This window comes from Brucella pseudogrignonensis, assembly GCF_032190615.1.
GTDB classification, from domain to species: Bacteria; Pseudomonadota; Alphaproteobacteria; order Rhizobiales; family Rhizobiaceae; genus Brucella; species Brucella pseudogrignonensis_B.
This window is the reverse complement of record NZ_JAVLAT010000002.1, coordinates 1-377,500: the sequence shown is the minus strand read 5'-3', so window position 1 is coordinate 377,500 and position 377,500 is coordinate 1. Positions and strand designations below refer to the sequence as shown.

Sequence of the window (377,500 nt, the reverse complement as noted above, 5' to 3'; positions counted from 1 at the left end):
CAATCAGCTTGCGTAATTCCAACCAGCGATCACGACCAACACCTTTTGCGGGACCAATAGCAACCAGCATGTCTTCTGGAATAGCACGTGGAATTGTCAGCATTTTCGATAGAGTCTGATAATCGATAGAAAGCGCTGCTTGAATAGCTTCGCGGCTATAATGCAGCTCTTCGAGGCGCGCTGCAAATAAGACGCGTTCAATGAAGCTGAGATTTGCACGTGCTGAGTTTTCCTGACCCTGGCTCAGGATATGTTCCAGATCAGCCAGCGGTTTGATAACTGCTTTAACTTTGATACCAAGCTCATGCGCGACCTTGGCACGACGATGACCAAAGACGATCATATAGCGACCGTTGGTCTCTGGGTGAGGGCGCACGAGAATAGGACTATCCTGTCCCCGCTCACGAACGGCCTCTAAAAGCTCTTTATATTCGTGATCATCAGTTTCAGGAAGACGATCTGCAACGAAAGACACATCGAGAAGAGCAGGATCCAGATCGACAATTGCTTCACCATCAAGCTTATGGGATGCCTGTTTGGCGAGTTCATCGATCGATGCTGACAATGATTTTGCGGCACCAAAACGGCGCGTAACATTCTCGACCGGCGCAGCAGCGGCTCCATCTGCTTCTTCCGTCTTCATGACGCTCTGAAAAATGTTTTTCCGTGCCATTCTCTTATCCTTAAATCAGCGATAGCACTGATTTCATTTCATATTTCTCGTATTAGACTGCCGTCTAACGACCCCAGGCCTGATGAATAAGGCCGCGAATTTCAGTATTGACGCCTTCCAGGGCTTCCATGGCGCGATCATAGGTTCCACGGTTCATGGAAGAGCGCTCAACTTCATAGAGTGACTGCTTCGTCAGGCCAGCATCGGATATCGCCGTTGATTTTAGCATGTGATGCTTCAGCATGTGAGAGGCTAACATGCTCTGCATGAAGCCAACCATTTGTGCTTGCGGAACATCAGTCGGTTCATAGCGCGTGATGAGATAGCGGAACCAATCAAGTTGGACCGCACCACCTGCCTGACGCACAGTCTTGAGAATGTCGCCCAGCATCAACAGGAACTGTGACATCGACATAAGATCGAGCATCTGAGGGTGAACGGTGATGAGGACCGATGTGGCTGCCGAAAGGGCGGTCAAAGTCAGATAACCGAGTTGCGGTGGGCAATCGATAACCACAACGTCGTATTCTGCATCAACCTCTTCAAGAGCTAATGCAATACGGTTCCAGAAGGTTTTACCCTCTCCACCGTTTTGCATTGCTAGAGGTGTGTCATATTCATATTCCTGAAGCTCGAGCATAGCAGGGATAACATCAAGACCCGGAAAGTTGGTTTTACGAATAACTTCCCGGATTGATTTGCGCTGCTCGTCATAACGAACGGCTTCATAGAGCGAAGGAAACTCATCAAGCTCAGGCTGAATGCCATGTAGCGCTGAAAGCGAAGCTTGTGGATCGAGATCAATGGCGAGTACGCGATGGCCGGTAAGAGCCAGATGCTGAGCCAGATGCGCTGCTGTCGTTGTCTTGCCGGAGCCGCCCTTAAAGTTCACAACACCAATGACCTGCAATTTATCATTGCCACGACGGTGTGGAACATAACGCTTTACTTCGGCACGACCATTCTGATCGAGCCATTGACGCAGCTCTTGAAGTTGTTCGATCGTATAGGCGCGCCGCCCGCCAGAAAGAATGATCGGCTCGACACCCTTACCTTCCAGATGAAGCTTTTTGAGGTTGCTTGGAGATACACCTAGAAAATACGCAGCTTCAGCCATAGAAAACTGGCGCAAGTTTTTGCGCGCATCTGGCGGAAAGTTTTCATGGCGCAGCAAATTGAGCTTGCGCGAGATTTCGCGACCTTGCGTCAATATCATGTCGTCAAACGACATTTGCTCTGCCTGATTTGCGGTATTCATAGAATTAGCATCCCTAATGACGGCACTGGAACTAATGCCGTCTAAATACCGTCATTATGTCCGATTCTTATTTTGCTGCAAGAGGTCTAACTTAACAAATGGTTAGCGTATCTGCCTTAAGGGCTTTGTCTTGTTTTACAACGAATCGAAAAAAGCCTATCTAATTGAATTCAAAGAGAATTAATCATAATAGACGGCAGTCTACATCTTTAGAGACGAAAAATAGGAGATTCGGTTCGCTTTTCAAGCGCCGTTTCTGGGAGCGACAACATTAGTTGTGGGGGAATCGGGAGGGCTCATTCAGCTCCAAGTGGGTATCTATTCTTTATCAGCTGCGAAGCTGAATCTATTGTTCCGCGGGTATGGTGAGTTTCATCCTGAATGATAGATTTTTAATTCGCGGTGACGGATGGTTTCTGTTTATTGTATTCTTTTCAAGACTAGCGCATCATGCGATGCTTGGAGCGTATATTCGAAGTGAGCCTTCAAAAAGGTGCGGTGTGTATTGGGCGGGTTCATTGCGCATAGGAATTGTAAAATGCGATGTTCGTTTGAGTTTTTAACCGCCGCATTTTTGAGCTTTGCGAAACAAGATCAGCCTGAGATTGAATGGTAGTCGCTATTTCCAGGCTTTTCCGCGTGAATGTCGTCCTTATATGGTGTATGCATGGACATCTTTCGCTTAAACACCGTATACAAGTAGTGCAGAAGGCTTGATTAGTCACTCTTTGCGACTGCACGAAGAGGGCGTATCTCTTCGGTGCTTAAACCAAAGTTGCGGTTAAATAGATTAACTTTTGTTTTATTATATCTTTTCAATTGTTTGACTTTGGCCTGATTTCTTCAGTCTGTCGTAAGCGGGGGGCGGGTAAGCGGAGCGGATTTGGTGGCAGTGCCATCTTACTGGGCAATTGCACGGATTATCGCAGTCTATCATAATCCGTGCAATTGCATTTTGAGGAAGGCACGGATGACTGAGATCGACATTGATAGTCGGGATGAAGTCCCGACAAAAGCAGGGCAGGTGGTCCTATTCTCAAAGCCCTACCGCCGTAAGTAAGCAGGGTCAGGCTTCTGCAATGATGAAGCCTGCGAGTTCCTGGGTCACTGGTCGTTCAGCGGGCACGCCAAGCCGATCGCCGAGATAATGCCAGAAGGACAGGCCAAGCCTTTTGCAAGTCTTCATAAGGCCGAGCATTGTGTCGCGGGCGGCACGGCCGTCCCGACTCATAGTGCCACCGGAGATTTTGCGCTTTGTGACGCAACTGCGCAGATCAATCTCGGACGCATTGGTGTGCAACGGGATTTCCGGGCGTTCAAGAACTTTGAGCAATTCGTGCTTACGGCGCAGTAAATGCACCAGAAGCTTATCCAGATCTGCATAGCCCGTGCGGATGGAAAATATCCGATCGAACCTGACTTCAAGAGTCGGCGTCCAATTTAAAACTTGGACGCCGTAAATGGTAATGGCCTTTTTGAGCCCTTTTACACCATATCGATATCATTTGTTCTACAAAGTTAAGCCCGCAAAGCTTCTGCCGGGCTCATGCGAAGCGTCATTAACGCCGGAATCAGTGAAACCAGTGCTGCAACAGCAATAAAGCCAATAGCAAGCCAGACATCGCTCATCGCAAATTCCACCGGCATCCTAACTGCTGTTGTTGCGGTGAGCCATGATGTGATGGCCCGCGCTGCCGCATAGCCGATTGCCAGCCCAAGAAAGATTCCAAGCAGCAGCAGGAAAAATAACTCGCCCCAGACAATCGCCATGATGGAGCGAACCGGCGCACCAAGCGCCCGCAGCGCACCGATCTGACGTTTTCGCGCGCCGATATGCATGACCGCAACCAACAACAAGGCGAAAACCACAATCACCTGCGTACCGATGGCGATACCAAGCAGCAGGCTGCGGGCATCTCCCAATGTTGAATAGAGCCTTGTGAGAACCTCTGCCGGGAAGATCGCCAATGTGCGATCAGAACGATATTCCTGCCGCAACCGATAGGCATCCGCAATGGTCTTTGGTTTTACAAGAATAGCCGGAACACCGGGGCTATCGGCATCGAAAGTCTCGTCAAGCGGCGCATTGACGTCGATTTCGTGATCATGGTCATGTGGTTTTTCATTGATAAGCACACCAAATCCGTTACCCGGCTTTTCAGCATGGTCATCATGCTCGTGCTCTTCATGAGCTTCCATGCCATGCAGCTGCCAGACCGTGCGAATGGGAACCAGAATGGACCGATCCCATGCAGTGCCGGTCGGGGCCATTTTGCCAGCTACATGATAGCTGACCTCGGTATGGGCATGTCCGCCGGTTTCAACCGTACCATGCATTGGATTGACTTTAGCCCCGACTGCTAGATCGACTGCCGAACCAATAATTGCCTCACCCAGACGCGTGAACATCGTGCCTTCGGCGAGCTGTGGTGACAGGGCGGAAATAAGCCCGGTTGTCGTGCCGACAATGGGAAAGCCGATCGCGCTGTCGCCAAAGCCTATGGGTGCTGCGAAGGCCACGCGCTTGTCATTGGCAAGTTTGCCCAGCATCGCACCCGACATAAGTGGCAGAGGCGACTGCTGCAAAAACACCGAAGAAAGTGTGAGCTGCGTGTCACTTCCCGCCGCACCGATCACAAGGTCAAACTTGTCGGATGCCCGCGCCGTGCCAAGCCTCACTGCCCGTTCCTGCAAGGTTACGACCGAACTTAATGCAACCGACAAAGCCAGCAGAACGATGATGGCAACGGCACCACCCCAGAAGCGGCGCAGATCGGCAAGAATGAATGCGATCATGACAATTCCATCTCCGCGCTGTCGCTTGCAATCCTTCCGCCTTCAAGGCGAATGCGGCGCTGCAAATATTGCATCAGCTGCGGATCATGCGTGACAACAACCAGTGTTGCCTTTTCTTCGGTCGCAAGCCGCACCAGAAGCTCGGCAACATCGGCACCGGTTTTCTGATCAAGGCTTGCAGTCGGCTCATCGGCCACGATCACGCCGGGCTTAGAAAGAAGCGCCCGCGCGATAGCCACGCGTTGCATCTCGCCGCGCGACAGCGTTTCGATATGTTGATCGGGACGGGTTATTCCGACTGTTTGAAGCAATTGAAGCGCGCGTGCGCGATCATCAGCCTTCACCCCAAAACTCAATTTGAGCGGCAACAGCACATTGGACAGTGCGGAAAGACCCGGAAACAAGTGAAAATCCTGCATCACCAGACCAATGTTGCGCGCACGAAACGCATCGCGCCTGAAAGCAGACAGGCTGCTGATTGCCGTTTCGCCCCATACGACTTTGCCGGCTTTCACGGGTTCGAGACCCGTTATGGCGTTGACCAGCGTGCTTTTCCCCGAACCGGAGGCACCGGTAATTGCCAGATGACCACCAGCAGCCAGATTAAATTTTTCAATGGAAAGCACAGGGAGAGCCAGCCTCGGAAAGCGCACTTCCAGATCGGCAATATCGAGCGACAGGCCCGATGGCTTGGCAAGCATCATCATCAGACCGTTTTGAAAGAAGCATCACGCAGACGAAGCTGACTGACAAAGCCCGTTTCAGGGTCTGTCCATGAACCATATTCCAGCGTGCCGCGCGTCAGAATTGGCGCATTGAACTGCACGAATGTCTGTTTGGACGCCAGATAAACAACCATGATATTATCGGGCCAGTCGGAATCCGACGAGCAGAATGGGCAGATTGACATCGGAATTTCGGTCAAAACGAAGAAGTTGGCTTCAGCCTTGAGTGGCGGTGCCATGAACCCGCGGATCGCCACTTGCCGGCCGGAAGCATTTTTGACCTGATCGGAAAACTCCAGACCCAGCACGCCAAAACTTTTATACAGATTGTCAAAGCCAAGTTGCTCTGCGGCTTGTGCCCTGTTTGCAATGCACATCAAAGGCGCAGTTGCCAATGCACCAAGCATGAGTTGCCTGCGATTGAAATGCGGTCCTGTGCGCATCTTGCCCTCCTGAAGAGAAGTGGACAGGCGGAAAACCCGCCTGTCCTTGATCAAACGAAGATTACTCAGACTTGGCCTTGCCGAGCGCGAAGGTGTCAGCAAGCACACGGTAAACATCGCTCTGTTCCATATAGCCGCGCAGACCCTCGGAACCTGGACCCGTTGCCTGAAGAACAACGTCATCGACCGCGTGAACGCCGGTGTCATCTTCCTTAGGGATGTTGCCCTGAACGAAGACTGCGCCCGGAACATCCTTGTAAGCCTCATTGGCTACATATTCGCCCTTCTCGTTCTTAACGGCTGGCACGAAGGCGCCATCCATCTTTGGGCGGAAGGTTTCGTAATGATCCGGGCCGTTATTGGCGGCGAGGAACAGACGACGCGAAACATCGATGCGATCCGGATAACCGTCGCCATTGGTGTCTTCGTAATTCGGGAATCCGGCGGCATCGTAAGTGCCAACCTTTTCGCGCATTTCATCGCCCGGCTTTTCATCATCGACTGTACCAATGATGGCAACGCCATGGGTATGATCGCCGGTGACGATAATCATCGTGTCCGGGTTCTTTTCGGCAAATTCGCGGGCAACGCCAACAGCCTTGTCGAACTCGATGGTTTCGACCAGTGCGCGATCCCAATCAAGCGGATGGCTCATCTTATCAACCGATGCGCCTTCAACCATCAGGAAGAAGCCTTCCGGATTCTTGGACAGCCTTTCGAGAGCAGTCTTGGTCATTTCCACCAGACCCGGCTGGTTTGGGAACTTGTCAACCGTGCCTTTCTTGAGGAACTCACGATCAAGCGTCACGTCGAGGTTGCCGGTATGGAAAAGACCGAGCAGCTTGTCCTGATTGGACTCACCCGATGCTGCAAGCTCATCTTTGCTTGTGACCAGCGCATATCCGGCATCCTTGAACAACTGGATATAATCCTTGTCGTCCTTGCGCTTGGAACCCGGAACGTCCTTGGCGAGAAAGTAAGCAGAACCGCCGCCAAGAATAACGTCAGGCTTCACGTCATACATCATGCCGACAATATCAGCCTTGTCGGAACGCTTGCGCGTATGTGCGACCAGTGCTGCCGGTGTCGCATCCTGAAGTTCGGATGTCGAAACAATGCCGATGGACTTCTTGGTTTCACGACGCATTGCTTCTGCAATGGTTTCAACCTTCGGGTCGTCCTGGCTGTCAGGTGTACGGTCGGCATAAACGCCAAGTGCATTCACGCGTGACTTATGGCCCGTCATGTAAGCCGACATGGTGTTGGCACTGTCAGTCGCAATCGAATGGGTCGACGACGTGCCGATGAAAGCCACAGGTGGAATGTCATCCATGTTGAGACGGCCATTGGCCTTACCCTCGGTCATGCCCTTCGACATGATGCGCGCGCCGGTGCGGTGCGCGACCGAAAGACCGTCAGCGATCAGGAAGATGATGTTCTTGGCTTTGGCTTCATTGCCGGTCGCATAGACATCCCAATTGACAGACTTGGTTTCGTCGCCAGCTGAAACTTCAACCTTGTAATCGCCAGCCTTGCCGATTTTCAGTCCGCGCAGAATAAGAGCAGAGCCCAGAACCTTGTCTTCTGCGCCCTTTTCTTCAGCGGTAAACTCGGCTTTGCTGCCAAATACAGCTTCATAGTCCTGTCCATTGACGGTAACTTTCACGTCCTCTGGCTTAACGACCTTATCGAACTCAACCTTGAAATCGAATGGCGAATTGACAAGGATTGTCGCCCGGTCAATCGGATAGACGGTTGCAGCACCGGCCGCAGTTGTCAGCATTGTTGCTGAGGCGAGAGCTAGAAGCAGTTTGCGCATATCAGAAATCCCCACTGTGTAATGCGTGCGGAGGTCAGATAAGAAAGCTAGATGACACTGGTATAACAATTCGCCGATTAATTTGTAAAACTTGCTTTGCCGGCTATGTTGTTTGATCAGGCAGGTGACATATGATGCTGAAAGCACTGTTAATCGTCACATTGGATATACGCCCTCGGAACAACGCCATGCCCATCCTTGCACGAGAAAAAATTTTCGCTTTGGTCGGTGCGTTTTTTGTTTACCAATTTACCCAGTTCGTCGTGCTCAAGTTTCCTTAGCAGCTGTCATCAAACCTTAATCGTGATGATAATCACCCGTCACAGGGCCCCTTTAAGGACCATTGCGTTTGTTTTCGCAATTTAGGGGGTCCCTTATGCGCCTTGGTTATCTTCTCGCTTCTATTGCCACGATTGCTATGACGTCTTCCGCCATGGCTGACGAGACATTCACCGCTAAACTGGCAGGTCACGCCTATCTGCCAGCTCTGACGCTGATAACACCGCCTGCCGATGCACCCCGCGACGCCTGGGTTTCCGGCAAGTTTACCGGCAAGGCACGCAATGACAAACCAATGAGCGTCATGGGCGATGTCGGCAAGGCCTATGGCAGCCACACCACCGGCATCTCGCTTCCCTTCATCGGCCAACCGGTACAGGGCATGTCAGGTTTCGCGATGAACCGCTCAGCCGATGGCACCATTTTCACACTCACCGACAACGGTTTTGGCACCAAGGCCAACAGCCCGGATGCACTGCTGTTCTTCCACCGCATGAAGCCTGATTTTGAAACCGGCAAGGTTGAGCGCGTGGAATCGGTTTTTCTGCGCGACCCCGACAAGAAAGTGCCGTTCCGCATCGCTTATGAAGGCACCGATGGCCGTTACCTGACGGGTGCGGATTTTGACCCGGAAAGCATTCAGTATCTCAATGACGAGATCTGGATTGGTGATGAGTTTGGCCCTTACATCATTCGCGCTGGTCTCGATGGTCGCGTGAAAGCCGTCTATCCAACCACGCTCGATGGTAAGCAGCTGACAGGACCGGATACAGCGGGCATCGTCGTGCCAGCGGTTGCTGGCAAGGATTATCGCGTTCAGCGTTCGGGCGGTTACGAAGGCATGGCCTTGCAGCCAAAGACCAACCAGCTCTGGGCTATGCTTGAAAAGCCGCTTTTTGACGACAGTGGCAAGCCGGAAGGCGATTTCCTGCGCGTCATCACTTTCGACACCGGCAAGGGCGAATGGACAGGCAATAGCTACCGTTTCCGTCTGGCCGAAGGCGCAACTGCTATCGGTGATTTCAACTTTATTGACGACACCCGCGCGCTGGTCATCGAGCGTGACAATGGCGAAGGCGATCCAAGCCTTGAGTGCAAGACCGACGATCTTTCGGCCTGCTACCCGTTGCCAGCAAAGGTCAAGAACATCGTTCTCGTCGATACATCGAAGATCGACGCAGACGGCTACATCCATCGTATCGGTCATATCAATCTGATGGACATTCAGGACCCTGACAACAAGGCAATCCTGAAGACCGCAGCAGCCCGCGATCTCAAGGGCAAGTTTACCTTCCCGTTCTTCACCATTGAAGACGTGATGCGCGTTGACGATACGCATATCCTGGTCGCCAATGATAATAATCTGCCATTTTCGGGCGGTCGCCAGATTGGCGAAGCTGCGAATAACGAATTTATCCTGCTCGAAGTGGCAGATTTCCTAAACGCCAAGTAAGTCTCGTTCTGAACCACTGGCGGGCACTGCATATTGCCGTGCCCGCTTGCGCATTTTGCAAAATAAAGACATTGCTCAACGCAATAGTTGGCAGACAGCGAAGAGCAGAGAAGCAGAATGACCGTAAGAGAAATCGTCAAATTTCCGGATGCAGCTTTGCGTGCAGCAGCAGCACCTGTCACCGTCTTTGATAATCATCTTCGTGTTCTCGCACAGGACTTGCTCGACACGCTGCGCGCAGCACCCGGCATCGGCATCACAGCTCCGCATATCGGCGTTCTGACGCGTGTGGTGGTGCTTGAGCTTTCCGGCCCCGGCAGCGCCAAGACCTATATCAATCCCGAAATCACATGGGCTTCCGATGAGAAAATTCGTCATCAGGAAGGGAGCGTCTCCATGCCGGGTGTGGTGGACGATGTTGAAAGACATGCCCGCATTCATCTGCGTTATCAGGATATTGATGGCACGGAGCAGACTGAAGAATCTGATGGCTTGCTTGCAGTTTGCCATCAACATGAGATTGACCAGCTCGACGGTATTTTCTGGCTTCAACGCCTTTCAAAGCTCAAGCGCGACCGATTAATTAAGCGATATCACAAGTTACAAAAATAGCGAAAAATCATATGTTATGCTGGCCCCAACATGATGAAGGTTTCGCTTTTGCTGACGCCTTGAAGTGAACGGATGGTCGAGATTACTTCATTCAATTCCGAGATCGTTGAAACTTCGAGCTCTGCGATGACATCCCAAATCCCATTGGTGTTGCATAAGCTGGTTAAACCGGGAACGCGTTTAATTGCGGCGATGGTGGCTTTCAGAGATGCGCCTGACATTTCGATGAGCATAAAAGCGCGGATTTGGTCTTTTCCGATGTCATCCCGAACGCGCACCGTAAAGCCTTTGATGTCACCATTGGCAATCAAGCGGTCCAGGCGTTTTTGAGCCGTCGCGCGCGCAACGCCGAGTAACTCTGCGAGCTGCGGAACGGAGGCACGTCCGTTGATACGCAATTCTGTTATCAGTCTCTTATCCAGGTCGTCCATCGTTCCCACTGTCTTTTTCGTAATTATTTCTGACTAAATCGTCATTTTATTATAAAAATAATCACTTTCTATTCTTTTTTGTCAACGAAATTGTGACTAATGATTTCATCTAAGGGGAATGTAAAAGTGGCTCCTAAAATGCTGCAAGCAGGAGGAGTGCTACACAATTCCCCGTTCAGGCCGGCTACAAGGCTGTGAAAATTGCGTCAACAGCTTCGTTCGGAGCTTTCGTAGGGAACATCGATAATGAAAATGGTGAGACTTATTTCTACGGCGCTTATTGCGCTTGGTATTTCTTTGTCCGCGCATGTGGCTAAGGCCGATGATCTGGAGAAAATCCAGAAGAACGGCAAAATGACAATTGCGCTTTCGGGCGTGTTTCCACCTTTCAGCTTTGTCGATGAAAACAATCAGGTCGTTGGTTTTGACGTTGATATCGGCTCCGAAATTGCGCGCCGTCTGAAGGCGGAGCCTGAGATTGTGACGACTGCTTGGGATGGCATTATTGCCGGTCTCGTCACGGGTCGTTTTGATACGATCGTTGGATCGATGGGCATTACCGAAGAGCGCAAGAAGGCGATTGATTTCGTCGGTCCTTATTACCGTTCCGGTCTGGCGCTGTTTGTCCGCAAGGGTGACGCGGTTAAATCGCTTAATGAGCTTGACGGCAAGACCATCGGTGTGACGCTGGGCGAAACTTCTGAAAAGTGGGTTCGTGAGCAGGGCAAATATGAAGTCCGCACCTATAAGGGGTTGCCAGAAATGCTGCTTGACCTTGGTTCAGGCCGTATTGATGCGGTTGTCGCAGACGACGTTCCGGTTCTGGTTGCAATCAGGAAAAGCAATGCACCGATTGACCAGGTCAAGGATGATCAGCTGCCGCGCTATGACATTGGTATTGCCGTGCGTAAGAACAATCCAGAACTGCGCGATGCCATGCAGAAAGCTCTGGATGAGATGATGGCAGATGGCACATACACAACCATCTCTGAAAAGTGGATTGGTGCGGATATCCGCTAATGTCACGGTTGGTTGAGAGCGGCTGATAAGCCGCTCCACCTTCGATATATGCGACGATATTTTTTTGTTGTCGCTCTAGCTTCCCGAGTCTTTGGCTTCGACCAGTGATGTCAGGTAATTGTTCGGAGAATGCTTTCGTTCCTAAACTTTGTCATATGCACTTTCTGGCGCATTGCTGGCTGGCGCATTGCCGGATTGATCAGGTTTGGCAGATGCGTCCTGTGTTGGAGCAGAAAGGTTGAAGGATGGATATTGCACTCATAGAGCGGATTTTTCCCTTCATTGTCCAGGCAGGGTGGGTCACAATTGAGTTGACTGTTGTGTCATTGCTCATTGGCCTCTTTGTTGCCAGCTCGTTGGTGATTGCCAAATTTTCGCGTTATGCGCCGGTGCGTTGGATCGCAACCGCTTATATCAGCGTGATGCGCGGGACGCCGCTACTGGTACAGTTGTTTCTCGTTTTCTTCGGTGGGCCTCAATTCGGCTTCGAATTCTCGCCCTTTGTCGCTGGCGTGATTACCATGGGCTTCAACATCGGGGCCTATATGTCGGAAGGCATGCGCGGCGCTATTTTGGCCGTCGATAAGGGGCAGAATGAAGCGGCACGGTCACTTGGCTTTAGTCGCGTTGGAACGATGCGGCTTTTTATTCTGCCACAAGCTGCACCCTTGATGATCCGCTCGCTCGGCGTGAACACGGTGATTTTGACGAAAAGTACCGCGCTTGTGTCCACAATTGGCGTGGTTGAACTGACTTACACCGCACAGCGTTTTGTAACTTCGACCTATAAGCCCTTCGAGGTTTTTGCGGTCGCGGCGGCGGCATATATTGTGATTATCGCTGTCATTTCTCTGATCATTCGCGGCCTTGAAATCTACTTCAGTGCAGACAAGAGGGCAGGGGCATGAGTCTCGATTTTAGCGTTGTTCCGCCGTATGCCGAGCTTATGTTCATTGGGCTAACCTGGACTGTACTCATTACTGTACTGGCTGGCTTAATTAGCATTGTCTTGGGAATTGTTATTGCAATTGTCACGCTGCATGCGCCCAAATTGATCAGTTTGCCCATCCGCGGTATCGTGTTTCTGTTCATGGGAACGCCGCTGCTGTTACAGCTGTATCTGCTCTATTATGGTTTGTCGCAGATCGGCATTATGGTGCCAGCTTTCTGGACCGGCGTCTTTGGCCTTGGTATGCACTACGCGGCTTACAATGCCGATATTTTCCGTGCATCGCTTCAAGCCGTTGATAAAGGACAGATGGAGGCCGCACGTTCGCTCGGTTTTGGAAGCAGCGCATCGCTGCGCTATTTCATTATCCCACAGGCGATCCTGACTGCGCTGCCACAGGTTGGAAATAACAGCATTATCCTGCTCAAGGATACAGCCGTCCTGTCGGTTCTGGGCATCACAGAATTGGTGCTGAGTGCACAGCGTGGCATCAGCGAAACCTATCGTCCTTTTGAGTTCTACTTCGTTGCAGCCGTCCTCTATTACCTCATCAATCTTTTGATGGAGTGGGTTTTGAGCAAAGCGGCCAAGAAAGCGGAAGCTATCCGATGAACACACAGACCCCCATGATCGAACTGCGTCAGATCAGAAAGTCTTATGGCGATATTGAGGTGCTGAAAGGCATTGATCTGACTGTCGCCAAAGGAAAGATTGTTTCCATTATCGGCCCCAGCGGTTCAGGCAAAAGCACGCTTTTGCGTTCTATCAATATGCTGGAAGAAACCAACAGCGGCGAAATCTGGCTTGATGGCCATCAAGTTAATCGCCCGCTGAAGGGCCGTGCTTTTGAAAAGCACATCAACCATATCCGTCAGGAAATGGGGATGGTGTTCCAGCAGTTTAATTTGTTCCCACATCTGACTGTTCTCCAGAACATCATGGTTGGCCCGATGAAGCTGAAGGGTTTGTCCAAGGCAGATGCATTGGAACGTGCAAATAGCTTGCTTGCGAAGGTTGGTCTTATCGATAAAGGTCATGCCTATCCTGCACGGCTCTCGGGTGGTCAGAAGCAGCGTGTTGCGATTGCTCGCGCATTGGCTATGCAGCCCAAAGTGATGCTGTTTGATGAAGCGACTTCAGCACTTGATCCAGAATTGGTTGAAGAAGTGAATCAGGTGATGAAGCAGCTCGCAAGTGAACATATGACTATGTTGATCGTCACACACGAGATGCGTTTTGCAGCCGAAGTCTGTGACCACGTCATGTTCATGGATGGTGGTGTGGTGGTTGAACAGGGCTCGCCAGATCAGGTTCTGTCCAATCCCACGGAAGAGCGGACGCGGGCATTCCTGCGCAAGCATCTGTCTCATTAAATTTGAAATTAATGTCTTAGCGGTGTGTTGCGCAAGGCGAACACGCTTCGATCAAAGGAGATTTGATCTATGACTGCGAATATTGCAAACGGCGCGTCTAACGCCGTAACGATGGCGCACAACCATATTGATGCACAGCATGTTGAGAAACTGGCGCTGCGTCTGGTTGGCTGGAACAGCGAAACCGGAACGCCTGGCGAAGCGACATTCTCTGATCATCTGGTGGCTGTTTTGAAGGAAATTCCTTACTTTCAGCAGAACCCTGATAATATCCGCACAATTGCCAGTCATGGTGATCAGCTGACGCACAATGTCGTCGCACTGGTGCGTGGTAAGGGCAAACACACACTCGCTCTGGCAGGCCATTTCGATACGGTTGCAACGGATAATTATCACGAGTTGAAATCGCTTGCCTGCGAGAGTCTCAAGCTCAAAGATGCGTTGATTGCGGATCTATCCAAGCGTTCACGTTCTGCACAGGAAGATCGTGCATTGGAAGATTTGCTGAGTGGCGATTTTCTTCCGGGGCGCGGCATGCTTGATATGAAAAGCGGCCTTGCCGTTGGTATCGCTTGCGCTGAAAAATTTGCTGAAGATGAAGATCGCAACGGCAATCTCCTGCTTGTGTTCACACCGGATGAAGAACGCGAAAGCCGCGGTATGCGCTCAATGCGCAATGCGCTGCCCGCGATAGCCCGTGATTTCGACATTGAAATCGCAGCAGCTATCAATCTCGATGTGACGTCTGATCAAGGCGACGGTCAGGAGGGACGCGCGGTCTATGCCGGAACCATCGGTAAGTTGTTACCATTTGCGCTGGTCATCGGACTAAGCTCACATGCAAGCTATCCTTATGAAGGTGTCAGTGCACAGGCTATGGCTGCTGGTATTCTGGCTCGCTTTGAGGGCAATGCTGCTCTTGCTGATCGCGACGAGAATGATATTTCACCACCGCCAATCTGCCTTGAAGCAAAAGATTTGCGCGATGGATATGAAGTGACCACGCCTGAACGCTTCTGGATCGCACTGAACTGGCTTTATCATGCCATGACTGCAGAAGAGCTGTTTGAACGCTTCAAGAATGAAGTGCTGGCAGGCGCTACGCAAGCGGTTGAACGTTTTTCTGCGCAGTCTGAAGCCTTCGGTAAGCTGATTGGCAAACGTCCGGGCGCCATTCCGGCTGCACCGAAGCTCATTACATTTGAGCAATTACGGCTTATCGCTGCGGAAGTCGCAGGCGACAAGTTCGAGGCGCTTTACAGCGAGCAGGAAAAGCGCCTCTCCCACATAGACAATCCTTTATCTGTCAGCCGTCAGTTAACGGAATGGCTGGTGGGTGTGGCTCATCTGTCTGGTCCGGCAGTCGTGGTCGGCTTTGCTGGTCTTCATTATCCTGCAAGCCATTTGGATGAGAAGCAGGCGAATGATCGTGCATTCAAACAGGCGATTGACGCGACGATGCAGCAATTCGAAAATTTTGCGGATCAGGCATTGGTCTGGAAGCCTTATTTCCAGGGAATTTCAGATATGAGCTTCTTGGGGCAGGCGACGCTTGGTCAGGATCTCGTTTCACTCAATACGCCGGTTGCACGTTTGGTTGACCATCCGGCCAGCGATGCGTTGCGGTTCCCTGTGGTTAACATCGGTCCTTGGGGCCGCGAGTTTCACCAGAAGCTGGAGCGCGTACATGCGCCTTATGCATTTGAGATCTTGCCGCAGGTTGTATCGTTGATCGCGGAAGAATTTTTGTCGAAGCGTGCCTGAAGTTCAGCAACAAGCCATCCAATAGAGGATTGACAATATGACGATTGAAAAGCTGAACATTGTCCCGTTCGTCAGCGTTGATAATATGATGAAGCTGGTTTTGACCATTGGCGTGGTAACCTTGCCTATACAGGCCTTTCTATTTTGATATTTGGCACCTCTTAGGAAGCTGTTGAAGGCGCGGATATCATCACCACTGTGACGGCAGACAAACAATATGCGACGATTCTGAGTGACAACATGGTTGGACCGAATGTGCACATCAATGCTCTTGGTGGTGATTGCCCCGGTAAGACTGAGCTGAATAAGGATATCTTGATGTGCTCTGATATCTTTGTCGAATAACCGCCGCAGACCCGTATTGAAGGTGCAATTCAGCAGCTTGATGCCGATTATCCGGTTAAGGAATTGTGGGAAGTCATTACTGGTAGCATTCAAGGACACTCATCAGAACAGGCGATTACTTTGTTCGATAGCGTCGGTTTTGCGATCGAAGATTTTTCAGCACTTCGCTATGTCCGCAGCAAATTAAAGGAAATGGGCTTTCAAGAGAGCTTATTCATATTGGTTAAATGCCTGCACCGCGCAGAAGGTGAAGCGGAGACTTCCGCTTCTTTGGCTGGTTCGGCTCCTGAAAACGCAGCGAGCGTCCAAGCGCACTGAGCAGATCAGTCTGCGAGATGAGGCCCTGCACGATATCATCGTGATCGGTCACGATGATGGCATGTGCATGTCCGTCGGTCAGCTTTGGCACCAGTCCTACCACCGGATCGTCCGGTGAAGCCTTGATTGCCTCTATCATCAACGAGCCTGCATCGGTACCGATGTTCTGGAGCTCGCGCAATCCAATCGTTCCTTTGAGCTTGCCTGTCCCATCGACCACTGGCAATGCGCGTATGTTATGCGTGAGTAGCAGTTCTCGCGCCCGGTCTGGCGTGTCATCTTCAGTGACGCAAATCACGTCGCGCGACATGATATCTTTTGCTTGCGATGTGCCATGGGTGCGAAGAAGCGCTTCCAGCTCGACCTGCCTTAACAGTCGATCCAGATCGGAAGGATCAATATCAAATGTTTCATCAATGGCCTGCAACGCCTTGTTTACATCATCTGAATTGAAACCGACGCGCAAAGATGGAGGCAGATCGCTGGTCTTATGCGTATTGACGGGAGTTGCTACCGGCACATGCGGATATTTGCGCCGCATGAGCTTGTGAAAGGCAATGCCCAGCACAACCAGCGTGACCGAGTTCAATCCGACTGGGATAAAAGCAAACTGATATCCAATCCCCGTCACGGCAGGGCCACCGATTACAGCTGTCAAAGCGGCCGCGCCACCCGGCGGATGCAGGCAACGGGCAAAAGACATCGCGGCGATGGCCAGGCCGACACTCAGGCCGATGGCGAGCACCTGATGGTCGACAAATCTTGCAATTGTTATGCCAACCAGCGCTGAAATCACGTTGCCGCCGATGATTGACCATGGCTGTGCCAGGGGACTCGCTGGAACAGCGAAAATAAGCACCGCAGAAGCACCAATCGGAGCAACGATGATGGGCAGAGCCATCGACTGCCCCAGTATGAGTGCCGTGATAAAACCTGTGAGGCCGATACCCAGCAAAGCACCGAAACACGCGATCACGCGATCGCGCAAATTCGCGCCGGCCAATATAGGTATAAACAGACGAAACCGGCTGAACACCGTCAATTCCTTTTCATATTGAGTGAGCGTGGTACGATCACAACCTTCAGCACGAATGACCCAGGTCCATCACAGATGTCATGATCAGATATTTTGTCTCACTTAAATTGGAAAGAAATTATTTTTCGCACTGTTTAACGATCGAGCCTTTATGGATGCTGAGCCCCTGTGACAGTAAGATAGACCGCATAAAGCGATTTTGTTGCAGCAATGAAAAGCCGGTTGCGGCGCGGGCCGCCAAAAGTGATATTTGCGACGGTCTGCGGCGTCTTGATCTTACCAAGCAGTTCACCGTCGGGTGAGAAGCAATGCACGCCATCGCCAGCGCTGGTCCACAAATTGCCATCCGTGTCAAAACGAAAGCCATCTGGTAGGCCGTTATCAATCGTGCAGAAAATATTACCACCCGTGACGCGCTTGCCGTCATCAACGACATCGAAAACCCGGATATGACGCGGTGCTTTTTCGTCGTGACTATAGGCGCTGTCTGCAACGAAGAGTTTCGTTTCATCGGGCGAAAAGGCGAGGCCGTTGGGCTGCTGAAAGTCTGTTATGACGGCTGTAAGTTCGCCGCTCTTCGGATCAAGACGATACACATTGCGGGTTGGCTGTTCGGCGTCTGCTTTGTAGCCTTCATAATCCGCCATGATGCCGTAGGTCGGGTCGGTGAACCAAATGGTACCGTCTGAGCGGACGATAACATCATTTGGTGCGTTGAGCTTTTTTCCCTGATAGCTATCGGCAAGCACGGTGATGCTGCCGTCAAGTTCAGTGCGGGTGACACGACGCCCGCCATGCTCACAGGAGACCAGTCGTCCTTCACGGTCGCGCGTATTGCCATTGGCAAAATTTGAAGGCTGGCGGAACACAGAAACGCCGCCTTCCGGCACCCAGCGCAAAATACGCTGGTTGGGAATGTCGCTCCACAGCAGGCAATTCAGATCACCGAACCAGACCGGCCCTTCGGCCCAGCGACAATCACTATAGAGTTCATCAAGATCGGCGCTCGATATGATTAGATTTTGAAAGCGCTCGTCGTGAATTTCGTAAATCGAAGGATGCTGAGACAAAGATACTACTCCGGGAATGCTGTTTAACGCTCAGGTCTGCGGCGGCTCGCCAGGAAAATCACCGCAATGATGGTTAGTCCTGTCAGAACGAGACGAACACCGGCGCCGAAGCCGTAGGTGTTGAGCATGGAGACTATGAGGAACATGAAGAGAGCGGCTCCCCAGATGCCGGGGATATTGGAATCGCCACCGGCGACCGCTGTGCCTCCAATGATGACGACGGCAATCGACATCAGCAGATATTCAGCACCCATATTGAGTGCCGCGCCGCCTGAAAAACAGGCAAGCAGGAAGCCGCAGAGCGAAGCCAATACTGCGCAAAGCAGATAGGTGACGAAGCGTGTCCCATCAACCGGAACACCTGCCATACGTGCAGCAAAGGGATTTTGTCCGATGGCTGAAATCCAACGACCATAAATGCTTTTCTTGAGAAGCACCCAGCCCAACACCGAGAGGAGCAGCGCCACGATTGCAACATTGGGGATGCCAAAGACAGAAGAGGTGGTGAACTGTGCCAGAATTTCGGGCGGTTTTACGCGCAGACCGCGATTGCTCCAGATAGCGGTCGACTGGATCAGAAAGCTCATCGACAGAGTTGCAATGATAGGCGGAATGCGCAGCGCCTTGATCAGCGCATAATTGCAGATGCCAATGCCAAGGCCGATCAGAAGAGCAACGGCAAGCCCTGCCAGCAGCATGCTGTCTTGCGAGTCCATCAGCTTCAATGCCAATGTGGCGGCAAGGGTCATGGTGGCCGGAACCGAGAGGTCGATATTGCCGGGACCAAGCGTTATGACGAACATCTGCCCGAGGCCGACAATCACCGAGAACGATGCGAAGGTGAAGGCCGCGTGAGAAAGCCCTGCGGCACCCGCGCCACCCGTAAACAATATGGTGATGACCCAGACAGCAATGGTTGCGATGAAGGACCATATCCACGGACGGCTTGTGAGAACGGAGACAGCGTTCATTGCTTTTTCTCCCGGCGGTCGAGGCGATTGAGGAAGAGGCGAAGCGCCAGAACAATGATGAGGATTCCGCCCTGCGCACCAATCTGCCAGTCGGGCGAGATGCGCATAAAGGAAAGGAAGGAACCCGCAAGCGTGAGTGTTAGCGCCCCGATGACTGCGCCAATGGGAGAAATGCGACCGCCAACAAATTCACCACCACCAAGGATGACACCGGCAATGGAGAGCAGCGTATAGCGCAGCGCAATATTGGCATCTGCCGAGGTGGTCAGTCCCACAAGTGCGATGCCTGCAAGCACTGCAAAAAAGGCCGCAAGCGCATATGTTCCGGCGCGGATTGCTGTGATCGACCAGCCCGCGCGCTCGATGGAGCGGGCATTGCCGCCTGCACCACGCATCAGCACGCCGAATGTCGTGCGCATGACGATGAAATGCGTAACAATGGCAATCAGAATGCTTGCGACAATTGCCATCGGTATGAATGGCGGTTTAGTGGTCATGATCCAGCGTGCCCAGTCGGGCGCCTGACCGCCGGGTGAGGGCAGGAGCAAAACGGCAAGGCCACCCCACACGAACGACATTCCGAGTGTGACGACAATGGAGGGCAGATTGCGCAGATGGATGATGGCGCCGAGTGCCGCATAGGCTGCAATCGCCGCTGCAAGGATCAGAACACCGATGACGGGATTTGTGTTGAGATAGGTCGCAGCCACACAGACCACGAAGCTCACGAAGGTGCCCATCGACAGATCAAGATCATTGACTGCCATGATCAGCATCTGCGCGATTGTTGCGAGCGCAATCGGGACGGCGAGGTTGAACAGCAGGTTAAGGCCGGTATAGCTCATTGCGCGCGGCTGCATGTAGAAAACAGCAGCCAGCAGCAAAGCGAGCGAGAAGACCGGCGTCAGAAGGCGGAGAGATGAAGCGGAGAAACGCATTATTCGTGTCCTCCCTCAAAGGATGCAGCAAGCACGTTCTTTTCCGTGATTTCGTCGCCGATAAGTTCTGTCACGATTGCACCGTCGCGGAAGACATAGACGCGATCACACAATTCGATCTCGTCCATTTCGGTGGAATACCAGACAAAGGTACGGCCATTTTCAGCTTCCTGGCGAAGGATTTCATAGACTTCCTGCTTGGTGCCGACGTCCACACCGCGCATGGGGTCGTCCATCAGAATGGCATTGGCGCTGGTCGCAAGCGCACGCGCAAAAAGCACTTTCTGCTGATTGCCACCGGAAAGCGACAGAATGCGATTGCCCATATCGGGTGTACGGATATGGATCTTGTCTTTCCACTGTCCGCCAAGCTGATCTTCGCGTGACTGATCGACGAGCTTTAGCGATGAGAGACGATCAAGCGAACCAATGGTGAGATTGTGCAGGATGCTCCAGAGCGGAAACGTGCCGTTCAAGCTGCGATCACCCGCCACAAATGCGATCTCGCAATTGCGCGCAGGCAACCAGTTTGGCCGACGCGCATAATAAAGATCGAGCAGCATCTTGGTTTGACCATGACCGGCAAGTCCAGCGAGGCCGATAACTTCGCCCTTGAAAGCCTGAAACGGCTTGCTGTCATGGGCGCGCTTTTTTGCAGAGAGAACGGCAGTGCCTGTCGTGCTGGCTTGTGCCGTGCGGCGTGCCGCTTTTTCACGTTCGACACTGCCCATGGCTTCGACAAGGCTGCGATTGGTGAAATCGCTTGCTGCACGATTAGCGACGACTTTGCCGTCTTTCATCACGACGATGCGGTCGGATGTTGAAAGGATTTCACCAAGCATATGCGAAATGAGGATCACCGAACCACCTGTGCCGACAAAGCGACGAACATAGGTCATCAGCTGTGCAGCAATGCCCGCATCGAGCGATGAGGTTGGTTCATCGAGAATGACCAGCTTTGGTGGCGTGCCGGGGGCGGTGAAGTTAATGGCGATTTCAACCATCTGCCGTTCAGCAATGGACAACTCATCAACGGTTGCCGCGCAATCAATCTTGTGGCCGGGGAAAATCTCACTGAGCTTTTTTGCAATGAGGTCTACGGCCTTGCCGCGCCAGTTCGCGCCCGTAAGGTCGCGCTGCATGATGCGGACATTTTCGGCAATTGTCAGATTAGGGAAGAGCGACAGCTCCTGAAAGACGCAGCGGATGCCGTGCTTGCGGGCAGTCGCCACGCCATGGCCTGCCTCACCGTGATAGGAAAGGCTGCCCTCATGCGGGGTAAGGCCACCATTGATGACATTGACGATGGTGGATTTGCCCGCGCCATTATGGCCGACAAGTCCGACACATTCGCCTTCATGGATCACAAGTTCCGCGCCATCCAGTGCCTTCACCGCACCGAACTGCACGCGAATATTGCGTGCGGCGACGACTTCGCCTTTGTCGATTGAATTTGCCATGCACTCGAACTGGTTTGGAGATATAAGGGAGGGGCGGACACATGAAATGTCCACCCCCTGGGAGAAAAGGTTTACTTTGCGTCCGCAATAACCTTCTGCGCGTCTTCAAGCGAATACTCGACATTCGCAACGCCACCCTTCTGGGTGTTTGCCAGTTCTTTATCGAGCGTGTCCTGATTAACGCTTAGGAATGGAACGACGAGGTCCTTCTTGACGTCTTTGCCATCAAGAATCTGCTGTGCGACCCAGAAAGCGAGTGTTGAAACGCCCGGCGCAATAGAAACCGACATGGTTTCATAGCCGTTCGCATCTTTCTGCTGCTTCCACCACTGCAGTTCGTCTTCACGGTTGCCCATGATGATGATTGGTGTTTCGCGCTTTGCTGCGGCAAAAGCCTGTGCTGCGCCGTAACCGTCGCCGCCTTGTGTTACCACGGCGTCGATCTTCGGCAGGCTAGGCAGGACACCGGCCACAGCGCGCTGCGCAACATCTGCCGCCCAGTCACCATGCACAGAGCCGACGATTTTGAAATTCGGGTGTTTCTTCACGCCTTCCAGAATGCCAGCATGGATTTCATCATCGACAGAAACACCGGCAAGCCCGCGAATTTCAAGCAGGTTGCCACCTTCAGGAAGACGCTTGGCCAGATAATCGACTTGGCCTTCGCCTATTCCCTTGAAGTCAACCGCAATGCGCCATGCACAAGGCTCGGTGACGATACCGTCGAAGGAAACGACGGTGATGCCCGCATCGCAGGCTTCTTTGACGGCGCCATTCAATGCAGTTGGTGAAGCAGCATTGATGACAATTGCGTCATAGCCTTGCAAAATCATATTCTGGATTTGCGCTGCCTGTTCGGTGGCCTGGTTTTCAGCTGTGGTGAAAGCATCGGCTGCAGAAACTGTGCCTGCGCTAACGGCTTCCTTTGTAAGCTTGTCCCAGCTCTGTAGCATCGCCTGACGCCATGAGTTACCGGCGTAATTGTTGGAGAATGCGATCTTCTTTGATGATGTGTCAGCAAATGCACTACCGCTTGCCATCAATGTGGCGAGTGCTGCAGATGCCAAAAGAATTTTCCCAAGCTTCATTTCATTCCTCCCAGTTGCAAATATCCGCCCCGCAGCGCCTGTCAGCGCTTCGGATCGTTCGAATTTGAATGTGGCGCGAAACCTCCCGCACCGCCGCTCCTCAACAGCATCAGCTCGCCCATGACATTTCCTGTTGTCTTGCGGGCAATTTTCTGATGAAGCGAGGATGAAACAAATGCGTTGCACTGTGAAGGCTGATCAAAGCAACCATGCTGCGGGTTTGCGCAGCAAAATTGCGGGAAACCGCAAGACGCGCTGATAGAGAAGCGGCGTATTATAAGAGTAAAGCAACCTGTCTTTGGGAGGAGAGTCGCTTGCTGGAACTGGCCCCCTCACGCCTGCTTGACCGCTATCTGACTATTTCCAGATTGCTGGCAGGGCAGCTCGATTTTGATTCTATTATTCAGTCCGTCGCTGCAGAGATCAATCATATCCTGCCCTATGACCATCTCGATGTCTGCATCAAGATGGTGGATGGCAAGTTTCACATTGCTTATGAGAGCGGCATTGCCACTGCCTGGAGCCGCAATCCACCCGCACTTCTTTCGGGAAGTCCGATCCGCACGGTATTGTCGGGCGAAGTTGAATATTTGCTGACGGATGATGCCCGCACAGATCCGCGTTTTCATTTTGAAGGGGCGTTTTCGACACCGATCATTGAACATGATCTTAAAGCCCGATTGCATGTGCCACTCAAGGCACAGGGAGATATTATTGGCGCGCTCAGCTGCTCGAGCTTGCAAACGGGCAGTTATTCAACACGCGATGTAGAAAATGCGCAGTCGATTGCCGATCTTCTGGCACCTTATTTCTTCGCAATCCGTGCCGCTGAACAGGCGAAGCGCTCGGCGATTGTCGAGGCGGAAGCGCGGGCGCGTGAGGAGGGCTTGCGGTTTGGCGCACTCAAACTCACAGAGGCTCTGGAAACGGAACGCCATCGCATTGGCATGGATCTGCATGATCAGACACTCGCTGATCTCACCCGTCTTGCCCGTCACGTCGAGCGTTTGACACGCGCGCCCGACCTTTCGGGCGAACAGCTCGAACCCTTGTTTCGCGGCTTGCAGCATTGCATGCAGGATTTGCGGCAGATCATCGAAGAAGCAAAACCTTCCGTGCTTCAGCTCTTCGGTTTTGCGCAGGCAACGGAGAACCATCTCGACCGTTCGATCCGCGAAAGCGGCGCTGCAATTGAATGGATTCTGGAAGACCAGAGCGACGGCATGACCGACAGGCTCGAAGAGACGGTCGCGACTTCGCTTTTCCGCATTGTGCAGGAAGCAATCAACAATGCGATTCGTCATGCTCTCGCTGGAGAAATCCGCGTTCGTCTGCGCGATAAGGGTGGTCGGCTTCTCGTTGAAGTTATGGATGACGGCATTGGTATGGACCGTCAGGCTCCGCGTATCGGCCATGGTATCGATAATATGCGCACAAGAGCACGGCTCATTTCTGCAATCTTCGCCATCAGAAAAAATACGGACGGCAGCGGCACTTGCGTGACGATCCATCTGCCGCCGGAAATGAATGAACCAATTGGAGGGTAAGATGCAGGTTCTGATCGTAGAGGATGATCCATTGCATCGCACCTATCTCGGCGAGGCGATCCGCGCCGCTTTGCCTGAGTGCGTTGATGTGCTGGAAGCGGATAACGGCTCGGCCGGTGAAAAGCTGGCCCGTATCCATCGTGCAGCGCATATTGTCATGGACCTGCAGATGAGTGGACGCAATGGCATTGAAGCTGCGCGAACCATCTGGAAGGAAAACCCGGAAACGCGCATCCTGTTCTGGTCGAATTATGCCGATGAAGCCTATGTGCGTGGTGTTTCGCGCATCGTGCCGGAAGGCGCCGCTTATGGCTATGTGCTGAAATCGGCATCTGACGACAAATTGCGCTTGGCGCTCCGCAGCATTTTTGTTGAGGCGCAGTGCGTGATCGACCGTGAAGTCCGCGGTTTACAGCAGAAGAGCCTTGGTCATACCAGCGGGTTCAGCGAGAGCGAATATGAAATTCTGATCGATATAGCACTTGGTTTGACCGATCGCGTTATCGCACGCAGACGTAATCTGTCGCTCAGAAGCGTGCAGAACCGATTGCAGCAGCTTTACGAAAAACTGGGCGTGTACCAGGAGAAAGGTGAGCCAGAGGAGGGGCGTTTCAACCTTCGATCGCGTGCAGTCACAATCGCCTTGCTTCGAAAGCTCTTGAATTACAGTGCGTTGGAACGGGCAGAGGTTGAACTCAACGATTGGCTGAGTCGATAAATGGCATCTATTTTGTCTCTAAGTTTCATTCGCAATCACGCTATCTGGGTTCAGGATTTTTGATGGATCAAGCAAATGCCGAACTGAACGCATCAGTTCCATACGTACAGGGTCGGTGCGCAGGTTGAGTTCTGCGGTTAGCTTGCGGCCAATACCATGCTCAGCAGAAAACGTCCCATTGAGCTCATCAACAACGTTATGCACCCTTGTCATGATTTCCGAAGTCACGCGCTTCGGATTTTCAAAATTGGTCCACTGATCATGTTTGAAATGGGCAATGAAATGAACATTGCCATCGCCAATATGTGAGACAATATGAATACGCGCATCTGGGTGCAACTCGTGAACTGCGTCGGTTGCCCGCTCAATCAGCTCGGGAACCAGTGCTGGACGAACGGCGATATCGTGCGAAAGACTATGACCTTCGAGCTTATTTGCTTCAGAAACCGAATGCCGCAAATGCCAGATATCGGCGGCCTGAGCATCGCTTTGCGCGATGAATGCATCCTCGACAATGCCTTCCTCAAATAGCTCGCTAAGCCATTCTTCAAGGGCATTGTGCAGATCAGCTTTGGGATCCGTGCTTCCCAATTCTACCAGAAGTGACCATTCAGGGCGGCTTTCCAGTGGGTGGCGGGAGCGCGGTATATGCTGCAAAACGAGGTCAACCTGATTGCCGGACAAAAGCTCGACAGCTTGTACGGCACTGTCAAAGCGGTCTTGTATTCCGATTAGAATCTCGACGGCTGTTTCAAGACTGGGCAGTGCAATCCATGCATGGCCTGATGAGCGCAAAACAGGCTGCATACGCAAAGCGACAGCGGTGATGACGCCGAGCGTGCCTTCGGATCCGATGAATAAGTTTTTCAGATCGTAGCCCGTGTTGTTTTTGCGCAGCGCTTTTAAGTCGCTGAAAATACGACCATCTGGCAAAACAACCTCAATACCGCAAATCAACTCGCGGATTGGGCCATAGCGCAGAGCGCTTGTGCCACCAGCATTTGTAGCTGCGAGGCCACCGATTTGTGCGCTGCCCTCACTGCCAAGATGCAGCGGGATACGGCGGTCAACACGTGCAGCAGCATCGTGTCCGGCTGAAAGGGTAACACCAGCTTCCAGTACAACAATATTGGACGCTTTATCAATTTCGCGGATACGATCCAACCGGCGAAGGCCGATAACAATTGCACGGCTTTGCCCTACCGGGATTGCGCCTTGCACCAGGCCTGTATTCCCTCCCTGAGGAACCACGCAACATTTATAATCCGCTGCGATACGCAATAGTTGCGATACTTCTTCAGTCGTCGCAGGGAAAACAACAGCAAGTGCGTTGCCTGTTTCGTAACCCCGCCAATCGGTAAGATAGGGCTCAGTATCGTGCGCATCTGTCATCACATACTGATCGCCAATCACCTCGCGCAGGGTTGCGAGTAATTGATCATTATTATCGGACTTGAACTGCATGAAACTGGCCTGAAAAAGAGCTGTCTGGACAAAAGTTTGGATTGCTAACCAATCCACTCAGATTGTCGAAGATCTGGAATGGTGGGAGCACCTGCGAAAGCGAGAAATGATCGAAGCTCATCGCGGAGCTGGTCGACTATGCGAACAACGCCATCGCTCCCATCAGCAGCAAGTCCATAGAGTGGCGCGCGCCCTAAGAATACACCGTCAGCACCTGCTGCGAGTAACTTGGCTGCATCCGAACCACGTCTGACGCCGCTATCTGAAAAAAGCGTTTTATCAGGACCAACGGCATCGCGTATTCTTGGAAGAACTTCCAAAGGAAGCGCTGCGCTGTCCATATTGCGGCCACCATGCGCCGACACAACGACCCCATCGCAGCCTGCTTCAAACATAGCGACTGCATCGCTAACCGCCATGACACCTTTGATGACAAGCTTATGTGGCCATTGGCGACGAAGCTCTTTGAGAAATTCAAGGTCTAGAACCATATCCAATGCGAAGCGCGGATCGCGAATGGATTGCGTAACGGCTTTCGCGACTGCGCCGGGATAATGTGCGTAGGAAGGGAAGCCATTGCCGAGCGCATAGCGTCCCATAACGCCAAGTGTCCAGCGTGGATGAGCCATCAAGTCGAGCGCCAGAGTGGCGGAGGGTTGCAACGGAACACCAAAGCCATTGCGCCGGTTATGAATTTTCTTGGGTGATGCGGGTGTATCCACCGTTAGGACGAGTGTTTCGACGCCACATGATTTTACGCGTTCCAGCAGTTTCCATGTCTCGTTGCGATCATTCCACACATAGAGCTGAAACCAAAGTTCGCTCCCCGGTGCACCGTCCGAAATATGCTCAATGCTTGTTGATGATTGGGTAGCGACAACAAATGGCAGGCCCGCAGCTTTTGCTGCGCGCGCCATAACGACCTCGCCATTATATCGAACCATACCTGCCAGCGCGGTAGGAGCAATCACGAAGGGGCAACTATGATCGTGACCAAGATAGCTTGTTGATAGGGCCGGTGACGCGACGGGGCGCAGCACATGGGGGACGATGCGTTTTGCCTGGAAGCCACGATGAAGTGCTGCTATCGCGTCTTCCGCTTCCGTGCCCCGATCAATATAATCAAATAGAGCGCGGGGGAGAAAAGACCTCGCCTTTTCTCTCGCCTCTGCAAAATCCAGAAACTCCGCCCCGCCTGCCATGCTTACGCGATCCCTTGCGCTTTCAGACCTTCAATAGCCTTGGAAATAAGGCTGAGGGTTGTCTCATTCGGCGCTCTAAGCGGCAATGAAACCGGACCGACAGGCATGCCGAGATCAGCCATCATGGACTTGAGCGGACCAGGGTTCACTTCGTTGAAAAGTGCTGCAAAAGTCGGAAGTAGCTGACGATGCAGCGCAATACCCTCAGCATAGTTGCCGCTGATAAGCGTGTCGTGAATACGGGTCCAGAATGCTGGCAACATCGGCGCGCTGGCAAGTATTCCGCCCGTCGCGCCATACATGATATGCACGGCATACATCATGTCATCGCCGGAAAGCAGAGCAATCTTGTCGCCAATCGCTGCCGATAAGCGATTGAAGTAATAGGCATCGGTATTGCAGATTTTGGCGCCGATGATCGTTCCGTCTTCACCCAATGTTTTGAGTGTTTCAACAGCCGTCACAAAGCTCGTGCGAGAAGGGACATCGTAGTAAACAATAGGCAGATCGACTGTCTGACGATAGGCGTGGAAATAGTCAATGACGCCCTGTTGGCTTGGAATGACATAGAAAGGCGTTACCAGAAGAAGAGCGTCCGCACCCGCTTCCTTAAATGCCTTTCCATGTTCAACAGCTTCTGCCCAACCGGGGGACACAACGCCAGCAACAACCGGAACCCTACCATTGACGATACGAACAGTTTCGCGAACGACAGCAAGGCGTGTTTCTGACGACAAGGCCGTAAATTCGCCTGTACCGCCAATCGGTGCAAGTCCCTTTGCTCCGCCAGCCAGGTTGAATTCGATCAGGGTTTCCAGTTTCGCGACATCGAGTTTTCCATCATCAGTCAGCGGTGTCGGAATTGCAGGATACATACCCTGCAAGTCAGAATGTTTCATGATCAAATGTCCCATTTTTATTGGATGTAATTAATGTTCGACCTTGGACAGGAAGGACTTCAGCCGATCAGTTTGCGGGTTACGCAAGACGTCGTCTGGTGCGCCCGTCTCGACGACATGTCCGCCTTCCATGAAGATGACCTTTGATGCCACATTGCGCGCGAAGCTCATTTCGTGTGTCACCACGATCATGGTTGTTCCATCGGCTGCTAGTCCCTGCATCACATCGAGAACTTCCCCGACGAGTTCAGGATCAAGGGCGGATGTCGGCTCATCAAACAACATGACTTCCGGCTCCAATGCCAGTGCGCGTGCGATTGCAACACGTTGTGCTTGCCCGCCTGAAATTTGTTGAGGGTAGAGATCGATCTTATCGGCCAGTCCGACGCGCTTAAGCAGCGACATCGCCAGCTCTTTGGATTGCTGCTTGGTTTTGAGCTTGTTGAGCAGCGGCCCTGACATAACGTTCTGCAAGACCGTCATATGCGGGAACAGGTGAAAGCCCTGAAAGACCATGCCTGTTTTCGCGCGAAAATCAGCCTGTACCCGTTCGGAGAATTTACTCTTGGGTGTAAACTCGAGGCTCTTACCCGCGATTTCAATACGACCTTCAGTTGGCTGCTCAAGCAAATCAAGACAGCGGAGCAGGGTCGATTTTCCACAACCGGATGGGCCAATAAGAACGGCTACATCACCGCGATTTACCGCGAGATCAATTCCCTTGAGAACTTCATGCGTACCAAATGTTTTTCGCAGATTTTTTACATTAATCATGACGCACCCCTAGTGTTTGATTTCAAAGCGATTGGCGATCAAAGTTACGGGTGTCAGAATGACGAGATATAGCAGTGCTGCGAATGTGTAGACTTCCAGAGGCCTGTAGGTTTCCATCGTCAGGCTACCCGCCGCATACATAATGTCAGGCACGGCAACGACAGACAGAAGAGACGTGTTTTTAAGCTGCAGAATTGTCTGACTTACGATTGGAGGGATCATTCTGCGTGTTGCTTGGGGTAGAATGATGTGGCGCATCTTCGTGACGTAGGAGAAGCCAAGCACAGTTGATGCTTCCCATTGGCCACGGTCTATGGAGATAACGCCTGCGCGGAAAATTTCGGCTGCAAATGCGCCCATATAGAGTGTCAGACCCAGGCCAGCGGCAAACCAATCTGGCAAGGTATAGCCAGTCAACATTGGCAGGGCATAAAAGAACCAAACAATCTGAACCAGCAGAGGCGTACAGCGGAACAAGTGGATATAGGCATTTATAAGCCACTTGAGCACAGGTATCCGCGACACCAGAGCAAGCCCAAGAATGATGCCGATGAGAAGGCCTGCGAGCGACGTTACAACCGCATAAGCAATGGTTACACCGATTGCGTTAAGCCACAATTGCCCGTCAAGAATAACGGACCAGTCAAATTGGTACATTTGCATGCACTCCCATTTTGCGACCGTGTTCATTCCCGATCAGGCGGTCTTTTTCTTAAGCGCTAGCGCGATTCGGAATCACTGAAAAGCATTTTCAAGATAAAAATGCTGATTTAATCGTATAGCGATTACTTTAAATCATTATACGATATTTAATTAATAAATGACCGTCTAATTACGGTTTTATCAGGCTTAAAGTGCAAAAAACAAAGTTTTCGCTTGTTTTGTTCTGACAGAAAAATACATGCTGCTGTTGGTTAAATTAAAGCTCTCTATAGAAGAGCAAACGAAGGGAATATCGACATGATGAGGATGATCGCAGCTGCATTGTTGGCCTGTTCGGCAGCCGTTGCCAGTGTGCCAGCTATGGCTGAATCTGTATGGGACAAGATTGAACGCACCGGTGAAGTTGTTTGCGGCGGTGTCCGTAACTACCCACCAACGTCCTTTCATGTTGGTGGCGAGCTCGAATATGCTGGCTATGGCCCGCGCGTTTGTCGTCAGATGGCTGCTGATCTTGGCAAGGCTATGGGTAAAGACCTCAAGCTCAAATGGCGTGAAGTCACGTGGCAGAGCATCGTTCTCGACCTGCAATCTGGCCGTCTCGATATTTTCCCGGGAATGACTGCTACGGAAGAGCGCAAAAAGGCGCTGGCCATGGCTGGTCCTGTTTGGCAGATGTCTGATTGCGTGATTGGCTCAAAAGCGAAACAACCAATGGCCACTTGGGAAGAATATAACAACCCAGACGTCACTTTTGCTATGGTGACGGGTACAGCGCAGACCAACTTCATTAAAGAAAGCATGCCAAAAGCCAAGATTATGAGCTTGAAGGAAATGAGCGAAGCCATCATGGCCGTTCAGTCCGGTCGTGCAGATTACATGATCCAGGAGCTGCCGATTTGCGTCAAAACATTCTCGACCGCTCCAGCTGTGTTCTCCAGCTATACGGTTCCGACACCACCGCATGGCATTCCTGTTTCAGCGGCAACACGTATCGATGAAGATGGTCGCGTTCAGGCATTTCTTCAGAAGTGGGCAGAAGAAAACCGCGCAAGTCAGGCAATTGTTCCTTTGCTAATTGAAGGCTTCAAGGATGCGGGAATGGATACTTCCGTGATTTCTGAAGGTGTTCGTTTCTGATTTTTGATCTTTGTAAAGAAAGGTGCCGTTCTCGGCACCTTTTGCGATTTGGCAAGCATTTCGGCTCAGATATATTGCTTTGGGACAATGAAAAATTCTGTAACTAATTCCTATCAAGTGATTATTATTGCCTAGATGCATGATATCGGGGGTGCCTTAGTACAAGGCGGAGGGACGGCTTGAAATGGCGCATCACGACGAAGAACATGACGATCCAATGCTGGTTCGGGCCGTCGAAAAGGCGTTTCGCGTTCTCGAGACTTTTGATGCGGTTAATTCTCGTCAAACGTTGACTCAGCTTGCCCAGCGCGCGGGCATTGACCGCTCTGCTGCGCAGCGCTTTGCACATACTTTGCTATACCTTGGTTATCTTCAAAAAGTACCAAATTCGAAGACGTATGAGCTTTCAGCCAAGTCGCTGAATATGGGTTACCGCTATACGCGATCCAGCCAGTTGGTGCAGCGTGCGCATCCATATTTGATGCATCTTAATCGCAGTACGGGAGAGACAATCTCTCTGACGTTGCGCGATGACACCGATATTATTTATCTGGCCCGCTATCTGTCCGCGAATACACTCGACAACGATGTGATCGTTGGAAGCAAGCTTCCCGCTTATTGCTCTGCTGCGGGATTGGTTTTTCTCGCCGGATTACAGGATGAGCAAATTAACGATATCCTCGCGCGAAGTGACTTGCGCGCTTATACGCCTAAAACGATCTTCGAGCCCGAACAGATATGGCAGCGGGTTTATGAGACCCGTCAGCGCGGATTTGCGATTGCGGTAGAGCAGGTTTACGCCAATGATATCGCCTTGGCCGCACCAATCCATTTGCCTGATGGTCACACGACTGCTGCCGTGGTGCTCGCTGCGTCTAACCTGCGCTATGATGAAAATACCATCACCCGCCAGTTTGTACCCATGATGATTTCAGCTACACGATCGGTGACGCAAATTCTTACCTGATCGTGGGTATTAAAATGCTTGCGAGTTTGATCACGGTGATGTGGAAAATATCGCCTAATTCTGGTCGATAGTGATCACGCAAACCACACGATCTATTTCATACGCGGCTTTCGACCAATACTGATCAGCATCCATCGATGCCGCAACCGTTCTGCTTTATGGCGCATAATGGCAAATTGAACATCGACCGCAAGAATCGTTTGTTTTGAAGCAGCCATTGCGCTGGTCTGCGTCGTGAAGACCTATTTGGGCGACTTGAACTAGCTGTAACCTCCTATAGGTATTTGTGGGCAGTCGCTAAAAATATGCAAAATTAATATTTTACTCTAAACGTAAAGCATATCACACTAAAGTTTATTAACTGTTGAGTGTTGTGCGATTTTTCATTTCATCTAGTATAAGGTGTCTTTGTAATTTGCTGATTTTTGCAAGTAATTCCTTATCATGGCTGATTGCTACAATTCCCATTGATTTTTTTTCGACCAATGATGTGAGAACGTGCCAAATTTGTGCTTGTGCTATGGGATCAAGTGCAGATGTGATTTCATCTGCAATAATATAACGTGGCTTTGCACCAAGTGCTCTTAATATTGCGACGCGTTGTAATTGTCCCCCTGATAGCTCATGGGGGTAACGGTCTCCCCATTCTTCTTGCACACCAAGACGTTGTGCCAGCTCGGTATCAGTCGGTCCCGATTCATTAATAATATTCTTAATGCGCCAGCGAGAATTCATTGCTGCGAGCGGAGATTGATACAAATATTGGACATTCCAGCTTTTCTTAGGTGAAAAGCATTGGTTGTCCAGAAAGATGGCTCCCTGGTCGGGTTGGTGCAGGCCAGCGAGTATTCGGCCCAATGTCGTCTTTCCACATCCCGATTGCCCTGAAATGCAAAATATCTCACCTGTTTTTATCGTTATCGAAAGATTTGAAAAAACAGATCTCTGTTTAAAAGATGCGCTGATGTTTTTTGCTTCAAGCATATGCGTTGAAGCCGTTTTGGGGCAAAGCGCGCCACATGTTTTTTGCATAGTGAGACGTAATCTGGTCACCTGACCCTTGAAAGGCAGTGGCCGGTAAAAAGCAACATAGCTTTCCTTCATTAAGAATAGCTATTTTGTCGGCATAAGGCTGAATGGTCATAAGATCATGCGTTATTATAAGACAAGTGCCGCCATTATCCGCATGTCTGCGCAGTTTTTGCAGAATCATAGTGCAGTTTTCTGGATCGAGACCAGCAGTTGGTTCATCGGCAATTAACAGTTTGGCTTCTCCTGCTGTCGCTTGTGCCATCAGAACTCGGCGTGCCATGCCACCGGATAATTGGTGAGGATATAGTTTCGCGACATCTGTGTAGAGGCCAACCTCTGCAAGCCTCTCAGATATTTTTGTAGGTTTTCCAGCGCGCTTGGCAGCCCAGTTTATAAGATCCCCGACATTCGCCGTTGGATCGAGATAAGTTGTCTGTTGCGGCAGCAATGCGATTTCCCGTCCTCGCAGCTTTTGGCGCGCAGTTTCATCCAGCAATTTGCCGTCGAAGAAAATCTCTCCGCTTGTTATCGCATTGTTCGGTATTAGTCCCAGAATTGCATGCGCGAGCAGACTTTTCCCAGCTCCCGAGTGCCCAACCAGCGCAACGATTTCCCCTGCCGCGATGTTGAGTGACACATCGGACAATCGCGTCATTAAATTCTGACGGAACAGACCATTGTAGCGCTGGAATGAAACAGAAAGGCTATCAATTTCAAGCATCATATATGGGCCTCTTTTGGACTGATAAGACGACGCAATGCATTGGCGAGCAAATCGAAGCACAGCACCATGATCAACAGTGCAAGACCGGGGAAGACGGCGAGCCACCAGCGGCCCCCAGTGATGTGTTGCATGGCTTCCGACAGCATGATTCCGATTGCTGGGCGTGATGGTTCCAGGCCAAAGCCCAGGAATGTCAGGCCTGCTTCATGCAAGATGGCATGTGGAAACATCAGCAAAAATCCAACCAGCATCTGTGGCAACAGATGCGGCAGGATGTGGTTGAGCAATATGAAGCTGCGCGATTTACCAAAGCTACGCGATGCTTCAACAAAGGGTGCCACGCGCACCTGAATAAGTTCGGCGCGCAAGATACGCGCAAAACGCGGCCAGTGCGAAATCGCAACAGCGATGATCACCGCGCTCGTTCCGCCACCCAGCGCAAAGCTGATCAGGATAAGCAGAACCAGATGCGGCATGGCGAGCATGGCATCGGTAATGAAGCTACCAACCGCATCGGCTGTTCTGCCGAGGCCTGATAGCAGAACGATGATCAGTGCAATAATGACCGAAAAGCCTGCTGCCAGAATACCAACGCGCAGGCTCAAGGTTAGCCCATGCAGCGTTCGAGCCAGCATATCGCGCCCCATCTGATCAGTACCAAACCAATGCGCAAATGATGGCGGTAAATTGCGTATGGAAAAGTCAGAGCGAATACCGACATTGCCATAGGCCCATGCGCCAAATGTGATGGCGGCAATGATAGCCAGAGCGAAAATAGCGCTGATGAGCGCCCGAATGCGCCCGTTGAGAGGGAAAGCCTTCATGCTTGCCCCTTCAACCTTGGATCGACAACGCGATAAAGAATATCGGCAATCATATTGCCAGTCGAAACTACAACGGTGGTCAGCATGGCAACAGCCAGCAACAACGCTACGTCGCCACGAATACCCGCTTCCACGGCAGCTCGCCCCAATCCGGGCCAGGCGAAAACCTGCTCTGCAAGAATGGCTCCGCCGAATATTTCACCAATTGACGCAAACAACACGGTCAACGCTGGCAGAGCTGAGTTGCGAACGCCGTGGCGTAGGATGATGTCACTCTGACGCGCACCTTGTGCGCGCGCAAATGTAATGTAGTCTGATTGCAGAACCTCGATCAGCTTGGCGCGAGAATGCAAAGCGATCTGCGCGACACCAAATAGCGTCAATGCCGTCAGAGGAAGGATCAGATGCTGCAAGCGTTCTATGAAGGTGACGTCTTCCGAAGGAACGCCAATCGGACCAGCGCAACATATTGGTGTCCAGCCCAGTTTTACTGAGAACAGCGCCAACATCAGCATTGCCAGCCAGAAAGTCGGCGTTGCGGCCAAAATGTAGCAATAAAGCCGAATGATGCGGTCAGGCCAGCGTCCTTCATAAGCCGCTGAAAGCATTCCAAGAGAAAAGCCGAGAATCCCGGATAGCAACCATGCGAGACCCGTAAGCGTCAGCGATGTCCCGATACGCGTGCTCATCACCTCGGCCACGGAAGTATTGTAAGTGATGCTAAAACCGAGATCACCACTGAGGATATTTCCAGCCCATCGCAAAAACTGCTCATAGACGGGGCGGTCGAGGCCCCATATTGCAGCAATCTGCATTTTCTGCTCTGGCCCAACATAGGCCATCGCTGGACCGAGATACGCATCCACCGGATCAATGGGTGATGCCTTCATCAGCAGGAACACCGCGAAGGCAACGCAAATCACCAGCGCACAGAGACGCAAAATGCGTAAGGAAATCTGGGTGGCGAGGTTTGTCGTCACTCGCAAGTCCACCGCCAGTTGGCAATTGTTGCAGTAACCGGCCAGCCGTGACCATGTGGTTCGATCTGTGTCTTTCCGAGATCAAGGCACTTGTTGACGAAATAAACATGGTCGAAATTAACGAGCCAAGCCCATGAATTATCACCCTTCAACCCGTAATAGTCAGCGGCTTTAGACCAATAAGGCATTGACCCTTCTAGGCTGCCTGCGCCCTGCGCTTTCTCAAAAAGCTCCTCAACCTTCGGGTTGGCGTAATAACTCGGGTTCATATATTCCACGCCGCCGAGCTTTTGGGCAAACAGGCTATAGAGCTGATAAGGGGAGTGACTGCCAAAGCCGAAAACCACGGGTTCGGAATGCATCACACGCCCGATTGCATCCCAGCTTCCACCTTGGGGCGTTGCTTCAATACCAAGAGGGCGCAACAGTTCGGCTGCGGTCTCAGCCAATGCTTGTCGCGTTGCATCGCTCGCCGGATAGTTGATTGGAAAGGCGGCTCTCACACCATCTTTGGCGCGGATTCCATCCTCACCGGCCGTCCAACCAGCCTCATCAAGTATGGCTTTCGCACCATCAAGATTGAATTCAATTTGATCGGCTTTCCCTGCCCATGGCAATCCATCGGCGGGACCGAATGCAGGTGTACCATGACCATGCAGAGCTACATCAACGACCAGCTTCCGATCAATACCCATATTGATCGCTTTGCGAATAGCAGGGTCTGTCGTCACAGCATTTCCAACTTTGCGGCCATTGACGTCATGCGGCTTTGTAAAAGGAAGGCTCAAGCCACGATTGTCGACTGTTTGCACGGGAACTGCCTGAAAGCCGTTCGGAACTGCATCTGCGAGCTGAGCCGGAACTGCAACCATATCGACCGCTCCAGCATTTGCTGCTGCTAAACCCGGAGCTTCACCCGTGAACAGGAACGTGATTTTCTTAAATGGCCCCTTATCGCCATAATAAGCGTCGTTGCGCTCGACGATAAGCTGTTCGCCTTCATTCCAGGCTACAAACTTATACGGTCCGGAGCCTACTGGCTTACGCCCATAATCACGACCGTAAGAAGCTGCGGGCACAATACCGAGTGTGTAGAATGCTTCGACAAAAGTGATCCACGGCTTGCTAAGCGAAATCTGCACGGTGTCTTTATCGATAGCCTCGGCCTTTTCCATCACGCTTAAATCAATCGCGTTGGTGGATGCCTTGGCTGTATTGAATGTAAAAGCAACATCCTCGGCGGTAACTGGTGTGCCATCAGAAAACTTTACATCATCGCGCAATTTGATCGTCCAGACTTTTCGGTCATCAGACAGTGTCCAGCTGGTTGCCAGATCGGGCGCCGTTTCGAGGTTCACATCACGTCGCAGCAACGTTGATTGAAACAGTGGGTTCCCATAGCCGCCCCATCCTGCGAGGGGATCAAATCCATTATCCGGCTCACCACCAATCGCCAGAACGAGAGTATCTTTCGGCTGGGCATAGGCTGATGTTGCACATGTAAGTGCCACAATGGATGCAACCGAAATGGCTTTGAAATTCATCTCTATCCCCACAGTATGATCTTTTACCAAAAACATCTTACTGCGGTATTCTCGCGAGGCAATCAATATATTGATGAAATACGCATTTAATTTTGCTTAAGTGCATGAGAAATTGAAAGAAAAGCCCGCAGCTATCAGATGCGGGCTTTTATATAACGGGCTGGATGAATTACTTATCCATGTTCTTTTTCATGCCCCAGAGGCTGAATGCATTTTCTCCATAGAGATCTTCATCCAGACCTTCGAGCTGTACTTCTTCCGGCACGCGCAGATGACCGAAAGCATCGAGGATTTTGAGCAGGATCATCGTGATAATCCAGGCATAAGCCGCCACGATAGCCACAGCCATTGCCTGAATGCCAAGCTGATAAGCGCTTGCCGATACCGCATTGATGTTTGAGCTGGCTGTCACACCGATCAGGATTGCACCTGTCATGCCGCCAACACCATGCGCGCGCCAGACTTCCAGCGTGTCGTCGATCTTGAGCCACTTCTGAACATATTTGGCATTAAAGCACACGGATGCGCCGATTGCACCGATGAGCAGCGCCGTCATTGGTTCAACATAACCGGCAGCAGGCGTGATCGTTGCAAGACCCGTGACCGCCCCAACAAGTACACCAGAGAACGATGGACGTCCGGATTCTTTCCATTCCCAGAACATCCAGACGAGCATGGCGATGGAGCCTGCCAGCATAGTGTTGGTGAAGGCATAAGCCGCCAGTGCATCGGCTGCGTAAGCGCCGCCCGCATTGAAGCCAAACCAGCCAAACCATAGAAGACCTGCACCGATTGCAACCAGCGGCAAGCTTGCAGGCTGGGATTCCTTCTGGCCTTTTGCGAGTTTGCGCTTGCCGAGATATTTTGCTGCCGCCAATGCGGAGAAACCAGCGGAAGCGTGAATGACGATACCACCTGCGAAGTCGACAACACCGAGCTTTGCAAGGAAGCCGCCACCCCAGATCCAATGGGCTGCTGGCAGATAGACCAGAATAGTCCAGAAAGCGATGAAGAACAGATAAGCACCGAACTTGAAGCGCCCGACAAAAGCGCCCGTCATCAGCGCAGGTGTGATGATGGCGAACATCATCTGATATGCGAAAACCAGAATGAAAGGCACATTGGCCGCATAGGTGGCGTTCGGTTCAATACCTACATGATACATGCCGAAATAGGTGGTGATGTCGCCAATGACACCGCCGATGGACGGGCCGAATGCAAGGCTGAAACCACCAAAAACCCAGATGAGGCCGATCACACCCATGCAGACAAAGTTCTGTATCATGATCGACAGAACATCACGCTGACGGACAAGACCACCGTAGAACAGAGCCAAAGCTGGGGTCATCATACAGACCAGCGCCGTACAAATCAGAAGAAAGGCTGTATCGCCAGCACTTATAGATTGCATGTTCTTTTTCCTTCAGAACTGAAATTCAGAGCCATCGGTTCTTTATTTCAAAAATTACTTATCGCTTACGAGATGCTTGGCGACCGGCTTGTGCGGATGCGGTGCGAAGAGTTTCTTCGGTGCGATAAACAGATAAAGTGTGAGCACATAAGGCGCTGTGAAAGACGGCAGCCCCATAGGAGCCATGATCACATCATAGGCACCCTGAATGAAGACAGTGGTAATGGTTGCGAGCACCGCGTAAACGATGACTTTTCCATCGGTTTTCAGGAAAACTGTTCCAACCGCAATTGCTGTCAGTACGGGGCTAAAACCATAAAGCCCCTGAACAACCGTTGCTGGATCAGCGCGCATGCCGATGGCTATGATCATGGCGATGAGTGAGCCAAGCGCTGCTGCGATACCCGCTGGACGTGAGGCCACGAAAATACCAATCAGGATCAGTGCGCCGCTCACCTCATTGCCGAGCAAAAATACCTGCGCAATGTTGCGGAAGAAGATTTGCACGAGCTCAATATTCGCCGGAATGGTCGCTGTACCCGCAACATAGTCGGAGACGAGTTTTGGCGCGTCACCCGTAACATTCAATGCACCAAACGAGTAAGCGCCGGCAACCATAAGCCAGCCTGTCAGCACAAATGGGCCAGTTGAACCGGGAATGCCCCAGCTTTTCGTCAGCGTTGCACCAAATGTCGCTGTAATGACCGTGCTTAGTGCTGATCCAATGATAATGTAAAACCAGAGCTGTGGCGTTGCAGCGATGAAAGTTGGCAGAGCAACACCAACAAGAATGCCGTTGAAGCCGAAAAGGCCTGAATTGATGGAGGGCTTGTCGCAATCAAGCAGCTGAGCTGTCAGTGTGGCAACGATCAAGCCAATGACTGCGCCAATCGTGGTGGCCCAAATGCCCGTTGCGTAAGACGCATAGGCAATTGCTGCAAAAAACATGACACCGGTAAAGGCGTTTTCCATAAAGAAAACCTGCCCCGCCCCTCGAAGACAGGTGATTGGAAAACTAACGTTCTTCTCTGCCATCTCAGTATCCCCTCTCAATTAAATCGAAGCCGTATTTCGATTTTTAACGCCAGAGAAACTCTTCTGGCAGAGTACGTCCACGGGCCTCTTCACGAACAATTTTCCAGAAATTTCGCACCTCGGCGCGCACATCATAGCTTTCAATGCCAACAGCCCGCAGCATAAGCCCCGCATTGTTGGGCAGCATTGATACGCCAGAAATGGCACGTGGCGCATCAGTGCTGAAATTTACCTCGACACGCTCCTTGATACGTGCGGCAACATCAGGTGGTGTAACGCAAACAATATTTGCAAAAGCATCGAAACCGCGCATCACAGCCGCGAAATCTATCGTCGGATTGCCTTTTTCGATCAGCACCTTGTCCGTAAACAGGCGCTTACCATTTGGCCGCTTTACAGAGACAAGCATGGAGAGCAAATCGAAGCCGAAGCGCTCGTCTTCATGATGATGCTTGCGTCCCGTCATCATCATCTCGCCATAGATCAGCGTCGCACTCTCATCGATCACGATTTCCGTCTGATTGATGAAGCGCGAATTGCGATAAGGTATGGTGAAATCGGGCAAATATTCGAGATATGCGCCAGCTTCGAGCGTTACTGTCTGATATTGCGAGGCATAATTCGCATCCATCTGGTGAACACGGTTTGCGCCCTGTGATGTCACTTGAGCGCACGCATTTTCGCCAACATGAATATCAATCTTGTAGCGATCACCCTGCAAAATGCCGCCACCAATCGAAATGATGGAGCAAATCGGCAGTTCTGGCATCGCCTCATCCCAGTAAAGCGCCTGCTGAACCAGAAGCGGTGCCACACGGTAAAGATCATGCAACACCGAGCGACCATTGCGAATAGAAAAGCCGAGACGCAACTCACCGATTTTCCCCGGCCCGGCAGCACGCATCTGTGCTGGCTCGGTTTGATACGAGTTCAGCTCACGTGCTGCATCAAGTCGGCTTAGTCGCTCGTGTAGGCTCATGATTTTACCCAGCTGCTTCGGTGGCGAGAACTGGCTTAACGTCAAACAGCGCCATATCGAGAATGAGCTTCATCAGATCGTCAATGCCTTCACCCGTTTTGCAATTGGTGAAAACAAATGGCTTTTTTCCACGCATCAGCTTGGAATCGCGGTCCATCACTTCAAGGCTCGCGCCAACATAAGGTGCGAGATCCTTTTTGTTGATAACCAGAATATCGGACTGGCAAACACCAGCGCCGTTCTTGCGCGGAATCTTGTCGCCAGCAGCTACGTCGATCACGTAAATATAGAAATCAGCGAGAGCCGGGCTGAATGTGAGCGTGAGATTATCGCCGCCCGATTCAATCAGAATAACATCGCTGTCCGGGTATTTTTCTTCCAGCTCTTCAACCGCTGCGATGTTCATAGACGGATCTTCGCGAACGGCCGTATGCGGGCAAGCGCCGGTTTCAACCCCGACAATCTTTTCTTCAATCAGGATACCGTTAAGTGTGCGACGAACTTGCTTCGCATCTTCTGTCGTCACAACGTCGTTGGTAATGATGAGCGGCTTGATGCCCATTTCAATCAGCCGCGGCGTGATTGTTTCAATAACCGCCGTCTTGCCCGAACCAACAGGTCCACCGATACCAATACGTGTAATTTTCTTCATGGCTTATTCCTATTTCGAAACGTAATCAGTTCATAAATAGACGGACGTGCGTTTTTGTATGATGCGCAACGAGAATGTCGAAGACAGGCGCGAAACTGGACATTTCATCTAACCCCAATCTGTGCACATCCTCATAGTCTTGCTCAACCCGGGCTTGAGCGGCGAACAATATGCGCTGCGTATCCAGATGATCGATGCGCATAAGGCGCACTGCTGCACTCAGGATCATCGATGCAACACCATATTGGTGAACAACAAAAGCTTGCTGTTCATCGGCCCCCATATGTGCCAAAGCCAATGCCTGACCAATTGGGAAGCAGCCCGGCGTTGCGCCGGATTTGATGTCTTTCAACCAGCGCTCGAGCGGCGGGAAATCGCTGATCTTGAGAGACAATTCAGCGAATTTCTTGCCCATTCGGGCCAGCATAAGCTGTTGCTCTTCACCCACGCGACGGTCCCAGACTTCATGATCAGCGGCGAGCACAGCTTCATAGTCGCCCGCCAGAATGGCGCGATGGGCATGAAGAAACGCGATGCCGTCCATATGAGCGGCTTGGCGGACCACCAGATTGACAAACTGATGCAGGCTTTCCGGGTTTGTTACAACCTCGGTCTGCAGGGCGGATTCAAGCCCGTTTGAGAATGCAAACGCACCAACAGGCAGTGTTGAATCCGAGAATTGCAGCAATTTTGCCAGAAGAACCATATCCTGCATTGGACGCGGTTCTTCGTTCTTTATGCCTGACATGGATTACCTGTGATTGTGGCCGTGATGATGGTCATGCGAATGATCATGACTATGCTCATGGCTGTGGTCATGGGAATGCGAGTGGTCGCCATGATCATGATGGTGATCGTGGGAATGGCTATGGGAATGAGAATGTTTGTGCATGTCGTGATGATGATGCGGGGTCGCGTCGGCACCCGCAAAAAGCATCCGCACTTCCTTGGCGTCAAGTTTCGCTGCAACTTCTTCGCCCGGTGCGAAATGCATCTTTACGCGATCAAATGCGTGGGTGCGCATGACCGAAGCCATAACTTTCTGATCAACGGACAGTGGCACGTAAACGGTTGTGCCTTTGATTACTGCTGGCCAATGCTGATTGCCCAAACCATGGCCAAGCTCAAAGCAAATACGCAGGATTTCCTGCGGTGCAAGGTCTTCAAGCCCTTCAAGTTCAATGACCATCACTTCTTTGAGCGCGATGCGCGCGACAATGATGATTTTCGCGGCTTCATCGTAATGAAGAACATCACCATCATGCAGATGTTCGGAGCGCGGAAGTGAAATGGCGAGCTCTACGCCGCCCTCGCTTTCCTTGCGCAAACGACTTTTTGGCGCTTCCCATTGCTCAAGAGCAAGATAATCAACCTGCGCATGATGCGAACGATCATGCCACACGGAATCCTTGATGTTACCGAGTGTTTTCTCAACGAGAATCATAGTTCCTCCGGAAGCTTATCGCTTCGTATCGGTCACTGATAAGTGCCGCAAAAGCCTACACTTTCGGGCATTGCATTTTATGATTGAAAGCGGGAGGGATATGTTCCCTCCCGAAACTTCACATCAGCTAAAGAAATGAAGCTGTGTCAGAGGAACACTCGTCGCCGGCTCAACAGTGGCGTGCTTTCCATCCACCGTAACCGCAAAGGTTTCCGGGTTCACTTCAATGGTCGGCAACGCATTGTTACGCACCATTGAACCCTTGCTAATCGCGCGCGTGTTATAAACTGGTACAACCTGTGATTTCAGCTCATACTGATCCACAATGCCGTGCTCAAAGCCAGCAGCGGAAGTGAATGTCACGCGGGTCTTAGGCAAGGCCGAGCCATACATGCCGTACATCGGACGATAGATAACCGGCTGTGGCGTTGGCAATGATGCATTCGGATCACCCATCAGCGCCCATGAAATCATGCCACCCTTGATGACCATTTTCGGCTTGGCACCAAAGAATGCTGGCTCCCAGAGCACCAAATCGGCCATCTTGCCAATTTCAATCGAGCCAACCACATGGGACACACCCTGTGCAATTGCTGGATTGATGGTCACTTTGGAGACGAAACGCAGCACGCGCTGGTTGTCGTTGCCGGACTTGTCGCCGTCATAAGCGCCGAAGCGTGTCTTCATCAGATGTGCAGTCTGAATGGTACGCATCCAGTTTTCACCGACACGACCCATCGCCTGACTATCGCTCGACAGGATGGAAATCGCGCCAATGTCATGCAGCACGTTTTCAGCCGCAATGGTTTCCGGGCGCACGCGGCTTTCAGCAAAAGCAACGTCAGTTGGAATCTTCGGGCTGAGATTGTGACAGATCATCGTCATGTCAAACAATTCGGCCTGTGAATTGATGCCATAGGGCAGCGTTGGGTTGGTCGAGCTCGGGATAACGTTCGGCTGACCTGCAACGCGAATAATATCCGGCGCGTGACCTCCACCAGCACCTTCGGTATGATAGGTGTGGATGGTGCGACCTTCAAAAGCGGCGATTGTATTTTCAACAAAGCCAGCTTCGTTCAGTGTATCGGTGTGGATACAGACCTGCACGTCAAACGCATCGGCGACCTTCAGCGATGTACGAATTGCTTCCGGTGTGCTGCCCCAGTCTTCATGGATTTTAAGGCCCATGGCGCCAGCGCGGATCTGTTCTTCGATTGTCACAACCGACGAGGAGTTGCCCTTGCCCAGAACACCCGCATTGACAGGCCAGCTATCAAACGAGCGCAACATCATTTCGATGTTCCATGTGCCTGGCGTAATCGTCGTTCCGTTGGTGCCGTCTGTCGGGCCGATGCCGCCGCCAAAAAGCGTCGTCACACCATTGCTGAGTGCTGCTTCTGCCTGCTGTGGTGAAATGAAATGCACGTGAGCATCAATACCACCTGCTGTCAGGATCAAATGCTCACCGGAGATCGCATCCGTTCCCGGACCGAGCGGAAGTGTAACGCCGGACATGGTGGACGGGTTGCCCGCTTTACCAATGCCGTAAATCAGGCCGTTTTTAATACCGACATCTGCCTTGATAACGCCCTGAACAGCGTCAACAATGGTGACATTGGTGATAACGAGATCAGGCGCGCCAGCAGCGCTCGTCAACTCGTTGTCATAGCCCATGCCGTCACGCAGCGTCTTGCCGCCGCCGTAAACCGCTTCTTCGCCATAGATACGAAGGTCTTTTTCAATCTCGATGTAAAGATCAGTGTCACCCAGACGGATTTTATCGCCGGTGGTCGGGCCGTATAGATCCGAATATTGCTGCCTTGAGATTTTAGCCATTTCACTATCCTGTTCGCTGATGTTGGGGCGGGCAATTACGACTTGTTTTTAAAGCCGTAGCGCTCAACACGCTCCATTGCATCTGTCAGACGTGGGCGGGATTCGTTGTAGCTTTCTTCGCCAACCCAACCATTCACCAGACCGTTGAAGCCGATAACGCGCTGCTTGCCCTGATAAGGAACGAGAACGACTTGCTTTTCGTCGCCGGGCTCAAAACGCAAAGCGGTTGTGGCAGGAATATTCAGACGCTTGCCGAATGCCTGTTCGCGGTCAAATTCGAGATCCGAATTCACTTCAAAGAAATGATAATGGGAACCCACCTGAATAGGGCGGTCACCCGTGTTGCGAACCTTCAGTGTTGTGGTCGGATAACCGGCATTGATCTCAATATCACCTTTGCCGAGAACCAGTCCTCCAACAGGAGTCTTTGCCTTATCTGCAGCCATAACTAAGCCTCCCGTGGAAATTATTGAATTGGATCGTGAACAGTTACAAGCCGGCTACCATCTGTGAAAACAGCCTCAACCTGCACATAAGGAATCATTTCGACGACACCTTCCATCACATCATCCTTCGTGATGGTCTTACGGGCCAGTTCCATGACTTCTTCCAGCGTTTTTCCAGCGCGCGCGCCTTCAAGGGCTGCGGCAGCAATCAAAGATACGGTTTCAGGATGATTAAGCTTCAAACCCTGATCTTTACGACGCTGCGCGACAATCGCCAGCGTATGAATCATGAGCTTGTCAATCTCTCGCGGCGTGAAATGCATACGTAACCTCCGTACAAAGACGATGGGGAGACGCGGTGCAACAGCACGTGTAGATCGACCCCCCGATTAAACAACCACAATTAAGCTAGCAATCAGGCGGTGAAGGAGCAATACTTATTTTACAAATGAATAATTAAATCTGTGAGATGATGATTATTACATGGACAGAAATTCACAGTATTGATCCATCTATTAATCAAAATTAAAGTTTTATAGATTTTGAGATTAAATCATATCAACTAGAATTTGGTTAGAACAAAAATCCAGGCGGCGGCAACGACCATACATAAGAACATCACAACTGTTCCCGTTCTGGCAAACTCCATAAATGTTATTTTAATCCCACGCGCGCCAGCCTGTTCAACGACAATGATTCCGGCCAAGCTGCCAAAGACAATCATGTTGCTTGAAAAACCTGTCCCCAAAGCCAAGGCAGCGCCCAGCGCATCAGCATCTGGGCCCGAGTGAAGATAAGGCACTAGCAGCATGACGGCTGGATTATTTCCGACCAGATTGCTCAGGACACCACCAACGAAAAGCAAGGAAAGCGGATCATTCAAATCTAGGCCGGCTGCGCGTAAATGGTGGAGCAAGTCCTGTGGAATACCCGTACCAGCTATCGCTGCGTTCACAATGAAAAGTCCCATGATCAAAAGCAGCAAGTCGCCATCAACCTGCTTAAGCATGTCTTTTGATGAAATCTTGCGGCTGACAAGCAAGATCCCGGCACCCGCCATAGCAATTAGCTCGCGCGGCAAATCGCTGAAAACAAAGAATCCGATGACAACAATTGCTACGAGCCCGGTTTTTATTGTTTCAAGAACATCGATTTCACTCGCCTGCGAGACATCAACACCTTTGGCCGAAGGCTTCTTAAGCTCCCAACGACCCCGATAAGCAAAAACGATAACGCTCCAAACAATTGGCAGCGAAAGCAGAGCAGGAATAGCGGCAATTTTCAGGAACCCATTAAAGGATAGCCCCAATTGTTGAGCGGTGATCATATTCTGCGGGCTACCGATCAATGTGGCTGTTGAACCCGTATTAACGGCAAAGCAGAAAGCCAGAAGAAACGGTACAGGGTTAAGCCCGCGCGCCAGACTCACTGAAACAAGCAACGGCGTCATAGCCACGGCTACCACGTCTTTTGTCAAAAAAGCTGAGAACGAGGCGCCCATCACAATCATAACGCCGACCAATAATGGTGGCGACAACGGCAGTTCTGTTACGCGCTTTGCAACCCAGCCATAAAAACCCGAAACAGAGAAACCGGCTGATACGACCATCAGGCCAAACAGCATACCCAAGGTTTTGTAATCAATCGCGTTCCATGCAGCTTGAGCCGTGATACTGCCTGCTACGAGCATCGCGAGCGAACCAATGATGGCTGCGCCCGTCCGATCAACCTTGAAACCTGGTAAAGTACCGCAACCCATCGCAAGATATACAAGCAAGAATATGAGAACGGTCAGGTCCATAATTGTCCACTATTTCGAAATGAGGTATCAAATCACTTTAGGCATACGCTGATAAGCTATATTAAAGCAATGATTTCAATTTGATGTTTTGTGACATAAATCGAAATTATGCAGCTAAATCTATTTGTACTGCTTAATGGTCATGCGGCTCGTGCGGTTCATGTGGAATGATAGAGACATCCCCATAAACAACGGCGCGTTGTGAAATAATTGAATTTGCGAACTGCTTTACATCTTTGACCTCCCCGCGGAGGAGGCTGACTTCGAGGCAAAGCTCTTCGTTCATGTGAACGTGAAGTGACGCTACCGACATATGATGATGGTCATGATGCGAAGCCGTGAGCTTCTTAGCCAGATCACGTGCATCGTGCTGATAGACATAGCTCAATACGCCGACGCAATTTTTGGCTTCATCGGATGCAATTTCCGCTTCACCAATACTTGACCGGACAAGATCGCGGACCGCTTCTGAGCGGTTCGCATAGCCCTTGCGAGCAATCAACGCATCAAGGTCGTGCATCAGATCATCATCAACGGTTATCGTAATTCTTTGCATTTTTCGGTTCCCGCAGAAAATCATAAGATTCATCACTTAGCACGTGATTTCCAGTTAAACATACAAATGCTTTTAATTTCGATATATAAAAGCAATAAAAGTGAGAAACTTAAATAGTAAGATAATTCAGCCGATGATTTAACTTGGTGATTTTCTGGGGCCGGGAAAGAACGCATTTACCCTTTTTTGTAAGGATCGGAATTTCTCACCGCGAGATTTTAGCATGTGTTCTTCTAAGGGCGGAATTCCTGAGACATGAACCAGTAACCAATACATTTGGATAGGTGCGAGAAACGATAGCCAACTCCAAGGTGACGTTGTGATTGCCAGCATCGGCCAAGCACACCAAAATAACCATTCAAAGAAATAGTTTGGGTGCCGGGAATAGGCCCAAAGTCCAGTTTCGCAAATTTCAGTTTTGGCTTCTGGAGTTTTTCGGAACCTTGCGAGCTGCGCATCAGCCAGTGCTTCGCCAAGCAATGCTATCGATATTATTGCGATAGCGATGACATCCCAGAAATATGGAAAATCGGGACGGCTAGTGGCAGCGAGATAGACTGAGAGAACCAGAACGAAAGCTGCGAGTGCCTGTATCTGCAAAAACCAGAAGAGGCGTGAGGAAGCATTAGTTCCCCATTCTTTGATCAGCTTAGCATAGCGTGGGTCTTCACCATGGCTTAGGCTTCGTTGAACAATATGCCAACCAAGGCGTATCGACCATATTAGTATGATTATCAGGATCGCCCAACGCCGTTGCAATGTCGCGTTTGCAAGCACAACGGCTAAGAGTGAGCCGATGCCGACCGAAAAAGACCAGATCGCATCGATCCAACCACTTTTACCGGTCTTTCGTTCGATCACCCAGGCAAGTGTCATGATTGCAGACAGGCTGATAGCAACGAGTATAAGCAGACCAATTTGCATGGCTGACCTTTATTCGAAATGGCATTTACATCATGCAATACGTTCGGTCCTGCTATTTGGTTTCGTAAGCGGCGTAAAAAAATGAAAAAAGTTTGGTAGCCGATTGAACCAAATTCATTCTCAAAACGTAAGACGATAAAAATGCAGCACGGAGGCGGCCCGTTCATGTGGCCAAAGCCTGCGTTGAAGAGAGGGACTATGGATATCACGAACCATTCGGGCAGCTCTAAACGTCTCAGGATCGCGATTATCGGCAGTGGGATATCCGGATTATCCGCTGCATGGCTGCTTTCGCAACGGCATGATGTCACTTTGTTTGAATCGTCAGATCGTATCGGCGGCCATAGCAATACTGTCGAGTTTGAGAGCAGCCTCGGACCGGTAGCCGTCGATACCGGTTTCATCGTCTACAATGAAGTGACATATCCCAATTTAACCGCATTGTTTCGTACACTGGAAGTTCCAACCGCAGCGTCCAACATGTCGTTTGCCGTTTCAATCGGAAACGGAGCCTATGAATATTCAGGCGGTACGGGCTTCGGACTTTTTGCGCAGCGCTCTAACTTGGTCAGTCCGCGCTTCTGGTCGATGATCCGTGATCTGCTGCGCTTTTATCGCAACGCGCCAAAAGACCTCGCCGTCATGGGCGATATTTCGCTTGATGATTATCTTGCGCGCAATGCTTATGGTCGGGCTTTCCGTGAAGATCACCTGTACCCAATGGCGGCGGCGATCTGGTCTACCCCTGCCATGGAAGTGGGGCGCTATCCGGCGGCAAGCTTCGTTCGCTTTTGTTGTAACCACGGACTTCTGGCTCTTCGTGACAGGCCTATCTGGCGTACGGTATCCGGCGGCAGTCGGGAATATGTAAAGCGTATCACCAAACCCTATGCAGACCGGATCAGGCTTTCGACACCGATCCAATCTGTTCGACGCTCTGAAAACTTTGTCGAGTTGATTGACGGAAGCGGAGTTTCCCATGTCTTCGACGATGTCGTGATCGCCACTCATGCCAATCAGGCTTTGCGGATGCTGGCCGATCCGAGCGCGGATGAAAGCCGTATTCTTGGCGCATTTCAATATTCACGCAATGAAGCGGTGTTGCACAGCGACGTAACGCTGATGCCTAAACGTCGTGCAGCATGGTCGAGCTGGAATTATTTGACCAATGCAGCCACTGGTGCGGCACAGCCATCTATCACTTATTGGATGAACCGTTTGCAACCGCTCGGCCAAGCGCCTGAAACTTTTGTTACACTCAATCCGTGCCGCGCGCCGCGTGAGGAACTGGTGATCCGTCGCGAGATTTATGAGCATCCGATTTTCGACATGGCAACGGATCGTGCGCAGAAAGAAATCTGGTCATTGCAGGGACAGCGCCGGACATGGTTCTGTGGCGCGCATTTTGGCTCCGGTTTTCATGAGGACGGGCTTCAGGCAGGTCTGGCAGTGGCGGAAGATCTCGGTGGTCTGCGTCGTCCTTGGCTGGTTGAGCAGGAAAGCGCGCGCATTATTCGCCAGCCATTGCCAATCAGAGAGAGGGCGCAGGCATGACCGAAAATTTCCAGTCAGCGCTTTTCCCTGGCCATGTGACTCATACGCGTTTGCGGCCTAAGGGTCACAAGCTGGCTTATAAAATCTACTCACTCCTGCTCGATCTCGACGAGTTGGAAGCGCTTGATGGTAAGCTGAAGCTGTTCTCGCTCGACCGTTTCAACCTCTTTTCTTTCTATAGACAAGATAGAGGTGATGGATCGTCTGCTCCGTTGCGCGAGCAGGTCGAGCGTGCGATGGATGCAGCCGGAGTGATGCCAGATGGTGGAGCGGTCCGCTTGCTCACCATGCCGCGCATTTTGGGCTGGGCTTTCAATCCACTGAGTGTTTTCTTCTGCTATAATCAAGGTGGCGACCTCGTGGCTATCCTTTGGGAAGTTGATAACACCTTCCGCCAGCGCCACGGTTACTTGATCCCGGTCGAAAATGATTCAAACGGACGCATCGTACAAAGCTGCGATAAGGCATTTTATGTCTCGCCTTTCATGGATATGAAACTGCGGTACGAGTTTGAAGTTTCTCCGCCCAAAGATAAGCTATCCATCCGCATCAACAGTTTTGACGATGAAGGACTGGTTATGACTGCCCGTCATCTGGCGCGGCGGATTGAATTGACTGATGCTGCCTTGCTGCGCGCGTTCTTTTCAATTCCGTTTCTGACCCTGAAAGTGGTCGGCGGCATTCACTGGGAAGCGCTGAAGATCTGGTTGAAGGGTATCGGTCTGCGCAAACGTCCACAACCACCACACGAACCGATAACGCATATCCGCCAAGGGCAATCCGGGCAAAGGAGTGAGGCCGTATGAGCCATATTGATGAGATCTCGCCGCTGCCGACAGTGATTGCACGCGGATTTTCTGGATGGAGCCCCTCTGCGCGTCTTTTGCGTCGCTTGCTTAATCAAGTGCAGCATGGACGACTGACACTGGTTCTTCCATCTGGAAAAGTAATTTATGGCCAAGGCAGTTTAGCTGGGCCTGAAGCCCAAATAATAATTAAAAGTTGGCGTTGTTTGCGTCGGCTTCTGACGGGCGGCGATATCGGCTTCGCGCAAGCTTATATCGCAGGTGAATGGACATCGGCCGATCTAACCTCAGTTGTCCGCTTTGCAGTGCGCAATCGCGATACACTCTTATCCAGTTTGCGTGGTTCGGTCTGGATGCGGGCGCTGAACCGTATTGGCCATCTATTCAATGCGAATACGCGCCGGGGTAGCCGTCGCAACATTGAAGCACATTACGACCTCGGCAATGATTTTTATCGCCGCTGGCTTGATCCGTCGATGCTTTACTCGTCGGCGATATGGAATGAGACGACGCATAACCTTGAGAGTGCTCAGGAATATAAGTTGCAGTGCATAGCAGAAAAACTGGCGCTCGAGGGTGGCGAAAAAGTTCTTGAGATCGGTTGTGGCTGGGGTGCGTTAGCCCGCTTTCTGGCAAAGCATGACGGAACACATGTAACAGGCATCACTTTATCGCCGTCACAGTTGGCGTGGGCAAATCAATCAATAATCGAAGCAGGACAGGAAAAAGATATTGATCTTCGCCTGCAGGATTATCGTGACTTGGAAGGGCAGTTTGACCGGATTGTCTCTATAGAAATGTTTGAGGCAGTCGGTGAAGCTTATTGGCCTGAATATTTCGCGGCCATGAAACGCTGTTTGAAGCCAGACGGCCGGGCTGTTTTACAGATCATTTCAATTGAAGATTCGCGCTATGAGAATTATCGCCGCAAGGCTGATTTCATTCAAAAATTCATCTTTCCTGGTGGGTTTCTGCCTTCAGACAAGGTTCTTGAACGCGATTTGATGAAGGCTGGACTTGTTGTGAAGGAGGTCGAACATTTCGGTCGTTCTTATGCGCGGACCCTTGCCGAATGGCGTGAGCGTTTTGTCGCGAATTGGCCTGAAATCGAAAAGCTTGGTTTTGACGACAGGTTCAGAAGGCTTTGGGAGTATTATCTTTGTTATTGCGAAGGTGGCTTTGAAGAAGGCGCGATCAATGTCGGTCTTTACACCATCGAGCACGCTTAAAGTCTCGTTTGATAACTGAGGACGCACCGATGAAATGGTTACAAGTGATCAGCGTACTGACAGTAATATTCCCATTTGCGGCGCAGGCGGGTGAGATAAATGGCAACTGGGCGCGTGGGGATGGCAAAGCCAAGGTAAAAATTGCTGGATGCGGTCAAGACATATGCGCCACCAATACCTGGATCAAGCCCGGAACACCAAAAGAGAAAACTGGTGATGTGCTTGTCATGAGCATTAAGCAAAGTACAAGCGGGCAATATTCAGGAACTGCTTTCGATCCCCAACGCAAGCTCACCTACAAAATCAACGTGAAAGTTGACGGGGACACTATGACCTCCAACGGCTGTGTTTTGGCTGGCCTTCTTTGTCGGAGTGTAGGTTGGACACGTATTAATTAGGAAGGTTGGTTTGCAATGAAAGACTATCTTATAGCTTATGTTGCCACTGCGATTGCTTTTCTCGCAATCGATTCTGTCTGGTTGTCGAATATGGCGAATGTGATCTATCGACCTGTTATGGGGGATATGATGTTGTCGGGGTTCCGACTGGCTCCAGCAATCGTTTTCTATGTAATTTTTGTATTTGGTCTGGTTTTCTTTGCAGTGAAGCCGGGGCTCTTAGCGGGTAGTGGTACGTTGACACTTCTTAATGGTGCGCTTTTGGGATTTATTGCTTACGCTACCTATGATTTGACCAATCAGGCTACGTTAAAAAACTGGTCTTGGACGCTTACTATAGCGGACATGATCTGGGGTACTGTTCTCTCGGCCTCATCAGCCTATATTGGCTATTGGGTTACGTCTCGAATCAGTGGGTAGGCTGGAGCAAATATATGCAAAAATTGGGTCTTCTCGCGGTTTTTGTTTTTGTGATTATTGTCCTCGGAATGGCCATCGGTATCGGCTTTCCGCCGGGTGAATGGTATGCATCGCTTCAGAAACCTTGGTTTACTCCACCGAATGCTGCATTTGGCCCGATCTGGACGATACTCTACATCTTCATTGCTATCGTGGGCTGGCGCACCTGGATCAATGATAGCGGGTGGCGGCGGCGCGGGCCGTGGTTTGGGCAAATGGTCTTGAACTTCATCTGGACGCCTATTTTCTTTGGTCTTCATATGACAGTGCTCGGCCTCGCCGTCATCATCGGAGTGTGGCTCTGCGTATCTTTGTTTATTATTCGCGCATGGCAACCAGATCGCATCTCGGCGCTGCTCTTTGTCCCATATCTCGTATGGCTGTCTCTTGCGACAGCTTTGAACGCGGCAATTGTTGTACTGAATTAACTAAAAAAGGCGGCATAATTGCCGCCTTTCTCTTTAAATTCCAACCAATGGCTGAACTAGGCGCATGAGCCAGCCCTGGAATTTCAGCGGTGCGTCAGTGACAGCAAGGCAGATACAGTCACCATCAGGCGAAGCAATCGGCTGGTGCACGAGATCGGCATCTGCTTCTTCAATGTCGCCACGCGCAAAAAGTCCGGTTCCATCGTTAAAACTTCCACTAAGCACGAGTGTTAGTTCTCGACCACCATGACCATGTTCTGGTACGGGCTTGCCCGCTGGAATGCGCAACAATCGAACCTGTGTTTCGCTATCGCGTGTTTTGATAGGCACCTGATAGGCGCCTCGACCAAGCGATTTCCATTTCAGTTCGGCTAAGTCGCCGCCGACATAGGAGCGTAATGGCTCTGGTATGACCTTTGGTATGGAAGTTTGACTGAGCGATGATGAATGTCTATTCGATGTAGGGGTATTGGCCAGCTTGCTTTTGAAACCTTCCCATGAACTCGCTTCGAATTTCGCCGGTTGCACTGTTTCGAGGAGTTCTCCGCCGATCTGTTCAAACTGCTTGAGTCTTGAACGACAAGCGGGGCAAAGTGCAAGATGCGTTGCAACAGCAATGCTCCAGCCTTCTGCCAATGAACCAGTGGCATAGCTTGCAAGGAGTTCGTCACTGAGATGATGATTGATATTCATCAGTGCCCTCCTGAATTCTCGAGCGCTGCACGTAATTTGCTGAACGCCAATCGTAAGCGGGATTTAACTGTGCCGAGTGGCAGGTTCAGCTTTTTGGCGATAGCGCTATGCGAGCTTTCCTCAAAATAGGCGAGTTCAAGCAAGGCGCATTGTTCTGTCGGTAATGCTGCCATGGCCGCACGTAATTGGCTGGCAGATTGTTGCTTAGATAGTTTCATGTCGGCAGGTTGTTCCTCGTCGGGAACAAAAGCGGGGTCGGTTGGGTCGAATTCAGGGCGTCGTTCTCGCCGCACCGCATCTATGCGCTGGTTGCGTGCGATTGTGAAAATCCAGGTCGATAACGCGCCTTTGGCGAAATCAAACTGATCTGCTTTGTTCCAGACCGTAATCATAGTCTCTTGCATTAACTCTTCCGCTGTTTGCGTATCCGCAGACAGTTTAGCCATATAGGCTTTTATCCGAGGGGCAAAATGCTTGAAAATCACCTCGAATGCGTCCACGTCACGCCGCGAACTGACCGCCAGCATCAATTCCTCCAGTGAAGGCTGATTTTCAGAAGCAGTCCGTTCATTCATCTTAATTGAATCCCGTATGCTCAGATGTGGCGAAGACCGACGCTGCAAATCACGCCCAATCTTCTTTTGCCATGTCTTCAAGCCAAAGGAAACATTTGTATTCATAAAGCCTCTTACGAAGGCTTTATGAAATTGGATCACCGTGCATGGCGCTCATTGTATAAATTCGACGCATAGAAGGATTCAGAATGATTTCCTAGGACCTCTATCTTAAAGCTGCTTCGATGCTATCATTCAATAGATAATCGGCATTGGCTCGATTAAAGACCATAGAAGGACGCAATTTTAGAACATTGTCATTGGGTCCTTCAGTTCCCATCAAAATGCCGCGCTGCCGCGCCTCGTTATTGATCGAGCGTGCTAAATCTGTCGCTGGCGCTTTGGTTTTGCGATCCGTTACAAGTTCTAATCCAATGAATAAGCCTCTGCCGCGTATATCACCTGTGATATCAAAACGTTGTTGCATTGCGCGGAAACCAGCAAGCAGATAGTTGCCGACGTCCAAAGCATTGGCGCGTAAACCGTCACGCTCAATGACATTAAGTACAGCCAATCCGGCTGCACACGAGACAGGGTTTCCACCAAAGTATTGAAATACTCGATACCATTATCAAAGCTATCAGCGATCTCGCGGGTTGTCACAACAGCGGACATTGGATGACCATTCCCTATTCGTTTGCCCATGGTTACGATATCCGGAAGGACATCCTGCACTTCGAACGCCCATCAATGATCTGAGCAGGATTGCGACCGTTCTGCATAAAAGTTTCCGGAGGAATGCCGATGAGGCCCGCGGCATCTGGAAAGAGATCTGCCCACACATCCAGGTAGGCTGCCTCGCAAACCCCAAGTATTTCATTGGCAGTGAGGTCTATATGCCGTTTTGTTATTATCTTTGATGAATTGAAGGCGCGTTCGTGCGCGATCAGCATAGCGCAAATCCCAATCAAATTCCTAGCAACATTTCCTTTCAGGCACGGGACAGCGAGTTTTGGATTGACGTTGAGAAGGTGCTGTAGAAGGGCGACCTGAAACGCATTGACAATTGCCGGTGCACTGGCATTAACAATTTTGAGAATCCAACGCGCATCATTGTCTGCACCTTGATGGAAATTGCAGTCTCGCTCGCTATCAAGTTTAGAAGCGAAAGCTTCGATACCAAATAGCGCTGAGGCAAAATTTCAGCGTCGGTTGTGGTAAATTGCGGTGCAGGATGGCAGAGATTGGTGATAGCCGTTGCTTTTATATATGTGATTGAAAGCTGCAACTTGGCACATGACATGTTTTCAGGCATCAAGCATTCTGTCGGTGTCGCCGACGGTTTGTCGGAATGGACAAACACTTTTCTACTTTTGGAATGGATGGTTCAAAATGCGGGCGCTTGATGACAAAGACCGCGAAATACTGTCGATATTATCGACAGAGGCGCGCATCGCGATTAAAGTGCTTGCGGGGCGCATAGGATTGTCGCGAAGTGCCACCAGCGAGCGCATTACATGTCTTGAGAAGAGTGGTGTAATCAGGGGCTATCGTGCCGATATCGGCGAAATAAATGCGCATGTCATTTGTGCGACCTTGCTTGTAAGTTTAAAGCAGACACCTGCGCGTGAATTGTTGGATGTCCTTGCGGTTTATTCAGAAGTCCGCCGCGTATCATCTGTCAGTGGGCAACTTGATTTCATTGTGGAGTTAGAAGCAGGGTCAATTGATCGTATTAATCAGTTGCGTGACCTGATCGCGCAGCACGAGCTCGTCGAAGACCTGACAACAGCAATTGTGCTGCGCCGCGATATTGACCGGAGATGATAAAGGTTGGATAGAAGCGGCGACGATTTTACCGGTATGCAGCGGCTGCGAGACTTCCTGAACCAGCATATTGGGCCATTTCCTTTGGAGTTATCGAGTGAACAGCGTTGATGTGTTGATTTTGGGTGCAGGTGCTGCGGGGATGATGTGCGCTATTGAAGCCGCAAAGCGTTGTCGGTCGGTGCTCGTGCTCGATCATTCCAAAACGCCCGGCGATAAAATCAGAATATCGGGTGGCGGAAGATGTAACTTCACAAATATTCATACCAGTCCTAAAAATTTTATTTCTCAAAACCCCCATTTCTGTATTTCGGCTTTAAGTCGCTACAAACCAAGCGACTTCATTAACCTTTTGAAACGCTACGATATCTCATTCCATGAAAAGACACTTGGCCAACTTTTTTGCGACGGCTCGGCTGTCCAGATTATAAAGATGCTGCGCAATGAAATGGAGATATATGGTGCTCAGTTGCAGCTCCAAACCTCAATCGAAGATGTAACGAAAACTGAAGCCGGGTTTGTCGTTCGACATAGCCAAGGAACGACGATTTCAAAGTCTCTTGTTGTTGCGACAGGCGGTAAGTCGATCCCTAAAATGGGTGCGACAGGTTTGGGTTATGAAATTGCTGCGAAATTCGGATTAAACATCGTGGAGACACGTCCTGGCTTGGTGCCTCTGACGTTTGAGCCGCATCTTTTGGAGCGCTTAAAGCCATTGGCAGGTGTGGCGGTGGACGGGAAAGTGTATTGCGGCAAAACTCATTTTTCCGAAGCTGCGTTGTTCACACATCGTGGAATAAGCGGGCCAGCTATTTTACAGATATCGTCTTATTGGCGCGAAGGAAGCGAAATAACGATATCTATGGTCCCGCAAGTCGACATATTTGAAGAACTACGCTTATTGCGAAGTAAAAACGGCAAGCAAGCGCTGCAGACGGCACTGACTTCATTTCTTCCAAAAAAACTGGCACAAATTATAGCGATTGAAGCCGCTGCCCCTGATAAACTTGCGGATATATCAGATGCAATTCTGCGACGCGTTGATGCTTTGGTGAACAAATGGACTGTTAAGCCTGCAGGCTCAGAAGGATATCGCACGGCTGAGGTGACTATTGGTGGCGTAGATACGAAAGGGTTGAACTCTAAAACTATGGAGGCAAACAACGTAGCTGGCCTGTATTTTATCGGCGAAGTCGTCGACGTTACCGGCTGGCTGGGAGGATATAATTTTCAGTGGGCTTGGTCATCTGGCTGGAGTGCTGGCCAAGTCGCCTGATATTTCGCTATATGTATGAGGTTACTAAGAAAAAACCTTCGAACTATATAATAAAATTAAATTAAATGGACCCCTCCACTGTTGAAATGGAGGGGTAATTAAAATTCACTTTTCTATACTTAGAGTAAAAAATTGATAATTATCAAAATATCCATACTCGTACATACCAACTACGCCTTCGCCGTCGCCATCCCGATCATAAATTGTTAAAGCGGTCACATCAGCGACTGGATTGGTGGCTGTGGAGTCTGAGTGTAGTGTGAAGCAGACTTTTCCACCTTCCCAGATCGCATGAAGACTATATATCCAATGCGTATCTATTCCAAGATAGCCAGCCACTGATGGCATATACATATATCCATGCAATTTAGCATCATTATATTCGATGCCTAAATATAGCTTCTTATCGTTGTTCTCTATTTTTGTTCTAGGAAAATGCAGATATGCGTGAAGTGATTCAGGGTCAGTTGTTGAAAGGTAATCGCTTTCGTCTAGGCTAAGAAATTGTATTACACTGTTTCTATCCGGGCTGTAATAAACAATATCCGCAGTTGATCCTTTATGGAATGTGCCTATCTTTATGGTATGATCTCTTCCCGTCGTACTCAGATAGTAATTAGCGGTTACTTTATCATTGGTTTCTGTGTCTATATTACTAACATCTGTTGTTAAGAAGTCATGATAATTGGAACTGATGAGGGAAGAAACTTCGCTATTTGTATAAAACATACCAAGCGCGCTGAAATCCAAACTGAAGTCGTAGCGATTCCCATAGAGATCGACAAACTAGAAGTTCTGTGAAGGAAATGCTGACCAAAATACGCTTTCTCCTAAGAATGATCCAAAAATTTTGATCCATAAATAAGCGTTACTTTCATTATCTAGGCTTTGAGATGCGTAAGTGTATTGGCAATCATTTATTGGAGTATAGGTTGCAGCTGTGGTAGATCCGTCTGAGGGGAATTTTTTATTAACCTCCATGTCATTTGGATCATTATCCACAAACTGACCAAGATTGTGCAATACAAATTCATTATGGAAAATTCCATTACTAAGTCTTCCGACACACGTTCCGTATTTATTTTTCTCACTATATCTGTTATTTATTTCCTTCGAAGGAGTATGTGTCCAGCCAATTATTTTATTCCCACTGTTTGCTTCGGGTTTTATAGATATTTTTAGATCCCAATGTCTGTTGCAATTGGTTAAATCAGTGAGACCTGTATCCCCAATCGGTGAAGGTGAATTATCTCTATCCGTATTCCCTTTAAAGTCTCCTTCATATTTTAGTTTAATATCATATGCATTCGAACCAATTTTTATTGGATCAATTGTTCTGCAGGATGGAAATGTTTGTTGTTTACCATCTCCTAGCCATCTTGTAACTGTAATGGGGCATCCCCATTTTTCATCATATATTATAAATCTAACACCTAACGTTCTGTCTTTTGAAAGTGGATTTGAAGAGTTATTAGATATATATATATATACATTGAAGTTATATGGTTTGCCAGCATCTGGATTTAAATGACTAGTTATGATACCGAATTCACCTTGCCTAATAGCTGAAGTATACTATTTATAAGGGTTCACATCATTGGGGTCATTGGGATCCTGCACAAATACTTCATATCTCCAGCCCTCATTCAAACTTGTAATCGATTGGCCTGTTTCGTAATCAACAATATCTATACTATTTTGTACAAACTTAGGTTTTGGGGGCTGGTTGCAATTTCCTGTTATTGAGCCATCTTTAAGATTCTGAGCGTTAAAAGTTAACCAGATTTCACCTCGATGATGTCCGTTTCTGTATATTGATAATCCAGAATAATCCGTTTGGGTCCAGGTCATAATAACAGCGTTTACGCTGGCCCAGTCACCGCGTGCCGTGTTTGTTCCTGATGCTGCAAATGGGTCCTTAGGTCCGTTGCTGCCGGTATCAAACTTGCCATCCAAAAGTTCGTTTTTAACTACACCATCTTCAATTCGGTGCGCTGGTAATGCAGCAAATTCAGCGACTTCAAAGCCCATACTTGGGGCGCCGATATCGTAATAAGGGCTCGTGTCGCTAGTCATAAGGGTCGTACGTTGCCTATTAAAATCAGGCAGTTTGTTGCCCCACATGATGAAAGTGCCATTTTCCCAAACGGGACAGAATTGCCATTCTATAGTATATTGACTATCTATTTCATATATTGGGAGCGTTTGTAGAACATATGAGTGGTTTCCTTGAGTTATTCCAAGCGTTGCTGTTTGCGATAATCCATTATCGTAAAAAGCCAATTTGTATTGTGCGTTCTGTATTTCTGTCTTATCATTTAGTAGGCGATAAGTCTGGAACCCTGCTTGAAGGGTAGGTGTAAAAGTTATATTGTTATAATCACTTACAGGTATGAAATTCAGGCTGTCTATTTCATTAGAACCAGTCGTTTTATAGTTATAAGTTAATATAGAGTTGGAGTTTTGGCCGCCAGATACAAGCCAAAAGTAAAGATTTTTAGGGTCGCCAATATTATAGTATCTAATTTTGTCATCAGTTGGTACAGATAGCCATTGGGGCGGGTTTTCAATATCTGTAAATTTATGTAGGCCGTTTTGATCCGAATCCTCGTCGGGTGAAAATATTTGTGGACAAGCAGCTGGATCAGTTTCAACTTTTAGTATATTTCCATACTGATCAACTATATTTAACTTGTAATAAGTCCCCCTAGCATAATGTTGTGCCATATAACCAAATGTTAGATATACACTGATGTAGATAACGGTGTCAGTTGCAAATTTGAAGTTTTTATTATTTGTAAATAAAGTAGATAGGTTTACCGTATTTTTTTCAAAGCCATCTTTATATAAGTTGTATTCTTGCAATATCCCACGCTCAGGTATTAAGGTTTCTGGCTCTAGCTTTGTTGAATTTGCCATATCCATAAGACATGCAGGCCACAAGTAAGCCTTATAGGAATATAGTCCATCTCTCCTATCCAGAAAGCAGCACGGCTCCAATGCACTATTGGCAGCGCTGCCTCCAGTTGGATCATCTTCGTTCGTATCCAGTGAGCTTTGTTGAGTTGGTGTGTAAGGAGGATCTTTCAGACTGATTTCGGCACGGCAAATCTTATTATTATATTGGAAATCATCTTCGGCTTCACTTAAATCAAAATGGTAAGCAAAGTGTATTTCGCGATAATAATGATCCTGTGATAACTGGCTTGAATCGTCTTCTGGCGTGCCATTATTTTCACAATTAACAGTAACAATTTCTTGTGTCAGTATTTCTTTAGGAAGAGCATATTTTCTTATGGCATGAATTGTGCAAGACTCTAAAAAGTCCCCACCTATGCAACTCTTAAAAATACTGCCTCCGCCTGCAACTAACTTGCTGATGTCTATTTCGACGCCGATATCTACGTCTTTAACATTATTAATGCCGGAAAAGTCGGGTGCATCGGTTTTGACAAAAAATTTAAATGTATAGGCGTTTCCAACCAGTTGTGCCGTATTCCCAGTAAGTGTCTTACCGCCATCTGCGGCGCCAATCGGCGCTGTAAAGGCGTCAAGCTTTGTTACTACTGCCCAAGGTTCATTTACTTCGAGATTTAGTCCCGTATTATAATCTAATAGCTTGATTGAGCTTCTTAGCCGGTCTGCAGTTGGAAGGTCGCTACTATTTATATCATTATCATTAGCATCTATCGCTTTGAACGATATAACAATAATTGCTGTATGCTTATTATTTGCATAAATGAAAGTTTCATCTGCTAATGTTGTCTTACCATCGGTTCCATCATAAACTTGAATAGATAGATCTTTAATATTGGTCCAAGGATTGGTTCCAGGCATTTTAATATTCCCAACATATTAATTTTCTTGGTAATTAAGTTAATTGTTGCTTAACCATATTTGGGAGCAACAATTAACTTTAGCGGCTACTTAAATAGGTGCATTAGCGGCGAATTCCGAGTTTCAAAGCTTCGGGTGTTTGATTTAAAGTTGCGAGCCTGTCTAGTATTTGAGATGAAGTCGGACGTGATCCATCAGGGACCACTCCACCTTTAACGCTCGAACCTTGTGGTTTTGGCAGAGCTGGCGCTTCAGGAGCTTGTAAGGGGTTTTGAGTTTCTGCGGATGTCTTTTCGCCTTCGACAGGCGAGCTTATACTGGATTGTGAACCTGTTCTGATGAGAGGCCCAGCTGTTTCAGTCGCGGCCGTTGCTGCAGCCAATGGTCGTTCATTGCCAGTATAGCTATCGCGAAGATCCACCAAGTCATTATTCAAATCCGTTTGCAGACCGTGAGGGCGTGTGCTGGCGCGACTTATGCCGCTATGGCGTGATGAGTTATCCGTCTTTGTCGAGGGAGTTCTTAACTTTACCTCTTGTGGTGTTGTCTCCTCGAGTGGTTTTTGTTGCTTCGTTGTCCCCTCTGCAGCATCTCCCATGAAATCGGGTGATCTGGCCTGATTTTTCATGATGCTGTCGAACCTATCCATCATCCGATCAGCGCGCATATCAGCGGCTGATTCAATCGCGTCTCGTTCCGTCTTAGCTGTTAGCGCAGCCTGCCTGGCTTCCATTTCCCCTACGACAGATGAACCTACCGGTGAAAGAACCATAAAAGCTAAGTTTAAGTCCGTATTACGTGCTCTTGGGTTCGAACTCCAATTCTTGGAAGCTTGATAGCCTAAGTCAGCTCCAGCCATCAGAGGTAAAAGCTTCGTGGCAAGCTTGGTGACGCCTAATACAGAAGGGCCCTCAAAAATCATTGGAGTTATGGCTGCGGTAGCTAAAATCAGAACAATCGCGCCAACAACAATAACGCCTGTCCAATTAAACTTATGATTTTTGCCTTGAGGTAGGTGGCCACTTGCGTCGCTATAATTAATTGGATCGTTATGTGCATAGCCATATGGATTTATGCCAGCCGCAGTATGCGGTGCGAAATTATCTGCCTTGTTAAAGCGGCCTATACGCGGATTATAAAGACGATATCCGCGACCAAGATAGTATCCCCCCAAAGCTTCGTTATATACTTCACCACGGTAGGAAGGTGCTGTTACGCTAACCTTATCACTGTCACCAAACGGAGTTGTTCCTGAAGATAGTATGCGGTTTTTTGAAATTTGATATATCGGCGTATCCAATGAATCCACCGGCACAGAAAGGAATTGATTAGACTGGTCGCCCGTTTGACCGAGATAACCGTGGCTCGAGTATAGACGGCTTATCGCATTGGTTCGTTTACCCGACTGATCCGTAGTAAATTCCGCATCGATTGCATAACCATCATAAAAGAAATTTCGTGTATTATTATCCTGATCAATTTGCTTGCGTAAATTGTCGGTAGCGTCATAAACAAAATTTGTTGTTTTACCGTTCCTAGTACAAGTTGCGATGCGGTCAAAGGAATCATAGGTAAATTGACGCCCCTGATCATCGTTCAGAGCTCGGTCAAATTGTGTATCGTACTCTAATTTAACGTCTTTTTCACCGTCTTTTTGTATCAGATCAATAAGAAAAGGATTGTCTTGTCTGTAGTTAAAAGTGGTCGTAATAGATCGACTTTCACCTTTGTAATTAGTTATGATCGCTACGATATTATTTAGTACATCATATTTATATGCCTGATTTTGAATTTCTTTTCCCGTGCTATCAGTCACAAGTTGAGTTCCAGTACAGCTATAATTATACAGCCGCTTTCTACGGTCATATAAAAACTCTTCCTTGCGTATTATTGATGACCCATCAAAGGAATTACTATAGCGTCTTGTCGAGAGGAGACCGTCAGAACGATAAGTCATATCGATATAAGTCGCAGGTTGTGCGACCGACTTTTCCCAAATTCGGGTGAGTTCACCAGTGTTATCATCATAGTTGTAAACTGTTAGTGTTTGACTCCCGCTATCAACCGTACCCTGATTATTAGTCGAGTCCCAGGTACTCATTGCCCATATTTTTTTAGAAGAAAGGCGACTAAATTTATCGTATTCAAAATCAGCGCGCATAGTGGAATTCTCAGTTCGAACCAAACGCATCATGTCGTCATAATAATTAAATGTCACAATGTTGTTAGCATTCGTGTACTTAGTTACGCTAGATGTATTAGAAGAATAAGATACATCTATACTAGCATACGGTAGACCTTGTGTTGTGTAGCTCTCATGTGTGATTCTACCAATTGGATCGACAGTCCTACTTATAGATATCTGAGTTTTATCTTTATACTTCTCCTCCAAGGTTAATTCATTACCTAATGAATCGAACGTGAAATTCTTGATGCGTCCATCACTTGAGGTGATCGTTTTCAATTTTCCGCGCAAAGACGGTTCATAATCGTATGAAATCGTCGTCTTCCGATCCGGCAGAGTTTTTGACACTAACCGGGCAAAAACTTTATCATATTCATACGAATAAAAATGGGCATATTTCAGGTCGCGCCCATATAGGCTTCTTTTAGAAAGAAGGCTTCTATCATCGTATTCGCATTCTAATATAACATATTTTTTCTCAGTATTAACTCCAATGGTAATACTAGTTACTCTTGGTTGTATAAACCTTTTGTCATATTTCAATTCCATAAAAGTTTTATCGGCCATTATAATTTTTGTAGGTCGAGCGAGATAATCGTAATAAAAGTTCTCTTCGTATTGATTAATTTCACGAGCATTATTTCCCGTTATATTTTCAACTATCTTATCTAGTATTCCATACTCGTTAAATGTATAAGTATTACTGTGTCTAATATTATTTCCTGTCGAGTCAACCACAAACTCATTTACAAATTTATTGATCAAATCTACTGTTTTTTTCTTAGTATCCTTTATGGAGTTGTCTACTATAGTTGTTGTACTGGTTGAAGGGTCGAAACTCGAATTAATCTCTCGTTCTCCGTTGTTGGATGGATACAAGTAACCGGAAAGAGATTGGAATGTATTGTAAATATGTTTGCTCTCTGAGACAGCATTGACCATATCTGTCTTCCCCGGCAGTGAGTCCAGAGATTTAACGGAATCTATTTCTCCGAAATAATTATATATGAAATCCGATATTACTTCGTATTGTAGTTCAGAACTACTATTATTTTTAATAGCTTGATCTATTCGAACTGTTCTACCCGCTCCATCGAGAAAGTGTGTTTGTCCAATATAGAGTTGGTTAGTTTTTCCATTTCCAGGATTATCTAGTGTAATCTCTGATATTGCTTTATTATAAATGTTGTTATTTATTTCTACTTTATCATATGTGTGATTAGTTGTTGTTTTATAGTAATTATCTTTCGGAATGTATTTTTCTTTGGTAGCAATACCAGTGGTGCTATACTCGTATTGATAGCTATTGTTACTAGAGTCTGTTGCATCTAGCACGAGGCCCCTAAATCTACATCTCGTTAATTTCGAGGTTGTATTTTCAATGCCTGATTTCGTAATTGTTGTTGCAATTCTGTCAGGCATTTCTGATGCAGCAGAATCATAAAGGTATGTATAGGTCTCTACTAATGCCAACCCGACCTCTCCATTATCTAAATCGTCTTTATCACCTTGAATTATACTGTTAGTAGTTATCGATTTAATATTAGTGTAATCGAAACTAGATGTATCTGTACAGTATTTACTAATTTTTTGTATAGCGAGCTTACCAGATGATATTAATCGTGATTCACTTTGCATTAGAAACTGTTGAGTTGGAAAGTAATCATAAGAATTATCTTTCTTACTAATTGTAATATAGTCAAACTCAATTGACCCAACACTTATTTCTTTCCCGCTAATATCGAAAACTTCGATGGACTTGTTATATGTTGATGGCCATCCATTTTCATCATTTTTTATTACGTAGGGGTCAAGAGCGCAGCCAGTTTCCTGTCCATCTGCTTTATAGTATTTATGTTCTACCTTCTTTTTATCAGAATACGTCTCAGTTTTTATTAATCCATCCCAAACTGTTCTTGAGTCGTAATATTCTCGAGTTATTTTTTTTGTTCTTTCCTTCCATTCTTGCGAATGTTCGTCTAGAACAGCCGTAGTAACGGATATTTCCAATGGATTCTGAAACCAGCTAGGTAAATTATCGTGTGGTGTGCCATCGAAAAGAGATTTGTCGTAAGTATTTGTGGTTGTTCTTTTTGCATTTTTACTGGAATCCAAGTAATATTCTTCATTTAATAAATGATACTTATTGTATGTGTATTTCGTACTGAATGCTGTCATACCGTTATCATCTAGTACATCTTCTGTTACGGAATACGTGTAATCGTTATAGGGAGAGTTATAGAGCTCGTCGTCAGTCTGGCTTGTATAATTAACACCACTATTATACCCTAAATAATTGTTTTGACTGTATGTATAACTTTTTCTAACCGGCTTCTGTTCTGCTCCGTAGTCAGAAGTATAATAAGCGACAGATGGCATCTGGCCGGCACCAGGTATATTAAGGCCGTAAGGAAGAATATTATAGACTACCGATTCTCGTGTACCAGTGGGATATGTTACAGAAAGAAGTGCACTATTGTTTCCAAACATTACGTGAGAAGGGTTTTCTTTATTGGTTCCTGTTTCGAATATCCACTCTAATGATCCCCTTTCTACTGTATTGTAATTTATGGATTCTAGGTAACTATTTTCTAAGTTAAATTTATATACCTGTTTATAGTCTTTATCTGGATATACAGTTAAGGTGGTGGTAGATGTAGTGTAGGTGACCTCAACTAGTTTTGTTCCATCGCCATCAATGACGTCAGAAGTGGCTCGGTTTGTCTAAACAGTTTCGGGCGTTTTGTTAAGTGGATTTCCGCCTCGCTTATGCCGCCACCATCATTGGTGTCAGCGCGTTGAAGTAGACCTGATCCGGTGTCTGCCGGTCAAGCGATGAATGTGGGCGTCGGCTATTGTAGAAATTTAGATATCTGCCGATGGCATTGCGGGCCTCGGACACGGTCTTGTAGGCGTGAAGATAAACCTCTTCGTATTTGATTGACCGCCAGAGCCTTTCGACGAAGACATTGTCCCGCCATGCGCCCTTTCCATCCATTGAGATGGCAATCTCTGCCTTTTTCAGCACATTAGTGAAGTCGATGGACGTGAACTGTGATCCCTGGTCCGTATTGAAGATGTCAGGCTTTCCATAGCGGACCAGAGCTTCCTCAACCGCTTCGATGCAGAAGTCCGCCTCCATCGTGATCGACAGTCGCCACGACAGAACCTTGCGGCTGAACCAGTCGACGACGGCGCAGAGATAGACAAAGCCTCGCGCCATCGGAATATACGTCAGATCCATTGCCCACACCTGATTGGGTCTGGTGACCGCTAGCTTGCGCAGGAGATAGGGATAGATTTTATGCCCAGGCGTTGGCTTCGAGGTGTTTGGGCGACGGTAAATCGCCTCGATGCTCATCTTCTTCATCAGTGTTGAGACATGCAGCCGCCCAACCTCAAGCCCTTCTCCTTTCAAAAGCCCCTGCAACATCCGACTTCCCGCGAATGGATATTCCAAATGCAATTCATCGATCCGACGCATCAGTGCCAGATCGCCATCCGATACAGGGCGCGGTGAATAGTAGACACTGCTACGGCTGAACCCGAGGAGCTTTGCCTGTCGTGCGACCGAGAGCTTGTGAGCGCGGTCGATCATTTCTTTCCGCCCAGCAATCCCGCCTTGCCGAGCGCTCCTGCTAAAAAATCATTTTCTAGCGTAAGCTCCCCAATCTTGGCATGCAGCGTTTTAACGTCAACGGTTGGCTCTGCTGGTTCCGCCTTGGTCTCGTCGCCAAAAACACCTATAGCACCCTCAAGAAGCTGATCTTTCCATTGCTTTATCTGGTTCGCATGCACGTCAAACTGCTGGGATAATTCCACTAGCGTCTGCTCGCCTCTGATCGCAGCGAGCGCAACTTTTGCCTTGAAGGCTGGGCTATGGTTTCGGCGTGGTCGTCTCGTCATGCTATCTCCTGTTCCTGGCATCTAAGCCGAACTCAGGCAGAAATTCCACCTATCCTAGCTGTACAGATTTCCCGAGCCACTTCTGTCAGTGAGTTGACCGTCGCTCGTATAGGTGAATGACAGTTGATATCCTGCTGCATTAATTTGGTGAGTTGGAAGGTATATAGCATTATCTCCTGAGTAATACGGATTACTTCCAAGTATAATTGCATCTCCGTGTGCATTCCAAATGCAATAGCCGTCAGGATTCCTAATGAAGCGGAAGTCTTTTATCTTTTGATATTTTATTTTATAAAAATTCTGGTCGTCTGGTTCGCCATCTACGATCCAGTTACTACCATTAGGGTGCGTGAGAATGCCAGTTGTAGAGTTGTAATTGGCTATAGCAAAAGTCCATCCGATGCCAAACCCTTCATTTGCGCTGTTATTAGGAGCATAGCTGAGAGCGATTGGAAAATGCGGGCCAAGTCCTCTGTTCGCTGTTATCTGTTCAAAATTTATAGTTGGCTTGAACTGGCCCGTTCTCGGGTCGACGTTTTTAGCAACCGAGCTGGTGAAATTTTGGGCCATAGTGAATGATTGCGTCATTGTTCTCTCTTTCTATTGACTTTTAACAACTGTAGGTTGAAAATGTATTTGGACTTGGGTCGTTTATATTTTTTTAATCAATTTTAGGCGGATCTAATAATGTATAGGGCTTATAAAAGCAGTTTGAAATTTATCTGCATAGCTGGAAGTTTTGCGTGCTCAATGGCTGATGGCCATGCTGACGCTGTTCAGTGGCAAGGCACGTCGGGGGGGAATTGGAGTAACACAGCGAGCTGGAATGGTGGGGCTCTTCCCGGTATACATGATGATGTAGTGCTTTCAGGTAGCGGAGATGTTGAATTCGACCTTCCAACTGCTACCATAAATAGTCTCGCCATAATCGAGACTGCGTTCTCTGCATCGCTTAAGGTGAAGCCAGACACAAATTTTACAATTGTAGGCGACCTTCGTATTACGGGAGGGGAGACGTCTGGATTTTCCATTGAGGGGAAGGGGCGAAAGCAACTGTAAATGGAAATATATTCGTAGGATACCAATCAAATGACTCAGTAGGTGCTCCTATATTGCATGTTCGTAGCGGGGGCAGTTTAACTGCTGCACAAGGGACAACATCTGTTTTTGGATCAGCAAGTAATACGAGCGGGTATTTGGATATCTGGAATAAGAGCACAGCTATATTAGATAATGTAAACTTGGGTTTAGATAATGCGCAAGGCTTAATTCAAATCGAGTCTGATAGTTCGCTTGAAACTCGTATAACGCAAATGGGTATCGGTACTGGCACTGGAACCGTAAAGGTTCTCGAAAATTCAACATGGAAAGCGCATGCGGATGTTGTTGCAGGCGTCGATGGTGAGGGTGTAATCGTGGTCCAGAAGGGCGGCTCCTTGATATTCGACGATGGATTTTCTCTTACGCTTGCAAAAAACTCCGGTTCAAAGGGAAAGCTCTATATTGGTGATGATACTGGTTCAGAAAATGTAGGGGCAGGTAGTATCGTTGGCGGTGCCATAAAGATGGGCGCTGGCGATGCCGAGATTTTCTTCAGCCACAATAATTCAGATTATAGGTTTGATCAAGTTTTGTCGGGTAATGGCACAATCTCTAATAAGTCGGGTCATACGACACTCACTGCAGATAGTGCGGCGACAGCGAAGTTTGAGGTCAGCGGCGGGACCCTCATTTTGGCCGGCAATTACTCTGCAGATCAAGGTGCGATAATAACTGCCGGCACATTGCAAATTGGCAATGGAGCGGACAAGGGTAGCATTAGTGGTAATATTAGCGTTAGCGCAGGCGCAACAGTGCTTTTCGATCGAGCCGATACGGCGAATTATGGGGGGGCGATGAGCGGTGCCGGGTCCTTTCAGAAAGCAGGAGCCGGAAGTCTCAATTTGGTTGGTGACAGCGCCAGTTTCGTTGGAGCCTCTAATGTGAGCGAGGGCATACTGAATGTTAATGGTGTTCTTGGGGGCACTGTTCATGTCTCGTCGGGTGCGGCTTTAGGTGGATCCGGCAGAATTAAAGGTAATACCACAATTGCAGATGGCGCTACCCTATCTGGCACTGGCGGCCGTAAGCTGGATTTTGACGGCGATCTTTTACTCAATGCCAATAGTCAGATTAATGTAGCATTTGGTAGTGCACAGGGCGACGATCTTTTTGATGTAGGTGGCACTCTTGCGCTGGACGGAAAACTTAATGTTAGCAGCTTTGGAGATACCGGACCTGGCCTCTATCACGTTTTTCGGTACGGAAATTACTCTGGAAACAACATAGCTGTTGGAACTTTGCCGACAGGGCAGGATGTTTCACAAACACACGTCTATAATGATACTGTCAACCGTGAAGTCATTCTAGTTAATGCAAATGGCGCGATACTCAATTTCTGGGATGGACCTAATGGCACTGATAGTGATCAACTTGTTGGTGGTGATGGAATTTGGAATCTAACAAATAACAACTGGACCCAAGATAGGGCTTTCTTGATCCATGGTCACTGGGCTGAGGATGAATTTGCCATTTTCGGTGGTAATGCGGGTAAAGTTCAAGTCGATAATTCTTCTGGTCGGATTTATGCTAATGGAATGCAGTTTTTGGTTAGCGATTATGAGATAGCTTCACTTACAACTGATGATGTTTTGACGCTTACTGAAGATCCATCTCTTGGTACAAAGCCAATAATTCGTGTGGGGAGTGGCCACGACACCGATTCTTCCAGAATAGCAACCATATCTGCTATTATTGGCGGTACGGATGGAATGCAGAAGACCTTTTCTGGTACGCTGGTTTTGACAGGTGCGAATACTTACTCAGGAGATACTGATGTTAAGGGTGGTGTTCTGCAAGTTGGTGATGGTGGCACTAGTGGCAGCATTCTCGGTGCCGTGAATGTTGACGATAGCGCGATATTCGCTTTTAAGCGAAGTGATAATATAACTTTTGTAGGAATGATCGCTGGTGAGGGCAGTGTTGTCCAAAAGGGAAGCGGAAGTCTTACTCTAACTGGGGCAAATAGTTTTTCGGGTGGCCTTACGGTTGAAAGCGGCACGGTTGAGGCCGGTAATGAAGGAACGGTTCTCGGTACAGGGGTTGTGAACATAGGTTCCGGTGGTAGAGTTGATATTAAAGACCATTCTGTAAATATCAATGGATTGTCAGGAAGCGGAGTACTCGACTTAGGAAGCGGTGATTTAACTGTCGATGTTTCAAACGATGCCAGTTTCTCGGGCACAATAACTGGAAGTGGTAACTTCGCCAAGTCTGGGGCTGCGACAGTGATTTTATCAGGGGTAAGTGACTACAGTGGTACTACCTCTGTCAGTCAAGGTGCTTTGAGACAAGGTGCCTCGGGAGCGTTGAGTAACAATTCAGCTTATAATATAGCTGAAAATGGAACTCTTGCGATTGGCGGATTTGATACATCCATTTCAGCGTTGACAAATAACGGAGTGGTACAAATCAGCGATGAGGTTGCTGGCGCAACTTTAACCGTCAAAGGAAATTATGCGTCTGGGGGCGGGGTGTTGCAGTTCAATACCGTACTTGGAAGTGATGATTCAAAAACTGACCGCCTGATCGTCCAAGGTAACTCTTCTGGTACCACAAATGTTGTAGTTATCAACCGAGGCGGGCAGGGCGCTCAGACTGAAAATGGTATTAAAATTATTGAGGTTGACGGTGACTCGGGTGGAGTGTTCAAGCTTGTTAGTGACTATGTCACAAAAGGTGGGGAACATGCTATTGTAGCAGGAGCTTATGCATACACTTTGCAGCCGGGGGGAAGCAAGACTGGTGGAGAGGGTGATTGGTATTTGGTAAGCGGTTTGCTGAATCCTGATACACCTGGAGAAAAGCCTAATTACGGGGCAAACGTTCCTGTCTATCAGGGCTATAAGGATAATATGCGTAGTTTGATGCGCCTTCCAACTCTACAACAGCGTGTTGGAAGCCGTCTTGATCGATCAGAAAATGCTCAAGCGGAAAGTGACAAAAATGCGCCATCTCTTGACTATGTCTGGGCTAGAATTGATGGTAGTCATAGTCAGTTGAGAGCAAAGTCTGCTACTGGTATGAAACAAGATATCAACACGATAATATTTCAGTCAGGTATCGATGGGCTCTTCTATGACGGAGAAAATGGAAAAGTCTTCGCAGGAATTTTCGGTAGCTATGGTTCAGCAAAAGGGAGAGTCGGTTCTGGATTTGGTGATGGTGAAATTAATACCAATGGTTGGAGCTTGGGTGGTGCCGTGACTTGGTATGCAGCCAATGATTTCTATTTGGATGGCCAAGCGCAAATGACTTGGTTTAATAACGAGTTGTTTTCAGACACGGCTCATGTTTCATTGACCGATGATCAAGATCATCGTGGGTATGCGTTAAGTATTGAGGCTGGACGTAAAATATCCTTGGGTGGCAATTGGATTATCGTTCCACAGTCTCAGTTTTCTTGGTCTTCATTGGATTCGGGCGCATTTAAGGACGTTTGGGGGGCAATAGTCGATCTTGAACGCGATTCCAGTATCCTTGGCCGAGCCGGTCTAAGTATTGAATATAATAGTAAGTGGCAGACCACTGATGGTCGGAATGCTCATTCCACGGCTTATGTCATAACGAATTTCTATAAAGATTTTGAAGCGAGTAGAAACATTAGGGTCTCCGGAACCAAGTTTAAGAATGAAAACCAGTCTAACTGGATGGAGGTGGGGTCCGAATTGATGTCAGCTGGGCTGATGAAAAGTATGCAATTTATGGGCAAGGTTCTGTGAGTACTGCTCTTGAAGACGCATCTAGAAATTACATTTTAAAAGGCAATGCTGGATTTAAACTTCGCTGGTAGTAATATAATTGAGTATTTTAATACATAAACCGAATCTTTTAGTAAATTAATTGATGTGAATATATAATTTTTGATTGTCGGCATGCGAATGATATGCCGACAATTTATTTTATAAACAGGTATAAGGATTTTTATCCGAAAAATAGCTGTAAAAAACTACAGGACTTTGGTAAAAACGCATAATAAAAATCGTTCGCTATGAATTAGCCTTTGTGGACAAAAGTTGACTACAGGATGGGGTTTTGATGAAAGGCCCTATTTCGAGGCAGCCTTGGGTGAACGGATTGGTTTGACGAACGATGAATGAGCGGTGATCGGTTCTCTTCTTCCTGCTGAGCAAGGCCGCAGATGCTGCCCTGTCCAAGACAACTAGCTCTATTTCGAAGGCATGATGTGGATGGCGCACATCAGGAGCGCAATGGCGGCACCTGCCTGATGAATACGGTAAATGGAACAGCGTCTTCCGCCGATATCGGCGCAGGGTTGAGACCGGCGCGTTGCGATCGCTATAACAAAACCAAGCAATCCATGAATGCAGACAGAACCTAGTTCAACGGACGGCTAACCAGTAGGTTTACCAATAGGCTGCGGATAGTGTGTCGATGCTTTAAGTGGACTTTTTGCGCTGCAAAGCAGCAAGCACAGAGCGTTCGGACCGCAGGAGATAAGAATCGAGTTGCTGGGTTGCCGTCTTGATATCTCCCGCTTCAAGAGAAGCCAGAAGTTCGGCATTTTGTGCTATGTAAGCTTCGTGAAGGTGCGCTGTGTCTTCCAGTTGTACGAAAACAAGACGTAACTCAGCCAGCACCAGATCAAAGCAAGAGCTTAGCCTAGGACTATCGCAAAGCTCCACCATTGCACGGTGAAACTCCATATTGATCGTTCCCACCTGCCGCCAGTTACCCGCTTCCTGCGCCGATGACGTTTGTGCCAGCAGTGCCCGCATGCGCAACAATGCCGGATGGCCGGGGATGGCAACCTGAACAGCACCCTTCTGGATGACGCGTCGCACACGATAAATATCAACGACCGTGGCCTCATCGGGCGTGGCAACGAACACACCGCGATTGGGAATATAAGTCAGCAGGCTCTGACTGGTCAGCAAACGAAAAACTTCGCGAAGCGTGTTGCGCGATATGCCAAACTGCGCTGAAATCTGCTGCTCTGAAAGCTTGGTGCCGGGCGAGAGTTCACCCGTAATCAGCATCTCACGAATTTTGGCGGCAGTTTGGGTTGCCAATGTCTGGTTATCTGAAGGCGGCAAAATTTCGCGTATCATGAATATCCTTCAAACCCCCTGCCAATTGATGACAGCTTTTCGGGCTAAACTCTCAGAGCCATGCTAACCAAAACTCTTATCAGCTATTTCACATCATATTCATGCAAATATACGATTTCATATTGTTGAACAATCTATAATAGGTTATTCAACAATAACCCGTAATGCATTTATGTTCAACAGGGGCAAAACATGGCAGCTATCGATCTCAACAGTGATCTTGGTGAAGGCTTCGGCCCATGGCCTATGGGAGACGACACAGCGATGCTGGCGATCGTGACCAGCGCCAATATTGCTTGTGGCTTCCATGCGGGAGACCCAGCCGGAATTCTCACTGTGCTACGCGAAGCTGCCCGACGTGGCGTCTCCGTTGGTGCGCATATCGGTTATCGCGATCTCGTCGGCTTTGGCCGTCGGAACATGGACCCCTCAAGTGCTGAACTTGTGGCCGACACGATTTACCAGATCGGTGCATTGCAGGGACTGGCACAGGCTGCTGGAACAAAGGTGCGTTATGTGAAGCCGCATGGTGCGCTTTACAATACAATCGCCCATGATGCGCGTCAGGCAGCCGATGTCATTACAGGGATCAAGGCAGTCGATCCATCGCTCGTGCTGATGGCGCTGGCTGGTGCGCCAATCGTTGATCAGGCTCGTTCCGCTGGCCTAACGGTAGTGTGCGAAGCCTTTGCCGACCGCGCCTATAATGTTGATGGAAGTCTCGTTAATCGCCGCATTGAAGGTTCGGTCATACACGATCCAGAAGTCATTGCGGAACGGATGCTGCGCATGGTTAATGAGCGGCGTGTAACCGCCATTGATGGAACCGATATTGCGCTGGATGCGCAGTCGATCTGTGTGCATGGCGATAACCCGACCGCTGTTGCAATCGCCGCCGCATTGCGTGAGCGACTGGAAGCACGCGGCGTGGAACTCAAGCCTTTCGTTGACGTCACATCATGAGTGAACGCCTGCGCTTTCTGCCATCCGGCAGTGACAGTTTTCTGGTCGAGCTCGATGATTTGGCCATAACGCTCACACTACTCGACGCTTTGCATGCAGCAAAGCTTGAAGGCGTATGCGAAGTCATTCCCGGCGCGCGTACGATCATGGTGCGTTTCGACCGCTGGCTGACAGATCGTGCCAAACTTGCAAGCCAGATTGCAGCGCTTGATCTCTCAGCGCGTAGCTCCCGCAGCGGCGATTTGTTTGAAATACCCGTCACCTATGATGGTGAAGATCTCGGCGATGTAGCGGCCATGCTTGGCTGCACAATCAACGAGGTCATTGAGCGTCATACTGAGGCAACCTATACAGTCGCCTTTACAGGCTTTGCCCCCGGTTTTGCCTATATGACTTGTGACGATCCCGGTTTCGATGTGCCGCGCCGGAAAAGCCCGCGTGTGAAAATTCCGGCCGGATCGGTGGCACTGGCAGGTAAATTCGGCGGTATTTATCCGTCGGACAGCCCCGGCGGTTGGCAATTGCTCGGCACCACACCGCTTGCCATGTGGAACACGACACGGGAACGCGCAGCACTGCTTGCTCCGGGTGATCGCGTGCGGTTTCGTGATATGGCGAAGGGTGGACCAATCACAGTATCAAAACCAGCCGCAGCAGCAGCAAAAACACAGCCCGCCGATGGTCTGCTTGTAACACGCGCTGATCGTCCTGCATTGTATCAGGATATGGGACGTCCAGGCCTTGCCAGTCAGGGTGTGTCGGAATCCGGTGCGCTTGATCGCATCGCTATGCGTGAGGCCAATCGCTGTGTGGGCAATCCCGCGAATGCCGCGACTATCGAGATTTCCTTTGGTGGCTTTGCACTTAAGGCCGACCGTCCGGTGACGATTGCTGTGACCGGCGCGCCGTGCCCGCTAACCATTCGTACCCCGGAAGGGGCTATTATTACAGCAGGCTTCGCAAAGCCAGTAGCACTCAATGCAGGTGATGAATTGTCGCTTGGCATCCCGCCGGAAGGAATGCTGAGCTATCTCGCGCTGCGTGGTGGATTTGAGGTTGAGTCCGTTCTCGGATCAGTCTCACGTGACACACTCGCCAAAGTTGGACCTGCTCCAATTGCGGCTGGCGATATTCTTGTACCGGCCAACGGGACAGCATTGGCGGTTTCATCGGATATAAACCCGCAGCGGGTGCTGCCGCGCGCCGGAGACGTCGTCACACTCGATATAGTGCTGGGACCGCGTACCGACTGGTTCACGCAACAGGGCCTTGAAACACTCACATCGCAGGACTGGGATGTGACACCTCAATCAAGCCGCGTTGGAATGCGCCTCGAAGGCGCTACAGCCATCGAACGCGCCATCAATGATGAGTTACCATCTGAAGGTACAGCTCTGGGTGCCATTCAGGTGCCCGCGAATGGACAACCGGTTCTGTTTCTGGCCGACCACCCGCTGACCGGTGGTTATCCCGTCATTGGTGTCGTGGCAAACCATCATCTCGATCTTGCAGGCCAGATACCTATCGGCGCCCGCATCCGTTTTAACCCGATCTCCAATTTCGAACCGCAAGAAGTTATAGCCTGATGAAGAAGCTGCTTATTGCCAATCGCGGCGAAATCGCCATCCGCATCATCCGCGCAGCACGCGATTACGGTGTTGCCTCCGTGGCGATTTATTCTGATGCAGATGCAAATTCACTGCACGCCGAATTTGCAGACGAGGCCTATGGCCTCGGCGCTGGTCGCCCGGCGGATACCTATCTCAATATTGCAAAGATACTCGACATTGCGAAGCGCTCCGGTGCGGATGCCGTGCATCCCGGCTATGGATTTTTGTCGGAACGAGCTGAATTTGCCAAAGCCGTCATCGATGCCGGTCTGATATGGGTCGGCCCATCGCCGGAAGTCATCACGTCGCTGGGTGACAAGGTTGAAGCACGGCGAATTGCCGAAAAAGTCGGCGCACCGCTCGTCAAGGGTTCAGACGGCCCACTGGCATCGGCTGCGGAAGCTGTGGCCTTTGCGCGTGAAGCTGGCTTGCCGTTGGCGATCAAGGCCGCGTTTGGCGGTGGCGGTCGTGGTATGAAGGTGGCGCATCGTCTGGAAGAAGTCGGTGAATTGTTCGATTCCGCCGTTCGTGAGGCAGTAGAAGCCTTCGGACGTGGCGAATGCTACGCCGAGCAATTCCTTGAAAAGCCACGGCACATTGAGGCACAGGTTATTGCTGACACACACGGCAATACGGTTGTTCTTGGCACACGTGATTGCTCACTGCAACGTCGCAATCAGAAGCTAGTCGAAGAAGCGCCTGCGCCCTTTATCACGGAAGAGCAGCGCACCCGTATCCATGAATCGGCCCGCGCAATCTGCGCCGCAGCGGGCTATACGGGAGCAGGCACGGTCGAGTTTTTGTTGTCGCAGAATGGCACGATCTCGTTTCTCGAAGTCAACACGCGCCTTCAGGTCGAACATCCGATTACGGAGGAAACCACCGGCATCGATATTGTCATCGAGCAGCTTCGTATTGCGGATGGCAAGGCGCTGTCCTTGACCGAAACGCCTGCACCGCGCGGTCATGCCTTTGAATTCCGTATCAATGCCGAAGATCCGGGCCGTGGCTTTCTGCCTACACCAGGCCTGATTAAGCGTTTCCGCGCCCCTTCGGGTCCGGGTGTGCGTCTTGATACAGGTGTGGAAAGTGGATCGGAAATTCCCGGCCTCTACGACTCCTTGATGGCAAAACTCATTGTGACCGGCGCTACACGCGAGGAAGCGCTTATCCGTGCACGACGGGCACTGGCCGAGTTTAAAATCGAAGGTGTTGCCTCCGTGTTGCCATTCCATCGTGCGGTGGTCGAAGAAAGAGATTTTACCGGCGAAGACGGCTTTAACGTCTTTACCAACTGGATCGAAACCGAGTTTCGCGGTGTTGAGCCATCGGCAAGGATTGATCCGGTTGATACTGACGTCATCCGCAGCTTTATCGAGATCGATGGCAAACGCCATCAACTTGGCTTGCCCGCAGCCCTCTTCTCGGGTCTCAGCGCACCGCAGCAAGTAGGCGATGCCACTCAACAGGTTGCAGAAGGTGCAGTGACTGCGCCTATTCCCGGCACGTTTCAGCAGTGGCTGGTTGAAGATGGAGCCATGGTAACTGACGGCGAAGTGGTAGCGATCTTGGAAGCCATGAAGATGGAAACGCGCATAGCTGCTCCCAAGGCCGGCAAGATCAGTCTTCATGCTAAGCCGGGCCAGAGCGTTGGTCTTGGCGCGGAACTTGCGACCATCGAATAATGAAAGGGGTAGCAATGCCCCTCTATGCACTGAACCAGCTATTTGGATAGTAAAATCGAAAGATATAATGAAATACCTAAACAAGGGAAAAATCAGGCTGTAGATACGAGTATTACTAAAATTTGAGATATTGCAAGGGAGCCGGATCAAGGTCGCATTAGATCAAAATATGTTACAGTTTTTCCCACCAGTTCAATAAATTGTCCACGCTCCTAGTATCTCCATGAAAATAATCTATCAAGTGATCTCTGTTTTTATAAAGAAGTTCACTATGATCAATATTAAATTTCTTTCCATGAATCATAACCTTTGCACGTCTTTGCATAAGTGTATTTACATCTGATTTCCAACTTCTACTAAATAGAGAGAGTTCGGGTCTTTGAAATCCCGCCCCTACTCCACGGTTTTCTTCTATTGCTTTTTTAGCGCCATTGAAGGTTGTGGCATATACTGAAGGACCGCCGTGGCCGTCCCAATTCGAGGGCACCCACTTATGATGTACCAACTCTCGATATCGAGGGTCGGGCGTCGGTGGCCGCATCGATACCAAATCTGCTAGTCTTGGTATGGTGTCATCAGAGGCTATTCTATTGCCTAATAATTCATCAATTGAAAACCCATTGGTGGTCAGATTACGGTGTGTTGGCAACGAGGGACGGTCATAAGGCCCTACTATCGCTCTCTGATACGGGCGGCATGCACTCACGCGGGCTATTGATGTGCTAGGGCGATCAGCTGGCGATGTATAAGCATCAGTGTGTGAGTGAAATCTCTGAATATCGTTTGCTCTTTCAAGCTCCGTTCCTGCAAGGGCTCGATCAAACTCATGTCCCATTATATTGAATAGTTCTTCCATAGCATGACCTCATTCAAAGACCGGCAGCCAATTTTTTAGATTAAGTTGCATTGCTTTGGATGAAAACACAGCAATCATTCATTATAAACTGTAATAAATACCTTACGGAAAATTATTCAAAAACAGAAATGTCGAAATAAACACTGGTTCTGATATAAGTTCTCAAGTTAAATCACATGAGAAATTACCTTTACATAAAACAAAAGACCTGCGGATTACGAAACCCGCCGGTCTTTGTTTTGCAATGATATAGCCCGAAATGGGTAGCAGCTAGCTCTGCAGCATAAACTTCTGGATGCGGCTGTCAGCAGGGGCATCTTTCAGTTCCTCTGCCGTCATGTTGACCGCAACATGGCCATTTTCCATCATCACAACGCGGTCACTAACACGGCTGACAAAGCGCATTTCATGGGTCACGATAATCATCGTCATGCCATCGCGTGCGAGGCTTTCAATAACCTGCAACACTTCACCCACCAGCTCCGGATCGAGCGCCGAGGTCGGCTCATCGAATAGCATGATTTCAGGATCCATAGCCAGCGCACGCGCAATTGCCACGCGCTGTTTCTGTCCGCCCGAAAGCTGATGCGGATATTTGTTGGCATGGGCCGCCATACCGACGCGAGCCAGATGGTTCATGGCAGCAGCGCGCAGCGCTTCCTTGTTGCCATTGCCATGATAACGCGGACCAAATGTCACGTTCTGCAAAACAGTCATATGCGGGAACAGGTTGAACGACTGGAACACCATTCCAAGCCGCGTAACGCGATCATGGAAATCGGAAACAACGCGATAGCCCTTGTCATCGGCTGTAATCCACTCAGCCTCATCCAGTAGAATACGACCTTTATCGATATCCTGAAGCGCATTGATCGTGCGGATCAGGGTCGTCTTACCAGAGCCGGACGGTCCGATGATGCTGACCACTTCGCCCTTGTTGACCTTCAGTGAGACGTCTGCGAGTGCATGCTTATCACCGAAATTCTTAAAGACGTGCTCAAGAGCCACGACAACGTTTTTGCCGATACGGCGTTCATTGGTGGTCTGGGCTGGCGCTTGCGTTGTGGCAGGCACGGCAATTTCAGCCCCGGTCATACGCGTGATATCAAGACGACCTTCAAGCCGTGACAGGAAAAAGCTGAAAACAGAAACCACCAGCACATAGTAGAACGACACTGCAACCAGCGTTTCAATCACCATGAAATTGCGCGTGTAAAGCCGTTGGCCAACCAGCAATATCTCCGCAAGCGAAATCACCGATACAAGCGAAGTGAGCTTGACGATCGTGATGAATTCATTGCCGAGTGATGGCAGTGCAACGCGTACAGCTTGTGGCAGAATGATATGGCGATATTTGCCCACGGGGCGAACGCCTAGCGCGTGCGCTGCTTCGTGCTGGCCCTGATCAACAGAGATGAGACCCGCGCGATGAATTTCTGCAAGATAGGCAGTTTCCGAAATAACCAGCGCGATCAGACCCGCCCAGAAGGGCACCGACAGGACTGGACCGAGCGCCGGTATAAATTGCGGCATGTTATAAACGAAAATCAGCAATACCAGCAAAGGCAAGCTGCGGAACAACCAGATATAGGTCTTTGCAGACCAGCGCACGACGCGCAGGTTGGATTGTCTTGCAAGCGCAAGCAAAAAGCCAAGCACAGTACCGACAACCCAGGTCAGCACACCCAGCCATGCGACAAGTGCTGTGGCACGCCAGAAATCTGGATAGAGCACGAGGCTGAAGAGATAGTTCCAGTCGAAATTCATGGGCCGGGTTTCCCAAATGTAGTGCGCCCAGTTGGACGCATGGCGCTTCAAGCCATTGATTTAATCCGCATCCTTATTCAAAACCGTTTCACAGTTTTCGGGATGCGTTTTGAAGCGCCGCAAATTCCAGTCGTGATTGGTCTGGCAGGTGTGTGGTGACCACCTGCCAGACACGTTTATTCAGCAATAGCTGCCTTGAATTCGGCTTCCGTCGATTTCGCAACGCCATACTTGCTGAACAGAGCCTCGTAATCGGCATCGCCATCAAGCTTGGTCAGTGCATCGCGCAGGAACTTCGCCTGTTCTTCATTGCCCTTTTTGACACCGAAGCCGACGATCACTGGATAAAGCTGCTCAGTTGAACTCACCTTCATACGGCCACGGAGCTTTTCGGCTGCATCGGCTAGCACGGCAGAATTTTCAAGCTGCGCGTCAACGCCGCCGGAAAGGAGAGCCTGTGTCGCTTCCGGTGAAGTCGGAAACTCACGAGAGTCAATCGGATTTGCGGCGCAAACCGACTTGTTGAGCTTTTCAAGTTCAGGAATCCAGGCAGCCCCCTTAATCGAGCCAACGCGTTTGCCGCACAGCTCCTCCGGCTTGGTGAAGTTTTCACCGCTGCTCGTGGCAACTGCGATGGAAACACCGGTTTTCATGTAGGGGACGTAGTCGATTTGTTTGGCGCGCGCAGGCGTCACATAAAGCGTAGAGGCAATGACATTGAATTGATCACTGGAAACGCCGAGGATCAGGTTCTCAAAGCGGGTATCCTGAAAAGAAACTTCGCTGCCAGTCTTCTTGCCGATCAGTTTCACCAGTTCTACGTCAAAGCCTGCAGGCTGATTGGCTTCATCGAAATAGTTATAGGGCGGGTAGGTCAGATCAACACCAATCTTCAGGGTCTCGGCATTGGCTGCCGTCAGTGACGCCATCAGGATTAAAGTACTGGCCAGAAGTTTTTTCATGGGATGTTCCTCTCATTCGTTTTCTTATCTTTGTTGAACAATTATGAGAATGCAATCCCTCGTTCTGCACAAATTTTCATCTTAGGTGACTCAAAGTCGGTAAAGCATACTGGATTCACTACCCAAAATTCGCTGAAACTAACGTAACTTATTCATTTTTCGGGCATTTCTTTTTTTTTCAACATTAGAGGGAAAAAAATTTTAAATTTTGCTCAACCCTCGTAAATCCAGCCTTTGCGGCCAATCGGATATTCCGAGCCAATAAGTCACCCCTAGTATGGCGGATCCGAAATTCGCTTCACTGCAAAGAAACCAACTGAGCGAATTTCGGGTCCAAGGCCATGCCAGCAAATTATTGAATCTAGTGTGGTTTACGGATTTACAGTTCCTCGAAGTGAATGCAGCGCGAATGATACGAACTTTAAATCCATCACACTAGCGCCTGCTATGCCAAACAAACAAACCACAATAGGGAAAGAGAATCTGCTACAGATTTTTCTTGTGGGAGTGAGTGAGTGGTGCATTTTCCCTTGACATCGAAATATTGTTCAACAAATTATAATGACAAGGAGATTGCAGTGACCAATCAGGACCGCCCTTCAGATCGCCCTCTTGTACTGACGCAGACTGCGGCAGGCCTGTTGCGCGACAAAATTCTGCGTGGTGAGCTTGCGCCCGGAACACCGCTGCGCGAGGTGGTCTGGGCTGAAACGCTGAACGTGTCACGCAACACATTGCGCGAAGCATTGCGCGATCTTGTCGCCGAAGGGCTGATTGAGCATCGTGCACATCACGGCGCGACCGTTCGCGCGCTGAATGCGGCCGAAATCAGTGAAATCTATGCCATCCGCATGACGCTTGAACTTCGGGGTGTTACGTGCAGTGCCTATGCCTCGCAGGAAGCGATGTCAGAACTTGTTGAGCGCGTCGAAGCTGTGCAGCGTGCAGCGCTTAAAAGGGACTGGCAGCAATGCGGCACCGCTTCGCTCGAGTTTCATCAGCAGATCGTCGATTTCATCGGTAGTCCGCGCTTGAACGAGGTGTTTGCAACGGTCGCAGCACAGGCGCGTCTGGCCTTCTCCATGGCCCCTGACGCGCGCCGGTTTCAGGAGCCTTGGGTGGCGCGTGATGTCGAAATCTGCGGCCTGCTTTGTGATGGCGATCGCGCCGCCGCAAGTCGCGCTCTTGAACTCTATTTGCAGGAATCTGAACGCGTGGTTCTCGAAGCAGCCCGCGCACAAAACCTGCCTCGCCCCAGCAAAAAGATAGCTTCACACGCAGATTAGCGTGCTGTACCGATATTAAGGAGAAAACAGGGATGAAACCTGAGCCCATTACCCTTGCGCCGGAAGATGCATCTGCGCGCAAGGCGATCAAACCTGTAATCTGCTATCCGGTCGATACTTTGCCGCGCCCTGATCTTGCAGCCTATCGCGCGCTGCGCGATGAATTGGAATTTGTCGAACGCATTGTCGTTCCGGCACGTGATGCAGCGTGCTGGCAGGTACCGGCGGGACATTTCTGCCGTATTCTTTGCAGCGAAGGTTCGCAGGTCGGCGATCTCAACCTTTTTAATGCAAAAAACCTTAATGAGCGGCTTTATACCGGCAAGACGCGCGCGCTCAATGGAACGCATGTTGGCCTTGGTGATCAGCTGTTCTCAAACATGCCTTATCTGCGTCCGATCGCGACGATCACGCATGACACGCTCGACTGGTATGGCTTTGATGAATTCGGTGGCTCGGTACACGATGTTATCGGAACCCGCTGCGACCCATATACCCACAATCTTCTCAGCAATGGCGGCCAGTATCATCACTGTTGCCACTCCAATCTAACCCGCGCTTTTGCAAAACAGACGGGCAAATCTCTTGAAGATGCAGGCAATTTTGTTCATGACGTTCTCAATGTTTTCATGTGCACCGGCTTCACGCGCGATACCGGCCAGTATTTCATGAAGGCAAGCCCGGTTCGCCCCGGCGACTATCTTGAGTTCTTCGCCGAAATCGATCTGCTGGGCTGCATGTCGGCCTGTCCGGGCGGTGACTGCTCGTCGGAGCATTCCTCCGATACAGCCGCTTGCTATCCATTGGTCGTTGAAGTCTATAAGCCTGCTCGTAAGCCAGACGGTTGGGTCGCACCAAAAATCAACGGATATGACGGCACACATGGGCTTTGAGCCCATTCAATTTTTTGCTTTATGGCGTCACTGGACATGTGGCGCCCTTTATCTTGAACAATTATTCCACGGTTCTTGGCGTGCTTCTGGCCGCGATGGACTGGATTGCCAATCACGGCAAGACACTGAAAAAGTCCAAGGCGTCAAAAACCCCATCCTAATCATGCAGTGATTGCGTCGGCTTCGCGCAGGCGATAGCCGACGCCTGTTTCTGTCAGAATATAATGCGGTTGATCGGGAGACTTCTCGATTTTCTGGCGCAGCTGGCGGACATAGATGCGCAGATATTGCACATCGGCCGCCGGTCCCCACACATGGCTCAGAATAAATTGATGCGTCAGCACCTTGCCGGCGTGCTGAACAAGCAGACGCAGGATTTCATATTCCTTGGGCGAGAGCTTTATCTCCGCATCATCAAGCTTCACGATGCGCCTGACCAGATCGACCGATAAACCATCGCTCTGGAAAACCGGCTTCTCGCCCTGCTGGTGCAGTTTATGGCGCAGCGCCACCCGCGTTCTTGCCGCCAGTTCCTTCATGCCAAAAGGCTTGGCTACATAATCGTCCGCACCTGTTTCAAGTGCGCGCACAATGCCTGCCTCATCGGTACGGCTTGAAAGGATGAGGACTGGCAGCGTCAGTCCCCGTTCGCGCCACAGGCGCAGAAGTTCGTGGCCGTCCTTATCGGGCAAGCCAAGGTCAAGCAGAACGAGATCGGGCTTTTCGCTCTCAAGCAACAGGTCTGCTTCGCGCGCATTGGTCGCTTCAATGATCGTATAGCCTTCGGTCGTAAGCCCCACCCGCAGCAATTTGCGAATGGGTGGCTCGTCATCGACGATCAGAATTTTCGGCTTTGGATCGTTCATGCGTTCCTGTCTGTCTCTTGAACCGGCAGCGGTATGGTTATCGTAAAACGGGCGCCGGAACCCTCAGGCCGGTTTCCGGCCCGAATAGTTCCGCCCATTGCTTCTGTGAAGCCGCGGGCAATGGAAAGGCCCAAGCCCGTTCCTGCCTGTACGTGATCACCCTTGCGAACGCGATAGAATGTATCGAAAACCCGTTTAAGATCGATAGCGGGAATACCGGGACCATGATCGCTGATTTCAAGCACCACATGACCACGCTCGACATGCGCTTCAAGCGCAATTTCTGATCCCTGCGGCGCATATTTTGCGGCATTATCGAGAAGATTGAACAATACCTGCTCAAACAAGACCGCATCAAGCCGCAGCATGGGAAGATCGGCTGCGACCGCCACCTGAAGCTTGTGATGCGCGAGAATCTTGACCGTGCGATGCAGCGCTGCTCCCACAATATCGCCGAGATAGTGCAGCGACAGTTTGGGCTCCATGGCACCTGATTCAATGCGTGTCATATCAAGCAGATTGGCGATGAAGCGGTTCAGCCGTTCGGATTGCTCGACAATGGTCGATAGCAATTCGGTGCGGTCGCCTTCGGGCAGCGAAACGGAATAGTCGCGTAATGTGGTGGCGGCCCCCATAATGCCCGCAAGTGGTGTTTTAAGATCGTGCGATATGGAGGTGAGAAGCGCCGAGCGGAGCTTGTCTGCCTCTGCTGCAAGCTTGGCGCGTTCAACATCGCCCACAAGCTGCACACGCTCGATGGCAATGGCCGCCTGATCACTGAGCGCTTCAAAAAGTCTCTGCTGTTCGGGTGTCAGGATTGGCCCCTGCCGATCATTATCGAGCCCGATCACGCCAACGGACGTGCGCGCCGTCTTGAGCGGCAGATAAAGCCGCTTGGCGCCGGGCAGCGTATCCGCACCGCGACCGGCTGGCAGTTCATGTTCCCAAGCCCAGTGAGCTGCAGCAATATCGGCATCGACAAGACTGTCATCGGGCGGGTAGCCCGCGCGAACCGCGATGCTTTCACCTTCGGGAAGCAGAATGACAACGCGCACTTTCAGCATGGAGGCGATCTGAAAAGCGGTTGCCCAGAGCACATCATCGAGCGAACCTGTTCCCGCCAGCTTCTTGCTGAAAAGATAAAGATCCTCGGTCATGTTTGCGCGCTGCCGTGCCGCTGCTGCCTGACGCTGCACGCGGCTTGCCAGATTGCTGGCGACAAAGCTGACAAGCAGAAAGAACGAAAGCGCCACCACGCTTTCTGGGTCTGCGATAGACAGCGTGTAGAGCGGCGAGAGGAAGAAGAAGTTATAGGCAAATGCGCTTAACACCGACACGAACAGCGCTGGCCAAAGACCGAGCGTAACCGCAACGCCAAGAACGCCTACAACGAAAACCAGAGCGATGCTTCGCACATCCAAAAACTGGTCGAGCAGAAGCCCGACACCAAGCGCGCAGGCCGTGACCAGTGAGGCGGCGAGATAAGGCTTGATGTTGAAGGCGCTCGGTTGACTTGCGGTTTTGACACCACGCGTCGTCCCCGCCTTGTCGCGGTCGGCAGTCGAGGTGATATGAACATCAATCGCGCCTGAATGGCGGATAAGATCATGCGCGACAGAGCCTTCGATTGCCTCGCGCCAGCGTGACTTTGCCGATTTTCCGGCAACGATATGCGTATAATTATGGGTTGAGGCGTAACGCACCAGATCTTCGGCAATGTTCTGGCCGGGAATAATCACGGTTTCGCCGCCAAGTCTTTCGGCAAGGCGCATGGTTGCCGAAATCCGGTCCTTTGCTTCATCGGACAGATTGGCCGAACGCGGTGTTTCAATGTGAATGGCAGCCCAGGGCGCCCGCATCCGATCGGCAAGCCGCCGCGCATAGCGCACCAATGAAGCACTGCTTGTGCGCTGGTCGATGGCAACCAGAACGCGATCACCCGCAGCCCATGGCCCTTCAATGGCATGTGCCCGCATATGGGTGAGCAATTGTTCGTCAACCCGCTGCGCGGTGCGGCGAAGTGCAAGTTCGCGCAGGGCAGTCAGATTGCCGGGAGAAAAATAGTTGCGGATCGCACGCTTGGCGGTTTTCGGCAGATAGATCTTGCCCTGGTCAAGCCGCTTGATGAGATCGTCCGGTGTAAGATCAATCAGCTCTATATCATCGGCCCGGTCGATAATACTGTCGGGCACGGTTTCGCGCACGCGGATGCGGGTAATCTGTGCCACCACATCATTGAGGCTTTCGACATGCTGAATATTGAGCGTGGTATAAACATCGATCCCGCGCGCCAGAATTTCCTCGACATCCTGATAGCGTTTGGGATGACGGCTGCCCGGTGCATTGGTGTGGGCCAGCTCATCCACCAGAACCAGTTGCGGCTGTCTTTTGAGGATGGCATCGATGTCCATTTCATCGAGCCGGTGGCCATGATAAGACACCGGCTTGCGGTCGATGATTTCAAGCCCATCGACCAGCGCTTCCGTTGCCTGTCGCCCATGCGTCTCGACAATGCCGATCACCACATCAATGCCGTCCGCTTTGCGCGCACGTCCCGACATCAGCATTTCATAGGTCTTGCCGACGCCGGGTGCTGCTCCCAGAAATATCTTGAGACGGCCGCGCGTTTCGCGCTCTGCCTGTTCAAGCAGCGCATCGGGGGAAGGCCTCATATCACCAAGGCGAAGATCGTCCGATACCAAACGTTGTTCCTCAAAATGAGAAGGTAGCGGGCAAGCCCGCCGCTATTTTATTCTAGTTAATCCCGGTTCTGTCCAGAACAAGATTAAGCTTGAGCACATTGACCACGGGCTCACCAAGAAAACCAAGCTCGCGCTGCTCGATCTGCTGTTCGACGATGCCGCGAAGGCTCGCTTCATCAAGCCCGCGCACTTTGGCAACGCGAGGCACCTGAAAAAGAGCCGCTTGCGGTGAGATATGCGGATCAAGCCCGCTTGCCGATGTTGTGACGAGATCAATCGGCACGTCGGCATTGGGTGTACCCTGTCGCAATGCGTCGGCATCGGCTTTGATGCGTGCAATCAGTGCCGGATTGGTTGGTCCAAGATTGGAGCCACCCGAGCTTGCAGCATCATAACCTTCTTTGCCAGCCGCAGAAGGGCGGCCATGGAAATAGCGCTCGCCTGCAAATTTCTGGCCGATCAGTTCAGAACCGATCACCTTGCCATCCTTTTCGATGAGGCTGCCATTGGCCCGTTGCGGAAAGATGGCTTGCGCAAGCCCGGTCATGCCAAGCGGATAAATCAGCCCTGTGATGACAGTAAGAGCAACGATCATGACGAGTGCTGGACGCAGTTGTTTCAACATTTTCTTGTTCCTTAAACCAGGCCGAGGGCGACGATGGCCATATCAATGGCCTTAATGCCGATGAACGGAACAATGACGCCGCCGAGACCGTAGATCAGAAGATTGCGCGACAGCAGTGCGCCTGCGCCGACAGGCTTATAAGCAACGCCCTTCAGCGAAAGCGGGATCAGCGCGACAATGATGAGTGCGTTGAAGATGATCGCCGAGAGGATCGCGCTTTGTGGGGTTGCAAGCCCCATGATGTTGAGCGCGCCAAGCTGCGGATAAAAGGCGAGAAACATCGCGGGAATGATCGCAAAATACTTGGCAATGTCATTGGCAATCGAGAAGGTCGTGAGTGCGCCGCGCGTCATCAGCAATTGCTTGCCGATCTCAACAATCTCGATGAGCTTGGTTGGATCGCTATCGAGATCGACCATATTCCCGGCCTCGCGTGCGGCAACCGTACCCGTATTCATGGCAACGCCGACATCGGCCTGCGCCAGGGCTGGCGCGTCATTGGTGCCGTCGCCGCACATGGCCACGAGCTTGCCCTTGGCCTGTTCCTGCCGGATAAGCTCAAGCTTGTTTTCAGGCGTTGCCTGCGCCAGAAAATCATCGACACCTGCTTCTGCAGCAATCGCCGCCGCCGTCATCGGATTGTCGCCAGTAATCATCACTGTGCGGATACCCATGCGGCGCAATTCAGTGAAACGCTCGCGAATGCCGCCCTTGACGATATCCTTGAGGTGAATGACGCCAAGCAGGCGTCCATCCTTGCTGACTGCCAAAGGCGTTCCGCCGGTTTTGGCGATTGTGTCGGCAATGGCTTGCAATTCATGGACGGTCTTCTCATCCGATGTTGCATGTTTGAGCACGGCATCAACCGCGCCCTTGCGGATCGACGACCCGTCAACATCGACACCGCTCATCCGGCTTTGCGCCGTGAAAGGCACGAAGATCGCATTCAGGCTCTGCATATCGCGGCCGCGCATGTCGTATTTTTCCTTGGCAAGAACGACGATGGAGCGGCCTTCGGGCGTTTCGTCTGCAAGCGAGGCCAATTGTGCGGCATCGGCAAGGGCCAGTTCATTCACGCCGCTAACCGGCATGAAGGCTGTGGCCTGACGATTGCCGAGCGTGATTGTGCCGGTCTTGTCGAGCAAAAGCGTGTCAACATCACCGGCAGCTTCCACCGCACGACCAGACATCGCAAGCACATTGAAGCGCACCAGACGGTCCATGCCGGCGATGCCGATTGCCGACAAAAGTGCGCCGATTGTGGTCGGGATCAGGGTCACGAAAAGGGCAACCAGCACGATGACGGGAATATAACCGCCCGCATAGGAGGCAAAGCTGGGAATTGTCACCACAGCCAGAACGAAGATCAGCGTCATGCCTGCAAGCAGGATGTTGAGCGCGATTTCATTTGGCGTCTTCTGGCGTTCAGCCCCTTCGACAAGGCTGATCATTTTGTCGATGAAAGTCGAGCCCTGAGCCGCTGTGATGCGGACCTTGATCCAGTCAGACAGAACCTGCGTACCGCCGGTGACAGCAGAGCGGTCGCCGCCCGATTCACGAATGACCGGAGCGGATTCACCTGTGATGGCTGCTTCGTTGACGGAAGCCACACCTTCGATGACTTCGCCGTCGGATGGAATGATATCGCCTGCTTCAACGATCACCACATCGCCGACCTTGAGACTTGTACCAGGTACGGTCGTAAAGTCTTTCTGGCCTATATCGCGCAGCAGTTTGGCCTGGGTTTCCGTGCGGGTGCGGCGCAGGGATTCCGCCTGTGCCTTGCCACGACCTTCGGCAACGGCTTCGGCAAAATTGGCAAACAGCACCGTGAACCAGAGCCAGAGCACGATCTGGAACGAAAAGCCGATATCGGCTCCGCTGGTCGCAACATCTTTCAACAGAAGAACAGTTGTAAGCATGGAGACCACAGCCACCACGAACATCACCGGATTGCGTGCAAGGCTTTTGGGATTAAGCTTGCGAAAAGCGTCACCAATGGCGGGAATGAGGATGCGCGCATCAAGGATGCTGGCCTTAACGACTTTGGCGGATTGGGACTTGCTCATAGGGAACTCCAGAAAAGCGGACCCAGAAATTCTGCAGCAAGTACGATCATCAGCACTGCTGCAAGAATGAGGAGAATGAGGTTTGATGGCCTAAAACTCCGTGCATCCGAATGGATGCAAAAAGGAGTTATTAACTTGCTGAATATGTGCATTAGAATGTTTGCCCGTTGATCAGCGCGAGATGTTCAGCCAAAGGTCCGAGCGCCAGTGCGGGGAAGAAGATCAGACCACCCACAACGAGAATGACACCGATCAGCAGACCGACGAAAAGCGGTCCGTGGGTCGGGAATGTCCCGGCGGATTCGGGTGCTGCCTTCTTGGCAACGAGTGAGCCTGCAATTGCCAGTGTCGGAACGATGACCAGAAAGCGGCCCATCAGCATCGCAAGACCGATGGTGATATTGTACCAGGGCGTGTTGCCCGAGAGGCCGCCAAAGGCAGAACCGTTATTGGCGGTGCCCGACGTATAGGCATAAAGGATTTCCGAAAAACCATGCGGTCCGGGATTGGCTATCGAGCTTAGACCCGCCGGAATGACTGTGGCGATTGCCGTAAAGCCAAGGATCGAAAGCGGCAGGCAGAGAACGGCGAGCATGGCCATCTTCACCTCTTTTACCTCGATTTTCTTGCCCAGATATTCCGGTGTGCGTCCGACCATCAGACCAGCCACGAAGATTGCCACCACAACAAACAGGATGATGCCGTAGAAGCCTGCGCCCACGCCGCCGATAATGATTTCACCCAGCATCATGTTGATCATGGGGATCATGCCGCCAAGCGCCATCATGCTGTCATGCATGGCAATGACTGCGCCACAGGAGGCGGCTGTCGTCACCACTGCAAATAGCGCCGACATCGTAATGCCGAAGCGGGTCTCCTTGCCTTCCATATTGCCGCCATCAATGCCAAGCGCATGGATCAGCGGATTGCCCGCAGCTTCTGCCCAGTAGCAAATGGCAACACCGGCCACAAAGAGCACGCCCATCGCAGCGAAAATCGCCCAGCCCTGCTTTTCATTGCCGACCATGCGGCCAAACACATTGGTAAGGCCTGCACCGATGGCAAAAATCGCTACCATCTGGATCATGTTCGAAATGGCATCGGGATTTTCAAATGGATGCGCGGAATTGGCATTGAAGAAGCCGCCGCCATTGGTGCCGAGCATCTTGATGGCAAGCTGAGAAGCGACCGGACCAAGCGCTATGACCTGTCGCGCGCCTTCAAGCGTGGTGGCTTCGACGTAAGAGCCGAGCGTCTGCGGTACACCGAGCGTGACAAAAATAAGCGTCATGACCACACAAATCGGCAGCAGGATATAGAGTATGCAGCGTGTGAGGTCACACCAGAAATTGCCCAGCGTCTTCATCGATTTGCGCGAGAAGGCGCGGATAAGTGCAATGGCAATGGCCACACCCGTTGCAGCCGAAACGAAGTTCTGGACCGTAAGACCTGCCATCTGGGTGAGATAGGACATGGTGCTTTCGCCACCATAGTTCTGCCAGTTGGTGTTGGTCACAAAACTTGTTGCTGTGTTGAAGGCGAGATCGGCGGGCACATTGCTCATGCCCATAGGGTTGAAAGGCAAGGAACCTTGCGCGCGTTGCAGAAAATAAAGCAGCAGAAAGCCTGCAAGATTGAACAGCAGCATGGCGGCTGCATAGCTCGTCCAGTGCTGCTCCTCACTCTCGCTTGTTCCTGCCAGACGATAAAGTCCCCGTTCGATGGGAACGAGGACAGGCGACAGAAACGTGCGCTCGCCATTGAAAACGCGCGTCATATAGCTGCCAAGCGGCTTTATGAGCACGATTATAATCCCGCAAAAGATGAGGATCTGTATCCATCCATTGATTGTCATGGTTTTTCCCAAGCCTGATTAGAGCGTGTTTCGATCTGATTGAAACAGATCGGCGCTCTAAATCTTTGGTTTAACGCGCATCGTATCCGAAAAACGGTTCCCACTTTTCGGGATGCGCTCTAGGCTCAAATAGGCTGCTTATTCAGAACCGTTCCGGACGAATGAGCGCGTAAAGAAGGTAGGCGGCAACGAAAGCCGCAACCAAGGCGCCTGCGATATATTCAATCAGCATGGCGTGTCCTCAAAGCCTCTCGCAAAGGCGCAAATAGCCAAACAGCATGGCGAAGAAAGCGATGCCTATACCAAGAACGGCGATATCCATTGTCATTTTGAATGCCCTGTCGCGATTGCCTCATGGCCGAATGCCTATGGGGCTCTCTGTTTCCACAGCAGGGATTATGCTGCCGCAGCCCATAGGGTTTCGAGAGAGGGGAGAGGGGTGAAAAATAAAAAAGTCATATATGTTTTGAGGTCAGGCAGATGACAACAAAAAAACGCGCCGCAGGTTGCGACGCGTTTTGGCTTTCAATTTTGCGATGTATCTTAGAGCGCATCGTGAAAAGTGTGAAACGGTTTTCGGAACACGATGCGCTTAAAAAACAGAGAGATAGAGCATTTCCAATGGTTCAATGAAAACTGGAAATGCTCTCGGGATTCAGATCATCAAAGGCCCGGATAATTGCACCCTTCGGGCTTTTGCTCGCAATCAGGCTTGCCAGAAGGATCCGCGCCTGACCGGGACGCAAAGTCTGTGAATGCACAGCACCGGCTGCAACCAGATCATGGCCGCCACCACCGCCGCCATAACCCGGCACCAGAACGCCGATTGGAACGCGGCTCGAAACCACCACCGGGATATTTTTTTTCGTACACTCTTTCACGGCTGCAACGATTGTTGCATTGGCATTGCCAGAGCCAAGAGCTGCAAGCACAATGCCGTGGCTTTGAGCCTGAATGCTCGCCCGAAGATGCAGGTCGTCGCAACCCGGATGAATGGCAACAATATCGACCCGTGTTGCGCTGACCGATGCGGGCAGGCGGATAGCATCCGGTCTTTCCAGATCGCGCACTTCCCGAAACGCATCAGCGTGGTCACTGCTGAACTTGAATGCGCCCCATGTAGGCAAGATCCTGCCGCCAAAGGCAATCAAGACGCCTTTTTGGGCATTGGCCGGGTCCGTTGCAAGATTGATTGCGGTCGTCAGATTGGATGGTCCATCCGCATCGGGATGATCTGCAGTGAACTGCGCTCCGGTGAAAATCACCGGTTTGGAAAGACGGTGTTGCAGGTGAACGAGCAGGGCCGTTTCTTCCATGGAATCCGTGCCATGCAGCACGACAACGCCATGAATTTCAGGATCAGCAATCTGCGCTGCAACAGCATCGGAGATAGTCTGCATGTCGATCAGTGTCAGGATCGATGAATCCTTTGCCATGAGATCAATGGGGCGCAGCTGCGCTCCGACATCGCCAAGCGTCGCAAGCAGATCGTCACCATTAAGCGTCGGCGTGCTTGCGCCATCTTTCCCGCGCTTGCTTGCAATAGTTCCACCGGTGGCGATAACCGCCACCAATGGTTTGAATTGCGAATTACTCACTCTGCCCCTCAATCAGTTACTTTTTGCGTGTCAGCAGCACGTTCTGCCGCCAGACGATAGATTCGGTCACGCAGACCATACCAGCCAATAACCAGCGCGGGTACAATGATAATCAGCGAGCCGATCGTGTAAGAGCCGATCGGATAGTCTGCTGCCATCAGAACCAGAACGCCAAACAGGAAGAACAGCGTCAGGATGCCAGTATAGGGCGCGCCGAACATACGGAAGTCCGGACGTGCGATCTCGCCTTTGCGTGACAAATGCCAAAGCTTAAGCTGGCACAGGATGATCACGCCCCAGGCGGTTATGATGCCCAGCGAAGCAAGGTTCAGTGCAATTTCAAAGGCTGCGGCTGGCACAACGGCATTGAGTGCAACGCCAATTGCGGTGACGACTGCGGTAACAGCAATGCCGCCATAAGGAACGCCGCTTTTGTTCATCTTGGCCAGTGCCGCCGGCGCAGAGCCCGAAACAGCCATAGAGTGCAGAATGCGCCCCGTCGAATAGAGGCCGGCATTCAGCGATGACAGAACCGCAGTCAACACGACGAGGTTCATAATGATATCCGCGCCCTCAACACCGATCTTGCTGAAGAAGGTCACGAAAGGGCTTTCGCCAGCCGAATAGAGTGTATGTGGCAGCAGAAGGGTAAGCAGCAGAACCGAGCCGACATAAAAGACCAGAAGACGGAAAACGACTGTTTTAATCGCGCCCGGCATGATCTTGCGCGGGTCTTCGGTTTCACCAGCCGTGGTGCCGATCAGCTCGATCGAGGCATAGGCGAAGACCACGCCTTGTATGATGACAAGGGCGGGCAGGATACCGTTCGGAAAGAAACCGCCGCTTTCACGAATGAGATGGAAACCCGGCTGATGGCCATCGATCGGGGTGCCGGACACGACGAAATAAATGCCGACAGCAAGGAAAATTACCAACGACAGCACTTTGACAAGGCTGAACCAGAATTCCAGTTCGCCGAAAACCTTGACCGAGAGCAGGTTCATCGACAGCACGAGGACGAGCGCGGTCATCGCAAACATCCACTGGTCGATCCCTTCGAGCCAGGGCACGTAATGCTTGAAGAAATTCATGTAGAGGGCGACGGCGGTCACGTCTGCAATTGAGGTCATGGCCCAGTTAAGCCAGTACATCCAGCCAGCCGCAAAGGCCATTTTCTCGCCGTAGAATTCGCGGGCATAGGAAACGAAGGAGCCGGAGCTCGGGCGATGCATAATCAGCTCGCCAAGGGCGCGCAGCACCAGAAATGCGAAAAAACCACAGACCGCATAAACGAACACAAGCGACGGACCAGCCTGTACCAGACGTCCGCCTGCACCCAGAAACAGACCCGTTCCGATTGCTCCCCCGATGGCAATCATCTGAATCTGACGCGGCTTCAGCGCTTTGTGATAGCCACGATCCTCTTCTGTGAAGAGTTCACGCTCGGCGGGTGTGACCTTGAAATTTTCCGTTGTCATCGCTCCTCCCTGAGAGCTCAGTTTTGAACAAATTCTATAGCTTTTGCAGTGATCGCAATGAGTAACGACAGTGTTGAAACAGTCGGATACATGGAGCGCCTACGCGGCGCGGCAATGCATCTGTTGTTTTAATTCAAAGCACTGTCGAGAAAAGAAACCTCAGCGCCGCTATGGGCAGATTTCTTGTCACGCTTCAATTCGTTCCCATTGCATTTTCTGTAAAGCTGCATGACAGATTTAATTGCGGCTTTAACGCATATCAGAAAACATGAGTCAAGTTCACAAGTGAGTTGACGATTGTCGCAAGGAGGAGTAACCGAATTAAATCTGTCATGCTGTCAGACAGATTTAACGTTTCGAGTTCAGGAGGACAAAGTGGTCGGAACGCGCGTTGAACATGACCTGCTTGGTGCAAAGGAGGTGCCTGCAGATGCTTACTGGGGCGTCCATACGGCGCGAGCATTGGATAATTTTCAGATTACAGGCGTCAGCATCGGACGCTATCCCTATCTCGTGCGTGGCCTCACCTTCGTCAAAGAAGCTGCAGCGCTGGCCAATCACGAGCTCGGCCTGTTGAGCCGTCAACATCTGGATGCGATTGTGAGTGCATGCCGCGAAATTCGCGATGGTGCCCTGCACGATCAGTTCGTGGTCGATGTGATTCAGGGGGGTGCCGGTACGTCGACTAATATGAATGCGAACGAGGTTATCGCCAACCGTGCGCTGGAATTGCTTGGGCATGAAAAGGGCGACTACGCGCATCTGCATCCCAACGACCATGTCAATCTCAGCCAGTCGACCAATGATGCCTATCCAACTGCGATTAACGTGGGTGTGATTGAAGCCATAGATGAACTGGCGGATTGCATGGAGCTGCTTCAGGCATCGTTTGAGCGTAAAGCGCGCGAATTCGACAAGATGCTGAAGGTTGGGCGTACGCAGCTTCAGGATGCGGTTCCGATGACGCTGGGTCAGGAGTTTCGCACCTTTGCAGTGATGCTTGGCGAAGATCGCCTGCGGCTGCTTGAATCGGCAAAGCTTCTGCACGAAATCAATCTGGGCGCCACGGCAATCGGCACTGGGCTTAATGCGCCGAAAGGCTATGCAGCGCTTGCCTGCGAGCATCTTTCGCGTTTGACGGGTCGCCCGCTGGTCACAGCCAGCGATCTGATTGAGGCAACACAGGATCCCGGTGCTTTCGTGCATCTTTCAGGCGTTTTGAAGCGCGTTGCGGTCAAACTTTCCAAGACCTGCAACGATCTGCGGCTTTTGTCGTCCGGTCCGCGTGCCGGTATCGGCGAAATCAACCTGCCAGCCGTTCAGGCAGGATCCAGCATCATGCCGGGCAAGATCAATCCGGTGATCCCGGAAGTGGTCAATCAGGTGGCTTTTGCGGTCATCGGCAGCGACATCACGATCACCATGGCAGCCGAAGGCGGTCAGCTGCAGTTGAACGCTTTTGAGCCGATCATCGTGCGCTCACTGTCGGAAAGCATCAGCCATCTGGGTGCTGCCTGCCGCATTCTTGCAGAACGTTGTGTGGATGGCATTACCGCCAATCCGGAAATCATGGCGCGGCGTGTGGAGGAATCCATCGGTCTTGCCACAGCACTTAATCCGCTGATCGGCTATTATGCAGCAACAAAAGTTGCACAGGAAGCGCTTGCCACCGGTCAAACAGTGCCGGAGGTTGTGCTTGCGCAGGGCCATATGACAGCGGAACAATTGCAGCAGGCGCTCAGGCCTGAGCACCTTGCCAATCTGGCGATTGAAGCCTGAGAATGCTTTAAAATGGCGCATCGGACATCAGTCTGATGCGCTTTTTTCTTTCGCCATAATGGTGGTGACGGCCAGCTTCACCTGACCGAGATGGCTCTGCATAGCGAGACGCGCCTGTTCTTCGGAGCCACTCTTGATAGCCTCGGCAATCTGGCGATGCTCGATGTTGGAAGCCTCGCGGCGACCGGCCATGAGATTGACGAGTTCAGACTGGCGGGAAAGCGCCACGCGGGCATCAGCAACGATTTTTGCAAACATGGCATTGCCGGAAGCAGAGGCAATCATGCTGTGAAATTCGGTGTCGAGCAGCACCCATTTATGCGGATCGGTCTGCTTTTCCATGCGATCGCAAAGATCAATGAGCTTTGCCATCTGATCATCCGTGTGGCGGATTGCGGCCCATCCGGCTGCTGGCACTTCGATGAAGGGGCGGGCCTCGATCAGATCGCGCGCTGAATAGCCGCCATAACTCAGTTCCGGGCCAGGTGATGTTTTAAGCACATAAGTGCCGCTTCCGGTGCGGGTATGGGTGAGGCCAAGCGTTTGCAGCGAGCGCAATGCCTCGCGCACGATCGGGCGACTGACGCTATATTTTTCAGCAAGCTGAGCTTCCGAGGGCAGGCGTGTTCCAACCGCCAGTCTTCCCTTTGCAATGGCCGAACGAATATCCTCAAAAACGATTTCCGCAGCACTTTTCCGGCTTACCGGACTGGAATCTGCCAGCCATTCAGTGACCACCCCAATGCTCTCCCCTTTAATTGCAATCTGTCTTACAGCTAGGCAATTTATGTCAGAAGAGCAACAGGCCTGTGTTGTTTCTTTTACTGTTCACTGATTAACGGCTTACGCGAAACCGGGGGAAAATTTCCATCGTCAGGTAGTTTTCATCAAAGCTGGAGATGTGAACAAGTGCAGCGCGATTAAGAAACTCTACTTCATTATTTTTAAAGATCAGCAGGTCCTCCTCCCTTAAGTCACGCAACATTCTGTTCGTGTGAATTGGTGTTAACCCCAAGGCGTCCGCCAACTCGCTTTGTGTCAGTGGGCAGAAAAAGCTATTCTCGTCACTTGTCCCATTCATGCGCGCACGCTGGCCCAATTCGAGAAGCAAGTGTGCAACGCGAACGAGCGCACTTCTTCTCCCAAGACTAATAAGATGTTCTATGAAAATGGAGCGCTGCCGCGCCATTAATTCCATGAATGTCATGGCAAGGCGGGGTGAGGCTAATAGGCTTTCTGTTAAATGATCGATTGATATTTCAAAAACGGATAGTTCGGTGACGGCAATCAAAGTATAATAGTTGAAGCCAATGCCTGTTCTAAAGCCAATGAAATCGCCCTTCATTGGAAAATCCATTATTTGGCGGTCGCCATCGGCGAGATCACGATAAATGCAACCCCATCCGCTTTTTATAATATGGACGGTATTGGCCCAGTCCCCTTGACTGCTTACAACTGAGTGAGGTGGGTAGGTCTTTAACGAGACAGTCAAAGTTTGCAGTGCGTTCTTATCATTGTCATCAAAAACGGCACTTATCGGCACGCTTTCCATAAAGTGCCGCAGAGACTTGGCTTCATCAGCATGTAGCGCCATTGATCTGTGTCCTGCCGTGATCTTCAGGAAGCCTTTAATTCCCCCTGACTCTCAACAGCACAGAAAATTCGCTGTAGGTCAGGTACTTGCAGTTTCAGTAAGTTTCCGTGAGCAGCAATCTTTTGGCAAGGTAGTAAAATCTACCACTAATTGCGTATATATTTGATATTTCACTAAACCATATTTCACGGAACTGCCTAATCTAGGTTAATGACAATGAAATGGAATTCGGGCAATCTTTTCGTCAATAAGTAATAAAAACAATAATTGTTTGCGTGGTTAAAAGTACATCCTGATTATTATACCGATAAAGAAGCAGAAGCGCATCATAAATTGATGCGTAAGAGAGTGGAACTGTATGCATAATTCGGATTAGAGGGCAAAGATTATGAACATTTCTCCGCATTTTAACGGAATGTCGGGCAATTCCAAAAACAATACTAATATGCCGGTTAAGGGGGCGTCATTAAAGTCTGAAGACTCTTTTGATAGCTTGCTGCCTTTATTGGTGATCATAGATAACCGTGCATTAGACAGAGAATGTCTCGCTCACGGACTGACAAATCACAGTATAGAGATGACAATCGCAACGTTCAGTTCTTTTGAACAGTTGCAGCACCAACGTCGTGGCCGGACCGTTAGCGCGGTTTTGTTCAATATTGGCGGTCAGAAAGTTTCTGATCCCGCCGTGGGTAACTACCTTAGCCGCATTGTTAACGATTGTGCGCCTGCTCCAGTCATTATTCTGGCAGATAAAGAAGACATTTCTCAGGTGCTTAAAGCGCTTGATTATGGTGTTAAGGGTTACATTCCGACTTCCGTCAATGTGAATGTCTGTGTTGAAGCATTACGCCTCGCGCTGGCTGGCGGAACCTTCGTTCCTGCAAGCAGTGTTTTGGCCTTGCGGCATGCAACGGACCCCAACTCCCATAGACTTCAACCTCTTGGCGGAATGTTTACGCAACGTCAGGCAGAGGTCGTGAATGCTTTGCGTCGCGGAAAAGCGAACAAGATTATCGCTTATGAGCTTAAGCTGCGTGAAAGCACCGTAAAAGTGCATATTCGCAACATCATGAAGAAGTTGAAGGCGTCAAATCGCACGGAAGTTGCTTGTATCATCAACGAGCTTTTCCCTTCGGAGACATCGTTTTCCGACTTGCAGTAGCGAAAGCGAAACTGCCCTTTAAGGAGAATTTTTGTGATTATCTCCGACGTTTCATCAGGAAACGGGCGTCAGCCGTTGGCTGACCTGTTCGATATTATCAAACGCAGGAAAGCCATGCTGATTGTGCCGGTCATAATCGGCGCTGGTGTAGGCTTTGTTGGCTATCTCTGCGCACCAATTAGTTATGTCTCTGAATCTGTTCTCGTTCTGGACATGCGCCGTCTGCAAGCGTTGCCAAATGAAAGTGCAATTACGCCATTGCCACAGGACAGCCCGGTGTTGCGCTCAGAACTCGACATCATTAATTCACGGATGATGGCCCGCAAGGTCATTGATATTCTGCAAGAAGGGAACGTGTACGTTCCGACGGGGCTTCAGTCTCGCACAATACTGTCTTCAACGTCACGGTCTGCAGCGCAAGATCGTGGTGCTCGTGAGGTTGATCCCGAGTTGCGGGAAAGACAGCGTATCGATCAGTTGTTGTCGCGGCTTAGAGTTAGCAATGATGGGCGATCTTATACCATCTTTATATCCTATCGAGCGCCTGATCCTGTGTATGCGGCGAAAGTTGCAAACGCCTTTGCGACGGCATATCTTGACCATCAGATTGATGTGCAACAATCGGCTGCTCGACGCGTTAGCGAATGGCTTGGTGATAAGCTTGTCACTTTACGTAATGATCTTGAAAACGCTGAAAGTGCTGCGGAAAACTTTCGGCAGAAGTCACGTTTAGCGGGCGATCCGGGTCAGATCAGTTTTCAGGCACAGAAGGTTGCAGCCTTAAACACTGAAATTGTTGCAGCGACGGGCGCGGTGTCGCTTGCTGAGGCCAGACTGCGGACGGCTGAAAGCTTGAAGGACAGCAATGAAGCGCCTGCTTTAACGGAAGTATTGGCGTCGCCAGCAATCCAAAATTTGCGAAACGAGCAGGCTAGGGTCGAGCGTCAGCTTGATGAGTTGCGTTCAAACGGTGCCTTGAAAAGCGCGGAAATTCCCGTGTTAACGGCCGAACGCGAAGCTCTTAAGCAGCAAATTTCGGCCCAAGTTGGCGAAATTATAAAGAGCCTTCGCAATGAAATACAAATTGCGCACCAACGACGCACCGGATTGGAAGATGCTTTGAAGATAGCTGAAAGCGATCTCGCTGAAGCCAATCAGGCACAGGTCAAGGTGGCTCAGTTTGATCGCGAAGCCAATGCTAGCCGCACAGTCTATGAGAGCTATCTGACGCGCTACAAGCAACTCATTGAGCAAGATGGTATTGCTGTTCCTGAGGCGCAGCTGATATCCCCAGCAGAGCCATCAGCAGCACGTTCAAGTCCCAATCTATTCAATTGGCTTTTGTTGGGGCTCGGTCTTGGTGGTCTGATTGCAGTTGCGGGCACAATCGCACGCGAAACCTTCGACAAAATCCGTCCGGCTCAGACGGCATCAATGATTTTGCCAGGCATTCCAGCAGCCACGCTGTTGCCGGTAACACCCCGATTGACAGTGTCATTGCTTATCAATCGTGGCGTTGATCCGGCCAGTGCCTTTGGTCGTGCGGTAAAGTCGGTTCATGACCGTCTGCGATCATTAACACGCGGGCGCGATTCCCTAGCGCTTTCCGTGGTCTCTCTTTCGGATAGCGAGGGAAAAGCACTCCTCATTACCGCCCTGGCACAACAATTTGCGGCCAGCGGCATAGCTGTGGCCGTTATCGACGCGACAAACGATCAGTCGGGGCTATCAGAAGCATTCGGTCTTCCAAACAACGAGTATGGCTTTACACCAACCGGCCGGTTGCTTCCGGGCGCAACACTTGTTCATGATCACGGGTCAGGCATCGATATTATTACTCCTGGCAAACAGATGCGTGAGGGGGATTGGCTTGCCGAGCTGATTGCGCAATTGCGTCTGGATCATAAAATTATTCTCGTCGATCTTCCGGCAGTTAGGGACGATAAAGGCTCGATTTTGCTTTCACGTGCTACCGACACATCTCTTTTGATGGTGAAGTCCGATCGGAATGAACAAAATGCAAACCATGCATTGATTCAGACCATGGCATCATTTGGCCGCAAACCTGCGATTGCCGTTGTGAATGATTTTTCACCGTCATACCGAAGCTGGATAATAGTTCCTGTTGCTTTCGCTGTCTCGGCCATTCAGCAGATCAGAGTGTTCTTTAAGCAAGTTTTTAAACGTGTTCGGAAAGGTACGGATCCCGATTTAACAAAAAATAGGGAGGTTTCATCATGAGATACATCGTTAGCCGACGTGGTTTTCCCTCTCTTTTTCGTTCTACTTTGCTCGCCACTGCAATCGCTTGGTCATTTGCGACCGTTGCGATCGCTGAGGGACAGGGCTATGCGGCCGGTTCAAATGATGTTTTGCAGATTACGGTTTATGGGCAGCCTGCGCTTACCGGACTTTATCCGATCGATACCGAAGGAAATATTGGCTATCCAGTCGTTGGTAACATTGCGGTTGCCGGGCTGACGATGCCTCAGATTAGCGAAAAAATAGCCGCCGCACTTTCTCAACATATTCCGGGACTGACGGTCACTGCCACTATAAATCAGTATGCGCCGGTTTTCGTCGTTGGTGATGTCAAAGTGCCCGGCAAATATGAATTCAGACCCGGTATGGTGGTTTTGGAGCTGATGGCAATTGGTGGCGGCGCTGGCAAGGGAGAAGCTCCGGCAGTCACGGCTGGAATGCAGCTGATTACGGCCCAACAAGACTATGCAGATTTGCAAATGCAGATGACGCAGGCGAGCATTCGACGCGTGCGTCTTCAAGCCGAATTAAACGGTATAGACTTTGATTATCAGCTTCCCGAGCAAACACCGGCCAACAAACAGACATCTAATCTTACCAAACAAATGGCGGCAGGTGAAAAAACGCTCTTTGATGTGCGACGCAATAATTTGAATGCGGAGCGCAGTGCGCTTCAAGCGCAATCAGCAAGCTATGGTGATGAAATTGAAACATTAAAGCAAAGTATCACGCTTCATGACGCGGAAATCAAACTTCTGGAAGAAAATGTCCAATCAAGTAAGACACTTGTTGAGCGTGGATTGGCGGCAAAGTCAAACCTGCGCGATATGGAGCGGGATCTTTCCTCAACCCGGCGTGATGCCCTGGAGTTGGCATCTTTCCTCGCGCGTGCACGACAAAACCAGTTAGCGGTCCAACAGCGTATCGCCAATCTGGAAGAAGCGCGCAGAAGCGAAGCAGCGACAAGTCTTCAAGAAATAGATCTAAATCTTGCAAGGATGGAATCGCGCGCAAATGCCCAACTTCAAACTATGGCCGAGATAGCAAAGTCCTCTGGAAATATCTCATCGTCCGATATGCGTCAGAAGCTGGTCTTCACAATTAGCCGCAATGTAAGTGGCGTATTTGAGGATTTCGCTGCCAATGAACGCACAGAAATTCGTCCCGGAGATATTCTTCGTATTGAGCTTGATATGAGTAAGTTGGGAGCATCTCCGTCCTAAAATAATCCGATAACAAAGAAGCAAGGGCGCCGAATGCAAATACGGCGCCCTTTTTCTATGGTCGTATTTTTAGGCTGCGGCTTCAGAGGTCGCAAACTGGCGGGACCAATTATAGTAGACTTCCGCCAAGCCTTGCTGCAGTCGGATGCGCGGGGACCATCCAAGAGCTTTCATGTGACTCGTATCGAGTAGCTTTCTTGGTGTTCCATCGGGCTTGCTTAAGTCGTTTTCGATCTTACCCTGAAAGCCAATGATGTCTGCGAGCATTAATGCGAGTTCTGTGATAGAAACTTCTTCACCATTACCAATATTAATAGGGTCTGCTTGGTGGTAATGACACAACAGATAGAAACAAGCATCAGCAAGATCGTCGACGTGTAAAAACTCACGCAATGGATTGCCGCTGCCCCATACTATGACACGATCAGCACCACTGGTTTTCGCCTCGTGTATGCGGCGCATCAGTGCAGGTAGAACATGGGAACTGTTAAGGTCGAAGTTATCGTTCGGCCCATAGAGATTTGTCGGCATGGCCGTCATAAAATGGCTGCCATATTGTTTAGAGCAGGCCTGCGCATATTTTAACGCAGCAATTTTTGCGATTGCATAGGCTTCATTTGTGGGTTCCAGCGGGCCAGTCAGGAGCGCGCTCTCTTGTAAAGGCTGCACCGCATCACGGGGATAAATGCAGCTGGAGCCAAGCCATAAAAGTCTTTCGACGTTACAAAGATGTGCGGCGTGGATGACGTTCATCCCAATAGCGAGGTTGTCGTAGAGGAAGTCTGCGGGATACTGTGCATTTGCCAGAATACCGCCAACCCTTGCAGCTGCAACAATAATGACATCCGGTTTGACGTCGGTAATATAGCTTTCTGTTGGACTTTGTCGTGTGAGATCGAGTGTTGAGTGGGATGCGGTAATGATTTCGCAGTTTTCCTGAGCGAACCGTCGCATCAGAGCTGATCCGACCATTCCTGTATGACCTGCAATGAATATTTTTTTGCCTTCCAGTGCATAAATCGGCTTATCCATAGAAGTCATTGCGTCCGACCTCCCTCATGATAGTACGCAGGTCCCATTCAACCATCTCAGCAACAAGATTGCTAAAGTTGGTTGAGTGTCGCCAGCCAAGACGATCCCTCGCTTTTGAAGCATCGCCAAGGAGAAAATCCACTTCATTTGGACGAAAATATCGCGGATCAATCTCTATCAGACATGTGCCGGATTTACGGTCAATACCGATTTCCTCTACGCCATCGCCTTGCCACTCGATATGTTTATCAACCGCATTAAAGGCCTGCTCGACAAACTCGCGTACTGTATGTGTTTCGCCCGTCGCCAGCACATAGTCGTCGGCTTCTTCTTCTTGTAGAATGCGCCACATACCCTCAACATAATCGCGCGCATGCCCCCAATCACGACGGGCGTTAAGATTGCCGAGACGCAACTTATCCTGTAGGCCGCGTTCGATAGCTGCAACAGCCCGCGTTATTTTTCGTGTAACGAAAGTTTCGCCGCGTAGTGGACTTTCATGATTAAACAAAATGCCATTTGATGCATGGAAGCCATAGGCTTCGCGATAGTTTACGGTCGTCCAGTAGGCATAGAGCTTTGCCGTGGCATAGGGGCTACGTGGCGCAAAAGGGGTGTGTTCATTTTGCGCATGCGGTGAGCTATTGCCAAAAAGTTCGGATGTGGATGCCTGATAAAAACGCGATGACTTTCCAAGACCCAAAATGCGCATGGACTCAAGCAGTCGCAACGTTCCAAGTGCGTCTGCGTTGGCTGTATATTCTGGTGTTTCGAAACTCACTTGCACATGGCTTTGGGCGCCCAGATTGTAAATTTCATCAGGTCTGACTTCCTGAATTACGCGACATAGGTTGGTTGCATCGGTCAGGTCGCCGAAGTGAAGGCGAAATCGAATGTCTTCGTCGTGAGGATCTTGATAAAGATGATCAATTCGAGCTGTGTTGAAAGAGGATGAGCGGCGCTTTAAACCGTGAACACGGTAGTTCTTCTTCAGCAGCAACTCGCTGAGGTACGCACCATCTTGTCCAGTAACACCTATGATGAGTGCTGTTTTCTCTTGCAAGGTTTTCCCTCCGGCCCGATTGGTGGTAAACTCATCATAACCATTTGGCAGGACAGAAAAATGGCTCCAAAATGGGATGTCAGATATCATTCCGCTCAGTTTGGGTAAGTATCAGACTATGCTATGGCTGATATGGTTCAGACCAAAGAGGTAGTTAAAACACCACTAGACGATGTTCGCTATGCCATTGGTCTTCTTGCAGTACCGATGCGTACGTTGCCAAATTTCCTGTACTGGACCACGGGAAAGAAGGCTGGTTTCATGCGCATTATACTTGCCAACCGCTATTATTATCCAGATCAGTCTGCAACCAGCCGGATGGTTTCAAGTCTGGCGAGTGAGCTTGTGCGTCAGGGGATCGAAACAACCGTACTCGCCAGCCGTAGCTATCATGATAAGCATACTGAAGAGCTCCCATCTCGTGAAAGTATTGATGGCGTCGATGTTCATCGACTAAGAACGTCTCGCTTCGGTCGGGCAAGACTTGTGAGGCGTGCTGCGGATTATGCAACATTTCATATCATGGCAGCTGCATGGTTTGCAAAGCATGCCCGAAAAGACGATATTTGTGTTGTGTGTACTGACCCCCCGCTGCTTGCTGTTTCAGTCGCATTGCCAATTCGCATGCGTCGTGCTCGCCTCGTTAACTGGGTCATGGATTTGTTCCCGGAGACGGCAATCGAACTGGGACTGATGAATCAGAATACTGTTGCCGGACGGCTGGCTTTGGCTTTACGAAATTGGTCCATTCGTCAGTCCTCTCTGACCATCTGTCCGATAGAAAGAATGGCGCGATACTTGTCCGATGGAGATATACGGCCTGAGGGCTTCGCGATAGCGCATCATTGGGCGGATCGAAATGAAATTTTTCCAGTTGATCCCAATAAGAACGCGCTTCGGCAAGCATGGGGACTGCGACGGAAGTTTGTCATCGGTTATTCTGGTAATTTTGGTCGCGCACATGAGTTTGCAACAGTTCTTGACGCCGCTGAGCGGCTCAAAAATCATCCGGAAATTCGCTTCCTGATGGTTGGCGAAGGCCAGCAGCGCAGCTTTGTTGAAAATGAAGTCGAACGGCGTGGGCTCACAAATGTGACGATGAAGCCGTTTCAGCCTGTTGAACGCTTATCGGAAAGCCTGGGTGTTGCGGATGTTCATTTGGTGTCGTTGAAACCTGCTTTGGAGCACTGCATTGTTCCAAGCAAATTCTATGGAGTACTTGCTGCTGCACGCCCCACTCTTTTCATTGGTGATACAGAAGGCGAAATAGGATCGGTGGTTCGGGACTTTCAATGCGGGATTGCTGTGCATCCTGGTGATGTAGATACACTCGTTCATTCTATCATGCATCTCTACCAATCAAAGCTCACATGTAAGATGATGGGTCATAATGCCCGCTATCTGATGGAGACGGCCTATTCTCGTGAATATGGTGTAGCGGTTTGGCAGTCAGCGATTGGGGGGCTGGAGAAGAAATTTTCTCCCGCAAGAATGCCTGCACTTGGTGGGCATTTGCAACCGGAGAAATTGTAATGGATGGTTCTGTGGTTGTCAGCCAGCTTGGCGCCAGAATGCACTATGCTGTTCCGCGAATATTCGAAACACGTTCACGTCTTGCTCATTTTTATACCGATATTTGTGCATTGCAGGGTTGGCCTTGTCTTTTGAACAGATTGCCCATTCCATTTCTTCCGAATTCGGTGCGCCGTTTGATCGGGCGAAATCCGAAAGACATTCCTCTTGAAAAGATGACGACTTTTCCGGGCTTTGGCTTGCATTCCGCAATCCGCCGACTCTCCAATCAAACTGGCCCAAAATCGACCGCCAATGCGATTTGGGCTGGTGAAAGATTTGGAAAGCTTGTTGCTCAACATGGCTTTTATGGAGCGAGCGGGGTCTATGCCTTCAGCGGCGAGGCTTTGGAACTTTTAACCGCTGCACGCAGACAAGGGTTATGGACTGCAGTGGAGCAGATGATCGCTCCGCGACCTGTCGTCGACCAAATTGCTTGTGAAGAGGAAATTCTGCATCCCGGTTGGCAGCCCTTCGCTGCAAAGGACAATAATGCTGATCAATTCGCCTTTCGTGAATGTGCGGAATGGAAGATCGCGGATATTGTAATCTGTCCTTCCGAATTTGTAGCACGGCATGTCATTGATGCCGGTTGCTTACCCGGAAAAGTTGTGATCGTTCCATATGGGGTCGATGATCACTTTTTGCTGCCCGCTCGCCCACGTGCATCTGGAAAGTTACGCGTGTTGACGGTTGGCGCGGTCGGCCTTCGCAAAGGTTCTCCTTACGTTGGAGCCGTGGCGCAGACGCTTGGAGATATAGCTCAGTTTCGTATTGTTGGCCCCATTGATATTTCATCGCATGCACATGCTCTGCTTTCGCAAAATGTTAAACTGACGGGGTCGATACCCCGTTCGGAGATGCGGGCGCAGTTTGAATGGGCAGATATATTTTTGCTGCCGTCATTGTGTGAAGGCTCGGCGACAGCGGTTTATGAAGCGCTTGCTGCGGGGCTTCCTGTCATATGTACTGAAAATACTGGCAGTGTCGTGCGCCATGGTATTGATGGATATATAGTGCCTATCCGTGACGTAGCGCAAACATCTCAAATCATAAGGCGACTTGCATCTGATGCAGAATTGCTGGCCGTGATGGGGCGTAATGCGCGTGAGCGAGCGCAGGATTTTACGGTTGCACGCTATGGAGAACGTTTGATTTCTGCCTTGGCGCATCATCCTCGGGGGATCGTACAATGAAAATCGTACATGTGATTGGTTCTTATGACCCCGCAAAAGGAGGCCCTCAAGCCGTCGTCGTGCGCTTAGCTGCAGCTCAGGCATCTCTCGGGCATGATGTGACAATTATCAGCTACAGTGACGATGAGATCAATTATCGAGCGAGCAAGGCTACGGCAACAATTCCCGATTTTCATAGGGTACGGACCTATTTGCTTCCCATGCCTGATTTACGGGAAAAGCTATTTGGTGATCGGGCCGCAAAAGCTATGTCGTCTATAATATCTACGGCAGATTTTGTTCATATTCATGGTGTGTGGGAAACAAACCTGCTTCGGGCCTCGCTTCTCTGTCGTCGTTTCAAAGTTCCCTACTGCATCTGTTGTTGTGGTATGCTTGATGCTTGGAGCATGCAGCAAAGTGCATGGAAGAAGAAACTGGCTTTGGCCCTAGGTTTTAAAGCTATGCTTGATGGAGCGGCTTTTATTCAGGCTCTGAATAGGGATGAAATGGACCTCATGCGACCATTGGCACTCAGAGCACCGACGATCATTATTCCCAATGGAATTTTCTTTAACGAGATTGATACAGGAGAACTGGATTCATCTATAAATTTGCCAGAGCGGCGCTATATTCTCTTCTTGTCCAGGCTCCATTACAAAAAAGGTCTCGATATCCTTGCTGATGCGTTCAGTCTGATTGCATCGCGTTTTGCGGACGTGGATTTGGTGGTGGCCGGGCCTGACGGTGGTGCGGAATCCGGATTTAGAGAGCGCATTTCCAATGCTGGGTTAGAGCATCGTGTGCACTTGACGGGTGGACTGTATGGCCCGGCAAAACTTGTAGCGCTTAAACAGTCTGCATGTTTTTGTTTGCCCAGCCGCCAGGAAGGTTTCAGCGTGGCCATAACTGAAGCGCTGGCGTGTGGCAAGCCAGTCGCAATCACAGACGCTTGCCACTTTCCGGAAGTGGCTGACGCAGAGGCCGGGATTGTTTGTTCTGTAGATCCGCGTTCGGTTGCGAATGCCTTGACAGTTATTCTGGAGGATCTCGATCAAGCTGCCCGGATGGGCGCGGCTGGTTCTAAGCTCGTCAGGGATAATTATACCTGGCCGCATATCGCGTTACAAACAATAGATGCTTACCAAAAGTATAGTTTTTCTGGTTTCGAAAAATTCTTTTCAAAGCTAGCGCGCGGAAAAGCCTCTACAGCTTAATCGAAGTTCCTCATTTCACCGCAGCCGTTGTCTCTGACGGATGGGTTTTGCAGGGTTTCCGGCATAAACGGTCCATGGTTCAAGATCACGGAAACTGACGCCTCTTGCGCCCAGTACTGCGCCTTCTCCTATCGTCACGCCTGGTCCCACGAAAGCCTCCGCAGCTATCCATGAACCTGTGCCAATTTGAATGGCTGTAGCAATCAATGAAAAGTCTTGTTGGTCTATATTATGACCGGCTGTACATAGATGCGCACGTTGTGAAACAATAGCAAAGGCAGCAATGTTTATCTGCGCAACATTATAGCAAATGACGCCAGGTCCGAGTGAAGAATGCGCATCCATCCTTAGATTTCCAGGCCACCAGATGCGCGCACTACCGCGGACGATTGCCGTCCTGTGTATCTTTGCCCCAAAAGCTCTTAGTAAGGCTCCACGCCATCGCCAAAGAAAAGAAGGCGTCCATGCTGCAAGCATTAGCCAAGTGCAGTTCCAGAAAAGCCGTTGAATGCGATGTTTGAGTGTGAATGTTGCATCTCCTTCCAACGGTCTGGATGATGTCTTTTTGCCATTAATTGGAATAGAAGTGCCTGGACGTGATATAGTGCCCATTATCGCTATCCTTTAATGATATTAGGAATGCCGGGATTGTGTTGTAATGGCATTGGTAATCCCACTGAGCGGTTACTTAGACGACAGAAGTATAAAACAGGTATGAGGAATATCGCCATGTGTATCCAAACAGGGATAACCCAGTCCGTCTGGTGAGAAATTGAATGCATAGCCGGAACGATAGACAACATATAGACCAGTTGCCCTAGCATCTGGCCTGACATTGCTGTTTCCCAAATACGTCGCAATACCCACGCCAGAGCCAAGAATTTCAATGCGCCGAAATACCAGAAGGATGCAAAAGCATCGACAAGTCCGGTTTCGGTTGTGCCTGTAAGAGGGTTATAATCTCTTCCTGGTTTGGGCATATCAAATTGTAGAGCTTCTTTTGTGCCCGTGCCTACGAGTTGTGCAGGTACAAATGTAAACACCACACGGTTCCAATGAAACTTGCCGAAATCGAATTCTAGGCGACGATCAATTTCATCGATGCGCTGGACAGCATTGCGTAATTCGAGGCCGCCGCGCTCAAGCGTTTGGTTGAAATTGGCGGCATAATCAATTTCCAGAATGTCGTCTAAAACGAAACCGGAAGCCGCACGAGTGATCTGGCGATAGTCCCCCATGCTGGTCATTAAAAATGTTCCCACTACAATACCCAAAAGCATGAGGCTGCGAGGGATTACAATTCGTCGATAAAACCAGAGTGCCAGAAATATCATTAAAACAAGTTGGATAGCTTCGGCCCGTTTGCCGGTTACTATGATACGGTCGAGATAGAAGATGAGATCAAAGGCGATGATAGATATTGAAAACCATGTTGGTTTGCGTGCAAAGCATAAAAGCGCAATAGCAAGGCCGTATGGCATGAGTTGTGCAAAAAACAAATAAACCACAGGTATGCCTGTCATTTGCATTCCGATGGAAATCTCGCCTGGCAAGCGGCTCAATAGAAAATAGAAAGATGACCCAATAGCGGATAGCAAAGTTGCTGCCCATAAAAGTCGCTTTTCGCTAAAGCTTACCATCAGAAAGCCAATTGGACGTTTGGCGAGGCGCCAACCAAGAGCCAGCATAATAAGAGACAAAGATCCCATAAAGAGAGTCTTTGCATAGGCTCCTGATGGCAAGAAAGGATCATGCATAAGAGCTGGGATTTGTGGAAGTAAAAACCCGAATGTCATGACGCCTGCCAGAAATGGAAACTGGTACATGCGCTGCGGACGAAAAAACAGCCCACTCGCCAAAAAGCTACAAACCAGTCCTGTAAATATCCACGTCAGTGACAGGTTCATGGATGTCTCTCATATTGCGCACATAAAGATGATGGGCCTTCCGATTGTTCACCTGTCAGTTTTGCAGGAGTGATGTGGCCTGAGAGAAGATACCACGCCAGTTTGACATATTCCTTTGCGATCAGCTCAAGATCCGCTTGTGTTGTTGGCAGTTTGGGGTTCAGCTCACCATTGCCGATCGGAGAGGCCACGAAGTGCATTTGTGGGCAGGCTGTCCGAAAACTCGCAATGGCGCGGCGTGAATGATACCAGTTGGTTACGATAAGCGCGCTTTTTGCTTGAACTTCACGCATCATTGGCACCGAAAAACGCGCATTCTGCCAGGTACTGCCAGACTGACATTCAACGAAAATTGCAGATGGGGCCACACCGTCGCGTAGCATGATTTGTTTGTTAAATAAGCAATCGCCATCTCCGGTGATCAGGATAAGTGGTGCACGCCCCGCTTTCCATAAACGTGCGGCCTGAGTTGCTCGTGGAGGTCCATCTCCGCCGGGGACAACAATTAAATCCACCTTGCTGCCATCATCTTGCACGGTCAACATCGGTTCGGAGTAGTAAATTGCTACAAAACCGAAGAGAACAATCCAAGGTAGTACAACGAATGCTGTCATATCGCATGCCGTTCAGGAATTTCAGCTTCGTTCGGCTTCATGTCGGAAATTTTAGCGTTGGTTGCTGGTTTTGTTTTGCGTCGCTCTTCCGTCTTTACGACGATCATAAATTCATAGGCAGATAGCAGACGACAATATAGATAGCCCGGTTTTCCATCCAAAAATCCCAATCGAAAAATATACATATAAAGGAAGCGTAAGCTGGGCCGGAAGGGCATGTGGTATGACAATGATTTTAGAGCTCGCCTCCTGCGTTCAGCTGTTAGCGAAAATAATCCATGCCAGTCTATTTTTCGCTCAAGCAGCTTTGCGGCAGAAAGGTCCGCTTCAGCCGATGAATAGTTATTATGTTTTTCGTACCAGGCTTTAAGTCCTTTATTAAAGCTGTAATGCACAAAATGCGCTTGCAACTCGCCTTCAGGGCCACCGCTGGCGCGTGAGTGAACAGAACGTTCAAACCGCACCCGATCAGGCCGGACCAAACGCGTAATCCATGTTGGATACAAGCTCGCGTGGCGAATCCATTTGCCCATGAACATATTTTTGTAACGTGCTTTGAACAATACTTCCTGTCTTGTAGGGTCGGAGGCTATGCCAAGCATCTCGTCACGCAGGTCCGTCGGCGTAATTTCATCTGCATCTGGCGTATAGACCCAGTTATGCTTGAACTTGATTTCTTTAAGGCCAAACATACGCTGGCGATCTTCGGTGTCGTAGTGACGTTGATAGATACGAGCACCAGCTGCTTGTGCAATTTCTACCGTCCGGTCACTGCTGAAGGAATCCAGAATCACAATGTCATCGCACCAGTCGAGCGATGCGAGGCAGGCTGGCAGATTTACTTCTTCATTTAAGGTCATGATTAGTACGGAAATACTCATGAAGTTGCCCCTGGAAGAGTAATGTTTGGCTTATTTTGCGACGAGGTATCAGCTGTTACGGGCGGAGCAATGGGGCGCGCGGCATTGGTCATGCGCATCACAAAAATTGTGTGTGCGATAAATGGCGCGACGAGTGCCAGAAGCATTGTCCAGCTGGGAATCTGGAGGCGTATAGCAATATAGGCAACTGCACCGGCTGAAAGGTTGAGCAGTAAAACTGCAATAGCCGTTTGACCCGACGAGAGCCCTGTCTCCATCAAGAGGTGATGAAGGTGTTGCCTATCTGGAGAAAATGGACTTCTGCGCGCTGATAATCTGCGGATGATCAGGCTTAATGTGTCTATGACCGGAACAATGACCACCCATAAAAGGATGGGAAACGCAATTTTCGCGTGGCTGCCTGTAAGAATGAGAATAGCACCGGCAAGTGACGCTCCAAGAAAAGTGCTGCCGCCATCGCCCATGAACATACTCGCTCTGGCGCGCCAGCGGTGGCGCATATTGAAAACAAGAAAGCCAAGGCAGCTCGCCATGAGTGCTAAGAGTTGAAAGCCTAGCCAACCTTCAGAGGCGCTCATGCTGATCAGCGCTAACCAAAAAAGTGATGCGGCTGTCGATGAAGCTGTAAGGCCATCCACTCCATCACTCATGTTCACGGCGTTGATCAGACCAACAATAAACGCCAATGCAACTATAAAGAAAACTGGCCCATTCAAAACGTAACCGAGCAGATTCATTTGCTCAAAATGTGTCGACGAAATTTCGGAAGATAGATGAAGATGAATCTGGTTAAGGCCAGCAATACCGATCATTAGGAGCGCTGCGAGTAATTGGGTGGCCAGACGTGGCGCGACAGGCAGTTTAAAACGGTCGTCAATAACGCCAATTGCAAGGATAAGGAGGAGGCCTGGCAAAAACGGCGAGATACTGGCTGACCCGAAGAGAGACGGGCTGAGTGCGATTGTGATGCAAAATGATAATGCTATTGCAATCCCACCACATAGTGGAACATTGCCTTCATGATGCTTCCGTGCGTCAGGTGTGTCTATCAGATACCATTTGCGCGCTAACTCGCGAAAACTCAGGCAAAAAGTAACCGACAAGACGAAAGCCAGAAGCGTGATCCAGTAAAGACCGGTCATGTCTCCTCCAAAGCACGTGCCCATTAATCGTTGTAAATTTTTAACGACTCTTATCCGCAGGGACGACTTGGCTTTAGAGCGTTTGCCATACTCCTTTCAGAGCATAAGTTAACACCAAGGGTGGCATTTCGCTCCGCAAACAAAGGACTATCCTTGAATCGAACTGTGAGAGCTATGGGGCCTCACGTGGTTTGGTCCGGGGGTGTCTTTTGAACAATAGAGTCGAATACAAAGCAAAGCTTGAGGAAAGAAGTGCATCATGAGTGGTGGCCGCAGAGGTTTCCTGATGGCTGCGCTTGAGCAATATGCCGGCCTCTTCTTCAATTTTTTGACTGTAATTGCTGTTTCGCGCTTCCTTGGGCCTGCTCAAACTGGTGCTGGCGTCGTTGGCTTGAGTATAGGCGCTATCGTCTTTTCTTTGCGCGAGTTTGCTAGCCCTGAATTCCTCATTCGTCTTGAAAAGGTGACAGATCAGGACAGCCGCACTGCAATGACATTTTTAATGAGCGTGACCTTGCTGTTATCTGCTGGGCTTTATTGCGCGAGAGAATATTTTGCTATTACCTACCACGACCCATCGCTTCTTTTGTTTTTAGATATAACGATCATCGCCGCTCTTGTGGAAAGCCTGTCCTTGCCAGTTGTAGCGCTGCTTCGACGGGAAATGGCTTTTGGTACTTTGGCACGCATCCGTACGGCTGGCACGGGTTTGGGCGCGATTGTTGCAACTGCAATGGCCTATTTGGGCTTTGGACATATGTGTTTCGCGTTTGGTTTACTTGCGAGTGCGTTAATGACAACTGGGCTTGCAATGGCTATTTATCCATTGGGGCGATTGTTGCGGCCTTCTTTTGCAAGCATTCTTACTGCCTGGCGGTTCGGGATATATCTGGGCGGTAATGCCGGCTTGAACAAAATCTGCGAAACCTTTCCGCAATTGATGCTCGGTCGCTTTATGCCCATTGCATCTGTAGGTATCTATAATCGCTCCAATACCGTAAGCGGGTTACCAGACCGAATTATTCTTTCGGCTGTTTTTACAGTTGCATTTCCGATGCTGTCGGCACATGTGCGCGCGGGCGGAGACGTTAGCAAATCTTATATACGCGCTTTATCTTACATATCAGTGGTTTATTGGCCTTCTCAGGCACTGCTTGCTCTTCTTGCATATCCCGCCGTGCAGCTCATCCTCGGGCCGGGTTGGTCCGAGGCTGCGCTTATCGTAGCGATTACGAGCCTCGCAAGCCTCTTTTGGTTTCCCGTCATATTAACATACCCACTTTTGATGGCTTTGGGCGCCAACCGGGAAGCTTTCTTATCCAATTTGATTTCCAGACTGGTTGCGACGGGCATTCTTTGTGCCGCAGCTCCTTATGGTCTTCGTGCAGTCGCACTTAGCCAATTTATCAGTCTGCCCTTTCAGATGGTTGTTGCCATTATCTATGTGCGCAAGCACGTGTTTTTTCCCTACACGGTGCTGGGAAAAGAACTTACGAAGAGTGCGTTGGTCACGTTTTTGGCGCTCTTGGGGCCAGTAGCGATTGTTGCCTCGGACGGCTTTGCTTTCGATATGCATTGGACAAAAGCTTTGGTTCTAGGGTTGCTTGCAATTGCCAGTTGGCTTGTTGCAGTTTTCATCACGCGACATCCTTTCCGAGACGAAGTCAAGCATGTGGTGCAACAGGCGTGGAGTATGGTCACGCACCGCATTGGTCTCTCGCGACATACAAGCTTCGATATAACTACACCAGCTGAATGAGGAGTAAATGTCCAAGCATCTGGGCGGATTGCCGACGATTGATGTTGTGATACCAAACTACAATTATGGGCGCTATTTGCTAGCCTGTGCAGAGAGCGTCTTGTCTCAATCTGGCGTACATGTTCGATTGTTGATTATTGATAACGCGTCACAAGATGAAAGCGTTGATATCGCGCGCGATCTTGCCAGCAGTGATGGGCGTGTAGAGGTGATATTACGTTCTCGCAATCTTGGCCCACATGCTTCGTTTAATGAGGGCATAGATTGGGCACGTTCCGACTACTTTTTAATTCTTTGTGCGGATGACCTTTTGAATCTTGGGGCGCTTTTAAGGGCTACATATGCACTCGAGCATTATCCGAATGTTCATCTGGCCTGTGGTGCAACTCGTAACGTCACGGACGAAAAACGTCTTTCAATAAGCCGAATGGATGAAAATGCCCACCACTGGAAAATATGGTCGGGTATGGAGTTCATCAAATATACCTGCACGCATGCCTTCAATCCCGTAGCAGGCCCAACAGCCGTTGTCAGAACGGCAGTACAAAAGCAGATTGGCTATTACCGAAAGACTTTAAAACACACGGATGATCTTGAAATGTGGCTGCGCTTCGCAGCATATGGAAGCATTGCGTCAACATCAAATATTCAGGCTTATGCGCGGGTTCATCCGAATAATCAGTCGGCGATGGTTGCCGGCACTCAAAATTGGAATGACGAGTTTGAAGCTGCTTTTGAGTCATTCTTCAGTCATGAAGGGCAAGATATTCCCGGCGCAGAACAATTGATTAAATCTGTGCGTCAATGCCTTTCCAAACGCGCATATTGGTCCGCTTTGTCCGATCTTTCTCGGTTGCGGACTGGAAGTGCCAGTCTCATGTTTAATGTCTTGAAGCGTGACCCGCTTATGGCATTGATCCCACCACTTGATTATCTCATGCTGCGTTTGCAAAGACGCCATATTATCTTTTGATCATTTTATCGGCGTCGATTTTTGATAGAAGTTCTTTGTTTATGGCATCTTCCTGCCGTGCTAATCGTTTACGGTATTGGGTGACGCCAGCTTTTACACTCTCACACAGCTCAGCCTTCCGTTCGAACATGCTATCAACTTGTGAAAGCAATAATTGAGGGTTGAATGTTTCTACATGATGGGAAAATTCACTCAAGTCGGTGTCTTTTAGAAGAGCGTCGTTCTTCTTTGCATAGCCAAGCGAAATTGCTGGGCGCCCCATCGAAAGTGCGCAAACAATATTGTGGTAACGGCTGGCAATAACAATATCGGTTTTAGCGATTTGCTGCATCACGTCATGCAATGACTGAACAGGTTCGAATATAACGTCTCTGTAATCGTGTTTATTCAGAAGCCGCTGCAAATCTCTCGCCGCTTCCAGGTCGCCGGTATCTCCGGTTAGCAAACGGACCTGCCGGCCCTTGCGCTGCAAACCTTCGATTATCGCGATCATTTTGCGAAGGTAGTTTTGATATATAGCGTCACCATCCACCGCCCGCTTTCGCCACCCCCTATAAGTCATCACACCGATGCCTACATTTTCACCGCGACAGTCTCGCAATTCTTCAGTTGCTGGGGGCAGACTGAATGCAATATCGGCGCTGACATGATCGTTGCTTACGTCCAGTTTAATTGAATCCATAAAATCGTAAGAAACCAGATCGCGATAGGAACGGTACGCGGCCAATGACGCCGCTGTTCGCACAAAGAAGCGGCTTAACGGATGCGCGACCGGACCAGCTCCAATAGAAACGAAAGCCATAGGTGCACCGCCAAGTTTGGCTGCCAAGGACCACCGTAAAACAGCAAATGGCCAACCGAATGGGTCTTCATTGAAATCATCGAGAATACCCGTACCTGGGACTATAATGAGGTCCAAACCATGCACCAGCGATATCGCAGTGATAAAGCCGATAAGTCGGCGCGGTAGTTGCAGGAGAGCCCGGTTTAATATGTTGAAAACTATGTTGTTTGAGGCCGGTTGCCCAACGGAAACTGCTTGCAGGTTGAATTTTTCGGTAATTATTTCGGGTCTTTGGCAAATGCATATAAGCTGTGCGCCCGGACAGTTACGATGCAATAATTGCAGCATCGCCTCGAGCGACCCGTCATTGCCTGTATTGCCGGAACCGAATTGCCCAAAAAGACCTATTTTCATCCGCGTGTCTCCAGCCGCGATAACAAAATAATCGGGTATATGCGTTTGGCAAAACTGGCATAAGGGTGAACACCATCCTCTATTGTATGAGGGGGTGTACCCCTCATAGCCAAAATGCGTTGTTCGATGTTTCCGATAGATTGGTAGGCGGTATATCAAATGCCCCCCGATATACCGGAATGAGGCTTCGAGGGAGGTTATGCCCTCGAAGTCTGAGTTCCCGGGTAACAGGATGATAGCCATGAAATGCGCCTATTTCGTTCGTCCGCATATCGGTGGAACCTATTCGGTATTTTCAACGCTCAGCACAGAACTCAAGCGGTGTGGCATTGAAATGCGTTGGTTGGCGGCTGGTGCTGCGTGCGATACCGTTCGGATTCCGGTCGCGCAGGGTCTTGGCGATGCGGCGCACAAAGGTGATGCAATAGATCCGATGGGGGTGCTCGACGAAGAAACGCGTGCACGGAAGATGATAGGATTTCTACGCGAAAACCATGTCGAGGCGGTCTTCGTAAACGTGTTGTCGAGCCGCTTTGAAGCCAATCTTATGCGTTATCTGCCTGCCGATATTTTGCGTGTGATGATCGTTCACAACATTACACCCGGAACCTATGCCGCCGCTCGCACAATTCGTGATCATGTTCACGCGACAGTTGGTGTGTCAAAACGGTGCCGCGACGACCTCGTCAAACAATATGGATTTGATGCCGAGCGCACGCTGGTCATCCCTCATGGTCTAAGCAGAAACCTTCAGTTTCAATATGCTGCACGTCACGTCGATTTTTATAAGCCACTGCGACTGCTTTATCTTGGCCGTATCGAAGACAATGCGAAAGGCGTGTTCTGGCTTCCTGATATTCTGCGTCAATTAAAGTGTGATTACCATCTGACTGTTGCTGGTGATGGTCCTGATCTTTCTGAACTGCGTCAGCGTTTTGGTCATATGGGCGAAAAGGTTAGTTTTAAAGGATATGTGGCTCCGTCCGACGTGTCGTCACTGGTGAGCCAACATGATCTTCTCGTGATGCCTTCTCGTTTCGAGGGGTTTGGTCTCACATTGATAGAGGCGATGAGCCAAGGTTGTCCTGCCGTTGTTTCGCGTATCGCAGGTGTCACTGACCTGATTGTCACAGAGGGTGAAGATGGGTTTCTCTTTCCTGTCGGTGATGTGCGACGGGCCGCCGCTCATATCGATACCTTTGCCCAAAACAAGGCGTTGCGCCTTAAAATGGCGAACGCTGCGGCGAAGAAAGTTGAAGTTGCCTTCGACGCTACTCAAGTTGGCAAAGCTTACGCGGCACTTTTACAAAATCTGCAACAAGATAAACCAGCCTTGGCTCCCCCACTGCCTTTGTCCGAGTGGATGATGCCGAAATCTTTGCACTCAAGCCTACGCAGTCGTCTGCCCAAGCCAGTCAAGAACTGGTTGAGGCAGATGCGTGAACGCGTTCATACAGCTTGGCCGGCAGTCTGAGTGTAGTCAGAGCTCTATTGCGCAAGGAGAAGGGAATGAACCTTTTCACATCACAGTTCCGCAACTCGCAATTGCTTAACAGTAAAGCCCATGCGCTCATTCCAGGTGGCTGTCATACCTATGCAAAGGGCGATGATCAGTATCCGCTCCTTGCGCCTGGTTTCATTCAACGCGGTTCTGGTTGCCATGTCGTGGATGTCGATGGAAATCGCTACATTGAATATGGAATGGGTAACAGGGCAGTCGGCTTGGGTCATGCCTATCCGCCCGTTCTGCAAGCAGTGCGCGATGCGCTACAAGATGGTTGTAACTTCACGCGGCCGAGTGCGATAGAAATTGAGTGTGCGGAAAGCTTTCTCGAGCTTATCGATGGCGCTGAGATGGTTAAGTTCTGTAAGGACGGCTCTGATGCGACATCAGGGGCGGTTCGCCTAGCGAGAGCTTATACGGGCCGCGATATGATCGCTTGTTGTGCTGATCATCCATTTTTCTCGACGGATGACTGGTTTATCGGCACGACCAAGATGAACGCCGGAATACCAGCATCGGTTACGGCATTGACAGCAACCTTTCGCTATAATGATATCGAAAGCGTGAAAGCGCTTTTTGACAATTATCCGGGATTGATTGCGGCGCTCATTCTTGAACCGGCAAAAGCCGATGAGCCCACCAATAATTTTTTGCAGGAAGCCAAGCGTATTGCGCACGAAAATGGCGCGCTTTTTATCCTCGATGAAATGATAACAGGCTTTCGCTGGCATCTGCGCGGTGCCCAGAAGCTTTATGACGTCGATCCGGACCTCTCCTGTTTTGGTAAGGCTTTAGGAAATGGCTTTGCTATTTCAGCGCTCGCAGGAAAGGCTGAATATATGCAGTTGGGCGGGCTGTCCCAGACTGAACATCCGCGTGTTTTTTTGCTTTCAACCACACATGGCGCAGAAACCCATGCAATGGCGGCTGCTATTGCAACCATGAAAATTTATCGCGACGAGCCGGTGATTGAGCGGCTGTACGAGCAAGGTACAAAGCTGGCCGCTGGGGTGAATGCCGCGATTACCAGTCATGGTCTTGCGGAGTATGTCCGACTGGTTGGTAGACCGTGCTGTCTTGCCTATTCGACGCTGGACGAGAGTGGACAGCCATCACAAGCTTTTCGGACGCTCTTTCTTCAGGAAACAATACGCCGCGGCATTCTGATGCCTTCGCTGGTAGTAAGTTATACCCACAGTGATACGGATATTGAGCGTACCGTGGAGGCCATTGATGGCGCGCTGGATATTTATGTTCGTGCGCTCAACGATGGCGTTGGCTTGTATTTGACGGGGCGGCCATCCCAGGTTGTCTATCGCCGCTTCAATGATGCGCCTTCTTATCCATCGACAGTGCGATGAGAGGATTGCTCGTCGCCGCAATTTTAACGCTGCTGCTGTTTGCTAGCCGCACTGCATATGCGGATAATCCATTTCCGATTCATGTCAGTAAGAGCCAGAAGTTTTTTCAAGATTCGAACGGAAAACCTGTTCTGTTGCAAGGGGATAGCGCGTGGTCGTTGGTTGCCGAACTCAACCGGGAGGATACGGAACTTTATCTCACGGATAGGAAGAAGCGAGGCTTCAATGCTCTTCTTGTTAATCTGATTGAACATCAATTTTCCAGCAGACCACCAGCAAATTTCTATGGTGATAAGCCGTTTCTAGGTGCAGCATTTGGTGAGTTGAATCCAGCATATTTTGATCATGCGGAATGGGTTATAAAACGCGCCAAAGCATTGGGCTTAGCCGTCTTTTTGACACCGGCTTATCTCGGTGTGAATGGCAGTGATCAAGGATGGTTTAAGGAAGCTGAAGCTGCCGGGCCGGATCAAATGCGCAGCTATGGTGCGGCAATAGCACGTCGCTTTGCGGGCTATGACAATATCATATGGGTGCTTGGCGGCGACTTCGATGCGCCAGACCGTGAACTTGTTATTCAACTTGCAAACGGTCTGAAATTAGCGGGTTCAGAAGCACTCGTCAGTGTGCATTCGGGTCGAGATACAAACACGTTCGATCTTTGGGGAGACCAAACTTGGCTGAGTTTTGATACAGTTTACACTTATGATGATGTTCATGCTGCAATTTTGGAGCGGAGCAAAAACACAAGCATGCCTGTCATTCTGCTTGAAAGTTCATATGAGTTTGAACGAGAAACCACAGCGCAACGTATTCGGCGCAATGCCTATGGCGCAGTGTTAGCCGGTGCGGCGGGACAATTTTACGGCAATAACCCGATTTGGCATTTTACTGGGCCGGGCGTATTTCCGGCGGATAGAACCTGGAAAGAAGCGCTCGATAGTCCCGGTTCTTGGTCTATGACTATCTTGGGACGCTTGTTTGATCGGTTGCCTTGGTGGCAATTGCAGCCTGACCGTGAGAACCGAATTGCTGCCGATACTTCAACATACGCGGCCGCCAAGCAAGATATGAGCCTGATCATTCTGTACGGCAATGCTGATGGATTTGATCTCAATCGTGATGCTGTCAATGCGGGCTTTTCAGCCTCATGGTTTGATCCAGCATCTGGACGGTTTTTCAAGGCTGAAGCACCAAAAATTAGTGAAGACCATGTTTCTTATACACCACCGCCGAACCGGGATATGGGCATTCAGAGTGACTGGATTTTATTGCTTGGGACTGAGCCAAGCCTAAAAGCTATCCAAAAGAAGTAGGCTATACAACGTTTCATGCTTCCAGTGACCACTTGTCCGAACCAGACATGACCATCGTTCAACTCGCCGCTTCAAAGATCTCCGGTTAGGATATCGGCAACTCAAATTGAGGAGCGGGACATGAAGGTGCTGGTAACAGGACATCAGGGTTATATCGGATCGGTTTTGGCCTGTGAAATGGTGCATGCGGGTCATGACGTCTGTGGCTATGATGTCGGTCTCTATCGCAGCTGCCATTTTGAGGAGGGAGGCGCGATTGTTGATGTGCCGACTATTTCAAAAGATGTACGGGATGTTTCCCCCCACGATCTTGAGGGGTTTGACGCTATTGTGCATCTGGCAGCGCTGTCCAACGATCCGCTTGGCAATCTGAACGAAGAACTGACTTATGACATCAATCACCACGCAAGCGTTAGAATGGCCAAAGCGGCTAAAGAGGCTGGTGTTCAACGGTTCTTGTTCGCCTCGTCCTGCAGCAATTACGGTATCAGTGACGGGGATCTCATCGATGAAACGGGTGATTTGAACCCTGTAACGGCATATGGTCGTTCCAAGGTGCGGGCAGAAAAAGATATACAAGATTTGGCGGACAGGCATTTCTGCCCAACTTACTTACGACCAGCAACTGCCTATGGTGTTTCGCCATTTCTGCGCTTCGATATTGTATTGAATAATCTCGTTGCCTGGGCTGTGACAAAGGGGCTTATTTATCTGAAATCTGATGGTTCGCCCTGGCGTCCGATTGTCCATATCCGCGATATTTCGCGAGCCTTCATAGCCGCGATGGAAGCGCCCATTGAAAAGGTTTGGAATGAAGCTTTTAATGTTGGATCAACCGGGGATAATTACCGCATTCGCGAGATTGCCGGTATTGTTGCTGAGAACGTACCCAACTGCAGGATTGAATATGCGCAGGATGCAGGGCCGGATACGCGCTCCTATCGGGTGAGCTTTGAAAAGCTCGCACGCATATTGCCTGATGCAAAGCCAAAATGGGACGCTGTTGCAGGGACTCGTGAGTTGCTCACGGCATATGGTCGTTCAACCCTCACAGTCGAGGAATTTGAAGGACCAAGATTCCAGCGCATAGCGCATATCCGCCAATCAATTGCGGATGGTATTCTCGATGCGGATTTGCGTGCCCGATCAGAGCATCATCAACCACTTCGGGCTATAGCATAATGGACGCAAGGGCAGTTGAAGCTCCAAATAATCCGCCAATGCCGGACACGGTCGGACAGCGTATTTATGATCTGGCTGCCCGCCTTTTCCCAATTTGCCGAAGCCTCAGCGGTGAAGGTGTGCGGGAAACGCTGGCTATTCTTGGGGAATATATCCCGTTGGAAATGCATCATATTCCGACCGGTGAAACACTTTTCGACTGGAAGGCGCCACAGGAATGGATCATTCGCGAGGCTTATATCAAAAGTGCCGACGGGAGGCGAATTGTCGATTTTGCGAGCAATAATCTACATGTCGTCAATTATAGCATTCCGGTTCATGCAACCATGCCGCTCGGCGAGCTTAAGAGCTACATTCATACATTGCCTGAGCAGCCAGATCTCATTCCATACCGTACTTGCTACCATACGGAAGCATGGGGCTTTTGCATGGCCCATGATGATTTGATGGCCATGAAAGACGAGACCTATGAAGTTGTCATCGACTCCGAACGTCGGGATGGCTTTTTGACCCGTGGTGAGTGCGTTATAAAAGGCGAAACGAACGAGACGTTTATACTTTCCGCCCATCTTTGCCATCCCTCTCTTGCAAACGATAATTGTTCAGGTCTCGCCGTGTTGGCGCGGGTGGGGGAGACGCTAAAGGAGCGCAAAACACGGCTCACCTATAGGCTCTTGTTTGGGCCAGCGACATTTGGTGCGCTTGCTTGGTTGCAGCAGAATGAGAGCTGCCTTGATCGCGTGCACTATGGGTTGGTTTTATCCTGTCTTGGTGACGGTGGCGGACCAAATTATAAAAGAAGTCGCCGGGGTGACGCTGCCATTGATCAAATCATGGATTATGTCCTAAACAGCTCTGATTTGACGCGTGCGTCCATGCTCGATTTCTGGCCCTATGGCTATGATGAACGCCAGTTTTGTTCTCCGGGTTTTAATCTGCCTGTCGGTATGCTTCAGCGGAGTCTTTATGGCACGTTCCCCGAATATCATACTTCTGCGGATAATCTTGACTTCATAAAACCCGAATATCTTGAACAATCCTATCAGATGATCATGCAGGCGATCGATATTGCAGAACGCAATTGGGTGCCAGTTAGTACATCTCCAAAAGGTGAACCGCAGCTCGGGAAGCGTGGGCTATACTCAAATGTTGGTGGTGATAAACAGGCAGCGGAAAATGCTATGGCCATGTTATGGGTGTTGAATTTGGCCGACGGCAGCTTTTCTATTTTTGAAATGAGCCGACGTGCGAAACTGCCGTTCGTCCTTATGGCAGATGCTGCGGATCGTCTGCTTGCTGTAGGCTTGCTGAAAGCAGCGGCCAGTCACGATCTTTCTGGGAAATGACCGTTGGCCTATCTGGCCATGGGATGCCCAAAGCTGGATCATCATAGCGCAACCCATCAGCAGATTCCGGGACATAGGGACTGGATATCATATAACGCATCAAGACATTATCTGTGAGAGTTTGGAAGCCGTGGGCGCAGCCTTCCGGTATGTAAAGTTGTATGCCGTTTTCTGCTGAAAGCTCGATGCCAGTCCATCGCATATAGCTTTTTGAGTGCGGTCGCAGATCGACCAAAACGTCCCAGATGATGCCCTGTAGACATGTGACAAGCTTTGTTTCGGAATGTGGTTCATTCTGATAATGAAGCCCTCTCAGCGTTCCCTTTTCACGCGAAAAGGAAAGGCTATGCTGTGGGTAAAGCGTTTCCAGCTTATGCTTGGCAAACAGGTTTTCACAGAAAACGCGAGCAAACCAGCCACGCTCGTCTTCAAGCCTTTCAGGTCGGATCGACCAAGCTCCGTCGATTATAAGCGGAACGAACTGCATTTTGTCGCCTCTGTCGTTTCGATAGTCATATTCTGACAGTTTGGCGCTCATCGTTAACCGGGCTCTTCGAAGCACCAGGTTAGCCTTATGGATGAGCCAAGTTCCCCATAGGGCGGAATGCCTGTTCAATGGTGTAACTGGGTTGAAAAGTCAGGGCGAATATCCCTCATTCGTCTGGCGATCGTTGCGCCCGATGGGATGTAGTGCTCGCTCCTCATTGCAGTCTCGGAAATTGATGGCTCAATCGGTATTCAAGAAGAATGTCCATCAAGATCAGCAATCAGCTGATCAGGGCGAGGTATTTCGTATGACCATTCAGACACCGAACATATCGCGGAGCACGGCTATGGCTCAGGAGCAAACAAGCTGTCGCTTGTGCGGGTCTTTTCTCAAACACACTTTTGTTGATCTTGGTATGTCTCCGCCCTGCGAAAGCTTCGTTCCGCCAGATCGTCTCGATCAGATGGAACCCTATTATCCGCTCTATGCTCTTGTGTGCGATCATTGTTTTCTAGTGCAATTGAAAGAGTATTTCAGCCCGGCGGAAATATTCACTGAATATGCTTATTTCTCATCCTATGCGACCAGCTGGGTTGATCATGCGCGCGTGTATTGCGAGGAAATCACCGAAAAGCTGAGCTTGAACAAAAATAGTTTCGTGGTCGAGATTGCGAGCAATGACGGCTATCTTTTGCAACACTTTATACCCAAAGATATTCCTGTTCTCGGGGTTGAACCGGCAGCCAATGTTGCACAGGCCGCAGTGGCAAAAGGTGTTCCGACGCGGGTGGACTTCTTTGGTGCAAGCCTCGCGGCCCACATGGTCGAAACAGGGCAAAAGGCCGATTTAATTATTGGCAATAATGTGCTTGCACAGGTGCCTGATCTCAACGACTTTGTTCGTGGAATGCAAATTTTGCTTAAACCGGAAGGTGTCATAACGCTGGAGTTTCCACATCTCGCGAACCTGATTGAGCAGAACCAGTTTGATACGATTTACCATGAACATTTCTCGTATTTTTCGCTGCTGACGATCCGTTACATGGCACATCGTCATCGCCTGAAGGTTATTGATGTTGAGGAACTTCCGACCCATGGCGGTTCGTTGCGGGTTTATCTCGCACATAACAGCAGCAAGCGCAAAGCTGGCCCGCGGGTTGCTGCCCTTCTCAAGCGCGAGCAAATTTTCGGGCTGAATAACATTGCGACCTATGAGCAATTTGCTGAGAAAACGCGACGCACAAAACGCGACCTTTTATCTTTTCTCATTTCGGCAAAGAATGCTGGCAAGCGCCTTTGCGGTTATGGTGCGCCTGGAAAGGGCAATACGCTGCTCAATTACTGTGGTATCGGCACGGATTTTCTTGAGTTTACAGTAGATCGAAATCCCTACAAGCACGGACGCTTTACTCCGGGGATGCACATCCCGATCCATGATGTCGCTGCGATCAATAGTTATCGGCCGGATTACATTCTTATTCTGCCCTGGAATTTCAAGGATGAGATCATCCGTCAAATGCATCATGTCGTCGAATGGGGTGCCAAATTTATTGTTCCCATCCCGCATGTCACTCTGATTGATCCTGCTTTGTTGCCAGAGGAGCGATAGGTCATGAAAGTTGTTTTGTTTTGTGGTGGTCTGGGCACGAGAATCCGGGAATATTCTGAGAATGTTCCAAAACCGATGATACCATTGGGCCATCAGCCAATACTGCATCATGTGATGGAGTATTACAGTGATTATGGTCACAATGATTTCATTCTTTGTCTCGGCTACAAGGCCAATGTGGTGAAGGATTTTTTCCTGAACATTCGACCTCAGACATTTGCGGATTGCGTTGTTTCGGATGGCGGGCGCAATGTGCAGCTTCTGGAGGAAGTTGATCGTGACTGGAGTGTCACGCTGCTCGATACGGGCATTTGGCGCAATATCGGCGAACGATTGTGGAGTGCGCGCGCGCATGTCGCCAATGAAGAAGTTTTTCTTGCCAATTATAGCGATGGTTTAAGCGATGTTGATCTCGATGATATGACAGAACGCTTTCGTGCGAGTGGAAAAATTGCCTGCTTTCTCGCCGTAAGGCCCCCACTCACCTACCATCTTGCCGATATCGCTGATGGGGGTAATGTGCGTGCGTTCCGCACGTCAAACACGTCAGATATCTGGATTAATGGTGGTTATTTTCTCTTCCGCAAAGAAATTTTTGATTACATGCGCGAAGGCGAAGAACTGGTGCTCGAACCATTCAGTCGGTTGATCGCAGAAAACCAGTTGATGGCCTATAAATACGAAGGCTTTTGGCGATCTATGGACACTCTGCGCGACTGGCAAACGCTGGAGGACATGGTGGAGAAAGGCGATATGCCTTGGAAAAAGCATAAAGCAGAAGCCCGTGCCGCCAATATTGCGTTAGCCCTATGATTGATCTTCTTTCAATGGCGAGCTCAAACAAGCCGTTGAAATTATTGTGCCTTGGTGCGCATTCGGACGATATCGAGATTGGATGTGGTGGAACCATACTGCATTTGATTTCGTCCGGCATTCCGCTCGATATTCATTGGTGTGTTCTCTCTGGAAATGTCGAGCGACACAATGAAGCTGAATTGGCGGCGCTTGATTTTTTGCAAGGCGCAAGCAGCTTTCAAATCAATCTCGCCTCATTTGAGGACAGCTATTTCCCGGCCCAGATCAGAGATATTAAAAGCTGGCTGATGCTGCAGCGTCAGCGTCAATCGCCGGATATTGTTTTTACGCATCGAAAGCATGATGCACACCAGGACCACCGCACGATTAGCGAATTGACGTGGAATCTTTTTCGAGATCAGCTGATACTTGAATATGAAATTCCGAAATGGGATGGTGATCTGGGGCAGCCGAACGCTTATAGCGCTCTCTCCGCCGATATCTTGAAACGGAAAATCGAGCTTTTGCTCAAGCATTTTGGATCGCAGCGCGCCAAAGACTGGTTTGATACAGAAACCTTTCAAGGCATAGCGCGGCTGCGTGGCATGGAGTGTCGTGCACCTGAGGCCTATGCCGAAGCCTTCTTCGCACGCAAAATCCGTCTTTTTTAAAAGGTGGCGTTGCCAATACGCGCAAAGCTCAAAGAGCTCATGTCTCGTTGATCAGAGCCAGAAGATGACGGCTGCAGTGAGAGCGATGGCGCAGAGGACGGCCGTTAAGCATCCGTCAGAGCCGTTGTCCGAAAATTGCTCCCCTTTGCTAATGCACTTTGCACAAAGCATCAAAAATGGATGCTTCCCAAACCATGAGAGATATAGTTGCCGAAGAAGTCTTGTTTGAGCGGGTTTGTCCTGTATCAGATTGCTTTTGAGTGTCAGATACGAATCCAGCTATGCGTTCGCGTATAAATTGGTAATGTCTGATTTTACGAGCGTGCGGGTGGACGACAACCGCGCGCGATGAGGGACAACTACAGAAGAGAGACATTCATGTCTGTTCGGTTTCATCGGCTTTTACTCGCCTTTACGACTGCGTTCTGCCTTGCGACATCAATGAGCGCTCATGCCGCAGAAACCCGGAAAATCGAGACCACGCAGGACGCCGATTATTTTGGCTTTGATCTGCGGACCGAAAAGAATGTCTCGCTGGCACAGTGCAAAAGCACTTGTCTTGGCGATAATGCCTGTCTGGCTTTCACCTATAATCCGAAGGTCAAATGGTGTTTTCTGAAATCCGATTTCAATAAGCTCAACGCGTCTGTCGGGTCGATTGCCGGGCGTGTCGTGACAGAGGAAGCTGCCGCTGCGGTTGCCGTTGAAGATATTGGTGCGCCACCGGCAATCTCATTTTTTGCTGCCAATTTGGTTGACGAAGCCCGGCGTCTCAAGCGCGAAATGGCAAGCCTTGAAAGCGCTGATAGCCTTCGCACATTGCGCAATGAGGCAGGTGCCGCGGGCCTGAATGGTGATCCGCGCACGGCAATGGAAAAATTCCGACTGGCTGCCAGCATGGCACCGGATGAAAGCCAGCTCTGGGCTGGCTATGCGCTTTCGGCACTTTTGACCGAGCCCTCCAATGGACAGGAACGCTCCAAGTTCCAGCGCGATGCGACGTCGGCCTCTTGGTTTGCCTACCAGACCTCACGCACCAAGGATGATCGCGCGCAAGCGCTTGCCGTCATGGCGCAGGCGCTGGAAAAGCGCGATGCATCGCGCCCGGCCTTGCAGGCCTATGAGGCGAGCCTTGATCTCATCAATTCCGCATCCGTTCGTGACGCCTATGACGATCTGAAGGCCCGCAAAGGCTTCCGCATCGTCAATAATACGGTCGATAATGACAATGCCGCGCCGCGCATCTGTGCGCAGTTCTCGGAAGAGCTGGTGAAAAGCGGTGTCGATTATTCGAGCTTCGTGACACTCGATAATGGTGCGCCAAAAGCCGTTGACGCCAAGGACCGCCAGATTTGCGTCGAGGGTCTGGAACATGGCCGCAATTATACGGTGACATTCCGTCAGGGACTGCCATCGGCGGTTGGCGAAGTGCTGCCAGCTCCGGTCAATCTTTCGATCTATGTGCAGGACCGCGCGCCATCGGTACGCTTTACCGGCGACAGCTTCGTGCTGCCTGCGAAAGCCCGTCGCGGCATACCGCTGGTCAGTGTTAATCTGGATGCAGCAAAAGTTAAGCTCTACCGTGTTGGCGACCGTTCGCTGGCCCAGCTTCTCTCCGGCTATCAGTTCCTGCGCCAGTTGGACAGCTACGACATCAGCACGGTTTCCGATCAGATGGGTGCGCCAGTCTGGCAAGGCGAAATCGACATTGCAGGCAACGAGCTGAATAAGGAAGCGACAACCAGTTTCCCGGTTGATGAAGCACTGCCGGAACGCAAGCCCGGCGTCTATGTGCTGACTGCTGAGCCGCTGGTTCAGAAGTCCGATGACGAATATAGCACCAAGGCTACGCAATGGTTTGTCGTTTCCGATATCGGCATTTCGACCTACACCGGACAGGACGGCATCAATGTGTTTGCCCGTTCGCTGGAAAGCGCAGAGCCGCTTAAAGGCGTGAAGCTGACGCTGCTTGCACGCAACAATGAAGTGCTGGGCGAAGCTGAGACTGAACGCGATGGCCGCGCAACCTTTACGCCGGGTTTGACACGCGGCACAGACGGCATGGTGCCAGCGGTGCTGATGGCCAGTAACGATGACGAGGATTTCACATTCCTAGATATGGCGCGTGCTGGTTTCGATCTTTCCGATCGTGGTGTGACGGGCCGTCCCGTGCCGAAAGCGCTTGATCTTTATGCTTGGACCGAGCGCGGCATCTATCGTGCGGGCGAAGTTGTGCATGTGGGTGCGCTCGCGCGCGACGACACCGCAACAGCAATTGACGATCTGCCGCTCACCTTCATCTTCACGCGTCCCGACGGCGTGGAAGATCGCCGTCTCGTTTCCGATAGCAAACTGGCCGGTGGTCATGCCATCGACCTGACCTTGCCGTCGAACGCCATGCGCGGCACCTGGAATGTTTCGGTCTATACCGATCCCAAGCAGCCAGCGATTGCCACGCAGATGTTCCTGGTTGAAGATTTCGTGCCGGACCGGATCGAGTTCGACCTGACGTCTGACAAGCCGGAAATCGCTGTTGGCGAAACCGCCAATATCACCGTGGACGGTCGTTTCCTCTATGGTGCGCCTGCCGCTGGTCTTGCGCTTGAAGGCGAAGTCACGCTTTCGACCAAGCGTCAGTGGGACCGTTTTAAGGGCTATTATTTCGGCCTCGCCGATGAAGAACAGGGCGAAGCTACGCGCCTGCCGCTCGATGGCCTGTCAAAAGTCGATGACAATGGCAAGGCGACCTTCCCGGTTACAGTTGATGAAATGCCGTCAACGACGCGCCTCGTAAACGCGGCCGTGACCGTTCGTATGCGTGAAACCGGCGGTCGTGCGGTTGAGCGTAAGATCGATGTGGCGATTCAGCCTGAAACCGATCTGATCGGCATTCGCCCGGATTTCGCCGGCGGTGAAGTTCCGCAGGGCGGCACTGCAAAGTTCAGCCTGATCGCCTCTGACAGCAAGGGTGATCGCAAGGCGCTTGATGGCGCACAATGGTCACTGGTCAAGATCGAGCGTAATTATCAGTGGTATCGCAGCGGCAGCAGCTGGAGCTATGAGCCAGTGACTTTCACCAAGGCGATTGCCAACGGCAAGATTGACCTTACAATCGATAGCGAGGCTGAAATCAGTCTGCCGGTCGATTGGGGTCGGTATCGTCTCGAAATCGAAACAGCCGATGCTTCGGGTCCGGCCACAAGTTATGAATTTGATGCGGGCTGGTTTGTCAGTTCAACCTCGACCGAAACACCAGACGGGCTCGAAATCGCGCTCGACAAGGAACATTATGCGGCGGGCGATACGGCAGAACTGAAAGTGTCCCCACGTTTTGCGGGTGAGCTGCTCATCACCATTGGTGCGGAGAAGCTGCTTAAGACAATCACCGCAAGCGTGCCGGAAGGTGGCACGACCATCGATATTCCGGTAGGTGAGGATTGGGGTGCGGGCGCCTATGTAACGGCAACGCTGTTCCGTCCGGGTGAGGCTATTGAAAGCCGTATGCCTGCGCGTGCAATTGGTCTTAAATGGCTGAAGGTCGATCCTGCCGACAAGCAGCTTGCAGTCAAGCTGACCCCGCCTGAAAAGATCACGCCGCGTTCCACACTTTCCATCCCGGTTTCGGTTGAAAATGCGGGTGGCGAGCAGGCCTATGTCATGGTCGCGGCAGTCGATGTCGGCATTCTCAATCTGACACGCTATCAGCCGCCGAACCCTGAAAACTGGTTCTTCGGCCAGCGTCAGCTGGGCCTTGAGATGCGCGATATGTATGGTCGCCTGATCGATGGTTCGCTCGGCGTCACCGGCAAGCTGCGCACAGGTGGCGATGGTGGCAATATGGCAGCGGAAGGCAGTCCGCCCACTGAAAAGCTGGTTGCGCTGTTCTCTGGTCCGGTTGAACTGGATAGCGACGGCAAGGCAACAATCACTTTCGACATACCGCAGTTCAACGGCACCGCGCGCGTCATGGCGGTTGCATGGACCAAGAAGGCTGTTGGCCATGCGGTGACCGATGTCATCATCCGCGATCCTGTGGTCATTACCGCTGGTCTGCCACGCTTCATGGCCCCTGGCGATCAGGCCAATATCCGCTTCGATATTGCCAATACGGATGCACCGGACGGCGATTATCGTGTGAGCCTTGAGACCACTGATAATCTCGGTGTTGAGGTTGGCTCCTACCCTGAAAGCATTGCGCTTAAGGGTGGCAAACGACAGTCGATCACCGTTCCACTCAATGCTGTTGCCACGGGTGCCGGTGGTGTGACGATCCGGCTTTCCAACGATGCAGGCCTCAATGTTGAACAGGCTTTGGCATTGCCGGTGCGTCCGGTCGATCTGCCGGTCACGAGCCGCCATGTCGTCAATCTCACGGCCAATGGCGGAAGTGTGCGAGTCGATGGCGGCCTTCTGTCTGAAAGCCTGCTTGATGGTGCTTTTGTCAGCGTTGGTGTGACGCGAAGTGCCGCATTTGATGTGCCAGCTTTGTTGATGGCGCTCGACCGCTATCCTTATGGCTGCACAGAGCAGACCACCAGCCGCGCACTGCCGCTGCTTTATTTGAGCGAAATGGCTGCAGGTACGGAAGCGGCAGCAGGTCTGGAAAGTCAGGAGGAACTTAAGAAGCGCGTACAGGATTCCATCTTCCGTGTGCTCAACAACCAGTCTTCGAGCGGTTCGTTTGGCCTCTGGTCGCCGGGGTCGGGTGATCTCTGGATGGATGCCTATGTGACCGACTTCCTGACGCGTGCCCGCGAAAAGGGCTACGACGTGCCGCAGCAGGCGATGCTGTCTGCACTTTCTAATCTGCAAAATGCGCTCGGCTATACCACCGACGTCAAGGAACGCGGCAACGACATTGCCTATGCGCTCTATGTTCTGGCACGCAACAAGAAGGCTTCAGTTGGCGATCTGCGTTACTTTGCCGATACCCAGCTTGAAAACTTTGCAAGCCCGATGGCCGTTGCCCAGCTTGGTGCAGCACTTGCTCTTTATGGTGATCAGCCGCGTTCGGAACGCGTGTTCAATGCGTCGCTCCAGCTCGCAACCAGCCAGTCCAGCTATGACTATAATCGTTCCGATTATGGCTCGCCGCTGCGCGATGGTGCGGCGATGCTCGCCCTGGCTGCTGAAACCAAGCCTGCGCCAAAAGTGCTGCCATCGCTGATTACGCTGGTCGAGTTCCAGCGCGAAAAGGCGCGTTATCTCAGCACGCAGGATCAGGCATGGATGCTGCTTGCAGCACGCGGGCTTCAGGATGACAATGGCGCAATCAGCCTCGACATCAATGGCACAGCGCATCAGGGCGCGTTCTCCGAGCGTCTCAATGGTGCAAGCCTTGAAGCGCAGCCGCTGGTCGTCACCAACAAGGGGCAGGGTTCGGTTGATGCGGTCGTGACCGCAGTTGCGCCGCCTGCGCAGTCGCTGCCTGCGGGTGGAGACGGTTTCAATATCGAGCGCACTTATTATACGCTGGATGGCGAACCGGCCAATGTCACCGGGGTCAATCAGAATGAGCGCTATGTGGTTGTTCTGAAAATTGACGATCTGCAGGAATGGCAGTCGCGTCTGCTTGTGACCGATCTGCTGCCCGCTGGTTTCGAGATCGACAATCCGGGCCTTGTTTCCAGTGCCGATCTTGGCAATTTCCCATGGCTGGAAAGCACACAGGCAGCGCATCTCGAATTCCGCAATGATCGTTTTGTGGCCGCTTTCGACCGCTCTGCAGGCGAGAAGAAGCCGATCACGCTGGCTTATGTGGTGCGCGCGGTGACGCCGGGTCTTTACACCCATCCGGCAGCAACGGTTGAGGATATGTACCGTCCGCAATTTGCAGCGCGTACGGCGACAAGCATGATGGAGGTGGCGGCACCGTAAGCCACGATCCCGAAAAGTGGGAACCGGTTGTCGGACGCGATCATGGCCAAACACATGAAAAGGCGTTGGAAAATAGCGATTGGCGGTGCCGCGTTTTTCGGCATCGCTGCACTCGGAACCGTGGTCGGGCTTGACTGGCTCGACCGCGCTTTTCCGCCGCCTTTGCCGGAACGGCTGACCATATCTACCGAAGTTATGGATCGCGACGGCGCTTTGCTGCGTGCCTATGCAACGCCGGACGGCTATTGGCGCTTGAATACGCGCATCGAAGATGTCGATCCGAAATTCGTGAAAATGCTGATCGCCTATGAGGACAAGCGTTTTTACGATCATGGCGGCATTGATTTTACAGCGCTTCTTCGGGCCGCCTATCAGCTTGCAGGGAGCGGTCGTATTGTTTCCGGCGGTTCCACATTGTCCATGCAGCTTGCACGCCTTATCGAGCCGCGCGAAAGCCGCAGCTTCGGCTCCAAGTTCCGGCAGCTGGCGCGTGCAGTTCAAATTGAGCGACGGCTGAGCAAATCTGAAATTCTTGAACGTTATCTGACACTCGCGCCCTATGGCGGCAATCTGGAAGGCGTTCGTTCGGCATCATTAGCCTATTTTGGCAAGGAGCCGCTGCGCCTCACCATATCGGAAGCAGCGCTTCTTGTGGCCCTGCCGCAATTGCCGGAGCGCCGCCGCCCGGATCGCGAGATGAAGAATGCGGTTGCTGCGCGGGATCGCGTTCTAAAACGCATGGTTTCGTCTGATGTTTTCACAAGCGAAGAAGCCAAGCGTGCATCGCGTGAGCGCATATCCGCGACGCGTCATCCCTTGCCTTCATTGGCTGCCCACTTTGCCGATCTCGCTTTGAAACAGGCGCCGACCGAGGCCCGGCATCAGCTGACGCTTAAGAAGTCGGTGCAGGCTGGGCTTGAAGTTGTGGCACGCGAAGCTGCTGCGAAGCTTGGGCCAAAAGTATCGGTCGCCATGGTGCTGGCCGACAGTCGCAACGGCAATATCTTAGGCGAAGTCGGCTCCGCTGATTATTTCGACGGCAAGCGGCAGGGCTGGATCGATATGACCCGCGCCGTGCGCTCGCCCGGTTCTACGCTCAAGCCTTTCATCTATGGGCTGGCCTTCGAGCAGGGACTGATTGCGCAGGAAACCATCATCGAGGATCGCCCGCAGGATTTTGCAGGCTATCGTCCCCGCAATTTCGATATGAGCTATCAGGGCGATGTAAGCATCCGTCAGGCGCTGCAAATGTCGCTGAATGTGCCGACCATCAGCCTGCTCGATGCAATTGGCCCTGCACGGCTCACCACGCGTATTCGACAGGCGGCGGTTAATCTGCAATTGCCGAAAGGTGAAGCGCCGGGACTGGCTATCGGCCTTGGTGGCGCAGGCATTAGTCTGCGTGATCTGGTGCAGCTCTATACTGGCCTTGCCAATGGCGGGCGAGGGGCAGCCCTTCGTGACGGCACCGAAGGTTCAGAACCTGTTCAGCCATCGGCTCCTATTCTGAGCGAGCAGGCATCGTGGCAGATTGGCGATATTCTAGCCGGTGTCGTGCCGCCGCAAGGCGCGAAACGCCTCGGCCTCGCTTACAAGACCGGCACGTCCTATGGCTACCGCGATGCATGGTCGGTTGGTTATGACGGGCGCTATGTGCTGGGTGTCTGGGTCGGGCGCGCTGATGGCGGTTCTGTGCCGGGCCTTGCCGGTTATGTTTCGGCAGCGCCCATCCTGTTTGACGCCTTTGTACGTTCAGGTGTTGCTTCCGTACCGTTGCCGCGTGCGCCTGCTGGCGCATTTCGCACAGCACGCGCCGATCTTCCTGTAACGCAGATACGCTTTTCATCGAGCAGCGATCCGCTGCCGGTTCTCAAAGCCACGATTGAGCCTGCACCGCGCATCGTCTTTCCACCGGATGGTGCGCATGTCGAACTGAAAGCCCTGAGCGAAAATGCATCGCCGCTTGTGCTGAAATTACAGGGGGGACGCGCTCCGTTTCGCTGGCTTGCCAATGGCAAACCCATTGCCGAACCCAACCGCCGCCGCACCGCCACATGGCTGCCGGATGGCACCGGCTATTCCACACTGACCGTTGTTGATGCAGGCGGACGCGCTGCCAGCGTGAAGATATTTATTGAGTAAGCCCGCATCGCATCATGCGGTTTGAAAAAGACATGTTCAAACTGTGTATGGCTTTCGTCATGGCATGGAAGTTTGCCACAACCGACGCTATGTTCTGCGGCAATTACAATCGTGGAGAATTCCATTGAAAATTTTCATTTTCGGCAGTGTGAACGTAGATGTCAGCGCCCGTATGCCAACACTGCCACGTCCCGGCCAGACGCTCAATGCTTCCGGCTATGGCATTGGTCTTGGCGGTAAGGGTGCCAATCAGGCGGTTGCGGTGGCAAAGCTTGGCGGCGACGTCCGTTTCGTCGGAGCGGTCGGCAACGATGCCTTTGGCCAATTGGCTGTCAAGGAAATGCAGCAGTTTGGCCTTAACACCGATGGTGTTAAAAGGATCGATGGTGTCGATACCGGCATCGCGATTATTCAGGTTGAAGAAGCCGGGCAGAACACGATTGTTGTTTGCGCTGGTGCCAATGCAAACTGGACCGCTACTGATATCGATGCCTATGCGTCTGACATTGCGAAAGCAAAAATCACACTCTTGCAGCGTGAAGTGCCGCATGACGTCAATCTTGCTGTTGCAAAGGCTGTGAAAGCTGCCGGTGGCACCGTGTTGCTTGATCCCGCACCGGTGGGTGATGCAAGCCGTATGGCCGATCTGATTGCGTTGAGCGAAATCATCTCGCCCAACGAAACCGAAGCTGCTGAAATCACCGGCATTGAACCAACCGATATTGCATCGGCGGAAGCTGCTGCCCGCCAGCTTCTCGAACGCGGTCCAAAGATCGTTATCGTTAAGCTTGGTGGTCGCGGCTCATTGCTTGTGACAGCTGATGAGGTCAAACACTTTGAGCCGTTCAAGGTCAATGTGGTGGATACGGTTGCAGCTGGAGACAGTTTCAATGGTGGCTTCGCTGTTGCCTATTCGCAGGGTCAGTCGCTGCATGATTGCGTGCGCTTTGCCTCGGCTTCCGGTGCGATTGCCGTGACGCGTGTGGGCGCTGGATCTGCTGCGCCAACGGCCCACGAAGTGGCCGAACTTCTGCAAAAACAGCCATAAATCACAAAAAAGCCATCAAAACCGATGGCAAAAAAGCCGCGAGAATATGAATCTCGCGGCTTTTTTGTGGCAATTGTGTGATTTTAAGCGTGTTTAGAGCGTTGCGAGGCGCTCTGTCAGCAACGTGAAGAAGCCATCCGCATCGACATCCTTGATGAAGAGCGCATTCTTTGGACGATCTGTTACCTCCCACCAATCGACGACTGTTTCACCGATGGTCAGTTCCGAATTGATCTCGATTTCCACGTTGCAATGACGGCCTGAATAAAGTTCAGGCTTCAGCAGATAGGCGATGACGTTCGGGTCATGCAGCGGGCCACCATCAGTGCCGTATTTTGCTTCATCATAGCGCTCGAAGAATTCAAGCCATGCAGCAACCACTTCGCCGACATGCGTGCCGAGGCCGCGAATGGCTGCGATGCGCTTCTCGGTGGTCAGCACCTTGTGCGTGACATCAAGCGGCATCATGGTGATTTGAATGCCTGATTTGAACACAACCGCGGCTGCATGTGGATCGACATAGATGTTGAACTCCGCCGATGGCGTGATGTTGCCGCCCTCGAAATAGCCGCCGCCCATCAGTACGATTTCCTTGACGCGTTCTGCGATCTTCGGCTCGCGGATGAGGGCTGAGGCAATATTCGTGAGAGGGCCGAGCGGGCAGAGAGTGACGGTGCCAGCTTCTTCCTTCATCAGTGTTTCGATAATGAAATCAACGCCATGCTGCGCCTGAAGCGGCATGGTGGGTGCAGGCAGATCATAACCGTCAAGGCCAGTCTTGCCATGGACGTTTTCAGCCGTCACGAGCGGGCGGACCAGCGGACGGATGGAGCCTGCAAATACTTTTGTGTCCGGCTTTTTTGCAACTTCACAGATGGTACGGGCATTGATTTCAGTGCGAGCCAGTGGGCCGTTGCCAGCAACCGCTGTAATGCCGAGAATGTCGAGCTCAGGGCTTGCGAGCGCCAGAAGAATGGCGACTGCATCGTCCTGACCGGGATCGGTATCGATAATGATTTTACGGGCCATGATGTGTTCCTAATAGGGGATTTTAAAGAGCGTTGCGCGCTGCACGAACTGTCTGGTCGACAAGCGCATTGAAGGAGATTTTTGCCGGGCGACGCATATAGGTGACGATGTCGTCGGCGAGGAGTGGCTTTGACCAGCGTTCCGCAATAATGCCGGGGCCGTGCTGGATGGCGATCATGCTCAGAATCTGCGCGGCATTGCAGTCAACGTCATGGCCGATGCCGCAGACGATTTCCAGCGTCTGGTCGAAGTCACCTTCGCCGAACCAGAGTGCCACAACTTGTGCCGCAGCATTTGGCGTGACGTGAATCCAGTTATACTCGGCATATTCGGCGTCGCATTTTGCCCAGGCATCCTGCCAGTTGTCAGCAGTGCGGCAGGCATCAAGCGCGAAAGCGAGAACCGCGCCATATTCTGTTTCGGTCGAGAAAAGCGCTGCGGTTGAGACCAGCAATTCGCGCGTGTTTTGAACCGCAAAGGCGCGTGCCGCCATGACGGCATTGAAAACTTCTCCCAGGATTCCGTTTCCGGCGTGGGAGATTTCAGCATCCATCCAGGCAAGGCGGGCAGCTTCACGCGCACGTCCCGGCACGACCATGCCGCAGATTGTGCCGCGCATCTGAGCGCCGATCCATTCATCGAACGGATTGTCGGACGTGCCGGTTTCAGGCGCCGTGAGGCCGCGACGCATATTGGAAAGGGCGATTGCCTCCGCCGACCAGCCAAGCGGGATCAGCGAGGTCCAGCGTTCGGCAATGTCGGCGCTGGTCACAGAAGAACCCTTTTCGCCAAAGGCTTCCAGAAAGGCGATCTCAAAGGTGATGTCGTCATTATAAGTGTTGGGCTCGCGCACATAATCGCGGATCGGACCGAAAACCTCCATGATATTCTCAGCCGTATAGCCCTCAAGTGCTGTGCCAGCCGCAGCGCCCACCAACTGCGCCATCCATGCGCCTGCGGTGCGGTCGCGGAAATCATCAGACTGGATAGGGTAAGCGACATCTTCCGGCCACTTCACGCTCGCGTCAAACGCGTCCCATGATGCAAAGCGGATGGTTTTCTGCGATGGATGCTCGGGATCGGGCTTTGCCGCACGCATGAGTATGCGCAAACGCATATCAATGCGATAGAGCGTTTCAAAATCGGAGCGCTCCAGTGCTGCAAGCCCGTCGCGCAGAAGCTCTGCATAGGGTGCCAGCACATAGCCCTTGTTTTCAAGTGATTGCAGAGCGCCAGCCATCAGGCATTCGGGTGCTGCTGAACCCGGCACATTGCTTTTCCAGAACATGGCCACGAGATCGTCCTGCGCCTTCATGACGGCGCTTGCGTCCCATGTCTGCTCTTCTGCGGTGCGTATAACAGGCTTCGTGTCGCGCAGCAGATCGCGTGTCAGCTCCCAGGCTTTCATGTTTTTCTCGTTTTCATGCATTTCAGGATTTCTTCAACTGTCTTGCACGCCGCTGTCTTCTTGCGGCGTGTACCGTCAGCACCACAACGGGCACGAGATAAGGGATCATCTGCATCAACTCGAACGGCAGTCCGAGGCTTTGCAGGGTGATTGCCAGCGATTCCGCTGCAGCCAGTACAAGACTTGCGACCAGCGTTCCCCACGCTGTTCCCTGTCCCATCACTTCGGCTGCAATGGCAATGAAGCCACGGCCAGCAGTCATGTTCTGGCCGAACCATGTCACATAGCCGAGCGAGAGATAGGCGCCTGCCGCACCGCCAAAGATGCCCGAAAGTATGAGCGCCTGCATCTGAACGCGTCCGGTGTGAATGCCTGCTGCACGTGCCGATTTCGGATCAACACCGGTTGCGCGCAGATGGAGTCCAAACCGTGTCCGCATCATCAAAAGGCTGACGGCTGGAACAGCCAGCAATGCGGCAAAGCTCAGAATATGGATATTGCCGATATAAGGAATGGCAAAACTTGGCAACGCGCCGCTTTTCAGTGCGCCCGACATGCCCTTGTCGCCGGTGGCAAGAAATAGCCCCAGCGTGGTGCCTGCTGCCGCAGCAATATTGAGTGCGATGCCGGTCATAATGAGATCGGTGCGGAGCTTGTTGACCGACAGGGACATAAGCCAACCAAGAAAGGCACCGACTATAAGGGCTGCGAGGAGACCGATGGCCGGGCTTCCCGTCGCCGCACTTGCGAGAACCGCAATCAGCGCTGCAATCAGCATCATGCCTTCCATGCCGATATTCAACACACCTGCACGATCGGAAATCATTACGCCCAGCGCTGCCAGCAACAAGGGGGTGGCGACACGCAGAATGGTTGCGATAAAGGCTGGATCGAGAATTTGTGCAAGAACTGCGCTCATAACTGTTCTCCTTCCCGATTGCGTAGGTTGCGGATCACACGCAGCACTGTCGGATGATTATGAATCACCCCGGCGGTTGCTCCCACCATAATGGCAGCAGTTATGAGCCCAACAACTTCGGTGGGAATATTCATATTGCGCGCGAGAAGATCGCCGCCAATCTGAACAAAGCCCAGAAACAGTGCTGCCGGAATGAGGAGAAACGGGTTTTCGCGACCAAGGATGGCGACCACCAGACCCGTCCAGCCATAACCGGGCAGATCGAGCCATGAGAAGCGGTTATGCAGGCCCAGAACTTCCAGCGCACCCGCCATTCCCGCCACCAAACCACCCACAATTTGCGCGCGCATGATGATGCCTTTGAGCGGCAGGCCCAGATGGTTTGCAAATCCGGGACTGGAGCCTGCAATGCGGATATTGAGGCCGGAACGTGTCCAGTAAAGCCAGATGCCACCTGCGATACAGGCGAGAATGGCAATGATCGAGCCGGAGTTCAAGCGCGTGCCTGCCAGAAGCCGGTCAAGCTTTGCTTCGGGTGGAATGCGCATGGACATCATGCCGCCTGCAGCCGGGTCGCGGATCACATAATTGAGCACAAACAGTCCAAGAAACAGGAAGGCATAGTTGAGAACCAGCGATGTCACCATTTCAGATGCGCCAAAGCGCAGGCGCAGCGCTGCCGGGATCGTACAGGCAAAGCTGCCCGCAACGGCGCCGCACAAAATGGCGACCGGCAGTGTGAACCAGCCAAGCGATGGCAGCAGAACGGCACCCGCAACGGCACCCAGTGCTCCAAGGAAGAAGCCGCTTTCCGCACCGAGATTAAAAAGGCCAGACCGGAAAAGAATGGTGATGGCAAGGCCCGTCAGCATGATCGGTGTTGCCGCTTCCACCACATTGCCCATATGGCGAATGCTGCCGAATGGCCCGAGGAAGAAGGTTTTGAGCACACCAGCCGGATTATCCTGCATCAGGGCCAATGGCACAATGAGCAGCGCCATGATGACGCCGATCACCAAGACGGTCAGAAAGAAGGGAATAAGATAGGATATAAATCTACGCATTAAGCTGTAACTCTCTGCTTAAACATGATCTTAACCAAAAACCGTTTGTCACTTTTTGGGATCATGCTCGCGTGCCCAGCATATAAGGTCCAAGGACTGCCGGCGTAATATCGGGTCCGTTCTTGAGGACGGCAACAATCCGGCCATTGAAGAACACCACGATGCGATCGCTTAGCCGCAGCAGTTCATCGAGATCGGCACTAACGAGAAGCACAGCGCAGCCGCCCTGCGCCACTTCATCGATGCGGCGATGCAGGAAGGCTGCTGCTGAAACATCAATGCCGCGTGTTGGCTGATCGGCGATCAGGAATTTAGGATTGGTGGCAAGTTCGCGCGCGGCAATCAGCTTCTGCGCATTGCCGCCCGACAGCGAGTCGAGCCTTTCGGTGATCGCACCTGCACGCACCGAATATTGTTTAATCATGCCGCTGACACGCGCTTTGATCGCGCTCCAGCGTAGAAACGGGCCAAAATCAGTGTTGCGGTCTCCATCCGTGCCAGCAATCGTATTTTCAGCCAGAGACAAGCCCGGCGCACCGCCTTGTGAAAAGCGGTCGGCAGGCAGATAGGCCAGGCCTTTTTTGCGCCAGCTGGCCGTGTCGGCGGCACACATATCTGCACCGTTCAGGGTGATTGTACCTTGAGATGCGTGCATCAGACCAGACAAAGCGGAAACCAGTCCGCGCTGGCCGCTGCCATCCACACCCGCAACACCGACGATTTCGCCTGCGCCAATGGTAAGGTTTACATCGCGGATACGGTCGGCAGGGTCGAGGGCTTCAATGGTGACGCCCTTCATTTCAAGCACTGTTTGCGTTGCGTCGAGCTTATGTGCGCGTTGCGGGATTTCGACCGCATGGCCCATAACCATCTGCATGATGGCGTCGTCTGGCACATCGGCGAGCTTTTCGGTTCCTGCAACCGCGCCTGCACGCAAAACCGTGACGCTTTCGGCCAGTTCGCGCACTTCATTGAGCTTATGAGAAATGAAGAGAATGGTGATGCCTTCATCGCGCAGGGCTTTCAGCCTCCGCATCAGCTCTTCAATTTCGGGGGGCGAAAGAACGGCGGTCGGCTCATCCAGGATCAGCAGCCTTGTGCGCCGCGCCAGCGCCTTGAGGATTTCGATCTTCTGCTGGGCTGCAACCGAAAGCGTGCCTGTGATCGCATCCGGATCGGCATGCAGATCATAATGCTGCATCAGCTCTTCGACGGTTTTGCGCGCGCTAACACGGTCGATAAAGCCGCCTTTTACCGGCTCATGGCCGAGAATAATATTTTCGGTGACGCTCAGTGTCGGCACCAGCGAAAAATGCTGATGCACCATGCCGATGCCTCGGGCAGCGGCATCTTCCGGCGACCATGATAAGATCGTCTGGCCGTCAACGATCATCTCGCCTGCAGTGGCATTTTCGATGCCGAACAGGATTTTCATCAGTGTGGATTTGCCAGCGCCGTTCTCGCCGCAAATGGCGTGGATCGAACCGGCGCGGATCGAAAAGGACACATCTCGCAGTGCTACAGTGCCGTTTGGATAGACCTTGCTCACATCTCGGAAGGCGACGATTGCATCGCCGCCTTCAACGGTTCCAGATTGTTTTTCCACGATTATGGACGAACCTTGTTGCGGATCGCGTTAAGATCCTCTGTGCTCATGCCAAATGCGGTTGGAACGGAGATTTTGCCTTCAGAAATTTCATCAGACGCTTTTTTAATAGCGTCTTTGGTTTCCTGTGAGGCCATGGAAGCCATGTTGCCATCCTGCACAATGCCGACAGCGCCTTCCTTGAGGCCCAGCGCTTCGGCCTTGCCGAATGGGAGATTGCCTTCCTTGAAGCGGTCATAGGCCTGCAAAAGGCTGACATCAACGTTTTTCAAAACGGAGCTGACGACCTGCTTGGCCATGGCCGGATCGCTGTCCTTGAAGATGGCTTCCTGATCGGAATCGACGCCCAGCACATATTTTCCGGTTTCTTTTGCCGCCGAAAGCTGGCCGAGGCCGGTCTGCGAGGCAACGACAAAGCCGAGGGGCACGCCAGCACGATACTGGGCAAGGCCAAGCTCTTTGCCCTTCGCCGCATCCATGAAGGAACCGGCATAGGAAATCGCAACCTTTACATCCGGCTCAACGGCTTGCGCACCCGCAATATAACCAACGAGGAAGTCGTTGATCACGGGAATGTCCATGCCGCCAAGGAAACCCAGCTTATTGCCTGCTTCACCGAGCTTGCCGTCTTTCAGCAGCGAGGCCGCCAGCATCCCGCCGAGATAAGAGCCTTCGTTCTGTTTGTACTGGATGGAATAAACGTTGTCATAGCCGCCTTCTTCGTAAGGCACGCTTGCATCATAGAGGACATATTTTTTGTCCGGATATTGCTGCGCAACGGAGCCTACGGTTTCCGACATCTGGTAGGTGCCGCCGATGATCAGATCCCAGTCCTGTTCAGAGGCATCGAGGAACACGGGTTCCCACTTGGTTGGATCGTCACCGATTTCGAGAATCTTGGTTTCGACGTCGTCGCCATATTTGTCCTTGATCATCTTCATGCCATTGGCGGCGGAATCGAAGAAAGATTTATCGCCGAGCGCGCCATTGATGATGAGCAGGATCTTGTCCTGAGCCTGAGCTGCCGTGGTGGCAACTGTGCCCATCGCCGTGGATCCGGCGAGAGCGAGAACAATATGAAACATTCCCCGTCTGGTGAACTTGAACACAACAGAACTCCATTTTTACATCAATAAAGAGATGGAATTTCTGTTTCGGGCTTTTTGCCCCTTTTTACAGATCCCCCACACTTGCCCGATCAAACGATGCTGGCAAGTGCAAGTCAATCTCCAATTTTTAGAACGTCTGTGGACAAGGTAAGCTATTGCGCGGGAGGCTATTAAAGCGTTCGATTATTTCACGAATGCCTGACTGGGGTGACGTAAAGCCGGGTCAAAAGGGTTGAGTTTCTCGGAAATAGCGGCTGCTTCACGCTGCAAAAGTTCCGTGATCGTGTGCTGACGTTTTTCGGTGAGTCTCGAGGCCAGTGTGCCGATGCTGAGTGCCGCTACCGCTTCGCCATTGCGGTTTAATACTGGAACGCCTAAGCCCGCCATGCCGTCAATCATGTTGAAGTTGAAGGTGGATGCGCCAGTTTCGCGCACCTCCGCGATCATGATGCGAAGATCAACCTCGTCAATGGTGGCCTTATCCAGAATGCGGGGCATGTTGAAACGGATGATCGCCTCGCGCTCTTCTTCCGGCAGAAAGGACAGAATGGCAAGGCTGCCCTGGCCGATGCCAAGCGGCACCTTGCCACCGATATCGCCAGTATAAGAGCGGATCGGAAATGGCCCTTCCACACGGTCAAGACAGACCGCATCGAAATTGCTGCGCACGAGCAGGAAGACGGTATCGTTGAAGGTGGTTGAAAGTCGCAAGAGGGAAGGACGGGCGAGGCTCAAAATTCCATCGCGCTGACGTGCTTGCGCTGCCATGGCAAAAAATTCGAGCGACAGACGATAGGCCTTCTTGTCGGGAAGCTGTTCGACAAGGTTTTCCGCAATCAGCGTCTTGAGCAAACGATGGGCCGAAGGCTGGCTTAATTCCAGATCGCGGGCCAGATCAATCAGGCGGACACCGTCTTCGGTGCTACTGGCCAGACCTTTTAAAATATGAATTGCCTTCACCAAACTTGAGTTAAGCGCGGCGCCAGATTTCATATTCTCTGATATATCATCCATAAAATTGCTTCCAAATTCTGTATATTAAAAGAAATATATAATTTCTTCCGAAATTGAAAATTATAATTTGTAATCGTTCAAAATTTTCTGCCATTTAAAATCCGTCGCCAATGGGAAGGTCCGGCAAGGTATCCAGTGGATGCTGTAAGCGGATCGGCGGTTTTAACTTGAAGTAAGGGGAACGCTGCGGTCGCATCTTTGGCCGGATAATCACGCGTTCAAACGATCCAAGTCTGATCAGCGCGTCATGCGCGGTCGAGCCGCTTCCGCCAGCCAAGCCCTATCGAAGAGGCGACGTGAGACAACATCACGGCGCTTCCGCTCCCCCAGCCTATGGCGGAAGGCTTGCCGAGAGGGAGACCCGATGAGCTTTTTGACCCTTTCCAATATTTCCCGTTATTACGGCAAGTTCGCAGCCGTCGATAACTTCAATCTGGAGATTGAAAAGGGAGAGTTCATCTCGCTTCTGGGTCCTTCGGGCTGCGGCAAGACGACAACCTTGCAGATGATTGCTGGCCTTGTGCCGCCATCGTCCGGTACGATCACACTGGATGGCCGCGAGATCACCCGCCTTGCGCCAGCCAAGCGCGAACTGGGCGTGGTCTTTCAGAGCTATGCACTCTTCCCGCATATGACGGTTGCGCAGAATGTGAGCTTCGGTCTTGAAATGCGCAAAGTGCCAAAGGCCGAGCGCGAAAAGCGCGTTCGCGATGTGCTGGAACTGGTGCGTCTGAGCGCCTTAGCTGATCGTTATCCGCGTGAAATGTCCGGTGGTCAGCGTCAGCGTGTGGCGATTGCCCGCGCACTTGTCATCAATCCTCCGGTGTTATTGCTTGATGAGCCGCTTTCCAATCTTGATGCGCAGCTGCGTGAAGAAATGCAGTTTGAACTGCGCCGCATTCAGCGCACGGTTGGCATCACCACGATCATGGTAACACATGATCAGGCGGAAGCGCTGTCGATCAGCGATCGCATCGTGGTGATGGAAAAAGGTCTGATCACGCAGGTTGATGCGCCTTACAAGCTCTATGAGCATCCGCATAACCACTTCATTTCCAACTTTGTTGGCAAGTCGAATTTCCTCAAAGCCCATGCCGATGGGGAGCACATTACGCTGGCTGATACGCAGATCCGTTTCCCTGCGAAGGACGTGTCTGCTTCGGGCGAAGTTTCTGTGTTCATTCGGCCGGAAAAAGTGCATCTCGTTGATGAAGATCAGGGCCATGTCAGCGGTGAAGTCACGACACGTTACTTTATGGGCGCACAGTGGCTGCTCGGCGTGCTGACGCCTGCCGGCATGTTGTCGGTCGCTTTGCCAAATCTCGGCAACCCGCCGCCCATCGAAGGCAGCAGGGTCGGCTTATCATGGGATCATGAGCATTGCCGTGTTCTTGAGAAGGGGGCGCACTGATCATGAGTGCCGCTTCACAAACAGGCTCCGGTGCGACGAAAGAACGGCGGAACTGGATGCCGGTCTTTCTGACAGGTCCATCCACTCTGATGTTTTTTGCGCTGGTGCTGCTGCCGCTGGCACTCACCGTCATGTTGTCGTTCAACAGCTACAGCTATGACAAAGGCATTGAGGCCGTCTATACGATCTCCAATTATACCCAAGTGCTTCAGGACCCTTATTACCTGAACATCTTCTGGCGCACGCTCAAGCTTGCCTTGATTACCACTGTGATCACTGTGCTGATCGGCGTACCGGAAGCTTATATTCTGTCCAATATGCGCGCACCTTGGCGCTCGATTTTCCTGCTGGTGATTATTGGCCCGCTGCTGGTTTCGGTTGTGGTGCGTACCTTTGGCTGGAGCATGCTTTTGGGCCGCAACGGGCTTGTGAACAGCGTGTTGGAATTTGTCGGTCTGCCAGCCCAACAAATCCTCTATACTGAAACGGCCATCGTGATCGGCCTTGTGCATATTATGCTGCCCTTCATGGTGATCCCTGTCTGGACCGTGCTGCAAAAGCTTGATCCGACGGTTGAAGCCGCTGCGCTCACGCTTGGTGCATCACGCTTCACAGCGCTGCGCCGCGTGGTGTTCCCGCAGGCGGTCCTCGGTATTCTGTCTGGCAGCCTGATCGTCTTTGCGCTCTCGGCAAGTTCGTTTGCTATTCCGGGTCTGCTTGGCGGGCGTCGTCTCAAAATGGCGGCGACCGTCGTCTATGACGAATTCCTGATCGAGCTGAACTGGCCACTTGGTGCCGCCATCGCCATCATCGTTCTGGTCGCCAATCTTGTGATCATGATTGCCTATAATCGCATGCTTGAAGGGCAGGCGAGAAAGAAGCTGGGGTAACGGCCATGGTCAAAAACGGTCCTTTTGCTCTTCTTTTCCACACGCTGGTCGTCATCTTCATGTTGGCGCCAATGGTTGTGGTGTGTCTCGTGGCATTCACGCCTGAAAACACGCTGACCATGCCATGGAACGGCTTTTCGTTGCGCTGGTTCTATGCCGTATTCGCGCATAACGACTTCATGACGTCGTTCTCGAATTCGCTGAAACTCGCAATCTTCTCGGCAACGATATCAACATTGCTTGCCGTTCCGTCAGGCCTTGCCATTGCGCAGTATAATTTCCGTGGCCGCGATGCGCTCAATGCTTTGTTTCTGTCGCCGCTGATCATTCCGCATCTGGTGCTTGGCGTCGCTTTCCTGCGTCTCTTTTCGTTGATGGGCCTTACGGGTTCGTTTGGCTGGCTGGTCGCAACGCATGTGATCGTTGTAACGCCTTATGCACTGCGCCTCATTCTGGCGTCGCTGAGCAGCATGGATCGCAATGCGGAAAACGCAGCGCGTACGCTGGGCGCTGGCGAATGGACCGTGTTCCGTCGCGTGACATTGCCGCTGCTGCTGCCGGGATTGTCGGGTGGCTGGCTGCTTGCTTTCATCAACTCGTTTGATGAGCTGACCATGTCGATCTTCGTCACCTCGCCATCAACCGTCACGCTTCCGGTCCGCATGTATATGTATGCCAGCGAATCCATCGATCCGATGATGGCGGCTGTGTCTGCGCTGATGATCCTCGTTGCAACCGTGACCATGGTGATTATCGACCGTCTGTTTGGTCTTGATCGCGTCCTCGTGGGCAAAGGCTAAGCGGGTAAATCATGTCAATCCCGGTTTTGCCTGCCGTGGCGCAATTTCGCAGACGTTATCGGCTGAATGAACAGCCGGTCAGCTTCTCGCTTAACGGCGTGCCGTTTGAGGGTCGCCGTGGCGATACCGTGCTGACAGCCATTCTCTCGGTGCAGGGAAAGCTGCGTCATACCGAATTTACCGGGGAACCGCGTGCGGGCTTCTGTCTGATTGGCGCGTGTCAGGATTGTCATGTGATGACCAATGAAGGGGGGCGGGTACGTGCCTGCACGACACTTCTGGAAGATGGTATGTCCTTTGTGACGGAGCCTGCATTATGAGCGCGTTGCTCAATCCGGTTATTGTTGGCGCTGGTCCCGCAGGCATCCGCGCCGCTGAAACGCTGGTCAAAGCGGGTCTTAAGCCCATTGTGCTTGATGAAGGCTTTCGATCCGGTGGCCAGATTTATCGCCGTCCGCCGTTTGATGATGGCCGCAGCTATAAAGCGCGTTACGGATCGGAAGCGCATAAGGCTGAAGTGCTGCACAAGACTTTTGACGCGTTGCGCGGCGCAATCGATTATCGCCCGGAAACGCTCGTCTGGAATATCACGCGCGGCGAGGGCGATCGTCTTGATCTGCTGACCAACGGCTCGCATAGCCAGCTGGCCTACAGCCATCTCATTCTCGCAACCGGCGCGACCGACCGGGTTCTGCCGTTTAAAGGCTGGACCAAGCCTGGTGTTTATACGCTTGGCGCATCGCAGACCGCACTCAAAGCGCAAGGCTGTACGGTTGGCGAGCGGGTGGTGTTCATGGGTTCGGGACCGCTGCTCTATCTGGTGGCCTGGCAATATCACCATGCCGGTGCAAAGGTCGTAGCGGTTCTCGACACGGCACCCTTCACCTCCAAGTTTCATCTGGCACATCTCGCGCTTTATGCGCCGCGCATTGTGGCGCTCGGCGCTTATTATGGTCTGCGTCTGAAACTTGGTGGCGTGCCGATCCATTATAATGTCCGGCCGGATGAGGTTCTGGGTGAGGGCCATGTTGAAGGCATTCGCTTTCGCACGGGCAAGCGCGTTCGCGAGGCTCAGTGCGATGCGCTGGCTTATGGTTTTGCGCTGCGCCCTGAAACCCAGCTTGCCGATCTCGCCGGATGCGAATTCCGCTTTGAAGAACGCGACCGTGGATGGCTTCCGGCAGCTGACAGGCTTGGCCGTTCAAGCCGCGACGGTGTGTATGTGGCGGGTGACGGTGCAGGCATTGCCGGTGCCGATGCCGCTGAAATTCGAGGATCATTGGCCGCGATCGCATTGCTCCGCGATATGAACCTGCCGTTTGACGAAGACATGGAACGCGGGCTTCTCACCAAGCTCGATCATATCTATCGCGAGCGCCTGATCGTCGAAAAAGCATTTCCGTTCCCACGCGACTGGTTCGACACGGTTGCAAATGAAGTCACGCTTTGCCGTTGCGAAGAAATTGCGGTGCGCGACGCAAAAGACGTCATCGGCCAGGGCGACACGCGGGAAATCAATCGGCTGAAGGCGCTGACCCGTGTCGGTATGGGCCGTTGTCAGGGGCGCATGTGTACCGCAGCCGCCGCCGAACTTCTGGCGTCGATGCAGGACAAAACGCCTGCAGAATTCGGGCGTATCCGTGCACAGGCGCCGGTCAAGCCGATCCCGCTCGGCTTTGGCGCTCCGTCCAGGGAAGGCGCATCGTCATGATGAAACAACTTCAGGCGGATGCGGTTATTATTGGCGGCGGGATTGTCGGCGCATCGGCGGCGCTTTTCATGCGTCAGGCCGGACTGTCGGTCATCCTGCTCGATAAGGGCTTTTGCGGTGCGCAGGCAAGCGGCGTCAATTATGGCGGCGTTCGCAGGCAGGGCCGCACGCCGGAACAGCTGCCGCTTGCACAGCGTTCGCACAAATTATGGGCGCGTCTGCCGGAACTGATCGGCATTGATGGCGAATATAGCCGTAGCGGACATTTGAAACTTGCCCGAACAGAAGCGCATTTCGCCAAGCTTGAAGCCTATGCCGACGAAGTCAAACCGCTCGGCCTGGAGCTTGAACTGATCGGCGGCAATGCTGTGCGCGAACGTTTTCCATGGCTTCCGGGCGATGTGGCCGGTGCTTCGCTTTGTGCGGAAGATGGAAATGCCAATCCGCGTCTGGTGTCGCCTGCTTTTGCCCGCGCCGCACAGGCTGCAGGTGCCACCGTGCTGGAAAACACACCGGTCATTGAAGCGCGTGAGACTGGTGACGGCTTTGCCATTCTGGCTGGAAACGGCATCGAAATTCGCTCTCCCCTTCTGTTCAATTGCGCAGGGGCGTGGTCAGGTCAGTTTGCTGCTTCGTTCGGCGAGCCGGTTCCGTTGACGCGGATTTATCCCACAATGGTTGTGACAGAGCCAATGCCGTTTCGCTTGCCGATGAGCCTTGGCGAAGAAGGCGGCGGCTTCTACGGTCGTCAGGTCACCCGCGGCAATTATGTCATGGGTGGCGGACGCGGTACGCCGCTTGAAAATCCGGATTTTTCGCGGCCTTCAGTCAATGCGGCATCCGCAGTGATGCTGCGCGCAATCGAGCTGTTCCCGCATCTCAAGCATGCGCAGGTCATTCGCTTCTGGTCGGGCACTGAAGCCGAAATGCCGGATGATAATCCGGTGATCGGGCCAAGCAGCCGCGTCAAAAATCTTTATCACGCCTTTGGTTTTAATGGTGCCGGGTTCCAGACCGGACCTGCCGTGGGCGCAGTTCTGTGCGATCTCGCGACCAAAGGCGAGACAGAAACACCGATCGAAGCCTTTTCGATCAACCGTTTTACTTTAACCAATATCAAGCTTAACATGGAAGGGAACTAAGCATGAAAAATCAACACATTACTGCAATGACGGCAATGGCACTCGGCCTGTCTACAGCTTTCGTATCGGGCGCATCGGCTGAAACCAAGACGCTCTATATTGGCATGAATGGCGGCAACATGGAGCGCGCCTATACCGAGCACGTTCTGCCGGAATTTGAAAAAGCCAACAATGTCAAGGTTGTCGTCGTTCCGGGCACTTCGGCTGATATTCTCGCCAAGGCAACTGCGCAGAAGGACAAGCCGCAGATGCACGTCATGCTGCTTGATGACGGCGTCATGGTCCGCGCAATCAATGGTGGCCTCTGCCAGAAGATTACTGATGATGCCGTTCTCGCTGACATTCAGCCAGCAGCGCGTCTGAAAGACGACATGGCAATCGGCGTCGATATGGGCATGACAGGCATTGCTTATAACAAGAAACTCTTCGACGAAAAGGGCTGGGCTGCTCCGACCTCTTGGATGGATTTCGCGGACGAGAAGTTCAACAAGGCCGTTGTGTTTCAGTCGGCTTCGGCTTCGACTTTTGGTCTGCATGCATTCCTGATGTTCAACCGCATTCAGGGCGGCGACGAGAAGAACCTCGAACCAGGTTTTGAAAAGTTCCCGGACACCATTGGCAAGAACGTTCTGGAATTTATCCCGTCATCGGCCAAGATTTCCGAAATGGTTCAGACCGGCGAAGCAGCAATCTTCCCGCTGACGCCAACCGGCGTCAACAATCTGAAGGACAAGGGCATTCCGGTTGAATATGCACAGCCAAAGGAAGGCTCCGTTATTCTTGCCGTGACCGAATGCGTTCTTGCTGGCAACAACGAACCGGAACTGAGCCAGAAGCTGGCGCATTATCTGCTTTCGGCTGATGCGCAGAGCAAGGCGCTTGATCATGGCAACGTGATCCCGTCAAACCTGAAGGCGAAGGCCGGCACGCCGGAAGCGCAGGCCAAGCTCGATGCGTTTAATGGCTACATGAAAACAGCCAACACGCTCGATTGGGATGCCGTCAACGAAGGTCGTCAGCAGCTCAATAATCGCTGGAACCGCACAATCGAACAGTAAATCTCGCGGTTTATTTAAAAAAGCCCGCCCTGAGCGATCAGGGCGGGCTTTTTGTTTAGGCTGGTAATCTAGTCTTTTTCTTTCGTGCAGATTGCCAGACCAGCGGAACTAGAATGAACGCAACCGCCGGGAAGATTAGCCAGTTGATTGTCTGCCAGCCGGACGAATGCAGCAGTGATCCCGCGAAGAAAGATGCGCAAGCAACCGTTCCGAAAACGAGGAAGTCGTTTGCGCCCTGTGCCTTGCCGCGTTCTTCCGGTGTGTGACAATCAGCGACCATAGCCGTTGCACCAATGAAGCCGAAATTCCAGCCGACACCCAATAAAATAAGAGAAAACCAGAAATGGCCGAGATCAACGCCTGATAAGGCAACGATTGCCGAAAGTGCGATGATGAAAAGGCCAATGGCAGTTACACGCTCTTTGCCAAAGCGGGTAATCAGCAGACCGGTGAAAAAGCTTGGCGCAAACATCGCCAGCACATGCCACTGAATGCCCAGTGCGGCATGATCAACAGAATGGCCGTGGCCGACCATTGCAATTGGCGCAGCGGTCATGACGAAGGTCATCAGGCCATAGGAAACCACACCCGCGGCGACAGCAAGGATATAGCGTGGGTTTCGCAATATCTGCGTCAATGGACGGCCCATGTTTCCGGCAAGGGCGGCCTTTGCCGTCTTGGGCGAGCGAAACAGCATCAAAACAGGGATAGCGAGCAGCGCGAGCGCTGCTTGGCTGATAAAGCTGCCGACATAGGGCGTTTCTGGCAACGCGTCCCGCGTCCAGATCACAAGCTGCGGCCCGATGATGGCCGCTATCAGCCCACCCACCATGACCCATGAAATGGCACGTGCTTTCAGTGTGCCTGTCGCGGCATCGGTTGCCGCAAAACGGTAGCTCTGCACGTAAGACGCATAAAAGCCTGCAATGAAGGTTCCGAGGCAGAAAATAAGGAACGAGCTTGTGAAAATGCCAAGCGCCGCCACAAGGCCGGAAGAGATGCCAAAACACGCGCCCAATAAATAGCCGTTGCGGCGTCCGAAGGCGCGCATGATGAACGCGGCTGGCAGGGTGCCAAGCGCTAGCCCAAGGCTGAATAAACTGACGGGAAGTGTAACCAGCGCCGGATCGGAAGAAAGCTGCTGGCCGACGAGTCCACCCAGCGAAATAATGATCGGTGGGCTTGCAGCGCCCAGAGCTTGTGCTGCGGTTAGCACGAAAATATTGCGTCTGGCGATGGTCTGGTCAGTCATGATCTATACTTCTTTATGATCGCTTAAGCAGTTGCCTTCAGTCACCAACTAGCTGTTTGCTGGCATCTGAAAATGTTTGCAAATGACCGCCATCACCTGCTGCGCAATATCGCTTTCAACGCGATACCAGATTGTCTGGCCATCACGTCGTCTGGCAACAATTCCTTCGCGGCGCATCAGAGACAGATGTTGTGAGACAGTCGAATCCCGTAGGCCAATTAACTCGGCAAGCTGTCCCACAGACTTCTCACCTCCGTGCAACCGGCAAAGGATCATCAGCCGGTGATTGTTGGCGATTGTTTTGAGAAATTCACTTGCCTTGTCGGCCGCGAGGTGGGTTTTTACACCCGGGTCGATTGGGTCGTTATTGTTCATAACTACGTATCTACGAAAATATGAAGATATAGTCAATCATTCCTGTAGTGCCGTTTTACCAGAAATTTATTCTCAGCCGTCGAGGGCATGAAAGGGCTTCTGCGCTGCGCTCTGATACTGTAGCGTGCGCGCAGTGATTTTCCGTTTGGTTGGAGTTCTCGTGCGCATAGCTGTGTTTGGTATTGTTTTCGGTGTTGTGATGTCGGGCCAGGCGCAGGCAGAAGACGACTGGAAAGCTGTCGAAATTATAAAGCCTTATGCGATTAGCGGTCGCACAGGTCCAGAGCTTTACCAATCCATTGGCCAGAAAGGGCCACGCATTGGAATTGCGCGCGTTATTGCGCATACGACCTATGTGCTGACATGGGATCGCAAATTTGACAATTCCAACAATGGCTGCACGATTGTGTCGGCAAAGCCGAAACTGAAAATCACCTATACGCTGCCAAAGCCATCGCAGAAATTATCCTCTCCAGTGAAAGAAAACTGGGAGCGTTTTTATGATGGTATCTATAAGCATGAGCTTGTGCATGGCGAAACCGCCAAGGATATGACGCGCGAGATCGTGCGGACCACGGTCGGGCTTTCCATTCCCAACGATCCGAAATGTCAGAAAATGCGACGCGAATTGATCGATCGTATCAATGCACTGGTCGCTGTTCAGCGTCAGCAGGGCCGGGATTTTGACCGTATCGAAATGGGTTCAGGCGGCAATGTCGAGCAACTGGTGTTGACACTTGTGAATGGGGGGTAGCCGCGTCGGTTTTCCGGCGTGGACTTTGTCTCTAGGATGGTGCCTCATTAAATACACGCAACTAGAGCTGATACGAGCGCGAAAGCTGAAATGCAATTTACAGCAAGACTATCGCAACGCGTTGCGATAAGTCGCTAGTTTTTGAGCTTGCATAAAAGGCGCTCTATCTGCCGCAATCATCGGCCAAACAATGGATTTTGCTTGTTTTTCCGCCACTTGACGTGCCAATCGCTTACGCCACGCCCCTCTTTTGAGCCTCGGGCAGAACGATGTGCCTTGATATGCGTAGTATCGATGGAAAGCTCTTCCGGCACAGGGCCCGATGCCGCCATTTTCTCAAGAATATGATGACAAATACGCCTCTGCGACCAACGGTGGTAGCGATCCTTTCTCAGGAATGGAAGAACGCTTCATGGGACAAAGTCGCACGGCAGCGCTACGACCGCGCACGCCCTCAGAGCAGCAATACAGCGATCAAAAGCTTCGCTCGCGCAGTTGAACCGGGAGTTTGGCATAAACCCCAAGACTGTTGCGAAGTGGCGCGAACGAACGACAGTCGAGGATATGAAGACTGGTCCTACGGAGCCGAGGTCTACTGTTCTGACCGAGCCGAAAGAGGCAATGATCGTGGCATTCCGGCGCCATACGCTGCTGCCCTTGGACGATTTGCCTTTATGCTCTGTAGTCCTCAATCCCTCACCTGACGCGATCAGTGCTGTATTGCTGCTTGCAGCGACATGGCACATCGCGTCTGCCTGATGGGAAGGGCGACAAGACGAAGCGGTCAAAATTCAAGCGTTACGCCATAGGGTTCTTCCTTATCGACATTGCTGAGGTCTAGACCGTTGAAGGCAAACTATACTTGTTCGTTGATATAGACCGCACCAGCAAGTTCGCCGTGACACAACTCGTTGACAAGGCCGACAGGAAGACCATAACCTCCCGTCCGATGCGCTTCGACATTATCTGCGAGGCAAACGGGATTGAGCATCGGCTGAACAAACCCAACTAATCATGGATCAAAGGTCAGTTCAATCGCATGGACCGCACGATCAGGGATGCTACTGTCAAGTGCCTCCATTACGACAGCTACAACCAGTTGCGCACACACCTCGCCGATTTTATCCCAGCATACAACAGTGCACGAAGACTCATGACACTCAGTGGACGCACGCCTGACGAATACATCTGCAAGATATGGACACCAGAGCCTGATCGTTTCACCCTGAACCCGATCCACAGAATGCGGGAACTAAAAACCTAAATTATCATTGAGTTTAAATTCGTGAGAATGAATTATTGGGTACGGGGTTGTATTCAAAACAGGGCTCTATTAAAGGTGCGGCATATTGTTTGTAACTGGCAGAAATCTCGATTGATGTAGTGCTACACGAAGACTCATGTTATCGGGGTGACTATTAATAGTGATTTTTGGCTGGGTATTTTCGCTAAGCTTTGATGTCGCTAAATTGTCTAATATGCCTGATCGTCATTGATGGCTTTTTGGGCTATGCTCTTTGTAGAGGGCCGGTATATTCATATGAATTTTAGGTCGCCTTGGCAGAGACTCGCTTTATTACCGCGCTTGAGTAAGCAGATAATCTTACTGTTTAGCGATTGCATATTACTGCTTCTGAGTGCCTATTTGGCGTTTGTTATGCGTTTGGGTTTTGTGTTTATTCCAAACCCGACTCAAGTTTTTCTTATCGTAATCGCACCTGTTTTGGCCGTACCTGTATTTATTCGCTTCGGTCTTTATCGAGCGATCATTCGTTATTTGGCCGAACGGGCTATCTGGCCGATTTTCCAGGCGACAGCTATAGCCGCGCTGTTCTGGGTTGGGCTTGTTTTTCTTATGGAATCCTATGGCGGAGCTGGCTTGCCGCGTTCGGTTCCACTTCTTTATTGGCTGTTGAGCACAGTGCTTATTTCTGCAAGCAGATTTGGGGCGAAATGGCTTTTGCGCAGCTCGGAAATGACTAAAGTTTATTCGAGCACTGCCCTTATTATTGGCGTTGGTGAACCCGGGCGGCAGCTCGCCACAGCTTTGAGAAGTCATAGCGATACACAGGTTATTGGTTTCATCGATCCTGCTGGCGAGCTCAATGGCATGGATATTGTTGGCTTGCGGGTCTATGGCATTGATCATATTCCCGCGCTTATCCAGAATTTTGGTGTTCAACAGGTTGTCATATCTGAGCCGGGCCTTGATAAGGAGCAGAGGCAAACGCTTGCGCGCCTTCTCGGACGCCTTCCGGTTAGTACGCGAATTCTTCCGCCAATCGCAGATTTGACCGCGGGGAAATATCTCGTAAGTTCACTCCGCAATGTTGAGATTGATGACCTCTTGGGGCGCTCGCCCGTTCCGCCTGATGTCGATCTTCTGCGCGAGGTGGTTGAAGGTCGTCGGATCATGGTTACGGGAGCGGGTGGTTCTATCGGCAGTCACTTGTGCCGGACAATTGCACAATGGAAGCCTGCTTGCATTGTTCTTTTTGAATGCAGTGAATTTGCCCTTTATCAGGTTGAACGCCAGTTGCGCCAAATTGCAACATGCCCTGTTATTCCTATTCTGGGTACCGTAACGGATCAAAAGTCTATAGAAAATGCGATTCGTTCGCACGCGGTCGATACCGTCTATCATTGTGCGGCTTACAAGCATGTGCCTCTTGTTGAGCAGAATCCGTTAATCGGCATCGACAACAATGTTTTCGGAACATTAAATGTTGCCGCTGCGTCGTTGGCCACGAATGTGAAACGAATGGTTCTTATCTCGTCAGATAAAGCCGTTCGGCCAACGAATGTCATGGGAGCTACAAAACGCTGGGCAGAGCTGATTGTCTGCCATTACGGCTTGTTGGCTGAAAATGCTGTTTTTTACTCTGTTCGATTTGGAAATGTTTTGGGTTCCAATGGCTCCGTCGTTCCGCTTTTCCGTGAACAGATTGCAAATGGCGGACCCGTAACATTAACGCATGAAGACATGACGCGATATTTTATGTCGATTAAGGAAGCTGCTGAACTTATCGTACAATCGGGTGCGGTTGCGCAGACGGGCGATACAGTTCTTCTTGAAATGGGTGAACCGGTAAAGGTTCGCGATTTGGCTGAGAACATGATCATGCTCGCTGGATTAACTGTTCGCAGTCCCGAAACGCCAGACGGTGATATCGCGATAGAGATAACGGGCATTCGTCCAGGTGAGAAAATGTTTGAAGAACTTTTCTATGATCCTTCGGAGGCTCAGACCACGCGTCATCCTAAAATAATGCGTGCACCTAAGAGAAATATGGGCGGTGTCGACATTCCGTTAAGCCTTGATGCATTGAACTTAGCCATGGCGACTGGCGATGTAGATGCTGTGCGTAGAATTCTATTCAGTGTTATAGCTTCCTAAAATGACCGCGAAAATCTAATAAAAGTAATAATACGAGGACGAGTGCTACAAGTAGAAATATAATTTGTGCAAGCAAATGATCGAATTGCAAGATTGCTGTTGCGCATGCAATCAATATTAAATTCAAACATGCTACGTGGCCGACAACTTTAAATACACTCCATCCAGACCGTTTGGCGATCTGATAAGCATGTTTGGAGTGTGCTTTGAGAATGTTTTCGCCATTTGCTGCACGTGCGGCCATCGTCGTTCCGGTATCCAAAATATAATATAGAGGAAGGATGAGCGCGACGGCTAAATGGGTTTCTTTTGCCAGTAGCAGAAGTGCTGTACCTGCTATGAGGCCAAGCGGGAGGCTGCCGGAATCTCCAAGAAAAATATTGGCTGGAGGGCGGTTAAAGATTGCGAAACCGCAGAGCCCGCCGACAAGAATTGCGCCGAGTGTACCGCTATCAAGGCCCGCAAGTTGAAATAAGCTCAGTAAGGCTAATCCTGCCATAGGGATGCCGATGCCGACGCATGTCATCCAGTCGAGACCATCCATGAAATTGGTGATATTGATTGCAGCGACAAGTGTTATGATGATCAACGTCACTTCCAACCAATGAGGAAGGATTTCTGCCATAAGCCGAAAGTCCGGGCCTAATCCATAGACCACGAGGCTTGATGCGAGCAGTTGAGACCCGAAACGTACTAAAACGGAAATGTCGAAACGATCATCTAGTGCGCCCACAATCCAGAGTAAGGCTGATGCGCCACAGAGGCACGCTACAAGTTCAATAGTTAGTCCGAGATCGGTTCCAAACATCAAAAGAGACGTTAAGATCGCAGGAACGAGAGCGAGACCACCGATTTGCCGCGCAACAATGGTATGGTTTGAGCGTGAACTGAACCCCGCCGCAAGGAAGCTCTGGGGCAAAGTTTTTGCAAAAATGTAAAGGCTCGCGCCGCAAAGAATGGCGCTTGCGAGGGATGCGGCTAGCAGCAAAAACATTACAAAAACCAAAAAAATACTGTCTATTCCCGATAGCAGTTTTGATGGAGAACGCAAAGCATTATGGACCCTGCTGGATTTTGTCTTCAATTCGGTTGAATTGAGTTATCCCCAAATGTTGTAAAGCTTGCCAGAAATTTTAATTGGCGATTGCGCTTAACACAGGGAGCGGTTATAAGCCCGCGCAACTGATCGCTTTGATCTGATTTGTTGGGGCGTAGCCAAGCGGTAAGGCACCGGTTTTTGGTACCGGCATTCCCTGGTTCGAATCCAGGCGCCCCAGCCATGTAAGTGACCAAATTCCATAGCTTTGTAGCATGGTTGCTTGAGATATGTTGCTTTCATATTTATTTTACTGCGTAGACTTTTAGCTGGTGAATCAGATGCGGGTTTAGATGGCGCTGGACGCTGTTGAATTGTTAACAATATGACTGCCCGTCAGGCTAAGATGGATCGAACGGCTTTTTACATCAACAGCTCCGTGTATTCTGTGCGTAAAGTCGCCTTGAGAATGTCTCTCGCGATCATCGTAGGCGCTCTTCGTTGCTCAGTGCCAGTGAACACGAACAAAGATATTGTTTATCACCTCGATATCACAAAAATGGGCCTTAGAGGTGGCGTCTAGCCACCAATCCCAGAGAAATAACCTTTGACGAGCGAACGAACTGGTTGGAGCGCGTCGTTAAAAAATAAATGCAATCAGGGCGCGCCCGATCATAATGACTCTGTGTCCAGCCGTCAAAAGACCACATTTTGCACGACAAAGATTGTACTGTAAAAAGTCGACCGATCACTAACGCGCGGCACATTATCGGGAGCCGAGAAAAGGATTTAATTCGGTGGATATGTGCTTCCGACTAAGACATCAAATCTCTCAGTAAGACGTTCATTTTCACCTTAATGAATCAAAGAAAGAAATAGCGACGGGGGCATTTGATGGGGTTGAGCCGAGATGGGCTACGCCAAGCGCATCTTGTAAAAGCTAAACATATTCGTCTCATCGTGTGAGCTTAAGGATGCTGACGTGTAGCGCATTTGGTGAGCAGGAACTGAAGCCCTCAAAATGTTAAATTTTTCTATAAACTGTTAAGTGACAAAAGTTTCTATAGAAACTAAAACGGCACGTAAAAATGACAAGCGGATAACAATTGATAATCGGAAATCATGGAAAAATTTAAAGCAAGTCCGGCTTCTCTCTTTCAAAGATTCTGGAAAAATAGAGCCTTAATATTCTCGTTAGCTTCGAGGGAAGTGGCTACGCGATATAGAGGAACATTTGGCGGTTTATTGTGGGCATTAGTACAGCCGATAATGATGTTGGCTATATATACATTCGTCTTTAGTGTTATTTTTAAATCAAGATGGGAGCATAGTAATTCGTCAGATGCGGAATATGCACTTATTTTGTTTATTGGACTTTTTGTTTTTCAGGTTTTTTCAGAGTGCATTAATCGTGCACCTGGGCTTATAGTTGGAAATGTAAACTATGTAAAAAAAGTTCTTTTCCCCTTGTCCGACATCAACGCCCATGAGACCAAATTGTATTAATTGAGAAGAGAGGGTTTTCGGCTCATCATAGCTTTATCAAAGGACGCAAAGATGAGACAGAAACCCGTTCCCCAAACGTCTTCTGCGGAGAAGACGATCAAAGATATCCGTCGTGCCACGCGTAAACATTATTCGGCCGAGGATAAAATCCGTATTGTTCTGGAAGGTCTGCGCGGGGAAGACAGCATTGCTGCGATCTGCCGCCGCGAAGGGATTGCAGAGAGCCTGTATTATAGCTGGTCGAAGGAATTCCTTGAAGCTGGCAAGAAGCGCCTTGCAGGCGACACCGCCCGTTCTGCCACCAGCGACGAAGTAAAAGCGCTGCGTCGTGAAAGCCGTGACCTGAAGGAGGCATTAGCCGACGTCACCCTGGAAAACCGCCTGCTCAAAAAAAGCATGATCGGGGATGGGGGCGACGACGAATGAGATATCCCGCCACCGAAAAGCTTGAGATCATCCGGCTTGTGGAGCAGTCGCATTTGTCAGCCAGGCAGACGCTGGAAAAGCTGGGCATTCCAAGGCCAACCTTCTATCGATGGTATAGTCGCTTCCTTGCCCACGGTGTCGAAGGACTGGAAGAGCGGACGTCCGCAGCTTCGCGGGTGTGGAATCGTATCCCTGACGATATCCGGGATCGCATCATCGCACTGGCGCTCGATCATGCCGACCTGTCACCGCGTGAACTGGCGGTGAAGTTCACTGATACGGAAAGTTATTTTGTATCAGAGGCTTCGGTCTATCGCTTACTCAAGGCTCACGACCTGGTCACGTCGCCAGCCTATATTGTCATCAAGGCCAATGACGAGTTCAAGGACAAGACCACGAGGCCGAACGAGATGTGGCAAACCGACTTCACCTACCTGAAGGTCATCGGCTGGGGATGGTTTTACCTATCGACCATCCTCGACGATTATTCCCGTTACATCATCGCCTGGAAGCTGTGCACCAGCATGAAGGTGGATGACGTCACCGATACACTCGATCTTGCATTGGCCGCCTCAGGCTGTGACAAGGTCAAGGTTGAGCACCGGCCGCGTCTGCTGTCGGACAACGGTTCGTGTTACGTCGCCTCCGATCTCGGCGAATGGCTGGAGAAATACAAGATCGACCAGGTTCACGGCGCTCCCGGCCACCCGCAGACGCAAGGGAAAATCGAACGCTGGCACCAGACGCTGAAGAACCGCATCCTGCTTGAAAACTACTTCTTCAAGGAGGACCTCGAAGCCCAGATTGCAGCCTTCGTCGAGCATTACAATCATCGCCGTTACCATGAGAGCCTCGACAATCTCACTCCCGCCGACGTCTACTTCGGACGCGCACAGACCATCCTGCTCGAACGCGAAAGGATCAAACGAGACACCATCAGAAAACGCCGCTTGAACCACCAGGCCAAAGCCGCTTAAATCAAACCCAAAACCGAGCCGGAAACTCCAATCTTCAAAAACACAAATAGTCTCAAATCATTCGACGACGGACACATGGACCATTCTACCACAGGAAGGCTGTTTCCTAATGGATCTGTTTTTTCATTAGAAATCGATATCCGGGAAAGTGGATTTGGGAGCTGTTCGAACTCTGCAATAACTTCTTGAATTTGGTACGTATCTCCACATTCATTGGTTGGTGGGGTGAAACCCAGAACGCCATTACTACGACCCGTTTTCTTGAGTTTGGCTTGTTTAATGCCGATGTGTCCGCTCGCGAACACCGTGTTTTCCTCGTTGGAAACATCAATCGCTGTTGTTAAAGGAAAGCTCATTGTTTTAGGCTGGATGACCGTTGCCACAGGAACATGAAAATGCTCCATGAAGCACGCTCCTACCCACTTACTATTTGCTGCAGGTGCAATTTCAGCTTGATTGTTTCTAGCGCTCAGTAATAGTCGGGCGTTTTCTATCCCACCACAGGCTAGAACGTAAGTTTTCGCTTTAGCAAAATGTATGGCTTGATTGCTGTCTTTGAACTCTAAAAGATTAACAGAGTTAGAATCCAGTTGCCCTTCGCAATTTATCTTCGATACAGTGGCGTCCAAAACGCAATGTATATTTTGGGATTTTTCGATAATATCATAGGTATCACTTATGAGTGTTGACTGGATTTCTAGCCAAGATTTCGTTTCGACATCACTATCGCGAGAAATAGGATAAAAATATCGATCGATATTTCTCGTTAACCGCAGGAACTCATCTAGATTTGCTATTCCGAAATCCTGCAGTGCAAGATTATACCATGGCACTAAATCATTATAGGAAATTGGCCATTTGGTGAGGCCTGGACGATCAAAATCACTGCTGTCGAGAGGGCGAATGCGACCTGTCCACTTATTCATTGTGCCGCCAAAGCCACGATAACGCGATAGCTCTAACCCGGATCCGCTGGGAAGGGCGTAGGTTAGCTTGCCATCATAGCCACCCTCTCTGACGATGCCCATGCTATTTAATGCATCGGTCAATTCGGCATTAGGTCCATCGCCGCTTTCTAGGACCAGAACTCTAACTTTTTTATCTATAAAGTGACGGGCAATAGTTAGTCCTGCTGGACCGCTACCTACGATGCATAGATCAAATGGTTCTTGAGCCGCCACAGCTCCCGCGTCAATAAACATATGTTACCCCAACCCTGATAGCGTTGATTAGCAACATTAATTAGAACATGCAAACATGATGATCGAGCTTTTTGCCGCATCACACATATTGAGGCAAGTATAAAACGTGCTTACTGAGTGACCGGGTTGGCTTTGGGGGTAAAAAACTCATTTTATGATTCGGTTACTTGTAACACAGAGTTTTTCGGAATAAATAATATTTATCTCTACGATTTAAATAAAATTAGATAAATATTTAGTATAATTGTTTTATACATTATATATGTATAATAGTTTTAATATTAATATGAATTATTCTATGTATGTCTACTATTTTTATTTTTGGTGTCAGTTATTTGTAAATCAGGGTATTTTCATTGAAAGAAATTATATTATTTGATGGTAGTGGAAATGGACTTTCTCCTCTCGACTGGGCGCTTTCAAGGCAGCTTTTATCTATATATGGTAAGCCTATGATTTATTATCCGTTGAGCACGTTAATGGTAGCGGGCATTGGGGATGTCCTCATTATCTCGACGCCATATGCCCTTCCGCTTTTCCAAAATTTTACGAAGATGATCATGACTTAGATATAAATTTTCCTTTTCTGTACAACCTCAAAGCCTGTTCCAAATTGAATTGAGCGATTTCAAAAGCTTCACGTGTGGCATTTGCTGTAACCGTCATGGTTCATGCCGAGACGCTGGCCTTACGAATTTAAAACAGGCAATCGGCCTATTTTAACCCATTGAAACCGTACAAAACATTATAGTGGGTAATTAGCGACACCCGCCTCTTGATTCATGCATTGATTAAGATTCAAACATACCGACTAAACAGAAGTAACTTGGATCCCGTCGTCGGCAAATATAATTTCCCTTTATAAAACACTAATTCGTGTAGATGGAAAGATTTACTACTCTGCCGCGATATTCGTTGAACGAACATATCGTATATTACTGTCATGTTAATTTGGTTAAAATAAAGGCGTGAACCGTTAGACGTGTTTCCGAGATTAGTCTTATCACTATAACCGAAAATTTTGATGGTTATGGTACTCTCGGTCGCGTTCAAGCACTGATATGCTTGAATTCTTCATTGAAAACTCTCCCGAGAAAACGAATGGCACAGGCATTGTGACCAATTCGTCGTTCCCGCGTATGCTGCTACAAAACTGTGCTTGGCCTTGAGGAAAATCAATCCATTCAAATTTGCCTCACACAGAAACCTCAGATGCGATGAAGATGGGTTGCTACGAATTGTTTGTAGGAATGGCAGGTTTGTGACACCGATCCAATTCGCACATGGCTGCACATTGAGTGCGATCTGGTCAAAAGAAAGCCCCAGTGCATGCGTGCGCAACCGGGCTGCGCTCCATTGAAAGAAGGGGCTTCTAACGCGCTAGTTCGTCGTCTCACAAAGTAGGAGAACACATTGGCGCAACGCGCATCAGCGCGGCGGTGCTTTCGTCCATCCAGCCTAAAGCTTTAATTCTGAGCCAACTGAGCTTTTTTGTTGTTTCGCTTACTTGTTGCGAATTTTATAAAAGAGTACAAAATTCAAAACCAGACTTAATAAAACCATCAGCCAAAGCATTCGCATAGACCTGTCCACTTCATTCGCATTTCTGCTCACAAAGCCATGGGCCATGTCAAAAGTCTTGACGTTGTTGATATAGATGTCCCCATTAAAATAAATGCCGTTGTCGTTGTCGGCTGCAATTATTTCTTTGGTATTGTCGTTATTCGTTAGCCTAAATCCACCATCACCGGTCCTTATTGAAATAAACTCTCGTTTATCTTCGGTTTCGGGCCAGCGTAATCCGCCAAAAACCTCACCTGACTTTCCTTTATTCAGCAGCAGGCCAGAACCGGGGCCGTATGTCGAGATACTCGTCTGTAGGTTCTGAGAAGTTGCTTCTTGTGAACGCGCTGGGGATGTGATGGTTGAGAACACTAACGTTGCCAGAAGCCAAGGTATAGTTCGCTTTAACAATGGCACAATCCTATGTTGAACATGCCCGTTCATTTATCACGCAGTTTTTGAATAGAAAACCCCGAATGCTGGAGGGCGATCCGGGGGCACACCCCAAGCGACCCCCGCCTGTAAAGTGCTATCGCTCTTTACCAGACGGTAAAATATTTGCACTCCCTACTTTCGGATAATATCGATGAAAAAGCACCGGTGTTACGCGTCAAGCACGGTTCCGTTTGTTTCTCGCATTCTTGCGTTTAGAATAATGATCCTTTTGCGCATGACAGCAACACGTGCGACCTCGCTCGGTTTCCCTTGTTGTTTGAGGCGCAGGAAGAATGCTTTCATAGCCACGTCGAAGCGGATGGCTGGCAGGCCAATTTCATTGAGCCAGATGCTCCACCGAATAGTTAAGTCAGGTCACGCTTGCCGCTATCGTCAAACGCGCACGTTAGTTCATATATACTCTCGGCCTTATCGATTGCGATGACGGTTTCAATCTTACAGAATAGGGCATTGAGCGCGCGCCGGTATAGATCTGGTTGCTCTGGCACTAGAATGACATCCGGGCAAACCCGAAGCGCGTCCTTAATCGGAATCACATTTTTCACGCCCATCGTTTTCGCCTCTTTTGAGCAGGCGATCACGGCGGTTCGATTGGTGCCTTCAAACGGAACAAAACCGATTGGCCGACCTCGCAGACGCTTGTCGCATTATAACTCGACTGACGCGAAACGCCCGTCCAAGTCGAGATACAGCCGTTCTATCGTCTCAGGTAGGCGCATTTCAAACTCCTGAAAACAAGCCACACGAAGCTTGTTCCGAGTACATAGACATTAAGGAACATAATTCGCGCTGCAGGGAGGTGTTCTTATTTTGTTCTGGTTGATATGGAGAGTCAATCGGTCATTTGCCGGGTGTGGAAAGCAGATAAGCCTTAAGCCTGACACGGCGGTCTTTTTGGCTGGCAATGATCTGAAGGCAAGGCAGGGCATTGCATTACCCAATTAATTCGGAAAAGCGCGAGGTTGCTGGAAGTGAGTTCACCAATGCCAGAGACAGAAGCAGGCCTTCGCGCCCGCGTCGTCGGACTGCAACAAACGACACAGACAAATAATCAAAGGCTTGCCACGTTAGAGACTTGGCAACGCCAGAGGGAAATTGAAAGCGCTCGTAATAAGTCAGAAGAAAGGACATTGAATTATTCTCAAATATTTTTGGAACGATTTCGGCCTATGCACATTAAGCAATAGACTAATATGTCATTGAAAATTTTGGAGAATTTAGATGCGCCGTATTCTGCTCGCTGCTGCTGCAACTGTTGCCCTGGTTTCTTTTGCTAACGCTCAGACTGCCACTGTTGCAGAAAAAGAAGTGTTTGTGACTGCTCAACCGACTGCTGTTCTTAGCTATAATCTTATCGGTCTGAATATCGTAAATGGCGACGACAAAACCATTGGGGAAATTAAGGACCTTATTATCTCAGATGGTGTGCTAAGTGGCTATATCGTGTCTGTTGGCGGCTTTCTGGGAGTTGGTGAGCGTTACGTGATTGTTGCCCCTGATGCCGTGGATATTACCTATTTTGACGAAGACAAGAAGTGGTCGGCAGTTATGAACTCGACAAAGGAAGAAATTGAGAAGGCGCCAGAGTTCAAGTACGATGGCCGCTGGGCAAAGTAATTATTGACAAAAGACTATGAAAACCGCCCTTCGGGGCGGTTTATTCATTTATTGTGTACAACTTGGTGGCGATATACGTGTCATGAAAGATATTTTACAGAGGATCGGGCTGGGGCAGAAGAATAGGAATTGAATAGTTAATTTAGCAAAATGCAAGTGCCAAAGGGGAGATATGAGCTTTTGATCAATTTCTCATATGGAACTTATTCGCCCATTAAAGGTTCGCCTTCTAGTTGGCTTTGTTCTGACAGGAGGAACTTCTCGTGAAAAAGTTAAACCCCACCGAGGCGCGGCAGGGTAAAGAAGGCAAACCAGTTCTCATTATATTGTTGGTCAGTCTTGCTGCGGCGGCAGGCGTTTGGATCGGGATTGAAATATTCGGTAATGTGATCGAGCCAGAGGCTCCAGCTAATAGCGAGCAAACCGTGCCACCAGCTTTATCCGAACAGGTGCCGCCAGCTTCTATCAATTAGATAAGTGCCTAGCCTATTCGTTTGGATCGACGCCTATCTCGCCTTTTCGAATTTCCTCTGAGACAATCGTTATGGCGTCTGCTGCTTCATCTGCTGACCAGCCCGCTTCAACGGCTTCCTCGATGAGGTTACTTGCGCCGGGGATGCTTGTTCCATCAATGACCGCTTCTGCGTCTTTTGGAGAGCGTCCTTCTAAGGTCGCCTGCTCAAGGAGTTCTGCAACTCCCTCAGAAACAGCCTCTTGGCAATCAATCTGGCGATCAGGATATAGTCCTATCTCTTTTGGGCCCAACATTGCCTTCTACCTTTTGTGACTTAGTCAATATTAATCGTTAGATCGATCAATATATGGCTCGTTCGGAAGCTTTTTTTCATGGTTGCCGGGTGAATTCGACTGCTCGTGTGTAGGCCTATCATTTTGATCCTTGGGATCAACGGGGGCAGGATCAGCCGATTGATCTTCACGAACCAAATCAGGATCTGTCCAAGGGCTTTTTTTTCTATCCATTTGTGTCTCCTCGCACTTGAATTTCATTAAATGAGAAAACCCCACCGAAGTGGGGTTGTTGAATTAAGCTGCTTTAAGGTTTACTTTTGTTTCTGCCAGTTTTGTCAAATCGTGATCCGTCTGACCTTCTTCCTGCAAAGTTGTGTCAAGCAGTTTCGCGACATCCTTGTGTCCAAGTTCCGTGGCCCAGCGTTTAAGCGTTCCATATCTTGTAATCTCGTAGTGTTCGACAGCCTGAGCAGACGAAATGAGGCCAGCATCAAGAGCTTTTGTGTCCTTAAATTCCTCGATAATTTCTTCACCTTCTGCAATAATTCCCTCAATAGCATCACAAGTTTTGCCTTGAGCGCGTTTTCCGATCAGTTCGAAAACCTGCTGAAGCCTTTCGATATGCTCCTGAGTTTGTTCCTTATGTTTTTCGAATGCTGCTTTTAGTTCTGGCGCTACAGCGGCCCTAGCCATCTTTGGCAATGCCTTAATGATTTTTCGTTCCGCGTAATAAATGTCTTTGAGTGTATCGTAGAACAGATCGTCGAGTGTCTTTTCTTTGGAAGTTGGCATTTTTCTCTCCATTAGAGTTTATGCCCCTGCATGGAGAGTCAACGTAGCCAAACCTTCTTTGTTCCTACCAAGTCCAGAAAATGTTAGCTTAATACTTGAGGTGCGCCCCGAATTTGGACCACGGAGAACTAGAATTTTCCGGGTTTAAGGCTCAAAGCGGCGGGGATGCCGTTGAGCCATTCATAAGCGAAAGCGGCACCTTATTGCCAATGGCGCTATGTGGCCGGAATTCGTTATAGTCTCTACGCCAATCCTCCATCTTAATGCGGGCGTCGTCAAGGCTCATGAACCAATGGCGTTCAGGCACTCGGCTCTGAACTTGCCATTGAAGCTCCCTATGTAGCTGTTATCTGTCGGCTTGCCGGGTCGGGAGAAGTCGAGCCCCCCTATGGTAAGCCCATAAATCCAGGTCACGAGAGATAAATTCGCCGCCATTACACACGCCATCCGTATATCTGTGTTTGTCACGACCGTCATCGATGTTCTTATTTTGTTCGTGCCAATAAAGGAGTCAAGCATGTTGCATGGATTTGCCGTGGTTTTTTGTAACCCTTTGTAATTACGGGGAAACTATTTGTGACAAGATGCAACATGAAAACGGCTCGATGCAGAGCGTTTAATTTATCTAAGACGTTGATTTCCTTTAGAAAAGTATTGGCTGGGGAACCTGGATTCGAACCAGGACTAACGGAGTCAGAGTCCGTGGGTCTACCGTTAACCTATTCCCCAGCACAATCGCTTTTCAGTTCAGTATAACTGAGAGCGATTTCGACGAAAGCCAAATGCTTCATTTGTCGGTGGCCACCATCTAGCGAACTCAAACGGGTAGCGCAAGCCCTTCATTTAAAAAAATATGGCAAATTCAGTTATTTCTTTGTTTCTCTTCGAAAGCCTTGTACTTGCACCGCAACTTGACAGGTATCCAGAAAAAAAGCCCGGCAGCAGAGGTGCGGCCGGGCAAAAGGGCAGGCTGGCCGAGAGGGGACCCGGCTGTGAAGGTGGCGCCCGCCAGATGTTCGTTCAGCAGATGTGGCGCGTGGTCTCCAAGCGTGCGCGTGCATCTGCAAGTGCGGCCAGAACGCGGGTCGGATCATCCGTCACCCGCGTGTGGATCGCGGTATAAATATCACCATCATGCACCCCAATGTCCCTAAGCAGGTAGCTATCGAGCTGATTGAGATGGCCGACATGGCGTCGGTTTCTGAAAAGCGTCCAGCGACGCATAGCCGACGCAAACACGGAATTCACCATCTGACGCAGCACGGAGGTTGAAGTGCTGGTTTCGGGTAAAGGTGTTATGGTGGTTTTGCTTATCGCTGTCATTGCCGCTCTCCTTCAAGCGCGCTTGTTCAAAATGTTTCTATCGTCAGGTCATTCGCTTTCGCGTCTCCATTCTCTGCGACGCCAGCTTTATCCAAGAATAGAATTGATTGTTCCAACGAATGTTTTTAATATGATAGTTCAATAATTATGATGGATCGTTTTGATGAGCGCGCCTTTAGATCTAGACCAGTTGCAGACCTTCATTGCTATTGCGGATACGGGCAGCTTTACCAAAGCAGCAGATGCTGTTTTTAAAACACAATCAGCTGTTTCCATGCAGATGCGCCGCCTTGAAGAACGCATTGGGAAGCCGCTTTTTGAACGGGATGGGCGCATTAATCGCCTGACTGAAGATGGCGAAAGGTTGCTGCTTTATGCACGTCGTATGTTGCTGTTAAATGGCGAAACCATCGCAGCCTTTGACGATACGCAACTTGAAGGCCATGTCCGCATTGGTACGCCTGATGATTATGCGGATCGGTTTTTGCCTGAAATCATGGCGCGTTTTGCGCGGTCAAACCCGCGTGTTGAATTGTCGGTGGTGTGCGAACCAACGGTTAATCTTGACGAAATGATCCGTCGTGGCACGCTGGACATTGCTCTTGTGACGCAATGCGATGATAAGCGTCGGTCTGAAGTTGTGCGCACTGAGCCGCTGTTGTGGGTGACTTCGGCCACGCATGCGGTGCATGAAGAGGCGATGTTGCCACTGGCGGTGGGAAGACCCACATGCATCTGGCGCAATGCTGCAATCAATGTTCTCGAGCAGGCTAACCGAGATTATCGCATTATCATCACGAGTTGGTCTGCGACCGTTCTGGCGGCGGCGGTTCTTTCGGGGTTGGCTGTTTCTGTTTTGCCGGAATGTGCGCTGCGTCCCGGCATGCGCGTGCTGGGCGAGGCTGACGGATTTGGTGCTTTGCCAGAGTTTGGCATTGGCATTATGCGTGGGCATAACAAGCAGAATGCAATTGTGGACGCATTGGCACAGCATATTATTGAAAGTCTTGATAATATTTCTTCGCCCCCTCCGTCAGCTCTTTCGTCTGCTGAAGTGTCATCCTTATCATCCATTAGAATGCGTCGCGTGCGTAGCAATGAATTATTACCGGGTTGGTGAGGGTTGAACGTGCGTAAGCCTGAAGAGTGGCGTCTTGTCCCGTTGACCGCTGATCCTCGACTGATACCTATTGCAGGATGAGCATAGGTTTCGATTCTGATCCTAAGGGCACCGCTTCTAATGTAGCGGAATATAGCGTTTCTGAGATTTCCGGCGCTTTGAAGCGCACGGTCGAAGATACGTTTGCGCATGTGCGTGTGCGTGGAGAAATTTCCGGCTATCGCGGACCGCATTCGTCTGGTCATGCCTATTTTGCGTTGAAAGATGACCGGTCGCGGCTTGAGGCCGTCATCTGGCGCGGATCAATGGGACGTTTGCGCTTCCGTCCGGAAGAAGGCATGGAAGTCATTGCCACAGGCAAACTGACCACCTATCCGGGCTCTTCCAAGTATCAGATTGTCATAGAACAGATGGAGCCTGCTGGCGCGGGTGCGCTGATGGCTCTGCTTGAAGAGCGCAAGCGCAAGCTGGCTGCGGAAGGCTTGTTCGACCCGGCTGCCAAGCAGCTATTGCCGTTTATGCCGCGGGTGATTGGTGTTGTGACATCGCCCACCGGTGCCGTGATCCGCGATATTATTCACCGCATTTCGGATCGCTATCCGCTGCGTGTCATTGTCTGGCCTGTGCGTGTGCAGGGTGAGACAAGCGGTGCGGAAGTGGCTGCAGCGGTGGAAGGTTTCAATGGACTGGCCGAAGACGGCATGATTCCACGCCCCGATGTGTTGATTGTTGCGCGTGGTGGCGGCAGTCTCGAAGATCTTTGGGGCTTTAATGATGAGATCGTCGTGCGGGCAGTTGCGGCGTCACATATTCCGGTAATTTCAGCTGTCGGCCATGAAACGGACTGGACGCTGATTGATCTGGCAGCCGATGTGCGCGCACCAACGCCGACAGGTGCAGCCGAAATGGCGGTGCCTGTGAAGGCTGATCTGGTGGCAACAGTTGCCGCACAATCTGCGCGTCTGTCTGCGGCCATGTCGCGGTTCATCGATCAAAAGCGTCAATCCTTCCGCGCTGCCGGTCGTGCGCTGCCATCAGCTGATCAACTGCTTGCCCTGCCGCGTCGTCGCTTTGACGAGGCTGCGTCGCGCCTCACACGCGGGTTGTTTGTGAACACACAAAAGAAACGCGTACAATTTGAAGGACGTGCACGGCAATTGTCGCCACGTTTGCTGCAACGTGGTTTTGACGAGCAAAAGCGTCATATCAAGCTGCTGGGCCAGCGCTTGCCGCGTGCGCTGGAAGCATTTTTGCGCGAGCGCCGCATCGTGTTTGCAAGACGTGCCGACCGGCTGACGCCGGAGCCTTTGCTACGGCGGACAACGCTTGCGAAAAATGCCATGGAGCAGCTCGATCGCCGCCGCGATCAGGCGATTAACATATTGATTGAACGCACCAAACGACGCGGGCAGGAACTGGAACGGCTGATGCGCACACTTTCCTATGAAAGTGTTCTGGATCGCGGTTTTGCGGTTGTTTTCGATGCGGCAGGGAAGCCGGTTAAGCAGGCGGCAAGCGTTGGTAATGGTGATGCTTTGTCGATTCGCTTCCGCGATGGTGATGTTGCTGTTGTGGCCGGGATTACGTCAGGACGCTCGTCAAAGAGTAAAGCGAGCAAAACGGGGACACTGGATTCCGACGATCAAAACTCGTTATTTTAGACACATATCCAAAGCCATTTCACAGAATTGAGGTTCTTTGCACACTCTTAAGGCTGACTTAAGTTTGGTTTTCTCTTTCGTTATCCCAGCGAGTCACGTGGCTCACAAAGATGAAGCTGAAAGAGTTTTTGAATGTCGGTTAAGTTTTTTCAAGGCCATGGGGTAACCAGTCGTCGTGCCTTTCTGATTGGTGCAAGTGCTGTAGCGCTTTCCGGCTGTGTTTCAACAGCACAGCAGCCGGGTGCGGCTAAAGTGGCCAAGGCTCCTGCTCCGGTTCGTGCCGTGCCGCCGATGTATGAAGCGATGCCCTATGAGCAGTTCCCACTGCCTGCGGTGAATGTCGCCAAGGTCGATCCGAAATTCTGGCGGCAGGAAGTTGATTATCCGACCAGTGAAAAAGTCGGCACTGTGATCGTCGATACGCCTAACAAATATCTTTATCACGTTCGTGGCAACGGTCGCGCCATGCGCTATGGTATTGGTGTGGGCCGTGATGGCTTTTCATGGGCGGGTCGCGCAATCATCGCCTATAAGCGTGAGTGGCCGCGCTGGACGCCGCCGGATGAAATGGTGGCGCGCCAGCCTGCGCTTGAACCCTATAGCATTGCCAATGGTGGTATGCCTCCGGGCCTGAAGAACCCGCTCGGTGCGCGGGCGCTGTATATTCATAAGGATGGCCGTGACACGATCTATCGTATTCATGGTTCGCCTGAAGAATGGAGCATCGGCAAGGCCGTATCGTCGGGTTGTATTCGCCTGCTCAATCAGGATGTGATCGATCTCTATAACAATGTGCGCGATGGCAGCACGATTGTGGTGATCCCTGATCCGAGCAAAGGAACGCAGGTTTCAGCGTAACCAACAACAGAAGGCGCGGATCTCCGTGCCTTTTGTTTATTTATTGCCTGTTGCAGCAGCGATAGTTTCAGCGCTGCGCCAGAGTGATGGTCCCTGCATCACGACAACGCCCACGGCCACCAATAGAACACCCGCTATGCGCGATGGCGTGATTTCTCTTGAGGCAAATCCCATAATGCCGAAATAATCGACCAGCACCGCAGCAATCAATTGCCCGGCAATAACTGATGTCATAAAACCTGCGGCGCCAAGTTTGGGTGCGAACAAAATAGCTGCCGTGATGTAAAACACGCCGGCAATTCCACCGATCCATATCCACTTCGGCTGACCTAAAAGGCCGGTGAAGGTGGGTAGCGACACTTTCATTGCCAGCAAAACCGGCAGCACGCAAATGATGCTGACGATCAGCGAAACGACGGTCGCCCACAATGGATGACCGAGTGCGCGGCCCAATGCGGCATTCGCCCCAGCTTGAAATGGCACCACCGCACCGGCGATAAGCGCGGCGACAAGAAATGTAAGCGATCCCTGAGCCTGCATGGAGAGTCCTTTCATCTATTCCTTTCACTCTGAAGTAGATATATGTTTAGTGAATGGGAAATTCGGATTTGCGATTGAGATATGCATCAAAAGAATAATCTAAGAAATGTTGATCTGAACTTGCTCGTTATTCTCGATGTTTTGCTGACGGAACGGCATGTCTCGCGCGCAGCGGTTCGGCTCAATATGAGCCAGCCTGCAGTTAGTCATGCTTTGGCGCGTCTGCGTGATCTGCTGGATGATCCATTGCTTGTCCGGGAAGGTGCTGGCCTTGTGCCATCCATTAAGGCAATGGAAATCGCAAAGCCGCTGACGGAAGCGCTATCAGGCGTGCGCGCAGTGCTGGGGCCGCAAGGTTTCGATCCCGCGACTACGCAGCATCGTTTTAATCTGTCGATGTCAGATTATGGCAGTCGTATTGTGTTGCCTGGGCTGGTGCGTGAATTGCGAAAAGACGCTCCGGGGATTGATCTTGCGATCAGCCAATTCAGCCGCGAAGGCATGATAGCACGTATTCTGGATGGCGAGATTGATCTGGGCTTTGGCGTCTTTCCGCATTTGCCAGCCCAGATAACATCAGATGTCGTGATCCAGGACGAATATGTTTGCCTGCTTGACGGCCGAACGCTCGAAGGTGGCCGCCTGGACACCGAAACCTATTTTGCACGCCCTCATGCTTTGGTTGCGGTGCGTGGCGACGCGATGACGGAGATTGAGGAAAGCCTGAGGCTCGCGGGACATACACGGCATATCGCGCTTGTCGTGCCGCACTGGAATGTGGCGCCGCAGCTCATAGAGGGGACTGATCTTATTCTGACAGTTGCGCGAAGCGCTCTGAGGAATCTCCCACTGGCGGATAATTTGGTGGTCCTGCCTGTGCCCGTACCCCTGCCGCCACTCGTTTTTGTGCAGGTTTGGCATAAGCGCCGGGAAAGCGACCCGGCGCATCGCTGGTTACGGTCGAAAATAAGCTCGACCGTCTTTAAAGCTTAGTACGCGTATTCGAGGAAGATCGGCTCAACCGAACCAGCCCAGACGCTGTTGTAAGCTTTGATCATGCGTTCGGCATCAGTGATGCCTGCGGCAACGATTTCTTCAAGCGGTGCCAGGAAATGCGTTTCATCAAAGCCGTCGCTGTTCAACTGTTTGCGGTTGAGAAGACCAAGACGCGAAATTTCCAGTGTCTTGCGTGCAATCTGCGCCACCGGCTTGCCGCGGAACGTAGCATTGAGTGCCTTTGCAGGAACATCATTGCGCAGCGCCAGAACCTCTTCATAGGTCCAGTCTTTTGTCAGGTCTTCAGCGGCGCTCAGTGCTTCATCATCATAAAGCAGACCAACCCAATAAGCCGGCAGAGCGCAGATGCGGCGCCATGGGCCACCATCGGCACCACGCATTTCGAGGAATCGCTTGAGGCGCACTTCCGGGAACAACGTTGAAAGATGATTGGTCCAGTCGCCCATGTTCGGCACCGGATCACTGACTTCACCCTTCAATGCGCCATTCATGAACTGACGGAAGGTAACATGCGTGCAGTCGTGATAACGACCGTCGCGCAGGATGAAATACATTGGAACGTCGAGTGCCCATTCCACATAATCGATGAAGCCGAAGTTTTCCGAGAACACAAACGGCAACACGCCCGAGCGCTGGTTGTCGGTGTCCCGCCAGATATTGGAGCGCCACGATTGAAGGCCATTTGGCTTGCCTTCGGTGAAAGGCGAACTGGCAAACAGTGCTGTCGCAATTGACTGCAACTTCATCGAAACCTGCATCTTGCGGCGCATGTCGGTTTCGGAGCTGAAGTCGAGATTTACCTGAACGGTCGATGTGCGGTACATCATGTCGAGACCTTCATGCCCGACTTTCGGCATGTAGTTGCTCATGATCTTATAACGCGACTTTGGCATCACCGGCGTTTCTGCCAGCGTCCATTTCGGACTGCCGCCAAGGCCGAGGAAGCGGATACCAAGTGGTTCAGCAATCTCACGCACCTGTGAAAGATGCGCATTCACTTCGCGGCATGTCTGATGAATGGAGGAGAGAGGCGCGCCCGACAATTCAAACTGGCCACCCGGCTCAAGCGAAATTGCACCCTGTCCGGTTGGTTCAACGAGGCCGATAATATTGCCTTCATCGATGATCGGTTCCCAGCCAAGCTTGGCTTTCATACCCTCCAGAATGGCTTTGATACCGCGTGGACCATCATAGGGAACAGGGCTGTTATCGGCGACATAGAACGGAAATTTTTCGTGCTCGGTGCCGATGCGCCAGGCATCTTTTGGCTTGCTGCCCTCAGCAAGATAGGCTGCGAGTTCTTCAACACCGGTCAGTGCTGTTTCATCAGTTGTGTCGCGCGCCATATCGTTTGTCCCTAGTCGAATTTGTCTTTGTCAGCGTGATTGGACAAATTTGTCAAATCGCGCAAGTCAATTTCATTGATCATTGAATTTTCTTGAATTCATGCTGGTGTTTTCCAGTCGCCCAGCACGGCCTGAACAAGCGTCAGTGCCGCAACCGCTGCGGTATCCGCGCGCAGAATGCGAGGTCCAAGTGGAATGGCAGTCACAAAAGGCAGGGCGCGCAATTGCTGTCGCTCGCTTTCCGAAAAGCCGCCTTCTGGCCCAATCAGCACAGCGTAAGGGCCGGGTTTCAGATTGCTCAGAATGGTTAGCGGATCATCGCTTTCATAGCCTTCATCGCAAAAGATCAGGCGGCGCGACTGATCCCATTGTTCCAGAAAGCGGTCAAAGCGCAATGCATCGCGGCATTCGGGTATGGCCAACACGCCACATTGTTCCGCGGCTTCAATCGCATTTGCTTTAATGCGATCTGTGCCGAGCTTGGGCACTTGCGTATGCTGCGTGATAACGGGTTGCAGCACGCCTGCACCCATTTCAACCGCCTTCTGCACCATATAATCAAGCCGGCCCTGTTTGAGCGGTGCAAAACAATAGATCAGATCGCAAGGCGCTGGCTGCGGGCGGGTTTGTTCGATCACTTCCAGAAAGAGCCGCTTCTTGCCCTCGGGACGAAGCCTGACCCTCCATTCGCCATCCTGTCCGTTAAAGGCCAGAACTTCGTCGCCTTCCTTCAACCGCAACACATGCGTTAGATAATGGGCGGCCTGGGTTGGGGCTTCGACGCTTGTCCCTGTAGCAAGGACAGCTTCAATATGAATTCGTTGCATTTTATAATTTGCGCGCATTGCGCATCGATGACAGAGGGCGGGGCCAATGGTCAAGCCTTTTGGTCGTGCCCCGTGCATCATGAGCGATGTTACACGTTTAATTGATACCAATAAAAACCAGTTGAAATAAACTGAATTGCATCCATATAGATATGATCATATCTATTTGAATGGAACTTAAATCATGAAACAGGCCTGGGTCGAATTTGCGCCGCTGCTCTCAGCCAATTCGCGTGGATGGCGTAAAGCTTTTGACGCGGCAATGGCAGAGCACAGTCTTTCGGATGCAAAAGCCATTCCACTCATGACCCTTCTGCGGCACGGCGACTGCATCCCGCAGGGTGTGCTGGCTGAAAGAGTTGGCATTGAAGGCGCAACGATTGTTCGCGTGGTGGATGATCTGGAAAAAGAAAACCTGATCCGCCGCACCGCAGACGACACAGACCGACGGGTGAAACTCATTCAGCTCACCGATGAAGGCCGCGCCCTCGCACAGAAAGTCGAAAAGACTGCGGCGCGATTGCGCACAGCCTTTCTGGGTGATCTCGATCCTGAAGCCGTCGATGTCGCGATGGATGTGCTGCGCAAGCTTCATGAGAAGTTTCAGAACCAGCCGTCCTGAGCAGAGCACGCTTTAACAACTGTAGCCGTAAAGAAAATGATCAAGCCCGCTGAAACATTGCCACGATTTTGGGACGTGGTCTTCTCGCTGAAGACCTTTGCGGCCGCTATGCTTGCATTGTGGATCGCTCTGATAGCAGATCTGCCCAATCCCTATTGGTCTGTGGCTGCGGTTTACATCGTGGCGCATCCGCTTTCGGGTGCGACAACGTCAAAGGGTTTTTACCGACTGATCGGCACCATCATTGGCGGTGCCGTCACGATCCTGTTTGTGCCGAATCTGGTCAATTCTCCAGAGATTTTGACACTGGCCATTGGTTTGTGGATGGGACTCTGCCTTGCAATCAGCTTGCTTGATGGCACACCGCGCAGCTATCTTTTCATGCTGGCAGGTTACACGGTTGCAATTGCAAGTTTTGCCGTTGTTTCAGCGCCTGAAACCACATTCAATTATGCAGTTGGCCGTGTTGAGGAAATCGCTATCGGCATCATCTGTGCTGCGGTGGTCAATCGTCTGGTCTTTCCACGCCACAGCGGTCCGGTGCTTGTTGCACGCATTGATAACTGGCTGCGCGATGGTTCAAAGCTTGCAGTTGAGACATTGCGTGGAAAGGGGGATAGCCCTGAATTTCGCCGTGACCGCCAGCGGTTGGCCGCCGATGCGCTGGAACTGCGTAATCTGACGACACATGTGGCATATGATACGTCTTCAATTCGCAATGTCGCAACCTTATTGCATGTTCTACAGCAACGCATGGTTGCTGTGCTGCCGATCATTTCCAGCCTGAATGATGTGTTGGTTCTCAAGCCCGGTGAAGGTCAGAAATCCTGGCATCCGGCAGTACAGAAATTGTTAGATGAAGCCTGCAACTGGATAGAAAGTGGAGAGGATCTGACTGAACAGCGCCGAGCTGTTCTGCTGGGCTATATTGACGAGATCGACCGTCATGGCAAGGATGCACATACGTGGAATGAATTGCTGCCGTTTAATGTTGCGGCACGCGTGCGCGATCTTGTTCAGATCTGGAGCGACTGTATCACGTTGCGGCAAGACATTATTTCTGGTTCACGCCATTCTCTACGCTGGCGCCGCTACGATGCACATCTGAAGCGTCGTCCGCAGCACAGAGATTATGGCATGGCTTTTCTGTCAGGTTTCTCGGCCTTTCTCTCAACCTGTATCGCAACCGCTTTCTGGATCGCCACCGGTTGGTCACAGGGCAGTGCAGCAGCCATGATGGCTGGCATCTTCTGCTGTATTTTTGCAGCGATGGATGATCCGGTTCCGGTTATGCGCAAGTTTAGCTGGTTACTGCTGATCGTGATTGTTGCAGCCTTCATCTTTGAATTTGCGCTTCTGCCGCTGGTTGATGGCTTCTTGCCGCTCGTACTGGTGCTGGGATTGTTTTTGATCCCTGCTGGCCTGCTTTTGGCAATACCATCGCAGTTTCTGCTGGGCATGGTTCTTTGTGTGAACTTGCCAAACATGCTGATGTTGCAGGGTCATCTTACCCATGATTTCATCAGTTTTGCCAATGCCAATCTGGCAACGGTTGTGGGTATCGTTATTGCTGCGGTTGTCACTTCCATCGTGCGCTCGGTGGGCGCAGAATGGACTGTGCAGCGGCTTGTAAAAGCAGGCTGGCGCGATCTCATCGAAGCGACAGAACGCAAGCAGGGACGTCATCGCCGTCTGCGTATGAATAGTTTGTTGCTCAGGATGATTGACCGCATCGGAATGATGACACCACGACTGGCTTTAATTCCCTCTGCCGACATTGCGAAGGTCGATTTGCTGCGCGATCTGCGCAATGGAATGAACACCATCGACATCCAGCAGTATCGTTCAAAGTTACCGGAACAATGCCGACAGGCGGTTGACAAGGTGCTTGATGGTGTTGGTGCGCATTACAAAGCGCTTTTGCGTAACAGAAATGATGAAGCGCAAGCGGATATAGATAAGCGACTTCTTGGCGCAATCGATGATGCCATTGCCGTCATCCTTGAACATGGTTCGCCTGCAATCACCAGAAGGCCTCGTCTGGCGTTGGTTGCGCTGCGCTTCAACCTCTTTCCAAAGGCGCCGCCTTTTGAGTTGCCACCGCAATCGCAACTCGAACTGTCGCAGGCCGCCTGAGACGAACTGGACGAATGGAATTAAAATTATGAGACCGGAATTCGACATCTATGGGATCTATCTACCGAGCCTCGCGGTGCTGGCATTGGGTGCCTATTTCGCAAACTCGCTGATGCAGCGTCTGCTCGCACGCGTGCGATTTTATCGTTTTGTGTGGCACAGACCTTTGTTTGATGCCGCCATGTATTTTTGCATTCTCGGCGCAAGCGCCGTTATCTTGAACGGAATACCACTATGAAGAAGCTTTTCGCACATTCCGGCCGGGTCTTCCTAACCCTCGTCATGGTTACAATGGCAGGGCTTCTCGGCTGGCATCTATGGGATTATTATATGAATGCGCCGTGGACGCGTGATGGTAAAATCCGCGCGGACGTTGTGCGTCTTGCGCCCGATGTTTCGGGTCTCGTCACCGAAGTGCTGGTCCATGACAATCAGGACGTCAAAAAGGGCGATGTGATTTTCCGCATTGATCAGGCACGCTACAAGCTCGCATTGCAGCAGGCGCAGGCAAAACTGGCCAGCAGCAAGGCAGCACTCGACATGGCAAACCGTGATTTGTCTCGTTATCACAAACTCAATGATACGACTGTTACGCAACAGAAGATGGAGCAGATCGAAACCACGACAATGCAAGCCGAGGCCACCTATCGCCAGGCAGAGCTTGATCGTGACTTGGCCGCGCTTAATCTTGACCGTTCGTCGGTAAAAGCGCCGGTGAATGGTGTCATCACCAATTTCTCGCTCCAGCCCGGTGATTATGTAACGGCCGGTTCTGCGGTGACTGCGCTAGTCGATACGGACTCATTTTATGTCTCCGGCTATTTTGAGGAAAACAAGCTTGAACGCATCAAAATTGGCGATCCTGTTGTCATCGATGTGATGGGCAGCAAGGTGCAGCTCAAAGGCAAGGTCGAAGGTATTGCAGGCGGAATCGAGGATCGTGAGCGCACTGATTCCTCCAGCCTGCTCGCCAATGTTTCACCGACATTCAATTGGGTGCGTTTGGCGCAGCGTGTTCCGGTGCGCGTGAAGCTTGAAGATGTGCCGGAAGGCGTGCATCTGGTGGCTGGCCGCACCGTCAGCGTGTCTGTGGTGAACTGAAACATATGAAAGCCCGGCTATTTTGTCCGGGCTTTTTTCATGATAGCCATTTTTTATAAAAACGCGGGGCTTGAACAATGCAAGTGTTGGTGGTCCAGAATTATTCCGATTCAGGTCTGGGGCAGATTGAGCCGATCCTGATTGAAGCGGGTTACGGAATTGATATCAGGCATGCCTATAATGGCGATACCCTTCCCGCAGATGATAGTCAGCATAACGCTCTGATCGTACTAGGCGGCGAGCAGAACGCTCTTGCCGATAGCGATTACCCTTATTTCCCTGATCTGCTCAATCTCATTCGGGCGTTTGGCGATAAAGACAAGGCGGTTTTAGGCATTTGCCTTGGCAGCCAGCTTATCGCGCGCGCTTATGGCGGTGAAAATATTCTCAACCGCCCGATGGAATTTGGCTGGCATAAGGTCTTGCTGACAGAGAACGGAAAAAGTGATCCGGTTATGTCTGCCGCGGGAGCCGCTTTCCCTATTTTCCACTGGCATCGTGATACTTTTTCTCTGCCTGATGGCGCGGTTCATATGGCAAGCAGCGACATGACGGTCAATCAGGCTTACAGGATCGGGCGTGCGACTTATGGCACCCAGTTTCACTTCGAGGCCGACACCAAGCTCGTCTCGGAATGGAGTGCATCTTTACGTGAGATGATTGCCGGTTTCGATTCTCAATGGGCAGCTGAACTTCCAGGAAATCTACAACTCTCAGGCGTCGCTGCCGACCGGGCGGGGGCTGCTCTGGCACGGGCATGGGTTGGTCTGATCTGATAAATCGTTGCCACTTTGCCACAGGTGAAAACCATTTGGGATTTTCGGTCTGAAAGCAACAATTGTAACTTGGACGTTCAGTTGCGGGTAACTTTTTTCAGGTGTAACTGAGGCCACGCTCCGGGTGGCAAATGGTCGGACAAGGTGTAAATCTTGCCCATTATGAAAGCTCGGTCTCCGACTGTCCGGTAACCTGTCCAAAGAGTTTTCGATTATGACTGCTAAGCATGCTGCACTTCTCACAGTTCTGATGGTTTCTGCGATCGTGTTCATGGCAGTTGGCATTTTTACCGTCGATGCTGGTAACAGCATGACCTCGACTGACGGTTACGGTATTTCCAGCGCGCGTTAAACGTTGCTACTAGCGGCTGGACCTGCCGCTTCCAGAAAGCGCTTTTCCGGGCCATCGATGACGATGGCCGACAGCTTTCCGTTTTTCCATGCATATGTGTCGAGATTGACCCGATTGGGCTGAACATCGACAACGCGTTGTGGCGTATGGCCGTGGATAATCACCTTGTCTAGTGGGTCGGTCCATTTCAGAAACAATGTTCTGATCCACATCAGGTCATCACGGTCCTGCGCATCAAGCGGCACCACCGGGTTCACGCCCGCATGGCAGAAAAAGAAGTCTCCGAAACTTAACCAAGAAGGCATCGAGCGGATATAGTCGATATGCGTCTGCGGAATTGCGTCCAGTAGCTTTGGATAAGCTGCTTTCGCCGATGTGGGGTCGGTGTAATCGACCTCTACACCGTATGACCGTGCGGTGTCGCTGCCGCCATGCAGTGCAAAAATGCCATTTGTATCGCCGGTTGCAAGATAATGTAGAAATCCATCATCATGATTGCCGATGAGCGCGAGAATGCGCGGATCATGCGTTGAGGCATGGATCAGAAAATCCAGAACGCCTTTCGAATCCGGTCCCCGGTCGATGTAGTCTCCTAGGTGAATGATGCGCCAGTCATGTGCAGGATTGTGGTCGAGGTCGGCGCGGATCAGCCCATGCATATCCTGCAAGAGATCGAGACGACCATGCACATCGCCAATGGCATAAAGCCGGATACCTTCCGGCCCTTTTGCGTCCTGTAGGGTCATGCCACTCATAAATCGCCGCTCTCTTTCACATCTTTTCCAGCCCGCTGCCGATAGCGCAATCGCGATACGCGTTCACGCTCGTCGTTGAGTTCGCGGTCATTGGTTGCCTGTTCGACAAAGCGGATATGTTTCTGCACCGCTTCGCGTGCGGCTTGCGGGTTGCCCGCAATCACCGCGTCGTAAATGGCGCGATGCTGTGACAGCAGCATGTCAGCCACGCCGGGATAGCTGTAAATCAGGCTGCGATTGTAGAAAACGCCATCTTTGAGCAGCTGATAGCAGGAACGCAATGTGTGTAGCAGCACAATATTGTGCGCGGCTTCGCCAATCGCATTGTGAAACTCGACATCAAGCTGTGCGCCTTTATCCAGATCACTGGCGCTGTTGGCCTCTTCCATCGCGGCCATGATTTCAGCAAGGAGTGCCTTGTCGGCTGACGTGGCGCGCAGCGCTGCATATTCGGCAGTCACGCTTTCAATCTCACGACGATATTCGAGATAGTCGGTTGTCGCTTTTCGATGCTCGCTGAAAAGCCTGACAACAGGGGGGCTGAAAACCTGACCGATGACATCGGCCACGAAAGTTCCACCGCCGTGCTTAGAGGTGAGAAGACCAGCATTTTCGAGCCGTTTGAGCGCATCACGCAGAATAGGGCGCGAGATATCGAATTGACGTGCCAGTTCCCGTTCGCCCGGAAGTCTGTCGCCACCGCGCAAAACACCTTCAAGAATCAGGCTCTCGATCTGATGCACAACATCGTCTGCCGTACGGCTTGCCTGAATGCGGGAAAACACTGGTTCGGTCATGGTCGCAAACTAGCCCCAAGAAAAGGTTACGGCAACGTTTCTCTGAAACGCTTAAACAAAAACCCCGGAAACAAAGCTTCCGGGGTTTGTTACACAGTTGCGGCCTGTAATCAGGCCTTCTTGCGCTTGCGGCCAGAAACGAAAACCACAATACCAGCAACGAGGCCGTACATCGCCCATTTGAAGGGCAGGACATCTGCGGTTTCGCTACGGATCGGAAGAACCGTGACGGTGCCGGGGCGGCTTTCAAAGCCTGTTTTCCCTTCAGCTTTTGCCTGTTCGATCTGCTGTGGAGAGACGACCCATTCAGCACCACGCGACTTGTCGTAATACATGAAGCCGCAGCCAACAATGACGGCGACGACGAGTGCGAGAATAAGGCGGGGAGCGGTGTTCATTTTGATTCCTTGGATTATTTTCCTCAATATTACCTGATGCCTGGGAGGCTGACCGGGTTCATACGCAATCACGGCTGCCACGTCTATTCCTTAGCCAAGCCTTGTGGAGAACTCCCGCTTTCCCAGTAAGGCACTGGTCCATAAAGATCAGCCAGATAGTCGATGAAGAGGCGCACTTTAGCAGGCAGGAACTGCTTGGAAGGGTAAACTGCGTGGATTGCGACATTTCGCGACGCGGCATAGTCGGGCAGCACCTGCACAAGCTTTCCGGCGGCAATATCTGGTCCCACGTCCCATGTCGAGCGTTGCGCAATGCCAAGACCGGCCAACACGGCTTCGCGCACCAGTTCGCTCGAATTGGTCTGCAGCGGGCCGACCGGGCGGATGGTGATTGGACCCTTAGGGCCTTCCAGCCGCCATGGATCGTTGTTGTGCGGTGCAAGGCAGATATGATCGGCGAGATCTTCGATTGTCTGTGGTGTGCCGCGCTCAGTAATATAAGCGGGTGAGGCCACGAGAATTCGACGCACGGGTGCGAGACGGCGGGCGACAAGGGTTGAGTCAGAGAGTTCGCCAATGCGGATCGCTAGGTCATAACCGTCGCCGACAATATCCACCATTTCGTCCGAAAGCTGCATATTGACGGTGAGGTCGGAATTGGCGCGCATGAATGGCACCAGATAAGGCGCGATATGCATACGTCCGAAAGTGGTGGGAGCCGAGATTTTCAGCGTCCCGCGCGCATCGGCTGACCGGCGGGCGACAAAGGCTTCCGCCTCTTCGATATTGCCGAGAATGCCAAGAACGCGCTCATGATAGCCTTGACCTGCTTCGGTGAGTGCAATCTGACGCGTTGTGCGCTGGAGCAAGCGGGTGCCAAGCCGCTCTTCAAGCCGACCGAGCCGCTTGGAAACCACAGCAGGCGACAGGCCGAGATCACGCGCTGCTGCAGACATGCTGCCGGTTGCGACAACGCGTGCGAAAATCTCCATATCGGCCAGACTGCTCATCATGATAGTTTCAAATCCTCCCCGACAGCTTTATGTGCTGACCCCATCTAGCCGAGGCTTTGTCGGGATCGCAAGGCGATTATGCCGCAGTGTCAAAACTGTTTCGCCATAGGCATGATTGGTAAAATTAGTTTACCAGTTATGTGAAGTCGCTGGGAGGCGGAGGAATATATGAGCGGATTGATCATGCCGGAGCCGGATGCAGCCGTCTTGCAAAGACGGGCCAGCATCGTTGCCGACTTGCGCAATATCGTGCCGGGTGAGGGCGTTGTCGATACTGTTAATGCGATGCGTGTGTTTGAAAGCGATGGGCTGACAGCACATCGTTCTCTGCCGCTGGTCGTTGTCCTGCCCGAAACCGTCGATCAAGTCTCAGATGTTCTGCGCTATTGTCATGACAATGGCATTCGCGTGGTGCCGCGCGGAGCTGGCACATCGCTGTCCGGCGGTTCGATGCCGCTGGCTGATGCTGTGCTGCTTGGCATGTCGCGCTTCAATCGTATTCTTGAAATCGATTATCCCAATCGCGTTGCAGTCGTACAGCCGGGGGTAACGAATCTCGGCATTACAAAAGCTGTTGAGCATGAAGGTTTTTACTATGCGCCGGATCCATCCTCGCAGATTGCCTGCTCGATAGGCGGAAATGTTGCGGAGAATGCTGGTGGCGTGCATTGCCTGAAATATGGTCTCACCGCCAACAACGTGCTTGGCATTGAAATGGTGCTGATAACTGGCGAAGTCTTGCGCCTTGGCGGCAAGCATCTGGATAGCGAAGGTTATGATCTTCTGGGGCTGATGACCGGCTCGGAAGGTCTGCTTGGGGTGGTGACGGAAATCACCGTTCGCATTCTGCAAAAGCCTGAAACCGCGCGTGCTGTCATGGTCGGCTTTCCATCAAGTGAACAGGCGGGGCAATGCGTGGCGGATATTATCGGTGCAGGGATCATTCCGGGTGGCATGGAAATGATGGACCGGCCTGCCATTCGCGCAGCTGAAGACTTTGTTCGTGTCGGCTATCCGCTTGATGTTGAGGCACTGCTGATCGTCGAACTCGATGGGCCGCCGATTGAAGTTGACCATTTGATCGGAGCGGTCGAGGGCATAGCACTTAAAAATGGCTCGACCACCTGCATCCTGTCGCAGTCGGAAGAACAGCGACTGGCTTTCTGGGCGGGCCGTAAAGCTGCTTTCCCGGCGGTGGGGCGTATTTCGCCGGATTATCTCTGTATGGATGGGACCATTCCACGCAAAGAACTGCCGCGTGTTTTGTCCGGCATGCGCGAGTTATCCGAAAAATACGGGCTTCGCGTTGCCAATGTGTTTCATGCAGGTGATGGCAATCTGCATCCGCTGATCCTCTATGATGCAAATATTCCCGGCGAGCTGGAGGCTGCGGAAGATTTCGGCGCCGATATCTTACGTCTTTGCGTGAAGGTTGGCGGCGTGCTGACGGGCGAGCATGGCGTGGGTATCGAAAAGCGCGATCTCATGCCGGAGATGTTCAACGAAATCGATCTCGACCAGCAGATGCGTGTGAAATGTGCGTTTGATGCGAAGCACCTGCTCAATCCCGGCAAAGTCTTTCCGCAATTGCGCCGCTGTGCTGAGCTTGGTCGTATGCATGTGCATCGCGGCGAGCTGGCCTTCCCCGACCTTCCGCGTTTCTAAGCTGTGGTTATGAAAATGACTGATGTGAATATTCTAAAACCGCAGGATGAATCGGGTGTCGTCGAGGCGGTCCGGTGGGCACTCGGTACGTCAACGCCGCTGGAGATTATCGGTAAAGGCTCAAAGCGTGGAATAGGTCGCCCGGTGCAGGCTGGCCATGTTCTGGATCTGTCGCAGCTTTCAGGCATAACACTTTATGAGCCGGATGAGCTGGTGCTGTCGGCGAAGGCGGGTACACCTGTTGCCGAAATTGAAAAATTGCTGGCGGCAAGCCACCAATGCTTTCATTTTGAACCGATGGATTATGGTCCGCTGCTTACCGGTGAAGCAGGTCGCGGCACAATTGGCGGTGTGTTGGCTGCCAATCTGTCGGGGCCACGTCGGCTGAAGGCGGGCGCTGCGCGCGATCATATCCTTGGCGTGCGGGTGGTTTCGGGCCGCGGCGAATTGTTCAAATCCGGCGGGCGTGTCGTCAAGAATGTCACCGGCTACGATCTTTCCAAAGGCATGGCCAATTCCTGGGGTACGCTGGGTGTGGCAACGGAAGTTACATTCAAAGTGCTGCCCAAGCCTGAGACTTCTGTGACGCTTGCTGTTCGCGGTCTGGATGACGAACAGGCTGCTCGCGTCATGGCTATGGCGATGGGATCGCGCGAAGAAGTGGCATCGAGTGCTCATTTGCCGCCCACTGTCGCCAATCGCTTTCTCGACGGCAAGCTTGGTTGGGAAGCCGCAACCATTCTGAGGCTGGAAGGCTGTGCGCCATCCGTCGCACATCGGAGTAGGCAATTACAGGCTCTACTTGGGCGGGCAAGCGCAATCGACGTGATTGATGAGCCTCAATCGACACAGCTTTGGACAGAAGTTCGCGATGTGCTGCCCTATGCGCAGGCTGGTGATAATCGTGTGGTCTGGCGTGTTTCAATGGCACCGTTGCAAGGCTGGCGCATGATTGACGAGTTTCGCCGCCATGCAGGCGTCGATGCCTATTATGATTGGCAAGGTGGTTTGATCTGGATGCGGATGGAAGCCGAGCCGGAAGCAGGCACGCTGCGGAAGCTGATCGCCAAATATGGCGGCGGTCATGCAACGCTGATACGCGCACCGGAATTTGTTCGGGCCAATACGGACGTATTTGAGCCGCAACCGGCAGCGCTTGCAGCACTTTCACAGCGGCTGAAACATCAGTTTGATCCGGAGAACATTCTTAATCCGGGACGTATGTATCCTGAGCAGGCGGGAGCGTGAGCCATGCAGACCCATTTCAGCCCCGAACAATTGCTCGATCCGGGTGTGAGCGAATCCGATAAAATCCTGCGTAAATGCGTGCATTGCGGCTTCTGCACAGCGACCTGCCCGACCTATGTGACGCTTGGCAATGAACTTGATAGCCCGCGCGGACGCATTTATCTTATCAAGGATATGCTCGAAAACGGACGTCCGGCGGATGAAGAAGTCGTGCGCCACGTTGATCGCTGTCTGTCTTGCCTTTCCTGCATGAGCACCTGTCCGTCGGGCGTCAATTATATGCATCTGGTCGATCATGCGCGTGCGCATATCGAAAAGACCTATAAGCGTCCATTTATGAACCGCTTTCTGCGCGGGATGCTGGCGCAGGTTCTGCCCTATCCGGGCCGGTTTCGGATGGCACTCAAGCTCGCCAAACTTGGGCGGCCCTTGGCGCCACTGATGCGGAAAAACGCGAGCCTGAAGCCTATCGCAGCCATGCTCGAACTCGCACCGCAAAATCTTCCCGCCAAAGCTGATCCTCTACCAATAAGTGTGGCCAAGGGCGAAAAGCGCGGGCGTGTTGCGATCCTGAATGGCTGCGCGCAACCCGTGCTTAATCCCGGCATCAATGCCGCAACACTGAGATTGCTCAATCGGTTTGGCATTGAAGTGGTGGCACCAAAGGATGAAGGCTGCTGTGGTTCACTCGTGCACCATATGGGACGCGAAGAACAGGCGCTTGATCAGGCACGGCACAATGTCGATGTCTGGACGCGGGAGATTGAAGCTGGCGGTCTTGATGCGATTATCGTGACAGCGTCGGGCTGTGGAACGACGATCAAGGATTATGGTTATATGCTGCGGCTCGACCCGGCCTATAAGGATAAGGCTGCGCTTGTATCATCGCTCGCCAAGGATATTACCGAATATCTGACAACCATCACACTGCCGCAGCCCGAAGAGCCGAAGGTGCTGACGGTTGCCTATCATTCGGCTTGCTCGATGCAACATGGCCAGAAGATTGTGCGTCAGCCGAAAGACCTGCTTTCAAAAGCGGGTTTCACAGTGAAAGAGCCATTGGAAGGCCATCTTTGCTGCGGTTCTGCGGGCACCTATAATATTATGCAGCCGGAGATCGCGACCAAACTTCGCGATCGCAAGGTCAGGAATATTGAGGCGACCGGAGCCGACCTGATTGCGACCGGCAATATTGGTTGTATGACGCAGATTGCAACAGGCAGTAAGTTGCCGATTGTGCACACGATTGAATTGCTGGACTGGGCCTATGGCGGGCCAAAGCCTATTGTGCTTTCAGGTTCCAGCCTTCACTGATCGGGCATGTTTGAGCGGAAAGCCCTTGAAGCTTTTCGTTTCCTTCAGCACGAAAGTCGTCTGCATTTCCTTGATACGGGGCAGACGGCGCAGCGTTGACATGGCAAAATCGGCATAGGTATCGAGATCGTGCGATAGGACTTGCAGCAGAAAGTCTGCGTCACCAGCAATGCTGTAACAGGTGATGACTTCATCAAGGCCCATCAGTTCAGCCGCAAATTGCTCGGCTTCCGCTTCACTGTGACTATCAATTTTGATGCGGACAAATGCCAGCACGCCAAGCCCAATTGCCTTGCGATCCAGCGTGGCGCGATAACCCTGTATCACGCCGTCTTCCTCCAGTTTGCGAACTTTGCGCCAGCTTGGAGACGTAGGCATGCCGACCTGATCCGCGAGGGCCTGATTTGTGAGGCGACCGTCACCCTGTAATGCTTCGAGAATCCTGATGTCAGATGGATCGAGCGTGTTCATATGAATTTACCTTAAAATCGACTTATTTTGGTAAGGTCTACCATAAATCTAACCAAAGCGGGAGAGATAGGCAGGATTGCCCAGATGAAGCGGTGTATTTCTCTGTAAGAAATTTTTGTTTCAGGAGCCGTCATGCAAGAAGATCTTCGCCTCGCCATTATTGTTAATCCAGAACTACCGTTGGGGCTGATCGCCAATACAGTCGGCGCGATTTCGATTGGTCTGGGTGCGAAGCTGCCCTTCATTGCTGCCCGACAATTGGTCGATAAAATGGGCGTTGCTATCGACATAAGCTCGGATCGTCCTGTGCCAATTCTTCAGGCTGATGCTGAAACGATTCGGGCCATCGCTTTAAAAGCAGCAGGCTTTGAAGAGCGGCAGGCTGTTGTGGTCTTCCCCGCCTTTGCGCGCTCGCTGCATGTTTATACCGAGTATGAAGCCCTTTTCCCCGAAAAGGAGTTGGCGAATGAAGCAGTTGACGGGGTGGGAATCGCTGGCCCAACGAAATGGGTGCGTTCGCTAACGGGGAGTTTAAAACTTCTGCGATGAAAAAAGCCCGGCAATTTGCCGGGCTTTTCATTTCAGTTATACCACCGAGAATGTCGCTGGGTTCGGTCCGATACGACCGTCTGTCTTGTCCAGCTTGGTGATCGCGTCATGGTCGGTGCCATTGAGGCTGAAGTCGAACACTTCAAAGTTTTCCTTGATGCGTGCAGGCGTGACCGACTTTGGAATGACGATATTTCCGGTTTCGATATGCCAACGCAGGATGACCTGAGCGACTGATTTTCCATGCTTTTCAGCAATGGATTTCAGTGTTAGGTTTTCCAGAATAGTGCCCTGACCGAGTGGGCTCCAGGCTTCAGTTGCAATGTCATGCTTGCTGTGGAACAAACGCAATTCGTCCTGCTGGAACTGCGGATGAAGTTCGATCTGGTTGATAACCGGAACAACATCGCTTTCTTTCAGAACGCGCTCGAGATCAGCGGTCTGGAAATTGGATACGCCGATCGACTTCGCGCGGCCTTCTTCTTTAATCTTGATGAAAGCGCGCCATGTGTCCATGAACAGGTCTTTGGATGGCAGCGGCCAATGGATCAGATAAAGATCAACATAGTCCGTGTCGAGCTTCTTGAGACTTGCGTCAAAAGCCTTGAGCGTCGAGTCGTAACCCTGTTCTTTATTCCAGAGCTTTGTCGTCAGATAAATATCGTTGCGGGCTATGCCGGACTCTTTAATTGCCTTGCCGGTGCCTTCTTCATTGCCATAAATGGCAGCAGTATCAATGTGTCGGTAGCCTACTTTCAGCGCTTCGCTGACAGCCGTGACAGCCTCGTCATTGCCAACCTGCCAGACACCGTAACCGAGCTGTGGGATATGATTGCCGTCGTTCAGTTTTACCACCGGTACGGTCATGTTCAGTCCTTCCCTCTTGCATATATACTCTTCATTTTGCTTGCACAGCATATGGGTGTTCGCATGAAAAGTGAAAGACCTTTCGTCTGCCTTTGTGCGTTAGGGCGGACGCTTTTCCTATAAAAACGCCAAAAATTTCAATTCGATGACAAAAAGGCCGTTGTCACTTAATGCGACAACGGCCTGAATTTGCGATCCATCAAGGGTTTTAATTATCGAACGACCACGCGTGTGCCGACGGGAACGCGACCGTAAAGATCGCTTACATCTTCGTTACGCATGCGGAAACAACCCGAAGACATGGCTTTGCCAATCGTCCATGGCTGATTGGTGCCATGGATACGATAAAGCGTTGAGCCGAGATACAAGGCGCGTGCGCCAAGCGGATTGTTCACCCCGCCCTTCATCTGGGCTGGCAGGATGCGGCCCTTTTTGCGTTCGCGTTCGATCATCGTTTTGGGCGGCGTCCATGTCGGCCACTCGGCTTTGCGGCTCACCGTCTGCGTGCCTTTCCAGCCAAAGCCCTGTTTCCCGACACCAATGCCATAGCGACGCGCCTGGCCATTGCCTTCGACGAGATAAAGGAAGCGCTTGCCGGTATCGATGACAAGGGTTCCGGGCTTTTCACCGCCGGAATAAGAGACCACTTGTGGCAGGAACATTGGATCAAGATGTTGCTTCTTGCCCACAGCCTTTGCAGGGTTAGCGGCAGGACGCTGCTGGCTTACATTCTGAATGCGCGCTTCAGGCGCTTGCTTCTTTTTAACGACGGTGCGTTTTTGTGGCAGTGCAGGCTCGGTCTTAGGCAACACACGCACAGCAGGGCCGCCAAGCTGTGCGAGCCAGCGCTGTGATGTTTCATTGTCGACCCGAACCGGCGGCTGGGTTGCATAACGATCATTGGCAAAAGCCATGCTGGTCGTGACGATAGAAACGGTGATTGCCGCAATTGATCCGATTAAAAGCAGATGACGTGGTTTCATAAGCCAAATCCGTCTATTCTGCGTCCTGCATTCGCGCTGACGCTGTTGCCCTTCATATCCCTGACATGTCCTGTCAGGAGTACGAACCCGAAATTCATGAGGCTATTGTGCCGAGCAATGGAATCATAAAGGTAAATTTTGGGCCGTCTGGTTCGGCAGTCGGCTTCAAATTATGGTTGTGGTTAGCGCAAGGTTGCGCGACATGATTAAGAGAAGATGAAAGTTCAGGGGGCAGACATGAGCGATACAGTGCAGGAAAAGACTGGCTTGATCGTCAATGCAGACGGCAAAATGCGTTGTTTCTGGCCGGGCAAATTGCCTGATTATATCGCTTACCACGATAATGAATGGGGCGTGCCTGTTACGAACGATCATCGCCTGTTTGAGAAAATCTGCCTAGAAGGTTTCCAGTCCGGCCTGTCGTGGCTGACGATTCTGCGCAAGCGCGAGAACTTTCGCGCAGCCTTTGATGGCTTCGATTTCAATCGTGTCGCACTTTATGACGATAAGGATATTGAACGTCTGCTCGCTGATAAGGGCATAGTGCGTCATCGTGGTAAAATTGTTTCCACCATCAACAATGCAAATCGCGCCATTGAACTGGTGAAGGAAAAAGGCTCTCTGGCTGCTTACTTTTGGTCGTTTGAACCGGGTGCGGAGGATCGCCCTGCCGTGGTCGATTATCCGACGCTTATTGCCAATCCAACAACGGCGACCTCAACGCGTATTTCCAAAGACCTCAAAAAACGTGGTTGGTCTTTTGTCGGGCCGACAACAGTCTATGCCTTTATGCAAGCCATGGGGCTGGTGAATGACCACATCGAAGGCTGCCATTGCCGCCCTTATATTGAAGACTTAAGAACGTCGTTTGAGCGTCCTTAGGCGTTGATTGCGTTTGCATTATTTTTCTGGCAGAAAGCGGCGACAGGAGAAAAAAATGGATCTGGCGTCGCTAGCAGTCTTTGCTGGAATTTTGATGGTTGCAGCCGGTACGCCGGGTCCAAACATTGGAGCGCTGGTCGCGCGCGTTATCAGCCGTGGCCATAAGGGCGTGTTTCCCTTCATGGTCGGACTCTGGATCGGTGATGCCGTCTGGTTGTCACTCGCTGTCTGGGGGCTTTCAACGCTGGCGCAGAATTTCCACACAGTCTTTCTCGTGCTTAAATATGCTGGCCTCGTCTATCTGGCTTATCTCGCCTGGAAAATGTGGTTTGCGCCTGTTAACGATCTTACCAATGACGCAATCATCCCGCGTCGCAATGAGGCAGGCGGCCTTTTCCTGAGCGCTCTGGCGATCACGCTTGGCAATCCGAAAATCATGGTTTTCTATGTTGCCATCCTGCCGACTGTAATTGATCTAACCGGCGTTTCGATCCTCGGCTGGGGCGAATTGTTGCTGGTTATGTTCATGGTTCTGGCCGTTGTTTACAATGCATGGGTGTTGCTGGCCGTGCAGGCACGTCGCTTTTTGCGCACCCCGCGCATGGTCAAGATCGCCAACCGCACCTGCGCCGGAATGATGGCTGGCGTGGCCGTTGCCATCGCCACGCGTTAAGCGCGTCTTTTTAAAGCTCTTCCTGCACTTGCCGCACCCCGTTTGATGCGTTAGGAAACCGGCAATGAATTTGCCGGTTTTTTCTGGCGTAATATGAACAAAATCAGTGATCAGGCGGGAAAAATGGCCGACAAAGCGGACAAGATGAAGGCACGGTTGCCACGTGGGTTTGTCGATCGGGTGCCGGATGATCTGCGCGCCACCGAAAAGATGATGGCGACCATCCGTGAAGTTTACGATCTTTATGGCTTCGAGCCTGTGGAAACGCCGCTTATCGAATATACCGATGCACTCGGAAAATTCCTGCCCGATCAGGATCGTCCGAATGAAGGTGTATTCTCGTTTCAGGATGATGACGAGCAGTGGCTGTCACTGCGCTACGATCTGACGGCGCCGCTAGCGCGGTTCGTGGCGGAAAACTACGAAAGCTTGCCGAAGCCCTATCGCAGCTATCGCAATGGCTGGGTGTTCCGCAACGAAAAGCCGGGTCCAGGTCGTTTCCGCCAGTTCATGCAGTTCGATGCCGATACGGTTGGCGCGCCAAATGTCTCGGCTGATGCCGAAATGTGCATGATGATGGCCGACACGGTTGAACGCCTTGGCATTCAGCGCGGCGATTACGTGATCCGCGTCAACAACCGCAAGGTTCTCGATGGTGTGCTCGAAGCCATTGGCCTTGAAGGTGATGCGAAAGCTGGCAAGCGCCTCAACGTTTTGCGTGCCATCGACAAGCTCGACAAGTTTGGCGCTGAAGGCGTTCGTCTTTTGCTGGGCAAGGGCCGTCTTGACGAAAGCGGCGATTTCACCAAGGGCGCTGAACTGTCTGATGCGGCAGTCGAAAAGGTTCTGGCCTTCACCGCTGCGGGTGGCGCAACCGGTGCTGAAACTATCGCCAATTTGCAGGCTGTTGTTGCTGGTAACGCTAAGGGCGAAGAAGGCGTGAAAGAGCTTGCCGATATGGAAGCTCTGTTTGACGCTGGTGGCTATGAAGGTCGCGTGAAGATCGATCCTTCGGTCGTGCGTGGTCTCGAATATTATACCGGCCCTGTATTTGAAGCCGAGCTTCTGTTTGATGTCACCAACGAAGATGGCCAGAAGGTTGTGTTCGGCTCAGTTGGCGGCGGCGGTCGTTATGACGGTCTGGTTTCGCGTTTCCGTGGCGAACCCGTTCCGGCAACTGGCTTCTCCATCGGCGTTTCGCGCTTGATGACGGCGCTGAAAAATCTCGGCAAGCTTGATGTGTCCGATGTTGTTGGTCCCGTCGTCGTGCTGGTAATGGACAAGGACGCTGCAAGCCTTGGGCGCTATCAAAAGATGGTTTCTGATCTGCGTCAGGCTGGTATCCGCGCCGAAATGTATGTCGGCGGTTCCGGCATGAAGGCGCAGATGAAATATGCAGACCGTCGTGATGCGCCGTGCGTGATTATTCAAGGTTCGCAAGAGCGTGAGGCTGGCGAAGTTCAGATCAAGGATCTGATTGAAGGCAAGCGCATTTCTGCCGAGATCGAAGACAATGCAACCTGGCGCGAAAGCCGCCCGGCGCAGGTCACGGTCAAGGAAGAGGGGATCGTTGCGGCAGTGCGCGAAATCCTCGATGCGCAAGCTCGCGATCGCGCACAACAGTCGAAGTGACGGATAATATGGTCGGTCAACGTACATCTTTGGTCTTCACGACGCTTCGCGGACAGCTTGATGCCAGCGAAGCTGAGCTTGTAGATATCCCGCTGATCCAGCCTGCCGATCCGTTCCTGGACATGGCGGGCGAAGATTTGCGTCGCCGTATCTTTCTCACCGAAAATGAAAATGGCGACAGCCTTTGCCTGCGCCCGGAGTTTACCATTCCGGTCTGCCGCAATCACATTGCGCTCAATGCAGCAACCCCGAAGCGTTATGCCTATCTGGGTGAGGTGTTTCGTCAGCGTCGCGATGGCGCGGCTGAGTTTCTTCAGGCAGGGATCGAGGATCTCGGTGCAACCGATGAAGCGGCATCGGACGCGCGTTCGATTGCTGATGCGCTGGCCTGTGTTCATGCCGCAGCGCCCAATGCCAAGCTTGAAATTGTGCTGGGTGATCAGTCCGTTTTTGCGGGTATGCTGAAAGCCTTGGGACTTCCGCAAGGATGGCGCAAAAAGCTGCTGCGTGCCTTTGGCGATTCCCGTACAATGGAAGCAGCTTTAGCCGAGCTGACTGGCGAACAGCGCACTGACCCGTTGCCGGAACATCTGGCCGGGCTCGTGGCGCAAGGGGACGAGGCAGGGCTGGCACGTATGCTGGAAGCAGAAATGCTCGAAGCTGGCATGTCGCCGGGCGCCGGACGCACGCCGGCGGAAATCGCCCGACGTCTGATCGAGAAGGAAGATCTGGCCGCGGCCCGTTTCCCTTCATCTGCGCTGGATGTGCTGAAGCGTTTCCTCTCGACCCGCGTTTCGCTTGAAACAGCGGGCATCACGCTGCGGGCTTTTGCTGCTGATAATGCGCTTGATCTGAGCGCCGTTCTGCAAAAGTTTGAAGCGCGCGCAGATGCTATCATTGCAGCCGGTATTCCTGCCGAAGATATTGTCTACGATGCGTCTTTCGGACGTCCGCTCGATTACTATACGGGCCTTGTTTATGAAATCCGTCAGGCGGGCGGCGACAAAGATAAGGTGCTGGCCGGTGGCGGTCGTTACGATCGGCTGTTGACCATGCTGGGTGCATCCGAAAACATTCCGGGCGTTGGTTTTTCAATCTGGCTCGACCGGCTCGAGGCATTGAGCGGAGAACAATCATGACTGTAACGCTCGCACTTCCGTCCAAGGGACGGCTGAAAGAGCAGACGCTCGCCGTGCTGGAAAAGGCCGGATACAGGGTTGTTCTGCCAGATGACTCGCGCAATTACCGGGCGCGAGTTGATGGTGACAACGATCTCGACATTCTGTTTTTGTCGGCGTCGGAAATTGCACGTGAACTTGGCTATGGCAGCGTTGATCTGGGCGTGACGGGTGAAGACCTTGTTCGTGAAACGCTCGCCCATGCCGATGAGCGCGTGTCGATTGAGGCAGAGCTTGGTTTTGGCCATGCGGATGTTGTGGTTGCTGTGCCTGAAGTCTGGCGCGATGTGACGACCATGGCCGACCTTGATGATGTGGCTGCCGATTTCCGCCAGCGTCATGGTCGCCGTCTGCGCATTGCCACGAAATACTGGCGTCTGACACAGCAGTTCTTCTCACAGAAGCACGGTATTCAGGTCTATCGCATCGTTGAAAGTCTGGGTGCAACCGAAGGCGCGCCTGCGGCGGGTTCGGCAGATATGATTGTCGATATTACCTCGACCGGCTCAACGCTGACTGCAAACAAGCTTAAAGTGTTGGAAGATGGCATTATCCTGCGTTCGCAGGCTTGTCTCGTTTCAGCACGTCGCAGTGAAGCCAATGCAAAAGTGGCGGAGGTTGTTTCGCGTATTCGCAACGGTTTGGCTGGCTAATAGTATAATGGTGAATTTAAAAAGCCGGTCTGAGATTCAGACCGGCTTTTTTGTTTTAATTTTTCGGCTTGCTGCCAATCAAGCCGTAATAGGCGATGTAGATGTAGCAGATGATTGGCATCAGGAATGCCAGATGAATGCCGACTTTATCTGCCAGCGCGCCCTGAATCAGTGGGATGATCGCGCCACCCACAATGGCCAGACACAGAATGCCCGAACCCTGACTGGTGTGTTTTCCAAGACCATGCAGCGCCAGGCTGAAGATCGTCGGGAACATGATCGAGTTGAATAGACCGATTGCGAGAACCGACCACATCGCGACATGTCCTGTGGTTGCAACGGTGATAAGCAGCAGGATGATGGCCACGAGCGCATTGAAAGCTAGCGCCTTGCCGTCATCAATATAGCGCATGGCAATTGCACCGATAAAGCGTCCGAGCATTGCGCCGCCCCAGAAATAGGAAACGTAATGTGCCGCCTCAGATTCGGCCAGACCCGCAACATTGGGATCATTGAGGAAGTTGACGAGGAAGCTGCCTACGCTGACCTCTGCGCCGACATAGACGAACAGGCCGATCGAACCCAAGACCAGATGGCGATATTGCCAGGCTGAGCCATCTTCCTTGGTCAGGACCGCTTCTTCTTCCTGAACGTCAGGTAGCTTCAGGATCGCGAAAACGATTGCAAGAACTGCGAAAGCCAATGCGAGCATGAGATAAGGGAACTGAACGGCATCTGCTTGTGCAGAGCTTGCCGCATCGCTGGTGGCTGCAGACAGGATCAGGAGTGCACCGAAGGATGGGGCGACGGTTGTCCCGAGAGAGTTGAAGGCCTGTGTCAGCGTCAGACGGCTGGCCGCTGTTTCAGGTTTGCCGAGAATAGTGACATAAGGATTCGCCGCCACCTGAAGAGTCGTCACGCCTGAAGCCAGCACGAAAAGCGCGCCGAGGAAAAGTTCATAAACGCGATAAGATGCCGCTGGAATGAACAGCGCACAACCAATGGCTGCAATCACCAGGCCGGTCACAATACCCCATTTATAGGAGATGCGTTTGACGAGTGCGCCAGCAGGCAGCGAGACGATGAAGTAAGCGCCGAAGAAGCAGAACTGGATCAGCATCGACTGGAAGTAGTTGAGCTGAAAAACGCCCTTGAGGTGTGGGATCAAAATGTCGTTGAGACACGTGATAAAACCCCACATGAAAAAGAGCATGGTAAGGCTGGCAAGTGCAAAGCTGTAATTATTGCCCTGATGGGCAGCAGCACGAGGCTGACTGTTCGTTGTGGGGGAAACGGCCATTTTTTCTCTACAAGCTAAGTTATGAGACTTGTCTGGGAGGAAGACAGGTCTATCAAAATGAAAATAGGCGGTTGCATTATCTTACAAGTTCGCCCGACGCAATATTACCGCAGCTCAAGTAACAGTTCTGTGTCTTGATAGGGCTGATGCTAAAAAGCCGTGCTGATGAAGCACGGCTTTTCAAAGTCAGGCATGAGAGCGGAAATTAGCCACGCTTTGCGTCGATCGAGATCGAGCCTGCGCCCTGCAGTGCGAGAAGGATAAGGCCACCAGCGATGGCGAGGTTCTTCTGCGCCATCAGAGCATTCATGCCTTCGGCGAAGTTCATGTGAGCAACGAGTGTCGCGCCGATGGTGAGCAGCGCAACGATTGCAGCAGCAATACGGGTCTGGAAACCGACAAGAATGGCAAGGCCGCCGACAAACTCAACCAGACCAACGATAACAGCTGTTACAGTTGGAACCGGAAGGCCCAGGCCAGCAAAATAACCAGCTGTGCCGGAAATCGCAGTCAGCTTACTGAAACCAGCGAGAATGAACAGGATGGAAAGGAAGACGCGTGCGACGAGCGTCGCAAGACCGTTGCTCTGAGGAGTAATCGAGGACATTTTTGGTATCTCCAAATGAATATGAGCTACGAGTTAAACGGTTAGAACTGTCAAGGAAAGATAGATATTCCTCGACAGTTTGTTCGATTATCGTGAACAGTTATTCCGGAGCGATCATCTTCTCTGCGCGGACAAGACGTTCATAGTCTTCTTCCGAGACATGCCCACTCTTTAATGCTTCTTCGCGCAAGGTCGTACCGTTTTTATGTGCGGTCTTCGCAATCTTGGCGGCATTGTCGTAGCCGATGGCGGGAGCCAAAGCGGTGACGAGCATCAGCGAGCGATCGAGAAGATCCTTGATGCGATCTTCATTGGCTTCAATGCCCTCCACGCAATGATCTGCAAAGGAAACCATGGCGTCGCTCAGGATTCGGATCGACTGCAGCACGTTATAGGCAATGACCGGCTTGAAGACGTTTAACTCGAAATGACCTTGGCTTGCGGCAACCGTCACAGTTGTTTGATTGCCAAAGACCTGTGTTGCAACCATTGTCAGAGCTTCAGCCTGCGTCGGATTAACCTTTCCGGGCATGATCGATGAGCCGGGTTCATTTTCTGGCAGTGAAAGTTCACCGAGGCCCGAGCGCGGGCCAGAGCCTAGGAAACGAATGTCATTTGCGATTTTGAAGAGATCAGCGGCCAGCGCGTTGAGGCTACCGTGGAAATTTGCAAGCGCTCCATGGCTGGCAAGAGCCTCAAACTTGTTTGGCGCGGTTTTGAAGCTGAGGCCAGTGATTTCGCTCACTGCATCGGCAAAGCCGGTATCGAAGCCCTTCGGTGCATTGAGGCCGGTACCCACTGCGGTGCCGCCCTGCGCCAGCAGGAAAACGTCGGCGAGCGACTGTTCAATGCGATGACGCGCATATTCAAGTGCTGCGCGATAGCCAGAGAATTCCTGACCGAGTGTGACGGGCGTTGCATCCTGCGTATGGGTGCGGCCAATCTTGATGATGTGCTCGAACGCGTCTTCCTTATCCTTGAGCGCTTTGGTGAGGCGTGTCAGAGCAGGATAGAGGCGTTGAACAGTTTCAACCGCCGTCGCGATATGGATTGCAGTCGGGAAAGTGTCATTCGAAGACTGGCTCATATTGACGTGGTCATTGGGATGGACTGGCTTTTTCGAACCTAGCTCGCCGCCCAGAAGCTCAATTGCTCGATTGGAAATAACTTCGTTCGCGTTCATGTTCGACTGCGTGCCGGAGCCAGTTTGCCAGACAACCAGCGGGAAATGATCATCAAGCTTGCCTTCAATCACTTCTGAAGCAGCAACGGCGATGACCTGTCCCAGAACCGGATCAAGCTTGCCAAGCGCAATATTGGTTTCAGCTGCCGCGCGCTTCACAACGCCCAATGCATGGACGAGGGGGAGGGGCATACGCTCGCCACCAATTTTGAAGTTTTGCAAAGAGCGCTGAGTTTGTGCACCCCAGTAACGATCCGAGGCAACGTCGATCGGTCCGAACGTATCTGTTTCGGTACGCGTGGCAGTCATCTTCAGTCTCCGGCTCTGGTTTCAGGTAGGAAGCGCCTATCTGTCGATTCGAGAATAACAGCATTGGGAAATTATGGGCTACGCAATGCATCTATGGTAACGCTTTGACGCATATTTCAATCTGATTTAATCAGATCGAAATATGCGTTAAATTTTCATTTTAACGCGCATCTTTTCCAAAAACCGCTTCACACTTTTTGGGATGCGCTCTAACACGTAACCATTTGATAAAATATGATTATAAAAGTCAAATTTTATTGAGTGTTATACCGTATCAAAATCTAGTTATCATCGCTGTCGTCATCACCGTCATCGGTTTCCGAAATCCACGCAGTCGGCTCGACTTTTTGCTGTGTCTTACTATCGGTGAAAATCCACCAGCCAGTGTCCGTTTCATCCCAGTCACCGCCGCCAGCTTTCAGCTTATCGAGCGAGCGATACTGGCCAACCGACTCATTGCGCTGATCGTCGTCATCGATCCAGACCACGGTTATTTTGCGACCATCTTGTGGAGCAGTCGCTATCGGTAGTTCTTTGCGCATATGATTATCCAATCTCAGTTAAGTTCAGATAATCATAGGGCGAAACGGCATTGCGACAAGCCGGGATAGCCCGGCTTGTCATCAATTAATTATCCGAGGCGAGCGGCTTTTAAAGCGTGGCCCCACCATGCCAATTGATCGAGCATGTTCTTGGCTGCTTCGGCGAGATGTGGGAAATCATCCAGCGTGTTCTCTTTTTTGACAACGGCAAGGTAGTCCGGGAACAGGATATGAACGCCGGTCTTGACCGACATGGATGACATCTCAACTGCGATCATCCGCAGCTGTTCGACAGCGCGAGCACCGCCAACGCCGCCATGACCGACAAACCCCATTGGCTTCTGAATCCAGTCACCATAATCGATGGCGTTTTTCAGAACCGCCGTCGGCGCATGGTTATATTCGGCGGCAGTGAGGATGTAGGCGTCAAACTCGCGAAGCTTGGTTTTCCACTTGTCGGCGGTCTCCGCCTGTGCGGTTGTCGTTGCACTATCGCCATAAAAGCCCATCGGGTAATCGGCAAGATCCAGAACTTCAACCTCGAATTCAGGGCGTTTAGCGGCAACTTTCGCAATCCATTCTGCGGATACAGGGGAGAAACGCTGTTCGCGGGTGCTGCCGATAATCACAGCGACTTTTAGCTTGCTCATGGGTGCTTCCTTTTAGATGGTAACCAATGGAGACTGAGGCTATACTGGTGACTGGATATAGCGCAAGGAGGCACTTTTATGAAACCCGGTGACTTCAAGGAAACCAGTGCTTGCAGGGCTGTGACCGATATTTTGTCGCGCGTGGGTGATAAGTGGACAGTTCTGGTTGTGAGTTATCTTGGCAATGGTCCAATGCGCTTTAATGAGCTGCGCCGCACGGTGAACGGTATTTCTCAGAAAATGCTGACGACAACGCTGCGCAATCTGGAGCGGGACGGGTTTGTCTCGCGAACTGTTTTCCCGACGATCCCGCCCAAGGTGGAATATGAACTGACGGAATTGGGGCGCGATTTGCTGAAGCCTGTCCGTGCTTTGGGTGAATGGGCCATTGCCAATGAAGCGAATGTCATGATGGCGCGGGTGCGTTATGACGCGCGTGCGTCGGGCCGCGATTATAATCAGGCTGAAGCTGCGGAATGAGCAGTCGATGAGCCTTATAGTGTAAAAGTGGAAAGGCAGGCTCGCGCCTGCCTTTCCTGTTGCCTGAGACAGGACTTCCAAAGTGCGGGGGCAAACAGGAAGTCCATCTCGTATCGATAGCGATTGACCATGAAAACTGCAGAATGTAAATCAGAAAATGCTAAAATAATCGCAGCTTCCTTAGTAAAGCCTGCGATAGGTAAATTTTCTATAAATCACAAAGAGTTACACAATGTAAGAAAAGCAATCGAAGACTGCTTTTCTCCCAATTTTATACCTTAAATCTTGTTCGTCACTTGCTGTGTGAAGAAGTGCCGAGTTTTAAAAAAGGCATAAAAAAACCTCCGGCCCAGACCGAAGGTTTTTCTTTTACAAGCCGTATTGTCGCGGCCGCACAGGCGAAGTCGCCTGTGCTGCGCAATACTCGGATGGATTTCTTAGAAATCCATGCCGCCCATGCCGCCCATACCGCCAGGCATGCCAGCAGGAGCTGCATCCTTCTTAGGCAGTTCAGCAATCATGGCTTCAGTCGTGATCAGGAGACCAGCAACCGATGCTGCATTCTGCAGAGCGGTGCGAACAACCTTAACCGGGTCAACAACGCCAGCCTTGATCAGGTCGCCGAATTCGCCATTGGCTGTGTTGTAGCCATAGGTGTCCGAGCCGTTTTCAAGGATCTTGCCAACGATAACCGAAGCTTCTTCACCAGCATTGGTCGTGATCTGGCGAGCAGGAGCCTGCAGAGCGCGACGAACGATGTTGATGCCAGCTTCCTGGTCAGGGTTTGCACCCTTAGCAGCGATCTGCGACGAAGCGCGGAGCAGAGCAGTACCACCACCAGCAACAATACCTTCTTCAACCGCAGCGCGGGTTGCGTTCAGGGCGTCGTCAACGCGGTCCTTCTTTTCCTTAACTTCGATTTCAGTTGCACCGCCAACGCGGATAACTGCAACGCCACCAGCGAGCTTAGCAAGACGTTCCTGAAGCTTTTCGCGGTCGTAGTCAGAAGTGGTTTCTTCAACCTGCTGCTTGATCTGCGAAACGCGTGCGTCGATTTCAGCCTTCTGGCCTGCACCATCAACGATCGTGGTGTTTTCCTTGGTGATCGAAACTTTCTTCGCACGGCCGAGCATGTCGAGCGTAACGGTTTCAAGCTTGATGCCGAGATCTTCGGAGATAACCTGACCGCCGGTGAGGATCGCGATGTCTTCGAGCATTGCCTTGCGGCGATCGCCGAAGCCAGGAGCCTTAACAGCAGCAATCTTCAGGCCGCCACGCAGCTTGTTGACAACGAGTGTTGCAAGCGCTTCGCCTTCTACGTCTTCAGCGATGATGACGAGTGGCTTCGATGTCTGAACAACAGCTTCGAGCACTGGCAGAAGAGCCTGCAGGTTCGAAAGCTTCTTTTCGTGCAGAAGGATGTATGCGTCTTCGAGATCAGCAACCATCTTGTCTGGGTTGGTGACGAAGTATGGCGACAGGTAGCCGCGGTCGAACTGCATGCCTTCAACGACTTCGAGTTCGGTTTCAGCGGTCTTGGCTTCTTCAACCGTGATCACGCCTTCGTTGCCGACTTTCTGCATCGCTTCAGCGATCATCTTGCCGATTTCGGCTTCGCCGTTAGCGGAGATGGTGCCAACCTGAGCAACTTCTTCCGAAGTGTTGATCTTCTTGGCCTTGCCGAGAAGGTTTGCAACAACTTCAGTGACTGCGAGGTCGATACCGCGCTTCAGGTCCATCGGGTTCATGCCGGCAGCAACAGCTTTTGCGCCTTCCTGAACGATAGCCTGGCCGAGAACCGTCGCAGTGGTCGTGCCGTCACCGGCAGTGTCGTTAGTCTTGGAAGCAACTTCGCGCAGCATCTGTGCGCCCATGTTTTCGAACTTGTCTTCGAGTTCGATTTCCTTAGCGACCGATACGCCGTCCTTGGTGATGCGTGGAGCGCCGAAGGACTTGTCGATAACAACGTTACGACCCTTAGGGCCGAGCGTTACCTTAACAGCGTCAGCGAGGATATCGACGCCGCGCAGCATCTTTTCGCGCGCTGTGCGACCGAACTTTACGTCTTTAGCAGCCATTTTACTCTCCTGGGAAATGTCCCGGTCAGATTATGGTGAATTGAAATTCAGGCGGTAACTAAACTCTGGCTTCGCCGATACCGGCGCGAGCCCGAAAAATTAGCCAACGATGCCCAAAATGTCGGATTCTTTCATGATCAGCAGATCTTCGCCGCCGATCTTAACTTCTGTGCCCGACCATTTGCCGAACAGAACCTTGTCGCCAGCCTTCACTTCGAGAGCGATCAGCTTGCCTGCTTCGTCACGAGCGCCAGCGCCAACAGCGACGATTTCGCCTTCCTGTGGCTTTTCTTTAGCGGTGTCCGGGATGATGATCCCGCCAGCGGTCTTAGCTTCCGATTCAACGCGACGAACGACGACGCGGTCATGAAGCGGGCGGAACTTGATATCAGCCATGGTATAACCCTTGGTGTTATAGACGTTGAACCCTGTTAACGGATCGAACCGATCCGCGCTTGTTAGCACTCGATCTATCTGAGTGCTAACGTACCCAAGAGATAGAATTGGTCTTATTCTTTGTCAAGGATCGTTGCCGTTTTTTGACGAAAGCAAAAAATAATTTTTGCTTAATGGAGATTTCGCGCTGTGAAAGCCCGATGGCGTCGCATGTGGGGACTATACTGGCGTGTGGCAAGGCAGGCGGAAAAATATCCACCAACCCATGGCTACTTGCAGGGTTATGGTCAGGAATCGGTCAGTTTGGTTAACGATGTCTGTGCCCGGTCAAGCCTGATGGGGGAAGGCCAGGATTGAACACAATCCGTTCATTTGGACGCAGAGCGTTGCAAGCGTGGTGACAGAGCGGGCTCATTCTTGTAGAGGAAACCGCATGGTGCGCTTGCGCATTGTCCGACTTAACCGGCAAGAGGCCGGACCCAGCATATTGAGGAAAACAATGAAGCTGCCTGAACGCCTGGACGATCTGACGGATGGATATGATGCGATCTTCTGTGATGTCTGGGGTGTTTTGCACAATGGCGAAGTGGCTTTTGCAACTGCGGTCGCAGCACTCAAGCGCGCGCGCGCCAAGGGCATTACGGTTATTCTGGTTACCAATGCACCGCGTCCGTTTGGCAGCGTGATCGCACAGATGACGCTGCTTGGCGTGCCGGAAGACGCCTACGACCGTGTTGTTACATCTGGCGATGTCACCCGCGATCTGATTGTCGAAGGCCCGCGCAAGATTTTCCATATCGGCAGCGAGCGCGAATTGGCGATCTACGAAGGCCTCGATGTCGAACTGGTCGAAGAGTTTGAAGCCGCTGGTGTCGTCTGTACCGGACTTTATGATGACGAAACCGAAACACCAGAAAATTACGCGGAATTGCTTCAACGCCTTCGCTCACGCAACCTGCCTCTGATTTGCGCAAATCCCGATATTATGGTTGAGCGCGGTCCGCGACTCATCTGGTGCGCGGGTGCGCTGGCGCGTGAATATAGCCAGCTCGGCGGTCGCACACTGATTGCCGGCAAGCCGCATCGTCCGATTTATGAAGCGGCTTCAAAGGCGGTCGAGGAAATTCGTGGTCGTCCCGTTGATAAGTCCCGTATACTGGGCATCGGCGATGGTGTGCTGACAGACGTAAAGGGCGCTGCGGATTACGGTCTTGACGTACTCTATATTTCCGGGGGCGTTCATGCTGCCGATTATACGTTGGATGGGAATGTTGATCTCGAGAGAATGACTGCTTTCCTGCAAAAACATGGACATTCTCCAATCGCCTCGCTTTATGCTCTTGTCTGATACCTGTTTCGAGAATCTGCTTCGATCATGACAAAATCTGCTTTTCAGCGTCTTTCAGGAACAGATGCATTGCCGCCTACGCTGCGTAATTGCGTGGTGGCGATTGGCAACTTCGATGGTGTTCATCGCGGTCATCAGGCTGTCCTTGAACGCGCGCTGGAATTGGCAGATCGCGATAATTTGCCCGCAGTGGTGCTGACCTTTGAGCCGCATCCGCGCAGTTTCTTTAAGCCTGATGAGCCGGTCGAGCGGTTAACTGATGCTGCCGAAAAAGCGGAAATCCTTCGGTTCATGGGTTTTAACGCCGTGGTCGAGCAGCCGTTTACGGCTGAGTTCTCGGGCCAGTCCGCTGAGGATTTTGTGCGTAATATCCTCGTCGATCGGCTGCATGCCAGCCGTGTCGTGACTGGCTACGATTTTCATTTCGGTAAAGGTCGGCGCGGTACACCGCAATTTTTGGAGCAAGCTGGGCAGTCTTCGGGCTTCAGCGTATCTCTTGTGGACGCATTTAGCGACGAGGGGGGCAACCTCGTTTCCTCGACGCGTGTTCGCTCGCTCTTATGCGCTGGCGAAGTGTCAGAGGCGGCGGGCCTGCTTGGTTATCGCTATCGTGTGAGTGGCGAAGTCATCCATGGTCAGAAGCTTGGCCGCACCCTTGGTTTTCCGACCGCTAACATGGTGATCGACGATCATGTCAGTCTGAAGCACGGTATTTACGCTGTGCGGTTCCGCCGAGCAGATGGCGTACTGCATGACGGCGTTGCCAGCTTTGGCCGACGTCCAACAGTGGCAAGCGATGGCAAGCCGCTGCTTGAAACCTTTGTTTTTGATTTCACCGGCGATCTCTATGGAGAAATCGTTGAAGTGTCGTTCTTCGGCTATTTGCGCGGTGAAGTGAAATTCGATGGCCTTGATCCGCTGATTGCGCAGATGAAGCGCGACGAAGAAGAATCACGCGCGATTTTGGCGGGTGCAAAACCTTTGTCAGAACTGGATCGACTTCTGTCATTTCCAGCATATTAGTGTTTACTTGCAACACTTGGATAAATATGTGCTGATGTTTCTACCTTTGATTTAAGTTTAATTTTACATATTCCGTTCAACAGTAATAAATATCCTTAAATTTTATGGGGAACTGTTTTCGGAGTTTCATGTGACGCGTATTGTCTCTCTCGCCTTTGTTACAGGCGCCGCATTGTTCGTTGGTCCTCTTTCGGTCATTGCCGCAGATATGCAGCAGACAGATGTTTATGTGACTCAGGAAGTGAAGCCTGCCCGTAAATATCCATGGTCGGGCGATTGGTATCTCAAGATCGGCGCAGCCGGAATGATTGCGCCGAAGTTTGAGGGATCAAACAAGTACCGCTTTTCAGGACAACCATTGATTTCTCTTGGCCGTCAGGGTGAAGCAGAGCGTTTTTCATCGCGCAATGACAATGCGGCCTTTGCTTTCATCGATACGGATCGTTTCCGTGCCGGTGCAGTCGGCAAGCTGATGTTCAAGCGAGATACCGATATTGACGGTCTGCATGAAACGAAATTTGGTGGTGAAGCCGGTGGTTTCGTTGATGTCTATCCAACCGACTGGCTGCGCGTTCGCGGCGAAGTGCGCCACGGTATCCGTGCGCATAAGGGCGTTGTTGCCGATATTGCGGCGGATGCGTTTTATGACGTGACGCCAGTTGTGCGCGTTTCGGCTGGACCGCGCGCTACCTTCGCTTCCAAAGATTATATGCGCACTTACTATGGTGTGACGGCTGAAGAAGCTGTGGCTTCTGGCCTGAAAGAATATCGCCCGGGCGGCGGTTGGGAATCAGTCGGCGTTGGAGGTGCTGTTACCTGGCGCGCAACTGACAAGATCGATACGAGTCTTTTTGCAGAATATAATCGTCTTCAGGATAAAGCCAAAAACTCCAGCATCGTGAAAGATCATGGTTCGCCGAACCAGTTCACAGTCGGCGTATCTGCGACCTATCGTTTCGATTTCTCGCTGGATTGATCAAACTAAGCCAATCTGTAAAGTTTTCAATCTGTGAAGTTTATTGGGGCAGGGCTGCAAGTTTATTGCGCCCTGCCTCTTTATTCCTGCGAAGGTCATTGCTAAAAGCGTGCTCATGATGACGGATTTTCGGCAAATTATTGCGGCCATACGAATTATTGGCCCGGCCTTCCTCTAAGCCTTGATGGCGTTGCGTGAATTGCAATGCATGGCAGGAAGGTCCGGGAACGACCGGCTATGCCTCGCAACTTTCTAAATATTCAAGCATTTTCACCCGCCACATTGCCGTGCGGGATTACAGGCAAATGATAAAATGACCGACACGACCGCTAAGATCGATTATTCCAAGACGCTCAATCTTCCGCAGACCGAATTTCCGATGCGCGCAGGCTTGCCAGCTCGCGAGCCGCTTTTTGTGCAGCGCTGGGAGGAAATGAACCTCTACAAGAAGCTACGCGAAGATGCGAAAGACCGTCCGCTTTATGTTCTGCATGATGGCCCTCCATATGCAAACGGCAATATCCATATCGGCCATGCGCTGAACAAAATCCTCAAGGACGTCATCACGCGCTCTTTCCAGATGCGCGGCTTCAACTCGAATTATGTGCCAGGCTGGGATTGCCATGGCCTGCCGATCGAATGGAAGATCGAAGAAAAATATCGCGCGCAGGGCAAGAACAAAGACGAAGTCGCAATCAACGAGTTCCGCAAGGAATGCCGTGATTTTGCAGCTGGCTGGATCAAGGTTCAGTCTGAAGAGTTTAAACGTCTCGCAATCTGCGGCGATTTTGAAAATCCCTACACCACGATGAACTTCCATGCGGAAGCCCGTATCGCAGGCGAACTCTTGAAGTTCGCAGCCTCCGGTCAGCTCTATCGTGGTTCAAAACCTGTCATGTGGTCGGTGGTCGAACGTACAGCGCTGGCAGAAGCTGAAGTTGAATATCACGACATTGAGTCGGATATGATCTGGGTTAAGTTCCCGGTCGCAGGCACGAATGATCTTTCTGGAAGCTCTGTGGTTATCTGGACGACGACTCCATGGACCATTCCGGGCAACCGTGCGGTTTCCTATTCAAACCGCGTTGCTTATGGCCTTTATGAAGTCGTTGCTGCTGAAAATGATTTCGGCCCGCAGGCCGGAGAAAAGCTGATCTTTGGCGATAAGCTCGCTGAAGAATGCGCAAAGAAGGCGAAGCTTGAATTCAAGCGTTTACGGGATGTGTCGTTCGAAGAATTGGGCGCAGTTACACTCCATCATCCGCTCAAAGGCTTTGCCGGTGGATATGAGTTCGTGGTTCCTCTTATCTCTGGCGATCATGTCACCGATGATGCCGGTACGGGCTTTGTACACACGGCACCGAGCCATGGCCGCGAAGACTTTGAAGCATGGATGGATGCGGCGCGTGAACTTGAAGCGCGCGGGATTGATTCAAGCATCCCGTTCCCGGTTGGCGATGACGGCTATTACACCAAGGACACTCCGGGCTTTGGCCCTGATCGTGAAGGCGGTCCCGCACGCGTTATCGACGATAACGGCAAAAAGGGTGATGCGAACGAATCTGTCATCAAGCAGCTGATTGCGCGTAACAATCTGTTTGCGCGCGGTCGCCTCAAGCATTCCTATCCGCATTCGTGGCGCTCGAAGAAGCCGATCATCTACCGCAACACGCCACAATGGTTTGTCTATATGGACAAGAACCTTGGCGATGGCACCACGCTGCGCTCGCGTTCGTTGAAAGCGATTGAGGAAACTCGTTTCGTACCTGCTGCTGGTCAGACGCGTCTGCGCGCAATGATCGAAGGCCGCCCGGATTGGGTGCTTTCGCGTCAGCGCGCATGGGGCGTGCCAATCTGTGTGTTTGCCGATGATGAAGGCAATATTCTGCAAGACGATGCCGTCAATAAGCGCATTCTCGAAGCTTTCGAGGAGGAAGGCGCTGACGCATGGTTTACCGATGGCGCACGTGAGCGTTTCCTTGGCAACCGTGCTGATGAAAGCTGGACGCAGGTTCGCGATATTCTTGACGTTTGGTTCGACTCGGGTTCGACGCACACATTCACGCTGGAAGATCGTCCAGATATGAAATGGCCTGCCGATGTTTATCTGGAAGGCTCGGATCAGCATCGCGGCTGGTTCCACTCGTCGCTGCTAGAAAGCTGCGGAACGCGTGGCCGTGCGCCTTACAATGCTGTTGTTACCCACGGTTTCACCATGGATGAGAACGGCAAGAAGATGTCGAAGTCACTCGGAAACACTGTGACGCCACAGGACGTGATCAAGGATTCCGGCGCCGATATTCTGCGTTTGTGGGTCATGACGACCGACTATTGGGAAGATCAGCGCCTTGGCAAGAGCATCATCCAGACCAATATCGACGCTTATCGAAAGCTGCGTAACACGATCCGCTGGATGCTTGGCACGCTTGCCCATGATGAAGGCGAAATACTGCCGCATACGGATCTGCCTGAGCTTGAGCGTCTGATGCTGCATCGTCTGGCTGAACTTGATGAAGTTGTACGTTCCGGTTATGACGCGTTTGATTTCAAGCGTATTTCCCGCGCTTTGATCGATTTTATGAATGTCGAACTCTCGGCTTTCTATTTCGATATCCGCAAAGACGCGCTTTATTGCGATGCGCCGTCGAGCTCCCGTCGTAAGGCTGCCCTTCAGACAGTTCGTGCGATTTTTGATCGTGTGACCACATGGCTCGCACCAATGCTGCCTTTCACCACGGAAGAAGCATGGCTTGATCGTTATCCGAACGCGGCTTCGGTGCATCTGGAGCAGTTCCGCACCACTCCTGGCGAATGGCGCGATGATGTGCTGGCTGAAAAGTGGCGCAAGGTTCGCAATGTCCGTCGCGTCGTTACGGGTGCGCTCGAGCTGGAACGCGCAGACAAGCGCATTGGTTCTTCACTGGAAGCGGCGCCGGTCGTTTACATTGCTGATAAGAGCCTGGCCGATTCGCTTGACGGCTTGGATTTTGCTGAAATTTGTATCACGAGTGGCATCTCGCTTACCGATGCTGCAGCGCCGGCCGAAGCGTTCGTGCTTGATGATGTCAAGGGCGTCGCTGTGGTGCCTGTGCGTGCGGAAGGTGAAAAATGTGCACGCTCATGGCGCTATACGACAGATGTCGGATCTGATCCGGAATTCCCGGAAGTCTCGGCGCGTGACGCAGTTGCACTGCGCGAATTGAAAGCTCTTGGTAAGCTTTCAGTTTAATGATGAAAAGCCCGGCCATCGTTTGAGGTTCCGGGCTTTTCACCATAAGGCTTGCCTTATAAAGTGAGGTCATGGTGAAATGGCGGTTAATATCACGATTGCCCGTCGAGTTGCTCTCATGTAAAAGGCAATCTTTGAGATAAACTTGCAATCTGCCTTGGAGTTGCCGGTTTTCTGAGGCATAGGTGTGAAAACGCCTCTGGCATAGAGAAAATCGACAGGCGTAAAAGAAGTGGCGCTTATGAAGATTGAAGGACGAGTTCTGGTATTGATGACGGCGGTTGCGGGTCTCGCACTGTCAGGCTGCGTGTCGTCGCCGACTTACGGGACCGACAAAACAGCGAGTGCTCAGCTTCTCGACGATATGTCGAATATGGCTAGCTTCGGTCAGGGCAAGAAAAAAGAGCGTATTGATTATAAGCCGCGTCCTGATCTTGTGCGTCCGGCACAAGGCGATAAGGGTGTTCTGCCAGCGCCGCAAGAGAGTCTAGCGAGTGCTGGTGATCCATCATGGCCAGAATCACCGGAACAGCGTCGCAAGCGTTTGCGTGATGAAATCACTGCAAATCGCGACAATCCGAACTTTGTTTCGCCGATTGAACAGGATGCGCCGATTGCCAGCAATGCAGGCAACCTTCCAAGTGGTAGCAGCCGTCGGGAAGAATTCGCGACGCGGACACCGACTGCAGACCCCGCTCGTGTGGCAGAGTTGAAAAAAGCGCGGGAGCAGCAGGCTCAGGGTTCATCCTCGACGCGTAAGTACCTCAGTGAACCGCCATTGGCTTATCGTCAGCCAGCGTCTACTGCATCTGCAGGTGAGCTTGGACAGGATGAGGCTCAGAAAGAGCGCGAGCGCAAGAAAGCCGCTGGTGGCGGTGGCAAGAGCTGGCGCGATATGCTGCCTTGGAATTGATTATATAAATCATCATTTGTTATAAGTTAGTCAGTCGGAAGTTAACTCTTCCGGCTGATTTTCATTGTACTTGAACGAATATAATAAATTAGGATGTCAGTGCTGATGACTTTTATACATTAAATATTTTTAATGTAGGTTTTCATAAACAATATTTGATTTCAATCAAGGAAAACATTCTGGCAGGGCCATAGCCTGCTCTTTTTGGTATATAAGGTGCTTATTATGTATAAATCAAACCGCTTTTGGGACACTCCTGACGGATATGGGCTGGTCAGCCGTTGCTTCCACTGGTCTATGGCAGCACTTTTTGTCTGGCAGTTCACCTCAACCATTCTTCGCATATTCGCCAAGGATACTTCATTTTATAATTTTTTCTGGCCAACCCATTTTCAGGTCGGGTTTGCTCTTTTGGTTCTGCTTCTTTTCCGGGGTGTTTGGGGGGTACTCAATTATTCCCGGCGACCGCATCATGCCGGGCTGACTGGCAAGTTTGCAGGCCTTGGCCATCTGGTGATTTATGCCCTTATGTTCGTCGTGCCTGCGCTGGCGCTGTTGCGCAGTTATGGCAATGGCCGTGGGTTCTCGTTTCTAGGTATAGAAATTTTTGCGAAAACTGGTGTTCAGGATGCGGCCTTGACTGCTCCCGCTAATGCTGCTCACGGCCTTTTGGGCTGGATTTTGCTGGCTATCATCGCTGGTCATGTGATTATGGCGCTGCTTCATCATTTTGTGCTGCGTGATGACACGCTGCGGCACATGACGGGACATCGCGTAACTAATTAAGTTGGTTCAGCGTTTCTCGCGAAAGAATTCCCGGAGTAGGGTCTGAGAGTCTTCTTCCGAGAAACCGGTATAGACTTCAGGAATGTGATGGCATGTGGGCTGCGTATAAAAGCGCGGCCCATATTCAACTCCGCCGCCTTTAGGGTCTGCGGCCCCATAATAAAGACGGCGGATACGTGCAAATGAGATTGCGGCTGCGCACATCGCGCAGGGTTCAAGGGTGACATAGAGGTCGCAGTCGATAAGCCGTTCCGACTGGAGCGTTTCACCGGCCTGCCGGATCACAAGCACTTCGGCGTGGGCGGTGATATCGTTCAATTCTCGCGTCCGGTTGCCGGCGCGTGCAATGATTTCTCCGTCATGGACGAGTACAGCACCAATCGGCACCTCACCACGAGTGGCGGCAGATTTTGCCTCTTCAAGCGCAATATCCATAAACGTAGCGCCGTTTTGGGATGAAATATCTGCAACCTTTTTCAATCCAACCTCATTTCATGGCCGGTACAGGGAAATTTCGCTCGCAAGCTTATGAGCGATTTGTTACTGCATAAGTCACGAAATCAAAACCGATTTGCGAACGGATTTATACAGCGCTCTTGACCGGACCGTCCTTTGCCAGCCCCCAGCGGCCAGAGACACCACGGCGGCGCTGCTGAGAGGCTAATATCAGATGAGTACAGAAGACGACAATAAGGGCGGTCGACGTCCTCCATTTGGACGCGAAGGTCGCGGAGATCGTGGTGAACGTTCGGGCAGTACGCGTGGTGAACGCGGTGAGCGTCGTCCGGGATTTCGCGAAGACCGGCCTCGTGAAGGTGGCTTCCGCGAAGACAGACCGCGCCGCGACGATGACCGTGGCGCTCCGCGCAAGTTTGGATCGCGCGACGCACAAGACGGTGAAGATAGCGGTGAACGCATCGCAAAGCGTTTAGCGCGTGCGGGCATTGCTTCGCGTCGCGAAGCCGAGACGATGATTGCGGCTGGCCGTATCACCGTAAATGGCAAAGTTCTTTCGACACCGGCTGTTAACGTCAAGCGCACGGATGTCATCACAGTTGATGGTAAGCAGCTGAAGCAGGCTGAGCGCACACGTCTTTGGCTCTATCACAAGCCTGCAGGTCTTGTGACGACGAACCGCGATCCCGAAGGTCGCCCGACTGTGTTTGAAGCGCTGCCAGAAGAAATGCCACGTGTGCTTTCTGTTGGCCGTCTCGATATCAACACCGAAGGCCTGCTTCTGCTTACCAATGATGGTGGTCTGTCGCGTGTTCTGGAGCTTCCTTCGACCGGTTGGCTGCGCCGCTACCGCGTGCGCGCCCACGGCAAGGTTACGCAGGCGCAGCTTGATGAGCTTAAAAATGGCATCGCAGTCGACGGCATTTTCTACGGCAGCATTGAAGCGACGCTCGAGCGCGAGCAGGGTGCCAATGTCTGGATCTCGATTGGTTTGCGCGAAGGCAAGAACCGCGAAGTTAAGAATATTCTTGGTGCGCTTGGTCTGAACGTTGGTCGTCTGATCCGTGTTTCCTTCGGTCCTTTCCAGCTTGGCGATCTCGAGGAAGGCGGCGTGCGCGAAATTCGCGGCCGTATTCTGCGCGATCAGCTTGGCGAAAAGCTTGTTGAAGAATCGGGTGCTGACTTTGATGCGCCAATCGTCAATGAGTTCTCGAACGCTGTCGTTCAGGGGCGTACTGCACGAGAGATGGAGCAGCGCGAGCCGGAAGAAGAGCGTCGTCGTCCGCAGCGCGAGTGGATTTCCAGTCAGCCCGAACGCCGCAAGCCAAAAGAAAAGAAAGACGACAAGATTGAACCGCGTCGTCGCGGCGGTGTAAATGTCTGGATGGCGTCTGGTGCACGTCCACAAGGCGAAAAAGCAGCCGCGGAAAAAGCAGCACGCGCAACGGCACGTGGTGAGCGCGCAAGCCGTTCCGATGGTGATTTCAAGTCGCGTCCACGTCGTTTCGAGGATGGTGATCAGCGCCGTGATGAAGGCCGTGAAGATCGTCCACGTCGCTTTGACAAGCCTGCCGGTCGTCCAGAGGGGCGTTCGGAAGGCCGCCCGCCGCATCGTGGTCCGCGCAGTGAAGGTGACTTCCAGTCACGTCCACGCCGTTTCGGCGATGGCGAGCAGCGTCGTGATGAGGGGCGTGAAGAGCGTCCGCGTCGCTTTGAAAACCGTTCGGAAGGGCGTTCCGAAGGTCGGTATGAGCCGCGCACACCGCGCCCAGAGGGTCGCAGCGATGACCGCAAGCAAGAGCGTCGTCCGGGTAAGCGCGAGCGCGCTGAACTGAAGGCGGAGGGCGGCGAAAGATCATCGGGCGGTTATGAAGGCCGTGGCTTCGGTAAGCCTTCTGGCCCCCGCAGTGGCGCACCACGTTCCGGTGAAGGTCGTGGTCCGTCAAAGGGCCCGGGTGGTTTCGGCAAGGGACCAGATCGCGGCGGTTCGGGGGGCAACAGGTCGAATGATGGAAAGCCACGCGGTGGCAAGCCTGGAGGCAATGGTGCGGATCGTCGGCGGTAAATTCCGCGGGCGAGCGCTCGTTACACCCACAACAAATGCGATCCGTCCCACGACGGATCGCACCCGCGAAAGCCTCTTCAATATTCTTGCGCACAGCTTTCCCGAAAAGGTGGATGGCGGTCGTGTTCTTGACCTGTTTGCTGGTACGGGCGCGCTGGGCCTTGAAGCCCTTTCGCGCGGTGCGCGCTATGCGGTTTTTGTCGAAGAATCGGCGGAAGGTCGCGGTATTCTGCGTCAAAACATTGAGGCTTTTGGCTTACAGGGACAGACGAAAGTGCTCCGGCGGGATGCCTGCAAACTTGGCGAAGCTGGCACAATGGAGCCTTTCGATCTGATTTTTGCTGATCCGCCTTATGGACGTCGTATGGGCGAGAAAGCACTTTTATCAGCACTGGAAGGCGGTTGGCTTAATCCTGACGCACTTATCGTGCTTGAAGAAGAAACAGAAGCTTCGCTTGAGCTGGATGAACGATTCGTTGTGCATGAAGAGCGCAATTATGGTGGCACCATCATTCGCCTTATCCAATTGAAGCAAGGCTGAAAATCGGCCCGCCCCGGAGACGGGACAGGCAATGATATTTGATATTGATTTTGAAGCATTTCGGCCTTTTGAATAGGCGAAATGAAAACTGATTGGAGATGTCGTTTGGTGCATAACCCCTCACTCCGGCGCTTACTGTTGTCTACGGCAATCGGTTTCGCACTGGCTTTGCCACTGGCAGCCGTTTCTGTTCAGGCGCAGACACCCGCTCCGGCTGTATCCGCCGAAGCCGCAGCCACGACGCCAGCGCAAACTCTTCCGGAAATAAGCAAATCTGACGACATCAGCAGCTTCACGCTGGAAAATGGTTTGAAGGTCGTGGTCATTCCTGATCACCGTGCACCGGTCGTTACGCAGATGATCTGGTATCATGTGGGATCCGCTGATGAAGCGCCCGGCAAATCCGGCATTGCCCATTTTCTTGAGCATCTGATGTTCAAGGGCACCAAGACTTATCCGGCTGGGGAGTTTTCTGCGAAGATCGCAGCCATTGGTGGTCAGGAAAACGCCTTCACGTCCTATGATTATACGGCCTATTTCCAGCGTGTCGCACCGGACGCACTGGAAATGGTGATGGGCTATGAATCTGATCGTATGGCCAATTTGGTTCTCGATGAGGAAGCCGTCACGACAGAGCGTGAAGTGATCCTTGAAGAGCGTCGTATGCGGGTCGATTCAAATCCCGCAGCGATGCTGATGGAAAACACCGATGCCGTGCTGTTCTATAATCATCCTTATCGCGTGCCGGTTATCGGCTGGCGGCAGGAAATGGAGAAACTCAGCCTCAGGGATGCGGTTGATTTCTACCAGCAATATTATACGCCGAATAATGCGACACTGGTGATTGCCGGTGATGTGACGCCAGAGCGCGTGCGTGATCTGGTCATGCAAACCTGGGCAAAAATCCCCAAGCGTGCCGATGTGTTGCCGCGTGAGCGTCCGCAAGAGCCGCAGAAACACGCAGCGCGCGTTGTGACATTGCATGATGATCGCGTGAGCACGCCGTCATTCCGTATGTCTTGGCTGGTGCCATCATATGCCAATGAAAAGCGTTTCCCGAATGTGAAGGCGGGCGATGCCCCAGCACTTGATTTGCTTGGTGAAATTCTGGGCGGTTCGCTGCGTTCGCGTCTTTATCAGGAACTGATCGTCAAACAGGGCATCGCATCCAATACGGGTGCGAGCTATGCTGGTGATCCGCTTGATGACGGCACATTCTCGGTCTATGGCTCGCCACAAAATGGCAAGACCCTGGCAGACGTAGAGAAGGCCGTTGATGCTGAACTTGCGCGGATTATTAAAGACGGTGTGACACAGGAAGAGCTGGATCAGGCGCGAAACCGGTTTCTGAAAGCGATTACATTTGCACGGGATAGCCAGTCTGGAATGGCCCGCATCTATGGCTCTACCTTGTCGATTGGCCAGAATATCGAAGATATTCAGAAATGGCCGGACCTCATCAAATCGGTGACGGTTGATCAGATCAAGGATGCAGCGGGCCGTTATCTCGTCAAAGATCAGTCCGTGACCAGTTATCTGCTGCCACCCGATACTGAGCCAGAAAACGCCCGCGAAAATCCCAATGCCGCTGCAGGCGATGCGGTTGGTCAAGGCGCAGAAGGAGCAATCCAGTGAGTAAGGTTGTTGTATTGAGCATTTTGCGTGCGAAAAATGCCGTCGCTGCCATTGTGGGTTCGATGTTGTTGCTGGTGGCAGGCAGCCTGCCTGCCAATGCTATCGAGATTCAGGAAGTCGTTTCACCCAAAGGCATCAAAGCCTGGCTGGTGGAAGATAATTCGGTGCCGCTCGTATCCATGCGTTTTTCGTTTAAGGGCGGGGCTTCACAGGATCCATCGGGTAAGGAAGGTCTTGCCAACCTGATGACCGGGCTTTTCGATGAAGGCGCAGGTGACCTTGATTCTGACAGCTTTCAGGAACGCATTGATAATCTGGGTGGAGAAATGAGTTTCTCGGCGTCGCCGGATTCTGTTTCAGGCAGTATTCGTATGTTGGCTGAGAACCGGAAACCTGTTACCGATCTTCTCGCACTCGCGGTCAATAAACCGCGTTTTGATCAGGACGCAATTGATCGTATCCGCAAACAGGTCGTTGCGAGCCTTGAAGCATCACAGCGTAATCCATCGACAATTGCATCGCGCAAATTTGCAGATGTGCTTTATGGCGATCATCCCTATGCTCGTCCGGATGAAGGGACTGTCAAGTCTCTGCAATCAATCACCCGCGACGATCTGGTGAATTTCCATCGTAAGAATTTCGCGCGCGACAAGCTGACAGTCGGTGTGGTTGGCTCGATCAATGCAAAAGATCTGGGCGAAATGCTTGATGAGGTCTTTGGCGATTTGCCAGCCACTGCAGAATTGGTGCCGGTGCCTGATGCGAAGCTCGCGCTTGGGACAACAACCAGCCTGAGCTTTGACATGCCGCAGACATCAATCAGCTTTGTTTATCCGGCTGTGCCGCGCAAGGATGATGAGTTTTTCGCTGCCTATTTGATGAACCACATTCTGGGCGGTGGTTTCACGTCGCGTCTTTATGCGGAAGTGCGTGAAAAGCGTGGTCTTGCCTATTCAGTGTCTTCGTCGATGTCACTGCGTGATCATGCTTCGGCGCTGACAATTTCGACCGCTACGCGCCCTGAAAAAGCGCAGGAATCGCTCAAGATTATTCGCGAGCAGGTTGCTAAAATGGCAAGCGACGGGCCAACAGAGGCTGAACTTGCTGCTGCTAAAAGCTACCTCAAAGGCTCTTACGCTGTGAACAATCTCGATTCCTCTATCTCGATCGCCGACACGCTTGTTGGCCTTCAGGAGGCGGACCTTGATCGGGATTACATCGACAAGCGCAATGAATTGATCGATGCGGTGACGCTTGATCAGGTCAAAGCTATTGCCAAAAAGCTTTTGGAAGCAGAACCTGCAATTCTGATTTTCGGACCTGCGCAGTCCTAAAGCATGTCGCGGAAAAGTGGGAACCGGTTTTCCGATGACGACATGCGTAAAAACAAGGAGCTAGAGCGAGCGCTGTGAATACGAATAAGCGCGCCACGCTCTAAGCGTACATGGCGAGAGAAAAGCTTTATGGATATGACACTAACAACATCACCGCGTATCGCCGTCGCTTTTGGCGGCGGTGGTGCGCGTGGTATCGCGCATATCCATATTATCGAAGTGCTCGACGAACTTGGCATTAAGCCCGTGGCGATCGCTGGTTCGTCCATTGGCTCAATCGTTGGCGCTGGCATGGCCAATGGCATGAGCGGCGCTGAAATTCATGAATATATGGCGGCGATTTTCAATCGCCGTTCCGAAGTCGCCCGTCGCATGTGGCAGGCCCGGCCTGAGCGCTGGGTGGAACTTCTCAAAGGTGGCTTCCGAGTAAGCCAGTTCAATCTTGAGAAGATATTAGACGTTTTTCTTCCCGCATCATTGCCCGAAAATGTCGAGCAACTGAAAATTCCGATGAGCATCACAGCATCAGACTTTCATGCGGCAACAGAACTCAATATTGAACGGGGTGATCTGCGTTCAGCTATTGCTGCGTCCTGCGCTATCCCGCCTGTTTTCAGGCCGGTGCGTCGCGATGGGCGTATTCTTGTTGATGGCGGACTGCTTAATCCTGTGCCCTTCGACTTGCTCTTCGACAAGGCAGATATTGTTATAGGCATTGATGTGGTTGGTGCGCCCGTTGGCCCGGATGACTATATGCCGACCACGATGGAAGCTGTCATGGGGGCGAACCAGCTCACCATGTGTTCCATCATTGAGAACAAGTTTCGCAACCGTCCGCCGCATATTTTTCTGCGCCCGAATGTGGAACGGATTGGCCTGCTCGACTTCCTGAAATTCGAACAGATACTGTCGCAAACAGCACCCATTCGAGAAGAACTCAAACAGGCACTGGATACGGTTTTGAGCGGCAGGTTTGGGGCCGCGACGTCCTGATTTACTCAGCCGCAACGGCGGGTGAAGTTGGGCTTTCAGCCATATCATCACCGGCCTTGTCGATACGCTGTCCTTCGCGTGCAGGCTTCACCAATGGTTCCGGTGTTACTGGCTTGTTAAAGAGCAGGTGCCGCCCCGCCATGATCCCTTCCGATGCTTGCACATGCAGACGATCTTCATCGCGCTGACGCACATCTTCGCGAATGTTATAGGCTTCTGCTTCCGATACGCCCAAGCCTTCCAAAGTGCGCTGACCAAACAAAAGGCCCGACTCAAAAGTCTCGCGCAGTTCATATTCCACGCCTTGCGCACGCAGTTGCAGCGTGTGTTCACGGTCATAAGAGCGAACAAACAGGCGAACATCGGGGTATTCAGACTGGATCAGGTTAACGATGCGGTTGGTGATTTCTTTCTTATGCGTGCAGACAGCCACAAGCTTTGCCTTACGTATGCCTGCCGCTTCCAACACATCCTTGCGGGTGCCATCGCCAAAATAAATCCGAAAACCGAATTTCCCGGCTGCACGAACGCGATTGGGTGAGTTGTCGATCACCGTCACGTCTATGCCGCCCGCAAGTAATATCTGCGCCGAAATTTGTCCGTAACGCGAAAAGCCGATCATCAGAACGTCAGCTCCGGCGCCTTCGAAGTTTTCTTCGATGACGTCTTCGGTTTTATCTTTGATGATAAGCCTTGAGCCGATCGCTACAGAAAGCGGTGTCAGAGCCATCGAGACTGTTACGGCAGCAACAAGCTCGGAACTTAGCGCATTAGAAATGACGGCCGCTGCTGCAGCTGCCGAGAAAAGTACGAAAGCGAACTCACCGCCTTGTGGTAGCAGAAAAGCAACGCGGATCGCATCATTGTGGTTTGAACGGAAGATGCGGCAGAGCAAATAGGTGATTGCCGCTTTGACGACCATGAAGATCGGCACGGCAATCAAGATCGTCTGCCAATATTGCAGAATGACTGTGAGGTTGAGCGAGAGACCGACAGCCACGAAGAACAGGCCAAGGAAGATACCGCGGAATGGTTCGATATCCGCTTCCAACTCATGACGATAGGACGATTCAGCGAGCAGAACACCTGAAATGAATGCCCCCATGGCCATTGAAAGCCCGGCGGCTTGCAGCAGGCTTGCCGAACCCAACACCACAAACAGGGCGGCTGCGATCATGACCTCGCGCGCGCCGGTATTGGCAATGATCCGGAACATCGGGTTGATCAGATAGCGCCCCGCGATAACAAGCGCTGCAATAGCTGCGATAGCGGTTGCAAGGTGAAACCCGGCGCTAGCTTGGGACGGCTCATTCGGGGAAAGTGCTGGAATGATTGCCAGAATTGGCACGATTGCGAGATCCTGAAACAACAGAATCGCAAAAGCGCGCTGTCCATGCTTCTGGTTGGTTTCTGCACGATCTTCCAACACTTGCATGGCAAAAGCTGTCGATGACAGGGCAAGACCAAAGCCGATTATGATCGCCGCTTCAGTGGTCAAACCTGCAAGGTAGATGCCGAGTGCTGCAAGGGCGGACCCTGTGAGTATGACTTGCGCTGCACCGAGACCAAAAATTGCATGACGCAAAGCCCATAGACGCGACGGCTTTAACTCAAGCCCGATGATGAACAGCAGGAAGACGACGCCAAGCTCTGAGAAATGCAGCAGATCTTCGCCATCCGAAATGAGCCGTGCCACCGGACCGATCACAATCCCCGCTGCAAGATAGCCGAGAACGGTCCCAAGGCCGAGCCGTTTGAACAGCGGAGCCGCGATAATCGCGCCGCCCAGAATCATCAGCGCTTGTAAGTAGAGACTTCCGCCAGTTGGGACCATGATATGCTCTTGGAATTCGAAGAATGTGAGGGCTTCCCTTGAAGCCATCGGATTTCAGCAATATAGAAACACGATATGTCTCTAATCAGTCCGATGTCGAATAATTTGACATAAGTTTTTTGCAAATTCCGATTACGGCTGGTTACATAGCGTGGTTTCTTATTGGAGCTCACGTTAATTTCAATCTTGGATTATACAATGATTTCAGACAATTCATCGGGTAAACTTGTTGATCGCGCGGCACAGCTGGTGGCTGCTGCAAAGCGCGCCGGAGCTGATCATGCTGACGCAGTTGTGATCCGCGCCCGCTCGGTGAGTGTTTCGGTCCGGCTTGGTAAGGTTGAGGGAACCGAATCGTCCGAAAGCGATGATTTTTCTCTGCGGGTTTTCGTCGGTCGCCGCATTGCCAGTGTTTCGGCAAATGCAGGCAGCAATCCGGATCAACTGGCAGAGCGTGCCGTGGCCATGTCGCGTGTTGCACCGGAAGATCCGTTTGAGCAATTGGCCGATCCTGATCTGCTGGCGAAGCAGCCACGTGATCTTGATCTTTATGACGCAACCGAAATTGATACAGCACGGCTGACAGCGGATGCGCTGGCGACAGAAGAGGCCGCGCGTGCGGTCGCGGGCGTGACCAATTCGGGTGGCGCAGGCGCATCGCGCAGCATGGGCGGTCTCGTGCTTGTCACATCGTCTGGCTTCTCTGGCGAATATGCGGCGACGCGTTTTGGCCGCTCGGTGTCTGCTATTGCGGGCGAGGGCACGAAGATGGAGCGCGATTACGATTTTAGCTCGCGCTTGCATTTCGCTGATCTTGATACGCCTGAAAATATTGGTCGTCGTGCTGGCGAACGTGCTGTTCGTCGTCTTGGCGCACGCCAAGCCAAGACAGGGCCAGTCAATGTCGTGTTCGATCCGCGTTTGGCGCGCGGTATTGCAGGGCATCTTGCAAGTGCGATCAATGGCGCGTCTGTTGCGCGCAAGACGAGTTTTTTGCGCGATAGTCTTGGCAAGCAGATTCTGAAATCAGGCATTAATGTCACCGATAATCCTTTGCGCATTCGTGGATCATCGTCACGTCCGTTTGATGGCGAGGGCATTGAAGGTCAGCCGCTCACAATGGTTGAGAATGGTGTACTCGCACATTGGTTGCTGTCCGGGTCGAGCGCACGTGAACTTGGTCTTGTTGGCAATGGGCGCGGTGTGCGTTCGGGTTCGGGTGTAACACCTGCCTCAACCAATTTTGCGATTGAGCCGGGTCTTGAGACGCCGGAAGCGCTCATTCGTGCGCTTGGCACCGGCTTTTACGTGACGGAAGTCTTCGGTCAGGGCGTCGATATGATCACCGGACAATATAGCCGTGGCGCATCGGGTTTCTGGATCGAAAATGGTGAGCTGGCTTATCCGGTGAGCGAGGTAACCATTGCGTCCAATCTAAAAGATATGTTCCTCAACATGACGCCTGCTTCTGATATTGACCGGAATTTTGGCATGACCGCCCCAACACTCGTGATTGAAGGCATGACCCTTGCCGGAAATTGAGAAACGAAAAGACATTCAGAACGAACTTGAACTTCTGCGTCATGCAGCGCGTGAGGCAGGCCGCATTGCCATGCGGTATTTCGGCCATTCGCTGGAGGTTTGGTTCAAAGAAGGTCAGTCGCCGGTTAGCGAAGCCGATTTCGCGGTCGATACCTATCTGAAGCAGGTTTTGCTCGAAGCACGGCCTGACTATGGCTGGATTTCTGAGGAAACAACAGATGATCGTGCGAATGCGGTGCGTCGCCGTTCTTTTGTGATTGATCCCATCGATGGAACGCGCGGTTTCATTCATGGTCAGTCTCAGTGGTGCGTGAGTCTTGCTATTGTCGAGGATGGCAAACCGATTGCCGGTGTGCTGCAATGCCCGGTGCTGAACGAAGTTATTGAGGCTGGCAAAGGCTTTGGTGCATCGCAAAATGGATTGCCGATCCAGACGTGCTTGCCGCCTCCCGGTGAAAAAATCTCGATGGCCTCGGCAAAACGTATGGTGGATGTACTGCCGGAAGGCTGGCGCGACCGCGTGATCGTCCATCCTTATGTGCCATCGCTTGCTTACCGGATTGCAATGGTGGCACGCGGCGATATTGCTGGCACCTTCATTCGGCCAAATTCGCATGATTGGGACTTGGCTGCAGCTGATCTGATCTTAAGTGAGTCGGGCGGGGCGTTGCTCAATCACGATGCTCAGCCGCTTCACTATGGTGGACCAACGTTGCAACACGGAGCATTGGTGGCATCGAGTGGAAACCTTTTGCAGGAAATGTTGAGTGTTGTAGCCGATTGGCCATTGAGCTAATCATGCCGCAAACGATTTAGTTTCAAGGGATATTATAATGAGCGTCGAAGGCAACAAGAAGCAGCTTCTTCATCTGGTGTTTGGCGGTGAGCTGACAAAGCTTGGAACCGTTCAGTTCCGTGATCTCGATAATCTCGATGTTGTCGGAATCTATCCGGACTATGAATCGGCCAAGACTGCATGGAAATCTAAGGCACAGCAGACGGTTGATAACGCGCATATGCGCTATTTCATCGTTCATCTGCACCGTCTGCTCGACCCGGAAGGCGTTGATCTGAAAGCAGAATAAACGCTTGTCTGGTTCGCGTGATCGTTCTGATGGCTTTGCTAAGCGCTTGTGGCGCCGCATTCGCGGCCCGCTTGCGCGTTCTGCTGTGGTTAAATCTGCGCTGGTGCAGTTAATTTCAGGCTATTTGAAGTTCGTGCGCCTGACCAATCCGCTGTGCAAAGGCTCTGCGGATATTAAGGTTCTTTTGCGCGAGAATAGCCCTTCGATCATAACTTTCTGGCATGGTCAGCATATTATGGCGCCGGTCGTGCGGCCGCATGATTTGGCTGTGGTTGCCATGTTTTCGCGCAGTGCAGATGCAGAGCTGAACGCGCGTATTGCTGAAAAATTTGGCTTTATCACCGTGCGCGGTTCTGGCGGACGTGGTGAAGGAAACTCAGCGAAAAAAGGTGGTGCACGCGCACTTCTGACATTGAAAAATGCACTGAAAAAGGGACAATCGGCATCGATGATTGCCGATATTGCTCATGGCACGGCGCGGGAGGCGGGCGAGGGTATTATTTTGCTGGCCAAGCTTTCCGGCCGACCAATAATGCCTTTTGCATATGCTTTTTCGCGGAATCATGTTTTGCATAAGACATGGGATAAAACGACTATTCCTTTACCGTTCGGGCGCTCGATGATTGTGTGCGGAGAGCCTGTCTGGGTGGATGAAAATGCCGATGAGGCACAACTGGAAGAAAAGCGCATGGAACTGACGCGACAGCTGAATGACGCGACACATAGAGCCTATGCTGCATTGGAGGCAGGTAAATGAGTGAACGGTGGGCGCGAAACATGTTGTCGGCCTATCGCATGCTCGGCTCTGCCGCTTATCCCTTTATTGGGACTTACATTTCCTACCGGGCCTCGCGTGGCAAAGAGGAGCGCGCACGGCGCGGCGAACGCTATGGCAAGACCTCTATCGCTCGTCCGCAGGGTCCGGTGATCTGGGCGCATGCTGCCAGTGTGGGTGAATCGGTGGCGATGGCCCCGCTGATCGAAAGCATTGCTGCGACTGGTATCCATATTGTTATGACGACCGGGACAGTAACCTCTGCCAAACTCGTCGCGGATCAGCTCGGTGATCAGGTCATTCATCAATATGCGCCGCTTGATCTGCAACCGGCAGTCAATAATTTTCTCGATCACTGGAAGCCTGATCTGGTCATTGGCTGCGAATCTGAAATCTGGCCAGCAACAGTGCTTTCACTTGGCACACGGCATATTCCGCAGGTTCTCGTTAATGGTCGCCTTTCCGACCGCTCGTTTGCCTCATGGCAGAAGCGACCTGAATTGGCCGAGGCACTGTTTGAAAATTTCGCGCATGTGATTGCGCAATCGGAACTTGATGGAGAGCGCTTCCGCACCCTCGGGGCACGGCCTGTCAGCGTTTCAGGCAATCTCAAGGTTGATACAGCGCCTGCTCCAGCTGATCCGCAGGCACTGGCGGCGCTTCAGCAACAGATTGGCGGACGTCGTACCTGGGCCGCCATCTCGACGCATGACGGTGAAGAGGAAATCGCAGCCGAAGTGCACCAAATGCTGAAAGTGCGCTATCCGCGTCTCGTAACAATCATTGTTCCGCGTCATCCCAACCGCGCACCCGCTATTGAAGCCATGCTCGCCGAAAAGGGCTTAAAGGTTGCAGCGCGCAGCCGTGGCGATGTGATCGAAGCGGATACCGATGTTCTGCTGGGTGATACGATTGGCGAAATGGGTCTTTATCTGCAACTCACCGAAGTTGCTTTCATCGGCAATTCGCTGACCAAAGAAGGCGGCCACAATCCGCTGGAACCGGCAATGATGGGCACTGCTGTGCTGACTGGCAAGAATGTTCAAAACTTCCGTGACTCTTTCCAGCGTCTCATCAAGAATGGTGGCGCGCGTGTTGTGAAAGATCGCAATATGCTGGCAGGCGCAATCAATTTTCTCTTTAACAACCCCGAGCACTTGAAAACGATGATCCGTGCCGGCGCTGATACGGTTAAAGATATGCGCGGTGCGCTTAACCGCACGCTCAATTCGCTTGAGCCGTTCATTCAGCCATTGGTGCTGCAAGCGCAATTGCCGGGAAATCGCAATGAAGCGGCTTTCATCCATGGCGGCATCTGAGCATGGCGAGTGAGGCACCGCCCTTCTGGTGGGGGAAACCCGACTGGCGTGCGCATAGTCTCACACCGCTTTCGTGGGTTTACGGGGCTGTCGCAGGTCGCAGGCTTCTCAACGCAGAACCACCAAAGATCGCCGCTCCCGTTCTGTGTATCGGTAATTTCACGGTCGGCGGTGCGGGCAAAACGCCCACTGCAATCGCATTTGCAAAAGCTGCGAAAGAACGCGGCCTCGCTCCCGGCATCGTCTCGCGCGGCTATGGCGGCGATTACAAAGGGCTTCATATTGTCGACCCGTCAAACGATAGTGCTCGTCATGTTGGTGATGAGCCGCTTTTGCTTGCCCGTCATGCACCAGTTGCACTCTGCCCCGACCGGCTTAAATCAGCGCAGGCATTGCTGGCATGCGGCTGTGATTTCATCATTATGGATGATGGTTTTCAAAGCGCACGGTTGCATACCGATTTTGCACTGCTGGTGGTTGATTCTACGCGGGGCATCGGTAACGGGAAGGTTATTCCGGCAGGGCCGTTGCGTGCACCGTTGACTGACCAGATGCGCAAAACCGATGCGCTTTTGCGTATCGGCAAGGGAAGTGAAGCGGATTATGTGGTGCGACAGGCATCGCGGGCCGGGCGTCCCGTCTACGACGCGCAGTTGATACCTTCATCATTGGCGGAAGTTGCAGGCAATCGCTGGCTGCCCTTTGCAGGAATTGGCAATCCGACCAAGTTTTTTGCGAGCGTCCGGCAGGCAGGTGGAGAGATTGTCGAAACTCGAACCTTCCCCGATCATTATCCCTATACCGCTGCTGATATCGAAGAATTAAGAGATAGAGCCAGGCACTTAGGGGTCAGTCTGATCACGACGGCGAAGGATCAGGTACGTTTGATAACGACGCAAAATTTGCCAAGGTCATTCGCGCGAGAGCTTGCTATTCTTGATGTTGAACTCGATTTTGATCGCCAGGATGCGATTAATCTCATTATCAATACAGCTATAGCTCGGTTTAAAGCGCGAAATGCGGCTTAGTTTTTGCGGTTACATTTTTAGGCTGGTGATAGTTACCCAACGCTCACCGAAGCGGCTCGGGAAATCTGCCCAACTAGGCTCAGTGGAAATTCTGCCTGACTTCGGCTTAGATGCTGGAAACGGGCGATACCATGACGAGACGACCACGCCAAAACCGTAGCCCAGCTTTCAAGGCAAGTTGCGCTTGCTGCGCTGCAAGGCGAGCATACGCCAGTGGAATTATCCCAGCAGTTTGACGTGCACGCGAGCCCAATATTGCAATGGAAAGATCAGCTTCTTGAGGGAGTGATCGGTGTTTTCGGCGACAAGACCAAGGCGGGATTTCTGGGCGCAAGGAAATGATCGACCGCGCTCACAAGCTTTCGGTCGCACGACAGGCAAAGCTCCGGGGGGCAGCCGTAGCCGTGTCTACTATTCACCGCACGCTGACTCGGATGGCGATCTGGCACTGAGGCGGCAGATCGATGAATTGCATCTGGAATATCCATTCGCGGAAATCGGACGTTGCAGGGGCTTTTGAAAGGAGAAGGGCTTGAGGTTGGGCACTCCATGTCGCTACTCTAATAAAGAAGATGAGCATCGAGACGATTTACCCTCGACCAAACACTTCGAAGCCAGCACCAGGGCATAAAATCCATCCCTATTTCCTGCGCAAGCTAGAACGCATCCCGAAAGGTGTGAAAGGGTTTTTGGAACAAGATGCGCGTAAAAAACAAAGAGATAGATAATTTCTATTGTTTCATTCTAAACTAGAAATGCTCTAATATGTCGATCTGATTCAGCATGATCGAAACGCTCCCGAATGACGGATGAATAGGGAGGTTCGTCCGAATGCCGCAACGAAATTCCCCTCTGGCTCCATTCCAATATGGAACCTTTCGTGCTCTCTGGTCTGCAACTCTGTTTTCAAACCTTGGTGGTCTTGTACAAACAGTTGGCGCGGGCTGGATGATGGCGACTATTGCGCATTCAGATGACATGGTTGCGTTGGTGCAGGCCTCAACGACACTTCCGGTTATGATTTTCTCCGTTGCGGCTGGAGCGCTTGCTGATAATTTCGATCGTCGGCGAATTATGCTGGCGGCGCAAATCATGTTGCTCGTCATCTCTGCAGCGCTGGCTGCCTGCGCTTATCTCAACGTCTTAACGCCATGGATGCTACTTGGGTTCACATTCCTGATTGGCTGTGGGGGCGCATTGCACAATCCTTCTTGGCAGGCTTCAATGGGGGATATCGTACCGAGAACAGACCTACCGGCTGCGGTTGCACTTAATTCTATGAGTTTCAACCTGATGCGCAGTATAGGTCCTGCAATTGGTGGTGCCATTGTTGCAGCAGCTGGCGCTGCATTTGCGTTTATTTTTAATGCTTTCAGCTATTGTGCACTTATTCTCGCACTTTGGCGTTGGCAGCCACAAATAGCTAAATCGAGTTTACCGCGAGAATCTTTGGGGCCCGCAATGGTGGCTGGCTTGCGCTATGTTGCCATGTCGCCAAATTTATTGAAGGTGATGTTTCGCGGCTTTCTGTTTGGTTTGTCCGCAATCGTTATTCTTGCACTTTTGCCTCTGGTTGCCCGCGACCTTGTACAAGGCACGGCGCTTACTTATGGCATAATGCTTGGCTTTTTCGGCATCGGCGCAATCGGCGGTGCACTCTCCAGTGCACGCTTGCGTGAACTGCTTGGTAATGAGTGGTTGGTGCGCATAGCATTCGTAGCTTTTGCTGTGAGTTGTTCGCTTCTTTCGATCAGTCACACGGTCTGGTTAAGCTGCATGTTTCTAATGCCAGCGGGGATGTCTTGGGTTCTGGCACTATCACTCTTTAACGTGACTGTGCAGCTTTCAACACCGCGATGGGTGGTAGGGAGAGCGTTGGCACTTTATCAGACAGCGACGTTTGGAGGCATGGCTGCAGGTAGTTGGTTATGGGGCTCTGTTGCTGATGAGTTTGGTGTGTCGGGCGCGTTGCTGGCTGCAGCCTGCTTTTTGGTGTTTGGGGCCGTAGTTGGTTTTTTGCTGCCACAACCCGATTTTGAATCGCTTAATCTTGATCCGCTTAATCGCTTCAGCGAGCCACAGTTACGTCTGGATTTACGCTCCCGAAGTGGTCCGATTATGATTATGGTTGATTATAAAATTGCTCAGGAAGACGTTCAGGCGTTCCTCGCTGCAATGGCTTTAAGAAGACGAATTAGGATTCGAGATGGAGCGCGTCAATGGGCATTGTTGCGTGACTTAGAGAACCCTGAAACGTGGACCGAAAGTTATCACGTTCCGACATGGGTGGAATATGTGCGTCATAATCAGCGACGCACGCAGTCGGATGCTGAAGTATCAGAAAGGCTTATCGCTCTCCATAAAGGTGATGCGCCGCCAGTTGTACATCGTATGATAGAGCGACAGACAGTGTCTATTCATGACGATATGCCGCTCAAAGCGCATCTCGATTTCCACTAGAGCGTTTCCAGTTTTCATTGAATAATTCGAAATGCTCTATCTCTTTGTTTTCTGAGCGCATCTTGTTCCGAAAACCGTTTCACACTTTTCGGGATGCGCTCTAGTCGTGACTAAGGTATTTTATTGATAATGCTTTCAGATGCCGAAAAATCGGTTAGTGCGATTTGATTGCGTCCGCTTTTCTTGCTTGAATAAAGCTGGTGGTCCGCATGTTTAAGCCACAAGGCCCCTCCCATTCCCGGTTGGGTTTGGGCAGATGCAATGCCAATGCTGACAGTAACGCTGGTACTGATTTCGGAACCTTTGTGCGGAATGTTTAAAGACTGAATTTGGTGCTGGATTTCACGTGCTGTGTCCATGGCCTTCTCTGGGTTTGCTCCCGGCAATACGCATGCGAACTCCTCGCCGCCATAACGGGCAGTCATTCCAGAGACCTTGTGGACTGCACGGGTGAGGGCAGCCGCAACCATCGCGATGCAACGATCGCCTTCCGGGTGACCGTAAGTATCGTTAAACAGCTTGAAGAAGTCGATATCCAGCATGATGACCGAGAGCCAAGCTTCTGTCGGTGTCAGACGCGATATTTCGGCCTCCAGCGTAACTTCCAACTGCCTTCGATTGCTTAGGCCAGTCAATGCATCTGTGACGGCCATTTGGGCCAGTTGGTCGCGCAAGCGTTTGAGTTCTATATGATTGGCGACGCGCGCGCGTAAAACGACTGGATTGATTGGTTTGGTTACATAATCGATAGCGCCAAGAGACAAACCGCGTACTTCCGCGTCCTGATCATCAAGCCCCGTAGTGAAAATGACAGGCACATCCGCAAGAAGGCGATCATTTTTAATCCGCGAGCAGACTTCATAGCCATCGATGCCTGGCATCATGACATCAAGCAATATGAGATCAGGCAGAACTGAGCGAGCAACTTCGAGCGCTTGTTCACCCGATGTTGCAAAAGAGATTTCGTAATAATCTTCAAGCACCGCGTTCATGATTTCGATGTTTGATACTTCATCATCGACGATCATTACGGTTGCACGATTTGGCATTATTATGCTCCGGTGATCTTAACTATGCTGTGGTTCACCACGGCTGTTTTTGTTTTTCTGGTCTTAACTGCAGTGAATTTATCTCTCTGGTGGATTTGTCTGTTCAGGGAAAATTGCGTCTAGATTGCGCAATGCCGTTTCGTAATCGAGCTTATCGAGCGCTGATTTTGTATTGGCCAAAGCCTGAGCTTGTGTATCGCCATCTGATAATGAACCGAATAGCTGTACTAAAGTATCGTAACTGCTACGCGCTCGCATGCTTCGACGGTTGAGGTGATCTCTCAAAGATAACACAGCGGCATTTATGTCGGACTGTGATATACTAATATCTACCTGTTTTACGGTATTTGGCTTTTGATCCTTGATGCTCTCCGCAGCTGCTAGTGCAGGTTTCAATGCTGTATCCAGCGCGATGAGTGTTGGCTCTATACCCACGATTTGTTCATTGGCGATTGCCAACTCTACTTCAGCCGAAATGCGAGAAACTTCCGAGAGTTCAAGCGATGCCGCCACGCCTTTCAATGTATGAGCAAGGCGACGAGCGCCAGTAAGGTCGCCTGCGGCGATTTGGTCTTTGAGTGCCTCAATAATATTGTAGAAGTCATCATGGAAACTGATGATAAGGCGTCGTAGCAGAGATTTTTTTCCATTTACACGAACGAGTGCACGTGCAAGATCGAAGGGTGGCAACCGTTCTGGAAGCTCAGACGGTACAGTTTCCAGCTTGCTTTCCGCGACAAGTAAACCGGAGGATTGCGGGCGACGTGGCTTCATCCAGCGTTCAAGCGTTCCAATTAGTACGCTTGGGTCAATAGGTTTTGCGATATGATCGTTCATACCTGCTTCGGCACATCTGCGCCTTTCTTCTTCATAAGCATGCGCTGTCAATGCAATAATGGGTAAAGCTTCAGCGGAACGCTGACGTCGAATGTGACGCGTTGCCTCTAGTCCGTCCATTTCCGGCATCTGAACATCCATCAAGACTGCCGCGTAATGATCTCCTGCACGGTCAATAGCTTCACAAGCTAGGCGACCGTTTTCAGCAGTGTCGACCTCGAGACCGGCATCGCTCAGAAGTTGGTATGCGATTTCACGATTTATCGCATTGTCTTCGACAAGGAGGATATGTTCGCCTCTGAGAGCAGGTGCAATCATTCCAAAGCTATCTGTAGATGCTGCGGTTTCGTTTGCGAGAGGGAATATGACGTTCAATGTATCGAGTATCTGTTGAGCTTCTATCGGCTTGGGCAGATAAGCCGCGATTCCTGCACGCGAGGCTTTAGCTTTAAATTCGTCGCTCCCATAAGCGGTGATAAGCACGATTTCCGGAAGTTTTGTCAGCTTCGCATTTGCATAAAGGCTCGTGACGGTTTCCATACCGTCCATGCCTGGCATCTTCCAGTCGAGAAGAAGAAGATCATAGGGTTTACCACGCTGAAAAGCGGTTTCAAGCGCACCAATAACTTCATTGCCCGACGCCACGAGGTCGACGGTAATTGACCAATCAGCGAAAATTCCCTGCAATATTTCACGGGATGCCGGATTATCATCGGCTACCAACACCCGCAACTTCTGGATGTGTGCTAGCGGTCTTTCTATGATGGAATGGCTACGATCCACATTTCCAAACTTTGCCGTTACGGTGAAGATACTGCCTTTTCCAGGCGCACTGTTAACCGTGATGCCCCCGCCCATCTGTGTAGCAATCTGTTTGCTGATAACCAGACCAAGTCCTGTGCCGCCAAAACGACGGGTAGTAGAATTATCTGCCTGAGAGAACGAGTTAAAGAGTTTCGATTGCTGCTCTTCAGACATGCCGATACCGGTATCGGCAACTGTGATCTGGAGCATGTAATGGTCTGCGTCCGTTGTCTTTCCACTCACACGTAAAATTACAGAGCCGTTCTCGCTGAACTTTATGGCGTTCGTCATCAAGTTGAGAAGAACTTGTCCGAGCCGCATCTCATCACCGACAAGATGCTCTGGTACCCCTTCATCAATATGCAGGCTGACAGAAACATTCTTTGTACGGGCTTCAGCACTGGTGATCTGCATTTTGCGATCAAAAAGTGCCCGTAACTCGAAAGGTCGATTCTCCAGCGTGAGTTTGCCCGCGTCATTCTTTGAAAAATCAAGAATGTCATTGATCAGTCGAAGCAGTGAGCCGCTCGCACCATTAATTTTGTTTAGATAATCGCGTTGACGTTCTGTCATGTCTGTACGCTGCATAAGATGGCAGAAGCCCAGGATTGCATTCAGCGGCGTACGGATTTCATGGCTCATATTGGCCAGAAACATACCTTTGGCTTTATAGGCCTGCTCTACCTGTGCAGAGCGCTCTTCAATCTCGGCATTTTTCACCATGATTTCATCGCGCATTTTGCTGATGCTGTTAACGCAATCAACAAGCATGTCGCTAAACCAGACAAGTACCGCAGCTTCCAAGGCGACAATAACTGCGTGGATCATAACGCGGCGGATATCGCTGCCGGTCGGGAATACAAACGATGGTAGCATGTAGTCGAGCGCGAGGTGGTGTAACGCAATCGCGATAGCTGCAATGATGGTTGCGCGCCGGTCACACCATCCAATTGTCAGTGCAAGCATGGCAAAAAAGTACATATGCATGTCCATCTGCCAGATATGGCCACGCAAGAGATAGAGAAGGACTGCTGGCTCTGCTACCAGTGCAACTGCAGAAAGAAAACGCGTCGCTGGTGCAATGTCTGAGCGCAGCCACATTAAATTGTAGCAGATTGCAAGAAAAGCGGCTGCAAGAGCGCCGCCGATAACAGAGATTCCTGTTGCATAAGCAATCGCTGCGAATAGCGGTACGTGAAGCCAAAAGAAGATAACCAGGAACCGCGCAAAGCGTCTGCGTATATCGTCAAGTTCAATGATCATGGATTTAGGCCCCGGTGACCGCTAGGTCGATACAGCTGGAGAGTTGACTAGGTTCAAATACGAGCCAAGCGCCCGCATTATAAAGTGCAGAAATGGCGTCTGAACGCTCCGCGTGGACGACGACGACATTCATCCGCTCGTTGAGTGATATAATTTGAGCATCTGCTTTGTTTAAAAGCGCGCTGACCTGAGAAATATCTGCCCATGGCTGCATCAACACCGCATATGTGTTGTTCTCTCCGCTTGGTAACAGCATTGCGTAAAGCAGTGCTGTTAGACCCACCAGGAAGAGAGCAAGGGCAGGCAGCATATCAAGCATGCGCCATTGTGACTGCGCCGAACTGGAATTCATATATGTGTGCCCGCAATTCAACACGCCCTAGATGATTCTGTACTTAATATATAGAAAAGCGCGTGTATTGCTGCATGTGCTAATTTAAGATTGCAGGAATATCAAGGTGAAGCTGGTGCGAATTAAGTGTGTGATAGCCTGGCTTCGGATCTGTTTTACGATTTAATTGATTGATTTTTATTTATAAACTTAGAGGTTAATCCTAAAGTATCACAGGTTTGATATCTTCACATGCTGCCATGTCGTGTTAGGCAGCATGTGTCGTGATTTGTCAGCTTAAATTTTTTCGAAAAGCGGTTCAGTTATTTCTTGGATTATCGCTACGGCTTGATCTGTTTCCTGCGGGGTTGCAGGAACCTCAAACTCGGCAAGCTCAATGCCCGCGATTTGTGATGCTGGAATTGCGGCCAACGCATCTCGCAATTGCTGCACATGTAGTCCGTCTGCGATCGCATAAGCTGCCGGGATTAATCCCGGGTTCATGACGTCCCAGTCAATGTGAACCCAAACTGGGTTTGAGCCTATAGCTTCGCATAATGTTTGTGCTGTGACGTCGGATGGGGGGATGATCCTAACGTTTGAATTTTCGAGAAGGCGTCGTTCCTCGGGATCAATATCGCGACCGCCCACAATTATAACTCGTTCGGTTACCACTCCCGCGCCGTGCCCGGTATCCCAGATGCCGCAAATGCCAGCAAGAGCCATGCCGCCAAGATATCCCGACTCTGTGGTTTCTGGGGTATTGAAGTCTCCATGCGCATCGATCCACAAAACGACGAGGTTTTTGATGTGACGGGCAGCCTGCGGGATGGTTGCTAAACTTGCGGAGCAAGTGTTGGTAACCACAATGGGACGCTGCCCAGCTTCAAATTCCGCTGATACAGCTCGTGCGAGTTCTGAAAGCGTTTCGTGCGCTTCCTCCAGAGCTACATTCCAATTATCATTCTTAGCAGAAGATGGTTTTCCGGCAATTTGAATTTCTAAACCATAACGATTTGCAAGTGAATTAGCAGCGGTCAATGCACCCGGTATAGCTCCATGCGTCCGGTCTGCTACTCGGCCTTGGCAGACGATGAGAGAGCGAGGCATGGCAAAATCCTTTGTGTATGGCTGTGCTTATCGACGTTCTCTAACTATCGCCGTTATATGATTTTGACGATATGCAAAATGTCATTATCGCGCAGTTTCCATAAGGAAATTTATCGATTCAGAGAGATGAGCAATCAATGCGTATGCTAACCCAAATTATTATGAGGAGAGGAGGATCGATAGTACAAAGGGAAAATTAAACCATAAGGAATGATAGAGATATCAGCGATATTTTCGTTATTTGTGGCTAATTCGCGTTCCGGCTTTTTTGCCTTGGTCGATGTTTCGATGTTTGAAAGGACAAGGATAATCATCCCCCATACAAGAAATGGGGTGGTGGCGATAATTATCTGAACAAAGCCTATGTAATCCATTTTTGAATGATGATGCAGACGAATAGGTTCAACAAGAAAATGGTTTCTCAAAAATCAGCTAAGAGTAGCTTTATTTTCTTATGACAATGAAGATCATATTCTTATCAAAAAAAGGCCGAGTATGAGCCGGCCTTTTATGTATTCATATATTTGTTTATATTGCTTCGTCGTGGGAAGGCTTTTCCCAAAGATTGACGCCGCCTTCAACCGCATAACGGTCAATTTCTGCCAGCTCTTCTGCTGTGAAAGACAGATTGTTGAGGGCAGCAACGTTTTCCTCAACCTGTTTTGCAGAACTGGCGCCGATTAGTGCTGAGGTAATACGTGGATCACGGAGCACCCAGGCAAGCGCCAGCTGTGCCAGTGATTGGCCACGACGCTTTGCGATTTCGTTAAGCGCTTTTGCCCGCTCAATGTTTTGAGGCGCCAGATGCGCTTCTTGCAAGAAGTGACCGCCCGGACGGTTGACGCGGGAATCTTCCGGCACACCATTTAGATATTTATTGGTCAGCAATCCTTGTGCCAACGGCGTGAAGGCAATGATGCCAGAGCCGACTTCGTCGCTTGCTGTCAGCAAGTCCTTTTCAATCCAGCGATTGAATAGATTGTAGGATGGCTGATTGATCAGCAGTGGTACCTGACGCTGTTCAAGCAGACGCGCAATTTCGCGGGTCTTGTTGCCGGAATAAGAGGATATGCCGACATAAAGCGCTTTGCCCTGCCGAACGGCGGACGCGAGCGCATCAGCGGTTTCTTCAAGCGGTGTATGCGCGTCGAAGCGATGCGAATAGAAGATATCGACATAATCGACACCCATGCGCTTCAGGCTCTGATCGAGGCTTGAAAGCAATGCTTTGCGTGAACCACCACCGGCTCCATATGGTCCCGGCCACATGTCCCAGCCAGCCTTGGTTGAGATGATTAGTTCATCGCGATAAGCGGCCAGATCATGTTTCAGAACCTGCCCGAAATTGATTTCCGCAGATCCCGGAGGCGGGCCGTAATTATTTGCGAGATCAAAATGCGTGATACCAAGATCAAAAGCTTTGAATAAGATCGAACGCTGGCGATCAAGCGTCGTGGTGTCACCAAAATTGTGCCAAAGGCCCAAAGAGATAGCGGGAAGTTTCAAGCCGCTTCGACCCACACGGCGAAAGACAGCCGAGTCATAGCGTTTCGGATCTGGAATGTAGGTCATTGCTGCGTCCATTAATGAGGAATGTCGGATTCGGTAAACTCTATTCCGCGCATGTTACAGTTTATAAACGCGACTGGAAGAGCCGATCATTCTATCTGGTTATATACTGGTAAGTATTTTTTACCGCGCAGCCAACGCTGTTCGGATAAGCTTTCTAGAATGAACCAAAATTCGCAAATCTCATTGTCGTGGGTTACTCTGCTGCGATTAGGGGAACGTATGGCTCTCCAGCAAGGTCAACAGGTTTCAGCGAAACATATCCGTTCTGGATTTCCAGCACGTGCGAATAGACGCTCTCGCCATTTTCGAGCGTGGGCAGCTTTTCCTCATGCATGATGCTAATGACAATTGCACCCGGGCAGCGTGTTTTAAGCGCTGTGTGGAACCGCATCTTCGATGTAGGATCGAGCGCGCCGGTTGCTTCATCGAGGAAGATTACCGATGGCTTGTGCAACAGAAGTCGCGCCAGCATAATCTTCTGCTTCTGACCGCCGGACAGCACCATGTCCCATGCAGAGCCATCTGCATCTGCATCATTCATCCGCAGGATAAACTCACCAAGCCCTGCCTCATGCAGCACGGCAGCGACAGCCAGATCGTTGAAGTTGTCTTCATCTTCCGGCAGGCTGACAAGTTGTTTCAAAGAGACGTTGGGAAACTTTGCTTCCTGTGGCGTGTAGATAGATTTTGTTTTCTGAGGGAAAATGATGTTTCCCGTGCCATAAGCCCAAAGACCATTCAGTGCCTTAATGAAGGACGTTTTGCCAGAGCCTGATTCACCGCGCATATAAACCCAATCTCCGGCGCGGATATTGATTACGCCTGAACGCAAGAATGGCACTTCGGTATCTGGCCCCTGCATCAGTGCCAGATTATGGACTGAAAGACCAAAGCGCTGATGCTGCGTGGAAAAATTGAAACCATTTACACCCGAACGCGCATAAAATGCTGCCGGTTCTTGCACCGCTTCAATTGCTTGTGCCAGCCCCATCACGCGACCGGCATTGGCACGCAGATTGGCAATAGCAGGCATAACCTGAATGAACCAAGAGCAATCATTGATCATGGCCGCTACAAGTTCGGCACCTGTCACATAATTACGGAAACTCACGGCGCCGCTCATATAGGGCACGAGACCTGGAATATAGGCGATGATGCGGTTCGACATGAAGCCGTAAGCCTGAGAGAACGCGAGATAAGCAGCGTCAAAACGGTTGAGCTTGTTCCATGTGCCGTCAACATCTTTATAAAGCCGCTTGTTAACTGACCGTTGCACAGCTTCGCCTTCGGAAGCAGAAATCTGGAAACTGCGACGCAGCAACGTCGTCCACTCGCCACGATAGGAACCTTCAGCCTTTTGCATGCCGAGGTTGAGTCTTTCCAGCTGACGACCGATCTTGATCGCGATGAAAGTGCCGATTGGTACATAGAGGATGATCGCGGCAAAGGCCAAAACGGCGCCGCCATAGGAACCGAGAAACTCAAGACCACTGACCTCGGTCGATATTTCCAGTAATTTCTGGCCGATGAAAAATGCTGAAAGCACAACACCGACGATACCCATGACGAGGCCTATGGCTCCACCAGTCATACCCTTGATGGACTCTTGCAGGCGCTGGTCTACATTGTCGGGCAGATTTGCGCCTTTCCCCTGTTGCAGATGGAAATGGGTGTGGTTGCGATCAAGCATCGCGTCAGAAAAACTATCATTGAGCCACTTGCGCCACTTACGGTGCAAGGTGGTCGACAGAAGGTGTCGGAAACCGACAAGCAGAACGTCTTTGCCCAGCATCAACAGGATCAGCACACCAGCATTCATTGCAATGGCCAGCAATGGGTTCTGAACCGGTGCGCTTTTCACATTGACAATGGAGTTCATCAAATGGCCTGAAGCTTCAGCAACCCAAACCGTCGTTTTGCTGATAAAGGCTGTGAAGATAAAGATCGCAGCGGTCAGTGCCCACGCTTCTTTCCAGCGGTCTGACACCCAGTATGCACGCATTAAACCCCAAAAGGAGGTCATCTGTGAAACGGCAGTGCTGTTCCCCTTGCCGAGGGACTGCTTTTCTATCTGCCGACCTGCTTCCAATTCGTACCTGCTCCAAATGCTATGCTTGCGATAACGCTATGTAACCAATTGCAACAAACTGTGGTTAACGAAGTGTTAATAGTCAACATAAATGGCGATCACATTTGCGAGCTGAATTTGAAACATATCTCAACGTGCTGAAAATATTTGATTATTCAAGCTGATCAAGTTGGGGATGTATGGCGTTGTCTCAATGTCCGTGACCCAAAAAACACAGTTAACGAATGGTTAAAATTGACATCTGAGCATGGATTCGCGTGATGCAGTGTTGCTGAATGAATATTATATGACAGCTTTGATCAGCATTTTTTCAGTCCTTTGATCTTAATCAAGGAGAGTGTGAAACGACAGGTTTATGGCTCCGTCAGGCTGGTTTGCAGGGCATCATTTCGATGCCACCGAAGCTAGCTCTTTGGAGATCATTGAGATGCGCAAGATTATCGTTTCTGCCGCCGCGAGCCTCTGCATTCTGACGGCCGTTCCCGCCTTTGCCGAGAACTTTGAGGTTCATATGCTTAATAAAGGCGAGGCTGGCGCGATGGTTTTTGAACCTGCCTATGTGAAGGCACAACCGGGCGATACAATCACCTTCATGCCGATTGATAAGGGCCACAATGTCGAGTCGATCAAGGATATGATCCCGGCAGGCGTTGAGCCCTTTAAAAGCAAGATCAATGAGAATTATACACTGACGGTTACCGAGCCGGGTGCCTATTTTGTCAAATGCACACCGCATTACTCAATGGGCATGGTCGCACTGATTACGGTTGGTGATAATCCTAGCAATCTTGAGCAAATAGTCGCTGCGAAGAAGCCCAAGCCTGTTCAGAAACGCCTTGATACAGTGCTTGCGACCATTCACTAACGCGTTCAAATGGGTTGCTTATTAGACGGCCCATTCTATATCGGTGGTGAAGGCAATCGTCAGCCACCGATTTGGGCCTTCGCCGCCAAGAGCATCGCCAATTTCATCGCGCAATGCATCCCACTCTTCAAGCTTCTTTGCCGGTTGGCCTGCTGGCACGATGAAATAGAGTTCAATCTGTTTGCCACGCCCGACTTTGGCGACATAAGCGCGATATGATTTAAAGCCGTTGCGCTCTACGACCTGTTTCGCAACCTCATCGACGTGCTGTTTAAGATCAAGTGGTGTCACGAGCAGCATGTCGGCCAGCGCTTGTCTGATCGTTCCAATCGGCATTGGGATGATGGCAAGGCAAACCAATGCAAGCACTGCGGGATCGATATACGGTGCTATCCAGTCGAATTGTGTTCCCTGAATCGCATAGCCAATGGAGAACGCGATAAGTAACGCTGCCGTAATGCCACCTGACATAATCCATGCTTTTGCATCGAGCGCGATAAAGTCTGACTTCAGCTTACGATTGGCACGTGTTTCAAACCAAGCCATGCCGAGGCAGGCAACTAGCGCAACGATTGCGTAAAAAATCGCGTAACTGAATTCGAGATCGCGACCGCCATGCATAAGGCTGCCAATAGCATTGATAAGCGCATAGATCGCAACCCCTGTCAGCATGATCCCATTGAGGCCTAAAACCATCGGCTCGAGATGCCAGAATCCCATTGTGAAGCGATCTCGTAACTTTCCGCTCGGAGGCTCCGCTAGGGCAGATAAAGCAATCAGACGCGCGACAACAAGCGCAAGCCCGCTCATGGCGGCATCGGCAAACATGTAAACACCGTCGAAGACAATAGAAAATGAGCCAGACAAAAGGCCAAAGATGACACCGAAGCCTGCGACAAAAATAGTAACCGCTATAGATACTTGAAGAATATATTGTTCACTACGCAATTTTTACTCCTATTAGATTCATATTATTGATTGCAATATATTGCTATCATTCATTTTTTTAAAAATTATAAAGTGCTAAAAACAAATTGGCATGTTTTTTTCAAAATAATTAGTTTTCAATAAAAATGTAATTTTTAATATTAAAGGGGTGATTCATGTTTGTTAAATGCGAATATAACCGTACAGCCTGTACAAAAAATATACTTCTATTGGGGGGAGCGTACTTTATACTAGGGCTGCCTATTGGTGTTGGCTTTGCAGGCCAAGTCAGTGAAAATAAAACTCTAGCGAGTGACTCGGTTGATTTAGGTTGTAATGATTCTGCATCGCTACAGGAGGGATCATACGCTTTGGCAGATGGAAATGCTGCAAGGGCGCTTGGCCACTTTACCACAGCTGTTGGGGGATGCTCTCATGCTTTAGCACAAGGCGCGAGTGCTTTTGGATACAACTCTCAAGCAAACGCAGTTAATTCATCCGCTTTTGGGGCGAATGCAAAAGCAGACAGTGTCGGTGGGCTTGCGCTGGGAAGTGGAGCTTCGGTGTCTACAGATTCATACAATGCTATAGCGATAGGGACTGGCTCAAATGCGTCTAACCCAGGCAGTGTTGCGTTGGGTGCTGGCTCTCAGACTTCCGCTGCCGTAGCTACAAGTGGTACTAAACTTAATGGAGTGGATTATAACTTCGCAGGTTCTGCACCGGATAGTACAGTTTCTATTGGGGCTAAGGGCAAGGAACGAACGCTCACAAATCTTGCGGCAGGTAGAATTGGAAAGGATTCAACAGACGCAGTAAACGGCTCTGAGCTTTATGCCACCAATCAAGCAGTAACAACGGTCAATAATCAGTTCAAAACATTCGGCAGTGGTTTAGCTTCACTTCTTGGAGGCGGTTCCACTTTTAACTCTGATGGCAGTATTGGTGCTCCAACTTATAACATTGGCGGTCGAGAGTATCACAATATTGGAGACACATTCGGTGCTGTGAACCACCGTTTGGATAATTTAAATGACAGAATGGCAGGGTTAGAGGATGTCTCAAAAAGATCAGTCAAATATGATCCTAACCCCGATGGCACGAATTCTAATAGCATAACTCCTGTAGGCGGCGATCCCAATTCACCTGTCGCAATTCATAATATTTCTGATGGTTCCGCAGATTTGGATGTAACCAATGTACGGCAGTTGAAAAAGGTGGCAGAGGACGCTCATTCATATGCTGACATTAAATCGACGGAGACGTTAAAAGACGCCAAGTCATATACGGATAATGTGTTGAAAGATATGGATCATCGAATGGATGACAAGCTATCCATGCTTTCAGGTCGTGTTGACAATGTGGAGAAGGAAGCTCGGCAAGCGGCAGCTATCGGCCTCGCTGCATCGTCCCTGCGGTATGATGATCGTCCAGGGAAATTGAGTGCGGCCATTGGTGGTGGTGCATGGCGTGGAGAGGGCGCCTTCGCTGCGGGTCTTGGCTACACCAGCGAGAACCAGCGTATTAGACTTAATGTAGCTGCAACGAATGCCGGTCATCATTGGGGTATGGGTGGCGGTGTAAGCTACACATTCAACTAAAGGAGGTCGTATGTTTAAGAGAGCTGATATCTTATCGGTGTACTTGTCGGCGTTATCAGCTCTTTTTGTCGTGGGCAACGCCTCCGCAACTGAAACGACAACGCAAGTTTCAAAAGAGACATCTTACAGAATTAAGCCATCAGATGTTCAAGTTCCGTCAGGTGTTTCTCTTGGGCAGTATCGGCGAATTATAGAGCCATTTCCAAACTGGACCTTGATTTGTGATGAAAACCTCAAAACGAAGTTGCGCATATGTAATGTAACACAGAATATTATTGATAGTAGTGGCGCCAATGTTTTTAGTTGGTCACTTGCTGCCAGTCAGAATGGACACTCTTTTTTTATTCTGCGCGCACCACCTCAGTCGGGAGTGGGGAAGATGATTCATCTGGGGCTGGATGACGGTGGGAATATTGTGCATGTAAAGATAGATAAATGTGATCAAAATGTATGTGTTGCCTATCAGAACGTTGGTCCACGTTTACGTGCAGCGATTAAAAAATCTGCTTCTGTTGGTATTATTTTTGATGATGGATCAGTTGCTGATAATTTTGCATTTAAGACCTCATTCGCAGGTTTAGAACTTGCTCTTTCTGGGATACGTTAACGCTTTTTCTTACCGTGTCAGCAGAGAATTTCTAAAAGCCCCTTCCTGTTTGCTTGAAAGGGGCTTTTCATGTTTTTACTTCGTCTTTTGGTCTTTGACGAAAGTGCTGTCAGTTTCGCCCTTGAAAAAATCGCGGCCATAAATGAGCAGGCAGAGAACAACGCCCGTTGCAAAAGCCCAGCCAGCGCCGCGTGTTGCCAAAACCGCACCGGTAACACCGGCAATGCCGAGATCTCGCTGCGAACGGGCTTCCATCACGCCGATGCGCACCGAAACATAACCCTGAATGAGTAGTGTCAGGGTGAGTGCGACGCCCAGGATCGGCTGCACGAGCGTAACGATGGGCATCAGAAACAGGCCGGTATTGGTTCCCCAGCGGAAAGACCCTGCACCACCGAAAATCGAGTGCATAGATTTTTTACCCTTGGAGAAGCGTTCGCAGATAACGACCTGCATCGCAGCCCATACGGGTCCGCACATGGTAACATCAGGACCGAGCACAGACATGCCGGTGTTGCGCATTCCAAAAACGAGATGTGCGCGATTGGCGTTGTAATCGATCTTTTCATCAGGGCGATGAAGCTGAGCTTCGCTGAGAATTGACTTGGTTTTCAATACGTCGCCAAAGAGAACGATGTAGGTTGCAAGCACAGTTGGCAGAGCCGTCAAGAACATCGAGAGTGGCGGCAGGCCAAGGCCAAAGATCGTATATTCGCGCCAGAGTGTCGTGAAATCAGGTGACGAGATCGTCCATTGGAATTCTGGCCATTTGGCTTCGCCGAACAATGGGGCGATAACAACGGCGAGTAGAATGCAAGGCAGAATGCCAAGCTTGCCGATCAGGCCGAAAATACCACCGTTGCGCGAGAGGCGAGCAAATTGCGGCGAGAACATCAGGTAAAAGCACAGGCCGATTGAGATTGCGATGGTGAACGGGAAAATATCGAAGTTCCCACCGATCTTGAAAACGGAAATGACCGCTGCGAAGCCTGCGCCGATGATGATACCAGATTTAATGGCTTGCGGTATGGCCGCGATAACGCGATTGGCAATACCCGTCGCGCCGATCAATATCGACAATAGCCCCAATGTCATCTGGAATGAAACAAGTGCGTGCACCCGCTCCGGACCTTCAGGGAAGGTGGCGCAATAAGCCATGATGAGCGGGACGGCTGGTGTGATCCAACCCGGAACAACCGGATCACCAAGCAGGTGATGGGTAAGGTAAAATAGGCCGTTGAGAACGACGACTGCTAGCGCCACTTCAAATGGCATGCCCAGCAGTTCTGCCATCAATGGAATGGCGGCCAGATCGACCGCACACATCAGCAAACCCTGACAATAATCAGGCCACTCGAATTTATAATGAACGAAAGGCAGACGAATTTTAAACGGTCCGGCAGGCCAATATGGCTGCTCCTGACCGTCGATGCGTTCAGTGCTCAAGATATTACTCCGAAAAAACGAAACAAAACTCCAGAAGAGCGGCACTCATGCCTGCTCTCCCGGGATACTGTTTTTAACTATGATTGTTGGATCAGAATGCTTCGCGATAAAGTGCCAGCGCGTCAGCTTCTGTGACATCAACAGGGTTGTTACCCAGCAGACGTGTCTGAAGCATTGCATCGCGTGCAAGCGTTTCGAGGCTTTCTTCAGTGACGTCAACGTCGCGCAGACGGCGTGGTGCGCCTGAGCGGTTCATCAGGTCTTCCATATAATCAACGAATGCAGCCGAACGCTCTTTAGTTGTGCCATCCCACTTGCCAAGAAGCAGGTCTGCAAGCTCTGCGTAGAGTTCAGCAGCCCCCGCCATGTTGAAGCGCAGGACTGGTCCGAGCATCAGCGCATTCGAGAGACCGTGTGGCACATGATAATGGCCGCCGAGCGGGTAGGCGAGAGCATGAACGGCGCCAACCGGCGAGTTCGAGAAGGCCTGACCGGCATAGTTTGCGCCAAGCAGCATGGCTTCGCGGGCATGGCGATCTTTACCGTTTTCGCAGGCTGCAACGAGATTGGCCGACAGGAGTTTCAACGCTTCACGCGCAAATGCATCGGAAAGCGGGTTTTTCTTGATGCGACTGGTGTAAGCTTCAATCGCGTGAACCATCGCATCAATGCCGGTGGCTGCGGTGTGAAGTGCTGGCAGACCGCAGGTCAGTTCCGCATCCAGAATTACAAAGTCTGCATAGAGCTGGCGGGAAACGACACCCATCTTAGTGGTTTCGCCAGTCGTCAGGATTGTGATGTTGGTCACTTCCGATCCGGTGCCAGCTGTCGTTGGGATCTGGATCAGCGGCAAACGTGTGCCCTGAACTTTACCAATGCCATAAAGCTCGGACAATTCCTGCTCGGAGACGATCAGTACGGCAGCAAGCTTGGCAATATCCATTGAGGAACCGCCGCCGAGGCCCAGCACAATGTCGCTGCCAGCTGCCTTGGCCTGTTCTACACATTCAAAGAGAATAGCTTCTGGCGGGTCAGCAACAACGGCATCAAAAATACTGATGCTGAAGCCTGCATTTTCCAGCGAAGCGAGGGCTTCGTTGAGAACGCCAGCTTTGTGCAGGCCCTTGTCGGTTACGATGAGGATTTTACGTTCCGAAAAACGCTCGCCCAGAATTTCGCCGAGACGCTTTGCGCCCTCCCACTCGACATGCATTGAGCCGACCGTGTCGAAAGAAAATGGCTTGATACCTACAGTCATTATTTCCACCCTTGTTCATAGTTCCCAGAGCCAAGGTCTCTCATACCTCGCCGGCACAAAGGCGCTGGGTTTCACCCGGTCTGGCTTTCGCGTATTGCAAAGCCAGACCGACAGTTTCCCGATGCAGCCGGCGCACCGGTCGTCTGAAGAGATGCTTGGGAGGACCTCTTCTTAGTTGTTCAATATATTGAACAATGTTCAGGATTTAACTGATCGATACAGGATAAAACGCATTGCTGTCAAATTATCCCTTCGTTCAAGAGGCGGTGGTTTCAATCGATTCAATTCGAGGTCTGACGTGAAGGCAGCCAAGTCATTGATCTTGTTAATGCCATTTGAATGTTGGGTCTTTGATTGGAATTTATTTTCTAAATGCGGCAAAGCTGCCATCTGGCTTGATATGCTCCGCTGCCTGAAATGGCACTATATATTGTGTGCAGCGATGGCTATCTGGCTGCAGAGCTTTGGCGAATCCCACACAAGATGGGCAGTCCCTAATAGGTTCCGCCGATCTGTGGACAGAAGCGGTAGATATCCCTGCTATTCACAGGCAAGCCTCAAATTAGCCAACATTAAATAAATTTGATCCGTCTATCCGTTGACGAGTTTTTAACTTCAGATACTATATATTGTGTTCAAGGTTCTTACGATTCGTGAGAATTGAAGCGAAGATGGGAATACGGTGCACCATATCCATGATGGATCTGGCTAAGCCGTAGCTGCCCCCGCAACTGTAAGCGGTTAGCCGATGTCCGAATGCCACTGGGTGATACCGGGAAGGTGGGCAAAGGCGTTAAGTCGTGAGCCAGGAGACCTGCCTTGAACAAGAACGTCAACGGGCGGGGTGTCGGTTGGTGCGTGATAGAATGTTGGCAAAGTTTTTGCCGCGTCTTTTGCCGCCCTGGATATCCCCTCAAAAGCTTCGGGGTGAAAAGCATGTCGAACAGGAATTCAAAACTGGCCAGTTCTGGTCCGCCCTTTACGGGCTAAAGAACAGGATGCGCGCTTAGAGCGTGCTACCTCTTAATTATAGTTTTTGTCACGCGCATTTTGCAATGCGTGCGGTTTTTTGCGTCTTTGTTCCAGTTTGTAATCCTTCCCAATCTATCCCCAGTGAGGAAAAAATGAACGTCACCGTTTATAGCAAGCCAGCTTGCGTCCAGTGCACCGCCACCACCCGCGCGCTTGATCGTCAGGGCATTGAATATGCTGTCATCGACATTTCTGCAGACAGCGATGCATATGATCTGGTTCAGGGTCTTGGCTATCGACAGGTGCCGGTTGTTGTTGCTGGTGAATCCCACTGGGCCGGGTTCCGCCCGGATATGATCAGCTCGCTCGCATAAGCCTCAACTACTGCCGGGGTTTGTTATGGGTCAGATCGTCTATTTTTCCAGTCGTTCGGAAAACACGCATCGTTTTGTGATGCGTCTGGGGATGCGCTCAAAGCGCATTCCGCTGGAAAACCATGATGACGATGCTGGCCTGTTGCGGGTGAACGAGCCTTATGTGCTTGTGACACCAACCTATGGCGGTGGTGGTGCGAAAGGCGCTGTTCCCAAGCCGGTCATCCGCTTTCTTAACGATGTTGAGAACCGGTCGCTTATTCGCGGTGTTATCGCCGCCGGGAACAGCAATTTCGGCGAAGGCTTTGGCCTTGCAGGCAAAATAATTTCGGAAAAATGTCAGATTCCCTACCTCTATCGCTTTGAGTTGTTGGGAACGGATGAAGACATTGACAATGTTAAAGACGGGATGGAACGATTTTGGACACGGCAGACACAACCCTGACCCGTGAGCGCGAGACGGTCGCCGCTTCGGAAAAGCAAGAGTCATCCCCAGTATCTGGCGCTGCATCGGGCGGCAAGCCGCAGAAGCTTACGGAGACGTCGCTGGATTATCATGCGCTGAATGCCATGCTGAACCTCTATGATGACGAGGGAAAGATTCAGCTGCATCGCGATCGCCAGGCCGCGCAGCAATATTTCCTGCAGCACGTCAACCAGAACACTGTGTTCTTCCATAATCTGCGTGAAAAGCTCGATTATCTGGTGGATGAAGGCTATTATGAACAGGAAGTGCTGGATCAGTATTCCTTCAATTTTGTGCGTGATCTTTTCGATCATGCTTATGACAAGAAATTCCGCTTCCCGACCTTCCTCGGCGCGTTCAAATATTACACCAGCTATACGCTGAAGACGTTTGACGGTAAGCGCTATCTCGAGCGCTACGAAGACCGCGTTTGTATGGTGGCGTTAGCCCTTGCCCGCGGTAACGAACAGCATGCGCGCGAAATGGTCGATGAGATTATTTCAGGCCGTTATCAGCCAGCAACGCCAACCTTCCTCAACGCGGGCAAAAAGCAGCGCGGCGAACTCGTCTCGTGCTTTCTGTTGCGTGTTGAAGACAACATGGAATCGATTGGTCGCTCCATCAATTCCGCCCTCCAGCTTTCAAAGCGCGGCGGCGGCGTGGCCCTGAGCCTGACCAATATTCGCGAAGCCGGCGCGCCGATCAAGCAAATCCAGAACCAATCTTCCGGTATTATTCCGGTGATGAAGCTGCTCGAAGATTCATTCTCCTACGCTAATCAGCTTGGTGCGCGTCAGGGCGCGGGCGCGGTTTATCTGCACGCCCATCACCCGGATATTATGCGCTTCCTCGATACCAAGCGCGAAAATGCAGACGAAAAAATCCGCATCAAGACGCTGTCGCTTGGCGTTGTGATCCCGGACATCACGTTCGAACTCGCGAAGAACGACGAGGATATGTACCTCTTCTCGCCTTATGACGTTGAGCGCGTTTATGGCGTGCCGATGACCGAAATTTCGATCACCGAAAAATACCGCGAAATGGTCGATGACGGCCGTATTCGCAAGAAGAAGATCAACGCGCGTGACTTCTTCCAGGTGCTGGCGGAAATTCAGTTTGAATCCGGCTATCCTTATATCATGTTTGAAGACACGGTGAACCGCGCCAATCCGATTGACGGCCGCATCACGATGAGCAATCTTTGCTCGGAAATTCTTCAGGTCAGCGAAGCCAGCATCTTCAATGATGATTTGTCTTATGAGCATCTTGGCAAGGATATTTCCTGCAACCTCGGTTCGCTCAACATCGCAGCAGCTATGGACAGCCCGGATTTCGGCAAGACCATTGAAACCTCTATCCGTGCCCTGACAGCTGTTGCAGATATGAGCCATATCGGTTCGGTGCCTTCGATTGCCCGTGGCAATGACGAAAGCCATGCGATTGGCCTTGGCCAGATGAACCTGCACGGCTATCTCGCGCGCGAACGCATTTTCTATGGTTCGGAAGAAGGCATCGATTTCACCAATATCTATTTCTACACGGTGGCCTATCACGCTGTCCGCGCTTCCAACCGCATTGCGGTCGAGCAGGGCAGGTCGTTCAAGGGCTTTGAGAAATCGAAATATGCGACGGGTGAATATTTCGACAAATATACCGATCAGGTCTGGGAGCCAGCAACCGACAAGGTGCGCCAGCTCTTTGAAGATGCGGGTATTGCGATCCCGACGCAGGAAGACTGGCAGGAACTGAAAAAATCCGTCATGGAAGGCGGACTTTATAACCAGAACTTGCAGGCCGTTCCACCAACAGGCTCGATCTCCTACATCAACCACTCGACCTCTTCGATCCATCCGATCGTTTCCAAGATCGAAATTCGTAAAGAAGGCAAGATTGGCCGCGTTTATTATCCGGCTGCTTTCATGACGAATGACAATCTTGAATATTATCAGGATGCCTATGAGATTGGCCCGGAAAAGATCATCGACACCTATGCAGCGGCGACGCAACATGTCGATCAGGGTCTCTCGCTGACACTTTTCTTCCGTGATACCGCCACCACGCGCGATATCAATAAGGCGCAGATTTACGCGTGGAAGAAGGGCATCAAGACGATTTATTACATCCGCCTGCGCCAGATGGCGCTCGAAGGTACGCAGGTAGAAGGCTGCGTTTCCTGCGCCCTTTAGGATCGCGGATATTTAGGCTCTGGCGGCCTCTAAATGGCGTTAGAAGTTTTTCCGCATGATCTTATCCGAAAAGTCTGCAACTTTTCGGCGTCATGCGGGAGCCGGTGCTCACGTACTTTATGTACGCTGCGCTCCGGTTCTCGAACCCCACCATTTTCGGCACGCCTTAGCCAGAATCTCACGCGATCCCAATCAAGGTAGAGACAAATGAATATGCAGTTTAAAAAAGACAATGCGAAAAAGCCGGCTGTGGTTCGCGCCATCAACTGGAACCGGATCGAAGACGACAAAGACCTCGAAGTCTGGAACCGTCTGACTGGCAATTTCTGGTTGCCGGAAAAAGTGCCGCTGTCCAACGATATTCAGTCGTGGGAAACGCTCAAAGCCGAAGAAAAGCAGCTCACCATCCGTGTGTTCACGGGCCTGACGCTTCTGGATACGATCCAGAACGCCGTCGGTGCTGTGACACTGATGGATGACGCCTCCACGCCACATGAAGAAGCTGTTTTGTCGAACATTTCGTTTATGGAAGCGGTTCATGCGCGGTCTTACTCGTCAATCTTCTCGACGCTGTGCCTGACGCCTGACGTAGACGATGCTTATCGCTGGTCGGAAGAAAACGAATTCCTGCAAAGGAAGTCGCAGCTTATCCTGGAGAATTACAACGCCGAAGATCCGCTCAAGAAGAAGATCGCCAGCGTGTTTCTGGAAAGCTTCCTGTTCTATTCGGGCTTTTATCTGCCGATGTATTGGTCAAGCCGCGCAAAGCTCACCAACACGGCTGACCTCATTCGCCTGATCATCCGCGATGAAGCCGTTCATGGTTATTATATAGGCTATAAATATCAGCGCGCGATTGAGAAACTCGATGAAGCCAAGAAGCAGGAGATCAAGGATTTTGCCTTTGATCTGTTGCTGGAGCTTTACGACAATGAAGTGCGTTATACCGAAGCGCTTTATGACGGCGTCGGTTTGACTGAAGATGTCAAAAAGTTCCTGCATTATAATGCCAACAAGGCGCTGATGAACCTTGGTTATGAAGCCCTGTTCCCGGCGGAGGCCTGCAAGGTCAACCCGGCAATCCTCTCGGCGCTTTCGCCAAATGCCGATGAGAACCATGACTTCTTCTCTGGCTCCGGCTCTTCCTATGTGATTGGCAAGGCTGTTGCGACCGAAGACGAAGACTGGGACTTCTAAGTCTGATCTGATGAAACCTGGAATGCCGTATGACACCGTCATACGGCTTTTTTTGGTAAAGCTGATTCCTGCAAAGTCCACGGCTTCTTTTCAATATGGATAATTTTGCCAACCAAAATGTTGGTTGCGCTGTGTGTTTTGTTCAATTTTACTCATATCTGTTGCCATTCATATGGAGTACCTCTAGGTACAGCTCGGGAGGAGCGTTCTCTTCTGTGATAGAAGTCAGACAAGACATTTCAGCCATAAAAATTCGGCGAAATGGGGAGTTGTATCCTGGTCTTCTTACTGTCCTTGACCTGCCTCTTCTCCCGCAAGTCCGAAAATATGAGCCGCGAGCGATAGAGCCAAGTTGAAAAATCACCACGACATTTGGGACATTGTTGACGCGAAAAGCGCTGCATATTTCGAACTGAGCGATACGGTTTGGGATAACCCTGAAACGAATTACGAAGAATATAAATCGAGCGACGCGCATGCGGCGCAGCTTGAAGCCGAAGGCTTCCGTGTTCAGCGTGGTATTGCTGGCCTGCCGACTGCCGTGATGGGCGAGGCGGGTGAAGATGGTCCGGTCATCGCTATTCTTGGCGAATTTGATGCGCTTCCCGGTTTGAGCCAGTTTGCAGGTGTGGTGGAAGAGCAGCCGATTGAAGCTGGCGGCAACGGGCATGGTTGTGGCCACAATCTGCTTGGCTCCGGTTCGCTTCTGGCCGCGGCAGCAGTCAAGGATTATCTAGAAGCCCATGGTATCAAGGGACGGGTTCGCTATTATGGGTGCCCAGCCGAAGAAGGCGGATCGGCCAAGGGTTTTATGGTGCGCGAAGGCTTATTCGATGATGTCGATATTGCCTTCTGCTGGCATCCGGCACCATTTGCGGGTGTTAATGATCCGGTTTCACTGGCTTGCAACGAAATCAATTTCAACTTCACAGGCCGAGCAGCGCATGCTGCATCCGCTCCGCATCTGGGGCGCAGCGCGCTCGATGCCGTGGAACTGATGAATGTCGGTGTGAACTATATGCGTGAGCATATGCCGTCATCCGCACGCATCCATTATGCCGTCACTGATACGGGCGGTTTTGCACCCAATGTCGTGCAGGCGAAAGCCAGCGTGCGCTATCTGATCCGTGCGCTCGATCTGCCGCAGATGCAGGTTCTGCTGGAGCGCGTCAAAAAGATCGCGGAGGGTGCGGCTTTGATGACGGAAACCACGGTCAAAAGCGAGATTGTCAGCGGTGATGCCAATCTCATTGGCAATCCAGCGCTGGAACAATTGATGCAGCGAGAGCTTGATCGCCTTGGTCCGCCGGTTTTTGATGATCAGGATCGCGAAACGGCAAAGCGCTTTCAGGCAACACTGACCAAAGAAGACATCTCCGATGCATTTCGCCGTTTTGGTGTTCAACCAAATGCTGAAATTGCACTTTGCGAAGGTGTCTATGAGCCCTATAAGGGGGATAATTCGCTTGTTGGTTCTACAGATGTGGGCAGCGTAAGCTGGGTCGTTCCAACGGTTCAGATGCGCGGTGTAACTTGTGCAATTGGTACGCCGCTGCATTCGTGGCAGATGGTGGCACAGGGTAAATTGCCCGCGGCGCATAAGGGCATGGCGCATGCGGCGAAGATTATGGGCAGCACTGCGATAGAGTTGTTCCGCAACCCGGAGCAGATCGATAAAGCCAAGCAAGATCATGTAAAGACATTGAACGGTGCTGTTTTTGTGAATCCGATCCCTGATAATGTTCAACCTGCCTTGCCTGTTTCGGATAAGTAAGCACCAGCCTAATGAGACACCCGGCAAACAAGATGACGTTTATTTCCCTATCCCCCACACAGCCTGAGGCATCATGAAGGCTTTTCTCGATATTCTGAGCTTCGGGCCTGATGGCTGGGGCTATGTGCTGATGATGGCGGTGCTCGTCACCGTCGCGCTGTCCGTTTTGGGCTATCTGCTTGGCGCGATCATTGGCGTATTCGCAGCATGGGCCAAAATCTCCGGCGGACGGACGCTACGTGGTGTTGCAGATGCATACACCACGATCATTCGCGGCATTCCCGATCTTCTGGTGATCTATCTGTTCTATTTCGGCGGCAGTGCCGCAGTCACAGCGATTGGCCGTTTCTTTGGTGCGCAAGGTTTTATTGGCTTTCCGGCGTTTCTTGCAGGCGTTCTAGCCATCGGCATTTCCTGTGGTGCTCACCATACCGAAGTGCTGCGTGGAGCATTTCGGGCGGTATCCAAAGGTGAGCTTGAAGCAGCCTCTGCTTGCGGCATGGGACAAGCGCTCAAGTTCCGCCGCATCATTGCACCGCTTGCGCTGCGCCATGCGCTGCCAGGGCTTGGCAATGTCTGGCAGGTTGCCTTGAAGGAATCGGCGCTGATCTCCGTTGTTGGTGTTGTGGACATTCTGCGTCAGGCACAGATCGGCGCTGGCTCGACTGGCTTGCCCTTTAACTTCTACCTCATAGCTGGCGCGCTTTACCTGCTGATTTCGTCCGTTTCCGGCACCATTTTGCAGAAGGCTGAACGCCACTTCTCACGCGGCGTCCGGAGGGCATCATGAACCTGCAGTTCTATTCAGAAGCCTTCATGCAGATGATTGGCGGCGTGCCGCTGACTCTTCAACTTGCGGTAAGCTCGATTGTCTTTGGCGCGGTTCTGGCCTTGCTTTTTGCATTGATGCGTCTTTCGGGCGTTACAGTTCTCGACTGGATCGCGCGTCTTTACGTGTTTGTCTTTCGCGGCACACCGCTGCTGGTTCAGATATTCATTATTTATTACGGCCTTAGCCAGTTTCCGGCAGTGCGCTATTCGTTCCTGTGGCCAATCTTGCGCGAACCATATTGGTGCGCAATCATTGCGCTCACCTTGAACAATGCAGCCTATGCCAGTGAAATCATCCGCGGTGGCCTTTTGTCCGTGCCAAGTGGTCAGATCGAAGCGGCCAAAGCCTGTGGTATGTCTCGCTTCACGTGTTTCCGCCGTATTGTCATGCCGCTCGCCATCCGTCAGGCGCTTCCCGGTTATGGCAATGAAATGATCTCCATGGTCAAGGCGACGTCGCTGGCCTCCATCATCACCTTGATGGAAGTAACAGGCATAGCCGCCAAGCTGATCGCAGAATCTTATCGTGCGATTGAAGTGTTCGTGATTGCGGGCGCTATCTATCTCGCCATAAATTTCATTCTGACACGTGTCCTCATGTTTGCTGAATATAAGCTCACGCCCTATCTGCGCCAGCCCGTCGTCAAAACCGCCACCGAAGGAAAATCATCGTGAGTAAACTTGTGTCTCCAACATCACCGGTGGCTCTGAAAGTCGAAAATCTGCGCAAGAGCTTCGGTGCCAACGAAGTGCTCAAGGGCATTTCTATGGAAGCGCGCGAAGGTGAAGTGATTTCGATCCTTGGATCTTCCGGCTCCGGCAAATCGACGTTCCTGCGCTGCATCAATCTGCTGGAAACGCCGACGTCTGGTACTGTGACTGTTTCGGGCGAGACTATTCGCATGGCGAAGAACTCAAAGGGCGAAGCGTATCCGGCAGATAAAAAACAGGTTTCGCGCATCCGCTCTGAACTTGGCATGGTGTTCCAGAGCTTCAATCTCTGGTCGCACAAGACCATTCTCGAAAATATCATTGAAGCACCGATCTATGTGCAGGGCCGTTCGCGTATCGAGTGCGTGGAAGAAGCGGAAGCTTTGCTCGCCAAGGTTGGCATTGCAGACAAGCGCGATTTCTACCCCGCGCATTTGTCTGGTGGTCAGCAGCAGCGCGCAGCCATTGCGCGTGCGCTCGCCATGAAGCCAAAAGTTATGCTGTTTGATGAGCCGACCTCGGCGCTTGATCCGGAACTGGTCGGTGAAGTGCTGCGCGTTATGCGCGGGCTTGCAGAAGAAGGCCGCACCATGCTGGTCGTTACGCACGAAATGGGTTTCGCCCGTGATGTGTCCAATCGCGTTGTTTTTGTGCATCAGGGTCTTGTCGAAGAAGACGGCGCGCCTGAAGAGGTGTTCGGAAATTCAAAATCCGAGCGTTTCCGCAAGTTTATCAGCCACGAAAATGCAGCCTGATTATTTCAAACATTGCTGATCTATGCCAAAAGGCGGGTCAGCAAATAACTGTTATAAGGTAAGTCAAATGAAGACCCCAATGAAGACTATGGGATTGTTTAAAGCCCTGTTCGTTTCGGCACTGGTTCTTACAACGGCTTCTGCACATGCAGAAGGCAAGAAGTGGGACAAGATCACAATTGCGACGGAAGGCGCTTTCCGTCCGTATAACTTCACCAAGCCAGACGGCACGCTGGATGGTTACGAAGTTGATCTCTACAAAGATCTTTGCGCACGTATGAAGGTCGAGTGCACGCTGGTTGCACAGCCTTTTGACGGCATCATTCCAGCACTCAATGCTGGCAAGTTCGATGCTATCATGGCTGGCCTTACCGCTACGCCAAAGCGCGAAGAAACCATTGATTTCACTGTTTCCTATGGCCTGACGCCGCAGACATTCGCAACATTGAAAGACAGCCCGTTTGCGAAGCTGCCACATACAGGCGAAACGCTTTATCTCGCCAAGGATGAAGCGGCTTCCCAGAAGGTGATCGATGAAGTTGCGGCTGAAATTAAGGGCCGCACTGTTGGCGTTCAGACCGCCTCGCTTGGTCTTTCACTGTTGGATAAGTATTTCAAGGATTCGACAGATATTCGTGAATACAAGACCACCGATCAACATGATCTCGATCTGAAGTCCGGTCGCGTCGATCTCGTGGTTGCGTCGCTCGCCTACCTCTCGGATGCAGCAAAGAAGCCGGGCAATGAAGACCTTGTTATGACTGGCCCCTTCTTCAAGGGCGGTATTCTCGGTCGTGGTGTGGCTGTCGGTATTCGCAAGAACGAGCCAGAACTTCAGGCGATGTTTAACGAAGCTATTGAAGCAGCCAAGGCTGATGGCACGATCAAGAAGCTTTCCGAAAAGTGGTTCGGCTTCGACGTAACGCCGTAATCTGAACGATGTAAACTTATTGAAACGCCGCCCATTGGGCGGCGTTTTACTTTGCACCCAAGAAATTGCGTTTGTAAAAATCACCTGAATATCTGAAATATTCTCATTATTTATTTCAGGTTTTGTGATGAAACGTTTTCAGCGCGTTGCTTCTGTGGTTTTTACCGGCCTTATATCCTTGGTTTTGACGGAGCACGCATTTGCTGCGGCGCATCTGTTTATTGCCACGGAGGGTTATTTTCGTCCCTACAATTTTACGCGGCCCGATGGCACCCTGGACGGCTACGAAGTTGAACTCGGCCGTTATCTCTGCCAACACATGAAAGTTGAATGCACGTTCGTAGCGCAGCCATTTGATGGCCTGATAACCGGGCTGAATGCAGGAAAATTTGATGTCATCATGGCCGCTTTGACCGCAACATCTGCGCGCGAGCAGATTATCGATTTTTCGGATTCCTACAGTCTTACGCCGCAGGCATTTGCCACGATCAAGGGAGGGCGGTATCAGAACTTGCCGCTAGCCGGCAAAACTTTGTTTCTCTCGCAAGACCCAAGCATTGCGAGAGGCACGGTGAAAGAAATACGTACCGCTATGAGCGGAGCCATTGTGGGCGTCGTTAAAGGAGCCGTAGCTGATGCCCTTGTACAGGCATATTTCCCGGATGCGTTTTCTGTACGAGAATATAGGACTGGTGAAGAAGCTCTTCTGGACTTGATGAGTGGCAGGATAGACGCAGTTGTTAATTCCCGAACATTTTTAAGCGCTACAGCTAAAATTCCAGGATATGAAAAGCTCGTGCTCACAGGGCCATTCTATTTGGGTAGCATGCTTGGTCGGGGCGTGGCCGTTGGCATCAGAAAAAGCGACCTACAATTGCTTAAGGATTTTAACGAAGCCATTGATGCTGCAAAAACGGATGGCACAATCAAACGATTGTCGATGAAATGGTTTGGGTTTGATGTGACACCATGACCATCCGTTTTGAACACTCTTTCACTGAAAACTGCGTTTCGATGGGAGATCTGCGGTAGCCTATTGAAAAACTATATTTTACTATTTGGTTGACTATAAGTCAGAGCATTTTGACGAAAGCAGCCATTATTGTCGTATGATATTGCCCATACTGAACTTATTGCGGTGTTGACCGCCGTTACAGCGGAGCAACCGCGTGTGATGACTGTGCGGCAAGGGCATGCACTTCCGTCAGGCCCATTTGAAATAGAGCATAAGTCATTACAGGCTGGGCTGCGTGCATGGGTACAAAAAGAGACAGCGCATCCTGTGGGTTATCTAGAGCAGCTTTATACGTTTGCTGATCGTGATAGACATCAACCAGGTGAGCGTACGATCTCGATCAGTTACCTTGGTCTTGTTCGTGAAGTTTATACCGACGCGGATGAGGCCAGTTGGCGTGGATGGTATGATTATTTGCCTTGGGAAGACCATCGACAAGGTCGACCCGACATCTTGATCGACCTAAGTGAGGGGCTTCGTCGCTGGGCGCAGCAGGCTTCGCCCGATCAGGCTTTGCAACGCTCACGCCGTATTGCTTTTTCGTTCGGGCTTGATGGTGAGGGCTGGAACGAGGATTTTGTTCTGCAGCGCTACGAGCTGCTTTACGAAGCTGGTCTTGTCCGTGAGGCTGTCGACAGTGACTTTCCCAGTGGGTTGCATATGTTTGCTGATCACCGGCGTATTCTCGCGACCTCGATTGCACGCCTCCGCGCAAAGATTAAATATCGCCCAGTGGTTTTTGAATTGATGCCGGATAGCTTCACTTTATTACAGCTTCAGAGAACCGTCGAAGCGCTTGCTGGTTTGCGCCTTCACAAACAGAATTTCAGACGATTGATTGAGCAGCAAGATTTGATTGAAGAAACGGGGGAAAGCGATAGTGAAACTGGCGGTCGCCCCGCAAAGCTCTTTCGTTTCCGATATTCGATTGTCGAGGAGCGTGCGCTGACTGAGCGTCATCTTGCTGGCGCGAAATTACCCCTTTCACGGCATGCTTTTCAAGGGTAGGTCAATAGCTTCTGACGTTGAAGTTGATGTTTATCCGATACCACCAAATTTTCGTGAGTTTGCGGCGGGTTACAAACTAAGAAGGTTGAACAATGTTTGAGTTTGATGATCCGCGCTTTCGGCCCTTGTGGACGCGGGTTTTAATCGCGGGTAGCTGTCTTGCCTGGGCAGCATTTGAAGTTTTTATGGGAAGTATCGGTTGGGCCATGTTGTTCGGCGCACTTGGTTTGTGGGCATCTTTTCGGTTTTTCGTCACCTATAATCCCGATAAGAACAAGTCGGAATAGGATATTTGCTTGCTGAGCGAGCAGTGTTTAGGTTGTCACAACAAATATATCAAACCAAAGCTGATTATGTTTCAGCCCAATGGTTTAAAATTAACGACAACTTCTCAAAGCGCATTGAAATCCTCATGCGCTGAGATGTTATAATCGACATGTTTTTCCATAAAATATGAGACACTCGATGATTTTGTGACTCGTTTTTAGTCTCAATGTGGTTCCCGCTTGCGAAAATGACGTCGCATGTCGGTAATTAACATGATTTTAAAACACGAGATCACATTTCAATCGTTATAATGTTATCGGGATTATTGTTATGATCTCAAAACGGTGTTACTTCCGGCATGTCTCAGCCCAATAAGGCGTGTCTTAAAGACATCTGCATGGAGATTGCCAGTAAATGAGTTCCGCTTCCCCCGCTTTTAATAAAACCCAGCGTGCAGTCTGCATGCCACAAACGCAGCTTCTTCGGGAGCAGGGCGAATGACAATGGTAGGTAATTACGCGCCGCTTGTTTTGGCTGGCGACACAGATGTTAATAATTTCCAATCTGTTGGCGAATATCTTGATACTTGGGCAGCCCAAGATCACTTGCGTCTCGCGACAAGCAATGTCGTCAAGGCAATTCTGGCTGGATCAGGCCGTCTCGCTGGTCGCATCGCGCGGGGCTCGCTTCCGGGTAATCCGGGTAAGTTGGTTGGCGTTAACAGCGATTCTGATCAGCAGAAGAGCATCGATGTTGGCTCACATAATCTCTTTGTAGAATTGCTGATTGCGGCAGGCGCTGCATCGGTGCTGTCCGAAGAGGCAGAGCTTCCGGTTCCGGGCAAAGCTGATGGTCTGGTTGCTGTCGCAATCGACCCGCTTGATGGCTCAGGCAATGTCGGTCTTGGTGCGCCACTTGGCACCATTTTCTCGATTTTTCCTGCTGATGTTGATGAGCCGTTTTTGCAGCCGGGCAATCGCCAGTTGGCAGCAGGTTATGTCTCGTTCGGCAACTCGATTGATCTTGCGCTTTCGGTTGGTGAAGGCGTGATCTTTGCAACGCTTGATCCTGTCAGCGGTATATTCCAGATCACCCGCAAGAATGTGACTCTTCCTGAGCGCACGTCCGATCTCGCCTATAACGCATCCGTTTATCGTCATCTCTCGGCTGGCATGAAGGCCTATGTCGATGATTGCTACAACGGCAAAGACGGTCCGCGCGGACGCAATTTCAATATGCGCTGGTTGGGTGCAGCTGTCGGCGACATGCATCGCATCATGCAACGCGGTGGCATCTTCTTCTACGTGGACGATGCGCGCCCCGGCTATGAAAAAGGCCGTCTGCGTCTCGTTTATGAAGCCAATCCAATTGCTTTCCTCAGCCAGCAGGCTGGTGGCAAGGCGACCAACGGTTCCACACCGATCCTCGATATCGTTCCCGAAACCTATCACGAGCGCAGCGCGCTGGTGTTTGGCGTTGCGGAAGAAGTCGATGTGCTCGGCGAATATTACGCGCGTTCGCTCTAGTTCTTTATTTCTACGCATGTCGTCATCGGAAAACCGGTTCCCACTTTTCCGCGACATGCTCTAATCAGGAGGAAACTCATATGGCACGTATTACGCTGCGTCAATTGCTCGACCACGCTGCTGAACATAGCTATGGTGTTCCGGCTTTCAACATCAACAATATGGAGCAGGCGCTGGCCATTATGGAAGCCGCCGATGCGACCAATGCGCCGGTGATCCTGCAGGCTTCGCGCGGCGCGCGTTCCTATGCAAATGATATCATGCTCCGCCACATGATGGATGCGGTCACGGAAATCTACCCGCATATCCCTGTTTGCGTGCACCTGGATCATGGCAATGAAGCTGCCACTTGCATGACTGCAATTCAGGCAGGTTTTACCTCCGTCATGATGGACGGCTCGCTCAAGGCCGATGGCAAGACGCCTGCTGACTGGGACTACAACGTCTCCGTTACGCGTCAGGTCAGTGAAATGTCCCATCTTGGCGGCATTTCCGTCGAAGGTGAGCTTGGTGTTCTTGGTTCGCTCGAAACCGGTATGGGCGAAGCAGAAGACGGTCATGGTGCGGAAGGACAGCTCTCGCATGACCAGCTTTTGACTGATCCTGATGAGGCCGTGAAATTTGTGCGTGAAACCAAGGTTGATGCGCTTGCAATTGCTATGGGCACCTCGCATGGCGCTTACAAGTTCAGCCGCAAGCCTGATGGTTCCGTGCTTGCCATGAACGTGATTGAAGAAATTCATCGCAAGCTGCCAAATACGCATCTTGTTATGCATGGCTCGTCTTCGGTGCCGGAAGATTTGCAGGAAATCATCAACAAGTACGGCGGCAAGATGAAGCCAACATGGGGTGTGCCTGTTGAAGAAATCCAGCGCGGTATCAAGCATGGCGTGCGCAAGATTAACATCGATACCGATAACCGCATGGCGTTGACGGGCCAGATCCGCCGCGTGTTGCAGGAAGACCCGAGCGAGTTCGATCCGCGCAAATATCTCAAGCCTGCAATGGCTGCGATGACCAAGCTTTGCAAGGATCGCTTCGAGCAGTTCGGCACCGCTGGCCATGCTCAGTCAATTCGTCCGATCCCGCTATCGGATATGGCTAAGCGCTATCGCGATGGTTCGCTGGACCCAAAGTTCAGCTAAAAGCTGAGTAAGACCTTAATAAAAAAGCGGCGGGTTTCCCCGCCGCTTTTTTGTTTTCAAGAGATTAGGCGATCAGCACTTGTTGTACTTGGCGTCAACTTCGTTGATCGCGTCAACATTGCCAGCCGAACGACCGTTTTCGTCAAAGGTCTGTGCAAGGAACGCATCAGCAATGGTCTTTGCAACTTCCGAACCGATAACGCGTGCGCCCATGGTGATGATCTGCGCGTTGTTGGAGAGCGCTGCACGCTCTGCCGAATAGGTGTCATGCGTCAATGCTGCGCGGATGCCCGGAACCTTGTTGGCCGCAATGCAAACGCCGATGCCGGTGCCGCAAACCAGAATGGCGCGGTCATAGGTGCCGTCGAGAACGGCGGATGCAACGCGGTCCGAGAGGTTTGCGTAGAATGCGTCTGCGCCAGCGTCCGTGCGGGAGATTTCGGACACTTCAAAACGATCCTTCAGGTAATCTGCAAGAACCTTGGCCAGACCTTCGCCAGCGCTATCGCCTGCTACTGCTACTTTCATGATAATGCTCCTTAATTAGCTTTGATGGTTTTGGCGCATTTGTCCAAAATGTCGAGATAGCCTTCCACGTTCCATGCCGAACGACCAATGAACAGGCCATCGATATGCGGGCAGGCGATGAGTTCTTCGCAGTTGCCGGGATTGACCGAGCCGCCATAAAGGCAAGGCACGCGGCGGCCAAGGATGCCTTCAGCAACAGCAATAATTTCAGCCTGACGGGCATCGGCATACTCTGCTGAAGCTGGAATGCCGTTTTCGCCAATCGCCCAGACAGGTTCATAGGCAAACAGGATTTTGGCTTTCTTCTGTTCGTCTGAAAGCTTGGAAAGTGCGCCGCGCACCTCTTCAGCAAGCACTTCCGCAGCGCGTCCGCTTTCGCGATCTTCGAGCGTTTCGCCAATGCAGATCAGCGGGATCAGACCGTGACGAACGGCTGCTTCAACCTTGAGTCCAACAGTTTCGTTGGTTTCGCCAAAGTTTGCGCGGCGTTCGGAGTGGCCAAGCTCAACGATGTCGAGATTGCAATCTTTGAGCATCAACGGCGAAATTTCACCGGTCCATGCGCCCTGATCAGCCCAGTGCATGTTCTGCGCGCCAACTTTGACCGATGTATCCGCCAGGATGTCTTTGACTTCACGAACATAGGTAAAGGGTGGAATAACAAACCGCTGAATATCCGCTGAACGATCACCATCGGCTTCTTTCAGCTTTTCTGCAAAAACGCGGGCTTCGGCCAGCGTCTTGTTCATTTTCCAGCTCGTACCTACCCAGAATTTGGACATGCTCGAATGCTCTTTCTGCTTGTGTAAATGTGGTTTCGCAGAAACTATTCTGCGATTGTTAGTTTGATGCCGGCTGGCTCCAGATCGGCGACGAGTGCATCACCGGGAGACTGATCGGTGATGATGGCATCAAAGTCGCCGAGATCGGCCATGACATGAAGTGCTGTCCGTCTAAAACGCTGATGATTGACCAGCAGGCAGGTGCGTGTTGCCGATGCAGTCATGGCGCGCTTGGTGCGCACGACGTTTTCATCCATGTGATAGACGAGGCGTCCGTTGACGGCGGGCGCGGAAATAAAGGCAAAATCTGCACTGAGCTTGGAGAGCGCTTCTTCGGTCAGCAGACCAAAGAAAGCATTAAACTTTGCAGAGAAAACGCCGCCCAGCGCTATCAGATTGATACCAGCTTCGCCCTTGAGGTTTTCGATGATAACGGCATTATTGGTGATCACCGTGAGCGGTCGCTTTTCAACCAGCATGCTGCCGAGAACTGCTGCAGTTGAACCGTCATTGATCATCACTGTCATGCCGGGCTCAATCAGTTCAAGGGCAGCGCGGCCCATCTGAATCTTGGCTTCGTTGTCCTGCTGTACGCGAAAACGAAAATCGCTTTCAAACTGCGAGCCGGGATCCATCGTCGCGCCACCGCGAACTTTGCGCAATACGCCGGATTCTTCGAGTGCGTCCAGATCGCGATGAATGGTCATTTTGGAAACAGCAAAACGATCAGCAAGATCATCCAGATCAACTGCATGATTTTCTATCAGCAGATTGATGATCGCCTGTCTTCTTTCGTCGCGTTTCACGAAAATTCCGATCTCAAAGCGTGGTTGCTTCTGATGCCATCTTAAATCACAAAATCACATAATAATCTATATAAAATGTTATTTTGTGACGTTTTGTTGAGTGAGGCGCGATTTACTCCACAAGAGCTTTTGCGGTGCGCTCATCAGTGATCAGCCCATAAAGACGGCCGCTTTTTAAAACCGAGCGAATAGCCTCGGCTTTTGACAGGCCGCCAGCCAAACCGATGATGCGGCTCATATCAGCGTTTTCGACGGATGCGGCGATGGTGCGGGCTGTCAGCTTAGTATCCAGTCGCGTACCATGCTTATCAAAGAAGTGGCCGAGCATTTCACCGACTGCGCCATATTCAGCAATTTCTTCCATCTCAGTCAAATCAACAACGCCCGATGTGACGAGCTGTGCGTGAGCATCAACGGTGCCAATACCGACAATTTTCAGTTCCGCGCGGCAACCCATATCGAAAACAGTTGTAACGCCCTTTTGCGCCAGCAGCACTTCGCGATCTTCTGCGGTATTGGCAAAGAAAGGCACAGGCATCACATAAGCCGGTCTGCCGGTCTTCTCAGCGATGCGGTGCATTACGTCATGCGGGTTGGCCGCAAAATTTCGGGTCAAGCCACCGAGCAGTGAAACGAACTCCAAATCCTTAGCGGTTACGCGCGGCATGTGGCTGACCGCCGCCGAAAGCGTGCGGCCATGGCCGAGGCCGATCACCTCATGGTCGCCATGTTCAATCTCACGACGCAGAAATTCCGCACCGGCATTGCCCAATGAGAGCAGGGGCAGGGCGTCTTCACCAAGATCGGGTGCAACTTCGCAATATTCGAGATTGTATTTTTCAGCGAGTTGATTTTCGAGATCGATACATTCAGAAATATCGCCATCAATAGTCACTTTGACCGCGCCATCAGCAACGGCCTTGGCGATCAATCGATGCGCTTTCACGGATGGAAGCCCCAGCCGTTTTGCAACAGCTGATTGGGTCATTCCGCCAATAAAGTGAAGCCAGGCCGCACGAAGGGCTAAGGAATCCTCTGCATCTGCCATTTTTGTGCTGCCTGCTCCCGATTCTTTATTGTTTTCTTGCAGTTATATTTTCAAAACTCCAGCGCCAGTGTCAATGTGTGGCGCCCAGAAGGCCACACTTTCCGCGATTTGTGGGATGACTTCGCGGTCGTTTGGATCACGTTCCTTAAACGACAGCTCAAGGCAGATTTCATTGTCCACTGCGCCACCTTCGGCAAAGGCTTTCAGCAACGGTTCCGGCTGAATCCGGCCCTTGGCGTTGAAAGCAGCCGTGAAAGGACGATGACCGCCCTTATCCATCAGGCTCTGCTTGATGTGAATGATCGGCGAAACTTTTGGCACCGCACGCGCCCATGCATAGGGGTCAAAATCGTCGGGGTTCGATGAGGTGACATCACCATGGTCGATGTCAGCCATCATCCACATCGGGATTGCCATATTGGTGGCGGTTAACCGATCCTGAAGCTTGATGCTTTCTGCGATTGTATCGCCGAATTCACGCCCGATGCTCATTGGCTCCCAGAAAACATAGTCAAGACCAGCACCGGCGGCATGTTCGGCAACTTCTGCCCAGCAGTCGATGGCGATCTTAATCAACTCTTCACGACGCTCAGGATTGTCAAAATCCTTATAGGTGAAAATCGCGAATTGCGTGCCGACCGACTTTCCGCCGAGATCGCCGATAATATCGGCAAATGTTTTGAACCAGTCGACATAATAGCGGCGCACATCTGCGTCTGGATGGCCGAAATGGTTGAGGCGGCCATAGGGGCCCGTCATGCCAGACGTTACGCGGACGCCAGTGCGCTCTAATGCCTTGTCCATATCGCGGGTGAGGCGGCGAATTGTCGACGCCTGCCAGCTTGGATTGATGAACTCGTGTGTTAGCTGCAGATCGCGCAGGCGCAGATCGCGTGCAACGGTTTCGATCAGATCATCCGGCTCTGCAAAGCGGTTCACAAGCGGATTGGTGTTTAATGAAAGCGTTAAAGCCATACTATCCTCAAGCAACTACGTTTGCGTTGTCGAACCAAGCGATGAATGCGGTCCGTTCGGCTTCTGTCAAATGCAGGTAATGCTTGGTGCGCCGATAGAGAATGTCGTTCGCTGTCTTCGCCCATTCTTTTGCAACGAGATAGCGAACTTCGGCTTCATAGAGATTGCCGCCGAAATGTTGGCCAAGACCGGAGAGGTCAGTTGCACCCGCAACCACATTCTTTGTGCGCGCACCGTATAGGCGACCGTAATGCAGGGCCAGTTTGCGCGGCATCCACGGATAGCTGTCACGCAGACTGTTTGCAAAAGTCTCGAAATCAGCATTGGCGATTTCGCCACCTGGAAGTGGTGCATCATGAGTCCAATCACCACCCATTTTCGGGAAGATGTGCTTCAACCGATGCATACCGCGCTCAGCCAGTTCGCGGAATGTAGTGATTTTTCCGCCAAATACGTTCAGCAGTGGTGCGTCATTGGTCTCATCAAGATCGAAAACATAGTCGCGCGTGACGGCGGATGGATTGCCTTTGCCGTCATCAAACAGTGGACGCACACCGGAGAAGCTGTGCAGCACATCTTCGCGACGCAGCTTTTCTTTGAAATAGCGATTCACTGCAGTGAGCAGGTAATCGATTTCTTTCTCATCTGCGCTGACATCTTCGGCGCGACCTTCATAAGCGATATCGGTGGTGCCGATCAGTGCCTTGTCGCCTTCATAGGGGTTTATGAAGATCACGCGCTTGTCGTGGTTCTGCACCAGATAGGCATTCGCACCGGCCCAGAATTTTGGCACGATGATATGGCTGCCCTTGACCAGACGCACATTGCGTGACGAGTTTGAGCCAGCAACATTGGTGATAACGTCTGTAACCCATGGGCCTGCGCAATTGACGATACAACGCGCACGGAAGCTGCGCACTTCGCCGGTATCGCGGTTCTTGGTTTCAATGATCCAGCCACCTTTTTCGCGACGTGCCGATGTCACCGGCGTGCGAGTCAAAACGGTTGCACCCTTTTCAGCGGCACCAACAGCGTTCAGAATGACAAGGCGGGCATCATCCACCCAGCAATCTGAATATTCAAAACCCTTGGTGTATTGATCGAGTATCGGCGTGCCTTCCGGGTCGCGCTTCAAATCAAGCGTGCGAGTGCCGGGAAGTTTCTTGCGGCCACCAAGATGGTCGTAAAGAAACAGGCCAAGGCGCACAAGCCAAGCTGGACGATCCTGCGGGCTGTGTGGCAGAACAAAACGCATCGGCCAGATGATGTGCGGCGCTGCATTGAGCAATACTTCACGCTCAATCAGCGCTTCGCGCACAAGACGAAATTCATAATATTCAAGATAGCGCAGGCCACCATGAACCAGCTTACCAGAGCGGGACGAAGTGCCTTCTGCAAGGTCGTCTTTTTCCGCCAGCACAACCTTGAGGCCGCGCCCGGCTGCATCGCGAGCGACGCCCGCGCCATTGATACCGCCGCCAATCACAAACAGATCGCAGGTTTCCGGTTCAGCCATCTCATGCTCCTTCGGATGCCGGAGTTCCGGCAAAATAATATGTTATTACAGCCGATCATCGAATTACCGGTCGGCAGCAAGTTTGTCCCAAATCGGGGTTAGAGCCAGTCGGGCGTCTTTATAGGCGCCAAACAGTTCTGCATAGCGTTGTGCCTGTGCAGCATCAGGCGCTTCGGCAGCACCGAGCAACGGTGCAACCCATTCCGCAATGCAATCTTCCATGTTGGAGTAAGCACCAATAGCAACCGCCGCCATCATTGCTGCCCCTGCCGCCCCTGCTTCTTCACGCGATGATACGCGCACAGGTGCGTTCACCGCCGCAGACAGCGTGCTGCGCAATGCGCGCGAGCGTGCAGCCCCACCTGTCAGGCGCAATTCGGCCGGCATATCGCCCATGGCGGCGTAGCAATCACGCGTCGCCATGCCGAGGCCTTCAACCACCGAACGCACGAGTTCCGGGAATCGGTCGCGACTTGAGAGCCCGATAAAGCCGGCCCGCGCAAAGGCATTGACGAAAGGTCCGCGTTCTCCAGCTTCAGAAATATAAGGATGGTAAAGCAATGCGCCGGGGCGGCTTGCATTAAACCATTCATCAAGGCGCGGGATCAGATCACTCAGGGAGACGGGCTTGTCTGCTGTCGACATCAGGTCAGCTGCGATCTGCAATATCCAGTCGATATTGATCGTCGCGCCCATATTGGTCTGAACCTGCGTGACGATGCCGGGAACTGGCAGCGCGATAACGTAACCCGTACCTTCCGCATTCAGATTGATCTCGGAAACAGGCTTCGCACGCATATGCACGCCGGTTGATCCGATGGTCGAGCAACCTGCATCGGCGGTGCCGGAATAAACGCCAGCGCCGAGTGCGGTCATTACCATATCGACATAGCCGAGACTCACCGGCGTGCCGGCCAAAAGACCCGTTGCAGCGGCCGCGTCGGGGGACAAAGGATGCTGCGTCAGAGTGCCGTCTACGATTTCGGGCAGCAGATTGCGGCGCTTAATGAGGCCGAGTGCTTCAATAACCACATCATCATATTGACGATTGCGGAAATTGCCGAACGTGAAACTGGCTTCTGATGGGTCTGTGGCGCGGACGCCGGTGAGGTTGAGATAAAGCCAGTCCTTACAATGCAGGGCGACTTCCGCATTATCGAGCAGTTCCGGGACGAAACTGTTCATATGCGCCATCTGTGTGCCTTGCTGGCAGGTGTTCAACCCGGTGCCGGTCGCTTCAAAGCGCGCACGGTTCATCGGTCCTGCTGCAAGTTTGGTAACAGTATTGGCAGCGCGTGCATCAAGCCATATCCAGGCATCGCCGACAGGCTCGTTGTCGCGCCCAACCAGCCATGTGCCATCGCCCTGTCCGGTGACGGAAATAGCAGCGGTGCGGGTGCTTAGATTTGGAATTTTCTCTGCAAGACCGCGCAGAGCTTTGGCGCAATCGTCCCATGTCTGGGAGAGTGATTGCGTCACCGCGCCATGTTCGCCGGTTTCGTATTTGTTGCGGACAGCCGCCGAATCGAGTTGACGACCGTTCAGGTCGAATGCCACAGCCTTGACGACGGACGTGCCCGCGTCGATGCCGATGATTATATCACCTTGACCACGCATGACTGAATTACGCTTTCCCAATGTGGTCCTTGACGGACATTTGGATTTCCTCCCGCGACGAAATTTGTCGCTCGCTGCCCATTGTTTTAATCAAAAAAGGCTTTCGCGCATAGCGGAGATAACATAACGGCACGGGTATGTCTGTAAAATTTTTGTGCATAAGCATTTTTTTTCACCAAAAGGTGATGGAGGTGAATTCTGCCAGAAAAAATCATGGTTCGGATGAGCTTAATGCAAGGTGATATAGGTGTCTTCTCGCGCTTGAAATCTTATAAATATCTGTTTTTAATGCTTAATTATTTTAGTTGCTTGCTGCGCTCCCCATTGCTTCTCTTTGTGAAGCATGGAGCAGCCGCGTCGGCCTTTATGCTTAAATCCGCCGGAGTTGCGTGTATTTTTGGCGTTCAAATGTGCAAAATGGAACACGTTTCAAAAAGTCCTGATTGACAGTTATATGTCTTTATAACATGATTATTGGAGTTGATAACATGCTGCTATCATAGATCATGACAGCGGCATATTTGTTTGAAGGCTTACGCGGAGGGGCGGCGCCGGCAACATGCGGAGGATTTATGTTTCAGATTTCTGCTCCTGTTTGTTTTGCCCCTTTGGCTTCCCGATATTTCGCGGTCGCTAAGGTTACGCATCATCCGCGCAGTTATGAGGCTGCATAGGCCTAACCGCATCATCCGTTTCTATAACGACAATCCGGCAGAATTTGCTGAAGGCGTTTGATAATGAGTACACAAGCTAATCAAGTTACACCAAAGCCCGCCAAATCAAGTCGCGCTGTTCTCTGGAGCGTGATCGCTGCGGTCGTGGTTATCGGTGCAATTGGATTTGACACGAAGGTGGTAAAGATCGGTTCTGATGCCGATGTGCGTCAGCAGGTTTTTTCGCCTGACGCCTATGGTGCGGCAGAGTTTCCGAAGGTTAAGGCCAGCGTTGAAGAACGCGCAGCCGATGCCGTTGAAGTTGGTACAGCACTTGCTGCCGACAAAAACGCAGCCGGAAAGAAATACGGCGTTGGTAGCGTAAACCCGGTAATCCCTGTCAAGTTTACTGGTACGGTTGAAGAGCGCAAGTCCAACTATAATGTCATCAAAGTCGATGGTTTCCCTGAAGGTATGGCTATTCGCGTTCAGACTGGCCCGGCAGTGAATGGTACTGATCTGCGCGATGCGACGGGAACAATCGAATTCGGTCAGTTTAAGAACCAGATCGAATTCCAGAATGCTGGTTCTGCTCTTAATAATGAGATGAAGAAGCAGGTTCTTGAAGGCGTAGATGTCGATAATCTCGTTGGCAAGACAGTGACCGTTACGGGCGTTTTCAAGCTTGTTAATCCTAAGAACTGGTTGGTTACGCCGGTGGGGTTTGAAGTAAAATGACCGTTCAAACCAAAGTTGAAGGCAAGCACGGCGAAGTCGTTCTTTCTGCACACGATGTTGCCAAGGCTTATGGGCGTATCAACGCGCTCAAGGGCGTGAACTTTGAAATCCGTCGCGGTCAGGTAACCACGCTTTTTGGCGAAAATGGTGCTGGCAAGTCGACGCTGATGAAGGTTCTGTCGGGTGTTATTCAGCCGACATCAGGCACGATCATTCTTGATGGTGAACCGGTTGTGTTCAACTCGTCTTCGGAAGCGCGTGATCGTGGTATTTCGATCATCCACCAGGAATTAAGCCTCGCGCCGAATATGAATGTGCGCGACAATATTTTCATGGGACGCGAAATTCGCGGTGCGTCGGGCGTGAACTTCGCCGAAGAAGAGCGCCTGACACGCGAATTGCTAGCTGAGCTTGAAGAAGACATTGATCCGCTGACGCCTGTTGAAGAACTTCGCCTTGGTCAGCAGCAGGTTGTCGAAATCGCACGTGCGCTTTCGGTCAATTCGCGCATTCTGATCATGGATGAGCCAACATCTGCTTTGAGTGCTTCCGAAGTTGAAGTGCTGTTCAAGGTCATTCGTGATCTGACGGCGCGTGGCGTTGCCATCGTTTACATCTCGCATCATCTCGAAGAAGCCTTGCAGATCACCGATCATGCGGTTGTGCTGCGGGACGGTGCAATGACTGCTTACGCCCCACGCGCGGACATTGATCTTGAATGGATCGTTCGCAACATGGTTGGTGAAAACTTCGATCTTGGCTCACCTCCCACCGGATACGAATGGGGCGATGTAGCGCTTTCCGTTGAAGGTCTGACCGTTCAGGATAAGTCGGGCGATTTCGCACTTGTCGATAATATGTCGCTCAATGTGCGCGCCGGTGAGATCGTTTGTATCTACGGTTTGATGGGTGCTGGTCGTACCGAGCTACTGGAAACCGTTGCAGGCCGTTTGAAAGCAAGTTCGGGCAGTATTTTGCTCAACGGCCAGGACGTTGCGGGTCTGACGATTGCGCAGCGTATTGATCAGGGTCTGGTTCTGGTGCCGGAAGATCGCCAGCGTGATGGTCTCGTACAAACGATGACAGTTGGTCGTAACCTGTCGCTCGCCAGCATTGGTGAAATGACGAAAGGCCTTTTCACCTCGAAAAAGCGTGAAAAGAACATCGTCGATCAGTCGATCAAGAACGTTCACATCAAGACGGATGGTGGCGAAGCGGCCATCGGTTCGCTTTCCGGCGGCAATCAGCAGAAGGTCGTGATCGGCAAGATGCTGGCGACTGAGCCGAAGGTTATCCTGCTGGATGAGCCAAGCCGCGGTATCGATATTGGTGCGAAGGCCGAAGTGTTCAAGCTTCTGGCCGAGAAAGCCAAAGACGGGTTGGCGGTTGTCTACACCACATCTGAAGTCGGCGAGTGCCTCAGCATCGCTCATCGTATCATTGTTATGCACCGTGGACGTATCTCAGCCGAATTCGGCTCTGATGTCTCCAAGGAAAAGATCATGGCCGCCTCGGGCGAGTCCATGGTCGGCCATTAGAGCGCGTTTCGATCTGATTGGATCAGATCGGCGCTCTAAGCTTTTGTCTAAACGCGTATCTGTCCGAAAACCGTTTCACACTTTTCGGGATGCGCTCTAAAATAGTTATGGAGCACTGATAGAATGTCAGTCACGACTACAAAAGAAAAAGCGGCCCCGAGTGGGGCGAAGCGGAAAACCAGCATCGTGCATTTGCTGCTCGAAGGCCGTGCGTTTTTTGCGCTGATCGCGATTATCGCGGCCTTTTCATTCCTTTCGCCTTATTATTTCACCGTCAATAATTTCCTGATCATGTCATCGCATGTGGCCATTTTTGGCCTGCTTGCGATTGGTATGCTGCTGGTTATTTTGAATGGTGGTATCGATCTTTCGGTCGGTTCTACACTGGGACTTGCAGGCGTTGTGGCTGGCTTTTTGATGCAGGGCGTCAATATTCCAGAACTGGGCGTGATCCTGTATTTCCCGGTCTGGGCAGTAGTCATCATCACCTGTGCGCTCGGTGCATTTGTTGGTGCCATCAACGGCGTTCTGATTGCTTATCTGCGCGTTCCTGCCTTCGTGGCAACGCTTGGCGTACTTTATTGCGCACGCGGTGTAGCCCTTCTGATGACCAATGGTCTGACCTACAACAATCTTGGCGGACGTCCAGAACTCGGCAATACCGGCTTCGATTGGTTGGGCTTCAATACGCTTTTTGGTGTGCCGATTGGCGTTCTCGTGCTAGCCGTTCTCGCGATTATCGTTGCAATCGTGCTTAACCGCACAGCCTTTGGCCGCTGGCTTTATGCCTCGGGTGGCAATGAACGTGCAGCTGAGCTTTCCGGCGTTCCGGTCAAGCGCGTGCAGATTTCGGTTTATGTGATTTCAGGTATTTGTGCTGCAATCGCTGGCCTGGTTTTGTCGTCGCAGCTGACCTCTGCTGGTCCAACTGCAGGTACGACTTACGAGCTGACGGCAATCGCTGCAGTGGTCATTGGTGGCGCAGCGCTGACGGGTGGTCGCGGTACAATTCTCGGAACGCTTTTGGGCGCTTTCGTGATTGGGTTCCTCTCCGATGGCCTCGTGATCATCGGCGTATCGTCCTACTGGCAGACCGTATTTACCGGCGCGGTTATCGTACTCGCGGTTCTGCTCAACAGCATTCAATATTCCCGACGTTAAACACCACTAAGGCTCCGCTCACCGTTCCGGGCGGAGCCGGTTCTTCGGGGGTAGCGAAAACTTTCCAAGACGGCGATTACGGAAAAGTCTCGCCCACTGGAATGGAAACGCCGGGAAACCGGTACAACTCAGTGATAATTTTTACGGGAGTGAGACATGTTTAAGAAGGGTATGCGCGTTCTTTTTGCTGCTGCAGCAGCATTGCCGCTTATCGCCAGCACCGCATGGGCTGAAGGTCTGATCTCAATCGTGGTCAACGATCCTTCGAACCCATATTGGTACACTGAAGGCGAAATCGCCAAGAAAACCGCTGAAGGCCTCGGCTATTCGGCTGTTGTTGGCGGCCACAAGGGCGACACCAACACCGAAAGCAACCTGATCGACACCGCGATCACCAACAAGTCGGTTGCGATCATTCTTGATCCTGCAAATGCTGACGGTTCTGTTGGTGCAGTTAAGCGCGCTGTCGCAGCTGGCATTCCAGTGTTCCTCGTGAATGCTGAAATCAACCAGGAAGGCCTTGCTAAGGCACAGCTCGTTTCCAACAACGCACAGGGCGCAGCACTTGGTGCAACGCAGTGGGTTGAGAGCGTTGGTGACAAGGGCAAATATGTTGAGCTGTTCGGTTCGCCATCAGACAATAATGCGGCCACCCGTTCGAACGGCTACGAAACCGTACTTTCGCAGTACCCAGACCTCGTAAAGGCTGGTCAGGACGTTGCGAACTGGAACCGTACACAGGGTCACGACAAGATGCAGGCTTTGCTTCAGGCAAACCCAGACATCATCGGCGTTATCTCGGGTAACGACGAAATGGCTCTCGGTGCAATCGCTGCTCTGAAGAAGGCCGGCAAGCTTGATCAGGTTAAGGTTGGCGGTTTCGACGGCTCGCCAGATGCAGTTGCTGCAATCAAGGCCGGTGAACTTCAGTACACCGTTCTTCAGCCCGTAGCGATTTTCTCGGAAGCTGCTGTTAAGCAGGCTGACAACTTCATCAAGACAGGCAAGACCGGCGTTGACCAGGAAAAGCAGCTTTTCGATTGCTTCCTGATCACTAAGGACAATGTTGACAAGTACACTGCTCCATTCGTTCTGGAACAGTAAGACGTGACAAAATGGGGCGCGGTTTAGTCTGCGCCCCGTTTATATTTTTAGTACCGAGGCTATGAATCGGGACCGGCCAATAGGACATTGGCGGGCTGGGGACGAGTGATAGGCATGGTTACAAGCATGAAAGCAAGCATAGACAACCTTCTGACAGAGCAGGTGCCCAACGATAGCAGGCACGCACGTCAGCTGGTTCGCCGCCAGCAAATTGCTGAACTGATTATGTCCGAAGGATCCGTTCGAATCGAAGATCTGACCGAGCGTTTCGCAATCAGCCTTATGACCGCGCATCGCGACGTGGATGAACTGGTTAGCCGCGGCCTGTTTCGCAAGTCGCGCGGCATTGTTTCCGCAGCACCCACAAGCCTTATCGAAGCGAGCGACCTCTATCGCGTTGCGCGCCAGTCTGAAGAAAAGAAACTGATCGCTGAAGCCGCGATGCAATTCGTAGAGCCGGGTCAGGCCATTTTTCTCGACGACTCCACAACCGTTCTCCAGATGGTGCCATATTTGTCTGAAAAAGGCCCACTGACGGTCATTACCAATTCGCTGATCCTGATGAACGAAGTGCGGGACATTAAGGACGTCACGCTCCTTGGTCTTGGTGGCCAGTTTTACAATTGGTGCAACGCTTTTGTTGGCGGCATGACGATCCATGAAATCCGTCGTCTGCGCGCTGATGTGGTGTTCATCTCGATCGCTGCCATTACCGACGATCTTCTGTTTCATCAATCGCCGGAAATGGTCGAGACCAAGCGTGCGATGTTGGAAAGTTCAGCAAAACGCGTGCTGCTGACCGATCACACCAAGTTCGAGCGCCGTGCCTTGCATAATTTCGGAGCGCTCAAGGATTTCGACGTGGTGATTGTCGATAGCAAGACCTCGCTCGAACATGTTGAACGCATGCAGGCACAGGGCATCAATGTGGTTATCGCCAGTTCTGGCGGAACAAAAGAATAAACTTCAATACTTCATCGCATACATATCAGGAAATACGATCCATGCCGTCTTTGTTGGGAATTGATAGCGGACTGACCGTCACCAAGGCCGTGATATTCGACGTTGATGGCACAACGCTTGCCGTTGCACGCCGCCGTGTACCGCAATATTTTCCAAAGCCACGCCATGTTGAGCGCGACATGGATGAGTTCTGGAATGCGACAGCCGATGCAATTGCAGAAGCCATTGCCAAAAGCGGACGCCCGGCATCAGATATTCTCGCGATTGCCACCACGGCGCATGGTGACGGGATTTATATGCTTGACCAGGATGCGCGTCCGCTTGGAAAAGGCATCCTGTCGCTTGATAGCCGTGCTGTTGATGTTGCTGAACGCTGGTTAGGCAGCGCTGTTGCTGACCAGTCGATTGCGATTACTGGCCAGCTGCCGCACGCATCTGCGCCTTCTGCTATTCTGGCCTGGGTCAAAGAAAATGAGCCTGACCGTTATAATCGCATTGGTCAAGTGATTGCCTGCAAGGACTGGCTACGCTTCTGCTTGACGGGCGAAGTTGGCACCGACCGCACCGAGGCTTCAACGTCCTTCACAGATTACAATACACAGGATTATTCCAAAGACGCGCTCAAGCTTTTTGGACTTGAAGCGCTCTGGGACGCACTGCCGCCTATGTCGCGCTCCGACGAAATCGTCGCTGGTGTTTCGCAAGAATGCGCCAGCCGTACAGGGCTTGTAGCCGGAACGCCAGTCGTCGGAGGTTTGCATGATGTGACGGCTTCGGCACTGGGTGTGGGTGGCCTTAAGGTTGGCACGGTTGCGGTTGTGGCTGGCACCTATTCGATCAATGAAACGCTGTCGTCTGAGCCTCGTGTCGATAAGAGCTGGTTCTGCCGCAATGGCATTGCACCGGGTGAGTGGAATAATATGTCCATCTCGCCTGCTTCCACCGCAAATTACGACTGGTTCCTCGATAAGCTTTGCCCGGCGGAACGCCGTGAAGCAGAAGAAACTGGTCGCTCGATCCATGATATGCTGCGGCCAGAAATTGATGCAGCTTTGGCCAAGCCTTCAACAGCCCTGTTCCATCCTTATCTCTTCGGTTCGCCTTATGGCGCGATGGCAAGCGGTGCGTTCTTCGGACTTCGCGGTTGGCAGGAACGCGGTGATATGCTGCGTGCAGTCTGGGAAGGCATTGCCTTCAACCACCGTATCCATGTTGATCATTTGAAAGATGGCTTTGAAATTTCTGCTGCTCGCCTGACGGGCGGTGTTTCGCGCAGCCCATCCTTTGCACAGATGTTTGCGAATGTGCTGGGTATGCCGGTCACGGTCACCGATACGGATGAAGCCGCAGCATGGGGTGCCGCACTTTGTGCAGGCAAGGGGGCAGGCGTTTTCGCTGATGTTTACAGCGATCCGCGCGATCTGGATGCGATTGGCCGGACCTATATCCCGGATGCGGCGCGCAGCGAACAATATGAAAAGCGTTATACGCTGTTCAAGGAAATAGCATCAGCAATGGGGCCGATCTGGTCCAAGATTGATGCCTTAACTGATTGAAATACAGCGAAGACAGTGAAATGAACGATTTCGTAAGCAGTGCCGAAATGAAAACCCGCATAAGCAAGCTCGAAGCGAATGGCGTTGATGTTCTCATTCTGGGGGCTGGCATCAATGGTGCGGGCCTTTATCGTGATCTGAGTGAACAGGGTGTGAGCTGTCTCATCGTTGATAAGGGCGATTTTGGCTCCGGTACCAGTGCTGCACCGTCGCGTCTTATTCACGGTGGCCTCAAGTATCTGGAAACTGGTGAATTTGGTCTCGTCGCGCAATCAACTGTCGAGCGCAATATCCTGCTCAAAAACGCGCCGCATAATGTTCGCCCGCTGCCGACATTTATTCCGGTGTTCTCTTGGACAAAGGGTATTACCGCAGCCCTTCGGACTTTGTTTGGCTCAACCACAGCACCACGCAGCCGCGGTGCCGTGCTCATCAAGATTGGTCTTGGTCTTTACGATTATTTTGGTGCGCGTGAGCGCGTCATGCCGAAGCATAATTTTCTCCTTAAGAAAAAAGCTTTGAAGGAAATGCCATACATGACGCCGTCTATCGTGGGTGGTGGCATCTATTATGACGCATGGGTCAGCAAGCCAGAACGTCTGGTTTATGAACTTGTTAGCGATGGCCTGAAAGCCAATCCCAATAGTGCGGCAGCCAATTTCACGTCGATTGTTGCGGCCAGCGATGGTGCCGTGCGCTTTGAAGGACCAGACGGCTCAACTTTCACGGTCAAGCCAAAGATCGTTATCAATGCGGCTGGTCCTTGGATCGATCATGTCAATGCGGCGCTTGGTAAAGAAACCAAAATGATTGGTGGCACCAAGGGGTCGCATATCTTGATCGATCATCCTGAACTGGTTGAAAGCCTTAAAGGCCGGATGATCTATTTTGAGGCGGATGATGGTCGTATTTGCCTTGTCTATGATTATCATGGTCTTGCGCTGGTTGGTTCGACGGATATTCCGGCGAACAATCCTGATGAGGTCTTCGCCGAAGACAAGGAAATCGATTACTTCATCGAGAGCCTGCGTTCGCTGCTGCCGAAGCTAAAATTTGATCGCAGCCAGATCGTTTATACCTATAGCGGTATTCGTCCGCTACCGGCATCGAATGCATCGGAACCGGGGCTGATCAGCCGAGATCATTCTGCACCGGTGATCGAGCCGGATGCAGGGCGTCCGTTCCCAATCATTTCGCTGGTTGGCGGCAAGTGGACGACCTTTCGTGGTTTCGCGGAAGAAGTGGCAGATACGGTACTCAAGCGTTTTGGCCGCGAGCGTGTGAAAACAACCCGTAATCTCACCATCGGTGGTGGCAAGGATTACCCGGCTGATGACCGGGCACGCGCCGCATGGGTGGCGAAACACGCCAAGGAAACCGGGCTTGCAGTCGAACGTGTCGAGACACTTTTGCAGCGTTATGGCACCACCGCTTTGCCGATCATTCAGGATGAGGCAAAGGTTGGCGTTACACTTCTGCCTGATACAGACAGCATCAGCCGTGCAGAAATTGCGTGGATTGCGCGTAATGAGCTGGTTGTGCATCTCTCGGACGTGGTCCTGCGACGCACGACACTGGCAATTGACGGTGCGTTGTCGAATGCTAATTTGGCCGCAATTGCTGGTATTCTCAGCGTTGAGTTTGGCTGGGATGCTACGCGCAAGGCGCAGGAGCTGGAGCTTGTTATTGCTGAGCTTTCAAAACGCCACGGCATGACGCTAGGCGAGCAGCCCGCGAAACGTCGCTGATTTAGAATTTAAAAAAACCGGGCCGTCGCCCGGTTTTTTTTAGATATTTATTGATCGAACGTCATAGGGTGACAAGTAAATCGTCTCGCCGTTTGGAACAGTCACAGTCTGTTCATGCGGGGTGATGTTAACCAGCCAGATGGTTTGGTCTTCCACGGCCATTGCCAGAACGTCCGATGGGCGCGAGGACTGGCATTGTTTCCAGCTTTTGCCCGCCAAATCAGCCAGCACCTTCACGGTGTTAAACAGCGGACGCGTATGAGCCGCAGCTGTCGGCTCGCCTTTACCGGCAATAAGTCCGAACGGACCGGTAAGTGCTGAAAGTGTAAGGCTGTCGAGACCAGCGTTCAGCACTGAGATAGCGTAGGCAAAAGCGAAGCTTTCTGCGAATTTTCCATTATGGCGCGGATCGCGATTGGCCATTGCAATACGCTTGCCATTCGGGTTTTCCATCGTGCGACTGCCATAAGGGTTCTGGCGCATAGGAATGGTCGATGGTCCGATGTGATAGGGCTTGTCGCCATAAATCGCACGCACCGAACGCGTGATGAACGGCAATGCTTCAAGCGTCTGCATGACGCTAAGGTCGTCGGCGGCATGAACAATCGGATTGGTACAGTGGCTGACGAAATCAACAAGCTCGCCTGGAACGCGTTTGCGATTAAGCTCGGTGAAATAGCTGAGCATGCCGCCGCCGAGTTGCACGTTCGGGAAGGCTACTCTTGCTGCTGCATAGACATCTTCAAGCGGCGGGCAGGGTGGCCATTCGCTCCCCGGCGGTGTTGATTGTCTGTCGATTGCCGGTGAAATCATGATTGCATCCGGTGTAAAACCAGCAGCTTTCATGTCGGAGGCGATGGCCTTCGTCTCATCAATGAGCGATTGCTCGCAAGGCAATGCAATTTCGAGTGAAACACGACCTTTGTGATGCTTTGTAAGTGCTGCAAAATCGGCAAATGCTAAGCCATCATGACCCGCCAGCGGATCGTAATGAAATAACAGATCCTGTGAACCAATCTCCTGCAACAGATCAGTTGCGGTGAGGCTTGCTTTGGCTTCTTCCGGCGTAATGATAATGCCAATATTGGGCATTACACCGCTTGCGTCACCGAGTGTAATGCGCACGGGTTCAATGCTATCTGCTTTGCGCGGAGCATTCTTCCTGCTGTCGCGAATGTTGAGCACAATGCGCTGATGCACAGGTTGCGATGCTTCTATCTGGTAAGGCCATGGCAGGGCCAGCGGACGCACATAGGTTTTGTAAGACGCATCAGACCAGTTGCGCTGGTCTTCCATCTCGAATGTATCGCCCTCCATGCGGCACTCGGCGAAAACACCGGGCATTGCTTCGTGGGTAATTGCGCGCATGTCCTTGAAAGGCTGCCATGGCTCAATCAGATCAGGCAAATGGGTTTTGACGCTCTGTCCATCGACATGTTCAACAGTCACAGGCGAACCAGCGACGCCGATAATCGGATGCAGAATACAGAAGCCGCAACGGTTTGTTTCAAAACCGGTTGCGGTGTTGGCCTCGGCGTCAAAAGTCAGTGTGCCATTGCTATCAGCCTCAATACGCACATCGATAGCGAGTTGCGTTGCATCTGGGCCTTCGCAACGTGCCTGATAGGTGACGATGAAACCGCTGCCGTTTCGCTCAACATTCAGATCATGGATTTCCGGGTTGTAAGTTCCCCAGTCTCGATCACGCACCAGATAAGAGACAGCGCGCAGAACTTCGATACCATCATACTTGATCGTGCGAAGATTGCCTTCGCTTAGATCGACCGAAAGCAAGCCAGCCTTGAGGTGTTTTGGCGGAGTTTCAGCCTCACGCGTGCCATAAAGCAAAAAGGGATCAACGCTGCTCATTTGAGCAACGCCGTAATATCAACGCGGTTGCCGCTTGCAGCGCTGTCATAGGCCGCTTCGACAAGCGCGAAAGTCTTGAGGTTATCCGCACCTGATGTCGAGGTTTCCTCGCCCGATGCGAGCTTGTCCACCCAATGCTGCTGAATGGCAAAAACGCTTTCCTGAATATTGTGCCATGGGCGCGATGCCCATGAGAGCAATGCAGGCGAAACGTCAGAAACTGTGGTGCCAGCGGGCGTGATCACTTCAAGCCGATAGCCCTGATAAAGCCGGATCGAGCCTTTCGTGCCATCAAGCTCAATCAGCGTTTCTGGGAATGGGTCGGTTTCGAGCTTGGTTGCATAGCTCACATCCACAATGGAAGTCGCACCATTTTCATGATCCATGAGAATGGTGGCTACATCTTCGCCCTTGATCTTCGGATTGACACGCTTTGTGCGAGCAACGAGGCTCGTCACATCGCCCAGAATGAAGCGTGCAATATCAAGCGTATGAATGCCTAAATCTTCGATGATGAAGCGTTCACCTTCGGCCAGGTATGGCTGGCCGGAGAATACATCAAAGCCCGATCGGAACGAGAAACGCCCCCAGAATGGTGTGCCGATGACGCCGCTGTCGAGCGCTTTGCGAACGGCCTGAATAGGCGTTTGCCAGCGGAAGTTTTCATGCACCATCAGCGGAATGCCTGCATCGTCGCAGACTTTCACCATGGCCTTTGCATCGTCAAGCGTTTTGGCAAAAGGCTTCTGGCAGATTGCAGGCACCTTGTGAGCGGCTGCAAGTTCCACCAGAGCGCGATGACTTGATACCGTGGTGGCAATATCGACGAAGTCGATACCGCCATCGGCGAATAGCGCGTTTGCATCCGTGTAGCGGCGTTCGATGCCGAACTGATCGCCGACAATCTTCAACCGCTCAGGATCGCGGTCGCAGATCGCCACAATCTTGGCACCTGAAACATCATTCCATGCATGCATCTGATTGATTGCGAAGAAACCACAACCGATGAGAGCGCCATTTAAGTCTGCCATTTTTATCCTGCTTTTGCCATTTGCATGAGTGTTACGCGCTGCTGGAGGCGGCGTTGTGCCTGATCGACCACCACGGCAATGATGATGACAAGCCCCTTGATGACCATCTGCCAGAAGGACGAAACGCCCATCATGACCAGACCGTCCGAAAGAATACCGATAACGAAGGCACCAATGATCGTGCCGCCGATTGTACCGCGTCCACCGGACATGGAGGTGCCGCCGAGGACGGCTGCCGCAATGGCGTTCAACTCGAACGAGTTACCTGTTGCTGGATGCGAAGCCATCAGTTCGGATGAAATGATAAGACCAGCAATCGCCGCGCAGAAGCCCGAAAACATGTAAACGAACATCTTGACGCGATCAACGCGGATACCCGACATACGTGCTGCGCGCTCATTGCCGCCAACGGCGAAAATCTGTCGGCCAAGTGGGGTGTAACGCGCGATATACGCTGCTGTGAGTGCGACAACGACCAGAATCCAAATTGAGACCGGCAGACCGAGAATGCTGCCCGCGCCCAGGAAACCGAAGCCCTGTGTGCCGAGGTCTTCTCGACCGACGAGGTTCGGGAAGGTTTGGCCGTCCGAAGAGAGCAGCGCTAGACCGCGCGCGACATAAAGCGTTCCGAGTGTTGCGATAAACGGCGCAACATTAAGCCGCGTTATGAGCAACCCGTTGACGAAGCCTACGGCTACGCCCACGGCAAGCGTGATTAGCGAGATTTCGATCACGTTGAAATACATCGTATAGCCGATGCCAAGATCGATGCCGTAGATAAGCAATCCGCCAGCGACCATGCCGCAAAGACCCACGATGGAACCAACCGACAAGTCGATGCCGCCCGTGATAATGACGAAGGTCATGCCCATGGCGAGGAATGCATTCAGCGCAACGTGTTTCGACATCAAAATGAGGTTGGCTGTCGAAAGGAAGTTTGGTGCTGCGAATGAGAAAAAGATGAACACCGCAAAAAGTGCGATGAAGGTTCGCAGTTTCATAAGTGTCAGCAAAGCTGAGCCGCTCGAAAAGCTTGGGTCAGAGGCTGCCGTGGTTTTGGCTGTCATGACGCGAGTTCCCTTGTTTGTTGGTCATGGTCGTTGACATGTCCGTGGCCCTTGGCCGAAGCGGCAATAATGTCGGCTTCCGTCGCGTTTTCGCGGTCAAATATGGCAATCAGCTTCCCATTGCTGAGCACCGCGATGCGATCGGAGAGCGCCATGACTTCTTCCAGATCAGATGTTGAAAACAGAATAGCGAGCCCTTCACCGGCAAGTCTGCGCATGGTGCGGAAAACGTCGGCTTTTGCGCCGACATCAATTCCGCGCGATGGCTCATCCATCAGCAGGACTTTTGGATTGGTCATCAGAGCTTTGCCGATAACCACCTTTTGCTGGTTGCCGCCTGACATCGAAGTGACCTCAAAATCAGGGTTGGGCGCTTTGATTGCCAGATCTTTGATGGCTTCCTGAATGGCCTGCTTTTCACGCTTGGGCGCGATGTGAAAAAAGCGTGCAAGACGATCAAGGCTTGCCAATGTCAGATTGCTGGCAATCGACAAGATTTGCACCAGACCCTCGCGCTGCCGATCTTCGGGGATCAGCGCCAGTCCGCGACGAATGCGGCGGGTGGTGTCGCGCTCGGTGATCTTTTTACCGTCAATATAAATCTCGCCGGTGGAATGCGCGTGCTGCCCCATAATGCATTCAAAGAACTCGGAGCGTCCAGCACCCATCAAGCCGTAAATTCCTAGAACTTCGCCTGCACGAACGCTGAGCGATACATTGTCTACAGCAAGACCGCCAATGGCGCGAGGCAGGGTGATGTTTTCGGCGCGGAACATTTCGCCGCCCATTTTATGCGTGACAGCCTTGGCGAAATCCTTGGCATCAGAGCCAATCATCGAACGCACAATCCATTGCGTATTGATGTTTTTGATTTCTTCTTGGCCGGTAATCTGGCCATCACGCAGCACGGTGATGTAATCGCCAATCCGCATCAGTTCTTCCAAACGATGCGAGATATAGACGATAGCCACGCCCTGACTTTTGAGGTCTGCGATAACCTTAAAAAGAATATCCACTTCAGCCGCTGAAAGTGCTGATGTTGGCTCATCCATAATCACAATGCGCGCATCAAGCGAAACAGCTTTGGCAATTTCGACGAGCTGCTGCTGACCAATCGGCAAGTCTGCAACCATGGTTCGCGCATCAATGCCCGCATCCAGACGGTCGAGATATTCATTGGCCTTTTTGATCTGCGCCTTGTGATCAATCCCGCGTAGGCCTCGCGTAATTTCACGCTTGGCGAAGATGTTTTCTGCAACCGACATGTTTGAAAACAGGTTCAGTTCCTGAAAAATCATCGCAATGCCGCGCTTTTGCGCGTCAGCAGGGCTATCGAAGGATACTTCCTCGCCGTCGAGAATGATCTTGCCAATGGTAGGACGTTCAACGCCGGCGATGATCTTCATCAGTGTCGATTTGCCAGCGCCATTTTCGCCGACAAGCACATTCACCGAGCCACGGCGCAATTCGAGATTGGCGCGCTTGACCGCGACAATACCCGAATAGACTTTTGATACGTCCTCAAGTCTGAGGACGATATCGTCCTTGTTTTTTGCTTCTGCTTCCATGGATCATTTCTCCAGAGAAATAGAAACAGGGGTGAAGAGCGGCAATTGACCCTTGGATGGCATTGGGAAAGCGCCAGTTGCGGTCACTTTCATGCCGATCAGGTCTTCACGTGGGAGCTTTGTGAGAATGGAGTCATTGACGAGAATGTTGAATGATTTGCCGAATTGCGCCCATTCGATCTGGTTGCGGAACTCGTTAAAGTTCACGATTTTCAACGCATCGCGGATCGCGGTGCCCCGCACTGTCGGCCCGATCTGCACACGGGCATCGGCCTTGCCGTCACCATTGCTATCGACATCGACATAAGCGGCACGCGATTTGGTTTCCGCGCCAACCACAGTGCCTTCAAGCTTGGTTGCGAAGGTCCATGGCGCGTTGCCTTGCTTCTCGCGATGACCGAACTTTTCGCCAGCTGCGTCAAGATTGCTATTGGCAGCATCCATCACTTCGCCGAGCGATATGGATTTTTCTGCGAAATATGGAACGACTTTGCTTTCCCAGATTTGCGCAACCGCGCGATCCGGGTTGAAATTATCGCCGCGTGCTTCTGCGGCTTCTTCTGCTGTTGGCGTCTTGATGATTTTGCAGCCCGAAAGCGCGACGCCGCAGGCCAGCAGGACAATGGAAGCTGACTTCAGCACTGACATGAGAATATCCTCGATAGAAGAAATACTGTCGGGAGCGCTCACTTTGAAATTTGCGCTCCCCACCTCGCAAGCCTTGGGAGTTAGTCCTTCAATGCGAAGGTTTCGAGCTTGTCTGCATTGTCAGCGTTGATGAGAACGCAATCCATCAGCTGCTTTTCTTCAGCAGGGCCTTTGCCGGTCTTGATGTACTGGTCTGCCTGTTCGACTGCCATCTGTGCCTGTGCGAAGGCTGGCTGAAGGACGGTTGCCTTGATGCCGCCTGCCTTGATCGAGTCACGAACGTCGTTCGAGCCGTCAAAACCAACAACGATCACGTCTTTGCGGCCAGCAGCTTCAAGCGCTGCCCATGCACCCATTGCCATGGTGTCGTTACCAGCGATAACGCCCTTGATGTCCGGGTTTGCCTGCAAAATACTCTGCATCTTGGTGAAGGCTTCTGGCTGGCTCCAGTTGGCAGACTGTTGCGCAACCATTTTCAGATCAGGATAATCATCGATCACATCGTGATAGCCCTTGGAGCGGATGCCAGCATTCAGATCAGCTTCGCGGCCGAGCAGTTCGACATAATTGCCAGCTTCGCCCATCAGCTTGACGAATTCCTCTGCACCGAGCTGCGCACCCTGATAGTTGTTGGAAACAATCTGCGACACTGCAACGCCGGTGGCATTGATTTCACGGTCGATCAGGAAGGATGGAATACCAGCGTCTTTTGCCTTCTGAACGGCAGCGATAGAGGCTTCCGAACCGGCATTGTCGAGAATGATGGCTTTTGCGCCACGACCAATGGCCGTATCGACGAGCTGTGACTGCTTGTTGGCATCATCATCATGCACGAGGATCAGTGTTTCGTAGCCAAGTTCCTTGGCTTTTGCTTCAGCGCCGACGGCTTCAGCTTTAAAGAATGGATTGTCATGCGATGGCGTGATGATCGCGATAAGGTCTGCCGCCCATGCTGGCATGACCGCTCCGCCTGCCAAGCTGGCCGAAAGAGCTGCGATCGCAAATCCGCGCGCAATTGTCCTACGTGTAAACTTCATGTTTTCCTCCCAATTAAAGCCCCATTCCCAAGAGGCAGTGAAGGGAGAGCTTGCGCTCTCCCCGATAGATATTACGTGATGCGACGAATGCTTTCTGCAATCTCTTCTGGCTCGAACACGTTCTTCCAATCGTCGCGCATCAGCGCTGGAATGCCGAATTCGATGGCCTTGTTGCATGCATCCGAGAACACGCCCTGAACTTCGCCAAAAATGACGGCGCCCAGAACATTCATGTGGCCGAGCAGGAAGTCGCGTGCGGCTTCTTCAGGAACGCCGCGACGAACGGTTTCGTCCATGGCCTGCTTCATGACAACGAGAAGCGAAGCTGCAACGGTTTCCGAAAGACCTGGCTCGAGAATTGCGAGCTGCTCAACGGTGACGCGGTGCGAGCGCATGACAGGAGCCCAGATGACCTTGGCAACTTCTTCGCCGAGTGCATAAGCTTCTTCAGGACCCTGCATCAGAGCCGAAACGATGTGCTGCTTTGCTGCGATACCGCCGAAGAAATCGCGCTTTGCAGCAGGATCGGTTTCATCGTTGAAGATTGGCGGATGGCAAGGATGCGTGACGAAGTATGTCAGGTCTGCGCGTTCTGGCAGGTGACCGGCAAATGGTGCTGCTGCATCGAGTGCAACAACCATGGTGCCAGGCTTCAGCTTGTCAACGATGCCTGCTGCAACCTTACCGATGATGGTATCTGGAACAGCCAGAATAACGACTTCTGCGCCTTCAAGGCCTGCATCAACATCGACGGTATCGATACCGAGATCGTCCTTCAGACGTGCTTTACCGACTTCGCTGACTTCAATGTGGCGAACGTCAAAGCGCGAACCCTTGAGGTTCTTGGCCAGACGGTAGCCCATCTTGCCACCGGCGCCGAACAGAGCAATAGCTGTCATGATTGTAATTCCTTCCCGTAGTTTTGGTAGCTTAACTGGTATAACCAGTCAATGAGTATTCCAGATTTAAGCGGTTAGACCGTCACGAATCTGGCTGAAGTATCCGTCAGAACCGACCTGTCCGCCTTTAAGCGCAACTTGAAGACCGTTGGTGGCGGCATAGGTGCCATGTGCCGTGCAGAGCGGGGAACCCGGTGTCTGAGGCAATGGAAGGAGTGTTGTCAGCGCATCGACATGCAGTTCGCGCAAGGCGTGGCTGGAGGTGTCGCCGCCGGCTATCACGGCGCGGGTAAGCTTTTCGCGCTCAACAAGGCTGCGTAGGATGAAACCGAGGCTGCGCGCCAGTTTGTGACGGCTGCCTGCAATCTTATCGATTTCCGTACCGCGATCAGCCGATGGGCCAAGTGCTGTATTCAGGATAACGCTGTTACCTTGGCTCAGTGCCTGCTGACCCTGAGCGATGGCAGTTTCGATTGTTTGATTGCCGTTTTCGCCAAGCAGATCGAGTGGGTTAAGGTCAATGCCGGTAAAGCCGGAAGTCGTCGCATGACGGATCTGGCGTTCGGTCGTCGGCGAAACGCTGCCCGAAACAACCGCAATGCGGTCAGCTTTGCCCGGCAGCGGGAACTCTTTCTTCGCGCCAATCAGTCCGGCTTTGGCCCATGCAGCGAGAAGCGCATATTCAACGCCCGACGAACCAGCAACGAACCAGCCAGCATCCGGACGCAGACGCCAGAGCTGTTCACCCGCCTGCAACTGGCTTTCGCGGCTATCGACATCAAGCAGCAACATGCCGTCGGCGTCTTTGACAATCGCATTTACGCGGTCGTCGGCATCGGCGGCGGAAAGTGCTACTAGGTCAGCAAGTACAGTTTTAAGCGCTGTCTGCTGAGCAAGATGCACGCGCAGATCGGCTTCATGCATCGGCGTAACAGGATGACGGCTCATGACCGGATGACGATCAATGCGATAGACTTCGCCCTGATAAGCGGCAAAGAGATTGCCGAAAGAGGTGTAACGCTTCAACTGCGGTGCACCGACAATCACCGGCACATAGGCCTGATCGAAAATCGCTTTGCCGATTTCAACCGCTTTGCCGATATTGCCGACTTTCGGTGATGAATCGAATGTTGAACAGACCTTGTAATGCGCAATTGCCGCGTTCAGGCTCTTCAGCCAATTGAATGCAGGTGTAAGATTTTCCTGCATCCATTCCGGTGTTTCGCTGCGGCTGGTGCCTGCCAGGCCAATAGCCTTGCAATGCGAGAAGCGCGCAAGCAGGTCTTCATCCGGCACATTCATAAACAAAACAGTATCAACACCGTTGGAAGCCATGGCTTCCATAACGTCGGTGGAGCCGGTGAGATCGTCGCCGTAGTAAGACAGAAGAAGGTCGTGAGGTACGTTTGACATTATTCGCCTCCCTTCCCGAATTTTGCGAGCGAAGCTGCAAGTTCAGGATGGTCCGTTGCGTAAGTTTCGAGCGGGATGCCAGCAACTGCTGCTTCCCATGCCTGTTGCACGGCGCGAACGCCTGCGGCAGGGCCGCCCGGGTGGCTGACGATGCCGCCGCCGCAGAGATAAAGCAGGTCCGTGGTGCGGCCTGTGCGCTCATAGGTTTCCGGTGCCTGTCCGCCCCACTGGCCGGAACCGGCGACGGGAAGCGGGCAATCAGATGGATCAAACAGCGGCGTGCTGACGGCCTTGAACGAGTTGACGAAACTTTCGTCCGGCTCCCAATATTTCACGCGGATGCCGTTGATCTGGAACTGATCGACACCGAGCAAGCGCCAGAACTGCTGATAGACGCGGAAGTCCATGCCAGCTCCCGGATTGCGGGTCAGAATATCCCAGCCGTTGCGGTGCGCATGCAGTACAAGGCCGGAGCGCTTGCGCAGGAAGCTCATGCCGCCAAAGCCGATCGAGTTGATGTTGACCACGGCGCAATTGCCGCCAGCCTCAAGAACCATGTCGTGATTGCGCATCATCTCATCAGGATCGGCGTGAGAAATACCGAAGGCATACATGACCTTTTTGCCGGTCTTCTGCTCGTGATTGAGAATAAGCGGCATGATTGCTGCAATGCGCTCTTTAAGCGGCGAATAGGCCGGGCTCATCAGCTTTTCATCGTCTTTGATGAAATCAACGCCCGATTCAATGAGTTCGCCAACGAGTTCTGCGGTCTCATGCGGACGAAGACCTAGCGCTGGCTTAACGATCGTGCCGATGATTGGACGCTTTTCAACGCCTGTCAGACGACGGCTCCCGGCAATGCCGAATTGCGGGCCGGGATGCGCGCTTTTGAAGGCTTCCGGCAGCTTCATATCGACGACGCGAATGCCGGTCATGCCCTTGATGGAGTAAACACCGCCAACAGCAATGGTCATCAGCGCTGCAAGGTCAGTGCCGACCGCATCGAGCGGGAAGGAAATGTCAACATCGGCGCGCTTGATTGGGCCGTGTCCGGGTTCAAGTTCTGGCCAGGCTGGAACTGTTGCATCTTCAAGGGGACGGATTTCGAGCACACGCGCTGCAACGCGGGCTTTAAGTTCTTCTGTCTCGCCGGGAAGGGCGACAAAAGTACCGGTTGACTGATCGCTGGCGATCTTGGCTGCCATCTGTTCGATGCTGCCGGTTGTCTCAATGCGATAGGTCAGACAGATATTCATCGGATTTTTGTCGCTCGCTTGTTTTAAAGCGCATTTTTCCGAAAACGGTTCCAAAACTATTCGGGATGCGCTTTAGTGTTCCACCCATGTCAGAAATGCTCCGACATTTATTCTCCACACCTACTCGAAAGTTTCTCCTCGCTTTCAAGGATGTGACTGAAGCGCTTGGCTCCGAATGTGAACTGGTATAATGAGTATTCCAATATCTGCAAGTGGAAAATTGTTAGCCCATTCACGACATCGTGGGTAACAGCTTTCTTTGCGGAGCCTGAGGAGGCATAAGGGGGGAATGATAATGTGCAGTGAGATAGCATGAATAAGCCAGTGGAACCGATTATTCGCCGCAAATTGTCGGACGAGGTATTCGACCGGCTTGAAAACATGATCACGTCGGGTGAACTTACGCCCGGCGATGAAATGCCGTCGGAGCGTGTCTTGATGGAACGCTTTGGCGTGGGCCGTCCCGCAATCCGCGAGGCGATGCAATCGCTTGCCAAAATGGGGCTTGTCAGCATTTCACACGGCGAACGGGCAAAAGTTCTCAAGCTCACTGCAAGGTCGATCTTTCAGCAGGTTGATCCGACAGCGAAGATCATGTTGGCGCAGTCGATTGATTCCCTTGAGCATCTCAAGAATGCGCGTATTTTCTTTGAGCGTGGCATTGCGCGCGAAGCGGCTTTAAAAGCGACCCCGCAGGACGTTGCTGATCTCAAAGCAATCGTTGATCGGCAGCGCGCATCACTGGGTGAGGCTGATGCTTTCATCTCTGCTGATATGGACTTTCACATTCGTATTGCGAAGATTTCGGGCAATCCGATTTTCGTGGGCTTAAGCGAGGCGATGCTCGCATGGCTGCGTGAATATCATACCCATATGCTGATCTGGACGGGCAAAGAAAACTTCACGCTGGTAGAGCATGAAGAAATTCTTGATAGAATCGCCGCGAACGATGCGGATGGCGCGGAAGGTGCGATGCGTCATCATTTGGAGCGGTCGCGCGACCTTTATACGAAGTGAGGAAAATAATAGCCGGAATGTGTTCCGGCTTTTTTTACGTCTAATCGGATACTTGCCCTAGGTAGTTATCCAAACGCTCACCCTTCATGACGAGCTTTGAGCGAAGCTTGGCGGACTTTTCTTTGACTGCGTCCAGGTTGACAGGTTTGCCAACCTGAATGACGCCGATCATGGCCATCATAAGATGTGGTGGGCAGTAATAAAGATAAACGCCTTCCTGATCGACAGTGACTGTAAACTCTTCGTCAAGCTTGCTTTTCCAAGCTTTCACACCTTCAGGCACTGCGAAGGACTGCACATAGTGACTGGAGTTTTCCGGAATAAATGTAATTGTGTCGCCAACTTCCGCTTTCACATAGCCCGGCTCAAAAACCATGCCGCCTTCTTGTCCATAATTGAGCATTTTGATCTTGTGCTCTGCTGCCATAGATGCAGAGGCAATGAGGCTCAATGCAAAAGCCGTAATGATCGACTTCATAGGACTAGTCCTTCCTGATTTTGTATTGCTGGTTTGAATTTTTTGGCAACGGGTTGAATGACAGGGTTTCCTGCACGGTCACGCAGGATTTCGGCATCAACGCCATAGGTCTGAAGAATAAGATCGGATGTCACGATATCGGCTGGTGCGCCGGAAACCTGAAGACGGCCCTGAGAGAGCACGAGGAGATTGTCTGCATATTGGCAGGCTAGATTGAGATCGTGCAGAACAATGACAGTGACCCAGTTGTTTGCTTGTGTCTCACGCTTGACCAGATCAAGGAGGCCCACCTGATGTTTGAGATCGAGGGCGCTGACAGGCTCATCAAGCAGCATGGCTTTTGGTTCACGCATCAGAACTTGCGCAAACATGGTCATTTGCCGTTGGCCGCCACTGAGCGACGTCACATTGCGGTCGGCAAGATGAGCAATGCCCGCTTCTTCCAGTCGCGTCATAGCATGATGAAGAGTTTCATCATCGATGTGCAATGATAGCTTGTCGAGGCGTCCAAGAACCACGACTTCCAACACAGTCAAAGCTGCATCCGTCGTGCTGTCTTGCGGCATATAGGCGATGGCATCACGCCACTGGCGCAGCCGTGTGCTTCGATGAATACCTGTACTAAGCGTCCGGTCTTTAAATGTGATCTGTCCTGCTTCCAAAGGCAGATCCCCAAACATCGCACGAAGCAGTGTGGTTTTTCCGGTGCCGTTCGGACCGATGATGACGTGAATTTTCCCAGCCTCAAGCCGTGTGTCGACACTGGATATGATCGTTTGCGAGCCGCGTTTTATGGTTATGTTTTTCAGTTCCATCATACGCCTCGCGATCTTCGCGCAAAGATGAGCCAAAGCAGGAAAGGCACGCCAACAATGGCTGTAACAATCCCCACCGGAAAGAGTGCTCCCGGTATGATCGACTTCGATAGTACAGAGGCCGCGGACAGCATCAATGCGCCAGAGATCACAGACATTGGCAGGAAATAGCGCTGGTCTTCGCCGACGCTCATGCGCGCTATGTGCGGCGCGACAAGGCCAATAAATCCAATAACACCAACAAAGCTTGTCGCGGTTGCGGTCATAACCGCAACGATAATGAGAATTTTCATTCGCAAGCGACGCACATTGATGCCGAGGCTTGCAGCCCGCATTTCACCCATGCGCAGTGCAGCCAGCTTCCATGAATCTGCCATCAACAAGCCACAGCAAACCGCTGTGACTGCTGCCGTCAGCATCAGGGTCGGCCATGTGGCTTTTGTCAAACTGCCGAATAGCCAGAACAGGATCTGTTGGGAAACTTCAGGTGAGGATAGGAATTGGATTAGCGAAAGCAAAGACTGAAACAGGAAGAGCAGCGCGATACCGCCGAGAATGATGGTTTGCGCATTCATGTGTCGCATGGATGCCAGCGTGAACAGGAACAATGCTGCCAACATTGAGAAGGCAAAAGCCCCCCACAGGAACAGCGATCATAACAGGCAAGCCGAGACCACCTAATGCCAGAACAAAAGCTGCGCCAAAGCCAGCCGCTGCGGCCATCCCCAATGTGTAAGGGCTCGCCATTGGATTGTTGAGCAGCGTCTGCATCTGTGCGCCTCCCGCACCAAGCGCAGCACCAACAGCAAGCGCCATCAATGCCATAGGCAGGCGCAGGTTTCTGACGATGGAGTCCGTCATCGCGGCGCGTTCACCGATGCCAGTTAAGGAGCGGATCACTTCCATTGGTGACAACATTGATGGGCCGGTCGCAACGTCAAAGACAAGGCTCGCAGCCATGATTGCGAGAAATATAATGACCGTTCGCAGGCGTTTTCGTTCACGTGCGCGGTGGGTGGCAATCGCTGCTTTATGCCGTGAGAGAGTTGTCATGGTGGCCTGTTGAAATTGCAAAACAGGGTGCCACCATGGTGATGGTGGCACCCTTAAGCACGGGATCGCAGATATTACTTTACGCTGATTGCGAAGGTTCCCTGCGGGTCAACCGGCAGATACTTCTTGTAATAGCCATGATATTTGGCGATTGGGTCCATATCGGCGAACTGCTCAGGATAGAGTTCCTTTGCGATGTACTGAACCATCGCGAAATCCGACAGTGTGCGCGATGCACCCTGATAAACACCATAAAGCTTACCGTTCTGAACAGCTGGCAATTCGTTCCAACCCGGACGGGTTTCGAAGGCCTTGAGCTTTGCGCGCGCTTCATCAGCTTTCACAGCCTGCCCCATTGGCAGAGCGGTTTCATCCTTGTTGTTTTCGCGACCAGAGATCAGGATAATGTCTGGCTTGGAAGCAAGAACCTGTTCCGGATTGATCGGCCCCCACCACTCAACAAACGGTGCTGCGATATTGTCGCCACCAGCCACAGGGATCATCGCGCCCCACATGTTTTTGCCGTAGGTGAAAGAATATTCAGCCGGTCGTTGTTGCCGAATTCGACATAGACCTTTGGCTTGTTTTTGCCAGCCTTGGCAACGCGATCTGAAACATCCTTCAGAGCGCCGGAATACATATCAGCGATTTCTTTCGCACGGTTTTCGGTCCCTGCGAGTTCGCCGAGAACCAACGTAGATGCAACGTGGCGATCAACGGTCTGCGCGTTGTAATCGATGACGACGACCGGAATCCCTTCTTCTTCAAGGCGATCTGCGTCAAGGCCGAGTGCCTTATACTGCCAGTCTGCCAGAATGACGAGATCAGGATTGAGGCTCAGTACCTTCTCGACAGAGAAGGTCTGTGCTTCGACTTCTCCTACGTCAGGGATGTCTTTTAGTGAAGGGCGATGTGTTATATGCATGTTCCAGTTTGCAGGAACCCAGCCTTCCCAAGCTTCGCGCGAAATGCCGACGACTGAGTCGTAAGCCTTTTCGCCGCCGACTGCCATGTAGTCTTCAAAGTAGAAGCCCACGACAACACGCTTTGCAGGAAGATCGACCTTTACTTCACGGCCGATGACATCGGTGATGGTCTTCACTTCTGCAAATGCAGGGGCTGTGAATGCAATGGCGCAAGCGGACAGAAGCAGCGCGAATTTCTTAGTGATCAAAATAATCCTCAGGGGCACGATTTTGCGCCCCTGATATTAAAGTTGACTTACTTAATCAAGTTATTGCGAGCAAAGATTTACCTGTGTCAGCTGCCATATGAACGCTCATACAGCGGTTTTTCCGGGAAAACTCCAAGCTTTCCTTGATTTTCGCTGCCTGTAGTTCAGGTGTAGCCAATACGAAAGTATTAGATTTTTCCTGTTAGGGCTGTATCGAGTAAATCGAGCGCGCCCTGTTTGGTAAGCTCAATCGGGTTGCCGCCAGCGGTCGGATCGACAATCGCCATTTCTGCGACCAATATCTTGCGGTCCTCGTCCATATCAAGATCCTTGATAAAGTCTTGTAGTGTATCTGGAACACCAAGGTCGCGGCGTAGCTTCATAATTGCATCAATAAAGCCGTTAAACCCACCTTCAATTCCAAGATAACGGGCAAGTCGTTCAATGCGCTTTTCGATTGCCGCGCGGTTATGCTCAAGCACATAGGGCATGAAGACGGCATTGGTCATGCCATGATGCGTGTCGTAAAGAGCGCCGATTGGGTGGGAGAGGGAGTGGATCGCACCTAGTCCTTTTTGGAAGGCTGTGGCGCCCATGGAAGCTGCGGCCATCAAATTGGCGCGCGCTTCAATATCATTGCCATTGGCATAAGCCTTTGGCAGGTTCTCGAACACTAAGCGTATGCCTTCAATTGCAATGCCGTCAGCCATAGGGTGAAAGCCCGGTGCGCAATAGGCTTCCAAACAATGTGCGAGTGCGTCCATGCCAGTGCCAACGGTGATGAAGGGGGGCATGCCAGTCGAAAGTTCTGGATCGGCAATGACCGTTACAGGCAGCATTTTCGGGTGGAAAATGACTTTCTTGGTATGGGTGGATTCATTGGTCAGCACGCCTGCGCGGCCAACTTCCGAGCCGGTGCCAGCGGTTGTCGGTACGGCGATAACCGGTTCAATCGCATTGCTGTCGGCGCGGGTCCACCAGTCGCCAATGTCCTCAAAGTCCCAGACATCGCGGGTCTGACCTGCCTGAAAAGCGATAAGCTTGCCCAGATCAAGCGCCGAGCCCCCGCCAAAAGCAATCACGCCGTCATGCTTGCCATCGTTGAAGACCTGCACGCCAGCATAAAGATTACTTTCGACCGGATTGGGCTTCACATCGGAAAAGACCGCATACTTGACGCCAGCTCCGTCAAGAATAGCGAGAGTGGAAGCGACGACGGGGAGTTTTGCGAGGCCGGGATCTGTGACAAATAATGGGCGTTCGATACCGGCTGCTTTGAGAACAGCAGGCAGTTCCTTGATGCGACCTGGCCCAAAAAGCACTGTGGTCGGAAAATTCCATTTGGCAGTCAGAGTGGTCATGTCAATTGCTTTCCAGAGATTCAAATGAGATCAGATTTTTTCGCGCAGGTGGAAGGATTTTGGCCGCGTGAGATTGCCATAACCAATGGGCGAAAGGGCAGCACCCTTGCCGGTATCTTTCACTCCCGTCCAGACCAGTGCCGGGTCGAGATAATCGCAACGATTCATGAAAACAGTTCCGGTTTCGATGCGGTCGCCGAGGCTCGCTGCATGATCCGTGTCGCTTGTCCATAATGAAGCGGTGAGGCCGTAAATGCTGTCATTCATCAATGCCAGCGCTTCCTCATCATTGCGCACTTTCATGATGCCAACAATGGGGCCAAAGCTTTCTTCACGCATCACACTCATCTGATGGTCGACATGGGTAAGCACTTCCGGCGCAATATAAGGCGAACCCGCGGTGTCGCTCTCAATCTTCATATTGACGTGCGCTTTGGCGCCCTTGCGCAAGGCTTCGGCTTTCTGCTCGCGGATGAGATCGGCAAACCGCGCCTGCGCCATCGGTCCCAGCGTGGTTGCGTTATCGAGCGGATTGCCGACCACATATTGCTTCGTGAGGTCGATGAAACCATCGACGAAGCGGTCATAGACGGCTTCATGCACGTAGATACGTTCGATGCCACAGCAGCATTGACCGGAATTGAAAAAGGCACCATCAACCAGATTGGCGACAGCATGGTCGAGATTGACGTCGGGCAATACATAGGCCGGGTCTTTTCCGCCAAGCTCAAGCCCCAGCGACATGAATGTACCTGCTGCAGCCTTCTCGATTGCTCGCCCACCGCCGACGGAGCCGGTAAAATTGACATGGTCGATTGAGCCAGACGCCAACAGCTTTTCCGTAGACGTATGATCAAGAACGATATTCTGGAAGACGCCTTTTGGAATACCAGCCTTTTCGAAGGCTTGCGCGAAGCTTTCGCCCGTCAGCAATGTTTGTGTGGCGTGTTTAAGAAGAACCGTGTTGCCCGCCATCAGTGCCGGAATGATCGTGTTGACGGCGGTGAGATAGGGGTAGTTCCAGGGTGCAATGACCATGACCACGCCGAGCGGAACATGCTTTACGTAACGACGAAAGCCATCTTTCTGTGCTGGAACATAAGGCTCCAGCGCTTCTTCTGCGATGTCGATCATATATTGGCCGCGTTCCTGAACGCCACCATTCTCGCCGCCATAGCGCGTTGGCCGCCCCATTTGCCATGCGATTTCCGGGATGATCTCGTCCTGCATTGCAGCAAGCGCGTCGAGTGCCAAACGGCAGTAGCGTGAGCGTTCTGGTATGCTGGTGGCTGCCCAGCTGGGTTGCGCCTGACGTGCCGCCGTGACCGCCGCATGGATCGCGGTGTCACTGGCATAGGCGCGTTCTGCATAAATCGAGCCATCGATAGGGGAGATAATTCTGGCCGTGCCGCTCATTGGGCAATTCCTCTATGCTTCATATAATCTAATAGCGTTCAAAGCCGCGATGCAGTTCCCAATCTGTAACGCGGCGGTCATATTCAATTTGCTCCCAGTGTGCGGTGTGGACATAGTGATTGACCACTTTTTCACCGAGCGCTTCTTTGAGGAATGCCGAGTTTTTGAGAGCTTCTGTCGCTTCGCGCAGCGTGTACGGAATTTCCTTGAGTTTAACCGCGCTATAGGCGTCCCCCACAAATGGATCTTCCAGTTCCAGATTTTCGTCGATACCTCTAAGCCCTGCTGCAATAAGCGCCGCAAAGGCCAGATAAGGGTTGAGATCGGCTCCACCGATCCGGCATTCTATGCGAATGCCTTTGGTGCCTTCGCCGCACAGCCGGAAACCGGCAGTACGGTTATCCTGGCTCCACATGATCTTTGTTGGCGCAAATGTGCCTGCCTGAAAACGTTTATAGGAGTTAATATAGGGTGCCAGAAAATAGGTGTAATCAACAGCGTACTTGAGCTGGCCCGCCACCCATGAGCGCATGAGTGGCGTCATCGTATTGGGGGCTTTGGGATCGAAGAACAGCGGTTCTTTACCGTCGGCACTCCAGATGGAGTTGTGAATATGGCTGGAGCTTCCCGCCCTGCTATAATCATACTTTGCCATGAAGGTGATGCACTTGCCATGGGCCTCGGCAATTTCCTTCATGGCATTTTTCATGATGACATGGCGGTCAGCCATTTCCAGCGCTTCTGCATAGCGAACATTGAGTTCCTGCTGTCCCGGTCCCCATTCGCCTTTCGAATTTTCAACCGGGATGCCTGCGGCACCCAGATGATTGCGCATGGCGCGCAGAACCTGCTCTTCCTTGGTGGTGAGATGGATGACATAATCCTGCACATAAGGAGAGGCGGTTTCCATATCCTGCCAGCGTTTTGCGCGTGCTGTTTTATATGTCTCATCGAAGAGATAGAATTCCAGTTCCGACGCGAAATAGGCGCGATAGCCGCGCTCATTCAGACGTGCGAGCTGCTTCTTGAGGATGCCGCGCGGTGAATGCGCCAGATCTTCGTGATCTTGGTGGTCCAGCACATCACAGAGCACGATGGCTGTCTTTTCCAACCATGGCGCCAGACGCAGAGTTGAGAGATCCGGCTTTATGACGAAGTCGCCATAGCCCTTGTCCCAACTTGCGGCCTCATAGCCTGGTACGGGCTCCATATCGATGTCGTCAGCCAGAAGATAGTTGCAGCCATGGGTCTCATCATGCCCGGATTCCACAAAAAATGGTCCGTAGAAGCGTTTGCCAATCAGACGCCCCTGCATGTCCACAAAACATGCAAGCACGGTATCAATCTCGTCATTTGCGACGGCTTTTTTCAGAGTGTCGAAAGTTAACTGTTCGGCCATTTAATGCTTCGCTCCTCACGGGATAAAATCATGGGCGCTGCGCATTGTTGCGCGGCGCCCTCAATTGTTAGCTGTAGCGATAAGGCGCGCCCGCATTGCGCATGGTTTCCTGATATTTCTTCAGAATTGCGACCACTTTGGCATTGCGTTCGCTCTGCTTGGCAACGTCGTCCCAGAACTCAAGCGCTGCGTCTTCAATCTGCTTCCATTCGGATTCTGGAATGGTGGTGAGTTCGAGTTTGCCGCCGGTGGTGCGGTAATGCGCTTCACCCCACCAGTACCAATGCTGGCGATGATAGTGCGAGGAATCCATCGCGAGCCTGAAAAGAGTCTTGAGGTGATCTGGCACCGCCTCCCATTTTTCGGTATTCGCGAAATAGGAGCCAGCCCATGCACCATTGATGTTGTTGGTAAGGTAGTATTTGTTGATGTCTGCCCAGCCGACCGTGTAGGCCTCGGTTGCGCCGCACCATGCGACGCCGTCGAGTTCGCCGGTCTGGATGGCGACTTCGATGTCTTCCCAAGGTAATGTCACAGGGACAACGCCAAACTTGGTGAGGAAGCGTCCGCCGGTCGGGAAGGTGAAAACGCGCAACCCTTGCAGGTCGGCAACGCTGCGGATTGGTTTGGTGGTCACAAAATTACACGGATCCCATGAACCTGCGCTCAGCCAGGTGACGCCCGGAATTTCCTTATAGGCTTCTTCCCAGATTTCATTGAGGCCGTACCAGTTAAACAGTGCCGGCACATCAAGACTGTAGCGCGATGCAAACGGGAAATAAGCCCCGAAAACCGCCACATCGACAGGCGATGCCATCGAGTCATCATCGCTCTGTGCCGCATCAATTGTACCCGACTGCACAGCGCGAAATAGTTCGCCCTGCGGCACAAGCTGATCAGCAGTATATAGTTCGATCACCATTTCACCGTTTGCAGCCTTATTAAAGGCATCGATTGACGGCTTGATAACGTGTTCTGCGAGTGCTGGACCGGCATAGGTCTGCAGTCGCCACTTGATCGGGCTTTGTGCCCGTACATAAGGTGTAGCCAATGTGGTGGCGCCTAACGCCCCCACGGTTGTCAGCCCCGCTTTTTTGAGAAAGTCACGTTTATTAAGCTTGTTATTCTCGCTCATGCCCATTCTCCCAATTGTTGTTTGATGTTCCCTTTGTTCTATCGCGCATCTTTATCCGAAAACCGCTTCACACTTTTCGGGATGCGCTCATGCTGGTCTGGCCGCTTTCCGGCTCTTTTGACCATTCTTATGCGTGTTCCTCCGTCATCTTTTTCATCGGTCCTCTCTTATCGGCCCATGTACCAGTTCGGCAGCCACATCGCGATCTCCGGAAAGATCATCAGGATGATGATGGTGAGCACCATCAGCAAGAAGAACGGCACGATTGAACGATAGATATCCATCAATGTCACTTCTTTGGGTGCTAAGGCCCGCATCATGAAGAGATTGTAGCCAAACGGCGGTGTAATATAGGCGATCTGGCAGGTGATGGTGTAGAGAACGCCGAACCAGATCGGGTTAAACCCAAGACTTTTGACCAATGGAATATAAAGTGGTGCCACGATCACCAGCATGGCCGTGTCATCGAGAAACATCCCCAGAACGATGAATGACAACAGCATGAGAATAAGGATTGACCACGGCGACAGATCAAAGGTGCCGAGCAGGATTTTTTCAATCGCCTTGACAGCACCGAGGCCATCATAAACGGAGGAAAAACAAAGTGCTGCGAGAATGATCCATAGGAACATGCAGGTGACTGTCAGCGTATTGAGTGTCGTTGTTTCCCACACCTTTTTATTCATGCGGCCGGTCAAAAGAGTTGCCAGAGTTGCCAACAGTGCACCAACGGCTGAACTTTCAATAAGGCTGGTTACGCCTGTCAGAAACAATCCCATCATCGCGCCAAAAATGACGAGTGGGAGCAGACCGACTTTCAGCACCGAAATACGCTCTGCCCATGTGATGCGTTCAAGCTCTTCCTTTGGCAGGGTTGGTCCGAGTTCCGGCTGCAAACGACAGCGGATATAGATGTAAATCGCAAAGAGGGCTGCCATCAAAAGGCCGGGGCCGATACCTGCCAGCCAAAGCTGGAGAACAGGCTGCCGTGCGATCATCGCGTAAAGCACGAGAACTACGCTGGGTGGAATCAGGATACCGAGTGAACTTCCTGCCTGAATAACGCCTGTGACCATGACCTTGTTATAGCCACGCTTCAAAAGTTCGGGCAGGGCGACCGTCGCACCAATGGCCATACCCGCCACGCTTAGACCGTTCATGCAGGAAATGATAACCATCAGGCCGACGGTTCCAAGTGCCAGTCCGCCACGAATGCCGCCGAACCACACATGAAACATGCGATAAAGATTGCTGGCGATGCCGGACTCCGAAAGCATGTAACCCATGAAGACAAAGAATGGCACCGTGATCAGCGGATACCAGTTCAGTACCGCGAACGTGGCGTTGTAGGGCATCTCGAAAGAGCCCTTGCCCCACAACAGAAGTGCAGCGATTGTGCCTACAAATCCGATGACGCCAAAGACGCGCTGCCCGGTCATCAGCAACACCATCATGGTGGCAAACATGAAAAGGGTGATGAGTTCTGAGCTCATAAATGATGCCCTTCTTCAATCGCTGGCCCTGCCATTGTTTTTATTGGCTTGCCCCTTAAGAATGCCCAGTCCTTGAAGAAATTCGAGATGCATTGCAGTAGCAGCAGGAAGATGCCCACCGTCATGATGAGCTTAATTGGCCAGAGCAATGGTGCCCATGCCGTATAGTTTTTTTGGTTGTAAGAGATTGCATAAGTGGTGGATGAAATGCCGCCCATTACCATCACGCCGAGATAGAAGATGATGAAGAGAATGGTGATCATATCGGTGATCGCCTTCTTTCGCGGGTTCAGGCGATCAAAGAATAGGTCCATGCGCACATGCGCGCCCTGTTGCATGGCATAAGCTCCGCCGAGCAGATAATAGGCCGAAAGCAAGAATTGCGACATTTCCAACACCCAGTTGATGGGTACGCCCAGAACAACACGCGAAAAAGTCGAGTAAAGAAGGCAGGCACCGAGCACGAAGAACAGATACATCGCAAAACGCCCGACATAGTGGTTTAGTGCATCAACATATTTGATGAACAGTCTGATTGGCTTGGGCATTTCACGCTCCTTCAGGCTTTCGATCTGTTGCTTTGACCTTGGGAGACAAGATCGTTTCCGATTGCCGCAAAAATGGTAGAAAGCCGCTCTGCCCAATGCGCCTGTGTTTTGGTGCTGGCGATTTCGTTGTTACGGAGCTCAATCATCACGCAGGGTGCGTTCCGTGGACGCGCATGACGTTCCAGCGTGTAATAGACCCGATCAGCTGGCGAGTAAGGTTCGTTAATGCCGACATTCAGGCTTTTGTCTTGCGAAAGAGCTGCAATTAGCGGCTTTGCGATGCGATCATCCTCGTCATGAATGATGCCGATTTGCCATGGTCGGGAAACGCTGCGGTAGACCGGCGTGAAAGAATGAATGGTAGCGATCCAAGACGGCAACCCACGCTTGGTGCGTTCCGCGATTACTTTTTCGACGCAGGTGTGAAATGGTCGATGTGCAAGGTCGATGCGCGCAGTGCGCTCTTTCGCGCTCAGATCGTGATTGCCGGGAATGATAGTGGTTTCGCTGATCTCCGGTATGAGGTCAGAGGCATGGAGGGGTCGATTGCAATCAATCAGCAATCGGGATAGGCCTGACTCTACCAGTGTGGCGTTTAAGCCTGCACTCAACCGACGCGCAACCGCAACCGCGCCGGGATCCCAGGCGATATGCGCTGTTAGTGTGTCAGCGTTTAAACCAAGACTGTTGAAGCGTTCCGGAATGAAGTTTGAAGCGTGTTCGCAGATCAACAGCCAAGGGCTGTTGCCGTCCTCATTTACGACATGAACAGGCGCGCACGAAGCCACGCGATTTTCTCGCTCGTCCGTCATTCTGTTTGTTCCCCGCGCTGTAACTTATGTTACGTTTTTTCAGATTATGCGCTATTGTGGATTATTTGATACGGTCTATGATAATTTGTCAAACACAATTTCGCCCAAATCTGAAAAGGGCAGACTTAAAGGGAAACAGCTTGCAGACGAGTGCCACAGTAGCGGAACTGATCAATGAACGGATTGATGCAATGCCAGCGGGAGAGAGAAGCGCTGCGCAAACTCTGGTCGCCAATTATCCTATGCTGGGTTTGAAAACGGTTGCTGAATTCTCAGCGCAGGCCGGGGTCAGTTCTCCGACAATTTTGCGTTTCGTCAATCGTCTTGGTTTCCAGAGTTATCCTGATTTTCAGGCTCGTTTGCAGGATGAGCTTGCCGCCCAATTACAGTCTCCACATCATCGCAATGCGCGGCCGGACAAAGAGCAGGACAAGGCCTATCCGGCTGTCGAGCATACGCTTGAGAATATCCGCGAAAGCTTCCGGCATTTGGGCGAAAAGCAGCTGAAACAGGCGGTTGCTGCTCTTTGTACCTCAAAGGGCAATGTTTACCTGATCGGCGGACGTTTCACCGACCCTATTGCGCAATACATGGCAGCGCATATGACCATTATCCGACCAAACGTTTTTCATCTTGGCGGGCAGGAAAGTGTATGGCGAGATCGTCTGCTTGATATGGGCAAGCGCGACGTACTGGTGGTGTTTGATATTCGTCGTTATCAGGACAGTCTTCTGAGGCTGGCCGAAAAGGCGCGCGGGCGAGGGGTGGACGTCATCCTTGTGACCGACCAGTGGCTTTCGCCCATCGCACGAGTATCACGTCATGTTCTTGCAGGTCGTATTGCGGTGCCGTCTGCATGGGATTCATCTGCGGCACTTTTCGTGCTGGCTGAAACAATCATTCGTGAAATGACGCGCGTTCTGGAAAAAGACAGTGCAGCCCGTATCGCTGAACTGGAAGCATTGCGCTGATCACCAGTTGAGAACTTACGCTCAGGACTCATACCTTTTTGAGCCAGAATATAACGGGTGGCAATTCTGCGTCAGTCTTTCAATCTTCCAATCATGATTTCGATACGATTATACCGCTTCTATCGGCGTTTGTCAGACTTGATAGCCTTTTTGCGGCTTTTGCGACCCGGGATGCATGGCTTTATCTCTTGGTCTTTTAACCGTTTTCTGAACCAGTCGGCATCATAGCCTCTATCAGCAAGAAGCCAGTCGACCTTCGGTAGCGTCTCGATTAAGGCGGCAGCTCAGGTATAGTCGCTGATTTGTCCCGCCGTTACGTGTAACCTGATAGGGCGACCCTGCGTGTCGGTGACGGCGTGCAACTTGATATTCATGCCACCTTTTGTCCGGCCGATCAGGCGTCCACCACACCCTTTTTTTAACCGTCGGTTTGAGGCCGTGCGGTGCGCTTTCAAATAGGTCGCATCTATCATGACAGTCTTTCCGACCGACGACTTAGAAAACAAACCTTCCAGTATTTGAGCAAATATCCCCTTGTGACACCACCGTAACCCATTAAGAAGAATGAATATAATTCCACTCAAAAAACGCCTGGCATCAACGCGTCGACGTCTGTGACTCTTGGGAAAAAGGGGCAAAGGCGTGACATTTACCCTTCGCTCAGCCAGTGAAGATTACTCATTAATCAGTCTCCTCAAGCGAAACTGAATCAGCTCAATATCCCAAATAAGTGGTCCTGAGCTTAGCTTTGCGGAACGCGCACCAACGGTGCGCCATTGCAATAGAGCAGAAAAAACGGTTCCGATTTTCTCACCGATGTTGTAGCCAAGACGCCGCACGGAGCGCCGGTTTGGCGCATCTTGCTTGCATGGGAGGCATGAGGTGGACGTATTTCTGGGTGTTGATGTTGGCACTGGCAGCGCGCGGGCAGGTCTGTTTACACGCGATGGAGAGTTGTTGGCGAGTGCCAAGCACAATATCCGCATGTGGAAGCAAGGGTCGGATATTGTCGAGCAATCTTCGGAAGATATCTGGCAGGCCGTTTGCAGCTCAGTGGCAGCAGTATTGGAGCTGGCAAATGTCGCCCCGGAATCCGTCAAAGGCATCGGCTTTGATGCAACCTGTTCGCTGGTCATTCTCGACAAAAACGGCAATCCATTGCCTGCGAGCCCTGCCGGTGACGCAGAGCAAAACATCATCGTTTGGATGGATCATCGCGCCCGCGAACAAGCTGAACGTATCAATGCGACAGCCCATCCCGTTTTGCGATATGTGGGGGGACGCATTTCTCCAGAAATGGAAACACCAAAGCTGCTTTGGTTGAAGGAAAATAACCCTGATACGTTCAACGCCGCCGGTCTCTTCTTCGATTTGCCTGATTATCTGACCTATCGTGCAACTGGTAGCCACTCCCGCTCGCTGTGCACGGTGGTCTGCAAATGGACCTATCTTGGCCACGAAAAGCGATGGAATGAGGATTACTTCCGCACAATTGGCCTCGGCGTGCTGGCTGATGAAGGTTTTGCCCATATTGGGACCGACATTGTCGATATCGCGACCCCTTTGGGGCAAGGATTAACTGAGCAGGCTGCAAAAGAGCTGGGACTTGTGCCTGGTACGGCGGTCGGTGCGTCGCTCATCGATGCGCATGCCGGTGGTGTCGGCACAATTGCAGGAAGTGCGGATGAGAACAGCGCCGTCGATATGCAGACAAGGCTCGCACTCATTATCGGCACATCTGCCTGCACGATGAGTGTTACCGAGAAACCTGCATTTGTGGATGGTGTCTGGGGGCCTTACTGGGGTGCCATGATGCCTGGCCTTTGGCTCAATGAAGGGGGGCAGTCGGCATTTGGTGCCGCGACTGATTATCTGGTCGGTATGCATCCCTTTAAGGCAGAGGCTGAGAAGGAAGCGGCAGCCAAAGGCCTTTCACTTCTCGACTATCTTGAGCAGCTGGCCATCGATGCGGCGGGTGAGCTTTCAAAAGCAGCGCTCCTGGCAAAGGGGCTTCACGTTGTGCCGGAGTTTCTGGGCAATCGTGCGCCAGACGCCGATCCTGATGCGACCGGCACTATAATGGGCATCAAGCTCGATGCATCGCGAGAAAATCTGGTTTGTCTGTTCGTTGCAGGACTTTGTGGTCTGGCCTATGGCACGGCGGATATTCTTGATGCACTGACTGCCAAAGATATTCCAATCCGTACCATAATCGTGAGTGGCGGTGCTGCGCGCAGTCCGCTCATGCGTCGGATACTGGCTGATGCGACAGGCCTGGAAGTATCCATGCCGTCTTCTGCCGAGCCTGTTCTGCTTGGCTCAGGCATCGCGGGCGCTAGCGCTTTTGAGAAAACTGATCTCGCTCAGATTGCTGCCAGCATGAGCGCAATCGCTGAAACGATTGCGCCGCAGAAAGGTTTGGTCAGCGAGTTCCATGCTGCGAAGCGCGATATCTATAAAAATCTGAAGCGCAGCGAGCTTGCCGCGCGTCGGTTGATGCAGAAGTTTTAAAGCATTTCCAAGCAAAAGTGCGAAGTGGCTTTGCGTCGGATATCGTGGTTCAAATGTCCTGTCTTAACTTTAGACGCAGTAAGCGGGTTTATTTACCCGCTTTGGGCGCCTTGAAAACGGGAAGTGGGTAAGTTTTGCCAAGAATGATACCCGCTTTCTGCAACACGTCTTCCGGTGCAGCATAGGGTTTATGGATCCAACGATCCGGTAATGCCGCGATTTCCGGCACCCATTCGCGCACATATCCGCCGTCGGTATCGAATTTGTCGCCTTGCAAAACAGGATTGAATACGCGGAAATAGGGTGCCGCGTCCATGCCGCAACCGGCAACCCATTGCCAACTCCCCGGATTGCTTGCGATATCTGCATCCACCAGCGTGTCCCAGAACCATTTTTCGCCGTCGCGCCAATCGATCTGCATGTTTTTGCTTAGGACGGACGCCACCAGCATCCGCACGCGGTTATGCATCCAGCCCGTAGCCCAGAGCTGACGCATCCCGGCATCAATCATCGGAACGCCGGTATTCCCCAGTTTCCAGGCTTCGAACGCTTGTGGATTGCTCTGCCATTGAACCTCAGCCAGTGTATCGCGCATATCATTTTCAGCGATGTCCGGACGATAATAGAGCTGGTGATAGTGAAAATCGCGCCAGATCAGTTCGGAGAGAAATTTTTCACCGCCCGTTTGTGTGTTCGGATGCTCATCCATCAGCGAAAGCGTGGCATACCATGCCTGTCTCGGGCTGATTTCACCGAAGCGCAGATGTGGCGAAAGTTTTGATGTGCCTTCGACAGCCGGACGATCACGATCGCCGGTATAATTGAGGATGGCCTCATCGAAGAAATGATATAACCGATCAATAGCCGCCGCTTCGCCTATCTTCCACAAGCCACGCATCTTTTTTGACCAGAAAGGCTGGTTGTAAACTTCGCTTGCAGGCTTATGCTTGAGGGTCGATGGTTCGGCTTTCCAGTCAGACATGGAGAGCGGTCGGTTTACGCCCTGCTGACGCAGCGTTTTGGCGTAGGGTGTAAAGACCTGATAAGGACCGCCACTGCCTGTTTTAATCTCCCACGGCTCAGCCAGAAGATTGCCTGCAAAGGACTCCACATTCAGCCCCTTGTCTTTCAGTGTGGACTTGACGACAGCATCGATATCGCGCTCCTGCGGCGCATAACGCCGGTTCCAGAACACTGTATCGAAGCTGTTTTGTCCAATCAGTCTTTCAATGATATCGAGTGCATCGCCGCGTGCGACCCAAAGCGCGACATTGCGTTCTTTGAGGGCTTTTTCGAGTGAATTGAGGCTCTGTTCCAGCCACCAGAGTACGGCACCTCCGGGTGCGCGCAATTGCGGATTGGTTTCATGCACATAAAGCGCTGTGATCTTGCCACCCAGCTTGACGGCGGCTTGAAGGGCAGGATTGTCGGCAAGGCGCAAATCGTTGCGCAACCAGACAAGCGCATTCGCAGTCATGTATCATCCTTACTTACGTTAAACTTTTCTAACCATTACGGCTTTCAGAGACTGATGGATCACAGGATCAGGCATTTAAGCCTCATAACTAGAAGCGGCGTTTTTTTCTCAAGCCTGAGAGCAACAAAGTTTTGTTGAAGGACAAACAAATCTGAACCGCTGGCGCTAGGTGATCGCGAAAAATGTTTAATATTTAATCACGTGTCTATTTTTGATGCAGATCCTATCGGGGATGCTGCTTTGTTAAATTGGATCGGTATATCTCGGGGAAGCTTGTTTCCGCTTCTTTAAAATAGGTGTGAAGTAATTCAACAACTTAAATCTATTTTAAAAGCGCATCTGCCGTTTTTTTGAAACTGGCACGCAAATTGCTTTTATCTTTTTAAGCGCGACTATTTGCATTCCAAGAGTGTGATGTGTCCGCAGTTGGTTGATTACGCAGAACAAAAGAGACTAGGCGATGACAAAATTTAAGCTCGAATATATCTGGCTCGATGGCTACACTCCAACTCCTAACTTGCGTGGCAAAACACAGGTTAAAGAGTTTGACGCCTTTCCTGTTCTTGAGCAGCTTCCGCTTTGGGGTTTTGATGGCTCATCAACAATGCAGGCAGAGGGCCGTAGCTCGGATTGCGTATTGAAGCCAGTCGCTATCTATCCAGATCCAGCACGAACGAATGGTGCGCTTGTGATGTGCGAAGTGATGATGCCAGATGGCGTTACACCGCATCCGTCTAATAGCCGCGCAACAATTCTCGATGATGCGGATGCATGGTTTGGTTTTGAGCAGGAGTATTTCTTCTACGAAAACGGCCGTCCGCTCGGTTTCCCTGAACAGGGCTATCCAGCACCACAGGGTCCATACTACACAGGTGTGGGCTACAAGAATGTCGGCTCTATCGCTCGTAGGATTGTGGAAGAGCATCTGGATCTTTGTTTGGCTGCAGGTATTAATCACGAAGGTATCAATGCTGAAGTGGCAAAGGGCCAGTGGGAATTTCAGGTGTTCGGTAAAGGCTCAAGAAGCGCTGCCGATCAGATTTGGATCGCTCGCTATTTGTTGCTCCGTCTTTGCGAACAGTATGAAATTGATATTGAATTTCATTGTAAGCCGCTCGGTGATACCGACTGGAACGGTTCGGGAATGCACTGCAATTTTTCGACCAAATTTATGCGCGAAGTTGGTGGTAAAGCCTATTTCGAAGCACTTATGGCGCAGTTCGAAAAGAACCTTCAGGAGCACATCGAAGTTTACGGTCCAGACAATCACATGCGTTTGACTGGCAAGCACGAAACAGCTCCTTGGAACAAGTTCTCCTATGGTGTTGCTGATCGCGGCGCATCGATCCGTGTTCCACATTCCTTTGTTCAGAATGGTTACAAGGGCTATCTCGAAGACCGTCGTCCAAACTCGCAGGGCTGCCCATACCAGATCGCTTCACAGGTTCTGAAGACAATCTCGGAAGTTCCAACTGAAGAAAACGAGTCGCTGGCCGCCTAACTTCTGAAAAGTCGGGCGTTATTATGTAAAAAACGGTGGGAGATTATCCCACCGTTTTTTATCAATTATGTTCAGCGCTATTTTTATGACCGGTCCAGAAGTCGCACCTGCGAGGCCACGTGATACCCGGAGTAGGCTTATGAAATATGTTTTTATAAGTCGCTGATGATTGTCTGCGATATTAGCTTTTTTTGCGGCTGCGCAGCTCAGGATTGAGTGCCAGCTCACGCTCATAGGAAATAAGACCGGACGCATAGGCTTCCTGTCGCGCAACGCTCCAGTATTTCAGCTCATCCAGCGGAATCTGAGACGCCGATACTGCACAAACCACGTAAGAGCCGTGTTTGATGATTTCAAAATCGCCATCAAGATAGCGCAGGACAGCTTCGGAAGAGCGCGGTGATTCAAATTTGTTCATTGTGTAATTCCCTGATGCAAGAAAAGTCTTAAAGCATATCGTATTTATACTACACGCTTTAATCGTTTTTTTTACGCATGTCAGTATCGGAAAACCGGTTCCCACTTTTCCGTGACATGCTCTAGCGCCTTCCGAACAAGCGTTCAATATCAGTAAGCTTCAGTTCGATATATGTTGGACGGCCGTGGTTACATGTTCCAGAGCCCGGAGTTGCTTCCATATCGCGCAAGAGAGCGTTCATTTCTTCCGGTTTCAGGCGGCGACCAGAACGAACCGAGCCATGACATGCCATCGTCGCAGCAACATGATTGAGCATGGCCTTCAGTCCATCGGACGTATCATGGTCAGCAACCTCATCGGCCAGATCGCGGATCAGTTGCTGCACATTCATCTCACCCAGCATCGCAGGCGTTTCACGAACGGCAATTGCGCCGGGACCAAATTGTTCGATCCCAAGACCGAAACGCGCGAGAGTTTCGGCATGGGCGGCAAGCCGCTCGGCATCTTCTTCGGACAGATCGACGATCTCGGGAATTAGCAACATCTGTCCGGGGATCGGACGCGAGTGCAGCGCATTCTTCAACGCCTCATAGACGAGCCGTTCATGGGCCGCGTGCTGATCGACAATGACGAGACTGTCTTCCGTTTGGGCGACGATGTAATTTTCGTGGACTTGCGCGCGAGCAGCGCCGAGCGGCTTCTGCATCAGCTCAACCGGGGCGTCCGCGATTGTGGCGCGCGCGTCGGCAGCAGGCGCTGCAAACCTTGAAATCGTAGCCTGTTCGTCTTCGCGAAATGCCGGAACATGATCAAAATCGAGTGGCTTATGTGCCGGGTGGGCTGTTTGTGGCGACCACTCACTGCGTGGGGCTGGGGCGGCAGTGCGCCAGTTATGTGTGGCATAATTCTGCGCGGCGGGACGTGGGCTGAACCCTTCAGCGCGAAACGCCTGTAACATTGCTTCAGCGCCACTGGTTGCAGGACGAATGCCGGATTGTGCCAGCGCCTGTTTGATCGATCCAACGATTAAGCCACGCACCAGACCGGGATCGCGGAAGCGCACATCTGCCTTTGCTGGATGCACATTCACATCGACCAATGCCGGATCAATTGTCAAAAACAGCACAGCAACCGGATGCCGATCTCTGGCAATCACATCGGCGTAAGCACCGCGCAATGCGCCAAATATCTGTTTGTCTCGGATGGGGCGGCCATTCACATAGGCAAATTGGTGTAATGCATTGCCGCGATTAAATGACGGGATGCCAGCAAAACCTGCCAGTCGAACACCGTCACGTTCGGCATCAATATGCAGCGCATTATCCGAGAATTCCTTGCCAAGGATCTGTCCGATACGTTCTAACGTTGCATCGACGCCTGTTCCCGTCGCAGGCAGTTCAAGCGGGGTGCGGTCGGTGCCTGCGAGCGAAAAACGCACATGAGGAAAAGCTATAGCGACTCGTTTAATCACATCGGTAATCGCAGTCGCTTCTGCGCGGTCGGTCTTCATGAATTTGAGACGAGCTGGGGTCGCGTAGAAAAGATCACGCACTTCGGCAATCGTACCGCGATTAAGCGCTGCGGGACGAGGGCCTTCGAGATGCCCGCCACTCACTGTCACTTCAAAGCCGGACTCTGCATCTTGCGGGCGGGACTTGAGCGATAGCTTTGAAACTGAACCAATCGACGGCAATGCCTCACCGCGAAAACCAAGCGCGCGAATATCGTTCACATCGTCGGTGAGTTTCGAGGTGCAATGACGCGAAACGGCAAGCGAAAGTTCGTTCGATGGAATGCCAGAACCATTATCGGTCACGCGCAGCAGTGTTTTGCCACCACCAGCGGTCACGACTTCAATGCGGGTTGCGCCCGCATCGATAGCGTTTTCGACAAGTTCCTTGATCACACTGGCGGGGCGTTCAATCACCTCGCCAGCCGCGATCTGGTTGATAATAGTTTCGCTTAAGTGCTGGATCGTCATGATGCGATTATAGCGGATTCGCTTATGCGAAGAACCGCTAATTCGTCGTCATGACGATCAGCTGCGTCCATAAATATCGTCGAAGCGAACAATGTCGTCTTCACCGAGATATTCGCCGCTCTGCACTTCGATCAGAACGAGTGGCAGAATACCTGGATTTTCCAGACGATGTTTGAAGCCGCAGGGAATATAGGTGGACTGGTTGTTGGTGAGCAGGATTTCGCGCTCGCCATTGACCACCTTGGCTGTTCCAGAAACCACGATCCAATGTTCTGAACGATGGTGATGCGCTTGAAGGCTGAGACGGCTGCCGGGTTTCACTTCAATACGCTTGATCTTGAAGCCATCGCCTTCTTCAAGCACGGTATAGGTACCCCAAGGGCGGTGTGCCGTGCGATGCAGTTTTGCTGCTTCATGACCCTGCGCACGCAGCTTGTTGAACACTTTACGAACGTCTTGCGCCTTGTCACGATGGGCGACGAGAAGGGCATCCGGTGTATCGACGACCAAAAGATCATGAACACCGACAAGGCTTACAAGCCGGGTTTCAGAAAGAACAAAGCTATCGGTTGTGTCTTCGAGAACGGTTTCACCACGCAGTCGATTGCCTTCAACATCCGCTGGGATAAGATCGGCCATTGCAGCCCACGAGCCAATATCAGACCAGCCACAAGAAACGGGAATACACGCAATGTTCTGTGCCTTTTCCATCACGGCGTAGTCGATGGAAATAGCTGGAGTTGCAGCAAAGGCATCTTTGGCAATTTCTAAGGTTTTGGTTTCGCCATTGTTGCCGCGGCGCGCGGCATCGAGGGCCGCTTTTGCACCAGCCAGAACTTCCGGCGCATGAAGCTGCATTGCGGTGATCATGGTCGCAGCCTGGAAGCAGAACATGCCTGAGTTCCAGTAATGGCGACCACCATCAACATAAGCCTGGGCTGTTACTGCATCCGGCTTTTCGACAAAGCGAAGCACATCAGAGCCATCGACCTCAATATAACCAAAGCCTGTTTCTGGTCGATCTGGTACGATGCCGAATGTTACTATGCGGCCAGTCTCAGCAATCGCATTGGCTTTGCTGACGGCTTCTGCAAATGCCCGCTCGTCTTCGATCAAATGATCAGCAGGCATGACGAGCAAAACAGCGTTTTCGCCGTAAGCTGCAGCGGCCTGTAGGGCTGCGAGTGCGACAGCAGGTGCGGTATCGCGACCAAGTGGCTCCAGCAGGAATGTGTTTTCCAGTTTGCGTGCATTGGCTGCGGCATAGGCATCAAGCGTTAAAAACAGAAAGTCGCGGTTTGTGACGGTCAGGATTTGTTCGACACCTGCAAGATGCGACGCGCGCGCATAGGTTTTGCCAATAAGCGTGCCGCCGTCAGGCAACTCGATGAACGGCTTCGGGTGTGCGTCACGCGATAATGGCCAAAGTCGTGAACCTGAACCGCCGCTGATAATAACTGGAATTAAGCTCATTTTTCTCAAGCTTCCTTTGTAACTGTGCGGGCGACTTCAAGTCCCATGGTCAATAGTTCTGCGGCCTGTTCTCGAGTGGCGGCTTCGACGTAACAACGAAGTTCTGGCGCATTTCCTGATGCACGATAATGCACAGCATTGCCTGATGCAAAAAACAGTTTCACACCATCGATTGTTTCCAAACGAATAATCGCGTCTGTTAAAGGAAACAGGCGCAAGCGCGCTTCTTCTTGTGTGATGACAGAAAGAAAAGCAGCAGTTTTTTCTTGTGCGACGTTTTGCAAGCGGTCGCTTAAGGCAATTCGAAAGCCATAGTTTCGGGCAATTTCAGAGAGCGGCTTTTGCGTTTCCTTGATCGTGCTAAGGCAAGCGAGAATTGGCAGCAGCGCATCTCGGGTCGGCAACGCAGAGAGTTCATGTCCGTTCTTCTCAATGGTGCTTCCAAGCAGCACACCGCCATTGGCTTCAAAACCAACGACACTGCTGGCATTTTTGCTCAGAGCTTGTTGCATCCCCGCAATCACATAGGGTGAACCGACGCGGGTCCGCAAGACGCTGGCAAATTTTCCGCATTCCTCCAGTGCTGTATTTGAGGTGACAGGTGTTACGATGGTGTCTGCGTCAGCCCAGGCTGCCGTAATGGCACCGACGAGGTCCCCGCGTACAAATTGCCCATTTTCATCGGCAATAAGCGGACGATCCGCATCGCCATCGGTTGAGACGATAGCATCGAAGTGACTCTCGCCCGCCCATTGAGCGAGAAGCGATATATCTTCCGGTCGCAGCGCTTCAGTATCGACCGGAACAAACACATCCGAACGACCCAGTGCAGTTGTTTCTGCACCCAGAGCGCTTAAAACTTCCTTGAGAAGATCGCGCGCTACAGACGAGTGCTGATAGACACCAACTTTCAAACCTGCGAGGCTGTTTGCACCGAATAGCTTAATATAGCGCTCGGCATAGGCGTTGATTGCTTGATCGCTTGTTGGCAAATTCTCAGCTTTGCGTACAACAATATCATCGGGCAGGGCGGCGAAGGCGGCACTGATTGCCGCCTCGTCTTCCTTGTCGATTTCACCGTCGGCACGATAAAATTTGAGACCATTGCGATCATCAGGGATATGGCTGCCCGTGATCATAATGCAGGGTGCTTGCTGTGCCATAGCAAAATAGCTCAGAGCCGGTGTCGGCAGCACGCCGCAATTAACCGGTGTCAAGCCTGCATCTTCGATAGCGCCCATTGCAAGGGCTGCAATATCCGGGCTTGAAGGTCGCAAATCCTGCCCGACAAAAACACGATCGCCTGTATTCAGTCCGCCGCGTGCCCGTAACATTTCAACGAACGCCAGTGAATATGCATAGGCGGGCAATCCGTTAAGCTCGGTTGCAAGACCCCGAAGGCCGCTTGTGCCGAATTTGAGAGAATTGCCTGTCATGTCGTATTCAAACCTATTTTTTTGAAATGAATATTAATCTGCTGCGACCTTTCCTATCGCGTATATTCGAGATCGTTTCAATCGTTGCATGTTTATGTGGTTATCGAGAACTTTCTACCTGCACATAGTCTCGATGTGCAGGTAGATTGAGATCCGGCAGACTTTCGGCATGCACGACCGCACGCGCTACGGCCTGCGCCATCACGGTTGCCGCAATTGCGCCGATTGCCGTTACGTCAGCTTCAACCCCGGTAGCCTTGCCTGTCGAGAGCGCAAAAATTGTATCGCCATCCCACATTGTGTGGATTGGGTTAATCGTTCGTGCAAAGCCATCATGCGCCATGCCAGCGATTTTCTTCAGCTGGGCTTTGTTGAATGGGACATTGGTTGCAATAGCGCCAATCGTCGTATTGGCGCCGGCCGATTGAATAACGCTCTTGCCCTGCATTATTGCCTCCATGATACTGCGGAAGCCCTTGCTGTTTTCATTGCGCGCACCAGCAAGGATTTGTGCTGAGTTGGGTGCATAAACGTCGCCCACGGCGTTAACGGCAACAATGGCACCAATAATGATCTCTGTGCCCGGCACCTGATAGCTCGCGGTGCCAAGGCCACCTTTCATGGCGTATTCCATGCCAAACATTTTGCCGACGGAAGCCCCTGCGCCTGCTCCGATATTGCCTTCGTCTGATGCTTCTGCTTGGGCTGCTTTGCAGGCGAGATAGCCCGCTTCGTCGTCTGGACGGACCGAAAAATCGCCAACGTCTAAATCCATAAGCACAGCGGCGGGAACAATTGGGACGACTCCCTTGCCGATCTTAAAACCGATATCATTCTCTTCGAGATAGCGCATGACGCCCGTTGCAGCAGCGAGACCATATGCACTGCCACCTGAAAGCAGGATCGCATGTACCCGATCAACAAGATTTACAGGGTCAAGCAGTTCAGTTTCCCGGGTGCCCGGTGCCGAGCCGCGCACATCCACACCTGCTGCTGCACCTTCTTCGCAGAGCAATACCGTGCATCCTGTTGGGCGTCTAGAAAGTGTGTGATGCCCAAGCTTTATTCCTGGTACATCGGTGATGCTTCCGCCCATCAGTTCCAACATTTTGATTACCTTTTATTACCCTATATGTTGGGTGGCTAATGAAAGGTATTGTTGTAAGTCCTGCAAGTGTTTTTTTTGAATATTTGCTTGTAAGTATTTGGTCCCGAAGATGACTTTCAATCCGTAATAATATTTTTCTCTTGAGCACGACGAAGACGCAAGACGTCCGCGACAAAAGTGCGGGAAAGAGCATGATAAAGTGGCTCATGAGAAACCAGTCGGGCGGTTCCATAGCCGAGCATAGACGCACACATCAGCGGAATTACATTGTTGTGGTTGCCGGTCATTTCCAGAATGATCACAAAGGCTGTCATCGGAGCCTGAACAACGCCTGCAAAATAGCCCGCCATGCCGAGTATAGCGGCGAGGCTGGCGCTCGTGCCTAGTATTAGCCCTATGGTGCTGCCAAGGCCTGCACCCACAGAGAGGGAAGGGGCAAAGATGCCACCGGGAATGCCCGAGATCATTGAAAGAAGACCGGCCACTAGTTTCTCTATAAAATAGAAAGGCGGGAGCGAAAGTCCTTCGACCGCAGAGCGCGCCTGATCATACCCTGTGCCGAATGTTGCTCCGCCTGATGCAATGCCAATCACGGCTACAGCGAGACCGCACATGCCTGCTATCATGACTGTTCTGCGCAGCGGTGCTTTTTGTACGCGGCGCCTTACGCGCTTTGTGAGGTTGAGCGCAGCGGCACTGAAAGCAGCCCCAAATGCACCACCAATCACGCCGCAGCTTGCGACCAGAATCCAGTCCGTATGCGTTCCTACTGTAACCGTCGTGAGGCCGAAATAGTTATAATTTCCCACAAGTCCGAGTGAGGCCAGACCCGCGAGAATGACTGCCGAGAGCACAAGGCCATTGGTGCGGGCGGCATAGGCGCGCCCCATTTCTTCAATAGCAAAGACAATACCTGCAAGTGGCGTGTTGAAAGCCGCAGCGATCCCTGCAGCCGAGCCCGCGAGGATGAGACCGCGCGCATGTTCCATGCTGCCGATACGGGCAGATAACAACATGATCGAAGCGCCAACTTGTACGGTTGGTCCCTCCCGCCCGATGGACGCGCCTGAGAAAAGGCCGGCAATTGTCAGAATGATTTTTCCGAACGCAATTCTAAGTGACAGTAACAGAGAGCGGTCTTCGGGGTTGTTGAGGTGTCGTGCTGCAATGGCTTGTGGAATGCCGCTGCCGCCAGAACCGGGGAAACATGTGATAGCAATCCATGAGCAAAGCATGAAGCCAAGCGGCGTAATGATGAGTGGTAACCATGCGCGCCATGTGCTTTCAGTGCCGTTCGTAAGATTTTTGAAAAGGCCCTGAGCAATATCGGCAGCTTCGGCGAATGCAACGCTGATCAAACCTATCGCAATAGCCCCGCACCAGAATACGAGACGCGGTTTCCATAAGCGCGGGTTCATCCACATTGCTTGAGAACGGCGAAGAAGCGGTAGCTGTCGATATGATTTTCGCATTTTGGCCCCTTTTGGGCTCGTTATAAATAATTACGCTCAGCGAATTATCATAAAAATTATAGCGAGTAACTGAAACTTGTCCGTAAAAGACTTTTCAACCAGTCATAAGCATGTTACCAGCCGGTGCCAATTCAACACGTAATGAAGTCCAGTCGCAGCTCCCGGATTTATCTCCGGAGGAGGCGACTTTTCTCATTCAGTAAAACCGGTAAAGGAATTGGCAATGGCTAAAATCGTGGAATCGTCCACCGGCGCGCTCGCTCTCACTTTCGATGATGTGCTTTTACAGCCTGGTCATTCCGAGGTTATGCCAGGGCAAGTTGACCTGCGCACGCGTATTGCCAAAGATATTGAACTGAACCTCCCGCTTCTTTCGGCTGCTATGGATACGGTCACAGAATCGCGTCTTGCTATCGCGATGGCACAGTCGGGTGGTATAGGCGTTATTCATCGCAATCTTACCCCTGAGCGTCAGGCTGAAGAAGTCCGTCAGGTCAAGAAGTTCGAATCTGGTATGGTCGTGAACCCTGTCACTATCGGACCGGATGCAACGCTGGCCGATGCGCAAGCGGTGATGAAGGCACATCGCATTTCCGGTATTCCGGTTGTCGAGAACGGTGCGAAGGGCCCAGGGCGTCTCGTTGGAATTCTAACCAACCGCGATGTACGCTTTGCTTCTGACCCTGCTCAGAAAATTTACGAGTTGATGACCCGCGAGAACCTTGTCACGGTTCGCGAAAATGTCAATCAAGACGAAGCCAAGCGCTTGCTTCATGCACATCGCATCGAGAAGCTACTGGTTGTGGACGATAAGGGCCGTTGCGTTGGCCTGATCACTGTCAAGGATATGGAAAAGTCGCAGCTCAATCCAAATGCGGCCAAGGACGCGCAGGGCCGTCTGCGTGCGGCTGCCGCGACAAGCGTTGGCGAAGATGGTTATGAACGCGCAGAACGCCTGATTGACGCGGGTGTCGACCTGCTTGTTGTCGATACGGCCCATGGTCATTCGCAGCGCGTTCTTGATGCTGTTGCACGTATCAAGAAAGCCTATCCAAATGTTGCTATTCTTGCCGGTAATGTCGCCACCGCGGGCGGTACTCAGGCATTGATTGATGCCGGTGCGGATGCCGTGAAGGTCGGTATCGGACCGGGTTCGATCTGTACGACGCGTATCGTTGCAGGCGTTGGCGTACCACAGCTTTCGGCTATCATGTCGGCGGTCGAAGCCGCCCAAAAGCACAACATTCCTGTGATCGCCGATGGCGGCATCAAGTTCTCCGGCGATTTCGCCAAGGCACTTGCCGCTGGTGCCGTCGCTGCTATGGCTGGCTCGCTGCTTGCTGGTACTGAAGAAAGCCCGGGCGAAGTCTATCTGCATCAGGGCCGTTCGTTCAAATCCTATCGCGGTATGGGTTCGGTTGGCGCTATGGCACGCGGTTCTGCTGACCGTTATTTCCAGGCAGAAGTCCGTGATGAGCTGAAGCTCGTCCCTGAAGGCATCGAAGGTCAGGTCGCTTATAAGGGGCCGATTTCAGCGGTTCTGCATCAGCTTGCTGGTGGTCTTCGCGCATCTATGGGTTATGTAGGCGCCAAGACGTTGGAAGAATTCCGCGAAAAGGCAACTTTCGTGCGCATTTCCAATGCTGGCCTGCGTGAAAGCCATTCGCATGGCGTGGCAATTACCCGCGAAAGCCCGAACTATCCGGGTGGTATGTAGCATTTTAAATGCTCCCAAATCGGCCTCTTCGCAAAGATGAGGTCGTCTTTTGGCAGGCATTACAGGTGTTCAAGCCCGTGATTATTTTCTAATGTCAATACCTAAATGAGTTAGAAATAATTTATGGGTTTTGTAGATGCCAGATTGGTTTAGCACGCTAGAAATAGAAGACATTTCACTCCCTGCAAAGGTTTTTAACGACGAAACAATCGCTCGGAACCCTGAGATCAGAGCTGTGAGAGTAAATATTCAACCACACTCGATTCAAGGTCCAAGTAATCCTGTCCAAAGGGATTTTGCTGGGCCTTTACGAGGTCGTCAAAATATGTCGGTGGGAGGATTGGTTGGAAGCGCTAGAGATCTAGAAAGCTCGCCCACGTTTAGTGTCGGGGAGCTTGTGAGCCGTTTTGAGGGTGGGGCTCGATCATCTATTCGACAACGAATTGGTTTTGACGCAGTTGCCTCAGCAAACGGAATTGCATCAGGCCGAATGCCTCATGCAGAGTCCGCTATTGAGAAGGAGGGCTTAAATGAATCCATTAATCCTCTTCGAACTCCACGTCCTTTTAAGAATGAGTTGATTAAAAAAGTTCAAGCGCGAAACTTAAGTTTGTTCGGCAGTCTTGAGCCGAGTTTTAATCTTGCAAACTATCCCGAATATCCATTTCGGAATCCTAGTTTAGATGGGGCAATATATCAGCCACTACACTTTAAGGGCGCGCGAACTCGCGTTCTCCCTGTTCGAGTACCACCACCACCACCACCACCACCACCACCACCACCACCACCACCGCCACCGCCTGCGCCACCGCTGGGATTATCTCCAGCTTCTACAGCAACTGCAATCTTGCGCATACTAGAAAATAGGCGCTTTGACGGTTACGCAGACTATTCGGATAGTTCTGATGAATCGTCTATTGGATGGTCTGACGAGTGATGTGATAAATGGTCGAGGGATGATGTAGCGATCACTCTTGAAGTTCTGAACTTCACGGGTGGGGTATAATGAATGTTAGGCTGAGTTTCGAATGTATTGTCTGAATGTTATTTGAACTAGGAGAATGCTGTCATGCCAACTGTGCCTCTGGAAATGAACGAAATTTTAGAGGAATCTACAATTGTCAGAGATGCGCTGGATGATAGGCGTCTAGCCTCTAGGAGGAATAGACCGCCATTACTGCGCAGTGATGGTGTGTCGTCAACTGATAGAGAAAGACCATCTCCTACAATCCGGAGAAATGTGCCACTCACAGTGCATAATCTTGGTTCATCGGTGTTACGATCCGAAGCTATAGACCGTAGCGTTGATGAGAGCTTATCTAATTTTCATTCACAATATTCCCGACCATCAGTCGCTCGACCTGATTTTACAAGGTTGGAGGGCATCATGGCGCAAATGCAAGAGATGGAACGAGTTTTAATGAATAATGCGAGGTTTCCAAATCCGCGCATGGTACGCAGGTTTGAGATGTCTTCTGTACACCACCTCCGCGCAATACACTCGTCAAATCTTACACATCGTTCCTTTTTAGGCTTTGTCAGAGAGAATGAGAACGTCTCCGTTGAAAGTATAACGAGAATGGATTTCTCTGATTTTGATTGGTTTGTTTCCTCACATTTCCCACTTCCATCTTATCAGGAATCTCTAAATTTACCCGCACTCCCAAAATATTCAATGAATGAAGATATTAAAAAACAAAAAACATATATTAATTGAATTTATATAATTAAATATTTGTTATTTTATTCAGAGGTGGTTAATTAATATTAATATGTATTAGGAAATTAATATCAAATATTTTAATAATAATGATAAATAAATTATTTTATAAGATGTGAGTAATAATTATCGAATTAATGCAGACGTTTCGCCATTCGTCATTTAAACAGCATCGTTTCACTGAATATTATTCATTGCTCATGCGTCAAATCATGCATACCAAATAGGAATTGGTTTTTTCGGTCATATACAAATATTGGTGGTAACGCTGAAATTGAATTATTGTAGGAGAGGAATGCGCTGGTCAGGCGAAGTTTTGATGATGCCAAGGTTTCTTCAAATACACCCGAAGATTCTTGGGAGCCGGAAGGAACACCATAGCCTTGATCAACCGCCAAGGCTACCAACTTATACGGAGACTGGTCATGATAAGAACCAGTGGTCAGGGGTGGAGTCGTCGGTTCATTATCAAGAAATTTTTAGTGGTTTGCCGCTATGGCCTCTGGTTTATAATCCGCGAGACAGGCGGATTTCTAAAAATAGCGAATTAAGATTTGACAGTATTTATATGACAAAACCACCTGTTCCTTCGCATCGAAACGGGTATGATGAGAGATTTTAGCTTTCATTTCATCAAATGCTGTTGCGGTCAGGGTCGTATATTTTCAGTGATCCGCCAACTCGTAAGCCGACCCATCGACTTCCTATGGTACTGATAAACGTTATTCAACTTTGGTATGATTGATTTTTTTAGATAATTTGGAGTTTATATTTAATAATTTAAATGCTGAAATTAGCATTTGTGTAAAATAATATTATGTTAAATTATTATAAAGCTAACGGTATAAGATTTTTATTTTTAAATACAATAAAATGTATTTATTATTTAATTGTTTTATCAATTAATACAGGGGAAATATCGCATGTATCAAAATATTCCGTTGTCGATAATTGATGAGCCTCTCGCTTCCGAGGCTTTTGCGATGACCACGGAGCGCCGGGCCGCTGTTCAAGACGAGATTAATGCTTGGGGTCGGTATGCAAGGCCTGGCTTGCAGCAATTTGGAGGTAGTGAGTCTGTCCACTCCGTGGGGCAAGGAAGTTTTGGTCCAGCAACGCCGAGTGCCATGGGTCGCCACGAAAGTGCACATATGGCGAGCTCTTCGGATGAAAGAGCGGGAAATATGCGCCGAGTGCCCAAGGATATAGGTGCTTCGGAACTGCGCGAACCCCGTCTGCGGTTTGAAGGCAAACCGTTCCATCGGCAGGCAATGTCTGGGGCTGAACTGAAAATGAGAGCGTCGGGTTTTAGAGAGGTTTCTTCACCTATTTCAGAACCAATCCACGATATAGATTTCCCACTTTTGTTTGGTAGCGATCCACTCATAGACGGTCCTCTTTTGCCAAACGCCAAGATTAGGCTGAAAAATCGTCATGATCTTAAAGGAGGAGGCTATACGGTCAGCAACTCTATATTCTATCTACCGTGTCCACCTCAAATAGATTCCATGCGGTCGATAGGTCCTGTAGAGGGGTGTCCTCCTCCTTTTCCCGGGCGAAAACTTGCTCTTACTTCTACTACTTTCAAAAATGTACTTTCCGATTTTTCCATATCTGCATTTTTAGAAGGCAATAGTCGTGAGTAGAAGGTCTCCTGATCGCACTCGTGATGCTAATGCTAACTCATTGTCATAGCTTGACGGATTCCATTATGCATTCTGCCAGCGCCTGGAAGTCTCTAAGGCGCTTGCTTTGTCGGCGCCAGAAAAGGGCGATTTCTCGCTTTGGCTGCTCGCCTTCAAACCGAACAATGCGCATATTATTGTTGCGTGTTTCCGCGCTAACGGCGATTTCAGGAATAAGCGTCAGCCCCATTCCATGACTAACCATCTGCAGCAATGTGGCCATGCTTGTTGCGCCATACCTCACCAGTTGGCGTTGGGATGGGAGTGAGCACACTGCCAGCGCCTGATCGCGCATGCAATGGCCTTCTTCGAGCAAAAGTAATCGGTCGAGTGCGATATTGTCTTGCGTCATGGGTGAGGATAGGATTGTCTGATCATTGCTGGAGGTGGCAATTAGAAAGTGATCATCAAACAGTTTTAGATGCGCAAGACGATCATCAGCTATTGGCAAAGCTGCGACGATGGCGTCGATTTCGCCTGCGTGTAACTCCTCTAGCAGCTTCGCTGTCACGCTTTCGCGCAACTGCAGGCGAAATGACGGATGCTTTTCCCGTAGTAGTGGAATGAGACTTGGCACGAGATAGGGCGCTACGGTTGGAATGATTCCAAGTCGGAGCTGGGTTTGTAACAGCCCTTTGCTCTGCGCAGAAATCTCCTCAAGTGCATGAAGCTCCTTAAGGATGGTTTGAATACCCGGCAGCAATTCGCGGCCCAGCTCTGTCATGATGACTTTACGCTGTGAACGCTCGAAAAGAGGTGCGCCCGCAACGGCTTCCATTTCGGCAATCTGTGCCGAAAGGGCAGGCTGCGAAATATGCGCAAGCTCGGCTGCTTTTCTAAAATGCAGAGTGGTCGCGAGCGCATCAAAATAGCGCATTTGTCTGATCGTAAACATGATAAGGAAATCCTATCAATTGCGAAATAAAAATCAATTGGAAATTATTATTGGAATAAGTCTAAACTGCACGTGTTACCAAGCCAGTGTGTGAGGCAGCAGATAATGTTCACGCAACAAGCCAGGCTGAATGCTGGACCAACCAATATATTTTTTTAGGAGGGAAATTCCCATGGCAGACCGTCCGATTATGACTACAAGCGCTGGTGCGCCTATTCCGGATAACCAGAATTCCCTCACCGCTGGCGAGCGCGGTCCTGTTCTATTGCAGGATTATCAGCTGATTGAAAAGTTGACGCATCAGAACCGTGAACGTATTCCTGAACGTGTCGTACATGCTAAGGGCTGGGGGGCGTTTGGCACGCTCACCATCACTGGCGATATTTCAAAATATACCAAAGCCAAGGCTTTGCAGCCGGGTGCGACAACGCCGATGCTGGCGCGCTTCTCAACCGTTGCCGGTGAGCAGGGTGCTGCAGATGCTGAGCGCGATGTTCGCGGCTTTGCATTGAAGTTCTATACAGAAGAAGGGAATTGGGATCTTGTTGGCAACAACACGCCGGTGTTCTTCGTGCGTGATCCCGTGAAATTCCCGGATTTCATTCATACCCAGAAGCGTCATCCCAAGACGAACCTGCGTTCGGCAACGGCCATGTGGGATTTCTGGTCGCTTTCACCAGAAAGCTTGCATCAGGTGACGATCCTGATGTCGGATCGTGGTCTCCCAACCGACGTGCGGCATATCAATGGTTATGGTTCGCATACCTATTCCTTCTGGAATGATGCTGGCGAGCGTTACTGGGTGAAGTTCCACTTCAAGACACTGCAAGGCCACAAGCATTGGACCAATGAAGAGGCTGAACGTGTGATCGGTCGTACGCGTGAATCCACGCAGGAAGATCTGTTCACTTCCATCGAGAAGGGCGACTTCCCAAAGTGGAAAGTTCAGGTGCAGATCATGCCGGAACTGGATGCCGACAAGACGCCTTACAATCCATTCGATCTCACCAAGGTTTGGCCGCATGCTGACTATCCACCAATCGATATTGGCATAATGGAATTGAACCGCAATGCGGAAAACTATTTCACTGAGATCGAAAATGCGGCCTTCTCGCCGTCAAACATTGTGCCGGGCATCAGTTATTCGCCGGATAAGATGTTGCAGGGACGGTTATTCTCCTATGCTGACGCCCATCGCCATCGTCTTGGTACGCATTATGAGAATCTGCCGGTCAACCAGCCGAAATGCCCAGTACATCACTACCACCGTGATGGTCAGATGAACACCTATGGCGGCATTGCAACGGGCAACCCGGATGCTTATTATGAGCCAAACTCGTTCAACGGCCCGGTTGAGCAGCCTTCTGCGAAAGAACCACCGCTGCGTCTGAGCGGCGATGCGGATCGCTACAATCATCGCATCGGCAATGATGATTATTCGCAACCGCGTGCCTTGTTCAATCTGTTTGACGACGGTCAGAAGGCGCGTTTGTTCTCAAACATTGCAGCAGCGATGGGTGGAGTGCCGGGCTTTATTGTCGAACGTCAGTTGGCGCATTTCAAGCTGGTACATCCAGATTACGAAGCTGGAGTTCGCAAGGCGCTTCATAACGCTCATGGCTATCAGGCCAATACGATTGCCGTTAATGAGGAAGTGGATGCAGCGGAATAACCGCCCATTTTCTTCATTTTGTGAAAAGCCGGTTGCCCCCGCTCCGGCTTTTTGCATTTCAGTAAGACTTTAAATTCGCTGCAACCGATTTGCTGATTGCCTTTTCCCACCAAGGAAGGCTATGCCCGACGTAATAAATATGAAGGAGCAGAAATGCGGCTTGGCGGACGCCTTCAGGCGGCGATTGAGATTCTAAACGATATTGAGGTGGTCAAACGGCCCGCTTCCGATGCATTGAAGGATTGGGGTGCGTCGCATCGCTTTGCCGGTGCGGGTGATCGCGCCGTGATTGGCAATATTGTTTATGATGCACTGCGCCGCAAATTGTCTATTGCTTGGCGTATGCATAGCGATGACGCCCGTGCATTGGCTTATGGTGCGCTGGTCTGCGAAGGTGGATTGGATTTCGCAGCCATTGATGCAGCGCTCGACGGCGATAAATTTGCTCCTGAAGCGCTCAGCACGGCGCAACGCGAAGCATGGGCAAGCCGTGATGTTGGGGATGCTCCTGAATATATTCGAGCAGATGTGCCAGAATGGTGTGTTCCTTCGCTTGAAGCACAGTTCGGTGATCGATGGGTGAGTGAGGCCGAAGCTCTTTCGACACGTCCGCCAGTTGATCTTCGCGTTAACCTGCTGAAGGCGAAACCCGAAGCGGTTATTGAAGCATTGGAAAAGGCGGGCGTTGGTAAAGCGCCTTTGCTTGACCAAGCTTTGCGTATCCCGCCGATTGAAGCGCTTGGTCGTCATCCGAATGTGCAAACTGATCAGTCGTTTCTAGACGGCTGGTTTGAGGTACAGGATTTGGGCTCGCAACTTGCTGCTTTGTTTGCTGGTGCGAAACCCGGCGAACAAGTGTTGGATTATTGTGCTGGTGCGGGCGGTAAGACCCTGGCTCTGGCCGCAGCCATGGGAAATAGTGGGCAGGTTCATGCTTATGATGCAGAGCGCGCGCGCCTTTCACCGATGCATGATCGTTTGCAGAGGGCAGGGGTTCGTAATACGCAGATTCATGGAAACCTGGATGCGTTGGCACCGTTGATTGAACGTATGGATCTCGTTCTCACGGATGCACCTTGCACAGGTTCTGGCACTTGGCGGCGTAGACCTGATGCAAAATGGCGTCTGAATGAGCAGCAACTTGATCGTCGTGTGCAGGACCAGAAGGAAGTTCTGGATGCTGCAAAGCATTATGTCAAACCCGGCGGACGACTGGTCTACGTGACGTGTTCGCTTTTTGCTGAAGAGAATACCCAGCAAGTCGACCGTTTTCTTGGTGAAAACAGCAATTTTTCTGAAGCAGATCCAAAACAACTCTGGCAATCAATTGTGCCTGATGCTGGGCTTATTTCCCCCATTTTCCCTTCGCGAGGTAGTGTACTCTCTCCGCTATCGACAGATACAGATGGTTTTTATGTGAGTGTGCTGCATAGAAATACTTAATCTCAGACAAATGTATTTGCTATTCGCTCTGATACGGTCGTAATCATTCACAATGGGCAAGTTTTTTTGCCGACGCGCAAAGGCTGTTATTCGCGAGCAACGCAAACAGGGTGGTTGCGCAGGGGCAAGGGCGACAGAGATGATCAAAACCATTGCAGACAAGCGTCTTCTTTACGTCATGGCGACAGAAGCGGAATATGGCCCTTATTTGAGTTCGCTGTTTTTGCCGCTGATGATCGGCGTTGGGCCAGTTGAATCAGCAATCAATCTGATGCGTATTCTGACGGTCTTTGAACAACAAGGCGAGCTGCCAGACATCGTAGTGTCAATCGGCTCAGCCGGATCGGCTCGCCTGCCTCAAACAGAGGTGTTTCAGGTTTCATCTGTTAGCTATCGCGATATGGACGCGTCACCTTTGGGTTTTGAAAAAGGCTGCACGCCTTTTCTCGATTTGCCTAAAGTCGTCGACTTGCCGTGTATCATCCCGGGTCTGCCGCGTGCATCGCTTTCAACTGGTGCGAATATCGTGTCTGGCAAAGCTTATGAAATCATCGACGCCGATATGGTAGACATGGAAACCTATGCGTGTCTGCGTGCGTGCCAGGCGTATGGTGTCGATCTGATCGGCCTGCGTGGCATTTCAGATGGTGCGCGTGAGTTGCGTCATGTTGATGATTGGACCGAGTTTCTACACGTCATTGATGAAAAGCTCGCGAATGCCGTTGAGGCGCTTGAAGCGGCGATTGTTGCTGACGCACTGACACTTCCTGACAAGGATGTGTCAGTATAGGGCAAGTTTCTTCGTTTGTTTGTTGAAACGTGGCACTTCGTCCATTGCATTTTTGCCGCTTTTTATCTAGATGCTCGGCATGAGCACCACAGCAAATCCTGACACTATCCTTATCATCGACTTTGGCAGCCAGGTCACGCAGCTTATTGCACGCCGCGTACGTGAGGCCGGAGTTTATTCCGAGATCGTTCCGTTCCAGTCTGCGGAAGATGCCTATAAGCGCATCAATCCGAAGGCGGTGATTTTGTCGGGTAGCCCACACTCGACAACGGACATTGGCAGCCCGCGCGCGCCGCAGGCGATTTTCGAGACTGGAATTCCAGTTCTCGGTATCTGCTACGGCGAGCAGACCATGTGCGCCCAGTTGGGTGGCAAGGTTGAAAGCGGTCATGATCGTGAATTCGGTCGTGCTTTCCTTGAAGTGCAAGAAGACAGCGCGCTGTTTGCTGGCGTCTGGGCAAAGGGCACGCGTCATCAGGTTTGGATGAGCCATGGCGATCGCGTTACCGCGCTTCCTGAGGGCTTCAAGGTTATCGGCACATCGCCAAATGCACCTTTCGCAGCCATTTCGGATGAGAAGCGCAAATATTTCGCGGTTCAGTTCCATCCGGAAGTCGTGCACACGCCTGATGGTGCAAAGCTCATTCAGAACTTCGTACATAACATCGTCGGTATAAAGCCTGACTGGACGATGTCTGCCTATCGCGAGCAGGCTGTTGAGGCCATTCGCAAGCAGGTTGGCAAGGGTAAAGTTATTTGTGCTTTGTCCGGCGGCGTTGATTCCTCTGTTGCTGCTCTTTTGATTCATGAAGCCGTTGGCGATCAGCTAACCTGTATCCTTGTTGATCATGGTTTGATGCGCAAGAACGAAGCTGCCGATGTGGTGGCTATGTTCAAAGAGCATTATAATCTGCCGCTCATTCTGGTGAATGCGCAGGACCGCTTCATTGAGGCTCTTGAAGGCGAAAGCGACCCGGAAAAGAAGCGCAAGACCATCGGCAGGCTCTTCATCGAAGTGTTTGAAGAAGAAGCCAACAAGCTGGGCGGCGCGGACTTCCTCGCGCAGGGCACGCTGTATCCGGACGTTATCGAAAGCGTTTCGTTCACGGGCGGTCCTTCGGTTACGATCAAGTCGCACCACAATGTCGGCGGTCTGCCAGAACGCATGAACATGCAGCTGGTCGAGCCGCTGCGTGAACTCTTCAAAGATGAAGTGCGTGTATTGGGTAAGGAACTTGGTCTTCCTGACAGCTTCATCGGCCGTCACCCGTTTCCTGGTCCGGGTCTTGCGATCCGCTGTCCGGGCGGCATCACGCGCGAAAAGCTTGAAATCCTGCGGGAAGCTGATGCGATTTATCTTGATGAAATCCGCAAAGCTGGTCTTTACGACACAATTTGGCAGGCTTTCGCCGTTCTGCTTCCAGTTCAGACTGTTGGCGTAATGGGTGACGGCCGCACATATGAGTTTGTCTGTGCATTGCGTGCGGTCACATCCGTTGACGGTATGACTGCCGATTTCTACCACTACGATATGAACTTCCTTGGCAATGCGGCGACCCGCATCATCAATGAAGTGCGCGGTATTAACCGCGTGGTCTACGATGTGACCTCGAAGCCTCCGGGCACTATTGAGTGGGAATGATTACATTTTTGGTCTGAAGTAGATTATTGTATAAGCCCGCTTTTGCGGGCTTATTGCATTTTATACGTTAATAAAAATTAAAGTTATTAGTTTCGCTTCCTGAATAACGCTGGGTCGAGTTTATGTCTGTTCAATCGCGCATAAAGGCTACGACGTGGCATTTTCAGTACAATAGCGGCTTGGCCAACATCCCCATTTAATCTCTTAAGTGTTTCGGAAAGTACTTTAGCTTCAAACTCGTCCATTTGTTCGGAAAGCGGCAAGAGGTTTGCATTTTCTGCGTAATCGCTATGCAGACCGAGGACAACTTGCTTTGCAAAGTTACGTAATTCGCGCACATTTCCCGCCCAGTCGTCCGAATTCAATCGGTTTTCAATGGTTGCATCCATTTGTGGACGAGGCTGGCCAAATTGCTTAGCAGCTTCATCAATAAAGTAGGAAAATAATAGTCCTATATCTTTCCTGCGCTCCCTGAGTGGGGGAATTCGTATGCGCACCGTCTCAAGCCGATAGAAAAGATCAGATCTGAACTTTCCTGCCTTAACAGCTGCCTCTAAGTCGCCTTTTGCTGCCGCAATAACGCGTAAATTGACAGCGCGGGGGTCGCCGTTAGCGCTTGGAAGCTCCCGCTCTTCTACAACGCGCAGGAGTTTGCCTTGAAGCACCGGCGACATGCTATCAGCTTCGTCTAGGAATAGCGTTCCGCGATCCGCATCGGCAATCCTTCCTCGTTGGATACGATTTCCGAAAAGAACTTCATCTACAATTGGATCTGGAAGTGCAGCGCAATCAACGGCGATGAAGTTCCGTGATTGCCGGGTACTCCAGCGATGAAGAAGCCTTGCAACTAGTTCCTTGCCGGTTCCCGTCTCACCTTCGATCAACACATCGACGTCGACACTCGCAAGTTGTTTAATGGTCTCGCGCAACCTCACCATCACTGGTGTGTCGCCGATCAGTGGGTAATCTTGAGCTGCTTCTGTTGCTGCCTTTCGCAGACGCCGATTTTCTAGAACCAAACGCCTCATTTCAAGTCCGCGACGTATGCTTGCAATCATATGATCAATTGAAAAGGGTTTTGCAATAAAATCAAAAGCACCTTTTTTAAGCGCTGTAACCGCCATGCTGATATCACCATGACCAGTCATAAGAATCACTGGTAATTCGGGATCACTTGCTAAAAGAGCATCAAGTATCGCATGGCCGTCTACTTTAGGCATTCTGATATCTGTGACAATAATGCCCGGAAAATCCGCATTTAGATTGGCCAGGGCTGACTGTCCATCGGCATGTATTTCGATCTGAAATCCGGCAATTTCAAAAGAATCGGCAAGCGCTGCGCGAAAAGCGATGTCATCGTCGACAAGCATCACGCGTAATGGGTTCATATCAGGGGTTTCGGCGGTCATGTTTCTTTTGCTCGTTTTACTTTAACCTCGAAGGCCGCGCCGCCTAAGTGTGAAGGAACGATGCGCAATGTGCCTTCGAGATCAAGTATGATATCGCGCGCAATACCAAGGCCCAGACCGAGACCATCCGCTTTTCCGGATATGAAAGGGCTGAAAATTTTGTCGCTAAGCGCAGGGTCTATACCGGGTCCATTATCTGCTATAGTTATTGATACAAACTGATCATCCTGGTCTATGGACAGTACAATACGCGGCGTGGGGTGGTTCGTAATTGCATCCAAAGCGTTTTGAAAGAGGTTGACCAATACTTGTTCCAGCCGCACACGATTTGCCAGGACTGTGATGGTGCTGTTATCTGAAAATTCAAGTTCGACACCGGCATTACGGAAGCGGTCTCCCATAATCAGCAACGTTTCTTCGAGTAGTTCACCGACGTTTGTAGGAACCACTTCGCGATGTCCTCGACGTGCAAATCGACGCATTTCCTGCGTTATAGATCCAATGCGAGAGGTCAACTCAATCGACGATGCAAGATTAGCGGCAACTTTGTCCAGTCTTCCTTTGCCGAGGTGGTGTTGGGCGTTTTCTGACAGGGTTTGTATGGTTGCAACAGGCTGATTGATTTCATGTACGAGGCCCGCTGTTATGGAACCCAGCGACGCAAGTCTATTTGCCTGTGCTAGCTCTTCTCGTGCTTGTCGGAAGCGTCTGTCTGCACGCTCCCGTTCGGCCATTTCCGCATTCAATTCGGCAGTACGATTCGTAACGGCGATTTCAAGGGCAGCTTTATCGGAGGCTGCACGTGCGGCACGGGTTGCTCGCCAATAGATTGCAGTTCCGATTATCAGAAAGACCAGAAGTGCTGCGACAGTTATCAACCTCGCATCGTCATTTGCTTTCTTTGTTGCGGGCTCAATAGCTTCAATGTGAAGTAACTTGAGCTCTGTACCTGCAATTGGCTCTTCAACTGTTATAAATTTTGTACCAGTAGGCCCGCGCATCAAATCCGGGGTCTCTCGCCTGTATAGACTGGGTAAAAGATCTGCGACTTTAAATTGCCCACTTTGACTAATGTTTTTGAGTTCAACTGGAGGGATTGGGGAAAAAGACCGCAAACCCTCGTCTCTGTGCGTGCATGCCAATATGATGCTTCGTGGGTCTACGACAAAGGTTTGGCCAGGATCGTTTGCCCAAGTACTCACAAGCTGGTTGAACTCAAACTTAACTACCACGACACCCTTAGGGGTGGTTTCATCGCCAATTCTCTTGGCTATAAAGAGACCAAAGCGCCCACTGAGATCACCTATAGCGTAATACTCTGCCGCACCGGCGCTCATGGATCCTTTGAAGTAGGGGCGAAATCCATAGTTTCTCCCCATAAAACTTTCCGGCGTATTTGCATTGGAGGAAGCAACAACGGTGCCGTCGTTCTTGATGACATAAATGATGGGTGAGCCAATTTCCTGGGCTAAAAAATTCAGTTTTTTATTCAGTCGTTGCGTTGCCGTGTTTTGTCCGCCGTCAAGCACCTCATTGAGGTCGCTATACTCTTTAAGGACAGTGGGGAGGAGACGAAATTTTGCTAGCTCACTATCGACTAGTCGAGTTTGCTGTCGTGCGATCAGGGTCGCATCATCATTAAGTTTTTCAAGTGCAATGTTCTCGGACCATATTCGTGCTGTTGTCCAAGTCGCTATGGTCAATAGAAAAACGAGCAGAACGAAAATGACTTTAATAATTTTCTTTGAAATATCCATTTGTGCAGAAATATGCACAGATGGAAAGATTGTCACGCAAAAAATTGCACATTAAGCTGGTCTGAAATATGACGAAATTGCGATAAGTACATAGTTTTCAATAGGCTAAGCGTAATTTTTTTTCGGCTAGCGATTTATCGGTTTGTCCCGCATTTTAACGCAACTTCGGGTATGGGAGTTTCGTCAGGAGGAAACCAATGCTTGCCGTGGCAAATGTACAGTTTTGTATCTCAGTGGAAAACGGGAACGGAACGTAGCTTGAGTTCAGTCCAGGGTTTGTGCCGTACCATTGAGTCATGCGCCATTAACTCTCGTCAGTTTCCTCGTTGTAAGTGCTGCATTAGGCGCATCTGAAACAACTCTAAGAATAAATTACAACACATGTAAGTCACCCGAAAGCGTGCCTTGAGGCACTAAAACGGGTGAAACAGGCAATATAGAGACATCAAGGAGCAGCCGCATGGCTTCAATTACGTCCAAGCAAAGTGATGCGCTAAGCACGAATGGTCGGCTAAAATCTATTATTGGCGGATCTACGGGTAATCTTGTCGAGTGGTTTGACTGGTATGTTTATGCGGCCTTTACGCTTTACTTTGCTCCGCACTTTTTTCCCTCTGAAAGTCAGACAGCTCAACTCCTAAGCGCGGCTGCAGTTTTCGCAGTTGGTTTTGTTATGCGTCCGATCGGTGCGTGGATAATGGGCGTTTATGCTGATCGCAAAGGACGTAAGGCTGGTCTGGCTCTATCCGTTACCCTGATGTGTGCTGGCTCGTTGATCATTGCGCTGACTCCGGGTTATGAAACTGTCGGACTGCTTGCACCGGCTCTTTTGGTGCTTGCTCGTTTGATGCAGGGGTTATCAGTCGGTGGTGAATATGGCGCGAGTGCGACTTATCTCTCGGAGATGGCAGGAAAAAGCCGCCGCGGTTTCTTTTCTTCTTTCCAATACGTGACACTTATTTCTGGTCAGTTGCTCGCGATTTCTCTTTTGGTCCTGCTGCAAAGCACGATGGATACATCGGCCCTCGAAGCATGGGGCTGGCGTATTCCGTTCTTTGTCGGTGCATTGCTTGCCGTTGTGGTTTTCTGGCTTCGCCGTGGTCTTGCTGAAACAGAAAGCTTCAAGAACGCGAAATCTAATGATGCACCAAAGTCGGGTTTCTGGACACTCATTAAGTATCATCCAAAGGAGACAGCGCTGGTCATGTTGCTGACCGCTGGCGGCACGCTCGCTTTCTATGCTTACTCGATTTATATGCAGAAATTTTTGGTCAATACGTCTGGCTTCAGTCGTGAAATTGCGAGCCAAATCAATGCGATCACACTTTTTATATTCATGTGTTTGCAGCCCATCGCTGGTGCTCTTTCGGATAAAATCGGTCGTAAGCCGCTTATGGTGGCCTTTGGCGCGGCAGGTGTTCTGTTCACGTATCCCATTTTCTCAACGCTGGAGCAGACCCGCGATCCTTGGGTTGCAGGCATGCTTGTGATGGGCGCGCTGATTATTGTGACAGGTTACACATCAATCAATGCAGTGGTTAAAGCGGAACTTTTCCCCGCGAATATTCGTGCACTTGGCGTTGCGTTGCCTTATGCTCTCGCTAATACCTTGTTCGGTGGAACTGCCGAATATGTGGCCCTGAGTTTTAAGAGCAGTGGCTGGGAACGTGGATTCTATTGGTAGTTACCGTTATGATCGGCATTTCGTTGGTTGTATATTTGCGTATGCGCGATACAAGCAAGGACAGCCTGATCACGGAAGATTAAAAGATATAAGCCGGGCTTCTTACCCGGCTTTTTATTTAACGTGAAGTAGTGTTGCAAGCTCAGCATAAGTGTACAGATTTAGCAGCAGTTTGCGTGAATATGCGGACAATTGTGCTTCATTTCGCGTGCAAATGATTAAGCGCACGGTCGGCCCAGCTTTCGTGAATACCAGCATTTGTAGATAAAATTTGACCAGGGAATTGACCTGATAAGCGCTAATAATCGTAATTTGAAAACTGAATTGTGAAGATGTCGTTTGAGCGTATAAGATGAAGCATAAAATAGAAATTGGAGGCGCTGTATCCGTTATAATGTAATACTTAGCTAAGATAAAATAATGGTGATGTAATCGTTCTTATAATTATTGTTTTAATTGATAATATAATTATATACTAGACTGAATCGTCAATATTAACAAAAATCATGAGTTTCATGCTATCAAAATTTCTTGTTTTGACCTGATGAAGTCATGTTTGTTGTTTCCTTTTCTTGAGAAGGCGATTTGCAGCAGACGCTAACATGATAGATTTTTTAATATAAATTATGTCATCCGGCTGTCATGCAGCCGGAATAAAAGCACGCAAACTATTAAGATTGCGCGCTTATGTTACATGAAACTAAAATACACGTGGATGTTGCTGTCGAGGCAGAAGGTTTGAGCCTCGCCTATGGCAAGAATACGATCCTCAGAAACATCGATCTGACCTTACCAAAAGGCCAGACGCTTGCGCTGCTTGGTCCATCCGGTTGCGGAAAAACCACATTGCTGCGTCTGGTGGCAGGTCTTCTGGCACCCACAACCGGATCAATCACCATCAATGGCGTAAAAGTTGCTGATGCAACAACAGGAAAGTTTTCACCGCCGGAAAAACGGCATCTGGGAATGGTTTTCCAAGATTATGCGCTTTGGCCGCATATGACGGTTTATGGCAATGTTTCGTTTCCGTTGGAAATGCGTGGCATTGGACGTGCCGAGCGCGAAACGCGTGTGAAGTCAGCTTTGGATCGCGTTGGACTTAAAGGCTTCGGTGATCGTTCGATCAGCGATATGTCGGGCGGTCAGCAGCAGCGCGTGGCAATTGCGCGCGCAATCGTTGCCGAACCCAGTCTTGTGCTTTTTGACGAGCCGCTTTCCAATCTTGATCGCGAATTACGCGAGAACATGGTCACCGAAATTGGTCAGCTCGTTGCCAATCTTGGCTTGACTGCAATCTATGTAACCCATGATCAAAGCGAGGCTTTTTCGCTCGCTCATCAGGTCGCGATCATGCGGGCAGGCATTATTGAACAGCTGGCAGCACCCGAGGTTCTTGTCGCGCAACCGAAAACGCCAGCCGTTGCTGATTTCCTTCGTCTTGGCTGTGTGATGCCAGTTGAGCGTGAAAGTACTGGCTATCGCATAGCGCAAACGGAAATCCGGCTTGCGAACAGCGTAGCGCCCGAACAGGCGACACATGTACTTCTTCCCTCGCGGTCGGTACGTAGCGTTGAATTGTGCAATTCATCTATTCCCGCAACTGTTCTGCGTACGCAGTTTCGTGGTGACGGTCATCTGACGACTGTGCGCATCGGTTCACAGACTGTGTCGCATGAATTGACTTATCTCGATAGCCGCCGTCTTACGCCCGGCGTGCCGGTTGGTATCGCAATTGATGCAGAGCAACTCCGCTGGTTCTCCCACTAACACTAGTATCTCAGGCACATCTCAGGAGAGATTTATGAAAAAGTCCCTTATTGGTGCAGGTATGGCATTTGCCGCAGCTCTGCTCGCAAGCTCGGTAGCTTTCGCCGACATCACCGTTTATTCGGCTGGTCCAGGCAAGCTGATTGAAGGCCTGGCGGCGGGCTTTACAGCCAAGACCGGTACCAAGGTCAATGTCTTTCAGGCAACGACCGGCAAGGTCATGGCGCGCATCGAAGCTGAAGCGGCCAATCCTGTAGTGGATGTTCTGATTTCGGCTTCGTGGGATACAGCAACGGATTTTGCCAAGCGCGATTGGCTTGTGGCTTACACCAGCCCGAATGCCGCAAAAGTTCCTGATTTCCTGAAGAACGAAACTGCTGTTGCTCAGGGTGTTTCAGCGCTTGGTATCGCTTGGAACCCAAACAGCAAGACGCCCAAGCCAACCGAATGGGCTGATCTGGCCAATCCGGAATATCAGGATCTGGTCAATCTTCCGGATCCATCGCAGTCGGGTGCAACATTTGAACTTGTTGCAGCGCTCTCGGAAACACAGGGCTGGGATCTGTTCAAGAATCTTCAGGCCAACGGCGCAGTTGCTGCCGGGGCAAATGCAGAAGCGCTGAACCCAGTGCTTCAGGGCGCGAAAGCCGCAGTTTTTGGCGCGGTTGATTACATCTCGCTTGCTGGCAAGGCCAAGGGCGAAGCGATTGACGTCATCTTCCCGACATCGGGTACGGTCATTGCTCCGCGTCCGGCCATGATCCTCAACTGGTCGAAAAATCAAGACGAAGCCAAGCAATTCATCGATTACATGCTGTCGGATGAAGGTCAGGAAATTGTGGCGAAGGCTTATCTGATGCCTGCTCGTTCTGATGTTGCTGCTAACCGTCCGCTGATCAGTGATCTGAAAATCCTTCCGATTGATGCGGCAGCGGTCTACGGCAAGCGCAATGAGACTTTGAAGGAATTCAACGCGATTTTCGGCGCGAAGAAGTAAAGTCTGGGTGGCTCTTCTCAGATTGGGGAGAGCCAACTCATTTGTTTTTAATTTGCTGTCATGCTTCATGGCAGCGGGAATACCGCAGAGGCAATTATGAGTGCAAAGACCGCTACCGCTGCAAATCCGCTTGGGCTTGTGGCCGTTATCGGCCTCGCCATTGTCGTCGCGGTTCCATTTATTTTTATTGTTCTGCAGGCCATTTTTCCGCAGATCGGGCAGGGGATTCTCAGTGCCCCTTTTGTGCACCTGCCAGCTCTTTTTGAAGATCCCAAACTCTTACGTATGACCGGCAATACTGTTTTGCTCGGTGTCAGCGTCGTCGTGCTCTCAGCTGTTATTGCAGTTCCGCTCGCCGTATTCCGGGCGCTTTATAAAGTGCCTTTTGCACTGGGTTGGGATGTGCTGATGCTCGTGCCCTTCATGATCCCGCCTTATATCGCAACGCTAGGCTGGATCATGACATTGCAGCCGCGCGGTTATCTTGATCAGCTTGTCGGATTCAACCTCGCGCCGTTCCTGTTTTCTCTTGGCGGTATGACATTTGTGATGGCGCTCAACACGTTTCCGCTGGTCTACTTCGCAGTCTCCCGGACGATCGAAGCCGTTGGTCCACGCTATTCCGATGTTGGTCGTGTGTTTGGTGCTTCACCTTGGCGTTCGTTTTTCCGTATTACGCTGCCACTTGCAACGCCGGGACTGGCCGCAAGCCTGTTGCTGGTCTTCGCTTCGGCAATTGAGGAATATGGTACACCGGCAGCGCTTGGAAGTCGTTCGGGCTTCGAAGTGCTGGTAACGGAAATTGATATGCGTATTTCCGATTGGCCGATTGATCTTTCGGGCGCAGCTGTTTTCTCGCTCGCATTGGTATTATTGTCGCTTGCAGCTTTTATGCTGCAACGCTGGATTTTGACGCGTCGCTCTTATGTGACAACTGGCGGTAAGCCGCAAAACAAGGACAAGCGTGACCTCGGCGCATTCAAAATTCCGGTCGTAATTTTGTTTGGTGTGGTCGCTTTTGCTGCGACTGGCGTACCGTTACTTGCCATTCTGGCAACCGCTATGTCGAAGACCATTTCGGGCGGGCTGACACCATCCAATCTTGGTTTCGACAATTTTGCAGCCATTGCGGATAACAGTGCAGGCGCTATGCGCGCATTGACCAACAGCCTGTCATTGGGTGTTGCGAGTGCGTTGCTAACCGGATTCTTGGGCGCGGTTGCAGCTTATGCCGTTGTTAAGATGCGTTTCCGTGGGCGTTTCTGGCTCGATGTTCTGACGGTGTTGCCAAATTCGCTTCCCGGTGTCGTGGTGGCTGTCGGCCTTATCCTTGCATGGAACCAGCCATCGCTGCTGATTTCACCTTACAATACGCCGCTGATCCTGCTGCTTGCTTATTGCTGTATTCTGTTGCCGCAGCCGATCCGTTATGCGACAGCGGCATTTCATCAGATCGGTGACAATCTCGAAGCCGCCGCGCGCGTTTGTGGAGCGGGTAGCTTCACGACCTTTCGCCGCATCATGCTGCCGCTGATCGCACCAAGCTTAATTACCGCAATGCTTCTGGTCTTTGCAGTGGCAACGCGCGAACTTGTGGCTTCAATTCTCGTGGCACCCGTTGGCATGCAGACGATCTCAATCTTCATCTGGCGGCAGTTTGAGCAGGGGTCGATTGGGCTTGGCATGGCGATGGCTTTCATCGCAATCCTGCTTACAACGTTGCTGCCGCTGGCGCTGATGGGGCTGCTAAAGCGCACAGGTTTGGTCAAAATCTAGTACTGTCGACAAATTGCGTACAGAGATTTATCCTTTCCGCTTGTCACCGAGTCCGCGGCAGGCTGAAAGGAACAAGCAATGTCTCTCAATACCCAACATCCAGGCATTTCCAACGAGGAGCGACTGGAGCGTATCAATGTTCTTCGCCGCAATTTGAGCGAAAAAAACATTGGGGCCATGCTGCTTGGGTCGACGGAAAGTCTGCTTTATTACACAGGCCTTGTGGGGCATTCCAGCGAGCGGTTGCTTGGTGCAGTCATTACATCCAGCGAGATTGTTTATATTGTTCCGGGGTTTGAGCAGAGCCGGGTTGAAAGTCTTCCACATTCGGCTGGCGAAATCCGCATCTGGCAGGAAGAGGAAAATAGTGCTTCTCTCGTCGCTTCCCTCCTGAAAGCCGGTGAAACGCTCGCTGTTGACGATGCTGTTCCGCTGTTTGTTTATAACGCATTGCGCCGTGAAATTGGTGCAGAACGCCTTGTCGATGCTGGACCGATCATTCGGGAACAGCGTATCGTCAAGTCGCAGACGGAAATCGACATTATCAAATATGCCATGGGACTGACACTGGAAGTGCACCGCCGTGCGCATCAGTTCATTCGTCCGGGCATCGCGGCGTCCGATGTCGTTCGTTTTATCGATGAGCAGCATCGCGAAATGGGTGCAGGCGGCTCGACCTTCTGCATCGTTTCTTTTGGCGAGGCCACCTCTCTGCCTCATGGTGCAGATGGCGAACAGTTCTATAAGAATGGCGATGTCATTCTGGTTGATACCGGCTGCCGGATCGATGGTTATCATTCCGATCTGACACGCACCTATATGCTTGATGAGCCGACAGCCGATTTTGAACGCATCTGGAGCATTGAACGGCAAGCGCAGCAAGCCGTTTTCGACGCTGCGAAGCTCGGTGCTGCCTGTTCCAGTCTCGATGATGCTGCTCGCTCCGTGCTGGTTAAACATGGGTTGGGGCCGGATTATCAGCTCCCCGGCCTGCCGCATCGTGCGGGCCACGGTTTGGGACTGGAAATCCATGAAGCGCCTTATATCGTGCGTGGTAATCAGTTGCCGCTGGCAGCGGGTATGTGCTTCTCAAATGAGCCGATGATTGTCGTGCCGGGACAGTTTGGCGTGCGTCTCGAAGATCATATTTACATGAGCGCCGAGGGCGCGCAGTGGTTTACGCAGCCCGCAAAAGGACCAACAGAACCATTCGCGTGATTTTTGTTTGTCGCATTATCCTACGCAAAACCGCTACGCACTTTTGCTGGAAATGCTTTAAAGGATATGCTGATGACGGAAAGCGATTATAACGCCATCCCTGAACGCAAGCGCGGTTCTGGCGGGAAAATGGTCTATGACCTGCTGCGCGATGAAATCCTTGATCTGGTGCTGCCGCCCGGCAGCCCGATCGACGAGGTTCAACTGGCAGAGCGGTTCAAAATGTCCCGTACGCCGATCCGTGAGGCTTTGGTGCGACTGGCAGGCGAGGGCCTAATCGACACCCTGCCAAATCGCTCGACGATGGTGTCGAACATCGATTTTCTTAACATGCATACCTATTTCGATGCGTTGACCCTGATGTATCGCGTCACGACCCAGCTTGCAGCAAAGAACCATCGACGGGAAGACCTAGACATCATCGCTGTTCATCAGGTGGAATTCGCCAAAGCTGTGGAAGCGCAGGATGCACTTTTAATGATAGCGACCAATGCGGAGCTTCATCTCGCAATCGCAGAGGCGGGTCGCAATCCATATTTCACGAGCCTCTTCAAACGCTTGCTCGATGAAGGCCGACGCATTCTGCGGCTCTATTATCAGTCTTATAATGATCGTCTGCCACGGCGTTTTGTCGAAGAGCATGAAGAAATGATCGCGGCAATCGCTGCGCGGGACATAAAACTGGCCGAACAGCTGGCGCATGAACATGCAGAGCAGATCGTGCGGCAGGTGCAGAAACTGGTGATGCGCGATGACCGTCTGGAAATAAACCTGTAGCGCCGTGTAATTTTTGTCGACAAATAAAATACAGGCTGATATATCAGTTGCAGCGAACTGAAAATGGCAAATGTCATAACGGTCAAATCGCTCTGGTTTTGTTTGTTGCATTGTCCGTAGCAATGCTGCGTTGCAGTTCGACGGAAGTGCGCTGAGAGGAGTTTTCGATGGCTGCCAATATTTTTTCCGGCGTGATTCCGGCTCTGATGACCCCGTGCAAGTACGACCGCACGCCTGACTTTGATGCGCTGGTGCGCAAGGGGCAGGAACTGATCGATGCTGGTATGTCGGCGGTCGTTTATTGCGGTTCAATGGGCGACTGGCCTCTGCTGACTGATGAACAGCGCATGGAAGGCGTTGCTCGCCTGACCGCTGCTGGCATTCCGGTTATCGTTGGTACTGGCGCTGTAAACACTGCTGTTGCTGCCGCCCATGCTGCCCACGCACAGAAAGTCGGCGCAAAGGGCCTTATGGTTATCCCGCGCGTTCTGTCGCGTGGCTCGGTGATTGCGGCACAAAAGGACCATTTCAAGGCTGTGCTTTCGGCTGCACCTGATCTTCCTGCAGTTATCTACAACAGCCCTTATTATGGGTTTGCAACCCGTGCCGATCTGTTTTTCGCATTGCGTGCGGAACATCCTAACCTCGTTGGCTTCAAGGAATTCGGCGGTCCTGCTGACATGCGTTATGCAGCCGAAAACATCACCAGCCGCGATGACGATGTCACGCTGATGATCGGTGTTGATACGGCTGTGTTCCATGGATTTGTGAATTGCGGTGCAACCGGCGCTATCACTGGCATCGGCAATGTTCTGCCGAAGGAAGTTATCCAGCTTTGCAAGTTGTCGCAGGCAGCAGCAAAGGGTGACGCCGATGCGCGCCAGCGTGCGCTTGAACTCGAACAGGCGCTTGCAGTTCTTTCGTCTTTCGACGAAGGCCCGGACCTCGTGCTTTACTTCAAGCATATGATGGTTCTGAAGGGTGACAAGGAATATACGCTGCACTTCAACGCAAGCGATAAGCTCTCCGACAGCCAGCGTGGTTATGTTGAAGCACAGTTCAAGCTGTTCAATAGCTGGTATGCCGAGTGGAGCAAGCTTCCGGGCGCTGTTCAGACCTACAAGGCTTGAATATAGAAATAGATTGAAAAAGCCCTCCGTTTGGAGGGCTTTTTTGTTTTTAACTAATGGCGTCTAGGCCTTTTTCCAGCAGAAGATCGAGTTGGTCAATTTCTGCTTTGGTGAGCTTGATGCCTTCACTTTCGGACTCAGCGCGTGCCTTGAAGCGGCGCTGCGAGGGCAGGCGGGCACCTTGTCCGACAATAGCGTCAAAAAGCATTTCCGCACGCGCAAACGGATCGCCCGGGCGGCCTTTCGCAAAAGCTTCTGGCGAGAATGCGATGATCAGTTCGCCGTGCACTGGCGACAGGGTTGTCGTGCCAAGAAAGTCGAGCACTTCCGGGCTGGTCAAATCGCCAATCATGATGGCTGCAAGGAGTTCAACCATCGTGCTGATTGCTGAACCCTTATGTCCGCCAAATGGCAACATGGCACCAGCAAGTGCAGTTTCCGGGTCGGTTGTCGGGTTGCCTTCTGCATCCAGCGCCCAGCCTTCCGGCAATTGCTTACCAGCGCGGCGATGCAGTTCGATTTCGCCACGTGCTGCAACCGATGTTGCAAAGTCAAAAACATAAGGTGAGGTTTCTTTGCGTGGCCAGCCAAATGCAAACGGGTTGGTGCCGAGCAGTGGTTTGTTGCCGCCGGTTGGTGCAACGGTCGCGTAGCTTGGGCACATGACGAGTGCTGCCAGACCTTCGTTTGTCAGTGCTTCGACTTCAGGCCAGAGTGCCGAAAAATGTGTGCAATCATTGATGACAAGCGCTGCAATGCCATTCTTACGCGCTCGCTCGGCAAGCACAGGAACGCCTGTTTCAAACGCAGCATTGGCAAAGCCGAAATTCGCATTCACCCGTACGATACTTGACGCTTCATCGGCCACGATTTCAGGAATCGCGTCTGCCTTTACCTTTCCGGCCTTGACTGTGCGCAGCGCACCTTCGATACGATATATGCCATGGGATTTGCAGTGATCGCGTTCACCCGCGATAATAACGCGCGTGACGGCAGCAGCCTGTATAGCGTTCAGCCCTGCTTTACGAAAAATCGCCTCTACGCGGTCGTGAAGCGTGGAAATGCTCAGGATGGTGGTCTCGCTCATCATGCATCTTTCATGGCTAAACCTGCATGGAACGTCCCGCAGGCAATTGATATGTGCGCACACACTGTATACAAACAAACAGGGTATACAATCATTAGACAAGTACAATTTAGATGCAGTGAGATACTGGTTTAATTGTGCGTTGATTTCTACAGGAGGATGGACGAATGGCATTTACGCCCAAAGGGAAACACTTTGTTGCTGGCGAATGGCTCGATGGAGCCGGAACTTTTGAATCTTCACCAGCAAGTGGGCCAGCGCATTCGTTTGCAGTCGGTACAGTCGATCTGGTGAACCGCGCTTGTGAAGCTGCGGAAGATGCTTTTTGGTCTTATGGCTATTCGACACGCGCGGAACGCGCCACATTCCTGCGCGCAATAGCTGACGAAATTGAAGCACGTATTGCTGATATCGTCGTGATCGGCTCGCAGGAAACTGGCTTGCCGGAAGCACGCCTTCAGGGTGAAACCGGCCGCACGACTGGTCAGCTGCGCCTGTTTGCTGACCATATCGAAAAGGGCGATTATCTTGATCGCCGTTTTGATGCTGCCCTTCCTGATCGTCAGCCAGCACCACGCCCAGAAATTCGTTTGGTTCAGCGCCCCATAGGTCCTGTTGCGGTATTCGGCGCCTCGAACTTCCCAATGGCATTTTCGACAGCTGGCGGTGACACCGCAGCAGCTCTTGCTGCGGGTTGCCCTGTGGTCGTGAAGGGCCATTCGGCGCATCCGGGAACAGGTGAAATCGTAGCACAGGCTGTTGAAGCCGCGATCAAAAAGACCGGCGTTCACCCCGGTGTGTTCTCGCTTATCCAGGGCGGACGCCGCGATGTTGGTCATGCGCTGGTTCAAAATCCAAACATCAAGGCTGTAGGCTTCACCGGTTCGCTGGCTGGTGGCCGCGCATTGTTTGACCTTTGTGCTGCGCGTCCAGAACCAATTCCATTTTTCGGTGAGCTTGGTTCCGTCAATCCAATGTTCCTTCTTCCTGAGGCCATGAAAGCGCGGGCAGAAACACTCGGTCAGGGCTGGGCTGGTTCGTTGACAATGGGGGCGGGCCAGTTCTGCACCAATCCCGGCATTGCCGTGGTTCTTGATGGTGCTGATGCCGATCGCTTCACTGCGGCAACGGTTGAGGGCCTTAAGAAAGTCGCTCCGCAGACCATGCTGACTGATGGTATCGCGCAGGCATACCACGAAGGCAAAGAGCGTTTTGAAACGCGCAATGCTGTAAAGCCGCTCTACGAAACCGAGTCATCGGGTCGTCAGGTTTCGCCAAACCTGTTTGAAACAACTGGCGAGCGCTTCCTGTCTGACCATGCGCTTGGCGAAGAAGTGTTCGGTCCTCTCGGACTGGTCATTCGCGTTGGCTCCGTTGACGAGATGGAAAAACTCGCGCGTGGCTTTGAAGGTCAGTTGACTGCAACCATTCATATGGATGCAGGCGATATTGGCGAAGCGCAAAAGCTTCTGCCTGTTCTGGAGCGCAAGGCTGGCCGTGTGCTGGTCAACGGCTTCCCAACGGGTGTTGAAGTTGTGGACTCAATGGTTCACGGTGGGCCATACCCTGCATCGACCAACTTTGGTGCAACCAGCGTGGGTACAATGTCTATCCGTCGCTTCCTGCGCCCTGTTTCCTATCAGAATTTCCCGAAGGAACTTCTGCCAGAAGACTTCGCGTAATCGCGCACATATAAAATAACAAAGCTGCTTTATCGGAGTAGTTTATAATCTTTTGGGCCGGAGCATCTGTAATGATGCTTCGGCTTTTTTGTCATTACATATCAAAATGTTCAATAACAGTTGCAATACGCGTGATTTTATGGCCCCCGATTTAGGTTCCTGAGAATGAATGGCACGGCGTAGCTTCAAAAGACGTTCCCGTAACGTTGAGGGAAATTGGACCACTCTAAAAGAAAAGCAGTTTTGCGGTTCATACGAAACGTCATCGTTTGATGACATCAGCCGCCCTTGATTATTCGTTTGACGGGCAAGGGCCTATGGCGCTCCGAAACGTAAGCATAGGACCAGATGGGTACGGTGCAATTTGAGCTAAAGATTATTTCCTTGCTATCATGTGCGCAGCTGGCATCGGGAATTCTCCTTATATATCGTGGCAAGCGTATGCTAACTGATATGAACAAGGTAGTGTCGTATTTTGCTCTATGTGATGGCGATGGTTTCCCGAAAGAATTCTACTGCCGTGAAGTGCATGGAGAGGATATTCCGTCAGGAACGGTTTAAATATCCGCCGACGAGTGGGGCGATTTTCAGAACAACTTTGGTCTGAGATGCTGATAAGGTGCAAAGGTCTCTGAATATGCGCCGCTTCAACCGGCCCCCCCACGCCAGATGAGCTACGGACGCAAATGCCGCCGCTCACTCGTTGCCAATTGTGGCTCTGCGTTGATAGCCTCTGATTGTCAAAAGCCGATGTACTGGCTGTTGCTGCTGATCAACAAATCCGTATTGAGATTGAACAAACGGCATAATTTCACCGCACGTATCAAAATATCGTTATGCTATAGTAGGTCCTCGGCATTACGGCAGAGCAGCTTGATGATGTCCAGATGTGGTGGGCTTTGGCTTAATCACAGCTACAGCCTGACCGATGCGCCGCCTAAGCGCAGTTTTATTGCTGAAAGGAAAGGCGTCACTTCTCGTTTCGCTCTAGCCATACTGAATAGGCAATTAGAACAAACCAAGATGTCGATATCGTAGTGATGAACATACCCATTCGCGTTCCTCCAGTGGATTAACTGGCTGGAGGTGAAAAGGTTCAGGTGTGAGAAGAAAAAAAGAAAGCCACATATTGGTTGCGGCTTATCCCCGTCACGCTAGGAGGGGGTAGAGTGACGCGGAAAAGATTAACCCCGGACGAGCCGGGGTTTGATGGTTATTCCCTGCGCATCGTATCTTTGACGATTATCGCGGTAACGATGAACAGAGCGGCAAGTATGGTTCCTTCAATCAGAAAATACCAATGCATCGCTGGACCTCTGGAGCGTATCCCGAAAAGTGTGAAACCATTTTCGGAACAAGATGCGCGTAAAAAACAAAAAGATAGAGCATTTCTAATGCTTCAATGAAAACTGGAAATGCTCTAAGCTGACATTCGCCCGCCGAGTGATGTTTTGGCGGTCATCCATGGAATAGCTACTTCTGGCTTTTCAAGAATGTTGCGTTTTTTCGCAAACCCTTCAATGGCGTTGCGTGCAATAAATATCGGCTTAAAGCCATTATGTGCGTCACAGCATGTTTTCCACGCCATCTCATAAATGACGTCGCGGTCACCGTCTGGCCACTCGCGCAGAAAGTCTATGGCGTCTTCTAATCCCGCAATCTCTTGAACCAGATTTTTGGTGTCCCTGACAAAAATGGGGCTGTCAAACAAACGGTCGCTCACTTGAACCTCCATTTGATAGAACGATAAAGTTGGATTGACGGTATCGATTTAGTCACAAAACTATTCTTTTCAAGACGACTTCGATCACAAAATCTCGGATGAAAATTATGAATATGCACCATGGCGCAATATCGCATCGCACAATCAATTCGGTACTGCGCGGGGTTGTTGGTAATGACTGATGCAGGGCAGGAGCGGGCATTAGGCCGTGTTGAGGGCAAGCTTGATCATATCATCAGGTATCAGGTATCAGGTATCAGGAGCAGGCGCGGTCAGACCGTAAACAGCAATATGAGCGCCAAGAGAAAACCGAACGTCTGCCTGAGGAAATGAGCAGGCAGATGAAAGGCATGAACCATCGCCTTGAAAAGGTGGAAGAACCCGTTGCAGATTTCAACCGCTGGCGTGAGCGTGGGGTAGGAGCAATTTGCGTGTATCCTTCGCTACCGCATCCCTTGGCGGATTATTCGCCACCTTTGGGAAAAAGATTTGGGCGTTGATGAAGGGATGAATCGCACATCTCATGTTGCATGGATTTGCTGGGATTTTTTGTAACCAGTTGTAATTGCGGGGAATCTATTTGTGACAAGATGCAACATAAAATCAGGCTGTAGCTAACCTGTGATGTATCTTAATGCATTGTTTTTGTTAGGAAATATTTTGGAGGCCTCACCCGGAGTGGTTTTGTAAAACAATATCAATTAGTTATAAGCCGTTTTCGCCACACATGGCTTTATAAATTATCATTATTTATCAATGTTGTGCGCCACACCGTGCCACACCTATTCCGCCTCATCTAGGCTGATCAGCTTATCACCTAAACCATCCCAATTGATCTTTGCAACAGCTGATCGCGCCAGTCGCGCACGTTCTGCATTTCGGGTATAGATTTTTGATGTTTTTGCATCTCTCCAGCCGAACATAGCTTCAAGCATATTGTCCGTCGCCTCATTGTGCGCCTGATCTGTTGCCAGCCCTTTGCGAACTGAATGCGACGTTAGATGATTAAGACCAGCTTGATTGAACCAGTCAGAAATCCGGTTCCCAAGACCTTTAACGGAAAACGGCTTGTTGAAATCCGTCTTGAGATAGACGAGGCCTGTAATCTCCTGCTGGTCTAGTACCGATATCAGAATGGGGTGAAGTGGAATAATAATATCCACCGGCGTCGTATTCCGGTTTTTGAATAGCCGCAGTCGAAACTCGTCATTCTTTCGGTGTTGCGGACCAAGCACTGCCAAATCAGAAACACGAAAACCAGTGTACATCTGGATTGCCAGATAAAGCGCAGCCTTGGACTTTGGCCCATGGTGCTCAATGAATTTAGCCAGATCCTCGGCGGTAGCAGTCGCATGACCATCTGTGCGCATCCGGTACGCATCCACACCCTTAGCGATATTCGGCACGATTTGCTTTGCGTCTTTCTTCGTGTCGAATACTTGGCGTAGTATCTTTAGGCGCTCATCTGCCGCAAAAGGTGTTTCTTTCTTGCGAGTTTTCAGAACTTCAATATGGGCTGCGGTCATCTTAGAAAGCGGTATATCCGCAAATAATCGGGGGTCGTTCTCGCTCAGTGGCTCAAGCAGCATTGCATCAATGATAGCGCGGCGCTTGGCTTTCGTGGTTTCATCAAGCTTTAAAAAAGGCTCCGAGGTCATATACTGAATGCACAGCCACCGGAATGAGTATGGCTTTACCGGTGCCAACTGACCTTGACCGCCCTTGACCTTTGGCTTTTTCACCTCAAGGCTATTACGAGCCTGCCAATACTTTTTAAGAAATTCTTCGCTATTTATATCGTCTGGCAAACGACAAATGCGCCGACCATCTATTCGCAGATAGTAGCGCATTGTGCCGTGACGGCTTTTATTCTTTTCAATGAATGGCAGTTCAATATTCGTCATTGCTTATTCTCAGGCTGCTTTCCATTCTTCCCCGTCATCAGAAGCTCCGCCAAATGCGCCGTGCGTATCTGTGGGCCATTCCGCCATGGCTGCAACAATCTCCGAAATAAGCCAGACTTTCCGGGTGTGCCACTTCTTTGGAGGTGGCAGCATGCCTTCACTAACCATCACGTCAACCGTATTAGGGCTTACGCCAATCGAAATGGCAACCTCTGCACGGCTCAAGCCAATCCGAGGAATAGGGTTGGTTAGATTTGTTGCTGCGGGATCATTCCTCATCATGGACACCAACCTCCGTCAATTTGTGATTTGTTTCTGTTTCGTTCACGGTGTAATAGCTGCCGCCTGATAGGAGGTCGGCATGAAGGTTTATCGTCCATACGCAACGCTTGGCGGCTGCATTGAGAATGGCATGCGGTTCAACATTTTCTGCATGGACTGCGCCCACAATAACTGGCTGGATTTGGTGAAGGCTTCTGAGAAGCTTGGCCCAGATCACACGACAAACCGAGATGTTTTGCTTTCCAAGCTCAAGTGCAGCAAATGTGGAAGCAAGCAGGTTGACATGCGCGCCCACCCAGTTGAGGCCGGAAGAACGGGGATCGCCAAAGGTGGCTGGAGCTAGGCTTCTCACTCACTCCCCCTTTCTTGCAGTGCGGTGCGGTCTGACTTCATCGCTTCCCATGCGGCCAAAACGTCAGTCGGTTTATCGAACGACTTACGGCCAAGAAGTGGGAAGTCGTCAACGTCTGATAAACGCCATCTGTCATTTGAGAGGCGGATGGCAAATGCCACAACGCTTCCACCTTCAACAATCCTATGGCAATCCTTATCGTATCGCTCAAGCTTAGCCATGGTCACTCACCGCCTTTCAGGGCTTGGCGACCTGACACGTCGATGGCGAATACCTCGACGGGGTTTGGGCCGAAATGTGGATGGGTAATTGTCTTACGAACGAAGCCAAACCACGGCAATTCCAGGCGGCGTTCTGCGTCCTCACGCTTTGGATAGCCTTTGGTTAGGACGATGCCGCTAAAACTACGGGGGCCGGTTGTTCGATAGCCGGTTACGAAAAGCCTTCGTGTCCAGTAAGCGTTCGCAAGCCGGTATTCCTCGGTCTTTGTGCCGTCACGGATCGCGTCGAAGTATTCAGCTTTTAGGGCAAGTTGCAGCTTCATTCGCTCTGCTCCCCTAGTGGCCCTTCCAGCTTGGATAGTCTGTCAATGAGGGTCATGGCTTGGCCTTCTCTGCAAAGTATCGATTAGCCATCGACTGGTAAAAAGAGCCTGACAAAGATTTCATAGACCCATGGCTATTCTCGGAGAACGTGTGAGCGATGGATGTCAGAGTGCCTTCTGCCGCCGCGAGTTCGGTTTCGAGGGCTTCCGTCTGGCCACGCCAATAATCAACATTTGACATTGCGTTTTTTGCGTTGCCCTTTGCCCCATTAAGGTCGTGATCCAACTCCTTAACCCGCGCAGTCAGCGCCGCGTTGTCGGCTTCGGCTTTCTCGGCACGTTTAACAGCCATCCGCTCCAATTGTGCATAACGATTGCCGCGTAGGGCTTCCGCAAGTTCTGCCTTAAGCTGTTCCTTCTCTACCCGTTCCGCCGCAATGATGGCCTCGGCCTGATCGAAGCGGACGTATTCGCCGGTTTCGTCTGGATGCATATAGCTACCTTCGTTGAAGTGGCTACGATCTTCTAAGTCGTACCGCTCCAACCCTTCGACCGGCGCGGCGGGGCGGGTGTTGCGTAGTGCCTGTATCGCCAGTTGAAGAATTGCTTTGTTGCCGATTGAAGCGCCTGCCCAATCACACTTTTCAAGCGCGTCTGCTATTCCTTCATTCGAAATGTCGTGCTTAACGATAAGCCCTTGCTCATTCGCCATGGTCGCTGCCTCCTGCCGGGCGGGTGGACGCTACAGGCTGAGACGAGAGGGCGGCTCGAAAGTTGACGAGAACATCACGAAAAGCGCCGTAGTGAGCCAGAACCCACTCGTATAGTTCGTCGCGTTCATCCTTATTTCCGGCGTCATACTCGGCCTTCATGGTGAGATATTCACGTGTTTTACGCTCCAGCCATTCACCGAAGAACTTGATATCGGTCATTCCGGAATGAACGAGCCACTTATCGACTGGCAAAGTTCCCATCATTTCATCAATGGAGTACATGCCTTTTGCCTTAAGGCGTGCATTTAGGTCGCCTTCCTCCAACGCCTGCGCACGCGGGGATGCCCCTTGCAGGAAAGGCAGGGCGGCTGTGAGTGCTGCGCGAACGGCTGTTTCACCTACGCAATTCGGTGTGTCGTAATACTCGTCTATGCGCTTGCTTGCCGCCTGTACTGCTTCATCTGGTATGGTCGGGGTCATGGCTTCCTCGCATTCCGAATAATCACGATTGCGGCATCATCGTCGCCGGATACGCCGTACAGGGCTAAGGCCACTTGGCACGGATCGATTTTGTGCTGTTCCCAGAACTTCTGCTCGTTGGTGGCATGCTGTTCACGATGGACTGACGGCGCCAAAGGCACTGTCCAACGATCATCCGGTTTTTCAGCCTTCCCGGTGTCTCGCTTGCCGTATGCTGGCGCTGCGTACCGGATATGAGCTGCTTCAACGCCATACTGACCAGTTACCAAGCAGGGCAGGGTTCTTATCCATGCCAGATGCTTTCCGTCCTGTTTCCTTGGTCGCTTCTGCCCCTTGGATGGGGCAGTACTGAATGCTTCGGGGTGTCTGCGGACTGCTGAGGCCATCACACTGCCTCCTCAAGCTCAAAGTGAGATTTGACAGCCTGCAATGCTTGAACAGTAGTTGTTACGTTCTTATTGCTGACGCCTACGAAAAAATCACAATCGTTTGCTTCTTCCCGTGCTTTGATTGGCCGGTGGTTCGAGAACCTGACCTTGAACTCTTTCCCGCGGTCATTGCTGACGGTGATGTATTTCGATACGGTGTGCTTTGCCTCATAAAGTCTCAGTGACAATCCAAGGTCGAGCGCATCTTCACAGAAGCCTATCCATTTTGTTTTTCCATATCCTCGGTCTGCCAAGTCCTTAATACGCAGATCAAGATATGCGGGTGTCACGGGTGTGTTTCTTGCTCGAAACTTCCTAGCCATCACTGCACCTCGTCCAACTCGGCGATGTCAGTGCCGATTGCGTTGCAGGCGTCTTCAAGGACAGAAGCTTGTGAATTGTATCCCTGAGCCACGCCGACAAACATGCGGGTGATCTTTTTCGCCAGTTCGATGCCGTCATGCGAAACGACCGTGCCAGCCTGCATGAAGCCTTCTGTCCACGACCAAACATCATCTTTCGCTTTGGTCTTATCTTCCCCGTCGAAGTCCTTGGTCAGCGCGGTCAACTGGACAACCAGCTTCATTAGCTCACGCTTTTCAAGCTTCACATCTTCCGAATTATCGAGGGTGGAGCCGTTTACCGAACCTTCTCCACCCTCTCTGTCTGATGCGCTGGAGGTGACGCTATCAGATGCGGTTGTATCTTGAGTATCCGGGGAGCTGGCGAGTGTTTCAGTCTCAGCCGTTACAAAGTCCTTATTGAAGCCTTCGCTTGCTGTTGGCTCAATCTGGCGCTGTTGCAGACGCTGCATGATGGAAGGTGTCGAAACTTCCTTCGCGCGGACGGCCCTTGCATTCTCGGACATGTCGAGCATTTCATCAGGCGTATAGACGCCAAGCATAAGAGCCGGTTCATAGATGCGGCACCAGTCACGAGTTCCGCGGTAAATCAGCATCCGAACAAAGTTCTTTGGCGACCATGGCGAGCCGTTGCCACTTGTTTTCCATTCACTGACAGAACCGTCAAACAGGCGCATGTCTGGGCGGCGAATGCCCGGCTTAAGCGTGGCGACAATCTCACCAGTCAACGGCCTGTCGCTCAAGTAAACCCGCATAGCATCGCCTTCACCTACAAAGTGGTGATGAAGGTTGAAACCAAGCTTCGCCTGAATTACAGCGGCAACCAGCTTTCCCTCGTAGCAAAGCTTTCCGTGAACCACGGATACGGCTTGAGCAACCGAAAATGGATCTAGTCCCCAACGGACGGCCTGATTGACGATCAGGAAGCAATTTGCGGCTACCCGTTCAAATGGAAGCTCCTGCTTATTGTCCTTCGTGCCTTCCTCTCTCAGGCTGTCAGGGATCAGTGTTGAACGCGCCATGCCTGTTGCAATGCGCTGCATGTGTTCAAACTTGGACGTGTCGAGAAGCGGAACAGCGTCAACGACTTCGATAATCTGGCGCTGCTTTGGAGCGTCTTGCGGTACGATCTGGTTCATTATGCTGCCTTCTCGGAATATTTGATTTGTTCTTCGACGCGGTTGCGCGCCCATGGCGGCATTTCGACGTAGGAAATGTGCTGATCATGGCCGTCATATCCGGGCCAATCGTTGAGCCTGATGCACTTCTCCAGTGTGTCGAGAGCAATACGCGCCTGCGCTTCGCCAAGGTCGATATCGGCGTCTTTCAACGTCACTACACGCACATCGTAAGGAGCTGTTTTCTCGACAAATACGAAGGTGAAAGAGGAGAAAGCCTGTTCGCCCAACACCTCACGGACAACCATGCGGGTAAAGCCAGCCTGGATATGATAACCGTGTGCGAAGATCGCCTTCGACAAGCTGTCATCATCGACAGACGCCGCCGTTTTCAGGTCAACGAAATCGCCGCCATCATTGGGGATTACGTCTGGCCGGTTCTTTAACCAGATGCCGTTACGTTTGGCGAAAATTGATCGCTCAATGCGTCCGTTCAGAATACCAAGGCGAATTGCTTCCTTTTGTGAAAGCGCTTCAGCGATGTTCTTAATGTGCGCAATCTCTGTCTCAGTGATAACGGCGCGGCCTTCATCAGCCTGTTTCTTGAGCCATGATTTGCAGGCGGTGGAATTCGCATTCCAAGGCTTAGAAGCGCCCTTGTTATCGTCGTATTCCTTTGGACGCAGCGCATACCGTTCAGAGAAGCCTTCTTCGCCCAAGAGAAGCATGTGAGCAGCTTTACCGAAGTCGAGCGCCTTAGAGCCTTCTGGCTCAACAGCATTCGGATTGTATGGGCTGGCGTACCAGTACTCGAGCGGACGGCGTAGAACTGTGCGAAGGCTTGATGACGAGATTGAGAACCCATCAAACAGGCTGGTTTCGCGGTGATAGGTTTCTATCGGAACCATGGAATAAACGCCGTTCTTGGTGATGATTTCACCTTTCCAGACGCGTTCTTGTGAAAGTCCTGTTGCCAATCCGTTTAACGCTTGGCCCACTTGCTGGAAGGTGTCAGTCATGCTGCACCTCCAAGGGCTACCTCAAGCGCCTTTGCCTTGTCGTTCTGCCAGTCGTGTTCAACATAATCGCTGATAGCTTGAAGTATTTCTGCTTTGTCGCCAGCTTCCTTGATTTCCTCAAAGAGGTCTTGAAGGCGATAGAGCATAGAGCTCGAAGCATGCGCTTTGTCCGACGCGAGTTTGAGTGCAGCACTGCCAAGCTGATAATCTGATATTTCAAGCGTCTTATTGAACTGCTTTACTACCCAATCAACGGTCTGATTTTGATCGTTGGCGATCAGTTGCGCGGCAACGATTGCATCAGCTTCTGAAAGATGAAGATCGCTTTCGTTGTATACTGATCCAGAGCCAATGCCCGTCTCGACACACATATAACGAAAGCCGTGGTCATATGATCCTTCGGCGCTGTTGTACTGAACGCTTCCGATAGTCAGCTTTGTGATGGATGGCTCAAACAGTGAGTAATCCAGCGACATTTCGTGGTTGCTTTGATATGAAGTGCTGCACCGTGGGCAGGAAAATTCATAATCCGTGCCAGCCGGTGAGGTGGCTTTCCACTTCCGGGTGCCAAGGCAATCAGGGCAAGGGCGCTGCTTTTTATTAGATACAGTCGAGCCCCGGTAAACCGTATCTCCAATCGAATATTTGCTCTCGATTTTCACTTCAACTCTCCCGGAAACTCTTGTGCCAGCGCTATGTCTGCGGCGAGAACGCATTCCTGATTGAATTGCTGGAATAGTTCTTCGCGCATCTGGCTGGCTGTTGCTAACTGTTCTGGTGTGAACCGTGGGCGCTTCTCATCGCCCTTGGCTGACTGGCGGCGCACATAGCCGCTTACTTGGAGGAGGGCGGTCATACTGAGGATACCCAGACAAGAAACACGCCGCAGAAGGCAGAAACGGCAACAAAGCCAGCGATGTCTTCAATAAGGTCACGCATGGGCTAAATCCCCAGAAACGGCGCGATAAACGCGATTGATAGGTTGATGGTGATGAGTGTCAGGAAAGGGTCGGGGATGGTCATGCCCATGCCTTGTGGCCGTCCCAGCCCATTTCCATTGAGTTCATTGCGTCTTCGTGTTGTTCACATGGATCGCACAGGCCGGGACCATTCACAGGCTTCCCGCAGTGACGGCAGCTACTTGGTGAGTGGTAAATCGGCTTGATCTTTACGTTCTGACCGATCTGATCTTTTACGCTTGGAGCCTTGGGCCACTCTTTGACCCCAGCAGCTTTGCGAACAGTAAGGCACACGTCAGCCCATGCACTTCGTTTGGCGTATCTCTCGTTGACATCACGAGGACGAAGACCAACCTTGAAAGCAGCAGAGCAAGACTTATCGCAGCACTTGCCCCAGCCGCGTTTATGATCAGCAAGACGGGTATAAAATAAGATTCCGCAAGCTGCGCAATTCTTCTGGATCATCATTATGCAGCCCTCCCATGGACGTAGTCGTTGATCGTCTCGATCGCCTTGTCGATCAGGTCCAGAACGTCCTCAGAGCGTTTAAGGCGGTAATCCCGGCGCTCCTTTTCGCTCATTGGCGGCTCACTGCCGAACCCGCGCAGGTAGTCGATCAACCGGATTTCATCGTCACAGTTCTTTTCCACAAACCGGCCAAGCAAGCGGCGAACATCAAGCCCACTCTCGCCCTGATCCTTCAACGTGAAGCATGTCAGGCTGACCGTTCCGGCAATGCCCTCAATGGCTTCAACTGCCGCAACGTGGTTCTTGAAAATCGCCAGTAGTTCGGCTCGGTCTGACATGGCTGATCCTTCGGTTTGGAAACTCTGTGAGCAGTTTTGGACATGCTCAGGTCCGTAATCTCACTTGTAAAATTCATGTCCAGCTTGAGACGCGCACCGCGTTGCACTTCACATAACAACCTCCATCACCAGTTTCGGCAGTGGTTGAAATCTCGCGGTTCAGATCGGCAAAGGCTTCTTCGTGAACTGCTTTGATGAGTTCACTATATACGCAAAAAACGTATAAGCAAGGATAAAATACGAACTATGCGTAAATAATTTGACATTACGTACGTGCGCAGCGTAAAAGAAAAGCCCCGGAGCGGTGAAGCTGCCGGGGCCTGAAAAGATCGTCTGAGACGGATTGTTTAGCAGATTATAGATCGTTGCACAACCGAAACGATTAATTCAGGGCGTCGAATAACTGAAAATCTTGGGTCTGCTCGGAGGTTCCCGCCAAGGTGATTTGTTTTTTAAACGCTAAAGAGACGGTCTTTTTTTGGATTTGACCCGTTACGCCGATCACCCGGTGTATGAAATCCACAGCGGTTTTTCATCCCAGACTGATGAAACGGTTTCAGCGGGGTAGACGCCGCTCGAATGGTTTGGATGTGACTTGAGAGATTGAACTGCCGATATAGCCTTCATGCATGGAGACAGACTGGCCCACTGGTGAAACGGGCAGGCAGGGATACTGAAGCTTCATAGCATCCCGGTTCATCGACATAGGATGAACTGCAAAGGACGGAACCCTTCGGTATGAAGGTAAACGTCTTGATAGCCAGAGGTGTATCCAAAATCAGGAAATAGCTTTTTTAGCTTCTTCTGCTCGAACATGATTGGCGACATAAAGAATAAGTCGGCATAATGACTGAAATACAAAACCAACTGCCGAAGCTAGGAAAAGCCAATTAGAATTATAAGGGTTTTTAGCCTTCGCAAAGTCATCGTTCGTGGAAAGATATTTCAATTCGTTAAAAGCATTAGAATAACCGACCGCGTACATTACGTAGCAAATCCCAATTACTGATAGTGCAATACTAATAGTCGACGTAACAGCGTTGAAAACTCCGGGCGCCTTGTAAGCAAAGGTGGATAGCCCAGCAACTAATGCCAAAGCTGCGGCAATAAAGCCCCAATCAATCTCCATCCCTTTGATCTCCCCACAGCGCTGCCGCTTCTTTATCTGTTGGAACGTGCGGCTTAATCAAAGTCACCTCCGCAGCCCACTTCAATTCTGCATCGATAATTGGCTCGCCTGTAACGGTCAGAAGATCGTAGCGCCCCGGCTTACGGCCCTTCTTTACGAACCTAACCAAATCGCGGTCGTCAGAAGTCATCACCACACAAAGCTTATCGTGAAGACCGTCATGCGGCGGTGCAAACTCTTGCTCATAGAAAACAAGCCAGCCATCCCGTATCGCGCCCATGCTATAGCCGCGCACGACCTTAGCCACCGTATTGGGTGTGAAATCAGGATGAGGTACGCGGATGATTGCTCGGTCGGTCATTGGTTTTTCATTTCCAATTGCAGGCGGCTGCTAGTTTCGCAGCCACTTCTTCGACGTTCCCAAGATCAAAGACGGCTTCACTTCTTGGATTGTCTGTCTGGATCGCAAGTGTCTCGCCGTTCTTTAGTTTCTTGATAAAAGGAACCGCTTTGTTACCCGACCAGAGGCCAACAGCGCGATAGTTGTCTGATCGGCTCCATTTCTCCGTTTTCGCAGGCTCTGAACCTATCCGATACGTCACGCCTGTTTGGTCATTCATGCCGAATTGATTGTGCAAATAGACTACAGAGGTTTTCTTGTCGTAACAGCGTAAGACGATTGACGGTTCTCCAAGCAGCGGCTTGCTGCTGCCTGTACTTTTGGGAGTTATAAACGCCGTGATGCGCGGGCTTTCATCAATCGGAGATTTTTCTTCGGTTATCTCCCATCTTGCCAAGTCGCTTTCACCTTCTGCCGCCTCTGCCTTTTGCTCGGCTACTTCACTCTTTGGAAAAAGCTTGTCAAAGCAGGTCAGGCGTTGGAGGCTGTCACCAATGGCAGAACATTCCTGCGGTGTTGTCTGTGCGTAAGTGGGCCCAGCAACAAGTATAGCGGCTGCTGTCGCCAAAAGAATTCTCACGATCATCACTTGCAGACCTTGCTTTTCTCAGCGCTCTCGATGGCGTTAACTTTTCCTTTTGAGACGGCTACTTCGCCTTCTTTATCCCCGCCTAGAGTGCTTGACGCCGGAACGCCAATCAGGAAAACGCCAACAGCATCACCCGTTGCGGCTTCGTTTTGCTGCTTAGAAAGGGTGGTAAGCTTTGTCTTTTCCTTCGCAAGCTCACTTGCTAGTGCTTGACAGCTAAGGTTTGTGTACGCCGCCATTGGAATATCTACTGGCACAATAGCGTCAGGACGCTTTGCGCAAGCCGATGCCGTGATGCCAACTGCCAGAACCCCAAAAATGATCTTCTTCATAAAATTCCCCGTCCCCGTAGTTTCCCCAGCTATCACTTATGCGATTGCCACTTAGTCATCATTTCGTTGTAGGCAACACGAGCGCCTTTAACTGTCGTAGTTTCGTTGTAGACGTTGCAATGAGGCCAGCCTCGGTCTTTTTCGCGTGTAAACCTGTTACCGGAAAGGACGGCTTCAATTCGTTGGGGCATCGGCAACTGATCGATGCGCTTGCCGTCTACTGCCATGCGAACAGGTTTTTCATCACAAAGATCACGGTCGAGGTCTGGATTTGAAGTGAGGCGAGGGCCTTTATGGTCAACCTCAAACAATGTGGCGACGCCGATTGCTACGCCTTCATCGGATTGACCAAAGCTTGTTACCATGGCCCAGCACTTCGACCGTTCGATTAGCTTGCCGTAAGGGTCTTTCTGATCGGGCTGGCATCCGGTTGACCATTTCTCACCAGTCAAGCTTGATGGTTGTTGTGGTGCTGGCGTATTCGCAACGCACCCGATCAACACAATTGCGACCCCCACCGCTATAAATCCCCGCATAATTTCCTCTTACTTAATCACACCGAAGCGTCTTAGAACTCTGCCCACGATGAATACATCGTCCGGGTTCTTTTCTTTGATCCGGTGGCGCGTGTTGTCAGAAATAATTCTGATTACGTTTTCGCCGTTCTCCTGAGAGACTTCGAGGCGCTTGATTACAAGCCCACCAATCTCATCGAGGATTGCGTAAATGCCGTCAGGCGAGGGCCAGCGGTGACGGGTATCGACAACAACCACATCGCCTTCCTCAAGCGTCGGGTACATGCTGTCGCCTTGAACCGGGACGAATACGGTATCTTGTGGGTGAAGGCCAAGAGACGTGTAAATCGCTGGCGGCAAGCGCCAATAGTCGGACACGGCATCAGCTGCAAACGTCATGCCCTTATGTCCAGGTACACCCTCACTTACAATTGACAACCCACCAGCCCCCATGCCGCCTGTAATGTCGATCTGGGGCGATGTTCCTTCTGGTGCCCCACGAAAGCCAGTTTCGGAGCCAAAGGTTAAGGTTTCGTCTCCAACGTGGTCTGGCTCATCTGGGTCAAAGCTGGAGACTAGTGGTTTAGTGCCGCCAGAAATGAACCTAGACCGAGCGTCTCTGTTCCCCATGGCTTGCACCTCGTCAAGCTCAATAGGTGGCGTTCCCTTACCAACCAGAACATCGGAAAGCTTATCAGCGAGATCCTGTGCCAAATAATCCTTGCTGAACTCAGCATCATTTTCATAGCGCTGGATGCTTGATGCCCTAGCGTAACCAATCGCTTTTGCCAGATCATCCATTGAATAACCTGCGCGCTCGCGAAGCGCTTTGAAGTGAGAAGTTACTGAAAAACGGTGCTTTGTCATTTTTTTACGTTACGCATATCGCGTTTACGTTTTCCACGTTGACATGATTACGCAAAGTGCGTATAAATGTGTAAATCAACAGTACGGAAAACCTTATGACCATCACACCAGCCGAATACGTGATCACTAAGCTTGGAGGTCTTACGAAGACCGCTAGAGCTTGCGGAAAGCCTGTTTCGACCGTTCAGGGATGGAATGAACGAGGAACTATTCCTCAAAGACATTGGTCAGCGTTGAAGGACGCTGCCGAGGTGGAGGGTGTTTCCCTCGAATACGCAGATTTCGTAAATACACATCAATCCCCAGAAACATCGAGTGCAGCATGATTATCGAACTCGAAATAAACGGCGCTCGCGTCATCATCAGTGGTGATAATCTCACGGTTAACATGACGCAGGAAGACCGGGCTAAAGGCGCTGTAGTGGCGCGTAGAACGTCTGATCTAAGCATGCCAAGCCCAGAAGACATCAAAGAACTTCGTGAGAAACTTGGATACCGACAGGCTGCGTTCGCTCGGCTGTTCCGCATAAGTCAGGCAACCGTTTCTCGCTGGGAGACAGGCGTTGAGAAGCCTAATGGCCCGGCATCTGTACTGCTTTCAAATCTAATTTCAGAAAACAAAGTGTCGTCGTGAGTGCATATTTGCGTTGAAGCATCTGCATTCATTGAAGCTGCTCAATTCCCATTGCCTGCCGGGGACACCTCGCCCCCGCCTGTTAACTCGGTAGGCGATAAGCCCGGAGTTCTGTTCTCCTCTTCGGAGTTCCGGGCACCATTTCCCTAGAAGGACTAGACCAATGAACATCACCGGAAAGGATCGAAAGGATTGCTGTCCGCCAAGATGCTCCCTTTCGGCTTTCGTGGTGAGTTTTCAGGCCAAGTCCAGAGATGCAACTGAACGCCAGTATCGGTTTTCCAAGCCTTATTTGTCGTTCGCTTCATCTTCATCGGTTCAGTTCCTCTTTAACCGGTAGCGGCTTCATCACCGCTCCCACCGGACAATCTCAACGTATCGAAGGGATTGTCGGAAATGTCCGAAAAGTTGTCGGAGAAATCAGAAATGTCTGAGTTGGTTTTTGCTTCTGAAATTTTGAAAAGCCATGTCGCGCCGCCTTCGGTGGCGAGCAGCGTTGGCGCTCGAATTCTTGCTGCCTCTCGGAAACTCAAGTGGTCGTTCAACCGCACTCGTGACGTTTGGTACGCGGATCACCGTGTCTCGATCAAGCCGAAGGAGCTGCGCAAACTAGAGGAGGTGTCCGGTGTCGAATTCGGACAGCAAGAACTCGGAGAAGTCGACAGGCTCATCAGCAATGCGACGAAGCTCTTGGGTCACAAGGACCCGCATATCAGTGGCTCGCTGGCTACTGCGCTTCGCTCGTTGCTTGGCGTTGTGGATAGCCCCAGAGCTTAAGGAAACAAAGGAATGACGGGGCCGACCAGTCAGAGAGTATCCCCGCCCGTCATTCTGAAATGGTTGCCACTCAGGAAGCGAATACGACTGGCGACCAAGATCAAGCAAGCGGCCAAGGCTTTAGCAAAGCGCATCTGTCCCGAAACCGCCGATTACCCAACGATTGAAGAACAATTCAACATTCCAACATCGGGAGAACGGAAATGAACGCAGGACATAATTCCAAGCTCACACAAGGCGAGTATGACGCACTCCTGATGGATTGTGCGCGCAAGGAAAGCATTCACCTTGCCCGTATCGCGGCGTTGCAGGCGGATCGCAAAGCAGATCGTAAGATATTCCAAAGCTACGGCTATACGCTCCATGAAGTTGATACCGTTGTGAAGGGTATGAATGCCGAGGACAAAGACAAAGTTGCTGAAAAGCACCGCCGTCAGGCCAACGCCTTGTCGCTTCTGGGCATCGTCAAAAAGCAGGGCGACTTGTTTGAGGATGAGCGTGATTATCTCGATAAGGTTTTCGATGACGGCAAGATTGCAGGCTTGAAAGCTCTGGATCGTGTCAGCGGCTTTATGGCTGGCACTGATGAGGATCAGGCTTGGCTACGTGGTTACGACGCGGGGCAGGAAGAACAGCGTAAAAACCTCGTTTCTGCGATGGAAAAGATCAATTCAGCATCCGACGAAGACCACGGCGAGCCTGACTTCCCAGACGCGGAGGCGGCATGAACTCGTGGCGACTAGAAATCTACCGCAACGACAAGAAATGGATGCTTCTTGAGGCCGATAGTTTGCGCAAGATCATACGGTATCTGTGGCGCGAGTTTATCGGAGGTAACAAGTATTGACCTCCACTACACCCCGCCAGAAACAGGCCTACGACTTCATACGGTCGTTCATCGATAAGGAGGGCTACGGCCCTTCATATCAGGAAATTCAAGAGGCTCTGGGCCTTAATTCTAAATCCGGTGTGCATCGCTTGGTTGAAGGACTTGAGCAGCGCGGCTTGATCGTCAGACGCCCCAGATTGCGCAGAAGCATCGCCCTGAAACCAGACTTTGATGCTGCATATCACCTTCGCCGGGTACTGAGCGCAATAGATGGCTCCCCGGCTTCCGACAATGAAGCTGTCCAAGAAGCAGCGAGATATTTAGCCGAGGCCGCGTAATGGTTGATTTAACACCCGGCAGCAGAAGGAAGCTTCTGCGCCACATTGATGAGGGCAGGCATATCAACGAACTTTCTGGTCTGATGCAGATCAGCCGCCCTGCCATGCGCAAGATCATTTTAGCTGATGATGAACTGAGCCAAGCTTGCAAGGACAACGGAACACTGACGAACGACATGGAATTTGTCGTTGCTCGTGTTGAAGCATCCAGAGTGCCGGAAGGTTTAAACCCGTCATTTGTCCGTAAGGTTTGGTCGAAGCGCCGCAAGGAAGCCGAACGTGAAGCCATCCGACAGAGAGAGATGGATCGGAATGAGCGCCACGAGCGCGTTGCTGAGGCTGAACTTGCGGCAGATGCGGCGGTAGCATTCAGAACGCTCACTATCCGCACTGCTGGCGATCCTGTCGAGGTGGTGAGTTGCACAGGTGAGCCAATCATCCTTGATAGCAAACCGACCATCCGCAAGATCATTGAAGATGTGATCCGTGGAACGTCAGTCACCTACGAGGATATAATCGGAAAGCGACGGACCCACGACATTATCCCGCTTCGTCACACTGCAATCGCGAACGCTGTAGCAATCCGACAGGATTTAAGTCTCCCGACAATTGGCCGTCTCTTTGGTGGTCGCGACCACACAACAATTCTACACGCGGCCCAGAAGATGGGTGTCAGTAATCGCCGGTTAAAATCCCATGCAGCACCGAGGGCCGCTTGATGACGCCAGACGTGAAGCAGCAGGCCGCAGCTTTGAAGGCTGCAATCCCCGCTGACAATCGAGACAAGACCGCCCGGATATGCGGGGATCCAGTTTTTGAAAGGTCAGCGCTTTTCCAGAAGCTCAAAGAACAAGGCACAACGCCGATACGGAGGCAGCATGAATAGCCTTTCCATCGCACTATTAACCCTTGGCGTCACCGCTCTTTGTCTAGCCGTAATTCTCGCACCAGTGGCGTACTTCTTGGGGAGGTTTTGAAATGCACCTTTTGGCAATTGATCCCTCGACAAAGATGGGATGGGCGCTTCTCATTGACGACAACTCCAAGCCGGAAAATGAACGTCTGTTCTATGGCACGTGGGATTTAACGAAATGGGATGACGGTGAAGAGCGTCGAGGCCGTGGGGCGTATTACACCAACTTTCTTGAGCAGTTTCGCAAGCTTCGTCGTCTACATGGTATTGACGACGACGAAATAAAGATTGTCCTTGAAGGGGAAGCATACGCGGCTAGTCGTACAGAGGACAGCGCCCGGCTTGCTTCAGGGTGGTTGGCAGTTCTGGAAATCTATTGCTACCGCAAAAATCATATTCCTCCCCTCACAGCTACTCCTGATGAATGGAGAAGCGCTTATGTCCAATGCACACGCGCTCCTAAAGAGGTCGGTGTTGGCCTTGAGAGTGCGAAAAAATCAAAAGTCCGCACCGAGTGGATGAAGAACAAAGTCATCCTGAAATGTAAAAGTCGAGGGCTATCCCCCAAAGATGACAATCAAGCGGACGCGCTAGGGCTGCTTTATTGGCTCATGCACGGCGGCGAAGAAACACAAAGAATACGGCGCGAGGATAAAAAAGAAAAATCCCGTGCCAAGCGCCGACAACAGAAAATGAATTTCAAGGTGGCAGCATGAGCGCCCAACGCAAATACGAGCAGGACCAGTACAGGCCGGAAATCTGCAATGTTGACGAAGAAGGTATCGTGATCGGTACGCTTCTCATGTTCAATGATGCCTATCAGTCCATTGGCGGCTTCCTTGAGCCAAAGCACTTCTCGGAGCCTATTCTTGGTGAAGCTTATGAAGTGATCGGAGGGATGATTAAGCAGGGCAAGAGTGCAATCCCTGAAACGATCAAGTCATATCTTCCGTGGGGCGTACAAATAGGCAAACTGACGGATGAGAACGACCGCCCTTTGACTGTTGGCAAGCTTATTCTTCGATCCGTAACAGGTTCATCTATTGTGCCAACAGGCTTGCCGCACATCGCTGAAAGCATCAAGAAAATGTATAAGCGCCGGATGTTGGCGAAAATAGGCCAAGAGCTTGTGTCATCGGCTTATGATGTGAGCCTTGATAACGATGATCCTAATCAGATTGGTGAAAAAACCATGTCTGAAATTGGAGAGGCTTTATCAGACAGCGACGAAATATACGGGGCTGTGTCTCTCGGTGCTTCAATGGATGAGGCACTCGACATAACCAACAATGCACAGCGCGGTAAGAAGAAGGCTGGAATTAACTATAGGTTCCGCCCTGTTGAGAAGCTTATTGGCCCGATGTGCGGCGGTCAGTTGATCATCCTTGGCGGCGCGACAAAGCAGGGCAAGTCAGCATTGGCCGGTCAGCTTGTCATGGGTGCTGCTTCCGAAGGTTTTCCAGTGTGGGTTTATTCCGGTGAGATGACCCGTGTCGAACTGGCTATGCGTGAGATGAGCCGCGATACGAACGTGTCAGTTAAGCGCCAGAAGCAAGGGCAGGTTATTGAGAGCGATTACGAGCGCCTCATGAAATCCCGGAATACGCACTACACCAAGCAAGTTTTCATTCAGGAAAAGAAACTCAATCTCGATCAGATTGAAGAGAGAGTTCGGTTCTTTGTCTCGAAGAAAGGCAAAGGTTTGATCGTTATTGACCACCTCGGCCTGATCGACCGCAAGCGCGATGAAAAGAAAATGGCGGATTGGGAGTTCGGACAGGTTGTCACGGCTCGCCTTAAGCAGATAGCGCGTGAAATGGACGTTCCGATCTTGGCTTGCGCACAGTTGAAGAAGCACACGTTTAATGAAAATCGTGGGCCTTTGAATGAAAAATTTCTGCATTCCATTCTTGCCCGTAGGCCACGATACACCGATCTAATTGGTAATATCGAACGTGACGCTGATCAGGTTATCATTCCTTTCCGCCCTGTCGTCTTTCTCAAAGAGCACGAGCCTCCGGAACATTCAGACCTTCATAGCCTGTGGCAGCAACTGGTTGACGATAATCAAGAGCAAGCGAAAATTGTTCTAGCTCTATCCCGTGAAGGTAACTGGCCTGATGAGGCTTCCTGTGGCTGGCACGGACCAACAACAAGTTTCATCGATCAAGGCGGCATGAATGAGCCGGAACTGATCAAGCGTGAAGTCTTAGAAAATCCGATGGGCTTACTGTGAGGGCGATATGAACCAGCAAACAGCTTATGCCGAATGGACTGTGGACGGTTATGTCGGGAAGTTTCAGCTTGCTTGGCGCACAGAGGTCTACGAGGTCAAACAAGACGGCAAGACACAGCATTTCAAGTACAAGCATGACGCCGAAATAGCCGCTTGGAGAGCGAAAGACGCTATCGAAAACACAACCATGTATCGGGAAGGCGTAACGCTCTCAGACGGCAAATATCCAGAAGCAGAGGCGCTATTCAAGAAGGTGAAGGCGGCATGAGTGACAACGTAAACCGTCCAAAGCACTACACATCGTCAGAAAGCGGCATTGAGTGCATTGACGCTATAGAGGCGGCTCTTACTCCTGATGAGTTTCGCGGTTTCTGCAAGGGCAACGCACTGAAATATGTCTGGCGCGAGCGTCATAAGGGTAGGGCGATAGAGGACCTTGAAAAATCAGCTTGGTACACGAACCGCCTTGCTGAGACGATGAAGAAAAAAGCGAGGCTTGATAGATGACAGTTGATCCTCGTGTGTACTCAATATGCGCTGAATACGGCATCAGGATTGTTGATGCTCACAGATACCCGGATATTGGCGAAACACGAGCGGTCGCCACGATGGACCGGATACTGCGCAATCATGGTGAGGGTCATTTCCGTTTGGTGATGACCACACTTGCCGAAACAGCCAATAACAAGGCGTGTCTGGATGAGTTCGGATTATGGATGACATCGGACATGGTGATTGCAAATCGGGGTCTGATTGAGCGGGATACATCAGCCTGGCTAGAACTATGGGACGCAATACCGCTAGGGCGTCTTCAATTCATCGCGAATGACCTTTCAGGCATCACCCCGCAGCGACATGCAATCAGCGGTATGGTATATGAAAGGGTATTCCGCCGCTTTGGACCGAATGCCAATCAACTCGATCTTTTAGACGATAGGAGAACAGGATGACGCCAACTGAAATAGCCGAACTGTTCATCCGTGCCGCCGAGGTTGACCGGAGATTGCCACAGACAGCCAAACCCAAAGCGTTAAAGGCCCAGAGCCTCGGTTATGTCCATAGCTGGGAAGAAATGCGTGAATGGGGCGATGAGCGGCACAAGGAGCACCGTGCGGAAATGTTTGCCAAGACAAAGCTGACCACACAGGACGTTTCAGAGTGGGAGCGCTGCAACCAGCTTATTCTATCCGTTCAGGATGAAACCCGCCGCCGCTGTCTCTGGAATTGGGCGATTGCACAGGCTGGAGGCAAATCATTTACGAAGTGGTGTGCCTCCCAAGGCTTCACCAGAGAGACGGGAAGAAAGAAGAAAAACCGCGCAATTCTTGAGATTTTCGGTGAGATTGTCCGCATTAACGGCCAAAATTACAAAACAGCCCTAAATGGGGAGTTGCAAGTTTGCGCCGAAACAGGGCAAATTCAGGTCACAATCGGAGATGATGCGACAGAGAAACAACCGCTAAATTGGCGGATGGATCGTGCAATCTCCAGCGAAGAAGATCGAAGCTTTGAATGGGCGCAAGCCAGAAGCTCGAGACGAAAGCAGAAATACGCCGAAAGGCAGAAAGCAGCGTAATGGGGAGAACTCGAAAGGGTTCCTGACTGTCTACTAGATCTATTACACGTTGGCGCGTGGCATAGACCGACAACAAAACCCGCCACGCTTCGGAGCGCCCCGGTGGGTTACTATTTCTGATTTGTGAAAGAGCTTGCAGCGCGTATGGCAGTTAATTCAACCTGACCGCCACTTTGTTCAAAAGCTCTGATTACAAATCTGGCAAGCTTGTCTTTACCATCATGTGTGGTTGGACACTGGCCCAGAAGATCACAGCACCGGCTATATGCATTTTGCAGTGCTTTAAGATCATGTGGTGTGAATACGCCCCTATAAGCTGAACTTTTGAAAGGCATCCCCGTTTCCTCCCTTCCGAATAAGAAACATCGGAAGGTGGTCAAATTCAACTGAAATCTTATTGTTATTCAGCCCCGCCTAGTGCGGGGTTTTCTGTTTGGGGAGAGTAATGGCAACTTGTGACCTGAAAATCTCCCTGAATGGAGATAGCCTGTCTGTGATGCTATCGACGCTTACCGAGGCCGCGAATAGATTTCCTGAATTTGGCGACAACCTTCTCCGCTTCCTTAATTCCGGCGAAGAGCTGTTCACTGTCGATGACGACATCAGACCCACACCCGGCGCAGGTGAGCTTGTCGTGAGTTTTAAGCCAAGCGATGGTCTTCTCGGTCTTGTGTCCGCATTTAGGGCAAGTAACCCCGATTTTCTGATCTTCAAACATGATGAGCCTCCCGCTGGCAATTCAGCACAGGCGCATTGAACTGTCTAGCCATTCTGGGAGCGGCACTCCTTTCACTCATCCCACCGGGCGATGAGGCAATAGCTACACTCGCGCAGAAGAAGCAACACTGGCTGCTCCGGGGCAATGCCTTGCATATCAACAGTGTGAAGTGGGCAAGCCCGGTAGTCACTTTTGCCAAACAAAAACTGTCGTGTTGAAGTTTGCTTTGCATTCTGGACAAGTGAGGTTGGAATAGCCGCCACCTCGATATTGTGTGAGACGGTAGAACCGACCGAAGTTTTGTTCACACCTTGGGCAAAAAGGTTCACCCTTAGGACTGCCATCGTCAAATGGTTCGTACTTGAAACCGTTGTACTCAACTAGCTTACCGCGGAACTCGAACGCTGACTTGAGGCGCTTAGCCTCACTTTTCTCAGCTTCGATGACTTCGCTTGCTTCTATTAGGCCAATCTTAGCGTCCGCTAGCTGTGACATCACATCGGCCAGTTTCGCCTTGAGCTCTGCTTTGTCAAATTGCGCGTCAATTGAGCGAAGCTCATTCACGATTTTGAGTGCGCCTGTAACTGAGGCAATAGCTTCAACTATTGTCATGTGTTTCTCCGTCCAATACCCGACAGGAATAAACCGTGGCTTGCAAATCAAAGCAAGAGGGATAGATGCCTAAGATCAAAACCCTCAAGCCTCTCGTGTCCACGATGAAGCCAAGGCTGGGACATGAAGGATAGGCGAAGAGCGCACAGGCCAGACCGAGATACAGCACAGCCCTATAGGCAATGGTACAAGACAGCGAGATGGCAGAAGCTACGTTGGTCCATCCTCGTCCGCGACCTATTCACCTGCCAGATGTGCGGCGTGATCCTGAGAGAAGGAAGATCAGAAAAGGGCGCAAGCGGGTTAAGACCGGCAGTATGCGACCACCTGATACCACATAAGGGTGATGAAGCCCTGTTCTTCAGTGAGAGCAACCTATGGGCAGTATGTGACAGCTGCCATGATGGTCCATGCCAATCGATAGAACGAATGCACTATCGAAGCCCAGACACTATCAGGATCAAAAAGATCGAGCATCGCAATGTTGGGCAGGATGGATACCCAACAGCGCCTAAAGATCGATGGATAGATCGAAGCTTTCATATAGGCGCATAGACGAGCGTTTTGATTGAAGTGTTGCAATGCATCAAAAAAAGATCAAACGCCTCTCAGTGGCCCGATATGGGGCGGTCAGATAGGCCGGGGCGGGGTAAAAGTCTACAGCTGACCGTCAGCCAGACCCGCGTCCCAAGCATTTACACGCATCCGCAATTCATAAAAAGGGTTTAGGCCCGTGAAAGGGCTGAAATGCCACGTCCGCAAACGCCACTTGCTAAGGCGGCGCTAACTGGCGCTGACAAGAAAGACCCGCAACGTTATCGCGACAGAAGTAACCCGAAAGCTTCGGGGCGCGGTATCGGAAAAGCCCCAGATTATCTGAGTAAGAATGCAAAAAAGGCATGGGCAATCTTTGTCGATGAAATCCCGTGGCTGGTCTACGAGGACCGAGCGGCACTAGAGATTGTCAGCATCATGAGGGGGCAGATTATCGAAGGCGCAAGCGATCTGCCTGCTTCATTCTTTGGCAATTACCGCATGGCCGTTTCATCACTAGGCGCAACGCCGGTTGATCGGTCCAAGGTTCACCAGCCACATGAAGAAGCTGATGATGATCCCTTTGCAGAATTTGACGTTAGGCAACATTGAGCTACGCAGATAAGGCGCATCAATACGCCCGTGACGTTGTTTCAGGCGCTATTCCGGCCTGCAAGTATGTCTATCAGGCTTGCCAGCGACAGCTTGACGATCTGGCTAATCCGCCGAAGGGCTATCACTTCGATACCGGAAGGGCAGAGCGCATCTGCCGATTTGTCGAGCTATGCCCACATATCAAAGGCCCGTCAGCTTCACGCGGCGATCTGATGATTTTGGAGCCGTGGCAGCTATTCATCTTGAGCACGTCATTCGGCTGGGTGGATAGTAACGGAAATAGGCGGTTTCGTCGCGTTTATGTGGAAGTCCCCCGCGGTAACGGGAAGTCATCTTTCTCGTCGCCGGTTGGTCTTTACATGCTTGCGCTTGACGGTGAAGCCGGTGCTGAAATCTACTCGGCAGCGACGACACGCGATCAGGCTCGCATTGTTTTCCGCGATGCACAGGCGATGGCAAGAAAGATGCCTGCCTATCGCAATCGGTTTAAGGTCGATGTCAGTGCACAGTCTCTTGTGCAGATGAAAACATCGAGCGCGTTCAAGGCTCTATCCGCTGACGGGCATACGCTTGACGGTTTGAATATTCATCTGGCTATCGTAGACGAGCTTCACGCGCACAAAAGCCGTGATGTTTATGATGTTCTGGAAACAGGGCTTGGCAAACGGCCTCAATCGATGCTGTGGATGATCACCACGGCAGGCAGCAACAAGCACGGTATCTGCTACGAGGTCAGGAAGTTCGTTCTTGATGTTCTGGCTGGCACTGTAGCGGGGGAGGCTGCTGACGCTGTATTCGGAATTATTTACACCATTGACGAGGGCGACGATCCGTTTGCAGAAGAAACTTTGCGGAAGGCAAACCCGAATTGGGGTGTGTCTGTCGATCCTAAGATTGTCTTACAGACGGCAGGCAAGGCCAGACAGGTTGCAACAGCAAGGGCGAATTATCTCACCAAGCATCTGAATGTTTGGGTTGACGCTAATTCGGCGCTGTTTGACACAGACTGGTGGCGCAAATGCGAGGACCGCGATCTTGTTGAGGAAGACTTTGCCAACGACGAATGTGTCATTGGCCTTGATCTGGCAAGTAAGATCGACATTGCAGCGCGTGTAAACCTCTATCGCAGGTTGATAGATGGGAAGGCTCATTATTATGTTTTCCCACGTTTTTACCTACCGAGAGTTGCAATAGAAGAAGATAAGCACCCGATGTATCGCGGGTGGGAGATGCAGGGCGACATAACTGCCACTGCCGGTGAGACAATCGACTTCGGTTCAATCGAGGATGACATCAAGGCGGAAGGTCCGGGATTAAATCTGCAAGCTGTAGCAACTGACCCATGGCAAGCGCAGCAGATGATCCAGAACCTCAAGCGCGATGGAATGCCTGCCGAGGAATATCGGCAAACAGTGGCAACGATGAGCGAGGCGACGAAAACGCTTGATGCTCTCATGCGGGAACAGCGCATTCATCACACCGGAAATGCGGTGATGAACTGGATGATCGGCAATGTTGTCGGGCATTACGATGCAAAAGAGAACGTCTACCCGCGCAAGGAGATGCCTCAAAACAAGATCGACGGTGCGGTGGCGCTAATCATGGCTCTTGGCTGGTTTATTCAGCAGGAAACGGAACATGATGGCATGGATGATTACTTCAAGAGCTTGGCAGGTGCAGCGTGAACCTATTGCGAAAGATGCTGAATGGTTTCGTTGGCGATACGCCTGTTAAGCGGAACCTGACCGTTCGTGAGCCTGACGCTTGGTATCCGGGTGACAGCATCGGCGGGGCCGGGGAGATCATCACTGAAAAGAATGTTCTTGCACTGTCTGCGGTGTGGGCATGTGTGAACCTGATTTCAGGTACAATCTCGTCGTTGCCGCTTATGGTTTATCGCAAGAGTGCTGACGGATCACGCGAGGTCGCAAGCGATCACCCACTCTATGTTGTGCTGCACGACAGCCCGAATTACGACCAGACAGCGGTTGACTTCTGGGACTTCATGGCGGCATCGGTTGAGCTTTGGGGCAATGGTTACGCTCGTGTCAATCGATCAAATGGTAATGTTCGGGTCTTAACTCCTATTCTTCCGGCGCTGATGAGCGTTCAGAAGAAGTCCAACGGCGATCTGATTTACAAGTGGACTGAGGACGGCAAGGCGAACGAAGCCACAGATCGCGAAATCCTGCATATCCGTGGTTTCGGCGGCAACCCACTTGGCGGAGCGTCGACGCTTTACTTCGGTCGCCGTGTGTTTGGCTTATCGCAGGCAGCGGATAGATCAGCCGGATCGATGTTTGAGAACGGTTTGCGACCTTCTGGTGTTCTCAAGTTCGAGAAGTGGCTGAACGATGAGCAGCGCGAGCTTGCCGAACAGAAACTTGCAGCGAAAATCGGAAGCGGCAATGCTGGCAAGCCTATCATCCTAGAGGGCGGCACCGAATGGCAGCAACTGACGATTACGCCAGAAGATGCCCAGATGCTGGAAACCCGCTCATTCTCTATTGAGGAAATCTGTCGGTTCTTCGGTGTGCCTCCGCATATGGTTGGTCACACATCGAAATCGACAAGTTGGGGATCGGGTATTGAAGCGCAAACACTCGGCTTTCAGAAGTTCACACTTCGCCGTCGTTTGAAGCGCATTGAACAGGCACTGATGAAACAGCTCCTGACGCCAGCGGATAAGGCGGCAGGGGTTATCATAGAATTTAACCAAGAAGGCCTTCTGCGGGGCGATACGGCGGGAAGAGCGCGGTTCTACCAGCAGATGACGGCAATCGGCGCGATGACGATCAACGAAGTCCGAGAGCTTGAGAACTTGCCACCTGTCGAGGGCGGAGATGTTCCACGCATGCAGATGCAGAATGTGCCCATTACCGAAGCCGGTGCAGACCGAGAACTGACCCCGCGTCAGAGCGACAACGAGGAATAATCTCGATGAAAACCAAAGACTTTGCCTTGCAGGTTAAAGACCTGTCGGAAGACGGCACCTTTACGGGTTACGGCTCGGTCAACGGCAATGTTGACAGCTATGGCGAGCGGGTAATGCCCGGTGCTTTCGCTGGCAGTCTCGCTAAGCATAAGCGCGAAGGCACAAGCGTTCTGATGCTTTGGCAGCATAACCCGAATGAACCGATCGGTATCTGGGATGATCTTGCTGAGGATGCAAAAGGCCTTTGGGGTAAGGGCCGCTTGATCATGGAAGTGCAGAAGGCTCGTGAAGTCCATGCGCTCATGAAGGCGAATGCTATCGGTGGTCTTTCCATCGGGTACCGAGAAATCAAAGCCACTCCTGACGGCAATGTGCGCAATCTGGATGAATTGGACCTGCGGGAAATCTCCCCGGTTTCTTTCCCAGCCAATCGCCGCGCCCGTATCGAGGCAGTGAAATCTGAACGCATGGATGAGTTTGCCAGACGCCTCCGCGATGGCGACCCCATGCCGATCAAAGAATTTGAGGACATCTTGCGAGAGGCAGGGGTTCCAAAAAGCATGGCATGCGCGATTGCCTCGCATGGTTATGCAAAGGCCGTTCTGGGTGATCCAGAGGGCGAAAAGGCAAGCGACGCAACCGCATTCTTAAAAGCATTGCGCGGTTAAATCTCACCCTCTTTGTCCAGAAAGGACATTATCAATGAGCGACAATAAAACAGCAGAGCAGCTTGCTCTGGAGGTTAAGGCTGACTTCGAGAAGAAGTTTGACAGCGTCAAGGAAATCGCTGAACAGGCCGTGGCTGAAGCCAAGAAGAATGGCGACATCAGCGAGAGCCTCAAGGCAAAGGCTGACGAAAGCCTTACCGCCATGAATGAACTCAAGGCACGTCTTGACGATTTCGAGCAGAAGGCAGCACGCGGCGGTGGCGAAGGCGACCGGGAAAAGTCGATTGGTGAGCAGTTCGTTGAAAACGACAAGGTCAAGGAATTTCTCGGTCAGGCGAACCCTCGCGGTCGCATCGACATTCAGACCAAGGCCACGCTGACCACGGCAACCACGAACGCCGCCGGTTCCGTTGGCGCTGCAATTCAGACCACCCGACTTCCCGGCATTCTTGAGCTGCCCCAGCGCCGTCTGACTATCCGTGATCTGCTCTCGCAGGGTCAGATGGACGGCGGTTCACTGGAATACGTCAAGGAAAAGGGTTTCAACAACCGCGCCGCTGGCGTGGCTGAAGGTGCGGCAAAGCCAAACTCGGATATTCAGTTCGAGCTGGTAACGACCTCTGCCAAGGTCATTGCACACTGGATGAAGGCTTCCCGTCAGGTGCTGTCTGACGTGTCACAGCTTCGCTCGATCATTGATCAGCGCTTGCTGTACGGTCTGGCATACGTTGAAGAAAACCAGCTTCTCAACGGTGACGGCACAGGCCAGAACCTGCTCGGCATCATCCCGCAGTCGACAGCGTTCGCTATCCCTGCCGGGACAACCATGCCAGCAACTGTTACCGGCATTGATCGTCTTCGTGTGGCGATGCTTCAGGCGGCGCTTGCTGAATATCCAGCAACCGGCCATGTCCTCAATCCGATTGATTGGACGTCGATTGAACTGCTCAAGGACACTCAGGGCCGTTACATCATCGGCAATCCGCAGGGTACGCTTTCGCCTACTCTTTGGGGCCTTCCTGTTGTCACCACTCAGGCGGTTGCGGCTGGTAAGTTCCTCACCGGTGCGTTCAAGCTTGGTGCGCAGATTTTCGACCGCTGGCAGGCACGTGTTGAAGTCGCAACTGAGAATGAAGACGACTTCATCAAGAACCTTGTCACCATCCTTGCTGAAGAACGTCTCGCTCTGGCTGTCTATCGTCCAGAAGCGTTCATCTACGGCGATGTGAACGCGGCTCCGGGTGGCGGCGAATAAGTTCTGATCAAATCGACGGGCAGTTAACGCTGCCCGTTTCTTGATCTGAAGGAGATTGCCATGAAAACCTATGAAGTTTTACGCCGTCATCAGGGTGATAAATTCTATGAACCCGGCGATGAACGACAGGCATCCGAAACTGATGTGTCGCATTTGGTGAAGAATGGCGTTTTGAAGGAAAAGTCCGAGGAAAAGCCGAAGAATAAGGCTGAAGGTCGGGCAGAAAAGAACAAAGGCGGTTGATAAATGCTGCTTCCTGTCCGCACACAAGCGCCAGCAGACCTACCGGTATCGCTTGAAGAAGCTCGTCAACATCTGATTGTGTCGGGTTTCACCGATGATGATAACCAGATCACGCGCTTTATTCAGGCCGCGACCGATCATCTTGAGCGTACGCTTAACATCGCGCTTGTCACTCAGACGTGGAAGCAATCGTTTTGCTCGTTTAATAGCTTCCTGCGGCTGCGTATGGGGCCAGTGGCTAGCGTTGAGGCCGTGAAGTACTTCGACACCGATAATGTGGAGAAAACCGTTTCAGAGGCCTCCTACAAGACGCTGGACTATGCCTGCGGAACAGTTCTTTCGCTCGCTTACGGTAACTCGTGGCCCGCTACTGTAGCCCGCGCCGATGCGGTCACTATCGAATACAAGGCAGGGACAGCCCCGGCAGACGTGCCAGCCTCTCTCAAGGCGGCAATCCTGATGCATGTTGGGCTGATGTACTCATACCGAGGCGACCCAGAAGGCCCACGGATTGAGAGCAATCAAGCCTATGAAGCTCTTATCTGGCCGTTTCGCCGTCCGAAGGTGTAATCATGGCTAGATTAGGATCAGGGCAACTTCGTTCATCTATCACCTTCAGCACCATCACCGAAGTGCCGGACGGGCATGGTGGTTTCGAGCCGACCCCGACCGATTTCACAGTCCGCGGCAATATCCGGTATCTGCGGGGAGGGGAAACGGTTCAGGCGGCAAGGTTGACGGGTAAGCAGCCGGTTGTTGTCACGGTGCGCAGAAGTAGCCAGACGGCAGCTTTGACCACTGATGACGGTATGCGTGATGCGCGCACCGGAACCGAGTACCAGATCAGGGCAATTGTCCCGACCGAGGATCGGCAGTTTATGGAAATTACAGCGGAAAGCGGGGTGGCGACATGAGTGTTTCCGTCTCATTCCAAGACCTGATTATTTCCACGCTCAAGGCCAACGCGAAGGTTTCGGCACTTGTCGGTGATCGTGTGTATGACGGCCCACCTGAAAAGCCGACATTTCCATATATCTCGATGGGCGCGAGTGATTTTCGCACCGATGATGCTGATTGCATCAATAGCCGTGAAGAAACAATCCAGATTGATTGCTGGGTGCGCAAGAATGGCCGGAAATGGCCGTGCAAAGAGATTGTTGACGCCATTGTAGGCGCTTTGAGAAACACCACTGGTGAGCTGTTAAGCGGCGCTCTTGTGGGTCTTAATATCGAATTGTCGCGTGTTTTGGATGATCCAGACGGTATAACCGCTCATGGCATTGTGCAAGTCACCGGACTGATTGACGAGGAATGGGAAGATGGTTGAGGGCTTAGACCGGCTCAAGCGAAAGCTTACTAAGACCATTCCGCAGGCTGTATTCGATGCGACGATCAAAGCAATGGAGCAAGGTGCTGGCGAAGTCGTCAGTATGATGCGTCGATTGGCACCGAAAGATACGGGTGCACTTGCACAGACGATCAACTGGACGTGGGGCGATGCGCCGAAAGGCTCAATGGTCCTCGGCAAGTCAGCACCGACACGCGACGGTTTGGTGATCACGATCTACGCTGGCGATACGTCAACGATGGTTGGTGAACGTGAGCAATTCCAGCTTGCCAGACTTCAAGAGTTCGGCACCCAGCACATGAAGGCCAGCCCGTATTTCTTCCCATCATGGCGCACGTTGCGAAAGCGTGTCCGGGGCAGGGTTACGCGCCAGATGCGCAAAGCAGTCAGAGACGGAGCGAAATAATGGCTTGGGCAATCTTTAAAGTGGAATGCAACTGGTCGCGTCCTCGCAGCCGGTATTCGTTCAACGCCAAGGCTTCGCCGGAACCGCAAGAACGTCCGCAAGACTTCATTGATTACTGCGTATCGAAAGGCTGGGCCGAAGCGGTCGCAAGCCCGACACGCGATCAGAAACGCGCCCTGAAAGGCCGTAAACGGGCTTAGCCCAATCACCTGAAACCGGGCCTCAAGCCCTATCAAGGCTGGCGTATTGCTGGCCCGTTTTCGCATGGAGAAATAACATGGCCGTTAAGCCAATTACCGCAGAATTTCAGCATCTTGTTGTTGAGATTGAAACAGATGTCGAGGGTACTTTCTCGAAGATTTGCGGCATCACACAGCGCGGTATCAACCGCCAGCACAACATGCAGACAACGGAAGTACCCGCCGATTGTGAAGATGAAAGCCTGCCAGCTGTTGTTGAACGTGCTGTTCAGTCCTCGGAAGTTACAATCTCAGGTACTGGCGTATGGGCCAGCCAGAGCCATCAAATGATGCTTGATTGGTGGTATTCGGGCGGTAAGAAGACAATTCGTGTTCAGCACGTCAATTCTGCTGTTGGTGACACAGAATATGAAACAGGATCAGCGATCCTCGTGTACCTCAACAATGCCGTTGAAAAAGGCCAAAAGGTATCGGCTGAAATCGAAATTCAGTTCGACGGATTGCCAACCCGTACCGCTAAGGCTGCGTAATGGCGAAGGCTCTCACATGGGCTGGCGGAGAGCATGATTTTGAACTCCGCCTTGTACACCTTCGCGCCCTGCAAGACAAATGCGATGCAGGGCCGCAATGGATATTGATGCGGCTCACTTCCAAGCAATGGTTCATTGATGATGTGATCCAGCCTATCCGCCTCGGTCTTGAAGGCGGCGGCATGGAAAAAGAAGCCGCTCGTAAGCTTGTCCAGAAATTCGTTGAAGATCGACCGCTCACATTGTCAGTGCTGACTGCGCAGGCTGTGTTGATGGTTGCACTCTTTGGCGATGAGGATGATCAGCCGGGGGAGCGGAAAGCGGGGGCGAAGAAGACCCGAACCCGCTCCCGCGCGGAAAGTGGAAATTCAACCGCTTCTACCAATGGGCCGGAATAATCCATCGCGACATCGGCAAGATGACGCTTTGGGAATTTCGCTGTGCGGTTGAAGGCTTCAAAGCCGCCAATGCGACCGAAGAAAAAGCCGCTCCCGGTATGAGCGACGATCAACTTGCAGAACTTGGAATTGAGGGCTTCTGATGGCGACTGACGTTGAACGCCTTGTCGTGGCTATGGAGGCCCGCACGGCCTCTTTTGAAAAGGCGCTCAACCGGGCAAATGGCGTTGCTAATCAACGCGCTCGCCAGATCGAGAAGCGCTTTTCCACGATGAACGACAACATCAGTCGTTCATTTCAGAATATGCTTCGTGCTGGTGCTGCGATCGGTGGCCTTGGCATTGGTGTAAGTGAAATCCAGCGTATGGCTGACACTTGGACTGATTTGTCCTCTCGTGTAGGCCTTGCTGTCGGGGATATGGATAAAGCTCCTCAGGTAATGGAGCGTATCTATGACATGGCGCAGCGCACCTATTCCGGTATGCAAAACACGGCTGAAAGCTTTCTCACAAATGCGGGCGCTCTCAAAGAGCTTGGTTACAATACCAATCAGCAGCTTGATTACACCGAAGCATTGAATAACGCGCTCGTGGTGTCAGGCGCTAAGTCTGATCGCGCAGCTCGTGTGATTGACGCTCTCGGCAAGTCGATGGCGGCGGGTAAGCTTCAAGGCGACAACCTGAATACGGTGATTGAAGTTGGTGGACGTGTTGCCGAAGTGCTTGCCGCCCAGCTCGGCATTGGTGTCAATCAGCTTCGCGAAGCAGGCAAGGAAGGCAAGATCACCGGTGACGTGATCTACAAGGCTTTGACCACGCGCTTGCAGGAACTGACAGCCGAAGCCGAGAGCATGCCTGCAACTATATCTGACGGGTTTCAGAAGGTCGCCAACGGCTTATTGAAGTTCGTCGGGACAATGGATCAGGCGTCTGGCGTTTCTGCTACTATCGCGCAAGGACTGGTTTTTGTCGGTGATAACTTCGAGCATGTTGCATTAGCAGCAGCGGCAGCGGCGACAGTTCTTCTGGGGCAGTATGTTCCGGCGATGGCACGAGTGGCGCTGGCAGGCGCGACGATGGTTGCAACTAACCCGTTCTTGCTTCTGATTACCGCGATTAGCTCGGCTACGTTCGCTCTCTCGGCGTTCGGTGACCAGATCCAGCCGATTGCAGGCGATATGGCTAATCTTCAGGATTACGCCTCGGTAGCATGGGAAACCATCAGTCAGGGCGCAATGGATGTTGCGTCACTTGTTCGCGATGATCTTCTAGGGGCGCTAAACCTGATATCCGATGCATTAGGCGGCAATGAGGTTAGCTGGGAAGATGTTTGGGAAACAACCAAGGGTGCAGCAAATAACATTATCGGTGCTGTTGGCCTTCTCTACGATACCACCGTAACGACATTTACTAAGCTGCCCGGTGCTGTTGCCGAAGCCGTCATTAATGCCATGAACTCGATGATTGCAGGCATAGAAAGCGGGCTTCAAACAGTTTTAAATGGCATCAACCGCGTTGCATCTGCGTTGAATGCCCTAGACCGGTTTGTCGGCGTCGCACCGATACTGCCAGAAGATATGACAGTAAATCTTGGTAGGCTTGATAACTCATTCGCGGGAGCTGGTAAGGCTGCTGGCGATGCATATGGCAAGGCTTTGACAAAAGCCGCTCAAGATCACCTTGGGAAGCTTGGCGAGAATTGGCGACAGTCTGCAAATGCCAGAGCGAGGGAAAGGACTGCCAATAGTAAAGATAACGACCTAGTTGCGCCGACAAGAAGTTCAGGCGGCGGCGGTTCGTCAAATGGTGGAGCAGGCGGATCGTCTGGTGGCGGCAAGGGGCGCAAAGGTGGAGGTAGGTCTCGACCTGATGAACTACAGCGCGAAATCGAGCAGATCAAAGAGCGCACAGCATCCCTACAGGCAGAAACGGCAGCTCAAGCCCAGATTAACCCACTGATTGATGATTACGATTACGCAATCACTAAGGCCCGCGCCACGCAAGAACTGTTGAATGCTGCCAAGAAAGCTGGGATTGAAATTACCCCAGCTTTGAAAGAGCAGATTGAGGGTTTGGCAGAAGGTTATGCCAATGCCACGGTTGAAGCTAATAAGCTCGCAGAAAGCCAAGAGCATGCGCGTGAATTGTCGGACTTCTTGAAAGGCTCCATGATGGATGCTTTTCAGTCGATGATCCCGGCCATTGAAACCGGCAATTCGGCGCTTGATAAATTCCTGAATACGCTCATTGAGGCCGTCATGCAGGCAACCTTGCTTGGCAAAGGTCCACTGGCTGGCATCTTCGGCGGCGGTGGGGTCGGGGATATTCGGCGGTATTGGCAAGCTGCTTGGTTTCGACCAAAGGCGGCTATACTGGCTCTGGTGGAAAATACGAACCGGCTGGCGTGGTTCATAAAGGCGAATATGTCTTTGACCAAGACGCGGTTCGCGCAGCTGGTGGGCCTGCCGCTTTGGATGCGATGCGCCGTGGCCTGAAAGGCTATGCCAACGGTGGTTATGTCGGCCCGTTGCCAACATCAAATGCACCGACCGCGCCCGGTATCAAAGGTATGCGGGGGCAGGGTTCAAACGAAACAATACGCATCATGTTGCAAGATGACAGTGGGCGAATGGCTAAAATCGCCGATCAGCGAATTCAGACGGCATCCGGTGCGATTGTACAGGTTTCTGTTCAGCAAAGCACCCGAACCGTTCAGCAGTCGCTACCGTCAATGATAGCCGACGCTCAAACAAGAAACATGTGAGGCCATGTAATGGTGACACCTATTTGGCCTCGTTCTGTGCTTAAGCCCAAACGAGCATCATTCAATATTGCCTCGCGCACATTGGCGGGGCCGTCGAGTGTGTCCGGTTTATCTCAGGTTTCCGCGTCTGATGCTGGTATATGGAAGGCAACATTTGCAGATATCATCATCAAACGTGGTTCATCAGCGGTTCTGGCATACCGTGCGATAGCCATGCTGCTTGAAGGCAAGTTGCATCCAATCCTTCTCTCCGCGCTGTGGTGCTTATCAGCCATACGAGCCGGATTGGAGCAAGCCTGCTTAAGGGCGTTCCGCATTCACGATACCAGCCCCTTTAGTGACGCTGGCCTATATCGCTCTCGCGCCATCGATATTCGCTTGATCAGCAACATTCCA

The 377,500-nt window shown here is 51.4% G+C and carries 342 protein-coding genes, 2 tRNA genes, 12 pseudogenes and 1 riboswitch (1 of these 357 cut by a window edge); of the genes and pseudogenes, 177 read left to right on the top strand and 179 right to left on the bottom strand.

The features are described from left to right. The 7 genes from repB to RI570_RS13065 form a co-directional block, all read right to left on the bottom strand. Positions 1-673, bottom strand: partial view of a plasmid partitioning protein RepB gene (gene repB / locus RI570_RS13095; protein ID WP_313828999.1) — the 5' portion only. Its footprint begins 314 nt before the window's first position; only the first 673 of its 987 coding nucleotides appear in the window; its start codon is at positions 671-673; its stop codon lies beyond the left edge, outside the window. Between the two features lie 64 nt (positions 674-737). Continuing rightward, entirely contained in the window at positions 738-1,931 is a 1,194-nt protein-coding gene (gene repA / locus RI570_RS13090; protein ID WP_313828998.1) for a plasmid partitioning protein RepA, read from the bottom strand. Positions 1,932-2,997: 1,066 nt separating this feature from the next. Next, a complete protein-coding gene (locus RI570_RS13085) occupies positions 2,998-3,306 on the bottom strand; it encodes a transposase (protein WP_313830034.1) in 309 nt (102 codons plus the stop codon). Between the two features lie 143 nt (positions 3,307-3,449). Continuing rightward, positions 3,450-4,727, bottom strand: a complete 1,278-nt coding sequence (locus RI570_RS13080) for an ABC transporter permease (protein WP_313828996.1) — start codon at positions 4,725-4,727, stop codon at positions 3,450-3,452. Beyond that, entirely contained in the window at positions 4,724-5,434 is a 711-nt protein-coding gene (locus tag RI570_RS13075; RefSeq protein ID WP_313828995.1) for an ATP-binding cassette domain-containing protein, read from the bottom strand. Before RI570_RS13075 ends, RI570_RS13080 begins: the two co-directional genes overlap by 4 nt. Then, entirely contained in the window at positions 5,434-5,895 is a 462-nt protein-coding gene (locus RI570_RS13070) for a hypothetical protein (RefSeq protein WP_313828994.1), read from the bottom strand. The genes RI570_RS13075 and RI570_RS13070 overlap by 1 nt, the downstream gene beginning before the upstream one ends. 61 nt (positions 5,896-5,956) lie before the next feature. Continuing rightward, the gene (locus RI570_RS13065; protein ID WP_313828992.1) at positions 5,957-7,714 is read right to left on the bottom strand and encodes an alkaline phosphatase; all 1,758 of its coding nucleotides are present in this window, start codon (positions 7,712-7,714) and stop codon (positions 5,957-5,959) included. Between the two features lie 376 nt (positions 7,715-8,090). On the opposite strand from RI570_RS13065, the gene RI570_RS13060 reads away from it, so the two are divergent. Continuing rightward, the gene (locus tag RI570_RS13060) at positions 8,091-9,446 is read left to right on the top strand and encodes an esterase-like activity of phytase family protein (protein ID WP_313828991.1); all 1,356 of its coding nucleotides are present in this window, start codon (positions 8,091-8,093) and stop codon (positions 9,444-9,446) included. A gap of 117 nt (positions 9,447-9,563) precedes the next feature. Further along, complete coding sequence (locus RI570_RS13055; protein WP_313828990.1) at positions 9,564-10,058, top strand: peptide deformylase; 495 nt, start codon at positions 9,564-9,566, stop codon at positions 10,056-10,058. A 14-nt stretch (positions 10,059-10,072) separates the two neighbouring features. Here the strand turns inward: RI570_RS13055 and RI570_RS13050 are convergent, their stop codons facing one another. Further along, complete coding sequence (locus RI570_RS13050) at positions 10,073-10,489, bottom strand: Lrp/AsnC family transcriptional regulator (RefSeq protein ID WP_313828989.1); 417 nt, start codon at positions 10,487-10,489, stop codon at positions 10,073-10,075. Between the two features lie 246 nt (positions 10,490-10,735). Here RI570_RS13050 and RI570_RS13045 point away from each other — a divergent pair, with 246 nt between their 5' ends. From RI570_RS13045 to RI570_RS13020, 6 genes and pseudogenes are all read left to right on the top strand, one after another. After that, the gene (locus RI570_RS13045; RefSeq protein ID WP_409558670.1) at positions 10,736-11,509 is read left to right on the top strand and encodes a transporter substrate-binding domain-containing protein; all 774 of its coding nucleotides are present in this window, start codon (positions 10,736-10,738) and stop codon (positions 11,507-11,509) included. 245 nt (positions 11,510-11,754) lie between these two features. Continuing rightward, positions 11,755-12,417, top strand: coding sequence for an amino acid ABC transporter permease (locus tag RI570_RS13040; protein WP_313828985.1), 663 nt, complete (start codon positions 11,755-11,757; stop codon positions 12,415-12,417). Beyond that, a complete protein-coding gene (locus RI570_RS13035; protein WP_313828984.1) occupies positions 12,414-13,070 on the top strand; it encodes an amino acid ABC transporter permease in 657 nt (218 codons plus the stop codon). Before RI570_RS13040 ends, RI570_RS13035 begins: the two co-directional genes overlap by 4 nt. Beyond that, positions 13,067-13,831 carry an amino acid ABC transporter ATP-binding protein gene (locus RI570_RS13030; protein WP_313828983.1) on the top strand — a complete coding sequence of 255 codons (765 nt, stop codon included), beginning with the start codon at positions 13,067-13,069 and terminating at the stop codon, positions 13,829-13,831. Before RI570_RS13035 ends, RI570_RS13030 begins: the two co-directional genes overlap by 4 nt. 81 nt (positions 13,832-13,912) lie before the next feature. Continuing rightward, entirely contained in the window at positions 13,913-15,595 is a 1,683-nt protein-coding gene (locus tag RI570_RS13025) for a M20/M25/M40 family metallo-hydrolase (protein ID WP_409558693.1), read from the top strand. A gap of 165 nt (positions 15,596-15,760) precedes the next feature. Next, a pseudogene (locus RI570_RS13020) lies at positions 15,761-16,258 on the top strand (hypothetical protein); the annotation flags it as partial. Here RI570_RS13020 and RI570_RS13015 read toward each other — a convergent pair. The 6 genes from RI570_RS13015 to RI570_RS12990 form a co-directional block, all read right to left on the bottom strand. Next, positions 16,164-17,294 (bottom strand): HPP family protein, encoded by a 1,131-nt coding sequence (locus RI570_RS13015; RefSeq protein ID WP_313828981.1) that lies wholly within the window; start codon positions 17,292-17,294, stop codon positions 16,164-16,166. The pseudogene RI570_RS13020 and the gene RI570_RS13015 sit on opposite strands and share 95 nt — an antisense overlap. Positions 17,295-17,443: 149 nt before the next feature. Continuing rightward, positions 17,444-18,364: an SMP-30/gluconolactonase/LRE family protein gene (locus RI570_RS13010; RefSeq protein ID WP_313828979.1), complete on the bottom strand. Its 921-nt coding sequence runs from the start codon at positions 18,362-18,364 to the stop codon at positions 17,444-17,446. A 23-nt stretch (positions 18,365-18,387) separates the two neighbouring features. Further along, positions 18,388-19,335, bottom strand: coding sequence for an ABC transporter permease (locus tag RI570_RS13005; protein WP_313828978.1), 948 nt, complete (start codon positions 19,333-19,335; stop codon positions 18,388-18,390). Next, positions 19,332-20,273, bottom strand: coding sequence for an ABC transporter permease (locus RI570_RS13000; protein WP_313828977.1), 942 nt, complete (start codon positions 20,271-20,273; stop codon positions 19,332-19,334). The genes RI570_RS13005 and RI570_RS13000 overlap by 4 nt, the downstream gene beginning before the upstream one ends. Beyond that, positions 20,273-21,733 (bottom strand): sugar ABC transporter ATP-binding protein, encoded by a 1,461-nt coding sequence (locus RI570_RS12995; protein WP_313828976.1) that lies wholly within the window; start codon positions 21,731-21,733, stop codon positions 20,273-20,275. Before RI570_RS12995 ends, RI570_RS13000 begins: the two co-directional genes overlap by 1 nt. A gap of 71 nt (positions 21,734-21,804) precedes the next feature. Continuing rightward, a complete protein-coding gene (locus RI570_RS12990; protein WP_313828975.1) occupies positions 21,805-22,821 on the bottom strand; it encodes an ABC transporter substrate-binding protein in 1,017 nt (338 codons plus the stop codon). A 314-nt stretch (positions 22,822-23,135) separates the two neighbouring features. Between RI570_RS12990 and RI570_RS12985 the strand changes: the two genes are divergently transcribed. Further along, the gene (locus tag RI570_RS12985) at positions 23,136-24,368 is read left to right on the top strand and encodes a sensor histidine kinase (protein ID WP_313828973.1); all 1,233 of its coding nucleotides are present in this window, start codon (positions 23,136-23,138) and stop codon (positions 24,366-24,368) included. Position 24,369: 1 nt separating this feature from the next. Continuing rightward, positions 24,370-25,086 carry a response regulator transcription factor gene (locus RI570_RS12980; RefSeq protein WP_313830033.1) on the top strand — a complete coding sequence of 239 codons (717 nt, stop codon included), beginning with the start codon at positions 24,370-24,372 and terminating at the stop codon, positions 25,084-25,086. An 18-nt stretch (positions 25,087-25,104) separates the two neighbouring features. Here the strand turns inward: RI570_RS12980 and RI570_RS12975 are convergent, their stop codons facing one another. From RI570_RS12975 to RI570_RS12955, 5 genes are read right to left on the bottom strand one after another with little or no spacing between them, the layout of a single operon-like run. Beyond that, the gene (locus RI570_RS12975) at positions 25,105-26,550 is read right to left on the bottom strand and encodes an FAD-binding oxidoreductase (RefSeq protein ID WP_313828972.1); all 1,446 of its coding nucleotides are present in this window, start codon (positions 26,548-26,550) and stop codon (positions 25,105-25,107) included. A gap of 44 nt (positions 26,551-26,594) precedes the next feature. Beyond that, positions 26,595-27,752: an alpha-hydroxy acid oxidase gene (locus tag RI570_RS12970; RefSeq protein WP_313828971.1), complete on the bottom strand. Its 1,158-nt coding sequence runs from the start codon at positions 27,750-27,752 to the stop codon at positions 26,595-26,597. A 2-nt stretch (positions 27,753-27,754) separates the two neighbouring features. Beyond that, positions 27,755-28,651 carry a dihydrodipicolinate synthase family protein gene (locus RI570_RS12965; RefSeq protein ID WP_313828969.1) on the bottom strand — a complete coding sequence of 299 codons (897 nt, stop codon included), beginning with the start codon at positions 28,649-28,651 and terminating at the stop codon, positions 27,755-27,757. Between the two features lie 30 nt (positions 28,652-28,681). Then, positions 28,682-29,425 (bottom strand): amino acid ABC transporter ATP-binding protein, encoded by a 744-nt coding sequence (locus RI570_RS12960; protein ID WP_313828968.1) that lies wholly within the window; start codon positions 29,423-29,425, stop codon positions 28,682-28,684. A gap of 9 nt (positions 29,426-29,434) precedes the next feature. Beyond that, positions 29,435-30,082, bottom strand: a complete 648-nt coding sequence (locus tag RI570_RS12955; RefSeq protein WP_313828966.1) for an amino acid ABC transporter permease — start codon at positions 30,080-30,082, stop codon at positions 29,435-29,437. Positions 30,083-30,385: 303 nt separating this feature from the next. Here RI570_RS12955 and RI570_RS12950 point away from each other — a divergent pair, with 303 nt between their 5' ends. From RI570_RS12950 to RI570_RS21680, 3 genes and pseudogenes are all read left to right on the top strand, one after another. After that, positions 30,386-31,225, top strand: coding sequence for a transporter substrate-binding domain-containing protein (locus RI570_RS12950; RefSeq protein WP_313828965.1), 840 nt, complete (start codon positions 30,386-30,388; stop codon positions 31,223-31,225). A 184-nt stretch (positions 31,226-31,409) separates the two neighbouring features. Next, complete coding sequence (locus RI570_RS12945) at positions 31,410-32,192, top strand: IclR family transcriptional regulator (protein WP_313828964.1); 783 nt, start codon at positions 31,410-31,412, stop codon at positions 32,190-32,192. A gap of 75 nt (positions 32,193-32,267) precedes the next feature. After that, positions 32,268-32,395 (top strand): annotated as a pseudogene (locus RI570_RS21680) (hypothetical protein); the annotation flags it as partial. Between the two features lie 154 nt (positions 32,396-32,549). Here the strand turns inward: RI570_RS21680 and RI570_RS12940 are convergent. The 17 genes from RI570_RS12940 to RI570_RS12860 all read right to left on the bottom strand — a co-directional run bounded on the left by RI570_RS12940 (position 32,550) and on the right by RI570_RS12860 (position 48,380). Continuing rightward, entirely contained in the window at positions 32,550-33,176 is a 627-nt protein-coding gene (locus RI570_RS12940; RefSeq protein WP_313828963.1) for an ABC transporter ATP-binding protein, read from the bottom strand. Next, the gene (locus RI570_RS12935; RefSeq protein WP_313828962.1) at positions 33,169-33,948 is read right to left on the bottom strand and encodes an ATP-binding cassette domain-containing protein; all 780 of its coding nucleotides are present in this window, start codon (positions 33,946-33,948) and stop codon (positions 33,169-33,171) included. Before RI570_RS12935 ends, RI570_RS12940 begins: the two co-directional genes overlap by 8 nt. After that, a complete protein-coding gene (locus tag RI570_RS12930; RefSeq protein WP_313828960.1) occupies positions 33,945-34,772 on the bottom strand; it encodes an ABC transporter permease in 828 nt (275 codons plus the stop codon). The genes RI570_RS12935 and RI570_RS12930 overlap by 4 nt, the downstream gene beginning before the upstream one ends. Next, on the bottom strand, positions 34,769-35,752 hold the full coding sequence (locus tag RI570_RS12925; RefSeq protein ID WP_313828959.1) for an ABC transporter permease: 984 nt from the start codon (positions 35,750-35,752) through the stop codon (positions 34,769-34,771). The genes RI570_RS12930 and RI570_RS12925 overlap by 4 nt, the downstream gene beginning before the upstream one ends. Beyond that, on the bottom strand, positions 35,749-37,296 hold the full coding sequence (locus RI570_RS12920) for an ABC transporter substrate-binding protein (RefSeq protein WP_313828957.1): 1,548 nt from the start codon (positions 37,294-37,296) through the stop codon (positions 35,749-35,751). Before RI570_RS12920 ends, RI570_RS12925 begins: the two co-directional genes overlap by 4 nt. A gap of 169 nt (positions 37,297-37,465) precedes the next feature. Further along, positions 37,466-38,707 (bottom strand): ammonium transporter, encoded by a 1,242-nt coding sequence (locus tag RI570_RS12915; RefSeq protein WP_313828955.1) that lies wholly within the window; start codon positions 38,705-38,707, stop codon positions 37,466-37,468. A gap of 54 nt (positions 38,708-38,761) precedes the next feature. Beyond that, positions 38,762-39,742: an urea transporter gene (gene yut / locus RI570_RS12910; RefSeq protein WP_313828953.1), complete on the bottom strand. Its 981-nt coding sequence runs from the start codon at positions 39,740-39,742 to the stop codon at positions 38,762-38,764. Positions 39,743-39,785: 43 nt separating this feature from the next. Further along, positions 39,786-40,721, bottom strand: coding sequence for an urease accessory protein UreD (locus RI570_RS12905; RefSeq protein ID WP_313828951.1), 936 nt, complete (start codon positions 40,719-40,721; stop codon positions 39,786-39,788). Between the two features lie 4 nt (positions 40,722-40,725). Next, on the bottom strand, positions 40,726-41,373 hold the full coding sequence (ureG, locus tag RI570_RS12900; RefSeq protein ID WP_250042530.1) for an urease accessory protein UreG: 648 nt from the start codon (positions 41,371-41,373) through the stop codon (positions 40,726-40,728). A gap of 25 nt (positions 41,374-41,398) precedes the next feature. Then, a complete protein-coding gene (locus tag RI570_RS12895; protein ID WP_313828950.1) occupies positions 41,399-42,121 on the bottom strand; it encodes an urease accessory protein UreF in 723 nt (240 codons plus the stop codon). A 3-nt stretch (positions 42,122-42,124) separates the two neighbouring features. Further along, positions 42,125-42,817: an urease accessory protein UreE gene (gene ureE / locus RI570_RS12890; protein ID WP_313828949.1), complete on the bottom strand. Its 693-nt coding sequence runs from the start codon at positions 42,815-42,817 to the stop codon at positions 42,125-42,127. A 123-nt stretch (positions 42,818-42,940) separates the two neighbouring features. Continuing rightward, on the bottom strand, positions 42,941-44,653 hold the full coding sequence (locus RI570_RS12885) for an urease subunit alpha (RefSeq protein WP_313828948.1): 1,713 nt from the start codon (positions 44,651-44,653) through the stop codon (positions 42,941-42,943). A gap of 35 nt (positions 44,654-44,688) precedes the next feature. Next, positions 44,689-45,099 carry an urease subunit beta gene (locus RI570_RS12880; protein ID WP_313828947.1) on the bottom strand — a complete coding sequence of 137 codons (411 nt, stop codon included), beginning with the start codon at positions 45,097-45,099 and terminating at the stop codon, positions 44,689-44,691. Between the two features lie 20 nt (positions 45,100-45,119). After that, positions 45,120-45,422: an urease subunit gamma gene (locus RI570_RS12875; protein WP_187547608.1), complete on the bottom strand. Its 303-nt coding sequence runs from the start codon at positions 45,420-45,422 to the stop codon at positions 45,120-45,122. Between the two features lie 239 nt (positions 45,423-45,661). Then, complete coding sequence (locus tag RI570_RS12870; RefSeq protein WP_313828944.1) at positions 45,662-46,900, bottom strand: SLC13 family permease; 1,239 nt, start codon at positions 46,898-46,900, stop codon at positions 45,662-45,664. A gap of 133 nt (positions 46,901-47,033) precedes the next feature. After that, on the bottom strand, positions 47,034-47,456 hold the full coding sequence (gene nikR, locus RI570_RS12865) for a nickel-responsive transcriptional regulator NikR (protein ID WP_313828943.1): 423 nt from the start codon (positions 47,454-47,456) through the stop codon (positions 47,034-47,036). Between the two features lie 138 nt (positions 47,457-47,594). After that, positions 47,595-48,380 carry a DUF1295 domain-containing protein gene (locus RI570_RS12860; RefSeq protein WP_313828942.1) on the bottom strand — a complete coding sequence of 262 codons (786 nt, stop codon included), beginning with the start codon at positions 48,378-48,380 and terminating at the stop codon, positions 47,595-47,597. A 198-nt stretch (positions 48,381-48,578) separates the two neighbouring features. Between RI570_RS12860 and RI570_RS12855 the strand changes: the two genes are divergently transcribed. From RI570_RS12855 to RI570_RS12830, 6 genes are read left to right on the top strand one after another with little or no spacing between them, the layout of a single operon-like run. Further along, complete coding sequence (locus RI570_RS12855; protein WP_313828941.1) at positions 48,579-49,934, top strand: NAD(P)/FAD-dependent oxidoreductase; 1,356 nt, start codon at positions 48,579-48,581, stop codon at positions 49,932-49,934. After that, on the top strand, positions 49,931-50,740 hold the full coding sequence (locus RI570_RS12850; protein WP_313828939.1) for a DUF1365 domain-containing protein: 810 nt from the start codon (positions 49,931-49,933) through the stop codon (positions 50,738-50,740). The genes RI570_RS12855 and RI570_RS12850 overlap by 4 nt, the downstream gene beginning before the upstream one ends. Next, positions 50,737-51,969: a cyclopropane-fatty-acyl-phospholipid synthase family protein gene (locus tag RI570_RS12845; protein ID WP_313828937.1), complete on the top strand. Its 1,233-nt coding sequence runs from the start codon at positions 50,737-50,739 to the stop codon at positions 51,967-51,969. The genes RI570_RS12850 and RI570_RS12845 overlap by 4 nt, the downstream gene beginning before the upstream one ends. A 29-nt stretch (positions 51,970-51,998) precedes the next feature. After that, complete coding sequence (locus tag RI570_RS12840; RefSeq protein ID WP_313828935.1) at positions 51,999-52,367, top strand: DUF2147 domain-containing protein; 369 nt, start codon at positions 51,999-52,001, stop codon at positions 52,365-52,367. A 15-nt stretch (positions 52,368-52,382) separates the two neighbouring features. Then, a complete protein-coding gene (locus RI570_RS12835) occupies positions 52,383-52,787 on the top strand; it encodes a DUF2177 family protein (protein WP_313828934.1) in 405 nt (134 codons plus the stop codon). Between the two features lie 14 nt (positions 52,788-52,801). After that, positions 52,802-53,254, top strand: coding sequence for a TspO/MBR family protein (locus tag RI570_RS12830; RefSeq protein WP_313828932.1), 453 nt, complete (start codon positions 52,802-52,804; stop codon positions 53,252-53,254). Between the two features lie 33 nt (positions 53,255-53,287). Here the strand turns inward: RI570_RS12830 and RI570_RS12825 are convergent, their stop codons facing one another. The 4 genes and pseudogenes from RI570_RS12825 to RI570_RS12810 all read right to left on the bottom strand — a co-directional run bounded on the left by RI570_RS12825 (position 53,288) and on the right by RI570_RS12810 (position 55,454). Further along, the gene (locus RI570_RS12825; RefSeq protein ID WP_313828930.1) at positions 53,288-53,947 is read right to left on the bottom strand and encodes a ChrR family anti-sigma-E factor; all 660 of its coding nucleotides are present in this window, start codon (positions 53,945-53,947) and stop codon (positions 53,288-53,290) included. Next, entirely contained in the window at positions 53,947-54,522 is a 576-nt protein-coding gene (locus RI570_RS12820; protein WP_313830031.1) for a sigma-70 family RNA polymerase sigma factor, read from the bottom strand. The genes RI570_RS12825 and RI570_RS12820 overlap by 1 nt, the downstream gene beginning before the upstream one ends. Positions 54,523-54,727: 205 nt before the next feature. Then, a pseudogene (locus RI570_RS12815) lies at positions 54,728-55,248 on the bottom strand (aminotransferase class III-fold pyridoxal phosphate-dependent enzyme); the annotation flags it as partial. Further along, complete coding sequence (locus tag RI570_RS12810) at positions 55,209-55,454, bottom strand: hypothetical protein (RefSeq protein ID WP_313828929.1); 246 nt, start codon at positions 55,452-55,454, stop codon at positions 55,209-55,211. The gene RI570_RS12810 and the pseudogene RI570_RS12815, both read right to left, overlap by 40 nt. 439 nt (positions 55,455-55,893) lie before the next feature. Between RI570_RS12810 and RI570_RS12805 the strand changes: the two genes are divergently transcribed. Beyond that, on the top strand, positions 55,894-56,328 hold the full coding sequence (locus tag RI570_RS12805) for an Lrp/AsnC family transcriptional regulator (protein WP_313828927.1): 435 nt from the start codon (positions 55,894-55,896) through the stop codon (positions 56,326-56,328). Positions 56,329-56,425: 97 nt separating this feature from the next. Continuing rightward, complete coding sequence (locus RI570_RS12800; RefSeq protein WP_313828926.1) at positions 56,426-57,604, top strand: NAD(P)/FAD-dependent oxidoreductase; 1,179 nt, start codon at positions 56,426-56,428, stop codon at positions 57,602-57,604. Positions 57,605-57,709: 105 nt separating this feature from the next. Here the strand turns inward: RI570_RS12800 and RI570_RS12795 are convergent, their stop codons facing one another. From RI570_RS12795 to RI570_RS12775, 5 genes are all read right to left on the bottom strand, one after another. Continuing rightward, the gene (locus tag RI570_RS12795; RefSeq protein ID WP_313828924.1) at positions 57,710-58,354 is read right to left on the bottom strand and encodes a hypothetical protein; all 645 of its coding nucleotides are present in this window, start codon (positions 58,352-58,354) and stop codon (positions 57,710-57,712) included. An 825-nt stretch (positions 58,355-59,179) separates the two neighbouring features. After that, positions 59,180-61,441, bottom strand: coding sequence for a hypothetical protein (locus tag RI570_RS12790; protein WP_313828922.1), 2,262 nt, complete (start codon positions 61,439-61,441; stop codon positions 59,180-59,182). A 103-nt stretch (positions 61,442-61,544) separates the two neighbouring features. Continuing rightward, positions 61,545-66,116: an RHS repeat-associated core domain-containing protein gene (locus RI570_RS12785; RefSeq protein WP_313828920.1), complete on the bottom strand. Its 4,572-nt coding sequence runs from the start codon at positions 66,114-66,116 to the stop codon at positions 61,545-61,547. A gap of 277 nt (positions 66,117-66,393) precedes the next feature. Further along, positions 66,394-67,532 (bottom strand): IS3 family transposase gene (locus RI570_RS12780; protein WP_313828919.1). Its coding sequence is split into 2 segments (ribosomal slippage): positions 66,394-67,265 and positions 67,265-67,532, totalling 1,140 coding nucleotides; the frame shifts between segments, so codons are not numbered across the junction. Positions 67,533-67,586: 54 nt separating this feature from the next. Continuing rightward, a complete protein-coding gene (locus tag RI570_RS12775) occupies positions 67,587-68,120 on the bottom strand; it encodes a hypothetical protein (protein WP_313828918.1) in 534 nt (177 codons plus the stop codon). Positions 68,121-68,644: 524 nt separating this feature from the next. On the opposite strand from RI570_RS12775, the gene RI570_RS12770 reads away from it, so the two are divergent. Continuing rightward, a complete protein-coding gene (locus tag RI570_RS12770) occupies positions 68,645-72,352 on the top strand; it encodes an autotransporter outer membrane beta-barrel domain-containing protein (protein ID WP_313828917.1) in 3,708 nt (1,235 codons plus the stop codon). Between the two features lie 678 nt (positions 72,353-73,030). On the opposite strand, the gene RI570_RS12765 is transcribed toward RI570_RS12770, so the two are convergent. Beyond that, entirely contained in the window at positions 73,031-73,702 is a 672-nt protein-coding gene (locus RI570_RS12765) for a GntR family transcriptional regulator (RefSeq protein WP_313828916.1), read from the bottom strand. 192 nt (positions 73,703-73,894) lie between these two features. On the opposite strand from RI570_RS12765, the gene RI570_RS12760 reads away from it, so the two are divergent. The 3 genes from RI570_RS12760 to RI570_RS12750 are packed head-to-tail and all read left to right on the top strand — an operon-like array spanning position 73,895 to position 77,960. Next, on the top strand, positions 73,895-74,665 hold the full coding sequence (locus RI570_RS12760; protein WP_313828915.1) for a 5-oxoprolinase subunit PxpA: 771 nt from the start codon (positions 73,895-73,897) through the stop codon (positions 74,663-74,665). Then, positions 74,662-76,251, top strand: a complete 1,590-nt coding sequence (locus RI570_RS12755) for an urea amidolyase family protein (RefSeq protein ID WP_313828914.1) — start codon at positions 74,662-74,664, stop codon at positions 76,249-76,251. Before RI570_RS12760 ends, RI570_RS12755 begins: the two co-directional genes overlap by 4 nt. Continuing rightward, positions 76,251-77,960, top strand: a complete 1,710-nt coding sequence (locus tag RI570_RS12750) for an acetyl/propionyl/methylcrotonyl-CoA carboxylase subunit alpha (protein WP_313828912.1) — start codon at positions 76,251-76,253, stop codon at positions 77,958-77,960. Before RI570_RS12755 ends, RI570_RS12750 begins: the two co-directional genes overlap by 1 nt. Before the next feature lie 172 nt (positions 77,961-78,132). On the opposite strand, the gene RI570_RS12745 is transcribed toward RI570_RS12750, so the two are convergent. The 3 genes from RI570_RS12745 to RI570_RS12735 all read right to left on the bottom strand — a co-directional run bounded on the left by RI570_RS12745 (position 78,133) and on the right by RI570_RS12735 (position 81,545). After that, positions 78,133-78,816: a hypothetical protein gene (locus RI570_RS12745; RefSeq protein ID WP_313828911.1), complete on the bottom strand. Its 684-nt coding sequence runs from the start codon at positions 78,814-78,816 to the stop codon at positions 78,133-78,135. A 270-nt stretch (positions 78,817-79,086) separates the two neighbouring features. Further along, positions 79,087-80,583 carry an amino acid ABC transporter permease/ATP-binding protein gene (locus RI570_RS12740; protein ID WP_313828910.1) on the bottom strand — a complete coding sequence of 499 codons (1,497 nt, stop codon included), beginning with the start codon at positions 80,581-80,583 and terminating at the stop codon, positions 79,087-79,089. 176 nt (positions 80,584-80,759) lie between these two features. After that, on the bottom strand, positions 80,760-81,545 hold the full coding sequence (locus RI570_RS12735; protein WP_313828909.1) for an ABC transporter substrate-binding protein: 786 nt from the start codon (positions 81,543-81,545) through the stop codon (positions 80,760-80,762). Positions 81,546-82,123: 578 nt separating this feature from the next. Here RI570_RS12735 and RI570_RS12730 point away from each other — a divergent pair. Continuing rightward, entirely contained in the window at positions 82,124-82,831 is a 708-nt protein-coding gene (locus RI570_RS12730) for a GntR family transcriptional regulator (protein ID WP_313828908.1), read from the top strand. Positions 82,832-82,863: 32 nt separating this feature from the next. Further along, the gene (locus RI570_RS12725; protein ID WP_313828907.1) at positions 82,864-83,724 is read left to right on the top strand and encodes a DUF1989 domain-containing protein; all 861 of its coding nucleotides are present in this window, start codon (positions 82,864-82,866) and stop codon (positions 83,722-83,724) included. A gap of 161 nt (positions 83,725-83,885) precedes the next feature. Here the strand turns inward: RI570_RS12725 and RI570_RS12720 are convergent, their stop codons facing one another. The 8 genes from RI570_RS12720 to RI570_RS12685 all read right to left on the bottom strand — a co-directional run bounded on the left by RI570_RS12720 (position 83,886) and on the right by RI570_RS12685 (position 94,917). Next, the gene (locus RI570_RS12720; RefSeq protein ID WP_313828906.1) at positions 83,886-84,590 is read right to left on the bottom strand and encodes a response regulator transcription factor; all 705 of its coding nucleotides are present in this window, start codon (positions 84,588-84,590) and stop codon (positions 83,886-83,888) included. Next, positions 84,587-87,262, bottom strand: coding sequence for a sensor histidine kinase KdpD (locus RI570_RS12715; RefSeq protein ID WP_313830030.1), 2,676 nt, complete (start codon positions 87,260-87,262; stop codon positions 84,587-84,589). Before RI570_RS12715 ends, RI570_RS12720 begins: the two co-directional genes overlap by 4 nt. An 82-nt stretch (positions 87,263-87,344) precedes the next feature. Beyond that, positions 87,345-87,917, bottom strand: coding sequence for a potassium-transporting ATPase subunit KdpC (gene kdpC / locus RI570_RS12710; protein WP_313828904.1), 573 nt, complete (start codon positions 87,915-87,917; stop codon positions 87,345-87,347). Between the two features lie 11 nt (positions 87,918-87,928). Beyond that, complete coding sequence (gene kdpB, locus RI570_RS12705) at positions 87,929-89,986, bottom strand: potassium-transporting ATPase subunit KdpB (RefSeq protein ID WP_105519216.1); 2,058 nt, start codon at positions 89,984-89,986, stop codon at positions 87,929-87,931. 151 nt (positions 89,987-90,137) lie between these two features. Beyond that, on the bottom strand, positions 90,138-91,841 hold the full coding sequence (gene kdpA, locus RI570_RS12700) for a potassium-transporting ATPase subunit KdpA (protein ID WP_313828903.1): 1,704 nt from the start codon (positions 91,839-91,841) through the stop codon (positions 90,138-90,140). A gap of 142 nt (positions 91,842-91,983) precedes the next feature. Continuing rightward, positions 91,984-92,073: a K(+)-transporting ATPase subunit F gene (gene kdpF / locus RI570_RS12695; protein ID WP_036567035.1), complete on the bottom strand. Its 90-nt coding sequence runs from the start codon at positions 92,071-92,073 to the stop codon at positions 91,984-91,986. Between the two features lie 394 nt (positions 92,074-92,467). Next, a complete protein-coding gene (locus RI570_RS12690; RefSeq protein ID WP_313828902.1) occupies positions 92,468-93,439 on the bottom strand; it encodes an asparaginase in 972 nt (323 codons plus the stop codon). Positions 93,440-93,447: 8 nt separating this feature from the next. After that, the gene (locus RI570_RS12685; protein ID WP_313828901.1) at positions 93,448-94,917 is read right to left on the bottom strand and encodes an amino acid permease; all 1,470 of its coding nucleotides are present in this window, start codon (positions 94,915-94,917) and stop codon (positions 93,448-93,450) included. Positions 94,918-95,292: 375 nt separating this feature from the next. On the opposite strand from RI570_RS12685, the gene RI570_RS12680 reads away from it, so the two are divergent. Continuing rightward, complete coding sequence (locus tag RI570_RS12680; protein WP_313828900.1) at positions 95,293-96,696, top strand: aspartate ammonia-lyase; 1,404 nt, start codon at positions 95,293-95,295, stop codon at positions 96,694-96,696. A gap of 27 nt (positions 96,697-96,723) precedes the next feature. Here RI570_RS12680 and RI570_RS12675 read toward each other — a convergent pair whose 3' ends face one another. Next, positions 96,724-97,434: a FadR/GntR family transcriptional regulator gene (locus tag RI570_RS12675; protein ID WP_409558669.1), complete on the bottom strand. Its 711-nt coding sequence runs from the start codon at positions 97,432-97,434 to the stop codon at positions 96,724-96,726. Between the two features lie 97 nt (positions 97,435-97,531). After that, complete coding sequence (locus RI570_RS12670) at positions 97,532-98,248, bottom strand: Crp/Fnr family transcriptional regulator (RefSeq protein WP_409558692.1); 717 nt, start codon at positions 98,246-98,248, stop codon at positions 97,532-97,534. A gap of 487 nt (positions 98,249-98,735) precedes the next feature. Between RI570_RS12670 and RI570_RS12665 the strand changes: the two genes are divergently transcribed. The 3 genes from RI570_RS12665 to RI570_RS12655 are packed head-to-tail and all read left to right on the top strand — an operon-like array spanning position 98,736 to position 102,940. Further along, complete coding sequence (locus RI570_RS12665; RefSeq protein WP_313830027.1) at positions 98,736-99,455, top strand: response regulator transcription factor; 720 nt, start codon at positions 98,736-98,738, stop codon at positions 99,453-99,455. 33 nt (positions 99,456-99,488) lie between these two features. Then, positions 99,489-101,696 carry an exopolysaccharide transport family protein gene (locus tag RI570_RS12660; RefSeq protein WP_313828898.1) on the top strand — a complete coding sequence of 736 codons (2,208 nt, stop codon included), beginning with the start codon at positions 99,489-99,491 and terminating at the stop codon, positions 101,694-101,696. Then, entirely contained in the window at positions 101,693-102,940 is a 1,248-nt protein-coding gene (locus tag RI570_RS12655; protein WP_313828897.1) for a polysaccharide biosynthesis/export family protein, read from the top strand. The genes RI570_RS12660 and RI570_RS12655 overlap by 4 nt, the downstream gene beginning before the upstream one ends. 69 nt (positions 102,941-103,009) lie before the next feature. Here the strand turns inward: RI570_RS12655 and RI570_RS12650 are convergent, their stop codons facing one another. Together RI570_RS12650 and gmd are read right to left on the bottom strand one after the other, a co-directional pair. Beyond that, positions 103,010-103,981: a GDP-L-fucose synthase gene (locus RI570_RS12650; RefSeq protein WP_313828896.1), complete on the bottom strand. Its 972-nt coding sequence runs from the start codon at positions 103,979-103,981 to the stop codon at positions 103,010-103,012. Beyond that, positions 103,965-105,035 (bottom strand): GDP-mannose 4,6-dehydratase, encoded by a 1,071-nt coding sequence (gene gmd, locus RI570_RS12645; protein ID WP_313830025.1) that lies wholly within the window; start codon positions 105,033-105,035, stop codon positions 103,965-103,967. The genes RI570_RS12650 and gmd overlap by 17 nt, the downstream gene beginning before the upstream one ends. A gap of 261 nt (positions 105,036-105,296) precedes the next feature. On the opposite strand from gmd, the gene RI570_RS12640 reads away from it, so the two are divergent. From RI570_RS12640 to RI570_RS12630, 3 genes are read left to right on the top strand one after another with little or no spacing between them, the layout of a single operon-like run. Then, positions 105,297-106,568 carry a glycosyltransferase family 4 protein gene (locus tag RI570_RS12640; protein WP_313830024.1) on the top strand — a complete coding sequence of 424 codons (1,272 nt, stop codon included), beginning with the start codon at positions 105,297-105,299 and terminating at the stop codon, positions 106,566-106,568. Continuing rightward, on the top strand, positions 106,568-107,803 hold the full coding sequence (locus tag RI570_RS12635) for a glycosyltransferase family 4 protein (RefSeq protein ID WP_313828895.1): 1,236 nt from the start codon (positions 106,568-106,570) through the stop codon (positions 107,801-107,803). The genes RI570_RS12640 and RI570_RS12635 overlap by 1 nt, the downstream gene beginning before the upstream one ends. Continuing rightward, complete coding sequence (locus tag RI570_RS12630) at positions 107,800-108,999, top strand: glycosyltransferase (RefSeq protein ID WP_313828894.1); 1,200 nt, start codon at positions 107,800-107,802, stop codon at positions 108,997-108,999. The genes RI570_RS12635 and RI570_RS12630 overlap by 4 nt, the downstream gene beginning before the upstream one ends. 15 nt (positions 109,000-109,014) lie before the next feature. Here RI570_RS12630 and RI570_RS12625 read toward each other — a convergent pair whose 3' ends face one another. The 5 genes from RI570_RS12625 to RI570_RS12605 are packed head-to-tail and all read right to left on the bottom strand — an operon-like array spanning position 109,015 to position 113,543. Beyond that, on the bottom strand, positions 109,015-109,611 hold the full coding sequence (locus RI570_RS12625; RefSeq protein ID WP_313828893.1) for a putative colanic acid biosynthesis acetyltransferase: 597 nt from the start codon (positions 109,609-109,611) through the stop codon (positions 109,015-109,017). Positions 109,612-109,616: 5 nt separating this feature from the next. Further along, positions 109,617-110,906: a hypothetical protein gene (locus tag RI570_RS12620; protein ID WP_313828891.1), complete on the bottom strand. Its 1,290-nt coding sequence runs from the start codon at positions 110,904-110,906 to the stop codon at positions 109,617-109,619. Next, a complete protein-coding gene (locus tag RI570_RS12615; RefSeq protein WP_313828890.1) occupies positions 110,903-111,520 on the bottom strand; it encodes a YdcF family protein in 618 nt (205 codons plus the stop codon). Before RI570_RS12615 ends, RI570_RS12620 begins: the two co-directional genes overlap by 4 nt. Then, positions 111,517-112,401, bottom strand: coding sequence for a glycosyltransferase family 2 protein (locus RI570_RS12610; protein WP_313828889.1), 885 nt, complete (start codon positions 112,399-112,401; stop codon positions 111,517-111,519). The genes RI570_RS12615 and RI570_RS12610 overlap by 4 nt, the downstream gene beginning before the upstream one ends. Continuing rightward, positions 112,398-113,543: an MraY family glycosyltransferase gene (locus tag RI570_RS12605; RefSeq protein ID WP_313828888.1), complete on the bottom strand. Its 1,146-nt coding sequence runs from the start codon at positions 113,541-113,543 to the stop codon at positions 112,398-112,400. Before RI570_RS12605 ends, RI570_RS12610 begins: the two co-directional genes overlap by 4 nt. 259 nt (positions 113,544-113,802) lie before the next feature. On the opposite strand from RI570_RS12605, the gene RI570_RS12600 reads away from it, so the two are divergent. Beyond that, positions 113,803-115,302 carry an oligosaccharide flippase family protein gene (locus tag RI570_RS12600; protein WP_313828887.1) on the top strand — a complete coding sequence of 500 codons (1,500 nt, stop codon included), beginning with the start codon at positions 113,803-113,805 and terminating at the stop codon, positions 115,300-115,302. A 7-nt stretch (positions 115,303-115,309) separates the two neighbouring features. Then, positions 115,310-116,275, top strand: a complete 966-nt coding sequence (locus tag RI570_RS12595) for a glycosyltransferase family A protein (RefSeq protein ID WP_313828886.1) — start codon at positions 115,310-115,312, stop codon at positions 116,273-116,275. On the opposite strand, the gene RI570_RS12590 is transcribed toward RI570_RS12595, so the two are convergent. Continuing rightward, positions 116,265-117,473 (bottom strand): polysaccharide pyruvyl transferase family protein, encoded by a 1,209-nt coding sequence (locus RI570_RS12590; protein ID WP_313828885.1) that lies wholly within the window; start codon positions 117,471-117,473, stop codon positions 116,265-116,267. The two genes, RI570_RS12595 and RI570_RS12590, sit on opposite strands and share 11 nt — an antisense overlap. Positions 117,474-117,714: 241 nt before the next feature. Between RI570_RS12590 and RI570_RS12585 the strand changes: the two genes are divergently transcribed. From RI570_RS12585 to RI570_RS12565, 5 genes are all read left to right on the top strand, one after another. Beyond that, positions 117,715-118,947, top strand: a complete 1,233-nt coding sequence (locus RI570_RS12585) for a glycosyltransferase family 4 protein (RefSeq protein ID WP_313828884.1) — start codon at positions 117,715-117,717, stop codon at positions 118,945-118,947. Between the two features lie 35 nt (positions 118,948-118,982). Continuing rightward, positions 118,983-120,338, top strand: coding sequence for a glutamate-1-semialdehyde 2,1-aminomutase (locus RI570_RS12580; protein WP_313828883.1), 1,356 nt, complete (start codon positions 118,983-118,985; stop codon positions 120,336-120,338). Then, on the top strand, positions 120,335-121,654 hold the full coding sequence (locus RI570_RS12575) for a DUF4038 domain-containing protein (RefSeq protein WP_313828882.1): 1,320 nt from the start codon (positions 120,335-120,337) through the stop codon (positions 121,652-121,654). The genes RI570_RS12580 and RI570_RS12575 overlap by 4 nt, the downstream gene beginning before the upstream one ends. Before the next feature lie 120 nt (positions 121,655-121,774). Continuing rightward, on the top strand, positions 121,775-122,836 hold the full coding sequence (locus RI570_RS12570) for an SDR family oxidoreductase (protein ID WP_313828881.1): 1,062 nt from the start codon (positions 121,775-121,777) through the stop codon (positions 122,834-122,836). After that, on the top strand, positions 122,836-124,182 hold the full coding sequence (locus tag RI570_RS12565) for a DUF4910 domain-containing protein (RefSeq protein ID WP_409558668.1): 1,347 nt from the start codon (positions 122,836-122,838) through the stop codon (positions 124,180-124,182). Before RI570_RS12570 ends, RI570_RS12565 begins: the two co-directional genes overlap by 1 nt. Here the strand turns inward: RI570_RS12565 and rfbC are convergent. After that, positions 124,103-124,669 carry a dTDP-4-dehydrorhamnose 3,5-epimerase gene (gene rfbC, locus RI570_RS12560; RefSeq protein WP_313830022.1) on the bottom strand — a complete coding sequence of 189 codons (567 nt, stop codon included), beginning with the start codon at positions 124,667-124,669 and terminating at the stop codon, positions 124,103-124,105. The genes RI570_RS12565 and rfbC overlap by 80 nt on opposite strands. Positions 124,670-124,976: 307 nt before the next feature. On the opposite strand from rfbC, the gene RI570_RS12555 reads away from it, so the two are divergent. The 6 genes from RI570_RS12555 to rbsK all read left to right on the top strand — a co-directional run bounded on the left by RI570_RS12555 (position 124,977) and on the right by rbsK (position 136,811). Beyond that, positions 124,977-126,278: a class I SAM-dependent methyltransferase gene (locus tag RI570_RS12555; RefSeq protein ID WP_313830021.1), complete on the top strand. Its 1,302-nt coding sequence runs from the start codon at positions 124,977-124,979 to the stop codon at positions 126,276-126,278. 3 nt (positions 126,279-126,281) lie between these two features. Beyond that, on the top strand, positions 126,282-127,091 hold the full coding sequence (locus RI570_RS12550) for a sugar phosphate nucleotidyltransferase (protein WP_313828880.1): 810 nt from the start codon (positions 126,282-126,284) through the stop codon (positions 127,089-127,091). Further along, positions 127,088-127,744, top strand: coding sequence for a PIG-L deacetylase family protein (locus tag RI570_RS12545; RefSeq protein ID WP_313828879.1), 657 nt, complete (start codon positions 127,088-127,090; stop codon positions 127,742-127,744). Before RI570_RS12550 ends, RI570_RS12545 begins: the two co-directional genes overlap by 4 nt. 378 nt (positions 127,745-128,122) lie before the next feature. Further along, positions 128,123-133,621: an alpha-2-macroglobulin family protein gene (locus RI570_RS12540; RefSeq protein ID WP_313828878.1), complete on the top strand. Its 5,499-nt coding sequence runs from the start codon at positions 128,123-128,125 to the stop codon at positions 133,619-133,621. Positions 133,622-133,663: 42 nt separating this feature from the next. Then, entirely contained in the window at positions 133,664-135,763 is a 2,100-nt protein-coding gene (gene pbpC, locus RI570_RS12535) for a penicillin-binding protein 1C (protein WP_313828877.1), read from the top strand. Between the two features lie 64 nt (positions 135,764-135,827). Then, positions 135,828-136,811, top strand: coding sequence for a ribokinase (rbsK, locus tag RI570_RS12530; protein WP_313828876.1), 984 nt, complete (start codon positions 135,828-135,830; stop codon positions 136,809-136,811). 93 nt (positions 136,812-136,904) lie between these two features. Here the strand turns inward: rbsK and RI570_RS12525 are convergent, their stop codons facing one another. The 7 genes from RI570_RS12525 to RI570_RS12495 all read right to left on the bottom strand — a co-directional run bounded on the left by RI570_RS12525 (position 136,905) and on the right by RI570_RS12495 (position 144,960). After that, positions 136,905-137,840: a nucleoside hydrolase gene (locus RI570_RS12525; protein WP_313828875.1), complete on the bottom strand. Its 936-nt coding sequence runs from the start codon at positions 137,838-137,840 to the stop codon at positions 136,905-136,907. A 22-nt stretch (positions 137,841-137,862) separates the two neighbouring features. Next, entirely contained in the window at positions 137,863-139,248 is a 1,386-nt protein-coding gene (locus RI570_RS12520; RefSeq protein ID WP_313828874.1) for an ADP-ribosylglycohydrolase family protein, read from the bottom strand. A gap of 22 nt (positions 139,249-139,270) precedes the next feature. After that, positions 139,271-140,167 (bottom strand): ABC transporter permease, encoded by an 897-nt coding sequence (locus RI570_RS12515; RefSeq protein WP_313828872.1) that lies wholly within the window; start codon positions 140,165-140,167, stop codon positions 139,271-139,273. Then, complete coding sequence (locus RI570_RS12510; protein WP_313828871.1) at positions 140,164-141,231, bottom strand: ABC transporter permease; 1,068 nt, start codon at positions 141,229-141,231, stop codon at positions 140,164-140,166. The genes RI570_RS12515 and RI570_RS12510 overlap by 4 nt, the downstream gene beginning before the upstream one ends. Before the next feature lie 61 nt (positions 141,232-141,292). Next, entirely contained in the window at positions 141,293-142,837 is a 1,545-nt protein-coding gene (locus RI570_RS12505; protein WP_313828870.1) for an ABC transporter ATP-binding protein, read from the bottom strand. A gap of 2 nt (positions 142,838-142,839) precedes the next feature. Next, positions 142,840-143,946 carry a BMP family ABC transporter substrate-binding protein gene (locus RI570_RS12500; RefSeq protein WP_313828869.1) on the bottom strand — a complete coding sequence of 369 codons (1,107 nt, stop codon included), beginning with the start codon at positions 143,944-143,946 and terminating at the stop codon, positions 142,840-142,842. 183 nt (positions 143,947-144,129) lie between these two features. Further along, a complete protein-coding gene (locus RI570_RS12495) occupies positions 144,130-144,960 on the bottom strand; it encodes an IclR family transcriptional regulator (RefSeq protein WP_313828868.1) in 831 nt (276 codons plus the stop codon). A gap of 364 nt (positions 144,961-145,324) precedes the next feature. Between RI570_RS12495 and RI570_RS12490 the strand changes: the two genes are divergently transcribed. The 7 genes from RI570_RS12490 to RI570_RS12460 are packed head-to-tail and all read left to right on the top strand — an operon-like array spanning position 145,325 to position 151,972. Further along, positions 145,325-146,371, top strand: a complete 1,047-nt coding sequence (locus RI570_RS12490; protein WP_313828867.1) for an ABC transporter ATP-binding protein — start codon at positions 145,325-145,327, stop codon at positions 146,369-146,371. Positions 146,372-146,373: 2 nt separating this feature from the next. After that, positions 146,374-147,261, top strand: a complete 888-nt coding sequence (locus RI570_RS12485; protein ID WP_313828866.1) for an ABC transporter permease — start codon at positions 146,374-146,376, stop codon at positions 147,259-147,261. Between the two features lie 5 nt (positions 147,262-147,266). After that, entirely contained in the window at positions 147,267-148,061 is a 795-nt protein-coding gene (locus RI570_RS12480; protein WP_313828865.1) for an ABC transporter permease, read from the top strand. Between the two features lie 11 nt (positions 148,062-148,072). Further along, positions 148,073-148,381, top strand: coding sequence for a (2Fe-2S)-binding protein (locus RI570_RS12475; RefSeq protein WP_313828864.1), 309 nt, complete (start codon positions 148,073-148,075; stop codon positions 148,379-148,381). After that, positions 148,378-149,772: an FAD/NAD(P)-binding oxidoreductase gene (locus RI570_RS12470; protein WP_313828863.1), complete on the top strand. Its 1,395-nt coding sequence runs from the start codon at positions 148,378-148,380 to the stop codon at positions 149,770-149,772. The genes RI570_RS12475 and RI570_RS12470 overlap by 4 nt, the downstream gene beginning before the upstream one ends. Further along, positions 149,769-150,914: an FAD-binding oxidoreductase gene (locus tag RI570_RS12465; protein ID WP_313828861.1), complete on the top strand. Its 1,146-nt coding sequence runs from the start codon at positions 149,769-149,771 to the stop codon at positions 150,912-150,914. Before RI570_RS12470 ends, RI570_RS12465 begins: the two co-directional genes overlap by 4 nt. 2 nt (positions 150,915-150,916) lie before the next feature. After that, positions 150,917-151,972 carry an ABC transporter substrate-binding protein gene (locus RI570_RS12460; protein WP_313828859.1) on the top strand — a complete coding sequence of 352 codons (1,056 nt, stop codon included), beginning with the start codon at positions 150,917-150,919 and terminating at the stop codon, positions 151,970-151,972. A gap of 55 nt (positions 151,973-152,027) precedes the next feature. Here RI570_RS12460 and RI570_RS12455 read toward each other — a convergent pair whose 3' ends face one another. Continuing rightward, the gene (locus tag RI570_RS12455; RefSeq protein WP_313828858.1) at positions 152,028-153,224 is read right to left on the bottom strand and encodes an MFS transporter; all 1,197 of its coding nucleotides are present in this window, start codon (positions 153,222-153,224) and stop codon (positions 152,028-152,030) included. A gap of 48 nt (positions 153,225-153,272) precedes the next feature. Next, positions 153,273-153,599, bottom strand: coding sequence for a metalloregulator ArsR/SmtB family transcription factor (locus tag RI570_RS12450; RefSeq protein ID WP_313828857.1), 327 nt, complete (start codon positions 153,597-153,599; stop codon positions 153,273-153,275). 199 nt (positions 153,600-153,798) lie between these two features. On the opposite strand from RI570_RS12450, the gene RI570_RS12445 reads away from it, so the two are divergent. The 3 genes and pseudogenes from RI570_RS12445 to RI570_RS12435 all read left to right on the top strand — a co-directional run bounded on the left by RI570_RS12445 (position 153,799) and on the right by RI570_RS12435 (position 157,750). Next, complete coding sequence (locus tag RI570_RS12445; RefSeq protein ID WP_313830019.1) at positions 153,799-154,353, top strand: DUF922 domain-containing Zn-dependent protease; 555 nt, start codon at positions 153,799-153,801, stop codon at positions 154,351-154,353. A 465-nt stretch (positions 154,354-154,818) separates the two neighbouring features. Further along, positions 154,819-155,617 (top strand): annotated as a pseudogene (locus RI570_RS12440) (integrase core domain-containing protein). A gap of 276 nt (positions 155,618-155,893) precedes the next feature. Further along, positions 155,894-157,750, top strand: a complete 1,857-nt coding sequence (locus RI570_RS12435) for a nucleoside-diphosphate sugar epimerase/dehydratase (protein WP_313828856.1) — start codon at positions 155,894-155,896, stop codon at positions 157,748-157,750. Here RI570_RS12435 and RI570_RS12430 read toward each other — a convergent pair. Further along, positions 157,737-158,744: a glycosyltransferase family 4 protein gene (locus tag RI570_RS12430; protein WP_313828855.1), complete on the bottom strand. Its 1,008-nt coding sequence runs from the start codon at positions 158,742-158,744 to the stop codon at positions 157,737-157,739. The two genes, RI570_RS12435 and RI570_RS12430, sit on opposite strands and share 14 nt — an antisense overlap. Positions 158,745-158,955: 211 nt before the next feature. Here RI570_RS12430 and RI570_RS12425 point away from each other — a divergent pair. The 3 genes from RI570_RS12425 to RI570_RS12420 all read left to right on the top strand — a co-directional run bounded on the left by RI570_RS12425 (position 158,956) and on the right by RI570_RS12420 (position 161,695). Then, positions 158,956-159,030, top strand: a tRNA-Gln gene (locus RI570_RS12425). A gap of 878 nt (positions 159,031-159,908) precedes the next feature. Then, positions 159,909-160,292 (top strand): ABC transporter permease, encoded by a 384-nt coding sequence (locus tag RI570_RS21675; protein ID WP_409558667.1) that lies wholly within the window; start codon positions 159,909-159,911, stop codon positions 160,290-160,292. 51 nt (positions 160,293-160,343) lie between these two features. Then, a protein-coding gene (locus tag RI570_RS12420; protein WP_313828854.1) for an IS3 family transposase occupies positions 160,344-161,695 on the top strand; the annotation gives its coding sequence in 2 pieces (ribosomal slippage) (positions 160,344-160,680 and positions 160,680-161,695; 1,353 coding nt in all). Here the strand turns inward: RI570_RS12420 and RI570_RS12415 are convergent. Then, complete coding sequence (locus RI570_RS12415; protein WP_313828852.1) at positions 161,692-162,897, bottom strand: hypothetical protein; 1,206 nt, start codon at positions 162,895-162,897, stop codon at positions 161,692-161,694. The two genes, RI570_RS12420 and RI570_RS12415, sit on opposite strands and share 4 nt — an antisense overlap. Positions 162,898-163,253: 356 nt before the next feature. Here RI570_RS12415 and RI570_RS12410 point away from each other — a divergent pair. Next, positions 163,254-163,439 (top strand): annotated as a pseudogene (locus tag RI570_RS12410) (sugar phosphate nucleotidyltransferase); the annotation flags it as partial. Between the two features lie 961 nt (positions 163,440-164,400). On the opposite strand, the gene RI570_RS12405 reads toward RI570_RS12410, so the two are convergent. After that, positions 164,401-164,871 carry a hypothetical protein gene (locus RI570_RS12405; protein WP_313828851.1) on the bottom strand — a complete coding sequence of 157 codons (471 nt, stop codon included), beginning with the start codon at positions 164,869-164,871 and terminating at the stop codon, positions 164,401-164,403. Between the two features lie 389 nt (positions 164,872-165,260). Next, a complete protein-coding gene (locus tag RI570_RS12400) occupies positions 165,261-165,551 on the bottom strand; it encodes a hypothetical protein (RefSeq protein ID WP_313830018.1) in 291 nt (96 codons plus the stop codon). A gap of 586 nt (positions 165,552-166,137) precedes the next feature. On the opposite strand from RI570_RS12400, the gene RI570_RS12395 reads away from it, so the two are divergent. Together RI570_RS12395 and RI570_RS12390 are read left to right on the top strand one after the other, a co-directional pair. Next, on the top strand, positions 166,138-166,533 hold the full coding sequence (locus RI570_RS12395; RefSeq protein ID WP_313828850.1) for a PRC-barrel domain-containing protein: 396 nt from the start codon (positions 166,138-166,140) through the stop codon (positions 166,531-166,533). 263 nt (positions 166,534-166,796) lie between these two features. Continuing rightward, positions 166,797-167,006 (top strand): hypothetical protein, encoded by a 210-nt coding sequence (locus tag RI570_RS12390; RefSeq protein ID WP_313828849.1) that lies wholly within the window; start codon positions 166,797-166,799, stop codon positions 167,004-167,006. Between the two features lie 13 nt (positions 167,007-167,019). Here the strand turns inward: RI570_RS12390 and RI570_RS12385 are convergent, their stop codons facing one another. The 6 genes and pseudogenes from RI570_RS12385 to RI570_RS12360 form a co-directional block, all read right to left on the bottom strand. Then, positions 167,020-167,301 (bottom strand): hypothetical protein, encoded by a 282-nt coding sequence (locus RI570_RS12385; RefSeq protein ID WP_313828848.1) that lies wholly within the window; start codon positions 167,299-167,301, stop codon positions 167,020-167,022. A 30-nt stretch (positions 167,302-167,331) separates the two neighbouring features. Beyond that, positions 167,332-167,514, bottom strand: a complete 183-nt coding sequence (locus tag RI570_RS12380; protein WP_313828847.1) for a hypothetical protein — start codon at positions 167,512-167,514, stop codon at positions 167,332-167,334. Positions 167,515-167,577: 63 nt separating this feature from the next. Continuing rightward, entirely contained in the window at positions 167,578-168,075 is a 498-nt protein-coding gene (locus RI570_RS12375; RefSeq protein WP_313828846.1) for a ferritin-like domain-containing protein, read from the bottom strand. A 151-nt stretch (positions 168,076-168,226) separates the two neighbouring features. After that, a pseudogene (locus RI570_RS12370) lies at positions 168,227-168,517 on the bottom strand (integrase core domain-containing protein); the annotation flags it as partial. A 213-nt stretch (positions 168,518-168,730) separates the two neighbouring features. Beyond that, positions 168,731-168,804, bottom strand: a tRNA-Gln gene (locus RI570_RS12365). A gap of 291 nt (positions 168,805-169,095) precedes the next feature. After that, positions 169,096-169,398, bottom strand: coding sequence for a DUF1127 domain-containing protein (locus tag RI570_RS12360; RefSeq protein ID WP_313828845.1), 303 nt, complete (start codon positions 169,396-169,398; stop codon positions 169,096-169,098). Positions 169,399-169,561: 163 nt separating this feature from the next. On the opposite strand from RI570_RS12360, the gene RI570_RS12355 reads away from it, so the two are divergent. The 3 genes from RI570_RS12355 to RI570_RS12345 all read left to right on the top strand — a co-directional run bounded on the left by RI570_RS12355 (position 169,562) and on the right by RI570_RS12345 (position 173,037). Continuing rightward, complete coding sequence (locus tag RI570_RS12355; RefSeq protein ID WP_313828844.1) at positions 169,562-170,518, top strand: LysR substrate-binding domain-containing protein; 957 nt, start codon at positions 169,562-169,564, stop codon at positions 170,516-170,518. A 77-nt stretch (positions 170,519-170,595) separates the two neighbouring features. After that, on the top strand, positions 170,596-172,179 hold the full coding sequence (gene xseA / locus RI570_RS12350; protein ID WP_409558666.1) for an exodeoxyribonuclease VII large subunit: 1,584 nt from the start codon (positions 170,596-170,598) through the stop codon (positions 172,177-172,179). A gap of 132 nt (positions 172,180-172,311) precedes the next feature. Next, the gene (locus RI570_RS12345) at positions 172,312-173,037 is read left to right on the top strand and encodes a L,D-transpeptidase (protein WP_313828843.1); all 726 of its coding nucleotides are present in this window, start codon (positions 172,312-172,314) and stop codon (positions 173,035-173,037) included. Positions 173,038-173,073: 36 nt separating this feature from the next. On the opposite strand, the gene RI570_RS12340 is transcribed toward RI570_RS12345, so the two are convergent. Then, positions 173,074-173,592 (bottom strand): DMT family transporter, encoded by a 519-nt coding sequence (locus tag RI570_RS12340; RefSeq protein WP_313828842.1) that lies wholly within the window; start codon positions 173,590-173,592, stop codon positions 173,074-173,076. A 66-nt stretch (positions 173,593-173,658) separates the two neighbouring features. On the opposite strand from RI570_RS12340, the gene RI570_RS12335 reads away from it, so the two are divergent. Continuing rightward, positions 173,659-174,570 carry a LysR substrate-binding domain-containing protein gene (locus RI570_RS12335; RefSeq protein ID WP_313828841.1) on the top strand — a complete coding sequence of 304 codons (912 nt, stop codon included), beginning with the start codon at positions 173,659-173,661 and terminating at the stop codon, positions 174,568-174,570. On the opposite strand, the gene RI570_RS12330 is transcribed toward RI570_RS12335, so the two are convergent. Next, on the bottom strand, positions 174,567-175,940 hold the full coding sequence (locus tag RI570_RS12330) for a glutamate--cysteine ligase (protein ID WP_313828840.1): 1,374 nt from the start codon (positions 175,938-175,940) through the stop codon (positions 174,567-174,569). The genes RI570_RS12335 and RI570_RS12330 overlap by 4 nt on opposite strands. 98 nt (positions 175,941-176,038) lie before the next feature. Further along, complete coding sequence (locus tag RI570_RS12325; RefSeq protein WP_313828839.1) at positions 176,039-176,785, bottom strand: 16S rRNA (uracil(1498)-N(3))-methyltransferase; 747 nt, start codon at positions 176,783-176,785, stop codon at positions 176,039-176,041. Positions 176,786-176,951: 166 nt separating this feature from the next. On the opposite strand from RI570_RS12325, the gene RI570_RS12320 reads away from it, so the two are divergent. The 6 genes from RI570_RS12320 to RI570_RS12295 all read left to right on the top strand — a co-directional run bounded on the left by RI570_RS12320 (position 176,952) and on the right by RI570_RS12295 (position 181,754). After that, positions 176,952-177,389: a MarR family transcriptional regulator gene (locus RI570_RS12320; RefSeq protein WP_313828838.1), complete on the top strand. Its 438-nt coding sequence runs from the start codon at positions 176,952-176,954 to the stop codon at positions 177,387-177,389. A 36-nt stretch (positions 177,390-177,425) separates the two neighbouring features. Continuing rightward, positions 177,426-179,525 carry an FUSC family protein gene (locus RI570_RS12315; RefSeq protein ID WP_313828837.1) on the top strand — a complete coding sequence of 700 codons (2,100 nt, stop codon included), beginning with the start codon at positions 177,426-177,428 and terminating at the stop codon, positions 179,523-179,525. A gap of 28 nt (positions 179,526-179,553) precedes the next feature. After that, a complete protein-coding gene (locus RI570_RS12310) occupies positions 179,554-179,763 on the top strand; it encodes a DUF1656 domain-containing protein (RefSeq protein ID WP_313828835.1) in 210 nt (69 codons plus the stop codon). After that, a complete protein-coding gene (locus RI570_RS12305; RefSeq protein ID WP_313828834.1) occupies positions 179,760-180,626 on the top strand; it encodes an HlyD family secretion protein in 867 nt (288 codons plus the stop codon). Before RI570_RS12310 ends, RI570_RS12305 begins: the two co-directional genes overlap by 4 nt. Before the next feature lie 77 nt (positions 180,627-180,703). Further along, complete coding sequence (locus RI570_RS12300) at positions 180,704-181,402, top strand: type 1 glutamine amidotransferase (RefSeq protein ID WP_313828833.1); 699 nt, start codon at positions 180,704-180,706, stop codon at positions 181,400-181,402. Between the two features lie 214 nt (positions 181,403-181,616). Next, the gene (locus RI570_RS12295; protein WP_250043203.1) at positions 181,617-181,754 is read left to right on the top strand and encodes a hypothetical protein; all 138 of its coding nucleotides are present in this window, start codon (positions 181,617-181,619) and stop codon (positions 181,752-181,754) included. Here the strand turns inward: RI570_RS12295 and RI570_RS12290 are convergent. The 4 genes from RI570_RS12290 to RI570_RS12275 all read right to left on the bottom strand — a co-directional run bounded on the left by RI570_RS12290 (position 181,751) and on the right by RI570_RS12275 (position 184,717). Further along, positions 181,751-182,509, bottom strand: a complete 759-nt coding sequence (locus tag RI570_RS12290; RefSeq protein ID WP_313828832.1) for a metallophosphoesterase — start codon at positions 182,507-182,509, stop codon at positions 181,751-181,753. The genes RI570_RS12295 and RI570_RS12290 overlap by 4 nt on opposite strands. Further along, positions 182,506-183,306 (bottom strand): FCD domain-containing protein, encoded by an 801-nt coding sequence (locus RI570_RS12285; protein ID WP_313828830.1) that lies wholly within the window; start codon positions 183,304-183,306, stop codon positions 182,506-182,508. Before RI570_RS12285 ends, RI570_RS12290 begins: the two co-directional genes overlap by 4 nt. A 110-nt stretch (positions 183,307-183,416) precedes the next feature. Beyond that, entirely contained in the window at positions 183,417-183,704 is a 288-nt protein-coding gene (locus RI570_RS12280) for a hypothetical protein (protein WP_313828829.1), read from the bottom strand. Between the two features lie 83 nt (positions 183,705-183,787). Continuing rightward, complete coding sequence (locus RI570_RS12275) at positions 183,788-184,717, bottom strand: LysR family transcriptional regulator (RefSeq protein ID WP_313828828.1); 930 nt, start codon at positions 184,715-184,717, stop codon at positions 183,788-183,790. 168 nt (positions 184,718-184,885) lie between these two features. Between RI570_RS12275 and RI570_RS12270 the strand changes: the two genes are divergently transcribed. Genes RI570_RS12270 through glcF form a run of 3 tightly spaced genes read left to right on the top strand, consistent with a single transcriptional unit; the run spans position 184,886 to position 188,944 of the window. Then, complete coding sequence (locus RI570_RS12270) at positions 184,886-186,382, top strand: FAD-linked oxidase C-terminal domain-containing protein (protein WP_313828827.1); 1,497 nt, start codon at positions 184,886-184,888, stop codon at positions 186,380-186,382. Positions 186,383-186,397: 15 nt separating this feature from the next. Further along, positions 186,398-187,630, top strand: coding sequence for a glycolate oxidase subunit GlcE (gene glcE / locus RI570_RS12265; RefSeq protein WP_313828826.1), 1,233 nt, complete (start codon positions 186,398-186,400; stop codon positions 187,628-187,630). 3 nt (positions 187,631-187,633) lie between these two features. After that, positions 187,634-188,944: a glycolate oxidase subunit GlcF gene (gene glcF, locus RI570_RS12260; RefSeq protein ID WP_313828825.1), complete on the top strand. Its 1,311-nt coding sequence runs from the start codon at positions 187,634-187,636 to the stop codon at positions 188,942-188,944. Here glcF and RI570_RS12255 read toward each other — a convergent pair. Beyond that, positions 188,924-189,415: an Lrp/AsnC family transcriptional regulator gene (locus RI570_RS12255; protein WP_313828824.1), complete on the bottom strand. Its 492-nt coding sequence runs from the start codon at positions 189,413-189,415 to the stop codon at positions 188,924-188,926. The two genes, glcF and RI570_RS12255, sit on opposite strands and share 21 nt — an antisense overlap. Positions 189,416-189,547: 132 nt before the next feature. Here RI570_RS12255 and RI570_RS12250 point away from each other — a divergent pair, with 132 nt between their 5' ends. After that, positions 189,548-189,964, top strand: a complete 417-nt coding sequence (locus RI570_RS12250; protein WP_313828823.1) for a DUF2000 domain-containing protein — start codon at positions 189,548-189,550, stop codon at positions 189,962-189,964. A 36-nt stretch (positions 189,965-190,000) separates the two neighbouring features. On the opposite strand, the gene RI570_RS12245 is transcribed toward RI570_RS12250, so the two are convergent. Then, positions 190,001-190,831, bottom strand: a complete 831-nt coding sequence (locus RI570_RS12245) for an aldo/keto reductase (protein ID WP_313828822.1) — start codon at positions 190,829-190,831, stop codon at positions 190,001-190,003. Positions 190,832-191,043: 212 nt separating this feature from the next. After that, positions 191,044-191,814, bottom strand: a complete 771-nt coding sequence (locus RI570_RS12240; RefSeq protein ID WP_313828821.1) for a L,D-transpeptidase — start codon at positions 191,812-191,814, stop codon at positions 191,044-191,046. 237 nt (positions 191,815-192,051) lie between these two features. Between RI570_RS12240 and RI570_RS12235 the strand changes: the two genes are divergently transcribed. The 5 genes from RI570_RS12235 to hisG all read left to right on the top strand — a co-directional run bounded on the left by RI570_RS12235 (position 192,052) and on the right by hisG (position 196,832). Beyond that, entirely contained in the window at positions 192,052-192,696 is a 645-nt protein-coding gene (locus RI570_RS12235) for a DNA-3-methyladenine glycosylase I (protein ID WP_313828820.1), read from the top strand. A 55-nt stretch (positions 192,697-192,751) separates the two neighbouring features. Then, positions 192,752-193,369, top strand: a complete 618-nt coding sequence (locus RI570_RS12230) for a LysE family translocator (RefSeq protein ID WP_313828819.1) — start codon at positions 192,752-192,754, stop codon at positions 193,367-193,369. Positions 193,370-193,492: 123 nt separating this feature from the next. After that, positions 193,493-195,001 (top strand): histidine--tRNA ligase, encoded by a 1,509-nt coding sequence (hisS, locus tag RI570_RS12225; protein WP_313828818.1) that lies wholly within the window; start codon positions 193,493-193,495, stop codon positions 194,999-195,001. Positions 195,002-195,009: 8 nt separating this feature from the next. Next, the gene (locus tag RI570_RS12220; RefSeq protein WP_313828817.1) at positions 195,010-196,140 is read left to right on the top strand and encodes an ATP phosphoribosyltransferase regulatory subunit; all 1,131 of its coding nucleotides are present in this window, start codon (positions 195,010-195,012) and stop codon (positions 196,138-196,140) included. Continuing rightward, a complete protein-coding gene (gene hisG / locus RI570_RS12215) occupies positions 196,137-196,832 on the top strand; it encodes an ATP phosphoribosyltransferase (protein WP_313828815.1) in 696 nt (231 codons plus the stop codon). Before RI570_RS12220 ends, hisG begins: the two co-directional genes overlap by 4 nt. Positions 196,833-196,887: 55 nt before the next feature. Here the strand turns inward: hisG and RI570_RS12210 are convergent, their stop codons facing one another. The 5 genes from RI570_RS12210 to RI570_RS12190 all read right to left on the bottom strand — a co-directional run bounded on the left by RI570_RS12210 (position 196,888) and on the right by RI570_RS12190 (position 201,423). Next, the gene (locus RI570_RS12210) at positions 196,888-198,132 is read right to left on the bottom strand and encodes a sugar MFS transporter (RefSeq protein ID WP_313828813.1); all 1,245 of its coding nucleotides are present in this window, start codon (positions 198,130-198,132) and stop codon (positions 196,888-196,890) included. Between the two features lie 205 nt (positions 198,133-198,337). After that, complete coding sequence (locus tag RI570_RS12205) at positions 198,338-198,739, bottom strand: DoxX family protein (protein ID WP_313828812.1); 402 nt, start codon at positions 198,737-198,739, stop codon at positions 198,338-198,340. 100 nt (positions 198,740-198,839) lie between these two features. Further along, positions 198,840-200,231 carry a class II fumarate hydratase gene (fumC, locus tag RI570_RS12200; RefSeq protein ID WP_313828811.1) on the bottom strand — a complete coding sequence of 464 codons (1,392 nt, stop codon included), beginning with the start codon at positions 200,229-200,231 and terminating at the stop codon, positions 198,840-198,842. A gap of 281 nt (positions 200,232-200,512) precedes the next feature. Continuing rightward, a complete protein-coding gene (locus RI570_RS12195) occupies positions 200,513-200,773 on the bottom strand; it encodes a hypothetical protein (protein WP_313828810.1) in 261 nt (86 codons plus the stop codon). 89 nt (positions 200,774-200,862) lie between these two features. Next, positions 200,863-201,423: an NAD(P)H-dependent oxidoreductase gene (locus RI570_RS12190; RefSeq protein ID WP_313828809.1), complete on the bottom strand. Its 561-nt coding sequence runs from the start codon at positions 201,421-201,423 to the stop codon at positions 200,863-200,865. 78 nt (positions 201,424-201,501) lie between these two features. Here RI570_RS12190 and RI570_RS12185 point away from each other — a divergent pair, with 78 nt between their 5' ends. Next, positions 201,502-201,903, top strand: a complete 402-nt coding sequence (locus RI570_RS12185) for a helix-turn-helix domain-containing protein (RefSeq protein WP_313828808.1) — start codon at positions 201,502-201,504, stop codon at positions 201,901-201,903. A 437-nt stretch (positions 201,904-202,340) separates the two neighbouring features. Here RI570_RS12185 and groL read toward each other — a convergent pair whose 3' ends face one another. Both groL and groES read right to left on the bottom strand, forming a co-directional pair. Then, a complete protein-coding gene (groL, locus tag RI570_RS12180; protein WP_313828807.1) occupies positions 202,341-203,981 on the bottom strand; it encodes a chaperonin GroEL in 1,641 nt (546 codons plus the stop codon). Positions 203,982-204,080: 99 nt separating this feature from the next. Next, positions 204,081-204,377, bottom strand: a complete 297-nt coding sequence (gene groES / locus RI570_RS12175) for a co-chaperone GroES (RefSeq protein ID WP_006472506.1) — start codon at positions 204,375-204,377, stop codon at positions 204,081-204,083. 499 nt (positions 204,378-204,876) lie between these two features. Here groES and RI570_RS12170 point away from each other — a divergent pair, with 499 nt between their 5' ends. The 6 genes from RI570_RS12170 (at position 204,877) to RI570_RS12145 (ending at position 212,652) form a co-directional block, all read left to right on the top strand. Then, on the top strand, positions 204,877-205,725 hold the full coding sequence (locus RI570_RS12170; RefSeq protein WP_313828806.1) for a TIGR01459 family HAD-type hydrolase: 849 nt from the start codon (positions 204,877-204,879) through the stop codon (positions 205,723-205,725). Between the two features lie 27 nt (positions 205,726-205,752). Continuing rightward, a complete protein-coding gene (locus RI570_RS12165; protein WP_313828805.1) occupies positions 205,753-206,748 on the top strand; it encodes a bifunctional riboflavin kinase/FAD synthetase in 996 nt (331 codons plus the stop codon). Between the two features lie 130 nt (positions 206,749-206,878). After that, positions 206,879-207,724, top strand: a complete 846-nt coding sequence (locus RI570_RS12160) for a MipA/OmpV family protein (protein ID WP_409558665.1) — start codon at positions 206,879-206,881, stop codon at positions 207,722-207,724. A gap of 313 nt (positions 207,725-208,037) precedes the next feature. Then, a complete protein-coding gene (ileS, locus tag RI570_RS12155; protein ID WP_313828804.1) occupies positions 208,038-210,953 on the top strand; it encodes an isoleucine--tRNA ligase in 2,916 nt (971 codons plus the stop codon). A gap of 241 nt (positions 210,954-211,194) precedes the next feature. Further along, a complete protein-coding gene (locus tag RI570_RS12150) occupies positions 211,195-211,866 on the top strand; it encodes a hypothetical protein (RefSeq protein WP_313830014.1) in 672 nt (223 codons plus the stop codon). 225 nt (positions 211,867-212,091) lie between these two features. Then, positions 212,092-212,652, top strand: coding sequence for a cytochrome b (locus tag RI570_RS12145; protein WP_313828803.1), 561 nt, complete (start codon positions 212,092-212,094; stop codon positions 212,650-212,652). A 6-nt stretch (positions 212,653-212,658) separates the two neighbouring features. Here RI570_RS12145 and RI570_RS12140 read toward each other — a convergent pair whose 3' ends face one another. Further along, positions 212,659-213,087 (bottom strand): nucleoside deaminase, encoded by a 429-nt coding sequence (locus tag RI570_RS12140; protein ID WP_409558691.1) that lies wholly within the window; start codon positions 213,085-213,087, stop codon positions 212,659-212,661. A gap of 235 nt (positions 213,088-213,322) precedes the next feature. Between RI570_RS12140 and RI570_RS12135 the strand changes: the two genes are divergently transcribed. The 5 genes from RI570_RS12135 to RI570_RS12115 all read left to right on the top strand — a co-directional run bounded on the left by RI570_RS12135 (position 213,323) and on the right by RI570_RS12115 (position 219,676). Continuing rightward, positions 213,323-215,173 (top strand): pseudouridine synthase, encoded by a 1,851-nt coding sequence (locus tag RI570_RS12135; protein ID WP_409558664.1) that lies wholly within the window; start codon positions 213,323-213,325, stop codon positions 215,171-215,173. After that, complete coding sequence (gene rsmD / locus RI570_RS12130) at positions 215,154-215,714, top strand: 16S rRNA (guanine(966)-N(2))-methyltransferase RsmD (RefSeq protein WP_310015998.1); 561 nt, start codon at positions 215,154-215,156, stop codon at positions 215,712-215,714. Before RI570_RS12135 ends, rsmD begins: the two co-directional genes overlap by 20 nt. Positions 215,715-215,822: 108 nt before the next feature. After that, on the top strand, positions 215,823-217,349 hold the full coding sequence (locus RI570_RS12125; protein WP_313830012.1) for a pitrilysin family protein: 1,527 nt from the start codon (positions 215,823-215,825) through the stop codon (positions 217,347-217,349). A gap of 62 nt (positions 217,350-217,411) precedes the next feature. Further along, positions 217,412-218,683 (top strand): pitrilysin family protein, encoded by a 1,272-nt coding sequence (locus RI570_RS12120; protein WP_313830010.1) that lies wholly within the window; start codon positions 217,412-217,414, stop codon positions 218,681-218,683. Positions 218,684-218,812: 129 nt separating this feature from the next. Further along, positions 218,813-219,676 (top strand): patatin-like phospholipase family protein, encoded by an 864-nt coding sequence (locus tag RI570_RS12115; RefSeq protein ID WP_313828801.1) that lies wholly within the window; start codon positions 218,813-218,815, stop codon positions 219,674-219,676. 1 nt (position 219,677) lies between these two features. On the opposite strand, the gene RI570_RS12110 is transcribed toward RI570_RS12115, so the two are convergent. Then, complete coding sequence (locus tag RI570_RS12110) at positions 219,678-221,510, bottom strand: monovalent cation:proton antiporter-2 (CPA2) family protein (RefSeq protein ID WP_313828800.1); 1,833 nt, start codon at positions 221,508-221,510, stop codon at positions 219,678-219,680. Positions 221,511-221,708: 198 nt separating this feature from the next. Here RI570_RS12110 and RI570_RS12105 point away from each other — a divergent pair, with 198 nt between their 5' ends. From RI570_RS12105 to RI570_RS12070, 8 genes and pseudogenes are all read left to right on the top strand, one after another. Next, positions 221,709-223,052, top strand: coding sequence for a TldD/PmbA family protein (locus tag RI570_RS12105; protein WP_313828799.1), 1,344 nt, complete (start codon positions 221,709-221,711; stop codon positions 223,050-223,052). Further along, complete coding sequence (locus RI570_RS12100; RefSeq protein WP_313828798.1) at positions 223,039-223,848, top strand: 3'(2'),5'-bisphosphate nucleotidase CysQ; 810 nt, start codon at positions 223,039-223,041, stop codon at positions 223,846-223,848. The genes RI570_RS12105 and RI570_RS12100 overlap by 14 nt, the downstream gene beginning before the upstream one ends. Before the next feature lie 37 nt (positions 223,849-223,885). After that, positions 223,886-224,137, top strand: coding sequence for a DUF4170 domain-containing protein (locus RI570_RS12095; RefSeq protein ID WP_313828797.1), 252 nt, complete (start codon positions 223,886-223,888; stop codon positions 224,135-224,137). A 4-nt stretch (positions 224,138-224,141) separates the two neighbouring features. After that, complete coding sequence (locus RI570_RS12090) at positions 224,142-224,894, top strand: lysophospholipid acyltransferase family protein (protein WP_313828796.1); 753 nt, start codon at positions 224,142-224,144, stop codon at positions 224,892-224,894. After that, positions 224,891-226,231 (top strand): lipid IV(A) 3-deoxy-D-manno-octulosonic acid transferase, encoded by a 1,341-nt coding sequence (waaA, locus tag RI570_RS12085; protein WP_313828794.1) that lies wholly within the window; start codon positions 224,891-224,893, stop codon positions 226,229-226,231. Before RI570_RS12090 ends, waaA begins: the two co-directional genes overlap by 4 nt. A 2-nt stretch (positions 226,232-226,233) precedes the next feature. After that, complete coding sequence (lpxK, locus tag RI570_RS12080) at positions 226,234-227,259, top strand: tetraacyldisaccharide 4'-kinase (protein ID WP_313828793.1); 1,026 nt, start codon at positions 226,234-226,236, stop codon at positions 227,257-227,259. A 110-nt stretch (positions 227,260-227,369) separates the two neighbouring features. Further along, positions 227,370-227,918: pseudogene (locus RI570_RS12075) on the top strand (IS3 family transposase); the annotation flags it as partial. 172 nt (positions 227,919-228,090) lie between these two features. Continuing rightward, the gene (locus RI570_RS12070) at positions 228,091-229,719 is read left to right on the top strand and encodes an MFS transporter (protein ID WP_313828792.1); all 1,629 of its coding nucleotides are present in this window, start codon (positions 228,091-228,093) and stop codon (positions 229,717-229,719) included. A 110-nt stretch (positions 229,720-229,829) separates the two neighbouring features. Here RI570_RS12070 and RI570_RS12065 read toward each other — a convergent pair whose 3' ends face one another. The 6 genes from RI570_RS12065 to RI570_RS12040 all read right to left on the bottom strand — a co-directional run bounded on the left by RI570_RS12065 (position 229,830) and on the right by RI570_RS12040 (position 238,774). Further along, entirely contained in the window at positions 229,830-230,768 is a 939-nt protein-coding gene (locus tag RI570_RS12065; protein ID WP_313828791.1) for a diguanylate cyclase, read from the bottom strand. A 78-nt stretch (positions 230,769-230,846) separates the two neighbouring features. After that, positions 230,847-233,672 (bottom strand): response regulator, encoded by a 2,826-nt coding sequence (locus RI570_RS12060; RefSeq protein ID WP_313828790.1) that lies wholly within the window; start codon positions 233,670-233,672, stop codon positions 230,847-230,849. Positions 233,673-233,676: 4 nt separating this feature from the next. Then, a complete protein-coding gene (locus RI570_RS12055; protein ID WP_313828789.1) occupies positions 233,677-234,024 on the bottom strand; it encodes a hypothetical protein in 348 nt (115 codons plus the stop codon). A gap of 276 nt (positions 234,025-234,300) precedes the next feature. Beyond that, on the bottom strand, positions 234,301-235,113 hold the full coding sequence (locus tag RI570_RS12050; RefSeq protein WP_313828788.1) for an arginase family protein: 813 nt from the start codon (positions 235,111-235,113) through the stop codon (positions 234,301-234,303). Positions 235,114-235,641: 528 nt separating this feature from the next. Further along, positions 235,642-236,685, bottom strand: coding sequence for an L-glyceraldehyde 3-phosphate reductase (gene mgrA / locus RI570_RS12045; RefSeq protein WP_313828787.1), 1,044 nt, complete (start codon positions 236,683-236,685; stop codon positions 235,642-235,644). Between the two features lie 193 nt (positions 236,686-236,878). Then, positions 236,879-238,774, bottom strand: coding sequence for an ABC transporter ATP-binding protein/permease (locus RI570_RS12040; RefSeq protein WP_409558663.1), 1,896 nt, complete (start codon positions 238,772-238,774; stop codon positions 236,879-236,881). 427 nt (positions 238,775-239,201) lie between these two features. Here RI570_RS12040 and RI570_RS12035 point away from each other — a divergent pair, with 427 nt between their 5' ends. Beyond that, positions 239,202-239,639: a pseudoazurin gene (locus RI570_RS12035; protein WP_313828786.1), complete on the top strand. Its 438-nt coding sequence runs from the start codon at positions 239,202-239,204 to the stop codon at positions 239,637-239,639. A gap of 21 nt (positions 239,640-239,660) precedes the next feature. On the opposite strand, the gene RI570_RS12030 is transcribed toward RI570_RS12035, so the two are convergent. Continuing rightward, complete coding sequence (locus tag RI570_RS12030; protein WP_313828784.1) at positions 239,661-240,587, bottom strand: cation transporter; 927 nt, start codon at positions 240,585-240,587, stop codon at positions 239,661-239,663. A 155-nt stretch (positions 240,588-240,742) separates the two neighbouring features. On the opposite strand from RI570_RS12030, the gene RI570_RS12025 reads away from it, so the two are divergent. Next, positions 240,743-242,167, top strand: coding sequence for a YadA-like family protein (locus RI570_RS12025; protein ID WP_313828783.1), 1,425 nt, complete (start codon positions 240,743-240,745; stop codon positions 242,165-242,167). 10 nt (positions 242,168-242,177) lie between these two features. Then, positions 242,178-242,774: an invasion associated locus B family protein gene (locus RI570_RS12020; RefSeq protein WP_313828782.1), complete on the top strand. Its 597-nt coding sequence runs from the start codon at positions 242,178-242,180 to the stop codon at positions 242,772-242,774. Between the two features lie 75 nt (positions 242,775-242,849). Here the strand turns inward: RI570_RS12020 and RI570_RS12015 are convergent, their stop codons facing one another. After that, the gene (locus RI570_RS12015; protein WP_313828781.1) at positions 242,850-244,220 is read right to left on the bottom strand and encodes a hypothetical protein; all 1,371 of its coding nucleotides are present in this window, start codon (positions 244,218-244,220) and stop codon (positions 242,850-242,852) included. Positions 244,221-244,311: 91 nt separating this feature from the next. Next, positions 244,312-245,478 (bottom strand): iron-containing alcohol dehydrogenase, encoded by a 1,167-nt coding sequence (locus RI570_RS12010; protein WP_313828780.1) that lies wholly within the window; start codon positions 245,476-245,478, stop codon positions 244,312-244,314. Positions 245,479-246,099: 621 nt separating this feature from the next. Continuing rightward, a riboswitch (cobalamin riboswitch) is annotated at positions 246,100-246,315 on the top strand. 287 nt (positions 246,316-246,602) lie between these two features. On the opposite strand from RI570_RS12010, the gene nrdH reads away from it, so the two are divergent. From nrdH to fba, 14 genes are all read left to right on the top strand, one after another. Beyond that, positions 246,603-246,824 carry a glutaredoxin-like protein NrdH gene (nrdH, locus tag RI570_RS12005; protein WP_250041769.1) on the top strand — a complete coding sequence of 74 codons (222 nt, stop codon included), beginning with the start codon at positions 246,603-246,605 and terminating at the stop codon, positions 246,822-246,824. 25 nt (positions 246,825-246,849) lie between these two features. Continuing rightward, positions 246,850-247,269: a class Ib ribonucleoside-diphosphate reductase assembly flavoprotein NrdI gene (gene nrdI, locus RI570_RS12000; RefSeq protein ID WP_313828778.1), complete on the top strand. Its 420-nt coding sequence runs from the start codon at positions 246,850-246,852 to the stop codon at positions 247,267-247,269. Further along, positions 247,245-249,476, top strand: coding sequence for a class 1b ribonucleoside-diphosphate reductase subunit alpha (nrdE, locus tag RI570_RS11995; RefSeq protein WP_313828776.1), 2,232 nt, complete (start codon positions 247,245-247,247; stop codon positions 249,474-249,476). Before nrdI ends, nrdE begins: the two co-directional genes overlap by 25 nt. A 207-nt stretch (positions 249,477-249,683) precedes the next feature. Further along, the gene (gene nrdF / locus RI570_RS11990; RefSeq protein WP_313828774.1) at positions 249,684-250,673 is read left to right on the top strand and encodes a class 1b ribonucleoside-diphosphate reductase subunit beta; all 990 of its coding nucleotides are present in this window, start codon (positions 249,684-249,686) and stop codon (positions 250,671-250,673) included. 352 nt (positions 250,674-251,025) lie between these two features. Continuing rightward, a complete protein-coding gene (locus tag RI570_RS11985) occupies positions 251,026-252,447 on the top strand; it encodes a M20 family metallopeptidase (RefSeq protein WP_313828773.1) in 1,422 nt (473 codons plus the stop codon). A 73-nt stretch (positions 252,448-252,520) separates the two neighbouring features. Further along, complete coding sequence (locus RI570_RS11980; protein ID WP_313828771.1) at positions 252,521-253,237, top strand: ABC transporter permease subunit; 717 nt, start codon at positions 252,521-252,523, stop codon at positions 253,235-253,237. Further along, complete coding sequence (locus RI570_RS11975; RefSeq protein ID WP_313828769.1) at positions 253,234-253,953, top strand: ABC transporter permease; 720 nt, start codon at positions 253,234-253,236, stop codon at positions 253,951-253,953. The genes RI570_RS11980 and RI570_RS11975 overlap by 4 nt, the downstream gene beginning before the upstream one ends. Further along, the gene (locus RI570_RS11970; protein WP_313828768.1) at positions 253,950-254,744 is read left to right on the top strand and encodes an ABC transporter ATP-binding protein; all 795 of its coding nucleotides are present in this window, start codon (positions 253,950-253,952) and stop codon (positions 254,742-254,744) included. The genes RI570_RS11975 and RI570_RS11970 overlap by 4 nt, the downstream gene beginning before the upstream one ends. Positions 254,745-254,823: 79 nt before the next feature. Beyond that, positions 254,824-255,675, top strand: a complete 852-nt coding sequence (locus RI570_RS11965; protein WP_313830007.1) for a transporter substrate-binding domain-containing protein — start codon at positions 254,824-254,826, stop codon at positions 255,673-255,675. Between the two features lie 127 nt (positions 255,676-255,802). Then, a complete protein-coding gene (locus RI570_RS11960) occupies positions 255,803-256,648 on the top strand; it encodes a transporter substrate-binding domain-containing protein (RefSeq protein WP_313828767.1) in 846 nt (281 codons plus the stop codon). A 129-nt stretch (positions 256,649-256,777) separates the two neighbouring features. Continuing rightward, entirely contained in the window at positions 256,778-257,698 is a 921-nt protein-coding gene (locus RI570_RS11955) for an NrtR DNA-binding winged helix domain-containing protein (protein WP_313828765.1), read from the top strand. A 92-nt stretch (positions 257,699-257,790) separates the two neighbouring features. Next, the gene (locus RI570_RS11950) at positions 257,791-257,985 is read left to right on the top strand and encodes a DUF3329 domain-containing protein (protein ID WP_313828764.1); all 195 of its coding nucleotides are present in this window, start codon (positions 257,791-257,793) and stop codon (positions 257,983-257,985) included. A gap of 477 nt (positions 257,986-258,462) precedes the next feature. Further along, positions 258,463-259,491: a class 1 fructose-bisphosphatase gene (locus tag RI570_RS11945; RefSeq protein WP_313828762.1), complete on the top strand. Its 1,029-nt coding sequence runs from the start codon at positions 258,463-258,465 to the stop codon at positions 259,489-259,491. An 80-nt stretch (positions 259,492-259,571) separates the two neighbouring features. Further along, complete coding sequence (gene fba, locus RI570_RS11940) at positions 259,572-260,636, top strand: class II fructose-bisphosphate aldolase (protein ID WP_064321482.1); 1,065 nt, start codon at positions 259,572-259,574, stop codon at positions 260,634-260,636. Positions 260,637-260,708: 72 nt separating this feature from the next. On the opposite strand, the gene RI570_RS11935 is transcribed toward fba, so the two are convergent. The 7 genes from RI570_RS11935 to RI570_RS11905 all read right to left on the bottom strand — a co-directional run bounded on the left by RI570_RS11935 (position 260,709) and on the right by RI570_RS11905 (position 267,908). Continuing rightward, positions 260,709-261,164 carry an RpiB/LacA/LacB family sugar-phosphate isomerase gene (locus RI570_RS11935; protein WP_094540588.1) on the bottom strand — a complete coding sequence of 152 codons (456 nt, stop codon included), beginning with the start codon at positions 261,162-261,164 and terminating at the stop codon, positions 260,709-260,711. Between the two features lie 11 nt (positions 261,165-261,175). Beyond that, positions 261,176-261,946: a triose-phosphate isomerase gene (locus RI570_RS11930; RefSeq protein WP_313828761.1), complete on the bottom strand. Its 771-nt coding sequence runs from the start codon at positions 261,944-261,946 to the stop codon at positions 261,176-261,178. A gap of 44 nt (positions 261,947-261,990) precedes the next feature. Beyond that, positions 261,991-262,752, bottom strand: coding sequence for a DeoR/GlpR family DNA-binding transcription regulator (locus RI570_RS11925; protein WP_313828759.1), 762 nt, complete (start codon positions 262,750-262,752; stop codon positions 261,991-261,993). A 112-nt stretch (positions 262,753-262,864) separates the two neighbouring features. Then, positions 262,865-263,800 (bottom strand): sugar-binding transcriptional regulator, encoded by a 936-nt coding sequence (locus RI570_RS11920; RefSeq protein ID WP_313828758.1) that lies wholly within the window; start codon positions 263,798-263,800, stop codon positions 262,865-262,867. A gap of 42 nt (positions 263,801-263,842) precedes the next feature. Then, a complete protein-coding gene (locus RI570_RS11915) occupies positions 263,843-264,775 on the bottom strand; it encodes a TIM barrel protein (protein ID WP_313828756.1) in 933 nt (310 codons plus the stop codon). Positions 264,776-264,782: 7 nt separating this feature from the next. Continuing rightward, a complete protein-coding gene (locus RI570_RS11910; protein ID WP_313828755.1) occupies positions 264,783-266,291 on the bottom strand; it encodes a glycerol-3-phosphate dehydrogenase in 1,509 nt (502 codons plus the stop codon). A gap of 63 nt (positions 266,292-266,354) precedes the next feature. After that, positions 266,355-267,908 carry an FGGY-family carbohydrate kinase gene (locus RI570_RS11905; protein ID WP_313828754.1) on the bottom strand — a complete coding sequence of 518 codons (1,554 nt, stop codon included), beginning with the start codon at positions 267,906-267,908 and terminating at the stop codon, positions 266,355-266,357. Between the two features lie 737 nt (positions 267,909-268,645). Here RI570_RS11905 and RI570_RS11900 point away from each other — a divergent pair. The 7 genes from RI570_RS11900 to RI570_RS11870 all read left to right on the top strand — a co-directional run bounded on the left by RI570_RS11900 (position 268,646) and on the right by RI570_RS11870 (position 277,369). Next, complete coding sequence (locus RI570_RS11900; protein ID WP_313828753.1) at positions 268,646-269,299, top strand: DUF2291 domain-containing protein; 654 nt, start codon at positions 268,646-268,648, stop codon at positions 269,297-269,299. Beyond that, positions 269,296-270,837 carry a sugar ABC transporter ATP-binding protein gene (locus RI570_RS11895; RefSeq protein WP_313828751.1) on the top strand — a complete coding sequence of 514 codons (1,542 nt, stop codon included), beginning with the start codon at positions 269,296-269,298 and terminating at the stop codon, positions 270,835-270,837. Before RI570_RS11900 ends, RI570_RS11895 begins: the two co-directional genes overlap by 4 nt. Before the next feature lie 123 nt (positions 270,838-270,960). Next, the gene (locus tag RI570_RS11890) at positions 270,961-271,998 is read left to right on the top strand and encodes an ABC transporter permease (protein ID WP_313828749.1); all 1,038 of its coding nucleotides are present in this window, start codon (positions 270,961-270,963) and stop codon (positions 271,996-271,998) included. Between the two features lie 156 nt (positions 271,999-272,154). Beyond that, positions 272,155-273,102, top strand: a complete 948-nt coding sequence (locus tag RI570_RS11885; protein WP_187547096.1) for a D-ribose ABC transporter substrate-binding protein — start codon at positions 272,155-272,157, stop codon at positions 273,100-273,102. A 114-nt stretch (positions 273,103-273,216) separates the two neighbouring features. After that, complete coding sequence (locus RI570_RS11880) at positions 273,217-274,065, top strand: DeoR/GlpR family DNA-binding transcription regulator (protein WP_313828745.1); 849 nt, start codon at positions 273,217-273,219, stop codon at positions 274,063-274,065. 41 nt (positions 274,066-274,106) lie between these two features. Next, positions 274,107-275,621 (top strand): FGGY-family carbohydrate kinase, encoded by a 1,515-nt coding sequence (locus RI570_RS11875; protein WP_313828743.1) that lies wholly within the window; start codon positions 274,107-274,109, stop codon positions 275,619-275,621. 20 nt (positions 275,622-275,641) lie between these two features. Beyond that, complete coding sequence (locus tag RI570_RS11870; RefSeq protein ID WP_409558662.1) at positions 275,642-277,369, top strand: glycerol-3-phosphate dehydrogenase/oxidase; 1,728 nt, start codon at positions 275,642-275,644, stop codon at positions 277,367-277,369. 39 nt (positions 277,370-277,408) lie between these two features. Here the strand turns inward: RI570_RS11870 and RI570_RS11865 are convergent, their stop codons facing one another. The 9 genes from RI570_RS11865 to oiaX all read right to left on the bottom strand — a co-directional run bounded on the left by RI570_RS11865 (position 277,409) and on the right by oiaX (position 288,157). After that, positions 277,409-279,238 carry a hypothetical protein gene (locus tag RI570_RS11865; protein ID WP_313828742.1) on the bottom strand — a complete coding sequence of 610 codons (1,830 nt, stop codon included), beginning with the start codon at positions 279,236-279,238 and terminating at the stop codon, positions 277,409-277,411. Continuing rightward, positions 279,235-280,269, bottom strand: coding sequence for a Gfo/Idh/MocA family oxidoreductase (locus RI570_RS11860; RefSeq protein WP_313828740.1), 1,035 nt, complete (start codon positions 280,267-280,269; stop codon positions 279,235-279,237). The genes RI570_RS11865 and RI570_RS11860 overlap by 4 nt, the downstream gene beginning before the upstream one ends. A 2-nt stretch (positions 280,270-280,271) precedes the next feature. Continuing rightward, a complete protein-coding gene (locus RI570_RS11855; protein WP_313828739.1) occupies positions 280,272-281,336 on the bottom strand; it encodes an ABC transporter permease in 1,065 nt (354 codons plus the stop codon). Then, positions 281,333-282,904, bottom strand: coding sequence for a sugar ABC transporter ATP-binding protein (locus RI570_RS11850; RefSeq protein ID WP_313828737.1), 1,572 nt, complete (start codon positions 282,902-282,904; stop codon positions 281,333-281,335). Before RI570_RS11850 ends, RI570_RS11855 begins: the two co-directional genes overlap by 4 nt. A gap of 3 nt (positions 282,905-282,907) precedes the next feature. Further along, complete coding sequence (locus RI570_RS11845; RefSeq protein WP_313828735.1) at positions 282,908-283,552, bottom strand: DUF2291 family protein; 645 nt, start codon at positions 283,550-283,552, stop codon at positions 282,908-282,910. A gap of 80 nt (positions 283,553-283,632) precedes the next feature. Continuing rightward, positions 283,633-284,589: a D-ribose ABC transporter substrate-binding protein gene (locus RI570_RS11840; RefSeq protein WP_310011242.1), complete on the bottom strand. Its 957-nt coding sequence runs from the start codon at positions 284,587-284,589 to the stop codon at positions 283,633-283,635. Between the two features lie 71 nt (positions 284,590-284,660). Next, positions 284,661-285,488 carry a phosphogluconate dehydrogenase C-terminal domain-containing protein gene (locus tag RI570_RS11835; protein ID WP_250043832.1) on the bottom strand — a complete coding sequence of 276 codons (828 nt, stop codon included), beginning with the start codon at positions 285,486-285,488 and terminating at the stop codon, positions 284,661-284,663. A 66-nt stretch (positions 285,489-285,554) separates the two neighbouring features. Next, positions 285,555-286,901 carry a four-carbon acid sugar kinase family protein gene (locus RI570_RS11830; RefSeq protein WP_313828734.1) on the bottom strand — a complete coding sequence of 449 codons (1,347 nt, stop codon included), beginning with the start codon at positions 286,899-286,901 and terminating at the stop codon, positions 285,555-285,557. Continuing rightward, positions 286,901-288,157, bottom strand: a complete 1,257-nt coding sequence (gene oiaX, locus RI570_RS11825) for a 3-oxo-isoapionate-4-phosphate decarboxylase OiaX (RefSeq protein ID WP_313828733.1) — start codon at positions 288,155-288,157, stop codon at positions 286,901-286,903. Before oiaX ends, RI570_RS11830 begins: the two co-directional genes overlap by 1 nt. A gap of 312 nt (positions 288,158-288,469) precedes the next feature. Here oiaX and RI570_RS11820 point away from each other — a divergent pair, with 312 nt between their 5' ends. After that, positions 288,470-289,174 carry a transcriptional regulator NanR gene (locus RI570_RS11820; protein WP_313828732.1) on the top strand — a complete coding sequence of 235 codons (705 nt, stop codon included), beginning with the start codon at positions 288,470-288,472 and terminating at the stop codon, positions 289,172-289,174. Positions 289,175-289,214: 40 nt separating this feature from the next. On the opposite strand, the gene RI570_RS11815 is transcribed toward RI570_RS11820, so the two are convergent. From RI570_RS11815 to RI570_RS11755, 12 genes and pseudogenes are all read right to left on the bottom strand, one after another. Then, entirely contained in the window at positions 289,215-289,652 is a 438-nt protein-coding gene (locus RI570_RS11815; RefSeq protein ID WP_313828731.1) for a pseudoazurin, read from the bottom strand. Next, positions 289,649-290,470, bottom strand: a complete 822-nt coding sequence (locus RI570_RS11810; protein WP_313828730.1) for an ABC transporter ATP-binding protein — start codon at positions 290,468-290,470, stop codon at positions 289,649-289,651. Before RI570_RS11810 ends, RI570_RS11815 begins: the two co-directional genes overlap by 4 nt. Beyond that, positions 290,467-291,520 (bottom strand): annotated as a pseudogene (locus RI570_RS21670) (FecCD family ABC transporter permease). Before RI570_RS21670 ends, RI570_RS11810 begins: the two are co-directional and overlap by 4 nt. Before the next feature lie 74 nt (positions 291,521-291,594). After that, positions 291,595-292,035, bottom strand: coding sequence for an ABC transporter substrate-binding protein (locus tag RI570_RS11795; protein WP_313828727.1), 441 nt, complete (start codon positions 292,033-292,035; stop codon positions 291,595-291,597). Next, positions 292,020-292,694 (bottom strand): ABC transporter substrate-binding protein, encoded by a 675-nt coding sequence (locus RI570_RS11790; RefSeq protein WP_313828726.1) that lies wholly within the window; start codon positions 292,692-292,694, stop codon positions 292,020-292,022. The genes RI570_RS11795 and RI570_RS11790 overlap by 16 nt, the downstream gene beginning before the upstream one ends. 188 nt (positions 292,695-292,882) lie before the next feature. Beyond that, a complete protein-coding gene (locus RI570_RS11785) occupies positions 292,883-294,055 on the bottom strand; it encodes an iron-containing alcohol dehydrogenase (RefSeq protein WP_313828725.1) in 1,173 nt (390 codons plus the stop codon). Between the two features lie 30 nt (positions 294,056-294,085). Further along, entirely contained in the window at positions 294,086-295,471 is a 1,386-nt protein-coding gene (locus RI570_RS11780) for an aldehyde dehydrogenase family protein (RefSeq protein ID WP_313828723.1), read from the bottom strand. A gap of 28 nt (positions 295,472-295,499) precedes the next feature. After that, positions 295,500-296,870, bottom strand: a complete 1,371-nt coding sequence (locus RI570_RS11775) for a glutamine synthetase family protein (protein ID WP_313828721.1) — start codon at positions 296,868-296,870, stop codon at positions 295,500-295,502. Positions 296,871-296,937: 67 nt separating this feature from the next. After that, complete coding sequence (locus tag RI570_RS11770; RefSeq protein WP_064321515.1) at positions 296,938-298,005, bottom strand: TRAP transporter substrate-binding protein; 1,068 nt, start codon at positions 298,003-298,005, stop codon at positions 296,938-296,940. Positions 298,006-298,172: 167 nt separating this feature from the next. Beyond that, on the bottom strand, positions 298,173-299,498 hold the full coding sequence (locus RI570_RS11765; RefSeq protein WP_313828719.1) for a TRAP transporter large permease subunit: 1,326 nt from the start codon (positions 299,496-299,498) through the stop codon (positions 298,173-298,175). Beyond that, positions 299,495-300,046 carry a TRAP transporter small permease subunit gene (locus tag RI570_RS11760; RefSeq protein ID WP_313828718.1) on the bottom strand — a complete coding sequence of 184 codons (552 nt, stop codon included), beginning with the start codon at positions 300,044-300,046 and terminating at the stop codon, positions 299,495-299,497. Before RI570_RS11760 ends, RI570_RS11765 begins: the two co-directional genes overlap by 4 nt. Positions 300,047-300,057: 11 nt before the next feature. Continuing rightward, positions 300,058-300,858: an N-formylglutamate amidohydrolase gene (locus RI570_RS11755; RefSeq protein WP_313828717.1), complete on the bottom strand. Its 801-nt coding sequence runs from the start codon at positions 300,856-300,858 to the stop codon at positions 300,058-300,060. 26 nt (positions 300,859-300,884) lie between these two features. Here RI570_RS11755 and RI570_RS11750 point away from each other — a divergent pair, with 26 nt between their 5' ends. Continuing rightward, complete coding sequence (locus RI570_RS11750; protein ID WP_409558661.1) at positions 300,885-301,829, top strand: MurR/RpiR family transcriptional regulator; 945 nt, start codon at positions 300,885-300,887, stop codon at positions 301,827-301,829. Between the two features lie 74 nt (positions 301,830-301,903). Here RI570_RS11750 and RI570_RS11745 read toward each other — a convergent pair. After that, positions 301,904-302,511, bottom strand: a pseudogene (locus RI570_RS11745) (IS5 family transposase); the annotation flags it as partial. Positions 302,512-302,711: 200 nt separating this feature from the next. On the opposite strand from RI570_RS11745, the gene RI570_RS11740 reads away from it, so the two are divergent. Further along, complete coding sequence (locus tag RI570_RS11740) at positions 302,712-304,340, top strand: FGGY-family carbohydrate kinase (RefSeq protein ID WP_313828715.1); 1,629 nt, start codon at positions 302,712-302,714, stop codon at positions 304,338-304,340. Between the two features lie 88 nt (positions 304,341-304,428). On the opposite strand, the gene RI570_RS11735 is transcribed toward RI570_RS11740, so the two are convergent. Then, complete coding sequence (locus tag RI570_RS11735) at positions 304,429-305,817, bottom strand: deoxyribodipyrimidine photo-lyase (RefSeq protein WP_313828714.1); 1,389 nt, start codon at positions 305,815-305,817, stop codon at positions 304,429-304,431. Positions 305,818-306,277: 460 nt separating this feature from the next. Here RI570_RS11735 and RI570_RS11730 point away from each other — a divergent pair, with 460 nt between their 5' ends. Further along, a complete protein-coding gene (locus RI570_RS11730) occupies positions 306,278-307,318 on the top strand; it encodes a glutamine synthetase beta-grasp domain-containing protein (RefSeq protein ID WP_313828712.1) in 1,041 nt (346 codons plus the stop codon). A gap of 181 nt (positions 307,319-307,499) precedes the next feature. Here RI570_RS11730 and RI570_RS11725 read toward each other — a convergent pair whose 3' ends face one another. The 6 genes and pseudogenes from RI570_RS11725 to RI570_RS11700 form a co-directional block, all read right to left on the bottom strand. Further along, on the bottom strand, positions 307,500-307,736 hold the full coding sequence (locus RI570_RS11725; RefSeq protein WP_313828711.1) for a DUF2093 domain-containing protein: 237 nt from the start codon (positions 307,734-307,736) through the stop codon (positions 307,500-307,502). Positions 307,737-307,857: 121 nt separating this feature from the next. Continuing rightward, positions 307,858-309,717, bottom strand: coding sequence for a DNA mismatch repair endonuclease MutL (gene mutL / locus RI570_RS11720; protein ID WP_313828709.1), 1,860 nt, complete (start codon positions 309,715-309,717; stop codon positions 307,858-307,860). Between the two features lie 57 nt (positions 309,718-309,774). Continuing rightward, complete coding sequence (locus RI570_RS11715; protein ID WP_313828708.1) at positions 309,775-311,190, bottom strand: mannose-1-phosphate guanylyltransferase/mannose-6-phosphate isomerase; 1,416 nt, start codon at positions 311,188-311,190, stop codon at positions 309,775-309,777. A 5-nt stretch (positions 311,191-311,195) separates the two neighbouring features. Then, positions 311,196-312,626: a phosphomannomutase gene (locus RI570_RS11710; protein WP_313828707.1), complete on the bottom strand. Its 1,431-nt coding sequence runs from the start codon at positions 312,624-312,626 to the stop codon at positions 311,196-311,198. Positions 312,627-312,726: 100 nt separating this feature from the next. Then, positions 312,727-313,831: pseudogene (locus RI570_RS11705) on the bottom strand (P1 family peptidase). Positions 313,832-313,850: 19 nt separating this feature from the next. After that, the gene (locus tag RI570_RS11700; protein ID WP_313828706.1) at positions 313,851-315,206 is read right to left on the bottom strand and encodes a chloride channel protein; all 1,356 of its coding nucleotides are present in this window, start codon (positions 315,204-315,206) and stop codon (positions 313,851-313,853) included. A 223-nt stretch (positions 315,207-315,429) separates the two neighbouring features. On the opposite strand from RI570_RS11700, the gene guaB reads away from it, so the two are divergent. Both guaB and RI570_RS11690 read left to right on the top strand, forming a co-directional pair. Further along, positions 315,430-316,923 carry an IMP dehydrogenase gene (gene guaB / locus RI570_RS11695; protein ID WP_313828705.1) on the top strand — a complete coding sequence of 498 codons (1,494 nt, stop codon included), beginning with the start codon at positions 315,430-315,432 and terminating at the stop codon, positions 316,921-316,923. Between the two features lie 1,069 nt (positions 316,924-317,992). After that, positions 317,993-318,640, top strand: a complete 648-nt coding sequence (locus RI570_RS11690; RefSeq protein ID WP_313828703.1) for a hypothetical protein — start codon at positions 317,993-317,995, stop codon at positions 318,638-318,640. 194 nt (positions 318,641-318,834) lie between these two features. Here RI570_RS11690 and RI570_RS11685 read toward each other — a convergent pair whose 3' ends face one another. Further along, positions 318,835-319,041: a hypothetical protein gene (locus RI570_RS11685; protein ID WP_313828702.1), complete on the bottom strand. Its 207-nt coding sequence runs from the start codon at positions 319,039-319,041 to the stop codon at positions 318,835-318,837. A gap of 525 nt (positions 319,042-319,566) precedes the next feature. Between RI570_RS11685 and RI570_RS11680 the strand changes: the two genes are divergently transcribed. Next, complete coding sequence (locus RI570_RS11680) at positions 319,567-320,289, top strand: hypothetical protein (RefSeq protein WP_313828700.1); 723 nt, start codon at positions 319,567-319,569, stop codon at positions 320,287-320,289. A 43-nt stretch (positions 320,290-320,332) separates the two neighbouring features. Here the strand turns inward: RI570_RS11680 and RI570_RS11675 are convergent, their stop codons facing one another. Beyond that, a complete protein-coding gene (locus tag RI570_RS11675; RefSeq protein WP_313828699.1) occupies positions 320,333-321,223 on the bottom strand; it encodes a hydrogen peroxide-inducible genes activator in 891 nt (296 codons plus the stop codon). 172 nt (positions 321,224-321,395) lie between these two features. On the opposite strand from RI570_RS11675, the gene katA reads away from it, so the two are divergent. The 4 genes from katA to guaA all read left to right on the top strand — a co-directional run bounded on the left by katA (position 321,396) and on the right by guaA (position 326,770). Further along, positions 321,396-322,895 (top strand): catalase KatA, encoded by a 1,500-nt coding sequence (gene katA / locus RI570_RS11670; RefSeq protein WP_313828697.1) that lies wholly within the window; start codon positions 321,396-321,398, stop codon positions 322,893-322,895. A gap of 153 nt (positions 322,896-323,048) precedes the next feature. Then, positions 323,049-324,338: an RsmB/NOP family class I SAM-dependent RNA methyltransferase gene (locus RI570_RS11665; RefSeq protein ID WP_313828696.1), complete on the top strand. Its 1,290-nt coding sequence runs from the start codon at positions 323,049-323,051 to the stop codon at positions 324,336-324,338. A 139-nt stretch (positions 324,339-324,477) separates the two neighbouring features. Continuing rightward, entirely contained in the window at positions 324,478-325,128 is a 651-nt protein-coding gene (locus tag RI570_RS11660; protein WP_313828694.1) for a 5'-methylthioadenosine/S-adenosylhomocysteine nucleosidase, read from the top strand. 79 nt (positions 325,129-325,207) lie between these two features. Then, a complete protein-coding gene (gene guaA / locus RI570_RS11655; RefSeq protein WP_313828693.1) occupies positions 325,208-326,770 on the top strand; it encodes a glutamine-hydrolyzing GMP synthase in 1,563 nt (520 codons plus the stop codon). An 86-nt stretch (positions 326,771-326,856) separates the two neighbouring features. Here guaA and RI570_RS11650 read toward each other — a convergent pair whose 3' ends face one another. Both RI570_RS11650 and RI570_RS11645 read right to left on the bottom strand, forming a co-directional pair. After that, on the bottom strand, positions 326,857-328,179 hold the full coding sequence (locus tag RI570_RS11650; protein ID WP_313828692.1) for a sigma-54 dependent transcriptional regulator: 1,323 nt from the start codon (positions 328,177-328,179) through the stop codon (positions 326,857-326,859). After that, positions 328,176-329,936 carry an ATP-binding protein gene (locus RI570_RS11645; protein WP_313830003.1) on the bottom strand — a complete coding sequence of 587 codons (1,761 nt, stop codon included), beginning with the start codon at positions 329,934-329,936 and terminating at the stop codon, positions 328,176-328,178. Before RI570_RS11645 ends, RI570_RS11650 begins: the two co-directional genes overlap by 4 nt. Positions 329,937-330,396: 460 nt before the next feature. On the opposite strand from RI570_RS11645, the pseudogene RI570_RS11640 reads away from it, so the two are divergent. From RI570_RS11640 to RI570_RS11610, 7 genes and pseudogenes are all read left to right on the top strand, one after another. Further along, a pseudogene (locus RI570_RS11640) lies at positions 330,397-331,703 on the top strand (MFS transporter). 604 nt (positions 331,704-332,307) lie between these two features. Continuing rightward, positions 332,308-333,387 carry an ABC transporter ATP-binding protein gene (locus RI570_RS11635; RefSeq protein ID WP_313828691.1) on the top strand — a complete coding sequence of 360 codons (1,080 nt, stop codon included), beginning with the start codon at positions 332,308-332,310 and terminating at the stop codon, positions 333,385-333,387. Between the two features lie 34 nt (positions 333,388-333,421). Continuing rightward, complete coding sequence (locus RI570_RS11630) at positions 333,422-334,384, top strand: ABC transporter substrate-binding protein (protein WP_313828690.1); 963 nt, start codon at positions 333,422-333,424, stop codon at positions 334,382-334,384. A 96-nt stretch (positions 334,385-334,480) separates the two neighbouring features. After that, complete coding sequence (locus tag RI570_RS11625) at positions 334,481-336,160, top strand: iron ABC transporter permease (RefSeq protein ID WP_313828689.1); 1,680 nt, start codon at positions 334,481-334,483, stop codon at positions 336,158-336,160. A 78-nt stretch (positions 336,161-336,238) separates the two neighbouring features. Beyond that, positions 336,239-337,378 (top strand): Xaa-Pro peptidase family protein, encoded by a 1,140-nt coding sequence (locus tag RI570_RS11620; protein ID WP_313828688.1) that lies wholly within the window; start codon positions 336,239-336,241, stop codon positions 337,376-337,378. 72 nt (positions 337,379-337,450) lie between these two features. Further along, entirely contained in the window at positions 337,451-338,155 is a 705-nt protein-coding gene (locus RI570_RS11615) for a GntR family transcriptional regulator (RefSeq protein WP_409558660.1), read from the top strand. Positions 338,156-338,322: 167 nt separating this feature from the next. After that, a complete protein-coding gene (locus RI570_RS11610; RefSeq protein ID WP_313828686.1) occupies positions 338,323-339,285 on the top strand; it encodes a dihydrodipicolinate synthase family protein in 963 nt (320 codons plus the stop codon). Between the two features lie 49 nt (positions 339,286-339,334). Here the strand turns inward: RI570_RS11610 and RI570_RS11605 are convergent, their stop codons facing one another. Then, a complete protein-coding gene (locus RI570_RS11605; protein ID WP_313830001.1) occupies positions 339,335-340,372 on the bottom strand; it encodes an Ldh family oxidoreductase in 1,038 nt (345 codons plus the stop codon). 167 nt (positions 340,373-340,539) lie between these two features. On the opposite strand from RI570_RS11605, the gene RI570_RS11600 reads away from it, so the two are divergent. Both RI570_RS11600 and RI570_RS11595 read left to right on the top strand, forming a co-directional pair. Next, positions 340,540-342,054 (top strand): aldehyde dehydrogenase (NADP(+)), encoded by a 1,515-nt coding sequence (locus tag RI570_RS11600; protein ID WP_313828685.1) that lies wholly within the window; start codon positions 340,540-340,542, stop codon positions 342,052-342,054. A gap of 1,169 nt (positions 342,055-343,223) precedes the next feature. After that, positions 343,224-343,460, top strand: a complete 237-nt coding sequence (locus RI570_RS11595) for a hypothetical protein (protein ID WP_313828684.1) — start codon at positions 343,224-343,226, stop codon at positions 343,458-343,460. A 14-nt stretch (positions 343,461-343,474) separates the two neighbouring features. On the opposite strand, the gene RI570_RS11590 is transcribed toward RI570_RS11595, so the two are convergent. The 22 genes from RI570_RS11590 to RI570_RS11485 form a co-directional block, all read right to left on the bottom strand. Beyond that, positions 343,475-343,777: a DUF982 domain-containing protein gene (locus RI570_RS11590; protein ID WP_313828682.1), complete on the bottom strand. Its 303-nt coding sequence runs from the start codon at positions 343,775-343,777 to the stop codon at positions 343,475-343,477. Positions 343,778-344,559: 782 nt separating this feature from the next. Continuing rightward, positions 344,560-345,681: a tyrosine-type recombinase/integrase gene (locus tag RI570_RS11585; protein WP_313828681.1), complete on the bottom strand. Its 1,122-nt coding sequence runs from the start codon at positions 345,679-345,681 to the stop codon at positions 344,560-344,562. A gap of 9 nt (positions 345,682-345,690) precedes the next feature. Beyond that, positions 345,691-345,963: a hypothetical protein gene (locus RI570_RS11580; RefSeq protein ID WP_313828679.1), complete on the bottom strand. Its 273-nt coding sequence runs from the start codon at positions 345,961-345,963 to the stop codon at positions 345,691-345,693. Next, positions 345,950-346,315, bottom strand: coding sequence for a hypothetical protein (locus RI570_RS11575; RefSeq protein ID WP_313828678.1), 366 nt, complete (start codon positions 346,313-346,315; stop codon positions 345,950-345,952). The genes RI570_RS11580 and RI570_RS11575 overlap by 14 nt, the downstream gene beginning before the upstream one ends. Then, positions 346,312-346,536, bottom strand: a complete 225-nt coding sequence (locus tag RI570_RS11570; RefSeq protein ID WP_313828677.1) for a hypothetical protein — start codon at positions 346,534-346,536, stop codon at positions 346,312-346,314. Before RI570_RS11570 ends, RI570_RS11575 begins: the two co-directional genes overlap by 4 nt. 2 nt (positions 346,537-346,538) lie before the next feature. Then, entirely contained in the window at positions 346,539-346,859 is a 321-nt protein-coding gene (locus RI570_RS11565) for an ASCH domain-containing protein (RefSeq protein WP_313828676.1), read from the bottom strand. A 52-nt stretch (positions 346,860-346,911) separates the two neighbouring features. Next, positions 346,912-347,571: a hypothetical protein gene (locus tag RI570_RS11560; protein WP_313828675.1), complete on the bottom strand. Its 660-nt coding sequence runs from the start codon at positions 347,569-347,571 to the stop codon at positions 346,912-346,914. Then, positions 347,561-348,052 carry a hypothetical protein gene (locus tag RI570_RS11555; RefSeq protein WP_313828674.1) on the bottom strand — a complete coding sequence of 164 codons (492 nt, stop codon included), beginning with the start codon at positions 348,050-348,052 and terminating at the stop codon, positions 347,561-347,563. Before RI570_RS11555 ends, RI570_RS11560 begins: the two co-directional genes overlap by 11 nt. Continuing rightward, entirely contained in the window at positions 348,049-348,438 is a 390-nt protein-coding gene (locus RI570_RS11550; RefSeq protein WP_313828673.1) for a hypothetical protein, read from the bottom strand. The genes RI570_RS11555 and RI570_RS11550 overlap by 4 nt, the downstream gene beginning before the upstream one ends. Beyond that, a complete protein-coding gene (locus tag RI570_RS11545) occupies positions 348,438-348,803 on the bottom strand; it encodes a hypothetical protein (RefSeq protein ID WP_313828672.1) in 366 nt (121 codons plus the stop codon). Before RI570_RS11545 ends, RI570_RS11550 begins: the two co-directional genes overlap by 1 nt. Beyond that, positions 348,803-349,981, bottom strand: coding sequence for a hypothetical protein (locus tag RI570_RS11540; RefSeq protein WP_313828671.1), 1,179 nt, complete (start codon positions 349,979-349,981; stop codon positions 348,803-348,805). The genes RI570_RS11545 and RI570_RS11540 overlap by 1 nt, the downstream gene beginning before the upstream one ends. Further along, positions 349,981-350,979: a PD-(D/E)XK nuclease-like domain-containing protein gene (locus RI570_RS11535; RefSeq protein WP_313828670.1), complete on the bottom strand. Its 999-nt coding sequence runs from the start codon at positions 350,977-350,979 to the stop codon at positions 349,981-349,983. Before RI570_RS11535 ends, RI570_RS11540 begins: the two co-directional genes overlap by 1 nt. Continuing rightward, positions 350,976-351,455 (bottom strand): hypothetical protein, encoded by a 480-nt coding sequence (locus RI570_RS11530; protein WP_313828669.1) that lies wholly within the window; start codon positions 351,453-351,455, stop codon positions 350,976-350,978. The genes RI570_RS11535 and RI570_RS11530 overlap by 4 nt, the downstream gene beginning before the upstream one ends. Before the next feature lie 182 nt (positions 351,456-351,637). Beyond that, positions 351,638-351,835, bottom strand: a complete 198-nt coding sequence (locus tag RI570_RS11525) for a hypothetical protein (protein WP_313828668.1) — start codon at positions 351,833-351,835, stop codon at positions 351,638-351,640. A gap of 163 nt (positions 351,836-351,998) precedes the next feature. Then, positions 351,999-352,406 carry a hypothetical protein gene (locus RI570_RS11520; RefSeq protein ID WP_313828667.1) on the bottom strand — a complete coding sequence of 136 codons (408 nt, stop codon included), beginning with the start codon at positions 352,404-352,406 and terminating at the stop codon, positions 351,999-352,001. Continuing rightward, a complete protein-coding gene (locus tag RI570_RS11515; RefSeq protein WP_313828666.1) occupies positions 352,406-352,744 on the bottom strand; it encodes a hypothetical protein in 339 nt (112 codons plus the stop codon). Before RI570_RS11515 ends, RI570_RS11520 begins: the two co-directional genes overlap by 1 nt. A 778-nt stretch (positions 352,745-353,522) precedes the next feature. Then, on the bottom strand, positions 353,523-353,873 hold the full coding sequence (locus RI570_RS11510; protein ID WP_313828665.1) for a hypothetical protein: 351 nt from the start codon (positions 353,871-353,873) through the stop codon (positions 353,523-353,525). Further along, positions 353,863-354,234 carry a hypothetical protein gene (locus RI570_RS11505; protein ID WP_313828664.1) on the bottom strand — a complete coding sequence of 124 codons (372 nt, stop codon included), beginning with the start codon at positions 354,232-354,234 and terminating at the stop codon, positions 353,863-353,865. The genes RI570_RS11510 and RI570_RS11505 overlap by 11 nt, the downstream gene beginning before the upstream one ends. 7 nt (positions 354,235-354,241) lie before the next feature. Further along, the gene (locus tag RI570_RS11500; RefSeq protein WP_313828663.1) at positions 354,242-354,853 is read right to left on the bottom strand and encodes a type VI secretion system-associated protein TagO; all 612 of its coding nucleotides are present in this window, start codon (positions 354,851-354,853) and stop codon (positions 354,242-354,244) included. A gap of 5 nt (positions 354,854-354,858) precedes the next feature. Then, entirely contained in the window at positions 354,859-355,194 is a 336-nt protein-coding gene (locus RI570_RS11495) for a hypothetical protein (RefSeq protein WP_313828662.1), read from the bottom strand. Positions 355,195-355,226: 32 nt separating this feature from the next. Continuing rightward, entirely contained in the window at positions 355,227-355,730 is a 504-nt protein-coding gene (locus RI570_RS11490) for a hypothetical protein (RefSeq protein ID WP_313828661.1), read from the bottom strand. 9 nt (positions 355,731-355,739) lie between these two features. Continuing rightward, positions 355,740-356,576 (bottom strand): LexA family transcriptional regulator, encoded by an 837-nt coding sequence (locus RI570_RS11485; RefSeq protein ID WP_313828660.1) that lies wholly within the window; start codon positions 356,574-356,576, stop codon positions 355,740-355,742. A gap of 95 nt (positions 356,577-356,671) precedes the next feature. Here RI570_RS11485 and RI570_RS21665 point away from each other — a divergent pair, with 95 nt between their 5' ends. The 14 genes from RI570_RS21665 (at position 356,672) to RI570_RS11420 (ending at position 364,636) form a co-directional block, all read left to right on the top strand. Beyond that, entirely contained in the window at positions 356,672-356,902 is a 231-nt protein-coding gene (locus RI570_RS21665; RefSeq protein ID WP_409558659.1) for a carph-isopro domain-containing protein, read from the top strand. Then, the gene (locus RI570_RS11480) at positions 356,899-357,210 is read left to right on the top strand and encodes a helix-turn-helix domain-containing protein (RefSeq protein WP_313828659.1); all 312 of its coding nucleotides are present in this window, start codon (positions 356,899-356,901) and stop codon (positions 357,208-357,210) included. The genes RI570_RS21665 and RI570_RS11480 overlap by 4 nt, the downstream gene beginning before the upstream one ends. Positions 357,211-357,636: 426 nt before the next feature. Further along, positions 357,637-357,987 carry a hypothetical protein gene (locus RI570_RS11475; protein WP_313828658.1) on the top strand — a complete coding sequence of 117 codons (351 nt, stop codon included), beginning with the start codon at positions 357,637-357,639 and terminating at the stop codon, positions 357,985-357,987. Between the two features lie 12 nt (positions 357,988-357,999). Next, positions 358,000-358,194, top strand: a complete 195-nt coding sequence (locus tag RI570_RS11470) for a hypothetical protein (protein WP_313828656.1) — start codon at positions 358,000-358,002, stop codon at positions 358,192-358,194. Then, a complete protein-coding gene (locus RI570_RS11465; RefSeq protein ID WP_313828655.1) occupies positions 358,191-358,715 on the top strand; it encodes a hypothetical protein in 525 nt (174 codons plus the stop codon). The genes RI570_RS11470 and RI570_RS11465 overlap by 4 nt, the downstream gene beginning before the upstream one ends. Positions 358,716-358,830: 115 nt before the next feature. Further along, positions 358,831-359,154, top strand: coding sequence for a hypothetical protein (locus tag RI570_RS11460; RefSeq protein ID WP_313828654.1), 324 nt, complete (start codon positions 358,831-358,833; stop codon positions 359,152-359,154). Next, the gene (locus RI570_RS11455) at positions 359,154-359,873 is read left to right on the top strand and encodes a helix-turn-helix domain-containing protein (RefSeq protein WP_313828653.1); all 720 of its coding nucleotides are present in this window, start codon (positions 359,154-359,156) and stop codon (positions 359,871-359,873) included. Before RI570_RS11460 ends, RI570_RS11455 begins: the two co-directional genes overlap by 1 nt. A 259-nt stretch (positions 359,874-360,132) precedes the next feature. Then, a complete protein-coding gene (locus tag RI570_RS11450; protein ID WP_313828652.1) occupies positions 360,133-360,783 on the top strand; it encodes a hypothetical protein in 651 nt (216 codons plus the stop codon). After that, positions 360,780-362,303 (top strand): replicative DNA helicase, encoded by a 1,524-nt coding sequence (locus RI570_RS11445; protein WP_313828650.1) that lies wholly within the window; start codon positions 360,780-360,782, stop codon positions 362,301-362,303. Before RI570_RS11450 ends, RI570_RS11445 begins: the two co-directional genes overlap by 4 nt. Positions 362,304-362,310: 7 nt before the next feature. Continuing rightward, positions 362,311-362,571 carry a hypothetical protein gene (locus RI570_RS11440; RefSeq protein ID WP_313828649.1) on the top strand — a complete coding sequence of 87 codons (261 nt, stop codon included), beginning with the start codon at positions 362,311-362,313 and terminating at the stop codon, positions 362,569-362,571. After that, positions 362,568-362,810, top strand: coding sequence for a DUF3310 domain-containing protein (locus RI570_RS11435; protein ID WP_313828648.1), 243 nt, complete (start codon positions 362,568-362,570; stop codon positions 362,808-362,810). Before RI570_RS11440 ends, RI570_RS11435 begins: the two co-directional genes overlap by 4 nt. Further along, a complete protein-coding gene (locus RI570_RS11430) occupies positions 362,807-363,253 on the top strand; it encodes a hypothetical protein (protein ID WP_313828647.1) in 447 nt (148 codons plus the stop codon). The genes RI570_RS11435 and RI570_RS11430 overlap by 4 nt, the downstream gene beginning before the upstream one ends. Next, positions 363,250-363,879, top strand: coding sequence for a hypothetical protein (locus RI570_RS11425; RefSeq protein ID WP_313828646.1), 630 nt, complete (start codon positions 363,250-363,252; stop codon positions 363,877-363,879). Before RI570_RS11430 ends, RI570_RS11425 begins: the two co-directional genes overlap by 4 nt. Positions 363,880-364,324: 445 nt before the next feature. Continuing rightward, complete coding sequence (locus RI570_RS11420; protein WP_313828487.1) at positions 364,325-364,636, top strand: hypothetical protein; 312 nt, start codon at positions 364,325-364,327, stop codon at positions 364,634-364,636. Between the two features lie 147 nt (positions 364,637-364,783). Here RI570_RS11420 and RI570_RS11415 read toward each other — a convergent pair whose 3' ends face one another. After that, positions 364,784-365,209 carry a hypothetical protein gene (locus RI570_RS11415; protein ID WP_313828488.1) on the bottom strand — a complete coding sequence of 142 codons (426 nt, stop codon included), beginning with the start codon at positions 365,207-365,209 and terminating at the stop codon, positions 364,784-364,786. Between the two features lie 747 nt (positions 365,210-365,956). On the opposite strand from RI570_RS11415, the gene RI570_RS11410 reads away from it, so the two are divergent. The 17 genes and pseudogenes from RI570_RS11410 to RI570_RS11330 all read left to right on the top strand — a co-directional run. Beyond that, positions 365,957-366,355, top strand: coding sequence for a hypothetical protein (locus RI570_RS11410; RefSeq protein WP_313828645.1), 399 nt, complete (start codon positions 365,957-365,959; stop codon positions 366,353-366,355). Then, complete coding sequence (locus RI570_RS11405) at positions 366,352-368,043, top strand: terminase large subunit (RefSeq protein WP_313828491.1); 1,692 nt, start codon at positions 366,352-366,354, stop codon at positions 368,041-368,043. Before RI570_RS11410 ends, RI570_RS11405 begins: the two co-directional genes overlap by 4 nt. After that, the gene (locus tag RI570_RS11400) at positions 368,040-369,293 is read left to right on the top strand and encodes a phage portal protein (RefSeq protein ID WP_313828492.1); all 1,254 of its coding nucleotides are present in this window, start codon (positions 368,040-368,042) and stop codon (positions 369,291-369,293) included. The genes RI570_RS11405 and RI570_RS11400 overlap by 4 nt, the downstream gene beginning before the upstream one ends. Before the next feature lie 5 nt (positions 369,294-369,298). Then, positions 369,299-369,961: an HK97 family phage prohead protease gene (locus RI570_RS11395; RefSeq protein WP_313826404.1), complete on the top strand. Its 663-nt coding sequence runs from the start codon at positions 369,299-369,301 to the stop codon at positions 369,959-369,961. A gap of 34 nt (positions 369,962-369,995) precedes the next feature. Next, positions 369,996-371,216, top strand: a complete 1,221-nt coding sequence (locus tag RI570_RS11390; protein ID WP_313826405.1) for a phage major capsid protein — start codon at positions 369,996-369,998, stop codon at positions 371,214-371,216. 60 nt (positions 371,217-371,276) lie between these two features. After that, positions 371,277-371,459: a hypothetical protein gene (locus RI570_RS11385; protein WP_253177031.1), complete on the top strand. Its 183-nt coding sequence runs from the start codon at positions 371,277-371,279 to the stop codon at positions 371,457-371,459. A 3-nt stretch (positions 371,460-371,462) separates the two neighbouring features. After that, positions 371,463-372,029: a phage head-tail connector protein gene (locus RI570_RS11380; RefSeq protein ID WP_313826406.1), complete on the top strand. Its 567-nt coding sequence runs from the start codon at positions 371,463-371,465 to the stop codon at positions 372,027-372,029. A gap of 2 nt (positions 372,030-372,031) precedes the next feature. Next, positions 372,032-372,373 (top strand): head-tail adaptor protein, encoded by a 342-nt coding sequence (locus RI570_RS11375; RefSeq protein WP_313826407.1) that lies wholly within the window; start codon positions 372,032-372,034, stop codon positions 372,371-372,373. Continuing rightward, a complete protein-coding gene (locus RI570_RS11370; protein WP_313826408.1) occupies positions 372,370-372,786 on the top strand; it encodes a DUF3168 domain-containing protein in 417 nt (138 codons plus the stop codon). Before RI570_RS11375 ends, RI570_RS11370 begins: the two co-directional genes overlap by 4 nt. Continuing rightward, positions 372,779-373,213, top strand: coding sequence for an HK97-gp10 family putative phage morphogenesis protein (locus RI570_RS11365; RefSeq protein WP_313826409.1), 435 nt, complete (start codon positions 372,779-372,781; stop codon positions 373,211-373,213). The genes RI570_RS11370 and RI570_RS11365 overlap by 8 nt, the downstream gene beginning before the upstream one ends. Continuing rightward, positions 373,213-373,413 (top strand): hypothetical protein, encoded by a 201-nt coding sequence (locus tag RI570_RS11360; protein ID WP_313826410.1) that lies wholly within the window; start codon positions 373,213-373,215, stop codon positions 373,411-373,413. The genes RI570_RS11365 and RI570_RS11360 overlap by 1 nt, the downstream gene beginning before the upstream one ends. Before the next feature lie 77 nt (positions 373,414-373,490). After that, positions 373,491-373,943, top strand: coding sequence for a phage tail tube protein (locus tag RI570_RS11355; protein ID WP_313826411.1), 453 nt, complete (start codon positions 373,491-373,493; stop codon positions 373,941-373,943). Continuing rightward, complete coding sequence (locus RI570_RS11350) at positions 373,943-374,341, top strand: gene transfer agent family protein (protein ID WP_313826412.1); 399 nt, start codon at positions 373,943-373,945, stop codon at positions 374,339-374,341. The genes RI570_RS11355 and RI570_RS11350 overlap by 1 nt, the downstream gene beginning before the upstream one ends. 20 nt (positions 374,342-374,361) lie before the next feature. Beyond that, positions 374,362-374,484 (top strand): hypothetical protein, encoded by a 123-nt coding sequence (locus tag RI570_RS11345; RefSeq protein WP_313826413.1) that lies wholly within the window; start codon positions 374,362-374,364, stop codon positions 374,482-374,484. Beyond that, positions 374,484-376,835, top strand: coding sequence for a tape measure protein (locus tag RI570_RS11340; RefSeq protein ID WP_313828644.1), 2,352 nt, complete (start codon positions 374,484-374,486; stop codon positions 376,833-376,835). The genes RI570_RS11345 and RI570_RS11340 overlap by 1 nt, the downstream gene beginning before the upstream one ends. Next, complete coding sequence (locus RI570_RS11335; protein WP_313828643.1) at positions 376,811-377,104, top strand: hypothetical protein; 294 nt, start codon at positions 376,811-376,813, stop codon at positions 377,102-377,104. Before RI570_RS11340 ends, RI570_RS11335 begins: the two co-directional genes overlap by 25 nt. A 9-nt stretch (positions 377,105-377,113) precedes the next feature. Then, a pseudogene (locus RI570_RS11330) lies at positions 377,114-377,500 on the top strand (hypothetical protein); the annotation flags it as partial.

Excerpts from the sequence above, each read along its gene's own strand:
- repA (WP_313828998.1), bottom strand. The coding sequence starts at position 1,931 with ATGAATACCGCAAATCAGGCAGAGCAAATGTCGTTTGACGACATGATA.
- RI570_RS13080 (WP_313828996.1), bottom strand. The coding sequence starts at position 4,727 with ATGATCGCATTCATTCTTGCCGATCTGCGCCGCTTCTGGGGTGGTGCC.
- RI570_RS13075 (WP_313828995.1), bottom strand. The coding sequence starts at position 5,434 with ATGATGATGCTTGCCAAGCCATCGGGCCTGTCGCTCGATATTGCCGAT.
- RI570_RS13070 (WP_313828994.1), bottom strand. The coding sequence starts at position 5,895 with ATGCGCACAGGACCGCATTTCAATCGCAGGCAACTCATGCTTGGTGCA.
- RI570_RS13065 (WP_313828992.1), bottom strand. The coding sequence starts at position 7,714 with ATGCGCAAACTGCTTCTAGCTCTCGCCTCAGCAACAATGCTGACAACT.
- RI570_RS13060 (WP_313828991.1), top strand. The coding sequence starts at position 8,091 with ATGCGCCTTGGTTATCTTCTCGCTTCTATTGCCACGATTGCTATGACG.
- RI570_RS13055 (WP_313828990.1), top strand. The coding sequence starts at position 9,564 with ATGACCGTAAGAGAAATCGTCAAATTTCCGGATGCAGCTTTGCGTGCA.
- RI570_RS13050 (WP_313828989.1), bottom strand. The coding sequence starts at position 10,489 with ATGGACGACCTGGATAAGAGACTGATAACAGAATTGCGTATCAACGGA.
- RI570_RS13045 (WP_409558670.1), top strand. The coding sequence starts at position 10,736 with ATGAAAATGGTGAGACTTATTTCTACGGCGCTTATTGCGCTTGGTATT.
- RI570_RS13040 (WP_313828985.1), top strand. The coding sequence starts at position 11,755 with ATGGATATTGCACTCATAGAGCGGATTTTTCCCTTCATTGTCCAGGCA.
- RI570_RS13035 (WP_313828984.1), top strand. The coding sequence starts at position 12,414 with ATGAGTCTCGATTTTAGCGTTGTTCCGCCGTATGCCGAGCTTATGTTC.
- RI570_RS13030 (WP_313828983.1), top strand. The coding sequence starts at position 13,067 with ATGAACACACAGACCCCCATGATCGAACTGCGTCAGATCAGAAAGTCT.
- RI570_RS13005 (WP_313828978.1), bottom strand. The coding sequence starts at position 19,335 with ATGAACGCTGTCTCCGTTCTCACAAGCCGTCCGTGGATATGGTCCTTC.
- RI570_RS13000 (WP_313828977.1), bottom strand. The coding sequence starts at position 20,273 with ATGCGTTTCTCCGCTTCATCTCTCCGCCTTCTGACGCCGGTCTTCTCG.
- RI570_RS12995 (WP_313828976.1), bottom strand. The coding sequence starts at position 21,733 with ATGGCAAATTCAATCGACAAAGGCGAAGTCGTCGCCGCACGCAATATT.
- RI570_RS12990 (WP_313828975.1), bottom strand. The coding sequence starts at position 22,821 with ATGAAGCTTGGGAAAATTCTTTTGGCATCTGCAGCACTCGCCACATTG.
- RI570_RS12980 (WP_313830033.1), top strand. The coding sequence starts at position 24,370 with ATGCAGGTTCTGATCGTAGAGGATGATCCATTGCATCGCACCTATCTC.
- RI570_RS12975 (WP_313828972.1), bottom strand. The coding sequence starts at position 26,550 with ATGCAGTTCAAGTCCGATAATAATGATCAATTACTCGCAACCCTGCGC.
- RI570_RS12970 (WP_313828971.1), bottom strand. The coding sequence starts at position 27,752 with ATGGCAGGCGGGGCGGAGTTTCTGGATTTTGCAGAGGCGAGAGAAAAG.
- RI570_RS12965 (WP_313828969.1), bottom strand. The coding sequence starts at position 28,651 with ATGAAACATTCTGACTTGCAGGGTATGTATCCTGCAATTCCGACACCG.
- RI570_RS12960 (WP_313828968.1), bottom strand. The coding sequence starts at position 29,425 with ATGATTAATGTAAAAAATCTGCGAAAAACATTTGGTACGCATGAAGTT.
- RI570_RS12955 (WP_313828966.1), bottom strand. The coding sequence starts at position 30,082 with ATGTACCAATTTGACTGGTCCGTTATTCTTGACGGGCAATTGTGGCTT.
- RI570_RS12950 (WP_313828965.1), top strand. The coding sequence starts at position 30,386 with ATGATGAGGATGATCGCAGCTGCATTGTTGGCCTGTTCGGCAGCCGTT.
- RI570_RS12945 (WP_313828964.1), top strand. The coding sequence starts at position 31,410 with ATGGCGCATCACGACGAAGAACATGACGATCCAATGCTGGTTCGGGCC.
- RI570_RS12940 (WP_313828963.1), bottom strand. The coding sequence starts at position 33,176 with ATGCTTGAAGCAAAAAACATCAGCGCATCTTTTAAACAGAGATCTGTT.
- RI570_RS12935 (WP_313828962.1), bottom strand. The coding sequence starts at position 33,948 with ATGATGCTTGAAATTGATAGCCTTTCTGTTTCATTCCAGCGCTACAAT.
- RI570_RS12930 (WP_313828960.1), bottom strand. The coding sequence starts at position 34,772 with ATGAAGGCTTTCCCTCTCAACGGGCGCATTCGGGCGCTCATCAGCGCT.
- RI570_RS12920 (WP_313828957.1), bottom strand. The coding sequence starts at position 37,296 with ATGAATTTCAAAGCCATTTCGGTTGCATCCATTGTGGCACTTACATGT.
- RI570_RS12915 (WP_313828955.1), bottom strand. The coding sequence starts at position 38,707 with ATGCAATCTATAAGTGCTGGCGATACAGCCTTTCTTCTGATTTGTACG.
- yut (WP_313828953.1), bottom strand. The coding sequence starts at position 39,742 with ATGGCAGAGAAGAACGTTAGTTTTCCAATCACCTGTCTTCGAGGGGCG.
- RI570_RS12905 (WP_313828951.1), bottom strand. The coding sequence starts at position 40,721 with ATGAGCCTACACGAGCGACTAAGCCGACTTGATGCAGCACGTGAGCTG.
- ureG (WP_250042530.1), bottom strand. The coding sequence starts at position 41,373 with ATGAAGAAAATTACACGTATTGGTATCGGTGGACCTGTTGGTTCGGGC.
- RI570_RS12895 (WP_313828950.1), bottom strand. The coding sequence starts at position 42,121 with ATGTCAGGCATAAAGAACGAAGAACCGCGTCCAATGCAGGATATGGTT.
- ureE (WP_313828949.1), bottom strand. The coding sequence starts at position 42,817 with ATGATTCTCGTTGAGAAAACACTCGGTAACATCAAGGATTCCGTGTGG.
- RI570_RS12885 (WP_313828948.1), bottom strand. The coding sequence starts at position 44,653 with ATGGCTAAAATCTCAAGGCAGCAATATTCGGATCTATACGGCCCGACC.
- RI570_RS12880 (WP_313828947.1), bottom strand. The coding sequence starts at position 45,099 with ATGGCTGCAGATAAGGCAAAGACTCCTGTTGGAGGACTGGTTCTCGGC.
- RI570_RS12875 (WP_187547608.1), bottom strand. The coding sequence starts at position 45,422 with ATGCATTTCACGCCGCGAGAGATTGACAAGCTCATGATTCATACGCTG.
- RI570_RS12870 (WP_313828944.1), bottom strand. The coding sequence starts at position 46,900 with ATGGACCTGACCGTTCTCATATTCTTGCTTGTATATCTTGCGATGGGT.
- nikR (WP_313828943.1), bottom strand. The coding sequence starts at position 47,456 with ATGCAAAGAATTACGATAACCGTTGATGATGATCTGATGCACGACCTT.
- RI570_RS12860 (WP_313828942.1), bottom strand. The coding sequence starts at position 48,380 with ATGCAAATTGGTCTGCTTATACTCGTTGCTATCAGCCTGTCTGCAATC.
- RI570_RS12855 (WP_313828941.1), top strand. The coding sequence starts at position 48,579 with ATGGATATCACGAACCATTCGGGCAGCTCTAAACGTCTCAGGATCGCG.
- RI570_RS12850 (WP_313828939.1), top strand. The coding sequence starts at position 49,931 with ATGACCGAAAATTTCCAGTCAGCGCTTTTCCCTGGCCATGTGACTCAT.
- RI570_RS12845 (WP_313828937.1), top strand. The coding sequence starts at position 50,737 with ATGAGCCATATTGATGAGATCTCGCCGCTGCCGACAGTGATTGCACGC.
- RI570_RS12840 (WP_313828935.1), top strand. The coding sequence starts at position 51,999 with ATGAAATGGTTACAAGTGATCAGCGTACTGACAGTAATATTCCCATTT.
- RI570_RS12835 (WP_313828934.1), top strand. The coding sequence starts at position 52,383 with ATGAAAGACTATCTTATAGCTTATGTTGCCACTGCGATTGCTTTTCTC.
- RI570_RS12830 (WP_313828932.1), top strand. The coding sequence starts at position 52,802 with ATGCAAAAATTGGGTCTTCTCGCGGTTTTTGTTTTTGTGATTATTGTC.
- RI570_RS12825 (WP_313828930.1), bottom strand. The coding sequence starts at position 53,947 with ATGAATATCAATCATCATCTCAGTGACGAACTCCTTGCAAGCTATGCC.
- RI570_RS12820 (WP_313830031.1), bottom strand. The coding sequence starts at position 54,522 with ATGAATGAACGGACTGCTTCTGAAAATCAGCCTTCACTGGAGGAATTG.
- RI570_RS12810 (WP_313828929.1), bottom strand. The coding sequence starts at position 55,454 with ATGCTGATCGCGCACGAACGCGCCTTCAATTCATCAAAGATAATAACA.
- RI570_RS12805 (WP_313828927.1), top strand. The coding sequence starts at position 55,894 with ATGCGGGCGCTTGATGACAAAGACCGCGAAATACTGTCGATATTATCG.
- RI570_RS12790 (WP_313828922.1), bottom strand. The coding sequence starts at position 61,441 with ATGCCTGGAACCAATCCTTGGACCAATATTAAAGATCTATCTATTCAA.
- RI570_RS12785 (WP_313828920.1), bottom strand. The coding sequence starts at position 66,116 with ATGTTTGGAAACAATAGTGCACTTCTTTCTGTAACATATCCCACTGGT.
- RI570_RS12775 (WP_313828918.1), bottom strand. The coding sequence starts at position 68,120 with ATGACGCAATCATTCACTATGGCCCAAAATTTCACCAGCTCGGTTGCT.
- RI570_RS12765 (WP_313828916.1), bottom strand. The coding sequence starts at position 73,702 with ATGATACGCGAAATTTTGCCGCCTTCAGATAACCAGACATTGGCAACC.
- RI570_RS12760 (WP_313828915.1), top strand. The coding sequence starts at position 73,895 with ATGGCAGCTATCGATCTCAACAGTGATCTTGGTGAAGGCTTCGGCCCA.
- RI570_RS12755 (WP_313828914.1), top strand. The coding sequence starts at position 74,662 with ATGAGTGAACGCCTGCGCTTTCTGCCATCCGGCAGTGACAGTTTTCTG.
- RI570_RS12750 (WP_313828912.1), top strand. The coding sequence starts at position 76,251 with ATGAAGAAGCTGCTTATTGCCAATCGCGGCGAAATCGCCATCCGCATC.
- RI570_RS12745 (WP_313828911.1), bottom strand. The coding sequence starts at position 78,816 with ATGGAAGAACTATTCAATATAATGGGACATGAGTTTGATCGAGCCCTT.
- RI570_RS12740 (WP_313828910.1), bottom strand. The coding sequence starts at position 80,583 with ATGAATTTCGACTGGAACTATCTCTTCAGCCTCGTGCTCTATCCAGAT.
- RI570_RS12735 (WP_313828909.1), bottom strand. The coding sequence starts at position 81,545 with ATGAAAAAACTTCTGGCCAGTACTTTAATCCTGATGGCGTCACTGACG.
- RI570_RS12725 (WP_313828907.1), top strand. The coding sequence starts at position 82,864 with ATGAAACCTGAGCCCATTACCCTTGCGCCGGAAGATGCATCTGCGCGC.
- RI570_RS12720 (WP_313828906.1), bottom strand. The coding sequence starts at position 84,590 with ATGAACGATCCAAAGCCGAAAATTCTGATCGTCGATGACGAGCCACCC.
- RI570_RS12715 (WP_313830030.1), bottom strand. The coding sequence starts at position 87,262 with ATGAGGCCTTCCCCCGATGCGCTGCTTGAACAGGCAGAGCGCGAAACG.
- kdpC (WP_313828904.1), bottom strand. The coding sequence starts at position 87,917 with ATGTTGAAACAACTGCGTCCAGCACTCGTCATGATCGTTGCTCTTACT.
- kdpB (WP_105519216.1), bottom strand. The coding sequence starts at position 89,986 with ATGAGCAAGTCCCAATCCGCCAAAGTCGTTAAGGCCAGCATCCTTGAT.
- kdpA (WP_313828903.1), bottom strand. The coding sequence starts at position 91,841 with ATGACAATCAATGGATGGATACAGATCCTCATCTTTTGCGGGATTATA.
- kdpF (WP_036567035.1), bottom strand. The coding sequence starts at position 92,073 with ATGCTGATTGAATATATCGCAGGCGCCTTGGTTGCGGCTTTCGTTGCC.
- RI570_RS12685 (WP_313828901.1), bottom strand. The coding sequence starts at position 94,917 with ATGACAACGGAAAATTTCAAGGTCACACCCGCCGAGCGTGAACTCTTC.
- RI570_RS12670 (WP_409558692.1), bottom strand. The coding sequence starts at position 98,248 with ATGGAAAGCGTGCCGATAAGTGCCGTTTTTGATGACAATGATAAGAAC.
- RI570_RS12665 (WP_313830027.1), top strand. The coding sequence starts at position 98,736 with ATGCCGGTTAAGGGGGCGTCATTAAAGTCTGAAGACTCTTTTGATAGC.
- RI570_RS12655 (WP_313828897.1), top strand. The coding sequence starts at position 101,693 with ATGAGATACATCGTTAGCCGACGTGGTTTTCCCTCTCTTTTTCGTTCT.
- RI570_RS12650 (WP_313828896.1), bottom strand. The coding sequence starts at position 103,981 with ATGACTTCTATGGATAAGCCGATTTATGCACTGGAAGGCAAAAAAATA.
- RI570_RS12640 (WP_313830024.1), top strand. The coding sequence starts at position 105,297 with ATGCGCATTATACTTGCCAACCGCTATTATTATCCAGATCAGTCTGCA.
- RI570_RS12635 (WP_313828895.1), top strand. The coding sequence starts at position 106,568 with ATGGATGGTTCTGTGGTTGTCAGCCAGCTTGGCGCCAGAATGCACTAT.
- RI570_RS12630 (WP_313828894.1), top strand. The coding sequence starts at position 107,800 with ATGAAAATCGTACATGTGATTGGTTCTTATGACCCCGCAAAAGGAGGC.
- RI570_RS12625 (WP_313828893.1), bottom strand. The coding sequence starts at position 109,611 with ATGGGCACTATATCACGTCCAGGCACTTCTATTCCAATTAATGGCAAA.
- RI570_RS12620 (WP_313828891.1), bottom strand. The coding sequence starts at position 110,906 with ATGAACCTGTCACTGACGTGGATATTTACAGGACTGGTTTGTAGCTTT.
- RI570_RS12615 (WP_313828890.1), bottom strand. The coding sequence starts at position 111,520 with ATGACAGCATTCGTTGTACTACCTTGGATTGTTCTCTTCGGTTTTGTA.
- RI570_RS12610 (WP_313828889.1), bottom strand. The coding sequence starts at position 112,401 with ATGAGTATTTCCGTACTAATCATGACCTTAAATGAAGAAGTAAATCTG.
- RI570_RS12605 (WP_313828888.1), bottom strand. The coding sequence starts at position 113,543 with ATGACCGGTCTTTACTGGATCACGCTTCTGGCTTTCGTCTTGTCGGTT.
- RI570_RS12600 (WP_313828887.1), top strand. The coding sequence starts at position 113,803 with ATGAGTGGTGGCCGCAGAGGTTTCCTGATGGCTGCGCTTGAGCAATAT.
- RI570_RS12595 (WP_313828886.1), top strand. The coding sequence starts at position 115,310 with ATGTCCAAGCATCTGGGCGGATTGCCGACGATTGATGTTGTGATACCA.
- RI570_RS12590 (WP_313828885.1), bottom strand. The coding sequence starts at position 117,473 with ATGAAAATAGGTCTTTTTGGGCAATTCGGTTCCGGCAATACAGGCAAT.
- RI570_RS12585 (WP_313828884.1), top strand. The coding sequence starts at position 117,715 with ATGAAATGCGCCTATTTCGTTCGTCCGCATATCGGTGGAACCTATTCG.
- RI570_RS12580 (WP_313828883.1), top strand. The coding sequence starts at position 118,983 with ATGAACCTTTTCACATCACAGTTCCGCAACTCGCAATTGCTTAACAGT.
- RI570_RS12575 (WP_313828882.1), top strand. The coding sequence starts at position 120,335 with ATGAGAGGATTGCTCGTCGCCGCAATTTTAACGCTGCTGCTGTTTGCT.
- RI570_RS12570 (WP_313828881.1), top strand. The coding sequence starts at position 121,775 with ATGAAGGTGCTGGTAACAGGACATCAGGGTTATATCGGATCGGTTTTG.
- RI570_RS12565 (WP_409558668.1), top strand. The coding sequence starts at position 122,836 with ATGGACGCAAGGGCAGTTGAAGCTCCAAATAATCCGCCAATGCCGGAC.
- rfbC (WP_313830022.1), bottom strand. The coding sequence starts at position 124,669 with ATGCAGTTCGTTCCGCTTATAATCGACGGAGCTTGGTCGATCCGACCT.
- RI570_RS12555 (WP_313830021.1), top strand. The coding sequence starts at position 124,977 with ATGACCATTCAGACACCGAACATATCGCGGAGCACGGCTATGGCTCAG.
- RI570_RS12550 (WP_313828880.1), top strand. The coding sequence starts at position 126,282 with ATGAAAGTTGTTTTGTTTTGTGGTGGTCTGGGCACGAGAATCCGGGAA.
- RI570_RS12545 (WP_313828879.1), top strand. The coding sequence starts at position 127,088 with ATGATTGATCTTCTTTCAATGGCGAGCTCAAACAAGCCGTTGAAATTA.
- RI570_RS12540 (WP_313828878.1), top strand. The coding sequence starts at position 128,123 with ATGTCTGTTCGGTTTCATCGGCTTTTACTCGCCTTTACGACTGCGTTC.
- pbpC (WP_313828877.1), top strand. The coding sequence starts at position 133,664 with ATGGCCAAACACATGAAAAGGCGTTGGAAAATAGCGATTGGCGGTGCC.
- rbsK (WP_313828876.1), top strand. The coding sequence starts at position 135,828 with ATGGAAGTTTGCCACAACCGACGCTATGTTCTGCGGCAATTACAATCG.
- RI570_RS12525 (WP_313828875.1), bottom strand. The coding sequence starts at position 137,840 with ATGGCCCGTAAAATCATTATCGATACCGATCCCGGTCAGGACGATGCA.
- RI570_RS12520 (WP_313828874.1), bottom strand. The coding sequence starts at position 139,248 with ATGAAAGCCTGGGAGCTGACACGCGATCTGCTGCGCGACACGAAGCCT.
- RI570_RS12515 (WP_313828872.1), bottom strand. The coding sequence starts at position 140,167 with ATGAGCGCAGTTCTTGCACAAATTCTCGATCCAGCCTTTATCGCAACC.
- RI570_RS12510 (WP_313828871.1), bottom strand. The coding sequence starts at position 141,231 with ATGCGTAGATTTATATCCTATCTTATTCCCTTCTTTCTGACCGTCTTG.
- RI570_RS12495 (WP_313828868.1), bottom strand. The coding sequence starts at position 144,960 with ATGGATGATATATCAGAGAATATGAAATCTGGCGCCGCGCTTAACTCA.
- RI570_RS12490 (WP_313828867.1), top strand. The coding sequence starts at position 145,325 with ATGAGCTTTTTGACCCTTTCCAATATTTCCCGTTATTACGGCAAGTTC.
- RI570_RS12485 (WP_313828866.1), top strand. The coding sequence starts at position 146,374 with ATGAGTGCCGCTTCACAAACAGGCTCCGGTGCGACGAAAGAACGGCGG.
- RI570_RS12480 (WP_313828865.1), top strand. The coding sequence starts at position 147,267 with ATGGTCAAAAACGGTCCTTTTGCTCTTCTTTTCCACACGCTGGTCGTC.
- RI570_RS12475 (WP_313828864.1), top strand. The coding sequence starts at position 148,073 with ATGTCAATCCCGGTTTTGCCTGCCGTGGCGCAATTTCGCAGACGTTAT.
- RI570_RS12470 (WP_313828863.1), top strand. The coding sequence starts at position 148,378 with ATGAGCGCGTTGCTCAATCCGGTTATTGTTGGCGCTGGTCCCGCAGGC.
- RI570_RS12465 (WP_313828861.1), top strand. The coding sequence starts at position 149,769 with ATGATGAAACAACTTCAGGCGGATGCGGTTATTATTGGCGGCGGGATT.
- RI570_RS12460 (WP_313828859.1), top strand. The coding sequence starts at position 150,917 with ATGAAAAATCAACACATTACTGCAATGACGGCAATGGCACTCGGCCTG.
- RI570_RS12455 (WP_313828858.1), bottom strand. The coding sequence starts at position 153,224 with ATGACTGACCAGACCATCGCCAGACGCAATATTTTCGTGCTAACCGCA.
- RI570_RS12450 (WP_313828857.1), bottom strand. The coding sequence starts at position 153,599 with ATGAACAATAACGACCCAATCGACCCGGGTGTAAAAACCCACCTCGCG.
- RI570_RS12445 (WP_313830019.1), top strand. The coding sequence starts at position 153,799 with ATGTCGGGCCAGGCGCAGGCAGAAGACGACTGGAAAGCTGTCGAAATT.
- RI570_RS12435 (WP_313828856.1), top strand. The coding sequence starts at position 155,894 with ATGAATTTTAGGTCGCCTTGGCAGAGACTCGCTTTATTACCGCGCTTG.
- RI570_RS12430 (WP_313828855.1), bottom strand. The coding sequence starts at position 158,744 with ATGTTTTTGCTGCTAGCCGCATCCCTCGCAAGCGCCATTCTTTGCGGC.
- RI570_RS21675 (WP_409558667.1), top strand. The coding sequence starts at position 159,909 with ATGGAAAAATTTAAAGCAAGTCCGGCTTCTCTCTTTCAAAGATTCTGG.
- RI570_RS12415 (WP_313828852.1), bottom strand. The coding sequence starts at position 162,897 with ATGTTTATTGACGCGGGAGCTGTGGCGGCTCAAGAACCATTTGATCTA.
- RI570_RS12395 (WP_313828850.1), top strand. The coding sequence starts at position 166,138 with ATGCGCCGTATTCTGCTCGCTGCTGCTGCAACTGTTGCCCTGGTTTCT.
- RI570_RS12385 (WP_313828848.1), bottom strand. The coding sequence starts at position 167,301 with ATGTTGGGCCCAAAAGAGATAGGACTATATCCTGATCGCCAGATTGAT.
- RI570_RS12380 (WP_313828847.1), bottom strand. The coding sequence starts at position 167,514 with ATGGATAGAAAAAAAAGCCCTTGGACAGATCCTGATTTGGTTCGTGAA.
- RI570_RS12375 (WP_313828846.1), bottom strand. The coding sequence starts at position 168,075 with ATGCCAACTTCCAAAGAAAAGACACTCGACGATCTGTTCTACGATACA.
- RI570_RS12360 (WP_313828845.1), bottom strand. The coding sequence starts at position 169,398 with ATGACAGCGATAAGCAAAACCACCATAACACCTTTACCCGAAACCAGC.
- RI570_RS12355 (WP_313828844.1), top strand. The coding sequence starts at position 169,562 with ATGAGCGCGCCTTTAGATCTAGACCAGTTGCAGACCTTCATTGCTATT.
- xseA (WP_409558666.1), top strand. The coding sequence starts at position 170,596 with ATGAGCATAGGTTTCGATTCTGATCCTAAGGGCACCGCTTCTAATGTA.
- RI570_RS12345 (WP_313828843.1), top strand. The coding sequence starts at position 172,312 with ATGTCGGTTAAGTTTTTTCAAGGCCATGGGGTAACCAGTCGTCGTGCC.
- RI570_RS12340 (WP_313828842.1), bottom strand. The coding sequence starts at position 173,592 with ATGAAAGGACTCTCCATGCAGGCTCAGGGATCGCTTACATTTCTTGTC.
- RI570_RS12335 (WP_313828841.1), top strand. The coding sequence starts at position 173,659 with ATGCATCAAAAGAATAATCTAAGAAATGTTGATCTGAACTTGCTCGTT.
- RI570_RS12330 (WP_313828840.1), bottom strand. The coding sequence starts at position 175,940 with ATGGCGCGCGACACAACTGATGAAACAGCACTGACCGGTGTTGAAGAA.
- RI570_RS12325 (WP_313828839.1), bottom strand. The coding sequence starts at position 176,785 with ATGCGCGCAAATTATAAAATGCAACGAATTCATATTGAAGCTGTCCTT.
- RI570_RS12320 (WP_313828838.1), top strand. The coding sequence starts at position 176,952 with ATGAAACAGGCCTGGGTCGAATTTGCGCCGCTGCTCTCAGCCAATTCG.
- RI570_RS12315 (WP_313828837.1), top strand. The coding sequence starts at position 177,426 with ATGATCAAGCCCGCTGAAACATTGCCACGATTTTGGGACGTGGTCTTC.
- RI570_RS12310 (WP_313828835.1), top strand. The coding sequence starts at position 179,554 with ATGAGACCGGAATTCGACATCTATGGGATCTATCTACCGAGCCTCGCG.
- RI570_RS12305 (WP_313828834.1), top strand. The coding sequence starts at position 179,760 with ATGAAGAAGCTTTTCGCACATTCCGGCCGGGTCTTCCTAACCCTCGTC.
- RI570_RS12300 (WP_313828833.1), top strand. The coding sequence starts at position 180,704 with ATGCAAGTGTTGGTGGTCCAGAATTATTCCGATTCAGGTCTGGGGCAG.
- RI570_RS12295 (WP_250043203.1), top strand. The coding sequence starts at position 181,617 with ATGACTGCTAAGCATGCTGCACTTCTCACAGTTCTGATGGTTTCTGCG.
- RI570_RS12290 (WP_313828832.1), bottom strand. The coding sequence starts at position 182,509 with ATGAGTGGCATGACCCTACAGGACGCAAAAGGGCCGGAAGGTATCCGG.
- RI570_RS12285 (WP_313828830.1), bottom strand. The coding sequence starts at position 183,306 with ATGACCGAACCAGTGTTTTCCCGCATTCAGGCAAGCCGTACGGCAGAC.
- RI570_RS12280 (WP_313828829.1), bottom strand. The coding sequence starts at position 183,704 with ATGAACACCGCTCCCCGCCTTATTCTCGCACTCGTCGTCGCCGTCATT.
- RI570_RS12275 (WP_313828828.1), bottom strand. The coding sequence starts at position 184,717 with ATGATGAGCAGTCTGGCCGATATGGAGATTTTCGCACGCGTTGTCGCA.
- RI570_RS12270 (WP_313828827.1), top strand. The coding sequence starts at position 184,886 with ATGAGCGGATTGATCATGCCGGAGCCGGATGCAGCCGTCTTGCAAAGA.
- glcE (WP_313828826.1), top strand. The coding sequence starts at position 186,398 with ATGACTGATGTGAATATTCTAAAACCGCAGGATGAATCGGGTGTCGTC.
- glcF (WP_313828825.1), top strand. The coding sequence starts at position 187,634 with ATGCAGACCCATTTCAGCCCCGAACAATTGCTCGATCCGGGTGTGAGC.
- RI570_RS12255 (WP_313828824.1), bottom strand. The coding sequence starts at position 189,415 with ATGAACACGCTCGATCCATCTGACATCAGGATTCTCGAAGCATTACAG.
- RI570_RS12250 (WP_313828823.1), top strand. The coding sequence starts at position 189,548 with ATGCAAGAAGATCTTCGCCTCGCCATTATTGTTAATCCAGAACTACCG.
- RI570_RS12245 (WP_313828822.1), bottom strand. The coding sequence starts at position 190,831 with ATGACCGTACCGGTGGTAAAACTGAACGACGGCAATCATATCCCACAG.
- RI570_RS12240 (WP_313828821.1), bottom strand. The coding sequence starts at position 191,814 with ATGAAACCACGTCATCTGCTTTTAATCGGATCAATTGCGGCAATCACC.
- RI570_RS12235 (WP_313828820.1), top strand. The coding sequence starts at position 192,052 with ATGAGCGATACAGTGCAGGAAAAGACTGGCTTGATCGTCAATGCAGAC.
- RI570_RS12230 (WP_313828819.1), top strand. The coding sequence starts at position 192,752 with ATGGATCTGGCGTCGCTAGCAGTCTTTGCTGGAATTTTGATGGTTGCA.
- hisS (WP_313828818.1), top strand. The coding sequence starts at position 193,493 with ATGGCCGACAAAGCGGACAAGATGAAGGCACGGTTGCCACGTGGGTTT.
- RI570_RS12220 (WP_313828817.1), top strand. The coding sequence starts at position 195,010 with ATGGTCGGTCAACGTACATCTTTGGTCTTCACGACGCTTCGCGGACAG.
- hisG (WP_313828815.1), top strand. The coding sequence starts at position 196,137 with ATGACTGTAACGCTCGCACTTCCGTCCAAGGGACGGCTGAAAGAGCAG.
- RI570_RS12210 (WP_313828813.1), bottom strand. The coding sequence starts at position 198,132 with ATGGCCGTTTCCCCCACAACGAACAGTCAGCCTCGTGCTGCTGCCCAT.
- RI570_RS12205 (WP_313828812.1), bottom strand. The coding sequence starts at position 198,739 with ATGTCCTCGATTACTCCTCAGAGCAACGGTCTTGCGACGCTCGTCGCA.
- fumC (WP_313828811.1), bottom strand. The coding sequence starts at position 200,231 with ATGACTGCCACGCGTACCGAAACAGATACGTTCGGACCGATCGACGTT.
- RI570_RS12195 (WP_313828810.1), bottom strand. The coding sequence starts at position 200,773 with ATGCGCAAAGAACTACCGATAGCGACTGCTCCACAAGATGGTCGCAAA.
- RI570_RS12190 (WP_313828809.1), bottom strand. The coding sequence starts at position 201,423 with ATGAGCAAGCTAAAAGTCGCTGTGATTATCGGCAGCACCCGCGAACAG.
- RI570_RS12185 (WP_313828808.1), top strand. The coding sequence starts at position 201,502 with ATGAAACCCGGTGACTTCAAGGAAACCAGTGCTTGCAGGGCTGTGACC.
- groL (WP_313828807.1), bottom strand. The coding sequence starts at position 203,981 with ATGGCTGCTAAAGACGTAAAGTTCGGTCGCACAGCGCGCGAAAAGATG.
- groES (WP_006472506.1), bottom strand. The coding sequence starts at position 204,377 with ATGGCTGATATCAAGTTCCGCCCGCTTCATGACCGCGTCGTCGTTCGT.
- RI570_RS12170 (WP_313828806.1), top strand. The coding sequence starts at position 204,877 with ATGAAGCTGCCTGAACGCCTGGACGATCTGACGGATGGATATGATGCG.
- RI570_RS12165 (WP_313828805.1), top strand. The coding sequence starts at position 205,753 with ATGACAAAATCTGCTTTTCAGCGTCTTTCAGGAACAGATGCATTGCCG.
- ileS (WP_313828804.1), top strand. The coding sequence starts at position 208,038 with ATGACCGACACGACCGCTAAGATCGATTATTCCAAGACGCTCAATCTT.
- RI570_RS12150 (WP_313830014.1), top strand. The coding sequence starts at position 211,195 with ATGAAGATTGAAGGACGAGTTCTGGTATTGATGACGGCGGTTGCGGGT.
- RI570_RS12145 (WP_313828803.1), top strand. The coding sequence starts at position 212,092 with ATGTATAAATCAAACCGCTTTTGGGACACTCCTGACGGATATGGGCTG.
- RI570_RS12140 (WP_409558691.1), bottom strand. The coding sequence starts at position 213,087 with ATGGATATTGCGCTTGAAGAGGCAAAATCTGCCGCCACTCGTGGTGAG.
- RI570_RS12135 (WP_409558664.1), top strand. The coding sequence starts at position 213,323 with ATGAGTACAGAAGACGACAATAAGGGCGGTCGACGTCCTCCATTTGGA.
- RI570_RS12120 (WP_313830010.1), top strand. The coding sequence starts at position 217,412 with ATGTTGTTGCTGGTGGCAGGCAGCCTGCCTGCCAATGCTATCGAGATT.
- RI570_RS12115 (WP_313828801.1), top strand. The coding sequence starts at position 218,813 with ATGGATATGACACTAACAACATCACCGCGTATCGCCGTCGCTTTTGGC.
- RI570_RS12110 (WP_313828800.1), bottom strand. The coding sequence starts at position 221,510 with ATGGTCCCAACTGGCGGAAGTCTCTACTTACAAGCGCTGATGATTCTG.
- RI570_RS12105 (WP_313828799.1), top strand. The coding sequence starts at position 221,709 with ATGATTTCAGACAATTCATCGGGTAAACTTGTTGATCGCGCGGCACAG.
- RI570_RS12095 (WP_313828797.1), top strand. The coding sequence starts at position 223,886 with ATGAGCGTCGAAGGCAACAAGAAGCAGCTTCTTCATCTGGTGTTTGGC.
- waaA (WP_313828794.1), top strand. The coding sequence starts at position 224,891 with ATGAGTGAACGGTGGGCGCGAAACATGTTGTCGGCCTATCGCATGCTC.
- lpxK (WP_313828793.1), top strand. The coding sequence starts at position 226,234 with ATGGCGAGTGAGGCACCGCCCTTCTGGTGGGGGAAACCCGACTGGCGT.
- RI570_RS12070 (WP_313828792.1), top strand. The coding sequence starts at position 228,091 with ATGCCGCAACGAAATTCCCCTCTGGCTCCATTCCAATATGGAACCTTT.
- RI570_RS12065 (WP_313828791.1), bottom strand. The coding sequence starts at position 230,768 with ATGCCAAATCGTGCAACCGTAATGATCGTCGATGATGAAGTATCAAAC.
- RI570_RS12060 (WP_313828790.1), bottom strand. The coding sequence starts at position 233,672 with ATGATCATTGAACTTGACGATATACGCAGACGCTTTGCGCGGTTCCTG.
- RI570_RS12055 (WP_313828789.1), bottom strand. The coding sequence starts at position 234,024 with ATGAATTCCAGTTCGGCGCAGTCACAATGGCGCATGCTTGATATGCTG.
- RI570_RS12050 (WP_313828788.1), bottom strand. The coding sequence starts at position 235,113 with ATGCCTCGCTCTCTCATCGTCTGCCAAGGCCGAGTAGCAGACCGGACG.
- mgrA (WP_313828787.1), bottom strand. The coding sequence starts at position 236,685 with ATGACCTACATTCCAGATCCGAAACGCTATGACTCGGCTGTCTTTCGC.
- RI570_RS12035 (WP_313828786.1), top strand. The coding sequence starts at position 239,202 with ATGCGCAAGATTATCGTTTCTGCCGCCGCGAGCCTCTGCATTCTGACG.
- RI570_RS12025 (WP_313828783.1), top strand. The coding sequence starts at position 240,743 with ATGTTTGTTAAATGCGAATATAACCGTACAGCCTGTACAAAAAATATA.
- RI570_RS12020 (WP_313828782.1), top strand. The coding sequence starts at position 242,178 with ATGTTTAAGAGAGCTGATATCTTATCGGTGTACTTGTCGGCGTTATCA.
- RI570_RS12010 (WP_313828780.1), bottom strand. The coding sequence starts at position 245,478 with ATGACTGTAGGTATCAAGCCATTTTCTTTCGACACGGTCGGCTCAATG.
- nrdH (WP_250041769.1), top strand. The coding sequence starts at position 246,603 with ATGAACGTCACCGTTTATAGCAAGCCAGCTTGCGTCCAGTGCACCGCC.
- nrdI (WP_313828778.1), top strand. The coding sequence starts at position 246,850 with ATGGGTCAGATCGTCTATTTTTCCAGTCGTTCGGAAAACACGCATCGT.
- nrdF (WP_313828774.1), top strand. The coding sequence starts at position 249,684 with ATGAATATGCAGTTTAAAAAAGACAATGCGAAAAAGCCGGCTGTGGTT.
- RI570_RS11980 (WP_313828771.1), top strand. The coding sequence starts at position 252,521 with ATGAAGGCTTTTCTCGATATTCTGAGCTTCGGGCCTGATGGCTGGGGC.
- RI570_RS11975 (WP_313828769.1), top strand. The coding sequence starts at position 253,234 with ATGAACCTGCAGTTCTATTCAGAAGCCTTCATGCAGATGATTGGCGGC.
- RI570_RS11965 (WP_313830007.1), top strand. The coding sequence starts at position 254,824 with ATGAAGACTATGGGATTGTTTAAAGCCCTGTTCGTTTCGGCACTGGTT.
- RI570_RS11960 (WP_313828767.1), top strand. The coding sequence starts at position 255,803 with ATGAAACGTTTTCAGCGCGTTGCTTCTGTGGTTTTTACCGGCCTTATA.
- RI570_RS11950 (WP_313828764.1), top strand. The coding sequence starts at position 257,791 with ATGTTTGAGTTTGATGATCCGCGCTTTCGGCCCTTGTGGACGCGGGTT.
- RI570_RS11945 (WP_313828762.1), top strand. The coding sequence starts at position 258,463 with ATGACAATGGTAGGTAATTACGCGCCGCTTGTTTTGGCTGGCGACACA.
- fba (WP_064321482.1), top strand. The coding sequence starts at position 259,572 with ATGGCACGTATTACGCTGCGTCAATTGCTCGACCACGCTGCTGAACAT.
- RI570_RS11935 (WP_094540588.1), bottom strand. The coding sequence starts at position 261,164 with ATGAAAGTAGCAGTAGCAGGCGATAGCGCTGGCGAAGGTCTGGCCAAG.
- RI570_RS11930 (WP_313828761.1), bottom strand. The coding sequence starts at position 261,946 with ATGTCCAAATTCTGGGTAGGTACGAGCTGGAAAATGAACAAGACGCTG.
- RI570_RS11920 (WP_313828758.1), bottom strand. The coding sequence starts at position 263,800 with ATGGCAGATGCAGAGGATTCCTTAGCCCTTCGTGCGGCCTGGCTTCAC.
- RI570_RS11915 (WP_313828756.1), bottom strand. The coding sequence starts at position 264,775 with ATGGCTTTAACGCTTTCATTAAACACCAATCCGCTTGTGAACCGCTTT.
- RI570_RS11910 (WP_313828755.1), bottom strand. The coding sequence starts at position 266,291 with ATGGCTGAACCGGAAACCTGCGATCTGTTTGTGATTGGCGGCGGTATC.
- RI570_RS11905 (WP_313828754.1), bottom strand. The coding sequence starts at position 267,908 with ATGCGTGGTCAAGGTGATATAATCATCGGCATCGACGCGGGCACGTCC.
- RI570_RS11900 (WP_313828753.1), top strand. The coding sequence starts at position 268,646 with ATGAGTACACAAGCTAATCAAGTTACACCAAAGCCCGCCAAATCAAGT.
- RI570_RS11895 (WP_313828751.1), top strand. The coding sequence starts at position 269,296 with ATGACCGTTCAAACCAAAGTTGAAGGCAAGCACGGCGAAGTCGTTCTT.
- RI570_RS11890 (WP_313828749.1), top strand. The coding sequence starts at position 270,961 with ATGTCAGTCACGACTACAAAAGAAAAAGCGGCCCCGAGTGGGGCGAAG.
- RI570_RS11885 (WP_187547096.1), top strand. The coding sequence starts at position 272,155 with ATGTTTAAGAAGGGTATGCGCGTTCTTTTTGCTGCTGCAGCAGCATTG.
- RI570_RS11880 (WP_313828745.1), top strand. The coding sequence starts at position 273,217 with ATGGTTACAAGCATGAAAGCAAGCATAGACAACCTTCTGACAGAGCAG.
- RI570_RS11875 (WP_313828743.1), top strand. The coding sequence starts at position 274,107 with ATGCCGTCTTTGTTGGGAATTGATAGCGGACTGACCGTCACCAAGGCC.
- RI570_RS11870 (WP_409558662.1), top strand. The coding sequence starts at position 275,642 with ATGAACGATTTCGTAAGCAGTGCCGAAATGAAAACCCGCATAAGCAAG.
- RI570_RS11865 (WP_313828742.1), bottom strand. The coding sequence starts at position 279,238 with ATGAGCAGCGTTGATCCCTTTTTGCTTTATGGCACGCGTGAGGCTGAA.
- RI570_RS11860 (WP_313828740.1), bottom strand. The coding sequence starts at position 280,269 with ATGGCAGACTTAAATGGCGCTCTCATCGGTTGTGGTTTCTTCGCAATC.
- RI570_RS11855 (WP_313828739.1), bottom strand. The coding sequence starts at position 281,336 with ATGACAGCCAAAACCACGGCAGCCTCTGACCCAAGCTTTTCGAGCGGC.
- RI570_RS11850 (WP_313828737.1), bottom strand. The coding sequence starts at position 282,904 with ATGGAAGCAGAAGCAAAAAACAAGGACGATATCGTCCTCAGACTTGAG.
- RI570_RS11845 (WP_313828735.1), bottom strand. The coding sequence starts at position 283,552 with ATGTCAGTGCTGAAGTCAGCTTCCATTGTCCTGCTGGCCTGCGGCGTC.
- RI570_RS11840 (WP_310011242.1), bottom strand. The coding sequence starts at position 284,589 with ATGAAGTTTACACGTAGGACAATTGCGCGCGGATTTGCGATCGCAGCT.
- RI570_RS11835 (WP_250043832.1), bottom strand. The coding sequence starts at position 285,488 with ATGACAGCTATTGCTCTGTTCGGCGCCGGTGGCAAGATGGGCTACCGT.
- RI570_RS11830 (WP_313828734.1), bottom strand. The coding sequence starts at position 286,901 with ATGTCAAACGTACCTCACGACCTTCTTCTGTCTTACTACGGCGACGAT.
- oiaX (WP_313828733.1), bottom strand. The coding sequence starts at position 288,157 with ATGAATATCTGTCTGACCTATCGCATTGAGACAACCGGCAGCATCGAA.
- RI570_RS11820 (WP_313828732.1), top strand. The coding sequence starts at position 288,470 with ATGAATAAGCCAGTGGAACCGATTATTCGCCGCAAATTGTCGGACGAG.
- RI570_RS11815 (WP_313828731.1), bottom strand. The coding sequence starts at position 289,652 with ATGAAGTCGATCATTACGGCTTTTGCATTGAGCCTCATTGCCTCTGCA.
- RI570_RS11810 (WP_313828730.1), bottom strand. The coding sequence starts at position 290,470 with ATGATGGAACTGAAAAACATAACCATAAAACGCGGCTCGCAAACGATC.
- RI570_RS11795 (WP_313828727.1), bottom strand. The coding sequence starts at position 292,035 with ATGTGGGGCGCGATGATCCCTGTGGCTGGTGGCGACAATATCGCAGCA.
- RI570_RS11785 (WP_313828725.1), bottom strand. The coding sequence starts at position 294,055 with ATGACCACTCTGACTGCCAAATGGAATTTTCCGACCACAGTGCTTTTT.
- RI570_RS11780 (WP_313828723.1), bottom strand. The coding sequence starts at position 295,471 with ATGAGCGGCACGGCCAGAATTATCTCCCCTATCGATGGCTCGATTTAT.
- RI570_RS11775 (WP_313828721.1), bottom strand. The coding sequence starts at position 296,870 with ATGGCCGAACAGTTAACTTTCGACACTCTGAAAAAAGCCGTCGCAAAT.
- RI570_RS11770 (WP_064321515.1), bottom strand. The coding sequence starts at position 298,005 with ATGAGCGAGAATAACAAGCTTAATAAACGTGACTTTCTCAAAAAAGCG.
- RI570_RS11765 (WP_313828719.1), bottom strand. The coding sequence starts at position 299,498 with ATGAGCTCAGAACTCATCACCCTTTTCATGTTTGCCACCATGATGGTG.
- RI570_RS11760 (WP_313828718.1), bottom strand. The coding sequence starts at position 300,046 with ATGCCCAAGCCAATCAGACTGTTCATCAAATATGTTGATGCACTAAAC.
- RI570_RS11755 (WP_313828717.1), bottom strand. The coding sequence starts at position 300,858 with ATGACGGACGAGCGAGAAAATCGCGTGGCTTCGTGCGCGCCTGTTCAT.
- RI570_RS11750 (WP_409558661.1), top strand. The coding sequence starts at position 300,885 with ATGTTACGTTTTTTCAGATTATGCGCTATTGTGGATTATTTGATACGG.
- RI570_RS11735 (WP_313828714.1), bottom strand. The coding sequence starts at position 305,817 with ATGACTGCGAATGCGCTTGTCTGGTTGCGCAACGATTTGCGCCTTGCC.
- RI570_RS11730 (WP_313828712.1), top strand. The coding sequence starts at position 306,278 with ATGACAAAATTTAAGCTCGAATATATCTGGCTCGATGGCTACACTCCA.
- RI570_RS11725 (WP_313828711.1), bottom strand. The coding sequence starts at position 307,736 with ATGAACAAATTTGAATCACCGCGCTCTTCCGAAGCTGTCCTGCGCTAT.
- mutL (WP_313828709.1), bottom strand. The coding sequence starts at position 309,717 with ATGACGATCCAGCACTTAAGCGAAACTATTATCAACCAGATCGCGGCT.
- RI570_RS11715 (WP_313828708.1), bottom strand. The coding sequence starts at position 311,190 with ATGAGCTTAATTCCAGTTATTATCAGCGGCGGTTCAGGTTCACGACTT.
- RI570_RS11710 (WP_313828707.1), bottom strand. The coding sequence starts at position 312,626 with ATGACAGGCAATTCTCTCAAATTCGGCACAAGCGGCCTTCGGGGTCTT.
- RI570_RS11700 (WP_313828706.1), bottom strand. The coding sequence starts at position 315,206 with ATGCGAAAATCATATCGACAGCTACCGCTTCTTCGCCGTTCTCAAGCA.
- guaB (WP_313828705.1), top strand. The coding sequence starts at position 315,430 with ATGGCTAAAATCGTGGAATCGTCCACCGGCGCGCTCGCTCTCACTTTC.
- RI570_RS11690 (WP_313828703.1), top strand. The coding sequence starts at position 317,993 with ATGCCAACTGTGCCTCTGGAAATGAACGAAATTTTAGAGGAATCTACA.
- RI570_RS11680 (WP_313828700.1), top strand. The coding sequence starts at position 319,567 with ATGTATCAAAATATTCCGTTGTCGATAATTGATGAGCCTCTCGCTTCC.
- RI570_RS11675 (WP_313828699.1), bottom strand. The coding sequence starts at position 321,223 with ATGTTTACGATCAGACAAATGCGCTATTTTGATGCGCTCGCGACCACT.
- katA (WP_313828697.1), top strand. The coding sequence starts at position 321,396 with ATGGCAGACCGTCCGATTATGACTACAAGCGCTGGTGCGCCTATTCCG.
- RI570_RS11665 (WP_313828696.1), top strand. The coding sequence starts at position 323,049 with ATGCGGCTTGGCGGACGCCTTCAGGCGGCGATTGAGATTCTAAACGAT.
- RI570_RS11660 (WP_313828694.1), top strand. The coding sequence starts at position 324,478 with ATGATCAAAACCATTGCAGACAAGCGTCTTCTTTACGTCATGGCGACA.
- guaA (WP_313828693.1), top strand. The coding sequence starts at position 325,208 with ATGAGCACCACAGCAAATCCTGACACTATCCTTATCATCGACTTTGGC.
- RI570_RS11650 (WP_313828692.1), bottom strand. The coding sequence starts at position 328,179 with ATGACCGCCGAAACCCCTGATATGAACCCATTACGCGTGATGCTTGTC.
- RI570_RS11645 (WP_313830003.1), bottom strand. The coding sequence starts at position 329,936 with ATGGATATTTCAAAGAAAATTATTAAAGTCATTTTCGTTCTGCTCGTT.
- RI570_RS11635 (WP_313828691.1), top strand. The coding sequence starts at position 332,308 with ATGTTACATGAAACTAAAATACACGTGGATGTTGCTGTCGAGGCAGAA.
- RI570_RS11630 (WP_313828690.1), top strand. The coding sequence starts at position 333,422 with ATGAAAAAGTCCCTTATTGGTGCAGGTATGGCATTTGCCGCAGCTCTG.
- RI570_RS11625 (WP_313828689.1), top strand. The coding sequence starts at position 334,481 with ATGAGTGCAAAGACCGCTACCGCTGCAAATCCGCTTGGGCTTGTGGCC.
- RI570_RS11620 (WP_313828688.1), top strand. The coding sequence starts at position 336,239 with ATGTCTCTCAATACCCAACATCCAGGCATTTCCAACGAGGAGCGACTG.
- RI570_RS11615 (WP_409558660.1), top strand. The coding sequence starts at position 337,451 with ATGACGGAAAGCGATTATAACGCCATCCCTGAACGCAAGCGCGGTTCT.
- RI570_RS11610 (WP_313828686.1), top strand. The coding sequence starts at position 338,323 with ATGGCTGCCAATATTTTTTCCGGCGTGATTCCGGCTCTGATGACCCCG.
- RI570_RS11605 (WP_313830001.1), bottom strand. The coding sequence starts at position 340,372 with ATGAGCGAGACCACCATCCTGAGCATTTCCACGCTTCACGACCGCGTA.
- RI570_RS11600 (WP_313828685.1), top strand. The coding sequence starts at position 340,540 with ATGGCATTTACGCCCAAAGGGAAACACTTTGTTGCTGGCGAATGGCTC.
- RI570_RS11585 (WP_313828681.1), bottom strand. The coding sequence starts at position 345,681 with ATGACGAATATTGAACTGCCATTCATTGAAAAGAATAAAAGCCGTCAC.
- RI570_RS11580 (WP_313828679.1), bottom strand. The coding sequence starts at position 345,963 with ATGATGAGGAATGATCCCGCAGCAACAAATCTAACCAACCCTATTCCT.
- RI570_RS11570 (WP_313828677.1), bottom strand. The coding sequence starts at position 346,536 with ATGGCTAAGCTTGAGCGATACGATAAGGATTGCCATAGGATTGTTGAA.
- RI570_RS11565 (WP_313828676.1), bottom strand. The coding sequence starts at position 346,859 with ATGAAGCTGCAACTTGCCCTAAAAGCTGAATACTTCGACGCGATCCGT.
- RI570_RS11560 (WP_313828675.1), bottom strand. The coding sequence starts at position 347,571 with ATGGCGAATGAGCAAGGGCTTATCGTTAAGCACGACATTTCGAATGAA.
- RI570_RS11555 (WP_313828674.1), bottom strand. The coding sequence starts at position 348,052 with ATGACCCCGACCATACCAGATGAAGCAGTACAGGCGGCAAGCAAGCGC.
- RI570_RS11550 (WP_313828673.1), bottom strand. The coding sequence starts at position 348,438 with ATGGCCTCAGCAGTCCGCAGACACCCCGAAGCATTCAGTACTGCCCCA.
- RI570_RS11545 (WP_313828672.1), bottom strand. The coding sequence starts at position 348,803 with ATGGCTAGGAAGTTTCGAGCAAGAAACACACCCGTGACACCCGCATAT.
- RI570_RS11540 (WP_313828671.1), bottom strand. The coding sequence starts at position 349,981 with ATGAACCAGATCGTACCGCAAGACGCTCCAAAGCAGCGCCAGATTATC.
- RI570_RS11535 (WP_313828670.1), bottom strand. The coding sequence starts at position 350,979 with ATGACTGACACCTTCCAGCAAGTGGGCCAAGCGTTAAACGGATTGGCA.
- RI570_RS11530 (WP_313828669.1), bottom strand. The coding sequence starts at position 351,455 with ATGTCGCTGGATTACTCACTGTTTGAGCCATCCATCACAAAGCTGACT.
- RI570_RS11525 (WP_313828668.1), bottom strand. The coding sequence starts at position 351,835 with ATGACCGCCCTCCTCCAAGTAAGCGGCTATGTGCGCCGCCAGTCAGCC.
- RI570_RS11520 (WP_313828667.1), bottom strand. The coding sequence starts at position 352,406 with ATGATGATCCAGAAGAATTGCGCAGCTTGCGGAATCTTATTTTATACC.
- RI570_RS11515 (WP_313828666.1), bottom strand. The coding sequence starts at position 352,744 with ATGTCAGACCGAGCCGAACTACTGGCGATTTTCAAGAACCACGTTGCG.
- RI570_RS11510 (WP_313828665.1), bottom strand. The coding sequence starts at position 353,873 with ATGGAGATTGATTGGGGCTTTATTGCCGCAGCTTTGGCATTAGTTGCT.
- RI570_RS11505 (WP_313828664.1), bottom strand. The coding sequence starts at position 354,234 with ATGACCGACCGAGCAATCATCCGCGTACCTCATCCTGATTTCACACCC.
- RI570_RS11495 (WP_313828662.1), bottom strand. The coding sequence starts at position 355,194 with ATGAAGAAGATCATTTTTGGGGTTCTGGCAGTTGGCATCACGGCATCG.
- RI570_RS11490 (WP_313828661.1), bottom strand. The coding sequence starts at position 355,730 with ATGCGGGGATTTATAGCGGTGGGGGTCGCAATTGTGTTGATCGGGTGC.
- RI570_RS11485 (WP_313828660.1), bottom strand. The coding sequence starts at position 356,576 with ATGACAAAGCACCGTTTTTCAGTAACTTCTCACTTCAAAGCGCTTCGC.
- RI570_RS21665 (WP_409558659.1), top strand. The coding sequence starts at position 356,672 with ATGACCATCACACCAGCCGAATACGTGATCACTAAGCTTGGAGGTCTT.
- RI570_RS11480 (WP_313828659.1), top strand. The coding sequence starts at position 356,899 with ATGATTATCGAACTCGAAATAAACGGCGCTCGCGTCATCATCAGTGGT.
- RI570_RS11475 (WP_313828658.1), top strand. The coding sequence starts at position 357,637 with ATGTCTGAGTTGGTTTTTGCTTCTGAAATTTTGAAAAGCCATGTCGCG.
- RI570_RS11470 (WP_313828656.1), top strand. The coding sequence starts at position 358,000 with ATGACGGGGCCGACCAGTCAGAGAGTATCCCCGCCCGTCATTCTGAAA.
- RI570_RS11465 (WP_313828655.1), top strand. The coding sequence starts at position 358,191 with ATGAACGCAGGACATAATTCCAAGCTCACACAAGGCGAGTATGACGCA.
- RI570_RS11455 (WP_313828653.1), top strand. The coding sequence starts at position 359,154 with ATGGTTGATTTAACACCCGGCAGCAGAAGGAAGCTTCTGCGCCACATT.
- RI570_RS11450 (WP_313828652.1), top strand. The coding sequence starts at position 360,133 with ATGCACCTTTTGGCAATTGATCCCTCGACAAAGATGGGATGGGCGCTT.
- RI570_RS11445 (WP_313828650.1), top strand. The coding sequence starts at position 360,780 with ATGAGCGCCCAACGCAAATACGAGCAGGACCAGTACAGGCCGGAAATC.
- RI570_RS11440 (WP_313828649.1), top strand. The coding sequence starts at position 362,311 with ATGAACCAGCAAACAGCTTATGCCGAATGGACTGTGGACGGTTATGTC.
- RI570_RS11435 (WP_313828648.1), top strand. The coding sequence starts at position 362,568 with ATGAGTGACAACGTAAACCGTCCAAAGCACTACACATCGTCAGAAAGC.
- RI570_RS11430 (WP_313828647.1), top strand. The coding sequence starts at position 362,807 with ATGACAGTTGATCCTCGTGTGTACTCAATATGCGCTGAATACGGCATC.
- RI570_RS11425 (WP_313828646.1), top strand. The coding sequence starts at position 363,250 with ATGACGCCAACTGAAATAGCCGAACTGTTCATCCGTGCCGCCGAGGTT.
- RI570_RS11420 (WP_313828487.1), top strand. The coding sequence starts at position 364,325 with ATGGCAACTTGTGACCTGAAAATCTCCCTGAATGGAGATAGCCTGTCT.
- RI570_RS11415 (WP_313828488.1), bottom strand. The coding sequence starts at position 365,209 with ATGACAATAGTTGAAGCTATTGCCTCAGTTACAGGCGCACTCAAAATC.
- RI570_RS11410 (WP_313828645.1), top strand. The coding sequence starts at position 365,957 with ATGCCACGTCCGCAAACGCCACTTGCTAAGGCGGCGCTAACTGGCGCT.
- RI570_RS11395 (WP_313826404.1), top strand. The coding sequence starts at position 369,299 with ATGAAAACCAAAGACTTTGCCTTGCAGGTTAAAGACCTGTCGGAAGAC.
- RI570_RS11390 (WP_313826405.1), top strand. The coding sequence starts at position 369,996 with ATGAGCGACAATAAAACAGCAGAGCAGCTTGCTCTGGAGGTTAAGGCT.
- RI570_RS11385 (WP_253177031.1), top strand. The coding sequence starts at position 371,277 with ATGAAAACCTATGAAGTTTTACGCCGTCATCAGGGTGATAAATTCTAT.
- RI570_RS11380 (WP_313826406.1), top strand. The coding sequence starts at position 371,463 with ATGCTGCTTCCTGTCCGCACACAAGCGCCAGCAGACCTACCGGTATCG.
- RI570_RS11375 (WP_313826407.1), top strand. The coding sequence starts at position 372,032 with ATGGCTAGATTAGGATCAGGGCAACTTCGTTCATCTATCACCTTCAGC.
- RI570_RS11370 (WP_313826408.1), top strand. The coding sequence starts at position 372,370 with ATGAGTGTTTCCGTCTCATTCCAAGACCTGATTATTTCCACGCTCAAG.
- RI570_RS11365 (WP_313826409.1), top strand. The coding sequence starts at position 372,779 with ATGGTTGAGGGCTTAGACCGGCTCAAGCGAAAGCTTACTAAGACCATT.
- RI570_RS11360 (WP_313826410.1), top strand. The coding sequence starts at position 373,213 with ATGGCTTGGGCAATCTTTAAAGTGGAATGCAACTGGTCGCGTCCTCGC.
- RI570_RS11355 (WP_313826411.1), top strand. The coding sequence starts at position 373,491 with ATGGCCGTTAAGCCAATTACCGCAGAATTTCAGCATCTTGTTGTTGAG.
- RI570_RS11350 (WP_313826412.1), top strand. The coding sequence starts at position 373,943 with ATGGCGAAGGCTCTCACATGGGCTGGCGGAGAGCATGATTTTGAACTC.
- RI570_RS11345 (WP_313826413.1), top strand. The coding sequence starts at position 374,362 with ATGACGCTTTGGGAATTTCGCTGTGCGGTTGAAGGCTTCAAAGCCGCC.
- RI570_RS11340 (WP_313828644.1), top strand. The coding sequence starts at position 374,484 with ATGGCGACTGACGTTGAACGCCTTGTCGTGGCTATGGAGGCCCGCACG.